This window comes from Pedobacter sp. W3I1 (assembly GCF_030816015.1).
Taxonomy (GTDB): domain Bacteria; phylum Bacteroidota; class Bacteroidia; order Sphingobacteriales; family Sphingobacteriaceae; genus Pedobacter.
The window spans coordinates 4,266,225-4,727,597 of record NZ_JAUSXN010000001.1 but is presented as its reverse complement, the minus strand read 5'-3'; the positions used below and the strand labels follow the sequence as shown (position 1 = coordinate 4,727,597).

The following is a 461,373-nucleotide window of genomic DNA, read 5'->3' as shown; positions in this document are numbered from 1 at the left end:
GTCTTGTTTTCCATAAGGGGTAAAATTAGGAAATAATGCCTCAAATCTTTACCACGCTCCTAAAATTAAACACAATTTTATTAAACCGTTGTTTTACACTAATGAAATCTATAAAATTTGCGCTTTTGGGATTAAGCATAGGCTTGGCAGCTTGCCATTCTGCCAATAAAACAGATCAGAACAAGACAGATTCAATGAATTTAGCATCGGCTACAATGCAAGCTGTTGATGAAAGATTTTTGATTGTGGCCGGTCGTTCTATAGGCGAAATTACACTCGGAGAAAGTATGGAACAGGTTGGAATAAAATTGGGCAGGCCAGATGCAGGTGATGCCGCAATGGGAAAAGCATGGGGGATTTGGTATAGCGACGATTCGACAGGGAAACATCCTAACGAAATTGCAGTATATTCTTCCTATCGCGATACAAGCATGCTTATAAAAGATGTGAAACAGATCAGGATCACCTCCAATAAGTTTAAAACAAAAGATGGTTTGGCAACGGAGAGTACTTTGGAAGATACAAAACAGAAATTTCCATCCGTTAAAAAGCTTTCTGCTTATTTAAACGAAGATAATGATACTGTAACGGTTTACGACGCCCAAAAAGAAGGGATTGGCTTTGAATTTTTAAAGGGAAAAAGCATTTCTTTAACCGTTCATCCGGCAAATACTCCTGTTAATGCAACTTATTTAGCATTGCATCCACAATGGAAACTGATTAATTAAAGAGATTGAGATCGGAGATTTGAGACGTCAGATGGGCTAGTTGGCTGATGGTTCATGGTCAATTGCCAGGGTGGGGGTAGCCCATGACTATTAACTATTCAACCATTGACTATCAACAAAATATCGATTATATATAAACCTCGCAGGTTTAACTCGTCGTTTAATTTATTTTTAAAGGACTAGTTGAGGGCTGAAGCCGTTTAAAAACCTGCGAGGTCTGAATTTTATTTAATAACCGCTTCAAATGGCATTCTGGCCTGAATTCCAGAGCTTGCCATTACCTTTTTCATTTGTTGGTAAAGCATGTAATTATCGCCAAGTTCTTGTTTGGTATAATAGGTTTTAATTCTGTCGGTACCTTCATCCATTAACGATTTCCATGGATCAATTACATCCGGGTATTCTACAACCTTATAATTCTTTAATTTAGCTTTTTTAGCCGCCGCCTTAATGGCATCGTTAAAACTCCCAATTCTATCGGCTAAGCCAATTTGAACGGCATCTGTTCCAATCCAAACATGGCCACCGCCAATGCTATCGATATAAGCTTTACTTTTCTTTCTGCCATCGGCCACACGGCTCACAAAACCGCTGTAAATTCTGTTTAATTCATTTTGGATGATGAATCTTTCACCAGCAGTCATAGGGCGGTTAGTGGCCATAATATCGGCGTATTTACCAGTTTTAACGCCATCAAATGTAATTCCCAGTTTGTTGGTCATTAAATTTTGGAAATTCGGGATAATACCAAATACACCGATAGAACCTGTAATGGTATTCGGCTGCACAAAAATACTATCAGCAGCACAACCAATATAATAACCGCCTGATGCAGCCACATCGCCAAACGATGCAATAACAGGTTTTTCTTTTCTGGTTAATACCACTTCTCTCCAGATTACGTCCGAAGCAAGTGCGCTGCCTCCAGGAGAGTTTACGCGTAAAACCACCGCTTTAATGTTATCATCTAAACGTGCTTTTCTAATAGCTCTCGAAATACGTTCCGAACCAATCTGGCTATCAGAACCTTCACCGCCATTAATTTCGCCATTGGCATAAATCACCGCAACTTTGTCTTTTCCTTCGCCTGTATCGCTATTGTTTTTAGCGTAATCGTTAATCGAAATCGAACGGACATTCTCTCCTCTGGTTCTACCCGATAATCCTTTTAATTCCTCTAAAATCTGATCTTTATACTTTAAAGCATCAATCATTTTAAAGTTTACTGCATCTTGCGGCTGCTGCACTTTGTAATTATCAGCAATGTTATAAAGACTATCTTTTTGGATATTTCTGCTTTGCGCAATATCGGTCAAAAAAGTATTGTACAAACCGCCAACATAAGCTGTAACCTGTTTGCGGTTGTAATCGCTCATTTTATCTAAAATAAAAGGTTCCACAGCACTTTTGTAGTTTCCTACGCGGATGACCTGCATTTCTATACCAACTTTTTCTAATGTTCCTTTAAAGAAAGTTAATTCAGAGCTAAAACCCTTAAATTCTAAAGCACCTTCGGGATTTAGATATACCTTATCAGCTACTGAAGCTAAATAATAAGCTCCTTGGGTATACACTTCGCTGTAGGCAATAATTTTCTTGTGAGATTTTTTGAAATCGATCAGTGCATTTCTAACCTCACGCAGGGTTGCAAAACCAGCATTTGGACTGCTTACATTCAGGTAGATACATTTAATATTATCATCTGTTTTGGCTTTTTGCACCGCTTTTAGGAAATCGTTTAAGCCTATACCATCTTTTTCTTCGCCACCAACAATTGGCAGGTTTCCGAATGGATTTTTTGGCGTACGTTCTGTAATGGCCTGGTCTAAATTCAGGAATAGTACCGAATTGTTAGACACAACAACGGTTTTGTCGCTATCAATAGAAGATATTAAACCTACAACAACTACGAAGCAGATCACAAATACAATTACTATTGATAAGAAAAAGCCCAGCATAGAGGCAAATAAATACTTAAAGAATTCTCTCATTTAAATGTTTTAATTTTGTGTTGTAAAGATATAAAAATACATGATGCTTAATAAAGCTTTAGAGTACAACACTGCTTATTTGTTACTGGGTGGGAATTTGGGCGATAGGGAGGCGAATTTGAAAAAAGCCATCGAACTATTGAACGATAAAATGGGTAAGGTGATAGCCATCTCATCTCTTTATGAAACCGCAGCATGGGGTAAAACCGACCAGCCTGCTTTTTTGAACCAGGCCGTAGGTTTACAAACCCGTTTAACGGCACTTGAAGTTTTAGAACGTGCATTAAGTATCGAACAGGAATTGGGCAGGGTAAGGAAAGATAAATGGGGAGAACGGTTAATTGATATCGATCTGATCCTTTTTGGTGATGAAATTATCAATATTCCAGATAAACTCCAGGTGCCTCATCCCTACATGCAGGATAGAAAATTTGTGATGGAGCCTTTGGCTGAGATTGCCCCTGAAGTTGTGCATCCTGTACTTGGAGAAACGATTTTGTCGATCTGCCGTAATATCGATGATCCCCTTGATGTTAAAAAGCTTTAATGCATCAAATTTCTAATGTATCGGAGGTGATCAAGGTTTATATTAGGGATCGCCCAGCTCGTATCTTTACCAATGCTATTAAGACTTTTAAAGCTTAAAACGAAAGAAAAGGCCCCTTCGACTACACTACCATTGACAGACTTCAATAAAAAGCGTCGTCATCTCGACTGAAGCGCAGCGAAACGGAGAGATCTATCTAAGCAGATTTCTCGACTGCGTTGCACTCCGCTCGAAATGACGAAAGCTTGAGGAAGTTATCTCCTTAAACTTCTACGTCATTCATATTGATTTTTATAAAATAAATTATCTCTCTGGATTATTTATTTGGAGTTACTACCCTAAAATGTAATACTGATAAAGCAATATACAGCACCAATACAAAAGGAATAGCTGCAAATTTTAGAAAAGCAATTAATATTGCCGACAGGATAAGGAAGATAAATTTGATCTTATTTTTCGCCCAGCTTAAATCGCTGAATTTTAAAGAGAATATTTTGATTTCGCTCACCAATAAGAAACTCGTAATGGCAGTAATGGCAATCAATAGTATGCTAGAGGAAATGATCTGGGGATAATCATTTGCAATAAACGGTAAGGAGCAAATAAACAAAGTATTCATCGGGGTATTTAAACCAATAAAATCTTCTGTTTGCCTTTCATCATTGTTAAATTTAGCTAACCGCAATGCCGAAAAAATAGTAATTAAAAAACCAAAATAGGGAAGGTACTCAGATGAATAATCGCTGGCTTTTAAAAGTTGAAACATGATTACACCCGGTAAGAATCCAAAACTTACCATATCTGCCAAAGAATCCAGGTCTTTTCCTATTGCTGATTTAACATTTAATAAACGGGCAACCATGCCATCAAAGAAATCGAAAATTCCGGAGAAAATAACGAAATAGGCGGCGGTTTCTAAATTGCCTTTAAATGCAAATACGATTCCGATACAACCAGATAAAAGGTTTGCACAGGTAATCGCATTAGGAAGATGTTTTTTTAGCATGGGGTCTAAGGTTTAAGGTTTAGGGTGTAAGGTTTAGGCATCCAATTAGGAAACCTTAAGCCTTACACCTTTTACCTTTAAGCTTTATCTTAGCTGTTCATCGAAATTAAGAACTCTTCGTTACTTTTTGTTCCTTTTATTTGTGATTGAACAAATTCCATTGCTTCCTGGCTGTTCATGTCAGCAAGGTGGTTACGTAAAATCCACACGCGTTGCAAAATATCTCTATCGAGCAATAAATCGTCGCGACGGGTACTTGATGCCGTAATATCAATTGCAGGGAAGATACGTTTGTTAGATAATTTACGATCTAATTGTAACTCCATGTTACCTGTTCCTTTAAATTCTTCGAAGATCACCTCATCCATTTTAGAACCTGTATCGGTTAATGCGGTAGCTAAAATGGTTAGTGAGCCACCATTTTCGATGTTACGTGCCGCTCCGAAGAAACGTTTTGGTTTGTGTAACGCATTTGCATCAACACCCCCTGATAATATTTTACCTGATGCCGGTGCAGTTGTATTGTATGCTCTGGCCAAACGGGTAATCGAATCTAAAAGAATTACCACATCATGTCCGCTTTCTACCAAACGTTTTGCTTTTTCTAAAACAATATTGGCAATTTTAACATGGCGTTCAGCCGGCTCATCAAAAGTAGAAGCAATAACCTCAGCCCTTACACTACGAGCCATATCGGTAACCTCTTCCGGGCGCTCATCAATTAATAAGATAATTAAATAAACTTCCGGATGGTTTTTGGCAATTGCATTGGCTACTTCTTTAAGCAGGTTCGTTTTACCTGTTTTTGGTTGCGCTACAATTAAACCACGCTGTCCTTTACCAATTGGCGTAAATAAATCCATAATACGGGTAGAGTAGTTGCTGTTATCCGTAAATAAATTTAATTTTTCTGTTGGGAAAAGTGGCGTTAAATAGTCGAAAGGAACACGGTCGCGAACCTCAGCAGGAATTCTGCCATTAATGGTTTCTACGCGAACGAGTGGGAAATATTTTTCGCCTTCTTTTGGCGGACGGATACTACCTTTTACGGTATCACCAGTTTTTAAGCCAAAAAGTTTTATTTGCGACTGAGATACATAAATATCATCAGGAGAAGTTAAGTAGTTGTAATCTGCCGAACGCAAGAAACCATAACCATCGGGCATAATTTCTAAAACACCCTCATTTGTAATTACGTTATCGAAATCCAAGTTAGAATAACTGTTTTCGTTTTTGTGGTGATTGCCACCGCCTGGTTGTTTTTGCTGACGGTTTTCGTCGCGTTGCGGTTTTTCCTGCTTTTCTTTAGGCTCTTGTTTTTGCTTTGGAGCCACCGGAAGTACTTCAGCACTTTCTTCGATTAAGGCTGAGATAGGTTTTACACTTTCTTCAGCTTCAACAATTCTGTCGGGCTGTCTTTCAGGTTGTTGATGGTGCTGCGGTTCGTCAAATAAGGTTACCGAATCTCTTCTTCTTTCAATTGGCGCTGCAGGCTCATCTTTGCTTAACCTTGCTCTTTTTTTAACAGGCTTGTCGGCTACAACAGGCTTATCAGCTACGACAGCGTTTTCTGCTACTGCTGCTGAAGCAGCGGCTGCAGCAACTTTTGATGTTTTTGCAGCTTTAGTTTTAGGCGCAGGAGTAGCTGCAATAGGTTCGATTTCGCTATAAGGGTCTGCACCAGCTTTAGCGGCATTTATAATTTCCTGTTGGTGTAAAAGTACTTCAACAAGGTCGATTTTTCTTAGGGAGTCGGCACCTTCAATGCCATAGCTTTTTGCTAGCTCACGTAATTCTGTTGTGAGCTTATCATTTAATTCTGTTTTACTAAACATTCTAAATATATATGTTTCAAGAAATTTTTCATTTGTTTATAACGGATGTTTTCTGTTATAAATCTACACAGGCTTAAATATATTTGTGTTAGTGCAGGCCCGGCAGTTTCATTGTGTATAAATTCTTAAGGCTATAAAACATTATGAGTTCATTATAGAAATGCTCAAATTGTTTCATAACTGTTTACAAGCTGAATAAAAAGCGAAATTGGCCTTTAAAAAATGGTAACAAAAAACAAGTCTTGATAAATTTTTCTGGGATATTCAGATAAACGGTTGAGAAATTATGTTGCAATTGTATGTATTTGAAACGTAATCTGCAAGCAAAAGTTTAAAATGTTTATAAAAATAATTAGTGTGAGCATTATTTTGTCGCTCAGAAAACTTAAAAATCTTCATATTTGCAGCAAATAAGCCCATATATGACAAAGCAACAACTTTTCGAGCAGATACAAAAAAAACGTTCATTTTTATGTGTCGGATTAGATTCTTCGTTAGATAAAATACCAAAACACCTGTTAAAGTATGAAAATCCAATTCTGGAATTCAACAAACAGATTATAGATGCCACAAAAGATTTGTGTGTAGCTTATAAACCGAATACTGCTTTTTATGAGTGCTACGGTAAAAAAGGTTGGGAAACTTTAATCGAAACCTGGAAATATATTCCGCAGGATATTTTTTCTATTGCAGATGCCAAACGTGGCGATATTGGAAATACCTCTGCCATGTATGCCGAAACATTTTTTAATGCTGCATCGTCTGAGATGAGTTTCGATTCGGTTACCGTTGCACCTTATATGGGGAGCGACTCGGTAACGCCGTTTTTAACTTTTAAAGATAAATGGGTAATTCTATTAGCCTTAACTTCGAACACCGGACATGCAGACTTTCAGTTGCAGGAAATTGGAGAAGACAGACTCTTCGAAAAAGTGATTAAAACCTCGCAAGCCTGGGCAACTAATGAGCAGATGATGTATGTGGTAGGTGCTACACGTGGTGCGGCATTTGGCGATGTACGTAAACTGGCACCAGATCACTTTCTTTTGGTACCAGGCGTAGGTGCACAAGGTGGAGATTTAAGTGAAGTGTGTAAATATGGGCTAAATTCGCAATGTGGATTGCTGATTAATTCTTCCAGAGGGATTATCTATGCCAGCCAAGGGGAAGACTTTGCCGAAAAAGCCAGGGAAGAGGCCTTAAAACTTCAAAAGGAGATGGAGCAGATCCTAGTTAACGCTGATCTTGTTTAGGCAAATAGTTTTTCTTTTAACCCCAAGACCACAAAGAAAGTTACCTGTTTTCAAATGAATGCCACTTGGTTTAAAACTTTGTGCCGCTTTGCGCCGAACTTGGTGTTCTTTGCGGTTAAAAACTGCTCATGAAATCAAAAATAGATCTTAAACTCATACTCGCCCTATTTGGCGTGGCTTTGATATGGGGCACAACATATTTAGGAATAAGGGTTGCCGTAGAAAGTATTCCGGCCTGGTATGTAACGGCCATTCGTCAATCTGTTGCTTCAATAATTATATTGGTTCTGTTAATTAAACAGAAGGAATTAAAATGGATTGGATGGTCGAGTTTTAAACGACAAATCTTATTGTCTATTTTAATGGTGGTAATTGCCAATGGCATGACAACCGTTGCTGAAAAGACTATTCCAAGTGGATTGGCTTCCTTAATTAATGCCACCTCTCCCTTGCTCGTATTTCTCGGATGCGTATTTCTAGGGATTCAAAAGGCAAGTTTAAAGGGATTTATTGGCGTTTTTATCGGTTTTTTAGGTATTGTTTTTATTTTTAGAGACGGTTTGAATGATTTGCTTGAACCAGGTTACCGGAACGGGATTTTATCTTTGATAATTGCGGTTTCAGGTTGGACAGTCGGCACCATTTATTCGAAGAAACACAGTGGTAAACCTCAATATATTTTTTTAAATCTATTTTACCAGTTTGTGTTTTCGGCCATTATTCAGTTGGGCTTAGCAATGGTGTTTTCTGGTAAGGCTGATGTAAATTCCTGGAAAACAGAAAGCATATTTGCCACTGTTTATTTGGCTGTGTTCGGGTCTGTTTTGGGTTATTTCTGTTATCATTATGCCCTAAAAAGGGTTTCAGCATCCGAAGTTTCTATCCTAACTTACTTTAACACCATTATCGCGATATTTTTAGGTTGGTTAATTTTAAATGAAAAGGTAGGTATTGACTTAGTAGTTGCAACCGTTTTAATTATTGCAGGGGTTTTTATTACCAATTATAAAAAGAAGGCTGAAGTTAAAGTGACCTAAAATTATTTCTAATCTTACCTGACCTCAAACGTCATGCTGAACTTGTTTTATTAGTAGTTTTTATAGCTTTAAAGGTCTAATAGCTACTTCGTGGTCAGCATCTTTTTTGCATGTAAGACCCTGAAATAAATTCAGGGTGACGTCGCGCATAATTAAAAGCTCAAAATTTAAACTTATAAGTTAGTTGTAGCCAAATAAATTCATTATCTTCAAGAATGAATTTTCCGGAAGATTTTCTTCATTACGTTTGGCAGTTCAGGTCGTTTGATTTTAACGATCTGCAAACCACTCGTGGAGAAAATCTGAAAATCATAAACCCAGGCTTGCTCAATAAGGATGCCGGTCCTGATTTTTTTCATGCAAAAATCGAAATTGGCAATACTACCTGGGCGGGAAATGTAGAAATTCATTTAAAATCGTCTGATTGGTTAAAGCACAACCATCAGGTTAATCCTGTATATGAAAATGTAATCCTGCATGTAGTTTACGAGCATGATGCCGAAATAAAAAGGATGGATGGATCCATTTTGCCGGTTTTAGAATTGAAGAACCGGATTTCTACTGATCTGATTAGAAAATACGAAAATCTGTTCCTCACTTTAACTGATTTTCCTTGTATTTCTCAAATTGGGAGGGTAGATGAGTTGATTGTAGATTCTTTTTTATCAAGAACCTTAGTGGAGCGTTTTGAGCAGAAAACAAATGCTGTTACAGAAACCTTAAATGAATTAAACGGGAATTGGGATGAGACTTTCTACCGGTTCATGGCGCGTAATTTTGGATTCAAAATAAATGCTTTGCCTTTCGAGTTGTTTGCCAAAGCAGTTTCGCAGCATATTTATGCCAGGCATAAAAATAATCCACATCAAATAGAAGCATTGGTTTTTGGTGCCGCTGGTTTTTTAAACGATCAGTTTGAGGAAGAATATCCCCGAAAGTTAAAAACCGAATTTCTGTTTCTTCAAAAGAAATATAACATTACACCGGTTGACGTTTCGATGTGGAAATTTATGCGGATGCGTCCTCAAAACTTTCCAACCATTCGTTTAGCACAATTTGCCGCATTAATTATAAAAGCCAATCATCTTTTTTCTAAAATTATGGAAATAAAGAATGTGGCTGAACTGCATACCTTATTTGAAAACCTGCCGGTAAATGATTACTGGAAAACACATTATCATTTTAAGAAAGTAGCTTCTGGAGTGAATACCCAAATTGGAAAAACATCTGTAGATAGTGTCCTGTTAAATACTGTCGCCTTGTTTTTATTCGCTTATGGCAAACATACAGCTACACCATATTATATCAGTAGAGCGATAAAACTGTTAGAAAGTTTGCCAGCTGAGCAAAATGCAATTACCGATAAATTTACAGGAGCAGGAGTGAAGATGGCGAATGCATTTGCCTCTCAGGGAATTTTGCAGCTAAAAAAGCAATATTGTGATGAGAAAAAATGCCTATCTTGTGGTATTGGAATTAAAATTTTAAAGCAGGCCTAACCAGATTCTGATTTCCAGTAAAACTTTCTACCTAATAATCCGTTTTTATATTATGGAATTTCCACACGAGCTAAGAGAACTATATCCTAATCTGATTATTGAGGTTAGGGGTAATGCCGATGCCTTAACTGTTATTTTAAACAAAGATGTTGATGTCCATAAATTTAAGGCAGAACTGATCAAAAAGTTTTCAGGACTGACAGAACAGCAAACACTTTTTATTAAACATGAGGATAGACAGGATTTCGAGAAATTGGTTTTGCAATAATGAGTGAGGTTATGCGATTGAAATTTAACCAATTAAATTTCATAAATTAGCGTTTGAAAGCAAAATGATGGTTTTGGTTCGGATAATTTTTATCTAGTGCAGTGCGATTAATATTTTAAAATAGGCATAAAATGTTCCAGAGAATTATAACTTATTTTGAGCAGCAGAGTTTTGGCGTTTCTACTTATTTGGCCAATAAGCTGAATATGAGTACAGCTAAAGTGCGTCTGTTTTTTATTTATTCGTCGTTTTTGGCGGTGGGTTTTCCTATATTATTCTATTTTTTGGCAGCCGTTGTGCTCGATATCAGAACGTATATGAAAAGAATGCGGTTGAGGATATGGGAATAGTTCAGTTTTCAATTGGCAGTATTCAGTTATCAGTTAAATCAACTGAAAATGCAAACTATAAACTGAGAATCGAAAACTAGTCATCGTCTCTTAAAATTTCTGCAATTTCATTAAAGCCTTTTTCTGCGGCTAAATCTGCAGGTAGTTTTCCGCCTTCCATGCGTAAAGAAACATCTGCGCCGTGTTCTAACAATAAAATAATCAATTCAATATTTCCCAATTGTGCGGCAGTATGTAAAGGAGCTAAGCCTGCTTTCTGACAAACATTCGGGTATGCGCCCGCATCTAACAGCATTTTAGTGATATTGAAATTATTAGCGGCAACTGCCGAGTGAATGGGGAATACATTAAAGCCATTTTTTGATGCCAGGTTAACATCAGCGCCTTTTAAAACCAGAAAACGGGCTAATTCTTCATGTCCGAAATAGCAGGCTAAACCAAGCGGTGTAAAACCATCTTCAGAAAATTCGTTTATACTCTGCGGGTTTTGAAAAATCAATAAGGTAGCAGCGTCAAATTTACCAACTGCACAGGCTTCAAATAAGGTTAAATTATCTACAAACTCAGCAATTAAGTCGGCTATTTCTTGCTTTTTTGTAGTAACAAGCCAATAATAGTGGCGAAATATGATGAGAAGTATCAACATTCGCCAATTTTGGATTTTCAACCAAAATTTCTTTTACTGCTTGTACGTTTCCGGCCTCAATTTGTTCTTCGAGTTGCGCTATGCTCATCATATTGTTTCAAAAATCGCTTTAAATTAACTAAAATTAAGGAATTGTAAGCTTTAATGCCTAAATATATATAGTGTAAGGCAATCTACCAAGACCTCAGCGGTTAAAAAACTATTATATCTCCAAAAGAACCATCGTGTGAAAATTGCCAACTGAAAGCTGCCAACTGATTTGGCGTTCCCCAATCCCGTGAAATACGGAAAGGGGCGGGCTTTGCAGGGCTGCGCTTCGCTCCGGTACCGATGAAGGATCGGTACTGAACCCTTACAATCCCTAACGCAAGGGCCCAACGTTTTAATCAGCAATTAATCTTAAAGTCTAGGTAGTACAGAACTGGGTTAAATAAACCTGATAGAACGAAAAGCCCGGAACGAGGTATCCCGATTCATCCTATCGTGTGGACACATCTCTGTGGATATCCCAACCCTGCATTGATGCTTTAAAATACTTGATGCCTATCCAAAGGGTAGTAATTCCTGGGTGCCTGTTACTTTCGTAGCCTTTCCATCCCCCAAGTCTGGCTATTGCCCATACATACCTCTTTAGGTCTTTTGCCTGATATGGGTTTTTCTGCTTTTGGGTTTTCCCTTCAAGACGGATTATCCGATGATCAAGAAACTCCTGCTCCTGGGCCGTAAAACAGGAATCTGCTGACAGCTCTATCTCAGGCTCTGCATAGGAGAGTCTCATAAGAAACAGTTTGATCACCACTTCCATGATCAGTATAGAAAGTTTTTTAACCGAAGAGGCGTATTCAAGTTCCGATGCTTCTATGTTGTATCCCTCTTTCTTAAGTATCTTGAATACTTCCTCTATAGTCCATCGCCAGCTGTACCATTCTATACAGGCCTTTGCCATTTCGATACTTTCTACAGGAAGGGTAGTCAGCAACCTCCAGCAGATACTGTCCTCTCCTGCGTAGCCAACCTCTTTTGCCTCTACCATAAACAGGGGTACTGTAGTGGGCAACCCCTTGCTGGTACCCTTTGTGCTTTTTATTTCGATATCTCTATACCTGACCTCTATTTTAGCAGTCCGCTTTTTCCGTTTCCCCTTGGCGGCTACAGGAAGTTCGTAGTATCCTGCTGACTCATAGGCGGAAAGGCAATCGAAAAGCTTGGTCTTATCGCCCAGCGTTCTGTTGGATCTTGCCCGGACCAATAGATCGGTGTGCCCATCTGGAATGAGCGCAAACTGTTCATATATATCGCCCTCTCTGTCCTGAACGATCAGCATACCCTTTACAACATCGCTTAATGCAGATTTGGTATTGTTCGAAGCCTCGATCCATTTATAGGATTCTTTCTCTTCTATAGGCAGCGATTGGTACTGACGCTCAAATTTTGAGCTAAACTCCAGCGGTCGGTTCCATATCTTAATGTCAGAGTAACCATAGGGAATGCAGTTCTCTGCATCAACAACCAGGCTTGGATGTATAAAAAAGCCAAGCCCCTTAACTTTGTTTGCATTGGTGGTGCCTAGGCCACTGGTTTTATTTATCCTATTCCCGTGACTACTAAGGTTAATCTCGGTAGTGTCCTGAAAGCAGATAACATATCTGCCTGAACATGCTGCTTTACAGTTCCCAATAAGGTTGGACAAGAGTTCATCCTCGCTTATCCGTTCATTCAGGAGAAAACGGTAGAAGCCTTTTGCGGATGCATCATCATCTGTAAGTTGCCGTATCGAATGAACACTCCGGCTAAAAAGGTCATTTAAAATCTTATTCCCTCTTAAAAGTAAACGATGATCCCCTAAATCTGTAAATTCTCGATGCATATCAAGCGCAAAGTAAATAAAAAGATGTGTCCACACGATAGGATTCATCGGGAAGGACTTGAAGTGATAGCGGGACTGTTATAACCGAAGTACACAGAACCCTGCTTTTCCCCGCTCTGTCCGTAGAGTTAAGCATAGCGTCTCTATGGATATAAGAATAAAATTGAGTTTATAAACTCAATTAAAACGAGTCACAGACTCTTTTCTATTATTAATCCGTAGAGCCCTTCGGAACTCTACGGACAGATATGCTTTGGGTACTTTGGCGCTCCAAAATGCGCCAGCATTCTTGAGCACAGCTAAAAACAACGTTGACTGCGAAAAACTACCTTGCCCCGCGGCAAAGAGCGGAAAAATCAATGTTTGCGTTTAATTAATTTTTTTTTTGCGAAATGACTACCTTTTAGTAGCAGGAAAGATGCTGAAATAAATTCAGCATGACGATCGCCTTCGGAACGTGTACTAAAAAACAAATATAGGATTAACAAAAGATGTGTCCACACGATAGGTGAAATACGGAAAAGGGTCGGGCTTTTGCAGGGCTGCGCTTCGCTCCGGTACCGATGAAGGATCGGCACTGAACCCTTACCATCCCTAACGCAAGGGCCCACCATTTTAATTAGCAATTAATCTTAAAGCCTAAGCATTACAGACTTGAGTTAAATAAACCTGATAGAACGAAAAGCCCGGAACGAGGTATGAGTGAGGACTTGAAGTGATAGCAGGACTGTTATAACAGAAGTGCGCAGAAGCCTGCTTTTCAGAATAATATGAACAGCCAAAGTCACCTATTAGGTCTGTGTTCGATATATAACATACCTTTAAAGGCCTCCTGTAGATATTTTTAATTCTTTGTCGTCACCCTGAATTTATTTCAGGGTCGATCTAGCAGGACAGATGCTGAAACAAGTTCAGCATGACGAACGCGTTAGGAAAAGTGCCTAAAATTGGGCGCTGTGAATAAAAACTAATAGAGCTGAAGTTATAAGGTTTATAATAAAAATCCCGTTTAACCTCTCCAGGCAAAACGGGACAAAACCTAAAACAAAATCCGTTTCATTTGATAAAACGTAACAACTTGTGTGTTGTTAAAATAATAGACAATAATTTCTGTTTAAGGTTTAATGCCTGATGAATATTTTTATTTAATTTAAGGCACATTATAAATAAAAGGTATAACTATATATATCCTCTGGTTAGATGCGTTGTTTTGAAAAGAGGAGGCATGGTAGGAAGCATATAACAGCAATGGTTGCAATTTGTAATTATTTTTTTTGTTAGGCTTTCGTTAATGCTGCGCAGTTTTATCTAAGTTTGTTCAATATTAAATTATTTAGGATAGAAAATGTCGGTAAGGGGTAACCAGTTTAAAACCAATACATTCAGAGATAAAGGTGCAGAAAGTGCACCCGGCAGATCATCATCAGGTAGACAGCCGAAAGAAAAAAGAGATTTTTTGCCAAGCTTCGATTTGGCAGACGGCCGTGCAGTTAAAATTGCAGGTCTGTTTTTTGTGATATTGTCATTATACTTTTTAATTGCTTTTACCTCGTATTTATTTACCTGGCAAGATGATCAGAGTTACGTAATCGACGCAAATGGCGGTTGGAGCAATCTTTTTAAAACAACAGAAGAACTAAAAGAAGCTGGTGTTTCCATACCTGTAGTTCAAAACTGGTTAGGCAAGTTTGGTGCCCTGTTATCGCACCAGTTTATTTACGAATGGTTCGGTATTGCCTCTTTCCTGTTCGTTTTGGCCTTTTTTATTATTGGTTACCGTTTATTGTTTAAAGTTAAAATCCTTTCTATCTCTAAAACATTAGGTTATAGCTTTTTCTTTTTACTGTTTATTTCATTAACCTTAGGTTTCGCACATAGTTTTTGGTCAGAATCGCCACATTATTTAGAAGGCGAGTTTGGGTATTGGAGCAGTAAATTATTAGGTGCCCAAATTGGCGCAGCTGGTGTTGCCGGATTAATCGCTTTTGCCGGATTAACTATTTTAATCATTGCGTATAATATCGATTTTAAATTTCCTGAGCGTAAAGAGAAAGAAGTTTACCTTGATAACGAAACGCCAGATTACGTAAACGACATTAGGGAGCAAGCTGTAAAAAACAATCCTTTCGAAGAACCATCAACACCCATTGAATTTCCGGTACGCGATAAGCCAGTAGGTAACGAACGTAAGCAACAAAATGTGGTATTACAGCCAAGCCGTTATGAAGAAAAAGAAGCGGAAGAAACTGTGGCACCTGTTGTATTATCTCCATTGGCTACCAATTTGCCATTGGCTACTGCTGCGGCTTCATCACTGCCTTTAGTGGTAGAGCCACCAATTGAAGCTGAAAAGGAACCTGCTTTTACGATCGAAAAAAATGAAGATGATAAAAAGTCGGACGATCTGGTTGAGCAGTTTGGTAATTATGATGAAAAATTAGATTTATCTGGTTACAAGTATCCAACAATTGATTTGCTCGAAAATTACGGTACCAATAAAATTTCGGTAAATGCCGAAGAATTGGAAGCCAATAAAAATAAAATTGTAGAAACGCTTAATCATTACAATATTGAAATTGATAAGATTAAGGCAACCATTGGCCCAACGGTTACCCTTTACGAAATTATTCCGGCCCCTGGGGTAAGGATTTCGAAGATCAAGAACCTGGAAGATGATATTGCACTTTCATTAGCAGCCTTAGGTATCCGTATTATCGCACCAATGCCAGGTAAAGGTACCATTGGTATCGAGGTACCCAACCAACACCCGGAAATGGTGCCGATGCGCAGTATTCTAAATACCGAGAAATGGGTTCAAAACACGATGGATTTGCCTATTGCTTTAGGTAAAACCATTAGTAATGAGGTTTTTATAGCAGATTTAGCTAAAATGCCTCACTTATTGGTGGCTGGGGCAACAGGTCAGGGTAAATCGGTGGGTATTAACGCCATCCTGGTTTCGCTGTTATTTAAAAAACACCCTGCACAACTTAAATTTGTACTGGTCGATCCGAAAAAAGTAGAGTTAACCCTATTCAACAGAATTGAAAGGCACTTTTTAGCTAAACTACCGGGAGAGGCCGATGCCATTATTACCGATACTAAAAAAGTAGTAAATACTTTAAACTCACTTTGTATCGAAATGGATCAACGTTACGATTTACTGAAAGATGCGCAGGTTAGGAATTTAAAAGAATATAACGATAAGTTTGTAAAACGCAAGCTTAATCCAAATAACGGTCACCGTTTTTTACCTTTCATTGTTTTAGTGGTTGATGAGTTTGCTGATTTAATGATGACGGCAGGTAAAGAGGTTGAAGCACCAATTGCACGTTTGGCACAATTGGCCAGGGCGATCGGGATCCATTTGGTTCTGGCTACACAGCGTCCATCGGTAAATATTATTACAGGTACTATTAAAGCTAACTTCCCGGCCAGGTTAGCCTTTAGGGTGTTATCGAAAATCGATTCGCGGACCATTTTGGATAGTGGTGGCGCCGATCAGTTAATTGGCCGTGGTGATATGCTTTTATCTACAGGAAGCGACTTAATCAGGCTACAGTGTGCTTTCGTTGATACACCTGAGGTAGACCGCATTTCTGAATATATTGGTAACCAACGTGGTTATGCCGATGCTTACCAACTGCCAGAATATATAGATGAAGCAGGAGAGGGAAGTAAGGCCGATTTTGATCCTAACGAGCGTGATAAGTTTTTTGAAGATGCAGCCAGACTCATTGTAATGCATCAGCAGGGTTCTACCTCATTAATACAGCGTAAACTTAAATTAGGCTACAACAGGGCAGGCCGGATTATCGACCAATTAGAGGCCGCCGGTATTGTTGGCCCTTTTGAAGGAAGCAAGGCCCGCGAGGTTTTATATCCCGATGAATATTCTTTGGAACAGTTCTTGAATAATATGAATGACAAAGACTAGATTAAACCAATACAAAAAAATCTACTCTAACGTTTCAAAGGAAAAATTTAAAAAAGAAAAGATGAAGAAATTAATTTCAGCATTAATGGTTGTAGTTGCTTTTACAACTTCAACTTATGCTCAAACTGATGCGAAAGCTAAAGCCATTTTAGCAGAGGTAAGTAAAAAATACAAATCGTATAATATTGTAAAAACAGATTTTACCTTCACTTTGGATAATCCAAAAGCTAAAGTAAAAGAAACCCAGCAAGGTACTTTGTATGTTAAAGCCAATTCCAATAAGTATAAAGTAGCCATGACTAACCAGGAGTTATTTAGCGATGGTAAAAGCCAATGGACTTATTTGAAAAAAGACAAAGAGGTGCAAGTGAGCAATGTAGATAATAGTGGCGATGCCATTAATCCTGCTAAGATTTTTATGGTTTATGAAAAAGGATTTAAGTATGTGTACACTGGTGAACAAAAAGCAGGTGCCAAAACTTATCAAATGATTGATTTAACGCCTGTTGATGCTAAAAAATCGATTTTTAAAGTTCGTTTGAGTATCGATAAAGCGGCTAAACAAATTGCCAATGTGGTATTGTTCGATAAAAATGGCAACAAATACACCTACAACGTAAGAACTTTTTCTCCAAACGTAAATGTACCAGAAACTACTTTTGCTTTCGATGCCAAAAAATATCCTGGTGTTGAAGTGGTAGATTTAAGATAATAATTTATTACCGCCAAGGCGGGATGAAACCTGGAGGTTCAGTTGGAAGCAGCTGAACCTTTTTTGTTTAATAACAATTTAGCCATTTATAACTAAGATGCGCTAATATGACTTAGGTGGTGAAAAAGCTAGGATGGGTAAAATGCCTTAATCACCTAAGTTTTATTATGTATAGTCCTAAGGCGGTCGTCATGCTGAACTTGTTTCAGCATCTTTCCAGCTATTAACTGGCCTTGCTTCCTTAAGAAGGCACAAATGTCATTTTTTCCGCTCTATGCCGCGGGGCATGGTACTTTGGAGCGCCAAAGTACCCAAAGCGCTTTGTCAATCCAGCAATGTGGCTTTCTCACCGCCCACGCTCATCAAAAAAACAGCGGCACTTCGTTTTGTGTTCAATACCTTTTAACCTTAAACGCAGCGGATAAGAACACAAAACCACTGCGTTTCAGGCTTGGTAGTGCTACTTGTTCTTTTCTACACCTGTTTTTTTGATTCTTCTGCCACTTGGGATTGACGGCGTTCTTCGGTAAAACCTGTGGTTTATTGACGTAAGTTAGCAAAGCGCCTAACCCAGGTGCAATAAACAGGGACGGGCACGATTCCTGAAATTGTTCGGGATGAGTAAAGCGGATGGCAGGAATTCGTAACCAATTGCTGCAGAAGCCTGATTTTCTAAATGTTTTAGAAATGAACATAGTGGTTGATAAATTTTTCATCGGGTATTTATGAATGCTGCGCAGATTTATCTAAGTTTGTTTCCAATGTCATTGCCACTAACAAACCATACTTTAGAGAAATTAGAAGCCCTGCTTTTTGCTATGGGTTATAAGGTGCGTTACGAGAAAGGGAACTTTAAAACGGGTTCTTGCCTGCTCGAGCACAATAAGGTTGTTGTAGTAAATAAATTTTCAAACCTGGAAGGAAAAATTGCCGCATTGGTTACCCTGGTTAAGCAAACCAATACCGACGAAAATTTGTTAGAAGAAAAACAACGACAATTTTATCTATCCCTACAACAAACAGAATTATTTTAATGGAGATAAAAAACTACAATTACATCAACAGAAAGGAAAGTTTAAACAGATGAAAGTTACTTTTTTAGGCACTGGTACATCACAAGGCGTTCCTGTAATTGCGTGTAGTTGCGAAGTTTGTTTATCTGCTGATCAAAGAGATAACCGGTTAAGGACATCGATTTTAATAGAAACTATTGATAAAACGATTGTGGTAGATAGTGGTCCTGATTTCCGTTACCAGCTTTTGCGCGAAAAGGTAAAAGATCTGGATGCTGTTCTCTTTACCCACGAACATAAAGATCACATTGCCGGTTTAGATGATATCAGGCCATTTAATTACCTGCTGCATAAGGTAATTGATGTTTATGCGACCGATAGGGTGCAAACGGCGTTGAAAAGGGAATTTTATTACATTTTTGCTGAAACCAAATACCACGGTTTGCCGCAGATTAATCTCCACACGGTAACCAATGGCGAAGATTTTAAAATTGGCGAAAGTACAATTATTCCGTTTGAAGTGATGCATCATTTGTTACCCATTACCGGCTACCGGATTGGCGATTTTACTTACATTACCGATGCTAAAACCATATCGGAACCAAGTTTTGAAAAAATAAAGGGAACAAAAATATTGGTGCTCAACGCTTTGCAGAAAGAACCGCATATTTCTCATTTTACTTTAGGCGAGGCCATTGCCTTTGCAGAGAGGGTAGGTGCAGAAACCACTTATCTTACGCACATCAGTCATAATTTGGGTAAACATGCCGACGTAGAAAAGGACTTGCCTGCACATATTCGGTTGGCTTATGACGGTTTAAAAATAGAATTGTAAATGATTGTTTCACAAATCCAAAATTAAATTATATTTGCAGCATAAACCCAGGTGGCGAAATTGGTAGACGCACCAGCTTGAGGGGCTGGCGCCTGTATGGGTGTGGGAGTTCGAATCTCCTCTTGGGTACTTCACCGGAGATCAAGTTTTTTAATCTTGTCTTCGGTTTTTTATTTCCTATGGATTTGTGTTTTAGTAAAAATGATTATTAAGAATAATTAATTTGGTAACTATATACGACTTGGGACAGGAAAGGGCATAGAGATTAGTCAACTTTCCTTCCAATCTAATTATAGATCACGATTAATGTGAGTGTATTTGCACTCCTAAATCGCCCGTTAGGTATTTACCCATTCACATATCTTATAAATAAGGGATGTAATTCGGTGGAGGGTTTACAACAGTTCGGAAATAAACATATTTCTTTCGGCTTTGCATGTATTATGTAGATTGATGAGGAACTAAGAATTCAAAAAGATCGGGCTCTGGAATCGGTTCAGGTGGAGTAGATCTGATAATATGCGCCTCATAGTCAACGTTGAACGCACTGCCGGGATTAAGCCTGTTTTGTTTAGCCAGATACTCTCCAGCTGCCTTGAAATCATCTGCATGAAATGAGTTTTTCTTAAAAAGAATATCAGCTTCCTCTGGACTTTTGCCTTCGAACATCTTTGGATCGTCCTGAACAAGTTTTGTTAATCTCTCTAATACCGATCTTTTCCTAATATTGTTAAACTCCCTCATCGTTGGGGCTTTTGAATTATAGGAATTTAGCTCTGGAATAGGAATAAAGGTACAGCTAGGGTTTGCCTTTGGATATCTCGCAAATCTTGAATAGTCATCAAATCCCCAGTTGTTGTCAAGCTTGATCGAGAATATCGTTGAGCCCTGGCTTTCTTTAAAACTCTTTGTCGCTTCAATCTGTTTGCCCATATACTGGATCTCATCCTTGAAGTAAATATTCAAAAGAAACAATGCCGCTAGTGCATCGAAAAGATATTTTAAGCTACCGAATGTAAAGGAATTTGCACGGTCGTGCTTTAGGTTCTGATACGCGTTATTCCAACCGTAGGTATCCTTTTGAGTGATGGTGTTTTTGGTGTTTTTTGCGAACGGTAGGATTGTTCTATTTGTCTGGAAACAATTCACCGAACTCACGATCACTTCCTTTACCTCCAGGAAATAGATTGGATTGAGTACATCAAGACCGTCAAAATCAAACTTGAAATTCTTTTTAAGAGTTCCGAACTGGTTTTTAAATATTTCCTTTGTAATGGATTCGATTTCGATGCTCGCCCTTAACAACAGGTCAGATATCTTGGATGAATATACATTGAGCTGCGCATCATCGACATGTATGTTTGTCATCAGCGAATTGAGTTCAGTTTCCAAGTTGATATAAACGGGCCAAAAGAAGTTCGGTGACATATTTAGAATATTGAAATGAAAATATACAGTTAATATTTTAATAATGATGCTCAAGTTGTATATTTCAGTGAAATGGGTTCTTTCCCAATTTCATTAGTAAGCCTAGAGCCTAACTAAATATAGATGATCCCAAGCCCTTTCATAATACGTTATTAGAGTGTTTTCTTAAAGGAAATTGGATCTGAATAATTTAACTACCAAAAGTGGAGAAAACCCCGGAAGTTACTACTCTATTCAGGTTAAACTGGCTACCGATTTAATAACATCTTCCAATTTCTTAAATGTTGTACGTTGAAGGAGCATAATGTTTAACTCCTGGAATAAAAAGCCCCCACAATCTGCAGGAGCTCAAATTCAAATTATCTTTTCTTTTACCCCTCCCTCATCACTCAAAACTTCCTTTCCCATCAGCAACATAACTGTAAATTACCATATATTCGATGCCGTTCTTTTCAAAATATCCTATAGGAATATCACCTTTTTCAAAGTAAGCTGATTTACTTTCGAATGGAATGCCGCAAAGAATGGTATTAGGTTCTATTTGATGATAAACAACATCATTTCTATTGTTTGCAATAGCCATCAATGCTGATAAATTTTTGCCCGATCCTTTTTGATTATATTTTGGATGATGCGGGTGTTGATTGGCCGATACCCAGGCACCATTAGCCATTGGTTTATAAAATTTGCCTAAAGGGATATCGAAGCGGCGTGGCAAAAAACAAGAGGTTATTGTGCCATTGGTGGTGATGGTTCCGGTTTCTATAAAGAAATGGGTGATTTGAATCCAATGCCGGGTGAGCTGATACACATATTCCCGAATGGAATTTTGCCCATCTTCTAAAAATTCTGCCCATCCGGTGTAGCGTGGCAGAGTCATCATGATTTCAGAAACATTGCCATCAATATGATGTAAGGTAGCCTTTACCGCGCAAATGGAAGGTAATACATTAGTGTTGGCTGATTCAGCTGCAACCTGAGCAGGGAGCTGTGTGTTTTGGTTTTTACTTTTGGTAGTTCGCATAACCGTAAAATAAAGTATCCTGGTCGCTGCGAACTACCAAATAACTCTTCACAGAGAAATTGAAAATGTGGGACTACCACTCGACCAGGAATATTGTTAAAGAAATTTAATTGATTTTAGCTCTGTGTTTAAGTGAATGATGATATTAATTAGTAATTCGCATAGGCAATTTAGAAACAAAATTTTAAATCACAAAGAAAAATCTTAATTATTGAATGAAAAGTATCCTTGTCGCTGATAAATTAAACCTAATACTTTTTCGCCCTCAATACCCTGATTGCAGCTTGGTTTGGCATTCTCCACTTCAGTTCGGAGATCAGTGTTGCCAAAAATATCATTCCGCCTCCAATCAATAGCCTCGATGTAATTTCTTCTCCCAAAATAAAATGCGCTGCAAAAGCTCCGAAAATGGGTTCGAAAAGATAGATGATGGATACCCTTTCGGCGCTAATGTATTTTTGAGCAATATTCGATATGGTGTACATATATGCCGTCGAAAATAGTGCGCAAAAAATAATGCCAATCCAAAATGTTTCTTGCTGCGGAATCAAGGTGAGATTACCCTGAATTAAGGTTAATAGCAAAGTTAACATAGCGCAAGTGGCAAACATGGGTACAATGGTCGGGATAATATCGCCTGCCATCGATTCCTTTTCAATCTGGATGAGATATATGGCAAAGCAGAAAGCGCCGATAATGGTGTATATATCGCCGGTTCCGATACTGAATGTATCCGTAACCGATATTACAAACAGCCCAATTAGCGCCGTGAATGCCGCAATCCATATTTTTAGCACCGCAGGTTTTCGATAAATAAAAAGTTTTATCACCGGAATCATGACAACCGTTATGCCTGCTACAAATGAACATTGCGATGCTGAGGTATGGGTAATGCCCAGTGTTTGCAAATAAATGCCCAGTACCAGCGGAATAGCCAAACTGGCGCCTTTTTTAATAGTGGTTAAATCAAGCTTTTTTACATGTTTCCAGAAAATAACCGATAACACCATTGTGGCGAGTAAAAAACGGTAGAACAAAAACAGAACTGGTTGGTGCTGGCCAATAGCAAGCTTGGTAACAGAAAATGAAATTCCCCAGAAAGCGGTACCCAGTATCAATAAAATTAAAAAGAGGTTTCTTTTTTCCATTACGATACTTTTAATTCATTATCGTTAACCAATACTTTTTTCATCATCAAATCTGTTTGCTCATCATCGCCAAGCCAGAACTTATGTTTGTCGAAAGCTATAAAACCATTTTTTTCGTAGAATCTTAATGCTCTGTAATTTTCTTCCCACACACCAAGCCATACATAACTGGCCTGTATTTCCTGGGCAATATCAATGGCTTTTTGATAAAGCAGCTGACCAACTTTTTGACCGTAATATGCTTTTAGGAGGTAAATTCGCTCAATTTCAAGTGCATCAAGATTTAGCTTTTCGGTTTGCGCTTGCCCAATGTTGATTTTTAAATAACCAATCGCTTTTCCATCAAGCACCGCAAAATAAAACTGAGAATCTGGATTATTCAATTCCCCATTCAGTTTTTCTTCCGAAAAGCCTTTTTCGAGGTACTCTTTCATGTTATCCTCTGTGTTTACCGCGGCAAAAGCTTCGGAAAATGTTGTTCTTCCAATCTCCTGTAATTTTTTAATATCAGCCGGTGTTGCCCTTTCGATGATGATCTGCTCCATGGCACGAATGTAACAACTCTTTAAATGTAATAAAATGCTATTTTATCATTTATTAATGCGTATTTTGCATTAATGGATCTTCAACGAATTAAGTATTTTTTGGCCCTGTCAGAACAGCTTCATTATTGGAAAACGGCAGAGAAGGTAAATATCACACAATCAGCCCTTAGCCGCCAGATTCAGTCGCTTGAAAAAGAATTGGGTTTGCAACTTTTCGAGCGTAATAAACGAAATGTGAAACTCACCCCGGCGGGTAAATTCTTAAAAGAAAAGTGGGAAGTAGAGTTAAGTGAACTCGAATATATTCACCAATTTGCAAAACAGATCCATTTAGGTGAGCGTGGAACCATTACCATTGCGCATCCTGATTCTATATCGGCTTCTATCATGCCCGATATTTTGGCTAAGATTACGCAGGCATTTCCACAGCTTCAAATTAAGTTGGTACAGGTATTATATGAAAATCAGCTGGATTTTTTGAAGAACTATAAGATTGACCTGGCCATTACGAGGGATATTACCAGTGAGCAAGGTATTAAATCAAAAAAAATATACTCCGATCACCTGGCTTTAGTGGTGCCGTTAGCACATTCTTTTAAAAAAATTGAGGATTTATCCACAGAAAGCCTTAAAGTGCAAAAGTTTATTCTGCCTACTAAGGATGAGGGCAGTAGCTATAGCGAAATTATTCAGGCACTTTTCAAATTTTATGATTTTGTTCCTGATGTATTTCTGCATTCCGAATTCGGATCTACAATTATCGCACTGGTGCGGAAAGGATTGGGAATAGCTATTTTGCCAGATTCTTATATGCATCACCAAAGTCCTGGCCTGCGGTTTATCCCCTTGCCTTTTAAAACCGATATATTAATCAATTGGCGGGCCGATGACCACAATCCGGTGCTTGCGAATATTTTAAAACTTGTTTTTGGAGATTAAGTATGGTTTACGCTGTTTAATCTGGACCTTTAAATTTCGTTTTTATATTTTACTTGTCATTCTGAGGGTTAATTTATTGTATGAAAATCAATATTAGTGACGTATAATTGATTTCTTTTGCCATACACCACGATCTTTCCTCGGCTCGCCGCCGCCGAAGGGCTCTTTCTTTTTGGCATCAAAAAGAAACAAAAAATGCCGGCTGAAAATTTTTCTTTTGAAGCCAGTTGTGCGGCCAAAACAGTGTAGCCCGAAAAATTTGTTAGGCCGGATTTAAGTAGAACGGGGATACCGTGCTATGGCCTGGTTGGGCGGAAATACACATTAGATATAAACCACTCATATTTAAATAATTACAAAATAACAAATGGTAGGGTTAATTTATTGTATAAAAATCAATGTAGATGACATAAGATTTTTAGTGTATTGGTTGCGATGAATCGTCATTATAAGAAGGCTTTTTCAGTCGACAGCCTGTCCCGATTTTCACTCTCGTGTGGATACATCTTTTTTAAGAATGGTTTGGGCATCATGCTAGCTGGCTTTAATAAACCACAATCTTTACCGAAGAACACAGTCAATCCCAAGGGCCTGGGAAATCAAAAAAACAGTTGCAGGAAAGAACAAATAGTACTACCAAACCTGAAACGCAGTGGTTTTGTGTTCATATACGCTAATTTAAAGCTTTAAGAAATATTGAACACAAAACGAAGTGCCGCTGTTTTTTTGATGAGTGTAGGGTTGTGTAAAAGGCCCATTGCTGGATTGACAGAGCGCTTTGGGTACTTTGGCGCTCCAAAGTACCATGCCTCCGCGGCAAAGAGCGGAAAAATAAAAATATTTTTGTACTCAAAACGACGGCTTTTGAATTGAGCTCGCTAGTAGCAAAAAAAAGATGCTGAACTAAATTCAGCATGACGATCGCCTTAGGCAAGGGGCAAAAACAAATTCAGATTTAAAAAGATGTTCTCACACGATGGAACCTTTCGGGAAAGCAATCTTTATTGCAGTATCACTAGCATGAAAGATTGCTTCGTCGTTCCTTCTCGCAATGACGACCCTTCTATCAGAATCTTAAACTGTACCTGTATTTGAATATCTCCTGCATTCATTTTTAATCAAAAAAAACTTTTATAGCAGTATATAATTTACATTTTTTAAGCAAAAAAAGCATTCAGTTTAAATAACTTTGTTTTTCAATGAAAAAAATCGGGAAATCGATTTAGCTTGTTTTAAACCAAATAATTTAAAATGCTTTTAATTATTCTCAACATTATTTTTTGCATCTCGTTTTTAGGCTTTGCTTATGTAAATTTAAATGATAACGATGCTTTTCTTTGGGTGTCTATCTATTTAAGTGCTGCAATATGCTGCGGATTGGCCGCGGCGGGTAAATTTTATCCTTTCGCATATTTGTTTTTAACTGCTTTCTATTTAATTTATGCTGTTATCCTGTTTTTTGCCAAAGATGGTGTACGAGATTGGATTAGGAAATATAAGCGGCCAAGCCTGGTTGAAAGCATGCAGGCAACTAAACCTTATATCGAACAAACGAGAGAGTTTTTTGGTCTATTGATTATTGCCGGTGCATTGTTAATCAATTATTTTGTTTCAGCGGGTATCACCAGCTAATAGATTATTTATACTTTATGAAACGTGATGATACGAGGGCTATGCAAAATGCTTTATCAGCTATTGTAAAAAGCAATGTAAGTGCAGAAAGCCAAAACTGGTTGGAAAGCATAATACAATCAGCTGATCAAAGCAATAAGATTAGTCAGGCATTCGTGATGGTACCGCGCAAAACGGGGAAATCGATTATTCAGCTTAACGACGAGCAAAAGGTTTTAATAGAAGAGGTTGGAATCAGTTATATCAGTAACTGGACCATTTACAGGCTTTGCCGCGTTTGGTTGCTCAGTGCTTTAAATTCTGAAGATCAGGATAAACTCCACGCAACTGTCGATCGTTTGTTCCTGGCCGCAGAAATGAATGAAGCGGTAGCTTTGTATTCGGCATTGCCATTTTTAGCTCACCCGGAAATTTGGGTTAAACGTTGTGCTGAAGGAATCAGGAGCAATATCGGATCGGTTTTGGAAGCAATTATGGAAAATAATCCTTATCCTGCAGAAAATCTGGATGAAGCCGCGTGGAACCAATTGGTACTGAAAGCTTTTTTTACCGAAAAAAACATCAAGCTCATTGTGGGTTTAGATAAACGTGCTAATCTGGACCTTGCATCAACGTTGATAGATTATGCAAAAGAACGCTGGGCTGCCGGGCGAAAGGTAAACCCACAACTTTGGCGTTTGGTTGGTAAATTTATCAATGCGGAAATTTTTGAGACCCTTAAAGTAGGTTTACAGCATTACGACCAAATTGAACAACGTGCTATTGCACTTGCTGTTTCTCAGTCTAACTATCAACCGGCAAAAGATTATATTAGCACTTTTCCTGAACTTAAGTTAGCCCTCTTAGAAGGAAACTTAAATTGGGATTCATTTTAACCATTAGAAATTCAAAACAGAGATATATGTGTTGCAGTAGTTCAATTGAAAGAGATAAAGCATTGATGGGAGAGCCTGAGGCGTTTGATATCAGTGCGGTAAAGGGGATGAAATTCTTCGACCCACATGTTCACATGACTTCGAGAACAACAGACGATTACCAGGCCATGGCCGATGCAGGAGTTGTTGCTTTGATAGAACCCGCATTTTGGCTGGGGCAGCCACGTACCGGCTTGGATAGCTTTAGAGATTACTATAGTAGCCTAGTCGGTTGGGAGCGCTTCCGTTCCTCGCAGTTTGGTATAAAACATTATTGCACCATCGGCCTTAACTCAAGAGAAGCCAATAACGAAAGCCTGGCAGAGCAGGTAATGGAAATATTGCCATTGTTTATCTATAAAGAAGGAGTAGTTGGCATAGGCGAAATCGGCTTCGACGATCAGACTGCAGCCGAAGAAAAATATTACAGATTACAACTTCAACTGGCCAAAGAAGCAGGTTTACCTGTACAGGTACATACGCCACACCGCGATAAGAAAAAAGGTACCCAGCGCAGTATGGATATTGCCTTGGAGCATGAGCTCGATCCTTATAGTATAATTATCGATCACAATAACGAAGAAACGGTAAAAGAGGTGTTAGATCGAGGTTTTTGGGCGGCTTTTACCATTTATCCGTTTACCAAAATGGGCAACGAGCGCATGGTGGAAATTGTAAAGCAGTACGGCCCAGAGCGGATTATGGTTAATTCTGCCGCCGATTGGGGCATCAGCGATCCTTTAGCCGTACCAAAAACGGCTGCTTTAATGAAAATGCGTGGTTTAAGCGATGAGGCTATTGAACTGGTGACTTACCGCAATGCGATTACTGCATTTGCACAGAGCGGACAGCTGGATGAAGCCGATTTTAATGCGCAAAAAAATGTAGACCTTACTGAAAAATTTGAGGGCAATACCATTTTGCGTGGCGGACAGCAGCCGAGAACAGATAAATCGTCTATCATCATCAGCTAAAGTATTGAAAAAAATTATGGTCTATCTGCGCATGATGCGCCCTGCCAATATTGTAACTTCAGTAGCCGATATTTTGGCAGGGATTGCCATTTCTGGGGTTTTAAGCACTGGATTGTCCATTCCATGGTTTTCTATCTTGTTTTTGGCCGCATCAACCGCCTGTTTATATGGGGGAGGAATCGTTTTTAACGATGTTTTCGATGCCGATCTGGATAAAATAGAACGTCCCGAAAGAGCCATTCCAAGTGGTTTGATCAGTTTACAAGGTGCTACCATTTTAGGAAGCTTGTTGCTTTTTGCCGGAATTGCTTTGGCCGCATTAAATAGTTTAACTTCGGGCCTATTGGCCCTTTTGGTGGCCGTTTTCGCTTTGCTTTATAATAAATTTGGCAAACACCATTCTTTTTTCGGACCGTTGAATATGGGCTTATGCCGTGGGTTTAACCTGCTGCTGGGGTTAAGTATTGTGCTGGAAATGCTTTACAGCCATTATTATTTAGCTATAATCCCTGTGATTTATATTTTCTCGATCACCATGACCAGCCGTGGCGAAGTTCACGGAGGCCATGCTAAAAATCTATATTTGGCCGCCTTTCTGTATGCAATCGTGATTTGCGCTATTGCTTATTTCGCTTTTGTAAACGATAGGTTGCTGTGGTCGCTACTGTTTCTGGTTCCTTTTACCTTTATGATTTTCAGGCCACTTTTAAAAGCGATAAAAGAGCCTGTTGGTAAAAATATCGGCGGGGCAGTAAAAGCCGGCGTAATTTCACTTATTTTGATGGATGCAGCCTGGGCCGTAACTTTCGATGCGTTGATTTTGGCTTTTATCATTGCAGCTTTATTGCCATTATCCATGTGGCTTTCTAAATTATTCGCTGTTACTTAACCATCAAACACACATGACCAATTGATATGGAACATTTACATCAATCCTTTACGGTACAATATAATTATAATGTTTTTTTTACTTCATCGCTTTTTTTGCCTGAAAACGAGTTGTTAAACAGTTTTTTAGTTAACCTAAATCCGGCGGTTGCAGTAAAGAAGATCTTATTTGTTATAGATGAGGGTGTAGCGAATGCACACAAAGACCTTAATAATCAAATTAAAGCCTATTTTACCAAATACCCTCAAACGCAGTTAGTTCAGGATATTTTGATTATCCCGGGGGGAGAACAGGTAAAAAACGATACTCAATATTTTGATCAGGTGTTAGAAGCCATCAGTATTCATGGTATCGACAGGCATTCGTTTGTGGCTGCCATTGGTGGTGGTGCTGTGCTTGATATGGTGGGTTATGCGGCTACGGTTGCGCACCGCGGAATTAAACACATCAGGATTCCGAGTACTGTGCTTTCGCAGAACGATTCGGGTGTTGGGGTTAAAAACGGAATTAATTATTTCAATAAAAAGAACTTTTTGGGCACTTTTTCGCCACCCGTTGCGGTTTTTAATGATGAAGTATTGTTAAGCACTTTATCCGATCGCGATTGGCGTTCAGGTATTGCTGAAGCGATTAAAGTGGCACTGATTAAAGACCGCGAATTTTTTGAGTGGCTGGAAGCGAATGCGACTGCGCTTGCACAACGAGATTTAACAGCCATGAACTACCAGATCTGGAAATGTGCGAAACTCCATGTGGAGCATATCCGCAGTGCCGATCCTTTCGAAAACGGTTCGGCCCGTCCGTTGGATTTTGGCCATTGGAGTGCACATAAACTAGAATACCTGACTAATTTTGAAGTGAGGCATGGTGAGGCCGTTGCCATGGGGATTGCCTTAGATGCTGTATATTCCAATTTATCGGGCAGGATCAGTACTGAGGACGCACAGAGAGTAATTACCCTGATCCAGCAACTGGGTTTCGAATTAACCCATCCTTTGTTACAGGTTACTGAGAAGGGGAGCCCGATTTTGCAAGGGTTAGAGGAATTCAGGGAGCATCTTGGCGGAGAGCTGACGATCACCTTGCTTACAGGCCTGGGGAGTGGAGAAGAAGTTCATGAAATTGATGCTGATATTTTAAAACAGGCTGCCGAAATTTTAAATAACCAAACCGCTCTTATTCAACATTAAGCTATGAAATTAACTTCCGGACATTTAACGTTCTGTACAAATATTTATGCAGGTGAAAACTGGACAGCACATTTTGCCGTGTTGAAAGATAGTTTTCCCGTATTAAAGGCCCAGTTGTCGCCAGAGGCGCCAATGGGCATCGGTTTACGCCTTTCTAATCTGGCCAGTATCGAATTGTTGGAAGAAAATCATCTGGAAACATTTAAACAATGGCTTGAGCACCAAGGTGGGTATGTTTTTACCATGAACGGATTTCCCTATGGCGGTTTTCACCATACCAGGGTTAAAGACCAGGTGCATGCACCCGATTGGACGACCAGAGACCGTGTTGACTATACACTCCGTTTAGCTGAAATTCTATCGCAATTACTTCCAGAGGGTATGGATGGCGGTATTTCGACCTCGCCATTAAGCTATAAACCCTGGTTTAAGGATGCTTTAGAAAAAGAAAAAGCTACGGTTACTGCCAGCACACATATCTTGGAAGTTGCCGGAGGTTTGGCAAAAATCTATCAGCAAACAGCTAAAATCATCCACCTCGATATCGAACCAGAACCGGATGGTTTTCTTGAATCGGGTCCAGAATTTATTAACTGGTTTGAGAATGAACTTTTACCAATTGGAAAAACATATTTTGATGAGCAATCAGGTTTGAGTGCGATTGATACAGAGGATTTGATTAAAACACACATCCGTTTGTGTTACGATGTTTGTCATTTTGCAATCGGTTATGAACCACATACCGCCATCATCAACGAATTACAGGAGAAAGGCATTCAGATTGGAAAAATCCAGATCAGTGCTGCGCTAAAAGCTAAATTGCCCGTATCTGCTTCAGAAAGAACTGCAGTGTTGGATCAGCTGAGTCGCTTTGATGAGCCTACTTATCTCCATCAGGTAATAGCCAGAAAAAATGATTGCAGTCTGGTCCGTTATCCTGATCTTAAGGATGCATTGGCAGAAGGAGAAGACCCAACGGTAACGGAATGGCGCGCACATTTCCATGTACCCATTTTTGTTGAGGATATGGGCTTGATCCAATCTACACAATCGGATATTACCGAAGTATTAAACTTGCAAAAAAGTAATCCTTTCACCGCTCATTTAGAAGTAGAAACCTATACCTGGGAGGTTTTACCAACAGCTTTAAAAGCGCCTTTGAACGATTCAATCATTAGGGAGCTGGCCTGGGTTAAAAATTTATTATAAATAAGAACATGCACAAAACCGTTGTTATCGATATCGTAGCCTTATCTACATCCGTAATCGGAGCGCATACGCCTTTTCTTCAGCAATATATTGCTGAGAACCATTTAACAACCATAGAACCTTTATTGCCTGCAGTTACAACGGCTGTGCAGTCGAGTTATCTCACGGGTAAATACCCTTCAGAAAATGGTATTGTGGGCAATGGATGGTATGATCATGCGGATGCTGAAATCAAATTCTGGAAACAGTCTAACAAACTGGTGAATGCTGAAAAAATATGGGATCAGGCTAAAAAGGAAGACCCTAATTTTACCTGCGCCAATATGTTCTGGTGGTACAACATGTACTCGACAGCCGATTTTTCGGTTACACCACGACCAAATTACCTTGCTGATGGCCGTAAATTGCCAGATTGTTATTCGCAACCAGCCGAATTGCGCGATCATTTACAAAATAAACTGGGACAGTTCCCCTTGTTTCAGTTTTGGGGCCCTGGCGCAAATATTAAATCAACGAGGTGGATTGCAGATGCCTCCATGGAAACTGAAAAGTTGCACAATCCTACGCTTACATTAATTTATTTGCCCCATTTAGACTATTGTCTGCAAAAGTTTGGTCCAGAGCTGGATAAAATCAGTACGGAACTGAAAGAGATCGATCAGGTGGTAGAAGAACTGGTGCGGTTTTATTGAAAGCAGGGGTGCCCGCATCATTTTACTTTCCGAATATGGTATTGCGCCTGTAAATGAGCCAATCCACCTTAACCGTTTGTTCAGGGAAAACGGTTTGATTCAGATCCGTGAAGAAAGAGGGCTGGAGTTGCTTGATCCGGGTGCTTCTAAAGCATTTGTAGTGGCCGACCACCAGGTAGCACATGTTTACATTAATGATAAAAGTGTAACAGAGCAGGTGAAGGCTTTATTGAAAAGTGTACCTGATATTGAATTGATACTGGATGAGGCAGAACAGGAGCAACATCACATTAACCACGAACGTTCCGGAGATCTGGTTCTTACGGCAAAAGAAAACAGCTGGTTTACCTATTATTTCTGGTTGGATGATGCTAAAGCTCCAGATTATGCTCGGGTAGTTGATATTCATAAAAAACCTGGCTACGATCCTGTAGAAATGTTCATGACCTCTAAATTGAGGGCAGGATATAAACTTTTAAGAAAAAAAGCCGGCTTCCGTTATGTGATGGATGTAATTCCGCTCGATGCTAAGCTGGTTAAAGGGTCGCATGGCAGCATTAATGTAGCCGATAAGTTTAAACCTGTTCTGGTTACTTCGAAGGCAATAGATAAAACCTTAAATGCACCGGATGTTTATCAGGTGATTTGGGATAGTTTAACGGTTTAAATTGATGCCAAAGCATATTTAATCAAGTCGGTTTCTAAATAAAAAAGGATTACACTTTTGTGCGTAACCCTTTCTAATCCGTGGTCTGTGTCTCCACAGACCACTTTAAGTTTAGTTTGTGTTTCGGTCTGTGAGGACACAGACCGAGGAGTTAGGATAAATGTTTTACAAAAGCGCCCTATCCAGGTGTACATAACCACCATCTACATGGATTAGTTGGCCTGTAGTATGACTAGATTTATCTGATAATAGAAATACAGCCATATTGGCAATCTCATCCACACTGGTCATTCTGTTTTCAAAAGGGATTTTATCAGTTATGTTTTTGAGTTTTACATCCCGATCTTCAAAAGAGTTAATCCATTTTTCGTATAGTGGGGTCCAGGCTTCAGCAACAATAATCGCATTAACACGAATGCTAAAAGGCAATAATTCTACAGCCCACTCACGGGTTAAGGCATTTCTGGCACCGTTCGATGCGGCATAACCAGATGTTCCGCCTTGTCCGGTTTCTGCGGTTTTGCTACCGATATTTAAAATCGAACCCTTGCTCTGTTTAAGTGCCGGCAGGGCATGTTTAGCCAATAGGTAATAGTGTACCACATTTTTATGTAGCGATTCCATAAAACCTTCATAAGTACCATTTTCAAGACCAACACCATCGTTAACACCAGCATTATTTACTAGGCCATCTATTCTGCCGTACTTTGCCAATATAACATCAACGATAGTTTTACAGCTCTCGGGCACAGTGAGTTCTGCTGTAAAATAGTCTGCTTTTAAACCTAAATCTGTTATTTCCTGAAGCATTTTCAGGTTATCGCTTTCATTACGGCCTATAATGATAGGGAAAGCATTTTCAATGGCCAAAGCCTTAACAATTGCCGCGCCAATGCCTTTTGCACCACCGCTCACCAGGATTATTTTGCCTTCTAAATTTAAATTCATATTTGGTTAATGTTTTTGTTTTGTTGTTAAAACCACAGAGAACGCAGAGTTTTCACAGAGAACATAGAGGGGTATTTAGCCTTGCTTCTATAGATTTCTCCATTCCGCTGCGCTTCAGTCGAAATGACGGATCGATTGTCCATTTTCCATGGGCTAAAGGCTTACACCTCTTTTCCATGGGATAAAATCATCCTGATTAAGCTGTACAGCTTTAGGGATTTCTTCGCCACTGGCCACTTTAATACAGTATTCCAATATATCTTCGCCCATTTCGTTAATGGTTTTTTCGCCATTAATCACTGCTCCTGTGTCGATATCGATAATATCACTCATGCGCTTGGCCAGGATCGAATTGGTAGCTACTTTAATGGTGGGGCAAACCGGGTTTCCTGTTGGCGTGCCCAAACCGGTGGTGAATAAAATTAAGGTTGCACCGGCAGCAGCTTTACCTGTGGTTGCTTCTACATCATTCCCCGGGGTACATACCAAACTTAAGCCAGGTTTAGTAGCAGGTTCGGTATAATCTAAAACATCTACAACAGGAGCGGAGCCCGCTTTACGAGCAGCACCTGCCGACTTAATCGCATCGGTAATTAAACCATCTTTAATGTTGCCTGGAGAAGGATTCATGTAAAAGCCAGAACCAACTTTATGCGCCAAATCATCGTATTCTGTCATTAAGCGGATAAACTTTTCTGCAGTTGGCTGATCAACAGATCTATCTATCATTTCCTGCTCTACGCCACAAAGCTCAGGGAACTCGGCTAATAAAACCTTTGCACCTAAGGCTACCAATAAATCGGCACAATAACCAACCGCTGGATTGGCAGAAATGCCGCTAAAACCATCGCTTCCTCCACATTTTACGCCTACACATAATTTGCTTAATGGCGCTGCTGTACGCGCTTGTTTATTAATGAACATCAATCCTTCAAATGTACTGCGGATCGAATTTTGGATCAATTGCTCTTCGCTTTGTGCTTTTTGCTGCTCGAAAATTAAAAGTGGTTTATCAAAATCAGGATCAAGTGCAAACAGGTCACGTTTAAAATCTTCTACCTGCAAATGCTGACAGCCCAAACTTAAAACCGTTATACCGGCCACATTGGGGTGATGGGCATAAGCCGCCAATAATTTGCTTAAAGTATCAGCATCCTGACGTGTACCGCCACAACCGCCATTATGCGTGAGGAATTTAATCCCATCCACATTTTTAAAGGTACGGCTGGCTTTATTTACTTTCGGTTCAAAACTAATATTATTAATGTCTTCTCCATTTTCGTAGGCCTGAACCAGTTTATGGGTGTAAGATTTATATTTATCATCTACCGCATAACCCAACTCACTATAAAGCGATTCTTTAATGATATCCAGATTTCTGTTCTCGCAAAATACAGTCGGGATAAACAACCAATAATTTGCGGTGCCCACTGCACCGTTTTTACGGTGATAACCATTAAAACTGCGGTTGGCATATTTACTCACATCAGGTGCTTCCCATTTGTAATTAACATTGCGATAGGCAAATGGCTCTGCAGCATGTTTGGTATTCTCTACATTCATACGCATGCCAGCTTTTACATCAAACTGTACCTTTCCAACCAAAACGCCGTACATCATTACCTCATCGCCTGCTTTCATATCCTGCATAAAAAATTTATGCTTGGCAGGGATTTCATCAACAGTAACGTAGGTATTTCCTTCATGCACTATTTTGGTGTCTTGTGGCAAATCTTGCAACGCAACCAAAACATTATCCGCATGGTTAATCTTGATGACTAATTTTTTCATTGTCAATTTTATAATCTAAACTTATTTCTTTTTCAATGTGATTGGGTTTCCATCCTTTCCAACCAAAGTAGAAAACCACTAAAAAACATACGAAAGGCACTAAATATCCATATTGTATATTGTGTGTGGCGTCTGATATCAAACCTAATATCGGCGGTAAAAAGGCACCGCCAACAATAGACATCACAATTAATGACGAACCCAATTTGGTATCCTTACCCAAACCTGCTATACCCAAGGAGAATATGGTTGGGAACATGATCGACATAAAGAAAGCAACACCGATTAAAGCATAAACGGTAATCATGCCGCTTGCAAAAATAGATACGAGGGTAAGTAAAGCACTGATTAATGCGTAAAGCATCAATAGTTTATGGGCAGCTACGTATCTCATGAAGAACGTTCCAGCGAACCTGCCTATCATAAAAGCCAGGCCTGCCGCACCAGCGTACCATTTTGCTGCATCCTGACTGATAGCTGCCGATGAGGTGACGAAACTGATGAATAAACTCAGTACACAAACCTGTGCACCAACATAAAAAAACTGCCCAATAATGGCCCAGCGCAAATGGCTATGACCCAATACATGGCCAAAACTGCTTTTTTCTTTGGTATCCTCTTCTTCCTTAATATCGGGCAGCTTGGTAAAAATGAATAGGATAGCCACCACAATAATCAGAACACCCAAAATTAAATAAGGTCCTTTTACCGTCGATGCCTCCTCGAGTATATAAGCCTGTTTTTCTAAAGGCAACATTTTTGCCAATTGCGTATCGGTATATTTTACTTCGGTAAAAATAAATTTACCGCCAAGTACTGGCGCTAAAAATGCAGCCAAACCATTAAAAGACTGAGAGAAATTTAATCGCTGTGTAGCCGTTTCTGGCGGTCCTAGCACAGTAACGTAAGGATTTGCGGCGGTTTCTAAAAAGGTTAAACCACAGGCGATAATAAAAAGTGCGCCTAAGAAAAATATATATTGTGCGGTATTGGCTGCAGGTATAAATAATAAACAGCCGATGGCGAATAAAACAAGACCTAAAATAATACCACTTTTATAACCATACTTGCGCATAATGTAGCCTGCAGGTAGTGCCAATAAAAAATAGGCAATAAAAACAGATGAATCGACCAGGGTAGATTCGAAAACATTTAACTGAAAAGCTTTACGTAAATGCGGAATTAATACGGGATCGAGATTGTGAACAAAGCCCCAGAAGAAAAATAGGCTGGTGACCAAAATTAATGGAAATAAATATCCCTTACCATTTTTTGGTGTATCGGATACTTTAAAGTTCGTTGATGGAGTGTGGCTCATGTTTTGTTGGTTATAAATGGTTTATGCAGGTTCTTTTTGGTTAGTTGTTGTATTACAAATTAAACCGATAAGCATTAATAAAAATTTAACTTTATTACCTAATTATTAAATGATATTGGCTCAATTTTTTACATTGCAAAATAATTTTGCATATTAGATTGATTTTTTAAGATTTTATGAAACCGCATTTACTTAATGTATCTACTAATTCGGTAGATTCTTTTAGCGCCCGAAGAGATATTATGCCCGATATAAACAACCGCTGGCATTACCACTCGGCATTAGAATTGATCTACGTTAAAAAAGGCAGAGGCACGCAGTTTATTGGCGATAGTATTAAAAATTTTAAGGACGGCGATGTGGTTTTACTTGGAAGCAACTTGCCGCATTACTGGCGCTTCGATCCAGAGTTTTTTGATGAAACAGGTGAAGAATCAGTTGATGTGTATGTGATTCATTTTAAGGAGGATTTTTTAGGAAAGGATTTTCTCGATCTCCCCGAAAATCAGGAGATTAAAAAAGTGTTGCTGCAATCTACACAGGGAATTCAGCTGCAAGGAACCTCGAAAGAGAAAATAGCCAGTTTAATGCCACAGATTATTGAGGCTACTGGCACCATGAGGATTATAAAAATACTCGAGGTATTAACAGAAATAGCCAATTGCGAAGAAAAAAACATATTGGTTTCGTTAGGCTTTAAGCCAAACTTTTTAGAGAACGAAAAAGACAGGATCCAATCTATTTATAACTATACCATTAGCAATTACAAGAATAAAATAGAACTAAAGGAAATTGCTGCGGTAGCTAAAATTAGTCCCAATTCGTTCTGTAAATTCTTTAAAACTAAAAGTAGAAAAACGTATACACAGTTTCTGAACGAGATTAGAGTTGGGCAGGCCTGTAAATTACTGATTGAAAATGATCTAACGGTAAAAGAAATCTGCTACGACTGTGGGTTTTATAATTTCACCAGTTTCCATAAATATTTCAGGGAGATAACTGGCAAAACACCCTTGAAATATCAGCAGGCTTTTTCGAAACAATAGTATTTTTTGATGTGAGTGCAGATAACAACCATCCATAGCCCCGATTGCACGGAAAGCCCGGAGCGAAGCATGAGTGAGGACTTGGAGTAAAAGCGGGACAGCTGTTTACCAAGCACCACAGGCTTTGCGCTTCAAATAGTCAAGAGGTTGTATCATAAATTGTAATTTACTTCGCATTTGTCACGTTGAGCCTGTCGAAACGCCTTGTAAGACATTTAAAACAGGTCCTTCGACAAGCTCAGGATGACAATTTCTATATTTATGAGACAGCCTCCTCTAAATATGGCTCGTTTTCAGAAAATAAACTAATTTATCTATCTATCTCGCCTGGAATTTATCCCTATACTGCGTAGGCGTCATCCCGACTGATTTTCTGAACACTTTTCTAAATGCTTTTGGATCGTTGTATCCGGAGTTATAAATCACCTCTGTCATTTGCTGGGCAGTTTGCTCTAATAACTTTTTAGCCGCTTCAATGCGGGTTTGTTGAAGATACTCAATAGGGGTAATACCGATCACCTGTTTAAAGCGACGTACAATATTTCTTCTACTGGAAGGAATATCTTTTATCATTTCTTCAATGGTGGCCACATCATGGTAATTATTTTCAATTTTTTCCTGAGCAGAGGCAACAATATCATCATTGTGATGACGGATAGGCTGGAAGGTGCTAAAGTACGATTGGTTTACACGATCCATATCGATTGCAAAAATTTTGGCCACCTTAACGGCCATATTTTTTCCGCAATGAAGCTGTAAAAGATGCAACAATAAATGAAAAGTAGAGGTTGCCCCACCACTTGTAAACAATTTGCCGTCTTGGGTTACCGTTTTATCAGCCTTTAAATGAACCAATGGGAATGCAGAAGAAAAAGCAGAACAGGCATCAACATGTGTGGTAGCCGCTTTACCATCCAACAGTCCGGATGCGGCAAGTAAAAATGCACCGGTACAAAAGGTAGCAATTTCTGCTCCTGCTGCATGCTGTTTGTTTAACCATGGGATGTAGCCGCTGTTGGCTCCGATGCAATCTTTAATATCATTGGTTGCAAATGATGGAACTAAAATCAGTCCAAACTGCCCGGCTTCTTGTAAGGGCACATAGGGATGTGTGCTAAAATTATAATTTTTATCGTCAAGGGTTATTAAACTAATGTTAAATGGCGCTTCAAGCTCATCTTTTCTGTAAAAACCATTAACAGTATCAAATACGTCTAAAATAGCTGCTATGCTTAATAATCTAAAGTTTTGGGGAAGTAAAACACCTACTTGTATCATTTGGTTAAAAATTAAGGTATCGTAAATATATAAAAATTGTCTGAAATGCCCCTTAAGATTGACTTTTACGGCAACGGTGTTCAGCTAAATTAACACCTAACTTTATTCAAGTTAATTACCTAATCAACAACCGATATGAAAACCACACCAACGAGTAGCAGAATGTATGGCTTTATTGTGCTTTACGAAATGCAAACAGATTTTTTATTAAGGGCTTTAGATGGCATAGACCAAAAGGATGCCCAAAAAAGATTAGATACCAAAGCCAACCATATTGCATGGATTACCGGGAGTGTGGTGCATGGCCGCTATTTTCTGGCCAAATCATTCGGCATCGACCTCCCATCTATAACCGATGAACTTTTTGCCAACAATAAAGGGATTGTGGATGATGCCGATTATCCATCATTGGAAGATTTCATTAAAGACTGGGCAGCAATTTCTCCAAAGCTACAGGAAGCTTTAACCCAGGCTACCGATGAGAAATTAGCAGAAAAACTGATTATGCCCGGAATGGAAATTACATTGTTTGAAATGATCAGTTTTAGCAGCTACCGTGAAGCCAACTGTATTGGGCAGATTGCATTATGGCGGAGATTATTAGGATACCCTGGGATGAATTACATGTAAACTATGGAAAAGATAATTAGAGAAGCCGATGAAACTTTGTCGGCATTAGAACATGAGTTGTCGAGATTTGATGCCCTGCAGATTAATGCAGTACCTTTTAAAGGAAGCTGGACCGCCGGTCAATTGGCTGAGCATATGGTTTTGTCGAATTCGGGTTTCCTGGAAGTAATTAATGGGCCAGTAGCCGAAACGGATAAGCCGGCTGATTTATTAGTAAATGAAATTAAGAAAGATTTTTTAAATTTTAATGTGAAATACGATTCACCAAAAGAGATTTACCCTGAAGATAAGACATATCATCAGCCGGAATTATTGAAAAGTTTAAAGCAGATCAGGGAGGGGATATCAAATGCGGTAACCGGCTTAGATTTAACTAAAACATGTACCGCTTACGAGCTACCAGGATATGGCTTTTTAACCCGATTGGAGGCCATTTATTTTGTAATTTATCATACACAACGACACTTACATCAATTAAAAAATATTTACAGCGAGCTTGATACCAATTGATTTAACTAAATTTATGAGAAACAACAGGCTTAATCTATTAAATTCCTATATCGGTAAATGGAAAACAGAAGGTTTAACAAAATCAGGTGATATAATCGTTGGAACAGATACCTATGAGTGGGTTGATGGTGGTTTTTTCTTAACCCACCAGGTAGATGTAATGTTCGGCGATAAAAATGTCCGATTGTTAGAAATTATGCATTATGATGATATGGAGGATGTTTTTAGGTCGCAATCGTTCGATAATGAAGGTAATATCTCTATATCTACCCTGAAAATTTACGATGATATCATTTTAATATTTGCCGATACCGAGCGATTTAAAGGAAATTTTAAAGTCGATACCATTGAAGGAATGTGGGAACAGTTTGATGGTAAAAACTGGGTGCCTTGGATGGATATCAAATTAACAAGACTTGCAGATGAGCAATAAGCAGCGTATGCAAAAAGCTGATCAGATTGATGATTACATGAAAAAGCTCGAGCATCCTTTTAAACAGGAAATTGAGCGTTTGCGGAGTATCATACTGAATGCAAATCCTAAACTGCAGGAAAGAGTGAAATGGAATTCGCCAAGTTTTTACTATATAAAAGATTTGGCTGCTTTTAACCTTAGGGCAAATGGATATGTGCAGATCATTTTTATTTTTTACGATGGAAATATGATCGAAGATTCATCTTTATTACAGGGCAGTTGGAAAGACAGGCGCGAAGCAAGATTTTACAGTTTGGATGATATTGAAGTGAAACTACCTGCGCTCGAGCAGTTTGTAAATAATTGGATTAAACTAATCGAATGCAAATAATAATTAACTATCCTGAAGGGAGAAAATAACAAAACAGTGGTTACACTTAACCTATTTAGATGAAGAATGGTCTATGGTTCATGCCATGGACTATAGACCATTAACTAAATCAGATTACTTCAGTTATCAATGACTAATGAGCAAATGATTAATAAGCCAATGACTAACCAATAACTTTTATTATTTTTAAATTTAGAAACCAAAAATTAAACCACTATGAAAATTGCAGTTATTATTGTACGCGTGCTTTTAGCCGCCATGTATCTTTTTGCTTCCGTAAGCTATTTTCTTAATTTAATGCCGAAGGCACCGGAAATGACAGCCGCACAAACGAGTTTTATGACTGGCTTGATGGCCTCTGTGTACCTTTTTCCACTGATTAAAATAACAGAATTGTTATGTGGCGTAATGTTGTTGATTGGTAGAACAGCACCACTTGCATCAATCATTATTTTTCCTGTTACCTTGAATATCTTTTTGTATACCGCATTTTTGGCCCAGCCTAAAGATCTTCCGATGTCAGCTGTGATGTTATTGTTTAATTTGTTCCTGCTTTATGCGTATCGTGCCAAGTATCTACCGATCGTTTCAAAGTAAATTTTATCGTTTTTAAAAATTCTCATACTTTTTCTCTTTATTTAGTGTTTCGATATAAGGTGTAATTATTATCTTTAAAAAACTAACTAGAAATAAAAATATGAGGAAATTATCATTTTTAATGTTGCTTTTTGTTGCGGTATCGTTTTCTGCATTTGCACAGAACAAAGATGCTATTGTGGGCAAATGGCTTAACCCTTCAGGAGAAGGGCAAATAGAAATTTATAAAAAAGGCGATAAATATTATGGGAAATTAGCCTGGATGAAGGAACCGAATTTAAATGGTAAACCTAAATTAGATGCAAAAAACCCTGATGAAAAGCTACAGAAACGTGCTTTATTGAATCTGGAAATATTGAAAGATTTTGTTTACGATGATGGTAAGTGGACTGATGGAACGATTTACGATCCGAAAAGTGGCAAAACGTACAGCTGTAACCTGTCTTTAAAGAGTAACGATGTGTTAAACGTTCGCGGTTATGTTGGTATCTCACTTTTAGGAAGATCAGAAACTTTTAGACGGGTAAAATAATTTATAGATGAAGAAAATTTTATGGTGCCTTTTAATGGCACCTTTTTTTTGCGCTGCACAGTCGTATTCCTTTAAACCCTTAAACGAGAACACCAAAACCAGTTTACGCGGGTTAAGTGTAGTTTCAGACCAGGTTACCTGGGTAAGTGGTAGTAATGGGTCGGTAGGAAAAACTACTGATGGCGGTATAACCTGGAAATGGTTAAAACCAAAAGGGTACGAGAAAATCGATTTCAGGGATATCGAAGCTTTCGATGATAAGCGGGCCATTATTGTGGGCATTGCCACTCCTGCATATATTTTGAAAACCGTAGATGGCGGCGAAACCTGGACAGAAAATTATAAAAATGTAGATTCAGCGATATTTCTTGATGGAGTAAGTTTCTGGGATAAAAATAAGGGAATCATTTTCGGCGATCCTATAAATGATAAAATGCAATTACTTAAAACCGTAGATGCAGGTAAAAGCTGGCAGGATATATCTGCAAATCTCAAAACAAAATTAAGCAAAGGCGAAGCCAGTTTTGCAGCCAGTGGAACAACCATTAAAACATTACCTGGTGGCAAAACCTGGATTGCATCAGGCGGAACAGTATCTAACATTTACTTTTCTCCGGATTATGGACAAAGCTGGCAGGTATTTAAATGCCCGATTATACAAGGCGAAGGGAGTACTGGCCCTTTTTCCATCGATTTTTTTAATGAAAAAATCGGTGTAACTGTTGGCGGTAACTATTTAAAAGATAAAGACAATTCTAATAATGTACTTTTAACTACTGATGGAGGCAAAACCTGGCAAAAGCCAGGTACACCTGTTTTAGGCTTCCGATCGGGCGTAACCTATATTAATGCTAAAACCTTAATTGCTACGGGTACTTCAGGAACAGATATTTCTACTGATGGCGGTCAGAACTGGAAACACATTTCGGATAAAAGCTTTAATGCTGTTCAAAAAGCCAAAAAAGGTAAACAGATTATTCTGGCCGGAGAAAAAGGCAATATCTATCAAATGGAGATCAATAAATAAAATTTCAGCCCTATTACGTAACAGTTGTATTGATTAAGTATCTAATCAGTAAAACAATTCAAAAAATAAAAAAGATTGAAGCATTGAGATTGATAAAATTTTGTTTCTTTGCTATCAACTAAAACTTTAATTTAAAACATACACTCGCTCAATGGATTTTTTGCACACAATTTTAGGTGACGATATACAGGCCGGATTACTAATTATTTTGAATTTAATTGTGATCGAAAGTTTGCTTTCGGTTGATAATGCTGCTGTTTTGGCTACCATGGTAATGGATTTGCCAAAATCGCAAAGGGAAAAAGCTTTAAAATATGGTATTATTGGTGCTTATGTTTTTAGAGGCATTTGTTTGTTCCTGGCAGCATGGTTGGTGAAAATCTGGTGGTTAAAACCACTAGGCGGTTTATACCTGTTATATCTGGCTTTCGATTATTTTAGAAAAAAGAACAATAAAGGCAAGGAAGAAGAAGAGGAAGTAGACAAAAGCAAAAGCTGGATTTATAAATCTACTGTGGGTGTGATGGGTACTTTTTGGGCAACTGTTGCTTTAGTAGAAGTAATGGATTTGGCTTTCTCTATCGATAATGTTTTTGCCGCGGTAGCTTTTACCGATCATATCTGGTTAATCTATATTGGTGTTTTTATCGGGATTTTGGCTATGCGTTTTGTAGCACAGGCATTTGTAAAACTGATGGAGAAATTTACCTTTTTAGAAACGGTAGCGTTCATCGTAATTGGTGTTTTAGGCATTAAACTTACTTCGTCGTTAGTCACGCATTTCTATCCTGAATCGCCTATTTCTCATGCTATTGAAGGCGAAAAAACAGATCTTTTTGTGTCAATTTTTACGGTAGCCATTTTCATCATACCCGTATTAACCTCCTTATTGTTTAACTATCCCAAAAAACACAAAAGCGATATTATCATTTCGGACGATGCCGAAAAGGTATTGGATAAATCTTAAGTTAAGGCTTATCTGTGATAAATCTTACAATCAAACGTTTCTAATCTTACAATCAAATTTGTAATATTAGATTTTATAAAACAGATTAGGAAACAGGGTGCAATGGCTTTTTACAAACATTACTCATTCGATCTTTGGTTAACGTTGATTAAATCAAATCCAGCATTTAAACAAGAACGGACACAGCATTTTTATCAAAAATTTAATACCAAGCATAAAAGTATAGCAGAAATTGCTGTCATTTTTCGCCAGGTAGATTTAATGGTGAATGCCATTAACGAGAAAACCGGGAAAAATGTAGATGCCGATGAAATGTATTTAATGGTCATTGGTATGATCAACGATTACGATTTTAACTTTCACGATATCGACCTGGACCAGCTTTATATTGAAATGGAAGCACTCATATTTACCTACATGCCTTTATTGTATTGCAGCGATTGCCTGGATGTATTGGCTAAAATTAAAGAATCAAACAAAAGCTCTATCAATATTTTAAGCAATACAGGTTTTATAAAAGGTAAAACCCTTAAAAAAGTAGTCAACCATTTGGGGATTGATCAGTTTATCGATTTCCAACTGTATTCTGATGAGGTAAGGATGTCTAAACCCAATGCCGGCTTTTTTCAGTTGATGTTAAACACCATCGATAAGGAAAAACATCCCGAGCTTATGTTAAAAGATGTAATACACGTTGGTGACAACCCACATGCTGATGTTCGCGGGGCAGAAGCCATGGGAATTAACAGCATGCTCATCAATTCTAATCACCTATCTATCTTAAACCTACTCTATGATACCGTATAGTTATTCACTTCATAAAATAGACAATACAGCCAATTTTGGTTTCAGTGCCGACGAATATAGCCGTTTTAAATTTGGCGATGACCTGGTAGCGCGATCTTTCGGAAAAGATTTAGCTGATGGGTTTATCCGCTATTATTTAGCTGATAATGTAATTACCGATCAGATTGTGGTTATTTCCAGTCCTTATAGTTTTATTCCAACGGCAACTTTTGCCATGAAAAACTATTTTGTTTGCCAGCTTAACCGTTGGCTGGTCGAAAATGGTGGTTTAGCTGTACAGGAAACCAAAGTGCATAGAACCATTACCTATAAAGAAGATTATGGTGAGTTAAGCGCCGAAGAAAGGCTTTTACTGATCGGTAACGATTCATTCCATATCGATAAGGATTTCCTGGCAGGTAAAACCTTATTGTTTCTGGATGATATTAAAATTACGGGAAGCCACGAGCGGATGATCTTAAAAATGGCTAAGGAATACGGTTTAAGTAACGAAATGCATATGCTTTATTTCGCCGAACTGGTCAATAAAAACATCCATCCCAATGTAGAAAATTTTCTGAATTACCATCAGATCAAATCTATTTTTGATCTGGAAGAGATTATTGATGGCGGCAATTTTAGGTTTAATACCCGTATTGTAAAATACATTTTAAATACGACTTCGAGCAGTTTTAATTTGTTTTTAGAACGCAGAAGTACCGATTTTATTAACCAGCTTTACGATCTATCTTTAGGGAATAATTACCATACCATAGAGGCGTATTCGGAAAATTTACATCTTATAAAAGACTATATCAAAAACAACAATTATAAATTAATTTAAATATGGCTATTAATTTGCAAAAGGGGCAAAGAGAAAATATCGATGCTCCTAAATTTACAATAGGTTTAGGTTGGGATACCAACAGCTCTTCAACAGGTTCTGCATTCGATTTAGATGCTTCAATTTTTATCCTGAACGATCAGAAAAAACTGGTTTCAGACGAAAACTTCGTGTTCTACAACAATTTGGTTTCTCCAGATGGATCGGTTGAACACACAGGTGACAACTTAACCGGTGATGGCGATGGCGACGATGAGCAGATCAAAATTGATTTAACCAAGGCTGATGCTAAAGTAGGCGAGATCTGTATCGTGGTAACCATCCACGATGCTGATAACAGAAGACAAAATTTTGGTCAGGTTAGAAATTCTTTCATCCGGATTTTTGATGCTGTAACCAATGAGGTGATCTTGAAATATGAATTAGAAGAGGATTTCTCTATCGAAACAGCAGTAGAATTTGGCAGGATTTACAAACGCGAAGGTAAATGGAAATTTGAAGCCGTTGGCGTAGGTATGAAAGGTGGTTTACAGGATTATTTAAATAAATATCAATAATATTATGGCAATCAATCTTCAAAAAGGACAGCGTATCAGTCTGGAAAAAAGTAACGGCAGCAAACTTGAGAATGTTTGTGTAGGTATTAACTGGGGTGCAATTGAAAAGAAAGGCCTATTCGGTTTCGGATCATCAAAAGAAGCTGTAGATTTAGATGGAAGCTGCGCATTATATAACGAAAGCAAACAACTTTTAGAGGTAGTTTATTTCGGTAACCTAAAATCTAAAAACGGTTCTGTAAAACACAGTGGCGATGATTTAACTGGCGATATGGGCGGCGATGATGGTTTAGATAACGAGATTATCACACTTGATTTCTCTCAGTTAGATGCTAATGTAAACTATGTTGCCTTTGTTTTGAACAGCTTTAGAGGTCATGATTTTGGTACGATTCCTTTTGCTTCCATTCGTATTTATGAAGGAACAACAAAACGTGTTAACGAGGTTTTTGCTAAATTCGATATTGCTAACGGCGCTAATTTTGCTGGTCACGTATCGATGGTAATGGGTGTTTTTTACAAGAAAAACGGCGAATGGAAATTTAATGCCATTGGCGAGCCAACGAAGGATAAAAAGCTCGAAGATACCGTTAAAACCGTAACTCAAAACTACTTATAAGCCGTAAAGCTGGTAATTGATCAAACTATGGAAACCAACCCAAACGTTACCCAAGCCCTTACTCCGGTTAAACTGGATAAAGATGGCAATGTGGATCTTGAGAAAATAAGCTCAGAGGAAACGCTTAAATACAATGAGATTGCAAAATCGCTGGAACCATCAGATGTAAATTCTATCCTGAATTACGGAAGCGATGCCCAAAACTCAATGGAAAAATACAGTAATGAGTTTTTATCGTCTGTACGGACCTATAACAGTGGCGAAGTTGGCGGTTTAATTAACGAACTGCTTACCGAACTGAATTATATCGATGTTTCTGAATTGGAGCAAAGTGCTTTTAAGAATTTTATTTCAAAAATTCCGTTTTTAAAAAGCCTTGTTGTTGATGTGAAAAAACTTTTCCAAAAGTATGATGTGGTGGTGAATAACATTGATAAAATCACCAACAAAATTAAAGCTGGAAGGTTAAACTCCATTAAAGACAACAGTTCGCTGCAAACCATGTTCGATAGTAATGTTAGTTACATCCACCAAATGGAAGAACTGATTATTGCAGGTCAGTTAAAGTACAACGAACTGAACATTAAACTTGCTGAAATGGAAGGCCGACCTGCCGATTATCAGGATTATGAAATTGCCGATTTACGGGATTTTATTAGTCGCCTGGATAAAAGACTGGCCGATATGAAGATTGTTCGTTTCATTATGCTGCAATCTTTAGCACAGATCCGGGTGGTACAAAATAACAACACCTCGATTGCAGAAAAAGCACAGTCTATTGTATCTACAACCATTCCGGTTTGGAAAAACCAGTTGACCATTGCGGTTGCTTTACAAAGGCAGAAAGCCAATGTAGAGATGCAAAAGAAAATTTCGGATACCACAAATACCATTTTGCAGAAGAATGCTGAAATGTTGAAACAAAACAGTATTGATGTAGCCAGAGAGAATGAAAAAACAGTAGTATCTTTGGAAACCTTGAAACAAACTACTTCATCGTTGATTGAAACGCTTAATGAGGTGAAACAAATCCATGAAGCGGGTGCACAGAGTAGAAGAGTGTTGGATGGCGAGCTTAAAACTTTGGAAACAGAGTTGAAAAAGAACGTGACGAGGGTGAGTTAATTAAAATATGGATGAATACCGTTTAAATATTATCAAAAAATCAAGCGCAGAGATCAATCGTTTACAGTTGCTCTCTGTGTTTTTTGATGATGAGGTGATTTATAAAATTTACCTGAGAAGCCAGGTTATTCATCAACTTTTTGCCAACAACGAAGAACTGGAGATCGAAAAATTAGATCTTTTCCATCTGCAGTTTACCGATAGCGTGATTGAACTGCTCAAAAAGATTAAAAAGAGCAATGAGAAAAACGTATCACTCATCTACGATGAAATTGACCTGAATGAAGCGCTGATCGAGCGTATGGCAGATGCGCTTGTTGATCAGAAAAGTTTTCAGCAGGATAAACAGAAGCAATCGTTAAAAGTGAACCTATCGCTGCGGAAACTATTCAGTGTTCTTTCTGACCTCAGTTCCGATTTCCCTTTTTCAAAAAACATCAATGTTTTTAGTTCCAAATACGCAAACGATTTTTATTTCGATCTGACTACCGATCAATTTGCTAAGCTGATTAATTTTCAGGATAAACAAGTATATACTAATGTTTATGCCACCATTGAGAAAAAGTTGATGGGCAAGTTGTGTAAGTACGATTTCCGGACCGAATTTTATATTGGTTTAAAATCGGGCGAACTGGTAATTGAAGTGTATAAATTTTTGGATATAGACAGTTATTACCTGTTTTTCCCAAGCAGAAACCTGTTCTTGTTCTGCGATTTAACCATTTTAAAAGATTTGGATATGTCTAACAATCTTTCTGAGTGGGAACGGATTGTACAAGAACTGCAATATAAAAATGATAAGTTAAAAAGTAATGCTGCGGTTTTAAAAACAGCTATTCCAAACGAGGTTGTTAATTTGTTAGAAGATAGTTATCATAAAATATCAGATATTAATTTCTTAAATCACCTCAATAATTTCGATGTGCAATCGAATATTTTGAAGACCATGCTGAAAACGGATTTGTTTTAGGTTGGTTTTTACCACCTAAGACACCTGAGCGCAGCTAAGAAGTATCGTGCCGATTAATTATCACTGTCGCAAGAAATCGTCATTGCTGTAAGGGTTTATGCAAGGTTAGTTAAGTTTTTTTGAAATCAGTTACAGTGCTTTTCGGTATTGGCAGTCCCGCTCATATCTTTACCTTTATAATAAAAATAATCAAAAGAGGGAGAAAAACTTGTAGTCCCGCTAGACACGAGAATTCATCGATGTCGATGTAAAAGGATAACCCTCCCTTTTTTATTTCTTAAAGTTTGAACAGTACCTATTGACCATTTCGCTGTATTTGGATCATCTATATCATGAACAAAAACTAAGAGAGATTATTGATTATTCTATCTAAATAATAAAGGTATGATGAACTTAAAGTATTCCATCGGAATTGATGTATCAAAAAAAGATTTTCATTGCTGTTTGTCGGTCATAGACAGTAGCCAGAAAGTAACTGTAAAATCCAGCCGTAAGTTATCTAACAGCCCTGGCGGTTTTAAAGAGTTTTTGGCATGGATCAAACAGCACCAGAAAGAAGAGCTGCCCCTGCGCATCGTAATGGAAGCCACTGGCGTGTACCATGAACAACTTGCATGGTTTCTGCATTCCAAAGGCTTAGTGTTAAGTATTTTATTGCCAAACAAAGCTAAGAAGTACTTACAGGCAGACGGAGCAAACTCTAAAAATGACAGTATAGATGCCCGCGGCCTTGCTAAGATTGGTGCAGAAAAGAACCTGGAACCTTGGACACCAGGAAGTGAGAAATTGTATGAACTCAGACACTATACCCGTCAGCATCAAAACCTAAAAGAGACCATCAATGTTATCGGTAACCAGCTTGAGGCACTGACCCATGCCCAGTTCCAAAGCAGGGAAGTTATAAAGCAGCTGAACAAAACGATAAAACTGCTTGAGCAACAAGTAGCAGAAATGGAAAAGGCAATGGGAAAGCTTGTTAAAAACAGACAAGGTCTTAAATCTTCACTATGAAAACATTACGGCAATAAAAGGAATTAACCTGCTATCTTTTTGCGTAATCGTAGCTGAAACTAATGGCTTTACATTGTTTAAAAATTCGGCATCCTTGGTAAAATACTCAGGTTACGATGTGATAGAAAACCAATCGGGCAAACATATAGGAAAAACAAAAATATCAAAAAAGGGGAATTCCCGGATCAGAAGAATTCTGTTTATGCCAGCATTTTGTGCGGTAAGGGATGACCAGCCGCAATTTAAAAGTCTTTATGAAAGAGTTGTTGAGCGAACAGGATTTAAAATGAAGGGCTATGTTGCCGTGCAAAAGAAACTATTGGTAATGATGTACCATCTTTGGAAAAATGAGCAGAGATACAATCCTCAATTCAATTATTTAGAAAAAATAATAGCTCCAGAAAAATCCAGAGCTACACATGATAAAATTCCAGATGGAAGTTTTCACTAAAACAAAGGTAAAGTTATTGTGCTGTTTTACAAATGGAAGGCATTTAAGTTAATGCTTCTCAGAAGCTAAATTTTTATCAACTTTTATTTGCTTTTAAAGACAGTACCTTTTTATTCCAAGTCCTCGCTCGTGCCTCGCTGTGGGCTTTACATTGCAATCGGGTTTAAGGGGCAGAGTTAACGGTACTATTTAAGATTATTCTACCGACCATTGTTAAATAAACCCGACAGAGCGGAATAGCCCGCAACGCAGTGAGGACTATAAGCGATGGCGGGGCCACAGCACCTGTAAAATACTGAACGCACGTTTCCAAAATAGAGAAATCGTTATTGCATAGAGGACGATAGCCTGTCCTGAAAGGGTGCTATGTATGGACACACCTTTGTTAATTTTATATTTGTTTTTAGCATCCAATACTAAGACGATCGTCATGCTGAATTTATTTCAGCATCTTTTTTTGCAAAGTAGACCCTGAAATAAATTCAGGGTGACGGCTCTAGGTTTTAACATTGGACTTCTTTTTTCAGTATGTTGTCTAACTACTACCTCGTCAATATCGCTAATTTCTGTTTAAACAGATCAATTGTTCTGCTCCAGGCTAGTTTTGCAGCGGCTTCGTTATATCTGGTAGGTGACGTATTGTTGTTAAAGGCATGATTCACCCCATCGTAGATGTAAATTTTATAATCAATTTTATTGTCTTTTAAAGCCTGCTCGTAAGCTGGAATTCCGGCATTAATCCGTTCGTCTAAACCGCCATAATGCAGCATTATACTGGCCTTAATTTTAGGAACATCTGCTGCATTAGCCTGTGCGCCATAGTAAGCCACAGCTGCCTGCAGTTTAGGATCATTAACCGCTAATTTATTGGCCATTCCACCGCCCCAGCAAAAGCCAACACAACCTACTTTACCGTTCCCATCTTTTCTTTTGCGTAAATAATCCAGGCCCTTTAAATAGTTCTGTAAGTTTTTTTCAGGATCTAATTTACCGATTAACTCGCGCCCCTTATCTTCATCTGTTGGTGTTCCACCAAGCGGCGAAAGGGCATCAACACCAAGTGCCAGGAAACCTTCGGCGGCAATACGTTTGGTTACATCAATAATATGTGGATTTAAGCCTCTGTTTTCATGAATAACCAGTACACAACCCAAATTCTTTTTACCTTTTGGTTTAGCCAGTACAGCCTTCATTTCACCCTCTACACCAGCGTAGGTGACATTTTCAACTTCGATATCATCACTGTTAAAATCTGCAGCAGCGGCATAATTATTCTCCAGCATAGGCAGAATAGTCATAGCCAATGCTGTACTACCAGCCAGGAGAGCCAGCTTTCTCATAAAATCTTTTCTGCTTACCTGACTATGGGTGTACTCATCGTACAGGTTGATTATTTTCTGATCCATCTTATTGATTTTGAATTACCATACAAGATAAAAAAGGATGGCGAGATTTGAGGTAGCATTGCCTAAAAGTTACAATACATCTCTTCCCATTTTTTAATCAGCGTTACACGGTGTTTCGTATATCTGGGTGTTAAAAAAGCATTCGACCAATCATCGTAATTATCATAAAAGAATTTCAAAAAGAAGATATGAAAGGTAATACCCAGATAAGGAATGGCTTTTAATTCATCATCCGTTAAAGGCCGCACTTGTTGATAAGCATTTATAAAGGTATTGAAATCCTTTTCTGCCTGTTCTCTGGAGATTAGGTTATTCAACTGATGGAAGAAATAATGGTTAAGGAACGACATTAAATCGTTGATCAGGTAACCCTGGCCTGCAAAATCGAAATCAAAGAAGGTAATTTTTCCTGCTTCATCAAAATGGAAATTCTTTGGAAAAAAGTCATAATGGCAATACCCATAATTGAACTTTGAAGTATCAAATTCTTCGAACTTTTTAACCACTTTATCAGCAATGTTGCTCAAATATTCATATTCTTCTATCATTTCCGAAAAATGAGGCTTCAGATCTTTTAAGGGCTCAAATAAAGTGGTTTCGAAACTAAATACAGGCCTTGGGTTATTGAGCTTTAATGAAGAAGTAGTTTGATGCAGTTTGGCTATATCGCGGCCTAATTGCGTAAGATGTGCGCTATCAAGGTCCAAAATTACCTTTCCCTCCGCAAAAGAAAATAGTACACCGTTTCTTATACCTTCTATGGCATTAAATTGTTGGATCTGTTTTCCCGCGACATCTGTAATTGGATAGGAAACCGAATTCCCCTCCGCTTTTAAAATATTAAGCAATTCTAATTCAGCTTCAATTTCGTCGCATTTACGGTGGGCATCGCGGTAAATTTTGAAGATATATTTCTGAGTTTGATTTTCCAGAATATAAGTATCACTTACATTTCTGATTAATAAACGGCATGTTGTGGATGGATCTAACTGATAAACTTTAATTAAATAATCTTTTAAAGCAGCGGCTGATAAAGTGGAGTATTGGGCTGGGAAGAAATTCTGCATGGGAATATAGGCTTTGGGGTTTTAAATATAAATTTTTAAAACGACATCTTCGTTAAATAAGACTACCTTACACCCCTTAGGCAAGCTGTTTTAAGATTAATCTAATCTGTTGGAGAAAATATTTAATTGCCTTATCGATAGTTTTATCGAAGATAGAGTGGGCATTGCCGAAAACTTTTTAAATGTTTCTTTAGCTGCCCATCTTAAAGATAACCTGATCGGGTTATTTGAAAACAAAAAACTTTTGAATGCTGGTGTGGGTAATGATTCAGTAGTGAATCAGGATAAACTGATCAGGAGCGATGTCATTTACTGGCTCGATAGAAAACACGAAAACCAATACGAAAATGATTTCTTTGATCTGATGGACGAATTTGTGCTTTATTTAAACCGTACCTGTTATACGGGTATCACCGGATACGAATTTCATTATACGCTTTACGAATCGGGTACATTTTACAAAAAACACATCGATCAGTTTCAGCACAACGGAAGCAGACAATATTCGATGATTATGTATTTAAATGCCGATTGGAAAATAGCAGATGGGGGAGAGCTGCGGATTTATCATGCTAATGAAGAACAGAATATCTCGCCCGATAACGGTAAAAGTGTTTTTTTTAAGAGTTCTGATCTGGCGCACGAAGTACTACTTACCCATAAACAAAGGATGAGTATTACAGGCTGGTTAAAGATTGGTTAAATTTAATCCTTAATATCAAAAAATAAATCGCTAATACAGGAGATTCTCATTCAAAGGAGCGTCCTTAGGTTGAATCATAAATATAGATTTGTCACCCTGAGCCTGTCGAAGGGCCTATTAAATACTCTATAAGATGTTTCGACAAGCTCAACATGACACCATCTGCGGTAAATCACCTTTATGAAACAACCTCATCTGTTTTTGAAAATCATTATTGATAAGACCCTGAAACAAGTTCAGGGTGACGACCCTCTCCATAGATTCCAGGTTTCGTGACGCTCCGCTCGAAATGGCGGATGATTGGATTGAAAAATTTTATGAGAAATCTCTAGGGGTATCGTCATTTCGACCGCAGTGGAGAAATCTTCGAACTTGGTTTTGTAGCATCTTTAAAAAGATTTCTCGACTTCGCTGTGCTCCGCTCGAAAGGACGAGACTACTGGGGATGACGCATCATTTAGTTATTGGTCAATAAAAAAGCGCCATTTCCTCATTGCAGGATTGGCGCTTCGGATATTTAAACGACTAAGTTTAATACGATTCTAATCAATTTGCTCTAAAACCCTTTGGGGTACAATGCATCTGACGTTTAAAAAATATGTTAAAATTTGCCGGGTATTCGAAACCCAAACAATAGGCTATCTGTGCGATATTCCATTCGGTGTGTTTCAGCAAGGCCACCGCTTCGGTTGCTATCCTTCTCGAAATGTGCTCAGAAGTGGTTTTGCCCGTTACTTCTTTTACCGCATGGTTTAAGTGATTTACGTGCACCAGTAAGCGGAAGGCGAAATCGTGAGCTGTTTTCAACTCCAAAATATGCTCGGTAGAGCCAATTGGAAACTGCCTTTCCAATAATTCAATAAATAATGAAGTTAAACGAGCCGATGCATTATTCTGTTTAAAAACAACATCCTGAGGTTTAACCTTTAGTGCTTCGTGAACAATAAGCTGCACATAGTTTCTTAACAGATCGTATTTATGGATGTAATCGCCATCCATTTCTTTCATCATTTTAGTAAAGATATCTGTTAAGATAACTTCCTGTTCCTCGTTAATATGAATTACCGGACTATCATTAATGCGCCACAATAAAGAATCGCGGAGAGTTTCGTTACGGTTATGGATAAAATTCTCTGTAAATAAGCAGAAGAAACCAGCAGGTTTTGGAGAAGTACTTTCCCATGAATATGGAATATTCGGATTGGTAAACAGCAATGCCCGTCCTTTAATTTCGATTTGGGCATCAGGGTAATGCAAAATACCATTGCCAATAATCAGCGATATTTTATAAAAATCTCTGCGGCTAAAAGCAGATGGTACATTGGTACAAACGGTACTTCGGTTAAAAACATTAAAGTGCCCAATGTCGTTAATCATCCCTAAACTTGGCGTTGGAATTTCAGGCCTGGTGATTTTTAATTTATTGTAAAAATCCTCTAATGTTTCCTTTTTTTGAAGGGTAGAAAGCTCTTGATTTTTTGTCAACATATTTTAAGTGCTTAATACAAGTAAAGTTATGGTTTAATCGTCATTCCTTCGTGCATTTCCTCGATCGGTTCTGCCACTAATTTGTCACCTTCTGTTAAATCACCAAAAACTTCCACCTTATCGTCGGTTTCTCTGCCTTTTTTTACCCCCACTTTAACCGCTTTGTTATTGGCTACTTTGAGTACAAATAATCCTTCGCTGGTATCTAACAATGCCTTTTTAGAAATGATAAAGGTACTGGCGTTGGCCGGTAACGGGATGTTTACCTCTGCCACCATACCCGGTAATAAAACCTTCGACGCATTGGGTACGTCCATTTCAATACGTTCAGAGCGTAAGCGCAGATCTAAAGCACCTGATAAACGCTTCACTTTAGCTTTAAAGGTTTGGCTAGGCAATGATTTAACTGTAAAGCTAATCTCATCACCAGCTTTTAAATATCCGGTATAAACTTCTGGAATGGAAACGGCCAAACGCAGGTTTTTCTGATCTTGTAAAGTAAACAAAGGTAAATCAGAACCTTTGCCTGTCGGACCAACGTAGGCTCCTAAATTCACATTCCTTGCCGAAATAATACCGCTGAACGGTGCCCTGATGGTTAAATAATCCTGAACCGAACTCACTTCTTTATAGGCCGCTTTTGCGGCTTCGAGCTGTGCAAGATCTGCATTTTTTTTCGCCATCGCCTGGTCTAGGTCGTTTGTAGAGATGGTTCCGGGCGTTTTACTGGTTTCATACAAGCGGTTGTAATTGGCTTTGCTGGCAGTATAAATCGCTTCTTGTGCCTTAATTCTTGATTGCGTTGCAGCCAGCTGCGAAGTCATTTCAGGTGCTTCCAAAGTCATCAACAGCTGACCTTTGCTTACTTCTGACCCGATATCAACTTTTAAAGTTTTTACAAAACTGCTTACTTTAGCGTATAAATCAACTTGTTGCAAAGCAATTAATTCACCTGGTAAACTCAGTTTGGTAGATAGTTTCTCCTTTTTAAGGTTGAATGTCGCTATCGCTGCATCTTTTTCTTTCCTGGGTGTTACTTTCGATTCCGAGTGCCCACAGCCATATATGGCCGTTAATACTAAAAATCCGGTACTTAATAATCCTGTTGAAAATATCTTCGTATTCATTTGTGATGATGATTTATTCGTTTTCTTGTAAACCTTTAATGTAGTGGATGCTTTCTTCGTCTTCCGGATCAAGCGACATCGAATCAGTAGTCTGTTTTCCTTGTACCCATGCAAATACCAGTGGCAATATAATGAGTACGGCGAATGTTGAGGCCAGTAAACCACCAATAACGGCTCTGCCCAATGGCGAAACTGCTCCACCACCTTCACCATGACCGATGGCCATGGGCAACATCCCTGCAATCATCGCAATGCTCGTCATGATGATTGGGCGTAAACGTAATGCAGCAGCTTCCCGTGCCGATTCGAGGGCATTGCCATTGTGCTTTCTTAGTTGCTCTGCATTGGTGATGAGCAATACCGCATTGGCGATAGACACCCCAACCGACATGATAATTCCCATATACGATTGCAGGTTTAAGGTTGATCCGGTAATGGTTAATAACAATAGTGAACCTAAAATAACAGCGGGTACAGTAGCTAAAATAACCAATGGTACTTTAAACGACTGGAAATTGGCGGCCAGCATTAAGAAAATGACCACTATAGCAACCAATAAACCAGATTGTAGGCTATCTAAGGTTTCTGTTAATACTTTACTCATCCCGATGGCGGTAACATTTAGCCCCCTTGGCAATTCGCCTACCTCTTTGATGGCTTTTTCTACATCTTTTGATGCTGTGCCCAGATCAGTATGGTAGAGGTTTGCCGTTACAGAAAGGAAAGGCATAGCACCAATGTTATCATTTTCACCCGCAGTGGTATCAGGCGTGATTTTTGCCACATCGCTCAAAACTGGTCGTGCCGAATTTTTCAATAAAGGAATTTCTCCTATATCATCTTTGCTGGTCATTTGGTTAAGCGGTACCTGAACTTGGACACTGTAAGGCAACGCCGCTTTTTCATCCAACCAGATATTTTTATCCGTATAACGGGATGATGAAGTTGAGGCAATTAATGATCTCGAAATATCAGCCATATCTACCCCAATCTGTGCGGCACGGGTCCTGTCGATATCGATATTTAATGATGGATATTTAATGGGTTGTGCTAGCTGAACATCCCTCATGTACGGGATTTCCTTCAATTCTGCGAGGATTTTATTGGCATACTTTTCATTCAGCTTTTTGTTTTTGCCTGCAATGCGCACTTCAACAGGAGTAGGGGAGCCCTGGCTCAATACCTTATCTGTTAGCTCTATGGGCTCGAAAGAAAGTTTAACATCAGGCAGCACTTTTTTGATTTTCTCCCTGAACTGATCCTTGAAATCATCCATATCTTCTTCAAAGTCTTTTAAACTTACCTGGAAAACAGCTTCATGGGGACCGGCCATAAACTGGTAGATCGGGTTTACCGAAAACTGGGCAGGGTGCTGACCAACATAAACGGATGATATACCCATATGTTCTTCGCCAACCATTTTTTTCAGCTCAGCCAAAACCACATTCGCTTTTTCTTCGGTACGTTCTAAACGTGTTCCATCGGGTGCACGTAAACGCAACTGAAACTGGCTCGAATTTACCCTTGGTAAAACATCGCGACCAATATTAGCCAATAGCAACGCTGCCAGACCGATAATGACCACCAAATAAACCAAAACAACAGATTTTCGGTAAGGCAGTATCCGATCAAGGAAACGCATAAAACGGTTTCTGAACCTATCGAAGAAGCCGATTTTACCATTACCACTAAAATCTTCACGTTCAACCAGTACTCTTTTTTGGTTCAGGGTGTCTTTTTCCGATTCGAGTGTAATGCCAGTTGCTGCAAAATCAGCTTCATCTTGTGTAATGCCTGGGTGATGTTCACTGCCTTTTTTAGGGTGTGCAACCATCAACCAGTTGGCCATAATCGGTACAAAAGTTTGCGATAACAGGAATGAAACCACCATCGAAAAGCCGATGGCCAGTGCCAGTGGTAAGAATAATGCTCCCGGGATGCCAGTCATGGTAAAGGCGGGTGCAAATACGGCAAGAATACAGAAGAGGATCAATAGTTTCGGGAAAGCGATTTCCTTACAGGCATCCCAAATGGCCAGTGCCTTGGGTTTGCCCATATCAAAATGCTGGTGGATGTTTTCTATCGTTACTGTCGATTCATCTACCAGGATACCAATGGCTAGCGCCAATCCGCTCAGCGTCATGATATTGATCGTTTGCCCGAATAATTTAAGAAACAAAACGCCGGCAATAATGGATGTTGGAATGGTGAGGATTACGATCAATGCTGCACGTTTATCGCCCAGGAAAAGCAAAACCATCAGTCCTGTTAATATTGCACCAATTGCTCCCTCGCTAACCAGGCTTTTTACAGCGTTGATTACATAAACAGATTGGTCGAACTCGTAAGAAAGTTTAACATCCTCTGGTAAGGTATTTTGGATGTTCGGCAGGTTTTTCTTTAAGTTTTTAACCACATCCCAGGTAGAAGCATCTCCGGATTTAGCGATACTTAAATATACGGAGCGTTTGCCATTAATTAAAGCATAACCTGCTACTAAATCGGCTCCATCTTTAACGGTTGCTACATCGCGTAGCTGCAAATTTTGTACACTGCCTTTAAATAAGGGAATGTTTTCGAAATCTTTAACCTTTTTAATGGTGTAATTGGTAGGTGTGATATAGTTTTTATCGCCAATTCTCACATTTCCTGATGGCGCAGTCTGGTTATTTAGCCTGATGGCTTCAACCACCTGGTCTACCGTAAGGTTATGGGAGCGCAAAAGTGACGGATTCACGTTAATTTCTATCGTTCTTGGACTACCACCAAAAGGGGCGGGCGAAAGCAAACCTGGTATAGCCGAGAAACTGGGCCGTACATAAGTATTGGCCAGATCCTGCAATTCGTTGTTGGTGCGGATAGGGCTGCTTAATACCAATTGTCCAACGGGAAGCGATGAAGCATCAAAACGGATCACGAATGGTGGTTGCGAACCTGGTGGGAAAATGGCTTGCGCCCTTGTAGATAGCGCACTTAGTTCTGCTGCTGCCTGAGCCATGTTGGTGCCTTCGTAATAAGTCAGTTTCATCAACATCAAACCCTGTGTATTTTTGGTTTCGATACTTTTAATACCGTTTGCAAAAAGCAGGATGTTAACGTATTGTTTGCCGAAATAAGCCTCCATTTGGTCGGGTGTGTAACCGCCAAATGGATGCGCAATATAAATTACAGGAAGGTTCATCTGGGGAAGGATATCAACCTTGATCTGATTGATGGCCCCAATACCGAAAAAGAACAATCCAGCTACTAAAACTAAGATGGATATGGGTTTGCGGAGTGCGAAACGTATTAAATTCATTTATATACCCAGATTAAAATTCGTTGATAAATATGTCGTAATTGCCAAGCGCTGCTGATTTTAGCAACAAAGCCTGCCAAACATTGGTAAAGGCAATATCCCGATCGGTTTCGGCCCGGTTTAAGGTAAAAAGTGCCTGTGTAAGATCTACCAAAGTGGTGAGTCCGTTTTTGTATAAAGTGTTTTTTTGTAGATAGGCATCGGATGCTGCTTTTACCTGGATGGGTGCTTCCCTGTAATTGGCCAAAGCATTGGTTAATTTAGTTTCGGCAAGGGCTAATTGTGCTTTCAACTGCTGATCAATAAGGTTGTATTCTTCCTTTAAACCCTGACTAATGTATTCCTGCGCACGTACCTGCGGACGATTTTTAAGTAAGGTTGACAGGTTCCAGGTCATTCCTATGCCAATCAAATAGTTTCCGCGGGTAGGGTTTATACCATCAGCATAACTGGTTGAATAAGCAGCCTGATCTAAGGCATAACCTGGACTAAAACCCGAACCACGGCCCTGCATTACACCGAATAAGCTAAACGTAGGGTAGTATAGTTTTTTGAAATAATTAACTTGTTGCTGGCTAACATCAACACGGTTTTGGTAAAACTTTAACAGTGGATGTGAGCTTTTGATCACTGTATCTTCGAGCAGATTGCCAGGGATACGCGTAATTGAAGCGGTATCTAATTCGTATGATGTTGCGGTTAATCCCATTAAAACGCCCAAACGGTTGGCTTGTTCCTGTTCCAGATCTTTAGCTTTTGTTAAAGCGATTTTAGCGTTAGAAACTTCAGCTTTTGCGAAAGAAGAATCTACCCCTGCCGTTAATCCATTTTTGGCCCTGACTACGGCCGTATTTTTAAAGGTAATAGCACGGTCGAGATTTTTCTGTTGCGATTTGCTTAACCTTTGCGCAGCAAGCAAATTTAAATATGCTGCAGAAACACGGATTTCCTGTTGGAATTTTTCCTGTTCCAGGTCATTTTTGTCTCTTTGGTAAGTGGCGTCGGCAATTTTAATGCGTTCCCTGATTTTTCCAAAAGTGAAGAAATCCCAGTTTACGTTAGCCAGATACAACCCGCCAAATGCGGCATTCCAGTTCTGTTTATCTAACGAAGGACCAGAGGAAGCAGTTCCTAAACCACCTAAACCATATTGTGGACCATTTTGGCCATTAATGGTTCCATAATCTTGTTGGGCACTGAGACTAAAATTGGGCAAATACTCCCTTTTGGCTTGTTGGATAGATGATTTGGATGCGTTTGCGTAATTATCTTTGGCTTTAATGGTGCCGTAATTGCTTAATGCGGTGTTCACAGCTTGCTTTAAACTCAGCGTTTGTGCGCTTACGCCGATGGATAGACTGATAAATAAGAATAACGAAAGATAAAATAAAGATATACGAGGCATAGTGTATAATTTACACGGCAAATGTAAATTATGGCGGCAATATCAAAGTATTCGGTTCAAATCAATAATTATGCGAATCAAATAATAATCGAATTGTTACTTAAGGGTTAAAAAGGGACAATTTCTGTTGCTAAAAACCTGAGTTCGATTATTGTATTGTAAAAATAACTATCAGACAAGATTTATTCCTAACCCCATCGTCATGCTGAACTTGTTTCAGCATCTTTTTTGGCAGGAAAGACCCTGAAATAAATTCAGGGTGACGACCGACTTAACCCAAAACTGAGTTAGATAATCAAATCAGTATTTAATTATCGAACTCAGGTTAAAAATAACAAGAGGGCTGTATCATAAAAATGAATATTAGTGACAGCGGATTTTTAGTGCTATGTGGCGACGAGGAATCGTCATTGCGAGGAGGCTTTTTCAGCCGACAAAGCAATCTTACAACTATCGTTAGTAGCGAGCGCTTTAAGATTGCTTCGTACCTCGCAATGACGAATTTTCTATTGGAATCTGCAATGATAGCCTGTCCAGACTTGTTATCTCGCAAGACGTTATTAACAAGGTGTTTACGATTCTTCGGTATAGCTTTTAAAATTATCCAGAATGGCCTGCCATCCACCACGTTGCATTTCGATAGGGTTGGTCGATTCGGCATCGAAAGTTTCGGTTACCCTGGTTTGCTCGCTTAGTGAATCAAAAACGATACTCACTTTTCTGCCATCTTCCATGGTATATTCGATTTTTTTATTCTGGTCAACGGTGGTATAGGTTCCGCCAAAATCAAAACTCATGCTGCCATCTTTTGCCGCCATGGTGCTTTTAAATTTACCGCCAACTTTTAAATCGTTTTCTGAAAAAGGGGTATGCCAATCGGGCGAAGCAAAGCTCCATTTAGTGATGTGATCGGGATTGTTCCAGAATTCCCAAACTTTTTCTACAGGTGCATTTACGGTTGTTTCTACAGTGATTGATGTGCTATTTTCCATTTTTTTATTTGTTTAAATTTGTTCAATAAAGTTATGGGAACTTTAACAACTCAGAAAGTGTAAATGCGACAAATTAGGGGGTGAAATACCACGACAGGTATATCACTAACCACAACGTATTCCAGTTTTCGCAAGGTAAAAACGATGCACTCTTATATCAGTACGATCTGTATTTATCAGTGTGCATCTGTAGTTAAAAACTATAATGTGGCGTAATTATGCCCTTTTGCTAGTGTAATTCAGTATAAACAAAGGTAATGGTATCTCTGGATACCAGTCCGCTCATATTCTCACCAGTGTAAACTACTTTATAGCTCGATCCTTTTTTCAGGTCATAAGCCTTTAACAGATCGGCGTTAGCAACCAGGCTATCACCAGGTTTTACTGTAGAATAGCTGGATGCAGGCGGAGGCATCATCCTTTTGGCCATTGCACCTTTGTATTGAGCTTCTTCTCCTTTTTCATTGGTGATGCTTAAATAACTACTCATTAACGGTTCAAAGGGCGTATGCCAGATGCAAAAACTTTTAGTGGTATCAGAATTATTGTATACCACAAATCTTAACATTAATGGATCGCCCACGGCTACATTGCCATTTACTTTGATTTTGGCTTCCAGGGAATCAGTTCTGCTGGCAGTGCCTGTTTGTGTTATGCTATCGCTTTTGGTGTTAGCGGTATTTCTTGTGGCCTCGCTGCAGGCAGAGAATAATAATAATAGTGCTGGGACAATTAATTTGATGTTTTTCATGAGATGATTTTGTTTATAAGCAATCGAGAATCAATATTGTTTGAATGAACTAAACTAAATCGATTAAGTACTGGCAAATATAGAACGCTTATTTACAGATTAGAAATCTATTTCGATAGTCTCAAAGATTTAACACACGTTTACAATAGTGATTAGTGGATTGATGTTTCAAAGGCGAAATCTAATGGTGATAAAATCACTTTTTTCGTTCATCCCCGTTTCAAGCGGGGACGATATGAGATTCGCATTAAAATGAAAAAATATCGGTTGAAATTAATTTGAGTTTGCTAAAAAGTAAGCAATACGGCAAGCATAACCTGTTGATTTTAAATTGTGCTGATCGCTGATCCGTACACTTAATTTATGCGTACCGTTAGTCAGTTGATCGCCGAGTAACAGATACCAAGGCAAATGTAGACTCGAGCTCCACTCCGTATACAGGTCGATCATTTTTTCTTCTTCATCATCTATACGGTAGTGGAGTGCTCCGGCATCCGGACCTGATAATATAGCAATGCCCACAGCATTGCCTTTAAAAATCAGATCGAAGGTGCTATTCCTTGTGCTGCTTTCGAGTACTGGGATATTAACAAAACCTGGCCTTCCTTCCAGTCCGTCAGTTGGCTTCCAGTTTTTGTTTATGCTAAAAGTATTTAGGTTTTCGGCAGCATTAATACTGATATACTGTCCTTTGGTATAAGCAAATTTATCAATGATTTTAGGAAGACTTGTCGAAGCTTTCTTGCTTGCGTTTTTCTGATTTTCTTCCAGATAAATTTTTATCGTATTGAAATAAAGATGTTGACCAAAGGGCGAAGGATGCAGGTTTTTAAAATCAGCTGCCCAGGTAAATTCGCCATTGGCTATACGTTTATCAATTTCTAAAGCAAGGTTAATAAATGGCAAATGATAATATTCAGCTAAATCGCTGTGTACTTTTACTTCGGTAGGGATTTTACCCTTATTAAAATCATCATTTTTATCTTCATCAGCAAAAGCCATCATTACGATATCTGTTTTCGGATTTTTACTTAACGTGTGTCTGATAATGCCCTCCAAAGCCCGGCGTTGCGTTTGCTCTGCTGTTTTGTTGACATGGTCGTTAACAGCCGATTCTACAAACAAGAGATCAATTTTTGCACTGTCGAGTACATCGCGTTGAAGCCGGAATGCGTGCGGCAAACTGCCCAATGATGGAATGCCTGCGTTAATAAACCTGAACTTTGTTTGTGGATATATTTTGGTCAAATAGCTACATACCATTCCACGCCAGCCTTCCATATTGGTAATCGATCCACCTAAAAAGGCAACGGTTACCGCTTCGCTTTTTCCAAACTTTTCAGCTATGGTAGAGCTATAGCCATTAAAAGTAATAAACGAGGAAGATTGTAACTTGTTTTGGGCAAAGCCTTTGAAAATTATTGCTGTAAACAATAGCGTCAGGCAAAGAAGTGAGATTCGTTTCATGTTGATGAGAATAAATCAAAAGTAGTAAAATTTACAATTGATGTGCATTTCCTCAAATATTTTACTTGTATGATTGGTAACCAAGGGATTGTTACCCCGAGGGGTAATTTATGGTATAAAAATCTATTACAGGAGAATTTAAAAGAGGTGAGCCGATTAGAAGTGTCGTCATTTCGACCGTAGTCGAGAACCCGAAGGCTCGGCGAAGCAAAATCTTCAAATTCGATTTCAATAGCATAGTTCAAAGATCTCCACTCCGCTGTGCTTCGGTCGAGATGATTGTTATGATAAAAACAAATTTTAAGCAGCTATATTATAATTATTTTTATAGCTAGCTTGATTTTTTATAACTGCAGCAACTCTTAATGCTATCTTGTTTCTAACGGCATTAATTATGCTCATGCTGTGCTTCCCTTCATCCTTTTTTCTATTGTAATATGTCTTGAATTCCTGATTGTGTTGAATTAGAGATAATGCACACATATGCAGCAATCTTTTAAGTTCTTTATTGGCCATCCGGTGTACCTTGGATTTACCTTTGATACTTATACCACTGCTGTGTTCAAATGGAGCAACCCCTGCATAACAGGCCAGTTCTTTTCCGCTGGGCCGCCCTGCAAAATTTCCCGTGCAGCCAATCAGGTATACTGCTGTAACATGCCCTATCCCAGGGATACTGAGCAATAATTTGTAGTTCTGCTTGAAATCCTGGTTTCCTGTAATGATTTTTTTGATCTGATCTTCGAGGTTCTTGATTGATTTGGCTATACCCTCAATTGCATTTTTAAGTGCTTTTTCAATCAGTTTCTGATGTTCTTTACCATTGACATTACCAAGTTCTTTTACCGAAACGCTAATGCCAGACCTTTGTTTGAGCAGCTTTGTCCGAGCTGATATCAGATCTTTCAGGAGCATCAGCTCGGGATCCAGGGCAGCTGTCGCCTTTAGATCATCCGCTTCCTTAAATGCATAGTTGCATAAACGTATGCTGTCTATTTTATCATTTTTACCCCTTGCTATCCCAAAGCTCCATTTGATATGGGCTGCATTGCCAATATGGATGGGCAGATTTCTGTTGCTGCAGAAAGTCCATATTAAACGGTGATAGATCCCGGTATTTTCTATGACAATCAAGGAGTCCTCATTGAACGTGGTTTTCTGCGATTTCAACCACTTCTCAAATAGCTTTATCCCTGGTGCTGTGTTGTCAAACCGTGCGGTTGCTATCTCCTGTTTTACATGGTTCACAACGGCCATCAATGCAACATCGAAGTAAGGTTTGGAAACATCAATCCCGATAAAAAATTTTGTAGTGCCAATCATCCTGTTATTTTTTATGTTTGTAGTGGTTACCTAATTTTTACCCCATCGATCCTAGTCCTTAATAATGGGTATTGCCCTAATTGTTATCTGGTCACTAAGGGAAAAAACGGTAGCGGATTGCATCATCTCATAGGTATAAAAACCTTGACGAACTTTTAATGTGCCGCTACCGTTTTAGGTAATCTGATTTATAATTTAAGCAAAGTAAATAGTTATTATCCTTAAATAAAATATCAAAACAAATCTAAAGGACGATCATTCTATTGAAGTCTGGCGATTTTTCCATTCGGTTGTCACCCTGAGCGGGGTCGAGGGGTAATTTAAATACATTACTAGTTCAATATTATTTAGGAGAGCACTGCCAGTACAACACATATGGGTTTCCTCCCGCTTTCCGTTTTATCCCGATGAATTATCGGGATGCTCACTACAATCTGGTCTAGGTGGCGCGGCCTGTAAGAAGATTATAGGCTGGGTGTTTAGCATGAATGAGATATTTTTTATCGAATTCTCCGTTTGTGCAGTTAACTTTGTTAATAAACCCGGTAGTAGCGGACATCCCGATTTAAGCACTAGTTCATGTTATGTTTTAGTGTGCTTGCTTGTTTCACAGGTTTTCTATCGGGATAAAGCGGATAACGGGACTGCTGTTCCCGAAGGACCACTGAATGTTCGTTTTCAAAAAACATAAAAGATCATGTCTGGCAATTCCCATTCGGTTGTCCCCCTGAACGGAGTCGAAGGGTAGGAGAGCAATTTGTTGCAAGGGATCAAAGCTTGTTCCCGCTTTCCGTTTTACTTTGCCTGCGGCTTCGTGCTCACTTCAATCGGGTCTAAGTGGCACGGACAGTATTCAGATGATCGGCTGGGTGTTGAAAGATGCTAATTGTCCGTAACCAACTTTTTCTTCCTTCTAAACCTTTTCACCTGCCCCATATGTTCGGTCGGGATATTATCACCCAGCAATTTTCCCCAGGGTTTAAGACCATCAATCCGATCAAAGATGATTTTCATTACCGCAATAAATGGAATGGAAAGGAACATGCCGGGTATGCCCCAAAGTGCAGCACCCATTAATACAATTACGATAGAAATAAGGGCATTGATCTGTACCTTGCTCGAAACAATGCGCGGCACAAGTATATTATTATCAATAAACTGGATCAGCGCATAAGCACCTATAATTAAGAGTTGGGTAGTAAAACCATCCATGGTTAAAGTGGCCATTAACACAGGCAAGGCAATGGCAATAATGCCACCAATGTAAGGGAGCAGGTTCAGTATTGCCCCGATAACGCCAATCAGGATGGCATTTTGTACACCCAGAATGAGCAGGGCAGCAGAGTTCATTACTGCAACAATAAAAGTTTCGATCAATAAACCGATAATATAGCTTTGGATTGCTGCTTTCGTTTCGCCCAAAATCTCGGCAACTTTTTGTGTATTCTCCTCCGAAAACACTTCATAAATAAAATTAAGGATCAATGTTTTGTACAGTAAGATCAGGAAGGTATAAACCGGGATCAGGAAAACCACGCTGAGTACCCCCATTAAGCCGCTTAAGGTTTGACCAATTAAGGCTTTGCTGCCGTTTGCCGCATCATTAACCATTTGCATCTGTTTTTGCGAGGAGATGCCAAAGGTAGTTCGGAGCCAATTTCTGATTTCTTCCAGCAGTTGTAATAATTTCTGTTTAATGCTGTCCAGGTCATCAAAAAAGTGGGCTACCTGTGAGGATAGAAAATAGACTATGACAGCTATAACCACAATACCGATAATCATAGCGAGCATAATGCTGACTATTTTAGGCATTTTTCTTTCGAAACGATTGGTAAGTGGGTTGAGTAATATCGCAATCAGTGCTGCGAAAGCAAGTGGCACAAGAATATCTCTCAGCACACTCATGATAAATACTGTAATTACTAATCCTAAAAGAATTACAGGCGCTTTAATGTAAAATGGGTAGTTTTTAAGCATTTTTAGATGGGTTCACCGTTCAACAACCATAAGGTAACAAAATTGTTTTAAAGTTTTTTAGCTGTTTCAGGAATAGATGACCGGAGCATAATTATTTTTTAATTCAATTGGCAGAAATGGCAAAGAATACCTGGTTATTTTATAAATTTAACACCATATTATATTAATAATTAAAAACTACCCATGAAAAATAGCTTTTTAATAGCCATCTGTTTGTTTTTGTTTAGTCCTGTTTTAAGTGCTGCTGAAGTAGACACCGCTTTAACCTATAGCAAATCGATGAGAAAAAATATTAAAGCGGTAGTAATTAAGCCCGATAGCTATAAAACTGGAAAAACTTTTCCGGTGGTTTATCTGCTCCACGGAGCTGGAGGTAACTATGCAGAATGGGTCAAAAAAGTACCGGGGATTAAAAACCTGGCCGATCAATATCAATTTATTATTGTTTGCCCTGATGGTAATGTTACCAGCTGGTATTTCGATAGTCCGGTAGATTCTGAATGGAAATATGAAACCTATGTGGCTAAAGAGTTGGTTAGCTATATTGATGAACATTATAAAACCATTGCTGAAAAGAGGGGCAGGGGTATTACAGGTTTGAGTATGGGCGGTCATGGTGCATTATACCTGGCCATTAAACATCAGGATGTTTATGGTGCCGTGGGCAGTATGAGCGGCGGGGTAGATATTAAACCTTTTCCAAATGGGTGGAATATCTCAAAAAGGTTAGGTACACAGGATGAATTTCCTGAACGGTGGAAACAGAACAGTGTAATTGACATGATCTATCGCATTAAACCTGGGGCACTTGCCATTGCCATTGAATGTGGTACCGAAGATTTTTTCTATAAAATGAATGTACGTTTGCATGATGAGCTATTGTATAACAATATTCCTCACGATTTTACCACCAGACCCGGTGTACATAACTGGGATTATTGGGCCAATGCTATTAAATTTCAGAGCGTGTTCTTAAGCAATTATTTTAGCGCAAAACCTTAAAAATTGTTTAGGCAGCAAGCTGCGCACTTACTTTATTAATCAGATTGCTGATATCGAATGGTTTGGCAATGAAATCGTTGGGATGGCAAATACTGCCTTCCGTATCGTTCAAGTTATGACTGGCCGAAATCATAATTACCGGAATGTGTAAGGTTAACTGGTCTGCTTTTAGCCGGTTACAAAGATCTCTTCCATCTAAGGCCCCAAGCATCACATCCAGCAAAATTAAATCGGGTTTAAATTCGGTAATCCGCTGGTTAAAATGACTTGCATCCATTAAGCCACTTACCCGGTAGCCTTCCAGTCCTAAAACTAATTCTATAAGCTCCAGTATTTCCTGATTATCATCAACCACTAATATTTTTTTCATTTTCTCGTTCTCCACCAGGTTATTATGATTGCATTAACGTATTGTATATAAATAACTTGTGATTAATTAACAAAGGTGGAGACAAAAGGTTTCAATCTATTTCTGTTAACATACAACGGTCAGTTTTGAACGGGCCTTTAATCCAATCGAAAAAATAATTTGCGGACTCCTGATTATCTTAATCGTTGTGGAAAAAATGTAGCTATAGTCATGTGGCTTGCATTAAAATTAATACATCATTTTAAGTAAAAAATTAACTTTTAGATTACATACAAAATAAAGACTTACCATATTTTTGACCGTTCTCGAAATGTTATTTATAAAACAGGAAACGAAGATTTAAAACCAAAATGAAATACTTAGTCAAAGAAATCAGTGATGGAAACTGCGATATTACGTTATTGCCAGAAAACCTGAATGATAGGAATCTTTTAACAGAAACAACGAAAAACCTTCAACACGATTATCAAGAAACTATTCAATCGCATTATGAACATGCATTGAAAAATGAAGTTCATAGCCATGCCGCATTTGTTTCCTTAAATAACGAAGAAAGCAATTATCCGAAAAGAGTAAATGTAAACTACCAGATTATGCTAAGTTAAGCAGATAATTTTCTGGCAAGAGGTGTATCATAAATAAATTGTCATACTGAGGGATAATTTATTTTATAAAAATCAATATGAGTGACGTGTAATTGATTTCTTTTTCCATACACCACGGTCTTGCCTCGGCTTGCCGCCGCCGAAAGGCTCTTTCTTTTTGGCATCAAAAAGAAACAAAAAATGCCGGCTGAAAATTTTTCTTTTGAAGCCAGTTGTGCGGTAAGAACAGTGCAGCCCGAAAAATTTGTTAGGCCGGATTTAAGTAGAACGGGGATACGGTGGTATGGCCTAGCTGGATGGAAATGCAAATTGGTTAAAATACTGATTAATAATATTTGTGAAATAACGTCAATGGTAGGATTAATTTATTGTGAAATCATATAAATGACTGGTTTTTAGGGAATGAATAGCCTCGAGGTATCGTCATTCCCAGAGGTCAGTTTTTTAGCAAAAACAAAGGAGTTGGGTGACAGGTAAGGATAAATCGTCATCTCGACCGGAGTGGAGAGATCTTTTAACATAGTCCAAAGATCTCTCCCACTCCGCATCTGCTTCGGTCGTGACGCCAATTTTAGAATCTGTCATTGGTAACTCGATTGGAAACTACGAAGTGCTCATCGTAGATAATCTTAATGCAAGCGCTTTAAGATTACCGCCTGCGCGAGAATGACGACCACATTAATGGATTTTGTCAATGATAGAGGTTAGCGTTTTGGAGGGGCGATGACAGATTCGTAACTGATAGGTAAAACTTTTGCCCTGCTACCCGAACTTAATTAATGACCACCTTGTTTGTTTCCTGTAAAAATTTACCACTTATACCCGCTTTGCAGGATTTATAAATTTTTTAAGGAAGGTAAACAGGTGCTGAAGTTTAGTTGCTAAACAAAAAAACCTTTCATTTCTGAAAGGTTTTCGTTCGATTCTTTTGTTGTACTCGGGGCGGGAATCGAACCCGCACGCCTTTGAAAGCACAGGATTTTAAGTCCTGCGTGTCTACCAGTTCCACCACCCGAGCATTAGCCTGTTCCGAAATCCTTCGGTAGGTTAACTTTAAAATAAATGCCTTCTGGTAGGAAGGCATTTAGAGCGAAAGACGAGATTCGAACTCGCGACCCCGACCTTGGCAAGGTCGTGCTCTACCAACTGAGCTACTTTCGCAAATTAATACTTGTTGTATTCCTTTGGGGTTGCAAATATAGAAATTAAACTTTCCAAATCAAAAAAATAAAATAAATTTTTCGAATACAAGTCTTAGTGCTTAAAAATCAGCGGGATAGGTTTTCTTAAAATTAGGGTTTACAGGAGCTTTTTTGTTTTGGGCAAATCGAAACAGCTTTAAACCTCAGAACAGGACCATCTCTTACTTCGAGAAAGAAAAAAGTTATTTTAAAAGGCGATTATCTTAGCGAAATTTCGAGAGAAGACGAATGGAGTAATGTGGTTTTTGAAGGCATTAAAGGATATGTTAATAATAGATATCTGGTTAATGACCAAAACGTAGAACATTAAAATAAATTAAACCTCTGCTCTGTGTTTGGAAATTCACATAATTGATTTTTTTTCTTCTGTAAATAAAAAAAAATCTTTCATTTCTGAAAGGTTTCGTTTGATTTTTTGTATGTACTCGGGGCGGGAATCGAACTTAATCCCAAATAATCTATTACAGAGTTATATTAATCTGAAAATTTTGAACGCACAATTTGCGCACTGAAACTTTAAATTCAGGATATCAAATTACCTACCACACAAATCCTGCAATACTTGAGTAAATTGATTTAAAGTACTACAATCCTTATCAATTCATAGATACAGATTTTCCATAAATAACCCTAATGTTAGCTTTCAATTTACACTGCGGAATCAAATGCTCATGGGTGATGGGCGTTTATATAATTTCCTTTCTGGTTATTTTTTCACGATGTTCTTTACCCCACTTGATCATATGCAATATGATGTTGGCAAATGAGTGGCAATAATCGGTAGGTGAGTACTCGACAATCACCGGGCTTGTTGGCTGCACAGTACGCTTAAGAAGCTTATTGGCTTCCATGTCTTTTAACTCACGGGAAAGCATACGAGTGGTGATGCCAGGAATGCTACGCTCAATTTCCCTAAAACGGCGGTTACCGTTACATATCGAATTGATGATTGGCAGTTTCCACTTGCCCCCAATTACATATATTGTGTCCTGCAGGGCCTGTATTTCTGCCTTTTCATTTCGCGGTTCAGACAGAACCTCTTTCATCAATTTCTCGTCCATAGTGGTATACTCTGTTATACTGGTAACAAAAGTATACCAAATATAAGATAAGTTTGCATCAACAAAAAAAAATGATCATGAAAAATTTAGGAGGAAAAATAGCATTAGTGACCGGTGGCAACAGTGGCATCGGCTATGCTGCAGCGAAAGAGTTGAGTTTACAGGGTGCTAGAGTAATTATCACAGGACGCAGGCAGGAGGCGGTTAATGCCGCCGCCGAAGAGTTGGGTGTCACTGGTTTCCTCGCAGACCAAGCTTCTGTGTCTGCAATTGAACACCTTGCCGCTACGGTAAAAGACCGTTTTGGGAAAGTCGATATACTCTTTATTAATGCAGGGATAGTCAGTGGATCAGCTATTGAGACCGCTACGGAAGAGACCTTTGATCAGGTAATTGGTATCAATTACAAAGGTGCATATTTTACACTGAGCAAATTTATCCCTTTACTGAACGATGGTGCATCAATAGTGTTCCTATCATCCAACACTGCCAGTATGCACGGAGCAAATGCCTCTATTTATTCATCAAGTAAGGCTGCTTTGAATTCAGTGATGAAGGCTGCGGCGATCGAACTGGCACCGAGGAAGATACGTGTAAATTCTGTCAGCCCTGGACCGACCCAAACTGAGATACTGAATAAATTGGGACTAGACGAGGCCGCCCGGAAAAACTTGGATAACTGGATGTTGGAACGTGTGCCCCTGAAGCAGTTTGGCGATCCCGGGGATGTTGCAAAAATGGTCGCCTACTTCTGCAGTGATGCAGCCAAATTTATTTACGGGCGCTGAAATCGTCATGGACGGCGGAATGAGCCTTTAGTTTTCAAGCCGGTGTAGGGTTGGAGTAATCACTTCAACCCCCTTTCTTTCTAAGAGTTCGGCTTTGCCGTTTATAAATATCAATCAAGAACAATGAAGCACCTTATGCCACGAGAGGATGAGGCCCCTTACTTTATTTTTTATACATAGGAAGCATTCTTTAATAAATTGGTATTCAAAGAAAAATTGACCTATGTTGAAGGAGGGTTTAGATCGATCCTTTTTCTTCTGTAAATAAAGAAAACCTTTCCTTTCCAAAAGGTTTTCGTTCGTTTTTTTTGTACAGGGAATGATGAATTCTTTGAACACATTTCATGCTTCTTTAGAGATTCTGGAAAGGATTTTAGCGAAAAACCACTTACGAGAATAAATTAGAAAAATTAAAGAAAAAGTAAATTTGTGGTGTTCTAAAAATCTTTCCGTCTCATGGTTGGGGAGGTTTCGGAACACATTCCTGCAATTTAAATTGGGTGCTCGTAACAAGATCATTAAGAATGCCCAGATTATTATTAGGAAGGACTCTACCTTCTTTCTCCATTTATTGTAATTCTGGTTGCTTTGATTTTACAAAAGCCGAATTAGTTGTTCCCCATTGATCAATGTCGGCTAATATCGGAAGTATGGTTTTCCCTAACGGTGTAAGTTCATATTCGGATTTTTTGGGATAAACGTCTTCTACACATTTTTCAACAATTCCATAGAGTAGTAACTCCGCTAATTGCACCTCTATTACCCGTAAAGCAGCTGTTCGGATTTCTTTTTGAATATCCGCAGGACGGACTATTCCTCTGCTGATCGCATCAATAATACACATTTTCCATTTTCCCCCGAAGATTTTAAAGGCAACGCGAATACCGCAGTCCAGATTTTCCTCTATCTTTTTTGTATACATGGTTTATATTTTAGCGCAAAATAATCAAATAAGCTTATCGGTTCAACAGGCGGCATACCTATTCTTTTATCGGTTATTTCCAGATAAGAATCTGATCGCCAACTTTGTCAGGAAATAATTAGAATAAAACGGTAAAAGCACATCCTTAAACAACTTCTATATAATTATGGCAAACAGCATTAAAAGAAACAGAATTTTAAAGTTAGACAGATCCGATTTTAAATTTATATTAATATGGCTGATAATCTTATTTCTGACCTGGCAATTTATGCACGGAGCTGATCGTTTTCTTACCCTCACTAAGGAGGCACTTGGTAAGTACTTTGAGTTTAAATGGATATTGATAGCACATATTACAGCAGGAGGAGGGTCGCTAATACTTGGGCTCATTCAATTTTGGACCAAGCTAAGGGAACTAAATCCGAAAGTCCACAGGATTATAGGACTACTATATTTAATGGCTATATTACTGAGTAGCCTTTGTGCTGTAATATTGGCTTTTACCACAGCAAAAGAAGTTAATTGGGCGTATGCTTTTTCGCTGCAAATATGGGTCAGCGTTTGGATAAGTTCAACCTCGATAGCATATTATGCTGCAACTAAACGGAAGTTTAGACTGCATCAACAGTGGATGACCAGAAGTTATATTGTAACACTTGCATTTATTATTTCAGGATCAGCTTTAAAAATCCCATTTATTCAGGGTCTTGGTAGCTCCGCTGATATATCGCCCTCGCTATTTTGGGTGGGATGGTCGGTGCCTTTGTATGTTTACCAAATTATATTGAGCTGTAAGGGAAAGACGAATTGATCTAGAATCCCCCCCCGTTAAGCGGCTATTCATGATCATGGTATAACCTTATTGGCCATTAACCGATCAAAACAGCTGCCCGGTATGAAAATATCTCATTACTGATTGTAAAGATCAGGCCTTATTTATTCCGCAATTGTTAAATTAACAACTGATCTCCATTATTTAACCTTTAAAATATATCCTAATCCATATACATTTTCTATACTAACCTGTTCTGAAACTTTAAAAAGCCTGCGCAGCCTTGAAATGAATACTTCAAGGCTTTTTCCATTGAAATAATCATCATTTCCCCATAATGCTAACAAAATATCCTTTTTTTTAACTACCTGATTAATATTGCCTGCCAAATGATCCAGTACTTCGGATTCCCTTACGGTGAGGGAAATCTCTTTGTCATCGGGCATTAGCACAAACAGCTGGTCTTTTTTGTACCGGATATCGCCAATATGGATAAATCCCAGGCTGGGCGCTGACTGTGTCTTTGGATTGCTGGAAAACTTATTGATGATATTTCCTATCCTTAATACCAGTTCTTCGATTTCGAATGGCTTTGATATATAGTCTATTGCACCAATTTTGAGGCCCCGAAGGCGGTCCTGTTTTTCGTTATGTGCCGTTAGAAAGAAAAAAGGTTGATTGGAATTGATTTTTACCAGCTCTGATGCAAGGTCAAAGCCGTTCATATCTGGTAACTGTACATCCACAATAACCAGTTTGTTATCCAGCCAGTTTGCGCTATAATACGCCAATGCTGCTGAAGCAGTTTTGAACCAGAGCACACTAAATCCCCGCAACTTCAGGTATTCTGAAATCACATTGCCCAGGTCTGTTTCATCTTCAATTATTACGATATCATAAATCATAAAATTCTTCGGGTTAATGATTGGCACTAATTATGGCCTGCTCGCCAGGAATATGAATCATAAATTCGGTCCCTTTTCCCAGTGCTGTTCTTACGCTGATTTCCCAGCCATGAATATCAATACATTGTTTAACGTAATATAAGCCCAGCCCCAGCCCTGAAATAACATTATCTTTGCCCGCACGGAAAAACTTGTCGAATATTTTTTCTTTCATTGTATCTTCAATTCCCTTTCCGTTATCTTTAATATGGATGGTATATCCGCCATTATTGCTTGTAATAAAGAGCACCGTCATCTTTATTTCGCTATGATTGTGCTTAAAAGAGTTGTCGAGGATGTTCTGTAACATGGTGGTAAACACAAAAGGATCGATCATGATCATTATTTCCGAACCATGAGGATCAAAAGTAAGGCTATTTGGAGCCTGGACTTTTATTTTATAGTCGTTAACCAAAGTGAGAATTGCATAATTAAGATCTGTTTCCTCCAGGTTGATGTTGTTGTTGATTTCCGAAATTTCCAGCATCTGGTTAATGTGGGAATGAAGCCGGCGGGCCTGTCTCTCTACAATATTTACAAGCGCATCTACGCGTGCCCTGTCATTAAGCACCTCATCTTCATGCAGGCTTTTGCTGGCCACTAATATGGTGGTAATGGGGGTGTTAAATTCATGTTTAATACTGTTTAGGAAATCAGATTTAACATCTGTTTCTTTTTTCTGCCGCATCCAGCTGATATAGGTGTAATAATTAATGCCTACAATAATGACAATACACAGGGCAACCAGCAAAAACGTAGGTAACATTTGATACGCTACTTTTAAAGTACGGCCCGGAGGATCAACAAAAAGATTAAAGGTAATTCTATAATCGTAAACCAGTTTACCACTAACAGAAAGGTTGGTTACCCTGTTCTGAATATTTGGATCAGTTAATGTACCATCAATGATAACGCCAAACGGGGTTTTTTGGTCTGCTTTAAAATCGGTATGAGTTTGGTTGTCGAATATGGTAATATTCCCGATTTTGGTATCGAAGTTAATCTCTATTGACTGGAATGTAAGCAGGTATTGTAAGTTGCTATCTAAACCGTTCCTTTTTACAATCGAGCGGAAAACACTGTCCATGGTACTTTGCTTTTGCAGTTCTTTCAGCAGTGTATTGCTAATGCTTTGCGACAATCTAACAAATTCTTTCCTGTTGTTTAAATAAGCTTGTTTGAGCTGAGGCATATTCCTGGAGAGAATCGAATCAATAATCTTTCCTCCGCCTTTATAAACTTTATCTTCTGATATACTGCGTCCATATTCATCGTTAATCAGCGTTTTTTCCTTTAAACTATAGTCTCTGTCCCTCAATACATAAGAATTATAGGTTAACCTGAGCTGTACCAGAAGCAAAATCAGAAAACTGACCAATACTACTGATTTATATATACGATCTTTCATTTTATCCCTTAAAAATAGACGTATTATTTCATAAATACCATAACGTTAAGCTTTTGTTAGGTTTCTGTTACGTTTTCGTTCGACAAATTCTTTCCATGTCGGGTGTAGCTTTGAATAATAAAGTTTGATGCCGCCTGTAAATCAGATTTTTATTGATTGATCGAAATTGATTAATAAGCAGGCCGGTCCCATCTTTCAATTAACTAACACAAATACGTAAACCAAAAACAACAGAAATGACCTTTAAAAGGATTTTATCATTATTACTTATCGTTTCGGGAACGACATCTATTTACCCGGCAATGGCCCAGCAAAAATCGGCTAATAAATCCTTACCAGAGCTTCAGCAGGATTTTGTCGATCTTGGACTGGGCATGTTTATCCATTACGGGATGCCTACTTTTATGGATCAGGACTGGTCTGATCCGGACGCCGATCTTTCACTGTTCCAATCGCCAAAACTCAATGCTGATCAATGGGCAAAAGCCGCAAAATCTGCTAACATGACCTATGGCTGCCTTACTACCAAACACCACAGTGGCTTTCCGATCTGGAATACCAAAACTACAACATATAATGTGATGAATACGCCGCTAAAACGAGATGTGGTTAAAGAATATGCAGATGCTTTCCGTAAAAACGGATTAAAGGTAATGTTATATTATTCTATACTAGATACCCACCATGGCATCCGCCCAAATCAGATTACAGCAGCCAACGTTAAGATGATCAAAGATCAGATTACCGAACTGCTAACCAATTATGGTGAGATTACTGCCCTTATTATCGATGGATGGGATGCGCCATGGTCGAGGATTTCTTATGATCAGGTACCTTTTGAGGATATCTATTACCTAATTAAATCGTTACAGCCTAACTGTCTGGTAATGGATTTAAATGCCGCGAAATATCCTACTCAGGCATTATTTTATACGGATATCAAATCTTACGAACAAGGTGCCGGCCAGTTTATTTCTAAAGAGAACAACAAACTTCCGGCGCTTGCCTGTCTTCCGCTTCAGGCCAACTGGTTCTGGAAAACCTCTTTCCCTACTACCCCTGTAAAAAATGTACCAGAGCTTGTGAATAAATTTATTATTCCATACAACGGTGCATATTGCAATTTTATTCTCAATGTAGCGCCAGGTAAAAACGGTTTAATCGATGATAATGCTTTGGCAGCACTTAAAGAAATGGGCCAGATTTATAAAAAACCTGCAGATCTTCCACGTATTCCTGTGCACGCTGCACCAATCATTTCGAGCAACATTGCGAAGCACGTAAAAAGTAACAGCAGCTGGAGTGATGATATGAATATCATGGATTTTGCCAATGATGATGATTTCGGTTCAAGCTGGTCATCCAATCACACCGTAAAATCGCCATGGTATGAGCTGAATTTCGAAAAAGCTGTTCCCTGTAATATGGTGGTACTTACAGCGGGCAATAACAGAAAAGCCACCTACAGTTTACAGTACTATACAAATGGTAAATGGAATGCTTTAACTGCAAAAAATGAGGGCGAGAAAAAGGTGAGTATTTTTAGGTTCGAGCGCATCTGGTGCGAAAAAATAAAGGTAACCATTACCGACTTTGATAGCTCGCCCGCTATTGCTGAACTAGGGGTATTTAACGAAAGAAAATAAGATGTTAGCCGGATCATTTTTGGCCCGGCTAATTTATTAACTGCTCTTGTTTGACAGATACAGAAGGAAATTGACTACTCCAATTGATGGCGGCAAACTTTTTTTGAAATAATCTAAACATAAAAACCAACCAAACTTTATGAACCAAAATTTTACTGCTAAGGTAAGGCATTTGCCTTATCTGGGAAACCTCTGGGTACTGTTCGCAGTATTTAGTGCCTGTTTATTGCTTTTGGGCAGTCCCACTTATGCGCAACAGGGCGCAACAATCAAAATTACCGGTACTGTTAAAGATTCGCTTGGCCTTGGAATTCCGGGGGTAAGTCTTCAGGTTAAAGGCCAGGGTACTATGGGAACCATTACCGATGGCGATGGTAAATTCTCGCTGAACGCCGCAGTCAAATCTACGGTTGTAGTATCATCTGTAGGATTTAAACAGATTACCTTTATTGCCGATCCATTAAGGCTAAAGGTAGATCTGGTACTGCATTCGGATGACAATAATCTTTCGGATGTAGTGGTTACTGCTTTTGGAAAGAAGGAGCGGAGAGAAGCCATGGTAGGGTCTGTTACCAGCATTACCCCTTCGAAGTTGAAGATTCCATCCAGCAACCTAACCAATGCCTTGGCCGGACAGATTGCCGGGGTAGTGGCCTACCAGCGGAGCGGCCAACCGGGGCTTGATAATTCTACATTTTTTATTCGTGGGGTAACTACATTCGGGTACAAACAAGATCCATTGATCCTGGTAGATAACGTAGAGCTCACGCCAACCGATCTTGCCCGGCTACAGGTTGATGATATCGCCAGCTTCTCCATCTTAAAGGATGCCAGTGCCACGGCGTTGTATGGTGCCAGGGGAGCTAACGGTGTAATTTTGGTTACCACAAAAGAAGGTGTTGAAGGTAATGCGAAAGTAAACGTCCGTTTTGAAAACTCCATTTCACAGGCTACACAAAACCTGGAAATTGCCGACCCTATTACTTTTATGAAGATGTATAATGAGGCCATCACCACACGAAATCCTTTAGGAGTGCCAAGGTTTAGCCAGAACGATATTTATAACCGCGAGCAAACTTTAAGTGGTGCACCGGGGAGCAATAAGTACGTATATCCTGCAGTAAACTGGATTGATGAATTGTTTAAAACCAGCACCAACAACCAACGCCTCAACGGAAGCGTAAGCGGAGGGGGAAAGATTGCAAGATACTACATCGGTACCTCTTATAACCGCGATAACGGGATATTAAAGGTAAGCCCTGTGAATAACTTCAACAATAACGTGAAACTCGAGAACTACCAGCTCCGTTCCAATGTCAACATCAATGTTACGCCTACCACAGAAGTGGTGCTGAGGCTGTCGGGAACTTTTGATGAATACAACGGGCCGATTACCGATGACGGCTCTTTCTCTGCCGACCTTTATAAAAAGGCACTTCATACCAGCCCTGTGCTATTTCCTGCTTTTTACCCATCTGATCCTTCACTAGGGATCGATACGCATATTCTTTTTGGCAACAGCTCAACGGAGGGTACCGGAAATACAGTTGGGTTTTCCAATCCTTATGCAGATATGATGAAGGGATATAAATCTTTCTCGAGGTCAAGAATGTCGGCACAGCTTGAGCTGAACCAGGATCTTAATTTCCTGACTAAGGGACTAAGCTTTAAAGGAATGTTTAATACCAATAGATATTCCTATTTCGATTTGACCAGGCAATATTCTCCGTTTTTTTACAATGTAGCATCTTATGACAGGATCAGCAATCAATATAGCCTCAACTGGATCAATAACCAGCCTGGCCAGGCTTCAGAGTACCTGAGTTTTGAGCCAGGGTTTAAAGACATTAATACATTCGTTTACATGCAGGCGGTTGTAGATTACTCGAGGCAAATCGGTAATAAACATAACATCAGCAGTACATTGATCGCCACCAGGCAACAACGTTTATATGCCAATGCGGTAGATCCGGCTACCAATTTATCCAGCCTTCAGTATTCGCTTCCTTACCGGAATGTAGGCCTATCGGGAAGGTTAGGTTATGGATACGATAACCGTTATTTTGCTGAGTTTAACTTTGGCTATAACGGATCGGAGCGTTTTGCTGAAAAGAACAGGTTTGGTTTCTTTCCAACGATCGGCGGATCATGGGTAATTTCCAATGAATCATTCTGGAACGGCGGCTTAAAAGAGGCTGTGAATAAGCTTAAATTGCGCGCAAGCTATGGTCTTGTTGGTAACGACGCCATTGGTGCACAGCGTTTCTTCTATCTTTCGAACGTGAACCTGAATGGCGGTAACCCTGCCTATTTTGGGCAGGCCAACAGCGTTACCAGGCCAGGGGTAAGCATTACCAATTATGCCAATGATGCCGTTACCTGGGAAACTTCCAGACAAACCAATATCGGACTTGAGATCAGTCTTTTTAAAAGCCTGAATATTATTGCCGAAGTATACAAACAGCACCGTTACAATATTTTGATGCAGCGTGCCTCTATTCCTGCCAGTATGGGACTAGAATCGGGTGTGAGTGCAAACCTAGGAACCGCCGATTCGAGAGGGATAGATTTTTCTGCCGATTATAGTAAAACTTTTAGGGGCGGATTTTGGATGTCGGGAAGGATGAACTTTACCTTTTCGCAGAATAAATACGGACAATACGAACAACCAGCCTATAAAGAACCATGGAGAATACTCTCCGGACAGAAAATTGGGGTAAGATGGGGTTACATTGCCGAGCGTTTGTTTGTTGATGACCAGGAGGCGGCAGCTTCGCCAACACAGCTATTTGGCGCAGGTGCTTCGGCACCTAAAGGTGGAGATATTAAATATACCGATGTAAATAATGATGGGAAAATTACCGAGGCCGATCAGGTTTTTATTGGTTTGCCATCAACCCCAGAGATTGTTTATGGTGCAGGGCTTTCAATGGGATTTAAAAAGATCGATCTTTCGCTTTTCTTCCAGGGTGTGGGCCGCACCAGTTTCTTTATCGATCCATCACAAGTTAGTCCTTTCCTATCTAACAGGCAAGTGCTTCAGCCTTTTGCCGATAGCCATTGGACAGAAGAAAATCAGGATTTATATGCCAAATACCCACGTTTGGGAACCACTTCTTCTGAAATCAGCAACAACCTCCAAACCAGTTCATGGTGGATGCGTGATGGTGCTTTCATCAGGCTGAAGTCGGTAGAAATAGGCTATACTTTCCCTGATAAGTTATCAAAAAAGGTATTTCTGTCTAACTGCAGGATCTATTTTAATGCTTTAAATCCGCTCACCTGGAGCAGGTTCAAAGACTGGGATCCGGAGCTGGCCTCAAATGGCTTCAGCTACCCGATCCAGAAAGTGTATAACATCGGAATCAACGTAAACCTATAAGCACGCTTGTAATGAAATTCAACATAAAACTTCTCATACTCATTGCAGTGATTTCGGGAATGACCCTTTCCTGCAAGAAATACCTGGATGTAACGCCAGATAATGTGGCCACAATCGATTATGCTTTCAGAAACCGAAACGAGGCCGAGAACTACCTTTTTACCTGTTACTCTACCCTGCAGAACATGGGCCCATCCAATAGTGATGCCGCTTTTACCACTTCAGGAGAGATTTATTTCCCCAACACTTTAACCGAGGCTACATTGGGCAGTAGGGATGCGGAGCAGGGTTTCCACCTCATCAGGGGAGTACAGAGCACTGATAATCCCTCACTAAATTATTGGGATGGAGAACAGCTTGGCCAGCCTATATTTAAGGCCATCAGAAGATGTAATATTTTTCTCGAAAATATTGACCGGCCAAAAGACCTGGCTCAATTTGAACGCAACCGCTGGATTGCTGAGGTAAAGTTTTTAAAGGCTTACTACCATTTTTATCTGTTAAGGATGTATGGTCCAATTCATTTGATTAAACAGAATCTGCCGATAGATGCCGGCACAGATGAGGTAAGGATAAAACGAGAACCTGTAGATGTTGCATTTGCCTACATTGTATCCTTATTGGATGAGGCAACCCCTGATCTTCCACGTACCATCCAGGATCCGGCACGTAGCCTGGGCAGGATTACTCAAAACATCGCCCTGTCGGTTAAGGCAGAGGTACTTACCACGCAAGCGAGCCCCTTTTTTAATGGCAATCCTGATTATGCTGGTTTTAAGGATAAAGATGGTGTTAACCTGTTTCCTGCAGCTTTTAGTGCAGAAAAATGGAATAAGGCAATGCTTGCCTGCCAGGCCGCTATAAAGTCATGCGAAGAGAGTAACCTTTCGCTTTATCATTTTAGTTCTCCGGGCAATCTTCCAAGCATACCCGCACCATTAAAAACCGTAATGGACATCAGGCAGAGCATTACCGAAAACTGGGAAAAAAATCCTGAGGTAATCTGGGCGCTTAATCCTGAATTCGGCCTGCAATCAATGGCTATGCCGAGGCTTACCAATGCCATGGTACAGAATATGGGTGGCGCGCCGGGTAACTTTGCCGTACCTATCGGAATGGCCGAACTCTTTTATTCGAAAAATGGTGTCCCAATGGCTGAAGATACTGGTTTCGATTACAGAGGACGTTATACCGTTGCTGCAGCACCTACCGAAAGTAAATACTATTTAAAAAGCGGTTATCAAACCATAAAAATGCACATGGATCGGGAGCCTCGCTTTTATGCCGATTTATCTTTTGATGGAAGCTGTTTTTTTGGTAACGGCCAAACAGATCCAGAAAATATGCTCTATGTGCAGGCCCGTGGCGGAACTTCGCTTGCCGGTCCGAAAGACAATATCAGAGTTAACGTATCAGGATACTGGCCAAGCAAACTGGTAAATTACCAATCTGTTTTTGGTACCGAGGTTACCCAGGCAAGTTTCAGAATCCCGCTAATCAGGCTTGCCGGACTTTATCTGCTGTATGCAGAAACGCTTAACGAGGTAAATGGCCCTACCGCTGATGTATATACCTATATTGATAAAGTACGTGCACGTGCAGGTTTAAAAGGTGTTAAAGAGTCGTGGGCAAGCTATTCAACTAATCCAGGCAAGGCTTCGAGTAAAGATGGCCTCCGATCGATTATCCAGCAGGAACGGCGAATTGAGCTTTGTTTTGAAGGCAGAATAGGGTGGGACTTAAGGCGCTGGAAGGTGATGCAGGATGTACTCAGCAAACCACTTCAGGGCTGGAATATTCAGGATACCACGCCTGAAGGTTACTACCGTCAGCGCAATCTGGTAATCCCTGTATTTGGGCTGAAAGACTATTTGTGGCCAATTAAATACAACGACCTGATTGTAAATCCGAACCTGGTTCAAAATCCTTATTGGTAAAATTAAATAGAAGATAATGAAAATTAGATCAAAAATATATAACAGGCTTTTTGCATTGCAGTTTATTGCCATGTTACTTGTGGCCTGCTCGTTTTACTCCTGTAAAGAAAGTGAAGGTTTTAATGAGGTGGTATCGAAAGATATGACAAAACCCGGAGCACTCACAGGAGTAAAAGTAGAAAACCTGGCTGGTGTTGCAGTAATTTCCTATGTGCTGCCCAATTCCGAAAACCTGCTCTATGTACAGGCCGAATACCGGATCAATTCGCGGACGGTAAGGCAGAGTAAATCTTCTTACTATAGCGACACCATCAAGGTAGAAGGCTTTGAAAAAAGCGGCGATTACGATGTTACGCTTTACGCTGTATCGCGTGCGAATGTGAAAAGTGATCCTGTACAGGTACGTGTACATCCTGCAACACCATCTTATCTGTCCGTTTATCCGACGGTTCAGCTTCAGGCCGATTTTGGCGGAGTAAATGTAATCGCCAGTAACCCGGCTAAGAAACCAATTGGGGTGATAGTGATTTCCAATGATAAAACAACAGGGAAAATGCTTCCCATAGAACAGTTCTACACCGAAGCCGAAAACATCAATTTTAGCGTAAGGGGATTTGATACCCTAAAAAGAGATTTTGGCGTATATGTAACCGATAGATGGGGAAATATATCCGATACCTTATATAAATCAATCAGCCCCATATTTGAGATTATGGTACCAAAAGCGCAGTTCAGTGAATATCGGCTACCATCAGATTCTCCACTGGGTGCAACAGGCCTTGGATGGAATACTTCGAGGTTGTGGGATAACAATACTTCCGATCCTGGGTGGCATACTGAGGCCGGTTATAGCAAGCCTCTTCAGCTCTGCACATTTGATATGGGCGTACTTACCAAGCTCAGTCGTTATAAATTGTGGGAAAGAGGAGAAGCCTATGGTAACGATTATTCTTACAATCATGGTAATCCTAAGACCTGGACACTCTGGGGATCAGCCAAAACTGCACCGGCAGATATCGAATTACCGGTAACATCGGCAAAAGGCACTGTAGTTGGCGACTGGATCAACCTGGGCAATTTTACCTGTCCGCCGCCTCCATCTGGTAATGCACCCGGACAAACCACACCTGTGGATCTTGCCGCTGTAAAAGCCGGGTTCGAATTTAACATTGCACTTGATATTCCTAAAGTGAGGTTTATCAGACTGGCCGTTAACTCGACCTGGGGAAATGCAGATTTTGCCCACGTGATGGAATTATCTTTTTGGGGAAATACCAATTAAAAATTAAAGAAGATGACAACTAGACATATAAACAGCATTTTTATGGTTTTTATGGCCATTATAGTTCTTTGTGGCTGTAGCAAGGATGCACTTGATTACAGAAAATACCTTGATGGAAAAGAACGGATATATCCAGGCTTTGCCGGCAAGGTTGGTGCTGCACCAGGAAATTACAGGGTAAAGCTCAACTGGAAGGCAAGTCCTGATCCGAGTGTAACCCATTACCGGATCTTCTGGAACAATTCGGCAGATTCATTGGAAATGAAAGCTCCGGACCGAAGCGTCACTGATGTATCGGTAATTATTCCCAAACTGGTAGAGTATAATTATTCCTTTACCATTTATTCTTACGATAAGGCTGGCAATAAATCGGTGCCTGTTCAGATCAGCAACGTAAAGATTTACGGTGATAGCTACAAATCGAGTCTTACCAACAGATTCCTGGTTTCTGCTAATCCTTATCAACTGGACGACAGCGGCATCACGCTCAACTTTGAAAAACCTGATACCATTAACATTGCAACCGAAATACGATATACTTTTAAAGATGGTACCATTCACAAAAGCTCGCTAAGCCCTGATGTAAATTCAATCAGGCTTGCCGACTATAAAACCGGAACAAAGATTTATTTCAGGTCGGCATACGTACCCGTAAAATCGGCAATTGATACCTTTTGTACAGCAGATTACGATTCTTTGAGCAATATTATGGTGCCGGTGGATAAATCACTGTTTCGTCCGCTAAAGCTAGCCAATGATGTGGGCACATATTCGAGTGAAACTTCTTTATCTAAACTTTGGAATGGCAATAAAGCACCAACCGGATATCCGGATATTTTCCATAGTGATGATAAGTCGCCGCTTCCACATCATTTCACTTTCGATATGGGGAAACCGGTATCAAACCTGGCACAGTTCGAGATCATCGGGCGCGACTGTTGTAATAATCCCACCAAATTTGAAATCTGGGGAATCGCAGATCTTACCGGAGCGGAAACGCAGTCGCCAGGCAATTCACCAGGGTGGACGGCAGAATCAAAAGGAAGAGGATGGACGCTGCTTAAAACGGTTGAACGTTCGGATGATGGATCGGCACCATTTAAAGTTACCCTGCCTGATGGCCTGCCCGCAATGAGGTATATCCGAATTCGGGTAATAGAAGTGGCCAGTGGCGATGCCTATTACAGTAATATTAGCGAAATATCGTTCTGGAATAAATAGGGATCTCTTCTGTATAATAGAGGAATAATACGATTATGAATAATACTAAAGCAATCATTTATTTACTAGTCCCAATTTTTTTATTGGGACTAGTTTCAAAGTCCGAAGCTCAAGCTAAGGATCAGTCTAAAAAAACGATAATCACCCCTGATTCTGTATGGAAGGAGCACTGGTTTGAACATCAGGAAGAACTGAAACTGATAGAAAGTAATGCACATGTGGCTGTTTTTTATGATAAAAACATGCCGGCCAATGTTAAATGGCCTATCGCTGTAATGGCAGATTGTTGGGCCTATGTTAAACGTAACTATGGCGATTTCGGACCGGACCCAAAACTGTATGTGATCCTGCACCGCGCAATAGGCAAGGATTATGGAGGAGGGCATCCATCACCTTTTTTTGATGCGAGCCATGATTACCGGAACGTTATCGATTGTGGCTTAGCGCAATGGAACAATCCAGACGGAGAGCAGATTGGCATGCCGATCCATGAGATGGGACATATTGTAACCAGTGCCAGTCATGGCACGAAAGGCTCACCCTCTGATGTACTTTGGGGCGACAGTAAGTTTATGGAGATTTTCAATTATGATGTACTCAAAAACATAGGAATGACCAACGAAGCCTATAAGGTGTTTACACAAATGCAGACCCAGTACGACGACTTTCCGAGATCGGGAACACAATGGTTCAAAAACTGGTTTTTCCCTATTTATAATAAGTATGGTGAGGGAAAGGTGCTCAACAGGTATTTTGAACTCCTTGCATTAAACTTCCCAAAAAACAAAAACGGCCGGTTTAAAAGGGATCTGAATTTTGGAGAATTTATTCATTTCTGGAGTGGTGCATCTGGAGTAAACCTACAGGATGTTGCAGAAAAAGCTTTTGGTTGGCCGATCGAATACGATCTTCAGTTTAAGCAAGCCCAAAAGGATTTTCAGAAACTGAACTATGAAACTAAAGGTAGCAGCAGATAATTGCATCATTTAAAATATTCCTTCTAATACTTAATTAAATCAGGGCTTCAAACAAATCCCAGATGGATAAAATATCCGGTGAGGACCGGTCATACTTCAGTCGTAACAAGATTAATTCTTTTTATATGCTGATTTTAGTTTGGTGAAAACATAGGTTGTGGTGGATACCCAACCTATGTTTTAGTTTTATACTAATTGTTTCTGAAGATAAAGTGTGAGATATCGTTATTGCGAAGAGGAACGATGAAGCAATCTTAATGCAGCCCGCTATTAGCGATCGTTATAAGATTGCTTCCCCGAAAATCGGGGCGGGCTATCGGCTGAAAAGTCTTCTTGCAATAACGATTTTTTCTTACCTAATCTTCGTGTCTCGCTAAGTGAAGAGAAGGTGTCATCATTTTGAGCGTGTGCAACGAATTCTAGAAATCTATGTTTCAATTTGATATTACTCACAGATTTCTCCATTCCCCGATGCTTCAGTCGAAATGCGACATATAGGCATACTATTTATTATCTACGTTGCTTAATAACCTTAATTATCAAGCAATAGCAGACAATACAGGCCAATGATTGAACATCCGATTTTGAATCTCAAGAATGATAAATATGTACTTATCATTCTTGAGATTATTGTGAACTTAACTACTATGGAGAAGTAACCAATAGTACTGCATCGGCAACCACTTTCGGTCCTTTTGCTCTGATTTCGATGTAAGGTTGTCCCTTTCCGGTAAATGTATAGCTGCCAAGGCTTACCCATTCACCCGAAGTTTGACCAAGGACTTTAACCTCTGCACTCTTAATCAAAATGGTCTTGCTTTCCTTACCATCAAATACTGTGACGGTGGTTTCCGCGTCGGTGGCATCAAGTTTTGGATAATAGGTATATACATCATATTTTCCATTGGTTTTTGAGCCAGGCGTGTACCTTATAAATTTAGCCGTGTCTGCATCTTCGGAAGCCTCAAAATAATCAGGGCCGAAGCCCCCGCGGTTTTTTTTCGTCCAGTTGCCCTTTATCTGTACTTTATCGGTATCGTTGTTGTCGATCAGGATATCGGGAGTACTTCCATCAGCCAAGGGATCGCTTTTTAATTGTTGCTGTAAGCGGCTTACAGCAATTTTTTGCACGGAAAGTTTGCGGTCTATCGCCTGAACCGCTGCCATTGCCGAAGATTGTCCCAGTACCATGAAAACCGGTTCCATCCGGATAGAACCGTAGGCAATGTGTGTAGCAGAGAGGCACACCGGAACGATAAGATTTGAAGCTTCACTTTCCTTTGGTATGATTGCACGATAGGAAATGGGGTATGGGCCAAAGCCGCCCTCTTCAACATTTCCCTCGTTTTTGACCATGCCGTTTACAACAAGCCTGTCGCAATTGTGCGAATCCATTGTATAGGCTGCCATTCCGACCCCATCAGATACAACTTCTTTGCCCTGACAGTGGTGCTGGGTCATTACAAGGGCACCAACCATCCTTCGTGCTTCTCTTACGTAAAGCTGATGAGACCAGTTGCCGTTGCCTGTATATTCATCTTTGGGGTATCCCCATTGGCTGATCTCTTTTCGGATGTGCTCTGGGATACGGGGATCATGACCGACGAAATAAAGCAATCCCTTTGTGTAATTGGTATGGGCTTTCCAGATCTGTTCGCGTTTTAAATAATCTGCATCAGGGTATTCCCAGTTCATTCCGATCATATCGGTTGAAAATCCATTTCTATTATTGATATCTGTCTTTTGGTTTGGCATCCCGCTCCAGATAAAGACATCCTGTAGCGATTTCCAGTTTCTTTTTTCCATCTGTCTGATGAGCAGTTCATAGCGTTCAGGAACATAATCTTCAGGCTCGGTAATCGGAATCATATTAGCTGGGTTATTGGTGAGGCAGATCCTGAAATTATAGGCCTGTACCTTTTTATCTCCACTGCCTTTGTCAATAAGTTTTCCGGGACTAATTCCCCAAAGCAGTCCACTGGACGGATCGCCTTTAACTTTATAAGGGTCTATGCCGTCCGGAAGCTGATGCCCGTTCATGAGCTGTACACCATTGAAGGTTTCGTTATAAGTGCTGTTTGCTTCGCGCCCCACCGTATAGGATACCCCTGCTTTAGCCATCAGATCTCCCTCATAAGAGCAGTCAATAAATACTTTGGCCTTTACAGTGCCCACTTTCTTTTTTGCCTGATTTTCCAGCGTGATGGCTGTTATCAGGGTTCCTTTTTTTTCTATCCCAGTAATCCGGTTTTCGTAGAGGACAGGCACTTTCGCTTTTTTGATGTACTCGTTAAAGAGATTTTCGGCCACATGGGGTTCAAAGATCCATTGCTCAAACTTGCCATAATGTTTGCCTATTCTTCGGTAAAAATCGAGGGCAAGGCCGCTGATGGCATATTTATTTCCAATATCTGTCAGCCCCAGACCCCCAGAGCTCATACCGCCCAGGTTTTTTCCGGGCTCGATCAAAAGAACGGATTTTCCCGATCTGGCGGCGGTGTATGCTGCTATAACGCCGGAAGAGGTCCCCCCATAAATGCAGATGTCATAGTTTTTATACAATGCGCTTTGTGCTTTAAGACCTGTTAAAGGGCATATGATTGCGAGTAAAATGTATATAAAGATATTTTTCATCATTAGTATTTGGGATTTTGAATGAGTTTTGGATTGGTAACGATCTCTATATTCGGAAGCGGCCAAAGGTAATCCCGCCCGGTATCGAAAACACGTACTTCGATCACCCTAAGTTCTGCCCGATTTGGTACGGCACTGTAATCGGCAAGGCCATTTGCATCAATCTGTGGCGCCGATACCAATAAGCCTTTTTGTACCCTGCCATAAAAGTTTCCGGTCATCGCCTTATCAGCAATTTTCCACCTGCGCAGATCAGAAATTCTGAATCCTTCCATTGCCAGCTCATACATCCGTTCTTTACGGACCAGACTCCTGAACTCTACCATTGTTTTTCCTGTAGTGATCGGCGGCATGTTAACGCTAGGCCGCGTTCTTACCAGGTTTATGGCGTCATATACAGACTGGTCAAGCTGTCCGAGTTCATTTTTGGCTTCCGCATAAATCAGTAACATCTCTGCATACCGGATCTGGATCACATTCAGTTCCGAATTTGTCCGATCGGCCTTATCTTCCAGATCGACATATTTTTTCCAGCAGTAACCGGTAAAAGTGGCGAAGGCATTAAGTGCATCCTGGTTATCTACACGTGTAGCTGGGGTGGTATTGTAATTCCAGCATTTTACGCTGTCCCGGTGTGTTTCAAACTGGTAGTTGTAAAATATAGAACCTGGAACTGCTATGGTAAAGCCAAGCCGGGGATCTCTGTTTTTATATGGGGATGTAGGGTCGTAGAGGGGAGACTTGTCAATATTGAGCCCATCTGTACATGGATAGGCATCTACCAAGGACTGTGACGGTACTTTATTGGTAAAACCGAGTCCATTACGAGACACCAGGTTGTTAGGTGTGGAATGCATTTTTGTTTTTGATGCCTTCAGGTATTGAAAAGCCCATATGATCTCAGGCGAGTTTTGCCCGGCGTAAGAAAACAGTGTGCCGAAATTATTGTGCAGGCTATAAATTTTCAGATCCATAACCGCTTTTGCAGCTTCTGCAGCATCTGCCCATCGCTCATTGTTCAGGGCAGCTCTGGCTTTAATCGCCAATGCGGTACCCCTTGTTGCCCTTCCCACATCTGCAGCGCCATAGCTAACAGGGAGATCAGCAGCTGATTCAGTCAGTTCTTTGAGCACAAAGCTCAGCACCTCAGTTTTTGGCGTTTTAGGTAGTTGTGAATCTTCGAGTGTCAACACTCTGGTAACCAACGGTACGCTCCCAAAATAATCAATAAGGTACTGGTAAGTGTAGGCACGCATAAAACGTGCTTCAGCTTTACTTCTGTTGTAAATGGCAGCAGTGGCCTTATCTTTTACTTTGTCAATATTGTCTAAAATGAAATTACACTTGGCAATTACTTTGTATCCCTCTGTCCATACACTTAAAGAAAAGCCGTTATTGCTATCCTGGTTCCCCTTGCCCAGACTCTGCAGCGCACTGTTATTCCTATCCCAACCGATATCGGTACTGTTGTCGGTAAGCAGGTTAAGGGGCATATTATCTAAAGGGGCATAACTTGCGTAACGGTACAGGCCGTTTACCGCCAATATCAGTTCATCCTGGTTGCTGAAAAACGATTCGTCAGAAGGGCCGCTTAAAGGGCTTTTATCCAGGTAGTCTTTTTGGCAGGATAATAGGGATGTGCATAAAAGCACAAGGATTAAATGGTATATTTTAGTTTTCATCTGTTCTGTTTTTAAAAAGTGGCTTCTAAACCGAAACTATAAACCTTAACCTGAGGGTATATATTCCCACCGCCAACCGGCGCTTCTACATCATATCCATCCCAGAATCTGTCGAAGGAAGACAGGTTAGATCCGTTTGCAAAAATCCGAAGCCTTTTAATGGCAATTTTCTGGGCAATGCCAACTGGCAAAGTATAACCGATCTGGACGTTTTTTATCCTCAGGTATGATGCGTCTTTTAAAAAGAAGGTAGAAACCTGTTCGTTATTGGTTTCACCGAAAGCAAGTCTGGGATATTTTGCATTGGGATTATCTGGTGTCCATCGGTCTTTGTTATCCTCTCTGATGGTTCCGCCTATTGCGCCACCAACATTAAATGGTAAGATACCAGGGCCTGCAAGATAGCCGTTTGCCTTACCAACCCCTTGGACCAGTACCGAAAAATCAAAACCTTTATAAGAACCGTTTAAGGTTGAAGCATAGGTGAATCTTGGTATGGTGCTGCCGATAACAGTTTTATCAGCCTCATTGATCAGGTTATCTCCGTTCTGGTCCTTATAACGGATGTCTCCGGCCTTTACCGTACCGAACTGTTTGGCATGGGCAGCCACCTCCGCATCAGAAGCAAAGAGTCCCTCGGCCTGGTAACCGAAAAGAGAACCGATCGAATAACCTTCACGGTTTACGGTCAATCCGGTCTGATTGACACCTTTGGTATCCACAATGGTGTTTTTTACGTCTGAAATGTTGAAGCTGACGTTATAATTAAAATCTTTTACCTTTCCTTTGTAGGCAAGACCAAGCTCCCAACCGTTATTATCAACAATTCCGGCATTCTGAAAGGGTTTGCCAACGCCTACTATCAATGGAATATCCAGTTGAAGCAGAATATCGCTTGTTCTCCGCCTGTAATAATCGGCAGTTATACTCAGGTTGTTAAACATTGTAAGGTCAATACCGATATTTTTTTCTTCTGTGGTTTCCCAGGAAATCATCTTGTTGGCAAGGTTATTTAAAGCCGCGGTATTTACAATCTGTTTTCCAAGGGTATAGGATTCAAGCAGAATTGTGGTGACAGAGGGGTAGGTGCCAATGTTCTGATTGCCTAATTTCCCCCATGAGAGCCTTAGTTTCGCTTCGTTAACCACTTTTTTTAAGCCAGCCATAAAATCTTCTTCCGAAATGCGCCAGCCTGCCGATGCAGATGGAAAAAAGCCATATTTATTTCCAGATGAAAAGCGCGACGACCCATCATAACGGGCGTTGACTTCCAGTAGATACTTGTTTTTATATACATAATTGAACCTGCCGAACAGCGATTGTAATGCCCATTCTTCTTCACTGCCTGTTGCCTGTTGGTTTAGGGCCGAACCAGCGTTCAACACCGGATAATCCGGCAAGATGTATGTATCACGGAAAGCGTTGGTCCATTCATTGAAATAATCCTCGCGTGATGCCCCGGCCAAAAATTTTAAGCTGTGGTTCCCAAATGTTTTTGAGGCAGTCAGCGTAGCACGCATGTTGTTAAAAAATGATTCACTCTTATTTTGTGCGAGCGAAGTTAGGGCAGGGGTAAGGAAACTTGTGGCGCCATTTGGCAGGTAAGACTGGATTGCCTTTCTGAAATTTTTTGATGAGGATAGCGCATATTTTGGTGAATAAGCTGCCTCTGCCTCTAGCCACTCAACGGGCTTATAGTTAACGGTAGCATTAATACTCCCAAAAGGCCCTCTGGTACGGTTGGTGCCGCCATCTTTACTGGCCGAAATTGGATTAGAACCGTTCCATCCGACGCCCCACTGGCCGCTTTGGTTGATGCCGATCTGATTTGCAGGGATTCCATTCATCCACTGAAAAATTTCACTCGATGCTGCTGCAGGATCAGTGGTGATGGCATTCACAAACTGGAGGTCTATCCGTGCCTTAAATTTTTCCGAGAACGTTATATCTGCGTTGTTCCGGATGGTGTAGCGTTTGAAACTTGAATTTTCAATGATCCCTTTCTGATCAAAAAGTCCAAACGAGCCCAGCAGTTTTACTTTTTGGGTTCCGCCCTGAATGGTCAGGAAATGGCTTTGCTGTAATCCTGATCCTGTCAGGGTTTCTTTCTGCCAGTCCGTGTTGGGATACAGATCGGAACTGACTCCACCCTGTTCACGGTATTTTTGAATCAGTGCTTCAGAATATAAAGGGGTACGCCCGGTGTTCACATAAGCTTCGTTGGTCAGCAGCATATGGTCTAATGCATCAACAAGGCCGGGCATATTCGTTGCTTCCTGCCAGCCGATATAATTGTTGTAAGATACATTTACCTGATCAGCAACTGCTCTTTTTGTGGTGATCAGAATTACGCCATTTGCGGCCCTCGAACCATAAATTGAGGATGAGGCCGCATCTTTTAAAATAGAGATGGACTCAATCAAATTGGGATCAATGTTGTTCATCGATCCTTCTATACCGTCAATCATTACAAGGGGATTCGAATCGAGAAAGTTTCCGATACCCCTGATCCTGATGGTCCCGCCGTCCCCTCCAGGTCTCCCTGAGCTTTGTCTCACGGTAACGCCAGGTGCCATTCCCTGCAAGGAAGCAGAAGTCTGTCCCATGGGCCGCGCAGCAAGGTCTTTGCCCGAAACCTGTGAAACCGCTCCGGTTAAATTTACTTTTTTCTGGACACCATAGCCCACGATAACGACTTCGTTCAGGTTCTCATCAATGGGAAGGAGTTTAATGTTTATCCTGTCTTTAGTTCCAACCTGTACTTCCTGCGTCGCGAACCCTATGTACGAAAATACAAGGATATCTCCAGCATTGGCATTGATTTTATACTGACCGTTTACATCGGTCACTGATCCGCCATTATTGCCTTTTATCTTTACGCTTACTCCCGGGACGGGTTTACCGGTCTCATCGGTAACAACGCCTGTCCGGTCTTCTTTTTTTTGTTCCCCGATGGGCTTGTTTTGAATGCGCTCTTCATTCTTTTCGGGAGATGTAGCCTTTTGTAGTACAATGTAATTCTCCTTTAAAACCCAGTCGAGCCTTTTTCCCTTTAAAGTAAGGTCCATCACTTCGGAAAGTTCTGCTTGTTTGAAATTGACAGAAATTTTTTCAGCATCATCCAGGAGCTTGTTGCTGTAAAAAACAGTGAGGCCGGTTTGTTTTTTGATTGTTCTGAATACAGAAGCAATGGTGATGTTTTTGCCTTCAATACTGATCCTGCCCAGTGTTTGGGGACTTGCCCCTGTAATGAGGATGAACAGCAGCATGAATGCAACCGGTAATGAAATCCGGCCCGGTCGGGTAAGGTTTTTGTTCATAACAGTTAAAGTTTATATTGGTTTCCCTTAAGATGCAACTGTAACCAAAATGGGTGAACGGAACCTGAAAAAATTATCTGAATGTTAATATTCCGCTTTCCAGTTTAGCCTTTATGCCTGAAGATAACTCTAAATTTGATAGCACAACACCCAGCGGAAGTTTCTTGTCGATTTCACCGGTAAAGGTCTGTTCGGATACAGCAGGGGATTTCCAGTTGATTTTTACATCGTACCAACGGCTGAGTACCTGTGCAATTTCCGCCAGGGACTTATTGTGGAAATAATAAGTGCCGTTCCGCCAGGACAGTACTTCCTGGGAATCAAAAGTTTTGATAGTGAGTTTACCGCTGTTATAGCTTACTTGTTGGTTTGGCTTTAACTTAATGGACTCATTTCCTTTTATGGCCGAAACTGATCCTGTTACTAAGGATGTCGCAAAGCTTTTTAAATCGTAGGCGTTCACATTGAAAGAAGTACCATGAGCCTTGATATCGGTAAATTCGGTATGTACAATAAATTCAAGATTTGGATTGTGGGCCACTTTAAAATAAGCTTCTCCAGTTAAATAGACTTGCCTTATTTTTTTATCGAAGCTATTGGGGAAACGTAGGCTGGAAGCAGAATTCATCCAGACTTCTGTTCCATCGGGCAGGGTAATCTTGTAATCTTTAGTTGGTGGTACGTACAGGGTTGCCCAATCTTTATTGCCAGCACCTGTTGGGGCATAACTTAATTCTTTTTGTTTGGTGTGTACTGTGGCACCATTCATGTTTATGATACGACCTGCTGTGAGTTCGATTATCTTGCCATTATCTGTTCTGAGATATACCTGCTGCTGTACAGTACCTTTCTCTTGAGATGTTAACTGCTGTTTATTAAAAAAATACCATACCAAAGGCAATCCGATGAGTAGCATTGCAGCGACACTGATGTACCGCCGGTTCCGCTCATAAAAAGATCTAACTGGTATTTCCGGAAGGTGAGGCTCAACATTTTCCCATGCTTTTGTCTCGTCGAGACCTGAGAGGAAAGATGCTGTACCTGGTCTTTTCATTTTTGATTTCAGCTCTTCCCAGAATTCCCTGGTATCGGGGTTTGCCAGAATCGCTTTTTCAGCAATAAAGTCATCGCCCTCACTTATCGTGCCTGCAATCTTTTCAAATAAAAGCCCTTTTATAAAATCCTCGTTATATTCCATCTCTTATTTATAGATGCAGTTATAGTATCATTAGGTGAACGCTCATCTGAATGTGATCAATTTTTCCTGTAACATTTTAACCGCAAGCTTCAAATGTGTCTTTATTGAATTAACAGAAAGCCCCATTTCATTGGCTGCATCCTGATATTTTTTGTCTTCCATGTAAACCAGCTTAAATGCTTTTTGGCGCTGGGCAGGAAGCTCGTTAAGGGCAAGGTTAATGGTATTTTCGCTGCTGATCTGTTCTGATTGTTCAATATCATCCTCCAGGTTTATCCTTTCGGTATATTCATCCATTTTTTGCCGGGTAACTTTTCTTGTCCTTAAGGCCATCAGGCATTGATTGTGCACAGCCCTGAAAAGGTAAGCTTTAAGGGAGCTGTTTACAGATTGGTAATGTGATTTCTGCCACATGGAAATAAACAGGTTTTGGACCAGATCTTCTGCCTCCATTTCGTCTTCCAGCATCATATATGCTTTTAGCGCGAGTGGTTTGTAATATTTTTTAAATACCAGTTCGTAAGCAGTTTTTTTGCCGTTCTTGAGGTCATTCAATAATATTTGGTCAGTGATCTCCATTAATATAGATTAAAGCAGGCGATAAATATATACTTTGAAATTCAGAAAAACAAGAAAGGGCGGGTGCTGGCCTAGTGCACTGATGTGATGTCTGTATTTTGTGGTAGGAGAGAATCTGATAGGGGACTCCAGGATGCTAAAGGATAGCAGTAGTCGGTAGTTGCCTAGCCAGTTTGATTGACCCCAGTCAGCAATTTGTTTTTTGGTGAAGAGGGGTCACTAGTTATGGCTTTTCCATTTCGGTGTTGGAAGTCACATATCGTTCGCAGTCCCAGTATTCTCTGGGCTATCAGGAAAAAGCAGTTCGCTCATAACGTATTGAAATTCAAAGAGAAAGAGTTGCTCTTTCTGGAGCAACCCTCTTCAAAAATGGGTAGAGTTCCCATTCGTACAGGGAATGATGAATTCTTTGAACACCTTTCAGGGTTTCTGGAGGTATTAGAAAGGATTTTGGAGAAAAAAAAGCTGCACAAAGAAGTTTAAAACTTTAAGAAAAAGTAAAGTTTTGGTGTTCTAAAAATCTTTCCCTCTCATGGTTGGGGAGATTTTTAGAACACTTTCCCGCAATTTTAATTGGGTGCTCCTGACAAGACCATTAACGAACTTTTTTATTGATGATTTGAAACGAATTGCAGATTTAAAAATTATAAAATAGCTTGTTTTTTGATTGACTTAATGTTTGCTTATCATTGAGTAGATCAAGTAGGGTCGAGGCGCATTTTGTCGACTCTGTATGACCATTGTGAAGCTATTGTACACTTCGAGAAGTTAGTTGCCAATCGCGTTAAAGGACATTATAGGAGCAAGAAAGACCGGATATAAGGCATGCATACCTGCTAGTTGGCGAATCATGTAATTTTTGGATATAATCAAGCGAGCATCAAAAGCAATACGAGAATACAAAAAAAGAACATTATGCCAAGAGGAACAAAAGTGGAAAGGAATTCTGTATCGAATCAGCCACATAAGCTTAAATATGAAGCTGGAAAAATGAATGTAAAAGCATCTGATATTAAGGATGCAAAAAAAAGGGGTTCAAGTCAGCGGAAGGAAATTGCAAAAAAAATAAAAAGTTAGCTGGCTTCACAATAAAATTGATGGGCGTTAGTATTAATATGAGAGAGTGTTAATTTAGATAAGCGGGGAAAGGTCGGTATGATTTTTCTCGCTTCTTTTTTGCCTAAATTTTGTATACATGTTCACTGCCGCTGTAGTGGATGCATAGAGTGCATAGTTGACATAATCGTATGCTGGGAGTCAGATTATCCACTGCAACATCTACAGGAACTTTTTCGAATAATCAGGGAAATATATAAGAATAAGAAGCTTATGGATCAAAATGGAAAGGTATAATTTAAACAGGGCGTGGATTGTAAGCCTTAATGATATTTGACCGCCAATTTGCATAATTAAGAGTGTAATATTATCTAGTAGAGAATTCCTGAAATGCTCTACTGGTTTGATGATCACGTGCTGTTCAAAACCGATAAGGGGACGATTGATATCCCAATAGCAATAATGAACATGCAGTTCAACGATCCAAGATTGACCCCGGATCGGGAGATAGGCAAACTTGCTGCCGCTTTTCGTCCCTATAGCGAAATTGACTCGATGACCGGTGGGCCGGTTTCAAATGCCTCCTAAAACTAGTTTTAAATGTTACTGCCGCACTGACCATAAATGCTAAATAAGCAGTTCATTGAGTGAACACATAGAAGGATCCTAAAAAAATATCTTGCTATACCGAAAAGTGAAAAAGCATTGAGCTGTTATTGTTTTTGTGGTTTCAGCAGGCATAGCAAATTTTATTTCATGTTGTATTAACATTAGACCGGTATTTTTGCAGTTCAAAGTCAATCACAGTTTTACAGTGTTTCGTCATGACAGCAGAAATCGGTTCAACCAGGAATGTTTACCAATATCATCGATGTCCCTGTGGAAAGGGTGATAAGTCGGATATGGAAAGGATTCCCCGGACATTCGTGATGAAAACCCTGCTGTTCTGGATTCCGTTTAAGCGCTATAAATGCTATAGATGCATGCGTAAACGATGGGTGCTTGGGAGAAAATCATCCTGAAATCAGGATGCCTGGCACAATAACCCGTTATTGGAACACTTAATTTGAAAATCCTAGCCTTATCGGTACTGGAACTTAAAAATTTGATCCCAAAACATTCAGGTCAGATTATCTGTAGTTTATCTCATAGATTTATACCGGATGCAAAAAGATGCGTTGCAGGCTAAATCGTTAATATGGAGATAGAACAATATCAATCCGGCCAAGATTTTATTGGCTTTGTGAACAATCTTTGTGCATTGGAAGAAGACGCAGCCGCAATGCTTTCCCAGCACTTAGAATCCCTTCGTTTTAAAAAAGGAGAGGTCATATTGGTAGAGGGAAGCACGTGCAGGTACCTATATTATATCAACAGCGGACTGGTTAAAACAGGTTTTGAAAGTAAGGATCGTACTTTTATTATGCGTTTCTTTGCCGAAGGCGAGATGTTTACAGTTCTGGATAGCTACCTCTCGCAGAAACCATCCACCTATGAAGTTGTGGCTTTGGAGGATACAGTAATTACGCGTATATCACGAGCAGAAATGGATAAACTCCGTACCCGTTTTCACCGTATGGAAACTTTTTTTGCGAAACTAGTTGCTATGGCTTCGGTTAACATGATGGACAGGATCGGTGAAATATTGGAAGAACAGGCTTCAGCACGGTACGAAAATTTTTTTTAAAGGAAAATCCAGGCCTCCTACAGAGGGTGAGCCTCCGCGATCTGGCCAGTTACCTGGGTATTACCCAGGTTTCTTTAAGCAGGATTAGAGCGGGAACATAATTTTTTATCATTTGATAAATTTTCACCGTTAGAGATGTACTAGGTTTGGATATAAATTTAAAGGTTATGAAAACACAATTCTCTATACTGCAAAAGTTAAGCCTCGTAATCGCAATTATTTTTACCCTTGTTGCGCCAATAATGGGATATCTTTCCATCGGATTGCCACCTGTTATTATTGTGGGTGGATCTGCAGTGATTGGTTTGGTATGCTGGTGTGCCACTTATCTTAAAAACCCCGTAGAACCAAAAATCATTTTACCGCTTTTTCTGCTCACGGTTGCTGGCCTTCAGATCCACATCATAGAAGAATACCTCACGGGTTTTGCTCCCGCAATGAGCAGGCTTTTTGGCATTCCGTGGAGTGAAAAAAGTTTCTTAATGGTTTTTGCGCTGGTTGGACCAACAATTTACACCCTTACTGCCCTTGGCCTGTACTACAGGATTCCGATTGCAGGTTTTGTTGCCTGGTTTATTTTTATCGGTCCAGGATTAGCAGAATTTACACATTTTATTTTTCCGCTGATCAAGCCAGCACTGCACGCTGCAACATTAGATCCACTTACGGCGCCTATCCAGGGAGTATTGATTACTAATATGCGTAATTATTACCTCGGCGCAACCGGAAGGTATTATTTTCCAGGTATGTGGACAGCGGTATTGCCAATGATACCAGGAATTTATGCCATTTACCGTTTGTTTAAGTTGAACAGATCCGCAAAGCTCAGCAGTAGTCCTATAATATCAAACTGTTAAACTTTTGGTTTACATTTTTAAATGTAATATAACTGACTACTTATACGGCGATCAATAGAAAACGATCGATGTAGAGCGCTTTTTGGTAGCACGCCGAAGGTTCGATTCCTTCCTCTACAACTCTATTAAACCTTTGCAGGTGCTAAATAAATTTTAATCACTGCAAATTCCCGGGCTATGTCGGGATCGGTAGAACAGAAACTGCTTGTCAGAAATTCCCTGAGTTCCGGTCTGTTGGCATTCCCCATGATCGCTGGGGCTAAAGCACTAACGATCGAATCAACTAGTAACAAGCATTTTCAACGTGTATGCCCTTGCGGTAAGGGTGATAAATCGGACTTGGAAAGAATTCCACGGGCATTTATGATGAAAATCATGTTATTCCGGTTACCTATAAACGCTGTAGGTGCTACCGTTGCATGCGCAACCACTGGTACTTGGAAGAAAATCACATCAAATCAGCCAATAAAATCTATCGTGCAGCACTAAAATTGCTTTTGCCGGTTTGTTCAATGCGTGGCTAACCTTACTACTGATAAATGGCCAGTAGATAGGACATATCGGTATCTGCATTATTCAAATAAATGAATATGTAGCTGATTTAAATCGTGTTGTAGGTTAAATGATTGTTGTTAATACGTTAACGCACAAGTTGTCAGTAAAAGAAAAAGGGGAATACCCATTGCAGTTAGCTTTGGTTTCCCCATATTTCCTTTAGAACAGCATTTAGGAATTATCTGAAATATTGAGAAAGGTCGGTAATAGCACCCGAAAAATAGGTAGATCTTGTTGCGGCACCTAAATTTTTTGTATCCTTTATAATAAATAACTTTGATGTATTTGCTTCAAAACTGATTGAACCATACCTTCCTTCGTTTTGTTTAAAAGGAAATGCTGCGTTTACAAATGGTGCTGCTGTGGTATTGTAAGGAATATTGTTTGTCCCCGCTCCAAATATATCAAAACTGTAGATGTGATTTGGTCCTGGCAGGGGTGGAAGTTCAATTGAATTGAACGAGCCATCTTTTGGAAGGGTAAACCTAAGTTCAGGTGTAACTTTGGTTCCTGCTGTTGTGATGGTGGCAGATGAAGGTTTTGTATAAAAAACAATATCTACGTCAACATTTTAAATTGTGAGGCAAATATGGTTTCGAACCTGGCACTGATCATCATATTGGCAGGATTTGACGGAGGAGTGAGTTTTACATTATCTGCGATTTTAGTTCCGTCAAAAAAGAAATCAATATTCTGCCTTGCTATTCCAGATTCGATTGTTTTGGAAAAGAGAATTTCGGTTGTTCCCTTCTTACGGATGGTAATTTCCCTTGTGGTACCTTATCAATAAGGATAAAAAACGTATTGTTTATGGTACTGGTACCCGAGGACAGTAGTTTTCCATCTAACAAGAACTCGATTTCGCTGGATAAGGCAAAACCTTTAACAACCAATGAAATGGCATTGTTATATACTTTGGTTCCATCATAAAAAAAACTGATGTTCTGATCAAATGGTACCGTGGTTATGGTTTTGGTTAGCAATATTTCTGAGGTGCCTTGTTTTCTCACCTTTAAAGTAGCGTTCTGATCCTTCACTGAAAGGAAAGTTTTTATGTTAATGCCACCAACAGGTGGAGTGGCAATAATACTGTCTTTATACAGGTTTTCTAATGCTACGTCAGATGTGCCGGTAACGGTTAACTGGATTATTTTAGCAGGTTCTGGTTGAAGAAGTTCTGCTTTGCGACAGGATAAACCTAAGGTTATAATGGCCGAAAAAAAGAAAAGGGCAAAGGTTTTTAGTTTCATAAAAAGGGTAATTATCATTTAAAACAGAACAATCCTGTTTTTATAATCAAGAGACCATACCCGAAAGGGTACGGCCTCTTTGATAAGAGAGAAAAAATTAAAATGCAAGTTTTGACCACGTAGCAGCCCAACCTGGAAGCGTAACCGCTATTGGTATTGCCGAAGGTACTTACGATGCCAGCAGTTATTTTGTTTATTCGGCAGTTAAAAGTATTGTCAATTATACTCCTGCTGCAGGCAAGATTGGTGTGCCATACATTAAAAAATACCTGCACTCGCCACTTGCAGCAACCACTGGTTCTAGTGATGACTTTCCGATATACCGTTTTTCTGATGCATTATTGTTATTGGCCGAGGCTTTGAACGAGCAAGGGAAATCAGCGCTTGCTTTAGCACCATTAAATAGGGTGAGGAAAAGAGCTGGTTTAATGGATATTGTAATTACCGATCAAACGGAGCTTAGAACAATTATTCTACATGAGCGCCGGGTTGAACTGGCTTTCGAAAACAGCAGATGGACAGATTTATTGAGAACTGGAAAAGCAATTAATGTTATTAATGCATTTGGTGTTAAAATCAGGCAGCAGCTACCATTTCTTTCCTCAGATGCTTACGTAATCGATAATCACCATTTATTATTTCCAATCCCACAAAACGAAGTTGGACTAAATCCTAAGATCATCCAAAACCCAGGATACTTTTAAGATTGAAGTATAAGACAGGTAAAAGAGGAATAAAATTTAATTAAGTAAAATGACCATAAATAAAGCACTGTTAAAGAAAAGCCTTTGCATTTTTTTAAGTGTACAAATGTTATTAACCACAAGTGCAAGCCCAATACCTGCATTGCAGGAAGAACGTTTAGCAGACGACGAATTTGCGATTATTGTATTGCCCGACACCCAATATTATACTTCAGAGAAGAGTGACGGGAAAAAGGAGATGTTTTCGGCGCAGACCGAGTGGATTGCAAAAAATGCGGCAAAAGAAAACATTAAATACGTCATCCATCTTGGTGATATTTCTGATGACGGGGAAAAATTCCCACAACAATGGGTAAATGCTGCCGAGTCGATGTATAAATTGGAAAAACCACAGTCTGGTTATCCGCAAGGTATTCCATATGGTATGGCCGTAGGCAACCACGATCAAACCAAAAGCCAGTATCCTTTAAGTTGATAAAGTTAAAAATACATTAGGGTAACTTTTTAAACGAATTTGGTCATATTGATGCTTTCTGGAACAAAGCAGGGATCATGCCAATCTCTTTTTCGAAAAAGCTTTGGTGGATGAGTGGGATAAAATGATCAATATCAATATGAAAGGTGTACTCTATGGTATTAATGCCGTTCTGCCCCAGATGCTCAAACAGGGTAAGGGGCATCCTTGCTACATCCATCGGTAGAAGGTTTAAAAACTTCGCCTGGTATTGGTGTTATACAGGTACAAATGATATTGTGCTAAGACCTTTAATCCATAAACGATAACGTAGATATAAAATGAATAATGTGATAACTTTGTCTGAACTTAAAAACACATATGAATCTAGTACATCAAATAAAGGCATTCAAAGAACTTAGTGTTGATGAGCTTTATCAGCTTCTCCGCCTGCGGAGTGAAGTTTTTGTTGTGGAGCAAAACTGCATTTTTCTGGATTAGGACTATAAAGATCAGCAAAGTTATCACGTATTGTTATTTGCTGATGGCGAGCTGGCTGCCTACAGCAGGCTGGTTCCGGCTGGTGCCTCATATCCTGAAGTTTCAATAGGTCGTGTGGTTACCTCGCCAGCTTTCAGGGGCAGTGGCCTAGGCAGAAAGATAATGGAACTTGCTGTAGAAGGCTGTGAGAGCCTATTTGGCAAAGAAGATATATGTATTGGTGCCCAGACTTATGCGCTTGCTTTTTATACTTCATTGGGCTTTATTCCCCATGGTGAGGTATATGATGAGGATGGGATTGAGCATATCGAAATGGTTAGGACTCCATCTTCTTCGTTATAATAATTATGAACCTTTTTAAGCGCTATGCAGATGTTTTAATAACAGTTTATCAAGATGAATAGGAGGAGGCCATTGGTTAAATGTAATTTCTAAACATTAGTACTTATATTAGCCCATGAGTATTTAATATCCGTTGATCAACTTCAGATTAAATTTGAATGGCTCTTTTTCTTTATGAAATCGTACAGTACTTTTTCGGATGCCGATCTGATCATCTTGCTCAAACATGATGACCAGTACGCCTACACCGAAATTTTCGAAAGGTATAACGAAGTATTGCTCCGCCACGCTTATCGCATATTAACCGATAAAGACGAAATTAATGATGTTGTACAGGATGTTTTTTTAACGCTCTGGCAAAAACGATCAGTTCTCGAATTTAAAGTTTCGCTAGTATCCTACCTGAGTATATCGGTCAGAAACAGGATCTTTGACCTGTTATCACATAAAAAAATTGTTCTTAAATATGCAGCATCCTTCAATAAGTTTTTGATTGAAGGTTATAATATTACGGATGATGAAATCAGGGAACGTGAACTTTCTAAAATTATAGAAAGAGAAATTGACCATCTTCCATCTAAAATGAAGCAAGTATTTTTAATGAATAAAAAAGATGGTTTGAGCTATAAGGAAATTGCTGCCAGACTTAACATTACCGATCAAACTGCAAAACAACAGGTTTATAAGGCGCTCAAAATATTAAAACCGAAGCTGGATTCCTTTATGAGTGCTTTCCCTTTTCTATAATTCATTTTTTTTCTTTTCTCGATATGACGATTGCGCCTGTTAACCGTCTTGGTATTATAAAAGGAAAAGTCCTGTTGTAAACCAAACCTATGAATGCGCAACAAATTAACGAACTGTTAAAAAAACGTCAGGCCGGAGAACTGAGCGATACAGAAAATGCCATGCTGGAAAGCTGGTATATCAGTTTTGCCTCTAGTTCAGATCAGCAGCCCAGCACTGAAGATCTAAAAGTAAGTAAGGCAGAAATTCAGTCTAAATTGCCTTTGGCTTATCCAAAATCAAGTAGCAGGCTTTGGATGCCGATCTCTATTGCGGCGGGTTTATTGATTTTAATTTCTGTAGGGATATTTTTATATTCCCAAAAAACTTCTATTGGGGAGCAGCGTGGTAATTACGCAAATGATATTCCTCCAGGAAAAAATTCTGCAACGCTGACTTTGGCAGATGGCCATAAAATTTATCTTTCGGAAAAAAGCAGTGGTGAATTTGCAAAACAGCAAGGTGTAAATATTTCAAAAACCAAAAATGGCAAACTAATTTACACCATCACGGGGGCAAAAAACAAAACGGTTTCCTACAATACGCTCAGTACAACCAATGGAGAACAGATTGAAGTTTTATTGCCCGATGGCACTTCAGTTTGGCTTAACGCGGCATCTGAGCTTAAATTTCCAACAACATTTGCCGGAGCGAAAAACAGGCGGGTGGAGCTTATAGGTGAGGGATATTTCGAAGTTTTTAAAAATAAAAAAGTCCCTTTCATTGTACATACCGCCAAACAGGAAGTACAGGTTTTGGGTACCCATTTTAATATCAACAGTTATGCTGAAGATGCGGATGCTAAAACCACATTGATAGAGGGAAGTGTAATAATCAACCATAAAACCGTAATCAAACCCGGACAACAAGCATCTGGATCAGGGCTGAACATCAGCACATCCAATATTGATACGGAACTTGCAGTGGCCTGGAAAAACAACAAATTTATGTTCGAACAGGAAAATATCCAGGGCATCATGAACAAGATAAAACGATGGTATAATGTGGAAGTTGTTTATTCAGGAGAAGTTTCAAAACAGCTTTACACGGGTTCAGTTTCGAGGTTTGCAAATGTCTCCAAGGTACTGGAGATATTGGAGCTGACCGGAAACGTTCACTTTAAAATTCAGGGAAGGAGGATTACCGTAATGAAATAAAACCAGAGCGGTAATACTAAAAAGCCAGATTCCGATTGGCCTCGGAACCCGGCAAATGCGGTATTACGTCAATAATTCTCTTAGTCACTACTAACCTTAAAACCAAACAAATGTATAAAATTTATACCAAACAAACCGGTATTACGGCCGGCTATATCCATAAATTTCTGCAAATTATGCGCCTAACCACCGTTATATTAATCGCTACATTAATGCATGTCAGCGCTGCCGGTCTCGCACAGAAGATCAGTATGTCGAAGAAAAACGTACCGTTAAAATCCGTGCTGAAAGAACTCAGGAATCAGAGTGGTTACGACTTTGTTTTTACCGAAAATCTGTTGCAACAGGCGGCACTTGTGAACATCAGGGTTAACGGTGTGGAGATTGAAGAAGTGCTTCAATCGATCTTCAGCAAGCAGCCGCTTAAATATACCATTCGTGATAAAACGGTTGTGATAAGTGCCAAAGAACCATCTATTATGGACCGGGTTGTCGATTTCTTTAAAGATATTGTTGTTAACGGAACCGTAACCGATGAAAATGGTAAAGCTGTAGCTGGTGTAACTGTTTCTATAAAGGGAACAAACAGAAAAACCACAACGAATGCTGAAGGAAAATTTTCCATTACCGCAGATAAACAGGATGATGTGCTTGTTTTTTCGAGCATTATGACGGAAACACAGGAAATCAACCTTGCCAACAGAACGCAACTAGCTGTGAATCTTAAAACGAAGACAAATCTTTTACAGGAAGTTTCTGTAAATACAGGTTTTCAGACTATTGCGAAACAACGGATGACCGGGTCTACAGTCACCGTTGGAAGTGATGAAATTGCCAAAAGATACAATACCAATATTATTAACAGTTTAGAAGGTAGAGTACCCGGCCTTGTTAACTACCGTGGCACAACTACAATCCGTGGCGTGAGTACAATTAACGCCAACCGTGCTGTTCTTGTTGTTTTGGATGGTTTGCCAATAGAGGGTTCTATTGCAAATGTTAACCCATACGATGTAGAAAGCGTTACCGTTTTAAAGGATGCGGCGGCTGCGGCTATCTATGGTGCAAGGGCAGCGAATGGGGTAATTGTAATCACGACCAAAAAAGCAAAAGGCGGGCGGACCACTATCGATTTTGCCGCTGATGTAACCCTAACCGAAAAACCCGATCTGGGTTACAATATGCTTACTCCTGCGCAACAGGTAGATTTAGAAAACAGCTATTACTCAAATTATTATACCAATATTACCGGAACTGTTGCCAATACGGCTGCCGCTATTAACAGGGGTGATCCGATTACCCCTGTGCAATATGCCTGGTATCAAAAGGCGCAAAATCAGATCACGCAGGCTCAACTTGATAGCAGGTTAAATGATTTCAGACAGAATGATTTCAGACAGCAGTATACAGATAATGCCCTCTTGAATACGGTTTTGCAACAATACGATCTTTCGGTTAGAACAGATGGCAACAAGTACAATTCAAGTCTGATCCTAAACTACAAAACCACTAACTCTGGGATTATCAATGCCTACAACAGGCAGCTGAATATTTTTTATAAAGGTACTTACCAGTTTAGCAAATGGCTGGATGTAAACTTTGGGGTAAACGGGATTCTGGGTAAAGCCAAAGCAAGTGCGAGCAGCTTTGCAACAAGTGCAAACAACGTATCTCCATATTTGCAACTTTTAGATGCTAACGGAAACCGGATGTACTATACTACTGGTGATTACAATATGTACAATGCTAATCTGGCTTCAATGCCCAGATACAGCATGAACGTGAATCATTTAGACGAGCTGGAGCAGGATCAGAGATTAACCAAACAGAATTACACCAGGTATTTTGCCAACCTTAATCTGCGCATTCTTCCAGGCTTGACCTTTTCTCCGCAGTTTCAATATGAAAATGTGATCAATAACAGCTCAAACTATTCTGAACCGGACAGTTATATCATGAGGTATCTTAAAAATGTTTATTACAAGGTGCCACAGGGAACTACGCCAGAAACCTATAAAAACCTTTTGCCAGAAAATGGAGGTAAACTGGCTACAACAAACAGTACAGGCGATTACTGGACTGCAAGGGGACAACTCAGTTACAGAAAGGCTTTTGGCAAACATGGGATCGACCTCAGCGCCGGAACGGAGTTTCGCCAAACGAGGGATAAGGGAACCAATGGATTATTGTTGGGTTACGATGATCAATTGCAATCGCAGTCTACCACAACTGTAAATTATCCGGCTTTATTTGCTTATAACACTTCGCAAACATTTAAGCCAAATTCGAGTACTACGAACCTTTACAATACTTATTTAAACACGCCAATCGGGCTGATCCCTGAAATTACACACCGCACCAATTCTGGTTACGCAGTAGCCAATTATTCGTACGATAATAAATATGCAGCTTCGGGTTCTTATCGGATAGATTATGCCGATGTGTTTGGTTTGGATAAACGGTTCAGGGGAAAACCACTTTATTCTGGGGGCCTGGCCTGGAATATCAGCAACGAAGAGTTCATGTCTGCGCAAAAATGGATCGATTTCCTGAAGCTGCGAACCAGTTATGGCATTACCGGAAATATGAGCCAGGATGTAACCAGTTTTTTAACGGCGAGTTCTACACTTCCACCAAACGCGGCTACAAATGCACCTGTATCGGTAGTAACCAATGCAGCCAATCCCGAATTAAGGTGGGAGAAATCGGCAACTTTTAACATTGGGTTGGATTTTGCGCTTCTGAACAAAAGATTGACCGGTGCCTTAGATTGGTACAGAAAGAAAAGTACAGACTTGCTTTTCACCCAAAGGATAGATCCATCCGAAGGATTTACCAGTCAGATTATCAATAATGGTGGTTTGGTGAATAATGGAATTGAGTTGAGTTTGGGGTATAGCTGGACAGATCCAACAAAAGCAGATGGTATCCAGTGGAGCAGTACATTCGTGCTTAGCCATAACAAAAACAAAATTACCTATGTGGATGAAGTTTCTGTATTGCCGATCCCGCTTGTTCAGGGCGGCTACAGAGTTGGTTATCCGGTAAATTCTCTTTACTCTTTCCAATACAAAGGGCTAAATAATCTTGGCCAGCCGCAATGGCTAAAGGCTGATGGTTCGCTAAGCACAGTTGCTCTAACCGGAAGTGATATGAACGCAATAGTTTATTCAGGCGGAACAGATCCGATCAATAACATTGCATTAACAAACGAGGTTTATTATAAAAGTTTTAGCCTTAACATTCTGGCGGTATATTTTGGTGGTCAGTATTTAAGAGGTGTTTATCCCGAAATTTATGCAAGCGGTTTGGGTTACAGCGGTGGTCCCTCTTATCTTTTAGATAGCTGGACACCCGGAAATACCACTACAATTGTTCCAGGCTATGGCCAATATTCGCCAGGTACTTATCCGGGGACATCGGTAACACCATCAAACCACCTTCGCTATTCCGATACCTTTGTTTATTCAGGCGATTTTATCAAAATCAGAAACGTAACCTTAGGTTATCAATTGCCTGCAAAACTGGCGCACAAATTAGGTTCGAAAGGAGTGGGCTTGCGGTTTCAATTAAATAACCCTAAAGCCCTGTGGGCAGATAATAATGTAAATATCGACCCTGAAACAGGAGGCGCAAGAACGCTGACTTCTTATGTGTTTGGTATTAATTTTAATTTATAGGAGAAATGAATATGAATAATAAAATATATGGCGGCACGGTAATACTGGTTTTTATACTTCTTTTATCCGGTTGCAGCAAGTTTACAGAGATTACACCAAAAGGAAGCAACGTACTTAACCGGGTATCCGATCTGGATCTACTGTTAAATTATAATTTCAGTTTAAATACAGCCGTTTCCATCTCCTCTCCAGCTTTTGTGGTAACCGCCGGAGAAGCGTTTAATTGTAATGATGCCGAGGTTTTGGTCGGCGATATTTATCCATACGTAACCAATGTAGCCAGCCTGATCAGCTTAAACGCTAAAGACCTAAATACGGCACTGACTACTTATAACGAAAGCATCGACCGGAAGAGCCTTGCATTGGCAGATGTTAAGTATGAAAAAATGTATTTCATGATCAATAATGTATGTAATGTAGTGCTCAAAAATGCGGACGGGGCAAGTGGAGACCGGAGCAAAGCAAATACGCTGAAAGCTGAGGCTTACATTCTAAGGGCTTACATGCATTATCTGTTGGTAAACATTTATGCAAAAGCCTATAATCCGGCGACAGCTGCTACCGATGGTGGCGTCCCTTATGTAAAAGAAGATAACCTGATCTCTGAACCCAATAAAAAAAGCACTGTTGCAGAGGTTTATGCTAACATCGTTTCTGATATAGATGCTGCATTGGCACTAAACAGCCTTCCAAATGTCGCAGCAAATAACATGCGTGTTGGGTTGGGTTTTGCTTATGGTGTCAGGGCTCAGGTGCTTTTGGCCATGCGGAATTACGCGGGTGCTTTAGCTGCTGCAAACGCTAGTTTGGCCATTAATAGTACAACAATAGATGATCGTTTATTTGCACCGGTTGGAACTACAGCGTATGCAAAACCTGCGGTAACAGCTGCAGATAATTTGTTTTATGCCTCAAACAAAGGCCCGTCAACATTGCTGGCACCCACCTTTGAAACCCTTGCCGCTTACGAGCCGGGAAACATCCAGAACGAATATGTAAAACCATATTTTCCCGTTCCGGCGCAGGCTGTTGCCATTACCGGTTTAGCGAATGCAAAACTTTCCTATTCCGCTACAATTTTTGCGGTAAATACCGCTGGCCTTACCACCAGTGATACTTATTTAATCAAAGCTGAATGCCTGGCCAGAACCCAGAATGTTGCTGCTGCGATGGATATCATCAACATGATCAGACAGCGAAGGATTCATCCGAGTGTTTATGCAGCACAGGTAGCTACCACTGAAGCGCAGGCCATGACCCTTCTTAAGAAAACGGCGAGGTTTGAGTTCTTGTATACTTTTAAAAATTACTTTAACATTAAACGCTGGAATACCGAAGATGCCTATAAGGAAACCATTACACGCACTGTAAATGGGGTTACCTATACCTTAAGACCAGAATCTCCACTCTATATTTTCCCGTTTCCGCAAAGTGCAACAGCTTATAACCCAAACTTAACACAGAATTATTAATAACTGTTTATCCAAATTTTCCGCCTGAAGTTTATTGCTTCGGGCGGTTAGTAAATATTTAAACATACAATGAAAACAAGCTATTTTTTAATATTAGTGCTCGGCTTTTTCGGCGCACAGAGAAGTTTTGGTCAGCAAAATGAAGTGCTAAAATCTTTTACCCTGGTTGGCAGAACAAACGATAAAACATTAGATTCTGTTTCAATCATTTATATCAACGGACAAGGGAAAATCATCCAGGAAAGTGTTGCAGCGATAGACGGAAATTTCCAGATCAAAGGGTTGATCAGCCAGCCCACTTTTTCCAATCTGGTTTTTAAACACAAAGGGGAAGTAATTGGCAAACGGGATGTGGAACTGAAAAGAAATGCGGCATATTTAAATCCTGGGGAAATGATAATTACAAAAGTCCCCCCACCAAATGGTTACCTGGAAATTGCTAATTCTCCTGCGCAACTTGATTGGAAAGTACTTTATGAGAAAACGAAAGCGATAAATAAATCTATTGATTCACTAAATAAATTATCTGGCCCGGCCTTCCATGGTGATAAAAATGCTGGAAACGACCTGAAATTAAAAACTGCACTTAAATCGCTCAAAGCAAAAGAAGCCAAAATAAGCTATAGATATTTTATCGCCAATCCCGCATCTTATGTAACCGCAGACCGTGTTAAATACTACACTTCTACCTTTGGTATAGATTCTATAAAGCAGCTGTACAACAAATTTAGCCCTGAACTAAAGGCAAGTACCGAAGGGAAAAGATTAGCTGCAGAAATTAAAAGCAGAGAAGTTGGCTTAACCGGAACTACTGCTTTTAATTTCAATGTTAAAGATAAGGATGAAAAAGAACTCTCACTATCGGCCATGAAAGGAAAATATGTGCTGCTTGATTTTTGGGCAACCTGGTGTGTTCCATGCAGAGCGAGCATGCCACAGATGATCAATCTGTACAAAAAATACAAGGACAAAAACTTTGTAATGATCGGCATCGGCGACGATGATAGAAATGTGCCGAACTGGTTGGCTGCAATCGAAAAAGACGGAACCAATCTCTGGCCCCAAACCTTACGCGGACTGAACGCCCAGATGTTTGTTAAGGGAATCGATAATCCTCGTGATCTTGGTCAGCAATATGGTGTACGTGCACTGCCTACTAAAATCCTGATCGATCCGAACGGAAAAATTATCGGCAGGTTTGATGGACAGCACAGCACAGACGAAGAAATGGAAAAAATGTTAGCCCAATTATTAAATCCATAACGAGATGAAAGTAAAAACGATAATTTTTTGTGCACTGACTTTATTGATTAAGAACTTTGCATCTGCTCAGATAAAAGCCGATAAGCGTGTGGTTGTATTTAAAGGTACAACCGACACAATGTACAATGGAAGTACATTAGTGTTATACAATAAAGCGATGGGCGCTCACGATTCTGTAAAGGTGGCTAATGGAAAATTTGAAATTGCGGTGCCTTACAAAGGTCCAACCCGGTACATGTTTTACAGTAAATACGAACTGAAAAAGAAAGGCGGTTATGCACCATATGGAATCTTGATTTCGGAACCTGGGATTATTCAGATAAATGCCAATATGGAAACCTTAAGCAATTCGGTAATAAAAAATGCACCTGAGAACGAACTTTATTCGGCTTTTACATCGGCTGGAAATGCTGGCAGACAAGGTATAAAAGATAAACTGGTTGCTAAATTTGGGCCTGATGTTTTGAAAAATTTAAATCAGAAAAATCCGAGCTATGATGAAATACTTAAATATTACAAAGAGTTAAATGATGAAAATAATAAGCTGGAAGCAGAAAGACTTAAAACATTTATAAAACAGCACAATGATGCTTTTGCTGCTATTTACCTGTTGAATAATTTGGTAGGTAATATCTCCGCTGTAAATGCACAGGCCTTATATGAATTACTTGGCCAAAAATATAAAGAAAGCAGTTATGGCAAAAATATTGAGAACACCATTGAGGCTATGAAAATAACTGCTATCGGCAAAATTGCACCCGATTTTGAACAAACCGATACTGCTGGCAAACTGATTAAACTTTCATCTCTCAGAGGTCAATATGTGCTTTTAGATTTCTGGGCAAGCTGGTGTATACCGTGTAGGGAAGAAAACCCCAATGTGGTGAAAGCCTACAATAAATTTAATCAAAAGGGCTTTACGGTATTAGGTGTTTCTCTCGATCAGCCTGGTAAAAAAGAGGCATGGTTAAATGCCATTAAACAAGACGGCTTGAAATGGACCAATGTTTCAGATCTTAAATTCTGGAATAATGCTGTAGTTAAATTATATGGGGTTCAGGCGGTTCCCCAAAACTTTCTACTTGATAAAGAAGGTAAAATAATCGCAGTGAATATAAAAGGCGAAGAGCTGGCCAGCAAGTTACTTGAGATATTCGGGATGTAAAGAATTAAAAAGAAGGTAATGGGCATCATTAATTGTACTACTGGGAACCGGTGCAGATATACCTGGGAAGCTATGGATGCCTCAGCAATCAGATACTTTGAGGAATTCTTGAAAAACCAACATTGTCTACTGATTATGCTTAATCGTCCATAGCATTTACAACCCCTTTATCCTATCGATGTAGAGTTAAGGGTGAGTAGTTTTAACTTCCAGAAGATGCCCAATCCCAAATATGGAATAAATGCTTTGGGTAATTTTTTCCAGGTGCTCATTATATGGAATTAGGTGTTCAGCAAGCCCCATTTTATCTACAACGGTCCTGAACGGACGCTTACCATACGGCATCGCTATTAAACTCAACACGGCATCTGCTACTAATTGCGGGTTTTGCGCAGGATTTGCTGCAAATGCTTTCTGGAAACCGTTAAAAAATCCTTCAGGAAGCTGTGCGACATCGCCATACGATTCTAAACGAGAGGGATCACCAGGTCTCATCAGACGCTCTAAAAACGCTGTTGGAAATCCCCCAGGTTCTATGATGCAAGATTCTATTCCCAGCTGTGAGCATTCCACTCGATAAAGTTCAGCTAAAGCCTCCACTGCCCATTTGGAAGGGCTGTATGGTCCTTGGAATGGGATGGACAATCTGCCGGTGCAGCTTGCTATTTGGAGCAAAAGGCCACTGCCGCGTAATTTCAAATGTGGCAATACAGCGCGGTTTACCCGCTGAACACCGAATACATTAACATCAAACACCGCTTTCCAATCTTCCGAGGTAAAAGATTCCTGAATGCCTAACGCGCCTATGCCGGCGTTATTGATCACTACATCTATCTTCCCCATTTTTGTAATAGCTTCATTAATTCCATTTTGCGTACTGGAATCACTCGTTACATCCATTTCGACAACATACCCCCCTAGGTTCTCCAGCGCAGATGCATGTTCCCTGTTTCGTCCATTTATGTCGCGCATGGTGCCAGTTGCCCTGTATCCACTCTTTAATAAGGTTTCCATAGTAAGTCTTCCAAAGCCTGTGGCTGCTCCTGTAATCAATACTGCCTCGTCTTTTCGATTTTCTGGTTGTTTTCTTTTATCTTCTATCATGATCAATTATTTATTGCACAAAATTACCTTCCTTTCCAATGTACAGGTTATCATAATCAATCCAATGGTTATCATATTCAAGTCGATTTCCAGTAATATCCATATAATTCTTAAATTTGCTTATCAAATCCAGATATGAAACAGGAAAGCCTTGAACATTTTTACCGCTCTGCAGCATCCGTTTTGGATAAGAGTAACGAGGCTCTGCTTCCAAAGGGAATTAACAGAGAAATTGGCCACTTCAACATTTTTAATCTTGGGGAGTTCGTTACTAGGTTTAAAGATAACCCTAGTCAGATGCCGTATAACCGGCGGGGTTACTATAAAGTAAGCCTGGTGACAGGAAGGAACCGCTTGGAATATGCAGATAAGGTAGCTATGATTGATGCACATGCTTTAGTATTTGCAACGCCAAGAATCCCATATCATTGGGTGCCACTTGATGAGGATCAGAACGGTTTCTTCTGCATTTTCACTAAAGAATTTTTACTGCAGAGCAAGAGCGGTGTTGTGCTCGACGATCTTCCACTCTTCAAACCGGGGGGATATCCAGTCTTTGATTTGACCGAACTGCAGTCCACGCAATTGAGTGATATATTCCAAAAAATTCTAGAAGAAATAGAATCTAATTACCTGTATAAGTATGACCTCATAAGAAACTACTTGTTGGAATTGATTCATTTCGGTCAAAAACTGCAGCCTATAACCACTTACAATCATGCTCATGATGCCGCTGCTAGAGTATCATCATTATTTATAGAGCTACTGGAAAGGCAGTTCCCAATCGATTCACAGAATCAGCGTCTTAGTTTAAGGTCAGCACAAGACTTTGCGGACCGCCTTTCTATTCATGCCAATCATCTAAATAAATTGCTCAAGGAAAGCACGGGGAAAACAACTACCCAGCATATCTTTGGAAGAATCGCCCAGGAGGCAAAGATTTTACTTAAACAAACGGATTGGAACATTGCTGAGATTGCCTTCAGCCTGGGTTTCGAACAACCATCTCATTTTTCTACTTTCTTTAAAAAACTGACATCAATGACACCGATAGAGTTGAGAAGCGACGTTCGTTATTCATCCTAGGTCCTGCACATTTAAAGGGGTAACTAAAACTCTGTCGAGCTTTCCAAAGTCTTTGCCAGCTTGTGTGTTTTGCAGGGTAGCAATAATTCTATCCGCGACTCCCAGATAAGAAAGCTGTTGCCTTTCCAAACCGGTAGAGCATCCGGTAGTAAGAACCGTTTGAATCCTCTTTATTGATTTCTTGCTGATATTAATAAGCAAATTTAATGGAGATCGACTTGGATCAATTATCAGATTTAATGGAATATTATCACTTCAACTTACCGCTTAGTCAGGACTGAGCTTTTTGAGAAACTAATTTGAGCCTTTACGGAAAGTATTTACGCCTGTACTGTTTTAATTTTGATATGAAATTCAAACAGTCAGAAGTCATGAAAACGATCAATCATCATTATATCAACGGACAATTTGTTCAATCAAAAGGAAAAGAATTACTTGACCTAATAAATCCATCAAATAAGATGGTGATTGGTCAGTTAACTCTCGGAAACGAAGAAGATGCAAGAGACGCCATTAAGGCAGCTAAAGAAGCATTTAAAAGCTGGTCGAAGACTTCAATTGAAGAGCGGAGCATGTACCTGCAAAGGCTAAGTGATGCCATACTTGCGCGGATGGAGGAGCACCTGGAGGTAATGATGGAAGAATATGGCGGTCGACCAATTGGCGTTGCGAAGTTTTCAGTTCAAGGCGCTGCCAACGCATATCTCGCTGCAAAATCCTTGCTTGGAGAGATAGAATTTTTCAAAGATTTTAGTGGGGCAACCGTAACACAAAAGCCCTTAGGTGTTGCTGCTTTAATTACGCCCTGGAATCAAGATATTTTTGGGATGTCCATTAAGATTGCGCCTGCCATTGCTGCCGGTTGTACAGTGGTGATTAAACCAAGTGAACTAAGCGGATTACAAACTCAGGTTTTTATGGAATGTATTGATGCAGCTAAATTGCCTGCCGGAGTCATCAATATTTGTGAACGGTCTCGGCACTGTGGTGGGGAATGAGCTTACCACACATCCTGATGTTGCCAAGGTTTCATTTACAGGTTCAACAGCAGTTGGAAAAACGATCATGAAGAATGGTGCTGAAACGATGAAACGAGTTACCCTGGAGCTTGGCGGGAAATCGGCCCACATTTTCTTAGACGATGTAGACCTGAATAAAGCAATACCGTTCGCCTTAAGGGCTGCATTCCAGAACAGTGGACAGGCCTGTATTGCGGGAACCCGATTATTAATTCCCGAAAGTCGGGCAGACGAAATTTATGGGGCCCTTAAGGAAGCAGTGTCGCAAATCAAAGTAGGTCCGGCTAATCACCCGGATACCTTTGTCGCTGCAGTGGTAACAGAAAAGCAGTACAACCGCGTGCAGAATTATATCAAAAAAGGTATTGAAGAGGGCGCTGACCTTCTGATAGGTGGAGAAGGGCCGCCGGAAGGTTTGGAAAACGGCTACTTCGTTAAACCAACGGTCTTCATCAATGTAAAGAATAGTATGACAATTGCACAGGAAGAAATCTTTGGGCCGGTGCTTTCTGTTGTCACATATAAAACAGAAGAAGAGGCAATTGAGATTGCTAACGATTCCATCTATGGGCTTTTTGGCTGGATCAGCTCAGCTAATGTGGAGAGGGCTAAATCTGTAGCAGAAAGATTAGAAACAGGCGGAGTAATGATCAACGAGTTTGCCAATGTTTTTGACTACCCAGGTGTGCCTGCAGGAGGTTTTAAGCAATCAGGTATAGGCAGGGAATTTGGTAGGTATGGTTTCGAAGAATATCTTCAGACCCAGTCTATATATGGACGGTAATCTTGTTATCTTTGGAGATTATGGTGATGATACGATTAAGTATCACTATAGTTCTAACCTGATGATATTACCTATCGGTTTATGATTAAAAGAAAAGATTTGTCTGGTGTCATTTTTTCCTGCTTCTCCGCTAAAAGCAGGGTAGGTGAGCCGTTCTTCAAGGAGCATTTGCTATGTTATGTTCTTTCCAGGGAAATTGAAACTTTTGATGGGTCAACTTACCATACTTTTAAAGCGGGAGAATTGTTTCTTTATAAAAGGAACACACTCGGGAAATTTCTAAAATATCCTTCGAATGGCTTGCCATATAAATCTATCTCCTTTGTTCTGGATAGGGATTTTTTAATGGAATACAATGTAGGTAGAAAGAGCGAACGCAGGGAAGGGAACCAGGTTGTCAAAGCCATCTTCCCTGTTCCCACTGACAGTCTATTAACTAATTTTCTTCACTCCCTATCTGTATGGTTTGATGAGACTATTCCTGAAGCGTTAATTAATTTGAAGAAACAGGAAGCGGTATTACTTCTGTTGAAGAATTACCCTGATTTAGCTAATGTTCTTTTTGATTATGCCGACCCTGGAAAAATCGATCTGGAAGCCTTTATGAACCAGAACTTCAAATTCAATATTGCCATATCCCAGTTAGCATATCTAACCGGAAGGAGCCTAGCCACTTTTAAACGTGATTTTGAAAAAAAATTCCATATGTCGCCTCATCGCTGGATAAAAACCAGGCGTCTGCAGGAAGCCTATTACCTTATTTCTAAAAGAGGCAGAAGGCCCAATGATATTTATATTGAGGTTGGGTTTGAGACCCTCGCACATTTTTCTCATGCATTTAAAAAGCACTTTGGTGAAAATCCCTCAGCTTTGCGCATAAAAAAACCAGGTACAAGTTAGGACCACTGGTATAGATCAGTGGCTTTTTTTATGTTTATGATATTCCTTTGCCATTCGGGCAATAGCTGGGCAATCCGCTCATACGCCTCTGGCTTTAGGCACAGGGCAGATATCCGCTGCTATCCCCGTTGCGAAAACAGTATTTCAATAAGCTGATATAATTTTCATTACCTACAATCATCTGCTAATCGAATTGGTGGCCACCTGCATATTTCAGAGAAAACGGGAAAGAACCATAATTCTTGCTTATTTAAGCTATTTAAAATACAAAATTACGGCGCTGGCATATTTGGCGCCCTTTATTTGCCATTCCTGCTGAATGTTGCTGTTTTTTTCTTAAAGAGATTAAACACAGTATCGTTTTTTGTTTTTCTAATATAGAAATTATGCTTCAATGTAAGGTGTTTTTGTCTACTGTTATGGAGCAGTTGAGATAGTAATAGCTTGTCTCATCTGGTAAAAAAGCGATAAGGAATCAAAAGGCACATTCCAATGTAAAATATTGTCACTCATTTTCAGATGCTTATATTCTAGGACTTGATAATTTCACTTTTCGGTATATTTTTGCGTGATGACCGTAACCGTACTGGCGATTTTAGAGACAGATTTTAAGCCCGAAAAAGCATTGGCCAAAGTAATGAATGACCGTTTGGTCCGTACGGCGAAGGAACTTCAGGAGGTGCATTTTAAGCCTTTGTCAGGCAGGGGATTTTCAGACGATGACCTGGTGGTCTACATTAGTTATAACCCGAAATACAAAATCCGCTTCCGGATCGTGAATGACGTTCCTGCCGATATAGAATATTTCGTGGCAGAATGCTGCGGCAGATTGGGCTTTATCCTCTGGAGGACAAATGCAATAGGAGTAAGCAGTGACGCCGGGCATCCGGATTTCCAATAGTTCTTTTTGCTTTCTCCCTGAAATGTTTAGTTTTGGGGCTGGAATACGGTTTCCTAAAACAAAATTATTAATACGAGTGGCCTTGGGCCCTTAAAAAAAACAATTATGGACAAATTCAAACAGGTACAGGAAGTGATCGCTTCAGTTGAAGCTGATGTAGCAAAATTTTATGATGGTGGAAACGGTGCAGCCGGTACACGTGTACGTAAAGCCATGCAGGATTTAAAAAACCTTGCTCAGGAGATCAGGGCTGAGGTTACCGAGAAAAAGAACAGCGCAAAATAAACAGGAAACTGTTTTGGGAAATAAAGCCACTGGTATTGATCAGTGGCTTTTTTTTGCATACTGTTATATTCATCATATATGCCGGGAGACCCGGACAACTGTAGATATTTTTTGTTTATGCGCGGTTGATTTAATTTTGATTTAGCCTTTATATTGTCTGGGCAACTGCCGGGCTATCCGCTCATACACCTGCAGGCCTTAAGCACGGGCCGGTATCCGCTGCTATCCCTGTTGCGGAGTAATCGGTATTTCTAAGATCTGATAGGTTGAGCATTACTTAAAACTTCTATCTCCCGGAATTACTGCGTCTAAGGTTAGTTGGTGTACCTGAAGGTTACTATATTGGTAGCTTTTATTCCGCTTATGCCGCTGGAGTTATAAGAAACGGTGTATTTTTTTTCGGCTTCCAGCTGATAAGCTTTTAACAGGTCGACTTCCGATGAAAGTATCTCTTTTGGTTTAACAACAAGGTAGCTGTCAGCGGGAGGCGGCATGATCCGCTTTGCCATAGGACCTTTATAGGGAACCTCATTTCCATTCTCATCTTTGATATCAAGGTATTTGCTCATCAGGGGTTCAAAGGGTGTGTGCCATTTGCAAAAGGACTTTTCTGTTGACTGATCATTATGGACGGCAAATTTTAAGCTGACCTTTTCTCCTGTCTTTATGATATCCTTTATGCCAAAGATCAGGTAAAGTGAATCTCCCTGGTTTTTTGAGGAACTGTTTGAAGATGCATTCTGCACCTTTGGGCTGCAACCTGCAAACACGATCAATACTGCGGGAATAATAAATTTTAGTTTTAGCATATATGGTATTTTTAAACACAAACGATAGGCGGTAGGTAAATGCTACAGATAATTTTTAACTAGAAGACAGCCAGTGGGATTAAATATTTCTTCTCTTACAATCGATAGTGCAAATGCATGTGGTCTGTCCACCCGGCCACATTTAGGATAAGGTTATCAGGAGATAATAGGGGGTAATTAGCATACAGCCCTGATCACCGTTAAACCGTTATATCCATAATATTATTGAATTTTTATTGTACCAAATGGGATTTCTCACAGAAAGGTAATTTACCTGTGGACCGGCCGGAGAAAAGAAATAAAACGTATAATATTGCAGTCCCGGGCCGTTTGTAAGAGTAGATCTGCCAGAGTGACACCGGTTATTTTTTTCGATATATATGAACACAATCAAATTGATCAAGATCAACCTCGCTGTGCTTTGCTGCGCAGCATTATTACTTCCTTCATCAGCTCTTGCGCAGAACAAGGAGCAAAAAAGAATACAGTCTTCGGCGCAGGTGCTTTCCGGTTTCGGGAAAATGAAAGAATCCATTCCCTCAAGACTGCTTGAGCTTACCCAGGGAATTGTTATTGTCCCAAAGCTGATCAATGGAGGCTTTATTATCGGAGGGAAACGCGGCAGGGGTATTGCCATGGTGAAAAGGGCAGACGGCTCATGGAGCAATCCTGTATTTGTAACCATTACCGGTGGAAGTGTTGGTCTTCAGGCGGGTGTACAGTCGACTGAACTTGTGCTTGTTTTTACCCATGCCAATAGTCTCACTGCGATCAAAAAAAGCAGCTTTACCCTTGGGGGTGATCTTTCTGTCGCTGCTGGGCCTGTGGGACGGAGTTCTGCTGTGAATACCGATTACAAACTCGATGCCGAGGTGTATTCGTATTCCCGAAGCAAGGGGCTTTTTGCTGGGCTTTCTGTAAATGGTGCTTCGCTGGAGATTGATGCAGCTGCAAACGCTGTGGTATATGGTAAAGACATGGATGTGGCAGAGATCTTTGCTTCTGAAGGGGATCCTGATGATGCTATAGGAGATCTTAAAGCTGCGATTACCAAAATGAAGTAAATGAATTATTGTTATACTTATGATCATGAAGAAAATCATTTTAGTTTTACTGCTGTCAATAGCTGGGTTTACAGGTTATGCGCAGACTTATCAGGCGATTACCAGTAAGAATAAAACTTATCTGGAAACCCTAAAAGGGGTGAGCTATACTTATAAGCAAGGGGCTGTTACCCTGAAGAATAACGGAAAGTATGATCTGGGTACAGTGAGTATAACCTTTTCATCAAAGGTGGACAGTACGCTGTTCGGGATTGCCCTGTTCGAGGAAGGGCTTGAGAAAGGGGCTACGGTTAAGGCTGATGTTTATTTTACTGCAGGTCTGGGAAGTGGTGTTCATGAGGTTTCCTTAAAGGATATCGATCAGAAGAATCTGGTGCTGTCTTTTGATAAGGCGACCAGGGCTGTGAGGTGATTTATGTCAAGTCAGAAACAGCACTCCCAAACTAAGCTAGGCAAGGGATAACGTTAATTTTGATGGATCTTCTATTGGCCTGAACCCAAATTGACGTATATTTATTGATCTTTTACCCTCTTATTACTAACGCTCGATGTTCAATTGGCTCTTCGGTAAGAAAAAATCTAAACCTGTTTTATCCAAAGTAGATTATTGGAAGGCATTTGAATTATATGCACTTTTCGATGACTTGGACAGGGTAATGGCTGTTCTGGAGCATACCGACGATACCCGGATAGATTTTATTGCTTTTAAGGACTGGTTTTCAGAAGAACTGGGCGAGCTGGAAGGGGCAAACGTTCCCGATTTTTCCAGGATATGGGCATGGTTTGCGCCGGGTTCGGATTGGGATAGACTAATGGGAAGGCAGGGGCTTGAGCTGGGCAGGTCTGTTTTTAAAAGGGCTGACTGGTGGAAGCGCAATCAAGACTTCCTGCCAGGCACTATTGTTTCGCTAAACGGAGAATATGGGGTGGTTTTAAAGAATACCACTGACGGTCTTTATGGGTTGCTAAGGTGGGATACAGATAAAGCACAGGACTCCGAAGACTGGAGAGGGCTTTGGGGGACTTTTGTTGCTATGGGCGGAAGGGTGCTGGAGGAATATGAATTCAGGTTTATCGGACTTGATGGCAGCTTAAAAAGTAATACGGAAATGGAAATAGAAAACAGGAATAATCTCAAATGACAAAAGCAGCTCATCTTACAATACAGTTACTCCTTATTGCCCTGTGCGTACCTACTGGTGGGTTTTATTACTATTATTATAACAAGAATAGGGAAATCGATGACTACAGGCTGCAACTGTGGGCGGAAATGAAAAACGGTTCCATAAGTAAGCAAGAATATTACCGTCTCTGGGATCCTAAAGTAGAGGAGTGGAAAGAATCCTTCAGGAAATGCGAATTGCTGGACATACCTGCAGTGGCCGTGTTTTTACTCAGTGGCGCCAACCTTATCGTTTTCTTAAAGAATAAATCGAACGATACCCATATCACTTAGAATATGCGGGTAAACGAGGTTATGTCTGGACTGAAATGAAAATCAGCTTTAACTGCATATATTATATTACCCTATGAAAACCGACAATTGCATTTTTGTTTTCGTTTTTTCAATGATATTATTTTATCAGGATTTGAACGCACAGAGTCCAAAGGGAAACTGGATAAGGCCAGCACATGCAAAAAGTGAAGCCATGTGGGGTATCAGCAATGGTATTGTATTTAGCATATGGCCTACGGGCGTAGAAGGCGACCGGGAAAACACTGGTGGGCCACGGGGGCTGATCAGGGTTGGCTATGAAAATAAAGGTGAAGTCTATCTGATCAACTTTTTGGCCATAGAGCCGGTAGTGAGCGGTAAAATTGAATACAGCGAAATATCCCCCTCACTGATCGATAATCAATGGGGCAAGTTAATGTGGGCAGGTGAAAGCGAAACCGACACAGCTTACTTCGGGGGAGCAAAGACACGCGGTGCTATCCTGCACCCCGATAGCCGGCATCCTGAGGTTGAAGAATTGTCGGTATATATATTTATGGAACACTTTAAAAATGGTGCGCATCCGTATTTAAGGCTTTTTATTCGTAGCGATAATCCTGAAGAGCTTGGTATAGAGGTTTTTAATCAAAGCGGAAGTGCACCAATGCAGCGCTGCGCCGTGACCGCTACCATGGGTAACTATTCGAGGCTGCGTAAATTGCATTTAAAAGATGAGGTGGTAAACTCAACAGAGCTGTACAAAGGGTATGATGAGATCGGTTTCACAGAAAAGGAAAGTTATACAGTTTCGCAGTTATGGAAGGCCAGCAATGGCGATGTCCTAGCAGTAGCTGAATCTGATGAAGATTTTAACAGCCTTAACTCTTGGCCAAAGGAAAAGAACTATCTCGACAGAGCCGGTTGGCGTTACCGCCCAAATCTTAAACTAAGCCAGTATTGGCGTAAAGGTGCATCGGAATATGATTTGTCGCTGATGTTGCGTGTAAACGGGAGGGCAAAATACTGGAGCGGAGGAAGCCTCAATAAGCAAGATTATATCGATATACCCGGCGGGCCATCATTTGAAAATTTTGAGTTAAGGGAGAGATATCACCCTGCCCAGAAAGTCTATTTCGGCATTACAAGAAAGACAGCAAAGCAGTTACTTCTGTCTAAGTTTTAGCTGGTGATTACGTTGATTTAACGAAATATTGATTGTGACCTGGCATAATAGAAGTACATCCAAATTCAGGCAGCAGACGGTCATTGCCTTACGTGGCTGAGGCTTGTTGAAGTCAGAAGACTATCAAGCTGTGCTGTTGACACCTGGATACCATAACTTATCCCTGCCATGTATGGTGCCAACTTCATGTCGGGCACAAATACAGTATCAGATAAACGGCTTTCAGGTGATCTGTGGTAGCATTGACTATAGGTATCCTCTAATCTACAAATCGATATGACCTAGGTGATATTCCCGATCAGGCTTAACGCTGCTATTTAGTATAACTCGGAGTTAAGTCTAATCAATTTGCCAGAAATTCTTCCGGTAATCTCGGGCACAGCAGAAACGATTATATCCCTAAGGTAGATATTCAAAAGGCAGCTTGTCAGCTAAGCGTTTCTCAGACCAATACCCCCTAATCAAGAATGTTTTATAGCCAGTATAAACACTTCCCCTTTTGTCGATCAATGCTTCTTTTAGATACAGTAATAACTGTGAACTTTTTCCGCCTGCGTAAACTGTCGGGAACCCTATCTCATTTGGCATTTTGTCTTTCAATACCTTTAGGTCTATTTCAGGTTTTTCTGGCAGCTGTTTTTTTAACCGTATCGCCTTTTTAGGATTATATATAACATTTAGTGCATTAAATTTGTAGGACACAAAGGAACTGTCAACCCTGGTAACAAATTTTTCCAGTTTCACCGGAGTTGGAATTGTATATGCTTTTTGGTCGAATATATTGCTGCTTTTTACCATTTGATTTGCAACGAATCCTTCCTCTAGCAGCGTGTTGGTGTAAACTGATCTTAAAAAATGCATGGAAGAACCCTGATATGCCTTTAGCCTGTTTTCCTCCCAAATTTTTCTCTGTTCGGCGGTGCCTTCCATCTCTTCAAAACTACTGTCCCCATCGTAGGAAGTTAGCTGGTTCTTCGCGCTGTATTCAAAAGAACGCAGCAGGTATTTTATCCTGTAGCCCAAGATATTGTTTTCGATGATTATTAAATCATCAGCTTCAGCTTTCAACCTCAGATTATAGGCATCAGGTTCCTTACCACTCAAAGAGATAATTTCTGGATTGACTATAAAACATTTTTCTTTATCCGCTGATTTTCCCAGAAACTCATTTTTGAATATATTTAGGTAACGCTCACGGTTTTTATCTGATGTGATGTTAACCTCATTGAGTATGATGGATTTTGTCTCTAATTTGATCAGCACCCTAACAGATTTATCATGTAAGGTAAGGGCGAGTGAGGGGCTATTGTATCCAAGCATTTTTGTGGAGACGATATAGTTTCCAGCCACCATATCAACAAATGTAAATTTACCGGTAGTATCTGTTGCGGTGATTTTCTGTGCACCACTAATAAATACCGTGGCACCCTGCAAAGGTTTGTTGTCCTCATCCGTAACAGTGCCTGAAATATTGTAAAGTTCCTGGGCTGACAGGGTAGGCCCTATGATAATACTGAAAATAAAAAGGAGCGCAGATAACAGGTGCTTCATAAGTATTGATCTTAACTTGTTGTGGTAAATTTTGTATAAATTGCCATTGATGGATCCTGCCGGACAATTTAATGCTCTAAAAATAAGTAGATTAAGTTAACGGATTTAATAAAAAATAAGTTTGCCGCTCAAAGAACCTATAGATTATGCATTCCCGCAGTTTTTAGGGCTTTTCCTGAGGCGGATCTTATCCGTTTACATAAAAGTTATCGGTCAACTGTTCAGATCACGTCCTTTGCACAACGGATTTCACCGAACTTGGACTTGATAGCGATGCACGAGCTCAGTGTCACCTTTTGCGGGTAGTTTCACGCGACTGATAAGATCTGCAACACCTAGAATAAGTGGACTATAAATTATTCTAACTGGGAAATATATGTAATTGAGCCAGGTGAAAGATGGATGTATTGTTTTGCTGACGATGAATGGCAGAATATTAAATGGGTTTCTGAGAACGTAGTATCTTTGAAAGCAACATTATATAGAACAATATATGTTATCAAAAATTTTCACCATTTATCGTTAGCTTGTTGGCATTTATTTCAGCGGAAATTTATGATACAATCTCTATTTCACCGTTATTTTGCCACAATACATCGCAGCACAGATCTATTTTTGTATTTTTATGGCGATGGATAACATGCAGACATTTTCACTCTCAAGGCATAGTCGGCTTTTTTCTGTTCCAGACAATAACAGGGATTATCTTTTTGTTGCCTCCGGCGATCAGCCTTACCACGAAGAACCCTATAGGGCTGAAAGTTATGCGATCGCTTATATCAAGGAGGGCGGTGTAAAGCTTAATGTAGGCCTTTCTGTTTATGATGTGGATGCGCCAGCTATAATCACCCTGGGACCTTCTGTTATCAGGTATTTCAGTAAGCGTAGCGAACTCCTTAAAATGGATGTCATTTTTTTTAAAGAATCCTTTTTAATGGAACGTCATGCAGACCTTTTTTTCCTTTTCAAATATAATTTTTTTGAGAATAGTGACCTGATTGTTCTTCCTTTGAAAGAGTCCTATTTTGATAAGATCAATAAAATTTACGAACTTCTCGAGCTATCCCAGGTTTCAGATGGTTTCCATCACGATGAGCTTGTGCGGACTTATATATTTGCCCTGGTGTATGAGATTGATGGATATTACAGGCAACATCTGACCGATGCCACAAACCACGCGAAAACAAATCCCCTGTTTGTAAAGTTCAGGCAGCTTCTGCGCCAGAACTACATGAAAGAACGTAAACTCGAGTTTTACGCCAGTAAGCTTTATCTTTCGCCCAAATCCCTTTCAGCAGCTATCAAAAAACAATCCGGCAGGTCGGCGGGCAAGTGGATAGATGATGCAGTGATGCTCGAAGCCAAGGTGCTTTTACAGAACAGGTCGTTGACAGTGTTACAAATCAGTGCGATGTTAAATTTTTCCGAACAGTCTGTCTTTGGTAAGTTCTTTCGGGCAAATTCTGGCATGTCCCCTATAGAATACCGAAAAAAAATTGATGGAATCGATGTTTAATACATAGATTAAGTTGTTTCGACTAACATTGGAGCACTCTAATCTAATTTAAAGCTGTGTTTTACATGAACTTTGTCTAATCAATAGACATTAATCATGTATAAATATAGTACTAACGGCAAAAAGCCGTTTTTCATAGCTGCAGTATTATCACTGGCTATTTTATTATTAAATCCAAATCACCTAAAGGCGCAGGAGCGCTCAAATGAAACTTATAGGCTGAGCCTTTCAGAGGTTATAACATTTGCCAAAAGCCAGAATAAACTGGTACTGGCTGCAAATGTTGAGGAAACTGCAGTAGCAGAAGATCGTAAAGATTCGTATAGGAATGCATTGCCGACAGTTTATCTGAACGGTTCTTATCAACGTTTTTCTAAACTAACGCTTTTCACAGGGGGACTATCACACACTGTTTCCGGGGCAAGGAAACCGAGCGCTAACGGGGCCGCTCTGGGAATTGATGCTTTGTTCAATGTTTATAGCGGAGGAAAACAACGGGCGCTGGAGAAAGAGGCTGATCTGCGTTTAAGCCTGGCCGGAGTGGCTAAAAGGGAACAGGCTGGAAGCGTTGCGCTGAAAACGGCTAAGCAGTATCTTGATCTGATAAGACTTATTGATTTGCATAGGTTTATTCTCGATCAGCTCAAAAGAGCAGACACAAGGCTTAAAAATATCAATTCGCTATATAAAAACCATAAAATTACAAAAAGCGATTTATTGCGTGCAGAAGTGGCAATGTCAAATGTAGAACTTTCTCTGGGGCAAAATGAAAATGATATCTCGATTGCCAATCAAAAACTCAATGTTTTAATCAATATTCCAGCCTCAGTAATAATTGTCCCGGCCGATTCAGCAGGGATGCAGAAGCCTGAAATAGGTTCGTTAATGTCTCTTTTGGGATCAGATGAGGTATCTTCATATGTAGTGCAGAAAGCGTCCAGCACAATCGAACTTCAAAAAGCTAAAGTGGGTGCAGTAAAGAGCGGCAATCTGCCAAATGTAGGACTATATGGGGCTTATGGTCTGAATTATCCTAATTACCTTTTCTTCCCTCCGGTAGATCAGGCCTATTCAATTGGCTTTGTCGGCTTGAAGGTTCAATACAGTATTTCTTCATTATATCAGAGCAAAAATAAGGTGAGTGCAGCCAAGTTGAGGTTAAAAGTACTCGAAATGCAGAAGGAAGCTTATGTTGATGATGTAAGGATAGAAATGGAATCTTATTATATCAAATATGCAGAGGCGCTAAAACGGATTTCTGTCAATGAACATTCAGTGGAACAGGCACAGGTAAACTTTAGGATCGTAAACACCAAGTACCTCAATCAATTATCTCTACTCACTGATCTGCTTGATGCGGACAATCTTTACCAGGAGTCGAGGTTTAACCTTGTCAGCGCACAGACTGATGCGATGGGAATATATTATAGTATGCTGTTTGCAAGCGGAAGTTTGTAATAAAAAAAAAGAAAATGAAAAAAGAAATTAATAAAGTCCATCCTGAAAATTTAGTGATTACAGTTATCGGGATAGCGCTGCTTGTTGCAGGCGCAATATATTTTTTTCAGTACTGGAAATACAGTACGGATTTTGAAGAAACCAATGATGCACAGGTTGAGGCCTATATCAATCCGATATCTGCAAGGGCCGGAGGATATATTTCACAGGTGCGGTTTAACGAACACCAGTTGGTAAAACAGGGTGATACACTTGTTGTGCTGGATAACCGTGAATACCTTGCCCAGTTGGAATCTGCCGAGGCAGCAATGGATGATTCCGAAGCACAGATAACAGTTCTTAAGGCAGCCATAAATTCCGCTCAGACAGGGACCCGGATCAATAGAGATCAGATTAATGGTGCAAAAGCGAAATATGTACAACAGGAACAGGATATCAAACGCTATAAAAACCTGGTAAAGGAGGAGGCGGCGACCGGGGCTGACCTTGAACAGGTGACTGCGCGCTATGACGTTGCTGCGAGCGATTACAACGGAGCGAAAAACGGACTGATAACAAGTGAAGCCAGAATTGCAGAATTATCGACGCATTTTGCCCTTTTACAGGCAGATATTAAGCGCAAACAGGCGGCACTGGAACTGGCAAGGCTTAACTTTTCCTATACTGTTATCAGGGCACCATATAGCGGCAGGCTTGGAAGAAAGAACATTATGGAAGGCCAGCAGATCCAGAGCGGACAGCCATTGGTGAGCATTATCAACGAGGGAGAGAAATGGATCACCGCAAACTTTAAGGAAACTCAGGTTAGTGAAATGTATACAGGACAGCCTGTAGAAATCAAAGTTGATGCACTAAAGGGCAAGGTATTTAAGGGCCGGATCATAGCGATTTCAGGTTCAACAGGTTCGCGTTTTTCGGTGCTTCCTTCGGATAACTCGACCGGGAACTTTGTGAAGATTATTCAACGTGTACCTGTAAAAATCGCGTTTTTGAATGGTGAAGAAAGTAAGGTAATTGTTGGTATGAGTGTGAATGTAGCTGCAAAAATAAGACCAAAATCATGAAATCCGTACACTTTAAAGACTGGGTGACCGGGTGGCATTGGGGAGTGCGGATTGCGCTTTTCCTGCTGTTGCTATCCGCCCTGTCACAATTGGGGATGTTTGTACTTACCCAGAATTATATGGTCGGGTATCTAGGTGCCCAGCCCGAGGACATATCATTTGCAGTAATGTGTACATATGCCGGCATCATTACCGTTATCCCGTTACAGTTCCGCTTCTTCAGGTATTTTCAGGCGCAGACTTATTTACTGGGGAGCCTGATCGCAGCAGTTGTGCTGAACGGGCTCTGCATTTACTGCAGGGACATCAACCTTTTTTTGCTGATCAGGTTTTTTCAGGGGGTGCTGACGGGGAATGTTCTTGTTTTTACCCTCCTGTTGATCTTTACACGGTTGCCCTCAGAAAGGGTGAAAATTATTGCGCCGGCTGTATTTTATGGTACTATATTAAGTAATACAGTGGTTATCGGTCTGGTGGCGGGTCTTGTGGTCGAATCTTCGGACTGGAAAGTGAGCTATTATTACCTTATTTTTTTCCAGCTGTTGATGATCATTGTTGTGCTGCTGATGTTAAAACGTACTTCGGCGGGGAAGCGGTATCCACTTTATCAGATCGACTGGAGCGGTATGATAATTTTTGCGTGTACGGCCTTATCACTGGGCTATACGATAATTTATGGATCCAAATATTACTGGTTTTCAGATGGACGGATCATTTATGGTACAATTGCCACAATTGCCGGTGGAGGTATGTTTCTCTACAGACAACATATTCTTAAAAGACCTGTTATAGCCCTTAAGGTATTCAGGTCGCGGAGCTTTTTGATCGGTGTAAGCCTTTTGGCGATATATTACGGAAGTAAGGATAGTATTAACCTGATCTACAACTATGCCACAGGTGTGCTTAAATGGACTACCCTGGAGGTAATGGAGCTCGGGTTGTGCAACGTCTTAGGTATGGTCGGGCTTTTAATAGTCTCGATCAGACTGCTGCTCGCGCAAAGAGTAAAGTTGAAGATTCTTTTTATATGTGGTTTTGCATTGATGGGATCTGTCAATATTTGGATGTCTTTTTTTCTGACACCGGACCTTTCTTTCTCAGATATCATATTTCCTGTGTTGTTGCAGGGGGCAGCATCAGGCTTACTGTTCGTTCCGCTAATGATATTTGTACTTTCTTCGGCACCTGCAGATACTGGGTCAACAGGGCTGCTGGTTGCTGCGTGTACCCGTTTTACGGCAACGCTGAATTCATTCGCGGGATTTTATAACCTTCAATTGTACTTCAATCAGAAGTTCAGGGAAGGATTTCTCGGGTATCTGACTCCGGAAAACCAAAATATGGCCGAACGTCTGACTTTTTACCGTGGGCTATATGCTTCCAAAGGTTTTAGCAGCGAACAGGCATCGGCGCTGGCCAATTCAGCGATATGGCAGAACCTCAACCAACAGGCGCAATTGCTTACCAACCGGGCAGTGTTTATGGTGTTTGGGGTGGTGCTTCTTAGCATTTCAGTGGTGCTTGTTTTTATACCTGCTATTGGCAAAAGCTGCACCTGGGGAAAGACCAGAATTAACATTTCCAGGTTGAAAGGCAAAAGCGCTACAGATTTGAGCTTTCAAAAGATCTAAACTGGAGCAAGGACTGAATTACAATACGAACATCAATAATATATCATACTCAAACAAAATGAATACCGCACAACAGCAAAAAACAACAGAAAAACAGACCGTTCGGATATCCGGCTCCGTTGCTATACTTGAAGCATTGGTTGCCGAAGGCGTCGATGTCATTTTCGGGATTCCCGGAGGTGCCTCGATTGCGATTTATGATGCACTTTATGATTATGGCGAAAAACTGAAGCATATCCTTGTCCGTCATGAACAGGCCGCAATCCATGCTGCGCAAGGTTACGCCCGTACATCGGGGAAAGTGGGGTTGGCCCTTGCAACCAGCGGACCAGGAGCAACCAACCTGATAACCGGAATTGCAGATGCAATGATCGACAGTACACCCGTAGTGTGTATCACTGGGCAGGTTTTTGCCCATCTTTTGGGAACTGATGCCTTTCAGGAAACAGATATAATCAATATTTCAAGTCCGATTACCAAGTGGAATTATCAGGTTACCGAAGCTGCGGAAATTCCTGGTGTGCTGGCTAAGGCATTTTATATTGCAAAAAGCGGGCGTCCGGGTCCGGTGCTGATTGATATCACGAAAAATGCACAATTAGAGTTGTTTGATTATAAAGGTTATACTAAGTGCAATCACATCAGGAGTTATAGGCCGAAGCCTGTTATACGCGAAAAGTATATTGAGCAGGCCGCTGAACTGATCAACAAAGCTGAAAGGCCGATGGTCATATGGGGACAGGGTGTGATTCTCGGAGGGGCAGAAAAAGAATTTAAAGCTTTCATCGAAAAAGCGGGGATTCCAAGTGCCTGGACGATTTTAGGTGCCGGTGCGGTTTCCAATGACCATCCTTTGAATGTTGGCATGTTGGGCATGCATGGTAACTATGCGCCAAACCTGCTCACCAATGAGTGCGATGTATTGATTGCTATCGGAATGCGTTTTGATGATAGGGTTACAGGGCGCTTAGACCGTTATGCACTTCAGGCAAAGGTTGTACATCTTGATATTGATCCGGCTGAGATTGATAAGAACGTAAAATCGACGGTAGGTGTCTGGGGCGATTGTAAAGAAACACTGCCTATGCTGACTGCCCTTATCCAGGAGAAAGTATACGACGACTGGCTGGGAATGTTCAGGCGTTTCTATCTGGAGGAGCTTGAAAGGGTTGTAATAACAGAATTGAATCCTCTTTCTGGAGAAATCTCTATGGGAGAGGTTATCCGGCATCTTAACAGTCTGACTAAAGGCGAGGCAATTGTGGTTTCTGATGTTGGACAGCACCAGATGATAACCTGCCGTTATACAAAATTCAATAAGAGCCGTAGCAATGTGACCAGCGGCGGACTTGGCACAATGGGATTTGCGCTTCCCGCTGCTATAGGGGCCAAATATGGGGTACCGGAAAGACCAGTGGTGGTTGTGGCGGGCGACGGCGGATTTCAGATGACCCTGCAAGAGCTTGGTACCATTATGCAAAATAAAATAGACATTAAGATCATTATTTTGAACAACCGTTTTTTGGGTATGATCCGCCAATGGCAGGAACTCTTCAGCGAAAGCCGGTATTCATTTTCGGATATAGAAAGTCCTGATTTTGTGGCGCTGGCAGCCTCTTACCGGATTGAGGGAAAATGTGTTTCGGAAAGGGACGAACTTTCTGGGGCGCTGGAGGAAATGTTCAATAGTAAGGGTGCTTTTTTACTTGAAGTTAAAGTGGCCAAAGAGAATAACGTATTTCCTATGGTACCCCAGGGTTGTGGAGTTGGTGAAATCAGGCTTAGCTAATGGGATATATGAAAGAAGTAACAGAAAAACAGGAATTTAATATCAGTGTATACAGTGAAAACCATGTTGGGCTTTTGAGCCAGATTGCCTCTGTATTTACACGTAGGAAAATTAATATAGAAAGCCTGAATATTTCACCATCCGAGTTGAAAGGTATTCATCGCTTCTGTATCATGATCTGCGAGGCTGAGGTCGTGGTCCGAAAACTCCTGAAACAGATTGAAAAGCTGAATGAGGTGATCAAAGTTTATTGTCATTTGAATAGCGAGGTAATCTGGCAGGAGCTGGCTTTGTACAAGATGCCGGCCAAAGTAATCCAGGAGGAGTTTAAAGTCGAAAGGCTATTGCGTAAATTTGGCGCAAGGGTTGTTGTAATACGCAAAGACTACGTAGTTTTTGAAACCTGCGGGCACCGGGAAGAGACAGATAATTTATTAAACGTTTTACAGTTTTTCGGCCTTGTTGAGTTTGTAAGGAGTGCAAGAATAGCGATAGTCGAAAGTTCTGTCGGGTTCCATGAAAAGCTAAAGGAATTCGAAAGATTAGATCCTGCACACCTCAGTTTTTCATTGCAGGGAGGAAAAGCAGGAACAGCTAAGGTAATTGTTTAAGGTCATGAAAAGGATTGTATCTGTCCAGGAATCCTTGGCAGATCATCCGATCGTGTGAGCTTTGCATGTGTGTCAGCGTTTCAAAGTTGTAAAAAGCAATTCAAGTAGCTTTTTTTACAATTTTTGGTCTCTTGGGAGATATAACGGGGGATTGCTTTGGACTGAAAGATGCCTTTTAATTAAAATCAAATCTCAGGGACTGCCATATGTCTGCATGCTAAACTGGACCTTTTAGGTCAGCGACCTTTGGAGCGCTGAGTAATGGTCAACAAGGTCGTTAAGCCTAAAACCACGGTTTAAACCACTCGGGTTAGGTAATATCCAAATTCTAGCACCGCAGAATTTTTCTTCCTGCGGTCCCCATGATAGTTTCTTTTTTCCCGTAAAGGCCATATAGGCTGCTTTGCCGAGGAAGGCGATACATTGAGGTTTATAGAATATCATTTTATTTTTAAAGCTTTCAATTGAACTGGCGAATTCAGTATTGTCAAGCTCGTCCGCACGCGCGGTCGCCCTGGCAACAGCTGTGGTTAGCCCATACGAAAATTGCAGGATACTCAAATCGCTTATGGGCTCGATTTCATATGGTGTAAATCCGGCTAGGTGCAATGTTTTCCAGAAGCGGTTGCTCCGCCCCGAAAAATGATATCCGTCAGATGCAGATTTCAGTCCCGGATTGATCCCGCAGAATATCACACTTAAATTATTATCGATTATATCAGTTAACATTTAACACGGTTTTTGGCATATGCTCTATTTAACTCTATTTTCCAGCCCATTATTTTAACAGATATGAAAAGTAATATCCATACTAACTTCCTGCACTTTTAGACACAGACCGCACCATCAGGGGACCTAAAGATTGCCCGGATGTTCTTTTTGATATTTTACATTTCCCTTGAAATATTGGAGCGCAGAAATCAATGTTTTCAAGGCTAGGCTTTACAACATCTTAACTTCCTTTAGCAATAAAACCCGGTACTCCCGTTTTTACTACCTGGTTGTACCGCTGTCTGGTATCGATCTGGTTGATCTTCTCAAATTCTTCCTCTGGCAATGAAATGATGTCGAAATTTTCCTTTGCCCGGGCCGCACTTTTGGGTGTGGTGAGTAAAGCTGTACCTCGCTGTACCGCCCAGCTTAATAATACCTGTGCCGGCGTTTTTTTGACACGCTCCGCAATTTCCATTACCACTTCATTCTCAAGAAGCCCTGGTCTGATTCCATGCCCCAAAGGCGCAAAGGCCAAAAATACAATACCTTTTTGCTTACAATATTCAAGTAGTTCGTTTTCGGGAAGGTATGGATGTGATTCAATCTGGATGGCAGCAGGTTTGATTCTCGCTGCCTCATATATAGGAATAAGCTGTTCTAGGTTTACATCCGATAAGCCGATTGCGCCACATCTGCCGCTGTCTACGAGCATTTCCAACGCCCTCCATGTGTCAAGCAAGCTTACTTCTTTATCATAAATTACATTTCCGTCATCGTCGCGTGGATCCTGCTCTTCGCCAGCTTTGAAGGCAAACGGAGTATGGATCATGTAAAGGTCAATATAGTCCAGCTGTAGTCTTCTAAGACTTCCCTCAAATGCTGCCTCCACATTTGCCGGACGGTGGTTTGTGTTCCACAATTTTGTGGTCACAAAGATATCCTCTCTTGGAATACCGCCCTTTGCCATTCCCTCCTTCAGTGCCTGTCCCACTTCAGTTTCATTGCGGTAACGTTCCGCGCAGTCAAAATGCCGGAATCCAGCTTCCAGCGCATCCTTTGTCGCTGTTATAGTAACTGCCAGGTCGGGAATAAGTGTTCCAAACCCCATTATCGGCATTTTTATTTTGTTAGTTGATTTTTCCATTTTATAATTCTTTCTATTTCTTAATCATTTACTGCCGGGTGCCGGCATACCTCTATTTACTATTTTCTTTAACCAGGTTGACAGTCTGAAGAGCCAGTTCTCCTGTTATATTTATTCTTGTGTCCTTTTTAAAACCAAAGGTTTCAAAAAATACTATATTCTCATTTTCATGATCGCTGATCCAGATCACCTGCTGCATCGTTGTGATCATAAGACTCTTATCAAATAACGATTTCCTGATCATAGGATCCGCATATCTTTTCAAGACCCCAAAATCCGTGATCTTTGCCATCGTCCTATGTTCAAAAATTTCCGGCCTTAAACCCTTAGAAGTTATTTTGCTGTATCCTGCAGGCTCATTGTCCACATATACGATCAGGTACTGATTCGACATACTGTTCAGTTCAGCCCTTAAAGTCTCTTTGTTAAAGTTTGCCTGGATGTACTCTTCAAGTTGCTCATCTACAATTTTTCCTGAAAACTTTTCCCTGGCTAACGCTTCCGCTATAAAGGCCAGGTCATTGGTTCCTTCTTCGCTCCCGATTGTAAATTTTGTTATGATTTTATATTCCATTTTAATTGAGTTTGATCACGCCTACCCATCACTATCCATATGCAAATTTCTGCCTAAATAAACTTTAAAGATGGATGATAATGCCTCAGTATTAGTCGAAATAGCCTATGTCTGTGAGGGTTTCTTCCATTCTAAATGCGGTTAATATAGTATAGCAAAACAGTACAATCTGGATTTCTATGATTTTTCAGCAAAGCATATCTAATTATATTAATAATTTAATCAGGTAGTTCATTGCCTTTTTTACAGTCTATAGGTTATTTGCTGATATCAGCTATTATCATAATTGACAGAGTAAGGTATTGATGATACGGACTCGGTGAAGAACTGAACGAACTTAAGAAACTATAGCTGAGTTTGATATTTGACTCAAGGCCAGGATCTTCCCTGAGTTACTAAATCGGAAATCAAAGTTTTGAGCGGGGCACCTGCACAAAAATGGTTGGTTGTTTAGCTAAATAGGAGGAAAGCTTAACTAATCAAATAAACTGGTTTACTCGATTCTGAAATGCGGAAAGTCAGATTGATCCTTGGACCGATATTGCGTGCTGTTTTTGGCACGTGATGTTCATAGTGATCCTGCATCTTCTCATCCATTAGCAGAAAACTTCCGTGCGTCAGTGGTATATCCAGCCCTTCAATATCTTTTCTGAATTTGTGGCGTACCTTAAAAATCCTGGTATCACCAAAAGTTACTGATGCAATGTGATGATGTTTACCGTCAGCAGGAAGCGTATCGCTGTGCCAGGCCACGGAATCTTTTCCGTCACGGTACAGGTTCAACAGCACCCGGTCAAAGCTGATGCTGCAGGTATTTTCTATTGCTTGTTTGATTTCCAGTAACATGGGTGTCCATTCATAGCCGTTTACGCCACCATAATAGGCCGTCAGCCTGGGGTCAGCCACCATCTTGTCATACATTTTTCGCATGCGCTGCTGCCATGGCGTTTTGGTTAAAAGAACTTTGTAATAATGATCTGCCTCATTTTTGTTAAAAAAATGCTGCCACAGCCTCAGTTCAGTATCAGGGATATTGAAAGCTATGTACCGCTTTATGCCTCCGTCAAATAATGCTGTTTCTCCAAAAAGATTCATGTTATAAAATTACAACCCTAATTGATAAACTAAAAATATTAGCAAAAGTTGACTTTTTTATGATTTTATTTTTAGGGAAATGAATCTGGGTATATAATGATAGTTAGTTGATTCCGCTACATTATGGCAGTTTTGGTACAGAATGATTGTGTTTCCGCCTTATTTTGCTCATCACATAAAATAAATGTTTTCCACATTTTAACAATTGCTAACAATTTTAGTATTAATTTTGTTGTTTCATTTTAGGATGCTCATCGAGAGGCATAAAATAAGGGAGGGCAAATGAAAGCAAACAGGGAATTGATAGATAAATTGCAGCAGGATATCCTGCTGTGGCAGGGCTTTAAGCCGCAGGTTGCAGGGAAAGCCGACGCTATTGGCCTCGGGGCAATAGAAACTGCATTTCCCAACGGCGTTTTTCCTAAAAAAGCAATCCATGAATTTATTACCATTGTTCCCGAAGATGCTGCTGCTACAGATGGTTTTATTGGTGGCCTGCTGGCTGTCCTGATGAAGGGCGGTGCAGCCTGTGTCTGGATCAGCACCTCAAGAAAACTGTTTCCACTTTCCTTACTTCTTTTCAACGCCGATCCTGAACGCATTATTTTTATGGATGTGCAGACCGAAAAGGATGTATTGTGGATCATGGAAGAATCATTGAAATGCGAAGGACTTGCGGTGGTCGTTGCAGAACTTGCTGGACTCAGCCTGGTTGAATCCCGCAGGTTACAGCTGGCCGTGGAACAAAGCGGCGTTACCGGATTTATCCTGCGCAAAGATGAGCGTAAGGCCGCAAGTACCGTAGCGACCGCCAGGTGGAAAATTTCTCCGTTACCAAGTGTTACTGAGCCGGGAATGCCCGGGCTTGGTTTTCCGCGCTGGCAGGTAGAACTGCTGAAAGTAAGAAGTGGTAAGCCGGGCAGCTGGGTGATGGAATGGGCGGGTGATGCCTTCAGACAGCTTGCTCCAGAACAAAACGATATATTATGGTCTGAACCAAAGCACAAGCAGATTGGATAGGCGTTATGATGCAAAAGCGTTATGTATCGATCTGGTTCCGCCACCTGCTGGCTGACTGGCAGCTGATCCGCCGCCCTGAACTAAAGGACGTGCCTTTTGTTTTTGGGGCACCCGATCATGGACGCAATATGATTACCGCTGTTAGTCCTCTCGCTCACGCGCAGGGAATAGAAGTTGGCATGAAAGCAGCGGATGCCAAAGCGATCTGTCCGGGCCTTGAAGTACTGGATGATAAAACAGGCAGGGCAGCTTCGCTTCTGAAAGCCATTGGAGAATGGTGCATCCGGTATTCCCCAATTGTGATGGTGGATGATTTTTCTACGGATGGCCTGTTTATGGACATCAGTGGTTGCACCCACCTTTGGGGAGGTGAAAGGGAATACCTGAAAGAGATTGTTTCCAGGTTAAAAACAAAAGGTTATACCGTCAGGCTTGCCATGGCAGACACGCCTGGTGCAGCGTGGGCGATTGCACGCTTTGGAAAAATAACACCGCTTATCGCGCCAGGCGATCATGCATCCGCATTGCTGCCTTTACCTCCGGAGGCTTTGCGCCTTGATGAAATTACATTAAACAAATTGCGCAAGCTTGGCTTTTACCAGATCAAAAGTTTTATCGGTATGCCCCGCTCGGTATTACGCAGACGTTTTGGGGAGGACTTTTTAACACGGCTTGCCCAGGCACTTGGCAGCAGCGATGAAATCCTAAAACCACTACAGGTTCTCGAACCTTTCCAGCAGCGCTTGCCCTGCCTGGAACCGATTAAAACGCGAAACGGAATTGAAATCGCGATCACTAAACTGCTGGAAAATCTGTGTTTGCACCTGCAAAATGAAGGGAAAGGATTACGAAGCGCAGTGCTGACCTGCTACCGGATTGACGGCAGGGTGGTTCAGGTTAATATTGGTACCAATGCGGCAACGCATAACGTTAGCCATCTGTTTAAACTTTTTCAGCTCAAAATCGATCAGATCCGCCCGGCCTTGGGTATTGAACTGTTTGTACTGGTTGCGCCCAAAGTGGATGAAGTAATCCCAGGGCAGGAAGCATTATGGACGACGAAGCCCGGCCTGAACGATCAGAGCGTGATCCGCCTGCTTGACCGTATAGCAGGAAAAGTAGGAACAGGGGCGATCCATCGCTACATACCTGCTACGCACTACTGGCCGGAACGTTCAGTGAAAAACTGTGTCACTACCACTGAAAAATCCGGTACCGATTGGCGCCTGGACAATCCGCGGCCGACCGAACTGCTTTCACGCCCAGAGGCTATAGAAGTCATGGCGCTGATACCTGATCACCCGCCAAAGTTTTTCATATACAAGGGCGCTAAACATGATGTGGTAAAGGCCGATGGACCGGAACGGATCGAAAGGGAATGGTGGATGGATAAGGGTGATCACCGGGACTATTACCGCGTAGAAGACGAGCAGGGCAGAAGGTACTGGCTATTTCGTTTGGGCCATTATGACGGCGGTCAGAAATACAAATGGTTTATTCATGGATTTTTTGCTTAAAAGAAAATGGAATACACTGAATTACAAGCCACTTCAAATTTCAGCTTCCTGCGCGGAGCTTCACATCCAAATGAGCTCATTGACCAGGCGGCGGCTTATGGCTATAAAAAAATTGCCATCACTGACCGCAATACCCTGGCAGGCATTGTACGGGGTTATGCTGCGGCTAAGGAAAAAGATATTCAGATCATCCCTGCCTGTAGGTTGGACTTACTGGATGGACCAAGCCTGTTAGCTTATCCGACAGACCGCGAAGCTTATGGTCGGCTTTCGGCACTGCTCACCAAAGGCAACCTCCGTGCGGAAAAAGGTAAATGCCACCTACATAAAGCGGATGTTTATGAACACGCCAAAGGCATACTTTTTACCATAGTCATGCCGGGTGTGCTGAACCGCCATTTTAATTTTGAGGATTCTTTTGTTAAACACATCAGTGAATATAAAGAAGCTTTATCGGGACAGCTTTATCTTTCTGCCACACGCAGTTACCTGGGCAATGATGATAAACTGATCTTTCGCATCCGCCAGCTTTCTGATTGGTATAACATCCCTGTTGCAGCAACAGGCGATGTACATTACCATGAGCCGGCACGCAGGGAATTACAGGATATTTTAACCTGTGTGCGTGAAAAATGCACCATCCAGGAAGCCGGTTTCCGTTTACACCAGAATGCAGAACGTTATTTAAAGCCGGTCGAAGAAATGCACCGCCTGTTCCGTAAATACCCCGAGGCGATCAGTAATACCATGGAAATATCAGAAGCCTGCACGTTTTCTTTGAATGAGCTTAAATATGTATATCCCGAAGAGATCAATCAAAGTGGCCACTCGCCGCTGGAAGAACTCGAATACCTGACCTGGAAAGGTGCGCATGAGTTTTATGGCGAAGTAGTTCCTGAAAAGGTAGTAAATATGATCCATTATGAGATGGCTTTTGTCAAACAGATGGATTATGCCAATTACTTTCTGTTTGTGGAGGATATCGTCCGGGAGGCACGCTCCCGGGGAATACTTTGCCAGGGGCGTGGATCTGCAGCGAATTCTGCAATCTGTTTTGTTCTGGGGATCACTTCGGTTAATCCGATGAAATTTGATGTGCTCTTTGAGCGCTTTATTTCTCCTGCCAGGAATGAGCCGCCGGATATTGATGTTGACTTTGAGCACGAGCGGAGAGAAGAGATCATCCAGTATATTTATGATAAGTATGGCCGTGACCGGGCGGCCATTGTAGCTACGGTCACTCAGCAACATCAGAAAGGGGCGATCAGGGATGTGGGCAAGGCCATGGGATTATCGGTGGATACGATAAACCGACTTTCCAGTTCGATCTGGGAATTTACCGATGAATGGTTTGAGGGAAAGCGGGTAACGGAGCAGGGCTTAAACCCCGATGACCCGCACCTGAAAAAAACATTAGAGTTGACCAGGCAGATGATGGGCTTTCCCCGTCAGCTCGGCCAGCATACAGGCGGATTTGTGGTGACCCAGGGCAAACTCACTGATCTCTGCCCGATCCTCAACGCCCGTATGGAAGACAGGACTAATATCGAGTGGAACAAGGACGATATTGATGCATTGGGCTTTTTAAAAGTGGATGTGCTGGCACTGGGCATGCTGACCTGTATCCGCAAATGTTTTGATCTTTGCAGGGATCATTATGGCAAACAGTTCACGCTTGCCAATATCCCCCAGGATGATCCCGATGTTTATGATATGATTTGTCTGGCGGATACGCTGGGTGTTTTTCAGATTGAAAGCCGGGCGCAGATGTCCATGCTCCCAAGGCTAAAGCCAAGGGAATTCTATGATCTTGTGATCGAGGTGGCCATTGTCCGTCCCGGACCGATCCAGGGAGATATGGTGCATCCTTACCTGCGAAGAAGGAATGGAGAGGAGCCGGTAGTATATCCCTCAAAAGAACTAGAGGAAATCCTGGGCAGGACCTTAGGCGTTCCGCTATTTCAGGAACAGGCCATGAAAATTGCGATTGTTGCGGCCGGTTTTACTCCTGCCGAGGCTGATGGTCTGCGGCGGAGTATGGCTACTTTTAAATTTAAGGGGCTGGTAAACCAGTATGAAAAGAAACTGATTGATGGCATGCTCGCAAAAGGTTATACCCTTGAATTTGCCAAACGCATTTTCAAACAGCTCGAGGGTTTCGGAAGTTACGGCTTCCCGGAAAGCCATGCCGCCAGTTTCGCCCTGCTGGTTTATGTATCCTGCTGGCTGAAACATTATTATCCTGATGTTTTTGCAGCAGCGCTTTTGAACAGCATGCCGATGGGGTTCTATCAGCCTGCACAGATTGTAATTGATGCGCAGAAGCATGGCGTTGAGGTGCGGGAAGTAGATGTGAACTGTTCTTTATGGGACAATAGGCTGGAAGAAAAGTCGGGAAAGTATTTTGCACTTCGTCTGGGATTCCGGGAGATTAAAGGGATCCGGGAGGATGAAATGGATATCCTGGTAAACGGGAGGGGAGATGGTTATCAAACAATCACTGCCCTGCGTGATGCGGGGGTATCACTTGGCGCTTTGGAAAAGCTGGCAGATGCGGATGCTTTCGGTTCCATGGGTATGGATAGGCGCAAGGCGCTTTGGGAGGTCTCTGCTTTGCAGGATATGCCTGTGGAGCTTTTCAAGGGGCAGGTCTCGGAAAGTGTATTGGAAACGCAGGTGTCGCTGCCGCTGATGAGCAAGGGTGAACATGTGGTTCAGGATTATGCTACTGTTGGTTTATCCCTGAAGGCACATCCGGTGAGTTTTGTGCGCGCCCAACTTGATATGCTCAATATCCGTTCGTGCCATGCGATCAATAATGATGCAACCGATGGGCAACTGGTAAAAGTAGCAGGTTTGGTCCTGGTCCGCCAGCGCCCCGGAACGGCTGGTGGGGTGTGTTTCATTACAATCGAAGATGAGACTGGGTTTTCCAATCTGGTGGTTTTTGAAAAGCTCTTTGAAACTTACCGGAAAGAGATCCTGCATGCGAGGCTCCTGATGGTGGAAGGCCGCTTGCAGCGGGAAGGGCAGGTCGTTCATGTGATTGTCAGCAGGTGTTTTGATTTTACCAAAATGCTGAGCAAACTCGTTCAAAGGGAAATGGATGATCTGCCGGTGCTGACCTTGGCCAGGGGAGATGAGAAGTCCGCTCCTTATCTAGCCCAGAACAAAAGAGCACAGGTCAGGGAAGAAGTGCCAAAGGATGCTTTCCATGGCGGCAGGAATTTTAAGTAAAAAGTGAAGGATGGTTACGACGGAAAGAAAGTATATCGCTCGAAGCTAATGACTGCGCCTGATTTCTCTTTAGCTATAGGCGCGAGGTAGATATTGGCGAATTTGCTTCATTATTTCTCGCTTTTCGAAGTTTCTTTTATTGTTCGTTATGTTGTTTTTTGAAGCCATATAAAAACAATCATTAAATGATTTTGGTGGATAAAAGGAAACGGGCGGGGCGGTACTTTTACTGTTCCATAAAAATTCAATTATTGCATTTGTTAAGCATGCTTTAAAATAGTTGGCGCAAGATCTTTGTGTTTTTGGATTTGATCTTTAGACTCTGCAGGTCTTTCCATAGATCGCCTTTTTCCTTTAATCTTACCAGCATATTTTCTACTGTAAAGTCTGATGGTTTGATATCGTTGTTAAGTTCATTCCATTCCAGGGGTGCAGAAACATTAGGCTCCCTGGCCGGCCTCACCGAGTAAACCGATGCAAGTGTATCGCCTTGATCGTTCTGGGAGAAATCTACAAACAGCTTTTTACCCCTTTTTTCCACAGAAACTTCAAGCGTAGTGAACAGGGGTACCCTATTATGGATTTCAGCGCAGATATGTTCTGCCAGCTGCCTCGCCTGCGGATAGGTGAAACCTTTGCAGGGGATGAATATATGCATACCTGTCTTGCCCGATGTTTTAATAAAGGCAACAAGACCTTTTTCCTGTAAATATTTCCTTGCCGCCTGCGCGGTTCTTATCACTTTTTTAAAGTCTTCATCAGATGGATCAAGGTCTATGGCGATATAATCAGGCTGCTCAGGGTTTGAAGTAACCGAGTTCCACGGGTTGATGTCGATGCAGCCGAGATTGATCAGCCATAACAGGGAAGGCAGGTTATTGCAAACCGCATAATCGATTACATCTGCTTTGCTCTTTACTTTATGTTTCCTTACTGTAGAGTGAATATCCATAAAATCTGGCTCGAAGCCTTCCATATCCTTGATATAAAACCCCGGTGCTCCGGCGCTGATATTTTTGATATACAGGGACAATGGACGGTTTTTGATATGTGGTAATAGGTATTCAGCAATACTATTGTAATAGGCAATCAGGCCGGCTTTATTGAGCCTTTTCCAAAGTTTCTTTTCGATATTGGTAAGTTGCAGGGTTTCTTTTTCAATCACTATCGTCCCTTCAGATTTGATCTTCTCTTCAAAAATTTTGTTCCAGTTGCTCTCCGTTGATTGCTTGCTGCGGGTAGAGCGTTTGTTCTTTAATTTGGGGAAAAGAGCGCCAATGGTAGCATGTATAACCTGCCTTACCATTTCCCCTTCATCGCTCGGTTCATCCAGTATTTCCGGGCCAGCCAGCTCAGCTTCCAGTTCCGCTTCTTCTTCATTGGTCTTTGATTCAACCTCTCCGGCATTGCTGCGGTTGCTCTGCCAAACCTTTGAATGGCTGTCCATTGCGATTTCTAGTATAGTAAGGCCGGAAATAACAGACTGATCCTTTTTAGTGATATCCATATCAAGTTCTTCGCCGTCCTTAACCTTGGTCAGCAGCCAGGCATTTTCCGCCTTGCCGTAGGTTTTCACCAGGTTGAACCTGCCCTTGAGTTTTTTTCCGTGCAGGACAATACTGAGTTTGTTTTTATAGTAAGAGGAAAGCAACCAGTGTTCCTGCTCTTTTTTGCCCAATATTTTTTCTGCCGGTTCGTATGTGCCCTGGTCCCATACCATAACCGTACCCCCGCCATACTGTCCCTCGGGGATAATTCCCTCAAAATCTTTATAATCAAAAGGGTGGTCTTCCACTTCCATGGCCAGGCGGTGGTCTGCAGGATCCATAGATGGCCCTTTTGGTACTGCCCATGATTTTAGTACACCCCTGATCTCCAGCCTGAAATCATAATGCAGATGGGAGGCATTGTGTTTCTGGACCACAAAAAGCAGCTTTTCACTTTCGGGGCTGCCTCCTTCAGGTTCAGGCGTAATATCGAAGCTTCGTTTTTTATGATACTTGTCAAGATCAGGATTCTTGATATTTTCCTGATCACCAGCATTTATTTGCTGTTCCTCTCCGGATTCTTCTTCCTGCTGCTCTTGCAAAACCTCTTCCAAGGCCTGAATTTCCTGTGGCACTTCGAGTACCACATCTTTTGGGTCTTTATCTTTACGGAATCCCAGGAAGGTAGCAGGTTTGCGTATCCTTCCGGATTTGGTCCAGGTGGCAAATTCAAAATTGGCAACAAGGTGGGGTTTAACGTAATGGGTTTTAGCACCTTTTGTGTCCAGGATTTTGTTTTCAAAGGGCGATTTTGAGGTTTCAATCTCCTGTAACTGTTTTAGGATACCCGGCATTTCCGACTGTTTGTACCCTCCACCAGAACGCCCGATCCATTGCAGCTTTCCGTTTTCATAAGCCCCAAACAGCAGGGATTTGAAAGACCTCGATTTATCAGATTCCGCCCATCCACCGATCACGAATTCCTGGCGCTTACGTGTAGGAACCTTCAACCATTCATATCCCCTCGATCCGGGGATATAAGTGCTGTCTTTTTTCTTGGCAACAATCCCTTCCAGGTTATCTTCCAGTACTTTTTCATAAAGCGCCTTTCCATCTTCAAAACTCTCACTGAATAGGAAAATATCGTTTTTTTTAATAAGGGTTTCCAGGAGCCCTTTGCGCTGGTAAAGGGGAAGCTCCATCAGGCTGTTCCCATCAAGGTACAACAGGTCAAATACGCAGTAACGGATGGGTGTTCTTTTGCCGTTATAAAGCTGGAGTGTATCAAAATCAGGTTTGCCCTCCTCATTCAGCACCACAACCTCGCCGTCGATCATCAGGTCATGGCTCAGTGACAGTAAGGCCTCGGCAATTAAGGGATATTTAACTGTATAATCCAAACCGCTGCGGGAATTCATCCTCACCTGTTTATTTTCTACCCTGGAGATCATGCGGTAGCCGTCCCATTTGAGCTCATACAAATATTCCCCGCTTTCAACGGGCGCTTTTACCAGGGTACAGAGCATCGGATCGACATGCTCAGGCATGCCCCCGGTATCCGGATGATGGTTTTTGCGTTCTGCCATAGCTTTAGAACTTAACTGTTACCGTTATTTTGACAGGTAGAAATAGAACATCGCCTTAACGGTTTTGCCCATAGATCTTTTGCCCGTTATCCAGTCAGAGATGCTTTCCCGGTCAATTCCGGTTTCGAAGGCAATTTGCTTGATCCGTAGTCCCTTTTGCTGCATTTTTTTTTCGATCCATGAAACGTTGACCACATCGGTTGGAGCGGGTAAAACAGCATTTGCGGTAACCTGTATTTCAAATCCCGGAAGCCGCTTCTTGAGCAGTTCTTCGGTACGTTTAACAAGCATCTGCCGGGTGGCATATTTCCCCGAGGATGTTTCGTCCTGGCTCGTTTCCACCTGTATCACATTGCCATCAACCGAATGGATTTTAAAATCCATATTGGACTGCTGTGAATGGCGTTCAGCTGCCTTCTGCAGTGCTGTAATCTGCTCTGCGCTTAAAAGGGATTCCAGGTAATGGATATTCTGTATGCTCATTTTTAATTGTTTCGTTTAAAAAAAGAAAAGGCCACGTGTAGCGGCCCGTCCTGTTAAAGCTCGGGCAGATGCCCGGCCTTTATGTCATTTGTGGCGGTTTTTGCTTTCTCTATCCACCCCGGTGCTTTTTCCTTTAGCTCGTCAAGTTTAGAATAACCCAGTATGTCTTTTTTAGTCAGGTATTTAATCCCTTCATAAATCGCGATGCCGATAAGTGCATGTTTAATAAATCCCATAATCATCTTTTTATTTTTTTAACATACCCAATGCCCATTTAGTTTTTATTTGCCGCTGTTTAGTTTCAATCAACCCAATTAAAACTATAGCCGTTTAAAGCTGTTATATAAAAAATTCACCTAAATTTTTTAATTATGCCAAGAGGAACAAAAGTGGAGCGGAATTCAGTTTCCAACCAGGCCCATGAGATTAAATACGAAGCAGATAAACTCGATGTAAAACCATCTGAGATCAGGGAAGCTAAAAAAGGAGCATCCAACCAGCGTAAGGATATCGAAAAGAAGGTAAAAAAATAAAGAAGCCCCGAAGGGGCTTTTTGGTCTTTAAAGATTTGAAATGAAGATTGCTACCTATAACATCAATGGTATAAACGGCAGGCTGGCTATACTCCTGCGTTGGCTTGCCCGGGCAGGGCCGGATGTGGTATGCCTTCAGGAACTCAAATGTGAAAGCGGCCATTTTCCCGAAAAAGCAATCAAAGATGCGGGTTACCATGCCATATGGCGCGGCGAAAAAAGCTGGAATGGCGTGGCGATCCTCTCCAAAGAACCCATCAGACAGCTAAGGGAGGATCTCCCGGGGGAAGATGAAACCTTTACCCATAGCCGCTACATCGAAGGATTTACCTTTGGTATAGTGATCGGATGCCTGTATCTTCCAAACGGAAATCCCTATCCCGGGCCAAAATTTGATTATAAACTCCGCTGGTTCTCGCGTCTCTCCCGGCACGCAAAAACTTTATTAAATACCGGCCTTCCCGTCATGCTCGTTGGGGATTATAACGTCATGCCAACCGAACTGGATACCTATAAGCCCGAAAAGTTCAAAGACAATGCCCTGTTTAGAACAGAAAGCAGGGAAGCCTATGCCGCGCTCGTAAACCAGGGATGGACCGATGCGATCAGGACACTTTTCCCAGGTGAGCGCATTTACACATTTTGGGACTACTTGCGCAATGCTTATGGCAGGGATGCCGGCCTGCGTTTAGATCATTTCCTGTTAAATCCACTTCTTGCAGCGCGTTTACAAAAAGGAGGCGTTGATAAAGAAGTCCGTGGTTGGGAGAAAGCCAGTGATCATGCGCCCGTCTGGATCGAACTCGGAGAGACTGCCGGGGCCATTGAAGACCAAAGCCAGGCCATTAAAACAGCTGGAAACAGTCATAAAGACAAAAAAAGTATCAAAAAGAGCGGCACTAAAAGCAAAATCAAAAATAAAACAGCCTTAGCAATAAGTAATGATATTCAGGAACTACTGGATAAAGCGCCCACCGAAAAAATGCCCAGGGAAATCAAAGCAATGAAAGCCACCCAGGTAGACAGGCCTTTTAATGATCCGGAATGGTTATACGAAATCAAGTGGGACGGCTACCGGGCGCTGGCCTTTGTAGAAAAAGGCAAGGTAGAGCTTGTATCGAGAAACAACCTGCTTTATGACCAGTTTTCTCCTATCAATAAAATACTGGAAGGCTGGGATATGGATCTTGTGCTGGATGGCGAAATTGTAGTGCTGGACGAAATCGGTATGCCCGTTTTTGGCGCCCTTCAGAACTGGAGAAGTGAGAAAGAACTCAACCTGGTATTTTATGTGTTCGATATCATCTGGTATGATAAAAAGTTGTTAACCGCCTATACCCTGAAAGAGAGAAGGAGTATCCTGGAAGCCGTATTGCCCGGGCAGGATGGCAGTATAGTAAGGCTCAGCCATTTTTTCGATGCAGATGGTGAGGCGTTTTATCAGACAGCCAAACGCATGGGACTTGAAGGCATTATTGCCAAAAAAGCCGATAGCACCTATACAGGAGATATCCGCTCACGCGACTGGCTAAAGGTTAAAGCCAAGCTCCGCCAGGAAGTAATCATCGCCGGCTACACGCAAAATGAAGGTTCCGGTAAGTTTTTCAGTGCTTTGGCCCTCGGGGTATATGATTCATCCGGCGTGCTGCGTTACATTGGCAAAGTGGGCACCGGATTTAATGATGCCCTGCAAAAAGATCTTTTAAAGCGCTTTGCGCCATTGGAAACAAGTGCCTGCCCCTTTGATATCGAACCCGATGTGGATGAACCTTCGAGGTTCCGCCCCCGCAGGCTCGGTGCAAAACCCACCTGGCTGCTCCCGGAGCTGGTATGCGAAGTGGAGTTTGCCGAAATCAGCCGGGACGGAAGGCTGCGACAGGCCTCTTTTAAGGGACTGCGTACCGATAAAGATCCTATGGATGTGGTACTGGAGATTCCCGCTCTTATCACAGATATAGTGGAAGAACCCAATGAGTATATAGATGATTCCATACAGCTTGTTGAAAAAGCAAAAAAAAGTTCATTAAAACTTGCCGGGCCAAAGTATACGATGCCGGATAAGTTGCTTCTTGAGGGCAAAGCTGAAACAGTAGAGAAAAAAATCGACGGGCACCTGATCAAATTTACCCACCTGAACAAACTTTACTGGCCGGAGGATGGGATCAGCAAAAGGGACATGTTCAATTATTATGATCAGGTAGCACCCTATATGATTCCTTACCTGGTAGACAGGCCAATGTCCCTGAACAGATTTCCGGGCGGCATCCATGGCCAGAGTTTCTATCAGAAAAACGTAGCAGAAACCGCTCCGGACTGGGCGCATACCATGCCACATACCAATGAAAAAGGGGAGGAGAAAGAATACCTGCTCGGATACGACCGCGCAACACTGCTCTGGATGGCCACACTTGGGTGCATAGAAATGAACCCCTGGTTCAGTCGCGTATCCTCACCAGACCATCCCGATTACTGCGTAATCGATCTGGACCCCGATAAAAATACTTTTGAACAGGTGATCGAGACAGCAAGGGTAACCCATTCGGTCCTGGATGCGATGGGCGTGCCTTCGTATGCAAAAACTTCAGGATCAACCGGTATCCATATCTATATCCCCCTGAGCGCAAAATACAGCTATGACCAATCACAATTATTTGCCCAGGTGGTAGTTAAACTCGTTCACCGTGAACTGCCATCCTATACCACACTGGAACGGATGATCTCCAACCGCAAGGGAAAAATGTACCTCGATTTTTTGCAGAACAGGCCAGGCGCCACCATTGCCGGCGTGTATTCCCTCAGGCCCAAACCAGGTGCCACCGTTTCCATGCCGCTTGATTGGGAAGAGGTGAAACCCGGTCTTACCATGCGCCATTTTACCATCCATAACGCACCGGATAGGTTAAAAGAAACCGGTGATCTTTTTGCAGGTGTTTTAGCTGAAGGTATCGACATGGCCACTGCCATCGCCAAAGCCAGGGAAACTTTTGGTTAACTTTAAAAACTTTCGTCGGTTAAGGATGGTTATTAATGGTGATGAGAAAATTGCATTCTTTTGAGTGGCTTTTGATCTGCCTGATACTGGCTACATTTACTGACGCAATAATGGTTGCTTTAGCGCGGAATGACCGCACAGCGGCCATTCCAAAGTGTTATCCCGTTGTTGCGTTATGCCGTTAGTTACTGGTTGTTAAAGCCCGTTTTTTAGCGCAATCTTAATAGTTCGTTTTATCCCTCCACAGTATTCGACACCTAAAAATGACATTACCAGAAAAACATCCTGCATACAAATATCAGGTAAACCCGGATTTAGCCGGCATCGATTGGCAACTCGAACTTTTTCAGGAATTTTGCCATCGCATTCTTTAATGCGGCACAAACGAGGGCAGCTCGACGATTTCCCAGCTATCGTTTAAAGAGGCTCAGGCCTATGCTCAATTCGAAATCGCCATTGGTATAGCCCTGAAGGGGTGAAGTACTAGTCGTATACATACCGTTAAATGAAAAAGAGTTGTTCCAGTTCATTCCGATGCCAATGGTGGCACTCCGGGTGCTGTGGTAAATACCGAACAGGTTAAGGCCGCTTATGTATGGTGCCCGCTTCCAGTTCTAGGTTTGCCCCGATATCAAAGATATTGTGGTAGCCCTCGATGCCGCGATAGGCAATTTTCGGCTCAAGTATACCAAGGCCTGTGGTTAAACGGTAGCTAATGGCCGAAAAAAATATAGATCGATCTGCTACTTCATAACTGTCTTTCTCAAAAAGGTGCTTCATATTGGGCAGAGCAATCTGGACCTGCAATCCTCCACTGGTGTATGCAGTTCCAAAATCACCATCGATATAGGTTTCGCGCCTATTTACATCCATCAGGTCCGGGTCGTTGATATCGCCATTTACTTCAGAGTTGTTGATCTGGTCATTTGCCACGCCCAATGAAATCCCAAAACTGAGCTTATCGCTAGCGCCTAAGGGGAGGTGATAAGCAAATGTCCCCGAGGCATGCGTATTCCTAAGAACTCCCGCCCGATCATTATATACGAGTAATGCCACTGCAGCTCTGCTCGTAAACCCGTAATCGGCGGTAAACGCCTGGCTAAAAGGAGAACCGGGGATACTACTAAACTGTTGCCTTATTGCCGCGGTTAAGTTCAGTTGTTCCTTAAGCCCCGCCATGGCTGGGTTAATAAGGTATTGATTGCTAAAGTAAGCGGATCCCATTGGATTAAGCTGCGCGCTAACCTTTAACGAGGTAAACGCGACGACGAAAAACATTAACAGAAATTTGACTTGGCACATATTGGTATTGCTTTGACTTGTTTTCATGCTTTCTACTATTTTCTTCTTATTACGGTGATAAAGCCTTTCTTCGGACTAATCCCCTTGCCTAACTCAATGATATAATAATAGGTATCCTCGGTCAGTGCCGTTCCGTTTATGGTACCATCCCATTCGTTCTGATAGCCATTTTTCGTATAAAGCAATCTGCCTCCGCGATCAAAAATCTTGATCACATTAATTGGGTATACATCTATATTCTGGAAAAAGAGCACATCATTAAAACCGTCGCCGTTCGGGGTGAGTACGTTATTGGCCACTAGGTTGTAGTCAACTAGCACATTAATGGTAATAGACTGCGAGGTGGTACAGCCAGAGATATTGGTGCCTGTTACGGTGTAGGTGGTAGTTTCTGTAGGTCGCACAGTGAGTGAAGATGTGTTCTGCCCATTAATAATCCCGGCAGCGTTGCTCCATGCATAACTATTGGCTCCGCTGGCCGTTAATGTTTGTGTAGTACCCTTGCTTATTGTTGTTCCCTGTGAGGCAACGATGCTTAGCGAAGGCAATGGTAGCACGTTTAAGGTAAAAGTCCTACTATAAGTATCTGTACCTCCATTAGCCGTTCCACCATTGTCTTTAACCGTAACCATTACAGCATTCGAACCGCTAGCATTGCCTTTTAGCCGATAATTAAGCGTTGCGGCGCCCCCCGTACCCATCGTTACGGTAAGCTGATCGAACATATTCATGTTAGTGGCGCTTACAGTTAGGGCAGCCGTTTGGGCCGATTCCGGGCCCGTACTTATTCCGCTCAGCTGCACAGTTTGTTGATCGCTGTTAGCGCAGATATTTCTATCAGCAATTGCAGCAAGCGTAGGCTCCTCGTTCACATCCGTAACAACAATCGTAAATGCTTTCTCGAACCATTGGTTCTGATTATTGCTGGTCCGGATCCTGATGTTATAGATAGATTTGCTTTCGTAGTTGAAAGCCTGTGCGGTTAACAAACGGTTGCCTGAAATACTAAAAGCTGCATTGTCTGTCGATCCGCTTCCGGCAACCAGGATGTATGTGTACGTTGCCGAAGGATCGACAGCTGTTGAGCTTAATAATCCAGCGAGCGTACCTAATGGCCTATTTTCATATAGCGTTTCTGCGGTGAGAACAATATCTGTTGGGGCAGCCGGTGTAACTGTAAGTATCCCGTTTGCGTAGCTGATCACATAATTGGGCGATGTGGCGCCCGATACCGTAATGGGATAATTGCCCACCGGCGAATTAGCGGTGGCGAAAGTGGTGATGGTTGGTTGTGTAGTTAATACTGAACTGTTTTCGCCTGTAATGAGCCCTTGGTAACTGGCGGTTAATGGCGGGTTTGGCGAACCATAAGGCCTGGTTTTATTATCGGCTGTGATAAGCAGCGCTTTCCGATTTACGGTTAAGCTGCCGTTGACATAATTGATCGTGTAATTTTCTAAGCCAGAACCCACAGCTGAGGATGGCACTATGGCGTAAGGCGAGCCCGTTACAGATGCCGTACTTACTACGCCAGTACTATTCAAAGTAACTGAACTCACGCTGTTACCGTTTACAAGACCTGTACTGGTAAACTCGTTTCCAGCAAACACCACTTCATCCCCATAGATTTTAGTGCGGTTGGCTGCGGTAATGTTAAGCGCCGCCCTAGTAACTACTAGGTTGTTGGCGATGTAGCTGATGCTATAATTCGTATTAACAAAGCCATTTGAGCCAATCGCGGCCGAAGGCACAATCGACCCTGGATAGGTGTTTACCACAGCACTGGCTGGTGCACCAGCTCCATAGCCAATGGTCACCTGGCTAACGGTTTCCTGCCCCACCAACCCTGCTACGGTGAATGCCGTAGTGGTAGTAGTCGATGATGGGAGGCTTTGTCCGTATATCTTGCTACGTTCGTTGGCGGTAATTGTTAGCATTTTGGGCTGAACGGTAAGCGACTGATCGGCACTTGCAGGAGCATAATTTGCATTTCCAGCTTGAGCGGCTGTAATTGTTGTAGTGCCTGCGCCAACAATCTGGATCAAACCATTTGAAACCGTTGCAACGGCGGTGTTACTACTGGTGTACGTAATTGGTATGGCCGAGTTGCTGCTAGTAGCACTTGGATCGTAGGGTGCATCGCCATAAATTTTTGTATTGGTGGGCGAAAACGTAATAGTCTGGGTGCCAATTGCCCGGGTTACCGTTACTGTATATGTTTTTGTAGTGGTACCATCCTGAGCGGCCACAACTATGGTTATGGTGTTGGTGCCAACCACTAATGGAATGGCTGCCGATGGATTGCCGGAAGCAACAGCTGCTCCGTTCACGGTTACCGTTGCAGTGGCGTCGGTGATTGTAGGCGTAACAGTAATGCTGGTGGTGGCATTCCCCACAGATGCGGTATAGGAAATAGTCGCTGGCGAAAAGGCCGGTGATAACGCTCCAGCACTCAGTGTAAGCGCAGACAGGTCTGCATTGGCCGTAGCTGCACGTGTTACCGTTACGGTATATGTTTTTGTGGTACCGTTCTGTGCGGTTACCACGGTGGTAATCGTATTGCTGCCAACCGCCAATGGAATGGCTGCCGACGGATTGCCCGACACAACCGTTGTTCCGTTCACCCTTACCGTTGCAGTGGCATCGTTCACCGTAGGGGTGAGGGTGATGCTGGTGGTGGCATTGCCCACCGAAGCGGCATAAGAAGTGGTGGCCGGTGCAAAAGCTGGCGATAGGGTGCCTGGACTGAGCACTAGGTTGGCAAGATCGGCATTGGCAGAAGTGGCTCGGGTTACCGTTACGGTATAGGTTTTTGTGGTGGTACCGTCGGGTGCGGTTACAACCGTGGTAATCGTATTGCTGCCTACCGCCAATGGAATAGCTGCCGATGGATTGCCCGACACAACCGTTGTTCCGTTCACCCTTACCGTTGCAGTGGCATCGCTCACCGTAGGGGTGAGGGTGATGCTGGTGGTGGCATTGCCCACCGAAGCGGTGTAAGAGGTAGTCGCTGGTGCAAAGGCTGGCGATAAAGTACCCGAACTTAGTGTAAGGTTGGCGAGGTTGGTATTGGCCGAAGCTCCCCTGGTTATCGTTACGGTATAAATTTTTGTGGTACCGTTCTGTGCGGTTACCGCGGTGGTAATCGTGTTGCTGCCAACCGCCAATGGAATGGCTGCCGATGTGCTGCCGGAAGCAACCGTTGTTCCGTTTACGGTTACTGTTGCAGTGGCATCGCTTGTTGTGGGGGTAACAGTAATGCTGGTTGTTGCATTGCCCACCGAAGCGGTGTAAGAGGTAGTCGCTGGCGCAAAGGCTGGCAACAAGGTGCCCGAACTTAGTGTAAGGTTGGCAAGGTCTGCATTAGCCGAAGCCGCCCGGGTTACGGTTACGTTATAGGTTTTTGTGGTACCGTTCTGTGCGGTTACCACGGTGGTAATCGCATTGCTGCCAACCGCCAATGGAATGGCTGCCGATGGACTGCCGGATGCAACAATGGTTCCGTTCACGGTTACCGTTGCAGTGGCATCGCTGGTTGTAGGCGTAACAGTAATGCTGGTTGTTGCATTGCCCACCGAAGCGGTATAGGAGGTGGTCGCTGGCGCGAAGGCTGGAGACAGGGTTCCCGAGTTCAGTACAAGGCCGGCAAGGTCTGCGTTGGCAGATGATGCACGAGTTACAGTTACGGTATAGGTTTTCGTGGTGGTACCGTCCGATGCCGTTACAATGGTAGTAATGGTGTTATTGCCGACCGTTAGTGGAATGGCTGGCGATGCGCTGCCCGAAGTTACGGCTGTGCCATTCACTGTTACCGTCGCACTCGCTTCGCTAGCCGTTGGGGTAAGGGTGATGCTGGTTGTGGCATTGCCCACCGAAGCGGTATAGGAAGTGGTGATCGGTGCAAAGACTGGCGCCAGTGTGCCAGAACTTAGCACGAGGTTGACAAGATCGACATTGGTCGAAGCTCCCCTTGTTACCGTTACGGTATATGTTTTTGTAGTGGTACCGTTGGGTGCTGTTACAACCGTGGTTATCGTATTACTGCCTACTGCCAATGGAATGGCTGCCGATGGACTGCCCGAGGCAACCGTTGTTCCATTAACCGTTACCGTTGCAGCAGCATCGCTTACTGTTGGGGTAAGCGTAATGCTGTTGGTGGCATTGCCCACCGAAGCGGTGTAAGAAGTTGTAGCTGGCGCGAAGACTGGTGATAAGGTGCCGGAGCTTAAAACAAGGTTGGTAAGGTCTGCGCTGCTATTGAGCAAAACCTGCACGGTAGTGCCGCTCCCCCCAGCCTCATCGCTAAACAAGGCATCAAGATCGCCATCGCCATCAAGATCACCCATTGCCAGGGAAGTCCCTTTTGCACCGTATGATGCCGAAGCAGCAAATGTGCCTGTACCACTATTGCGCATCACGATAAATCCGCTAGTTGCCGACGCATCGCTCCCCAGAAGATCCAGATCGCCATCGCCGTCTATGTCTCCAAACGCCAATTGTGTTAAACTAGCTGGTGCAATGGGTACTACGTTGCTGGTCAACACTCCTGTACCAGCATTCCGAAACAGCAATAGATTATTTATGGCTACTCCATACTGATAATTTATCAAATCGATATCGCCGTCACCATCTACATCGCCCGCCACGAGGCCGCCATTTCGGCCGGAGTAACTTGCTGTTGTTGTATCAAAAGTGCCGTCTCCATTGTTAAAGCGAACAATAAGCGTCGGGCCTTGTGTGAAAGCCAGATCAAGATCGCCGTCGTTGTCTATATCAAGTAAGAGGGCGTTAGAACTTACGCCACCAGATATAGCAATCCCAGCAGCGAAACTCCCTGATCCATTGTTTAACCTCATCCATACTGCGGCCTGATCTCCTACCAACAGGTCCAGATCGCCATCACCATCAACGTCTCCTAGGGTAACACTTAATGCCAGGATCGACAGTGGGTAGTTGGTACCGCCGCTAAAAATGCCTGTTCCGTTATTAAACCTGACGCTAACGGTAGGGTTAGGTGCTGATGTTGCATTTGCCATGACCATATCCAGGTCGCCGTCGCCATCAAGGTCTGCAAGTTCAATTTGTCGTGTTCCTGCGCCGCCTGTTACCAGGGTGGTGCCGCTAAAATTACCAGTGCCGTCATTCAGGCGGACGCTTGCCCCTGAACTGCCGGGTGAAGAAACTATTGCATCCAGGTCGCCGTCGCCATCAACATCTCCTGTGGCAAGAACAGCTGGGCCAGCTCCAACAGCAAAAGTTGATCCTGCTAAAAAAGTGCCCGGCCCTGTGCTGGCCGCGGCTGTAAATTGAAAGACTTGCGCACGTACCGGGTTATCTCCATTACTGTTAACTGCTTTGGTTATCGTGGCCCGTATGGTTTCTCCCGGTTTAAAATCGGTTGTCGGGTTAAATGTGAGCGTATTCGTATTGATCGTCGCTAAGCCTCCGCCGGCGCTGAGGAGCCCCCCGCGCTGATTTGAAAATACTTTGATAGCACCAAGGCTTGCCGCATCGGTAGTTAAGGGTTTGTTGAACGTTGCAACCACATTGCTGGCCCGGGGTGCGTTTTGCTCGTTTTTGGGCGGACTTACGCCGGTTATGTCCAGCGGAAACGCGTTGTTCCGGAATACTGAAATCGTGTTTGCCTGGTAGTCGGTGACAACTACTTCTGGTCGCCCATCAGCGTCAAGATCGCCCATGGCCAAACCCTGGGGGTTGCTTCCGGTAACAAAATCTAAGCGAGGAAAAGAAGCGAGGGTGCCAGTATTGCGAAGTACGGAAATGTTATCTGAACTGCGGTTAGCCGAAACTAGCTCCGGCCTGCCATCACCGTTAATGTCAGCTATCGCAACAGAAAATGGATCTACTGCGGTAGCAAAATCAGCCTTACCGGCAAAGGCCATTACACCGGGGAGGCTTGTGTTAACGAACACTGATATTGTAGCAGAGCCTGTATTAGCAACAGCCAGATCGATCCTTCCATCGCCGTTAAGATCGCCGCTGCTCAAGCCATAGGGTGTTGTGCCTGTAGCCAGGTTAATGGGAGCGCCGAATGTGATAAGACCAGGTGTACTGGTGTTTCTAAAGATAGAGAGGTCGTTTGAATTGCTATTTGTTACTGCTAAATCCGCTTTACCGTCGCCATCTAAATCGTTAACTTCAACTAGGGCGGGGTAGTTGCCCGCTGTAAGGGTTATGGGAGGCGCAAAAGACGCCACGCCAGGGCTGCTCGTATTTCTTAAAATGGTTAGAATATCCATGTTGTTGTTAGGCACCACAAGGTCGGGTTTACCGTCGCCGTCAAGATCGCCGATACCCATCCCTACATGAGAAGCGGTTACGGGGAAATCTGCTCTAGGGGCGAAGCTTATGCTCCCTGCAGTGCTGGTATTGAGCAGCACCGATGCGGACACACTGCCGCCATTTGCAACCACAAGGTCTGGCCTGCCATCGCCATCGATGTCAGCTATCTTAATCGAAAGGGGCAGTAAGCCGACAAGAAAGTCGATTTTGGTATCGAAAACCAGGGTGCCAGCAGCTCCTGAACTTTTGAATACCGAGATGAAGCGACTACCCTGGTTTACCACAATTAACTCGGGCTTACTGTCGGCATTTAAATCTGCAATAGCTACAAACCGGGGCTGTGTTCCTGCAGGTAATGTTATCCTGGGTCCGAGGTCGGCGGGAGAAATGCTCGCTTTACCAGGTGAGAAAACCGGCAGGAAAAGCTTTGGGCTATAAGCCCCAAGGTGTGTTCCCGTGTTTAAAACAGTAATGGGCGCATGCGTTGCTCCTGCGGGAACGGTTACAATTAAGCTGGTACCACTGGTGTTCGCCCCACTTACCGTTGCCTGTGTAGCCCCAAAAAAGACCACATTGTTTGTCGGGGTAGTACTAAACCCGGTGCCGGTAATGGTCACGTTTGCACCAGCAACCGTGCTTATAGGTGTGAACGCTGTAATGACCGGTGCCTCAATACTAAGAAGTACACTCACGGTTGTTCCGCTTGATCCATTAAAGTCGCCATGTAAAACATCGATATCGCCATCATTATCCATATCGCCAGTAGCTACCGTCAATCCTCGATTTCCGTAACGTGTTCCAGCGCCAAATGCACCGGTGCCGTCGTTCTTTAACACTTGCAGTGCATTCTTATTTTCAAAGCTTCCCGACAGTACGTCCAGGTCGCCATCGCCATCGATATCTGCCAGTGTTGCGCTAAAAGCATTATCTAAAGCAGTATTTAGGGTGTTGCTGCTAAGTGATCCGATACCGTTGTTGCGAAACAGCAAGATACCACCGATACCCTGGCCCGATGTAAGGAGGTCGATGTCACCATCACCATCGACGTCACCGGCGGTGACGTGGTAGTTAGTGCTAGCATATTCTGCAGTACCGGAAAAGACGCCGGAGCCATCGTTAAAGCGCACGATCAGCTTCGAAGCCTGCGTGGCGAACGCCACATCCAAGTCGCCATCGCTATCCATGTCGGAAAGAACCACCTGGGCATTATTTAAACTTATAAAATCGCTGCCGCCACTGAAATGGCCATTGCCATCGTTAAGCCTGATGCTGACCATATTCGCCAACGATGCTGCTAAGTCGAGGTCACCATCCCCATCCACATCACCTAGGGTTACATCGTAGCCAATTCCCGACATTGCATAGTCCAATCCCCCGCCAAATGTGCCAGTGCCGTTATTAAAGCGCACGCTTACCGCTGTGGCCAAATTATCACGGTTTGCACTGATCAGGTCCAGGTCGCCATCACCATCCAGATCGGCCAGTTTAACTGCTTGTGGTTGTGATCCGAGTGGGATCTCGATGTTCCCACTGAAGCTGCCGCTACCATTATTGAGGCGCAGGCTAGCGCTCGAAGCACCATAAGTTGAGCTTACAATGTCAAGATCACCATCGCCATCCACGTCACCTGGCGCCAATGAAAGGGGTCCCGCACCTACTGTAAAAGTAGAGTTAAGTTGGAAAGTACCAGGTCCTGAACGGGCTGCAGCTCTGAATTGATAGACTTCTTTTTTCCCGGCTCCCAATATACTTGAGGGAACGGTTACATTCACCAATTCTCCCGGTTTGAAATTAGTGGCGGGATTAAAAGTAAGTATATTAGAGCCACCACTGCTTGCCGCGCCGGTTTTACGACCGCCACTTTCAGCAGAGAAAACACGCAGATCACCCGCGGTGCCAACTGGGAAATTACCATTAAAGTTGAGTACGATGTTCCCCGCCGGCGTGGCGATGTTGGTATTTCGCACTGGCGACCGACTGGTAACAGTAAGCTGGGCCCTGGCACTGGTACCAACAAAAATCAATAAAATGAACAACAGTCGCGGTTTTTTCTGGAAGTTGGAAAGGAACGCGAAAAAGTTATGTACAAACTGGGTAAATAAAAAATGAGTGCGAATTTTCATAGGGGGTGATTGTAGAATTTACGACATAAGCAATTAGGTATTGTTTAACTCCGATAGGTCAACCTTTCTTAAAATACAGGTATACTTTGAGATTGATATCACCATTATCTTTTCTGCGGTCTACGTAATTGGAGCTAAAATTAAGTATTATCACCCCTATTGGATGGGGAAGGTTACCAATGGTTAGTCTCAACCTATAACCTAACAATATGAGTATATAAGTGGTATGATAAATCCTTTTAGGGGGCACACAAACAAAAGAATAAATTAAATATTTATATTGGCCCAGATGTTTAGGCCCTTAAAACTGAAGTGGATATTGATAAATCAGCTGATTTTTTTAGCTTTTTTTTCGGTTATTGCTACCGCCCAATCCAGCTCGTCTGGTTACCGGGAACTCAATGTTAATAACGGACTTCCACAATCTTTTATCAGCGGGCTCGCCCAAGATCGGCAAGGCTTTATTTGGATCGGTACCAAGGACGGATTAGCGAGGTACGACGGCAAAAAATTTAAGGTTTTTAAGAACGTTAAAAATGACCCGAACACGCTCTTGGCTAGCGTGATTATTGGTTTTTCGCTAGACAACGCTGACCAGCTTTGGATTGCCTATGCTAACGGACACATGGATATCCTGAACACCTATACCGAGCAAATTTTTCACCTTACCAAACATCCCGCATATCAACAGTTGTTCCTTAACATTAAGGGTGGCTCTTCAGTAGTACGAGACGCAGCACTGAATTATTGGGTTTTATGCAATAAGGGCGGCCTTTATTTGGTTAACCTGCATAAACGTAGTGTAAGGTATTATACCGAAAAAGAATTCAATTTAACAGGCTCTCCAATAACCGGGATCGCTGCAAACGAAGATCAAGTGGTTTTGGTTAATCAAACTAAACTGGCATATGTGAGCACGGCATTGAAAGTCTTGAAGACAATTACCTACGGGCTTCATGTAAAGCAGCGTCCCATACTGGAGGTAAATAATATGCCAGTTTGCAGGCGCAACGGCGATGTCATTATTTTCACCAAGGGTCGAATTACAATTTATAACAAAAAGTTAAACTCGTTTATTTATATCACGCTCCCAATAATCAATTTAAATCGTCCCCCAGCATGGGCAGCTGATCAATATGGCAATCTGTACTTTGATTATATAGGTAAGATCTATAAGCTCAATTTAAAGAACAAGCTTCTCGTTTGGCGCGAACTCTCCCAAAAAAATCAAAATACGGTTAACATTTTGATAGACCGATCTGGAGTTTTATGGAGGGGAACCAACGGTTACGGCCTGCAATTATTCGATATGCGCCTGCAACGGATGCCCCAGTTTCGGTATCAGAAGAATTTTGCAACAGATCTGCTCACTAACCATCTTAATGGCAACACCGCATGGACCACAAGAAACTTTATAAGTCCTACCGACTCCTACCTCTTTCGTTGGCTGGAAGAAAAGAGGAATCGAAAAATTTGGATTCTTGCCGCCCGTATCGATAAAACTAACTATCAGCAGATCGCCTATTATAGACAAGGAAAATTCAATATCCAAACCTGGAAATTTCAGGGTAATTTTCCAAACTACGCTATTGGCCAAATCGCCCTTAGCGCATCTGGTAAACTGTGGGGGCTCGATTATTTTCTCCGCCCCCTGTTGCTTGATACTACCAAACAACTTGCCACCCCTTTCGCTAAAATTCCAGCCAAGAACATGGAGCTTCGGCATGATGTTGCAGCATTTTTAATCGACGGGGAAGATGATTTCTGGATCAGTACAACTTTAGGACTGGTTTATTATAATATGCGAACGAAGCTCAGCAAGCATTTTATAGACGAGCTTCCGAGCATCGAACTTACCCATATGATCGAAGATCCAAAAGACAAGAGATACCTATGGATTGGTTCATTGGGCGGTGGCCTCATTAAATTCAACAAGCAGACGCATAAATACCAAACTTACACCACACAAGACGATCTCCCGAACAATACCATCTATGCTATTATCGCCACAGACCCGGAAACCTTCTGGTGCAGCTCGAACAAAGGCATTTTCTCATTCAATTCCCGAACAAAAGCGGTACAAAGTTTCACCATGCTTGATGGACTTGCCCTTGACGAGTTTAACCGGTTTCATTTTTTCAGTCTGCCTGATGGGAAATTAGCTTTCGGCGGCACGAACGGCTACACAGTTTTCGACCCTAAAAAGGTTGCAAGCGACCATTTTGTTCCAATGCCTACGTTGACGGGGGTTAGTATCAATAACAAGCCTGCCGATTTCGGTTTGGCAGGCTCTCCGTTTAAACAGGCCATTAATAGCCTGACTGAAATTAGACTGCCTTATAACCAAAATTCCCTGATTTTAAATTTTGCAGCCGATGAGTATAATATTCCCGAGAAACTCCGCTATCGCTATGAGCTTGCAGGCTTTGATGAACAATGGGTAAATTCAGCGGGCGACAATTCCCTCACCTACACCAACATTCCCCCTGGCCGCTATACCTTAAAAATTAATGTAACCAATACCGCAGGCCTTTGGAGCCCAAAAACAAAAACCTTAACTGTCATTATTACCCCTCCATGGTGGGGCACATGGTGGTTTGTAATTGTTATGGTGACTACCGTAGGAATTACAGCTTACTTTATCGTAAGACAACGCATTAAAAACATTAGAAGAAAAGAACAGGAGAAACATAAAATCGAACAAGATATTATGCGCTTAGAGGCACAAGCGCTTCGATCTCAAATGAATCCGCACTTTATCTTCAACTGTTTGAATTCTATTAAAGCATTGATGCAAGAAGACGATAAGCAGCATGCTATAGATTACCTCACTACTTTTGCCAGGCTGATCAGGGGCCAATTAAACAATGCGAAGGGAGAGATCAGCCTGTATGAAGAATTGGAAACCTGTAAATTGTATGTACAATTGGAGTCGCTAAGGTTTGCAGATAAGCTTAATTGTAGGTTTATTGTAGATGAGAATGCCCCACTGCATGAAATCTTGGTTCCGCCATTGATCCTCCAACCTTTTATTGAGAATGCCATTTGGCATGGCGTGCTTCCTTTGGCCGATGGCGGCGATATTTTGATTAATGTATTTCAAAACCTCGATGTGATCGAATGTACGATAGACGATAACGGTGTTGGAAGGGAAGCCGTTGCAAAAAACATTAGGCATCAATCTAAAGGCTTGCAATTGGTTGAAGACCGCATTAATTTACACAATCAAATTAACGCCAATGCTGCCTCTATTGAGGTAATCGATAAAAAAGATAAAAATAACAACCCGATAGGAACCTTGGTAAAACTACGATTCAAATTGCCCCATGATTAAAACGATCCTTATTGACGATGAACTTCATTGCATTAAAGCACTTGAAAACGATCTGGTAAAATTTTGCCCGGAAATCGATGTGGTGGCCACCTGTACTTCGGCAAAGGCCGGAATTATGGCCATTAATGAGCATCGCCCCGAACTGATATTTTTAGATGTAGAGATGCCAGTAATGAATGGTTTCGAAATGCTGCAGCTGTTAGACAGTTCGCGCATTCCGCATGTTATTTTTAGCACGGCTTACCAACAGTTTGCGATTAAGGCATTAAGGGCCAGTGCGATCGATTATCTGCTTAAGCCAATCGATCGGGTAGAATTGAAACAGGCTGTTGACCGTGCCACACGTCTGTTAAGTAGCGAAAATGATCAGATCCGTCACGTTGATAATTTGCTCGAAAATCAAAAAATGGCTGTCGAACAGCAAAAAATCGCGTTACCAATGCGAGATGGGTATGATTTTATTGCTTTGGGCGATATTTTGTACTGCAAGGCGGACGGCGCCTATACTTTAATTGTGCTCAGCAACGGAAAAACCATTCTGCTCTCTAAACAGCTCGGTGAGCTAGAGCCTACATTCCCGGATCATCTGTTCGCTAGAATCCATCATTCATACCTGGTAAATCTGCGCCAGATCAGCCAGTTTAAAAAAGTGGATGGGGCCTATCTCATTATGAATAATGGAGACTCTTTAAGTGTATCCCGATCAAAAAAAGAGCAACTAATGCAAAAGCTTGGGCTGAAATCCTAGCTGCTCATTGCGAAAAGATAGCCCCTGGACAGCATCACAGTATAAGGGACCGCAGGGATAGACAGATAGATTTGGTATTAGGCGCACAACAGAAACATCCAAAAGCGAAGTGGGTAATTAAAAGAATTAAATCTCGAGACACGATGATGAGTATATCTAGCCTGGCATGATTGGCAAAGCTATTTAATAGTTATATTAGGAGTATGAAAACAATTGTTAATATTATAGTCATTATTATCATTTCATCCAGTAATGTGCTAAGTTTAAATCCTAAAAGCAGCTTACCATCTGGATGGTATTTAATAACGGATAATAAAAATTCAATTTCAATAATTTAGATAAATCTGACAAAATATATAAAATTGAAAAGAATATTTTTATATCAATTCATCATATAGTAAGTGTAGAACTCGCTACCGCAAGATACAGTAATAAGGATAATCCAATACTAAATTTTACCCTGGATAATGAGGCAAGCGTAAAACTTGCATCGTTATCCGGTGGTTTTGGAGCAAGACGGGAGATGGGACTTGTAATCAATTCCAAATTGATTCAAGTTTCAACAATATTTGGTGAATTTTCCGGAAACAAAATGAGTATGACCGGAAAATTTACGAAAGAAGAATTACTTAAGTTAAAAGAAAATATTGACCTGGAAAAAGGCTAACCCGGGTAAGGCTTAATAGTCTCACAAAACAAAAGTAATAAACGCTGTTCTCGTTTAGGTTTAAAGTTGCACGCATAAAGCGTTCAAAGATTGTATCAAAAATATTTATAACCCAATTATCACCATTCCATAAAATACTACATCGCTCTCGTTTTATCGCTCATTGTATTTATTACAAAGTCACAAACCATTAACAATCCCCAAATTGAATTTACCAATACAGGTATTTACCGTATTGCTAATATCATCCTGGAAGATACTGCGACTATTGTTGACGTTAAGATCAACTTTTTACCAAAATGGTGGCGACGTTCAGCGATAAAGCATATTTGGAAAATGCAGACACTGGAGAGAAATATACTGTAAAAGCTATTGAAGGTGCTAAGGCAAAGGGAAATTTTACGACATCCGCCCGGTGGGAAATGCCCGGTATGAAATAGCAAAAAACGGCGAAGTGATCGGCACCATTCTGTTAGACGAGAAAGATCATGCGCATTGTGAAAGCCAGGGCTGCCTGCTCGATCTTCCTGCACTGCATGCAGTACGCGAAGGTATACAGGCCTACGAGGGCTGGAACGATCAGCTCGGCCATGCTTAAGTCTTGTTTGAAAGGCTAATTTTCAGACGGTCTTTACGTTATTATCCGTTTTCGGGATGTAGAAAATCATCTCAGGCTTTTCTGGTTTGCGCCATTCTAGTGTTTCACTTCATTATAAATGAAGGAGTTTTTGGAAAGAAAAGTTGGGAGAACGCATTTCCATTTCGTTTTCGCTAGATGCTTTTTGTGCTTCTGCTGCGTAATTAAACATTTGTTCTTCATAATCACTGACCGCTGCTTCTATTGTTTCAAATTTTCCATCTGTCAGGTTATCCGATAAAATCAAGGCGTCCATCAATCCTGAATTTACGCCCTGGCCGGCAAAAGGTGGCATAAGATGCGCCGCATCGCCAATAAGCGTTATAGGTAGGGGACGGTTATTTTTCCAGGGTTGATCTAACGGCAATTTTCTTGTATGCAGTACTGCGTAAAATGTTGTTGCATTAATCAGTTCACGAAACGTTTGGTTCCATCCATGGAATTTTTCAGTGAGAAATCGACGAATGTTATTAGGGCTCCCAAAGTTTACATGGTTGATATTTTGATATCCTTCCGGTTTTCTTAATATTATGCCATAGGTCAGCACGCCGTTATTGTACGGATTGGCTACTATTAAAGTGCCGTTATCTGCGCACATCAGCCGGTTTCCATTACACAGTTTGTAAAATTCGGAACAGTTGATTTCCGGATTATCAACATCTCCCTGAATGATGTAGGTTCCGGTTTCCTCGGGCTCGGCATCAGTGACGTATCTTCTTATTTTCGACATTCCCCCATTGGCTACGATCACAACATCTGCCGTTGTATACGGTTTGTCCTCCACGTGCAATAACCATTTTCCATTGTATACTTTTACCTCCAGAATCTTATTATCCCAAAATACGGTCTCGGGTTTTAAGCTACCAATCAATAGTTTACGTAAGTCGTTCCGGTTAATTTCAGGATTCTCAAACTTGTTTTCGGTAGTTGGTGTCTTACTATAGATGATTGTACCATTTTTATCAGTAACATTAATACCCATAGGTAATGCGACCCTGTAATATTCTTCTAATAATCCTGCCATTTTCATAGCTTTTTGGCCTGAATGTTTGTGGAGGTCTAACGTTCCACCCCAAATACGGGAAAGGGGATTTGAATCTCTTTCGTAGACAGCTACATGGCTACCTTTTTGCTGTAGTAATCTGGCCATTGTCAGCCCAACGGGTCCACCGCCGATAATCGCAACCTTTTTATTTTCTAGTAACATGTTCTTATATTTTAATATACACAAAGTTATACGACAGTATAAAGGCAAAATAATTATATTAGACCTAAAAATAGTCGTAAAGGACATTTCATATGAACAACTATGGCACTCCACAAATACTGTTCAAGCTTGCCAGTGCCCTGGGCACTAAAGTGGTAGATCAGCGGTTGGATATCCCTCAGAAATATGGCAGCGGTCATTGTATCGGTTATGTTTTCAATCAGCATATCCGTCTTCTTATCAGTGATTATGAATTGAAGATGGAATTTCTTCTGGACAATCCAGAGGTTGATGCCTTAAAAAAAATGCTGTTTTTTAAGTTTCAGAATGTGATACCCAAAATTCATGTCCCTGAAAAAGAACCAAGATTAACGGAATTGCCATCTGTTTTAATTGCGACGAGCCGTATAAATACCGATGAAGTCATTGCTATCCATACCAATAGAGCGACGATAAACATAGAAGTTGACGCCGAATACCTAATAGGCCATTTCGCCTTTAATAAAACAACACCTGTATTACAGAGTCTATTAGAAAATAGCCGGCCTCTGGTCTTTGAACAAATCATTTATCCAAAGGTGCAGGGAGTGATCGACGAGATGCTTACAGAATCCATAGATGAACCATTTAAGTCGTTTTTTCTTAAAGTGAAATCAGAAGAATTGGTCTGCAGGCTGTTGGTTGAGCTGGAGAAAAGGGACGAAAAGACTGTTTATGCTTTAAATAGGCAAGATATTGAAACGATCTACAAAGTAAGAGAATTAATTATTGGCCGTCTGCAAATACCACCAGTGATTAAGGAGCTTTCCTTCATCGCAGGAATGAGCCCTACCAAATTGAAACGTATATTTAAACAGGTTTTCGGCAATAGCATATTCAAATATTACCAATATTTTCGGATGAAAGAAGCAAGCCGCCTGCTGACGGAAGAGAAAATATCTGTTACTAGCGTTGGTCACGATCTTGGTTTTACAAACCTCAGCCATTTTTCTAAAGTCTTTGAAGAACATACAGGTATGAAGCCAAAGCAGTTTAGCAAATCCGGAGGTACCAGGCTAGTTCCCTAGCAATATTTTATTCGGGTTCTTGGAAAGTCAAATAATTTTCATGCTTCGATTACTCAGATAATATTATCTCATAGATAAAGTAGTTGATAAAGAATCTACAAGAATAAGAAATCAAGCGCTTACAGTTCAGCTTTCTTTATCGTAGAAATGGCGGCCTTTCGAAGGCAAGATTACATATTTCCTCTTATTCGGTTCCCTGCCAGTCATATGCAATCAGTTTCTCTTTTTCCCTATAAGCAGACTTGAACTCGATTTTATATGCAACTCCATCGCTGCCTCTGCAAGAATTTTTGTAGGCCCTGGGAAAGTAAATTTTTCCCGTTCACAATAAAAACATTGATCCTCTGGTATTCCAGGTTTCAATTGAACTTTGCCCTGAATTCCAAAGGTGATAGACTGGTTTTTGTTTTGAACAGCCTGCTGAATGACTGCGGGTGTTCAAAACCCAAGCCGTAGGCAATCTCACTCACAGACTGATCCGTCGTGGATAGTTGCGCCTTCGCATGTTCTATCAATCTGTCCTGGAGGTAGTGCTGTGTACTCTTTCCGGTCAGCACCTTTAGCAAGCTACTCAGGTAGCCTGCAGAGACATTCAGCGATGAGGCGACATACAAAACGGTTGGTGTTCCTTCTCTGGATAGCACTTCACCCTTGAAATACTTATCCAGCAGGCCTTCCAAGCGATCAAGAATGGTATGACTGGATTTTTTCCGGGTAATGAACTGCCGATGGTAAAACCTGTCCGCATAGGTCAAAAGTAATTCCAGCTGTGCAATGATCACTGGATCACTGAAATTGTCGATGTTATTCCGGTATTCAAGTATGATGTTTTCCATTAAGGCTAGAATTGATTTTTCTTCCTTATCCGCAAGGAAAAGTGCCTCATTGACAGCATAACCAAAATAATCATATTGTCTGATCTTCTTTGCCAGGGTAGTTTTCCATAGAAAATCCGGATGGATGAGCAATAGCGAGCCTGAGCGGTTTGTGGTTTCCGCTTCTTCAAGCTCCATTTCAAATACCTGTCCTGGTGCCATAAAAAACATGACACCTTCTTCGAAATCGCCCGATTGCTGCCCGTATTTCATGTTGCCCTTGAGATTCCTGTCGATAAGGATGGAATAAAAGTCGAACACGAAACCCATATTGGCTTTGCAGGGCAATACGATTGCTTTGTAATCGATAATACTGATCAGTGGATGTTCCGGCCGAGGAAGTCCCATGGCCTTATGGTATTCATTGATCGTTTTTATCTCGTGGATTACCCTGTTTTCCATACCGTAAGTTACTGATAAATTTTTAACGATGGCCGCATCGGTGTGCAAAGCCTTTTCTCATGACTGTATATCGCACTGTTACTGACGAGTGATCTCTTCGAGTTTTTTTACCAGATTATCCGGCTGCTCCCTCATGGAATAATGCCCTCCTTCAAGGGTGTAAATCTTCCATTTTCTGGCCTGGGCTCTTGTTATTCCCATTTTGTCGTGGCCGGGACTTCCCTTGCCATTTTTCGTCATCTGGAGAAATGCTGTCGGAATTTTTTTAACCATTCTGTTGCTGATCTTTAGCGGCTCAGTAAAGGTATTCAACGGCTGCGGGACATCTATAGGAGGAGTGGGCTTTGTAGTGCCAAAAGGATACAGTACCATGCCGTCCTTGATATTTCCGCTGGTCATTGGTTCCCACAGTTCGCCACATACATCTTTTGCACTTTCTCCGTCGTTGGGTACCATGGCGTCCAGGTAGATGAGTTGCTTGATACGTTCAGGCATCTTTTCCGCTACCCCTGAAATGACCATGCCCCCATAACTATGACCTATAAGGATGACATTGTGCAGGTCTTCGAACCTGATTACATTCATTATGTCATTGATGTAGGTGGTCAGGTTGATTTCCGGGTTAGCGAGATGAACTTTTTCTCCTAAACCTGTTAGGGTAGGGCGGTAAACCATGTCGCCATGGGCGCTTAAAATAGAATCTACCTTTGCATAGTCCCAGCCACCGTCCCATGCACCGGGAACGAAAAGAAAAATACGGGTATGGTGTTGCTGTCCATAAGCGAGAGAAGAAAAAGCAATGCTTAGAACGAAAATTATTTGTTTCATATGTTTGATTAAAATAAATTATTTGAGACTACGAAATTGAGGGATTTCCAGCTGAATTGCCTAACTGTATCTGTGTTAGTTGTAACAAAATATCAGATAGGTCTCAAGATATTCAAATATTTGATCTATCCTCAAGATTATAGCAATATCAACTATTAAGAGCGTGGAAAGCGTTGTGGAGGATTTCCTACCTATTCCTTTGTGAATTATGAGATTCCAACCGGGAATTATGAATTGACATCAGTAACAAAAACTTTGAATTGGATCAGCAAAGTGAAACATTGCCTATAATACCCATCATTAGATAGCGTAATTACAAGCAGCTCATCAAAGTGGAATGTGATTAGAACTGAAAAATTCTATCCCTTTGATTATCCATTAGATGTAAGTACATTATATTCTGTCCGTGCCGCCGATGGTACGGCACAAAGGGTCAGTATTGCATATCATCATGTATTTTATTACACAACGCATAAAGAGGAAGTACAATATACCAAATTGGTTGGTGAATAACAGAGCTAATGTTTGGAAACTAAATACTATTCAACATTAGCTTATTATTGGTTATAGATTCAAATTTATGAAAAGTGCTGTCAAGCCGGAAATAGAATTTTCAAAAAGTACAACTGGTTTGCAAATAAATTTAAAGTTGCTTCATGTTCGGACTATTCAAGATAAAAAGATTCAAGCTTGGGAAAATGGGTCGGCCCGATATGCCAGCGATGCGGTGTTCATTATGGCTGTATGATCTAAATGGACAGGAGTTGTAAGATTAGCAATAACATTAGGTGATTATAATCTTAGCGATTTAAGGAAGTAATGAAATAAGCGCCGGAAATCTATAAAGAAGGCTTGTTAACCGCTTTTTAGCCTTGGGCTGAGCAAATGGACGACAATTAACTATTACCCTTAGTACTAATAATTATGGAAAAAAATATTCCCTTGATGATTTTGTACTCTTTGTTAGGGAAGAGATTTCAAAGTATTTGCTCATCAGGGGTTCAAAGGGTGTATGCCATTTGCAAAATGGTTTTTTCTGTTAACTGGCCATTATGGACGGTAAATTTTAAAGTAACCTTTTCTCCCGTCTTTATAATGTCCTTACCGAGAACTACATGAAGGGATCTCCTGATTTCTTTAAGGAATGGTTAGAGCACGGATTCTGCACTTTTGGCTGCAGCCTGCAAATATGATCTATACTGCGATAGTTACTAGCCTACTTGTGGCAGTTAACTATTTAATTTCCTGCACCAAAAAAAAAGTCGGAATAATTCATTTTTATTTAATTGTTTATAATCAAAAATTTTATGTGGAAAGGGTATGATATTAGTATAAATACCGTTTTCTGAAAAAAACAGAAAAGTTTTTTTCAGGGTAGATTTTTCTAATGCAAGGTTATTTTGAAAGGCTTCTTTTGCTTTATTAAAGCATGTTTCATGATCTTGCAATAACACAATGCAATCGCAACTTTGTATGATTTGTTGAACCTCAGCTTCGCTATAATTACTGCTGATATGCACCTCATTACCGTTTTCCCAGAGAAAGTCAACAATGTCATACACAACTTCATTTTGTTGCTGTTCTTTATTTTCGACGACAAGAAATTTCATAATAAACTGTGTTAGTGATTTATTTTTTTAAAAAATTTCGACCATTCCAAACGGAGGTCAATGATTTTGCATTGGTATTGATATCAATAAGTCTTCAAGGGTGTGAGCTTTCTCAAGCGAAACGCTTTTACTCCCAACTGATCAGCCACTTCCACCTAATTGACGTTTAATGTCTCAGCGCATCCCCAATGGGTGCATCTGCTTTTCTGTCTGATTTGCAAATCAACCCGTTCTCTCTGCTAATTCTTCCGTCCATTGTTGATTTTCAAAAAGCTTAATCCATTAGTAATTCAATAACTTCCTGTGGATCTGTATCATTTTTTTTCCAAATATCCTCAAGTGTTTTTATGTCGTTTATGATATATCCCTTTTTTTCTAACTTTTTGATTGCTATTGAATAATCTATGTTCAGAATTTTGCATGATTCTTTTAAAGGAGCTTTAAATGTTTTGTCGACAATGACAATATCTAATGGAAGTTGCTTTCGTTCTAAATAAACAAAAGTTAAAGTTAGCACTGCTACAGCTATGGCTGCTGGCATAAATACTTGTTTCATAAAATGAACTTTTAAGCCTTTCCAGTTTAGTATAATGTGTAAGATTGCGGCAAGTACGAATCCAATTCCAATTAATTCATGTGCAACTTCAGTATATCCATCAAAGAGATGAAGTAGCATAAAAATCCCTGTAATAGCCAAGACTATAAATAGCAAAGAGAGGAATGGTGTTACATATTTTCTGTCTGGTTTCATTTTTTAGAATTTATTTTTTGTTATTAACGTCTATTTAAAATAGTAATCTCTTGATCTGTACACTTCCTTTGTATTCCACTTAAATCCCGTCCACGATCAGTGTTATTTAAAGACTCATTCATCGTTGCTAATTCCGCCAGATCATTCGAAAACGTATAGGAATTCAATACGGGTTCGAGTATATGGAGTGCTAGCGGCACTTTTTCAGGCGTTCCATTACATGTCAGATGGTATTCTTTGGGAGATATTTTAAAACTCCCTTTAAAGGCGCGGGATACATCGGTCCCATTGAAAGTGAAGGATATGATGATTCTTTTAGTCACATCCTTTACAGTCAGTTTACCAGTAGCTTCGTACAGATTACCGTTTTTGGTAATGGCATCCGATTGGAAAACGATCGTAGGATATTTTTCGACGTCCAATGCTTCCTTTGAAAAGGCATGTCTTGTTTTTAGAAAAAAAACGGTACTTAAGCTGTGCGTATCGATAGATGCACATAAGGCATCCTGCTCAGCATGTGCCGGATCAAAATTTAGTGTAGCTTTTAAGCCTGAAAAAGTTCCATGGATTTCAGTGCCTATTATTTCAATGGAATAATTTTCTTCTTTGATGTTCCAGTTCGTGAAGATGTTAAAACCGATATTAGCCAATCCCAAAATGCCCAGCAGCAGCATGAAGTTGATTTCCCTTTTCATATTTTATATTTATGTCAAAAAAAAGTTATTGTTTCTGATAGACAGGGATATACCTGAGCTGATGTTAGCATCGAAATAAGGTTAAGTTCACCCATGTTGTTTTGTTGACGTCCCTGCGTTCATGTTTTGTTAAACTATTACTGGCTAGTGCGTCCAGTAATAATTGAAAAAGTTACTTATCTGACAGTGGCATCATTTTATAACTATCGTATTTCGATGTTGCTCGACCTGGTCGTGTGCGCAGAAAAATATCCCAGCGCTCCGGAGTTAATATTACTCGGCGGATTAGCTGGCGTAACGCTGCCACCTGGACCACGATCAGCTGTGATTTGAATCAGGGCAGTATAATAGTTGTACATCCGTTCATCAACACACTGCATTTCTACATTAACGCGATCTCCAACCTTGATTTTATCATCCTCTTCCCTGGAAGTAGTTATGCTTCTTTGGTTAACCAATCCGTTATTGACGTTGTCGGAAATGGTCTGCAAGATTTTTTTGGTGTGCCCGTTGGCGGTCAGGACAAAGAAATACCGATTGCCTAAAGAAGCGGGGTCGTTAAAAATTGGCAGAATATTATAAGTGGTATCGCCACCCATTTTAACCGGGTCCTGCTGCAGGCTCTCCAGATCAACCGCTGTGGGCATCGTACTCTGTGCTGTATAACTGATATCTGCTGTCTTCACAAGCAGATTATAAGTGTGGCCCGGAACCGAATGCAGATTACTGGTCTGATAACGCCCTTCACCTATGTGCTGCAAGGTATCAGTTTGTCCCTGCGTGTCGGTGATGGTAATGAAAGCATGTGTAACAGGCGGGTATTGATTAGTACTTGTAAATGGAACAGATCTGGTAAGGCGCACATAATACGGTCCTGGTTGATCAGTAATATTCCCTTCAATTACTAACGTACCGCTTTTGTTGTCAAGGTCGAGATCGACTTCTTTTTCACAACTGGCGAATAGAATAATCAAACAGGTCAAATAAAATAGCTTTTTCATAAATTAGAATTTAAAATTATAGGTAATGTTGGGAACCCAACGGAAAAGGGAGGTTTGCATCACGCGCGTAGTGCCGGGATTATTTGGATCGTCTTCAAAAGAAAAGGTATAGGCGTTCTCACGGCCATAGACATTGTACAGGCCGAATGTCCAGGAGCTCTGGAAGCGTTTTTTCTTTTTAGATTCGTAAGTGGCACTCAAATCCAGGCGATGATATGCTGGCATGCGGTCTGCATTGCGTTCACTATACTGGAATACCGTCTCATTGTTCAACTCATATTTTCCTGTCGGAAATGTCACCGCGTTTCCGGTACTATATAGAAACAACCCGGATAATGACCACCTGGGAGTCAGTTGGTAAGTTGCAACAACAGACACATCATGGGTTTTGTCAAGGCTTGTATTGTACCAGTTATTATTGTTGATGCCATCTATTTTGCGCTCGGTTTTTGATAAGGTATAAGAAATCCATCCGGTGAGCTTTCCACTTTTCTTTTTAGCGATCAGCTCAAATCCATAGGCCCGGCCTTTACCAAAGAGCAGTTCGCTTTCAATATCCTTAGCAGCATCGAAGGTGATATCAGCACCATTTTTGTAATCGATCTGGTTTTGCATTTGTTTATAATACCCTTCAACGTTCACTTCGTAATTGTTCTCATGGAAATTTCTGCTGTAGCCAATACTAACCTGGTCGGCAATTTCGGGCTTTACGGCGTAACTGCTTCCGATCCACTGATCGGTAGGTCTGCCGCCGCTGCTGTTGCTTAAAAGATGAAGATTCTGTGTATTGCGGGAATAGCCGGCTTTTATACTGCTGACATCATTGATCCGGTAATTTGCCGTAATTCGCGGTTCGGGATTCACATATGTTTTTCCTAGTTTGCCCTTAGCGAGGGTCAGGCTGTCAGTGAGCACGCCATTGTTATAGGTATTATATGTATCTCCTCCCATGACCGTAAACGCAGCAAGTCGAAGGCCGTAATTGATGGATAACCTATCGGTGGCTTTATATTCATCATTTATATAAAGCGCATTTTCCAAGGAATACCGTGTACTTTTAGGATAACTGCTCACACTTGTGCCCGAAACCCTGCTTGGCGCAATGGTGTGATAAATGGATTGCAGGCCAAAACGAACGGTATGTTTGGTATTTGCGAACCAGGAGAAGTCTTCTTTAAAATTCCAGTCCTTAATCTGAGAATTAAGGCCGAAATCATTGCCGCTGCTCTTAAAGTTCAGCTTGTAATCATAATTGCTGTAAATTAACGAAGTGTTTGCGAACAACTTGCTATTAACTACGCTATTCCATCTGAAGGTCGCAGTAGTATTTCCCCAGTCGGTTCCGAAAGTATCGCCAAATCCCAGAACATCACGCCCGAAATATCCTGAAAGATAAACACGGTTGTTTTGATTTATTTCATAATTAGCTTTAATGTTCAGGTCATAGAAATAAAGCTTACTGTCTTTAAAATCTTCAGAACTCCTCAAGAACAGATCTGCGTAAGTTCTTCTTCCGGAGACTATAAAGGATGATTTATCTTTTTGGATCGGCCCTTCCACACTGAGCCTGCTGCTGATCAAACCGATACCGCCGGTCAGATTATAATCCTGATTATTGCCGTCCTTCATTTTAATATCCATAATTGATGAAAGTCGTCCACCGTATTGAGCCGGGCTGTTCCCTTTGATTATACTCGCATCTTTAAGCGCATCGCTATTGAATGTACTGAAGAAACCGAGCAGGTGCGATGCATTATAAACTGGAGCTTCGTCAAGCAGAATCAGATTTTGATCAGTGGCACCGCCCCTCACGCTAAATCCGCTATTTCCTTCTCCACTGCTTTTAATACCCGGTAAAAGTTGAAGGGTCTTCATGACATCTTTTTCACCGAACAGCACAGGAAGTTTTTCTATTTTCTTGATGTCAAGTGTTTCCATGCCCATTTGAGCATTGGAAAGATTTTTATCCTTTTTTGCGCTTGAGATCAAAACTTCCTGTAAACTGTTTTTGCCTTCCATGGCCTGTTCGAGTAGCCAGTCTATCCTCACATTTTTTTCCAATTGAACGTACTGACGCTGTTCATCATAGCCGATATAGCTGATGATCAAAGTGTAGTTCCCCTTGGGTAAAGACAGGGAATAAAACCCATATTCATTGCTGGCTGTTCCGACCGAAAGGTTTCCCTCGATTCTAACAGTCACACCAATCATCAATTCACCGTTCTTGCGGTCTTTTATGGTACCGCTTACGGTATGTTTTTGTTGTGCCACACTATTGCTGCTGATACATAACAGCGTTGGCACTAGCAAATAATTAACCAAATTTCTAAGCATTTTCATTCTGTTAGGTTGTTAAGTAAGGATTATGCCCCTCCCGAGAGTCTTTAAGAAGAAGACGGATGTAAATCATACGCAAGCATGACGCTATGTCCTGAATTATTTTGACGATAAATCTCAAAAGCCGTAACAGCATCCGATACATACCATGTTGTTGTTAGTCCAGGATCCGTCTAAGTGCTTGCTTTCGTCATCATCTGCTTAAAAATTACATAGGGTTCGTTCCATTGCTGACCCCTATCAACCACCGGTCGAACTTTCTTTACACGACAGGTTATCGAAGCGAGTAACTCGTCGGCTTTATCCTTACCAAACCGTTCGCTGATTTTTTCTTTGATAAGCCCGAACTTTTCGCCAGAGCTAGTGATTTCGGTAACTTCTGTGTAGATTCTTACGCCATGATAATCCCTTGCCCTTTCGCCAGGCACGTACGCCATAAACACGACTTCTTTATTTTCCCTCATGTTATCCATTGTCACCGAAATAGGATCACTAATATGGAATACAATATCTCCACTTTCCATAATTCTGGGTGTACCCATTATCGAGACATTAGGCACCCCATGTTTATTGGCTGTACATACCAGCTTATCATGATGATTGTTAAAAAAATCACTGAGGGGATCTAAGGCGTCTCCCTTTTTATTACCAGGTTTTTGCATCGTTATAAAATTAATAAGATACATTTTGTATCTTATAGCAAATATATTGTTTTTTTAATTAGATCCAAATTGTATCTAATTATTTTTTTAAATTTGTTTTTAATTTATATTATGGATGAGCAAAAAAGCATTAGAAGGCGTGGGGATGAGCTTATGGAAAGCTTGTTTGATGCTACCTTCAAACTGATGAATGAGGTTAAGCATACCAATCTGACTTTTGGACAGATAGCAGAAGCTGCAAAAACCAGCCGGAGCGTTTTATACCGCCGGTGGCCAACAACGTTTGATTTGTTACAGGATATTTATACTTATAAGGCCAAAAAACTTTTTGATGGTGAGTTCCTTGACAAGTTGGAAGATACGGGAAGTTTGCGGGGAGATTTCAACCAGCTGCTTACCATTTGCCAAAGTGTCTACGATGAGATCGGTTCGGAAGTTATAATTAACTATTATTATATCAGATTGCAGGACAAAGACAACAGTAGAGAACCACCAGTCCATACTAAGGCTGTTAATAAATTTGTCGAAGCGATGAAAACGATTTTAAAAAATGCTAAATCAAGAGGTGAAAATATTAAGGTAACAAGCGGTGTCACATTAATGCTGCCTTTTGATTTGATTCGTATAGAAAATTTAGTGCGGATGCAGGGCATTGACAATAAACGCCTTGAAACACTTGTAGACGAAATATTAATACCTGTTTTTAAGGAATAATATGAAGTGCTTCGATCACTTACTAATCAACTTAACGTACACTACGGTTTTGAGCAAGTCTTCTTTTCTGTGGCGTGAGATAGGAAGCTGTTTCCCGTCAATAAAAACCCGTGCTCCTGAAATGGCGTCAATTTTATGGGTGTTGATCAAATATGATTGATGTATCCTGAAAAACGCTTCCTTTGATAGCATGTCTTCCAGGGAAGCCATGGTTTGATGAATAATAAATGTCTTCTCTTTACAATGCAACTTTAGATAATTCTGCATTCCTTCGACAAATAAAATATCCTCCCAGATGATCCGCTGGAAAGTATCCCCTTGCCGGATATACAGATCGGAGTCAGAGCCCTCCTTACTATTTTGCACCACAATACGGGACTGAAAAAGGTCCAGTGCTTTATTGACCGCCTGGAAAAAACGTTGAAACTCTAAAGGTTTCATCAGGTAATCTACAACATTCAGCCTGAAGCCTTCCAGCGCATGTTCCGAATAAGCAGTGGTCAATATGGTCAGTGGGGCCTTATCTAATGACTCCAAAAACTCCAATCCTGATAACATGGGCATGTTTATATCCAAAAACATCAGATCAATGTCTTTAGCTTTCAATATCTCTGCTGCCTTCATTGCAGAGGTACAGGTTGCCGCGACTTCCAAAAAGTCCAACTGATTAATGAAGTTAACAACCCCTTTAATGGCGACCGGTTCATCATCCACAATTAAACATTTCAATGGTTGACTACTTGATTGTTTTGATAATACTTCTGCCATAATGCTATATTTTGATAATCAGTTTCGTGTAGTAGATAGCTTCCAAGTCTTTTATAATCAATTTGTAGTTGTCCGCATAAAGAATATCAAGACGTTTTTTTACGTTTTCTAGCCCCAACCCTGAAACACTGTCTTTTTCCAAATGGATATTCGATTTGGAGTTTTCAATTTCCAAACAAATTGAATTAGTGATTTGCTCAAAATGGATATTTACATAAGCTTTTTCTGTAATGCACCGGGATACGTGTTTAAAGGCATTTTCTATAAAAGTTATCAATAGTAAAGGAGGGAATTCCTTTTGGTTATCGTCAACTGTCCAGGAACAATTAATGATCAGTTCATCTCCCCATCTGAGATTTTCTATATCAATAAAGTCTTTTAAAAATTGTACTTCCTGTTCTATGGTCACCTTTCTGTTTTTCTCACTATTTAGTTGATAACGAAGAATTTTAGCATATTTTATTAACAACGAAGAGGCTAAGTTCACATCCTCCTGCATTAATATATTGATGTGGTTCAGTACATTGAACATGAAGTGAGGGCTGATCTGTTGCTGAAGTATCTGTAACTGGGACTCAACCAATGTTTCATGCATCTTCATGCTCTCCTCATGGAACCGCAGTCCGCAAAAGCCGAAATTAACGAATAGCGCTACCAGAAGAGCATTGATGTACATAATACTGAACAGACTTCTACTTAATAATAGCTGGGATGATGGGAAAAAGCCAATTTCTTCCAAATAAAGAAACCCATGAAGAATGGCGGGAATGAACATAGCAGATATCGCTGACACCAGAAAAAACTGTCCAGCAAACAGAAGCATCTTCTTTTGCCTCATTGCTTTTTGCAACAAGGATTTGCTTAGATAAGTTGTAAATGGGTACAAACATGACATTATACACAATGCCAGCAAACCACCTTCTAACATCGAAGAATCTGGTATATACCGAAACCAAAAAACAATGGTCAGAAATACCCATATCAGGATAACGAACCGGTCATAGTTTTTTAAAAGGGTCATATTACAAAGTTAACGGTATAATTTAAACACTGGTTACCAGGCGTCAAAGTTAAACGACCATCGGTCAAAACTATTTCCAATCAGCTGCTCTCCCGGATGATATTTGCTCCAGCAGACGTTGAAAACGTCCTATTTTATTGAAAACTTTTAAATTAAAAAAAACGATGAGATCATTATTGATTGGTGTGTTTATGATAGTTATTGCTTCTACAAACAGCAGTGCGCAGGTTTTTTTCAAGACCGAATATTTCGGAACATCCGCGTATCAGTTAACACAAGGCGATTCCAGCCAGAAAATAGGAAACAGTAAAGGTTCAGCCATGGTCTATCAAGCAGGGATCAACATTCCTTTGTCCAAGAGTCTCAATGCGTTAAATCGCCCTACGATGTGGTCTGTCAGTGCCGGCGGAGCATATGTTAAGCTTAATAACAGGAACTTCACAGAACCTCTGGTTATCGATGAGATCCTCAATATCGGCGTAAGTCTTAATTACCAGCGGCCTTTGAATGACAGGTGGTCGCTTAAAGCCGGGATAGGCGGCGGGGTCTTTATGCCAAGTACAAATCTGTCTCAATTGGGGTTCAGGAATGTATTAGGCAGCGTTAGTGTGGTGTTTATTCGTCATTTACGACCAAATCTCGATTTGGGTGGTGGTCTTGCGCTCAATAACTCTTTTGGGTTTCCCATGTTATTTCCGGCTTTTTACCTGAACTGGAGAACAGCAGGACGTTATTCTGTAAATGTTTCATTAAAAGACGGTCTTGATGTATCAGCCGGCTACAATGTCAATAAAAATTTACGACTAAATTTGGTCATGGAGGTCAATGGCCAAATGGCTTTACTTGAACAAGAAGGAAAAAATAAAATGTTCACTCATCAATATGTTGTCTTCGGGTTGCGTCCGGAAATAAAGTTAGGGAAGCGTGTTACAATACCCATCACTGTCGGATTAAACGCTACCCGCACCGCACAAATTAACGACAGAAGTTTAAAGACTATTTTTCAGGATAAAGGATACGCTTTCCGGTCATCGCCCTACGCTTCAGCAGGATTGCAAATCGGATTTTAACCAATTAGTTAGAATGAAAACGATTTTCGTTATTCTTCAGCTTATTTGTGTTGCCTTGTCAGCTCATCTATCAAAGTTCAGGAAAAACTGGTTTTTAATCCCTAGAAAATCAAATCCACAATTTTTATTGTGTTGAATCAATGTTTGGTTATCACCATAGATTTTCATTCTGATATAGTTTGGCGGAAAGACCTGACGTTAAAAACCGGATAGAACGCCGAACTTCAACAATTTGTGTAGTATTCCATATGACCATTATTCATGCTCATCTATAAAACTTTAGGTGTATACCCCTAAAAGGGGAAGACCAAGATGGCGTTAATCGCAAAAGAAGATTCAAGTCTAAACAACTTTTTTGAGCTTAGGCAATTCCTCCGGTTTTGACAGGTATTGTGCACCCCATTCATCCATCAATAATATCATCGGAAGCAGTGACTTGCCAAGATCAGTAAGGAAGTATTCCACTTTTGGTGGAAGAACGGGATACACTATTCGGTTGATGATACCGTGTTCTTCTAATTCTTTCAATTGTACAGTAAGGACTCTCCGACTTGCAAGTGGATTGAGCCGCTGAAGTTCGCTCGGCCTTTTGGCGCCATTGTGTATGTTAAGGATCAGACAGGGTTTCCATTTGCCTCCAATAATTTCCATAGTCATACCCATTCCGCAGTCCAGGTTTTTTGGGATTTTTCGCTCGTACATCTCTCTGTATTATCAATAAGATCAAAGATAATAAAAACGCACTTAAATGTGTATAGGGATAAAATTCACCCTATGCAATAATGGAGTGCGTACTTGTAGCTGCGATCATACAGCGATAACTTTGCCTACAACAAAAAATAAAAAAAATGTACTACAATTCTAAAAAACTACTATTTCAAAATCTATTAACGCTTGCCCTGTTATCAGGTTCGTTTATGACTTCCTTAGCGCAGCCTACACCAAAACTGTTAAAACAGCCTGGCTATTACCACATGCAAATTGGCGATATCGATATCATTGCATTATCTGATGGAACGATTCCCCAGGATCTTCCTAAGTTACTTACCAACACTAAACCAGGACAGGTAGAAAAGCTAACAGGTCTTAATTTTCAGGAACCCATTGTTGAAGCATCTGTAAACGCTTATCTCTTTGAGGTGGCCGGTAAGCTGATTTTGGTTGATGCGGGAACTTCGGAATTATATGGCCCTTCTTTAGGTCATCTTCCAGCCAGTTTAGCAAAAGCAGGTTATAAACCTGAGGATGTTGATGCAGTCCTGATTACACATATCCATACCGATCATACCGGTGGATTGATGGATGGAGATCGCAGAGTGTTTCCTAATGCGATAGTATACGTGAGTAAACAGGAATATGATTTCTGGCTAACCCCCGAGAATTATATCAAAGCTTCTAAGGAAATGAAGCCTTACTTCCAACAGGCAACACTGAAGATGATGCCCTACGTTAAGGCGGGTAAAGTGAAGACTTTTGCCTACGGCAACGAGATCTTTCCAGGAATACTTCCGGTAGCCAGTCCCGGACATACGCCCGGACATAGCTTCTATCAGGTAAGTAGTAAGGGTGAAAAGATTATGTTCTGGGGAGATATTCTGCACTCTGCGGCAGTCCAGTTTTCAGATCCCGATGTTACAATTGTCTATGACGTAGATCCCAAAGGTGCTGCCAAGGCCCGAAAACAAGCCTTTTCTGAAGCTGCAAAAGGAAAATACTGGATTGCAGCGGATCATCTTTCATTTCCCGGGATAGGGCATATTCGTCCGAATGGAAAAGGCTATTCCTGGTTTCCTGTGAATTACACCAGTACGGGGGTAGGCCAATAATTGTTTCATTCTCAAAAACAGCTCATGATATTGCAAATCAAAACACTTCAAGCACGATGGAGCTTAAAATTCGTGCTGATTGTATCCTATATCTATTTTGGAGCTATCGGTAAACTTTCTGCCCAACAAGATTTAAGTTCGGATTCTCTAATGATCAGAAAAATTTATGATAATGCCCTCACCGGTGGAAAGGTTGGCCCAAATCTTTATCATCTAACATCGAAAATCGGATCAAGAATTTCCGGATCTGCAAATGCCCAAAAGGCAGTGGAATGGGGAAAGAAGAAGATGGAGGAGATCGCTCCGGACCGTGTTTATCTCCAGGAGGTTACTGTACCACATTGGGTGAGAGGCAAGAAGGAGAAATCTTTTTTTATCTCCAAATCAGGAAGGAAATTCCCAATGTATGTATGTGCCCTGGGAGGATCTGTTGGTACAGCAGGAATGTTAAAAGCACAGGTAGTAGAGGTAAACAGCTGGGCCGAATTAACGAATCTAAAAGATAGAGATGTTCAAGGGAAATTTGTTTTCTTCAACAGGGCTATGGATCCTAAAGAAATCGAAACTTTTAAGGCATATCTTGCTGTTGTAGACCAGCGTGCAAGAGGAGCCATCGAAGCAGGAAAGCGTGGAGCGGTAGGTGCCCTGGTAAGGTCAATGACCTTAGCTATAGACGAAGTTCCACATACAGGCGCCATGAGTTATGATCCTGATGTGAAAAAAATCCCTGCTGCAGCACTGAGTACGAAGAGTGCTGATCTATTGAGTCATGAGCTTAAACGAAATCCTGATCTTGTCTATAGCTTAGAAATGAACTGCATACAATTGCCCGATGTTAAAAGTTACAACCTAATCGGAGAAATCAAAGGATCCCTGTATCCCAATGAATTTATCACAGTGGGCGGCCATATCGACACCTGGGATTTGAGTGAGGGTGCCAGCGATGATGGAACTGGCTTTGTACAAACGCTGGAAGTCCTTCGCTTAATTAAAAACAGCAGTCAAAAACCGGAGAGATCGATCCGTGCAATCTTGTATATGAATGAGGAGTCAGGAGCCCATGGCGCGCTTAAGTATGCTCAGGAGGCTAAGTCAGCCGCAGAAACACACATTGCTGTCCTGGAATCGGATGCCGGAGGGTTTACGCCCAGGGGCTTCAGGGTAGAAGGTAGTCAGGAAGTAAATGAAAAAATGAAGGCCTGGACGCCCTTGTTCATCCCTTATAAAGCAGCAGAATTACATTCAGGTCATAGAGGAATCGACCTGGCACCAATGAAAGACCAAGCCAAAGCGTTGATCAGTCTGGACTGCGATGACCAGCGGTTGTTCGATATTCATCATAGCGCACTTGACACTTACGATAAAATAAATATAAGAGAGGTTGAACTTGGTGCTGCAGCAATGGCTTCCCTTATAGCTCTAATCAGTAAATATGGACTTTAAGCAATCAACAATGAAAAAAATTAAATATCCCTCATTATTACTAACCTTGATCCTCTTTTGCTTACAGGCTTTTGCTCAACAACCCGTAAAAGCAAAAAAAACATTCAGTGATGCGGTGCAAGCAGGTGGACTCCTGTTTGTTTCCGGTCAACTAGGCTTAAATTCTGTTGTTCAGGGTAAAGACGCTTTCAGGGATGAAGTTTGGAATGCACTAGGAAATGTAGAAATGATTCTGAAAAAGAATGGTCTATCGCTTAAACACGTTGTTAACGTAACCGTTTACTTAAAAAATCTTGAACAATTTGATGTTTTCAATGAGATCTATATGCAGCAGTTCAGCGAACCTTTTCCCGCACGAACGTGTGTGATTGTAAAGGACCTTGTTAAACAGGCAAACATTGAAGTTTCTGTAGTCGCCAGTACCCCTTAGCAGTTAAGTAACAAAAGCTAAATTTCATACAATTCCTTCTCAGTCAGGGCCGCCATATGGCCATCATAAGAGCGTTCGAAGAAGGATCTGCTGAGCAGAAACATGGGCAGCATAGTAATGTTTGCACACTCATAGGGTAGTTCACAGTATATTCTGAAGTCTATTATTAAACCTAATCAAGTGTTTGCACTGGAAGTTTTGCTGATACTAAAAATGATTACGGCCGTGAAAACCAATGCGTATGCAACTATTTGCAGAAGACCTAATGGTTCGTGATAGACCACTCCCGCTAAAATAAACGCGATTATTGGATTGATGTTCAATATCATTGCCACTTTTGACGAACTGATCCTGCTAAGGGCGTATAGATTTAAAAACAAGGGAACGATTGTATAGATGACAGCAATGATCTCTACATAAAAGTAAAATTTAAAGTCTGAGGGAATTGGGCCGGAGAATGCCGGGTAAAAAAAAGCTAATAAGACAGCCGATAAAAGTATATGAAAATTAAGTACGAGAAACTTGTCTAATCCGGAATTTTTATTTTGACTGATCATATAAAGAGCATAGCTAAGGCCAATTATTATACTAAAAAACATATCGCTTATGTTGGTATATGACAGCAATAAGCATCCGGAACAGCTTAGCACTACAGAGAACCATTGTAATCGGGTCAATCGCTCCGACAAAAGGAAAAAGGCAAGTAACGTTGTTAAAATGGGGCATACTAAATAGGCTACAGACGTAGCGCGTACACTTACATGGTTCATCACATAAATGAAAGAAAACCAATTGACTGTCAAAAAGATGCTGCCGCCAACGTTTAGGCCAATAATTATCGATCGTTTCTTTTTCGGCAAAGATTTCAGCAGTCGCAAATTATCCAAGAAACTTTTCCTTTTAAAAAGTAATGAAATCATTGACATAACTATAGCGCAGCTAAAAACGCGATAAAAGAGGATATCTAACGGGGCGTAAGCGTGTAATGGCTTTAACACCAGGCTGAAGAACCCCCAAATTGAAAAAGCTAATATCGCGGCTAAATAATGTTTATAATTCTTCAAAATATTATGATCCATATGTCTTGTTTAACAACTGATTTGCTAATGCGAAACTATATGTTTAATGGACTATATTTGGCATCCAGAAAACAAATACATAGTAGTCCACATGCTTCCGTTTGAAACGCTGATTGTAATCGATAAAATGTTATCCCGGCCGGCTTATATGCAGGTTGTTGATGGGGTGATCAACCTTATTAAAGATGGCGTAATTCAAAAAGGGGACCAGATTCCGGGAACAAGGTCTATGGCTGGCATGACCAAGATTCACCGCAAAACGGTTATTGCCGCTTATAGTGAGCTGATTGCGCAGGGATGGTTAGTTGCCGTGGCTAAACATGGACATTACATAGCCAGGGAATTGCCCAGGGGCGGTGTAAAACAATGGGGAGTTCCCGCAAACGGGTATGTATCCAATAGCAAAATAAAAAGTCCGTTTCTTAAAATCGAAACAACCAAAGAATTTCATCCACATTCACTTGCCCCTAATCCAAGCCTTATCGTTGATGACGGACATCCGGATTCCAGGCTGGCACCGATGCACTTGCTAAACAGAGAGTACCTGCGGCGTTTAAAACAGCAGCATGTAAGTAAAAAGCCAGCAATTACGTTAGCTCCCGGCTCATTAAAATTAAGAGAAACAATGACAAGCTATCTTGCACAAACAAGGGGCATACAGGCTGATTTACCAAACATACTTATTACACATGGTGCTCAAATGAGCATTTACATAGCCGCCAGTTTACTGCTTCAACGCGGGAGCTACATTATTGTAGGTGAACCCGGATACCATGTAGCTAATTATGTGTTTGAACACCTTGGCGCAAATATTATCCGCATACCGACTGATCGTGACGGAATAGATGATGAACTTATCAGAGAAGCCTGTGAAAAGTATTACATCAGCGCGTTGTATCTCATACCGCATCATCATTACCCCACCACGGTGACCTTAAGCCCGGAACGACGTTCTTCCATATTGAATATTGCTGAACAATACAATTTTTCTATTATTGAAGATGACTATGACTATGGATTTCAATATGATTCATCTCCGTATTTGCCATTGGCAAGCATTCATCCAGACAGGGTGATTTATGTTGGTTCTTTTTCGAAATCGCTTTCCACTTCCATCAGGATCGGGTTTATGGTTGCAGCCTCAGATTTCATTGAGCAGGCCATATATTTAAGAAAGTTAATAGAGTTAAAAGGAGATAATATAATGGAAGATTCGCTTGCAGCGATGATAGAAGGTGGAGACCTGGCCAGGCATCTAAAAAAGGTTAATAAGATTTTCGGACATAGAAGAGACTATTTATGCGCTTCACTGGATGAAAAATTAAAGGACGTTGTTTCTTTTGCCAAGCCTGAAGGTGGATTAGCACTTTGGACGATTTTCAATAGTAAATATCCATTAAAAAATATATCATTAAAATCCTCGAAAATGGGCTTATTTATTAATGACGGTCAAATCTTTGACAATTTTAATGCAAGATATAACGCGCTTCGGTTTGGTTTTGCTTCCATAAATGAAACAGAGATTGATCACATTACAGATATCATTTTACGCTGTTTATGATTTCGATGTTGCTTCGTAGCTTGATGTGATTGTTGGGATCCTAATCAATTCGATGATTTTTGAATTTCTGTGTAAATCGGAAGAAATTTGAAATTTTGGTTCAAGTTAATTTTTATCTTAATGTAGTGATTTGATCACTTCTTTACGATTGGACAGTCCAAATTCAATTAGTGTATTCAAGACGGTCCAGATTTCTTGAGCGTGCTGCGTTAAGACATAGTAAGTGATGTCTTGCGTGGGTGTATATTCAATATTTTTTTGGATCAGCTGATGAGCTTCCAACGTATTAAGTTCAGAACTTAATACTTTCGGGGAGATGCCTTCGGATACCTCAAAGAAATCTTTAAACCGTAATTTTTCATAATAATGTAGGTTTAAAAGAATACAGAAACGCCATTTTCCACTTAATAAATCTAAGGTGTCTCTCAAGGCCAAAAATCTTTGTTTTAAGATTTTCTCATTTTCTATACAAGGTTTTATCTTTTTATCCATCATACTTTCCTGAAGGTTAGTAACCACAAATTTACTACATAAGGAAACTAAATTTGCTTAAAACAATATTAAAATGAAAAGAATATTAGTCACAGGTGCAACCGGAAAGCAAGGTAGTGCCGCAGCATATGAATTGCTAAAAAACAATTTTGAGGTGTTTGCACTTACCAGAAATCCTCAATCTTCAAAAGCCGTCGATTTAAAAAAAGCAGGAGCAATTTTGGTAAAAGGCGATTTGGAAGGCATTGAAGATTTAAGTGGTATATTTAAAAAAGTCGATGGACTTTATTTAGTCCTTCCCCCTGTATGGGTTTCCAGCAGAGAATCGGATGAGAAAGAAGCAGAAATCGGCATGCGAACAATCAAATTAGCAGAAGAACAAGGCGTTAAATTTGTCCTTTATTCATCGGTTCTTGGATCGGATAAGCAGAATTTATTCAGACCAAAATTTAAGTTTACAATCGAAAAATACTTGTTAGAAAGTAATTTACAGGGGGCAGTAATAAGACCTGCTTCTTTTATGGAAAATCTACTTTTGCCAAGTTTCGGATTAGCAGAAGATAAGTTTGTCAATCCCTTACCTGAAGAAAAGGCAATCTCCTGGGTTGCTACCAATGATATTGGAACCTTTGCGCGAATAATATTTCAGAATTATAAAGCGTTCAACGGCAAAACAGTTGATTTCGGAGATAAACTATTTACACCGAAACAAGTTTTAAACCTATTGGAGGAGAAGTTGAACCAACCAATCAAATTCGTACAAGTACCGTTAGCAATACTTTATCAACAAAGTGAAACATTTGCGAAATTGGTTGAAATGATCGACAAGGAAGGTTATGATCCCATCGATTACAGATTTATATCTTCCTGGATGCCAAAGCTAACAGGCTTTGAACAGTGGATGGATGAAATAGGAATCGAAAAAATAAAGGAATTACGTTCGGTAGACGATCAGTCGTAATATAATACACTAATTCCTGTTTTTTACTGTAGTAACTACTTTGGTAGTTAAAATAAGAATTGGAAAATTATTACTTGATAATGTCAAGTTTAATACTCAATGATGGCAGGGTCTCTGACCTTGGCATCGTTACAGATCGCGTTCTTTCGAAATCAAATCTATTGTACAATTTGATTACTGAAATCGCAAATGTGCATTTGACTGGAGATTGTTATAGTATTTTGAGTTAATTATCTAAACTTTTTCCTTGTTCCATGCTGCTATGTACGCTAACAATGGGCAAAGGCTTTCCCCATATTCGGTGAGTGCATACTCTACCTTCCGTGGAAGCTCCTTGTACTGTTTCCTGCTAATTAAGCCATCGGCTTCAAGTTCTCTTAGTTGTTCAGTTAATACTTTTCTTGATATAGAGGGTACCCGAACATTAATTTCCCCAAAACGCCTGGCATGCTTGGAAAGCACATGCAAAATAATCACTTTCCAACGTCCTCCGATCAGCGCTATCGTTTCTATGGCAGGACAGTAAGCATGATTTAAGTTATTTTCCATTTGTTACTTTAAGGTTACCACTTTTTATTTTGTTACTAATGAGATAGGGTATTTTATAGTATTGATTTCAGTTTCTTTGCCTAACAAAAGTAATTGATTATTTATCTTAAAACAAAAACTATGATTTTAGTAACAGGTGCAACTGGTAATTTAGGCAGGGCCACCATAAATTCTTTATTGAATAAAGGCATATCCGCAAACAATATTGCAGCATTGGTGAGAGATGAATCTAAATCGGCAGAATTTAAGTCAAAAGGCATCCAGGTGAGGATTGGCGACTATCAGAATTTTGAGTCTTTAAAAAGTGCCTTCGAAGATGTGGACAAGCTACTGTTGATATCTTCTTCAGCGGAAATAGCTCAAAGGTTTGAGCAACATAAAAACGTAATTAATGCTGCAAAGGCATCCGGTGTTAATCATATCATTTATACCAGTTTTGATATGAAAGATTTGCGTCGAAGTATAATGGTTGGAGATGTTCAATACCATGCAGACACAAGTGATTATCTAAAACAGATCGCTTTACCTTATACTTTAATGGATAATACACTGTATGCTGACATGATTCCCATTATTTCCGGAAATAATATGTTGGATGAAGGTATTTCCATCCCTGCCGGAAATGGTAAAACACCTTTTTTGCCGATAACGGAAATGGCTGAAGCAATAGCAGTTGTACTGACTACTACTGGGCATGAAACCAAAGAATATGTCATCGCTTCAGAGACCGCTGTCTCCTTCGCGGAGATTGCTGACCTAATATCAGAAATCACAGGGACAACGATAGCTTACAACCAGATTGACGTAACATCATATGTTGCGCAGCTTGTACAGCAAGGGATTCCTGACGATGATGCAGCGTATCTGTCAAGGTTCGCTGGAGCGATAGCTGGAGGAGAATTCGACACCAATAAAAGTGATGTTAAACAATTACTAGGCAGAAGTCCTATTTCTTTAAAAGATTTTTTAAGAGGCATATACGATAAGTAATTCAAGAAAGCTTACATCATAGAATTAACATCCGGTGTATCCTCGAGGCTGATGCTGATCAGCATGGTCCGTAGTTCCCTGACAACTGTTTGAAATCTCAAAATAGAGATATTGATCAGTGCATGTTCTTAGCTAATAGAAACTGATTGCTTCTTCGGGAAGGGCTTTGAGCTTTCCCGATCAATGCGCTGTGTTGATGGGTAAAGCGCTTGTTTTCTCGTTGTTTTACAGGGTATAGATAAAAAGCTTGTTACCATTATGGTTAGATCAAAAACTAATTAACTTAAACTGGAATGGTTAAAAAAAAACATCTGCTTTAACCGATGCTTTACCTTCGCTAAATCAGTAGGTGCACAAAAATCTCCGTTTAATGATGATGCTTTTGTGGGGATTTCTCACAGCAGCGTAATTTACCTGCAGACGGGGTGGGAAAAGAAATAAAAGGTATAATATTGCAGCTCCGAAGGTTTACAGGAGCAGGTCAGCCTTAGTAGCGACCGGGATATTTTTTAGCATATGAACACCATCAATTTGATCATGATCAACCTCGCTGTGCTTTGCTGCGCAGCATTATTACTTCCTTCATCAGCTCTTGCGCAGAACAAGGAGCAAAAAAGAATACAGTCTTCGGCGCAGGTGCTTTCCGGTTTTGGGAAAATGAAAGAATCCATTCCCTCAAAACTGCTTGAGCTTACCCAGGGTATTGTTATTGTGCCCAAGCTGATCAATGCTGGTTTTGTAATAGGAGGGAAACGCGGCAGGGGCATTGCCATGGTGAAAAGGGCAGATGGTTCCTGGAGCAATCCTGTATTTGTAACTATTACGGGGGGAAGTGTGGGTCTGCAGGCGGGTGTGCAGTCAACTGAACTTGTGCTTGTTTTTACCCATGCCAATAGTCTGACTGCAATAAAGAAAAGCAGCTTTACCCTTGGAGGTGATCTTTCTGTCGCGGCAGGTCCCGTCGGACGGAGCTCTGCAGTAAATACGGATTACAAACTCGATGCCGAGGTTTATTCCTATTCCCGTAGTAAGGGGCTTTTTGCTGGTCTTTCTGTCAACGGCGCATCGCTTGAGATTGATGTGGCTTCAAATGCAGTAATATATGGCAAAGATATGGATGTAGCGGAGATCTTTGCGTCTGAAGGGGATCCAGATGATGCAATAGCGGATCTTAAATCTGCACTTACCAAAATGAAATAACAGGAACACACTGTGGGGTTTCTTTATGGTGAAGACAGTACCCTTCCTTACCAATTGGCGGGCTGATAGACAAACAAATCTGACCAATTTAAATACTTCTTTGTGAAGACTGTTTTGTCTTCGCTTTTGTTGCCGTTATTTAGTTTAATGGCAAGCTCTTTCAGGATAGGGCTGGAGCCAGCGTTGCTAAAATCATGGACATTCAGGCTATCCGCCACTATTAACACCTTCTGCAACGGGTTTCGGATTTAGGATAAACTGCTTGGTTTTTGGGTTGAAATCTACCGTGAGGTATCCGCCGACCCTGCCGATCTGATTGGAAATCAGGAAATTATTGCCTTTTCCTATTGTAATGTTATCGAAGATAATGGTCATCAGGTTTCCTGTAGGTGTTTCGATGCTGTCAAATTTGAGCGTTTGAATTGTTTTGCCGTTTTCTTTACTGATGATCTTTAATGCACGCATGTGTGCTTCAGTAGATTGGCTTTTTTTTGCATAAACACCAACAAAGTAATAGTTAACCAGCGCTGGTAACTGAAGGATTTCAATATTGTCAAACTCCTCATCAGAGATATCGCTTAGCCTGTTTTCAAGCTGAAGCGCCACCTTCAGTCTGCTTTTACCACCGTTCCAGATGCCAGTGAGTTTATGGGATGTAAAATCAAGGCGAAAAGTAGCAAAAACCTTATTATTGGTGCCGTATTCATAGATTGTAACCTCATGGGTATTTCGGTTAAAGATTCCTTCTATCCTTATGGGATTATTAAATTTATCGTATTTATAAACGCCAATAACATTATAGCTTTTTTTAGCAGTTTCACCAAAATAGCCTTCTTTTAACTGGAACGATAAGGTAACCGGATATGCACCAATGGATCCTGCATAGTTATAGGTATCGTACCAGCCTGCAAAGGTTTTTACAGCCGATAGAACAAGGGCAGCTAGAAGTACAATAAGCTTTGCTTTCATGTCTGGTTTTATTTATGCTAATGTGCTCATTTTTTTTATAGTTAAAAAGACAAGACCTTGAGTAGCGTAAAAAAGGGCTTAACAATTTAGTAAGTTTCGAGCCCAATTGAAGGGAAATGGCGGACAGGATATGTGGGGAGCGGGAGGCTGGTTTTAAGGAATTTGCTACGAAGTGTGGAAACTGTCAGGGAAAAAATACCGAAGAACTGGGAACCGGCTGACAGCGGATAGGAGATATACATCCTAAAGACGACACGGGCTGTGAACTTTACAACTTATTTAATAACTTGCATAATAATAAACATCTTAAAGAAAAACAGTTATTATGGCATCAGGTAAAGTAAAATTTTTTAATGAATCAAAAGGATTTGGATTTGTAGTGGAAGAGGGGACCGGCAAGGAGTTTTTTGTTCATATCTCGGGTCTCAAGGATGATGTGAGGGAGAATGACGAAGTGACATTCGATATTCAGGATGGCAAAAAAGGGCCAAACGCCGTTAATGTTAAGTTGGTATAATCCTTTCTACGGTTTGAGTTAAAGTGCAGGTAGTTTCAGCTTCCTGCATTTTTTTTTGTGCAAGCTGTAGGCAACCTGGTGATGTGGACCTGATGTTAATAACTAATAAATTCTAGCAGATTGGAGAAAGTCTGCTAGAATTCAATCAATATCGCTATGTTCAAAGTACTAAAATCAAATCTATTTTACATATTCAGCTTATTATTTTTACTGTCATGTAAACAGTCTGTTAGTGAAATAGTTGATGTACCGAAAATAGTATTCGGCACAGCAAAATTAACTGGAAGGTTAACGGTTCCTGATGGAGTAAATTTAGACAGCGCATTCGTGAAAATTACCGTTCCCCATCCGATTTCAGGAGAGTTTATCAAATATAAAGCGCTCGTTGACAGGTCAGGCAATTTTTCCATTGATGCTGATGTTGAAACAACGGTTTCTTACATACATTTTTCCACAAGTTTAAATCCCGGGAAACCTCTATTTGTTAAATTGAAGAGCGGAGATATTACTCACCTTGATATTGCTTACAACTCAGATTCAGATATGGAAAGTATAACTGTTAATCCGAGTATGGATCAAAATGATATGACCCGGTACTACGGTCTTATTCGCAAAATGATTGAATATCCACCTGCCAGGAAAGTGGAACCACTATATGATAAAAGTACGGACGATTTCCTGGAGAATGCCAAATCTCAATTAACAGAAATATTAGCGGTTGTAAAAAATGATAAGTTGATATCAAAAGAATTAAAAGGCGTATTGGAAAATGATTTTCGCTTATTTTTTTATAAAGGGGCAGTATTTGATTATAACAAAGCGATGATGGCCAATTATAGTATTACAAATGGCGATAAAGACAAGAATCCTGTTATCAAAAAGATTGACAGATCATATTACCGTTTTTTGAAGGAACTAAAGCTTGATGACCCACAATATCTGTATGGTCCTACATTCCTTGAATTTCAAAAACAAGTTCTCTTTAACAAAACCTTAGCAATTCCCAAAATGGGTGAAACCGATATCTCCACCTGGCTGTTAAAGACAAAAATTATTTTATCAGACTTAGTCGGTTTTAAAGATGGCTTATACTATGATGTTTTAGCCGCAAATGCTTATGGCAGACAGCTAACCGAAGAATTAAGGCCGTTAAGCGAAAGACAGAAACAAAATATTTCGAAATATTGGAAGAACGGGGAAATCGCAAGAATACTATTGCGGAAAAATCAACAGGTTACTGAACTGGATAAATTCAAATCCCCGGTAGTTATCAACGATGTATCTAAAATTGCGGCAGATAGGATTATTGAAAGTATTGTTTCCAAACATAAAGGTAAAGTCATACTGATCGACATGTGGGCAACATGGTGTGGTCCTTGCCTGGAAGCAATGCAGCGGTTTCGGACGACAAAAACTGGATTTCATGATAAAAGTGTTGTATTTGTATATCTAACAAACAGTTCGTCACCCCGTAACCTCTGGGAAGAGAAAATTAAAGGGATAGGTAACGAACATTATTATCTGAACGACGTACAGTGGATGTATGTGATGACATTCTTTGGTTTCGAGGCAATTCCATCATATCTACTTTTCAGTAAAGAAGGCGTATTAGTTAAAAAATTCACAGCTTTCCCGGAAAATGAAGATGTGAAAAGGATGATTAACGAGCAGCTAGACAAGCAAAATTAAACTGCGCGGGTACTACGGAAGGGGATTTCGGTAAAAATGGCCGCCCGTTCCGCGTTCAAAGAAAATGTTAAGCTACAAAACAATAGCCGATTGAACTCTTATCTGCCGAGTTATGTGATTACTAATCCGTGAGCAGTAACATAGCTATAAGTCAATTGACAAAACACGCTGACTGCCCGGAATTATTATGATCTGATGTTTCCTGGTGCTGTATGTATTATTCTTATTCTGCTACCGGTTCCACAGGTGAAGAATGTGGTAGTTCGATTGAGCAAAAGAAATATACCTACAAGAGATTACGGTAAATGCTTTTGGAAAGACTTTTCCGGAGTAGGAGGAACAGGCTCGGTTTTGTTTCTTTATAGTTGTTATTAAATAAAACCGACAGAAAAAATGCGGTTAAAAGCGGGGTTTATACGAAAGAGATGAGGGCTTTTGGTTTGCATGCATGAAGATAATCATTTTGGCAGGGCTACAAAATGGTGTGATTTTTTAATAAACAACTGTTTTTGCGGATGTGGACCAAAGTACCGGATTGTCGGCGGGGAGTTTTTTCCAGGGACAGATTTTTTGTAGGTCCGCAAGTAAAAGCGTCAACGGGAAATACGAAATTGATATGAAGTTTTATTCAGGAGAAGGGAAATCACTGCTTAACAAAACTGGATAAAAAGACCGGGAAGAATGAGACTTTAGATATTCAAGTTTGAATAAGAAATCATCGGATAACGCGCTATTGTATAGTTTGGATAAAAAAGCTTCAACCATATCCACATCCGAAACTGCCGTAGAATCAAAAAGCAGCATCCTTTGGAAATCTGTATTGGTATGTAAAATGCAAATATATTTTCCAACGATGTTTATACTTACTACATCATCGGTGTATATAGATTTTCGTATTTCTATATCTTGGGCATATTCTGCTCCAAAATGATTGATATTTTTAGAAATCTTATCTGGATCTTGAGTATAGCTCAGAAAGCTGTGATTGTTGTTGTCGGCGTCTATGTATAATACAATTGGATTCTGGTTCATAAAGATTTGTTTCTTAAACCTAATAAACCGGTTGTTTAAAAACAAATAGTTTGCATATTTTGGAGGCAATTATTATTGATCCGCAAACTTCCTCAGGTTACGTGACCGACCAGTTTCTGGACTGAACATATCAGGGGGGCTTTGTCGCAAGTTATAGCGTGGTGATTAACTTATTTGTATGTACGCTATTAGTCGGCGTAGTAGAAAAAATGCATCTCTAAGCCGAGCTGTTAATATTTTGCCCAAGATTAAATCCAGCCCTGATGGATATCCGTGGTTTTATTTTACAGCTTGGCTGGCCATAAACTTAATAGTTCTTTGGATAATACTAGATCGGTTGATTGATCTTGGCTGGTCAAGGCGGCCGGTGCAGATCTGTGCAAGGTTTGTATTCATACTTTTTCTCATACAATCTATTGTTTTTTACACAGGAATATACCCGTGCAGCGATCTTTAATCGGATTGCATTGAGTACTGACATTTTGTGTTTTCCCTCTATATCCATTTTACGGTGATAGTAAGCCTTAATATCCGGGATAAACCTTCTGGCCAGGACAGCTGAGGTATGTAAAAGCGCTTTCACTTTTTTATTGGCAATTTTTGATGTCCGGGTTTTCTTACTGACTGTGGTTCCCGATTTATAAGGGAAGGGCGCTATTCCGGCGTAAGATGCAAACTGTTTAATGGTCCTTACGTTTTTGAATTCGTTGGTGCAGATGAGGATTTCCAGGGCGACCACGGGCCCGACACAGGGCACTGACTGCATTAAGGTCATCAGCCGGTTTGTTTCTTCATCCGCTTTCCATGTCGCCTCGATTGAATCCTCAACATCCTTTATATCCAGTCTGAGTGCATCGATACTTCTGGAGCAAAGCCTGTTGTTCTGTTCGATCAGGCCTTTCTTCACAAAGCCTGTATTCTCTTTTAAGGGTACCCGCATCGCGATATGAAGCGATTGTAACCGCTTTCTCAAAGCGGACAGACTGCCCAGCTGTTCGAGGATTGGCCGCTTGGCAATCTTAACCGTAATACATCCCTGGATTTGTAGAGGTACAGCGCGATTCTTTCTGCATCTTTTTTATCGGTTTTGCCCCTGACTGTGCCCATGGAATTTTTAATATGAAGAGGCGAATCCACAACGGTATCGATTTTAAGTGTCTCCAGTTTTTTGATCAGATGGTTACTGTATATACCGGTATTTTCCATTCCAACGACAGCATTTCTGGCAGTAAACTTGAAAGAAGCTTTCAAGTGCATCATGTGGTCTTTGATCGCTTTTGGTTCATTGGGGATGGTATTGTGGATCAAAATAGATCCCTGAACCATGACGGCGATATCCAGGGTTTCTTTTGATATGTCAATTCCGATGAAATAGACATATTTTTTTGTTTTATTCAAGGTATTCATAGGCGATTGTTTTTTAGCCCCCACTCTCTAACGGTCAGGCCGTTTACTTCACTTTAGGTCTTATCTTTAAGAATACCGCTGACTCACCTGGCCGCCTTTTTATTAGATCTGATCATGAGCTTATCGAGCCTCTTACTGGTCTATTGGTCTTTCCTAATTTGAGCTTAAGTCTTCTCCCGATAATCATGGTCAATCAGTTAAATTTTGATGGGGCATATTTCTATCCGATTTATTCAATATTGGTAATTTTCCAGTCTTTTTTAACCCCATCTTGAACGGTTAGGCTTTTTCTGCAAATTAGGTCTTACCTTAGAAGTGGTTCTGATTCGCCTGACCGTCCTTTTAATTTGATCTGTCCATGGATTTATCGGGCCTCTTTCTGTTATATTGGTCTTTCCTGGATCTGAACTTGAGTCTTCTCCCGACAATAATGGTCAATTAATTAAATTTTGATGGGGCATCATTTCAAATCCGGTTTATTCAATACATGCGGTATTCCGGTCGCTTTTAAACAAATTTAAACATCAAAGGTGATTTAATCAATTTAGTTTTTTAAAATAGGATCGGCGCAGGAGTTGGATGGATCATGGGAATCTGGTGCTGTGCTTTGATGCGGCGGTCAAGGCTTTAGGAGAGATCGAGTTGAAGGAAAGGGATGGAAACAGGTAAAATATGATTACTGCGATGTCTGGTTCTGGGGTAGTAAAATGGCGTCCTTGCGTGGTTTCGTGATCCAGAAGAGCTAAATTCTGATTAGGGTAAATTTTTTAATGGAACAACCGTTTTTTGCGAATTTGGGGCTAGAATACCGGATTGTCGGCTTAAGTTTTTCCAGGGCTAGATTCTTTGTAGGTCCACAAGTAAAAGCGTCAAATGGGAAATACGAAATTGACATGAAGTTTTATTCAGGAGAAGGGATATTACTGCTTAACAAAACTGGATAAAAAGACCGGGAAGAATGAGACTTTAGATATTCAAGTTTGTATAAGAAATCGTCAGATAACGCGCTATTGTATAGTTTGGATAAAAAAGTCTCCACCATATCCACATCCGAAATAGCCATAGAATCAAAAAGCAGCATCCTTTGGAAATCTGTATTTGTATGTAAAATGCAAATGTATTTTCCAACAATGTTTATGCTTACGACATCATCGGTGTAGATAGATTTTTGTATTTCTATATCTTGGGCATATTCTTCTCCAAAATGATTGATATTTTTAGAAATCTTATCTGGATCTTGGGTATAGCTCAGAAAGCTGTGATTGTTGTTGGCGTCTATGTATAATACAATGGGGTTCTGGTTCATAAAGGTTTGTTTATTAAACTTAATAAACACCTGGAATAAAAACAAGTAGTTTTCATATTTACAGGCTATTGGCCAGAACGGCAATGTTGCCATACTTTTTATTGCCGTATCCGTATTTTTCCCTTGATTTTCGCTATTGGTATAATCCGGTCATCTATGGAACAACTGTTCTTATCTCGATAAACAGTTTCATATTCATTTCTATAATTGGTTTTATGATGGCTGATAAAGGTTTGTTTGTTTGTTTGTTTGTTTGTGTCGGTAAAATGGGTGTGGTTTGGTTAGTATTAAGAAACGGCTTGGATCGTTTTTGGCGTTCCCCGCGGGCCGGGCCATCTGCTGTATCTTTTGTTCCAAAAGGATGCCGCGTCTGTCCCTGACAGGACAGTTTGTATGCAAGACAGGGATATTAATTAATAATTTTTTTGACTAAGCTTCCTCTATTTCGGAGCTATTTTCTATTTTCGCGCTGCAAACCTATAGGGTCTGCACTTTTTATCTAAACTAGCGCTTTCAGGATTGAGGCGCTTTTTTTTATAATCTACACTGCATATTTCAGAGAAAATGGGGAAGAACCATAAATTCTTAATTTTTTAAGCGATGCAAATACAAAACCTGCAAGTATCACAGTTTTACAGATTTTGGCTGTTACCAAAACAAAGGTTTGGGTTTAGTTTTCCAAAAGTTTTTTTGTAGCAAAAAAATTTCTTTTTTTAAGAAATTAAACTATATTAGGGTCATCTTATCTACTAAAACGATTAACTATGACGCTCCCTACTCAAAATTCCCTAAAGCCGTCGCTTAAGTGCGATATCATGGCATTTATTTATTTTACTGCAGTGAAATATCTAACTAACTAGCCTTTTAAAGTAGTATAACATTTTCAAATGATGCTCGAATTACATAGCTAGCCTATGTAAATAAGTTCATTTGCTAAGCTGTGTTGTCATTACTAAAACGATTTATTAATTATTTGTCCCAGGTACGGGAAATATCTTCTAACCAAAAAAATGAAATTAACGCTCACACTTTTGCATCGTGCAATATTGCCAATCGCTCTGCTTTACTTTATGTTTAGCTATCAGTTTTCCTTCAATTATGAGATTGAAATAAATGACCACTATTATGTCCTCTTATTTTGTTGTGTATCCGGTTTAATTTTTTTTGCATCGAATCAGGGGCAGAGGCAATTGAGCTCCCAAAAATGGAAATTTATAATTCCTATAATACTCCTACCGATAATCATCTACATTTTGGGGCTGAAATCCAGTAATGAACATGCGGTTAATACTCTTAGTATTTTGCTCCTTCTCTTAACTGGTCTTTTCAGCTGTAATTTTTCGAAGCTGGAGCTAAGGTTTATGCTAAAGTTAATTAACCTTTGTTTTATTATTCAGTTGGTAGTTGGTATATATCAGATATTAACGCTAGACCAGGATAGCATGTCCCAACGGTTATACGGAACGATGATGAATTCGGGTATTTACTCTTCATTTCTAGTTATATGTTTCCCTAACACCCTCTATATTTTTGATGGTTTTGTTAGAAAATTCTCGATTTCGCAAGGCTCCCGTGTTATTATCCAAGTAACCTTCTGTATCATAGTTTCTGCTTTTATCCTTACGGTGGTTTTAATGACAAAAGCAAGGACTGCAGTATTGGCATTCTTGATTATCTGCATTCTGATGCTTTGGCATAGCTACGCTTTAAAGATTAAAAGGTTTTTTATAGCCTATAGATTTTTAGCGCTAACGAGCGTGCTATTTGCAACAACTGTTGTTTTTATTTTATGTCATAATTTATATTCAGCAAAAAAAATGTCGGTGTCTGGTCGTTTGTTAATTTGGAAAATTTCATTTGTAAATTGGGATGCCAATTTTTTGAACGGGCTTGGTCTTGGTGAATTCGGGAAGAGTTTTCCTTATTGGCAAGCTAAGTATTTGGCCGGAAGCCCGATTGCCGATGAGCGGGAAATTTTAAATGCTGGTGAGAATTTTCTGGCTTTCAATGAGTATATTAATTTTTTCAAGGAATTAGGTTTCATCGGTTTTTTCTTAGTGATTGTTTTTTTACTCCTTTTATTAAAAAGTAGAGGAGTGAACACTTTCAAAGACCGACTAAATCTTAAATTAACAGTAGCTGCAATACTAATCTGCTCATTAACTTCTTACCCCCTGCACACAAATCTTATTATAGTAATATTTATAACATGTGTAATTTCATTAGTCTGTACATCGGACTGGAAGCTTTCGGCTTGGTATCTTAATTTTTCCCCTAATCTTTTTAGGGGGATTACTGTTGCCGTATTTTCATTGCTGGCTTACCTTTTATGGGTAACGTTCCCAAAATCTGTAGCAGTTTTTGAATGGGGCAGTATTAAAAAACAGTATACTGATGAGAAGGTGAGTTTTGCTGCTATCGATCAGAAATATCAAATACTATATCAAAAACTGCATGATGAACCTAATTTCCTGACAGATTATGCTGAGTTATTGATGTTGACCGAAAAACGTCAACAACAATCAATCGAGCTATTAGAAAAGGCGTCGCTTGATGGTCCAAAAGCCCGGATTTTATATAAGTCTTCACAGATAAAGATGAAGATGAAACAGTACTCCAGCGCGATATCAGATCTCCGTTTCCTGAGTGCTTGGATTCCTAATAAGTTTACCTATCGGAAAGACCTGATGCGTGCTTATTTTTTAAATCATGATTCAACGGAAGCTATCACTATAGCGCGGCAAATATTAAATATGCCGATCAAAGTACAATCTTATCAGGTAGATGTCATCCGGGAAGAAGCCCAAAGAGTACTGGACCAGATAAATTTAAATAGATGAACATCTCCATGAGAAATGTCCTTTTAGTATTAAGGACTAAACGTAATCTTAGCCAGCAACAGGTTGCTGACCTCCTTTTTATCAGCAGATCGACCTACAATAAATGGGAGAATGATATAGGAGAGGTTCCGCACTCCAAATTATTTTTGATTTCGGAAGTTTATCAGATCAGTATCCAGAAACTTATACTTCTAGTGCTTTCCGAGAATAATCTTTTAGAGGAAAAAAGCGGCTCTGAAAATATAACCGGAGAAGATTTTTTTACGCTCAATGAGAAACTCAACTCCATAATTAAAATTCTTGATGAAAAACGCTCATACTGACAGTCGTCCATTTAGGACCATCATATTTTTTTTTGCCATCATTTTGCTTTCTTGCTTTTGTGTTTTTCGGCTAAACCTCAATATTTCAAATGAGGTCAAGGGACAGAATCTCATAGTTAGTTTTACGGTTCCCGGTGCATCTCCGGAGGAAACCGAAAATAAAGGGACTGCTATGCTGGAAAATCTATTTTCACAGATGAAAGACCTGAAAAGAATAACCTCTCAGTCTAACAGTGGTCACGGGATTGTATCGTTAACTTTTCATCAGGGAGTAGATATGGCGATGAAAAGGTTTGAGGTTATTTCGTTGCTAAGAAGAATAAGAAGCAAACTGCCAAAGGACGTCTCCTTTCCGATTGTCAGCAGCGATCCGAACAAGCTTGCAAATGCTGCATCTAAACCTGTTCTTACATATGACCTGTTCAGTGACATGCCCAGTTCTCAAATACGTGAACACTGTGAATTGATCATTAAAAAGGAATTAAATACGGTTTCAGGTGTGAGCGCTGTCGAACTTTATGGTGATAATCCCATGGTGCTGATTATAGAATTTAATCAAAGAAAAATGACTGGTTACCAGCTTGGATCTATCGATATTCTCAAATCTCTGCAACAGTCAACTGAAGAGTTCCAGCCAGGAAAGGTGGAGTTATATGGCAATGCCGCGTATGTTAAGTCTAAAAATAAAAGTTTAGATCTGGAAAAGATAAGAGAAATGAAAATCGGCAATAGCAATTGTAAGATAAGTGATATTGCAAAAATTTATTTTCAGGAAAACAGGGCCAACTCTTTTTTTCGTGTAAATGGAAAAAATGCACTAAAACTGGAGATCTTCGCACAGGCAAATGCAAACCGTTTAAGTCTAGCTACAACGGCAAAAATCGCTATTGCAAAATTAAGTAAGTACATTCCTGGTGACTGCAGATTGGTAATGAGTTCCGATGAGTCTGAACTTTTGGGAAAAGAAATAGGTATTACCAAACAGAGGGCGCTTATAACTGTTCTTGTGTTGCTAATCTTTATTTTTTTTGCCTATAGGAGTTGGAAACATTCCCTCAATGTATTTATTACGATTATTGCGAATTTTGCGCTCGCAATCATTGTCATATGGGCAATTGGTCTAAATATTAATCTCTACAGCCTGGCAGGAATTTCGATAGCTTTTGGTTTAATTACGGATCATGCAATTATAGTTGTGGATTACTGCAATAGAAAATTCACACCTAGGATGATCATGGGGATAGTTGGCGCAGCAGTATCAATAATAGTTTCTTTAGGTTTATTGTTTCTCCTTCCAGAATCTGACCGAAATAATATAAACGAACTGATTTCGGCTATAATTATATTTATTATTTGTTCGGTTTTCACCAATTATTACTTTACACCAGCTCTACATATCTATCTTACTAAGAAATATGGCAACAGGCAAGATGACAAAAATAGGATACCTTCAGATCCTTTTCGAAGATACTTTTTTAGGTATTTCAAATTAATTGAACTGTTAGCTAAACATAAAGGCATCTTAACCATTTTTCTTATACTTTCGTTTGGACTGCCCTTATTCTTACTTCCCGACAATTTAGAAAATAATAGTGTTTACAATGAGACCCTAGGAAGTGAAACATTTCAATCTGATATCCTACCAAAATTGAATACAGTTCTAGGCGGAGCGTTGTGGAGATTCAAGGAAAGAACATATGAAGAGAGTTCGTTATCGGATACTGGGGAAGCCCATTTGTACATACGGGCAAAACCGAGATATGGTACTACATTAGAGGAACTCAATTCTATAATGATTGGTTTTGAAGATGACCTCAGGTCGGTTAAGGGAATTACTTTCACTACACATGTCAATTCTACACTAGCGACGATGGAAATAACTTTTAATAGCTGGGCCACCGAAAATGAATTTCCCAACCAATTAAAAGCATTTTATTCCGCAAAAATCCTCGACCTAAGCGGTGTTGACTGGAAAATTTATGGGATCGGCACAGGATTTGAAAATAGTAATCTGGAAAACATGCCAAATTTTTCTATTCAACTGAAAGGGTATAACTACGCGAATCTTAACAAAGAGGCAAAAATGGTTGTCAGGAGTCTTCAAAAATTTAAAAAGCTTAAGAATGTGATGATCGATAATGATGGAGCCAAGGGTATATTTAACCGTTCTTACGAATTGACTATCAACTCTCATGATGCACAACTGTTGAGCGTTTCTGCACAAAAGTTGTATAACACGATATTAGAATTGACAGATCAGGAGCGCTTTAGTACCATCATCAACATCCATGGGCGGGCTGTACCTGTTGTGTTGATGGAAGAGAGGTCTACAAGCTTCTCGAGCTGGAATCTGATGAATACAAATGCACAGCTTAGTGATAAGCAATCAACCAAAATAGGAGATGTTGGAAGGCTGGATACTGTTGGCTCCACTAGTTTGATCGAAAAAGAAAATAAAGAGTATATACAAGTCATTTCATTAAATTATTTAGGAGCTAAACGTTTCGGCGATAAGTATATTGAAAAGAAAATAAAGGCTATCAGAGACAAAATGCCAACAGGATACACTATTAATAGTGACAGTCGTGATTTTTCACAATCAGATTCTATCAAATTCTCCTTTGCAGAACTGATCATCATAATATTTATCGCGAATTTTATAATCGGCAGTATCATTTTTGAAAATTTAAAACAATCATTTTTGTTGGTTGTCATTTCGCCACTGTCATGTATTGGTGTTTTTTTGATTTTTGGATTAACAGATTTACCGTTCGATCAAGGAGGGTATGGAGCATTTATCTTAGTGATCGCAATCTCTATTAGTATCAATATCATGATTATTAAAGATTTTAACCTAGCTTTAGCTAGACATACCCTCGATCCCAATAAAATATTTACCCATATTTTGCTACGTAGGGGTAAGACAATATTATTATCAGTCTCTGGTCTACTGACTAGTTTGCTACCTTATCTTTTTGATAAAGATGCCCAAGTATTTTGGTATTCATTCGCAATAGGTTCAATTGGTGGAGCTTTATCGGTAATCGTGGTAACATTTTTTATACTTCCGGTTTTCTTTTTTACCATGTCGCCTATTAGAGCAAAATGTGTAAGATAAGAGCATCTTTAATGTCAGGGATAATGTAATTTTAAATTGACCGACCACCCAGGGTTTTACACTTTAAAATAACCAATTATGAAATCAACAATCCTTAAACTGGCATCAAAAATAGGAGCCAGTTCGTTAATCGTTTTACTGACATTGATGCTTTATTCTTTTACAGCTACAACTGAATATACAGCAACCTGTGACAAGTCAAATTCCAATCGGTGTGCCATGCTGATCGATGGAGGTCAGTTTTACAGCACAGGCGCTTTAACCGTAGTTGTACCTTAATTTAAAAGATATGAAAAACAAATTAATCAAATTTTACCTGGTTGCAGTAGCAGTTTGCTTCAGCGTAAATATCTATGCCGAGACAGGCGCTGGTGAGACTATCACATTATGTGATGGTAAAAATAACACCATATGCAAAGGTGAAGTAAACGGAATTCCTTACAATGCTTCTGGCAATAAACCAAGCTAATCTCTCATGGAAAACATAAAAAAAAGATTTAATAAAACAATCAGATCAGTGGCAGGCAAGGTTGCCCTTTCCGCTGGGGTTATAATAGGACTTTCAGCATTTACTTCAACGGCTGAAACGACTCTAAAATGCGATGCTACTACCAAGGTGTATTGTTCATTTAAAGTTGGCGAGACCATATTTGTAGCTACGGGAGCGCTAATTGCATCAGCTCCTTAATAAAACTAACCGGCTCGGGTGGTCGGTTTTATCAATAACAAATTATCAGCTTAGTTGATAACCAAACTTAAACAAATGATCAGGATTAACTCTTTCATATATTTATTTATTATCTGTATCGCGTGTTCCTGCGGTCGCAGCAAGGATAATAAACCTACAGGCGAAACGCATGTCAGCTTTACTGGCAAGAAATCGAAATACAAATTTGATTTTTATAGAAATATCAATTATAATTTAAAACAGCTTCAGCAGGTTGATTTTGATCTAGGACAGCTGATAGAGATTAAGGCTTTCGGAGATCAATTAGTCGGTTTAGATTATAAAGCGTCAAAATTATTCTTTTTTAATAGTAAACTGGATACGGCATTTACTTTTGGAACAGCGGGGGATGGACCAAACGAAAATAATGGAATCATGTCATATGAATATGCAGATAAGAAGCTCACTTTATACGATTTTGGCCATCGATCTCTAAAAAAATATCAATTCAATAGCAATAACAAGGATTCACTTCTCTACAACTACCGTTTTGTAAATGGAACTTTGATCTATAGGGCTATTCATTTGTCAGAGAACACTTATATGTACACAAATCCACTAGATAAGGTAAGTGATCTCTTATTCCAGGTTATTGATTCAACCGAAAACAAGAGTCTTTTCAAACAATCAATTTATGGTCTCATAGGCCTTAAAAATCCCATAAAGTTCCCTGAAATGGCCCTAGATGGCAACTTTCTTTCCAACCCTAATAGTAAATTTATTGTTTATAGCTGTTCTTATGCAGGCACTTTTCTTAGCTTTCAACGAAGCGACCCAAAAAAAATATCATTTAATAAAACAATTGACAAAACACCGGTTCCGATAGCAGCTTATAAAACAATAGCACCGGGTACCTCGCATCTGGAAATATCGCCCAGCACAACTTTTTTCCCCTCATCTGCATTATCTAAAAACAACCTCTATCTTTTAAATAAGATAACTGATGATAATAGTTATGTGGTTGATTATTATGATCTTGCGCAATCCGGAAAGTATCAAGGCAGTTTCTATATTCCCAAACTGGATGACGGTCAGGAAGCTACAAGTATAGCCGTTATTGGCCAGTCCATCTATGTTCTTTATGAAGATTTGGCTCTTGTAAAATATTCAATGATAAAAGTTTAAACATTTTTTTTTAAAAAAAAACTATGCGATACAGATCTATTATAATCCTTACACTCACAACACTCTTTTTTTTATTGACTATGTATCATTTAAAGTTCAGGCAGACCTTTCTTGTAAAGGTAGGAATGACAGATTTCTTTCCACCATTTCTGGTTGGAGTGCTTTCATTCGCCATGCCAATATTGACAGCTATAAACGGGCTTTTTCTACTCCTCCGCTCGGAGAAAAAATCATCTATATATTTTGCTTTGGCCACTTTTTCATTTTATACCCTGTATAATCTGTTCCTTTACATCAAGACTGGAGATGACTGTGGTTGTTCTAATTTCTTTATAGACATTGAGCTGCATAAACAGTTGATAATCGGAATGACAGCAATATTATTCTGCGGCTTGGTTTTACCCCGAAAGCAGCAAGTGCAGCTTACACCAAAAAAATCATTAAATACTTAGTTTTATACTCATTAAAGGTGAAGACTTTTCCGATACTAATACTCGGTTTGCTATCGCTCAATGCGTGCAGACCAACGACTGCGCACGTTCAGAAAAAAACCGTTACACTCAACCTTAAGGCAAAATTACCAAGGGTAAAAACTTATAAGTGCATATATAGGGATCTCGATTATCAGATCGAGACTTCCGGTAAAATTCGCGCTGACAGGCAGTTGAAAGTCATTGCTGAAGTCACTGGGAGGTTAATAACCTGTAATCTTTCGAACAATTCAGTAGTAACACAGGGAAGTCAATTGTTAAGCTATGATCTCAAATCAGTTGATCTACAGATAGAAAAAATAAAAAATTCAATATTCACCAGCCGAATGGCTTTTGAGAGCGACATTTTAAGCCAGGAAAGTTTATTGAAGGGCAAAAGTAAGGGAATCAGAGATACCGTTTATAGAAAGCTCAAAGTTGATGCCGGACTTAGTGCTGCTGAAATTGAGTTAAGGTCATTGTTTGATATAAGGAAAAATGCAGTAGTCAGAGCACCAATTTCCGGAACAATTGCAGATGTAAAAATTCAAAACGGAATGTACATTAGAAATGGCGATGAGCTGTTTACCATATACTCCCATAATGAGTTAACTGTAGAAACCAAAATCCTTGAATCTGATGTAGCCTCTGTCAAGGTCGGTCAACTTGGGGTTATCCGGCCGATTGCAAGCGATAAGGATTATCAAGCTAGGGTTTCCGGTATAAATCCCTTAGTTGATGAATCAGGGATGGTATCAATTAAACTCGCAGTTGTAAATGATGGACAATCTCTTTTACCGGGGATGCATGTCACCGTGAATATATCTATTCCTGTCAAACATGTTTTGCTTGTGCCAAAGGATGCTATTCTCTTCAAGAACAGCAGAGGTGTCGTATTCACAATGGATAAGGGTTTAGCTAAATGGAGTTATGTGGTAATGGGTCGAGAGAATGGAAATTATGTCGAAATATTGGACGGGTTGGCTCAAAATCAGAAAGTAATCATTTCCAATAATCTTCAGCTTTCCCATGATACCAGGGTAGAAGAGATTAAGTAGCTATGGTAAGATATTTGTTAACCAGGCCTATCGGAGTGATGCTCACATGCCTGGTCATGATGGTATTTGGTGTTTTTTTGTTTTTTCATGTTCCCGTTTCGTTGCTGCCAGACATAAGTATTCCTGAAATTGTGGTGAAAGTTCGTTATCCGAACGCATCGGCAGAAGAGATTGAGAGGGATGTAACCTCACTCCTGCGGAACTCCTTATCAACAGTAGATTATGTTGAAGATATTCAATGTCAGTCAACTAATAATGCTGCGACATTAACACTTAAATTCGCCTATAAAACTCGGATGGACCTGGCAAATGTTCAGGTGAATGAGAAGCTAGATAGATTAATATCTTCTCTTCCAGATGATATGGAACGGCCTGAGGTTATCAAGTTGAGCACCAGTGATGTTCCCATAGTTAGGTTGCAGGTAATCCCGAAACCGGGAGAGAATTACAATCAGATTTCTGAACTTACCGAAAGGGTAATCAAAAAACGCCTGGAGCAAATAGAGGGTGTATCAATGGTTGATATCAATGGAAGGCAGCAGTCCGCACTTACTATTGTACCCAAGAAAAAAGCACTTCAAGCCGTAGGTCTTAATGAACTTTCCATAGCAAATGCAATCCGGGAAAACAATAAAGATCTGGGCTCTTTGTCGGTTAAGGACGGGCAATACATTTTTCATGTAAGGATCAATCAAGAATTTGGAACTAGAGAACAGATTCTCAGCCTGCCGCTAAGAATTCGTGATGGCAGTCATGTACCACTTGGTAAATTAGCAGATGTAGAGAAGGAAGTAAAACAGGCGCAAGGCTATCACGTTTACAATGGTTTGGTGGGGCTAGTGATAACAATCCATAAACACCCTGCAGCTAGGATGAACAGGCTTGAGCCTAAGATTAAGGACGCTATGGCGCAGTTTAGTCTGGATTACCCCAATGTTAGTTTCTATCTTACCCAGGACCAAAATTTTTTACTTGAAGAAGGTATTGGCAACCTCAATCAGGATCTTATCTATGGAGGTTTCTTTTGCTTGTTATTGCTCTTTCTCTTTTTGGGGAATTATCAATCACCAATTCTAATGGGAATAAGCATTCCGATATCACTTATTATCACGGCAATTTTTTTTTATCTTTTTGGGATATCGTTCAATATTATCTCTCTATCTGGACTTACTCTAGGGGTAGGTATGCTGATTGACAATTCTATAGTGGTATTGGAAAGTATTACGAGAAAAAGAAAATTAGGTTTAAGTATTGATGAGAGTTGTATTCAGGGAGTGAATGAAGTTATGAGTCCCGTGATCGGAAACGTCCTGACAACAGTGGCGATATACGCACCATTAATCTTTCTAAATGGTTTAGCGGGTTCCCTGATCTTCGATCAGGCAATTGCACTCACCATTTCACTAGGAGTATCGTTGTTAGTGGCTTTTTGCCTGAATCCTGTCTTGTATAAAGTTTTCATGAAAACTCCGGTTGAGAGACTAAAAGACGATACTATTCTTTACAAGGGTATATTAAAACGCTACACCACAATGATGGATAAGGTATTTGCCCACAGGCGACTATTTTTGATGCTTGCTTTTTTGGTGATGCCAATGGGTTTCTTTCTGGCGAGGAATATCAGAGTCGAAACACTTCCTACTCTTTCTTCAACCGAATCAATTATAAAGATAGATTGGAAAGATCCGATAGATGTGGAGGAAAACCGCCGGCGAACCGAACTCCTCACCAGTATCATTCAGACTTACCCCGCCAGCTGGGAGGCAGACATTGGAATTGACCAGTTCATCCTTTCCAGAGAAAGTGGAACAATTCAAAATTCTCAAGTATACTTCAAAACAGAGAATGCAAAAGTCAAATCAGAGGTTAACCGAAAAATTTCAAAATTTTTAGCGGTTCAATTTCCGACAGCCACTTTCCAGATTGAAAATGCGCCCAACGCATTTACAAAAATTTTTGACAGTAATGAGCCTTATCTGGAGGTTCGCTTCCGGCAATTAGTCAATATGTCGGATGAGACCCTGTCGAAGAAAATAGATTCCTTGTTCATGGTCTTGCCCACGAATTTTAAAAAAGATGCAGGTTTTAATAAGGAGACAGGGGTTCAGATAAACATTAATACAGAAAAAGCATTACGGTACGGTGTAAGCCGGGAGGCCATCAAGGATAAGCTAAACAGCATTTTTGGTGCCTACAGAATTTCCAAACTTAAAACCTTTGGGGAAGAAGAGGTAATTCAGTTGAGTGAAGATAACCAAAACATTGCGGAGAAACTCTCAAATGTTGTCGTAGGTCGGGACAGCGCTATTTTTCAATTAAGGACTTTTATTGACTACCACTATGATCAACAAATGAAAAGTATCTCTTCTGATCGTTCAGGTCAGTATTTCTCCGTATCATATGAGTCCTCTGCAGATCATCCCCAGATTGAAAGAAATATTTCGATGCTAGCCAAGGAAAAAGGATTTTCAGCTTCGTTTACCGGAAGCAAAACAAAAAGTAGAAAACTAATGATGGAAATGCTCATGATTGCGGCTATATCGCTGTTATTGTTATATCTAATTTTGGCGATCCAATTTGAGCATTTACTTTACCCGCTTATTGTAATGCTCACCATTCCGATAGGATTCTCTGGTTCTGTATTTGTGCTGTGGTTGGCTGGTGGTAGTTTTGATATAATGGCTGCGATTGGTTTTATCGTCGTTTTTGGAATTATTGTCGATGACCCATCGTTAAAGGTCGAAACAATAAATCGTTTGCGCCGTGAATATGCTCAAGATCCGAATTTGAATAGCGGTGATATTCTGCTGAAGGCTATCAGGGACGCAGGAAAAATCTGTCTCAAACCATTATTAATGGTCTCACTGACTACAAGTTTAGCCTTAATCCCAGTGTTCTTTAGCGATGGTATTGGCAACGAATTACAGCGGCCACTTGCATATGTTATCGTTGGAGGGCTAACAATTGGTACCTTCTTTACCTTATGGTTTATACCATTGACTTATCTTTTGATTAGCTCTGGCCGAAAAAAAATATTAAAATGAAACATACGCTTCTCATATTGTCTCTCTTCGGTATTATGTTTTTGTCATCCACTGACACGATAGCACAACTCCAGACTTTGGGTGAGGTGATCGCCAGGGCTAAAAATAATTCTACTTCTGCGAAAATCGCTACTAGTCTAAAGGAAAACAGAAATTATCTTTATGAAAGTTACAAAGCCACTTTGAAACCCCAATTATCCCTTTCTGGCAATATAGCAGATTTTAGTAGTGATTTTTTTGGTGTAAGACAGCCGGACGGCTCACTTATTTTTTTACCAAGGAAGCAAAATTACAGTAACATCGGGCTAAGTTTATCGCAGCAAATAGGGCTTACCGGAGGTCTATTGGCAGTAAACAGCAACCTTACCCGCTTCGATGATTTCAGCCGTAAGGAAATGCAGTACTCTGGTAATCCGTTTACAGTAAGTCTTAACCAGCCATTGTTTGCCTTCAATAGCTTTAAATGGGATAGAAAGATAGAGCCACTTAAACTAGAGGAAGCAGAAAAAGAATATGTAAGGAAGGTTGAGATACTTTCACTTACCGTAACTAAGCTCTACTTTGATGTGCTCGATGCCCAGGGTGATTATACTTTAGCAAAGAAAAATCTTCAAAATCAGAAAGAAATTTTAGAGATAGAAAATCAGAAAATAAAATTTGGTACCACGACCAAAGATAAAATCCTGCAACTTGAAATTCAGCTTTTGAAGTCGACGCAGGCTCTTGCGCTTGCAGAGGTAAAAATAAGAACATCTGTCTTTAATCTACAAAGTTTTATAGGTGATAAGGATCTTGACGTTTCCAGGCTGGTACTTCCTGAGATTTTGCCGAAATTGAATATTACACCAAAGACGGCAGTTGAAAACGCCAGGAAGAATCGTTCTGAGTTTACAACTTTTAGAATTAGGCAATTAGAAGCAAAAAGAGATCTGGATCAGGCTAAGAGAGATCGCTTTAAGATAAATCTTACTACCTCTTTCGGCTATAGCAATATAGGGGAAACCTTGCCTCTATTATACAAAAGGCCGAATAGTCAACGGGCTCTTACAATAGGTGTAAGTATACCCGTCTTGGACTGGGGCAGGACCAAGGGGAAAATAAGTATTGCAAATTCGAATCTAAACACAAACCTATATACTGTTGAACAGGAAGAAATCGCGATCATCAGTGAGGTCAATAATATTGTAGAAAATATGAATTTAATATTGGAAAATATTGAAATATCTAGAAAAACGGAAGCAGTTACCGAGGAAAGGTACACGCTTGTTATGGATCGCTTTAGATATGGTAAAGTGACAGTAACTGATTTGAATATCGCAATCGATGAACGTGATACTGCAAAGCGGGCATACATCGGTTCGTTGCGGAGATATTGGGAATCGTACTATGAGATACGGTCATTAATTTTATCTAACCTCAATGACTAGTCGTAAAATTATAATAATATGAAATTGAATAAAATTCTACTCTTGTCAACTATTGTGATTTCCCTTTTGAATTCGTGTACAGAGAAACATTTTGCTGATTCCGAGATATTGCTGGACGGGGCCTGGAGAGTCAAGACCTCTGACTCTATTAAGTATTCAACGTCCGCTTATGAGGACAGTACATGGATTGAAATTGATGAACAAAAGCCCTTGGATGTCCAGGGATTTAGGGACTATGATGGGATTGTCTGGTACCGTTATCATGTTGTAATTCCCTCATCGGTTAAAAATAAGGCAGTCATGAAAAAGATTAGTTTTCATCTGGGCCAAATTGATGATAGTGACCGATTCTATCTAAATGGGCATTTGATCGGAAGCAATGGAGAGCTTGGACTAAATCCAGCGGACAGTTTGAAAAGTTTTGCGCAGGTTAGCCGAGTTTATGAAATGGATATCAATGATAAGAGAATATTATGGGACAGAGAAAATACTATAGCCATCCGTGTAGTTGATTTTGGTGGCGGACTCGGGATGAATTCACCTGCTTTTATTACCACATCCCACATCAAGCTCAGGAATTTATTAAGTACTTCTTTTAACACCAAGTGGAAGTTCATAATGGCAGACTCCATTAATTTTTCACGGGAGGACTACGATGATAAAAAGTGGACAATAATCGATGCGGGTCAAGAATGGGAGACGGCGGGATTTCCTGACTACGATGGTTACGCATGGTATCGTCAGTGCTTTGATGTTCCAAAATCCTTAACAAAATATTTTACTGACCAGACTGTGCTTGAGTTCAACCTTGGTAAAATAGATGATTATGATCAGGTTTACCTTAATGGTCAACTGATCGGCGAAAACAATAAAGATATTCATAGCCTGAAACAGGATCTTAACAATAACTTTAAAAAGGGAAATTCCTGGGCAAATACTCCCAGAAGGTACCGTATTTCCGTTGACGATCCACGCTTTCACAGGCATTCTAGCAATCTGATTGCGATCAGAGTATTCGACAGCGGTGGTGGAGGTGGAATGATCGAACGCCCGGGATCTGTAAAAATCGTAAGTCCTGATGAACAACTATTACTCGATTATTCAAAATTTCTCAGCATAAACAAAGCAAATAAGCTCGATACAGTTGTTTTGATCAAAAATAGGGCTTCCTCAAGTTTTACGGGCTCTGTTTCGTATTCCTTTTGGAAGAAGAAAACTAAAGAATTATTTGCAGTTGGTGCCAGCAGGATCGTACTTAAACCTATGGATTCAACATGGTTTCGAATCAGCGTTCCTCAGACGTTGGATGAGCTGCATTTTTCATTCAAGGTATCTGATGCTAAAGATGCCGTCTTGATATCAGAGAGAAAGAACATCCCATTTGTATTAAAAAATTAATTACGATATGAAAAAATTTAAGGTTCCTATGGGTGTCATTTCAGGAAGTAGTCGCTTATTTCTACTTGTTTGTTTTTGCTTGGTCGTATTTTCCTCGTGTAAAGACAGAAAGTTACCTAACAATATTAAGAATATTATAAACAGCCAGGCAAACAAGTCTGTAATCTTACAGGTGATTGACCATTATTCAGAGGATTCTGCCGATAGCCTTAAATTGAGAGCAACATATTTTCTCATTAGTGCACTGCACAATAGAACATATCTTACGGGACATAATTTGGAGGCTTTTCAGAAATATCCTGAACTGGTTTTGCGGGATCTGGATCATGGTGAATTCATTATGTCATCTTTATCGAAGATATATGGTGAGTATCATGGCGATTCGCTAATAAGGAAAAGTGTGCTGCAGGAGGCGACCGCTGATCAGTTGATAGGGAATATTGATCAGGCATTCTTCGCATGGGAACAGGCGCCTTGGCACCTTGATTATAATTTCGATGAGTTTTGCCAATATATATTGCCATATACAATAGATCGGGAAATCCCTTCTTACAACAGAAAAGCAGTGTATGAGCAATTCGTTAAATTACTTGGTAAAAAGCCAGATCCAAAAATGGACGCAGTATCGGCCACTAAAATTATTAATGATGAATTGATTAGAAATGGTTGGGTTTTATCAAATCGAGCCTCTTTTTTGCCAAATTTCAGTGCCGAAAGTCTAGTGAAAAACCGAATTGGAACATGCCGTGATATGGGCGATTTAGCCATTTTTGTGATGCGTGCGGTAGGCATACCGGTTGCTACAGATTTTGTCCCCCAATGGCCCTATAGAAGTATTGGCCACAATTGGAACGTAGTGATCGATAAAAGGGGAATTTCTCAGCCCTTCTTGGGTGCTGAGGATAGTCCAGGTACTCCTCATAAGGCAGGAACAAAAAAGGGAAAGGTCTATAGGCAGACCATTACTCAAAATCAAAATTCACTAGCTGTTCTAGCAGGTAAAAGTGAACCTATTCCAGGATTTTTAAGCGACCCGAATTTGATTGACGTTACCGATGTATATGCCAGGACCTTTACCGTTTCCCTACACTTACAAAAAGGATTGAGCACAAATAAATTTGTCTACCTCTGTGTTTTTAACAATAAAGACTGGATTCCAATCGCTTGGGCTAGGCGGAATGGAGATAAGGTGGAATTCGCTAAAATGGAAGGTGGAATCGTTTATTTGCCTGCTTTTTTAGATAAAAAAGGTTTTATTCCCGCAGGCCATCCACTCGAATTAGATGAAAATGGATTTGTAAATACATTGAATCCTAAGGAAACAGAGGTCACAGAAATGGTCAGATGTAACAGGGTGTACCCTATCGTTCCGGAAATGTTTGCAATGGATGAAGTTAAGGGAGCGGTTATTGAGGGAAGTAATAATTCAGATTTTTCTTCTTCAAAAGTGTTATACCGATTCATATCAAGAGGGCTTCCTTTTGAGAAACTACCCTCAGCTTTTCCAAAAAAGACCATTTTAGGTATTATAGATATCTGTCTGCAAAAAATAAACCATGCCAACTTGCAGAAATAAGTTTTTTAACAATGCAAGGCAGAAATAAGGGAAAAGTGTTGGCAGACAAAAATGCCGATGACAATATTCTTAATAATGCTTTTGATGGAGATGTAACAACTTTCTATAAAGCGAGCAATAATAACACAAATATAGTAATTGATTATGGTCAGAAGACGGTGTTGGAACAAGTTAAAATAACTCCAAAACTTAACGACTCCCCCAATGCCTCAATAGTTGCTGGGAGGAAGTATGAACTTAACTACTGGGCAAACGGGTATTGGAAACCGATTTTTACCGTTGTGCCAGATACGAACACCATTACATTTAATGGGCTGCCAAAGAAAGGATTATTCCTTTTAAAGGCACTTTCCAGATCCGACGAAAGCAGGATTTTTACAATAGACGGCGGAAAACAAAAATGGTTTTAATAGTATATGTCATTTTGCTTCCTGTGAGATTATTTTAATAAAGTCAGGATTGAATCCGATAAACTTTTCAATGACTTTTCCCGTTTTGTCTATCAGAAATGATGTAGGCATAGCCTGTACATCGTACAGGTTTTTTATTCTTCCACTTTCACTGGCGATGTCCGTAATGTTGAACCATCTGATTTTATCGAAATTGGTTGATGTTTCCCAGGCTTTTCTAGTTTTATCCATTGAGAAATTTACAAAGGTTACCTTGTCTTTCAGCGAATCGAAATGTTCCCCAATAAGTCTGTTTTCCAGACGGCAGGGAGCACATCCGGCTTCGCCAAAGGTGAGGTAAATATATTTTCCTTTTAGCGCTGAGAATTTAAATGCTTTGTTGTCATAAGTTAAAGCATCAAACTCAGGCGCTGAAAATCCTTTTTCTGCTAATCTTTCGGTGAAAAATATTTTAAGTCCGGTACCTTCCGACGTTTTTTGTAACGCTACAGGCAATTTTAGATATAGATCCTTAATGCTTTTTTTGCCGATTCCCTGTCGATTGCGATAAACTATGTCGAGTCCCATATATGAATCGATATTCGATTTGCCGAATTCCACGTAAACCCGTTGAATTTCATGCGTTAATTTGGTCATTTGCATTTTCAGTTCTTCTTTTCTTTGGCCGCTCATTGCTACACTATCTTTAATTTTCTTAGCGATTGAAATTGTTGTTAGCTCGATAGGTCTTTGGAGTGCATCCAATGAAGTCTGTAATCTTTGCTCTCTGCCGCCGGATGTTTTGCTTTCAAGCCGCATATTGGTTGCTGGTGAAGAAAAATCCATTTTTAAATTTTCGACTTGGATGATTGCATATTCTTCGCCAATGACTAACCAGCTAGGGGTTGGCGCCTCTACCTCTCCGTGCAAATCGAACCTGCCGGATTTGGTGTGTGCCTTAGCGATGCAGGATTGAGATTCAATATCAATTAATTCTACATAAGTGCTGTCTGGGATATCACGGATCAGGCCGCTAATGTGGAAGCCGGGTCGGGATTCCTGGGCGTTCAAAAGTGAAGTAAAAATGCATATAAATGCAAAGGTTAGTATTAATGAAGAGGTTAATTTTTTCATAATGTTAGTTCAATTGATGGATCCGAAGTTTTCCATTTTGCTTTGATGTCGCGTTCTCAAGATACATAATTGTTTTGGAATATACATCCTATTTGTTTCTAAAACCTTTTACCAACTTTCTGGGATTGTATTGGATTCGTCCATTCGGTGCTTAAGGTTTGTTTTCATCAGTTTAGTGGCAGGTCTTATTTTCGGTTACTTAAGTTCTTTGACTTGATCATGTACCAACTTTCTGGTGGTTAGTCCGACTTGTTAATTGTTATGAACTGGTCCGGGAAATTTATACTGAATGTTTTTGTTAGCTTTTGCTGTATGATTGGTGCGCTTGGGGCGAAGTATCCGGTTTCAATTTTGTTGGTGTCAATGGCTAAGGGTTGTTGGGTGCTTCTTGTGGTTGCTTTTTTTTGGAATAGGGATAAAGGAGAATGCAGCGGAAGGAGTTTGAGGAGTTTATGCGGTGAAGGGATAGGAGGAGGTAAGTGGGGGGGACAAGGCAGATTCTGTTTCGATTGTTTTTTGCCTGTCCCCTGCGGACCGGGCCATTTGCTATATCTTTTGTTCCAAAAGGATGCCGCGTCTGTTCCTGACAGGGGGAGTGCTTTCTGTTAGGGCTGTAAAAAGGGATGACTTGATTTATGGGCTGAGCTGCTAAAATTCTGCTGTAAGAGAACGAAAATAACAAAGAGGTTGTTTCTTATGGAGTAGGCCAGTAGGGATATCTTCATAAAAGCACATTACTGGTATAAGTCCAGATCAAAATGTACGTTCAATTCCCGAAAATTTTATTATAACGGTCTCCCAAATGAACCCATGGTGTACTTTCCTCGCTTTCAGCTTCTAAGAAAACGGCGCAGGAAAATTCACAAAGATATTTACTGCATAGAATATTAAGCACATCTATTTTCGCCTCTGCAATATCCATAAAATACTCCATTTGGGCGTCGAAATCACTGTTTTTAGCAAGTTCTGATGGACCAATGATCCACCCGTTTTCCTTGGATATTTTTCCGTTTGGCAGTTTTTTATTAACCGGACGGCCTTTAAAATATTCTTTTATAGCCTTTACCCCGACTAATTCAGTTAGTTCCTCATGGGTAATGTCTTCAAATCCCCATATCCCTAAACTTAGTTCTAATCGATGCTTTTTCATTTCCTTATAAAATTGATCAAATTTCTGGCAAAAATCTCGTTGTCATTATAATGCGCGTGATAATTATCGATTACAAGCGATGATATCATCTGATAAAACAATATTAATTTTTTAAATTTTGTATCTTTCAGATTAATTGAAATAATTTTGTGTTTAACACTTAAAATCTTATTGCTCTTGAATCCAAAATTTTTATCTTACCTATTTGGTGTAAGTATGCTACTGCTGGCTTGCAATCAGGAAAAAGACACACATAACATAAAAAAACATAAACAGGTTTATAATGGGCCGTGTGATTGTGCCCTATCCGAAAAATCAATGATAGAGCTATGTCCTGTTGATGCGATAGGTGACAGTGTCGTCATTTGCAAGGTCGGTACGATTACGGTGATCGATACAACGACTGTGTCGTTGAGCTGGACAGCGTATATCAAGAGTAGGTTTCATGGAGGAGAAGGTACATTGGTAGACTGCAAAACAGGAGAAAAATTATTAAAGGATGACTACAATATTCAGCTTTCTTATTCTGGCAAAAAAATAGTGGTTGATAAAAAGCGGAAGATATCGGTATATGATGGAGTAAATAGGGATTGGAGCCGGCTTGACCTGCCTGCGTACCGCCAAACTATCTATGCTAAAAATGGAAAATTATACCGCTCGCCTGATTCTATGATATTCAGGCCGGCGCCACCGGATAAAAAAGCTTTTGCTCAGGTTTATGCCGAATACCAGAACTTTGTAGTTGACAAAGGGCAATATGGAGGAATGGGTACAATGGTAAACAAATTGGTATCGACAGCGCTATCGGGTGATAAATTTTCGATAAGCAAATTGGTCACCTTAAAAGCGGATTTTGCAGATTACTTGGATAACCATCCGGAAGATGCGGTAGGCATTGGGGAAGATTTGAAGTTATATGCCGATTATTCAAATTATCTTAAAGGTGGGAGAAGGGTTAAGTATTTTGATCTGACTATTTTTCCGAGATTTAAAAAAGCAGCATTGGGCAAAAAATGGGAAGAGAAGTAAACTTTAAAACAGGGGCATCAATAATATAAAATTCTTCTGTCGCTTAAAATAAATCTTTACATTGCCCTAAATTAACTCACTCTTTCATGATTTACGATAATCTGCGTTTTGATACGCTTTTAATCAGATTACTGCCACCTTAAACAATTACAAGGAACTTGCAAAGAAATGCACAGGTAACCTATTCGATTACAACCGGGGGAACTACAATCAACGGATCGGTAGCACTCGTGATTACTTTTACCTCTAATATTTCTTGGACGCCAGCACCTCAAACAGTGTATGTTAATCACTCAATGTCTGCACAAGCTTATTAAACAATAATTGACCATCGCTGTCCTGCCGCTGTGATGTTAATCTGTAATTTATTATTATTAAATATATCAATAAACTTAACTGCGCGGTATATTTTGGCCTTAAAATCGATTTTATATAAAATTACCTGTTTCGTAAAATTATCTAGCTATGGCCTTTGTTATAATATCGGTAATTATGCTTTTATCATCCATGTACTTATTACATAAAAAGAATCCACCCAAGCCTGTTGAAGGATTAAATGCGAGGAACGAGCTAACCCCAGGATCATCCCCATCGTGGCCAATGGTACCATTGTTATATAAATTCCACAAGATACCTTTATTTCTTTTAGCCAAACTTAATTTTGCTGGTGTATTGTTGCTTGAAAACTGTGGTGTAAACATAATCCGGAATGACTCCGGTTGCAGAACAGCAGATCTGCCTGAGAAGCCCCTGATCATGTCGATCAAAAACTTGCTTAAATCCGAAGCGTTGGTTTTTAACCCACCATCCGGATAGGTTACCAGGTCATATACCGGAAAATTCACATCATTGTTGTAGTAGAGTTGGGCTAGATTATTTATTTTCAGGTCAGCCAAGAACCACGCTGAATGGTTCATATGCAGCGGTTTGAATATATGCCTAGCAGTAAAGGCGCTGTAAGAAGCACCAGATTTGATTTCTATTAAGTAAGCAATTAATGCAGTTGCGATGTTGCTGTAAGATGAGGTTCTCCCTGATGTGGTGTATACAAAATTCTCAGGACTATAGTAGATCCCTTTTTCCGCCAAATAGTTAAAGCAAAATTCCCTGAGTGTTGTATCTGCAAGAGTCTGTTTATAACCTAACGCCTGCAATGGAACTAGAGACGCAGGGCTGTATGATCTCAGATGTAGATTGAAGCGGTATGTGTTAATATAAATGCGTGGATTATCTATGATACCAGAAGTATGTGTGGCCAGTTCTCTGACTGTAATAGGATGGTTAGGTTCATACGGGTTAACAACTTTGAACGGAAGTAGCGAGTTAATGTCTGTTTCGAGTGTAAAATAGCCAAGCTCGATAGCTTTCATTAGTGCAACAGACAATATCATTTTACTGACAGACCCAATCTCTTGAGTTGTATACAGTGAATAAGGTTTCCCAGCTGCTAGATCAGCCTTACCAAAGCAGTGCCCGTAAATAATACGTTTGTCGTTAACCATTACAACTGCCATTCCCGGCAAACTTACTTTTTCCATTGCCCGATGCAGTTCTTGTGTTATCCGTTGATCCTTGTGCTGTGCTGATCTCTTGATAGCACAAGATGTCAAACCTAATAGTATATACAAGGAACATATGATTGGACTAGTTTTTTTCATTTCTGGATAAATTAAACTCAAAGCTAGTATAACCTAATCTCGATAAATTGTATAAAAGCGAACAATCAGGTTTGCAATGGCAGTATATACTGCAACTTATTGAATTTGGAGGGCAAGCTGTCCATAATACAAAAGTAGGATCTGGTGAAGTGAGATTGATCGGTGTACCCATATTTATACGCTAATGCCGTTAATGACAGATTGCCTGTTGATGAAATCAGCTCGTTTACTACCGACCTGACCTTCATTATAGTAAAAGCCTGCTTCGGGGTCAGGCCAACATGCCGGCGGAATTTTTTTTCTATTCCCCTAACAGTATATCCTGTATGATCGGACAGGGCAGCTATCTTCAGGGGAATAAACGGGGAATGGGATTCAAAAAGATTAAAGCAACTGGCAATAAGGGTAGAGGCACCCGTAGGATACAGATAAAGTTCAAGTGCCTTTAGAATCTGCTGTTTTGTCCCCTTATTATCAAGCACGTTAATGTCAATGAAGGATCGGGCCAACTCTCTATTGATATCTGCTATAGCAGCAAATTGGTTCGTTAGCTCATGAAACGAGCAGTTGCTCAATAAAGTGGCGGCCCAGGGATTGAGCTGAACCATAAAGGCTTTGGTATATGGCAATACCATTACACCTGTCGCCTTTGTGATCTCCCCTACTAGGTAGCTACCCCTAGCAATGGAGATAGGGTTATTTGGGAAATCTATTATTAAACCATCTCCATGTATAATTGCAATCGTAATGCAAGTATTTGGAAGCGCGTGTTTTGTGGTTGCCACTAATCCTGATTCGGAATTATCAAGGATCCAGAACTTACGTACGTAAGAATTAAGTGGAGATTCTGAACTCATTTCTAAATATTTAAGCATAAGTTAATGTAGGATTTTTAACTGACTAAATGCTCCTGCTATTGTCCTTTCCTAATATTGATCCCAGGAATCCTTACTTTCGTTTAATGAGACTGTCATTTTCTTCCTAATGAAATTGATCTTTTGAGCTTACATTTACATTATACCGAAGATGCAGCCCACGCTAGGACTTCTGCAACGGGTAAAAATAAGACTTGTGCCACTAGAGTTCCAATTAGCAGGGCAAATGTCATATAAACGATATATTTCTAAGAGTTGCCTCCGAACATTTTCCTAGCATAATGTCATCAGTCATTACTGATAGATGCGGATCTATAAAAGCAAACATTAGTATCGTCGCAAAACCATTTATGAATGCGGACAAGTTACTAGCCATAGTTCTGCATTCAGGGTTCAAGTACGAGGCATAAACAGCTGATAAAAGTCCCACAGTCAGAATCGCAACAGCAAAAATGTTAAGAACAAAAATTCTCCAAGGAAATTCGTCATCTAATATCGCACATTTTGGCCTGGCAATTAGCTAGAAGATGGTTTGTTTGTTTGTGTCAGTAAAATGGGGTGTTGTTTGGTTGGTATTAAGAAGGGGGGTGAGTTGTTGTTGGCTGTCCCCTGCGGGCCGGGCCATCTGCTGTATCTTTTGTTCCAAAAGGATGCCGCGTCTGTCCCTGACAGGAGAGTTTGTATGCAAGACAGGGATATTAATTAATAATTTTTTGGCCTAAGCTTCCTCTATTTTCGAGCTATTTTCTATTTTCGCGATGCAAACCTATAGGTCTGCACTTTTTATCTAAACTAGCGCTTTCAGGATTGAGGCGCTTTTTTTATAATCTACACTGCATATTTTAGAGAAAATGAGGAAGAACCATAAATTCTTAATTCTTTAAGCTATTTAAATACAAAAGCCGCAAGTATCATAGTTTTGCAGGTTTGGCTGTTACCAAAACAAAGGCTTGGGTTCAGTTTTCCAAAAAAATATCCTGAATTCCTCTGAATGGTTGGCGTCTCCTATGGTATGGCTGTCCTGGCCCTTGCCCAGGTGGAGCTTATGGAGCATCCCGGAGTGGGAGCCCACCCAAAGGGTCTGCTCGTCGTTGCAAATGGCCATGCCGCTAATGCTAGAGCCCAGATGGTGCCTCCATAAGGTTTTTCCATCTTTGTCGATTGCCCTGATGTAGCCATAGGCATCACCAAGGATATAATATGTAGAGGCTGCTACTCCCGAATAAACGCGCATCTGGTCATCCAGTAGAGTAAAATCCCCGTTTTCTTCATAGGCAGGTATTGAGATGCCGTTCAGTTTGTTCGTATCTACGCCGATGCTGATCCCATTGTAGAAATGGCAGGAATTGGTCAGCAGCTGGCTGCCATCTTTGGAGAACAGGCAGTAGTGTGGGTAGGAGGATTGTGGTCCGACTGTACCAATTTGGCTGCCTTCGGGATCGAGAATACGGTGATCGCTGCACTGATCGCCTGCTATGATGAGCTGGTTGTCATCAGATATGGTGGCATTTTCCATATCAATGTTAGGGCTCCATTCCTCATCATCTTCATCTGCTACCGGATGGATCATCTGTTCTCCTTGGCAGGACAGGATGAAGATGCCTTCAGCGGTTGTCAGTAAGATTTTTTTGCCGTCGTTGAAGGGGATCATTTCGGTAATGCCGTGACCTGAATCTTCGCTGAGCGTAAATTCTGCGATTATTTCGCCCTGCCAGCCTTGGGTTGTGGTAATCTTGTTCTTTACCGCAATGGCAAATACCGCTCCGATTTTGGATTTGCCGATGGCGCGGATATTTTCATCCAGCTCCAGGAGTTCACTGCCGTTTAGCAAAAAGGCCTGTCGCTGCTCATATGGGGATCCGGTAAGGAAAACGATCTTTTGCCCTTCGATGAACTGGAGTTGGCAGATGCTTTGTGAATTGTTGTTCATCAGGCCGGTCAGGGGTGCATGTGCAGGTGGGAAATCCTGCCTGAATTTTTGAGTTTCTCCCCTTTCATTGGCTTCTTTTAGCAGGGCCAGTACCGCTTCGGCAAGGTGTTCCCGATCATCGCTCGGGTCTTTGCCTTTCCAGTTGTCCCAACCATGTTCTTCTGCAAAGCGGACCATTTCGTTTACGGCGCTGGCATATTCTGCGCCTTTTGTTTGCCATTCCTGTTGAATGTTGCTGTTGTTGTTTTTCTTAAAGAGATTAAACACGGTATCGTTTTTTGTTTTTCTAATATAGAAATTATGCTTTAATGTGAGGTATTTTTATCGACGGTTATGCAGCCGTTGAGATAGTTTGCGCTATTTGCCCAGCGTGATTTTTCTGATTAAATTATTTCCTTGGTCTGAAACATATAAGATGGTTTGGTCAGGACTTAGTGCCAATCCCGCCGGATGGTTAAACGTTGCTGTTAATGCGGCACCGTCTGAGTGTCCCTTGATGCCTGAACCGGCCAAAGTTGTGACCATGCCGGTACTTGAAATTTTTCTGATCACATTGTTCGATGCATCTGCAACATATAGATTGGCTTCCCTGTCCATCACGATTCCCTTGGGATTGTAAAATGTTGCAGTTGTGCCCAAGCCATCCCCCCGGCCATAAATCGCAAAATTTCCGGCGCTCTGCATCCCTGCGAGCACTGTAAAAGAACCACTGTCATTAACTGATTTACAGATACGGTGATTGCCGGAATCGGCCAGATAAATGTAACCTTTATCATCTACCCAGATCTGATAAGGTTGTTGCCAAAATAAACCACTGGGCCCTGGGGTTCCCGAGGCCAGTTGGATAATATCTCCCGTGGCACTGAGCTTATAGATCCAGCCATATCCGCTATCGGAAAAGAAGATCTGATCGTTTTTATCCACAAAAATACCTGTTGGTGCGGTAATTCCGTAGGGCTTACTCTTGATTACTGAGGTAACTGCACCGGATATACTGATTTTGCGAATGGCATAGTTGCCTGAATCTGCAACAAAAATTTCATTCTTGGCATTGATAGATAAACCAACCGGATTTAAGAAGCTGGCATTTGAACCCGGGCCGTCGCTGTAGCCTGGTTGTACTTTTCCGGCAACAAAAGTAACATTTCCCGATGGGCTGATTTTGCGGATCATGTTATTCCCTCCATCGGCTACAAATAGATTGCCCTGATCGTCAGTGGACATTCCACTCGGGTGTCTGAAATAGACTGTGGTTCCCGTACCGTCGGTCGGCGTAAAATCCCCCAAAATAGTACTGACTACCTGATCAGCTGAAATTTTTCTTATCTGGAAATTGTTTGCATCACCAACATACATGGTACCGTCTGAAGTCAGTTCAACAGATACCGGATTATTAAAACTTGCCGTTCTGACCGGGCCATTAACCACGCCACTGCTACCGGTCCCTGCATAAGTGGTGACCGATCCTGTTGGGGTGATTTTTCTGATTGTCTGGTTTCCAGAGTCAGCCGCATATAGATTACCTGTAGCATCGATGGTTAATCCCATCGGGAATTTAAACGATGCTACATTGCCACTACCATTGGCAGACCCTGGCTGGCCGGTTCCGGCCAACGTGGATACGTTGCCGTTTTATCGATCTTCCTGATGCTATGGTTCTGCCTGTCTGTTATGAAAAGATTATCTGCTGCATCTATTGCGATATCTTGGGGGGCATTAAATAAGGCCGCTGTACCCAGACCATCACGGTTTCCCTGGTTTACGCCTCCTGCAAAGGTGCTTACATTGCCTGTCGCATCTAGTTTTCTAATCAATGAATTATTATCGGTGACATAGATATTCCCTTTTGAATCTATGCCTATACCTCTTGGAAATGTGAATGAAACTGAAAGTGCCGGTCCGTTTACAATTGCCAAAGGACCATTTCCAGATGTTTGTACACCGTTTCCGGCAATGGTGGACACCGTTCCGTCCGGCGTAATTTTACGTATGTATCCTGTTCCGCAATCTACGGCCAGAATATTTCCGAACCGGTCGAGTACCATGCCCGAGATATTACTAAAAATTGCGTCTGTTCCCTTGCCGTCCTTATGGCCAGCGATACCAGTTATACTCCCGGCCAAAATTGAAGCAGTTCCGTCCGGTGCAATCTTCCTGATGCAGTATTTTCCTTCATCTGCTACAAATACGTTGCCGTTAGCGTCTGCGACTATGCCGTTCGGGGATTTTAGTTTGTTCATGTCCGCTACAAAAATCCCGGCAAATGTGCTAACTGTTGTCGCGGTAGCACCAGGTGAAGGGATTGTTGGCCCTGGCTCTGTTCTTGGTTTTTGGCATGACAAAATGAAAAAAGAAGATATAAGGATGCCACAACTGAATAGTTGGATCGTGTTTTTGGAGCGCTGTTTTAACATTTTAATAATTGTATATGCAATTATAACAAATATTGGATATAATGTCTTGTTACAATTAATTTTAACAATTGGAGATTCGGAGAATAATGTTTGTTGCTGGGTTTAGTTAGGGTTGTTAGGAGTTGGGTTGTTTTTGGCTGTCTCCTAAAGGACTGGGCAATCTGCTATATCTTTTGTTCCAAAGAGGATGCAGCTTCTTTCTCCGACAGCAAGATTGATTCCCGACTTACCATTTTTTGAATCCGGATGGTATTTGCTATTTTCGCGCTGCAAACTTACTGGTCTGTACTTTATCTAAACTAGCGCTTTCAGGATTGAGGAGCCTTTTTGTGAAATAGTACAGTGTTGGAACGAAAGGGTGTCGAACCTTTCGATTTATTGTAAATCAGTAAATTGTAATTCTGTTTATGACTTGAGATACCAAATCCTCACCTTTATTGATTTTAAATGCGAATTCCTATTGTAAATGTACAGATTTATAGATTATACCATAATAGTGATGGTATTGAAGCGGGGGGCTTGGCCCCCTTCACGCTTATTTTTTTTCCAGCAAGCGGGTATAATCTACATTATCTAGAGCCTGTTTCGCAAGATTTGGGTCAGAAAAATTTAATTTTTCAACTTCCCAAAGCTTTCAAGCTCAAGGAATTTAGATTTGAATTTTTCAGGTGGCAATTTTTTTTGCAATAGATTATGAAAATTTTCATCATGAGTAGATAAAATGATCTGCTTTTTATGATTAACCACAATACTTCTAAAAAGATCAATAGTGGAAAGAACATTTATACTATCCATTGATTGAATGGGGTCATCAATGAATATGCAGTCGTATTTTGGGGAATTAAGTGCTGTTGCCAGAAAGATGCTTAAACTTAGGATATTAATCTGGGCGGTGCTAAAATATAGGTTTGGTATCAACATGGTCTCACCAACCCCGCTCTTAACAAATACATCAAGCCTTGCGGAATCGGACTCAAAATCAGCCTGAAACTGAACCTCTTTAAACTCAGGATGGGGGTCAATTTTTTTGTACAGATCATTGATCAGCTTTTCATAAAAAAACTCTTGGATTTTTGTCTGTAGAAAAGTCTTGGTTTTTAGCTTTTCTTCTTGAAGTAAGGGATCAACCTTGTCGGTTAATAAATTCAGTTCTTTTTCAAATTTTTTAATCTCACTTTTTGCACCTTCCGATAAAAGAAACCCTTCTATGTTATCACAGTATCCATTTAGTTTATCATAACTATCTATTAAATCCTTATTCTTTCTGACCTTAGCATTAATTTCCTTTTCTTTATTGTCAATCAAAGTAGAAAGCTGCCATCTATCAAGTCCTGTATTATTGATACTCAGTTTTTTGTTTAAGAAATTAACGTAACGCTCAGTCTTCTGATTCGCATCCACTCGTTTTTGTTGCATGTCATTTAACCTAGTGATTAAATCCTCCAGTTTATATTGAGATAATTTTTTTTCCTGGGTTTTCAGATTGGCCTCTGTTTCCTGTTCTAGTTTAAGATTTTTTTCCAACTCTTCTGTCAGTCCTTGGCTGTGTTTGTCTATCGCAGTCCGATTAATTTCTTCTCCAGGCCATACCATTCCAAAGAGTTGCATTATCTCAATGTAATCATCCATCTTTTCTAACTCACTAATCTCATTCTTTAATAGCTCAGTTTTTGATTGGGAAGAGGATAACTCTGCCTGATCCGCGAATAGCTTTGTCTTAACGTCGTTGAGACTTTTTACAATCTGATTTTTTAAATTAGTGAGCCTGTCATGTTCCACTTTTAGGGTATGTTCACGTTCACTGGAACTAAACCCGGATAATTTGATATTAGCTTCAGTCAGTTTACTATTCAATTCTTCAATCCTGTTTACCAATCTCTCGGATTCGGGTTTAAAAGAGTCTATTTTATTTTGTAATATTTTCTTCTTTTCTTCTGCCTCCAGGATATCCAGGTTGTAAAAACTTTCAAGTATGGCCTTTTCGGTTTTAATCTGGTTCTCAATATTTTCAATTGATACTTTCAGATCATTCTGATCGGAGAGCATTTTTTTTAGATTTTCGCTTAAAGCTGTATTACCGGTGATTTTACTTAATAATTCATTGTACGAATTGTACTGATGTTCACATAGCGGACAATCTGATTTTTTTCTTTCATTAACAATTCCTAAACCTGCCTGGATAAATTCCTGGATATTTGAATTCAGTATCTGCTGCTGTTCAATAAGATTTGTTTGCTCGGATAATTTGTTTCTTTCAGTGTTTAGACTTTTCTCCAGTTCACCTAGGATAACTATCCGGGCTTCAAGATCTGGATCATTGGCCACCGACTCTTTTGAGTATATATTTTCCCGTAGTTGCTTTAATATATTCGTTGTCGCGGATATAGAAGATTCCAAGTCTTTGATCTGTTCTATGGGCTTTTTTAAATCCTCCTTGATCACATTCAATCTGAATCGCGCAGCTTGGATTTCTTCCGAATTTTTGTTGAAATCAGTTATTATTCCCGGTAACTCTGCTATCAGTCGGTTGGTTGAATCGATCTGTTCAATAAGGGAATCAACCTGGGTCTGTAGCTCTGCCTGCGAACCCTCATTTCCGCTTATCCTAATTACTAAGCTAAAAACAATTTTATCAAGTGTCTCGATAGCAATCCGTTTATCTTTAATTGAAGTAGCAGTTAACCCATGTTTTTCTAATTTGGGATAATAATTTTGGTATACTATCTTTAGTTCGTTTAGCTTAACTGAATTCTTTTTTAATTCGGCAAGCTTATTTGAATGCTCCTGCAGATTTTCAATTCCTTTAATACGGCCGGATAAAAGGTTTATCTCTTTTAGGATATTTTCCAGATCATTCAGTGTTTCAAAATATTGTGTGGCGCCACAGATGTTTTCATCACCGGTTCTTGCAACTATAATATCTTTTAGGACAAGGTTTAGCTCCTGCTGATTATTCATCGAAATTCTGCAGTCGACGATCGTATCCTGAAGTTTTTTGATCTGTTCCTTTGTTGTTGAAGCGTCAATCCTTGAAAGGTTTTTCTGGTCATGTTCAGAAATAAGAAGATCAATTTGTTTATTTACAGTTGAAAGGAGGTCTTGTTCCCCGGTATTGATGATTAGATCTCTTAAATCTTCAATCTTTTTCTTTAAAGCATTTTTCTCATTTTCCAGTACGCCAATTTGGAGCTTTATATTGTTATAATATTTGTTTATCTCTGAGAGATCAGGTCTTTCCATAAATTTTTTATAACGCAGCTCTCCATCACTTTCAGTGAGGAAAGCAGAAATCCACTCTTGACTTAGAATAACCTGCTGGAAATCATGTATTACTGGTTTTTTAAAATTAATGTCATGAGATTGTTTTCCGTTTTTTTTGAAGATCTCTGCAAATAATCCTGTGTCAGAGGTGATTTTAACAAACGTTGGCCCTTTGGATTTTGAATTCCTGATCAAAGGCATTTTGTTTTTAACCGCTTGAAAATCCGCAAGTTTTTTTAGCTCTTCCCCACGGATGTAAAATCTATTGATTGATTTTGTAACGGCCCACTCAACCGCATCGTAAAATGAGGTTTTTCCAAATCCGTTCGGAGCATACAACGAAACAAAGTCAGCAATATCACCGGTGTTGTCACTGAAATCAAAATTTGCATTTTTAGGATCATCATAAATCCTGAATGCGGATATCTCGACGCTTTTAATTTTCATTTGCTCTTTTTTTTACTGTTCTGATGATTTTTTTGAATATCTCTTTATCTTCATCTGTAATTTTTTTCTTTGCTTCCTTATTTTCCAAGATGTCCCATAATAGATCATTATGGGTGAAAATTATTCCTGGATGCTGGGCGGCACCAAAAACCAGGTCCATATTGACAATATGATCATCAATAATCTTCTCGTTTGGAGTTACGCTTTCTATAACAATCTTTCTGCTGGAAAACGTATTGTTTTCAATTATGTATTTCAGTTCATGGAGTATTTCCCTGGGCAAGATAAAAAACAGATAGATATTCCAGATTGCGAATTCATCCGTTAATAAGGACTGGAAGTTTACTGCTATAAAATCTACAATTGCCAACCATTGTTCTGAAAGCTTGGGTTCGGAATCAATTTTAATAAAAAATGCAGGGATCTTTCCCAAATAATCGACCTCAAGGTACTCGAAAGAAGCACCTTGGAAATTTTTATGCAATTCTGAAATTATATCGTTAGTTGAAAAGGTCATTATATTCTTGCTTAAGTTTATCTAGGATGTCTTGTTCGCTTAGGTCTTGGTATTCTTCAATTTTCTGAACGATGCATTTTGTCTTGAAATAATCGATATGGACAAAGTCAAAGCATGTAAATGGATGTATACCCATATCTGTGCGGAATCCCTTTTTGTCATAAGGTCTCTTGATATCTATAAGGGTTCCTTTTGCAATTTTAAATTTTGTCTTTGCAGGACTTTTAGAACTTACAATTACCGTTGAATCAGGTTTCAGGCCAAAATAATTTGATTTGCCGTATACTTGTGAAATGTTAACAGCTGTCCAGTCGTCCGTATGGACATACATAAGCCGGTAAGAATTGAAGATCTGTGATAAATTTGTAGAGTCGATCTGATCATATTTGGCAATATTCATAATTGTCAGAAATTCAAGCCAGGCAATCCAAACAGCGTTATACCCTAAGCAGGTTTTATCATTTTCGTTTACCAATAACCTTTCTTTGAACAATTCTCTAATTGCAAATGGCGTTATTTCGGAATCGATGATATACTGCGCTTTGTTTAGTAGCGTAACCCTGGCACCATCTGCATTCTCGACATCCATCGCATCCACATCCAATAAAAAAGCCTTGTCTCTTAAAAAAGAAAAATTTGCCAACGTATTAGGATATAGTTTTTCCAGTCTTCCTGCATATTTAGGATACTCAATTATTTCTCTCGCATACTTGGGCTGTATAAAACCAATTCTTCCTGCAGGGTATAATAGACTGGCCATTTTACTCTGCGTCCCGGAGAAGGTTATTCCATCGCCATTTAGGCTTAAAATTCCACCGCCGGACATTCCTTCAATATCCTGTTGATCGAAGTTGCCAATAAGCTGGGCACTTATCGAATAATTCCCTGTCGCACCGAAATTCTGTATTTCCTTTGTCTGGTATCGCTCTCCAGCGATATTTGCATTTGCCGTGTTTGGAAATCCGCAAAGGTTTATACCCTGAACAAAAATAGGCTCCTCGATAATGTTTATCATATTGCAACCGTTTAGAAAAGGTATCTTAAGGATTGCCAGGTCCGCGTGCTCATGCGGAAAATAATTTTCGTCAAGCTGCAATACAAAATCAATAGATTCCAAATCCCACACATCGCCATTATGGGTATGCCTTGCTATATGAATTAAAGAACCGTTAGGTTTAAGCTCTTTAATAGTTTCCCCAGATTCGAGCTCTTTGTCTTCATCGAACAGATGTTTGGCCGTTATTATATAGGTGAAATTTTCAGTCATAGGCTGAAAGAGACAACCACTTCCTTCGCCTACTACAACCGTATATTTTTTTAGATCGTCCTGTGTCATATTAAAATTCTATCTCCGTTGTTAATTTTAATTTCATCTCCGGAAAATCTTTAAAGTCCTCGGACTGAAGAATATTATTTTTCACGAACGCATAATTGAAATGAAAAACAGCTTCTGGATTTATGCTGATTATTCTCGCAAGAGTTCTTTTACTCGGGTGGTTATCGCCGGCACTATCACTACTGAAAAAATAATTTTGTGCTTTAACCAGGGAAATGAGTTTGCGGTTTGTATTGCTCTTACTGCCATGATGGGATACCTTGAAGATTGCAACCTTCAAGGGCGTAGACGCTGTATATCCCATTTCTTCAAGAGAATTTGAAATGCCTATCGGATGAGAATCCCCCAAGAATAAAAAATTTGTGTTTCCCAATGTGAGTATAAATGAAATAGAACTACCGTTTTTTACACTTGTGTCCTGCTTGAATTTATATTTTGGATCAGCTTCTTCTTTAATGAAATCTTTTAATGGCGTTTTCCAATCGCTTTCTTTGGCGGTGGTGTGGGTATCAACTCCTGTTTTTTTTCGGTATTCTTTTAGTAGTTTTCTAAGTTGTTGCTCATCGGGAGATAGTATCTTTATGCCTACCCCAAACTCACTAAGTTCTTGCTTCTTCAATATTATCTTTCGTTCCCATAGATTATGTTCTAAAAGATAGTTTTCGAAATCTATTGCTTCGTGTACACCAGTTACTGTGGACCTAAATATTTTTAGTCCAATACTGAGATCTGGATTTTCTGGTTCTTTCAGGTACTCTGCAATTAACTTGCCCGAGTTGAACCATACGTTCTTAATCAGCTTATATGCATCATTATCTTTTTCGAACCATTTTATAAGCCCACACATATGATCATTATCGATATGGGTAAGTATCATCAGGTCAATCATTTCGTTCCTTGATCTGATTAGATCTATTTCTCTTTTCAGATTACCAAATTTATTGGTTGACTTATCATAATATGTAGCGTCTCTGCCTCCATCAATCAAGATATTTTTAGTTACTCCTTTATCATCTGTAAACGATAATAAAAAACAATCTCCATTCTGAGCCTGAAGAAATTTAATTTTTGTATTAGCCATTAATTGGTTTTTGTTGTTCAATGAAATTGAATCCCGGGATGGAAATTAGGAGTTGATGTTTCTTTTTAAGAAAATGCGGTGTTTGAAATGGGGAGTCCGTGAGATTAATACTTTCATTGGTTAGAGTGAGTTAATTTTTTCAAAATTATCCTTTTAAAGTATTAAAGACAAAATTCAGAAAGATAATTTTTATGACAATAGTAAATAAATATCATTAAACCTGTCTATGAATTGAATGTAATTTTTTTACCGGCAAACAAAAAAAATGTTGAGATCATTTATTGCCGTTTACTAAAAGCATTCAATTTTTTTAACGACTGGAACAATCTGTGGGAACATAGCCTGACTGTATATCTCAGTAAAAGTGGCAAGAACCTAAAAGTGACCTCCATTTCAGCGCAAAACGGCCGCCAAATAGATTGCCGAGTAAATACAATATTTTCCTTTCCTTCAGAATAAATACCTACAACTACTCCTAACTGCTTTTTAGATTCAGCTATTTACCAAAACAATCGCTCTTGGACTCAAAATAGCCGAAAACCAGACTCTTCGGGTTATCTGGAACTGGCAAAAGATCTGTCTCGAAAGTCAACTTAATTTAAAGGCGATTTCCATGTCAAAAATACGATTGGGGACTTCTCCCGGTGGATTTATTTGAAGTATAATACTCAAACGACGATAGTTTTTTAGATGTGAGGCATTAGAAAATGAATTTGAATCATAACTTTTTTAGCTAAGGTTTAGCTTTTTATCCGAAAAGTTTTATATTCGTTTCGAACTCAAATTGTTTTACGCTCTCAATAGTCTACGATTCAAGGTTCAATAATTCTAAATTAATCGTATGACACTATCTATTGAAGACGTTTTTTCAAGGGAAAACATAGTTTTGAAAGTCCCAAAGATAATTGACCATTCGTTTATCGAACAATTAGTTGGACTGTTTAAGGATATGATAGCTCATTTTAAAGGTGTAGATAATATTCTTTATGCTTCTCCGAAAGAACTTCATTTGATTTTCCCACAGACATATGGTCAGAATGACAAGGAGCAGGATTTCGACCTTGTCTTTTTCGGGTATCTTACTTTGATGAAAGCTGAGTTTCCATCGATGATTATCAAGATATTTTATCCAGAGCTTATTCCTGGTACCAAATCTGCAAATCTATTCTATCAATTAGCACAACATCAGGCACATCTCCAGGTAATGTGTGAAGAAGAGGTTTTTAAATTATTTATAAATGGAGAGGAAAGGACGGCTACAACTGTGTTTCAATCTGATTCTTATCTGCCTATATTATTGGTTACTAAGGATTCCATTGAACTGATTTTTAAGGAAAAAACGGATGGAAACTCCTTTAAGCCACGATTTGAAAAACTAATAGCGGATAAACCGATCCATGATCTTTCGAAAAGAGGAGAAGGTTTCAAGATTTTGAAACAAGAGTTTAGGCGATCGATAAAGGGAGGGAAATCATGGAAAAGAGAAGATTTAAGTGCACTTTATCTTATAGAGACGCTTTCGAAACTTCCAATAAGCGTTTCTGAACTACTGAAGCTTACTTACAAGCCTAGTAAGAACAATTCTATTTATGCAATCAACTGCCGGGCCTCCTTAGTGAAAGTTCTAGAGGAATATAGTGTATTCGGTTTCAGTGACGCTGAAATTTATTGTTTCTCACTGTTATTACACATGGGAGAATTGTTTGGAATTCCTTCTGATGAAAATGAGTTGATTGATCGAATGAAAGCGGTAATGGAAGTTCCTGAAAAACTAAAAAAAGGACAGAAGGACGCTATCATAAAACGCTTTTATTTGATTTACGAAGAGAATTTCAGAAGCCTGATGCAAAAGACTAAAGGATTGGCATATGGGATTCAGGAACTAGCGAAGAATATGGTTGAGCATACCAAAAGCGGGTGTGGAATCATCACTGCTAGAATTTATAATCAGGAACGGATTAAGAGGCTAAAACGTATCGACCCTAAGTGGATATCCCAGTTTAGCGGGAGAGATTATTTTGTTGATATAAATACATTTGATTCTGGAAGTGTAGGTATCTGCTCGTCATATTTCGAGAATCTAAGCAATGAAAAATTACTCTACTCTTCAGAACTAAGCGACTTGGAATTGCAGCAAAAGATCCAACATGAGTATGAGGAGGATATTTCGGAGGTGAAGAAGTATAAGCTAAATAACTTCTTTGACTTTAATTCCATCAAGCTCTTTCATCAGATTAATCGCACAAAGGCAAGACTCGGATTATTGATCTTTTCTCAATCGATACTTAGTGAAAGTCGCGCCTTCGTAAAAGTTGCTTCTAATGATATCAATGAAGAGTATCCAAGAGGTTATGCAATGTCTGAACAGAGGGGTACTATTCGGCAGGATGATATTTCTGACTTTTACAAACTTGGAACGAATTATAACTTTATAGTTCCAATTGCCAATGGATTTGAAGAACTTGATCTAACAAAGGTTGATGACTTTCAGGAAAGCAGCACTCCAGCTTCGGTTTTTCTTGAGCTCCAAGGATATAATGTCAAAGAAGATCCCAGCCCAGCAAGAAATCTAAGTATCTTCAAGCTTCGGGCTGATTTTTCTTTCGGTGGAAAGTATCTGAAACTGGATATGTTAAAGGAATATGTTCTATCAAAGGCCAGTGAAGGTATAATTGTCTTGGATGCAATAGAACTTAGCGCGATACTCCATAATTCTAGCGACTGGGTGAGATTTTTAGCAAACTTGCAGTTTACATCAAACGGCTTGAAGGAAACAATAATTACTGGAATGGGGCAAGAGTTATATACAGAGATCATCAACATTCTCGCCATCTTCGACCGTGCGCCGAAAGGAGATGTAGGCTTCTGGAAACAAGATCGATATGTCTTATTTTATATTCCAATCAAGCATCATTTTGATCAGTTGGAAACAATAATGGATAGACAAGGTATATCAGATATATTTTGGTTCAACAGCCTGCTATGTGGAATTAAGTTTCAGCATTTTGTCAACGCTAACCTTGAGATAAATCAATATCACAATAATATGGCGAACGTTACTGTCGGTTTTGAGCGAAAAAGGGAGCCAAAACCTCCAGGGATGAAAGGTCCACTTTTTTCCGCATCAGGGAAATTACTCAACTTCGAGTTGTTGTTGGAAAATAAAGAATATATATCGCTTTTTGAAGAAACTACGCGCTCATTGATCAACGTTGAAATACAGGATTTTGCATGATAAAAATCAATACCTCTGCATATTTCCAAAAACTAAAGGGATACAAGATATCGGGTAGTCATTTTGAACTCGGTTCCAATCTTCATATAAAGGACTACTTTTACGCGAAAAGGTTGTTCTACAATAGCTTCTATACAAATAGGTTTGCCTTTCTAATAAGCCGCTATATCATTAATACATTTGAAAGGGAGATTCAAATTGCAGTTAGGGCAAGTGTAATAGACGGACACAGCTCGATTACGCTTTTAGGTTATGAGCAGTATTCGGACCTCTTAGTGAGCAATATTAGGAAGATGTTGAACGATTATTATAAGTGTCATGATTCCCTGTGCGATATCTTTAATCATGATATTTGTACTAAAGAAACATTATTTCTTAAGAATCCTGAACGCGTAAATGAACAGGTAATCTTGATCGTCCCAATCAGTACTACCTTTTCCACCTCATTGAAAATACAAACAGAAATTTTTGATAAATTCAAAGTTTCCGACCGTGAGGAGATCAATAAGAAGAATATTAAATTCTTGGATCCTGTCATTAACTGTGTTGTAATAGCACCTGAAATTTTGGATTGTGATAAGGATTTTACGAAACATCCTGTGGCTAAAGAGTATGGTTGGGGTATGGTTTCCTTGTCCGAGCGAAAAATTGCAATCGAGCACCTTGACAAAAAGATCCTTCAAAAATCTGGTACGCTAAATGAGAAGTCCCTCGTCGCGACAGAAGTGAACCAGAGGTATTTTATATCTCTGCATACCCCTTGGTATAGGATCAATTCTTGTAAATCATGTTATCCTACAAACACTGCTCAGGAGTTATGTTTGATTGAAACTCGAGCAAGCTCGATCACACCAAACCTCATCTTTGGTTATCCAAGAAGTTATCCGCACAAAAATGATCAAGATGTTTTTCCATTCTTTGACGATGGAAACGTAGCTGGATCAATGCCGATAGTATATAGAAAGCATATTTTAAAATACGATAAGAACTATATTTACTATATCCGGGTGGGCCGTTTTCTACAGCATAATCGGGAGAGCGTCTCAGAATGGCTGCGCAAAAAGTGTACACCCTTCCATCACCTTGAGGATAAAAAGGTTGTAATCATCACATCAACGCTAGGCTCTAATTCAGGATTTGTCAACCTGGTAAACGATGTTCTGTTTTCTGATGTTGCAACGATAATTCAATATAATCCGAAAGAAGAGTTTCTACATAACTTCAAAATGTTTTACACTGAACTTTTGCAAAAAGCTGATGTAGTGATCTTTGTTGATGACGTGCTTTCGACAACAGAATCAGTTTCAGAAATTAACTTCTTTATAAAACATGCCAGGTCGGATAAGAGGGGGATTGATTTTAGTCTAGGCCTGATAAATCGAGCTGGTTTTTACAACTACTCCAAGTTGGTCAACAAATTTCGGCTAGAAGATGATCCCGTTGATTTAGTTCGTGTTTTTAACTTCATAGACATTAATGTTCCTCCAATTCCTCATAGGGATCAATACCCTTATTCAGCCCTTGTGGATAAATATCGTGAACTGTCATCAAAATCTGTTCTCGATACAATGCGCTTGTATTTTAAAGAGCGAGAACTTAAATTTAAACCTGTGGATTTAAGCAAGGAATATGATAGCCTTGACGACGCAGGAAAACCGAAGTCTCTTTACCAATTTCTGATCAATCATGAATTTATGAAACTTTTCAGGACAGATAGCGAAGGTAATTATAGTCTTAAACTTCAGATCGAGGACATATTTGAATCTGATAAAAATCATGGACTAGACAAGTTAGTGAGTTTTGTAGAAAGGGATAGTGATGGAAACTCGATAAAAAGCTTCAATAAGATATACCCTGAATTTAAGGGGGAAACAGCCAATGCTTTACTTAAGCTTTGTAGTTCGGAGCCATACATTCAACATGGCAAGATAAAAGAGAAAGCATTTGGATGGGTGCTCTCTGTATTGATGCAAATGGTAGGGGAAATCAATAAGATGGCAAAAGTGCCAGACAGCTTTTTCCAGGCAAGAAGCAATAGCCGATTGTCACGGTTTTCACCATACCAAACATTTATGTTCCTGCTAAAGCGAGCTTCAAAACTTAAGATGAACTATATCTACTCGCTTGAGGTACTTTCCACAGTATCTTATGTGATTGAAGGAATAGAGCGTGTTGGGCAAGTACAATACTACAAAGAGCTTCCATCCGAGAAAAAGGATCTCTTTGATCCTCTACAAAAACTGGTGGAGGATAGCATTGAAGAGATAAAGCCAATGCAGTTTATTACCTATTATATATCGTTGTTACAGGAGCTAATTTTCGAACATGAAAGTAAAGCCATTAAAGTTGTATCTAATATCAAAAAGATCATCGACAACAACATAAAAAAAGGGAATCTCAGTGGGGTGAGAGGAAGAACGCTAAAGAATTCCTACAATGATAACTTTATTCACCTGCTAAGGCTACTAGTACTTGAGAATACCTTTATCTTTCATTCCACGTGCGAGAAATTCTTTAAGAAAAAATTGAACCTTAATTTCGGATCTCCTGATTATTCCGATTTTCTTATCGGTCTAGGGTTGAATTTTGAGACTTATCCTTTTCTATACAACAGATACATGTTATCCAACTTTATTCAGAAAGGAGATGAGGTGGAGTATAAACCAGCTGATGACATTATTCAGTCTTTCAATGACATGATGGTGTTAAAGGCTATGTTGAAAAGTGAACGAGATGAGCCAGACATGGCTAAGGATGTATTGATTGAACAAAAGCTTCAGACCATCCTTCAGATTTGCTGCAATATACTCGGGGTTGAACAAGGGGGAGCATTTTTTGCCGTCAGTTATCAAAATAGGGGAAAGGTCAAACAGCGTGACGATATTGCGATAGTAAGTAATTACTACACCAATATCAAAAGCAAACTGGACCCAGATACTTTTTCAACTAATAGCTTTCTGCACCAAGTCTTTCGTGGAGTAGAGGAAAATAAAGGTGATACACCGCTTTCTGCTTTTGAGATCTCTCTGGATGACAATGGATTGATCCATTTTCGGGATAATATTGATTTTAGCACAAACGAAGCTTACTATTTTTCCGAATTCCAAGAGAAGCTGTACAGTAAGATTTTATACCTACGAATTACGGAGATCAAGCCATCTTTAGATGGAAAATCTTTTGAGGCCAGGCCGCAAGCGGTATTGGGATTTTACTGCAGTCCATTAGAAGCAGTGCCAAGTGATCTGTTTATCAAACAACAGGAGGATATTCTTGATAGGCATGTAAATAACCAGGATAAGGAATACACTGAGTTTAAATTCAAGGCAGTAAACAGTTCGAAAAAGACTTACCCCACAAAGGTCTACCAACGACCTTACCAGCGGTTTGATCCCAAGCGTGTCAGGCAGCTATTATTGCTTCGGAACGACTTAAGTGATTTTATAAACCATCACTTGAATAACGATAGCCTTCGTGCCTACATAGAGCTATTAAATAATGAAAAGATTTCGACTAGTTTAAAGCATGGGATAGGTGTCTATGAAGATCTGTTCAAAAAGTACACATCAATTCTTAATGAAGATGCCCGTTTAGTGACCCAGGTAAATGTCCGAGAAAAATTGGAACAGGGGACTGTCTTCCTGCAGACGGTATTTTCTTATCTCACAAACAAAATGCATCTTATCTCTCTAGCCAATGATGCGATAAAACATAATGGCTTTGAACAAAAACACAGATTTGAGCAAATTGAGTTAAAAACGTTGGTGGAGGGTTTTAGAAAAGCAGTTCCTTTTATTTTTCAGCTTGATCAGGATAATATTAGAGCATTAACAAGTGAGGAAATCTTTTTTGATTCAGAATCTATAAGCGAAGTTCATCTGCAAATAGAATTTAATATGTTTCCCAAGCTATTCGATGAGCTGATTTTCGAAATACTTTATAATATAAAGCGCCATGCGGTTCTGGGAAGCAGGTCGAGAATAAGCGAAAAGAACCCGCTCGAAATCAGGATTTTTACTGAGCAGATCAAGCAGGTAAGATACTTATGCGTTAGTAATAATTTTTTACTCAAGACCCCAAGGTATGTAAGGCATCTAAACGAAAAGCTGAGCAGGAAGAAAGGTGTTGATGGTTTAAATCTCATTCATAATATCATATCGAGAACTATGGGAGCAAAATTACATATAGAAGCCCAATCAGGATATTTTAATGTTTACATACCAATAGAAACAATCAAAGAAAATGAAAGTACTGATAATTGAAGATAAGCCCGGGCACTTGCAGGCAATGCAGGCAGTGTTGATCCGAGCCGGACACGAGGTATTTCCAAGCAGTGTCGAACGTGAGAAATTGAACGAGCATATTATTGCGTGTTTTGAGACCGGAGTAGATGTTTTTTATGTGAAGGAGGCGACGGATTATATTCAGAGTTACATCGATGGGATCAACCCGGATTTAGTTTTGGTTGATTATGAGCTTAAGGAAAATACCGACTGCGTGATTGGAACGAGTTTTATTGAAACTTTCCTCGAAGAAAAAAATATTGTCATTGTCACTGGACAAACTGATAGCATGCTCAACAACGATATTATAGCATCTATCGGCAAACCATATCCAGGTACAAGACGGGAAGTTTGCTTCAAGGACAAGGACGTCAGCCCAAAGTTCCTTAGATTGCTAATGGAAAAAGTCAAATTATTTGAAAATGATGATGAAGATAAAGCTGTAAAATGGAGAGAACAACAGCCATGAATCCTGCAACATTCCAATCACTCAAGTCTGCATTCACTACCAAAAATACTGAATTTGAAAAGTTTGAAAGAGATCATAAGGCAAAACTTCCAAAAAAAAGAAGCGAGTATGAGGAAGTGCTAAAAGAACTTACCGAGATACTCTCTCAGTTTGCACACCTGCAGTATGATTTTGTCCAGCTGGAAGTCGAAGAGAAATATAAGGAGTTTAAAGCCCAGCACATTGATGCCATAAATATCGTCATTAACCGAATTCAGTATGTTTATATAATGCCACTTTCCTTGGCCCTTGGAAGAAACTACAACAAGTTCAATTTTCGCGTGGCCGTGGCTTCCATTTTAATAGGCGCGGCAATTCCGTACATAATCTCAGGTATTTGTCAATGGGTAAATCCAAGTGCTGAAATCTCTACAAAATTGAAATCTAAACAGGATGTTATTGAGAAGAAAAAAATATCTCCAGTCGTCAAAAAAGCCGTCCAGAATCAGAAAATTAGAACTGAGATTAAAAAGAAATAGGATAATTAATTAAGATTACTTTCTATCTCTCTATGTTTTGGCCAGGAAAAACTCTATTTTGAGTTTAGCTAGAATATGTACGTTTATTATCTAAATGTTAAGATTCTTTTAATTTGCATTCTGAAGATTGTCTGTTTTTTCTAACTTTAGGGAAGTGATTTACTACATGAATAAAATAAACCCAATAGACGATTTTCTCTCTAATTTCCCACTCTTTACCCCATTTATGGCGGTGGAAGAATATCAAAGTCAAAACCAAAGCTATACTGATCCGTTTGAGCTGCAGGGTACCTCCTTCAGGTTTTTTTGTGAAACAGAAAAAACTGATGCCACTTTTGAACTAGAGATATCAGAAGCAACCAAAGAGCATTTTGGGAAATTACCAGGGGACAGGATACCATCCGAACTCATTGATGAATTGGGTAAGCTTGACTATATTCATCACTTTAAGGGTAAGTGTAGATCCTGCAAATCATATCAAGTGGATTTTCTACTCCATATTTACTCTGACAATCCTATTCCGGTGCGTCACAGCAATATTGTAAATAAAAGCTCAAGTGACAGAGCTAATATCTATATCGAAAAGCTTGGTGGGCCGCCCTTGAAAATAAAAGTTGATAAAGCTATCGAAAAGTATTTGGATAGGGAGTCAGGTAGCTGGTACTATAAAGCAAAAAAGTCTCTTGTTGACAAACTTGGAATCGGCGCATTCGCCTACCTGAGGAGAATAATTGAAAAAGAACTGAATTCAATTGTGGAAGATGTATCGAAACTTGAAGGAGCTGATCCAAAATTAAAGGAGATAGTATCAAAGCATGTGAATTCTAAGAATGCACACCGAGTCTATGATGACATCTATGATTATCTTCCACGATCACTTCAGGTATTGGAAGAAAACCCGTTTAAAATTCTTTATAAACAAACTTCTCAAGGCCTACACAATCTCTCTGAGAATGATTGTTTAGAGCGCGCACAACAGCTAATTATTATATTTGAATTTGTAATAAAGAAAATATCCGAAGAACGTTCAGAACTTCTCACCATTAAAGAAGCTATTAAATCCTTAAAGAGAATTACTTAACCCAGATTGATGAACGTTTGAAAAAATAAAGAGTTAAGTATGTTCTACCTATTAACATCGATTAAATCGATTGAGCGAGTTTTCTTATAGGTGATTATTCGAACAAAGTATACGTATGGCAACTTAAGGCATTAATCAATAAGGTCAAGCTCTGCAGCAGGTTTATGCCCCGGCGAAGAAACGTCACGAAATTCAAGTAGAGGAATAACAATGGAATTTTACTTGTAAATTGTGCCGTTTAATTTTCGCTCCATCTGATGAAAAATATTGTAAAATTTTTAATCCTATTCGGATTCCCAGGTACATATTTCTTTGCAAGGTTTTTTAAGCTACAAATATTTTCTGACTATTTAGGTTTAGCGGAAGTAGGGCTAAGGGATTATTTTGGACTGATCTTAGGATCGACTGCAACTATTCTTGGAGTTTTGATCGCTATTTTGCTCCTAGCTATCCAGTTTAGCAAAACTTCCTCATTGCGTCGTAAGCAGGAAACTGTTTTAGAGGATTGGAAAGTGTTTACCTTTTCAGCGCTTTCTATAGCTGTAATCGTGCTGTCGGTTTTTGCTTATATTACTGTAAATAGCGTAACCCAACCAGGAGCTATCAATATTGGCTATTTAATTACCTATCTTTTTTTAGCTTTTGTTGTTTTTCTTTTTCCAGCAGTAAATACGATCCTATCGACCTCGGATCATTTCTTCGGAGAAAGCCAAGGCTCAACATTTCTTCATGGATTTTTACTATAACAATGTTGTCAAGCGGCTTGTTAAACCTAAAAGTTAATGTGTCAGGATAATCCTTGTCTGGATATTTTTCCCGTAACTGTTTTTCAACCTCCTGCGCCCTTTCATAATAAAAAACATTTTCAGTTTGATGGTAAAGCATATAAAAAGCCGGTAGGCCATCATTGAGTAGGTAGTTAAGGTTTGAAACCTTAATTGCAAACGAAATACTGCCATCGTTGTTCTTTTCAATCGATTGAGTTGCCTTTAACTGAATCGGAAACCTAATGTTGGTGTTATTCGCATTTGACTTAATTTCAAGAGACAAATCCACACCTTTATCATGCTGAAATTCATCGCGTATTTCAAAATCATGAGCACTAAACATATCCCGAAACTTACTTCTGGAAAGTGTCTCTAAATTTGCATTTACATCCGATTTAGGCAGTGATTGGTTATTGAATTCATCTCTGGTCATTTGTTCTGGGACTGATAAGCGAAGTTATCGAATTAAAAAGTGATTTTATATTTTCATAAGGTTATCAGACGCTAGACCATTAACAAAAAAATCTATATTCGTATTTTATTAACTTGTTGCTAAATATTTTATCCCAAATATCATGCAGAGAAATCCAGTAAGACTGGGGGAAATGAATATTGTTACTGATGAAATGGTGCTAACTTTGGTAGGGCAGCACATCGAAAAAGCATTTTATAAAATTTATTTGCCATTTAAAAACCGAATAACAATGGGCTTTATCAATCAGCAGAATTACAGGTATCTATGCGACGGCCTTACTTATGAAAGCAGTGATTTGGAAGTTTTAGAAACCGTGCTTAACGCTTACAATGAAAAAACAGGTCATATTGATGCCATTATAAAAAGGAAATAAGCACTATGGTTTTCAGCATAAGGTCGAGTTACCAGGGAATCAGATAATATTTAATTTGGATGTCTATATGACAGCTGATGGGAAGCAGCTGGTTACTGCCGATGCGATGCAAATTAAAGATACAAGTGGCCTGCCACCCGGTCTTCACCTTAATTTGCAATCTCCGTCTTTAGATGTTCCTCAGAGGATCGAAATACCGTTGAAATATATTTTGAATGGACTACCAACTCTATCTGGAACGCATATGGTTTACCTTCACGCGCTGCAAATTAACGATAAGGAGACTTTCGTATATTATGGAAAGACTAAGCGAGGATGGATGAAAAGATATATTGAACACGTCAAATTAGCCATGAAGGGATCAAGCAGAGAATTTCCTGGCTTATATGGAAATGCAATTAAGAACAGGTATAATCAGCTATTCGGAAAACCTCTGGACCCGAGCGGCCAAGTATATACTGGTTCGTATCATGTAGTATGCGTTGCTGGACTCAATGGAGCGGATGCTAACGAAGTAGAAAGATATCTAATTAAAAAACATAGCCTCTCAAATGCTCAAGGTTTGAATATGGTTTAAGCAAAAGCACAAACTATGAATGGTCCACTTGAACAATTGGTAAAAAGAGTAAGAAAACTAATGAAAGATCCAGATATGAGGAGGCCTAATAATATACACATGGGGAATTTTCCAGGAGGCTGCTGCGAATCTGGATCGGTTATCCTGGCCTGTATCCTCAAAGACAATCAGTTTGGTGACTGGGACTTGGTTTGTGATGGTACTTTAGGCCGCTCCCATTGCTGGCTAGAGTTGGACGATCTTATAATAGACATTACTGCCGACCAATTTGATCCCAATATCGATAAATGGATTTTCAAAAAGGGACAAAAATATTTATCTAAAAAATTCAAAGAAACCCGACGAAAGAAAGCATCACAAGGTAACTGGGATTTAGAAATGCTTACTGTTTTGAAAAATGTTAGAACCCGGATTTAATATTTTAAATTAGCGAATCCAGCCACCAAAAAGCCAATACTCATACCACCGAACAGCGCTTCTATAGATGCTACTACCCTTAAAAAGTCTTTTGGTGTAAAATCGCCATAACCTAACGTCGTGAATGTTATAGTACTATAGTATAAAGAATCTGCGAAAGACATTTCCGCCTGAAGATTTGGCATATTCATCGAACTCTGATTGTAAAAGAAGGTAATACCACATACTAAAATCATCAAAAGAGACCAACCTACTATATTAAAAGGTCTTCTTCCATATCCCCAATAGAGGTCATTAAGTAGTGAAAATAAGTACCGAGCAGTTACGTAGGCAATATTTAAAAGAAGATAAAACTTTTCCTTAAATGCAGAAATTTTAAAGCTCGACCTGATCTGTTGTGTAGAAATTGCATCGAACAGAGATAGGCGATCACGTCTCTTTTCTTTCAAGAAATATATAATTGCATTTCTATCGTCTCCTTGATCTGCATAAGTCTTTTTCAAAATCTGATAGGTTGAAGTAAAACCTTGTTTACCCATGTGATCAGCATGCACATCATGAATATGAGTATTATTTAGAACAGCATTAAACCGTCCACCGATGATCCGGATCATCCCTAGACTGGAGTCAGATATTTTCCCGCTAATATTGGTTCTATAGAAATTCCACTGCGCTATATTTGAATCTTTTATCCTAAGATTGGCAAGTGAGCAATTACTAAACTCAACTAAGGGGTACTCCAGATTTTCGCAGGTCAGATCATCAACGATACTGTTTTCAAACCTGAGCACCAGTCCCGCCGAATTGATATGTCCTTGAATGGTCAGGTAGGATGCGTTAACAAATTCAAAATATTTAGGATTTATCAATCCAACGGCATTTGGCTGAATGGTAATCCCGCCCACTTTTAACATTTCAAAGTTATCCAAAATCGATATTTTAATCGCGGTTGAACGAATCCCTGAAGCGCTGGTATAACTAAAGACCTCTTCATTACTCCGAGTGCCAAAAGCCTTAATTCTAGTTAGCTCGCACCAATCCAGATAGCTCATGAACTTCTTTTTCAAAACGAATCTTTCTTCCTTTCCCCACATTGTACTTATCTTGTTGGAAAGATCAATATCTGAAAGGAAATCTCCGTTTGAGTTTTCTCCTTCTTTGTAAAAAATATATTTTTGCTTGTCGTCGTCTCTAGCATCCTTTAAATTCACACAATTACTAATGCCGTATCGCATAAGCGCATCATCTGATAATTCAAAATTTTCCTTCCATTCAACAAAACGGTTAAGCTTTTGAGCGAAATGGTCAAGTATTCTTGGTAAATCATATTTGACCCTCCATGCATAAAAAGTAGTGGGTTTCATGCTCCAGATTTCTTCAGGAGTTAGCTTATCTTTCTTTAGAATTTCCTCCCGTTCAATTTCATCTTTCATTTTCTCCATCTCATTGAGAAACCCCCTCATATATTTCTGAGCCTGTTCAGGCCCGATGCCTAATTCGTCGAAAATAGGTTTAGCAGATATCATTTTCTGTGGCTCTGCTTTTTTATTACCTGAAGGCTTATTCTTTTTCATCAAGATTAAAAATTTCAGCCATTAAGATACAGTTTAATTTTTTGGATAGAAATCGCGTATTTTCTTTGGAAGATCTATGGTCATATTAAATTCTTTTCAACTGAAACGGATAAAAAGGCCGTGAATTTCGGGTGCTCCTTTCTCTGCGAGCGCATAATGTTCTGGCTGCGCCAGAACACCCTCCGGGACTTATAGCTCTCCGTTCTCTATGCACCCGTTTTTCCGGACTTTCTTTTTTCCGTTTTTTCTTTTGAAAAAAATTTTTTTGGAAAAGGGAAGAAGATAATTATAAGGTTTTCAAATTAGAGACGGTGTAGTGCAGCCGCAGAATTGCATTTAGGATTATGAAACATGATTTTCATCAACGCAGGGAAAACCGCATTGCAGGTGCGGAAGAAAAAGCTTCAAAGAATGAAGCAGAATCGGACAGATTATATCAGCTCAGTCAGAAAATGGCGGATGCGATCCCGATGGGACAGCCTATCCTTATCGGGCATCATTCCGAAAAGTCTGACCGCAGATATAGGGATAAGATATCGGGTGCGATGAAACGGTCGGTTGAGGCGAACAATAAGGCCGCATATTATGCGGAGAAGGCGGACAGCATCAAAAACAATGATGCCATCTTTTCGGACGACCCCGAGGCGGTGGAACAGTTAGAAGAAAAGTTGAACAGTTTAAAGGAAATGCAGGGCTTTATGAAAGCGGCCAATAACTGCATCAGAAAGGATGATAAGACGGCTTTTTTAAAACTAAAGTATGGTAATGATGAGATGTGGGAGGAGCTTATACACGATAAATTTGGGGGTAAGGGGTTTGCCCATTTTACCTTAACAAACAATAGTGCCAATATCAGGCGTATTGAAAAAAGGTTGTTGGCTTTAAAGAAACAGGGGCAGACCGTGGCAGTTGATGCAGTAATCAACGGGGTACGTATTTTGGAGAACAGGGCGGCCAACCGTCTTCAGCTTTTTTTCAATGGAAAGCCCTTGCAGGAGGTAATCACACAGTTAAAACAGCACGGCTTCCGTTGGTGCAGATCGGAGGAGGCGTGGCAACGGCACATCAGTAACAATGCACTTTATTGGAGCAGGATCATAGCCGGAATGGTAAAAGCATAAGCAAATTTTTGGACGGGCAGGGTTGCTCTAACTACCCCCCTTTTATGGTAAGTTAAGAGTTAATAATTAGTTAGGCCACAATTGGCCTAGCTGATTTAAGGGGTCTGGATGCCATCCTGTTTAGCCCGAGAAAGACGGGGGAATTTGAATACTTATAATTAAATTTTCTGTATAGGAACAAAATACAATTATGATGAAAGTTATAGGTCTTGCAGGCAGGCCGATCAGGGTGAACGATCTGGAAACAGCGATCACGGAAGCAGACCGTTTTAGAAATCAATATCACGAAGACCCGAGGTTTGCGGAGCTGGATAAAAGGCTCCGCGCATATTGGGAGGATTTTTATCAGAAACTTATTGTTTTGAGGTGATATATGAAATCGGGCGCGGCCGTCCGCTGGACGGCCGGAAGCCTCGCGTCCTGCGGACACTCGGCTGGAATAATCCATCAGCTCCTAGATGTGACCGGTTTCTGTCTGCGGTTGCTTTGGTCTTTGCCAAATTTAAAATCCCACGAGACTAGATAAATGATCTAAATGTAATCCTGCAGATATTTTAGTTTGCTTTCAAACGTTTCCGACGTTCAAAATGTATCATCACCTTCACCGTTTTATGTCTAAATTTCAGAAGCATTTTAATTCCTGTTTGCCGGATCAGCGGTGATGAGGCAGGGTTTTTGATAATCATGCATATTTAAGACAATGTCTGGTAAAATTTACAGAATATAAAATTTGTTTCTCTAAGGAACTATGTTTTTGCGCATGACTATATTGGATTTTCGTTAATGAATAGCCTAAATATTGTTCTTCCTAGCAATTATTTACTTAAGGTTTATGACATTTCACCCCACTATCTTAATTATCCTTTTGTTTCATTCTTCCTGAAAAGATAGTTCAGATCCAGCCGCTGAAAACATCGAGTGTTTTCTAAGAGAATGGGATCACTCATCGGCCTTGATATTTTTTAGATACCTGTTTTCAAAAAGTTCAGAGGAAAGCCAACAGCCTAACACACTATAGGGGTAATGCGGTTTGTCGATGTTCATTCCGATTACCAGTTTTCCCTTTGCGCCATCCATTCTTGCATCATAAAGGATATCACCCATAATATCATCTCTTTCCTCCCGTAAGCGGTCATAATAACTGTAACCTGCTATAGTAAACTGACGTTCCTTATCGGCAGTTTCCAGCAAGATCCAGTTGTGGAGGAATTCTGCTTTTCCGTTGTGCATTTTCTGTTCCTGCTCATCGACGAACTTTTCAAGGTATTGCTGCAGATCTATTGGTACGTTCAGTAGGATATAAGATGTTTCCAGCCAGGTCTGGAACTGTTTCTCTTCCAGCCTGATTAGCATGTCTTTCCACCACCGGGTTTTGGTCAGTTCGGGTTTGATAACCTTTTCACCGTGTGCTGTGCCGATAATATAGTTGTCGAGTTCCTTGGATTTAAGATCCATTTTGAACAGGCCGATTTTTTCCAGGTCTTTTCCGAAGTTGAAGCCTTCGTCAAGGTACCAGGCGAGAAGATCCAGTTCATCGCCCATGTACTGGATATTTGCTTCGAGTTCACGGCGGCGCTGCAAGTAGTGGATTTTTTCAGCTGCAAAGGGCAATAGGTCAAATACAACCTGAAGATCAGTTAGGCTGACGGAGGTCGCAAGTTCTTCGATTTTTTTATCGGTAACGCCAGCATTGATGAGCTGTTTTAGGTTGCTTCCCATCATGCCCAAATGGGATAGAGTTACCCCCAGGGGAATAAAGTATTTAAGTTCAGCTGAACTGAAGCGGTTATTGGGGCCTTTTTTTACTTTAAGGGACAGTTCGCCCGGGTTTTCCTGCAAGAATTCAATGAAGCGCAGTGCCTGTTCGGAGGGTTCTTCGATAAGCTCCCGAAGGGTTTTGAACAGGCGGTCGGGCGCAGCGCGTTTTGCAGGTGGACTGACCGTGCCAGCCTTTGCCTCGATGACTAGGGCAAATTTATTTATAATAACCAACAGGTCATTTTCATAACGTTTTCCGTCTTTACCATGCCAAAGGCTGCCGGGATAGACCTTTGCCATGGGGAACGAGGAACGGAATAGTTTAGCGATCTCGTTTTCCAGGTAAGTGCCTCTGATCTCATTGTATTTATTGCGCAGTTTTTCATTCATTGCACATAGGCTTTCCAGCAAGCCCATGCTAAAGTGTGTCATGACCGACCATAGTCCACTAAAGATTTTCTTTTCATCAAGCTTTATAAAAGGCTTCTGCTGTACGGGATTACTGAGCAGGAAATGGTCGGGATCAAAATCTGCGAGGTCTCCGAAATTGAGGCTGATCAAGCCGAATGCTTCCTGTAGTTTTTCTGCCGAAATTTTTCCTTCTGCCAGAGATTCCAGCGTCGGGAAATCAAAGGTGAAAAGGTCTTCGAGAAATAAGTCTGAATGCATGAGAAACATTTGTTTTAGCCTCAGACTGCTCTTGCCGAACATCTTCCAAAGCTTTTTGCGCCCCCTTTGGTCCGTCTTGCCAGTGGGGAAATGTGCTTCGTAAGCATCAAAAATCTTCTCGTAATGGTTATGACGCATGATTTCGACCGTTTTTAGTCGGTGTATGTTGATGCGTTCCTCTACTTCTTCGGTCATGCTGTAGAGCAGTTGGAGGAAGACTACCGGGTCAAAGCCATGGTGGGCGGTAAAAGCTGGACTCACTGCTGCAGCAAGATCAAGGGTTACCTTTTTCATCTGGTGGTCATAAGACCAGTTTCTCACAGCAGTAGTATTCATGATCATTTCCGTGCGGAGCAGATGAAAGGGCAGGTCGTCTGCCGAGAGCACTGATGCTGGGAAATTGAATTGCTTAAGGCGGTAGCATTCGCCGATTTCCATAAAATCCTTTTTGAACTCACCAACTTCTGCGGAGAAGGGGCGTACATCATAGTTTCTTGGAAGCGTCAGGGCAAAGGCCTGGAGCAGTTCTTGGTAATAGGGTTGGAATTCTATAGAACCTTTCATCGCTTCTTCATCATAGCCTGCTTTTGCTACCATGAAATAATAGAATACGAAGGATATCAGCTTGGGTTGGTCGTGTGTTCCGATCCAGTATTTTATCTTATGGTATTTTTCCGTGAAATTTTCCGATGCATTTTTGCCAATAGTCTTGAGTGCATCAAGTCTCTCCTCGAAAGTGCTTTCTTCAGTCCCGTCAAAGCTGGCTTCAAAATATTTCATTTTGATCGGATCTGGTGCCATGCCATTGGATCTCATGGTTTCGGTCAATTGCCGCAGGGTAGGGAGCTTAGCATTTTTGATCTTTTTTTTTGTCTTTTTCCGGGTTCTGCTTGTAGGCATAGATTTGAGCGTTTGTGAGATCAATTTACGCCATTTCTGCTGTTTTTAAAGGTTTGTTATCAACATATTTTTCTATTGTGAGAGATGAAACTATGCACTTTCAGTGCATAGTGATTTAGTTGCTTTTTGCGCCAATGCCCCCCGTCTTACAATCAAAGTTAGGTTGATTCATTCTGGTAGAAATATAAACGCCAATTTGCCTTAAGGTTACTGGAATCGACGTCAAAGTCCGTCAGGGCAAGATAGAGGTATTGTTAATGGTATACTTAGATGATTAGGGTACCAGAAAACGGCTTAGTGAAGACAGAGATTCCAGATCGTTTCGAAATCTTTGTTAAATCTGCCTTTGCTGTTCGTTAAAATCTTAAGCTGTTTTGGAGCTTAGCTATATATTTATATGTTAATTTAGGTTGAAAATGCTTGATGGAATCCCTTAGTATGCTGACGACTGCTTAACTTCTAACTCTTTTGCTTTAATGTTGTATCCTTTTTTGTTTGAATTGATCAATACAGTAAATATTGCTTCTGTGCCATCGTCATTTAGCCATCAATTATGTAAATTTGGATCCAAAATAGTTCCCGTCTGATAGATTTCATGTAAATTTTCAAATGAATATTGGAAATTCTTATTATATAATTCAGCTATATAAGAATAAAAATTGAAGCGCAATAGATCCTTATTCCTAAAATCATATCCGAGGTTTGACACGATAGCAGCCTTCATGTCGATAAACCACAAGAAAAACTAAGAGCCTGTATCCACGGAATTTCAAAAACATAGTAATAATCAAATATGTAGTTCATCGGATACAAGGAAGACTGCAAAAATATACTAAGCATTGGTTAAAATCAAGGAAGTTGTCGAATAAATTAATGCATAATTTTGATTGCCTATGTAAATAACTTCTTATGAAATTTAAACGCTCGATATTTAATCACTTATCAGTAAAAATAGCTATATTATCTCTATTTCTTCCAATATCCACCTACGCACAAGAGCAAAAGGATTTGGGCGTTGGGACATTTACACTCCAATACTTTTACTATCCAAACCATGTCTTTTCAAACGATAGCACAAATAATATACTTTTAAAAAGGATTTATCATATAAAACATCACAGAGTAATCATTAAGACAATCGGCCCTTTGGAAACGATTCAAAAAGATACTGTTGAAGTATCTTCAGAAGATAAGGATATGGAAGTAAAATCCAAGATGGAAGCTAAGGCGCTTTACCCGATCTATTTAGCTGATTATAAAAATAAAGATTACTTCATGTTTTTTGAGCATACAAAAAAAACATTTTACTATCGGGACTCACTGAAAAATCATCCTGAAGACCTTTATAGCCCTAAGGCCAGTAATATTGTTAAACCCATAATAATTAATATTAAAGGTGGAGAGATCAACATTGCAGGCAAGCGTTGCTTAACGGCTCTTGCTGTTACAGGAACAGATACCACTAAATTTTATTACACTGAAGAGAAACTCAAATTTGTATCTCCCCTTAATATAATACCGGGTGTAAAAAATCCGATTTTAGGTATTCAAACTTTACAGAAAGATGGTAGGGCCTTTGGCCTTTTTATAATCAACATAAAAGATGAGGAGCTACCTAACGATACTTTTACGGTTCCTTCAACAGCCCGATTAAAAACATGGGATGAAGTTATGTACCTAAGCAAAACTCCAAACTAATATTTGGGATATATATCTGATATCCGCAGACCTCTTGCAACAATATTAGTAATAAGCTTCAACGCTGAAAGAATCCTTTTCTGATAAAATATAACATCACAGCCAAGCAGGATAAATGTAAAAAACCAGAAACATGAAAACAAACAAAAAACTCTTGATTAACCTCCTATCAGTTATTTTTCTTATAACACTATTAGCTTCCTGTAGTAAAGAGAAAATTGATAAGAAAGAAACATCTGATATTGAAGTTTCCGATCAGCTTTATAAACAGAAGCTGCAAGCATTAACAGTAAGCAATAATTCAAAAGCACAAGAATTGGGGATTAATTTTATTGCTGCGAAGGATACCATACGTCAAAGCTTCAAATCCTACCAACAGGCTTATGAATTTATTGCCGCACTAAAAAAAGGTATTAGCTCAACTCGGGTTGATACAGCGACTACAAGTAAATCTCTAAATAAAACCATGTCAAGTCTTGCGGTGGCTAATGGTGTAGACAATGTCTTCTATAATGTCAATTGCTCAAACGCGGCCCCTATCAGTGGGACATGGGGAACCGGCTCCATAACAGGTACTTGGGTAGTGAGTGGTTCTCTTGGGTATTCATATACCCAAAATAGTTCAACATCCCCCAAAGTTTACAAGACTGTTATGCCCATTGGAACTTCTCTCTCCGTTCCTTTTATGGCGTATTCAGGTGTAGGTGCAATGACAGCGTCAGCTGGTGGGTGGAACGGATCTGCTGCATCTTATACTATGCAAAGAAATGCACAGGTAACCTATTCGATTACAACCGGGGGAACTACAATCAACGGATCGGTAGCACTCGTCATTACTTTTACCTCTAATATTTCTTGGACGCCGGCACCCCAAACAGTGTATGTTAATCACTCAATGTCTGCACAAGCTTATTAACAATAATTGACCATCGCTGTCCTGCCGCTGTGATGTTAATCTAACAGAAACTAATGCAAAAACAGGCTGTTTATCTGCAATAAGTCAGCTCCTGCATTGCCATAATCGTCAAATGCAATCATAATTTTTATGTCAGATATTAAGCGTAATATATTAATCGCCGCTCTTATTTAGGGTTTCTTTGACTAAAAGATAAAAGCCAGAACAAGAATCAAAAGCCCTATTGAGCCGCTTATTTCCAATAGATAATCTTTCATTTACTTAGATTTTTGTTTTTCTGTTAACCCATCATAAATTTTAAGGTATCTCTAGCAAGTTGCCCGGCTGATTCTCGACCTATCCAATTTCCGAACAAGAACAGTTTCACCTTTTCTCAACTTTTCAAATAATTTAATCAACTCTGGCCGTTCTTTAGACTTACTGGAAATTTTTTCCTGGAAAATAATTTCGCAACCTACTTTATTTGAGGCATCTATTTGTAAATCCATATTTTGGTCTCGTGTGATAACTCGTGCGTGACCTATATAAAAATGTTTGTCATATGAATATATCAAACATAGATTGATGATACAATTTATTGAGGCAAGTATTTTGCTTTTTTCTCACTATTAACCTAGGACATAAATTGCCAATTGGTCACCGATTAAACGCGCTTGCAGTCTTTCCAATCGAAACGGATAAAAAGGCCGTGAATTTCGGGTGCTCCGTTCTCTGCGAGCGCATAATGTCCTGGCTGCGCCAGAACACCCTCCGGGACTTATAGCTCTCCGTTCTCTCTGCACCCGTTTTTCCGGACTTTCTTTTTTTCCGTTTTTTCTTTTGAAAAGATTTTTTGGGAAAAGGGAAAGGAAACAAAAACAATGTAAAACTTAAAATTTTTTGATCATGGAAATTACAGGAAGATTAACAGGAGATGCAACGGTAAAGACATTGAGCGGAGAACGGAAAGTGGTAAACTTTTCTATTGCTATCAATGACAGTTACCGCAGTGGTGGCGAACAAAAGAAGATTACCACATTTTTTGAGTGTTCATACTGGTTGAACACAGGTATTGCCGGATACCTTAAAAAGGGCGGTTGGGTTCAGCTTTACGGCAGGGTGGGTGCCAATGCCTACATTAATGGTGACGGCGAGGCTAAGGCATCGCTGACCTTTCATACCTCAGAAGTTAAGCTGTTAGGTTCGACGGGAAGCGGTGGAAAGAGAGCTGTGCGAACGGGTAGAAATAGAGGCGAAGGGTCGCAAAGAGGGAAGAAACGCAGCTAGACAATGCCAAGGCTTTTGACGGAGGGATTCCCTTTTAAAAGCTCATTATTATTTCAGCTACAGTTAGCGCGCTCAATTTAATCAAACTTTAATTTAAAATTTTTCATCATGTCACATCACTTAAATTATAACAGCAGAACAGATAAGTACAGTTTTTTTTCGGTAAAGGAAAAAGCATGGCATGGACTGGGTACCATAGTGGAATCTTATCCAAATTCGGCCGAAGCCTTGAAATTTGCAGGGCTTGATTATACAGTGGAGAAACGGCCTTTGTTTACTGTGGACTCACATAATCTTGCAACGTTTAAAAGTCCTGATGGGGATGAAATGTATGACGGGTTTTTGTCCGACATTTTAGTGCCGAATTATTATTCAACGGTTAGGACGGACACCGAGGAAGTTCTCGGGGTAGTGGGCAAAGACTATAAAGTGGTACAGAATACCGAAGCCTTTTCATTTTTTGATAGTATTGTCGGCGGTGGCGAGGGTATCCTCTATGAGACTGCAGGAGCCTTGGGTAAGGGAGAACGCATTTTTATTACTGCTAAACTGCCCTCTTATATCAAGGTGGGAAAGGATGACCTCATCGAGCAATACTTATTTCTGACCACTTCGCATGATGGTTTTGGGAGTATCACCGCGGCTTTTACGCCTGTCCGTATTGTATGTAACAATACGCTTAATGCTGCATTAAAAAATTCTTCTAATGTTGTTCGTATCCGTCATTCTTCAGGGGCTAACGACAGGCTTAAACAGGCGCATACCCTGATGGGTATTTCGGGTAGGATCGGGGATGAAATGGAGTCCATTTTTAACCACTGGGCAAAGGTGCGGATTACCGATGACGAACTAAAAAAACTAGTGCAGACCGCAATGGCGCCGAACAGGGAGGTTTTGGACAAACTGCAAAAAGGACTGATCGATGAAGCTTCAAGCGTATATAAGAATATTGTTGACGAAGTTTATAGCTATGCCTTGAGCGCACCCTCTCAGTTGATCGATACCGCCCAAGGGACACTTTTCGGGGCGTATAATGCGGTGACGGGCTACTATCAGAATGCCAGAAAGTTCAAGGACAATGAAGCTAAGTTTAAATCCATTATCGAGGGGACGGCCAAGCAGAGAGGACAGTCAGCCTTTGACCTGTGTCTGCATCTTGGGAGAAACGGTAATGTAGGCTTTCAGTTGAATTAATTCATCGGGAGCGGTGCTGCCGCTCCCATAAAACTTAAGATTATGAGCAGGCTAACAGAAAATACAGATTATTGCGCTTTACTGGAAATTGCGCAGACCTTGCCACATTTCGATAATTTATCAGATATGGGCATTTCGGCAGGAGATGCAGTACGCATACGCCATGCAGAGAATATTATTAAGGATGTGATCGGGAACAATGGTTATGAGACTTTATATAGAAGTAAGAGCATAGCGCTTAGAAAAATAAAGGAGATAAAACAATAAGAACAAATTTTGATAAGCATCATTCCTATGGCAAATGTTACGGGTTGGCATCGTGGAAAACCGCGGTTTTTTTCTGAACCTCGGCAGTTCTGTTCTTAGAAGATACCGATGTAAGGTTTTCAAAAATTGTCCGGCGGCGGGCTTCGCCCGCCCGTTTTTTCGGCAGCGGTTTTCCACGGCACCATTGCCTGGTCAAAAGCCGACTGCCACTATTAGGCGTTTCTAAATTGTCAATGCAGCCTATAAATATTTGGTTTCACTGGATTTGTTAGCTTTTTATTTAGTTATCTACTATTCAATCATTATCGTAGATATCATATTCACTGCTGGAAAGTACCTCAAACTTTTTGTAAAATTCGCCCCGATAGTAAAACATGTAGGTAACCGGGCTGGTCTTTAAGCCTGTTCCCGCTATATGCCAGTCAGATTCACATATTATCTCCATCAATTGGTCTTCCGTGAAATTGTATATCTCTTCATTTTGCACATAAATCAGTATACAGTTGTTTTTGCCTGCAGTCACCAGCCATCCACGCTGACTGAAATATTCGGCAAGGAGCAACGCTCTAGCCTTAGCATATTCACTTGACTCATTTATTTCCATAAAAACAAAATAAATAAAAAACCGGAAACTTAAAAATCTTACTTCAACTATGGTAAGGGAGAGGGGATGTTGGTGTTTTCAGTAGAAATCTGCATTGTTTCTTTACTTTATAGCAGAATGGGTGGGATATGCCTGTTTATATGAAAGGCAAGCTTGGTGTTTTCGTTTAAAGTATAATTTTGCGGGTGTGAGAAGCAAAAAAGGGATAATCAAATTAATGATTACCCCCATCTAAATTAACGCTCTCAACTGAAAGTTGATGTAAGGCTCTCACCCCTTACTAAACAATAATACGCAAAAAAAGGTTAAACGGTTTTAATGCAAGAAATAATTTTTTCGCATACGAGCCTCAGCAAGGCAGAGTTGACTTAATCCAAATATGCGTTCCTTAAAGTTTATAGGTAAAACTTATTTTCCTTTTTGTGTACTGATACGCATTATTTTTGTCCTGCATGGCCAGTTCGTCGATATAGCGGTTTGCCAGAACTTTATAGTTATCAAACAACTCTTTCCTGGATGTCATGTGGACCTTGCTGAACATCCAGGATTCATCGTTCGTAAAACGGTAGCATAGTTCGCTATAAATCTGTGCCCTAAGCTGCCGTGCCCTAAAATCCTGCATTCCTATTTTGACTGCTTTTTCTATCTGCGTTTTTGCTCTGGTCAGGTTTTCCAACGTACCTTTTGTGCATTGATATGGCTGGGCGAGCATCTGGTTGTACGCATAATAAATAAGGGAACGGTTAAATAAACTGAACGTATCATTTTTGTCCTTTTGAAGATTCTTGTCCAAGCTGTCAGCGACCTTAGTGTATTTGTCCTTTGGGGGCACCTGAAGCATACCGTCCTCGACGGTTGAAAGCTGTCCAAAAACGGTTTTGGTCATTGGAAGCTGACCATGGGATTTCACGGCTAAGCAAAATATGAATATAAGGGTGGTTATTATTGTTTTGTTTTTCATATGGTGATGTTTTAGTTAGGGTTATGGTCATTAAAATAGTATTTGGCCGCTATGGGCCGAGCCTGACCAATATCTTCAGTTCGAAAAAATCGGGGTTTATTACGCAGTCCATTTCGGCATCTTTTCCATAGGCAATTTTTAGTCGCTGCCGAATATTGTCCAGACCTTTGTTCATGCTAATGGGCCGGCTTTTCCTGTCTGGCAAATTCCGCGACGTTATTTTCAGGAATTCACCGTCGTATTCGATTTGCAGCATTGCCGGGTGATTTGCGTCAAAAATAATCCCATGCTTAAATATGTTTTCGGCAATAGTGATGAGCACTAGTGGTATAAAGTTGATTTTTTCCACCCCGTCTCCGACTTTAAATTCGAGATAAAGCTCCTGCTCAAAACGACTGCGATGGAGGCTGATCAGGTTTTTAACCTGTTCGATTTCTTCCCCCAAAGGGAGCGTTGCTGCTTTGAATTCGCTGTCTATGCTGTATCGCATCAAGTTCGAAAGTGTGATGACTGCTTCAGCTGCTCTGGGCGAGGTGGCAATGATATCGCCGTATATAAAACTGAGTGTATTAAATAGTAAGTGTGGGTTGATCTGAGCCTTTAAATAGGAGTTATGGGAATGCTGGAGCTTTGCTTCCATTTCACGCTCGGCGAGCTGTAAATCAAACTTTGCTTTTTCGGCGGCTTCCCTGGCTCGGATTTCTTTGAGATGCTGCAGGAAGAGGTAGTAAAATCCAGCGTTGCCGATAAACATAAGCGACCGCCAAAGAACACCAAAAACATATCTGTAGCCCATTTCGATCTGCTGTATCGTTTTCCAGGATGGAGCGTTGATTATATGCGTATCTATGAAGTAGTTCAGTACGAGATAGCATAAAAAGGTCAGCCCGCCAATGACCGGAAGTTTCCACAGCCAGCAGAATTTTTTTCCGAATATCCATGGATAGGCCCAATGGGCGCAAAAATAAAAAAGTGCAATGTTGAGAGAGTAATGTACAAGGTAGCTATCGATATCCCCAAACTTGCCCGTAGCCACGGTGATAATAAGGATCTCTGTAGGGACAAAAAGCAACCACCCGATGAAGTGGATCCTATACCTTTTTATAAAACTCAAAATAATTTTCATCACGGCTATAATTCATTTGGTCACCCTTGCACAATCCCCCGTGTAATAACTTCTTTTTGGCTTTTTTCAGCGCCTAGTTTCATAAAAAAAAGCTATGAAACAGCAGCAGAACAGGCTGAAGAAAAAAACAGTTTTTATCTTCCGCACGGCTAGGGACCGTAATCCCCTAAGCACTGATCCGACAACGAGCAGTCTTACCATTACGGTTACCGGGACGCATCTAGGCGTGAACCGTTAATCATTCTGACAAGTTAAATCCGGCCGGTTAACAGCGTCTTTTCCTCTAAAAATTTGAGTAGCCCCTTTTTGTACGAGTTTCCCATCTGGACCTGGAATCCCTCTCCAAGGTTGATCGTATTGCCTACTATTTTCTTGATTTTTTTTGCGTTGACTACATGTGAGCGGTGTACCCTGTAAAAGAGGTCTTCACAGAATATTTTTTCTACTTCCTTTAGGGTAAGGTAGACCAACTCTGATTTTTCCGCAGTAACCATACTGACATAGTTTTTTGCGCTTTCAAAATATATGATTTTCTGTTTTTTGATGCGGGTGAGCTTTCCCTTTTCTCCGGTCTTGAAGAACTTGATATTTTTTCCCGGATCTTCGTATTTAGACAGTTCATTATCTATAATACCCATTACGGTGGTGGTGAACTTGGGAAGGGTTATGGGTTTGAGCAGATAATGGTTGGCCCTGACTTCAAATGCTTCAAGTGATCTGTTGAATGCACTGGTAAAGATTATGGCCCTGGCTTTAGACCTTAGGTCTGGTGCGAGTTCTAGCCCTGAAAGATTTGGCATCTCGATGTCAAGGAATATAATGTCGATCCGATCTTCTGGGGTAATCCCTGAAAGGGCTTCAAGAGGATCGTTGAAGGTTTTGACCAGCTCGAGGTTGGCCATTGAACCGATGTAGGAGGTGAGTAGCGAAACTGCGTGTTTTTCATCGTCGATGATCACGCATCTTATCTTATTTTTCATAAGCTTTGGTACGATTAGATGTAGATGTCTATTATATTATTTCATTTTTTTTAGTCGTTTAGTGGTTAATAATAAGGATAATAAGGTGTTCAATGTATAGACTACTTAGTCTTTTTAAATTTTTTCATTTTCTCTTGAATTTTCTCTTCGATCTGATTTTGGATAATATCATGGATAATATTTGGATCTATTTGAATTGCATAGGCTAAGACATTAATGTGAAGAACTGAAAATTGGCCAGGATTAACCAATTTTGAATGATACGCACTATAATTTAGACCCAAAAGTTTAGAGACTTTTGTTGGACTGTAACTCACTAGTTGATACATCGTAGCAATTGAACCAGAAACGAACATTGATCTGATAGAGAGGAAGTCAGGATCCATTTTATCTAATTCAATATTTTCTTTCCAAATTGTCATTCATGCTCGATTTATACTAAAATCAGAAAAGATTGTTTTATCCGTCCTCAATAAGTACGAATCATAAATAAAAATTTGCTTTTCGTAAATTTTATTCCTATTTTTATAGTTATTATTAATAGGTATTTATTAGAGTCTTGCAACTTCATATCTCAAGCCGTTGACGCAAGACAGCAGATATATACCCATAACTTTTTTAGAAATGCTATATTCGCATATCTGAATAAGTATGGGTTCTGCTGTAATTCCGTGTCAACATAAGGCTTGAGAACTGAATGAAGTTACGGTTTGCAGAATCCATATTTATTAGGTGCTGCTCATTCCATCAAGACTCGTATAACCAATACGAGCATGAAAAAAGATAATCCTTTATTCCGATTAATTGACCGATTCTTCGGGTTTGGATTGTTTGGCGTGTGCTTAGGTATCCTTATTTTTCTATCGTCCCTTTTCTTTTCTTTACGTCTGTGTCCATTTGATAGGATGTATGCAGTGAAACCCCGTAACCCTGAGTGATGTTGGTTTTACCTACAGGTGGCAACGCTTAAATTTTATTATAGATTGGGTATTGGTTCTTAACCGCCTGTAGGTTTTTTATTGGTTTGATTTCTAATCAGGCCTGGTTTCCAATTAATCAACTAACTAAAAACTGTTATGAAAAAATCGATAATATTTATCGTAGTGGCTATGCTATGCCTTTTATTTAAAGCTTATGGACAAGGCCTGCCTATTCAAAATATAAAACCATTAGCAATAGGGGATAAGGTTCCCGAAATTGTTTTTGAAAAAATCCTAAACGGTAATAAACAGCCAATTTCACTTTCTTCACTAAAGGGAAAAGCGGTTATCCTTGACTTTTGGGCAACGTGGTGCAGTGCATGTATAAAGGGTTTTCCGCACATGCAAGAACTTCAACAGAAGTATGGTAAAAATCTTCAGGTGCTTCTGATAGGGGATTCAGTAAGAGATACGGAAGAGAAGTTGACTAAGTTCCTGCTAGACCGTGAAAAAGATGGATCGCCTTTGACTCTTCCGGTAGCATACAATGATCTGCTTACGAAGCTGCTCTTTCCGCACAAGATGTTTCCGCATTACGTCTGGATAGGCGCTGATCGAAGGGTGAAAGCAATCACCCGCGGAATTGAGGTTACAGATATCAATGTGGACAGGTTTGTTGCTGGCCTGGAATTATCATTACCCAAAAAGGATTTATAATATGAAAATGATATGCTGTTTGTGGCTACGATGGGAAATATTATTTTTTCCTGGGCTATTGTTTTTGATTGTTTTCTCTCCTTCAGATATTTATGCACAAGAAAATAGGTTTGAAAAACTTACAGTACCTGTTAAGATATCTGGGAAGATTATCGTTGCTGATGCAGCAGAAAATGGCATCTATATCAGGTCAAAGACAGGGGGGACGAGTACGAGCGATTCGGTCGGTAATTTTTCCCGTACGGTGAAATTTCTTCCGGATACATTAAAGTTTTCGAAAGTAGGATTGTTTCCTATTGTTCGGATTCTCAGGAAACTGGAGGATTTAAAGAGTCCTTTGATAATCCGTATGGTTGCAGAAGTTAAGGTCCTGGAAGAAGTGCAGGTAAATACAGGCTATCAGCGTGTAAAACCAAATGAGATTAATGGAGCGGTGTCTGTCATTGATGAAAGGATGCTGGGAGCGCGGACAGGAACAAATGTTCTTGACCGTATTTTGGGGCAGACTTCAGCCGTACTGTTGAATACCGGGAAAACCAATAGTAACCCACAGAATAAAACCGGGATTTCTATACGTGGGTTGGGTACCATCAATGGGCCTCTTGATCCTTTGATTGTGCTGGATGGATTTATTTATGAAGGGGACATTAACAATATTAATCCGTTCGATATCGAAAGCGTTTCTGTGTTGAAGGATGCCTCAGCTTCATCAATCTGGGGCGCGCGCGCAGGAAATGGGGTAATTGTGATCACCTCAAAAAAAGCAAAGCTTAACCAGGCGCTAAATGTATCTTTTAATGCAAATGCGACGATTAAATCGATGCCTGATTTAAATTCCCTTTCAGAAATGACTGTTTCAGAAAATATTGAGGCAGAAAAGTTTCTTTTTGATAACGGGTTTTTCAATAACAGGATAAACAATGGTTATGCTGCCCTTTCACCTGCTGTGGAGCTCTTTTTGGCAAGACGCAATGGTAAACTTTCCGATGCAGAGGTTAATAGTAAACTGGATGCTTTCCGCTCAGGGAATCTTAAACAGGATTGGTTGAATGAGTTTTATACGCATGCGCTTACCCAGCAGTATGGGCTGAATATAAGATCTGGTACAGCAAAGCATGCTTACTCAATAACCGGAGGGCTGGATAATGCTTACGACCAGAATTATGCAGTTTCAAAAAGATATAATTTAAGGTTTTCTAATGATATTTTAATTACTCCGAAACTATGGCTATCAACGTCTTTAAACTTAAGTTTTGCATCTACAAAATCAGGAAGGCCTTCCTATGGATCTATTACTTATGCGGGCAGGCAACCTTATCAGTTTTTAAGGGATGCATCTGGAAATTCAATAAAATGGGCACAGACCTACAGACCAGCATTCGTTGATACTTTGGGAAATGGAAAGCTGCTTGACTGGAACAGTTATCCAACAGAGGACTACAAGCATGCTATTGCTACGACTTCAAGGCAGGAAATACTGGGGTCGGTTGCGCTGAAATACCGCTTTACAAATGATCTTGACTTAGAGGCAGGATACCAAAGGCAAAAGCAGAATGGGACAAATGTCCAGCATTTTGATATGGGGAGTTATTTTGCCCGGAATGTCATTAATTCCTTCAGCCAGCTGAACCGTTCCACCGGTGTTGTTAAGTACATTGTTCCTTTGGGAGGAATACTCAATACAGGTACCAGTGAGGTGAATTCCGCTACCGGAAGATTGCAGTTGAACTTTAATAAAAACATAGGGGTTTCTTCTATAACTGCTATAATGGGTGCCGAGGCCAGGGAGGGACAGACGATTGGTAATGGGAATTCGATGTATGGTTATCGGGAAGACCCATTGGTTTATCAGCCTGTGGACCTGGTGGGGCTTTACCCACATTTTATCACGGGAGCAAATCAGCAAGTTCCAAATTCGCTTAGCCTTACCAGTAATCAATATCGGTTTTTGAGTTTTTACACTAATGCATCATATAGTTATAAAGGGAAATACCGGGTTTCAGGAAGTCTGAGAAGGGACGGCTCGAATGTTTTTGGCGCGGAAACAAATGATAAATGGAAACCTTTATGGTCAGTAGGCCTTGGATGGTCACTTTCACAGGAAGATTTTTACGATATCCCCTGGCTTCCGGTTTTGAGGCTTTCGGCCACCTACGGAAAGAGCGGCAATGTTGACCTTTCAAAAACAGCACAGGCCGTTGCTGTCGCGAGCACAAATACATTGAACAACCTTCCGTTCATAAGGATCAGGGGAATTAATAACCCGGAACTTAGGTGGGAGGAACTTGGACAGTACAACCTGAAAATTGATTTCGCCCTTGCAAAGGAGCGTTTGACGGGATCTTTTTCGGTCTATAAAAAGCATGGATCAGATCTATATGGGTCGTTTCTATATGACTATACTACCTGGGGCGGGTCTGATGAACTGACACGGAACGTGGCAGATATGGAGGGTAGAGGTTTTGATGCAGAATTGCACAGCAGAAATATTTCAGGTGGAAATTTTAAATGGTCAACAGATCTTTATCTCAGCCAGAATAAAAGCAAGACAGTGAAATATTATTCTGCGAACAATAATTTGTCAAAACTGCTCAGCGGTGGCCGCGAAATTACTCCGGTTGTAGGGTTGCCGCTTTATTCAATTTCTGCATATAAATGGGGCGCACTTGATGGATTGGGAAATCCACAGGGGTATCTGAATGGGGTTTTAAGTACAAACTATTCTGCGATTGCAACAGAAGGACGTTTGAATGCTGGCAATATAAATTATATAGGCCCGGCTAACCCGGTATATTTTGGGTCGCTAATCAATTCGTTTGCCTATAAAAATCTCACGGTTTCATTCAATATAAGCTTCAAGCTTGGCTATTTTATGAAAAAAAGCAGTATCGGATATTTTGGGCTGGCGAATTCCGGCATTACAAACAGTGATTATTCCAGTAGGTGGCAGAAGCCGGGGGATGAGCAGGTCACTGATATTCCTTCATTTACCTATCCGTTAAATTCACTAAGAGATTCATTCTATGCTAATGCTGAAGTTAATATTGTTCCTGCTGATCAGATCAGGTTGGATTATGTCAACCTGAGTTACCACCTCAATGCTGAGAGGTGGCGGTTCCCGTTCCGTTCGCTTGATGTTTATCTGAATTCCTCGGACCTTGGAATAATATGGAGGGCCAATAAGTTCGGCCTTGATCCAGATAACCTCGACAGGATTAGTCCTGCCAGAGGATTTACCCTTGGACTAAAGGGGAGCTTTTAATTTTACACCTAATTTATTATGCAATGAATAATAATAAAATAATGATGGTTTTGGCCTGCTTTTTAATAGCAGCCATGATGACCAGCTGCAAAAATTTTCTGAGCCTAAAATCAGACTCAAAGTTACTGGTACCGAAAACCCTTAACGATATTCAAGGTATATTGGACGATGCAGGGCAGATGAATATCGGAAAAACCCCTTCATTTGGGGAGGCTTCGGCGGATGATATTTATATACCGACAAACAACTTAAATTCTTATTCAGAGGTTGCCCGCGATATTTACACATGGAAAAAAGTTGATTATAGGTATCCAAACGACTGGTCGAATGCCTATCTCCCTATTTACAATGCCAATTTTTGTCTTGAACTGCTTGATGAACTGCCAAGAGACGAAGGAAATGCGAAGGCATGGGACAATGCGAAAGGTTCAGCCCTGTTTTTTAGGAGTTTTTATTTCTTTCTGCTTACCATGCAGTTTGGCCAAGGTTATAATGCTTCAACCTCGAATGGTGATCCAGGTATTGTGCTGCGCATGACTTCGGATTTCAATGTCAAGTCTGTGAGATCGCCAGTTTCAGATTGTTTAGAGAGGGCCCTCGCCGATGCTACCGAAGCAGCGTCGTTATTGCCGGAAACCCCGGTGTCTGCAGTCAGGCCATCAAAGGCGGCAGCTTACGCACAACTGTCGAGAATCTATCTTTATATGCGTAATTATAGTGCTGCTTTAAATTATGCAGATAAATGTCTTAAGATTAAGGCAGATCTGATGGATTATAATAATGATACAGATGTGCTGGGCCTTGATCTTGCTGTTACATTCAGGAAGTTTAATAAGGAAACAATTTTTTATACGGAGATGGGTACCGGATTTAGCCTGCATACGCCAAGTCTTTCAAGGATTGACACCAATCTATATGCTTCCTATGGTGTAAACGACCTTCGGCGCAGGGCGTTTTTCAAGGTTAATGCATCATATCAACAATTTAAGGGGAGTTATAGCTCCAGCGCCTCTACCTTATTCAGCGGGATTGCCACAGACGAGGTTTATTTAACACGATCAGAGTGCCGGGCAATGGAGGGTGACATAGAAGGGGCAATGTCAGACCTGAATTTTCTGTTGAAGAAAAGGTGGAAAAATACAGTTACTTATGTTCCGCTGAATGCGGTGGATAAAAGCGATGCGCTGCGAAAAATCCAGTTGGAACGGCGAAAGGAGCTGTTGATGCGTAACCTCCGATGGTCGGATCTTAAAAGGTATAACCTTGAGGGAGCTGAAATCACCTTGGAAAGGAATATTGGATCAACAAAATATTTCCTTCCTCCCAATTCATCATATTATGCACTTCCCTTGCCTACGGATATCATAGAAGAAACAGGGATACCCCAGAATTAGAAGAAATTTAGGTTTAGTTAAGATCAAAGTGCAGGGCCGGATGGCCCTGCCTTTGAATCTGATTACTATCTTGTTTTGTTCACTATAGTCATCAGGTTATCGTCTGAACCTGAAATGTAATAACTTGAAGTAGCAGTGTTCAGGTCAGCCCTTAAATCTGCACTGCTTTCCAGATTTCCCGATCCATCAACAAAGCTATCATCAACGGTTATCGTACAAGGTGCCTGATCTTCGTTATCACAGCTTTCTTGTGGTTCTTCCGAGGTCCAGTTTGATTCGTCGGTTACTTCCGCTTCCGAATAATCAGGGCCATGATAATAAAAGGTAACAGGCGCTCTGTTCAATGTGCCTGTTTTTGCAAATTTAAATGCTGATTGGGTCAAGATCAATGTTAACCCAAAAATAAAGGCGAATACGCCAAAGCTGATTTTTTTTAAATTTTTCATGTTTATGAATGCTTTTTGCATTGAAAAAGCAAGCGAAAAAGTTTAGGTATTGGTGTTTTTTTACACCTGTGATTAGTTTACGGTCAGTGGGAAAAGCTGCTAGACCCACCGTTCAGTTTTGCATCGTTATTTTTCTGACCTCCTTTCTTTTTGTTTGATATAATAGACAGCCCAAAGGTTCAATGATAAAAGTGAAACGTTGAACAGCAGATGTGTTTTCCAGCTCATCTCTTTAAGCACGCCTCCGCAACTACATGGGGTTTTTTCGAAAAATCCAAGCAGTATAAGTATGATGTAAATGGTAAAAACTGTTAAAAGGAAGAGTGACGAATAGAGGCCAGGCATTCTGCTTGCCGGACGGGATAAAAGAAATGCTGTAATTGCTTCTGAAAGTGGTAGTATAACCGATAGTAAAGAAATCAAAGCGTTATTAAAATGCTGTAGTTTTAGCTGATGTCTGAACTCGTGGAATTCAAGAACCTTGGATCCTGCGGTGTAAACCCAAAGGATTATCAATGCGCTCACTGCGAAAATTAAAAACCGTTCTTTCATGCTTCTGAGATTGCTTTCACAAAATTGACTACATGTCTCTTCTTTTAAGGTTCCGCTTCACGATGAAAATTCCCAAAGTTGTAATTTTAAGTTCTTAAAGCGGAACATTTAACTTTTTCCTCCGCTTAGATACTTACTTTTAAGTGTACTTAAGGTATGCGCATGCATTCCTATAGCGTCGGCAATGTCGATAGAGGAAGCCAGCTGAAAGACATTGGGATGGATTTCTAACAGGGAAGCAAGACGATCCTCTGCCTTAAGATTTTTAATGTCAAAAGCAAGGTGAAAGAGTCTATTAAAGTTTTCCAGGCTTATTTTTTCGGTTATCTCATGGAATTCCGGAAACAGCTTGTAGAGATTATGGATATGTCCTGCGGGTATCCCCATTAATGTTGACTCCCTAATCACCATTGTACGTAAATCAAAATCTTCTTGATTTTTTTCTGAAAACTGCGGTAGCATTCCACCTTCAAAATGTAATAGCAGAATAGATTTTCCCGGCTCAAGTTTACTTTCAAGTTTTGTCTTCAATGTCCCCTTATGTATAAATGTTATTGGAAATTCATGCCAGTGAGCCCTTTCCAACGCCCGCCCGTCTGGGAGGATGATCTCACGTATAATAACCTTTAGATATGCCTTCAAAGGACTGCTCATTTGATGATAGGCATCAAGTTTTTTGTAGATTGGTTCGTAATCCATGTTTTTAAATCCAAATAAAAAGGATTTCGATGCTTGGTCAAGTGGTACTTTCTACCACCTCATACCACCCCAAAAAAATGGACTTAATTTTTTTTGATTTTATATTCCCTCAATGATTCATTTTCATGACAACGCGTTAGAACGGTAGCTTCACTGGTTATCGGGAGGGGATCCTATGTCCATGAAAAGATTAAAATTGGCTTTGGGCTTTGGCAAGCATCTCAGCTAACTTATCACTTACAATGCCGATATCGACAGAACTTGGAACGTAATAGCCATTACTGAAACTTTTCTCTGAAATTCTTTCCGTTTCAGTTGTACTGACATGCGAAATAATGTATTCATGAACCCTTTTTGCCTTTCGCTCGGTTATGATACCCACTTCTACCGCAAGAAATATAAGGTAGGCCAGCTGCTTTACCGAAAGTGAGACTTTATATTTAGCGTCGAGTATCCCTGAATTCATCAGTTCTGAGTTTAGGAAATCAAGTTGTTTCATAAAGTCAAGCTCAGATTCGAGCATCTGGAGCAGTGAAAGGTTTATTTGCGGTAGAAGTGGGGTATAGGAAATGGTGTTTTCAATTGGCACCTGGCAGATCTGCTTTTTCAGGAAGATAAGTTCCCTGAAATGTTCTGAAATGGTAACAGAATCCCTAAGTTTTCCGCTTATATTATGTAGGTAATATTCAAAGAACCTAGGATGGTTAAATTTCCAGGAAATCAGGTTATTTATTAATGTTTCCTTTGGAACATGCTTTTTTACATTCCGGTGCAGATAATTAAGTAGCTGATCGCTGAATGCTAAATGCCGAAAGCGTGGTGGATCTGCCAGTCTTAAATATAATGCATCTAACAATATTTCGATAAGTTCCTGATCTATATTGGATTTTTTAAACAATAAAACATATTCTTCAATTGTTATATCAAGTTGTTTCAAATGATCTGAAACTGTCTTTTTGGTTAAAATAGTGTTGTAATCAAACTGGTCGCGGAAATAAGTGTGTATGTGCCAAATGATGGTTTCTATTCCATTTAGCATTGATTCAAGTAGCTTTTCCAGATCGTCGGTCAGATCCCCCTTAAATGAAACAATATTTTCTATTTCCTTTGCCGTCCTTGTTAGAGCCCCAAGCTGAAAGTGGATAAAATCGGTGAACGTGGAAATGTTATTGGGTTGATGGGTATCGATCTTTTTAATTATCCTTTGCGTTTCTTCCTCTATGCCTGTCTGCGTCGTTAAATCATCATCATCCAAACTTAGGTTGTTGTTTATGAGATAGATAATCTGTCTAAAATAATCCAGTTGAAAATCCATTTTTGAAAATTTAGGAGGCGTTACATTTTCTCCTAAATTAATTGTGATAATACTTTTTAGTAAATAAACTACACTAGCAGTTATCCTGAAGGGATGAATAGCGCTATTGCCGTGATAAATTGATTAGGTAAGGATTTTTAGTGATTATATACAGAGGGCTCTTATTGCCTATAAAAATTGGGTGGTAACTTTTACCACTGTATTACAACTTGACACTTTGATCATAGATTAGTCTTTTTGCATCAACTGTTTATTGTATCAAAACCAGATTTTTCTATCTGATTTAACGGAAACCGATATGGAAAGACTAAACGCAATCCTGGACGTTTTGCTCAAAATTTATGAACTTATGCAACTGATATATACTAAGTCTTATGGCCAATTAAAACTGCCGGAGGACCAGATGCTGACCCGGCTTGAAGTGATGGAGTATCTGGGGATAAGTGAAAGTACTTATAAGAGAAAGGTAAGAAAGGGAATTTTAAAACCCAGCAAGCTTCCTGGTGGAGACAGATTTTATAAGAGTGAGCTGAGAGAGGAGTTTTTAGAAAGTAAAAGAAGGGGAAGGGTTTGATCGGCAAGATTAAAAGCGGAATTCCGATATTCTCCACGGTTTCTTATAAGTCATTTAAAAACAATGTATTAGAATATTTTCTGCCTCATAACTCTGACACAAGTCTGCCACTAAACGCCCCGGGGCCCAAAAAATCACCCCGTCCGGCAAGGCGAAAAAATCAAAATTCTTCCGAAGAAAATCAAAAAAACATTCGTTACTCAGAACGAAAGTCCGATGGAAAAATCCTCGCAGGCCTAATTTTGGCTTCATGGAAATTCCTGAACTGCCATATACCGTTCCCCGTGTAGTAAAGGGAAGGGTTATCAAAAAAGTTCCTGCAGGCAGTACCATGGAAAAAGAAGCTGCCAAACAAAGTTGGTACGTGGAATTCTTTTTTCATAATTCGGTAAGGTTTCTGGATACCGATAAGGTCATTAAAAGTTTAGGTATAGCAAGTTCATGAAAGAGCTGTAGCCATGTGGTTCTCTTCATTTTTGCTTTTAATGATAACGAGATTATGAACAATAATAACTATATTTCTGGGAATGACTGGTTTAGCTTCACACTAACTGATGGCTGGGCAGAATATGATGATGGAAATGATTCTACCCATGCTTTCTGGAATGAAGCGGAGCCATCATGGACAGGTAATTTTAGGATTACTGCTTTTCAATGGCCAAATGTAACTGATCTAAATGAGGATAAAGCTGATCCATATGTTACCCCAGAGATCCTCGAAAATGCAGGTACAAAGAAAATCAGGTTAGGTCATTATGACTGGGCATATTATAAGAAATAATCTTTCCGAGATGGGGATAATCAAGTGATTTATTATTGGATTAATGGAAAACAGAACGATATATTTATCTGTACATTCTCCGTTGATAAGAAACAAGAGATTATGCCTATTAATGAGAGGGAATTAATATCTGTTCAAAAGATGATCGCTAGTATCATAATCATTTAATGTTTTTTCCAGATAACATTCGATATTTTAAGTTTGGTCACAAAAACTAGTATTTTCATGTAATTTTTTGTGTTATATTTTTTAAAAATGGTATTTTGTGTCATCTAATAAATAATTACAGATATGTCTCTCAGAACTTTCTCCACCTATTCAAGTTTTATTTTCCATCAGCAATTTCTAAACGGGAATAACATTCCATGGATCTTTTTAATTGCTCGACCTGAACGATCAATAAAAGTGCAGATGGCTTAGTTTGTCCAAATAAATACGGATTGATTTGCTTTTGCACCATTTTACTGATTGATTACCAACTCCTGTTTTATCCAAATCTATATTAATATGAACTTAAAACACGCTTTCACTAGCACACAATCTATATGTGTACTTGTTTTTTACTTTTTTTTGTGAAAATGCCTTTGGACAAAAGCATAATATCAATATTATTCCGCTTAGTCCCAATGCTGCAGAATTGACCAAATATGGGGAAATTCCGGTAAGCAATTTTACCGGAATACCTAATATTGGTATTCCGATTTATACTGTTACATCTGGAGGGCGATAAAACTATAATAACGAAAACAGCAGGTGACTTCACAAAAAAACAATTGTTAGAGGCTGGTTATACGAAAGAAGTATTGGACAATATTTATTCGGGTCTTGTAAAAGCGGGCGAAAAAACGCTTACAAACGGCGGCTCAGGGGCATTGAATCCGGCATCTGTCGTAAGGGCCCGGCAAGTTTTAGAAATTTTAAAAACACACTTCTAATGAAAAAAATTAAAATCCAAATTCGGAATTGTAGCAATGGCTCTATGTCAATAACCAAGGAGCCAGAGGCAGTACAGGGATTTATTAGCGAGGGCGATATAATTGATGTTGAAACTAATGAAGAAGAGGACAACATTTTAATTAATGTTGGTAGGAATGATGATGGGTCAATTTATATTCAAATATGGGATGCTCGCAACACAAACTACATAATATATCATAAGGGAAAAGATATGTTTGAAGAGTATTTATAGTAAAAAATGTTGATGTTACAAATTAAATAGTGTGTTAAATTTGTTGGTGACGGAATAGCTAATTAGCCCAGCCCTCAAGCTGAGCCCGAACTGGTCTTAGCGTCCCCTTGCTGGTGCGAGCGTGTCGCTCGTACCTAGAATAAATTATAAGCCCGGCGGTTTAAAAATTCCGGGCTTTGTTATTTCTGTAGCAATCCAAGTTTAATTAGCCTTGCTTTAATGGTTCCATAGGTGCGGGAATGGAGTTTAGCGAGAGGTGCTTTAGAAAGTGGTCGCGGTCCCAGGTTATCGGGTTACCGATATCCATTGTGTCTTTCGAAAAATCAAAACGGTCGCGTTGTTTGAAGTAAATGCTACTCATGTTTTATGAATGATTCAGAACAAGATATTATGGAAGTAAGCTGATGTTTTTTCTAGATGACTGTCCCACCGAAATAGTCAAAATATAATTTGATCAATTACTGTTAAAAATAAAAATAACAAGAAAATTGTAATATCATATAAGATCCGGACTGATCATGTACGTTTGGTTTTTATATTTTAATCCGAGGCGCTATATTATTGCCGTAGAATTCTATAAAGATTGTTTCGTCATATAAACCAAGGCGTTCGTGTAAAATTCTTTGTCAATTTTAGATTTTAGGCGCATTTTTGGTAAAAAAAAATCTTTACATGCGCCTCAATCTAATTTTACCGCACGATCCAAAGTGCATGAATAAATTACATCCTGTATATCCAAAGGGCATCTGTACTGGATTTCTCTTTAACAATTGCTCGTTTGATGTACCATTCCGAGTTGAATCTGATACAGGTTTTGTAATACGGTATGTCCAAATGTGTTATTCCACTTAAATACAATACCTGCAAAAAATCAATCGCTGCTGGCTGGAGAAGCTTGTCGGCTGGGATTATATTTTACCTGTCTGCTCAAAAAACAAAACGATAAAAATACGTGATTACAAAAAAGTACCTTCGGGAGTTTGTTCTCCACTTCAAAAGTTCATCTATAACCCGCTCATCCGTGCAAAAAAAGATCTTACTTCTGCTTATCTACAGCCTCATTTTTAACCATACCGTATTCAGCCAGGGAAAGGATATGGTTTCCGTTGATCCTAACAAAGGTCTGGCCACAGCTGTTATTCCGATTTACACCTTGACCAGGGGCGGGGCGAGTTTTCCGATCAACCTGATTTACGCTGCAAGCGGCATCAAAGTGCAACAGAATCATGATAATGCTGGAATGGGCTGGCACCTATCTGCCAGTGGCAGGATAACGCGCCAGGTGAGGGGACTACCGGATGATAATAGGGGGGCTGGTGACGGAAGTTACAAGGGATGGTTGTCAAATTCCAATGGGACAGGTATCGATAATTTCACCATATCAAATGACGGTAATCAATCGGTATGTGCCGATGAGACGGCTGATATCAATTATATCAACAGCAGTTTTAATTATAAAAGCGACATGGAACCGGATTTGTTCTATGTAAATGCGCCTGGTTTAAACTGCCAGTTCGTTTTTGATAAGGACCATCAGATCCGCACCATTCCTTACCAGGACCTTAAAATAACCTATACAGTGGGTAGCGATCAGAAGATAAACGCCTTTACCGTCGTGGATGACAAAGGCACTGTATATAGTTTTTATGAACTCGAAACAACGACAAAATCTGCAGTCTGGTCGACCTTTGGACTGGCAGGAAATCCCGATTTTTTCAAAGCGGGATATTCGCAATATAAATCTCCGATAACCTATAATTCGTCCTGGTTATTATCAAGTATTTATGACTCAAACAATAATGGGTTTAGCATGAACTACGAAGACCATGGGCAGGTAGCCAGCAGCTCACCTGTTGTGCTCACGTTTAGTTCTCCACACAATCTGGACAGAAAAAACTACCAGTATTCCAATGTAGAAATCAAGAACAACAATAAACTGCTGACCATAGTGCAAAGCGCCAAGGATAGCAGCAGGATTGAATTTGCCTATGGAAATGCACAGGGTACAGCAGATTATATTGTAACCAATATAAAAGTTGCAGGGAAGGATATTATCTTCGATTATGGCCGGGTAGATGGTGCATCAGGGTATCAGCGGTCTTTTTTGACCTCGGTACACGATCGGATAAGCAGTTATCCACTGAACTATAAATTCGGTTATATCGGTTATCCCAACTTCAGCAGCTCCGTGGTTTCGGGTATCCTGCCGGACACTTCATCTAAGCAGATCGATTACTGGGGGTATTATACCAGGTTACAGACCAATACCTCGCTGACCCCTTCGCTTTTTGTCAATCCATCCAATCCTTTGCTGCCTACCTATAAAATACAGGCATCAGCTACACCTGGTACCGACTATACAATCAGCCTTCCAGGGGCCAACCGGATGGCCGATCCAGATTACACAATGACGGGTACCTTAAATAAAATTACCTATCCAGAAGGCGGATCGACTGTTTTGGGTTATGAGCTTAACGATTATTATGACCCTACATCTGCGACGGTGATCAGGGGTGGCGGTATCAGGGTAAAAACGTTGACCGATAACGATAGTAGCAGTGTAAATAACACCCTTGTCAAGAGCTATACTTACGTTAATCCCTCAACAGGCTTATCGAGCGGCAAGCCGGTTTCTTTACCTGTTTTTGCTTTTGTAAGGCCATACACAGGAACCGGGACTACTGCAGATGTGTGGAATTATTCTACCATCCGGAGCGAGAACGATCAAGCGACTGAAGATGGGTCGGTAATATACAGCCACGTTAAAGTCAGCCAGTCGGGTGAGGGAAGTTCGCTGTACGAATATGCTGTGCCAGGGACTAACTGGGAGGTGAGCACTTCGCCGGAATGGAGCCCTACAGTAAATTATTCGGCGCGGATGGACTGCTCGCTGTCGAATAATACCCGGAACGGTGCCTCCTTATATCCCTTTGGACCGAATACCAACTTTGATTTTGAAAGGGGCCTGTTAAAAAAGGTTGTCCATTATGATCAGTCAAACAAGGAAGTGAGTGAATCGAGTTATACTTACCAGCTTACCGGTCAACCATTGACAGTCACCGGTCTGAGGGTGGACAGTAACCAGACCAGTAGGGTGTATGCTAAATATAAGATTTATACATCAAGCTCAGAACAGCTAGTGCAGGAAACCAAAACGGTATTTGAATCCAGTGCATCAAGCCCTCCTCAACAACAGGTCACTACACTTAATTATGTGTATGGTAGTGCATATCATAAGCTGCTTACCCAGCAGAGCAGTACCAATAGTGATGGCAGTATATTGACCAATTACATCAGCTATGCAAAGGACTATACTATTCCTGCGACAACCGATCCAAACCTGCTGGCCATTGAAAACCTAAGGCTGCTGAATATAAATGTGCCTATAGAAAGCCGTTCAACTGTTCAGCGCGATGGGATTACTAAAACTATTAAGGCTGAGCTTACTAAATTTAAAAGCTTCCCGGCGAAACCGGGCTGGCCATTGTTATACCTGCCCACTCAAAAATTGCAACTTGTATCTCCTACTGGCCTTACCGATTTCCAACCGTTCTCTTCCGCTTCGGGTGCTTTTATAAAAGATGCCCGCTACATCCAAGTTGAAAACGATACAGATTACGATCAATATGGCTTTTTATTGACTCGGGATGATGGCAATAAAAATATTCAGACAGTGTTGACCAACCGGTTTTTGGGGCTGCCCGAAGCTGTTGTTACGGGGGCGGTCTTTAACGAGCTAGCCTTTAACGATTTTGAGAGCATTAACAACGGTATCGGTTTTGCAGGGAACAATTTAGGCAACGTTACCGATAACCATACAGGCCGCAAGGCTTTAAGCCTTAACGCATCAGAAACATTGACGGCGACTGTTCAGAAAAGTCCCCGGGCCCAAAATTATGTTTTTTCCTGCTGGATCAAGTCAGCGGCAGCAGGTTCCCTTAATTTAATTTTAACCAGCGGAGGAACAAACTATCCCTACACAGTGGCTTACGCCGCTGACGCAGCCAAGTGGAGGTATTGTGAAATTACGGTTCCGGTAGGCGCCTTGACTGGCAGCATACTGGCCAGTTTTCAGGGTAGCACACAGTTCACGGTAGATGATATTCTTTTTTATCCTGAAAATGCCTCGGTAAGCACTTCCTCTTATGATTTTGCTTCACACCAGAAAACATCTGAGATCGACGCCAGTGGCATTACGACCTATTACTCGTTCGATCCTTATGGCCGCTTAAATAATATCAAAGATCAGGACAAACAGATCGTACTAGCCAAATCTTACATACGAAAGAGCCAGATGGGACCGCCTCCTCCGTTTGTGACTGTTAATTTTTCAGAATCATATGTATCAGGCAAAAAATGGGAAAAGAGACAGATCCAGTTTATCAATGTCAGTACAATCAATAATCCTAATGCCTCTGACATTGTATATACCTGGGATTTTGGGGACGGTTCCGCAACAGTCACCGGCCTGAATAGTACCCACACTTATGCGGCAGCAGGTACATATACTGTTGCGCTCACCGCAACATCTGCATTATACGGAGTTTTAAGTACTAGCCGTCAGCAGGTCATAGAAACGTTGCCGGCGGCAACAGTCACCATAAGGGCAACTAATCATAGCAACGGGGCATCTATTACCAATGTTACCTTAAAGCAGAACGGCATTGTGATCTATAGTATCAAAGGGGTCTTATTAGGTGTTGGATCTAATGTTGTGCCTGACAAATATGATATTGAGCTCACAGTCAGTGGACCATCCGGTAGTTACAACAGCGTCAGGTACACTGGCCACATACGGGCCTGTTTCCCTACAAGTGGGGGCTCAGGAGCCAATACCTATACCCTCAGCGATGACCTGTCTGCTGAAACTGTTGTTGTTTTCGATTTAGAAACCATGAACTGCGATGGAACAGGGGGAAGCCTACAGTGATAAAAATGCCAGACTACCCTCAGACCATAGTTGTAAAACCTTATTCTAAACCAATGAACAATCAGCATACATCGGCATATTTAAAAAAAATATCCGGTCTTGTATTTATCATATTCCAGATACTTGGTATCCACACGGCGTTTGGCCAGAACTGGGGCTCATACCAGGAAGAGACCATAATTAAAGTTGCCGGTGTTACTACCCCCAGCCAGGTACCGGCATTGACCAATACACAGAAACAGGTCACGCGGCAATATACCGATGGTCTGGGCCGCCCTATACAGACTATAGCGATTGGCGCAAGTCCTGCAGGAAAGGACATTGTCCAGTCTATGGTATATGATCCGAACCTGAACTTGCAGAGCACGGCTTATCTGGCTTATACCGGGACTGACGGAAGCGGGGGCTTTCATGACAATGCGCTCAGCGAGCAGGCTACGTTTTATAATACCGGCCAGGGTGGCAAAGTCGCCATTGATGCTTCACCGTTCAGCAAGCAGGTTTTTGAGAACAGCCCGCTACAGCGTTTATTGCAGGCAGGCTCCTTTGGTGATGGTTTTCAGCCCGGTCAGCATTACAAAACAGCTGCATACCTGTATAATCTGGCTACCGACAATGTGCTCAGATGGAGTTACAATGGGCTTAGCAATGGAAACTATAGTGATAACAGCCTTTCTGCAGTGCAGACTACTGATGAACAGGGGGTAAGCACGATCCTTTTTACAGATAACTTGGACAGAACAGTGCTGAAACGCCAATTGATCAATGAAACAATAGCAGGTGTTGCCGAAACCAGGCTCGATACGTACTACGTGTATAATGATAATGGATCGCTTAGTTATGTGATCCCACCTAAAGCGGTGGTCACCATGCGCAATGCTGCCAATTATAATATTACGCAGGCGGGCGTTGATGCGCTGGTATTTAAAATGACATATGACAGCCGCGGACGTTTGGTACAAAAAACCGGTCCCGGTGGTTCCGTGCTTTATATGGTTTACGATCCGCTTAACCGTCCGGTATTGATTCAGGAAGGCAATATGCGGGCCCTGCATCAATGGAACTATATTAAATATGATGGTAAGGGAAGGGCGGTAAGCCAGGGCATTTATACCGATGAGGGGAACTTTGGTCAGGAAGCAATGCAGGCCTATGTAGATGGCATTGACTACAGTTCCAGCTACTATGAAGAGGCCAGCAACATACCTGTCAACGGCGGTTATTATACCAATAATGTTTTTCCCAGATTGAACAATGCCGGTGGTGGCACTGCTTTGCAGCCATTATCTTACGCTTATTTCGATACCTATGATCTGGACAGGAATGGAACAGCCGATTTCGCCTACCAGGTACAGGGGCTTGCAAATGAGGCCAGTCCATCAGCACAGGTGCGTGGCAGATTGACGGTAATTAGTAAAACCGCAGTTGGCGAGGGTTTAACGGTAGGCATATGGCTGACATCGGCGATCTTCTATGATAGCCGCGGGCGTGCCATCCAGACTCAGGCTGCAAACCATACTAACGCGTCGGCTGCCTTAACAGATATTTCTACCAATGCGCCAGATTTTACGGGAAAGCCCCTGCAAAATAAAATCATCAAGGTACTTTATGGCTCCACCACTACGGTACTTTCCAGCTTTCAGTATGACCATCGGGATCGATTGCTGAGCGTCGATCAGGCCTATAATGGAGCCACGGCTATCCGGATAGGCGCGTATGTGTATAATGAGCTGGGACAGATGATCGCTAAAAACTTGCATTCAAAAGATGCAGGCAGTACCTTTATGCAGTCGGTAGATTACCGTTTTAATATTAGGGGGCAGATGCTGAGTATCAACAACAGTAGCTTAACAGCAGGCAGCAACAATGCCGCGGGCACATCTGCACTATTTGGCATGGAGTTTCTGTACGATAAGGTGGATGTTGGGCCTAACCCGCTCAATAACACGCCGTATTTTAATGGGCTGATCTCGGCGGTAAAATGGATGGCAGGGACCCCAACGCTAACGGAACGTAGCTATAAATACACCTATGATGACCAGAACCGCCTGCAGGATGCAAATTATGCGGACCGGTCCGCAGGGCAGGGTGTTTGGGGCAATTTTGGGGCTTATGACGAGCACAATATTTCCTATGACCATAACGGCAATATCATGACCTTAAAACGTAATGCGATCATCAGTGGGAGTATTGTAGCGATTGATGACCTAGCCTATAGCTATAATGATAATAAGCTAAATACGGTAACTGATGGTGTTGGTAGCAGTTATACTAGCCTGGGGTTTAAGAACAGAACAGGCAGCAGTACGCCTTATACTTACGATAATCAGGGCAACCTCTTGGAGGATGCCTACAAGGGAACCAGCAGCAGTTATAATGTGTTAAACCGAGTAAGCCGGGTAACCGTTGCTACCGGTGCTGGCAAGTACATCAATTATACCTATGATGCCACGGCGGTATTGATCAGAAAACAGCAATACGACAATAATTCGCTGGTTAAAACAACCGATTATGTGGATGGTTTTGTCGCTGAAGACAATGTTTTAAGTTATTTTGCCATGCCTGAGGGCAGGATAATCAATACAGGAGGCATTTTGCTACCAGAGTATTTTATTGCCGATCAGCAGGGCAATGTGCGCGTGAGTTTCCAGGAACAGGGGACGATGGGGGTAGCTGTGGTCAAACAGGAGACCAGTTATTATCCCTTTGGTCTCATCATGCCGAACAGCCAGATTGCTACCCCGTCGCTGGCGAACAAACAGCTCTATAACGGTGGCAGTGAATGGCAGAACGACTTTGGTGATCTGCCTGATCTTTATCAGACCTATTACCGCAGTTACGATGCGGCATTGGGCAGGTTTACGGGCATAGATCCTAAAGCGGAACTTACGGAATCCTTAAGCCCTTATCATTATGCAGGCAACAATCCTGTACTGTATAATGATCCGATGGGGGATTTTTATGGATCGAACGGCCAGTATGTAAGTGACCGTGGCATTAGTAATTTCAAGAGACATCAGGATGGAGGTGGTTACGCCAATTTTAATGCATGGATAAATAAGACTGTGGAGCGGATAGATAACCTAGACTATCTCAAGGATCCTAATGCTCAAAGATTTGAACTGGCGAAATCCATGGCCGATAAAAATGCTGGAGTGTCTGTTTATCGATATTTGGATGGTAGCGTTGACGTTGAATATGGTTCGAAAAATGGTTATTATAATGTTCAATTTGAAAATGATGGGAAATATGCATGGATTTCTACCCAGGTAAGTGCAAATCAAGGGGGCGGTAAGTTTTGGGAAAATTTCAAAAAGAATGTTACTGATGTTGAAATGTGGAAAGTGGTAGGACATGATTTGCTTTTTGGACGTGAAATCCCTGGGCGTACAGTAATAAGGATGGACATTGGTAATAATCCTATGTCCTGGTTGATTTCTGGGCCAGCAAGGGGAGTATCAGTGTTAGGCCATTATCCTGAATATGTAGGACTTGCCGAAAGTCTCGCAGCCAGAAAGTTCACTATTCCTACAGATATCTGGAATAAAATGAGTAAAGGTGCACAATGGATAGCAAATCAAAAATTTCTTGATCGGATGATTTTGCGAGGCGATGATATTAGGCTAGCAACTCCACTTAATCAAGTTAAGGCAGGAAGTTTTTATGAACAAGAGTTGAATTACCTATTTGGAAAAGGTTATAAAGTAAGCCCTAATGGAAGTTGGTTAATAAAATAATTTAAGCGGTATTAAAATGACTAAAGAAGAAATATACAATTTTTTAAAGTTAAATGGCTTTAAGTTAGAGCAACAAGATACTTCGGAGTATTTTAATGATTATTTCGATGTATTTGCGAATGATGTATTTGCGGTAAGATTTAGTAGTACAAAATCTTTTGAAACTGTTGATATACGCAATATTAAAGACGAAGAGAATTGGTATGATTTGGCTTTAATAAAGGCATTATTATTTAATGAAGTAGAGTTAAATCAGGTTACTACCATCCAAACTCATATTGGGTTTTTAAGACAAGAATTCCATAGAATTGGTGAATTGTTTGATAGGCAACATTATCCAAATACGAAGATAAGACTTGACGAATTAGGGAATAAGCGAGCAAAGCAAATGTTTCCATCTCAGTTTTAGCTATGAAGCTACAACAATAAGAGCAGCAAATCAATATAAATTTGCGGACAAAGTCGTAATAGGTGTTTCAGTAGTTATTGGGGTCGCTGAAATCTTTAATGGTCACCAAATGGATGGAAGGAAGTTTGGATATAAAGCCTAGAGTGCGGCGGCCCACACTGTTGGTAGTTTAGCTGGTGGATGGGCAGGAGCAGAAGCGGTAATTGGAGGAATACTCTGGGGATTTCTGGGTATTTTCTTTTTCTCTCTTCTTATTCTATTTAACTTAATAATATATGCAACAATGCCACATATTATTATTTGCAGCGTACTGTCAGGTATTATCTGGTATTTTTTCGTATTTAAAAACGATAAATATCTTAAATATTTTGATAAATTTCAAAAATGCTCAAAAGTGGAAAAGTGGAAATACGCTTGGCTCACTTTAGGGTCTATTGTTGCTCTCTCTCCTTTTTTATATAGGCCTTATAACTTAAAATAATCCCTAAGCTGTTGTAAGCATAGCCAGAATGTTCGTTCGAGTTGTTTTCCGACTTTTATCACAACTGCATAAACCAATTTGATTAACCCCTTCCCACCATTTTAGTACATGGCGAAATCAGCTATAAATCAGGATTTTGCTGATTATTTGTTTTTGGTGGGTTGGGATCAATATGCTCTGGTTTACCCTCGCTACTTATGATTCAGTAACAATAGTGGTTCTTCCCCACTTTTAGCGAATTCCCACTTAGGATCCATAGACCTAAATTTTGTATCAGTGCAAAGCCATCAGAAATGGTTGGCTTTGCTTTTCTAATAATTTACTAAAAATTGCATTAAATAATATTATTGGCTATCTTTATATTAGTCCATTACAGTCTAATAGTTGCAAAAAAAATGGTGAGCTGGCTACTGTAGTATAATTTTAAAAGCTTTATTTTCAAAGATATATAGGTTTGGTTCGAGTCCCGTCCAGTCCGAACATGGACTTGGAGTGTAAATCTCTTAAGTTAAAACCTTCAGAATCGGCACCATTTTTAGCCTCAACAAGTCAGTTTTCAAAGACTCTAATCCTTTTATCAAAACTGTATTGGGTTTGTCCCTATCAAAAGATCTGATATTTTCTTTTCCAATCTTACTCTACTTTCGAAATTCTACCTTCGATGTTGTATGTGTGGAGTCACTTTAGGCTCATACTGCGACCAATTCCGGCCATTTCGGGCCAAAACTTTCATCACTGTCAATTACTGGATACGTTTGGTTAATGAAACGGGGTAACCTGTTTTGGGACTAACTGAATAACAATCTAAAAATTACCTGGATCCATGGTGTCGTCATCGAAGATGCGGTTCCAAATGATCAAGTAAAAGATTCTCTTCAAAGGATGGTCTTTTGTGCTTACGAGAATAGATAGGTGTCATGCACCTGTTCTTTGAAATTGTGGGATGAAGCATTATTCCGTGAGGAGCGGAAAATTCTGCGAAGTTGAGATCATTTCAATATTACGAAAGCGCAGAGGCAGGCGACGGCCAGGTCCGTATGGACTTACGTGAGTAATCCCGGGATACCTTATTGAAGACGTGTTTTTTTTTGTTTTTAGTTTAGGTAGGAGGGGCCATTCGGCCCCTTTTTTTGTGCCCTGATTTTTTGCCGTTTAGGTATAGAAGACTGGCTCATTATTATAGAGGGGACTGCCAATAAATACTTAGATTTTTATACTGGCAAGATGTCTTTTTGTCGGACAATAATCCTACGGATTATACCTCCAAAAAGAATCTTGCCCCAAAGCGTCGCGTTTGGGGAGATGAGAAAACTCGCAACTCGTTTTCTCTTTTAGATGATATTGGAATGGAAGGAAAGAAAAAACAGGTCGGAAGGCCTTATCTTGAAAATGGTAAGAGAAACAGAAAGATTAGTGTTAGGTTTTCGGAGGAAGAATTCAGCACTATTGTGTCATTGGAAAGGCTTCTTGGGCTGAAAAGGACTGATATCATCAGAAAAAGGGTGCTTGAGGTCAGTTTGCCATTAATTTTCGATGGGCGTTCAGTTTTGGCTAGCATTGATCAGATAGGACTGGAACTTTCCAGAACCGGAAATAATATTAATCAGCTGGCCAGGTACGCTAATATACTGAACAAGCAGCGGGTCCTCTCTCCGGTAATCTTTACCCGGTATAGTAAAGAGCTTGATAAACATTCGCTTCTTTTAAAAAGTCTCAACCTGGAAATCAGAAGAATGTTGAGGTTGATGGGCAGCTAAGCAGCTGATGAAATGTAGTTATGTGCATAGCCGGTTATGCTGTTTTAGTATTCTATTGTTACACTGTTATATAATTGCGGAGCTCCACTGGTAGTTTGGTAACCAGTTTGTAGGCTACATAGATTGCTGGTTTTGAATATAGCCCGAGAGCTGGATATACCGCTAACTGGTTACGGAGGCAACGGTAAAACAACGGAGCTAGTTATGTAGCTTCATTCTAATCCCGTGATCTGCTGGGCAGGTTGCAAAGTCACTCAGCTATATGATCGTAAAGATACTCAGCTCTTCTGCAACTTTTGCCGGGGTAAGATATAACCATGAGAAGATGCGATCCGGCAAGGGGGAGCTTTTAAAGATATGGAACTTCGGTAGTCTGATGGGGCTGGACAAAATTGGTCCACAGGATTATATCAATTATCTGAAAGCGGTATCAGCGGTAAACAAAAGGATAAATAAACCTCAGTTCCATGCGGTGATCTCGGTAAAGGGTAAAACAACATCAAAACAAGAACTTTTGGATACCGCCGAAAAATGGATGGCGAAAATGGGCTACGGTGAAAATCCATATCTGGTGATCTTTCACAACGATACGGAAAACAACCATGTACATATCGTGTCAACAAGAATCGATAAGAATGGCAAGAAGATCTCTTCGGCCTTTGAAAAACTCCGATCAGTCCGGGCACTATCCAATGTCGTGAAGTGGGAGCAAGCTGATAAAGCCAGGCTTGATAAGTTGCTTAAATATAGTTTTACTACTGTTGCACAGGTGCGTACCCTTTTGGAAAGATCAGGATTTGATGTCCGTTTTGAAAAAGAAAAAATGGAAGTATCCCAGTCTGGAAAATTGACCTCCACATTAAAGATCACAGATATTGAATCTTTATGCAGTGGCCAGGGGAATGATAAGAACAGGTGTAGGCAGCTAAAGGCTATTTTTTCAAAAATCCTGAACGAACGCTTATCAAAGCAGGATCTTTTGTCGCCAAAATCTGATATCAGATTTGAACTGCAAGGATTTTCAAGGATGGTCAAAAAGAAGACAGGTGCTGAACTGATTTTTCACAGTAAGGACAATAAAATTCCCTATGGATATACCATCATAGACCATCCCAGTAAATCGGTGATGAAAGGTTCCGAAGTGATGCACCTTAGGGATATCATTTCGTTTTTGAATCTTGAGTATCAAAATGACATGGTGACTCTGGGCTACAGGATATCTCTTGCAGACCCTGCCGTTGAGGTCAATTATATTCTTTCTGGGTTGGAGAGTGCGGGTTTCTACGAAGAGCCAATCAGGACGCTTGATCTCCAGGAAGATATCGATGATGAGGCCATTCTTGGTCGCAACCGTCAGCGCAAGGGCAAGGCCCGTACAAATACCCGTTAAATTTTAAACCTTTTTTATTATGCTAATTATTATTGGAAACCAAAAGGGAGGGGCGGGGAAAAGTACGCTCACCCTTTTACTGGCCAACTTTTTAACGTTGGTCAAAAAGCGGAAGGTGACCGTGATCGATATGGACTATCAGCAGTCGCTTGCGCAGAAATACGAAAAGGCCAAACTGGCTGAAACGCCTGAACACTATGAGATCATCGCCGCCGGACTTGAACATTTTCCTTCCATGTATACGGTTCTCAGCCAGAGCAGAGAACATATCGTGATCATTGACTTGCCCGGGAAATTGGATGATGACGGGCTTATCCCGGTATTCAGCTCAGCGGATCTGGTACTGTGCCCGTTTTCTTATGATGAGTTCAGCTTCGATTCGACTGTTCTTTTTTCGGTCGTTCTGAAAAAGATCAACCCATCAGGGCACCTGGTGTTTATCCCAAACCGTGTCAAAGGAAATGTAAGGTATGATATAGCGACTGAAGTAGAAGAACAGCTTTCCAGGTTTGGAAAAATAACTGCTCCCATTTCAGACCGCGTGGATTTCCAGCGGGCCGATACCACTCAGACACCCTTATCCCTTTTTCCGGTCATCGTTCCTGTATTTGATCAGATTTATACAGATCACATCGAAGCAACCGGAGTTACACCTTAAAAGCAGTTTATGAAAGTTGAGATCAAAACACTTGCAGATGAAATCAGAAAAAGCATCAGGCCGCCTGAAATTATGCCTACAAATAAAGACCCCATTGCAGGTGCTAAAGGTGCGGGCAAAGAGGGGAAGGGGATCAGGAAGGAGCTGGAGATCATCAACCTGATCAGGGAGTTTGACTGTTCGGGCAATACCCATATGCTGCATCCCAGGCTTAACAATAAAACGGTCCAGCTGCTCAACAGGCTAAAGCTGGCTTCCGGCCTGGATATGAACAGGGTAATTGCCTTTGCACTGCACAGGCTTTTTGAGCAGCATCCTGAGATCAAAAAGTTTATTAAAACATCATTAGAAAATTTTGAACTATGAGCTGGATACAATTTCTATCCTGGATGCTATGCATCTATATATTTTATTATTCAGGACTTATTGCTTTCGATCTGTCACGGAACAGGAAGCCGACTGATACAGAAAACGGAGATGAGACTACTGTGGTTATTGATCTTCCCGAGCCTGAAAAGGTATCGCTCAAAGAGATCGAAGATGAAGAGATTGATTATTTCCTGGATGATGGGGAACTGGAAGAGCCCCCGATCGTATTTTCCGGAGGGGTTTCCATCAAAGAACTCTTTGCCCTGGCGCGTTCCGAATCTATAGAGTATACATCTTCGGTATCCTTCTAGCGATGAAAGCTAGATGTTTGATGTTCATGGTCATCTGTATGCTGACCTGGACGGCGGCTGGTGCCCAGCCCGGAATCGCAGAAATGGGAGAAGCAAGGAGTTTTATCAGGGAGTCATTTTTTTCCATGAGGGATCTCTCACTCGTATTGGCCGCGCTGATCTCGATCATTGGCGCAATCCATGTATACCACAAAATGCAAATGGGCAAAGATGTGAGCGCGGATATCCCGGCATGGTTCTTTTCTGCACTGTTCATTATCGTCATCCACATCGTGCTGGTGCACGTCTTCGGACTCTGATCCACTGTATTTCTGACCGCTGATGGCGTTTTTTTTATTTCTAACCATTCAATTAATTCCCAATCAAATGAAAAAGATCAAAAATTTAAGGTTTATTATTTTTTTATACCTGTGTACCATCAACGGATATGTTATGGCGCAGAGCGGGGTGAACGGCCTGAACACCGCTACCAGTACGCTCAAGACCTATGTAGATCCGGCGACCAATATTGCCCTTGTGATCGGTGGACTGGTCGGCATTGTTGGTGGCATCCGCGTATATTCCAAGTGGAACAGCGGTGATCAGGATATTAACAAGGAGCTGATGGGCTGGGGAGGCTCCTGTCTCTTTCTGGTTCTTTCCTCTCTTATCGTTAAGGCTTTTTTCGGGCTGTAACAATGGAAAGGCTTTTTCCGGTCTACAGGGGGCTTCAGCGGCCGCTGACTTATAAAGGTTTTAAGGGACGTTTTATTTATTGGGGTGTTGGCATACTGCTGCTCTCGCTAGTCACCGGTGCGCTGGCCATGGCATTTATCAATATGTATGTGGGGGCGGTATTTATGCTCACGCTGATCATAGGCGGTTTTTTCTACATCGGTATCTGCCAGAAAAAGGGGCTGCACAGCAAGACCCGTTCAAATGGGATTTATCTCCAGACCAACCACCTTTCAAAAATCAATCTTTATGGTAAAACAAAAAGAATTTAGGGTACCCTATCTGGGTATTGATATCAGTGCAGAACTCGACATTTTATATGGGCTTAACGGGGAGTTTTCCGTGCTGATCGATATTACCAATCCTGTGCTCAGGTTTGGTGGCGATCCCAGGGCTTATAATAATTTTCATGAGCTCTTCGTCAACCTCGCCCGGATCATCGGGGAAGGCCACGTAATCCAGAAGCAAGATATAATCTATAAGGCCGAGTATCAGTATCGAGCAGCCGGTGAATACCTGCAGGACAGTTATAACAGGCACTTTGAAGGAAGGCCATACGTAAAACTCCAGACGGTACTGACCATCACCAGACAGGTGAAAAAAGGAGCATTTTTTGTGCACGATAAAAAGTCGCTGGCTGAGTTTAAGATCACCGTTGCAAAGGTTATGGGGATGCTGGGCACTTCCGGAATGGAGCCGAGGCTGTTGAAAGAAAGAGAGATCAACATATTTATCATGAAGATCATGGCGATGAGGTTCGGCGAGGAAAGTATTTCACTTGACAATTATCATCCCACCGATACTGAAGTAAATATCGGAGCGCGTTCTTTCCGCTGCATACCGCTGATCAATATTGATCAGGTCGATCTGCCTGCGATGCTACCGACGTTTGGAAAGCTTTCAGACAAAGAGAGCCTAGAGGGATTCCCTACGGATATCCTTTCATTTCTTTTTAAAGTGCCAAATTGTTCTTCTATTCTTTACAACCAGATCCTCGAAATCCCTTCGCAGACCATGACCGTCCGGCAGATGGAGCTTAAGCGGAAACGGCACAGTGGGATACCCGACCCTGCGAATAATCTCTGTGTGGAGGATATCTCTTTATTACTGGATGAGGTGGCCAGGGACGGCAGGTTACTGATCAATGCACATTTTAATATCATCGTGTGCGCAGAAAAACCTTTGCTGAACAGGGCCTATAACTATATAGAAAGTTCGTTGTTCCGTGCCGGGATCATTCCGAGCAGGAATGCCTATAACCAGCTCGAACTTTTCAGGACGGCGCTGCCTGGCAATGCCGCAGAGCTGCGGAAGTATGACTGGTTTCTGACCACTGCCGAAGCTGCGATATGCCTTTTTCTAAAGGAGAGTCTTCCCAGGGATGAACAGTCAGGTTTTCTTGTCCGTTTTACCGATAGGGCGGGTATACCAATAGCGATCGACCCTGCGGATCTGCCGATGTCTACCGGAAGGATCACAAACCGGAATAAATTCGTTCTTGGTCCGTCTGGTACTGGTAAGTCCTTTTTCATGAATTCCCTGAGCGAACAGTATCTATTGTACAATATGGATATCGTCATCATTGATACAGGTCATTCCTATTCAGGGCTGAGCCAATATGCCGGTGGCAGGTATATCACTTATAGCGATAACAGTCCCATAACGATGAACCCTTTTGCCATTAGTAAGGAAGAGTACAATATTGAAAAGAAGGAATTTATACTGGTTTTGATCCTCGTCTGCCTAAAAGGGCCGGAAGGTGATGCCAGCCAACTGGAAAGAGATGTGATCTCCGAAGTGATTACTTCTTACTATGCAAAATGGTTTTCGATGGGGGAATCTTCAGGGATCAAAAAACTCAATCTTGATTCTTTTTATGCTTATGCAATGGAAAAGATCCCAATGATCATGAAGGAGAATACTGTTCCTTTTGATTTTGAAGGTTTCCGTTTTATCATGCGCAAATTCTGCAGTGGTGGAGAATTCGGTACCATTCTCAACGAGGATGCCGATAAATCCCTGTTGAATGAGCGGTTGATCGTGTTTGAAATTGATAGTATTAAGGAAAATGCCTTACTTTTTGCGATCGTCACGCTCAATATAATGGATATTTTCGTTCAGAAAATGAGATACCGCAATTTTCAGCGAAAATCATTGGTCATAGAGGAAGCGTGGAAAGCCATTTCATCCCCGTTGATGGTAGGTTTTCTGATCTACGTTGATAAAACGGTCAGAAAGTTCTGGGGAGAACTGATATTGGTGACCCAGGACCTTGCAGATGTTGTTGGCAATGCAATAGTGAAAGATACCATTATAAGCAGTTCGGATACCATAATCCTGCTCGATCAGGCCAAATTCCGGGACAATTATGATGAGGTTGCAGCAATGCTCTCTATTTCTCAAAGTGAAAGGAACAAGATTTTTAGTGTCAATCAGCTGGACAACCATGAAGGTCGAAGCCCCTTCAAGGAAGTATATATCAGAAGGGGGGGGGTTGGAGAAGTTTATGGTGTAGAGGCTTCGCTTCCCCAATACCTGACCTATACCACCGAGAAACCTGAAAAACTAGCGGTGGAAAACTACCTTTCAAGGTTCGGTTCCTATTCTGATGCGCTCGAAGCCTTTATAGGCGATTTTAAAGGTTCCAATCTTTCCCTCGGGGATTTCGTTAAACAGGTCAATTCGTCCGCTTCCGGGCAATAAAGAAATAATTTTTTTTAAAAAACTGATGATTATGAAAGCATTATTAATGATTTTTTGTGCTTTGTTATGCGGTGGCATAAAGGCACAGACCCTGTATGTGGATCCGGTGACCTCTGCAGCTATTGCAGGCCATTCGGGTATGATCAACCGGCAACTGGACCGGACGAATGATAACCTCAGCCTGATTTCAAGGGGCCAACTGTTGGTTACAGGCCAATTGGTTGTCGTAAACGATATGCAGGACAGGATATATCGTGGCCTTACAGAAGTATCGGCAATACTAAACAACCTGATGTCTGTTAAGGAGATTACCGATATCGGTCTTGATATTGTTTCTGATGTAGAAAAGGCCGTGGAACTTGGGAAATCCAATCCGGTGCTATTACTCTTTGCAGAGCAGAATGCCCGGGAGTTTAGGTCGAGGGCGGTGAGGCTGGGTTCGGAGGTTGGGGCTTTTGTCCTCAAAGGTGGCCGGGACAATTTGATGGATGCCGGAGAGCGCTCAAAATTGCTGAACCATATCGCTTCTGAAATGCGTATCCTCCGTGGGACTTCTTATGGAATGCACCGGGCGATGTACTGGGCGAAGATGCGGGGAATTTTCGCTTCGCTCAATCCCTGGTCGAATTGGGTCAATATGGATGTGCGCATCGCAAACGATATTTTATCGGGCGCAAAATACTTAAAGAGATGAGGTCGCTGGTTCTCCTTTTGACTTTTGTTCTGTGTTTGCACACAGCGCGAGCCCAGCAAAAAGCACTCAACATTCCGGCAATCCATCAGCTTGTTTCGGATTCCAAAAGTGAGCATGAGCGGCAGTCAGGGGCAAGGGACAGGCAGGCGCTAAATACGATAAACGAACAGGCGAACAGAACATTGCTGGCAAGGTTTAAAAGCAGTTACCGGGAACTGCAATCACGTTTTAGTGTAATCGGTACTGCGATCGATGCGTTAAATGTCGGAACACAGGCAGCGCCAATAGTCAGTCAGATCGTTCAGGATCAATACAGGTTTTATGAGCTGGCCAGGAGCAATCCTGCACTTTTGCCCTTGGTACTTCAGAGCGAGATCGATCTGTTGGAGAAATCGCGGGACCTGCTCTATTACTTGGCCGGGCTCACCGCAAGTCTTGGAGCGGTGAACCAGATGAAAACTTCTGACAGGCGGATATTGTTTGACCATGTGCTCACCGAGCTGTCCGTTCTGCGAAACCTGGCAGCCGCCCTGGTCCGAAGCCTTGAATATGGAAGCCTTTCGGCTATCATCAAAAATGCCAATCCATTTTCGCAGTATATAGATATTAACCGGGCAATCGTAAAGGATATTCTTGAAAACGCCAAATACCTGAAAAAATGAAAGCGATATTTTATGTAATGATTTTTTGCATGAGCCCCTTTCTGCTCTTGGCCCAGCGGGTGGTTTTTGATGCCAGACATCTGGCCACGGTCAATGAAAACGCAGTGGTCAGGAACGCGGCTGAGATCAGCCATAACGAGCTGCTCGGTAAGATCAATAAATCACTGGACAACATCAATATCAATACCTCCAGTATCGTCCTGGCCCAAAGCATGATCTATTCCTCGCTGTCTAATGTGAATTCTGCGCTGAAGAATGGTTTGGTCTTACGGGATATGTATGCGATATGTGAAGAGATTATCGGTTATGGCAGGGAAATGGGCAAACTCGGTGTTAATGAACCTTACCTCTTCCTGTTCAGTGAGCAGATCATCAGGGACATTACAAAGCGAAGTACCCGGATGATGACTGAGATTTCCAGCTTTGTGCTCAAAGAGGGACAGGATATCCTGATGGACTATAACAGCAGGGATAAATTGATTGCAGGGATCAGGGCAGATCTTCAGATCATCAGGGGATTGGCTTACGGCGCGTGGAAAGCAATGTACTGGGCAAAAGTGAGGGGGGTGATCAAGATGCTCAATCCATTTCAGGGATTTATCAACCGCGATGTACAGATCGTATCTGACATCCTTGCCAAAACCAGGTATTTAAAAAAATAACATTAAGACTTATGAAGAATTTATTTACAGTCTTGCTGCTGTGTACAGTTTTTACAGTACAGGCACAGAAACAGATCCGGGATGAAAGTATTGTCAACCAGCAGGAGCGTATGGTGTTCAAACAATGGGACAGAAAAAAGTTTACGCCCACTTCCGGATTTCTGGGGCTTAACCCGTATTACTGGTTGACCTGGGGGCTTCATCCCAACTATCCCAAAACGGATCTGCGTCCATTGGCCACGGCTGGCGCCCAGACTCAACGCCTAGTGGCGGTGACAGGCATGCAGCAGACCGATCGAAATTATGAGCTGCAGTCTGATACGCTAGCGCAGACCTCACTTTTACAGATCGCGGGAATTTCAGGAATGCTTTCGGCCACAGATCCCTTATGGATACTTTATTATTCACGTCAGCTAAAAGGGGTAACTGATTTTGATCCCGGAGAGGCAATGGCGGCAGTTCCCCAGATGGCGAGGGAGAAGGTCATTTCCAGCGGTGGCCTGGACTGGTACAAACGGGAGGTAGCTATCCTTTCGCAAAGGCTGGAAGCGGCCCGGACAACGACGCTGGAAAGGGGCGCGAGAATTTTATCCTATCACAGGCTGCTAGCTGAATATCGCAAAATATCAGCACTATGGGCCGATAAGGTGATTGCGGCTGCCCGGGAACCTGCAAGGGTTAAGGTAAGACAGAACCTGAACGATCAGGTAGTAAAAATAGATGGCTGGACACCGGAATCAGACGTGTGGACCGCAAAAGAAATCCTTAATAAAAGAAAATATTAAACCAAAAAGCGAAATGAAAAAGATGTTGTTGTTAGGCATGGTCATGCTCAGCGCTGGTCTTGCGTTCGGGCAGACCAGCGATTATCGAAAATCCTTTGAATTTCTTCAGGGAAACGGGGTCTATGAAGAAGGGGTGATGGTGATCCTGAAGGGGTTAAAGGATTCGATATGGACACATTTTGATATGTTCATTGCGGATGCCAAGGCTTTGGCTGCGATCTTTATGATCATCTTTTTTGCGATCAAATCCTATGAAATGATAGCAGGTGATAAAAAACTGGAAATTATGCCCCTGTTAAGGCCTTTTGGTCTGGTCATGATCATACTATGGTGGGGAGCGTTTGTAAAGATGATCGCTTTTCCAACTGACCTCGTGGCCGCCCGGACCGAAACCATGTTCAACAGTGAGCAGGCCGAGGTCAATACGCTCAGGCTTATCCGAGCTGATTATATGCAGAAGGTCGCCAACTCCCTATACAGTTTTCAGGCAGAGACTGAAATGGCCGAAAAGGAGTCTGATACCTGGATGGGCAGAGCCTGGGATTCTGTGACCAGTACGGTCAAGGAGGGAATGTCCACAGTGGTGAGTCCAGTAATAGAACTAAAGAACCGTCTGAAGATCGGAATGCAGCTCCTGCTAACCCAATTGCTGGAACTGCTCGGGATCTGGATATTGAGACTGGCAACCTATGTGATCTTTATGATCCAGATTATCTATTCCACCATACTGATTATCTTGGGCCCATTTGCCGTTGCTGTAAGTATTCTGCCTGCGTTCCGCGACTCCTTAAGCACCTGGATAGCACGTTTTGTATCGGTAAACCTTTATCTGGGGATTGCTTATCTGATCATGTACCTGGTTGCGCTTCTACAGAAATACGCGATGACCACTGAGATCAGCAGGTATAAGGAGCTTATTGGAGAAAACGGAGAAGCTGCAAATCTGGAGAAAATGGCCTGGTTCGCAGGCAATGGTATCCTTTCCTTTGGAACGGTAATCGTGAGCTTTCTCATCGGTGCGATCTGTATGTTCACTGTGCCCAGTATTTCGACCTGGATTATCTCGACCTCGGGTATCAGTTCAGCTGCCTCCAATTTTGGCCGTGGATCGCAGACCGTTATCGGTATGGCCAAAAAGGCTACAGGTAAATTCTTTTAAACCATAATCATCATGATCATTAAAAATATTGAGTCCAAAATCCGTTTGGCCACTCTGGTTTCCATGGGCAGTCTGGTCTGTGCCTCTCTAATCTCTATTTCGACTGGCTTTTTCGCCTACAAGCAGATCGAGATTGCTAGAAAGAGTATTTACATTTTTGAAAACAATGTACCTGTAATGGCCAGACAGACCGATGAGCAGCTGATCCGGCCAGCGGTATACCGTGGACATGTGGAGCTTTTTCATTCACTGTTTTTTTCCCTTACCCCGGATGACAGGTATATCGATTACCAGATGAAAAAGGCCATGTACCTCATCGATGAGTCAGGGATGCAGCAATACCTGAATTTAAAGGAAAAAGGATATTTCAGTTCCATACTTTCCAGCAGTTCTGTGCTTACCCTTCAGACAGATTCAATCTATATCGACGTCAAAAAGAAATACTTCCGCTATTATGGAAAGCAGCGGATCGAGCGAAGGAGTTCTATTGTTACCCGTTCAATGATAACTGAAGGCTACTTAAGGGATATCCCGAAAAGTGACAATAACCTATATGGAGTACTGATCCTCTCCTGGAAGACCATTGAAAATAAAGATATCGAAAATGTTCAGAAAAATCCGATCTAACAGAGCGCCTGACAGGACGGTTCCTATCGAGCTCTATCAAGAATTTCGCCCTTACCTGGTTTTTATACGCAGTCGGATAATACAGCTATTAAGGGCCTATCCAAGGCATGTATTTGTGCTGATGGTTGCGCTGGTTATTTTTTCTGTGCTGTTTTCATTTGGCGTACTATCCCTGGAGGATAAACAAGAAATAAAGGCGGTTGCATTAAGCAATAAACCGAAGAGCAGTAAACAGTCATATTCGATTGATGATGGGTTATCCAGGATCAGTGTTACAGGCTTAAAGCTTAGAAAAACATTGGAGATCAGAAAGCAGGTAGATTCAGTATTGGACAGGGAAAAATTGAACAGCGCTGATTCGATTTTTCTGAAAGCTAAACTAGAGGATCTCAAAAAGCTCCGTTAAACAAAATGTTATGAAAATAGATTTTAAAAATCCACGCTACATCATTCCCCTGATTGCCGTTCCTTTTCTATGCCTTTTCTTTTTCGTGTATAGGCAGAGCATTTCAAAAAAACAGACAGTAAGGACCGAAAAGGATATCAGCGGAAACCTTGCTGAGATATCGGACCAGGTCCGTGAACGCGGGCTTTCGGATAAGCTGGAAGCTTATAAAAACAGTTATAAGGAGGCTGATGGATACTCAGCAATAAAAGCTGTTGGGGAGGATCTGTTGCCGCAGGCGACGATGGCCAGTTCTTATTCTGACCGTGAGAAAAACAGGCTGGACTCTATTGAAGAATCCATCAAAAGGCAGGCCTACTTACCTATGCAGCAGAGCAGAAAACCTTTATCCGGTTATTCTCCCGCAAGAACCGAAAGCGGTATAGGCACCAGGCCTGAAGACCGCGCAGTGGCACAAGCGCTGGCAAGCCTGGCGGAAGCCAGAAACAGAGAGCGGCCACCTTCTACTGGTACGACAAAAGAAACTGATCCCATGGATCTGTTTAAAAAGCAGATGGCCTATATAGACAGCATGCAGAAAGTTAATGACCCTGCTTACATCGACCTGCAGAAGGAAAAAAAGATAAAGGTAGAGGAACTTATCCGAGAAGAGAAAGTTCTTCCCGTTTCCAGGAAGTCTGCGGTCAAATCTGAATTCAATACCCTTTTAGCGGATGAAAGCAGGGAGATGATTACCGCGATCATCGATGAAGATGTTACCGGGTATTCAGGATCAAGGATACGACTTAGGCTGCTTGAGGAGGTTTATGTAGGAAAACTGCAGTTGCCAAAAGGAACATATATGTATGCCAGGATTAGCGGTTTTTCAGAGCAACGTGTTCAGTTAGAGATCAGCTCTGTATTATGTGCTGGAAAAGTCCTTCCAATAAAACTCTTGATTTATGATATGGACGGCCTGCCTGGCTTATATGTTCCCGCTTCAGCCTTCCGGGAGTTCTCCAAGGGACTTGGTTCAAGCCCAGTCCAGGGATTCAATACGATGGGCAGCGGCCAGGGCCAGAACGAATTTGTGATGAGTACCATAGACAGGCTTTTCCAGTCAAGCTCTTCAGCCATTGCCAACATGGTCAGGAAAAACAGGGCGAAGTTAAAGTACAACAACCAGGTATTCCTTGTCGATCCTCAGGATCTTCAGGGCCAAAATTAAAAGATATGAAAAATAAAATTTTAACAGCTATACTGATCCTTGCTATGGCAGGGAATCTTTTTGCTCAAGTTTCAGGCAATATTATTGGATCATCCTCAGAGATTCCAAAGGTTTTTATCAAGCGGTCCCTGACATTGCATTTTCTAGCTCCGGAAAAGATTACATATGTTGACATTCCGAAAGGAATGGTTGGCGATCTGCCGGATAAAAATCTGCTGAGGGTTAAAATTCCTGATTCGGCCAAAATCAAAGGTGCGTTTATCGGAGTACTCACCATCCTTGGAGAAAAAAGGATCAAACAGTACGCTATGATCTATGATGACAGGCCGGAAACTGCCTTTAGTCCGCTAATTGATATTGGTATCGGTGGGATGAGGACCATTGAACCGAAAACTTCGATGGTATCAAGTGCTGAACTTGACAGTATTTCCAGGGCGATGCTGGAACATGGGCCGCTGAAGGCGGATGCGAGGAAAAAGAAAAATGGAATCCGTGCTGTGTTAAACGGTATCAGGACGGTCGGAGAGTTTATTCTGCTGGATATTGGATTTGAGAATATGACCGATATCCCTTACGAGATTGATGGGCTGAGGTTTCGCATCGAAGATGAGAAGCAGCATAAGGCAACCACGGTACAGTCACTGGAAATTGTTCCGGTATCAAGCCTGCTAAATATCCAGGCCTTTGAAAAAAGGTACCGGAATATTTTTGTCCTTCGCAGGTTGACCTTTCCGGACCATAAACGGCTTAAGATAGAATTGTCCGAAAAGCAGATCTCAGGACGTTCGATTACTTTTGATATCCGCTATTCCGATATCCTTAAGGCTAAAAAGATTATCATTTAAATGACGTTGCTATGGAAGAGACCAGGGAAATTCAGAAACTTCACGGTTTTTTGCAGTGTCTGATCTATTTTGCGATCGCGCTGGAGATAAGTATTTTTGTTTATCTAAACGCACCCTTCTGGGGCATTTTCAATGTAGGACTGGTAAAGATCAAAACAATAATTATTTATAAAGAGCTGATTTTTAGTAAGTTTTCTGTGCTGCTATTAATCTGTCTTGTCAGTATTGGTACGCTATCCAAAAAACAGCTGGACTTTGATCCCAAGACAAAAGTACTTTATCCTTTAACATTTGGTCTGCTCCTTTATTTCGGTAGCACGTTTTTTTATGGAAAACCAGGTCGGTTGGTGTTTGCATACACTACGGTAATGGATCTGACCTATATGGTATTTTCCCTTGTCGGAGCTATACTGATCAGTATTTCCATGGATAATGTTTCTAAAATCATCAGGTCGGGACTGGGAAAGGATAAATGGAATGTTGAAGCTGAAAGTTTCATGCAGCAGGTCAAAAAGATAGAGAATCCTTACTCGGTAAATATACCGATGCTTTTCTATTTTAAACGGAAAGTGCGGAAGGGCTGGGTAAATATTGTAAATCCCTTCCGTGCAACAATTTTAATCGGGACCCCAGGATCTGGAAAATCTTTTTCGATCGTTAACCCCTTTATCAGGCAGCTGATTGCAAAGTCATTTACAGTCTGTTTATACGATTTTAAGTTTCCTGATCTTGGAAAGATTGCTTATTACCAGTTTTTGAAGGCAAAGAAAAAAGGCTTACTGAAAGATTTTACTTTTCATGTGATCAACTTGACGGATGTCGAAAAAAGCAGAAGGATAAATCCGTTCCGGTGCGATTATATCACGATGCTGGCAGATGCTTCAGAGACTGCGGAAGGAACCGTGGAAGCACTTAAGAAAGGAGATAAGGCCAGTGGGAGTGATGCTTTTTTTACGCAATCAGCCATCAATTTTCTGGCTTCCTGTATCTATTTTATGAGCAGGTTTGAAAAGGGGAAATATTCCAGTCTTCCGCATGTAATGGCTTTTTTAAACCGTTCTTATGAAGAGATTTTTTCTGTACTTTTTACCAACCAAGAGCTAGTCTCACTGCTATCGCCTTTCAAATCTGCATTCGCTGCAAAGGCTTTTGATCAATTGGAAGGGCAGATTGGAACGTTAAAAATATTCATGAGCCGCATGGCTACAAAGGAAACATTCTGGGTGTTTTCCGGGGATGATTTCAACCTGAAAATTTCTGATCCGTCATCGCCGGGGATATTGGTGCTGGCGAACGATCCCAATACGCAGAACATCAATTCTGCCTGTTATTCGGTTGTAATTAACCGGCTTACCAGGCTGATCAATTCAAAGGGAAATCTTCCGTCGGCAATTTTACTTGATGAAGGTCCTACAATTTTCGTTCACCGGATTGAGAACCTGATTGCAACGGGAAGATCCAATAAGGTTGCCGTATTAATAGGAATGCAGGAGTTGCCCCAGTTCAAACAGCAGTACGGAAAAGATACGGCAACTACCATCACTTCCGTAGTTGGCAATGTGCTCTCCGGTTCTGCGAGGAACAAAGAAACATTAGACTGGCTGGAAAGGATCTTCGGTAAATCAAAACAGATCGGCGAAAGTATTTCCATCGATAGGAGCAAAGTATCCAAATCGATCAGTGAAAAACTGGAAGTACTGATTCCTGCAGGTAAGATCACTACGCTCGGTGCAGGAGAGCTGGTGGGGTTACTGGCTACGGATGTAGATGATAAGTATACCGGTGAGTATGAAACCTCTGCTATAAACTGCAAGATCAACCTGGATTTAAAAGAAATTCAAAAGGAGGAAGAAGGATATGTTGAACTACCTAAATTTTACGACTTTGGTGGAAAGAAGGAAGAAATCCTCACACGGAATTTTTTGCGGATCAATCAGGAAATCGAGTTATTGGTTGCTGGTTTCATGTAGTGCTTTATTGATCAGTGTTACTGGATACGGGGCCGTTCAGGATACTGCTTTTACTAAATGGTATGCAACGTTTCCACTCAAAGAATTTAAACTAAATTCTGCTTATGGTATCAGGGTTCATCCGGTTACCGGAGAACGGTATTCTTTTCACAAGGGAATAGACATAGCAGGTAAAAACGAGATTGTTGTTTCTTTGCTCCCAGGAATAATTGATAAAATTGGCTATACGTCCATAATGGGCAATTATGTTGCCATAAGATACGGTGGCTATGTCGTTTATTATGCCCACTTATCGAAAATATATTGTTGTGTTGGCCTGATTGTTCCTACGGGCTATCCCATAGGGCTTACCGGATCAACGGGCAGGACAACGGGCGAACATTTGCATCTATCTGTGCTACGGGACAGAGCGAGCATTAATCCGCTTTATTTTCTTATGATAATTCTATCAATTTCAGGCGCGGAACTCAAGCACTATTTATATGGCGGATAAGCAAAAATTACCCATTGTCCCCATCAGGTTTTAATCAAAATTTTTAAATGAATCAATATGCAGACTGCAAACTTGAATGTGCGGGATCTTCCGGTTGAAGATCTGCGCGAACTCGGACTGTTTAGGGAAGGAGAGATTAGTCTTCCCAAAAAGGATATCGATGCCCTAGTGTCTGGAATGCGGACCGGGCTTATCAGGCTAAATAATATTAATCATGGCGGCATTGAAATAAAGGAGATGAGTGTAAAGCTTTCCCTGGCCAAAAATGCAGATGGAAAAGCTGAATTGTTGGTGCACCCTGTTTACAAACAGAGTAACCTTCCCTCTATTATTTCCCGTGAGGAAGGAGATGACCTGTTGACAGGCCTGAAAGCCAACCTCATTAAGGAGACTTCTGAGAATGGAGAGCAAAAGAAGCTAATGGTGGAATATGATTGGGACACGCGTGAATTTATTGTAACCGATACTTCAAGGCTCAAGGTGCCGGATATGATAAATGGTATGCCACTCAGCCCTTACCAAAAAGAACGGTTCGGCAACGGGCGGCAAATCGAAATGCCTGACGGGACTACCTTTCAGGCCAGTAGTACTACTCCAGACGGCATCCGTTCCAATAGGTTGGCATTGGTTGTCTCCCTTTTGATGGACGGTGGGATATCCTATCTCCTGTTAACAGGGCTAAAAGCTATGGTTGGAGATAGGGGGCTTTTGCCTCAGAAAGATGAGCGGAATGAAAATTATCAGAAAGCGCTTCAGGCAGCGGCGGTCCAAAAGTCGGCAAACAAAAGTACTGAGGAAAGAAACGCTCCGCTCACAAACAATAATGAGTACTCGCGCGGATATGGCAGATCTGGGCTGTCCAGATAACCTTTACATAAAATGTTAATCAACTGAATTTTAAACCTTTAATTTTTTTAATTATGAATGAGAATAATTTAGAATACTTACAGAATACCTTAAAGTACTTAGGTTTTGGAGATTCTCTAAATGCAAGTCTGAAGGAATCAATTACACATGGGCCGCAAGGCTTTAACCTTCAGTCCCCCGCTATGGAGATGTCAGATCCGGCTAAAAGATATGAGCAGGGATTTGGTGATAAGATTTCATACTTACTTAGTTTTTCAAAAAGTAAGGAAAGTGACATGTATTTTTTTAACAGTTATCAGGCGACATTGAAGAAGGCTAATACACCTGATCTTATCTCACAGACTTTTTATATCAACAAAGGAAAAGGAGTGACAGCTAAAGAAAGTTATAATTTGCTTTCTGGACGTGCTGTAAACAAGGATGTTGTTTTGAAGAGTGGCGAAAAAGCAAATCTTTGGCTAAAGCTCGATTTCACTGAACATACCCCAGAGAAAGGTTACGCAGTGAATTCTTATGGAGAAAATTATGGCTTTAGCCTTAAAGAAACAGTAGATAAATATAATATACTGAATATGGAGAAGGCTGGTTTTAGGGATCAGTTACTGAAGAGCCTTGAACGTGGAAATCTTCATGAAGTATCCTTCATGAAGAATGGAAAGGAAACAACTGGTTTTGTTACCGCAAATCCTCAATTCAAAACCCTGGATTTTTATATGCTCGATATGAGCCAGGTTTATAGTAAAGCGGTAGATTTAAGAGAAGCATTTGCGAAAGCGACGCAATCAAATGAAATAAAAGAAGCTGTGGTGGAGGAGGCTTCGGTGGAAGCAAAAAAGGGAAGGGGTAGATAATTTGAAGACCTGCCATTGAAAACGGAATAGGGGGCTAATTCCCCCTCCGTTTCATTTGTAAAATAATTAATTTTTAAAAATATCTGGGTTATGATAGAAGACAGCTTGAGGCCCCTTTATGATTGTCTGAAATATTTAGGATTTGGCACCGTCTTAAATACAACGTTAAGGGAGTGCATAGAACATGGGCTTCCTAAATTCAAATTGAAATTAAGTATGAATATTCCGGCAGAATATGGAGACAACAGGCCGGAATTAGCAGATGCGGTCCATTACGAACTATACTTTCTGAAAAATAAGGAAGAGCAGAGATACCTGTTGGATAGGTATCGCGCTACACTTATGCCAGACAATGTGGTTAGTTTGATCAGTCATGTCTTTCCTGTAAAAAATGGTATAGGGATAACAGGGAAAGAGAGTTTTAATCTTCTTTCTGGTCGTGCGGTCAATAAGCTTGTTGTATTCAAAAATAACGAAAGAGAAAGGGTATGGCTAAAGTTAGGCCTCAGAGAATGGGATCCAGACAAAGGTTTTAATGTTAAATATTATGGTGATAAACATGGTTTTAACCTTAGTAATGTGATCGACAAGTTTGAAATTCTTGGCATTGAAACTGCTGGATCAAGGAATCAGTTTATAAGAAGTCTTGAACAGGGTAATCTTCATGCAGTATCTTTCGTTAAAAGTGGGAAAGAGGCAAACGGTTTTGTGACAGCAAATCCACAATATAAAACACTCGACTTCTACGACAGAGATCTCAGTAAGGTTTACCGTAGGGCTGTAGATCGCCGTGAATCTTTGGTAGCAGACGAAACGAATAATGAACGGGAAGTTGGAGGCGGACAGGGGCCAGTTATAGAGGGTGGAAAAGGAATACGCAGATAATCAATCCCTTTATTGAGAACACCAGGCAGGAGCCATAGCTCCTGCCTGGTGTTCTTGTTTAGGTATGTCTTTAAGAAGATATTTTTAATAGTCAATTTGAGGTTGTTTATCGAGAAACTGAGCGTGTGATATTTTGATTTGTTTTATTGTTTTAAACCATGGAGGAGATGGTCTCGATTTGGAAATGAATGATTGTGAAACGAATAATAAGGAAGTAGAAGAAAAAAATAACTTTATCGATCCTAAAATTGTTGGTAATGAGGAAAAAATGCTAAATTTAATAGTAAAAATTATAGTTAAAATTCTTATTAAGGAGGTCAAATGAACGCAATTGGATATATCCGTCTGAGTAAAAAGGATCAGTCCCAGTATTCTCTGGGCTATCAGGAAAAAAGCATAGAAGACTATTGCACTAAAAATGGAGTTGAACTTCTAGAGGTTTTTAGTGACAATGGAAAAAGTAGCTATACGTTTGACAGACCAGACTATATTGCTTTGGAAACATTCATTAAGCTCCATAAAGGAGCAATTCAATATTTAGTCGTAATGGATCATGACCGTTTCAGTCGAAATCTTTCTGAGGCGCTTGCAAAGATCGAAAGTTTAGAGAAGAAATTTGGAATCAAAGTTTTAGCTACCAATGAGGCATTGGATATAGATACTCAAGATCCAAGTGTATTTATCCAGAGAGCCTTTAAGTATTTAATGGCAAATCAGGAACTTTTTAGTATTAGGAAACGCGTCAAAATGGGGGTGAGACACGCCATCGAAAGTGGAAGGTTCATCAACAAAGCACCTTATGCTTATATAAATACTAGAGAAGAGGGTGGGAAGTCAACGATTGAAATAGATGATGAAAAGGCAATTATTATCCGAAAAATTTTCTTTGATTTTATAGAGGGTAAAATGCCTTACATCATACATAAGGAGGTGAAGGCAATGGGTTTTCCGGCAAAGGGGAATAGCGCAATTGTGCGAGTTTTAAGTAATTGTGTTTATGCTGGACTTATAAAAGTTCCTGCTGGAAAGGATTCCGCAGAGCGATATATTAAAGGCAAACATGTTGGGATAATTCTCGAAGAAAATTTTTGGCTGGTGCAGCGAATGTTGGAGAACAAAAGACCAACAAAAACCCAACCGCATGAGGATAGTCCATTGAGGGGAGTTTTAAAATGTCCATGCGGATTAAGTATGACATCCGGATGGAGCAAGGGTAAGAAAAAATATTATCTGTACTACCGTTGTACAAAGCATCATGGTATAAATATTTCTGCTGTTAAATTACATGAAGAGTGGGATCAAATACTAAAGCTTTTAAGTTTTAATAAAGACCAAGTTGACTATATCATAGCTAATAGCAAAAAAATGATACAGTCAAACCTTCAGGTAAATGTTCAAAAAATTGCTGAAAATAAATCCTTGCTTAAAGAACTGGAGAATAAGATTCAAAGATTGGAGGAAAAGATGATGAACGATGAAATCGAAGCTACAACTTACAAAAAATGGTTTTCCAAATACTCCGGTGAGAAATCCTATCTTTTGAGCGAGATAAAGAAATTAAATGCAGGGGATCAGTTAAGAAATAGTTCAATGCTAAAGTTATTACCGGCACTCGTGAATATACCAGCTATTTTTGAAAAGGCCGATATACTAGATCAGCATTCTTTAATTCGGGAGGTGTTCAAACATGATATCACTTATTCAGATGGGGCATGTCGAACACCATCTATTAATCCTGCATTTGCTCATAATGTATTGAAATTCAAAGAGAAAGGGTTGCTCTTTCTGGAGCAACCCTCTTCAAAAATGGGTAGAGTTCCCATTCGTACTCGGGGCGGGAATCGAACCCGCACGCCTTTGAAAGCACAGGATTTTAAGTCCTGCGTGTCTACCAGTTCCACCACCCGAGCATTAGCCTGTTCCGAAATCCTTCGGTAGGTTAACTTTAAAATAAATGCCTTCTGGTAGGAAGGCATTTTGGAGCGAAAGACGAGATTCGAACTCGCGACCCCGACCTTGGCAAGGTCGTGCTCTACCAACTGAGCTACTTTCGCATTTACAAAACTGATGTTGTTGTTTCGTTTTGGTGATGCAAATATAGGCAGATTTATATTTCTGTCAAGAGATTTCTTGTTAAAAATCTAATATTTAATTTAAATTGCTGGCTTTCAGTACAAGTAAAATTAAATCAGTTTCAAAACCTTTTGCCTGAAGGTAGCTCATCAGCTTATTTTTTCTTTTAAACGGATCATTTTCGTTTAAATGCTCCGCTTTTTTTAAAGCTAATTTTTCGATAGTTTGTATATAATCATCATCATCGATGCTGTAAATTGCCTTTTGCAAAATTTTATCGGGCACGCCCTTTAATTTTAAACCCTGTTTAATTTTAACACGCCCCCAATGTTTGATGTTAAATTTGCCCGATGCATAACTTTTAGCAAACCTTTCTTCATTTAAAAAATTATTCAAAATCAGCTCGCTAATAATTTCTTCCAGTTCATCGCCGCGCATGCCCCATTCTACCAGTTTGTATCGTACTTCCTTTTGCGAACGCTCCTGGTAAACACAAAAATGCTCAGCTTTTACCAGTGCTTGTTTTTTATCTAATAATACTGTCTCTTGTTTACCGCTTTTCATAATTAATTACTGAAATTCGTAAAAATAATAGCGATTACCGCATTTTCTGAAATATAATAGCATGCAAAATCCAATATACACGATAACCAAAATAGCCGAAATTTTAAATGCTGATGCCAAATTAATTGATGGACAGGTTATTATTCAAAATTTGGTGATCGATAGCCGTTCGGTTTTGGTTCCGGAAAATTCTATGTTTTTTGCCCTGTCTTCGCACCGCGACGGACATGAATTTATTAAAGATGCTTATACAAAAGAGATCAGGAATTTTGTAATTACCGAAGCAAAATACGTTAACGAATATCCCGACTGCAATTTTTTACTGGTGGATGATGCCCTGGCAGCACTACAAAAGTTAAGCACTTATCATCGAAATCAGTTCGGTTTAAAAACAATAGGTATTACGGGCAGCAACGGGAAAACAATTGTTAAAGAATGGTTATATCAACTTTTGGCAACCGACTTTAATATTGTTAAAAGTCCGAAAAGTTATAATTCACAAATAGGAGTGCCGCTTTCGGTATGGCAGATTGAGGCCGATCATACCCTGGGCATTTTCGAAGCTGGTATTTCTGCAGTTAACGAGATGCAGCGTTTAGCTGAAATTATCCGTCCAGAAATTGGAATCTTAACTAATATTGGCGAAGCACATGCCGAAGGATTCAGTTCTAAAAAGGAAAAACTAAGTGAGAAACTGAAACTCTTTTCAGCATCCGAACTGTTTATTTATTCGCCCGAATATGTAACCGAAATCAGTGCAAAAGAACTTCCTGGTAAAAAAAGGTTTAGCTGGAGTAGTAAACAAACAGCAGATCTTCAGGTTATTGCGGTTGAACCTATTGAAGGAAACTGCTATTTAAGGGCCATTTATCAGAACAGGGAAATTGAATGCATTTTGCCGTTTAAAGATAAAGCGTCGATAGAAAATGGAATAATTTGCTGGGCAACCTTATTGGCTTTGGATTATACACCAGAGCAGGCCGATTTCCGTTTGGAAAAGCTGAGCCATGTGAGCATGCGTTTAGAACTGAAAAATGGTATCAATCAATGTTCCATTATCGACGATTCTTACAGCGCAGATATTTCTTCATTGGCTATTGCCCTTGATTTTTTAAATCAGCAGAATCAGCACGCAAAGAAAACCGTTATCCTTTCCGAACTATTTGAAACAGGGAGAGATGATTTAGATTTATATACAGAAATAGCCGAATTGCTTTTGCAGAAAAAGGTAAACCGACTGATTGGAATTGGCACTCATATTTCGAGGTATGCTGATCTTTTTAAGTTTGAGACGCAGTTTTTCGACGATACGAATGCTTTTATCGATGCTTTCCCTGGTTTACAGTTTAACCACGAAACTATTTTGGTAAAAGGGGCCAGACGGTTCGAGTTTGGCCGGATCAGTAAACTCCTTACCCAGAAAATACACGATACGGTTTTAGAAATCGATCTGAATGCCATGGTAAGTAATCTGCAATTTTATCGTTCTAAAATCAAATCTGGTGTTAAAATAATGGCCATGGTTAAGGCCTTTTCGTATGGGAGCGGAAGTTTCGAAATTGCCAATTTATTGCAGTTCCATAAGGTAGATTATTTAGCAGTGGCGTATGCCGATGAAGGTATTGCCTTGCGTAAAGCGGGCATCACTTTGCCTATCATGGTGATGAGTCCTGAGGAATCTGCTTTCGAAGCCATCATTAAACATAAACTCGAACCCGAAATTTATAGCGTAGAAATACTGAATAGTTTTTTAAATGCGCTGTCTGACTATGATTTCGATTATCCGATTCACATTAAAATAGATAGTGGTATGCACCGCTTAGGCTTTGACCAGTCAGAAATCGATACCTTGTCTCATCTGCTTAAAGATTCGGCCAGGGTAAAGGTTCAGAGTATTTTTTCTCACCTGGTGGCAAGTGATGCTGCAGAACACGATGGATTTACACAACAACAGATTGAAAAATTTAAAATCATCGCCAATCAGCTGGTCGAAGCTTTAGGTTATAAACCTTTGCTTCATATATCCAATACTTCAGGCATTTCGCGTTGGCCCGAAGGACAAATGGATATGGTACGTTTGGGCATAGGTTTATATGGGTTTGATTCTGCTTTAACCAATAACCGGGGTTTACAGACCGTAATGGTACTTAAAACTACAGTTACCCAGGTGAAGACTTTAGCGCCAGGCGAAACTGTAGGATACAGCAGGAAAGGGGTAATGCCAAACGGCGGAAAAATAGCAACTGTAAAAATTGGCTACGCAGACGGATATACCAGATATTTTGGCAATGGCGTTGGTAAAATGCTCATCAATGGCCATTTGGTGCCTACAATTGGCTCAATCTGTATGGATATGACCATGTTAGATATCACAGGAATTGACGTAAAGCCTGGGGATGAAGCCATTGTTTTTAATAACGCGCACACCATTATGCAGCTGGCGAAAGATATCGGTACTATTCCCTATGAAATTCTGACGAATATCTCGCAAAGGGTTAAACGGGTTTATTTCTATGAGTAAGTTCATTGGTTCAGTTGTTCATTTGTCATTTAGTATGGCAAACTGCCTATTGGTTCGCTTGTTCAGCTGTTCATTAGTATAGCATATTGCCCATTAGCTCTTTTGTTCAACAGTTCATTGGTGTAGCGATTGGTTAGATACATATTATGTACAATAAAATTTTTAGAGAATGAACGAAACAACAACTCTGATATAACCGATTGCTAGGATATGCTCCCTGTACAAATGAACTAATGGCTAATGAACTGTATAATGAACCAATGAACTAAAAAAATGTTATTTTTGCACCATGAATAAAGTCGGGAAAGCTATTTTAAACTATTTGATTAAAGGTTTATTAATTGTTGTGCCCATTGCCGTGAGTATTTTTATTGTGGTTTGGGCGGTTACAACTGTAGATAGCTGGTTGAATGTAAACAATATTTTAGGCGTAAATCCCAATACTGGCGAAAGCCGGAATATTCCTGGCTTAGGCTTGTTGACTGTTTTAGCCCTCATTTTGTTGGCCGGCATCTTTGTAACCAATTTGGTAACCGAACCCATGTACAATTGGTTTCAGCGGATCATGCAAAGGTTGCCATTACTTAATTTTATCTATTCATCTATAAAAGATTTAACAGAGGCTTTTGTTGGCGATGAGAAGAAATTTAACCACCCGGTGCTGGTAGAAGTAGAAGGAGGCCTGAAAAAGATTGGATTTTTAACGCAGAACGATCTACATAAACTCAAGCTCCCGGATGAAGTTGCCGTATATTTTCCACTTTCTTATTCTTTTGCAGGTCAGCTTTGCATTGTAAGAAGAGATAAGGTAACCGATTTGCAGATGACAGCAGCTGAAGCCATGAAACTGGTGGTAAGCGGCGGTGTAAGCGGACTTTAACCATTTCTAAATGATAACGATATACCACAATAACAGATGCACCAAAAGCCGTTGTGCTTTAGCAGAATTAGAAACCAGTGGAAAAGCTTTTGAGGTGATTTATTATTTGGAAACTCCGCCCAGTAAAAGTGAGCTTGAAAATATTATTCGGAAACTGGGCATTAAACCATTGGAATTGATCCGCAAAGGGGAAAAGGTTTTTACTGAAAATTATAAAGGAAAAACCTTAACCGATGAAGAATGGGTTGACGCCATGATCATGCATCCAATTTTAATTGAAAGACCGATTATTGTCTCAGGAGATCAAGCGGTTATTGCCAGACCAACCGAAAAGATAAAAGAGATTTTAGGTTAACTTAATATTGGGTATCGTCATGCTGAACTTGTTTCAGTATCTTCCTTGCAATATAGACCCTGAAATAAATTCAGGGTGACGTATCTCAAGAGAAACTCTCTCTGGTCGTAGCGTCCCGGTACGAGATGAATAATCTATAATGGCAGGATTAATATTTTCTATCCTAGCAAGACACTAAGATCAGATCTTTTTGTAATTATATCTGATGACTGCCTGTTCACAATAGCCCTGATGGAAATGGAAATCCCTTTTGGGTGCCGGTAGTTGTTTGTATTGAATAATTTCCAAAAGGATTGGAATGTACAGCAGGACTGGAACCTTCCTATTCATTACCGATCTCTGCGCTTCAAAAAAAATGCTTTGTTATGAGTTTGAAACTGGCAGTGCTGTCCTAAAAAATATTTTTGAAACTAAATAGAAAGAATATTACAATAATAAAACCAACAAGAAGCCTTGAATAATATTCCCGGATAAAAAGACCGCATAAAATAAGCATATCATCATCTACATTGGTATGAACCAACCCATTTCCAGTTGATGCGTTAAACAGGATCTGTTTATCCTGGTGGTTATTTAAAGACCACCGACTTAACCAGCTGTTTTGAAAGCTCCAGTCAAAAGTATCGCCAGAGGCAAATACGATTTTAGCTTTAAAACGAAGCCAGTCGTAAGTAATGATAGCCAAAACCTTATTTTGGTTATCCAGGAGTTTGGTTTCTGGTTTAGAAAACCCCTCACTTTTTAACAGGTAAATACCTGCCTGTGTAGTGGCTATAGCCGAATTTTTCCACGAGCTAAAATTTAGCGAAAATTTTAGGAGTGCGTTGTTAAATACCTGATAATTGCTATCAAATAAACCTTTTCTCCAATTTAATACCTGTTCCATCTCACAAAAGGATTTAATCTTTTTACTATTTATTGGCGAAGTGCAGTCATTGTAATGATCGGCATGAAGCATACAATAAGTACAATTGCCTGTTTGTTATAGATCTGCTTAATAAATAAGCCTGCTATAATTAATAATTCATTGTCGGTATCAGACGATAATGCACCGCTTCTGCTGCTAGAGTTATATATAATGTGCTCATCTTTATAATTGCTTACTGTCCATTGCGAACGCCATAAATTTGTCGATTTCCATTCATACTGCGCTCCGGATTTTAAGCTGATTACTGCTTTTGATTTCCAGCTGTCGTAAGTGATAATTGCAACCACGCCACCCGTTTCCCTGTCAATTACCTTTGTTCTTGATTGCCAGAAACCTTCGTTTACAAATTGATAGTTTTTATCATCAAGCATACTTTCGGCATTACTCTTCCAGGTTTCGAATGTGATCATCCCTTTCTGAACACCATCTGCAAAGAGTTGAAAGTTCCCACTAAGCCAATTGCTTTTCCAGTTGATAAATTTCGACATTTTAGATACGTTTTATTTTAGATAGCAGTTTTCTTCAGTTGTTACATAAAAAAAGTGCTTATTGTTTGTAAGCACTTTTTCAGTTAGCAGTTGGCAATTTTCAGTTAACCGATTTAAACAATTAACCGATTAACCAAAAGATCTAGAAATTCGGTTTAAGTACATATTTATCGTAGAAACGGAAAATATGCTCTGCGGCTTCTTCAGCAGTATCTACCAATCTGAAAAGATTCAAATCTTCTTCGTGAATGTTATGTTCTTTTTGAAGCATAGTGCCTTTAATCCAATCGATTAATCCACCCCAATAATCAACACCAAGCAATACAATTGGGAAACGTGCAATTTTGCCGGTCTGGATGAGGGTTAAAGCTTCAAATAGCTCATCCATAGTGCCAAAACCACCTGGTAATACCACAAAACCCTGACTGTATTTCATGAACATGACCTTGCGCACAAAGAAATAATCGAATTCTAATAATTTATTGTGATCGATATATTTATTATGAAACTGCTCAAATGGTAACTCAATATTTAAACCTACCGATTTACCGCCGTTGGTGTGCGCACCCTTGTTACCAGCCTCCATAATCCCTGGACCACCGCCCGTAATTACGCCATAACCCCTATCGGTTAATAATTTACCGCACTGTTCGGCTAACTGATAATATCTATGCGTTTGAGCCGTACGCGCCGAACCATAAATGGTAACGCAGGGACCAATTTTAGCCAGTTTTTCAAAGCCATCTACAAATTCGGCCATGATTTTAAAAATTTGCCAGGAGTCTGTTACTTTAATTTCCTGCCAGTCTTTGTTTTCGAAAGCACTTCTAATTTTTTCTTCACTCGTCATATAAGTAATGCTAAATATTAAAATTTGGTTTGCGCATCAGTCTTTTTACTAATGAACAACAAGCCTATAAATGTGATTAAACCGTTAATCAAAATCAGTTCAACACTAAAAACGTAACCACCCAGTAAAGTGGTCGAGTACGTGGCAAGCAAGTAACATAAAAAAGGTGATAATAAGCAAACAATTGGGACTAATTTATCGTGAAGGCCACGTTTTTTTACAAATAATCCAAAACTATATAAGCCTAAAAGCGGCCCGTAGGTATAAGAGGCAATGGTAAAAATTAAGCTGACAACCGATGAGCTGTTTAGCGCATTGATAACGATGATGACCAAAAACATCAAAATAGAAAAGGCCACATGTACGGTATGGCGCTTTTTCACAGCATCTTTAGCATTTACATTTTCTGCTTTAGCCATGCCTAAAAAGTCGACACAGAATGATGTGGTTAAGGCTGTAAGTGCTGAGTCGGTTGTGGCAAAGGTTGCTGCGGTTAAGCCCAGCATAAATATAATTGCAGGTACCGCGCCCAGGTTATTTAAGGCAATTTCGGGGAACAATAAATCTGTTCTTGGTTTTCCGGTGATATGATCTAATGGAATATCGATACCGTTTTTAGCTGCAAAAATGTATAACAATGCACCTACACTTAAAAAGAAAACGTTCAGGATTACGAATACCCCTGTAAAAGTAAACATGTTTTTCTGTGCTTCTTTGATGGTGCCCATGCTCAGGTTTTTTTGCATCAAATCCTGATCTAAACCTGTCATCGCAATGGTAACGAAAATACCACCGATAAACTGTTTACTGAAATAGAATTTATTGGTCAGGAAATCGTTTAAAAAGAATATTTTAGAATAACTGCTGCTTTTTATGGTTTCAAATGCTTGTGGAATATTGAAATTAAGACTGTTGCATATAAAATAAATAGTAAGGAAAACCGAAAGCACGAGGAAAAAAGTCTGCAATGTATCGGTAATAATAATGGTTTTCAGTCCGCCCTTAAACGTGTACGACCAGATTAGCGCCAGCGAAATTAAAACTGTTAACCAGAACGGAACACCATAATTATCGAATATAAAACGCTGTAAAACAATCACTACGAGGTATAACCTGGTGGCCGATCCCAAAGTGCGGCTCAATAAAAATATTGATGCTGCTGTTTTATAGCTATAATGACCTAATCTCTTTTCGATATAACTATAAATGGAGGTTAAGTTCATCCGGTAGTAAAGTGGAAGCAAAACCGTGGCTATAATGATAAAGCCAACCGCATTGCCCAGAACGAACTGAAAATACTGAAACTGGTTTCCGCTGGGTGCGCCAACTTCTCCGGGTACCGAAATAAAAGTAACACCCGAAAGTGCAGTTCCGATCATCCCAAAGGCCACTAAATACCATTTAGAATTCCGGTTGGCAATAAAAAAAGTCGAATTGTCGGATGAATTTTTTGAGGTTACGAATGAAATAATAATCAGCAATAAAAAATAACCGATCAGAAAACATAAGAGAATGGTTGGAGACATAGTTTTATATTAAGCTGATAAATGTAAATAAAACAATCAAATCAAGCAATACATTGATTAGTCCGAAGTCCGGAGTCCGAAGTCTGGAGAGAAATCAAGTCCCCCTCTAAAGCTATCGTGTGGACACATCTTTGTTAATCCTATATTTGTTTTTTAGTACACGTTCCTAAGGCGATCGTCATGCTGAATTTATTTCAGCATCTTTCCAGCTACTAAAAGGTAGTCATTTCGTAAAAAAAATTAATTAAACGTAAATATTGATTTTTCCGCTCTTTGCCGCGGGGCAAGGTACTTTGGAGCGCCAAAGTACCCAAAGCGCTTTGTCAATCCAGCAATGTGGCTTTTCACCGCCCACGCTCATCAAAAAAATAGTGGCACTTCGTTTTGTGTTCAATTTATATTAAATTTTGAATTCAGTGCTAATGAACACAAAACCACTGCGTTTGAGGTTTGGTAATGCTATTTGGGCCATTGTGCACCTATTTTTTTTGATTCTCCCGCCACTTGGGATTGACGGCGTTCTTCGGTAAAGACTGTGGTTTATTAAAGCCAGCTAGCATGATGCCCAAACCATTCTTAAAAAGATGTGTCCACACGATAGCCCTCTAAAGGGGGTAGGGGGATGAAGATTCGACCTGTCAATATCCAATTTACTCTACCAATGAACAAATGACCAGTGAACTACTTAACAACTAAGCCATCAACATGAACTATTAAACCATCAACCAATTCCCAATGAACTATTGAACTAATTACCTATTTTTGCATTATGAATTTTTCATCCAAGCTGCTCGAAGATGCGGTAAACGAATTCTCGAAACTTCCTGGTGTAGGGCAAAAAACAGCTTTACGTTTGGTATTACATCTTTTAAACAAGGAGCAGGAGGAGGTAAACCAGTTTGGCAACACTTTTATTAAGCTTAAACAACAGATTAAACATTGCACTACCTGCCATAATATTTCTGATTATTCGGAGTGTGAAATCTGTACCTCAATTAAACGCGATAAGGAAACCATATGTGTGGTAGAAGATACCCGCGATGTGATGGCCATTGAAAATACAGGACAATATTTTGGGGTTTACCATGTTTTGGGTGGCTTAATTTCTCCGATGGATGGCGTTGGCCCTTCCGATCTGTTTATTGATGGTTTAGTAGTGAGAATGGCAGCAGGAGGGATTAAAGAGGTGATTTTAGCGCTCAGTCCGAATATGGAAGGCGATACCACATTGTTTTACCTGTACAAAAGATTAAAGGAGTTTAATGTTCCGGTAACTACCATTGCACGTGGGATTGCATTTGGTGGCGAGTTGGAGTATACCGATGAAATTACGCTTGGCAGATCGATTGTAACCCGTGTACCTTACGAAACTGCAATGATGAAATAATGGTAAAGCATCTTTTTGTTTTCTTAGCATTAATTTTATCAGGATCGTTTACCAAAGCACAGGTAAAGATCCATTCCCACAACGATTACAGCCATCAAAAACCTTTTATTGATGCGATAAACAACAAAGTTTTCTCTATTGAAGCCGATGTTTTTGTGCTTGGCGATTCGTTAATGGTGGCGCATAGCAAAAAGGAAATTAAAGCAGGCAACACTCTAGAGGAATTGTATTTAAAACAGATTAAAGCCTTATCTGCTGAAAAAGAATATTACACTTTTCAGTTGATGATTGATGTAAAGGGAGATTGGGATTCGACATACCACTTGTTGCGGAAAAATTTGAAAAAATACCAGAAATACTTTGACCGGCAGGGGAGAAATACAATAGTTGTGATTAGTGGCAATCGACCGGCTGCAAATACATTTCATAAATATTTTCGCTTATTTTTTGATGGCTTACCAAATGTAAACTACAGCCCGGAAGACCTGAAGAAAATAACCATGATCAGTGATAATTTTGCCACTTATTCTAAATGGAAGGGTGTTGGTGAGATTTCAGCAATTGATAAAGGAGAATTGGCAGAACTGATTAACAATGCGCATCGATTGGGTAAAGCCTTTCGTTTTTGGGGCGCACCCGATAATCAGGCTTGCTGGAAGTTACTGCATGAGTTAGGTGCAGATATCATCAATACCGACCAAGTCGCTGCGGCCACAAACTACTTTAAAACAAACTAATATAAAGGGTATCAAGTCTCGATACTTGCTACTCAAATCTTGATACTAGATACCTGCTACTTAATACTAAAAATGGATTTAAAAGACAAAGTAATCATCATCACTGGCGCATCGAGCGGAATCGGAAAGGCTTGTGCGGAAGAATTTGCTAAACGTGGCGCTAATTTAGTTTTGGCCGCCCGTCAATATGTAACCCTTTGTGAAATTACCGCCGATCTGGAGAAAAAATATAATATAAGGGCGGTGGCCGTTCAGGCTGATGTAAGCAAAGAAACCGATTGCGAACTGATTATCAAGCAGGCTTTGGTTTCGTTTCAAAAGATCGATATTCTGGTAAATAATGCGGGATTATCGATGCGTGCACTGTTTAACGATTTAGATTTATCGGTGCTAAAAAACCTGATGGATGTGAACTTTTGGGGAACAGTTTATTGTACGAAATTTGCTTTGCCAGAGATTTTGAAAACTAAAGGAACGGTAGTGGGCATATCATCAATTGCAGGTTACCGGGGTTTGCCGGGCAGAACAGGTTATTCGGCCTCTAAATTTGCAATGAATGGTTTTATGGAATCTTTACGCACCGAACTCTTAAAAACCGGTGTAAATGTACTTTTGGCTTGTCCGGGTTTTACGGCATCGAATATCCGGGTAACGGCCTTATCGAAAGATGGCGCCGCACATGGCGAAACCAGCATGGATGAGGGTAAAATGATGACATCGGAAGAAGTAGCCAGCATCATCGCCGACGGTATCGAAAAACGTAAACGTACCTTAATCATGACCGGACAAGGAAAGCTGGCGGTTTGGATGAACAAACTCTTCCCAGCTTTTGTAGATAAAAAGGTTTTTGAACTGTTTGCGAAAGAGAAAAATCCGTTGATAAAAGGGTAGAAGGTTGAGGGTTAGAAGGTGGATGGTTTAAGGTTTAAGGCATAAGGTCTAAGAGCAAAGAGTTTAAAGTAAATAATTGTCAGTCTGAGCGGAGTCGAAGACCATTAACTTTGAGTTTAACTGGATTTATATGAGGATATTGGTGATTTTATAGGTCGCTGAAACACCCCGTCCTGCGGACACCCCTCTGAAAGAGGGGAAGGCAAATCGCATAGAGACGATGAGGTGCAATTCCCTTCCTTTGGAGGGGTGCCTGAAAGGCGGGGTGGTCATATTTAGCACAGACCAGACCGTCCTAAACCCGGTAGTAGCGAGCATCCCGATCCTTCAATCGGGATAAAGCGAATAACGGGACTATCGCAACCGATTAGCACTATCATTGCTTTCCAAAAAAATCGAAAATGAAAATTAGGCCCTATACCGTCGGCGTAACCCTATCCAGCTTACTATAGTCCATTACCATTTTGCCTTCTTCGTTATGGTAGTACATTTTCTCAAACTTAGCATCCATTTCGATTTCCTCATCCTGATAACTGGTTCTGGTATGAATAGTTTGCGAGAAGGTATCATCAAAAGCTTTGAGGATCACAAAAATTTCTACTTCGGCATGCTGCAGCTCGGTTAACGATTTTTCGAAAAAGGGACTTTCTTCTGTAATGGGGTGTACCAGAGTCCAGTTTAAAGACAGGATACCAATTTTACTGCGCTCTAATGGCAAAGGATAAAACCTACGTACATGTTTACCATCAACGGTTTCATTGTACGACATCACCATCTGTACTTCAACTTCTATGAGTTGATTATGGCGGAGATTAACCAAACGGCACATTAAACCATGGCCTTTTTCATACGGGGCAATCACCATTTTTTTACTGAAACTTACCTTAGATGTAGGCCTGCTGAAACGGCCATACAATAAACCCGTAGCCAGTGCAAAGGCCAATAAACCCAGCATGCTCTCGAAAGCGGCAAGCACACTGGTAACAAAGCCCTGTGGCGAAATATGGCCATAACCTACGGTAGAAATGGTTTGTGCTGAAAAGAAAAAAGCATCAAAAAACTGATCGCGAAGCGTTACACCTTTGGCGCCATTTAAATTTTCTATACCCACAAGGTTGTATAAAATGGCGAAAATTGTATTTACAGCCATATAAGTAACAAGGATAACAAAGAAAAACCGCGTCCAGCTCATGGTAACCAGGCGGGTATAGGTATCGTCGAACTTAAACCAGGGCAGGCCGGTACGCTCGATATTGGCAGAACCATCGGGGTTAAGCATGCGCTGGTTTTTGGTAACGGGATTGGATCCGAAACCGAAATCATCATTAAACTGCACTTTTCTTTTAAAGAAAGCCATATATTTTTAGAAAGATTTTGGAATATTAAAAAACAATGTCAATATTTGCTTTATACAAACATGATAATTAAAAACTTAAATAACAATTGGTGGTGGCATAACGAAATTCGTTAGGCAAATTCTATTGTTATATATTTTAAAATATTTTAAACACAACGAAGAGGATTGCCCAAAAAGCAATCCTTTTTTTATGCCTTCCCCTCCCGTGGAGGGGTGTCTGAAAGACGGGGTGGTTAAAAATGGGCGTTATGCTGTCCCGACTATTCGGGATCAGCATCTATAAAAAAGATTTAGAAAAATTAAATGGTTTGTGGCGACACAAACATGGCGAGTAGATTGAATACAAAACTAATGCCCCGGTTCGTGTCTCCACGAAACGGAACAGAATAAAATGGTTTGTGGAGACGCAAACCATGGCGTAAAAATGATTTTTTAAAGAATCGTCATGCTGAATTTAGTTCAGCATCTATGTGAAAGATTCTGAACCTAGTTCAGAATGACGGTAAGAGTTATACAAAACATGAAAAAAATATTAAACCATTTATTCGAGAACAAGAGTTTTAGCAGGGAAGAGGCAAAGAACATTTTAATTTCAATTTCGGAAGGAGCATTTAATTCTTCGCAGATTGCCGCTTTTATTACGGCTTATGCCATGCGCAATATTACGGTGCAAGAACTGCAGGGTTTTCGTGATGCGATGCTTGATATGTGTGTAAAGGTTAACTTATCGGGTTACGAATTGATTGATCTCTGCGGTACCGGTGGCGATGGTAAAGACACTTTCAATATTTCTACCTTATCCTCATTTGTAGTGGCAGGTGCTGGTCATCATGTGGCTAAACATGGTAATTACGGCGTTTCTTCGGGCTGCGGTTCTTCTAATGTAATGGAATATTTAGGTTATACTTTTACCAATGATGAAGCTACTTTAAGGCGCAATTTAGATACTGCCGGGATCTGTTTCTTACACGCTCCTTTGTTTAATCCTGCCATGAAAATTGTAGCGCCAATCCGTAAAGAACTGGGGGTAAAAACATTTTTTAATATGCTGGGGCCAATGGTTAACCCCGGGCAGCCAAAATACCAGATGGTAGGCGTGTTCAGTCTGGAACTGGCCCGTTTATATGCTTATTTATACCAGGATACCGATAAAAGTTATACTATTGTACATGCATTGGAAGGTTATGACGAGGTTTCACTAACCTGCGATGTAAAAACCTTTTCGAATAAGGGCGAACAGATTTTAACCCTTCAGGATATGGGTTTTGATAAGGTTGATACCCATGCGATTAAAGGTGGCGATACCGTAGAATCATCTGCCAAAATATTTATGGCTGTTTTAAATGGGGAAGCTACAGATGTACAGAACAACGTGGTGCTGTGTAATTCGGCACTGGCCATTAAAACCATAAAACCTGAGCAATCTTTTGCCGACTGCTTTTACGAAGCGGAAGAATCTTTAACCAGCAAAAAAGCGTTAAACAGTTTCAAAAACTTATTGGCATGTTAAAGTTAAAAGTTTGTGGAATGCACCTGGCAGCAAATATTGCTGCGGTAGCCGAGCTTCAGCCAGATTATCTGGGCTTTATCTTTTATGAAAAATCGCCCAGACTAATCAGCGATGTTTCTGCTGAATTGATCAAATACATTCCTGCTGAGATTAAAACCGTAGGGGTTTTTGTAAATGAAGATCTTGAAAAGGTAAAAGATAAAGTAAACACATTGAAGCTAAAAGCTGTTCAGTTACATGGCGATGAATCGCCTGAATATTGTGCAGCATTAAAATCAAGCTTTCCTGCTTTAGAAGTGATTAAAGCTTTCGGAATAGATGAAGATTTTGATTTTTCAGGTCTCGAAGCTTATTTAAATGTGGTAGATTATTTCCTGTTCGATACCAAAACTAAAACACATGGTGGATCGGGGAAAACATTCAATTGGTCTGTTTTAGACCGATATACTTATACCAAACCTTACTTTTTAAGTGGCGGAATTGATTTAGAACATGCCCCGGCCATAAAGGATATACATGATGACCGCTTATATGCCCTGGATATCAATAGCAGATTTGAAATTGAACCAGGTTTAAAAGATGCGGAGAAGATTAAAGAATTTATTAAAGAAATGAATAAATAGATTGTTATTCATAACCCTTGGTTTGAACCAAGGGAAAAAGGAAAAAAAACATGAAATACAAAGTAAACGAAAAAGGATATTATGGAGATTTTGGTGGCGCGTACATCCCCGAAATGCTTTATCCAAACGTAGAGGAATTGCGTCAAAACTATTTAAAGATTATTGATGATGCCGATTTTCAAAAGGAATTTCATCAATTGTTAAAAGATTATGTTGGCCGCCCTTCGCCTTTATATCTGGCCAAAAGATATTCGGAAAGATTTGGTGCCAATATTTTTCTAAAAAGAGAAGATTTAAACCATACCGGTGCCCATAAGATCAATAATACCATCGGACAGATTTTATTGGCCGAAAAACTGGGCAAAAAAAGGATTATTGCTGAAACAGGTGCTGGTCAGCATGGTGTAGCTACTGCAACCGTATGTGCGCTGCGTAACCTGGAGTGTGTAATTTACATGGGCGAGGTAGATATCGAGCGCCAGGCACCAAATGTGGCACGCATGAAAATGCTGGGGGCAAAGGTGGTTCCGGCAAGCTCGGGAAGCAAAACCTTAAAAGATGCTACCAATGAGGCGATGCGCGATTGGATCAATAATCCGGTAGATACACATTATATTATTGGTTCGGTGGTTGGTCCACATCCTTACCCTGATATGGTAGCGATTTTTCAATCGATTATTTCTGAGGAAACCAAAAAACAACTTTTAGAACAAACCGGTAGCGATCAGCCTGATTATGTTTTGGCCTGTGTAGGTGGTGGAAGTAATGCCATGGGGATGTTCTACCATTTTATGGACGATGAGAATGTTAAACTGATTGCTGTTGAAGCAGCCGGAAAAGGTGTATCAAGCGGGTTTTCTGCCGCAACCACATATCTGGGTAAAGAAGGGGTTTTACATGGAAGCAGAAGTATCTTGATGCAAACGCCAGACGGACAGGTTGTTGAACCGCATTCAGTTTCAGCAGGGTTGGATTATCCGGGAATTGGCCCACAACATGCACATTTGTTTAAAACAGGTCGTGGCCAATATGTTTCCATTACTGATGAAGAAAGCTTAGATGCCGGTTTACTTTGTACACAACTGGAAGGAATTATTCCGGCCATCGAAAGTGCACATGCCTTGGCTTATTTAGAAAAAATGGAATTTAAAGGTGGCGAAAACGTAGTGGTTTGCCTGTCAGGCCGTGGCGACAAGGATCTGGATACTTATATTAAATATTTTAATCTTTAGAAGAATTGTCATTATAAGGCACGAAGCAATCCTACTACACGCGCTAGGAGGCTAACCCAAAGCATTAAGATTATTCATTTTTGCAGTTGTTTTTAAAGGCATTCATGAGCTCGCTTCGTTCGGTTATCTTCGTACCTCGCAATGACGGAAAAAGAAAAAAAATGAACAGAATTAAACAACTCTTCCAGGAGAAGAAAAATATATTATCAATTTATTATACCGCTGGTTATCCAAATACTGGCGATACCATTCAAATTGCCGAAGCACTGGAAAAATCGGGTGCTGACATGCTTGAAATAGGATTTCCTTATTCTGATCCTGTTGCCGATGGACCGGTAATTCAGGCGAGTAGTAAACAATCGCTCGATCAGGGGATGACGCTTAAGCTGCTTTTCGAACAGTTGAAAGACTTGCGTAAGACCGTTACCATTCCTGTTTTGTTAATGGGTTATGTAAACCCTGTTTTGCAGTTTGGCGTAGAAAAATTCTGCGAAGCTTGTGCCGAAGTAGGGGTAGATGGCTGTATTGTTCCTGATCTACCAATGGTAGAATATGAGGAGTTTTATAAAGATTGCTTCGAAAAACATAACCTGAGCAATGTATTTTTAATCACCCCTCAAACCGCTGAAGAACGTATCCATAAAATTGACGGTTTAACCAATGGATTCATCTATTTGTTATCATCATCAGCTACAACGGGTAAAAACCTCGAAGTTGGTGATACCACGGAAGCTTATTTCAGCAGGATTAAAAACCTAAACCTGAAAAATCCAACGATGATCGGTTTCGGGATCAGCGATAAACAGACTTTTGACAAGGCTTGCTCGTATGCCAACGGTGCCATTATTGGTACGGCTTTCGTTAAAGCCATTGCTGATGGGTATTTAGAAGAAAGTGTAAGCAACTTTATGAAGAAGTTTAAAGCGTAATTTTTAAACTCCCTTAGTAATCGTCATTTCGAGCGGAGTGCAACGTAGCCGAGAACCCGAAGGCTCAGCGAAGCTAAATCTGTCTAGATAGATCTCTCCACTCCGCGTTGCTTCGGTCGAGATGACGATTTTTCTAGCGGAGTCTGTCAATGGTACGATATTGGCGAAATCTTTCCAACTTAATTACAAAGTTTAAAGATCTCTCCATTCCGCCACAGTTGAGTCGCAACAATTCCTCTCTCGGTTCGTCACCCTGAACTTGTTTTACTTCGTAGCTTTCCGCTTCGCTCCAGGTCAGGGTCTTAGTGGTTAAAACTTTTATTAGAGGTTTTCACCATAGAAGAAATGTAAGAACATATTAGGTATTGAGCTTTTATGTAACTTATATGCCTTACATGGTTCAGGCTTTGGTGGCTATATCATGAAGACACTAAACTTTGTGTCTTGGTGGGTTATTCTTTTCTACGCTGTATCGTCATTGTTGGCACGACAAAATGCATGAACGGTCGTCACACTGAATTTATTTCAGGGCCTTACATGCCGAAAGGATACTGAAACAAGTTCAGCATGACGTAAGAAAGATAGAAAGCATTATGATCTATCTGCTAAATCGGACAAAATGTTCTCTTTTACCGTATGTCTGACAATTTGGATCGCAGGTATGTCAGTTGTTTTTGCCTCGCGGAAAATCATTTTTTATTTTTTTTTAAAAAATCACGTTGTTTGAAAATGCAGTTTTTAAGGCTTTAACCGTTGATTATCAGTTGTAAAACTAATCAATAAAATGTTTATGACAAATGAATGATTGTGAATTCTGGAATTGGTTCTACATTTGCTTAACGGTGTTAGATTATTTACACCTAATATTCCAGTCATGGGAAGTAAAGAAAGAATTCTACGTTTAAAAGATGAAACCAGAACAAAAATTCTGGATGCGGCCTTGAACATTGTTCAAACAGAAGGCTGGCAGGCATTGAGTATGCGTAAAATTGCCGACCAGATTGAATATACTGCACCAATTATTTACGAATACTTTTCTAACAAAGACGGCATCTTACTGGAACTCACCAGAAGAGGATATTTAATGTTGGGTAAAGATATCCGCGAAGCGAGGGATAAACACGAATCTCCGGAAGATAAAATGGAAGCCATGTGGATTGCCTATTGGAACTTCGCCTTTGCCCACAAAGAATTTTATCAGTTGATGTACGGTGTAGATATGGTTTGTTGCACCGTTAAAAATTCGATGACTGAAGCCGAAAACGTAAGTAGTATGTTAGGCGATGTAATTGAATCGTTATTTGAGAAGAAACCAGTATCTGACGATGATATCTGCATGAAGTATTACACCTATTGGTCTATCATCCATGGTTTAATTTCCATTAACCTGGTTCGCCCCAACGGAAGAACAACAGACGAATTAAACCAGCAAATTTTAAAAGATGCCATCAAGGGCATTACATTATCTATTAATAGTTAATTTTTTTTTACAAAGTAATTTAACACTGTTAAATTATTTATACACGCTAATTCCAATTAAATTTAATCCATATGAAATCTCTACATCGCTTGTCCCCTTTACTTAACACTGTTAAACAGTTTAATAGTATTAAGTTAATGTTAACAATTTCTCTACTATCCATAATTCTGGTGAGTTGTAAATCATCTGCTGATCAGGCTGCAGCTGCACCACCACCGCCAGCCTTACCAGTAAGCGCGATTAGCGCAAGCACAGAAACTACGTATATTGAATATCCGGCTTCTATTCAAGGTGCTGTTGATATCGATGTCCGTCCGCAGGTGAGTGGTTACTTACAAAGTGTTTTGGTTAATGAAGGCGCTTATGTAACCGCCGGACAAACCTTGTTCAAAATCAACGAAAACCCTTACCGCGAGGCTTTAAATAATGCCAAAGCGAGTTTACATGCAGCAGAAGCGGCTATCTTAAACGCACAGTTGGAAGTTGATAAGTTAACACCGCTTGTTCAGAACAAAGTAGTTTCTGATTTTCAGTTAAAAACAGCCAAAACAGCTTATAAAATTGCGCAGGCAAATGCCGAACAAGCCAGAGCCAGTGTTGCTTCGGCACAGATTAACTTAGGTTATACCAATGTTAAGGCTACGGTGAGCGGTTACATCGGTCGTATCCCTAAAAAACAGGGAAGTTTAGTTTCTCCGACGGATCAGATTGCTTTAACACAGTTATCCGATATCCACGAAGTGCATGTTTATTTCTCTTTAGCAGAAAACGACTTCAACAATTTTAATGCGAACTACCCGGGTAAAACTCCTGCCGACAGGATTAAACATTTACCAGCGGTAGAACTTTTATTGGCTGATAATTCTGCTTACCCAATTAAAGGTAAGATCGATATGATCGATGGTCAGTTTGATAAAAACACGGGTGCCATTACTTTAAGGGCAAGTTTTCCTAATGCGAGCGGCGTTCTTCGCTCGGGTAATACCGGTAAGATCCGTTTAGGTTTGCAGCATGATGATGCCATTCTGGTGCCTCAGTCATCGACGGTAGAAATGCAGGATAAAGTATTTGTATTTACCGTAGGAGACAGCAGTAAGGTGAAAAAACAATCCATTACCATTGTTGGTAAAGCCGGCGAAAATTACCTGGTTAAAGACGGGGTAAAAGTTGGCGACCAGATCGTGTTAAGCGGGGTTGATAAATTACAGGAGGGTATGGTTATCCAGCCTCAAAAAGCAGCAGATAAAGTAGCTGTTGCAAAAACAAAAAATTAATAAGACCTAAAATCTAAAAAGTCATGTTTCAGAAATTTATAGACAGGCCTGTACTTTCGACTGTTATTTCCATCTTATTGGTAATAGTTGGTATACTGGGCTTAACAAAGTTGCCCTTAGAGCGCTTTCCAAATATCGCACCTCCGTCGGTATTGGTAACCGCAGTGTACCCAGGGGCCAATGCCGAAACGATTTTACGTTCGGTAACTCCATCATTGGAGGAAGCAATTAATGGTGTGGAGAATATGACCTACATGACCTCCAGTGCCAGTAACGATGGCACATTAGCCATTACGGTTTACTTTCAACAGGGTACCAACCCCGATCAGGCAGCTGTTAACGTGCAAAACCGGGTTTCGCAGGCTACCAGTCAATTGCCTGCAGAGGTTGTACAATATGGCATAACCACTACCAAACAGCAAAATAGTTTTATTGGCGCTATCGGTATTTACTCGGAAGATCCTAAAAAATACGATGCCGTTTTTGTAAATAACTATGCGCAGATTAATATCATTCCCGAACTTAAACGTATCCCGGGTGTAGGTTCTGCCAGTGTATTTGGTGGTATTAAAGATTATTCAATGCGTATTTGGTTAAACCCAAGTCAATTGGCTACTTATAAAATTACACCGAATGAAGTGATCACCGCCATTCAGGACAAAAACCTGGAAGCAGCCCCAGGTAGGTTTGGAGAGAGAAGTAGTGAGGCGTTTGAATATATCATTAAATATAAAGGTAAACTTACTAAACCAGAGGAATATCAAAATATCGCGATCCGTTCTAATTCAGATGGTTCTATATTACGCTTAAAAGATGTAGCCCGTGTAGAATTGGGTGCGTATAGTTATGGTAGTGTAAACCGTTTAAACGGGCATGATGGAATTACCATTGGTGTAATCCAGTTATCGGGCTCTAATGCCAACGAAATCCAGATTGCCATTGATAAACTATTGGCGAAACTATCAAAAGATTTCCCGGCGGGCATTAAATTCAACCAGTTTTACCGTACCAAAACCGATCTTGATGAATCCATCAACCAGGTGGAGCACACCTTGATAGAAGCATTTTTACTGGTATTTATTGTAGTATTTATCTTCCTTCAGGATTTCAGATCTACTTTAATCCCAGCTATTGCGGTTCCGGTGGCTATTATCGGTACTTTCTTTTTCATGCAGCTGTTCGGCTTCTCTGTTAACCTTTTAACCCTTTTTGCGCTGGTACTGGCCATAGGTATTGTGGTAGATGATGCGATTGTGGTGGTAGAGGCGGTGCATGCCAAAATGGAAGAAAACCCTTCGCTTAGTCCGAGGGCAGCAACTACCGAGGCCATGAACGAAATTACCGGGGCCATTATATCGATTACACTGGTAATGGCGGCGGTGTTTTTACCGGTTGGTTTCATGACAGGCTCAACAGGTATATTTTACAAACAGTTCGCCTTAACCATGGCTATCGCCATCATTATATCAGCTGTTAACGCGTTAACTTTAAGCCCTGCGCTGGCGGCCTTATTTTTAAAGAACAAACATGCCGAAGGTGGTCATAACGCGCCTAAAAAAGGTTTTGTAGAAAAGTTTTATGCAGGCTTTAACGGTGGTTTCAATTATATGACCAACCGATATGTTGGGGGCTTAAAAGTGCTTATCCGTAATAAATGGATCAGCATGGGTGGATTAGCCTTAATCGTTTTGGTTACCATTTTCCTTGTAGGCAGAACAAAAACAGGCTTTATCCCGACAGAGGATCAGGGTTTTGTGGCTATCGCGGTTGCCAGTCCATCCGGAACATCATTGGCCAATACCAATAAAATATTAAAACAGGCAGAAGCAGAGTTGAGGGCAATGCCATCAGCAAGATTTGTAATGTCGTTGGCTGGTTATAACTTTTTAACCGCATCCAACAGTCCTTCGGCTGGTCAGATTTTCTTATTGTTAAAACCAAACGACGAAAGAGGGGCGGTAAAAAATATCGATGAAATCCAAAATATAGTAAGGGCCAAAATGGCGGCCATATCTGCCGGTACCTTCTTTGTATTCAGTTTCCCTACGGTTCCGGGCTTTAGTAATGTGGAGGCCATGAACGTAATGTTACAGGATAAAACGAACGGCAGGCTGGATAAATTTAGTGGTGTAGCGAATAACTTTATTGGAAAGTTAATGGCGAAACCGGCTATTGCTTATGCTTTTACTTCTTATAAAGCAGATTATCCGCAGTTGCAACTGGATGTTAACGACGAAAAGGCCGATCAGTTGGGTGTAAGTAAAAAAGATATCTTACAAACCATGCAGACTTATTTTGGTACTGCACAAGCATCAGATTTTAACCGCTTTGGTAAATACTACCGTGTGGTGGTTCAGGCTGATGTTGCCGACAGAACCGATCCTGCAAGTATCGACCGTGTGTTTGTTAAAAACAAGGCCGGAGAAAGTGTGCCCATCAGTACCCTGGTTAAATTAACCCGTGTATATGGTTCGGAAACGGCTTCGCGTTATAACCTGTTTAACTCAATCGAGGTAAATGCCATCCCTAAACCAGGTTTCAGTTCTGGTGATGCGATTAAAGCGATAGAAGAAACCGCCAGAGAACAATTGCCAACTGGCTATGCTTACGAATTCTCGGGACAAACACGTGAGGAGATTTCTTCAGGCGGACAGTCGACAGTAATATTCCTGCTTTGTTTGGTGTTTGTTTACTTCTTATTATCAGCACAGTACGAGAGTTATATCCTGCCATTGGCGGTAATCTTATCTATCCCTACAGGTGTATTCGGTGTATTTGTGGTATTGGGCTTAACTGGTATCGAAAATAACATTTATGTACAGGTAGCGCTGATCATGCTTATCGGTTTGCTGGCTAAAAATGCCATCCTGATTGTGGAGTTTGCCGTGCAGCGACGAAAGGCAGGACTTAGTTTGGTTGACTCGGCTATAGAAGCAGCGCGATTAAGGATCAGACCAATTATTATGACATCACTGGCCTTTGTGTTTGGTTTGTTCCCGATGAGTATTGCAACAGGTCCATCGGCACAGGGTAACCACTCCATCAGTATTGGTGCCGCAGGTGGTATGGTATCGGGGGTAATTTTAGGTTTGTTCATCATTCCGGTACTTTTCGTCATCTTCCAGGCTTTACAGGAAAAAATATCAAAAAAATCAAGAAATGAGGTTGTTCACCACAATGGAGAACCTGTAAATAATAATCATGTAGTTTATGAAACGGTTTAATATCATTACCATCCTGCTCCTTGCTTTAATCTGGAGCGGATGTTCGGTTTCGAAAGATACAGCGCTGCCAAATATTGCGCCAGGCTTATTCAGAAATTCATTGCCTAAAGATTCTTCAAGTGTTGGCGGGATGCCATTGAAGAGTTTTATCAACGACCTTACTGTTCAGAATTTAATTGATACAGCTTTGGTTAAAAATTACGACATGCAGATTGCATTGAAAAATATCGATGCAGCCGAAGTATTGTTCAAACAATCGAAATTGGGTTATTTACCTGAATTGAAATTGCAGGTGGCAGCGAGCTCAAGCCGTCCGTCTGATAACAGTTTAAATGGTTTAAGCCTTAACCAGTTTACAGGCTCAACACACATTGAAGATTATAATGCAAATCTGGGTGTGGTTTGGGAAGCCGATATCTGGGGTAAAATCCGCAATCAAAAAGCTGGCGCTTTAGCCAGTTTTTTGCAGACAGAAGAGGCACGTAAAGCAGTTCAGACGCGTTTGGTGGCCAATGTTGCACAAGGATATTACAATTTGCTAATGCTTGATGCACAATTGGAAATCGCGAAAAAGAACTTAAAACTGAACGACAGCACATTGAGGATTATCAATTTACAGTTCGATGCCGGTCAGGTAACTTCATTGGCGATACAGCAGGCTCAGGCGCAACAGTTAAATGCCGCGCAACTGATCCCCCGTTTAGAGCAAAATGTAACCTTACAGGAAAATGCTTTAAGTGTATTGATTGGTACTTTGCCAAAAACCATTAACCGCGAGAGCCGTTTGGATAAAATGAATATCCCGCAGGACTTAAACGCGGGTTTTCCTTCATCGATGTTAAGCCGCAGGCCTGATATTAAAAGTGCTGAACTGGCGCTTACCATTGCCAATGCAAAGGTTGGTGTAGCGAAAGCCAGTTTGTATCCATCGCTGGTGATTACCGCAAGCGGAGGCATCAACTCTTTTAAAGCAAGCAACTGGTTTAATGTTCCGGCATCTTTATTTGGCCTGGTTGGAGCAGGGATTACGCAACCTATTTTTCAAAGAGGTCAGTTAAAAACTTCTTTAGAACTAGCTAAAATCGACCGTGAAAAAACAGTAATCCAGTTCCGTCAGTCGGTATTAAATGCTGTTGGCGAAGTGTCTGATGAGTTAACGAAAGTAGAGAAGTTAAAAACACAATACAGCATTGCTGAAAAAAGAGCGCAGACTTTACAACAAGCATCGAGAAATGCAAGTTTGTTGTTTAAAAGTGGTATGGCTAATTATTTAGAAGTAATTACCGCACAAGGCAATTTACTACAAAGTGAATTGGAGTTAACAACCATTAAAACAGAGCAGTTAAATGCAGTTGTTGGTTTGTACCGCTCGTTAGGTGGCGGCTGGCAGTAAAATAATGTTAAACCTACCAGGTTTTTAAGACCTTATAGGTTTGTACGAAAACACCAGGGACGTTTTGCAATAGTAGGATGTTCTTGGTGTTTTTTTGTTATACAATGATTTGTCATCCTGAGGTACGAAGGATCTCTGCGTAATTAACCACTGCCTTTGTTTATAGTATCACTAGCGGGAACCTTAAAGCGGGTGCTATTTTTTACCCCGGGCTCGGGCTTGCCTCGGTTAGCCACCGAAGGGCTCTTACCTTTTTCTTGATAAAAAGGTAACCAAAAATCAAGGCTTGGATCTGATGTCGGATAAATTCGTCAAAGCTTTATTAGTCGCCAGCACAAGCCCCCGATGAAGGATCGGGGAGGGCGTGCTGCCTCGGGATAGTGGTAGGTTGAAAGGGGGTGCTAAAGCTTTAACGTTTTCTCCTTCCATCATATCCTAGGCCGGATAGCAGGATGCAGATAGCATGAAGCATAGATAGGCATCCGTAGATTTATTCCTCTGAAACTATGAGGGGCACGCGGTGTCGTCATCTCGACCGTAGCGGAGAGATCTTTGGACTTTTCATAAACATAGTTCGTCATTCTCGCGCAGGCGGGAATCTTAAAGCGATCGCTATGTTGTTGCCTTCTGCACTGTCTTGCCTCGGTTAGCCACCGAAGGGCTTTTACTTTTTCCTTGATGAAAAAGTAACAAAAAATCAAGGCTTGCAGCCTTCCTTGTAAAAAGCTACGGAAATCTTGATTGCGACAGCATCGAGGCTCTTACCCTTGCTTATTCCCACCGCTCCCGCTTTGATCCTGCCTTAGGTTGTGGGGTTATGAGGGGGAACTGCAAAGATTTCCGTGCTTTTTCCGGCGGAAATCTGCCAGGCCGAATAGCAGGGTGCTGATAGCATAGTGCAGCGGATTTATCGCATTATTTCAATTGCGATCAATTCATCCTCCTTTTATTTCCTCCGGTTTTTTGTCATCCTGAGCGGAGTCGAAGGATCTCCTTCCATCATATCCCAGGCCGGATAGCAGGGAGTATATAGCATATGTATAGGGATAATTTCTAATACGGTCGTCATTCCCGCGCAGGCGGGAATCCTAATGCTTTCGCTATTCTTGCCCTTTGCGCAGTCTTGCCTCGGTTAGCCACCGAAGGGCTCTTTCTTTTCTCTTGATAGAAAAGAAACAAACCTGAGCGTAGCGAAAGCATGCCTGCCTTAAAAACAACAACGAAAAGGCATAACTGAAAGGCTTGCATCCTTCCTTGTAAAAACCTACGGAAATCTTTATCGCGACAGTATCTAGGCTCTCATCCTTACTTGCCCCACCGCTCCCGCTTTGATCCTGCCTTAGGTTGTGGGGTTATGAGGGGCATAGCAAAGATTTCCATGCTTTTTCCGGCGGAAATCTGCCAGGCCGAATAGCAGGGTGCTGATAGCGGGATGCAGATAGCATGATGTATAAGGATAGCTTCTAGTATGGTGATTGTACTACCAATAAATCCGTCATTGCGAGAAGGCTTTTTCAGCCGACGAAGCAATCTTTATAGCGAGGATCATTAGCGTGAAAGATTGCTTCCCCGAAAATATCGGGGCAGGCTGTCGTTCCTCCTCGCAATGACGACTTTTTTTTAGGGAGTCTGTAAATGGTAGCGCAGGATCTTTTAATTATTGTTATTTCAAAAAAAAAATCCGTCATTTCGACCGTACTGGAGAACCCGAAGGCTCTGCGAAGCATAATCATGTTGCAGTCGGTAGTTCAGAGGTTGCAGTCGGTAGTTCAGGGGTTGCAGTCGATAGTTCAGATGTTGCAGTCGATAGTTCAGATGTTGCAGTCGACAGTTCAGAGGTTGCAGTCGATAGTTCAGATGTTGCAGTCGACAGTTCAGATGTTGCAGTCATTAGTTCAGACCTTGCAGTCGGTAGTTCAGACGTTGCAGTCGATAGTTCAGATGTTGCAGTCGATAGTTCAGATGTTGCAGTCGGTAGTTCAGACGTTGCAGTCGATAGTTCAGATGTTGCAGTCGGTAGTTCAGACGTTGCAGTCGACAGTTCAGACGTTGCAGTCGATAGTTCAGATGTTGCAGTCGACAGTTCAGAGGTTGCAGTCGGTAGTTCAGACGTTGCAGTCGACAGTTCAGGCGTTGCAATGAGCCGTTTTACGGTTAAGCATTGCATAAAAGAGAAACAGCAACCGGTTTGGTATCTGTTAAAGTGGAATGAGGAAATAAATAGGGATGATTTTTTTAGGGTATTATGGGTGTTTTAGGTCAGGGTTCGGAACGGGATACCCGAAATCTGTTTGTATTGGGGGCTGGTTGACCCAAAAACAGATTTTGCGTAATTTTTCACATCCTGAGCCAGGGCAACTATGCCGGTTTCTGCATCGTACAGCGCGTTATCGCGGTTAATGCGTAGGGTACTCAACTGCGAACTGTTGGCTACCACATCGCGGTTTTTCTGCAATAAATCGTTATATAAACTGGTGAGGCTGGCCAGCTGCAAATCTACCTCGTTAGGTGCATACTGCGGTATGGTGGCTAACAGTTTAATCTGTTTATCGAGCGTATCGAGCAGGTTATCGTAACTCTGTTGCGAGGCCGAAACCTGGTTAACCACCGTACCGCTGGCGGCCAGGTTATTCTTTTCTTCAGCTGTGAGTTTAGCCGTTGCCCTTTGGCCCTGTATTTTGCGGTGGTGGCTTACTGCATTATCCAATACCTGTTGGGCTACACTGTTGGCTTTAACGGCGCTCAGTACGCGGGTGCTCAACTTTTTTAAGGGCGCAAAAGCCAGATCGCGCAGGGCTATGGCATTGCTGTTTTTGGCGGCAGCATCGTGCACCTGCTCGTTAATGGTTTTGGCTGCGGCAGCTTTCCCGGTTAAACTGTTTAACTGGATGTTTACATTGCTGGGGTTGTACACGGCACCGTAACCAGTTACATAGGTGGTGAGGGTTTCGAAATTGGCTACGTTTTTGGCGTGGCCGGTCTCATTCATTTTAGACATAACTTGTAGTTTAAAAAAGTAAATAAAATAATTAATTAGCATTAAGATAGTATTATTTTATTTACAACTAAAAGAATAGGTTTATTTTTTTTTGAGGAGGTACGGGAAACCGTAGGGAATAGCATTCTCCACAACTTACCTTGTTGCATTACTAAAGAATATTAGATGCATATTTTAATGCATGTATAACTTATAAAATCACTATGAGCCTTAAAATTCAACTTTATATCGTGTCACTTTGGTTACTCTTCATTTTATTATTTATTAATAAAGTACAGATACCTTATTGTTTCGATAAGAATTGCCATTTTATTGGTTTAGCCAAACTGTTAATCGTCAACGTAGTTCCGTTAATATTTTTATCACTGGCAATTTTTGGCTTTATCTTTTATGCAAATTTTAAATACATTATCCGTCGAAATAGGTCCCTACCTGATAAGGTAACCAGGATTGAAAACTTAAACTGGGAGCATTTAACCTTCCTAGTTACCTATGTCATTCCATTTTTAAGTTTCAATTTAAATGAAGATCGAAATGGTTTGGTCTTTTTTCTCGTGCTGATCATCATTGGTATTATTTATATCAAAACGAATATGTTCTACACTAACCCAACATTGGCACTCCTTGGGTATCATATTTATAAATTATCTACAACTAATAAAGAGAACATTATCATCATCAGTAAGGATGTAATTCAAGAAAATGATTCTATTCAATATCAACTATTGAGTGACAATATATACATGGCCAATAAATCAATAAACAATGGAAATACGAGAACTTAAAGAAAAACTAAATTTAGTTAACGATGTAATAAATCCAATAGGAATTAATATACATTTGGTTAAAAAAGAAGAGGATGGAAGTGAATCTATTCTAGATGCCGATATCTCTCCGGAATTAGCTAATGAATTAAAAGAGATATTTACGGTGGCCATCAATGAGAAGATACTCAACAATGATGAAATCGAATTAAAAGATATTTCTACAGCGCAAGAAACAATCAATTCGTTGTTTTTCTACGATTTGGAAGAATTCCCAGAGAAACTTGCCATAGCTAAAGAGTTTGATCCATTTATAAATTACCCCACGTTTTCATTCTCAAATGACGATATGGAAACGATAAAAGCTATAATTGTAACGATAGGGGATGCTGGTAATTATTTTTCAATTTATAAACATGTGTATCCCGTTACAATTGTTAGGCAAGATAAAATGTTAGGCCTTATTCCTATAGGCAACAGATTTGAAAAACTTAATAGTAATATTTTACAGATCAATAGTTCTATTGATTTCTTATTCGCAGATGATTCTCTGGTGATCAACAATCTAAAAACTTTGGCTTCTGCCTACGGTTATAATGAAATTGTTAAAAACCAAGCCAGACAAAATATCGAATTAATTTCGGGACTTGATTTGATTGATAATTTGGAAGAGTTAACCTCTTTGGTAGATAACGTTAAGTATGCGAAGCGGGTGTTGAGGATAAAACCCGATTCGCCTGTGCTACAACTTGCCAAAACAAGAATCATCGCTTTTATCACTTCACACCCTAAACTTTCTGGTAAAATAAGATTAAATGCAGCTGGAGATAAGATTTTATTGGATACCGATGTTTCTAAGGTGATTACTATTGGGATTTTAAATGACGATTATTTAAAATCAAATTTGACCGAACTGGATTATGAAAGTGAAAGTAAATTAACTATTGCTGATGAAGTATAGTTGACGAAAATTAAATGTTACAAGCGTGATCATTTAAAATAAAGTGTTGAAACTTTAATTGCCTAAATATGAACCAACCCAAAATAAGGTTGCGATATTTCGGCTTCTTTTAATAATTTAGCTAAATATTCTACCTGCTGGTTTTAATTTAAGCAATTATTGCTAAATTATGTCGAGCCTAAATTACTCAAAAGATAAATGACTTTGATCGTTAACGAACCTCAAGTTGAGTACGGATTTATTGGAAAACTAACCGATTTGAAATATACTTATCGGGCAGATATACGCGACCGCAATGCTTTAGAATTAAACTTCCGTCGGAAATTTGATGCATTGAATCGTGTAAACTTATCAGACGCTGAATTTGCGCGATTACGGGATGAAATTGTTACGCCAGATGTTTTTACAGCATCTAAAAATTTGCGTCAAAAAAATACTTTCATCCGTGAAGATGGTACACCACTACAATATACTTTGGTTGATATTAAAGATTGGTGTAAAAATGAATATGAAGTAATTAATCAGTTACGCATTAATACAAAAGATACCAACCATCGATATGATGTTATTTTGTTAATTAATGGGATACCTGTAGTACAAATTGAATTAAAGACACTGCAGATTAGCCCTAGAAGGGCTATGCAGCAGATTGTTGATTATAAAAATGACCCAGGCAATGGTTATAATAATTCGCTGTTGTGTTTTATGCAGTTGTTTATTGTGAGCAACCGTTCTGATACTTACTACTTCTCCAATAATAAAAATCAACATTTTGCTTTTAATGCCGATGAGCAATTTCTACCGGTTTACAAATGGGCAAGGGAAGATAATTCAAAAGTAGACAATTTATATGATTTCACTGAGATATTTTTAGCTAAGTGTACATTGGGCGAAATGATCAGCAGGTATATGGTGTTGGTAGAAAGTGAGCAAAAATTAATGGTAATGCGACCTTACCAGATTTATGCTGTTAAAGCCATTGTGAATTGCATTCAACAAAATCGTGGTAATGGTTATATATGGCATACTACCGGTAGTGGCAAAACGCTTACTTCGTTCAAAGCATCGACACTATTAAAAGATAATCCCGATGTAGAGAAATGTTTGTTCGTAGTAGATCGTAAAGATTTGGACAGGCAAACAAGGGAAGAATTTAATAAGTTTCAGGAAGGTAGCGTTGAGGAAAATACCAATACAGATACATTGGTTAGGCGTATGCTTTCTGAAAGCTATGCCGATAAAGTAATTGTAACCACTATACAAAAGTTAGGCTTGGCATTAGACCCTAGCCACCGTAAAAACTACAAGGAGCAACTTAAATCTTTAGCGGGTAAAAGAATGGTATTTATCTTTGATGAATGCCACCGTTCGCAGTTTGGTGAAAACCATAAAGCCATTAAAGAATTTTTCCCAAATGCCCAATTATTCGGTTTTACAGGCACACCTATTTTTGAGGATAATGCCACTTACAAAAAAATAGATGGGCAGCAAGCTTCATACTTAACTACAGAAGAAGTTTTTCAAAAACTATTGCATGCTTATACCATTACACACGCTATAGAGGATGAAAATGTTTTGCGTTTTCATATTGATTATTTTAAAAGTCAGGGAGAATACGAACAAAGGTTGGATAAAACCTATACTAAACAAGCTATTGTAGAAGCCATATCTGATAAGCATAGTGCCGCAACACAGTCACGTAAGTTTAATGCGGTGTTCGCAACGGAATCTATTAATGATGCTATTGCCTATTATAACCTATTTAAAGATGCGCAATTAAAGAAAGCAGCTTTATATGATGATTTTTATCCATTAAATATTGCTTGCGTTTTCTCGCCACCTGCAGAAGGTAATCAGGATGTAAAACAATTACAAGATGATTTACTACAGGAGAAGGCAGATAATGAGGTAGCACCGGAAGAGAAGAAACTGGCACTTAAAACCATTATTAACGATTATAACAAACAATATGGTACTAATCATACCATTACAGAGTTTGATCAATATTATCAGGATGTGCAACAACGCATTAAGGACCATAAATATACCAATGCAGACTATCCACATGCCAATAAAATAGATATTTTAATTGTGGTGGATATGTTACTAACTGGTTTTGATTCTAAATACTTAAATACACTATATGTAGATAAGAACTTGAAATACCATGGTTTAATACAAGCATTTTCAAGAACCAATCGGATTTTAAATGCCAGTAAACCTTATGGACATATTCTGGATTTTCGTAATCAGCATGATGCTGTTGATGATGCCATTGCTTTATTCTCTGGAGAAAATACCAGTAAGGCAAAAGAGATTTGGTTGGTTGATGCTGCGCCTGTGGTTATTGGTAAGTACGAAGAAGCGGTTACCAAACTTAATCAATTTATGCAATCGCGCGGTTTAGCAACCAAACCCGAAGAGGTGAACAACTTAAAAGGCGATATTGCCCGTGCCGAATTTATTACATATTTTAAGGAGATACAACGTTACAAAACACAGCTTGATCAATATACCGATTTAAAAGAGGCTGAGCAGGAAAAAATAGAAAGTTTATTGCCAAATGAGGATTTGCGGTCTTTTAAGGGTGCTTATTTAGAGACGGCAAAACGGCTGAAAGAGAAACAAGATAAGGGGGGCGAAGACACCGATGCTGATGTACAGGAACTGGATTTTGAATTTGTGCTGTTTGCTTCTGCAGTAGTTGATTACGATTATATTATGGGCTTGATCGCTAAATATACGAGTGCCAAACCATCTAAGCAGAAAATGACGCAAGAGCAGCTTATCGATCTGTTGAGTTCAAGTGCCAACTTGATGAATGCCCGTGATGATATTGCAGCATATATTAAAAGTTTGGAGGTTGGTAAAAGCCTATCTGAAAGTGAAATACGTGAGGGTTTTGAGAAATTTATAGAGGAAAAATCTGCTCAGGAGTTGGCCATTATTGCACAGAAATATGGTTTAGCGATTAAACCTTTAAAAACTTTTGTTGAAAATACAGTAGAACGTATGATATTTGATGGAGAACAATTAAGTGATTTATTGGCGCCATTGGAATTAGGTTGGAAAGACCGGGCAAAAAAGGAATCGGCCATTATGGAAGATTTAATGCCGCAATTAAGAAAATTAGCCCAAGGCGGTGAAATAGCAGGATTATCAGCTTATGAGTAAAGAGATAAAAGGTGAAATTGTGCCTAATATGAGATTCTCTAGTTTTGACCCCGAAGGTTGGAAATTAGAAAATTTAGAAGATATTTATACTTTTAAAGTAACTAATTCTTTCTCTAGAGAGAATCTAAATTATCAAGAAGGTATTGTTAAAAACATTCATTACGGAGATATACATACTAAATTCTCCCACTTGTTTAATATCACAAAAGAAAAGGTTCCATATATAAATTCTTCTATTCTTATTGATAAAATTCCTCTAGAAAATTATTGCCGAGAAGGAGATATGATATTTGCAGATGCTTCTGAAGATGAAAAAGATATCGGTAAAAGTATTGAAATTGTAGAGCTTAATGGAGAAAAGCTACTCTCGGGGCTACATACATTACATGCAAGACAAAAAACAAATAAATTTATAATAGGATTTGGAGGCCATTTGTTCATTTCTAATAGTGTTAGAAAACAAATTCAGCGTGAGGCTCAAGGAGCCAAGGTACTAGGTATTTCTGCTACTCGTCTCGCTAAGATAAAAATTGCTTATCCTAAAAGTAAGATAGAACAACAAAAAATATCAGATTGCCTTTCTTCTTTAGAGGATTTAATTACTGCTGAAGATCAAAAATTAAATGCATTAAAAAATCATAAAAAAGGATTAATGCAACAATTGTTTCCTGTAGAAGGAAAGAAAGTACCCAAATTGCGTTTTACAGAATTTAAGTATAGTGGGGATTGGGAGAGTAAAAGGTTTTCGGAATGCATAGTTTTATATAGAGGTAGTTCACCACGACCGATTCAAGAGTTCTTAACGACAAGTCCAGATGGGGTGAATTGGATTAAAATTGGTGATACAAAAAATGCTGAAAATAACATTATCAAATCAGTTGAAGAGAAAATAACAAGATTAGGAGCAAAAAAGTCAAGAAAAGTTGTGTCTGGTGAGTTAATTCTTGCAAATTCAATGAGTTTTGGTAAGACTTATTTATTAGAAATTGATGGCTGTATTTATGATGGTTGGTTTGTTTTAAGAGAATTTGAAAAATATTTTGATAAGAAATATTTGTTGCAAGTTTTAAATTCAGAATACATGCAAATTCAATTCACTAAGCTAGCGGCTGGCGGTATTGTTCAAAATATTAGTAGTGAAATTGTTTATAGTTCTCTTTTGCCGTATACTACAATTCCAGAACAACAAAGAATTTCTGGTTTTATTTCATTGGTAGATGAGCAGATAAGTGAACAGAACAAGAAACTAAATAAATTAAAATTGCATAAAAAGGGTTTAATGCAACAGCTCTTCCCAAGCATTGATTAAAATATAATGGCTAAAAAGGTTTACGATTATAAAGAACTTCCAAAACTTGCAGTTAGGTTACGTGACGATTTAAAGGAATCTGATTTTGTACTCCTCTACGCACACAATGGAACAGGCAAAACCCGCCTTTCTTATGATTTTAAAGAACGCGGTAAAAAAGGAAGAAATAAAATACCTGATACACTTTACTTTAATGCTTATACAGAAGATTTATTTAGCTGGGATAATGATATTATAAATGATACCAATAGGGTTTTAAAAATAAATTCTGCGTCCAGATTTTTCAGTGGTTTCCAACAGTTGGAACTTGATAATAGAATACGACCATTATTAAGTCGGTATGCTGATTTCGATTTCGTAATAAATTATGAAGATTGGCAGATTAGTTTTAGCAGAAATGTTCGTGTTAAAAAACTTGAAGATGGAGAAATGCGAGAGAGTACCGAAGTAAAGAGCAATATAAAAGTCTCTCGCGGGGAAGAAAATATGTTTATCTGGTGTGTGTTTTTAGCCATTTGCCAGTTGGCTATAGACGGGGCAGAAGCTTATAACTGGGTTAAATATTTTTACATTGATGATCCTATTTCTTCCTTAGATGATAATAATGCTATTGCGGTGGCCAGTGATTTATCACAATTGCTGTTACAAGCTGAAGGTAAGATAAAAGTAGTTATTTCTTCACACCATATTCTTTTTTTTAATGTAGTTTGTAACGAAATTAAAAAGAAACCACATGAAAAATATTTCCTATATAAAAAGCCCGATCAATCTTACAGCTTAAGAAAAACTACTGATACGCCGTATTTCCATCATGTAGCCTTATTAAGTGAATTAAAACAAGCAACGGCTTCCGGAAACATTAAAACGTATCATTTTAATACCCTCAGAAGTATTTTGGAAAAAACCTCATCCTTTTTTGGTTTTAACGATTTTGGAAAATGCATTTATGAAGTAGAAGATCAGGTACTCTTCGAGAGGGCACTGAATTTACTCAGCCATGGTAAGTACTCTATTTACGAGCCTGTAGATATGAGTGAAGACAATAAAGAATTATTTAAAAGGATATTAAGTGCTTTTTTAGAGAAGCATCAATTTGAATTACCAGAGTTATTACAAGATAATACAGTGCAAAAAGCATAACATGACAGCATTAGAACAACAACAATTAGGGAAAACGCTTTGGGCAATAGCAGATGATTTACGAGGTTCGATGAATGCGGATGATTTTCGTGATTACATGCTTTCTTTTCTTTTTTTACGTTATCTATCTGATAATTACGAACAAGCAGCTAAAAAAGAATTGGGTGGCGATTATCCTGTGCTAGATGTTACGGATAAACGGACACCATTAGCTATTTGGTATGAAGAGAATGCCGCAGATGTTTTGGAGTTTGAAAAACAAATGCGCCGTAAAGTACACTATGTTGTAGAACCACAACATTTATGGACGAGCATTTCTGAATTGGCTCGTAAACAAGACGAAGAATTACTTACTGTTTTGCAACAAGGCTTTAAGTATATTGAGAATGAATCTTTTGAAAGTACTTTTCAAGGCTTGTTTTCCGAAATCAATCTCGACTCTGAAAAGTTAGGTAAGAACTATACTGAACGAAATAAACGGCTTTGCACTATTATTCAGAAAATTGCGGAGGGAATTGCTAAATTTTCTACCAATACCGATGTTTTAGGAGATGCTTATGAGTATTTAATCGGTCAGTTTGCGGCAGGTTCTGGTAAAAAAGCCGGAGAATTTTATACACCACAACAGCTATCAACTATATTGTCTGAAATTGTCACTTTAGATAGCCAAGATCCTTCGCTAGGTAAAAGAAAGAAGATAGATAAAGTACTCGATTTTGCATGTGGTTCGGGTTCTTTGCTTTTAAACGTTCGCAGGCAGCTCGGAGCATTTGGTATCGGTAAAATCTACGGTCAGGAATATAATATTACAACCTATAACCTGGCTCGAATGAATATGCTTTTGCACGGTGTTAAAGACACGGAGTTTGCCATTCACCACGGAGATTCACTTGCCAATGATTGGGATATTTTAAATGAAATGAACCCAGCGAAGAAGATGGAGTTTGATGCTATTGTGGCTAATCCACCATTTAGTTACCGCTGGGAACCAAACGAAGTAATGGCCGAAGATTTTCGTTTCAAAAGTTATGGATTGGCACCAAAATCGGCCGCTGATTTTGCATTTTTGCTCCATGGTTTTCACTTTTTGAGTAGCAATGGTACAATGGCCATTATTTTGCCGCACGGTGTGCTTTTTCGTGGTGGGGCTGAAGAACGTATTCGCACCAAACTGTTGAAAGACAATAATATTGATGCAGTAATAGGTTTACCTCCAAACCTATTCTTTTCAACAGGCATTCCTGTATGTATTTTGGTGCTTAAAAAATGCAAAAAATTTGATGATGTATTGTTCATTAATGCGAGCGGCCATTTTGAAAAAGGTAAAAGACAAAATCGCTTACGTGACGGAAAAAATGGTGAGCCAAATGATATTCAACTGATAATAGATACTTATAAAGGTAGGCCTGATAAAATCGAACGTTACGCACGTGCGGTATCAATGGAGGAGATAGCACAAAACGGGTATAACTTAAACATATCTCGTTATGTAAATACCTCAATTGATGAAGAAATTGTTGATTTGGCAGAGGTAAACAGGCAATTAGTTGATATTGATAAAAAAATTACAGAGGCCAGAAATCGGCATAACTCATTTTTGCGAGAGTTGGGATTAGGTGAGATTTAATATATTACATTTCTAAATTTGATTAATGAGAATCATTATTTTAAAAGGTCCAACAAGCTCTGGAAAATCTACAGTTTTGAATGCTGTAGGTTAACAAGCACTCCTAAACGTACGTTAGGAGATCCTAAAAACAACGATTTTGAATGTATAGTTACTTTAAAAGATCAAAAACAAGTAGCATTTTATACAATGGGAGATTATTTAAAACATTTGCTAATTGCAATAGATAAATATATGTACTTGGACTGTGAAGTATTAATTATAGCTTTAAATGACAAGTATGAAAATAAACCAGACGAACTTATAAAAGATTGTCCGTATAATATCATTGATAAATCTGAACCATACCAAGGAAACATTTCAAAATTTAAAGATTGTGGTAACATTTTATCTATAATTTAAGTTGATGCAACTCTTCAAAACCGATAAGCAAAACCTGATTTCCCTAAAGGAAAGACCATTTAAACTGGAACGAGACTTACAAATAGTTTTCGAATCCAATTTATTTAATCTAACACAATTAAAGTTAATTAAATCAGAATTTACAATAAAGAATTATCGAATAGATACGCTGGCTTTTGATGAAGAAGCTAAAGCTTTTGTTATAATAGAATACAAGAGAACTAACAGCAGTAGTGTGGTAGATCAAGGTATTGCCTATCTCAACTTAATGTTAGATTATAAAGCCGAATTTATTGTTGAATATAACGAAACTTTCAATCAGCATTTATTACGAAGCGAAATAGATTGGTCGCAAACTAAAGTAATTTTTGTATCACCTGGTTTTAATGAAAATCAGAAGCAAGCAACAAATTTTAAAGATTTAGCGATTGAACTTTGGGAGGTGAAACAATTTGAAGGTGATATTATTACCGTTAATCCTATAAAGAAAAGTAAATCGGCTCCAAGTATTAAACAGCTCCAGGGGGCTCAAGATACAGAGCTAAAAAAAGTTGTCAGTGAAACGAAGGTCTATATTGAAGAAGATCATTTACAAGGTAAGAGTGAAATTATAAAGGAGCTCTACGAAGATTTTAAAAATGCTATTTTGAATTTAGCTCCTGACATAGATGTCGAAGCGAAAAAAAGCTATATAGCATATAAACGTGCGAAAAATATTGTAGATTTTGAAATTCAAACTAAAGGAATCAAATTATGGCTAAATGCAAAAAAAGGATCAATAGATGATCCTAAAAAGCTGACAGAGGATAAATCAGGAAAAGGGCATTGGGGTAATGGCGATTATGTAATTTCTATCAAAGACACTTCAAATCTAGAATATATCATGTTCTTGATTAAACAAATAGTAAATAAGCCTTAATGTTTTCTTACTATCGTTCTGTAACTAATGGCGGTTGATATTCAGAACTGGTACTATTTTTTGTAGCAAAAATAGCGGTTATTAATGAAAGAATATGAAAGAGTATGTCGGTGGTCTTAAAAAGATCAATAAGGAGCTTACAGAAGAAGAAGTTATCGATATTTTAATCAATAGCGACAAGAAACATTTCCCTTTGAAATCTTTTTCTAATGTTTTATATGCTCCTTTGCGAATCAACGATGACCTTATTGATTATAAAGGTTTTTATGTTACTAAACTGGTTCTTCGTGAAAGCTTAGGATTTAATGACAAAAAGAAACCTGGAGATTTTGATGTGATCATTATCCCTTTTTCTGAATTGAATATTTACTTCGATAGGACTGTTGCATCAGAGGTAAAGGTAGTTCGCCCTACGCGCAGGAAGCCTACAAAAAATGCCAATTCTTTAGGTGTGACTCAGCTTTTAGGCTTAATTGAAGATGGATTTCCTTTTGTATCTTTAATACACATTACTATGCCAGAAGCACTAAAAGAACATGAGATGCAAACGCTTAAATTTGCTAATCGTGTATTGGACATGGATAATCCTAAAAATAATATTGGGTTATTAGATGACACTCGAGACGTATTGTTTGATTGGCTTGGTATGTATTCTGCTGCAAAACAAATGCAACGATTACTTAAATTTGATATTCCAAAATATGCAGGTATGTACTGTACTGAACTCAGTTTTTTTGATAATGGAAGCTATGTTTTGAGTGATATTTATGGGGAGTATAATCATTTTAATCACGGCTATTTTAACCCAAAAGTTAAACTTGAAACTATTAATAATATAAAGCAACACTTCAAGGAAAATCCGTCTAGTTATCAAACGTTGCTAATCCCACCAATTAACTACTGATTGTTGATTTGTAGAAATTGAATCATCGAACTTTCCTATTTACCTCTTAATATCTCTACTTTCTCTTTTTCTCTAGCCAATAATCTTTCGTACAAGTCTACAATTTTTTCAATCGTATTAAAGGTGGGCTGATAGTTTAATGAGCTGGCAATTAATGTTGAATTTTCGCTACTGGTAATAGTGGCACTTTTGCTTAGTTACCCAAAGCCGGGATCGTTCTTCTTTGGAAAGAACTATCTTTTTTGTTTCCTACTTTTAGCCGCTAATGCTTCTTGATCTTCAATAGTGTTTAGCTTAACTCCTTTATAAATCGTCTTGGCCATATCGCCAGGCTCAACATCTAGTGCAAGAGCTATCAAGTATAGTTCTTCTCCGGAAAGCTTAGTGCTGGCGTCATTACTTAGTAGGCTTAAGCGAGACTCAGTAATACCTGTCTTCCTATAAATTTCTGCTTTGTTAGCAGATTTCAAAATTAAGTATTTGCCAAGTTCTGTAAGCTCCGACTTCTTTTTCACGCTAATCGTTTTTTGATAAACATACCATGTGAAAGTTGTACTTAATAATTTTTGTATTTTTCATTTGATTATTTAAAGAATACTTTAGAATATCTAAATTTTTATTGTTATATTCGTGTATAAATTAGGTATTAATAAAGAGTCTCGGCTACCAAATTCTCACAGTAAACAGCCAACGAGACAATAGATTAATGCCTATGGTGATATTTTGCGTACTTTTAGTGCGCACTATAGCATCATGGGCTCTATTGTAATTCCGTTGGCAAGGCCGTGAGAAGCCCGGTAGACGGTATTTAGAGCCCAGCTATAGTGTTTCTTTATACCACAAGACTCGTAAAACCATACGAGTATGATGACTAAACCAATTACAATTGCAGGGAAACCGCTTTCGCGGTTTTATCAAATGCCTTTTGAAAAGGGGAGCAGGGTTTTAAAGTTAGCGGTTCTGGATCAGATAGCTAGCAGATTGCATAGCACATTTAGCGTAGGTAAAAAGCCTGATCTGCCGGTTATACAGTCGCTTTCTTTTGATCAGGGTTTGTTAACCGTTAATGTTAAATTGGGAAAGGAGGAGGCAGCAAGGGTTTACATTGGGGTAGAATACGATTGCCTGTTGGTGAGCTGTAGTGTTGATACAGATGAAAGCTACCTTGGGCGTTATGCTTACCTTACTTTGCGGGCCATGATGCGGAGTGGTTATTGCGATTTTCAGGAATATTACTGGCCGGCATGTTTTGCTTTGGGCAACAAGCGGTCGAAATATGTAGATGTGGTTAAAAAACCTGGCGGTTTTACCATTACATTGAAGAAAAAGTTTAGTGGTTTGTTTAGGCCTGGTGATGATTTTCCGGATGTTACCGAACGGGTGGTAATGCCACGGGAAAGGTTATTGAATAAACATGCTATGGCACGTTTAGCACCGGTTAGCATTGGTTATTGTTTCGCCAATACCGATCTGCTTAATTTCCACACCAACCATTATCCTTTTTTAATTCCTTATGTTTTTGCGGCCACGGCCTACCTTAAAACGGTTAAGTCTTTTAAACGTTTCGTGTTTAATGCGAATGATGTGGATGGCATAAGCCTCTCGCCACAACAGGAGGAGCTGAACAGCATTTGCTCCGCCATGAAAGAGCTAGCGGTCATACGGTTTAACGCAAACGGCCACCTGCCCGAAAAGGTAGCCGAAACCAATAAACTTAACGACGGTAATCAGTTGGCGCTTTTAAAGTTATGGAACAAGGCTTTACCGCTATTGATGTTGCAACGTTTTACACACTACTTCTATACTTATGGCATGCGCAATGTTACCGGCAAACCTGTAATGCGGGATATGAAACTGGTTGAATTTTCGATGGAGGTGCCTGTTTTAAGTTTTGTGTTAAGGGATGAGGGCGATTATTACGAACTACAGCTTAAAATTAAGGTAAAAGGGAAACTGCTGCATCTGAATACCGATAAGCTTAGCCTGTTTTTAGTTTGTGATAGGGTTAAACCGTATTTATGGTATTTGCTTGAGGCGGAAATGGATTATAGGTTGGTATGGTTTTTTAGTAGGGTAAATTTTGGGGTTCAGGTACCGAAAGGGTATTATAAGGATTTTTTTTGAGGGGTTTGTGGAGGGGATTGAGCGGTGGTATGAGGTTAAGAGGGGGTAAAGGGGGGATGTTTGTTTATGGTATTACTAATACGGTAGCTACTACAGATACAAAGCAATCTTAATGCGTTCGTAATGCAATGCCTTTACAGGTTTTGCCCCCTTCGCAGTCTTGCCTCGGCTACCGATGAAAAATCGGTACAGGTCCACCGCCGCCGAGGGGGCTCTTACCTTTTTCTTGATAAAAAGGTAACCAAAAATCAAGGCTTGGATCTGATGTCGGATAAATTCGTCAAAGCTTTTTTGGTCGTCAGCACAAGCCCCGATGAAGAATCGGGGAAGGCGTGCTGCCTCGGGGTAGTGGTAGGTTGAAAGGAGGTGCTAAAGCTTTAACGTTTTCTCCTTCCATCATATCCTAGGCCGGATGCATGATGCAGATAGCATGTTGCAGATAGCAGGGCGCGATAAATTTTCTTTTAAGCCCTTTCCCTTTCAGGGGAAGGTGCAGATAGGCGGATAGGGGTTTAAGGCGTTCGCTATAATACGGTCGTCATTCTCGCGCATGCGGGAATCTTAAAGCATAATGCATTGCCTTTGTAGGTTTTGCCTTCGTGCAGTCTTGCCTCATTATTTTTTGTCATCCTGAGGTACGAAGGATCTTTTGAAAGATTCTTCACTGCGTTCAGAATGACAATTAAAGGTTTTCTTGCCCGGGCTGAGTCTTGCCTCGGCTACCGATGAAAAATCGGTACAGGTCTGCCGCCGCCGAGGGGGCTCTTACCTTTTTCTTGATAAAAAAGTAACAAACCTGAGCGCAGCGAAAGCATGACTACCTATGAAAACAACAACTAAGAAGGCATAAATCAAGGCTTGGATCTGATGTCGGATAAATTCGTTAAAGCTTTTTTGGTCGCCAGCACAAGCCCCGATGAAGAATCGGGGAGGGCGTGCTGCCTCTGGGCAGTGGTAGGTTGAAAGGAGGTGCTAAAGCTTTAACGTTTTCTCCTTCCATCATTTCCTAGGCCGGATAGCAGGGAGCAGATAACATGGGGGATATTGCAGGGTGCAGTAATTTGTTTTTTAGTCCTTTCCCTTTCAGGGGAAAGGTGCCGATAGGCGGATAGGGGTTTAAGGCGCTCGCTATAATACGGTCGTCATTCCCGTGCATGCGGGAATCTTAATGCACTTGCTATTCTTTCACCCTAGGCTCAGTCTTGCCTCGGCTCACCGCCGCCGAGGAGGCTCTTACCTTTTTCTTGATAAAAAGGTAACCAAAAATCAAGGCTTGGATCTGATGTCGGATAAATTCGTCAAAGCTTTTTTGGTCGCCAGCACAAGCCCCGATGAAGAATCGGGGATGGCGTGCTGCCTCTGGGCAGTGGTAGGTTGAAAGGAGGTGCAAAAGCTTTAACGTTTTCTCCTTCCATCATCTCCTAGGCCGGATAGCAGGGAGCAGATAGCACGGGGCATACAGCAGGGTGCCGTAATTTGTTTTTTAGCCCTTTCCCTTTCAGGGGAAAGGTGCCGATAGGCGGATAGGGGTTTAAGGCGCTCGCTATAGTACGGTCGTCGTTCTCGCGCATGCGGGAATCTTAAACGGTTGTTATTCTCTTTGCCTACCTGCGAAATCTGCCAGGCCGGATAGCATGATGCAGAGACAGGCATGCGTAGATTGATTCCTCTGGAGATTTGAGGGGGTGCGTTGTATCGTCATTGCGAGAAGGAACGACGAAGCAATCTATCATGCTAGTGATCCTTACTATAAAGATTGCTTCGTCGGCTGAAAAAGCCTTCTCGCAATGACGAAATTTTTATACGAGACTTCTTATCGGTATTAACCTTGCTCTGAACGATACCAAAATGAATTCGTGATAGATTTCAGTCATTTTCACTTGGCGTTCTTTGCGGTTCCTCTCTGCGTTCTTTGCGGTTAAATATTCGCTTTGTCCTCTTTATAACGAATCTAAAAAATCCAAATACAAAGGAACGCTATCTTCTACCCATTTTTTCGAAGTGTTATGCTCCATTCCGTAGTAAGCAAATGGGGCTTGGTAATCGGCTTTTACATATTCAAAAGAAAGTTCGAACGGACGGGTTAATTCTGCTAAGGTATATTTATACTTTTCTGATGGACGCAGTTCGTGTTCCTCAACGCCCAATGAAATGGCCAGGGCGATTTTCTTGCCAGACAATTTATAACCACTTTTGCTACCATATGCCCATCCATGAGTGAGTACTTCATCCATCCATTTTTTTAAAAGTGAGGGACAATTGAACCAATAATAGGGAAATTGGAATACAATTTTATCATGTAGTTCAACCAGCTTTTGTTCTGCCAATACATCAATCTTTTCATCTGGATATGCCTCATACAGTTGATGGACTACATATTTATCAGGGTATTGAGTTAATTCTTCAATCCACCGCTTGTTGATTAGGGAACTTTTAATATCGGGATGCGCTACAACGATTAATGTTTTCATTTTTACAAATTATGATGATTATAATTGCAAAAATAGATGCATAACCGCTTAATTTGTAATTTAGCGCCCAATTGTAAGGTACTATAAAAAATGTAAGTATGTCTAAAATCAAGGAAACCTCAACCAACTATGCTAACAAACAAGCTTTAGCTGATGAGTGTTTAGAAGTTTATAGTGCAAACATTATCGGCGGGCAATGGGCTTTAGCGATCTGTTCGTGGTTAATGAACGGTGAACTCAGATTTGGAGAGTTAAAAAAACGTTTGCCAAATATTACCGAGCGAATGTTAACCTTACAGCTACGTAAATTAGAAGCAGATAAAATTGTTAAGCGAACCATCTATGCCGAAGTTCCGCCGAGAGTGGTATATGAACTAACCGCAATTGGGCTTGAATTGAAGCCGATTATTAATGAACTCGAAAAGTGGGGCGTAAAACATAAAAATCTGTTAGGGGAGTAGTTGATCTGATTTAGTTAAGCTCAGCATCCAAAACGCAATGCTTATTTCTTTATTCGAAGAGAATACCTCGAGGGGCAAAGCGGAAGGTTTAAAAATAAGCGGATAGGGGTTTAAGGCGCTCGCTATTATACGGTCGTCATTCTCGCGGAGGCGGGAACCTTAAAGCGGTCGCGAGGAATGATACGCCATTTCATTTGCAGTTTGTCATCCTGAGGCACGAAGGATCTTTTAACCGAAAGATTCTTCACTGCGTTCAGAATGACAATTGTAGGTTTTGCCCACCTGCTTAGGCTTGCCTCGGCTACCGATGAAAAATCGGTACAGGTCCACCGCCGCCGAGGGGGCTCTCACCTTTTTCTTGATAAAAAGGTAACCAAACCTGAGCGCAGCGAAAGCATGACTACCTATGAAAACAACAACTAAGAAGGCATAAATCAAGGCTTGCACCGTTTTTTATGTGATAATATTGTTTTTTATAGGTATAAAAGATTGCTGGGCAATTCTTGTAAAAACCTACGAAAATCTTGATAGCGGCAGCATCGAGGCTCTTATCCTTGCTTATATCCCTACGCACCCGCTTGATCCTGCCTTGGGCTGTGGGGTAATGATGGGGAGTGCACAGATTTCCGTGCTTTTTCCTGCGAAAATCTGCTAGGCCGGATAGCAGGGTGCAGATAGCATAATGCGAATAGTATGGTGCAGTAATTTGTTTTTTAGTCCTTTCCCTTTCAGGGGAAAGGTGCCGATAGGCGGATAGGGGTTTAAGGCGCTAAAAAGTAACGCTTGTACTTCGCGTTCTTTGCGGTTCCCCCTCTGCGCACTTTGCGGTTAAATGTACACCTAAACCTTCTTCACCGATTTCAAAAACACAAAACCCACTACACCTGATAGGATCGAAGCCGTTAGAATTGCAAACTTCGCTTCCGAAACATGAAGTGCATCGCTAAAAGAGAGCAGGGCGATAAAGATCGACATGGTAAAACCGATTCCGGCCAACATGCCTAAACCCAATACATGTTTCCAGCCGGCACCTGTAGGGAGATTAGCCCATTTCAATTTCACGGCTAACCAGCTGAAAAAGGTGACGCCAATAGTTTTGCCTGCAAATAAACCTACGATAATGCCCAGGCCCAGGGGTGAAACCAGTCCAGCGAGCATTTCTTTCTGGAAAGTGATATTGGTATTCGCCAGGGCGAAAATGGGCATAATGATATAGTTGACCGGAGTGGTTAAAAAATGTTCCAGTTTTTCTAAAGGCGATTCTTCGTCAGTTTCATTGGTAGGGATGGTGAAAGCCAGCAGCACCCCTGCAATGGTGGCATGGATACCCGAGTGGTGAATGAAATACCACAGGAATATACCGGGGACCAGGTAAAAAACCAGTTTGGTTACGCCGAAATAGTTCATCAGGACTAAGAGCAGCAAAATGCCTCCTGCCATGGCCAGGTATTCGAAATGGATCTGGTGGGTATAAAAGATCGCGATCACCAGAATGGCGCCAAGATCGTCGACAATAGCTAAAGCGGCCAGGAATATTTTTAAACTGGTGGGGACGCTTTTACCGAGCATGGCAATGATGGCGAGGGCAAAGGCAATATCAGTTGCCATAGGGATGCCCCAGCCTGATGCGGAGGCTTCGCCTTTATTAAAGAGTGCATATATTAAGGCCGGTACAAGCATTCCGCCGAGCGCTGCAATTACGGGTAAGGCCGCACTCTTCATAGAAGATAATTCGCCTTCTACGAGTTCGCGTTTAATTTCAAGGCCGACCAGTAAAAAGAAGATCGCCATTAAGGCATCGTTTATCCACGCCAGGATGCTGTAGTTTACAGGGCCAAAGCCGATTTTTGTTGCTAAAAAAAATTCGAAACTTTCTTTTGAAGCAGTATTGGCGATGAGTAAGGAAATGGCCACGCAGATTAACAATAAAAAACCACCTACTTGCCCCGAGCGAAAGAAACGCTGAAATACTTCCAGATTGATTAATTTAGCCATAGGGGTAAAAATAGTAAAAGGGAAGGGAAAAGGGGATGTTTTTTGTGGGGAAATCTATTATTTTAATGGTACGGATTTAAGTTTCTATTGGAAGTTATCTAATACGGTCGTCATTCTCGCGCAAGCGGGAACCTTAAAGCACCTGCTATTCTGCTGTATTTTTTTTCTATTTTACCCTAGGCTCGGGCTTGCCTCGGCTCACCGCCGCCGAGGGGGCTCTTTCTTTTCTCTTGATAGAAAAGAAACAAAAGATCAAGGCTTGCATCCTTTCTTGTAAAAAGCTACGGAAATCTTGATTGCGGCAGTATCGAGGCTCTTACCCTGGCTTATCCCGGCGCACCCGCTTGATCCTGCCTTGTGTTGAGGATTAATGAAGGGAAGTGCACAGATTTCCGTGCTTTTTCCGGCGAAAATCTGCGAGGCCGGATAGCAGGGGGCAGAGAAATCATTCGTGTTATTTCAATCGCGACCAATTCGTCATTGGAGTTTCTTCCGATTGTTTGTCATCCTGAGCCTGTCGAAGGATCTTTTAATCAGAAGATTCTTCACTGCGTTCAGAATGACAATTGGTTTGATGCTGCCTTGGGCTGTGGAAGTATGGAATGCAAAGATTCCGTGCTTTTTCCGGCGAAAATCTGCGAGGCCGGATAGCAGGGAGCAAGAAATCATTCGCGGTATTTCAATCGCAATCAATTCGTCATTGGAGTTTCTTCCGATTGTCTGTCATCCTGAGCCTGTCGAAGGATCTTTAACCGAAAGATTCTTCACTGCGTTCAGAATGACAATTGGTTTGATGCTGCCTTGGGCTGTGGGAGTATGGAAATGAGTATAAAGATTTACGTGCTTTTTCCTGCGGAAATCTGCCAGGTCGATAGGATGGAGCAGAGACAAGGATCCGTAGATTAATCATTTGAAACTATGAGGGGAACTCCCTTCCTAATCTAGGAGGGGCAGATTATATTACTTTTTTGCCTTAACTCAGTCTTGCCTCGGCTCACCGCCGCCGAGGGGCTCTTACCTTTTTCTTGATAAAAAGGTAACCGAAAATCAAGGCTTGGATCTGATGTCGGATAAATTCGTCAAAGCTTTTTAAGTCGCCAGCACAAGCCCCCGATGAAGAATCGGGGAGGGCGTGCTGCCTCGGGGTAGTGGTAGGTTGAAAGGAGGTGCGAAAGCTTTAACGTTTTCTCCTTCCATCATTTCCTAGACCAGATCGCATGGAGCATATTGCAGGGTGCGGTAATTTGTCTTTTAAACCCTTACCCTTCCAGGGGAAAGGTGCCGATAGGCGGATAGGGGTTAAGGCGCTCGCTATAATATGGTCGTCATTCTCGCGCATGCGGGAATCTTAAAGCACTTGCTATTCTTTGCCCTTTCGCTCTGTCTTGCCTCGGCTCACCGCCGCCGAAGGGCTCTTACTTTTGGCTTGGCCCAAAAGTAACAAAAACCCAAGGCTTGCATCCTTTCTTGAACTAAGCTATCGAAATTCTGATTGCGGCAATATGGAGGTCCCGATGAAAAATCGGGACTGTATATTGCCTTGGGCTGTGAGGTGCTGTGGGGCTAGTACAAGAATTTCAATGCTTATTCCTGCGAAAATCTGCCAGGCCGGATAGCATGGTGCAGATAGCATGGAGCATATTGCAGGGTGCGATAATTTGTCTTTCAAGCCCTTTCCCTTTCAGGGGAAAGGTGCCAATAGGCGGATAAGGGTTAAGGCGCTCGCTATAATATGGTTCAAAGATTTCTCTCCCGAAAGTTCGGGACTGCGCTCCAGTCGAAATAACGATAATTCTTCTAAAATCATAAAGCCGCAGATGCTTAAATCTGCGGCTTTATGAGGTTGATGTTTATTGCATTAAGATCCCCGCATGCGCGAGGATGACGACCGTTCTTGTAAAACAAAAATTAAGGCTTCTTGCCAATATTCACCCTGATATTTACCTCAAAATCGCCGTCGGTGTAACCACTGATGGCCGAGGTTGCGGTATTATAATAAGCCATGAAATATAAGGTAGATTTGTAGTTCATGCCAAAACCAATCGTAGCGTTTTGCGTATTGTGGTACATGGCCATCACGTATAATTTATCGTTGGCGAAATTTGCATTCAAACCGGCATCCCATAAATTTTCGTAATTTTTAATGCCCCTGAAAACACCTTTAGGCTCCAGGCTGATGCCGTTAATGCCTGATCCCAGCATGAATTTATAACTCACCGCCGAATAAAACGTTGGCTTATCGGCGAAGTTTAAATCATCTTTTCTAAAAACAGAGCGCATATTCGGAACGGCACCTTCAACGGTTAAACCTTTAGAGGTATAAGAGATCCCAAAATCGCCATCCAAATAATAACCCCTGTCGTTAAAACGGGCGATGGATGGATCGTTAATATCGCTGTTTCTTACACTGCTTAAATCCAGTTTATCCTGACTGGCGCCAAAAGAGATTCCGAAGTTTAATTTCTGGTCGTCGTTGTTTAGCGGAAGATGGTAAGCGAAGGTTCCAACGGCTTTGGTGCGCTGGATCCCGCCCGATTTCTCATTGTAAATGTTCACACCCCAGCCCACTTTGTTTAGCTGTTGATCTAAAGTTACACTCTGGGTAATGGGAGCACCTGGAATGTTCGACCATTGTTTACGGAAACTGCCGTTGATATTAAACCCTTCGGTAATACCCGCCATTGATGGGTTAACCAGGTAACGGTTCTGGAAATATTGTGCATTGAGCGGAAGGATCTGTGCCTTCGCGGTGCTCAAAAATAAGGTGCTGGCAGCAAATAGAAACGTTACGCGACGCATTTGCTTTATGTTTTTGGTAATTGCTTTCATGTCTGTAATTAGTCTCTAATGATGTTGATAAAACCTTTGAATGTACCGATGCCACTACCTAAATCGATAATGTAATAATAGGTGCCTTCACTTAAAGGACTACCGTTTACTGTTCCATCCCAATCGTTGGTATAAGTTTGTTTGGTATATAAAACCCGCCCGGCCTTATCGAATATCTTCAAGGTATTGTTTGGATAATAATCGATGTTCTTCACGATAAATTTATCGTTGTAACCATCACCATTTGGCGTAACTACCGTACTGGCTTCTAACTTATAATCTTCGGTTACGGTGATCGAAATCGTTTGATCGCTTACACAGCCACTGGCATTGGTTACCGTTACCTTATAAGTGCCGCTTTGTTTTGGCCGGATGGTTACGGATGCCGTGTTTTGCCCGTTGGTGATTTCAGCACCTGTCCAGTTGTACTGTACGCCGCCAGCTGCGGTTAAAATGAGGGCATCTCCTTTAGAAATCGTCACCCCTTTATTGCTGCTGATGGAAACCACCGGTAAGGCGTATATGGTTATGGTAGCAGTCCCAGTTTGTGCCTGACCGCAATTGGCATCTTTAACATTCACTAAATTATAGGCAAATGTACCCGCTACATTACTCGGGGCCGAAACAGTTACCGATGGGCTTGCAGCGGTTGTGCTGGCGGTTTTATTTGCGCCACCGTTAATGTTATAGGTAAAAGTATAGGGGGCAGTTCCGTTTGCTCCGGTAAAGGTGATGGTTGGGCCAACGCCATTTAAACAAACTGCAGCTGTACCGGTAATGCTTGCTGTAGCAGTTGAGGTAACCGTTAATTTGAAAGTTTTAGTGCTTTTATCTACGCCTCCGAAATCTGTTCCGCCATTATCCATTACGGTAACCGTGATATTGGCTACACCACTTACATTGTTTTTTAAATGGTAAGTAATCGTGCCTTTGTCGGTTCCGTTTGGTGTTACGGTTAATACATCAAACAAGTTAGCGTTATCAGCAGTAACCGAAAGTGTAGTGTTTTGTGCAGTTTCAGGACCGGCAGAAATTCCGGTTAAGGCAATAGTTTGGTTGGCCGGAGTATAACAAACAGCCTGGTTTGTCACCGCATCGATTGTGGGCGCACCATTGCCGAATAAATATCTTGTTTTAACCGGATAGTGATCGGTTGTAGTAGAGCTGTAATTGGTGACCAGGTTTTTAACGGCATCTAAAACCTCGGCCGAGGCTGGAATGTAGTTGAGGTTAAGGCTTTTGGTAATGATAACGTTATCAATTACAGTATTAAACCCGGCGGTTGATTGTTTTCCTGCTAAACTTAAAGGCAGGGTAACCGGGAAATAATTCGCTGCATCCTGTGTGAAATCTGAATAGGAAGTTCCGGTACCAGGCATTGGCGCAATGGTTTTATCGGCATCCAGTACATCGTTAAAATCGCCCAGAATAATCACTTTTTTGCCGGCAAGGTTAGCGTCCAGCCAATCTTTTAATTGTTTGTTGCCGCCTTTTCTCCGGTTATAGGCATCAATCTGATCGGCCGTTGTGCCTGTGTTTGCTTTGGCATGAATCTCGACAAAATAAACGGTATCTAATTTATTGTTAATTTTTACCTGCGCCTGCATCATGTAAGGGAAACGGCCCGACGACCAATTTTTGTAAGGCGTACCATCGGCACTGGTTGTCGGCACAGCAGGGTTATAGGTATTTCTTAAAATACCTAAAGTTGAAATAGGTTTAATTAGATCGGTGCGGTACATAAAAGCCAGTTTTTGTGCCAATGGATAATCGGCATCGGCTTTATCATCGGCATAGGATCCGAATTCGCTGAACAAAACATTATAGCCTGCCGGTAGAACGGTATTTCGGAACAAAGTGGTATCTACAACCTCTGCAAAGCCATAAATATCTGCATTTAGATTGTTTACCACGGTTTTAACGTTAGCCGCCTGTAATACATCGTTAGATGGATCTTGAGCTGGACTGCCAAACCACTCGATGTTCCAGTTTACTACTTCTAAAGTATTGGCAATATCGAAGGTGTTTCCGCTAAAGGCAACGGTTTTATTTGCTGAACCGGGAGTAGCAATATTTACATTACCGGTATAACTGGTATTCACTACAGTTGGCGAAAATTTAGCATAAACTGTTGGCGAAGTATTGTTGATATCGGCTTTTGGGTAGGTAAGTGTGCTTGTATATGTTCCGGTACTTGTTTTGGATAGTGTGAAATTAGCCGGAGCGGTTAAGGTTACATCGCCCGTTAAGTTACCCGCAGAAAAACCAAAGCTATTTGCAGCAGAAGTGGTATTAACCGCCTGGAAACCGAAACTAAGGCTCGATGGCGAAGTGCTAATATCAACCGCTGGTGGCGTGTTCGAATTGGTTACGGCAAAATCATCAACCGTCCAGCGGCTGGCCGATGAAGTGGTAGAATTATATACAATAGCGACATAAATTGGCGTTGCTTTGTAGGCTGATAAGTCTATATTATCCGATTTAGTCCATTTATCGCTACCTGTTTCAGGGAATTTACCATCTAAACTTGTCCAGGTGGCCAGTGCAGGATTACCTGAACCGGTATAGTTTGTAGAGATTTTGAGTTGTAATTTATCTCCTGCGAAAGCAGATCTTGTCCAGAAAGATAAAATAGCGTAATTAAACGAGGAGATATTTAAAGCTGGCGAAATCAACCAATCCTCATTTAAAATATTGCCGCCAGAATAACCGTTAATCTGAAGGGCATTTCCGGCGCTCGCCACACCTGTTGGGTCACTTGCATCATGTCCGAAAGTAGTGGTACAGCCCCAGGTTTGTGCACCGCTTACGCTGTATTGATAAAAGCCATCGGATAGGGCAGCGCTACCCACCGTAGTACAATTTTCGAAGTTGAAAGCCGTTTGGTTGGGATCAACCGCCGCGCCGGTTAATGAAAGTGAAACCGAGGTTGCACCTGCACTGGTATGTAAAACGGCACCGGTTGCATTACCAATGGCCGTTGGGCTAAATTTTACATAAACGGTTTGATTGGTGACCAAATCTGCCACGCTGTAACTTAATGTGGTAGAAAAGCTAACATTATCTTTCGAAATAGAAAAAGGAGCCGCTGTAGTTAAAGTAGTGGCGTTGGTTAAGTTACCAGCAGATAATACATAGGTTTTGGCTGTTGAAGTGCTGTTAACGGCCTGATTGCTGAAAGCCAATGTTTTTGGCGTGGCAACCAAATAGAGGCCAGTTGTTGAAGCAGGTTCGGTTACCGAGCTGTTTTGCGGATTTGGTGCCCTCAGTACAAAATCTAACGAGTTTTCATCGCTATCGTATCCATTACCTGCGAATTCTTCTGTACCGCCGATGCCCATGGTGGTGGCATTTGACGTTGAGCTTGCTTTTCTTTCAATTGATGTGGTATTGGTTGTGGCTGGTGCCGGGGCAGTGCCTTCAAAACCATTTGCTGTTCCAAAACCAACTTTATCAATAATATTTGCACCCACTGGGTTCGCACCTGTTTGAGGGGCCGCCAAATTGCTTAACAAGATCTTTCCGGTTGTACCCGATAAGGTGAGCGTACCAATTTTATCAGGCGTTGGTAAATCTAATGTACCACCTGTGCCTGCTGATTGTTGGATCAGGTAAAAACCTTTTGGGGCGATAGCACCCGATAAGGTGGTTGCTGCCCAGCTCCCTGTACCTGTAGCACTTGCATACTGAACGCTCCATCCTGTTAAATCAACGGCACTTAGCGTAGGGTTATACAATTCGATAAAGTCGTTTTTATAGGTTGCACCGCTGTTACCACCACCGCCATAAACTTCAGAAATGACCACATGATTCGCGCCTACAGGTTCTTTTATCAAAGTGTTTTGAGGATTTGGTGCAGTAACTACAAAATCGGTACTGTTGTTATCGGTATCATAACCATTTCCATTAAACTCTTCGATGCCCCCAACGGCTAAAGTAGCTGCGGTTGAAGTTGCACTTGCTTTACGCTCTATAGAGGTGGTGTTGGAAATTAATGGTGTAGGAGCGGTTTCAAAACCGGTGGCCGTTGGGCCAAAACCTACTTTATCTATTACAACAGCCGTTGATGGATTTGCACCCGTTAAAAGTACGTTTGAGTTGCTTAAAATTACTTTTCCGGTGGTACCCGAAAGGGTTAAAGTTCCGGTTGCATCTGGTGTAGGTAAATTAACGGTTCCGCCTGCTCCAATAGCCTCCTGAACCAAATAGAAACTTTTTGCAGGTATGCTTCCTGTTAAATCTGTTTTGGCCCAGGTTCCAGTTCCGGCCGCGTTTAAATACTGTACGCTCCAGCCTGTCAAATCAACTGCGGTATTACCCGGGTTATATAATTCGATAAAATCATTTTTAAAGGTTGCACCAGTGTTTCCACCACCACCGTAAATTTCTGATATGACAATATGTGTTGGCGCCGCGGGTGGTGTTGTACCCAGGCCTGTTGTGCTAATATTCTGCATAGTTGCACCAGTGCTCGAAATACTGATATTACCTGATGTTGCGGTAGCTGCTGTCGGGCTGAAACGTGCGGAAACAGTTTTGCTTGTGGCAAGCTCGGCCACCGTATAAACTAAGGAAGTGCTATAGGTAATATTATCTTTTGAAAGATAAAAAGGAGCTGTAGTGGTAATATTTACGACATCAGTTAAACCCGTTGCACTCAGGTTGAAGGTTTGTGCTGTAGAATTGGTACCTGTATTCTGCGAACCAAAATCGAAAGCCGTTTGGTTTACCGTTAAAATGGTTGATAGTCCATTTCCGCTTACCGCAACATTAACAGGAGTAGCACCAATGCTTGTATGGGTAATATTGCCGCTGGTGTTACCTGCAGCCGTTGGACTGAAACGTACATATACCGACGGAGATGCAGCAATCTCGCCTGCAGTAAAGCTGATGGAATTGCTGAAAGTAGTATTGTCTTTTGAAACAAAGAAAGGTGCCATTGCATTTACGGAAACTCCTGCCGTTAAATTGGCTCCGCCTAAAGTGTAACTTTGTGCTGTAGAATTTGAATTGATATTTTGATCGCCAAAAACCAATGAAGTATTAGATGCTGATAAAACCGGCGTAGCGGTAACACTGCCTTTTGGCGTGATGCTAAAATCGTCGATGGTGTAAATACCATCGCTTCCTAAATCGTCGGTATCTGTCCAGCGGATATAAAGCGTGGCAGCATTTGCCCAGGTAATGGCGGTGATGCTTCCCGAAATAGCGGTTTGATTTGCGGGTAAGTTTCCATCAGTGCCAGCTGCTGTGGTAGTTGTTGTTAACTTTTCGTTAAGGTCCATACCAGTAAGTGGGAGCCAGGTGGCCGATGCATCAGCAATGCCTGTGGCATTGAAACTGTATTCGAAATTTAGTTTTTCGTTAACTGTAGCGGTCGAACCGGTTCTCCACTGTTCCATCACACCCGATAAATCGATTGAAGTTACAGTTGCACCGGTGTTATTCTGGAATCCGGCACCAAACCTTGGTACCAATGCACCAGAGGCGAGACTTCCTAACGAACGGTCGGCGGCTCCGGCTGTTCCTGCATTGTAAGCAGCGCCACTATTTGACGAAGCGGTGTAAACCGTTAGTATTAAGGCCGAACCAACGGCTGCAGTGCTTGTACCACTGGCTTTAACAGCGCTCCATCCGGCAACTGTTGAAGTGCCGGTTGCGGTCATGCCGTCAAAATTTTCTGATTTAGCTGTATTTATTGCCGTTAATGAAACCTGGGCAGATAAATAGTTAGAGAAAAGTAGGAAAAGTAAAATGAGAAGTAAAGGTCTTTTCATATAATAAGTTTTGTTTATAACAAATGTATATGCAAAAGCCTTATAATCAGATTAATTTAATGTTAATTTGGGCGATTGTGGAAAAATAAATATAATAAGTAATAATTTTTTGATTGGGACGACGTTCATATGCTTTTTTGGGCGTTTTGGTTTAAAGATTCGACTGTAATATCATTGATAGATACTAAAAATCGACGACATCCCGCCCGGAGCAATTGATACGGCAGTCACTTCGTGGTTTTTGCTTTTAACAATTTCCTGTCATCCTGAGGCACGAAGGATCTCTGCGTAATTAACCACTACCTTCATTTATGCATTATTCTTGATACGGTCGTCATTCCCGCGCAGGCCTATCGTGTGGACACATCTACATCAGCCTGTATTTGTTTTTAGCGCATATCCCTAAGGCAATCGTCCTGCTAATAACAAACTTGATATCTTAAAAACTATAGTTTGGAGATAAATGTTCATTTTTTTTGCCGCTCTATGCCGCGGTGGCATGGTACTTTGGAGCGCCAAAGTACCCAAAGCGCTTTGTCAATCCAGCAATGGGCCTTTTACACAATCCTACACGCATCAAAAAAACAGCGGCACTTCGTTTTGTGTTCAATATTTCTTAAAGCTTTAAATTAGCCTCTATGAACACAAAACCACTGCGTTTTAGGTTTGGCAGTACTATTTGTTCTTCCCTGCAACTGTTTTTTTGATTTCTCCGGCCCTTGGGATTGACGGCGTTCTTCGGTTAAAACAATGTGTTATTTGAGGAAGCTAGCAAAACGTCTAAAAAGTTAAATTCAAAAAGATGTGTCCACACGATAGGCGCAGGCGGGAACCTTAAAGCGGTCGCTATTTCTTTGCCTTAGGCTCGGGCTTGCCTCAGCTCACCGCCGCCGAGGGGCTCTTACCTTTTTCTTGATAAAAAGGTAACCAAAAATCAAGGCTTGGAACTGATGTCGGATAAATTCGTCAAAGCTTTTTGAGTCGCCAGCACAAGCCCCGATGAAGGATCGGGGAGGGCGTGCTGCCTCGGGGTAGTGGTAGGTTGAAAGGAGGTGCAAAAGCTTTAACGTTTTCTCCTTCCATCATTTCCTATGCCAATAGCATGATGCAGATCGCCTAGCGCACATTGTAGGGCGCAGAAATTTGTCTTTCAAGCCCTTTCCCTTTCAGGGGAAAGGTGCCGATAGGCGGATAGGGGTTTAAGGCGCTCGCTATAATACGGTCGTCATTCTACTACAACAATAAATCCGTCATTGCGATGAGGCTTTTTCAGCCGATAGCCTGTCCCGACCTCGGGAAAGCAATCTTACTACTATGGATTATCGGCGATTGATACGGCAGTCATTCCGTCGCTTTTGCTTTTAATAATTTTCTGTCATCCTGAGGCACGAAGGATCTTTTACCGAAGGATTCTTCACTGTGTTCAGAATGACAATTATAGGTTTCGCCCCCTGCTCGGGCTTGCCTCAGCTCACCGCCGCCGAGGGGCTCTTACCTTTTTCTTGATAAAAAGGTAACCAAAAATCAAGGCTTGCATCCTTTCTTGTAAAAACCTACGGAAATCTTAATTGCGGCAGTATCGAGGCTCTTGGCTTGGCTTATCCCAGCACGCACGCTTGATCCTGCCTTGGGCTGTGGGGTATTGAGGGGGGCTGCATAGATTTTCGTGCTTTTTCCTACGAAAATCTGCAAGGCCGGATAGCAGGGTGCAGATCGCATGGAGCATATTGTAGGGTGCAGGGAAAGACATCTGTAAATTGATCACGCTGAAACTATGAGAGGCACGCTGCGTCGTCATCTCGACCGCAGTGGAGAGATCTATAGCAGATAGCGTTGAACATATTGCAGGATGCGGTAATTTGTTTTTTAGCCCTTTCCCTTTAAGTGGAAAGGTGCCGATAGGCGGATAGGGGTTTATAGGGCATGTTGTAGGCATCCTTAGGATTGATCCCTTTGAAACTGTGAGGGAAACTCCCCTCCTACAGGAGAGGCTGGGGGAGGTTTTGCTCGGTCGCTACAAATACTCTTCAATATTCCCTTTACCCTCACGAATTACTTCGAACTCGCCCGTGGTACAATCAATTACAGTAGATGCTTCGTTATCGCCAAAGCCACCGTCAATGACCAGGTCGACCAGATCTTCGTATTTTTCGTGGATCAATTCCGGGTCGGTAGAGTATTCAATTACATCATCGTCATCCTTTATTGAAGTAGATAGGATAGGGTTACCCAGTTCTTTTACAATACAACGGGCAATATTGTTATCGGGAACACGGATGCCGACCGTTTTTTTATTCGAACTCAATAGTTTGGGTACGTTGTTGTTTGCGTTAAAGATAAACGTAAATGGCCCGGGTAAAGCTTTCTTCAGCACCCTGAAAGTGGTATTGTCAATCGGTTTGATATAGTCGGAAATGTGCTTTAAATCGTGACAGATGAAAGAGAAGTTCGCTTTCTCAGGTTTGATGCCCCGTAAACGGCAGATTTTTTCGATGGCCTTTGGGTTGGTAATATCGCAGCCCAAACCATAAATGGTATCGGTAGGGTAAATGATTAAACCGCCTTTTTTCAGCACCTCAACAACTTGTTCAATGGCTCTTTCGTTGGGGTTTTCTGGATATATCTTAATAAGCATAGCGTAAAAATAACAAATTAATGGTGTCAGTTGTTTAATAATCCTAATCTTTGTACCAACAAAACATACGCTAATCTATTATTATGAGAAAAGCTTTCGTCGCCATTGCCGCATTTTTAATTGCCCTCACCATTATGCTGGGCTTGTATCATCCCTTTTTATGGTGGACATTCATTTTTACAGGTCCTTTTGTCATTCTGGGTATTTACGATTTATATCAGCCCAAGCATAGTATTGTAAGGAACTATCCGGTTTTTGGCCGTTTAAGGTACTTTATGGAAGAACTGAGGCCCAAAGTTTACCAGTATTTTGTAGAAAGCGATACCAACGGTACACCTTATAGCAGGTTAAACCGTTCTTTAATTTATCAACGCGCTAAAAAAGATAACGATACCATTCCCTTCGGAACACAGTTAAATGTTTACGATAATGGTTACGAATGGTTAAGCCATAGTATTGCCGCTATTTCGCACCACGAATTAAATTCAGATCCGCGCGTTATTGTTGGCGGACCAGATTGCAAAAAACCTTACTCTGCCAGTATTTATAATATTTCGGCCATGAGCTTTGGTTCCTTAAGTCAGAATGCCATTCTAGCTTTAAATGGTGGTGCTAAAATGGGCAACTTTGCCCACAATACGGGCGAGGGGGGAATTAGCGACTATCACCGTCAGCCAGGTGGCGATTTAATCTGGCAGATTGGTACCGGTTATTTTGGTTGTCGTAATGCCGATGGTACTTTTAATTATGATGCTTACGCCGAAAGGGCAAAAACCGATCAGGTGAAAATGATTGAGATTAAACTTTCTCAGGGAGCTAAACCAGGGCATGGTGGTATGTTGCCAGCCAAAAAGGTAACCTCAGAAGTCGCCAGGATCCGTTTAGTGCCCGAAGGCAAAGATGTATTGTCGCCACCGGCTCACTCGGCCTTTAATACGCCTATCGGTTTGTTGGAGTTTGTGAAGAAACTCCGCGATTTATCGGATGGTAAACCAGTAGGGTTTAAACTTTGTATCGGTCGTAAAAGCGAATTTTATGCCATTTGTAAAGCCATGATAGAAACCGGAATTTATCCTGATTTTATCACCGTTGATGGTGGCGAAGGTGGAACAGGTGCCGCACCACAGGAGTTTTCGAATTCGGTAGGTATGCCTTTGCGCGAAGGTGTGGCTTTTGTGTATGATATTTTAAATGGTTTTGATCTGAAAAAACACATTAAAATTATTGCCTCTGGTAAAGTGGCAACCGGTTTCGATCTGGTTAAAAACATAGCCCTTGGTGCCGATATGTGTAATGCTGCCCGCGGCATGATGTTCGCATTGGGCTGTATTCAGGCTTTAGAGTGTAACAGTAATACTTGCCCAACAGGGGTGGCCACACAAGATCAGAGTTTAATGAAAGGCCTTGTAGTAGAAGATAAAACCGTTCGGGTTAAAAACTTCCACAACTTAACCGTAGCCAGTGCGGTGGAATTATTGGGTGCTGCGGGTTTAAGAGAAACGCATCAGCTAAGCAGGGCGTATATCAACAGGCGGGTAAGCCCAAGTGTGATACAGAGTTATTTAGAGAGTTTTCCATATATCCCCGCAGGTAGTTTGTTAAAAACGCCTTATCCAACCCGTTACGAATTGGGCATGGCACTCAGCACCTCGGCCAGTTTTGCACCGACCGATTATAAGGTTTCGGCGGTAGATTATGCGCATGCAAATCCTTACGGAGATACCATGCATGATGATGGACGTTAAGGGTGGCTAGCGAAGTTTCAAAGGGCATAAGCGTAGGCAGAACTTCGTAAGTCTGGCTGGGGAAAGAATGAGTTTTTTTAGAGCCAGGGCAGTAGTGCTTAGGTTTCCGAAGTCTAAAAAGGCCATGAGTACAGGGATGACTTCGTAAGTCTAGCGATGGATTTTGTTAGTTATTTTTTGAAAAGCAAGGGCAGTGGTGCTTGGCTTTGTTCAGTCCTGCTTTCTGCTACAAGTCCTCGCTACGCTGCGGGCTTTCCGCGTCAATCAGGTTTATTTGGCAGGGATAGAAAAACTATTAATGTCTAAATCACCAAACGTTCCTACGGAACGAAATCGCCAATTTGCAATTGGCTACCCATGAGGCGTCCCGCTGGGACGATTTTTCAAAATCCTTGATTTGTTTAGCTTACATTAATTCGGTTGTGTTCACACTGTGAGGGCATCGTCATTATAAGAAGGCTTTTTCAGCCGACGAAGCAATCTTTATCGCACGATTACTAGCATGAAAGATTGCTTCGTCGTTCCTCCTCGCAATGACGACCCTTATATTGAAGTCTGTCAATGGTAGTTTATCTCAGGGTCTTAAGAATACAAAATAGCATGATAGATACTGAAACAAGTTCAGTATGACGGAATCCGCCTCCTCGGTCGTCACCCTGAGTTTATCTCAGGGTCTTAATAACGCAAATAGCATGATAGATACTGAAACAAGTTTAGTATGACGGAATTCGTTCCCTCAATTCTCTCTCTGCATTCATTTCAGGGTTTTATCGCATGATATATCTCCAAATACTAACATTGCAAATCGAAATAATTTATGGATTAAAAAAAAGAAGTCAAGTTTTTGAAACTTGACTTCTTTGATAATGGGCTATTTGTTTTTCCTAAACCCTAAACCCTAAACCCTAAACCCTAAACCCTAAACCCTAAACCCTAAACCCTCCTAAAACTCTGCGTTTTTCGGGAATCTTGGGAAAGCAATTACATCACGAATGTTGGTCATTCCGGTTACGAACAATACTAAACGCTCGAAACCTAAACCAAAACCTGCATGTGGCGCTGATCCAAAACGGCGGGTATCTAAATACCACCAAAGTTCGTCTTGCGGAATATTTAAATCTTCCATACGTTTAGTTAAGCGGTCTAAGCGTTCCTCACGTTGTGATCCACCAATCATTTCGCCAATACCTGGGAATAAGATATCCATTGCTGCAACAGTTTGTCTGCCTTCAGCATCTGGCTCATTCTGGCGCATGTAGAACGATTTAATATCAGCAGGATAATCGGTTAAGATTACCGGTTTTTTAAAGTGTTTTTCTACCAGGTAACGTTCGTGCTCACTTTGTAAATCAGCACCCCATTCATCAATCAGGTATTTAAACTGTTTCTTCTGGTTCGGTTTAGAAGACTTTAAAATCCTGATCGCCTCTGTATACGTTAAACGTTCAAACTCATTGGCTAAACAGAAATCCAATTTCTCTAACAAGCTAAATTCGCTGCGCTCGTTCTGCGGTTTTTGTTTATCCTCTTCAGCCAAACGGGTATTTAAAAATTCTAATTCATCTTTGCAGTTATCTAAAGCATATTTAATGACATACTTCATCATATCTTCTGCAAGCTGCATGTTATCTTCTAAATCGGCAAAGGCAACCTCAGGTTCAATCATCCAGAACTCGGCCAGGTGGCGTGTGGTATTCGAATTTTCTGCTCTAAATGTAGGACCGAAAGTATAAATCTGTCCGAAAGCCATTGCCGCTAACTCACCTTCTAATTGCCCCGATACCGTTAGGTTAGTGGCACGGGCAAAGAAATCCTGCGAAAAATCTACTTTACCCTCTTCAGTGCGAGGTGTATTGTCGAAATCTAAAGTGGTTACTTTGAACATCTCACCAGCGCCCTCCGCATCACTTGCTGTAATTATAGGGGTGTGCATATACACAAAACCACGTTCATTGTAGAATTGATGGATAGCGAAAGCCAAAGCATGGCGTACCTTAAAAACGGCATTAAAAGTATTGGTACGGAAACGCAGGTGAGCAATTTCGCGTAAAAACTCTAAACTGTGTTTCTTTGGTTGTAATGGAAATTTTTCAGGATCGCTATCACCCAAAATTTCTACACTTGTTGCCTTAACCTCTACTGTTTGCCCTTTACCAAGCGATTCGATTAATTTACCCGTTGCAGAAATGGCTGCGCCAGTTGTTATTCTTTTTAACAGCTCATTAGGTAAATTATTAAAATCGATCACCACCTGGATATTGCTCATGCAAGACCCATCATTTAATGCAATAAACTGATTATTACGGAAAGTTCTCACCCATCCCATAACCGTTACTTCTGTGTCAAATGCTGTCGACTTTAATAAATCTTTAATTTGCTGTCTCTTAATCATATTGTTATTTGTAAAAGGCGCAAATTTAGAAAAAAACTTTATCAGTTAGCAGTTTTCGGTATACAGTTTTCAGTTTTTTAGCGTGAAGGAACTGATAGCTGAAAATTGCCTATTGCCAATCGGTAACTGCCAACTGAAAACTTCCAACTGGTAACTGAAAACTGCCTACTGTTGCTGCTGTTGTTGCTGCATGGCTTCTATATATTGTTGGTAGCTATTTTTCGTTCTGGCGGTGCTTATCGTTCCCGAAGGTTTGATGTAGTTTACTTCTTTTGGTTGAAAGTAGGTTTCATTATCGTTAAAGTCTTCATCATTATAACCTACTGATACGTTAACTTCCATAATATGCTCGAAACCACCTTTGTAAACACCTTTTACCGGCGAGCAATCGGCAAAATAACGGCCTACAGCCAAGCGGACATGGTTTTCGTTGGCAATACAGTTATTGGTAGGATCTAAACCCAGCCAGCCGTACCCGGGTAAATAAGCCTCGGCCCAGGCATGGGTTGCACCTTCGCCACGCATACCATCTCTATTGGGGCAGATGTAACCACTCACATATCTCGCAGGAATTCCGGTTAAACGCAGCATGGCTGTTAATACATGCGCAAAATCCTGGCAAACACCAGCCTTAAGGTTTAAAATTTCATCAATAGTGGTATCAACCGCCGTTACACCTTTAATGTATTCGAAATTATTAAATACATGAGCACAGTATTTTATCGCAGTTTGATAAGGTGTATCTTCAGTATTCTTAAGGTTTAGGGCCGTTTCTTTTAATTGAGTGATACCATTAAAACTTTCCTGCCTTAAATAATCGATATACAGCACGTCAAATTTTAAGGTGCTTAAGCTGTTCCATTGCTCACTGCTAAACATATCATCTTGTGGTAATGGCTTCGGAAAGGTTTCGACACTAACTTTCGAAAAGATTTTAAGCTGGGTATGCGGCTCGTTTTGAGTAAAAGTGCCAACTTCGTTCCCGTAATAATCGATAAAAATTTCAATTTCAGGACTTCCGGAGATATTCAGGTCGTGTTTAACCACTTTTTGGAAATCATCTTTAATCGGGAATAAAATAATCTGATTTGCACTATCTCGAACAGGCAATTCGTATTTGTAATTGGTGATATGTTTTATTTTGAAAATTGGCATAATGGTTATTGTTATGTTTTACCACAGATAAAAAGGATAAACACAGATGAAAAATCAATAAAGGAAATAGAATCTGTGTTAATTTGTGTCAATCTGTAGTTTAAAAAACTTATGAGTTTGCGAAATAATATTCATTTAACAGGTTTCCAATGCCGAAAAGTTCAGCCCTGATCTCTGTAAGGTAATGATGTAATTGCTCTTCGTTCATGGTGTTAACCGAGCTATAGGTAATCATACTTTTTAAACGCCCTATTTTAAAAGATAGGTTGTTGTAATGTTCAATATTACTTTCGCTTTTAAGCCGGTTAAAATATCTTTCAATATTATTCATGGCATATAGTGCCGACCGTGGAAAATCATTGTTGAGCATAGCCAGCTCAATGATGTTTTTCGCATCGAACCCTTGTCTGTAGGTTTTAAGATAAAGTTCATAACCACCTAACGAAAGCAATAAATGTTTCCAGTAGGCTATATCGGTCAACAGATCAGGGTTACTGCTTATGGAGCTGAATTTAATGTCCAAAATATCAACTGATTGAATACTTCTTTCCAGGTGTTTGCCAATATTCATAAAACTTCTGCTTTCCCCGCGTTCCATTGCGCTATCGGCCGTTCCATTATACAGCATTACTTGTTTAATCAAGATATCTAATGCGGTAACAGGATCGTCTTTTTGTACATACCACAATAGTTTTTCATCTTTAACGGTGTGGTAGTATTCGTTTAGGCATTGCCATAAATCTTTTGGAATATGTTCCTGAACGCTCCGTGCATTTTCCCGTGCCAGGGTAACGATGTTTAAAATCGAATTCGGGTTCTCGCGGTTTAACAAGAGGTATTCTATCACCGCCCGGCTATCGTGCTGGATATTCAATAATTCATTTTCGTCATCTGATGAAAAAATCCTGATTACCGGCTTCCAGGTAAATTCCTGTATGGTATCTTGCGAGGAGGCGTAATTTATTTTTAACATGCGCAGCATACCGTCACTGCGCTCAACATATCTGCTTAGCCAATATAAGCTTGATGCAACTCTACTTAACATATTCTGTTTCTAAGAAGTTAAAACCCATGTATCTTTACTGCCGCCGCCTTGCGAGCTGTTTACTACCAGCGAACCTTCTTTTAAAGCTACCCTGGTTAAGCCGCCCGGAACAATCGAAATACCATCCGGCCCGTTTAAAGCGAAGGGACGAAGATCGATTCTGCGTGGAGCCAGTTTTCCGTTAATAAAACAGGGAGCAGAAGACAGGCTGATGGTGGGCTGGGCGATAAAGTTGCGTGGATCTTTCAGGATCTCAATTTTGTATGCTTCTGTTTCCTGCTCGCTTGCGGCGTGGCCCATTAACATTCCATATCCACCGCTTCCATTGGTTTTTTTAATGACCATCGTATTGATGTTTGCAAAAACATAATCGAGCTCATCTTTATTACTGAGCTGGTAAGTGGGCACATTCTTTAATATGGGTTCTTCGTTAAGGTAGTATCTGATCATATCCGGTACATAGGTATAAACGGCTTTATCGTCGGCTACGCCATTGCCTACCGCATTAATAATAGCTACATTGCCTTTGCGATAGGCGCCCATCAGACCTGCTACGCCCAGTACACTGGTCGGGTTAAAAACCAGCGGATCGAGATAGTCGTCATCTACACGGCGATAAATCACATCCACTTGCTGCAGGCCGGTTGTGGTTTTCATAAATACTTTTTGGTCTTTAACCACGAGATCGCGTCCTTCTACCAGTTCTACACCCATTAAGCGGGCCAAAGTAGTATGTTCGTAATAAGCAGAATTGTACATGCCGGGGCTCAGCAATACAATTGTTGGGTTGGAAACTGCCCTTGGCGAGAGCGACATCAAATTTTTATACAATAAGGAAGGATATTCGGTTACACTCCTTACACCGCACTGCGGAATAAGGTCGGGGAATAGCCTTTTGGTGATTTCCCTGTTCTCGAGCATATAGCTTACACCAGATGGTGTACGGAGGTTATCTTCCAGTACATAAAATGTTCCGTCGTGATCTCTGATCAGGTCGATTCCGGCAATATGGATATAGATATCGTGTAATACATTCACATTATGCATCTCTCTTAAGAAATGCGGACAGGAATAAATTACATTTACAGGCACAATCTGGTCTTTTAGGATAAATTGATTGCTGTAAATGTCTTTTAAGAAAAGATTTAATGCTTTTAGCCGTTGTTTTATTCCTTTTTCTATAAAAGACCACTCTGTTGAAGTGATAATTCTCGGGATGATATCAAAAGGGAAGATTTTTTCGATGCCTTCGCCACTATCATATACTGTAAAGGTAATACCTTGACTCATAAATAGCTTTTTAGCGAGTTCTTCCTTTTTGTTTAGGTTATCGAGAGACTCTTTAGAGAAATTGCTGATGAAACTTGCATAGTGATTTCTGTAATGATCACCGCTTAGAAACATTTCATCATAAGTTTTTGGATGATTAAAGTAATTTTTTATAAAATCTTCTATCATTTTGCTTAAATATTTCCTTAAATTATGATTTTGTAAGTAAAAAACTAGTGTTTTTATATAAAAATTTAATAATCATATGATTTATATCTATTTATAAATGTTTTTATGTCTGAATTTTAACATTTTATATGTTTTTTATTAAAAAAATTAATTTTTTTAATAAAAATACTTGCTAATATGAATAAAGTTTGTACTTTTGTAATGCTCGTTAATTATTATTATATATTTGGTTTAAAAAAAGCGCTGGTAACGGCGCTTTTTTTATAAAACTTTCAAGACTTATTCATAATCAACATAAACCAAACACCCTAAACCAAAAAAAGCTCCGGTAAAACGGGGCTTTTCTTTTTATAAGCTGATTTTATTTGTTTGCTGAAAATTATAGTTCTTTTAAATATGTGTCTCTTTTCTGCGTGATCAGCTGGAAACGAGGCGGGACTTTTCCCACAGATTTAAAAGATAAAAACGCAGACTAATTAAGTTGCTAATTATGGAGAAGGGATTATTTTAGTGCGATAAAATCGCTGTTCTCGTGCATCCCCGTTGCAAACGGAGACGATATTCTACGTGGGCTTTAATAGAAAATTCGTCATCTCGACTGAAGTGAAACGGAATGGAGAGATCTATAAGCTATGTTTAATTTGAAAAGTTCAAAGATTTCTCCATTGCGGTCGAAATGACGATCCCTCAAAAGGATTCTAAGTGCAAAAAAAAAGCTATCCTGACTTTAATCGGAATAGCTTTTCAATATATGTTTTGTTGTTGTTATGCTTCTGAATAGGTGATTTTATTCACGTGTTTATCAATTTCCCATCTTCCTGTACCTTCTTCGCCAATCACTTCGAATAATTCTAATGCTCTACGTGCTTTATATTCTTCTTCGCGTTGCTCTTTCAGGAACCAGTTTAAGAATTCCATGGTTACAAAATCCTGTTCTTTAAGACATTTAGAAGCCAGGTTTTTAAAACTTTGGGTAATGGCGATTTCTGCTTCTAAAGCATCTTCGAAAACTTCTCTAAATCCGGCAAAGTCGGTTTTAATGCCTGAAACTTCCGGAGATATTGCGTTTCCACCCATATCCAAAACATATTTGAATAATTTTAACTGGTGTACTCTTTCTTCTTCAGATTGCTTTAAAAAATAATCTGCTGAAAAATCGAATCCATTTTGGTCACACCATGATGACATCGATAAATATAGTGATGAAGAGTGAGCTTCTTTTTTGATCTGCTGATTTAATAATGTTTCAATATCTTGTGATATCAAGCATTTAATGCGCATTAAGTCTTTCATAATTTTCTTTGCTTAACTAATGATACAAAGATAACATCAAATTAACCAGATTGTGTGATTTATTTGCTATATGAAATTAGTCTAAATTGCTGATAATTAGTTATTTATAATCAGTTTAAATAAGAAGGAGAGGGAGATTGATGATGTAAGATGGATGACGGAAATGTAAGGATAACGCGAAACGGATAGTGGTTGAGGATCAGTAGGATAATGGTTAGTTTTCTTTGGCAATTAACCGATTAGCAGTTTTCAATTGGCAATTTTCAATTTGTAGTTTTCAATGAATTAAGTCCATGTTAATAATTTAGGATTAGAGAGTGGGTCAGTATATCGAAATTTACCTCGTGATCGTCATCCTGAGAGGTCGGTTTTGATAAGAACATTGGAGCTGAGAGGATCTATTACGATAAATCGTCATTTCGACCGCAGTGGAGGAATCTTTAAACTATATCCAATAAACATAGTTCAAAGATTTCTCCATTTCGCTGCGCTTCAGTCGAAATGACGATCGATTTTAGAATCTGTCAATGGTAGTTTATCTCAGGATCTTTTTAGTATAATAGATACTGAAACAAGTTCAGTATGACGCACCGAATGGAATAAACAATATTCAATGACCATAAACAATGATCAATTATTGAATGACAGCGAGGGAAGTTGGCAATTTTCAGTTAACGGTTTTCAATTGACAGTTTAATATAAGCAATTAACCAGTTTAAATAATTACCAGCCTTGCGTTGGGCGTTTGGTGTCAGTTAACCAGTTTAAACAATTACCAGCGTTGCGTTTGGAGATAGGCGTTTGGCGTCAGTTAACCAGTTTAAACAGTTAACCAATTAACCCAACATGACCAGTTCGCAGTTACCAATGAACTAATGACTAATGAACCACTGAACTAATAAACCAATCTATAAAGGCAGTCGCTAATGATATGGTTAAGCTTAAACATAGTAAAGGTACCTTGCAATAAATCTTTTAAAGCAATGATTTCTAAAGCGCTTAATAAATAAATGTGTTCGCAACCATTAAAGGTAACCAATTCGAAATCGGCTTTGTGGGTATTTAAAAGCAGTGCTTCGATGTCGATCTGTTCTACAACCTTTTTTAATTTCTGAAGTGACAGGCAATTGTAACGGGCAAACTTGCCGCCAAAATCTACATAAAAGCAGTTTAATTTATCTGATTGATAAATAGAACCATTGGTATTTGAGAATACGTTAACCAGTTCATTAATATCGATACACGCTTTTTCCATCGGTTACAAAAATTGGTATTATTTAGATTAAATACAAATAAAAACGAAAATAAATTTTGGGCCATGCTGAGCGTATAGCGTTTGGCGGGAGCCAAATAGAAGAGCTAAACGTTATTAGTTTGAGCTTGCCACTGATTGAAGACCAATCCTGGCTTAATTGCTAAAGCATAATGAATTATAACTGAACAACGACCACTTTTAAAATTGGAGCTACAATGACCTTATATTTCTTAAATGGTAAATCGCTGAAGCAGAATAATAATCCCAGTTCGATTAATATTTATTCGTAATGATTGAATTTTTAAGCTCACTTGCCTAATGCGATCGTCGTGGCTGTATCATAAATGTAGAATTGTCATCCTGAGCCTGTCGAAGGACCTATTTAAATGCTCCTCAAGGCGTTTCGACAAGCTCAACGTGACAAGTTTGAATGGGAATCTATGAGAGAGCCTCCTTCCCTGCAAAATGGACCCTGAAATGAATTACCTTCGGTGAGCTCGCTTACTGCGTAGCTTTCGGCTCTGCTTCAGGTTAGGGTGACGACTTTAGGTTTAAATATTGGCAGTACGTTTCAAAAGACATATTGTTAATCGAACTGAGGTTATTGTTAAAATGATGTTGTATAGAACCATATATAATTAAAGAAAATATAAGGCGTCAGTAGGCATATAAGGCAGGCCTATTTATATAGGTTATTGATGTATGTAAACTATTCACTAACAATTGATCTTAAAAATCATGTGGTGATACAAGCCGCCCATAAATTGTTTTTCATTTTGAATAACAAAGCCCATGTTTTGGTAAAGCTTTAACGCCCGATCATTATTTTGCTCTACTAATAAGCCAACATTATGGTAGCCAAGTTGTTTAGCCCAATCAATACCTGCTTTAATGAGTTGTTTCCCTATTCCTTTTCCCTGGCTTAATGGATTAACACTAATGGTATCGAGGTAAAATTCGCCACTTTCTGTTTCCACATCTTTATGAATATCATCTGCCTGGTGATGTTCGGCTAAATAGGTCAGAAATGGTTTACGGAGTTCGAGAAGCTTTCCGCCGTCATAAGCATTTAGCGAGCCCAGAACTTTGCCGTCTTCTTCATAAACCAAGGTGTTTTCGTAACTGTATTGGTTACCCTGCGGCTGAAAGAAGCCTTTAAAGATCTCGTTAATGACTGCTTTATCATCGGTATTGGTTAATTTATTGGCCAGTTTACCCATCGCCTGAATAATCAAGGGTACCACTTCTTCAACATCTGTAGGCTGGGCTGGTTTAATCATTTAGATATCGCTTAGGTTAAAGGTATCTGCTACGCGTATTCCTTTTTCTGTTCGCTGTAAGGTGCAGCATTCGTTAATTGGATCGTGCTCCAGGTATAATATATAGTGGTTATTTACAGCTTCTTCTAAAAAGGCCTGTTTTTCTGTTAATGTTTTTAAGGGGAACATATCATAGGCCATTACATAAGGTAAGGGAAGATGGCCTACAGAGGGTAAAAGATCGGTCATATATACAATAGTTCTGCCTTTGTAGTTGATTTTTGGTAACATCATGGCATCAGTGTGACCATAAGCAAAACTAATGTTAATGTTTTTTTGCCACTCAATATTCTCTTTTTCTTCCACGAATTTAAGTTGTCCGCTTTCTTGAATCGGCAAAATGTTTTCTTTTAGGAAGGAAGCTTTTTCCCTTACATTTGGTTCTACTGCCCATCGCCAATGTTTTTCATTGCTCCAGTAGTGTGCGTTTTTAAAAGCAGGGATCAGTTTGTCGTTTTCTCTTACTATGGCACCACCAACATGATCGAAGTGAAGATGCGTAAGGAAAACATCAGTAATATCAGCTGTACTAAAACCCAAATGCGCCAGCGATTTTTCCATCGAATCATTCCCATGCAAATAATAATGGCTAAAAAACTTTTCGTCCTGTTTGTTCCCAATTCCGGTATCTACTAAAACTAATTGATTGCCTTCTTCTATTAAAAGGCAACGCATGGCCCAGGTACAAAGATTGTTCGCATCGGCAGGGTTGGTTTTTTGCCAGATGGCCTTGGGCACAACGCCAAACATAGCGCCACCATCTAATTTAAATAAGCCTGTGTTTATGGTGTGGAGTTTCATTTTTGTAGTATCAAGTAATTAGTACCAAGTAGTTAGTATCGAGTAGTTAGTATCGAGTATCAGGACTCCAATTGGTTAAAAATACAAAAACCCTTCAGCTTTAACTAAAGGGTTTTTGTTATTTGGATCATAGACTATAGACTCTCGACTACAGACTCAAGACTTACAGGTGGATCACTTCTCCGTATGCATCAGCTGCAGCTTCCATAATGGCTTCGCTCATGGTAGGGTGAGGGTGAACAGATTTAATCATTTCGTGACCAGTAGTTTCTAATTTACGTGCCACTACAATTTCAGCAATCATTTCGGTAACATTGGCACCGATCATGTGTGCGCCTAATAATTCTCCGTATTTGGCATCGAAAATTAGTTTTACGAAACCATCTTTAGCACCGGCAGCACTTGCTTTACCTGATGCAGAGAATGGGAATTTACCAATTTTTAATTCGTAGCCAGCCGCTTTTGCTGCTTTTTCGGTATAACCTACAGAAGCAATTTCCGGTGTGCAATAGGTACATCCAGGGATGTTGTTATAATCTAATGGCTCGGCATGCTGACCGGCAATTTTCTCAACACAGATAATACCTTCTGCAGAAGCCACGTGGGCAAGTGCCTGACCGCCAACTACATCGCCAATCGCATAATAACCTTTAACGGAAGTGTTGTAGAATTCGTCGGTAACAATTTTGCCTTTCTCCGTTTTGATACCGGTTTCTTCTAAACCAATGTTCTCGATGTTTGCTACGATACCAGCAGCTGAAAGCACGATGTCTGCCTCGATAGTCTGCATACCCGAAGCTGTTTTAACAGAAACTTTACAGCCTGCACCGCTGGTATCAACAGATTCTACGCTTGCTGAAGTCATGACATCGATACCTACTTTTTTCAGGCTACGTAACAATTGTTTAGAAACATCTTCATCTTCTACCGGAACAACGTTATCCATAAATTCTACAATGGTTACTTTTGTGCCCATGGTAGCATAGAAATAAGCGAACTCTACACCAATAGCACCAGAACCTACTACTACCATGCTTTTTGGTAATTCAGGAAGTACCATTGCCTGGCGGTAGCCGATAATCTTTTTGCCATCTTGTTTCAGGTTAGGCAATTCTCTTGAACGGGCACCTGTGGCAATGATGATATTTTTTGCGCTTAGTTCTTGTTGAGAACCATCAGCACCTTTAACTTCTAATTTGTTTCCTGGTTTTACTTTACCAGTACCCATAATGACGTCAATTTTATTTTTTTTCATTAAAAATTGGACGCCTTTGCTCATGCCATCAGCTACACCACGGCTGCGTTTTACCACAGCAGCAAAATCTGCAGTCGCACCAGCAGTAGTAATTCCGTAATCAGCAGCATGATTAATATATTCGAAAACCTGAGCACTTTTTAAAAGTGCTTTAGTAGGGATACAGCCCCAGTTTAAACAAATACCACCTAATGATTCACGCTCAACAATTGCAACTTTTAGTCCCAATTGAGAAGCTCTGATTGCAGCTACGTAACCACCTGGGCCGCTGCCTAACACAATAACATCGTAATTCATCTGTTTTTTTTTAATTTGTTTTTTATCTGTCAGATGGAGCTTACCATAAATTAAATCATCATTTAATTGGGATTTAATTATGGACGGTTCATATCTATTTTAAAGAGATTCGTTTTTAATTGTTTTATCTGTAATTGTCTGCCTTATTCCTTAATTGTACTTGCTACATTCGGATTACAAAATTTAAAGGATCTTCATCCTACAACAATCGCTCAAAACTAAAAAAAAAATGTCAATTGGCTAGATCAATGTTGAGATAACCTTTAAAATTTACAATGAGCGAATATTGTTGTTTCAAATTTACGGTTGTATGTTGATCTGAATATGTGTGGCTTTGCCCATCCATTATAAATATTTAGGCTGTAGATTGAATTATGGTGTGTTTTTGCTTATAAAGTTATTGTTAAGAGGTATTATTAGAAAAATACCAATGTTAGTGTGTCTTTTCTGCGTAAATTATAATTAACTGTAAGTTTATTTGTCAATAATCTTATTATACGATCAAAGTATTGATAAACTGAAAGTTATAGCGTACTTAATATGTGTTAAATGTTGAAAAGTTTTGCCCGACTTAATAATTATTTAACATTGAATGTTAAAATGTGTTAAATTTTATTGGGTACATTTGCGGCATTAATATCCCTATTAGATTTATTATTCAACAACAAAAACATTTAAAAAACAAAGTATGAAGAAATCTTTACTATTAAGATTAGTACTGGTTATTGTTGCATTTGTAGGTTTTACCATTGGTGCAAATGCACAGGTAACCTCATCATCAATGACAGGAACAATTAAGGATGCCAAGGGCGCCTTACCTGGTGCAAGTGTTAAAGCAACACACACACCAACAGGTACAGTATATTCTGTGTCGACAAATAATGATGGCCGTTTTACTATAGCTAATATGCGTGTGGGCGGTCCATATACTGTTGAGGTGAGTTTTATTGGTTATAATCCAGAGAAAATAACAGATTTAGCTTTAAAATTAGGTGATCCCTACGTTTTAAATGTTGTTCTTTCTGACAATAGCAAACAGTTAAACGAAATTGTAATTACAGGTAAAAACGATCCTGTATTTAACAGTAAAAAAACTGGAGCGTCAACAAACATCAGCAAAGAGCAAATTCAAAACCTTCCTTCTCTTTCGAGATCATTAACTGATTTTACACGTTTAACACCACAAGCAAATGGTAACTCATTTGCTGGCGCAAACAACAGATTCAATAACATTAGTATTGATGGTGCCGTAAATAACGATGTTTTTGGTTTAGCAGGAAATGGTGCTCCAGGTGGTCAGGCCGGTACTCAGCCAATTTCATTAGATGCGATTCAGGAATTACAAGTTGTATTGGCTCCTTTCGACGTTACTTTAGGAAACTTTGCTGGTGGTGGTGTTAACGCAATTACTCGTTCTGGAACCAATAAAGTTGAAGGTTCTGCTTACTTTTTTGGAAGAAACCAAAATACGGTTGGTAAAAGTGTTGATGGCTTAAATACAAAAGCTGCTAAATTTTACGATGCACAATATGGTTTCCGTTTAGGAGCACCTATCATCAAAAATAAATTATTCTTTTTTGTAAATGCTGAAATGGGCAGAAGACAAGAACCAACTTCATTAAATGTTGGTGATCCAGGTTCTGTTTTATCTTTAACAGATGCTCAAAGTATTGCGAACACGTTACAAACAAGATATGGTTATGATGCTGGTAGCTACGATGCAGTAAATAGACAAACTCAAAACAATAAAATTTTTGCACGTTTAGACTGGAATATCAATGCTAAAAATCAATTGACGCTTCGTCATAATTATATTGATGCATTTGATGATAACATCAGTAGAAGTACTACTCAATTCCGTTTCGGTAACAATGCGTACAAATTTAACAATACGCAAAATGTTTCTGTACTTGAATTAAGAAGTGCAATTTCTCAAACAGTTTCTAACAACTTAATTGTTGGTTATCAAAGAATAAGAGATTACAGGTCAACTGCAGGATCTTTGTTTCCTCAAATTCAAATCAACAATATGAATGGTGTTTCTGGTAACTCTGTTTTAGTGGGTTCTGAAAGGAGTTCTACTGCAAATGAATTAGATCAGGATATTATTGAGTTCACTGATAATGTGAAAATTTTTGCCAACAAACACACTTTTACATTTGGTACGCATAACGAATTTTTCAAATTTAGAAACCTGTTTATGAATAACTTTGCTGGAAGTTATACTTACAGTAACTTGAATGATTTTACTACAAATGCAAAACCAAATGTTGCTGCAGCTACCTATTCAATCGTTCCTGGCGAAGCTTCACCATCGGCTAAATTTAGTGCCGCTCAATTGGGCTTCTATTTCCAGGATGAAATCGATGCTTTCAAAGGGTTTAAATTAATTGCTGGTTTAAGAGTTGACGTGCCATTGTTTTTTGATGATCCTGCTGCAAATCCTCTTATTCCTACTTCTTTTCCTAATCAAAGAACAGATCAAACACCAAGTGGTCAGATTTTGGTGTCACCGCGTTTAAGCTTCAACTGGGATTTAACAGGTGACAGATCTTTACAATTAAGAGGTGGTGCTGGCTTATTAACTAGCCGTGCTCCATTTGTATGGTTGTCTAATCAATTTACAAATAGCGGAATGTTATATGGCGCAGTAAATGCTACAAACGGTACGGGTACTTTCATTGCAGATCCTGCAAACCAAAAAGCAGCTGGAGGTTCAGTACCAACTTATGAGGTGAACTTGGTTAATAATAATTTTAAAGTACCTCAGGTTTTCAGAACAAACGTTGCAGTTGATTTTAAATTACCTGGTGGAATTACGGGTACTTTAGAAGCTTTATTAAGTAAAACAGTTAACAACGTATTGTATAAGAACATTAATATGAAGCCAGCAATTGGTAGAATCAACTCATCAATTACTGGTGGTGCAGATACTCGTCCGTTGTATAATTACCCTACAACTGCTGGAAAAGTAAATACTACATTTACTAATGTTTATTATTTAGACAATACAGATAAAGGAAGTACTTATAACTTAACTGCCCAATTACAGAAATCATTTAATTTCGGATTATTCTTATCAGGTTCATATACCTATGGTAAATCGAAAGATATAAACTCAGGTGCAAGTAGTACAGCTTCTTCTAACTTCGGTTTTGTTCAGATTGTTAATGATCCAAATAATCCTGATTTAGCTTATTCTAATTTTGATGTTAGACATAGAGTTACCGGAGCTTTAAATTACGCAGTTAAATACGGTAAAAACAAAGAATTTGGCACAACATTCTCGTTGTTCTATGTAGGAAAATCTGGTTCTCCTTTCACTTACTTATACTTTGGAGATCTTAATCAGGATGGAAACAACCAAAATGATCTTTTATATGTTCCTAGAAACTTAAGCGAGATTAAACTTGCTGATTTGAACATCGGAACAACTGCAGCACCTGTTATTATTCCTATTGCCCAACAATGGGCTGCATTAGATGCATTTATCAATAGCGATCCTTATTTAAGTACTAAAAGAGGGCAATATACTGAACGTAATGGTGCAAGAATGCCATGGGAACACCAATTTGATGTTCGTATCATGCAAGATTTAGGTATCGTTGGAGGTAAAGGAACTAAAAACAGTTTACAGTTATCTCTTGATATTATTAACGTTGGCAACTTAATCAACAAAGATTGGGGTAAATTATACTCATTGTCTAACACAGCTTCTACTTTAATCAATTATAACTACAATGCTACTACGGGTGGTAATTATACTTTCCGTGCACCAACTAATGGTACAGCATATCAAGTAGCTCCATTTGCTTCAAGATGGCAAGCTCAGGTTGGAGTTCGTTATAACTTTAACTAATACTTATTAGAAATTCATTCTTAATCCCCGATCATTCGATCGGGGATTTTTTTGTTCATCACCTCCAGAAAGATATTATTATTTCGAGTTATTAATCTATAATTTTCTTTACCCTTGCAGGCACACCCGCAACCATCACATTCGGTGGAACATCTTTTGTAACACAGGCACCAGCGGCAATGTAGGCTCCTTTGCCAATCGTAATGCCTGGAATTATAGTAGCACCGGCCCCTATAAAAACACCTTCGTTAATGCTTACATTTCCGGCAATGGTTACGCCAGGAGAGATGGTAACATAATTTTCTAGTGTGCAATCGTGGCTGATGTTGCAATTTGAATTCACAATACAGTGGTTACCGATATGCACATTTGCATTGATTACACATCCTGGGGCAAGGCAGTTTCCTTTGCCAATTTTAATCGAAGGACTGATGTAATTATGGTGGTGAATGATATTGATAAATTGGTAGCCTTTGTTTTCTAACAACTCGATAATCGATTTTCTTTCATAATTGCCTATCGCCCCAATAAGTGCAATGTTTGGAGCAACTGGATGATTTTTTAAGAATTCCTGTATCGAAATTACTGGCCTGGTTAAGTTCGGATGATTAACCGAGCTATCTAAGTTGATGACATACCCATTTAATTGATATTCATTATTGCCATTAAAATACTCGCTAAGTTCGGCGGCATGTTTACCTGCACCCAGAAGATATACTTTAGTCATGGCTTTAGATCAATTATTTGTTAAACTTAAAATACGTTTATCAAAACAAATTTAAACGATGTGCCTATAAAACTTCAAAATGTATCGATAAAAATATAATTACAGTTTACCTGGCTTATTGTTGATGTTTTTATAATAAATAAAACCATTTCTAATAAAATTTGATTTTATTATTAATCTATTTATTTAAAACTAATTCTTAAAACAATGAGCAGTTCAAAACAAACCCATGATCATGCTACCATAAAAGCATGGGCCGAGGAGCATGGTGGTGTGCCGGCAATAGTTGCAGATACAGATAAAAAAAATGGTGGGGGTATTTTAAGGATACACTTTCCAGAACACAGCGACAGTTCTTCAGACTTAAAGGAAACAGATTGGGACACCTTTTTTAAGACCTTTGATGATAACAAACTTGATTTTCTTTATCAGGATAAGAAAGCAGATGGTGAAGAAAGTACCTTTCATAAGTTTGTAGAACGTGAGTAACAAAAAAAACGGCTGCTGAAATTTGGTTTCAACAGCCGTTTTAAATCGTATCTTATTTCTTAATTATAAACGAATATTCCTTTTTCGCTTTCGATGGTTACCTGTTTCTGCCCGCCTTTTTCCACACGACCAATAATCTGCGCATCGATATTAAAGCTTTTAGAAATTTCAATAATATTTTCAGCGATTTCCTGAGGGACATAAAGCTCCATGCGGTGGCCCATATTAAACACCTTATACATTTCTTTCCAATCGGTACCTGATTGTTCTTGTATTAGCTTAAATAGCGGTGGAATAGGGAATAGGTTGTTCTTGATTACATGAATGTCATCGTTAACGAAATGTAATACTTTTGTTTGTGCCCCACCGCTACAGTGTACAATACCATTGATCTGACTGCGGTAACTTTCTAAAATCTTTTTAATTACGGGTGCATAAGTGCGGGTTGGCGATAACACCAGTTTACCTACCGTAGTTTTGCCGAATCCTTCAATGTCAATTTCTTCTGTTAATTGTTTCTTTCCAGAGAAAACCAGATCGAATGGAACAGCCGGATCGAAACTTTCGGGGTAATTATTGGCTACTGTTTTATCGAAAACATCATGGCGGGCAGAAGTCAATCCGTTCGATCCCATACCGCCATTGTATTCGGTTTCGTAAGTAGCCTGTCCGTATGAGGCTAATGCCACTATTACGTCGCCAGGTTTAATATTATCATTACTGATGATATCTTCACGCTTTAAACGGCAAGTTACCGTAGAATCAACGATAATCGTTCTTACTAGATCGCCAACATCGGCAGTTTCGCCACCTGTTGAGTAGATCGAGATGCCTTGTTCGCGTAAATCGGCTAAAATTTCTTCTGTGCCGTTAATTACAGCAGCAATTACTTCACCCGGGATCAGGTTTTTATTTCTGCCTATGGTTGATGACAACAGGATATTATCGGTAGCACCAACGCAGATTAAATCGTCGATATTCATGATAATGGCATCTTGTGCAATGCCTTTCCATACGGAAATGTCCCCGGTTTCTTTCCAGTATACGTAAGCTAAGGATGATTTGGTACCTGCGCCATCAGCGTGCATGATATTACAGTATTCCGCATCACCACCTAAAATATCGGGGATAATTTTGCAGAATGCTTTTGGGAAAATTCCTTTATCGATGTTTTTGATGGCATTGTGCACATCTTCTTTTGAGGCAGAAACGCCACGTTGATTGTACCTGTTATCACTCATGTTGGCGCAAAGATAGTTTTTTAAGGTGGAAGGTAAAAGAGTGGAAGATAGAAAGTCTGAAGTCGGGAGTCAGAAGTCCGGAGTCGATAGATCGAATATTGGTTTGGGGTTGAGGTTTTGTCTGAACAGGCTTGTTTTAACAAAATAATTGAAAGAGGTTTTGGAAGTGAAGGTTGGTTTTTCATGGCGGCTTGCGGCCCCGCTTTTCCTATCCCGATGAAAAATCGGGAACGTACAATCGGGCTTAAGGTAATAGGGTTGTTCATTGTGGCGGTTTTTTCCCTTGCACAGGCCTGTCTGAAATAAACCTGATTGCATGGATGCTGTAACGATGAATTAACTGGTACTGATTTCTTAAAACAATAGTTTGAGAACAATGTTGATTTTTTCCGCTCTATGCCGCGTGGCATGGTACTTTGGAGCGCCAAAGTACCCAAAGCGCTTTGTCAATCCAGCAATGAGCCTTTTTGCACAATCCCACACACATCAAAAAAACAGCGGCACTTCGTTTTGTGTTCAATTCTTTTCAAAACCTTGAATCATTACTAATGAACACAAAACCACTGCGTTTCAGGTTTGTTAGTATGAAATTATCTGAACTGCACCTGTTTTTTTGATTTCTCCGGCTCTTGGGATTGACGGCGTTCTTTGGTAAGGCCTGTGGTTTATTAACATAAGCTAGCATGATGCTGAAAACTATTCGTAAAAAAGATACGCACACACGGTAGGACTTTATGTTGAGATTGTACAATCGGCTTAGGACAGGAGGGCAGATTCGTTGTGGTAGGTTTTTCCTTGCACAGGCCTGGTTAAATAAACCTGATTGGATGGATGCTGTAAACGATGGATTAAAGGTTGAAGAAAATTTTACAGCAGGAAGGAAAGCAGGACTGGATTAACCGATGAGCACTGGTATTGCTTTCCAAAAAAAAAGTTGACAGTTGTCAATTGCCAGTTAAGCCATTTTAAACAATTAACCGATTAACCAGTTTGTAGTTTTCAATTGGCAGTTTACAATTACTAATGAACCAATGGCTAATGAACTTATTTAAGTTTGGCGTATGGCGTATGGTGTTCTGCGTCAATTGATTAAAACAATTAACAGTTTTCGATTTACAGTTTGCAATTACAATGGCTAATAACCAATAAACGAGTGAACCAATGGCTAATGAACCAAAAAGAAAAGGGCGTAAAGTTTAAAACCTTACGCCCTATACCTTAAACCTTACGGTTTAAGACTTATTTCATGAATAATAATTCTCTGAATTTTGGTAAAGGCCAAACGCTGTCGTCAACAATTTGTTCTAATTTATCGGCGTGGTAACGGATGATATCGAAGTAAGATTTAACTTTCTCATCGTAAGCAATCGCTTTCTCACGGGTATCTTCGATTTTGTTGGTTAATTTACGTTCTTCTAACATGGCATCGATATTGGTTTTCACAATTTCTAAATGCTCTGTTAATTTTTTAACGATATCGATAGAAACTTTGCTTTCTACACCTATTGCTTTTAATCCTTGTACGTTTTCGATTAAAGAGTTTTGGTAAGCAATTGCTGCAGGGATAATAGCCGTGTTCGCTACTTCGCCCATTACACGCGCTTCGATCTGTAGTTTTTTATAGAAGTTTTCTAACATGATTTCATGACGGGCATGAATCTCACGTGCGCTATAAATACCAGTTGAAGCAAATAATTCAGCAGATTTTTCAGTTAAATAAGCATCTAAAGCTTTTGGTGTAGTTTTGATGTTTGATAAACCGCGTGTTGCAGCTTCATCTTCCCACTCCTGGCTATAACCATTACCTTCGAAACGGATACCTTTAGATTCTTTGATGTATTTTTTGATCACTGTTAATAAAGCGATGTCTTTTTTATCACCTTTTTTGATCAATTTATCAACCTCAACCTTAAATTTAACCAATTGCTCAGCCATAATTGCGTTTAAGATCGTCATTGGAGCAGAAGAGTTTGCTGAAGATCCAACAGCTCTCAGCTCAAATTTATTACCTGTAAATGCGAAAGGAGATGTACGGTTACGGTCGGTGTTATCTAATAAAATCTGAGGGATTTTAGGGATACCTAACCAAAGTGCGTTATCTTCTTTGATTTTTTTGCTGATACGTGAGTGCTCAATCTCGTCTAACACATCGTTCAATTGAGAACCTAGGAAGATAGAGATAATTGCAGGTGGCGCTTCGTTAGCACCTAAACGGTGATCGTTGCTTACTGATGCAATACTTGCACGTAATAAATCGGCATGCTCGCTAACGGCTTTAATTGTATTCACAAAGAAAGCAAGGAACATTAAATTGTTTTTAGGTGTTTTACCTGGTGCCAATAAGTTTTTACCGGTATCGGTAATTAACGACCAGTTGTTGTGTTTACCTGATCCGTTGATGCCTGCGTATGGTTTTTCGTGCAATAATACACGGAAGTGGTGACGACGGGCAACTTTCTCCATCAAATCCATCAATAATTGATTGTGATCGATAGCTAAGTTGATTTCTTCATAAATTGGTGCACACTCAAATTGAGAAGGTGCTACCTCATTGTGACGGGTTTTTAAAGGAATACCTAATTTTAAAGCTTCGTTTTCGAAATCTACCATGTAGCTGAATACACGCTCAGGGATAGAACCGAAATAGTGATCTTCTAATTGCTGGCCTTTAGCAGACATGTGTCCGAATAAAGTACGGCCAGTTAATAATAAATCGGGACGAGCATTGAACAATGACTCATCAACCAGGAAATATTCTTGTTCGATACCTAAAGAAGCATTTACTTTAGTAATGCTTTTATCGAAATATTGGCAAACATCAACAGCAGCTCTATCAAGCGCAGCTAATGCTTTTAATAAAGGTGCTTTATAATCCAAGGCTTCACCGGTATATGATACAAATACTGTAGGGATACATAGTGTTTTACCTGCTTTGCTTTCCATGATAAAAGCTGGAGAAGAAGGATCCCAGGCAGTATAACCACGAGCTTCGAAAGTATTACGGATACCACCGTTAGGGAAACTAGACGCATCTGGCTCTTGTTGAACTAAAGCGCTACCAGCGAATTTCTCTATAGCTCCATCGCCACTTGGCTCAAAAAATGAATCGTGTTTTTCAGCAGTTGTACCAGTTAATGGCTGGAACCAGTGCGTATAATGCGTTGCGCCAGCACTCATTGCCCACGCTTTCATAGCGGTTGCAATTTGGTTGGCATCGTCAGAATTAATTAACTCACCCTGGTTGATAGATGATATTAATTTTTCATATACGTCCTTAGATAAGAAATCTCTCATTTTTCTCTTATCAAATACATTAGCGCCAAAAAAGTCAGAAATTTTTGCTGATGGTGATTTAACTTCTGGTGAAATTCTGTTTTGAGCCTCTTTTAATGCGATGGTTCTTAAGCTTTTCATTAATTTGTTATGTTTTTTGTCAAAAATAGTATATTTTATTAATTTTCGTAAAAGAATCGTATTATTTTTATCAATTTTATTGAAAATGAAATAAAAAAATGTTTTTCAGATTAAAAATTTCATTTTTTGTAAAGAAAATAGCTTTTTCGAATGTTTTATGGAATTGAAGATTTTGCTGCATCATGCTATAAAAATAAAAGCTATGTTCAACTCTTCAATTAACGTATACAAAACCGAGTGGCTCGATCTTGTATTTGCAAACCGCAACAAAAACTATGGCGCTTATGATTTAAGATCTAAATCTTCGTCGATTATGACGAGAGCGCTTTTTGTATCTGGCAGCCTGTTTGTACTCCTGTGTTTCTCTCCTTTAATTTATGCGAAACTTTTTCCGAAAGAAGAAGTACCTGTAGAAATTGCAAGACCTGTAGATTTAACGGATGTGATCCATCAGATGAAGCCAAAAACTCCTGAACCAGAAAAAAAGATTGAACCAGCAAAAGCTGATCCGGTAAAGGTTAAAACAATAGCACTTCCGTCACAAGTGGTGGTGGTTAATAAAACAGAACTTCCTCCGCCTCCAACGGTTGATGATATAAAATTGGCAGTGATCAGCACCAAAACACAAGATGGAGTGATTGCTCCTAATGCAACGCTTTCAGATAATAAAGGTAATGGCGATGGTTCAGGCACAGCTAAAGATGGTGCAGAAAACGGTGACCCGAATGCTGTTTTAACGATAGGTGGCGTAGATGAATATCCTGAATTTAACGGTGGTGCCAAAGCCTGGTCCAAATATATGGAGCGTAATTTAAGGTATCCATCAAGAGCACAGGAGGAAGGTGCTGGAGGAAAAGTATTTGTAAGTTTTGTGGTAGAGAAAGATGGTTCTATTACTGATGTGTCGGTAGTGAAAGGGATTGGTTTTGGCTGTGATGAAGAAGCGATTAAGGTGATTAAAAAATCGCCATTATGGAAACCAGGTAAGAATAAAGGGATTCCGGTGCGTGTAAGGTATAATATGGCGATTAATTTTCAGATGATGTAGGAATAATGGAAGAGATGGAGGAATGTTATTTAGTTAAGCGTATTGGTTGTCAGTCTGAGCGTAGTCGAAGACCTATGTTGCTTGCAAATCATAAAAAAGATCCTTCGACTACGCTCAGGATGACACTTCAGTGAAAACGCCGGAATGAATTTTCTATTAATGCTCTTATAGAAAAATGTGAGGTTGGGTTAAATTGAAGCGGTTTGGGCAAAAGCTCAAGCCGTTTTTTATTCTCTCGCGGTTCGTCACCCTGAACTTGTTTCAGGGTCTAATTAGCATGATAGATGCTGAAATAAATTCAGCATGACGAATTAAGAAACTAACCGGTCGAAATGACGATCCAACCAGGTCATGATGACAAAAAAAATGGATGATGGTTTTTAATTCCATCATCCATTTTGTCTGTTTATTATCTTACCAGATCTATCCTTTGTTTTCAATCCACTTGCGTGCATTCACAAAGGCTTCCATCCATGGCGAAACTTCGTCTTTACGGCCTTTTGGGTAATTTGCCCAGTGCCATTGGAACAATGAACGCTCAATGTGCGGCATCATGACCAGGTGGCGACCACTTTCATCGCATAACATTGCGGTGTTGTAATCTGAGCCATTCGGACTAGCCGGATAAGTTTCGTAAGCATATTTTGCAACGATTTTGTATTTATCTTCTGCGTATGGTAATGAGAATCTTCCTTCACCATGTGATACCCAAACCCCTAAAGTGCTTCCGGCCAGTGTAGATAACATGACCGAATTATTTTCCTGTAAGGTTAAAGAAGTGAAAATACTTTCGTGCTTGCCACTTTTGTTGTGCAGCATTTTCGGTTTTTCTTCGTGGTCTTTATTAATTAAACCTAACTCTACAAACAATTGGCAACCATTACAAACCCCAACCGATAAAGTATCAGGACGGGCGAAGAATTTCTCTAAAGCTACCCTTGCTTTTTCGTTGTATAAAAATGCACCTGCCCAACCTTTGGCCGATCCTAAAACATCAGAGTTAGAGAAACCACCAACTGCACCGATAAACTGAATGTCTTCTAAAGTTTCTCTTCCGGTAATTAAATCGGTCATGTGTACGTCTTTCACGTCAAAACCTGCCAAATACATGGCATTAGCCAGTTCGCGCTCAGAGTTACTTCCTTTTTCGCGGATAATGGCTGCTTTTGGACGCGGTTTAGTTGGATCAATTACAGGTTTCTTTCCGTCAAACTGTAATGGGAAAGTGTAATTTAAAACATGGTTTTTATAATTGTCGTAACGTTCTTTTGCCAGGCCGTTACCGGTTTGTTTGTTATCTAGCAGGTACGAAGTTTTAAACCAAACATCACGTAAGTGATCAATGTCGAAACTATATTGATCTGCAGCGTTTTTAACTTCCAGTTTAGCTGATGTATTTACTTCACCAATTTTGTGGAAACTAATACCCGCCTGTGCAAAGGTATCTTCAACCGAAGCATCAGCCTGGAAAACGATGCCGATGTTCTCTGCAAATAATACTTTAATACTGTCGGCTTCTGCTAACGAAGATAAATCAATCGAAGTGCCTAAATCGCGGTCGGCAAAACACATTTCCAATAAGGTTGTAATTAAACCCCCGCTACCAATATCGTGACCAGCCTGTATTTTGTCTGCTTTGATTAACTGTTGTAGCGTATTGAAAGTGCTTTTAAACTGAGCAGCATCCTTAACATCAGGTGTTTCTGTGCCAATTTTGTTTAAAATCTGTGCGAAAGATGAACCGCCTAATTTATAGCTGTCGTTTGATAGGTTAATGTAATAAATAGATCCGCCATCTTTTTGGAGTACAGGTTCAACCACTTTGGTAATATCATCACAGTTGGCTCCGGCAGAAATAATCACCGTTCCAGGTGCAATAACATCGCCATCTTTGTATTTCTGTTTCATCGATAATGAATCCTTTCCGGTTGGGATATTGATTCCTAAATCGATGGCAAAATCAGAACAGGCTTTTACTGCTGCATATAAACGGGCATCTTCGCCTTCATTTTTACAGGCCCACATCCAGTTGGCAGAAAGTGAAACACTTTTTAAACCATCTTTTAAGGGTGCCCATACGATATTCGAAAGCGATTCTGCAATCGCATTGCGGCTACCAGCAGCAGGATCGATCAAGGCAGAAAGTGGTGCATGGCCAACTGAAGTGGCAATACCTTCTTTACCCTGAAAATCTAAAGCCATTACACCACAGTTATTTAATGGCAATTGTAACGGACCTGCACATTGCTGTTTGGCTACACGGCCACCCACACAACGATCTACTTTATTGGTTAACCAATCTTTAGATGCAACCGCTTCTAATTGAAGTACTTGTTCTAAATAGGTGTTTAATTCAGCATTATTATATTCAATCGCTTCGTATTTACGATCAATGGTTTTATCGTCCATTACAATTTTTGGTGAACTGCCAAACATGGCGGCCAACTCTAAATCCATTGGTTTTAAACCTGTTGTTGCAGATTTAAAGGTAAAACGGTGATCGCCGGTTACTTTACCTACGGTATACATAGGTGAACGTTCGCGGTCGGCTATTTTTTGCAGGGTTTCAATATGGTCGTTGCCGATTACCAATCCCATTCTTTCCTGCGATTCGTTTCCGATAATTTCTTTGGCCGAAAGGGTAGGATCTCCTACAGGAAGTTTATCTAAGTCGATTAAACCACCTGTTTCTTCAACCAGTTCTGATAAACAGTTTAAGTGCCCGCCTGCACCATGATCGTGGATAGAGATAATCGAATTGTGATCGCTTTCTACCATACCACGAACAGCATTGGCTGCACGTTTTTGCATTTCGGGATTTGATCTTTGGATGGCATTTAATTCAATGCCGCTTCCGTGCTGTCCGGTATCTGCAGATGAAACGGCTGCACCGCCCATCCCGATTCTATAATTTTCTCCACCCAGAATAACGATATTATCACCTTCTTTTGGTTTAAGTTTTTGTGCCTGGCTGGCTTTACCGTAACCGATACCGCCTGCAAGCATAATTACTTTATCGAAACCTAACTTACGAGATGTCATACTGAGCTTGTCGAAGTGCTCGTGTTCGAAAGTTAAAACTGAACCTGTAATTAGTGGTTGTCCGAATTTATTTCCAAAATCAGTAGCACCGTTTGATGCTTTGATCAGGATATCCATTGGGGTTTGGTACAACCATTGTCTTTCTTCAACACCTTTTTCCCATGGGCGGTTATCTTCTAAACGCGAAAGCGCAGTCATGTAAACGGCAGTTCCTGCTAAAGGCAATGAGCCCTGCCCACCTGCTAAACGATCTCTGATTTCACCTCCAGAACCTGTTGCTGCACCGTTAAAAGGCTCAACAGTGGTAGGGAAATTATGGGTTTCTGCTTTTAAGGAGATGACCGATTCGAAATCGCTTGTGGTATAATAATCAGGCTCATCGGCACGTTTAGGTGCAAATTGCTGCACTTTAGGGCCTTTAATAAAAGCTACATTATCTTTATATGCCGAAACAATATCGTTAGGGTTTTCTTCTGATGTTTTGCGGATCAGCTTAAACAAAGAAGTAGGTTGCTCTATGCCGTCGATTACGAATTTGCCATTGAAAATTTTATGACGGCAATGTTCTGAATTTACCTGAGAGAAACCAAAAACCTCAGAATCGGTTAAAGGTCTTGCTAATTTTTGTGCTAACGTATTTAAATACTCAACTTCTTCATCACTTAAAGAAAGCCCTTCCTGTTTGTTATAAGCTGCAATATCGGTGATTTCTAAAACCGGCTCGGGTTTGATGTTGATGGTATAAACCTCTTGGTCAAGCTTGTCGTATTTTTGAGAAAGCATGGGGTCGTAATCAGCAAAGTTTTCGTCAACCTGCTTAAATTCTTCAATCCTGATGATTCCCTGCATGTCCATGTTCTGGGTAATCTCTACTGCGTTGGTACTCCATGGAGTAATCATTGCTGCTCTTGGCCCAACGAAAAAGCCTGTTAAAGCTGTTTCTTGCGAGATTTTGGCACCGCCAAATAACCATTCAAGTTTAGTAATATCAGTGGTAGAAAGCGCTTTGTCTGTTTGTAAAACAAAAATCGCCTGCGATTGACTAAGGAAGAAATGAATCATGCTTTTTTTTTGAAGTTGCAAAAATAGCGTTAAAAATTTAAAAAGCTTGTTGTGGCGTGCAATATAATTGCGCTTTTATTACTTTTGATGTTAATGTAGCGCGAGTTGCCGTCATTATGACAGTTTTAGTTAACTGTATAAAAATTAATATGTTTAACGCGTAGTCAATTCTTTTTGTCCAACGCTCATACCTGCCTCGGCTCGCCGCCGCCGATGGGCTCTTTCTTTTTGGTGTCAAAAAGAAACAAAAAACACCGGCTGAAAATTTTTCTTTCAAAGTCAGTGGGTTGGCTAGGGCAATGGAGTCCGAAAAATTTATTAGGCCGGATTTGACTGGAACGAAGATACGGTGGGGTGGCCTAGTTGGGCGTAAATACTTGCGAAAATAAAGTGCTTACTAATAGGTAATTTACAAACGGCATTAATTGTAGCGAAATGCAAAGCAAAAACTTTAAAAATTCAAATCTATGTTCAATAAAATCCATCACATCGCCATTATCTGCTCTGACTACGAAAAATCGAAAGATTTTTATGTGAATAAGCTGGGTTTTACGGTTTTGGCCGAGGTTTACCGGGCGGAAAGGAAATCGTATAAGTTAGATCTTGCCGTAAATGGTGTCTATCAGATCGAGCTTTTTTCTTTCGAAAATCCACCTGCAAGGCCATCGCGTCCGGAGGCCCAGGGTTTACGTCATTTAGCTTTTGAAGTTGATGATATAGAAAAAGAGATTTCGCGTTTAAATGATCAGGGTATCATTACTGAACCAATTCGTATTGATGAATTTACGGATAAACGGTTTACTTTTTTTGCCGACCCTGATGGCCTGCCTTTAGAATTGTACGAAATTTAAATGAGTATTTTCAAGTTTAAACAGTTCGAGGTAGATCAAACCGGTTGCGCCATGAAGATTAATACTGATGGGGTATTACTAGGGGCGACAGTTACACATCCTTCGCCGTTAACGATACTAGATATTGGAACAGGCACTGGTGTGATTGCCTTAATGTTGGCGCAGCGTTTTCCTGATGCATTGATACATGCGGTAGAGATTGATGCCCAAGCTGCCGAAACCGCTGAAAAAAATTTTCAATTTTCGGTTTTCAGTGAGCGGTTAACCATTAATCATACATCAATTGAGCAATATGAATATTCTCAGCAATTCGACCTGATTGTCTCTAACCCACCTTTTTTTGTGAACGATTTAAAAAGTGAGGAACTTAGAAAAGGAATAGCCCGGCATGCAGATGAAGACTTTTTTAGTATGCTGATTAAAAAAGCGAGTGGGTTATTGGCAGATGAAGGTATGATTTGGTTAATCCTTCCGGTAAAACAAGCCGATGAAGTTATTGGTATTGCTGCGCATTATAATTTATCGCTTACAGAGCGGATCCATATACATTCTGATCAAAGTAAACCAACCTTTAGGCAGATGATCTGTTTGAAAAAGGGTAAAACAGTTTTAAGAGAAAGAGACTTTTATATTTATGAATCTTTAAAACAGCATACTGCAGCTTATAAAGAATTGCTGAAGAATTTTTTCCTGGCTTACTAAGAAAATAATTGAATTTAACCATTTTCTGATACAATCCTCATTATCATTTGTAATTTAGGCCTACAAATTATCTCACCTAAATTAAAATGAAACGTAGTCTAAATGTGTTCTTGCTGTGCCTAATAGCACTGTCTTCTCTTGCCCAATCAAAAAAACAAAAAACAGGTGATCCTTTAGCAGGAATTGACACCTTACTAAACAGGATCTTAAAAGATCAGCAGGTGGCTGGTTTTGCGGTAGCTGTAGTGAAGGACGATCAGGTGATTTATAGCAAAGGTTTTGGTTACCGCGATCTGGAAAGTAAGAAGCCAGTAACCCCAAATACACTTTTTGCCATAGGTTCAAGTACTAAATCCTTTACTTCTTCGCTAATTGGGCTGTTGCAGAAAGAAGGAAAGCTATCACTCGATGGAAATGCAACCTCTTATTTACCCCAATTAAAGTTTTATAATGATAACATGAACAACCAGATCACTGTTCGTGATCTGATGTGTCATCGCACGGGTTTATCACGTTACGATTTGTCGTGGTTTGTGTTTAATTCTTCCAATCGCGATAGCATTATACAAAGAGTGCGTTACATGGAGCCAACTGCTGCTGTGCGCGAAAAATGGCAGTATAATAACTTTATGTTTCTGGCGCAGGGCATGATTGTTGAAAAACTGACCGGGAAAACATGGGAGCAGAATATTAAAGAAAAGTTTTTTGATCCTTTGGAGATGAACCGTTCTAATACCAATATTTTTGAGTTGGAGAAGGATAGTGACGCTTCTTTACCCTACACGGTAAATGATAAAGGGGCCATTGAGAAAATTGATTATTTCAACATCGATGGAATGGGCCCGGCCGGAAGTATCAATAGTAGTGTAAACGACATGACACATTGGTTGAAAGTTTGGATCAGTGGCGGGACTTATAAAGGAAAAGAGATTTTGCCTTCATCTTATATCGGAGAAGCAGCAAGTTCTCAAATGGTAATGAATGGAGGTTTGCCTGGAAAGGACGAGGATATCTTCCTGGCTACCTATGGTTTTGGTTGGATGATCAACTCTTACCGGGGCCATTATATGGTAGAACATGGAGGTAATATTAATGGTTTCTCGGCAAGCGTATCCTTTTTTCCAGCCGATAAATTGGGTATTGTGGTTTTAACAAACCAAAACACTTCTAATGTTCCGGGAATTATTTATAGCAGTATTGCCGACCGGATGCTTAAATTGAAAAGCGTCGATTGGAATGGTAGGGCCACCAAAGAAAAAATTGCAGCAAAGGAAAGAGAAAAAGCGGTGAAAAAAACGGCTGAGAACGCCCATGTCTTAAACACTAAACCTTCTCATCCTTTAAAAGATTATGATGGTTTATTTGATAATCCTGCTTATGGTGTAATCAGTGTATCGTTAAAAAATGATTCGCTTTTTGCAATAATGGGTAAAGAAAAACTTTTGCTCAGGCATTATCATTATGATGTATTTAGCATTAGCGGCATAGATAAAAAAGGTAAAATTGATACAGCAGTGAGCGATCTGCGGTTTAATTTTATGAGTGGACAGGATGGTAAAATTGAAGAATTGAGTCTTCCGCTCGAAAGAGGAATGAAGCCAGCCATATTTGCGTATAAGCCGCGGGTGGTTGATTTAAGTGCGGAATTATTAGAGCACTACACAGGTAGTTATGGCGAAAACGGCATGAGTAAAGTATATTTAAAGGGTAAAGTTCTATTTGTTTCCGTACCCGGCCAGCCTGAATATGAAACTGTTTTTGTCGGAAATGATACTTTTAGTTTTAAAAATTTGAAAGGATTTAGCTTAAAGTTTGAAAATAAAGAAGGGACGAAAAAAGCTTCCTCTGTTTCGTTTGTGCAGCCTAATGGAACGTTTAAGCAAGTAAGAAAAGATTAGACAAGCATTTGAGGAGCAATTGTTCCCATGTCTATTTGCTTTTTAATTGGCGTTAAAATAATCAGATTAATTACTGATTATATAAATGGTAATATCCTATAAATAAAAAGTGATGATTTCTTTTGGGTTTGTTAATCGCTTAGGTGAAAAAAAAAGCGTTTTTTGTGAGTCGTTTTAATGACAAAAAATAACTTGTAGGGAAGTTTAATGTGTAAAACAGGATGGTATTAACTTTACATAATGAAAAAAATAGGATTAATTTCTGATACCCATGGTTTTTTAGATGACGCCGTTTTTAAACACTTCGAAAGTGTAGATGAAATTTGGCATGCCGGAGATTTTGGACCAGATGTTGCCGGGCCTTTAGCTGCATTTAAACCTTTGCGGGGGGTATTCGGGAATATAGATGATGGAGCAATCCGCTCCGAATTCCCGGAGCAAAATCGATTTAGCTGTGAGCAGGTGGATGTTTGGATGACACATATAGGTGGGTATCCGGGTAGGTATTCGTCTTATGTTAAACCTGAAATATACACTAACCCTCCTAAATTATTTATTACCGGGCATTCGCATATTTTGAAAGTAATGTTTGATGAAAAAATAAAATGTCTGCATGTAAACCCCGGTGCGGCGGGAAAACACGGCTGGCATAAGGTGAGAACCCTGATTAGATTTTGCATTACTGATGAAAATATTCATACCTTAGAGGTTATAGAATTATCAGGTAGATAATGTAAAATATACACTAAGTATGGTTTGTGGCGTAAAAACACTAGGACAATTTATTATAGAAAAACAAGCAGATTTCCCATATGCTAAAGGAGAACTTTCGAGGTTATTAAGGGATATTGGTATTGCTGCAAAAATTGTAAACCGTGAAATTAATAAAGCTGGTTTAGTTGATATTTTAGGCGATATGGGAACCATGAATATTCAAGGTGAGGAACAAAAAAAGCTGGATGTTTATGCTGACGAACAGTTTATTGCAGCTTTAACCAGTGGTGGCGAATGCTGTATTGTAGCCACCGAAGAGGAAGATGAGATTATCCATATCGAATCGCCGGTTTCTCAAAATGCCAAATATATTGTCTGTATAGATCCTCTGGATGGCTCATCAAACACTGATGTAAATGTTGCAGTTGGTACTATTTTTTCTATTTACAGAAGAAAATCGGTTGAGGGCAGGGCAAGTTTAGAAGATGTATTGCAAAAAGGCACACAACAGGTTGCTGCCGGCTATATTATCTACGGTTCATCTACCATGCTGGTTTATACCACCGGAAAGGGTGTTAACGGATTTACGCTTGATCCATCAATCGGCGAGTTTTGCCTTTCGCACCCACAAATGAAAATACCAGAAACAGGCTATATGTATTCGGTAAACGAAGGTAATTATGTCCACTTTCCTGACGGCGTTAAAAAGTATATTAAATATTGCCAGGTAGAAGACGAGGCTACCAAACGGCCGTACACTTCACGATATATTGGTTCGATGGTAGGCGATATCCATAGAAATTTAATTAAAGGTGGGATTTATATTTACCCTACAACGTCACGTTCGCCTAATGGAAAATTAAGGTTGTTATACGAATGTAACCCAATGGCTTTTATTATTGAGCAGGCTGGGGGTAAAGCCAGTACAGGTTTCGAACGTATACTCGACATTAACCCAACTGAATTGCACCAAAGGGTTCCGATTTTTATCGGATCAAAACGGATGGTAGAAAAAGCTGAAGAAATGATGTTGCTATATACGGCAAAATCGATTTCTAACGGAAATAATGTAGATGCTAAACTGGAAGACTTAAATGTAATCGGTGGAATTGATTAGAGTAAAGTTGCTTTGTTTCTTTCTGCTTCGAAAACACTATCAATAGCTAAGTTTTGCTTGTCTTGCGAGGCAAGTACAGCTAACCTGTCACAACGCTCATTCTCCGGGTGATCGTTGTGGCCTTTAATCCAGATAAATTTTACCTTATGCAGTTTGTATAATTCGAGAAATCTCAACCAGAGATCTTTGTTTTTCTTGTCTTTAAAATTTTTAGTAACCCAGCCAAAAACCCATTTCTTCTCTACAGCATCTACTACATATTTCGAATCAGAATAAACGGTTACCTGTTGATTTAAGCTTTTTATTGCTTCTAACCCTTTTATTACAGCCAATAGTTCCATGCGGTTATTCGTGGTCATTCTAAAGCCGCCACTTAATTCTTTATAGTGTTGTCCTGCCCTTAAAATTGTACCCCAACCACCTGGCCCTGGGTTTCCGCTAGCTGCTCCGTCTGTATAAATTTCGATCATAAACGCTGTAAAGTTATGTTTTTAGGTTTAAAATAGCTTGTTTTATCTGCATCTTGAATTTTTTTTCAATTTCAAATAATTGAATGTTAAGGAATTAAAAATTTGTTTTAGAAACTTTGAAAAAAATATTTGCAAGAAATATTAAAAGTCGTACTTTTGTGACACTAAAAAATACGGTGGTTGTAGCTCAGTTGGTTAGAGTATTGGTTTGTGGTGCCGAGGGTCGTGGGTTCGAGCCCCATCAGCCACCCCTTATGGGACAAAGACATTTTCGAATGGTTTTGTCCCTTTTTTTTTGCTCGTAACTCGCTATTTTTCAAAAAGATAAATTCAGCGAATAAGTTCGACTTTTGGGTTCGACCTATACCAGAATTATAGTCCAATTTTTGCGGAAAAATTTCGCTCCAAAATGTGTACTGTTATCGCTTAAGGTGTGCAGTCGGCTGATTTTTAGCATTTTTAAACTTGGTTAGTTTTTGTAAATCCAGCTCTTCAACTACATTCAATTGATGAAATTTCTAGAAAATTCTGAAAAAGATTGGATTATCGATCAAGCAGAGAGTGAACAGATGTCATTTTTTTGACGCCTTGCTCTCATAGAACACAAACAACATAACATAAGTGTATGATTGTTAGGTAAATAAAAATATTTAATTGTTGGGTTTAGCTTTTATCAGACATTAATGAAATCAAATAACACTTCTTGATCTTTTTGAGAAAAATGACCTAAATATTACTACTGAAATACATAATTAACCACAAAAATTTTTGGTCTATATGATGGATAGTGATGAAAAAAGAATTGGAAATGGAGCCACAAACTATCCTATTTTGTGGTAAAGATTTTTTAAATGTGCTTTAGGTGATATAATGATCAGCATTTCATTATTGCCGCTTCTTTCTTTAGTTACTTATGATCTTGAGATTTGCCACTTAATCATAACAGCTTATGTTATTCCAGCCCAGCGCTAAAGTCGATTCCAAAATTAAAATCCAGAAGTTCTGTTGGATGGATTTTTAAACCTATTGCCAATCTCAATAATGTAATAAAACTTGGACTGGTTTCTCCATTTTCATATTTAATAATATCTCCGGTATTAACCCCGCTTCTCTTGTAAAATTCGCGATAAGAAAGTTCCTGTTTCTCTTTTAAAGATTTTAAATGCTGACCGAATCTTTTCAGAATTATTTTTTCTTTCTCACTAATCATTTTATTGCTAATAAAAATATAATTGGCAATGTCTTTTATATTTTATTTAAAATCGTCATGCAATTACTTGATATTAAGCTTTTTTTTATTTACATTTACGTAATAAAAAAATAAAACCAGTAAGGTAAAATTAAGAGTCTTGCAACCTCAATCTCACGCCGTTGGAGCAGGACAGCAGATTTTATCCCATTTCTTATAGCGGAATTGCTATCTTTAGCTTTCCAAAATAAGAGTGGGCTTCTGCTGTAATTCCATTTCAACGTAAGGCGTGAGAAACATTATGAGGTTATGGTTTGGGAAGCCCACTTTTTCCTCTCTCCGTCAAGACTCATAACATACGATTATGAGCAGACAAAAAATAAGTTGGATTAACTGGTTGGTACTTACTGAGGTGAGTATGCCCCAGTATGTTATTTTAATTGTTCGCCATTTTCAAATATTTCTATACCAGTCTCTATTAAATTGTCCGTTTGATCGGCTTTATGCCTTGAAGCCAAAGAATCCTGAGTAGTTTTTTTTGGATGGGGCAGGTTGGCCTTTATGGTCGAAAATAAAATAGGTTCTTAATAATGATGGCCTGCCTCATTTTTTGTTTGCTTGGAGCTTGGGCCCTGGTTTATTGGGATGTTTTTTGCCCATCCTTCCTCGATTTTTTTGTGTTTGAAAAAATAAACGGTTTCACCATAATGGGATTTGTACGTCTGGATTTTTAGGCCATGGTGGGAGTTTTTCTGCCACTTAGGCTCTTCCACAATTAGGTACTTTGGGCGACTGCCTTTGATCAATTTTTAGTTTGGAATTTTTAACCCTGCATATGAAGAACAATAATAGTTATCTGCCGCTTTTTTTTCTTTGTTGGGCTCTTTTGTATTGTCAATTGGAGGTATGGAACATTTGGTCTGCGGGTGTTGGCGGCAGGAGCTTGTTATTGAAAAGATGGTTATGGCCGGGCAGGTGTCGCGGAATTCAATCGTGGAGAGGTCGGGACCGCATGATTTTACCTGTTTTTGTTGGATTTATAGCAATATGAGCTTGGTTATAAATGCTGACATTGATTTTATTTCACCTTCGCTCCAAAATCCTATCAAAAATATTATTAAAGGTCCGGAATAAGGCTACCTTGGAACCTGGGGTTTTTTCGATCATTGCTGAAATCCGGTTGCCAAATGTTACTGTAAAGTAGTCAAACTTTGCTCTTACTTTTAATCAATTAACAATTTCTCTAACCATCAATTCATGACCTTGTCTGATTATAATTCTAGAAACCTTTCTTTGAAAACAGCTCAACAGGTGCTGGAATCATTTTATGAACACTATAATGTCGATAAAATAAAGCTGACGTTGTTGGAGTCGTTTCAGGGGTATTCCTTGAATGAGAAGAAGGGTTTCCTGGAGCTTAACATCAGTGAGCAGGAAGTCAGTGATGTTTTTGATGGCCTGATCGAATTGGTCACGGCGGTGCGGACGCTGATCGAGCAGGGGAAGATTGAAGGAGTAAGGGCATAAGAGCTACTTTGCAGTTCAATTTCTAATTTTTTTACGTTTTAAATCAATCAAAATGAAGCTTAAATTATGCTTCCTGCTACTGCTATGCCCATTTTTTGGGGTGCATGCCCAGGATAAAAACTTATCAGTTACATCGGGGTCTGCAAATAATCAAGGAATAGCCATAGGCCAACAGGTGCCGGATGTACTTATACAGAATATTTCAGGCCTCAATGGGTCAGATAAAACGCCGGGAGCCCTGCCGCTTTCAGCCTTTAAGGGCAAGCTGCTCATACTGGATTTCTGGGCCACCTGGTGTTCGCCCTGTGTGGCGATGATCCCTAAAATGGAGGAGCTGCAGGAGGAGTTTAAGGACCGGGTGCAGTTCCTTCCGGTGGCTTATCAGTCTTTTAAAGAGGTAGATGCCTTTTATCAAAAGCTGCAGCGGCAGAAGGGTAAAGTTTATTCGCTGCCGATGGTGACGGCGGATACGACTTTGGCCAGGCTTTTTCCGCATCAAAGCCTTCCGCACTATGTCTGGATCGGAGCAGATGGGCTGGTTAAGGCCATTACCGGCAGGGAGGCTGTATCCCGTGAAAATATTAATGCTTTGCTGGCTGCGGGATCGGTTCGGCTTAAGGCTAAAGTGGATGAGCAGATGCGGTATGATACCAGTGAGCCTTTGTTTTTTGCAGGATCGGATTTTAATGATGGTTTTTTCCGGTCGCAGCTTTCGGGCTATGTGGTGAATATCGGGCGGGGGATCTATAAAGATGTAGAAGTGCAGTCGGGTGCTAAGGTGAGGCGCATTACCGGGCGTAACCTCACCGTGCCCGAACTGTTCCGCATTGCTTACAAAAAGGGCAAAAAGGAAACGGTATTGGAAGATGGGCTGGAAGCGGAACTTGAGCCTCATGTAGCCAGCATTGATTTCCTGGATTGGCTGAAGCAGGGCAGGGCTTATTGTTATGAGCTGATGATGGATGAGCGATCCAGCGGGCGGGCCTATGCTTTGATGCAAAATCAGTTGAAAGGTTTTTTCTCGGATTATGAGGTTGGCCTGGAGGCACGGAAAGTGCAGGCGCTGGTGCTGGTGCGTACCTCTTCAATGGACAAGATCCGGACCGCTGGCGGTACACCTGCGGTGGTGATGGATCGCTTTGGCTGCAAACTGACCAGTTGCTTCCTCGCTGTTTTCATCGATCGGCTGCAGGTTCCTTTACAGAGCAGTCCGCTTCCGGTGATTGACCAGACAGGGTATTTCGGTATGGTCGACCTGGAACTCACTGCCAACATGGGCAGTATCGAGCAGGTGAACAAGGCGCTCGCCCCCTATGACCTCCGCTTTGTTGAAAAACCTGCAGAGATCGAAATGCTCGTTATCCGTAAACGCTAAAAAAAATCTAAATGATGAAGAAAATAATTGTATGCTGCCTGGTCACGCTGTTGGTGCTTTACAGCTTAGCTGTAAGCGCCCAAATGTCTGTGAGAGAAATCAGGGGCAAGGTGGTGTCAGCAGACGAACGGATTCCCCTTGTTGGGGCTACCGTTAAAATAGAAGAGTCAGGTGTTGCGGTTTTAACTGGTCAGACAGGAAGTTTCACCTTAAAAACCTCTCTGGCTAAGGTTACCCTTTTCATCTCGTTTTTGGGTTATGAGCCGGTTCGCCTGAAGGTATCGGCAGGTGATCAGCCGGTGGTGGTTGTGCTGTCTGCTGCGGCGGCACAGTTGAAAGAGGTGGTGGTTTCCACAGGCTATCAAACCCTTCCGGCCGAAAGGGCTACGGGTTCTTTTGTTCAGGTGGACAATAAACTGCTGGGCCGCAGGGTGAGTACAGGGGTATTGGAACGGCTGGAAGATGTCACCCCGGGCTTGCTTTTTAACAAAGGCCGTTCGGCAGGGGCAGGCCTGATCAGTGTTCGGGGGCAGAATACGATTTTTGGGAATTCCAGTCCTTTGGTTGTTTTGGATAATTTTCCATATGATGGGGACATCAATAATATCAATCCCAATGATGTAGAGAGTATTTCGGTACTGAAGGATGCTGCTGCGGCTTCGATCTGGGGCTCGCGGGCGGGAAACGGGGTGATTGTGATTACCACCAAAAAAGGACGTTATAACCAGGCTGTCAAAATAGGATTGAATGCCAATGCGACAATCGGTGACCAGCCGGATATCTTTTATCAGCCCAGGATGTCTGCTCTGGATTTCATCGGTGTTGAAAAAATGCTTTTTGACAAGGGTTTTTACTCAAGTGTGGAAACCGGGTATAATAATCCGGCGATCACGCCTGTGGTGGAACTGCTGATTGCCAGGAGGGATGGAAAAATAACCACTGCACAAGCGGATGCGCAGATCAATGATTTGGCCGGATATGATGTGCGCAACGATTTTGATAAATACTTTTACCGTAAAAGTGTCAACCAGCAGTATGCACTGAGTTTTAGTGGTGGAAGCGAAATCCAGCGCTTTAACCTGTCTGGTGGTTATGACCATAACCAGGACAACCTGGTCGGCAACGGTTTGAACCGCTATACCTTTAATGGCGGCCAGTCCCTAAATTTACTGAATAAAAAGCTGGAGATCACGACCGGGTTTTATTATAGCCAGAGCAATACCACGACCAACAATCCCGGTACCAGCCTGATCGGGATTAAAACAGGGAACGGCCCTTCGCTGTATCCCTATGCGAGTCTTGCCGATGCTGCGGGGAATCCGGTTGCGATAACGCACGATTACCGGCAAGGGTTTATTCAGGCCGCGCAGCAGCGGGGATTGCTCGACTGGAGCTATAAGCCCCTGGAAGAAATCTATCTGGCGGATAAAACCCGCAAACTGATCGATTACCGGTTCAATTTCGGTGCCAACTATAAAATCAAGCCTTATCTTTCGCTTTCACTACTGTACCAGTATGGCCAGACGATAGCGAACGGGCGGAATCTCCGGAGCGAAAAAACCTATTTTACCCGGAACCTGATCAACAGCTATTCATCGCTGGATGCTAACGGGAAACTCACTTACCCTATTCCTCGCGGCGCGGTTTTGGATCTGGATCGGCTCACGGCTACCAGTCAAAGCCTGAGGGGGCAACTTAATTTTAACCGCCAATGGAAGGATAAACATAGCCTGACGGCCATTGCCGGCTATGAACTGCGTGATTTTCATACTGTTGGGGATAGCAACCGCTCTTATGGTTATGATGACAGCCACGCAACCGCTTTAGGGGTAGATTACGTTACCCAGTTTCCCCAGTATGCCATCCCCGGTGCTTTGACCGCTATCCCTTTTTATAACAGCATGACCGATCTGACCGACCGGAATATTTCCTATTATTCGAACGCGGCATATACTTTCCTGGACCGTTATACTTTTTCGGCAAGTGCCAGGCTCGACCGGAGTAATCTCTTCGGGGTAAAAACCAATCAACAAGGGGTGCCACTTTATTCAGCGGGGCTCGCCTGGAATATCAATAAGGAACCTTTTTATCATCTGGAATGGCTACCCTATTTAAAAATGAGGCTGACCTACGGCTATAATGGCAATGTGAATAAAAGCCTCTCTGCCTTTACAACAGCGCTATACATCACTGGCAATGCCATCAATACCGTATATGCGCAGGTCATCAATCCGCCAAACCCTGAGCTGAGGTGGGAGCGTGTACGCCTGATCAATATGGGGATCGATTTTGCCACGAAGGATAACCGGATCAGCGGTACGGTAGAACCGTACCTGAAACGGGGTATCGATCTGATCGGCGACATTGCTTTTGCCCCCTCAACGGGCATCACCACTTTCAGGGGCAATACGGCGAATACCCGTGGCTCGGGCATTGACATCAGTTTGAACAGCCAGAATGTAGCCGGTAAATTCGGTTGGCAGACCAGTTTCTTTTTTAGCCATGTCAAGGATAAAGTGGTGGATTACGCGCTGCAGCAACCGGCAGGCAGATATGCGCAGTTGTCCGACAGCGAAGTGTATCCTTTAGCGGGTAAACCGTTTTATGCGGTATACAGTTATGCTTTTGGGGGCCTTGATCCGCAGAGCGGTGATCCTCAGGGTTACCTAGGCGGGAAAATAAGCAAAGATTATAGCCAGCTGTTAACTTCGGCGAGCACAGATAACCTGGTTTATGCCGGCCCTGCCAGGCCGGTAAGTTATGGTGCTGTGCGTAATACGTTCACCTACAGGCAGTTTTCACTTTCTGCCAACATCAGCTATCGGTTGGGTTACTATTTCAGGCAGCCCGGAATTATTTACTCCAGCATACTTTCCGGACAGGGCTATTATCAGGGGAGGTACAGTGAGCGCTGGCAAAAGCCAGGAGATGAACTCACCACAACCGTACCATCGATGCCGGCAGGCATCAATGCGGCCCGGGACGATTTCTATAATTTTTCAACGGCCACGGTAGAGAAGGCCGATAATATCCGCCTGCAGGACATTAGTTTGTCTTACGAGATTGGTAAAAACCCGTTACAGCGGCTATCGCTTAGTAAACTGCAGGTTTACCTGTATGCCAATAACATTGGGATCATCTGGAAATCAACCAAAACCCGTTTTGACCCGGATTATCCCGTTGCCGATTACCTACCGGCCCGAACGGTAGCGATTGGTATCAAAGCTGATTTTTAAAATGATAATCATTAAAACTGAATTTTATGAAACCATTATTATGTATGCTCATATGCCTTTTGTTATCCGGCCTTTTTTTCAGTTCCTGCCAAAAGGAATTTCTGGACAAAAAACCGGATAAGGGCCTGCTCATTCCAACGACCCTGGATGATTTTAATGCCTTGATGGATAACCTGACGATATTCAACATTAGTCCGGCCCTGCAGGAAATTTCAGCTGATGATTTTTACGCCACAGATGCGGCAGTAGCTGGATTCACAACCGTAGTCCAGAAGAACAGCTATTTATGGGCTGGGGATCTTTATCAAAATGAGCCATGTGTAGACTGGAACTTTCCTTATCAGCAGATTTTTTATGCCAATATCATATTGGATGGGCTAGAGGAACTGAAAGGGGTTGAAGGATCAACGACCGGGTGGAACATCACAAAAGGAAGCGCACTTTTCCACCGGGCATTTGCTCTTTATAACCTCGTGCAACTGTTTTCCAGACCTTATGATAAAAATACGGCAAGCATAGATCTGGGGGTGCCGCTGCGCCTTACCGCTGATGTGAATGCCAAGGTGGGAAGGTCTTCCGTGCAGCAGGTATACGATCAGCTGATCGGTGATTTGCTGGAGGCAGAAAAGTTATTGCCGCAAACGACCCAGTTTAAAAGCCGTCCTTCCAGGGCTGCAGCAGATGCACTTCTGGCAAGGGTGTACCTGAACATGGAAAATTATGAACTCGCCGATAAATACGCAGTAGCCGCGCTTGCGCTAAACCGTTCGCTGCTGGATTACAATGCCATCAGTCTGACCGCAACCAATCCATTTCCATCTTCTCCGGCAGCAGACAATCCTGAAGTCATATTTTATGATAAGCTTATCCCATATGGATTTACCTCTTCGACCAGAGCAACGGTAGCAGATGAACTATACCAGCTTTATGCAGACAAAGACCTGAGAAAAACCATATTCTTTGCAGGCACCGCGCCTTTCTATTTCAAAGGACGTTATGCGAGCTCGCGCCTGCAGCTGTTTGGTGGCCTGGCTGTGGATGAATTGTACCTGATCCGCGCAGAATCACTGGCCAGGATGGGCAGTTTTGCAGCGGCCATGAAAGAATTGAATACCCTGCTGATCACCCGCTGGGCTAGGGGTACCTACCAGCCCTTCGCTGCTGCCAATGCAGAGGATGCCCTAAAAATTGTTCTGCTGGAAAGACGTAAGGAACTCACTTTCCGGGGACTTCGTTGGGGAGACCTCCGGCGGCTCAATAAAGATCCACGCTTTGCGAAAACTATCGTCCGGACGGTTTCAGGGCAGGTATATACGTTAAGCCCGGGAGATAAACGTTATGTGCTTCCTATTCCTCCAGAGGAGATAGTGGTTAGTGGGATTGCGCAGAATGAGCGGTAAACAAAAAAGCAACCGGTGGGGTGCCGGTTGCTGGTTCAAAGGGTTGATCAGCTGCTACTGTGCAAAATCACCAAGTTCCTGGGTAAGGTACCCATCTGCATTGATATTGGGATTTTGGCCTTCCGGATAGGTGCGGGTACAGACCTTGGTAGAGGGTGCGCAATCATAATTGCCGCTTACCGGCTCATAAGAGGTGCCATTGAAACCCCATTTAACATTGGCTTTTTGCGCAGTAGATGCTACTGCTACGCCTGTTCCAAGTAGGAATGCGATAACAGCAAAGTTTAATTTGATCCTTTTCATAAGAAACGAATGCTTTATTACATCAAAAAACATTCAGAAAAACTTTAGTGAATAAATGATGCTTACTCTTTTCGCAGGTTTTCAGCTTTCCCTGTTTGGTCGTTGGTCATGGTAGTGACGTATTTAATTCCTTCCGTTCGAAAGTATAGAGGTATAAAGCAATGAGGTTGAAGATCAAAAAAATACTATTGAATACAAGGTGCGCCGACCAGCCCATTTGGTTCAGGATACCTCCACATGAACAGGGAACCCTGTCCCAGAAATGAAGCATAACCATGGCAATGTAGGATGTGAAGGCTAATAGAAGTGCAGCAGAACTGAGCAACCCAAATAGGAGGGTTCGCTTAAAACACAGCAGCAGCGCAGTAATAATTTCTGCAGGGATCAGGAAATATAAGAGGAAATCCGCCAGCCAGCTGGGAAAAGACTGGTTGTGGAGCTGCTGGTCAAAATCTGAAAAAGTAAAGAGCTTACTTAAAGCAGCATATACAAACAGCAGTACGAGCAGTGGTGGAACGGATATTTTAAAAATTGCCTTCATGGTAAAAGAATTATGAAACAAATTAACGTGGAATAGAAAAGTTAAAACAGTATGAGATGGGTATTATACCCTTTTAAGCGATGAAGAGATGAAAGAAAGTCAGTCAATGGTCTACCAGTTTTTGCCGCAGTTGTTTTTACGGGCACCATATTACAGCTTTACCGGTTATGATCTCTCTCGGTTGCCGGAAGTGTTGCAGGAACAGGCTTTTCGCAATGCAGTTTTTTTGGCGAGCCCGGCGTTTTATGCCTTATTGGAAAAAAAGGAATTTGATTTCGATAAATTAATGGACAAGGAAAAACATACCCTTTACAAGTATTATAACCGGATGTGTTTCAGGCCGACGCCTTTTGGGAGCTTTTCCTCTTTCACTTTACTCCGCTGGGGAAAGGGCGGTCAGGTGAGGCTTGTCGGAAGCGATGAATCAATCCTTCATTTAATACCTGACCAGGGCTTTTTAGGAGGACTGAAAAATACGGCGTGGGCTGTTCTGCCAGAAGAATTAGTGGTCAACCCTACGCTGTACCGGTTTAATGACGTTTTGCGCTTTACGAAATCGTCTTTGGATGATAAAGGCCGGTTTAGCTTTTCCCTGCAAGGCATAGATGCGGTAAAATTTAATGTACAGCTGTTTTCATTTTTATCTTCGGAAAAGGTCTCAAGAGATGTGGCCCTGAGCTGGGTTATGCAGCACAGTGAGTGTTCAGAAACAGAAGCGGAAGAATACATTGAGTTTCTGCTTGACGCTGGGGCGGTTTTCAATAGTACTCAGGGCAAAGTAATCAGTAATGAGGTCATCGGGAACTTTCTCAGTTTACCTGGCTGGAACGCTTTCTGGGAAAATTATACCAGGATTTCCTTATCAGTTGAAGCATCCCTGTCGGCTTTGGCAGGGGAAATTAGGGAAATTGCAAAGGAAACAAAGCCTTTTGCCCAACCGTTTTATGCGGCGCTGGAACGGCCAAACAATACTGGAGGACCAGATGGTGCTGAACAGGTGGAACTATCGAAAGCTGTCCACGTGCTGCAGTTATTGTCAAATCCTGAGCAGCTTGTTGATCTGTCGCGTTTTATCCGCGATTTCCGTTCCCGCTTTGACCAGGAAAGGGTTCCTTTGTTGCTGGCCTTAGATCCCGATAGAGGACTGCATTATGGTGATATGGAACCGTCCATGCCTGACCAGGACATCCTGGAGAATATGCCTTTCCCTGTGCGAGAAGAAGAGAACAGGACCCTTGGATGGCACGTTTCCCAGCAGTTTATCTTCAAACTATGGATAGGGGACACTCTTCGCGATCCCTGGGCCCCGCTGCAGATCAGCGAAGATGATTTGATTAAACTGGAAAGCCAAAAAAGACCTGTTTTACCTTTGCCGCAAACGCAGGCGCTCATGTACCGCTCGACCGGTGAGCACCTGATCATCGAAAACTCAGGTGGGGTGACCGGCGCTTCGCTGATTGGAAGGTTCTCCTGCTTTAGTGATCCGGTACATCGGTTTTGCCAGGAGCTTGCCGAAAGGGAAAATGCAGCAAACCCGGAAGTTGTCTTTGCCGACATCGCCCAGCAGTCTGACACCCACGTTGACAACATCAGTCGCCGTAAGCCCATTTATTCCCACGAGATACCCCTGAACGTATTTCCTTCGCAGCCGGTACAAAAACTGGTATTGCCAGGGGACCTCATGCTGTCCCTTAAAGGGGATGAGCTAATTTTGGAGTCATCTAAATTGAAGAAAAGAGTCGTTCCCCGTCTGGCGACAGCCTATAACTTTCGCAATAACCATTCGCCGGTTTTCCGGCTGTTGTGTGACCTGCAATTTCAGGGGGTACATGCAGGACTTTCATTTAGCCTGGAAAACTTTTTTCCGGGCCTGGGTTTTTATCCCCGGGTCTGTTACGGAAGGGTGATCCTCTGTCTGGCGAAATGGAATTTTGAGGAATCAGACATCGCGCCTTTAACTGCAGGAGATAAGGTTGATCTTATCAAAACCCTGGATGGTTTTCGCAGAAAGCACCGCCTGCCCCGGCACATCACGATTGGGGCAACAGACCAGCAGCTGGTTTTTGATCTGGCCAACATCATTGAGGCAAGGTTTTTTCTGCAGTGTATTGACGGTTTAAAGCGGATAACCATTCAGGAATATTTATTGCCCGACCGTTCCGTCCTGTCTGGTAAAAAGCCACTTGCGGGGCAAATGGTTGCTTTTCTTGCCCACGAGAACAATATTTATAAACCTTCAAAAAAGGAAAGCGCCACTGTTTATGTTGAAAAGCAACGCGACTTTTTAATGGGTAGTAACTGGCTTTACCTTAAAATTTTCTGCATTCCACGCGCTTCGGATGAAATCCTTAGTCAGGTGATTTCCCCGTTCATTAAAGGACAGAGGAAGCGGATAAAAAATTGGTTTTTTATCCGCTACAGCGATAAAGGCTATCACCTGCGTCTGCGCATACAGGCGGAGGAAGATGATCTTGGCGAGATACTCGTAGCTTTGCGTAAAAAAATTGAATCATCGGGACATGATAAGCTCATCCGGGATTTCCAGGGAGATACCTACCGAAGAGAAATCGAACGATATGGTGCCGGTCTCATTTCACATGTTGAGGAACTTTTCTGCGCGGGAAGTGATCTTGCTGCGTTTGTGTTAACTTTAAGGGGGAATAGTTCCCTGCAACTTAGTGAATTTGAACTGGCCATACTTACTGTCTCTCGCATGATCAACTGCTTTTTTTCATCTCTTGTAGATGCTTTGGATTACCTTGGTAAGGTGACGGATCAGTTTATGGCAGAGTTCAGGGCAGAGAAACCGCTGAAGGTCGCAATGGATGAAAAGTACCGGGAGAAGAAAATAATGATAGCGGATTTGCTGGAAGGTAAAGAATTATCAAAGCATCTTTCACCACTGTTAAAGCAGATGGCTGTTTTAGACGAACTTACAAGAAGCTATTCAAAAGATAAAAGAATGGAGCTTTTGGCAGACCTGGTGCATATGCAACTGAACCGGACTTTCTCCGTTAGACAAAGGCAACAGGAGTTGCTCGTTTACTATTGCCTGCAAAAATATACCAACTCACGTTTGGCCCGCGAAAAGTCTTCGGTCTAGTGATCACTCTTGTCTCTTTTACTGATGAGTAGCGTTGGCTGTATTTTTTCCCGGAAGGCGGTGCGGTAAGTTCCTCCGATCGGAATACTCACTTCTCCGCTTAGTCTTACCTGTGCATATTCCAATGAATGAATAGCTGCATGGTTGACGATATAAGACTGATGGATCCTGGAAAAACTTTCGACAGGCAGCTTGGAAAGGACTTCCGTTAAAGTGAGGTAAGTAGTTACTTTTTCATCATTCATATGGATAGTGATATAGTTGCCTATGTTTTCAATATAAAGGATCTCCGTGATGGTGATCCGGTTGAATTTTCCTTTAATGTTGCTTTTGACGAAAAAGAAGGGGCTAGCTGTGATTTGATTTGTCTGACTGGTGAGATTTGAGCGCACTTTGGTAACCGCCTTTAAAAACCGGGTGTAATTGATGGGCTTTAGCAGGTAATCTACTGCATCTTTTTCAAATGCTTCCGGTGCGTATTCCCGGTAGGAGGTTGTGAAAATAATATTGCATGCTGAACCTATAAGGTCTGCCACATCAAGGCCGTTAAGTTGCGCCATATCGACATCTAAAAGAACAATATCGGGAGTTTGAATAGTGCATAGTTCTTCCAACGCTAAAAGCGGGTTGTTGGAGCTGCCAACCAATTCCAGGCCTGGAGTTTGATTGACGTACTTATCGAGTACTTCAATAGAATGGTATTCATCATCAATGATGTAGCATGTTAGGCTCATAATTTAAGGGTTAAAGTGAGTTCGTAAAATTCGCCAGGTTCGTTGATTTTCAGTTTATAGTTGTCTTTATAAAATGAATCCATGCGGAGCCGGATGTTTTGTAGACCTAATGCTTTTCGCTGACGGGGATGTTCGTTCTTTGTTTTCTTTAAGTTTCTGCTGTAAAAAGTTAGTTGTCCGCTTTCGTTTATTGTTAACTTTAGTACAGCCGGAGAAGTAACTTCTGTCAGGTTTCCATGTTTGAACAGGTTTTCTGTCAGCGTAAGCAAAATAAGCGGAATTATTTTACAGCGACTGAAATCACCATGCATTTCCAGCTTAAGATATAGAGGTTCTTTAAACCGGTAGCGGTTGATCGCAATGAGGTTTTCAATCTGCTCAACTTCTCTATCCAGTTTGATTTTTCCATCTAGACCTGCTTCTTCCAAGCTGAAACGCATAATCTCCGATAGGAGCCAAATGCAGTTAGCGGCGTCATCGGAATATTTTTGTGCGCTGTTGTAAACAAAATTAAGTGCATTGAAGAGCATGTGTGGATTGATTTGTTGTTGAAGGTAGGCATTACGTGACTTAGTAAGCTGTGCTTCTAACTCTGCGTTATCTTTTTCAATAATTAGTTGCCGCTTTTCAGCTTCCAAGGCCTGCCTTCTAAAATGGGCGATGTGTCTGGCAGACCAGTAGAATGTTGCCAATAAAATGAAATAAAAAGCCCGTGCTAGATTTCTTGGAAAAAATGCTCTAATAAAAATATGAGAATCGTATTGCATAGGCTGCGGGTTGCCTAAAAAAATATCTGCGATACCTTTAATTAAAAGATAGAGCACAATAATCACTAGAAATAATAAAAATCCCCTTATGTAACTGGATTTTGGTCCAGTAAAAGCGAAATTTAACAATCTGATATGAAAATAAAACAGAGCGACATTTATTGAATAAAATACCATATAAATATAGGGTCTTTCTAAAGCTCCAAGGTGATAGTATACGAACGTTAACTCATAGGTAATGAAAAGTATCCAGCAAGTAGCATGAACAACAAATAACTTTCGAGCTATTGGGCTTAGTTTTGCTTTTATAAAATTTATTATCATTCCTATAGTTTTAACTCCCAAGTCAATCGAATCTGTAATAAATTACCTGATTAGTACATTCAATCTTAAATTAACATAAAAAATTAAAATTATGATCAAATCAAAAAAACTTCCGCAAAAAAGCACACAGCTTCTTAACCAAAACAGATCTTTTAAACGTCAGAATAAATGGTCTGACACTGACACTACTACGGTTAACACCACAATTGTTTCAAGTACTCATATTTTCAACCAATAATGAAATTATGAAAATGCACCAGGAAAATCTTTAGGGTATGCTTAAGAATGAACTGAAGGACATAGAAGAAATATTAATTGGGCAAGAATGCTGCGACAGCAATAATTCAGCCTTACTTAATCTTGAAACTCACTTTGGTCAAATCTATAACGCCTGGGAGAGAGCAATATTTTCCAATACGCCAGAGAATACCCTGGTGCGTTATTTTCATTATCATCTTGATATAATATCAACTATCTCCAATACATTATCTAATTCCCACGATTCCGAAACAAATGTACCTCTCCAAAATGAACTTTTAGCACTTATAGACCATCTGCGGAAATACTATTCCAGTTATTTCAATGAAGATGCGATTGCGCCTATAATTTATCATCAACGATTAGTTTCTCAACTTATCGGAGATATTTGTGCTATCCAAAAAACGCTGCAGTCAAGCCACCTAAATGCTTCTCTAATAGCCTGCCTATTGAAATGGTTCAATATAATGTCCGAGGATACTGGAAAAGTAAAATTTGCCTTTCGTTCATTGTATTATTTCGAATATATTGTTAACCAATTATTTTCAATTGATTACGATTCAGATGAAGCGGAGAATTTAATGGTTTCCCTACTGCTCCGTTCAAATTTCAATAACCTATCTTTTTTTGTTTACTACCAGGATATAATTAGGAATACTTTTGACAATTTTAGAGATACACAGGAAAGACTTAATTATTTGGTTGAGCAGAAAGCAGATGTTATATCATCTCCTGAAGTGAAAAATATAGCTTACGACCCCTCGTGGCCTTCCATAAAAACCATGATAGAAAATTGGTTAACGGAAGAAATTCTGCTTGCAGAAAAGTCTTTGAGCAAGGGGAGTGAAGTTGTTGTTTCTAAAATACCATTGGAAATGTCAGTTGCTCACCTGTCCTGCCTAATTCGTTTACTCTACGAAGAAAGTGTTTTTGCCACTCAGAATCTTCAGTTTATTTTCAAATGTTTCGCTGGTCACTATCAAAGTAAAAGACAGGCTGTTATTTCCCCCGGAAGCCTCAGTAAAGAATTTTATAGTATTGACCAGCATACTGCCGCACGCGTGCGGGATCTGTTACAGCGTATGGTTCAGCGCATCAACCGTAATTTTTTTCCTATGGCCGTTGCAATAAATGCAACAGTCCTCTCTTATCTAAGTATCCGCTAAGTTCCCCCAGCCAGCTATAGCTAAACCCTTCTTTATTGATCAGCCGTTCAGGCAAAAGAGATGTGATGTCGTTCAATGTGCTGAAGTTCATTGAACTACAAGCTTTACAGAATTCAGTACTAAAGCCAAGTCTGTCAATAGGGGTCTGTAATAATTCCTCCTTTTCCATATATTTTATAATATCTGTAGCATTATAAAGATATAAAATTTGTTTCTTTTAAGATGTATCTAATGTGATGTTTCTTATTAGAGGTACCTCTCGCGCATCATTTTGGTTTACTTTACGTTATGAGTAGAGCCAAAAACGAAGAGGAGAGCGACAATATAAAGGAAGTTTTGAAATTGCTTGGCGCACGAATTCGTTCCCTTAGGGAAGCGAAAGGGGAACGGAACTATGAAAAATTCGCCTTTAAACATGATCTTAACCGTACGCAGCTCTGGCGCTATGAAAATGGCGAAGATTTGTATTTCTCATCTTTGCTGAAAGTGCTTTCAGCATTGGATATCACTCTTGCTGAATTCTTTAGCGACGGATTTGATCAATCCGCGAAGTGAAAACATTTAGTAAAAATGAGCAGGCAGCATTAAAAAGAACAAAGCATTTATCTTGTTGATCCTATTCATTTAGATTTCACTTATCCAATAAGCATATCCATTGGAAGAAACGCTTTATTCAGATGGATTTCTAATTAGCCTCAAGAGAACATAATGTGTTGATCCTGACGTAAAGGATCAGATAATTATAAATTACCTCCCGGGACTTATCTGTTGGTCGGACAGTATTCCGATTCGAAAACCGAAAGCACAAGGCTGATTAAACACTAGTCTCTCATTTTGAAATACATCGCTCTAATGAAAATTCTTTCCACTCTCTCTCGCTCATAGTTTTAGTCCTCGGTATCCAAGTAAGCTAGGCACAGAATAAAAAGATTGCACAACAAGCAGTCTGATACCGTGAGCAAAGCCACTGGTATCATGTCGCCAATCCTATCGCAGGAGATTAAAGTGGTGAAAGGAGTGGTTCCATAGATGGGGTCAACTGCGTGCGGTTTATCAAATGCCGCAGTTTATTTTGTATGAGCTAGTTATGTTCCTTTCTGCGAAAGCCTAGACTTTTTTTCATTGAACAAGTCAAATTATTTCCCTAATTGTACCTAGCAATAGAAATCCGCAATGCTATCACATAAAACTCATCTAGGAACATTTTTCCAGTTAGACAAGATGTTTTTAGTCGCGTATTTGTCTTTTTTTGGAGCTTGGGTCAAATAAGTTTTATAAATTTTTCAACCTCCTTTTTTTAAAGTTATGTAAACATTAACTTCACATCTAACTAATTTCTTTCTCTAGAGAAAACGAATCCGAGCAATAGCTCAGTTTCCCCTTTTTTAAGATATAAAAGTTAAAGAATGTAAACAAAGTATCTACCGATCAGCTTTAAAGAACTGGGTCACGTAGGTAAATAACAATAGGATAATAATTTTTCATATGCAATATCGCTCTTTAGTTAACTTAAATGAACAAATAGTTAGGAATATCCATCAGATACCGGAAAATATTGACCTTATTGTTGGGATTCCCAGGAGCGGTTTACTCGCTGCTAATCTTATAGCACTTCACTTGAACCTTCCTGTAACTGACTTACAGTCTTTTGTCTGCAAACTAGACGTTAAAAGCGGAAATAGGGTTAAACACCTAATAAAGCCATTAGAAGAATACCGAAATATTCTAGTCGTTGATGACAGCCTGTTAACTGGTAAGGCCATGAATGAGGCGCGATTGTCCTTACAATCACAAGCAAAAAGTACAAATATAACTTATCTCGCAGTTTTCATAGTTAAGGAAGCAATTGGTTTAATTGATCTGTACTTTGACATATGTCCATTTCCACGAGTATCTGAATGGAATCTCATGCACCATAACTTTTTGGAATCCTGTGTGATGGATATAGACGGAGTGTTATGTGTAGACCCAACAGATGATGAAAACGATGATGGATTAGAATATGCAAAATTTATAGCTAATGCTCGAACATTATTTAGGCCAAGTGTCCGAATTGGAGCCCTTATTAAAGATAACCGCTTCCGGTCGTTTCTATGTAGCAACTCTGTTTGAGCGAAATAAAAGAAAGTACAATATGATTGCTTAACTCGGTTTTAGGTTCCACTTTACTAGCATTTAGCTTATAGTAAACAAAATACTGATTCTAATCAAGAAGAAAACTCTCATGCTTGGCTAAATACACTAGTGGCATAAATATTAATAAAAACACCTAGTAGAGAACTTATAAAACTTCTCTACTAGGTATAAAATTGATTGGGTAATGCGCATGCGAAAAAAACGAATTACACGGCTAGTTTCTCGTTGGTAAGTTGCGGATCTATCTCCATCATTTTCCCCTTTAGGTTCGCCAGACGCGTTAAATCGTACATAAAATCCGTCGACAAAAGCAACTGAGGCCACCCGTAACTGTGGAAAAGAGTCGTTTAAAGACACTTTTCTCTTTTTTATATTCTTTGTAATTCCTTGTTTTTCAAGCAGGTTAGACTTGCGAATTCGCCATCATAAACAATAAGTTCTAAAAATATCTTCCTACTAGCGATCTTTTTCCCTCAACATTATCCTTTTTATATGTTTAAAGTATTTTTAGTGTAACTCTCTAATCTTTCTCTACTTTTCTTACTTTTCCTGAAGTATCTACTGGCATTAGTTGAAATAAAATGTGCCCATCAATTTTCTGAATTTCTTTGGTGTCATACTGTCTCAGTTTCAAAACAGGGCTTTTGGATTTAAGAAAAATCTTCACAGCTGCTTGAGGAAATGAATAAAATTCTACAATGGTTCCGAAATTTCCATGATGACGGTTTCGAAGTGTCTCACTTGCTAGATTATACATCTCTGATGAAAACCGTTTTGAATTTAGTGAGTAGGCGATAAAAATGCCATCAGCTTTTTTTGTTATAGGAAATTCTGAAGTAATAATCATCCGCTCGACGGCATATGGATACTCTAAAGATGAATTTATAATCTGAATCCTTTTGAGCAAGTTGTTTAGTTGTAACTTTTGAGTTTCTATCCTAAAGTATTTGTTGATGTGCTTATTAGCTAGTACTTTACCTCTTAAAGAATGATGCCATACTCCATCGAATATTTTTTCTAAATAGCCTGTGGCTTCCATTTGAATTAATTGTTCTAAGGCCCTATTTTCATCTAGATTCAGTATACTGGAGGTGAGGTTTACAGTAATGAATCGATCTTTTGTTTTTCTTAATAACTTCTGTGAATTTATATCCGAAATCATTATCTTTGGTTATGAGTGCAGTCGAAATATTTTTTGGCATTCTTATTAACATTCTTTCTAGCTGTCTTTTTGAATTGACAGTACAATATCTAAAAAAAGGTTTGATATAATAAAAAAAAGGACTCGAACCCCTTTTTTTTATTTTACTTCTAAAATAGCTTCAGATAGCACTATTTTGGTCTTTCTTCTATTTTTCTGATTTTTAAAATCATATTTTGTGTCCGTCGTTTTTATCGGAACATAGTAATCATTTGATTTTTAAAGTTTTATAATTAAAATTACTAGATATTTATGATTTCTTGTTTTAAATTGCAATTTAAAATATTTACATTTACTTGTTTATCAGTGTTTTAAGTTGTGGATTCGATTAAATTTAGTGAATTTCTTTATGAAAGGATTTCTGAGACTATTAACAGGCAAGCATATATTAAGGCAGTTAATATTGGATACTATAAGACGGAGAGTTTCGGAAATGAATACATAAGGGTTGATTATACTGTCGAGGTCAATGATGATTTCTATAATTTGCCAATATCTTCCCAGCAAGTATTTCAATTAAAACCTCATTATATTTTTACGCTTTCAACTCATGCAAAACGAAGCGGGATAACAGTTAAGAAATTACTTAAGATTTTAGAGTTTAAAAGTATTTATGAAAGCCTTTCGGCTTATGCCATCCATCAATTAGAGTGTGGTCTCCCAGCAGAAGTAGAGATTAAAATACAATCTATTGATTTCTGGCCTGAGGGAAATTATGCAGAACGGTATTTTCATACGCTAAGACATCCTAGTTATGGTTATTCAAGATATAATTCATTTGAATACGACGTTATTCAATGGCATGATTTGCAGAAGTTGACTAATGATAGCAAAGAAAATTATAGGAAAAATAAAAAGCAATTCAGTATTACAGATAATCAGATTTGTGAATTATTTGATTTGTCTCTTACTCACATTCGCAATTTAATTGTCCGTAATTACGTTCCCATAAAGACTAAAGGAATAAAGACCGTTGATGAGGTTCAAATTCATACCTCAAGGTTTGTATACGTACTCAAAGAGGAGTTGAAACGGAAATATTTTTGGAGTCATAATACAGATTATCGACCTCTTATCAATTATTTGTATGATAACTATCTTCAGAGTGAGCGGGATGAAATTATAGCACGACAGAAAATAGATTTTTTATCCCGGTATCTAATACAGGCTGGAGACATTTTAAAATTATCGGATGGTAGAATAGTCGTTGCTGAATCTTTGGAAATCAATTCATCTAATGCAATTTTTTGTACTTATTCAAATTTAAAAACTAACCTGGAGAATGGTAACAGAAGCGCTAGGATATTAGCAAGTAATGTCATCTATATTTTGCCTCAGAAAGATTTTCAGGTTTACAAAGAATTTACCCCATCAAAACGGTATTCGTTATTTGAAAAGTGGTTAGTTAAAAATAATGTTGAATTTAAAATAACGAATTTTACCCCAGATTTGGCGGTTTAAGTTGTCTTAGACTTAGGGTATTGCATTAGAGTCTATTTGCTTTGCTAAGTTGGCAAAACTATAGGAGATCCTTGAATAACATAGTATTTAAGGAACGATATTTGATGTAAACATTTTTGTTTATATTTGATTTATGGAAGCTTTAATCGAAAAGTATAAAGGAATACATCCAGGAATGGTTTTAGAACGAGAACTCACGAAGAGAGGACTAAAAAAAAGACCGTTTGCCCTCGATTTGCATATTTATCCTCAGCAGTTAAACGAGTTAACGAAAGCTAAACGCGGAATTACCGCCGAATTGGCGATTAAGATTGATGGGGCACTTGGGCTTGAAGAAGGAACCATGTTTCTGTTGCAGGCTTACTATGAGCTAAAGAAAGCAAAGATTAAAATGCAGTCTCGTCCTAACTTTGAAATACTTCGTAATGCACTTTTTTGGGACGCTAATATTGATCAGATCGACTGGCAAAATCAAGCAAATTGGGTAATAAAAAGGATTTTTGAACGGGGTAATGACGACGAAAAGACCGAAATATCCCGATTTTACGGTAAGAAGAAAATTCAGGAAGTGACTGGTAGCGATAAAATAAATGGAAACCAGCCTCTAATTATGGCACATTTACGACTTAGCAAATGATGCATTGGGATACTGTTAATGATCGGTTAAAGGACATTTTGCTTCGTTTGATGAAGGAACAATCTTTAATGATTTTCGCCTCGTTGGCGGAACAGCGCTAAGCTTGCAATTAGGTCATAGGAAATCGGTTGATATTGATCTCTTCACAGATGCTGTTTATGGATCTGTAGATTTTAGTATAATTGAACAGTACATGCTAGATAATTTCACTTATGTAAGTACAAGCTTCGGAGTAAATCCTGCATTTGGAACTTCCTACCTAGTGGGGTCTGATAAACAAAATGCTGTAAAAGTAGATGTTTATTACTCAATGGACCCATTTTTTCAGCCAGCTATCGAGACAGAAGGTGTTAGAATGGCTAGTACAGAAGAAATACTGGCAATGAAAATCGATGTCATACAACGGGGTGGCCGTAAGAAAGATTTTTGGGATTTACATGAATTAATGGAACATTATTCAATAGAATGAAACATTATTCAATAGATTTCATGCTAGAACTACATCGTTTACGGTATGAGTGGACGCACGAGCGAGAAAAAATACTTGGAAATTTTGTTGATTTTAGTATTGCGGATCAGGATCCTGATCCGATTTGTCTTAAAGAAAAGGAATGGCCTTTTATAAAAGAAGATTTTGAAGCTGCAACTAATCATAAATGATCTGGAATATTAAATGTTGATTTACCATGTTCCATCGTTTCAATAAATCTTTTACGATGATCCAATCTTTGGAATAACCTATCAATATTAGTTTTTGTCAAGTCACAAATTTTAAACCTCTAAATAATCACTACTAGAGACAATTCAACTTCCCTAGTAGTGATAAAATTTTGCTTCAAAAAAAACATTCGTGGACTAAAATATAGGCTAGCTTTTTAACTGCTTTCCAAGCTCGTCCATTTCATCCATTTTTCTCTTTAAATCGGCCAACCGCTTTAAATCAGCCACAAAACGCAAAGAAATTGTACCATAACTGACCCGTAAGCCCTTTAAGATATCTTGAAGGGCTTTTTTCTTTTAGGCGATTTTCAAATCGTTGAATAATGCAAATAAAGACCGATTTTTGGTTCTAGCCCCGTATGGGTACCCTTACGGTGAAAATGTTTGTTAAATGCTAAAAATAAGATATAAATTGCGGTTTTTTAATTAGTTAAAATTTAATTTCCGAGTTTTTTTTGGTTCGATGTGTTAATTTTTTCAGTATTGTAGATTTCATGTAACATAATCACCCGTGTAGAAAAGAAGGGTCAAGAAAGAAAGTTTTTACTTCTATTTTTATATACTGAAACTTTATTTTTAGTATTTTTGTATATCTCATCATAATGTTTCAGCATGGAACTCATTTTAAAATCAAATAACGAAGAAAGTCTTGCTAAGATTATTGCTTTAGCTAAGAAGTTAAATGTGATTATTGAAAAGAAAAATATCGATTTTAATAATTCAGCCAAGGTTAATCTTAAAAACCGTATTCTTAATTTTAAAGCTACAACATCTTCGTCTTTTGGCGATGCAGCTGAATGGCAACAACATCGATGTTCTGACCATGAATTGCCTTTTTCATAGATATGTTTTACTTTTAAACAGTAATTTAATTATTATTCGTATTCAAATGAGTACGAATACTTAAGGGAGTAATTATTGATGGATCCTGTGGATCAAGCGAAAAAGTTTATCAGGTAGATCTCTTCGTGAAGCTAGTTTTGGCTTCATGAAAATTCCTGGACTGACATATGCAGTTCCCCATATCGTAAGGTAAAAGACCATAATCAGGGTTCCGGTGGGCAGTACGATGGAAAAAGAAATTGTCAAACAAAGCTGGTATGTCTAGTTCTTTTTTCATAATGCTGCTGAAGAGCGGATCAGGATGACCAGGAAGCTTAACGGGTAAAAGATCCAAAGCAAAAAGCTTAGAAACGTTAGTTCTCTCCCGGCCGATCCTGCATTTATTTCCCTTCATTTTATATAATTGCCCCTCTTTCAAATAACCTGGGATAGTCAATTACAAATCCGTCATTGTCAACTTCAATCACTGATTCAAAATCATTTTCTATATTTTGGTAGTGATATTTTTTTTCGGCAAGCCGTGTGTACTTTTGTTGTACCCCCATGATTTTATGTTCCAAAATATTGATGTAGAGCACATCAATAACCATTTGCTGATTTTGATTTAAATGTAGTCTGTTTATGGGTAAGGAATTTGTAAAAGGAGTCAAAGAGATGTCGATGTCGGTACAATTGGCGAGGCCGTCTTGATAATCTCCGTCAATTTTCCAAAGGTTACCAATCTTCTGACCACTTATCTGATTAGTGATGCCGTTCACTTTTGACTTAATACCGAAAGATATTGTATTCCAGTCTGTGTCTGCATGAATGGTGTAATCAACCTTGTATATTGCATTGTCTATATATCCGATGATGGATGAATCTATATTGATCGATTTAGCTCCAACGTTTATCACGCAATTTTCAATAGAGTTATAATGCAAACCTTTCCAGATGATATTTTTGATTTTCATAACGTCTGAGTTCTTTTATTTTTAGTTAACTAAGCGCTTGTTTTTATTAAAATTATCAATAATAATGGTGTATTATCCTTTTTTTAATCGCAGGTTCACTATTCATTATATGGTACAATTGAGTGTTACCCAAGAAAGCAAAAAGCCCGAATGCAAATTTCTGGGTTAATATCGATTTATATCACAACATAACGATCAACTGTTCAGTTTCACATGCCGAGGTTTATTTAATTAAGTTTTGAAGACCTGTTTTCAATATCAGTCAGCCATTTTACCCTTTTTTCCTGACTGACAGACTTTACCATGTTATAGCTGATCCACTTAAGGTTTTTGTAACCCATGGTTTTAAAAACGCTTTTTATCATTGCTTTCCTGATTAGATTTCCAATGAGCAAGGAATACATTATTTTGGGTTTATTCATTGTTGTGATAATGGTTACCCCTTTTAGGTTTTTTAAAAGTGGTACTAGGCCAAAACCGCGGGGGTGGTGGTCATACACAATTCCCGGAGTGAGAACCCTGTCAACAAATCCTTTGGTCATTGCAGGCATCAGGTCCCACCAAATCGGGAAAATAAATATCAGATGGTCAGCTTTTTCCAAACGCTCATTATAGTCTATTACTTGTGGGTCGATCGGCTTGTGTTCAACGAAGGCTTTCAAATCTGCCTTTGACATTACTGGTTTAAATCCATCCTTATCAAGATGCATCAGGTCAACTTCGTGATTTGCACTTTGAAGCCCCTTGATTACGGCATCTAAAATTGCGTTTCCAAAACTTCCCTCGTGGGGATGATTAAATACAATTACTACTTTCATTTTTACTTTGCTTAAAATTTATTCTCCAAAGTTGAGCAGTAGCAAATGCACAGACGATAACAATTGTAAAGAAATCGCAAAACGATTCGCGAACACAAAATATAGTAAAAAGATTGTGAGTAAAATGAACTTATCGCCTGTTTCGGATCCGGCTTAATGAAACAGAAGTAATACCCAAATAAGATGCGATATAATGTTGCGGAATACGCTGGATAATATGGGGATGTTCTTCAATAAGCTCCTTGTAACGCTGTTGAGGGTTATTTTTAAGATAGGAATAGAAAGTTTTTTGAGCGTTTAAAAGTCGTCTGAATAAATGTTCCTGCATTTCCTCTTTGATTTCAGGCAAATTTTCTAAAGCATTTTGAAAGTCTTGTTGTGAAATGGTCTGTAAAATACAGGGTTCTATACTTTCAATGTTATATAAGCTTGGCTGATTTGCCCTGAAACTTTCAATAGAAGACACTTTATCGCCTTCAAAGAAAAACTGGGTTGTAATTTCCCTGCCGTCGTTATTAACCCAGGTCCGTAAACATCCTTTTTCAATAAAGAACATGGTTTTCGAGATCTGGCCTTCTTGTAAAAGAATGGTTTTGGCAGGAGCTTCCTGTCGTTTAAAAAGATGTTCGAATTTATCCCATTCACTTGTCATTGTTTACAGTCTATTTATGATTATTGTTAATTATATAACTAAAATTACACAAATTTATCAACCAGGCTTTTAATTTAGCCTGAACGGTAATTCAATACATTCCATTTTCTTGTCGTTTCGATAGTATACATGCTTTTAAATGATGAAGGACACTGATAATAAGGTTTGGCATTGCAGGTATATGATGTGGTTCGGATCCCGTCTATTTCTTCTCCATGATTTATGATTTTTATTAAGTTAACGTGAGTTTTGGGTCTTAATTTCGTCATTGCGAACTGAAGAAAGGGCTTGCGTAAGAGTGAAGCAATCTTTTTGATTATAAAAATATATAATAGATTGCTTCGGCTCGCTCATATCCGGCCTCGCAATGACGATACCCGATACCACTTATCTCCTTTAAAAAACCCTGTCATTTATATTGATTTTTATACAATAAATTAACTCTCAGGATGACAATCTATATTTATGATACAGTCTCTTTATTTAATTTTTTATCGCTCGCAGCCGATATTCTTTTGGTGTTAGATTGACCTGCTTTTTAAAGAATTTAGAAAAGTAATTGGGGTATTCAAAGCCTAATTCGTAAGCCACTTCAGTACTATTCATTTCCCTGTTTTTTTCGAGTAATTCCTTTGCTTTTTTAATCACAAATTCGTGGATATTTTCGATGGCAGATTTTCGGGTAAAGTGTTTAATGATGTCGCCAAAATAGTTGGCTGTTAACCCAAACTTATCTGCAAAATATTGAACATTGGGAAGTTGGGTTACTGGCTGGTTGTAATAATCGTTCAAACTTTGTTGAAAGTCGGTTACAATGCGATTGTATTGTTTCGGGTTGGTGGAAAATTGCCTTTTATAAAATCCTTCCACCAATGAAACCAGCACATTTACATAAGAAAGCAGCACTTCGAAATTTTGTCTTTCCTTATTGTAATATTTTATCATTAAATCAAAGAGGGTGCTTACTTCCACAATTTCCTTCTCCGTTAACAACAAGGGTTCATGCAGCCCATAGTCCAGGTAATTTTTGAACAGAAACCGGTTTTCTTCTATGATTTTTTTTGATAATTGGACATACATTCCCTTATAAGTAGGTTCTATATCCCATCCACCGGACATTTCAGGACTGTTGAAAAATACCGCATTAACAGGCTTTGCATCGGACACCGTTTTATCAATAAAATTGATCTTAAATGAAATTCTGTAAAAGTCAATCATTATAGGCTCAGACTTCGGAAGCATATTCGGTGGGTCATAATATCCAATGTCAATGTCATTGTCTAAAGGCTTTGGTAAACCTATATACTCATTGAATGTTTTGAAGTCATTGAACGATTTCATCTTACAAAATTAGGCAATTTTTATTTGAAATTATTGATGAGCGGCCTTCCCGGTAGCGCCATTATTGATACGAAAGAGATGAAGATAACTCACGATAAGCGTTAGCTTGTTCCAATAATTCTTTCGCTTTTCTTTCTGCTTCCGCAATGCTATCTGCACCTGCCATCCAACGTTTAGGAGGTGTGCTTTCGCTCGTAATTTTAAGCAATGCCGCTGCTAACTTTGCAGGATCACCGCCTTGTGTTCCGTTCATACTTTCCCAAAAAGGTCTTAGTGCTGCGATGCGTTCAGCATAGTCTTCAAGCTGAAGTTCTGACCATATTGTGGAGGATGGTTCCAATAAGCTGGTTCTAAAAAAGCCAGGTTCTACAATGGTAGTATTTATCCCAAATGGTGCTACTTCCAGTTGTAAAGATTCCATCCAACCTTCTAACCCAAACTTGGATGCAGCATAGGCTGAACATAGTTCATAACCAACCAGTGCAGCAGTAGAGGAAATGGATATGATATGCCCCGATTTATTTTTTCTCATAAAGGGTAAAACGGCTCTTGTTATATTCATAGGTCCAAATAGATTGGTAGCTATCTGACGTTCCACCTGGTTTTGGCTTAACTCTTCAAAAAAGCCTGCATAGAAGTTACCCGCATTGTTAACCAGTATATCAATTGCTCCGAATTTCTCAATTGCTGAATGTACGCCAGTATTAATTTCATCCGGATTAGTTACATCCATTTTAACCACCAATAAGTTACCGGTAGCATTATCTAATGCATTTGATACTTTATTCGCATCTCTGCCTGTTGCAACAACTTTATGGCCTTCGGCAAGAGCCGCCTTGGCAATTTGTAAGCCTATTCCGCTGCCAGCACCGGTTATTAACCAAACTTTATTCTCTTTCATTGTTCTTTATTTTAATGATAAGGCAAAGGTATAACCAGTTAAAACGGGTGCCAGAAACATTCCACTACAAAAAAGGAAACAAATTACTGATTGTAGTGTTTTTTTATTCATGAAAGTCAGGGATACGAATCCAGTCGAAGACCGAGAAGCATTTAAGTAGCAACAATATAAGTACCGATTGTGGTAAGTAACCAGCGGAACCTATATTACATGCTCAATATGAAAGTTTTTGTCCTTGCCAACCGGTAGTGCGTAGGAACTGTTCCCAGGTCAGGCTGTTCGGGTTTATCCGGCGGCTCCAAAGCAGGTCACGCCCTTGGCTGAAATAGCCGTAATCCACAGCATATTCTGCCATGCCCAGGATTTCCCGGAATAAAAGGTCATTTGCGCCTAGTTCAGGGAAATGATAAAGGAAATCCTCCGGTAAGAAAGCAGAACTGTAAACGGCTTTCTTACCAGTAACCCTTGTAAAAGCTTCAACCATTTCCTGAGGAGAGATGATATCGCCGATTACCGGTAATGATTTACCTGCGTACAAATCCGGATGAGAAAGAATCTCCAGGATAGCCGGCCCGGTTGCGGTAAGCGGGTCGACGAACGGCGCCCGGAAGTGCTGTGGTAGGTATATTGGGAAAACAAGTGTATCATCTATTACTTTAGGTGTATAAAACTCCAATAGGTTGGTGTAGAAAAAAGCCATATAGATAAACGAACTGGCAATGGGTAAGGTGCAGATATATTGCTCAATTTTGGCCTTGTCTGTAAAATGAGGAGCAAATTTTTTTCCTTCCGTAATCTCATCCACGTTTTCCAGGCTGCTGAAAATGATCTGCTGAACGCCTGCTTCGACCGCTGCATCAGCTAACTGCTTCCCCAGCTCGAACTCGTGACTTAAGTGGGGTTCGATATTGGGAGTCATCAAGAAAATACATTGCGATCCGCGGAATGCTTCCACAAAGTCTTTTTTATACCCCACGTCCAGCGGCAATTTCACAAGTTCAATTCCTTGCCCCACCAGACTTAAGGCCTCTGGTGAATCAATGCGGCGGGTAATGCCGCGTATACGATAACGCCCGCTCTGTAACAGCGTGTTCGCAGCACTTTTTCCCTGCTTTCCCAGAATGCCTACAATAGTAATCAGTGGTTTATCTTTTGGTGTAACTGCCTCATTTGTATTTAAATTCGCTGCCATTTTTTTAGAAATTTTAGGTGGATATGTAACTATCATTATTATAGTTGCAAAACTATATTTAGTATATTGCATTCGCAATAACTATCCTAACAGATAGGTTGAAAAAAAGAAGATGAAAACAGAATGTCTTGGAGATTATATCAAACATAAAGGGGAAAAATATCCTTGTACCGTCAGCCTTGCAATGGGACTAGTAGGGGGAAAGTGGAAAGCAGTTATTCTTTACCATTTGAAGGACAGGGAAAAAAGATATAGCGAACTTCGCAGGGAAATGCCATCGATTACCGAAATGACATTAAGCCTGCAACTAAAGCAATTGGAAAACGATGGTTTGGTGTCGAGAAAGGTATATGGGAAAAAACCACCCATAAAAGTGGTTTATAACCTAACTGATTTTGGTAAAACAACTATTCCAGTTTTAGAGGCGATCACGGCATGGGGCAATTATGTTGCTATTGAGCAGGGTGAACTGGCGGGCGGGAATATAAAATAATCTTGCCGTGCCCGCAGATCAGGGAAGTTTTTGATAATGGAATGATGAATCAGTCTGACAGAATTTCATACTATTAATATTGCAACGTTATTTCTGCATCAGGATCAACAGGATCCCTGAATATTTAAGGCATTGCCTCAGGTGTTTTAATGCAGCAGTGAGCTGGTTCTCAACTGTCCGTTTGGAGATATTCAGTTTCAGGGAGATTTCAGTAATACTCAGGTTTTCCTTCCTGCTCAACAGGTAGATCTCCCGGCATCTTTTTGGGAGTTCAGCGAGCATGTGCATAACCTTTGTATCAAATTCTTCCGCGCTGATCTTTTCTTCACCAGTGTTAGTTGCTGAAAGCTCATTCAGTAAAAAGGAATGCTCGCCCTGACTGTAATCCTCTACATAGTTTATTGGTACGGCATTGAGCTGCTGTTTCCTCCTGATGCCCCGATAACTTGCGCTGGTGAGTACATAATTCTTAAAAGAACTTATGTTCAACTGTCCCCGTTTGTTCCAGATGTTCAGGAATATATCATGGGTGATCTCCAACGCAGCTTCCTCATCTTTAACATATTTAAAGCATACGGCATAAACCTTAGACCAATGGCGGTCAAACAGAGTGTTGAACGCTTTTTCATCATCTAAAAGTATACGCTGTAATAATTCGGAATCGGTATAATTACTCGCTGGCATAGTTTGTTTGAAATAAAGCTATGATTAAAAATCGAAATAAAAAATGCATAGACCCTGTGCCTGGCAATGTAGAACTGTTTTTTTTAGAAAGTTTATTTTTTTAAAATTTTTATGTGTGTGCGGATTAAAATCTGTGTCTATATAGTAAAGGACCAAATTTAAACCCAAGTCGCCCTGTAATGACCGAAAATGAATATCTTTCTCTCTGTGAGAAATATCTGAGGGGAGCGTGTACGCTCGAGGAAGAACATATACTTTCCGCTTATCAGGATGCCCAGGGGCTGTCTGGCCTTTCACTATCAGAGGAAGAGGAGAAACGCCTGGGAGAAATATTAAAGGCAAGGATCCAAAACAGCATCAACGGAGAATCGCCGGTAAAAAGCCCGTTGCGTATCAGGCGCTTGAAATGGCAGATTGCAGCTGCAATTGCAGCATCGGTTTTACTCTTTATCTATTTTGGAACGGATCTTTTTAGATCGGCAAAACGCAAAGAAAATACGGTCCTTGTCAAAAAAGAGACCATCAGGAACAAAGACATTTTACCAGGTTCTACAAATGCGGTACTTACCTTGTCAAATGGGGAGCGTATCAAGCTTGACGGTACCGGTGATGGGATCATCAGTAAGGACGGAAATACTCATATTTCAAAATCCGGTAACGGTCTGGTTGTATCTGCCACAGGCAAAAGCCTGAATAATGTACTGAATAAGATTACAATCCCTAAGGGAGGAAAATACGACATAACCCTGCCTGATGGAACACGGGTGTGGTTGAATTCTGCTTCCTCATTAAGTTTTCCAACAGCCTTTACAGGAAGGGAACGCAAGGTATTACTTACGGGTGAGGCCTATTTTGAAGTAGCCAAGAACAAAGAAATGCCGTTTAAGGTGGATGTTGAGGGCAAACAGGAGGTTGAAGTATTGGGAACGCATTTCAATATTACCGCCTTTGCTGAGGATAAGAACATCATGACCACTTTATTGGAAGGGGCTGTAAAAATCAATTACAAAAAATCATCCACATTGATTAAACCTGGCCAAATGGCAATTAATAATCTACAGAATAACTTAAAGGTTGTACCCGCAGACCTGGAAGAGGTGATGGCCTGGAAAAATGATATGTTTATTTTCAATAATGAAAATATCAGCTCGATCATGAAAAAGATATCAAGATGGTACGATGTAGATGTTGAATATAAAGGCGATGTATCCGGAGTTAACTTCGATGGTAATTATTCCCGTTCTAAAGGACTTAAAAGCCTGCTAAAAAATATTGAGTTAACAGATAAAGTTCGGTTTGTAATTGAAGGAAGGAGGATCACAGTTATAGTTAAATAAATACCTAAAAAAATCCAAAAACCGGAAGTGCTTGAGACCACTCCCGGAATTGATTAGCTTATAGCTAACAGTGGGTCAGAACAATCATCCAAACAACAACTATTTAATCCTAACCAAATGTATAAAATTTTTACTGCACTTAAGTGCGGGGATATCTCTTGCAATACGCAAAAAATCCTTCGAGTTATGAGACTTACTGTCATTTTAATAATGGTCGCCTTTTTACAGGTCAGTGCCGGGAGTTTTGCCCAGCAGGTAAGCATAAATGTTAAGGATACCCCTTTGAGGGAAGTCCTGAGCCAATTGACCAAGCAGACAGGGTATAACTTTATCTGCGATGCAAATATCGTTAGTGGTTCGGCTCCGGTTACCATCCGGTTTAAAAATACACCGCTTCAGAAGGTTTTAGAAGCCTGTTTTTCCGGTGAGGCCGTTGAAATGATATTCGGTGATAATTCGACCATCGTAATCAAAAAAAAGGTTCTGGTCATGAAACCTCCTGTGCAGGTGATTGTAGTAACAGGTATGATCACTGATGCCAAAGGGATCGGTTTGCCTGGGGTTAGTGTGCTGGTAAAGGGCACCAAGACCGGAGTCGTTTCTGATAATAACGGGAACTACTCCATTAAAGTGGCTGATGAAAAAGCCGTATTGGTGTTTTCTTTTATTGGGATGGTGAGCCAGGAAATAAAGGTAGGGGAAAGAACGATGATCAATGTGACTATGGCCGATACGCCACAATCACTTGGTGATGTGGTCGTAGTGGGTTATGGCTCGCAGTCGCGTACAACCGTTACCTCTTCAATTACCAAAGTAGAAGGAAAAAATATTGGCAACCAGCCCGTAAGTACGCCAGGAGAAGCATTGGCAGGATTGGCCGCAGGTGTACAGGTGCAATCTGATCAGGGCGGCAAACCAGGTGCAGCACCGACTATAAGGGTACGTGGGGTAAGTTCGCTAAGCTCATCTAATGATCCATTATATGTGGTAGATGGTTATCCACTGGAGACTGCTGCAAATTTTAACCTGATCAATCCCAGCGATATCGAATCGATTGAGGTACTGAAAGATGCAGCATCGGCAGCCATTTACGGCTCTAGGGCTGCCAATGGTGTTGTTTTGGTTACAACCAAAAGAGGTAAGGCAGGAAAAACGGTATTTTCGGTTTCAGCCTATTCTGGTATACAGGAAGTAAACAAGTATATTGATGTTTTAAGTAAAGATCAATATGTACAACAGGTAAAAGCCTTAAGCCGGATTAAAAATTTACAGTATCCGGCTATTTTGGATGGCGATATTTCAGCACTTCCTGATGTAGACTGGCAAAAAGAAATTTTCAGGACAGCACCGATCAGAAGTTTTGAGTTTAATGCTTCTGGTGGTAGCGAAAAAGTTCGCTTTAGCGCATCAGCAGGTGTTTTTAAACAAAAAGGCGTTTTAATTGGTACTGAATATACAAGGTACAATACCCGTTTAAATCTGGATGCAGACATTGTTAAAAATGTGAAATTTGGATTTTCAGTTTCTCCGTCATTTTCAGAACAGTATAGGCAGCCATCATCGGGCCAGGCGAGTGGTGCCGGAGCAAATCCGAACGATTTTATTATTGGCGTACCAGGATTACTTGCCGATTTAAACTTACCAAGTCCGCTTAACCAGGCTTTAACGTTTCAGCCTATCGTGCCAGTATATAGAGCGAATGGTGATTTTGCACAACCTTACGACAGAGAATTAAACTATAATCTTTCTCCAACTGCTGTATTCTCGGCATCCAACTTTTATAATCCTGTGGGGATACTTAGCCAGTCTATTAACCGATCGAGAGCTTTCAGAACTTTAAGTAACGCGTTTTTAGAATATACACCAATAGCAGGTTTAAAACTAAAAACCTACATTGGCGCAACTTTGGAAAATGAGCAGGTTCATGGTTATATTCCAGGTACTATGGCTTATAGCTCAGCACCTACAGCATCAGGAGCAAGCCCTCAATTGGCAGGTATTTTTGCTTCGGACAATGTCCGCAATAGTTTCGACTGGGTATGGGAAAATACAGCTACATATGATAAGCAACTTGGAAAACACCATATTAACATATTAGGGCTGTTTTCTGCTCAAAAATATGAGTCGCAGATCAATTACACTGCAGGTTTGCCTGGAACATTTATCACCACCTCGGTTCAGAGCCCTTTGGCCTCGCCTAACACCGTTGGTACCGAGCGTTTTGATGCCAATACTTTCGTTTCTTATGCTGGTAGGTTTACCTACGATTACAATAAAAAATACTTGTTCACCGCCGCTGTACGTCAGGATGGTTCATCGCGTTTTGGTTCAAATAATAAATTTGCCGTTTTCCCATCTTTTTCACTTGGTTGGAGGCTTGCTGAAGAACCATTTCTAAAAGAAGCTTTATTAAAAATAGGTATCAACGAATTTAAACTTAGAGGAGGTTATGGCCGTACAGGTAATGCCAATATTGGCAGTTTTACTTATGTTAATCAGATTAATTTAAATACAAATTATGCATCAGGCAATACCAGACTTTTTGGTACACAGCAAGCAGGCTTTGCTAATCCCGATTTAACCTGGGAGAAGAACGACCAAACCAGTCTTGGAACTGACATTGGCCTGTTGCAAAATAGAATCGTTTTAACTTTCGATTATTTTATCCGTAACTCTAACGGAATGCTGCTTAACAAAGCTTTGCCCTTAGCCATTGGTTATACATCGTCATTGCAATCGAGTGTTTACAACTCAACTTACCAGGCTAACTTAGGTAAACTTCAAAATAAAGGTTTTGAGTTTACGGCCAATACCAACTTTAAACTTGGAGCTGTAACCTGGAATGCAAATGCCAATTTCTCGACTTACAAAACCAAAGTGTTGGATTTAGGAGGTCCGAGTGCATTACCAGCAGTTAGGGCAATTAACGGATGGAATAATGTATACCAGGTAAAAGTTGGCGATCCATTAGGTTATATGTATGGATATGAGATTATAGGTGTATTTAGAAATGCCAGCGATCTGGCCAATCATGCAAAAGCTACCTCAGGTAATAATATTGGAGATCCAATTATCAAAGATCAGAATGGAGATGGGAAGGTTGATGCTAACGATGTGACTAAATTAGGGCATGGATTACCGGACTTTACGTATGGGTTGACCAATAGTTTTCAGTATAAAAACTTCGACCTGAGTATTTTAGTTCAGGGTGTGCAAGGCGTGAATATTATTAATGGTAACAACAGGCAAACCATTACGGGTAATCACAACCAGAACTCATTGGCTAAATATTTTAATAATTATTATGATCCTGCATTTCCTGATAGGGACGTGCTTTATGCCAGTCCTATAGCTACAGGAGCATTGCCCGGGCCTGCATTGACCAATTTAGCTGTCGAAAACGGTTCATACTTACGTGTTAGAAACATTACCTTGGGTTACAGGCTTAGTGATAATTTACTGCGCAAACTATCTATCCAGTCTGCAAGGTTATATGTAACTGCTCAAAACCCATTTCTGATAACTAAATATTCTGGTTACAATCCCGAGGCGAACATTATGGGAGGAGATCCTACAACACCTGGAGTAGATCAAGGTACATACCCTACTGCACGCACTTTTATTTTAGGTATCAATTTTGGCTTTTAACCGCATTAATAAAAATGATCATGAAAATTTATAAAATCATCATATGCTGTATATCCTTGCTTACTTTAAGCATGGTTATTACTTCCTGCAAAAAGTCTTTTGTAGAATTAACACCAAAGGGAATTGTTCCTGTAAATACTTTTTATGCTACAGAGATAGATATAAAATCGGCGCTTACCGGTGCATATAGCAGTTTGCGTCCTATTTATAATGAGCAATATGGCTTTGGCGAACTCCCTTCAGATAATGCCCAAACTTATGGCGAAAGCGAAGTGCTTTACGGTGAGCAGGATAAGCTCACCTGGACTGCCAATTCTACCAATTTACAGAATGCATGGGCCAGATTTTACGCTACCATTGCTTATGCCAATATTGTGCTTGACCACGTTGCTACACCACCAATGACTACTGCTAACCGTAATGGCTACATTGGACAGGCAAAGTTTCTTCGTGCTTTAATGTATTTTAATTTAGTTAGGATGTTCGGCGGGGTTCCGTTGGTATTAAATGAGATTACCTCAGAGCAACAGGCTTATTCATACAACAGGGTAAGTGCTGCTGCGGTTTATGCCCAGATAGAAAAAGACCTGGCTGAGGCCGCTGCCGTATTACCTGCAAGCTATACAGGTGCTGATATTGGCCGTGCAACGAGTATTGCAGCTAATGGACTGCTTGGTAAAGTTTATATGTTTCAAAATAAATTTACCGAAGCCGAAACCATTTTAGCAACCGTGGCTGCAACTGCAGGTACATTATTGCCTTATGATCAGATTTTCGGATTGGGAAAAGATAATAACAGAGATATTATTTTCTCCGTTCAATATCTTGGAGGTGGTTTTGGTGAGGGAAATACATTTGCCCGTAGCTTTGTGCCGCAACCATCGGGCACAACCATTACTGCTGTAACCGGTAACAGTAACAACAGCGGGACAAAAGATTTATATGATACTTTTGAAGCAGGGGACAATCGCCTAAATACGGCAATTGGCGTATATAGTGCAGGGACTTTGGTGTATTATTATGCTAAAAAGTTTGTATATCAGACCGTTGGTGCCAATAGTGAAGGAGATAACGACTGGCCGGTTTTACGCTACAGCGATATTGTTTTATTATATGCCGAAGCCTTAAATGAAAATGGTAAAACCCCTCAGGCACTTACGCAACTAAACCTGGTCCGTACACGCTCTAATCTAACTGCTAAATCTGGACTATCACAGGCTGATGCAAGAACAGCTATCCAGCATGAAAGAAGGGTAGAGCTTTGCTTTGAAGGGGAGAGATGGTTCGATTTGATCAGATGGGGGATAATGGTCAATGTAATGCAGGCCCATAAAACCAATTATGTATCGGCAAACGGCTTAATTGGAAATGTAGTGCCAACATTAGCATTATATCCTATACCCACCAGGGAAATCCAGTTAAATCCCAAATTAACTCAAAACCCAGGATATTAATCCAGGAGAATCTTCCTGAGCCATCATTGTGCTCGGGAAGATCCTTTATCCAGGCAGATCAACTAATTTGATTTTTAATTGTTAGCTTGAAAAATACCCCTTGTGCTCCTCAGCGCATTGCTCTAATGAAGCAATTTATAACTACGGTAGAAATTTAGAAATTTTCAGGTATTTAAGTGAAATCTGGCTGGTTGTTCAGCTAAATGGGGTTTATCTGATCATGCCTCAAGTAATTTTTTTAGGATTTTGGTATTCCTGGCTGTGATTTTTTTGTCCAAAAGGTCTGTCCAAAGATCACCTTTTTCCAATAACCTGGCATTGATGGTATCAATTGTAAAGTCGGTAGGTTTTAGCTTTAGTGTTAGTTCGTCCCATTCCAGAGGGGTTGAGACCGTTGGTAATTTGGCGGGACGCACTGAATAGGCGCAGGCCAGCGTATCGGCTTCATCGTTTTGGGAAAAGTCTACGAACAGTTTATTTCCACGATGATCAATGGAAACTTCTATTGTAGCGATTTTTGGCACACGTTTCTGGATTTCAGCGCAGATGTGTTCAGCCAGGTTGCGGGCCTGCGGAAAGCTGAAGCCCTTGCAGGGGATAAAAATATGGATTCCCGTTTTGCCCGAAGTTTTAACAAAGGCAGTAAGCTTGTGCTCATCAAAGTACTCCTTTGCTGCAAGGGCTGTTTTAACAGTCTTTTTAAAGTCCTCATCTGAGGGATCAAGGTCAATTGCAATGAAATCGGGTTCCAAGGGGTTTTTTGTAGTTGAATTCCAGGGATTCAAGTCTACACAACCCAGGTTAATCAGCCATATCAGTGCAGGAAGGTTATTGCATACCGCATAATCGATCAGATTGGCCTTGCCTGCAACTTTGTGTTTACGTTTAGTGGAAAATATATCGAGGAAGTCTGGTTGATGTCCTTCCATATCTTTGATGTAAAAGCCAGGTGCCTGTGCAGAAAGATTTTTAATGTGCAGGAACAATGGCCGGTTTTTCAGGTAAGGCAGAACGTAAGCAGCTACACTATTGTAATAATTAATCAGTTGCGCTTTGTTAGTGCTTTTCCAAAGCTTTTTTTCTATGTTGGTCAACTGGAGGCTTTGTTTTTCTACTTCGATTGTGCCTTCCGATTTGATCTTTTCTTCAAAGACCTTGCACCAATTGCTCTCTTTCGACAGCAGGCCCCGGGTTGATCTTTTGTTTTTAGATTTTGGAAAGAGTTCGCCTACGGTCTGATGTTTATGCTGCGGCTTCGAGCTGGTTTGAGTGTGCTCATCTTCATCCAATTGTTCGGGGTTTAATGACTCCTTATCATTTTCTTCCGGCTGATCAAGATGTGTAGTACGGTTGCTTTGCCAGACCTTTGAATGATTGTCTACGGCTACTTCCAGTAATGTGTTTCCCGAAATTACGGAGCGGTCTTTTTTGGTAATGTCCATTTGCAGTTCATGACCATCTTTAACTTTGGTCAACAGCCATGAGTTCCGTCCTTCTTCCTCTTCTTTAATGCGCGTGAGGTTAAATTCCCCTTTGAGTTTTTTTCCGTGAAGAATGATGCTTAATGAATTCTTATAATAGTGGGAGAGCAACCAGTGTTCCTGCGCGCTTTTGCCTTTGATCTTTTCGGCTGGTTCATAAGTTCTGTTATCCCAAACGAGGACAGTACCGCCGCCATACTGGCCTTCGGGAATAATGCCTTCGAAATCTTTATAGTCATACGGGTGATCTTCAACCGCCATGGCCAGGCGGTGGTCTTTTGGATTCATGGAAGGTCCTTTGGGAACTGCCCATGATTTAAGTACCCCACGCATTTCAAGCCGGAAATCATAGTGTAGGTGCGAAGCGTCATGTTTCTGAACAACGAAGATCAGCTTTTCGCTGTCCGTATTGCCGCCTTGCGGCTCAGGTGTCTGATTAAAAGATCGCTTTTGCCGATAGGTTTCCAATTCTGATTTGCCGGCATTTTGTTGAGCAGGATCATCAGGCGTATAGCCGTTTCTGCTTTGATTTTGATCATACTCGTAAGGTGTTGTTTGTTCTACAATAATGGCTTCTACCTGATCCGCCTCTTTGGGTACTTCCCGTACCACATCTTTGGGGTTTTTGTCTTTTCGGAAACCCAAAAAAGTAGCGGGTTTTCTGATCCTGCCAGATTTTGTCCAGGTCGCAAATTCAAAATTGGCCACCAGTGTTGGTTTCACATAATGGGTCTTGGCGCCTTTGGTATCCAGGATCTCATTAACAAAAGGCGATTTTTCGGTTTCAACTGCCTGGAGCATTTTTAATATGCCTGGCATTTCTGATTGTTTGTAGCCTCCGCCTGATCTGCCGATCCAGTGGAGTTTGCCGTTTTCATAAGCACCAAACAGCAGGGCGCGGAATGAACGTGACTTATCAGACTCCGACCAGCCTCCAATTACGAATTCCTGCCGTTTACGTGTCGGTACTTTAAGCCAGTTGTAGCTCCGGTCTCCGGGCACATAAGGGCTGTGCTTTTTTTTGGCGACAATTCCTTCCAGATTATCCTGGAGTGCATTTTCATACAGTTCCTTGCCATCCTCAAAACTCTCGCTAAACAGAAAAGTTTCATCGTTTTTTACCAGTGTCTCCAGCAGTTCTTTGCGCTGAAAAAGTGGCAATTCCATCAGATTATTTCCATCCAGAAACAGCAGATCGAAAACGCAATAACGAATCGGTGAACGTTTGCCATTATAGAGCTGCAAGGCATCGAAATCAGGTTTGCCTTCTTCATTCAATACCACTATCTCACCGTCGATCATTAGCTCATGACCGAGGTTTTCCAGGGCTTCGGCAATCAGCGGGTATTTTTTGGTATAATCCAAACCGCTGCGTGAATTCATCCTGATTTTTCCGTTCTCTACCTTTGAAATGATCCGGTAGCCGTCCCATTTGATTTCATACAGGTATTCTTCATTTTCAACAGGGGCTTTGACCAATGTACACAGCATTGGATCAACATGCTCGGGCATGGCGCCACTATCGACTCTATTTGTACTCCGCTTTGCCATACGTCTTGTCTTCACGCTGAAAATCTATTTTCAATTTCATCTCTTCAGCTACATTCATCTGTTCAATTACGCTCTATTCTATAAGTTAAACATTCCAAAATCCGGCAGGTTTTAACAAGCTATCAATTCCAATCGTTTACAGCCCTGTTGAACTATTTGTAAATAAGGCAGTTCTGATTAGAAAATTCATTTATGATAGAATCATTGAACCAGATGGGAGATCAATTTACTTGAGGAGTGGTAAACTATGAAAAATATTTATCCCTATCTTTTCCACGAATGAGGGGTCATTTGCCTATCATAATGTTCAAGGGATGCGAGAAGGCTTTTTCAGCCGACAGCCTGGCCTGTTTTTCGGGGAAGCAATCTTTATATCAGAATCACTGGCAGGAAAGATTGCTTCGTCGTTCCTCCTCGCAATGACGACCTTTCTTATGCAATCTATCAATGGTAGGGCTAATTTATGTTATAAAAATCAATATAAATGACAAGGGATTTTAATAGATAATAATCCGCGAAGAATCGTCATTCCCAGAGGTCAGTTTTTTGGCGAAAAACAGAGGAGTTGGGTGACAGGTAAGATAAATCGTCATCTCGACCGCAGTGGAGAGATCTTTTAACATAGTCCAAAGATCTCTCCACTCCGCATTTGCTTCGGTCGAGATGACGCCAATTTTAGAATCTGTCATTGGTAAATGATTGGGAACCACGAAGTGCTTATCGCAGATAATCGTAATGCCATAAGCTTTAAGATTCCCGCCTGCGCCTATCGTGTGGACACATCTTTTTTTAGGATGGTTTGGACATCATGCTAGCTGGCTTTAATAAACCACAGTCTTTACCGAAGAACGCCGTCAATCCCAAGTGGCAGAAGAATCAAAAAAACAGGTGTTAAAAAGAACAAGTAGCACTACCAAGCCTGAAACGCAGTGGTTTTGTGTTCTTATCCGCTGCATTTAAGGTTAAAAGGATATTGAACACAAAACGAAGTGCCACTGTTTTTTTGATGAGCGTGGGCGGTGAGAAGCCACATTGCTGGATTGACAAAGCGCTTTGGGTACTTTGGCGCTCCAAAGTACCTTGCCCCGCGGCAAAGAGCGTAATAAATCGATATTTGTGTTTAGAGTTACTTAATAGCAGGAAAGATGCTGATCCCGAAGCTTCGGGACAGCATGACGATCGCCTTAGAGAAAAGGGCTAAAAACAAATCTAATTAGCAGAGATGTGTCCACAAGATAGGCCTTCGCGGGAATGATGACCCCTCTATAGAAAACTGTCAAATGATAGCTTGTCGAAGGAATAGTTAAATACACTTGTTTGTATTTCGACTACTAGTCCCGATTTTCATCGGGAGACTCAACATGATAAATCTGCAGCTAAAGAATTTCAATACTTGAATAAAAATTACCTAGTTATTGGCTTGTTTTAACGTAAAATCAAGGTAGACGGAGTGGCGGCCATAAGTTTCGTAAAAAGGTTTAAAAACAACATCCCCGATTGTGAATTCTAGTTGTTCGGGATTGCCTTTTATCGATTTGCTGATGTCTTCTGCATCCAGCGTTATTTTGTGCCAATCTTTTCTTGCATTTGGTTCCTGAGCTGCAAGCAATATTGGGCCATAAAATAAACTCGCTATATTTTGCTGATCCATTACTGGATCCAGATGAAATTGGAAGGGCATTTTCAATTCTATAACATCCCCGTTTTTCCAATTTCGGTTTATTTTCAGGTAGCTGCCAGGCTCAGCTTCAAATTTTTCTTCTTTACCATTAATTTTTACAAAAAAACCTTTAGTTGCCCATCCAGGTACCCTCACGTTAATTTCAAATTTCCCACTACCGTGAATGGTTAAACTGGTATGATCTTCTTTTGGGAAGTTCGTTTTCTGCACAAGCGTAACATTGCGTTCTTTCCATTTTAGTGTGGATGGAATGTAGAGATTTACATAAAGTCCTTTATTGTCTTTACTCTTAAAATAAATGGTGTTTTGAAGTTTTGTACTACTTTCGATTGCTGTACCGTTGCAGCAAGTAAAACCAGTCATATCGGCGTTGCTAAATTGCTTAACAGAACCTGGCCTAAGCGGCACATGATAGGTATTAGCCGGGTTATCTTTTGCTACAGAAGCCAGAATATGATTGTATAAACCGCGCTCATAGTAATCCATTAATTCTCCGCGTTGATCAAAAAGAAACAAGTCGCTGGTTAATTTTAACATATTATAAGTAGCACAGGTTTCGTTCTGCCCTCCATCCGAGAAACCGTTTTCATACAAAGTTGAGGGTTGACTTATAAAGCATTCTGCATTTGCCGGGTTACGTGCGCCTGCCACACCTCCAATACTGTACATATAATCATTTACCGTTTTGTACCAGAAGTTATCTGCTATTTTATAGTATTCCGGATTGTGAGAAACGTTGTACATTTCTATACTTCCAACAATTTGGGGGATATGCTGGTTAGCGTGCAAGCCACGGAATAAATCAACATTTTTTGCTAAACCGTGTGAATGATTCGTATCACCAAAAAATACTTTTACATTATCAAATAATTGAGCTGTTCTTAAGTATTTCTGATCACCGGTAATTTGATACAAACGAGCCATCGAATCGTTCATGCCGCCATATTCGCCAGCGATATAAGTGTTCCACATTTTGATCAGGATTTCTTTTGGCAGCTGGCTCAAACGGGCGTAAACCCAATCGCTCATATGGGTTGCTATTTCGAGCGATTTTTTGTTTCCGGTAACCTGATATACATCAATTAAGCCAGCTAAAATTTTGTGCAAGGTGTAATAAGGAGCCCAAACCTGGGTCTTTTGTCCACCGTATTTTGCTCCTTTCTCTAACATAATAAATTGATCGGGAGGATAAGCACTAATAAATCCTTTTCCCCAATTCCAATAGTCGTTGCGAATGCCTGTTTCACTTAAATCAGAATCATATGCTGATTTCCCAGGACCAAAGGGAACAGCAGTTGGATCGTAAACACTGGTGCTGCCGGCTGTTTTTGGTTTTCCAGATAATTGAGATAAATCATACAGAACATCAACCATATAATTTATTTTTTTATGGAAATTTGCCTGAAGAGTTTTGTCGTATCCTGTACTTGCATAGGCCTGAGCAATGGCAGAAAGGTAATGACCGGTGGCATGTCCCCTCAACTTAGTATCCTCGCTATCCCAAACGCCCAAAGGTTTTGTTCCTGCTGGTTGCTTTTGTCCGAAAGCCTGACGAAACATATATAAAAAGGAATTGGGATCGGTTTTAACAAGTGTGTTTATAAACTTATCGCGGTTTTCGATAAATTGGGTTTTGTGGCCTGATGCATCGTCGCCTAGTTCTACCTGATCCAGGTTAAAAGGTTCTAGTTTTGAAGCCGGTAAAGCCAATTTGTTTGCTTTTTTTATGGTTACAAGTGCTTTTGGTTGAAAATCTGTTCCTGCAATGCGGCCTGTAACTGTGTATTTTCCCGGCTTAAGAACCGCAGAATTGTCCAAATCTGATGGCCATATTACGCGTACTTTGGGCCCTTTAACCTGGTCTTTATAAATCCCTTTTACAAAGGCAGGTAGTCTTGGTAAATTCCCGACCTCAGTTTCTACTTCTACATCATCTACCTTTATTAAATATGCATTATAGAGTTGAGGTTGATCTGAAGTAAAATGTTGCAAATTATCCTCAGTTTTACCAACATTTACGGCACTTTCCTGACTGTTATTAAGTGAATTGTTGTAAATTTTATTTATTTGCCTGCTGCTTAAGGGAACGCGGTAAATGCGAAAGTCGTGTATCATCGCGTTAAGATTTGGGTCGCCTTTTAATAATGATTTCCCAATATAAAAAAACTTTGAATCTCCTTTTTGCTGACCAATTATCGTAGTTAAATCGGAAGGAATATCTTTTGTTTCGCTAACAGGTTTACTATCCACATAACTCACCATAGTTTTTGAGGGTACATCTATAACAATTGTAAGATACACCCACTTGTTCAATGCTATAGAAGAAGAGCTTGCACCATCTTTATTATCTGAGGTTATAAAAGCCTGATATCCTTTCTTTGTAATTGTTCCAACCGGTGCTGCAAAGAAATGTTTGTTAGGGTTAATTCCAAAATCAAAAAAGCGTTGCCCGGGTTTATCTGAACGTAAATATATCCATCCTGAAATGCTAATCGATTCAAGATCTGTAAAGGTTTCTGCCGGAAGCGTGATAAAAGAATTGTTTTCTCCGGAAAGTGACAAAACTTTTCCAAATTTACTATCGGTAACAAATTTTATATTATTGCCTTCATATTTCCCATGTAAATTATTACGAGACCAGTCTTTAACGTCTCCGTTAAATACATAACGTGCAATCATTCCTGTTTCTCCAATTCCATCTAATATCTGATCGCCATTTTGGGCCCTGGCATTAATAACGGTTTGGGTCAAAACAAAAAATAATAGCGAACGCAAGATCAATGTGTACATTTTCATATTTAATCATTTTCATTAATAAACGCTGAGCTATACGTTTACTAAATTTTTATAAAATTAGGAGGAAATTTCTGCTATCTATAAGTTTATTTTAGCTAACAGATACCTAATATTAACTGGTATTTTACTAGGTGCATCCAGGTTAAGGAGTAGTAAGAACACAAGACAAGATAAAACATTAAATAACAATTGGCTTTATTGGCTAATCAATGAGACCAGGTAAGCATCACTCAGCCAAAAGTGAAGGGGATTGAACGTATTTACTTCTTGGGTGAGAATTCAGAAAAGTAACAGAATCAATTTTTTTAATAATTCTTTCTTTCCGAAATCCATCCTTTAACTATTGATGTGCTATTTATTAACAAAATAGCCTATTCAGACGGTTATACGCAACAATTTGGCATTTTATAATGTTTGTTTATAAAATGGATCAAAAAATAGAAGGTTATTACGCTGGTACAAGTGGACTGCTATTGCCTGTGCCCAATAAACTGCATTATCCCGAGGAATTCAGGGAACGGTCTAGATTGTGCTATTATGGCTCGTTGATGAATAGCATCGAAATTAATAGCTCGTTTTATAAAATTCCGATGGCCTCCACGGTAAAAAAATGGAGTGAAGAGGTTCCGGATGATTTTCGCTTTACCTTTAAACTTTTTAAGGGTATTACTCATTCTCCGAAGTTGGGGTTTGATACTGCGGATATCGCGAAGTTTATGGAAGTAATCGCTAATGCTGGTCATAAAAGGGGATGTATCCTGGTTCAGTTTCCACCAAGTATAAGAATAGCCGATTTTCCCCAGCTCTCTCGTTTAATGACGAGTCTTCGCGAGTTTGATCCGGAAAATAAGTGGAAGATTGCATTGGAATTCAGGCATGCTTCACTTTATGTGGAAGAGGTTATGGAGTTACTGGCGGAAAATTGCCTTGGCATGGTCACTCACGATAAGGGGGCTGCACCAAGCGCCTTAGATGACACCGATAGCGATTTTCGTTACCTGAGGTTTCACGGACCAGGTGGCAATTATAGGGGCAGTTATCCTGAAGATGTGCTTGCCGAATATGCGAGTTATATTGTTGATTGGTTATCGGAAAAAAAACAAGTTTTTGTTTATTTTAACAATACAATGGGGGATGCCTATGGAAACTTTAACACCTTAAGAGATTTTGTCAGGGATCTTATTTAATGTTTGATCCGCTCGAGCTTTTTTTGCACTACAGGCAATCTTTTTTGCCACCTTTTGATGATCTCATTTTCAATGACCGGAAGTCCTTTTTTACCAAGTAGCCCCAGGCTTATCGCAAGTTCTCTCGTATCTCTTGCTTTTGCGGGATTTTCCTCAATATAATGCTGCTGCTGCGTTTCAATTTCCTGCTCGAGCGCATGGATTGCTTTTTTAATCAGTGAAATTTCTTTAGAGTACTCATGTAGTTTTCTATAAGTCATGATCAGCCGGTTGTTTGCATCAATATGGGCAGGATTGCGCTTTAGCAAAAGCAGATATTGCTTAACAGCCTCTTTTAGCTGTCCATCTCGTTCGGCCTGTCTGCCCAATTCAAAATACGTCGCTTCCCGGATTCTTTTACTGCTCATGTTATCAAGATGAATATAACAATCATAACAGTTGATTATAGAAAGATGTTTGGAGGTTTTATTCAGGCGTATAGATAGTATATTTCAATAAAACAGGTCCCTCCGGTCGTCAATCTCAGCACACATTAAATGATTAAAATTCTTCCAGCTGATGGGTTGTTCAGTTTTTGAAGACAGATAATCTATGAGCATGAATAAGAACCCCTGTGTTTTTATGCTTCTTTTTTATCTGGTAGCTTCCAGATATTAACAAGTACCTGCCATACAACAAAATAAATTAGGTATTGCCCTGATTGGGATTGATTTTACCTCAGTTTATTAAATTTTAAATAACGATAACTATGGGCTTGTTTTTAAGCTCGTCGTTATGCCTTCACGAATCATCGGGATCAGCATGTTTTTTTTGCCAAAAAACAATCCTGAAAATAAATTACCTTCTGTAAGCTCGCTTAAGGCCCGGTTTACTTTTTAGTTTTCCAATCCGCTACACCAAAAGCACAGATTGGGCGGGTTGGTTAAAATACTAATGTTATGCATCAATATACAACGGAAATCTAGGTTACGCTTCGTTTATATTTACATCCTGATCCATCAAGTCTGGTTTTTGTAGGCTGGGATATCAACATTAATTATGAAAAACATTTATCTAAACCTCTTCATTCTTTTTCTCCTATGCTGCTCTTTCCAACCTGCAATGGCGCAATCTCAGCATTTAGCCAGGGGGCAGGGCAATCCTGTTATACCAGGTTATTTTGCAGATCCAACGGTGAAAAAATTTAGAGATACTTATTATATTTATGCAACAACCGATGGCAATGGAGGCGGATTTGGACCTTCGCAGGTGTGGACTTCAAAAGATTTTGTGAACTGGACCATGCAGGATATGAACTGGCCAACAACCCACCATTACTGGGCACCGGATGCAACACAAGGGCCTGACGGAAAGTATTATCTATACTACTGTCAGCCAGTTGAAATATTCGGTGCATCTTCAGCAACACCGGTTGGTCCATGGACATCGCTTTTAGCACCCGGAAAACCAATAGTTTCAAATTTTATGGTACCCAAGGTGATTACACTTGACGGACAGACTTTTAAAGATGACGACGGTAAGTATTATATGTATTGGGGCACCTGGGGCATTTATCCGGGCCATGGGTGCGGTGTTGGCTTATTGAATGACGACATGAAGTCGTTTTCAAAACTTGCGCAGATCCCAAATACCGATGCAAAAGACTTTTTCGAGGCTCCATTTGTATTCAAAAGAAAGAATATTTATTATCTCACTTATTCATCTGGCTATTGCGAAGATGGAACTTACAGGGTACAGTATGCAACTGCAACCAATCCGATGGGACCTTTTAAGTATGCCCAGGATAATCCGATCCTCGCCACAAATGGCGATGGAACGGTGCATGGGCCAGGGCATCAGTCTGTTCTGCAGCAGGGAGATGATTTCTACCTGGTTTATCACCGGCATAATAACCCACACAACGACGGTGGCTATCACAGGCAGGTAGCGGCGGATAAAATAATCTTCGATGAAAAAGGAAACATACTGAAGCTGGTACCTACACATTCCGGAATCGGCTATTTGGCAAAAAATGCGAATTCGCATCCAAATCTGGCGCTGGGCAAAACTGCTGTGGCCTCTTCATCTTATGATCAGGATTTTAAACCAGAATTTGCATTCGATGATAATAACGGAACTTTATGGAAAGCCAAAAATAATATCGGTCCCTCATGGCTCCAGATCGATTTAGGCAGAGCTTATAATGTTAAAAGTGTGCACACTCAATTTGAATATGCTACCTGGTACTATCAATACAAAATTGAATATTCACTCGATGGCAAAACATGGGGACTGTACATGGATAGGAGTAAAAACACCAAACATGGGAGTCCGATGATCGATTTTGGAAACGTTAAGGCCAGATATCTGCGGACAACAATTTTACGGACAGAATATCCGGGCTTAAATAAGGCGATATGGAATATTAAGGTTTTCGACAATGCCGAATATAATCCGGTAATGAATACCAGCATCAAAAAATGGGAATCTTTGCAACGTTTCGAACCGAAGGGACTGTTAGTGGATCTGAACTTTGATCATCTTCGGATAGGATCAATAGCAGCCCATGTTCAAAATAATGGAAAATTAGCCGGTGTGTTTTCTGCTAACGGAACAAATAAGCCGGTTACTTCAATGATAGGTGGAAAGAAAGCTTTGGTTTTCTCTGGCACCGAGCGCTTATCATCATCCGTTCGTGCACCTTCATCTATGCTGGGGAACAGCAGTTATAGTGTGAGTATGTGGGTGCTGAACCCAGAGATTGGTAAAGAAGAAACAATCGTTTCTTGGACAGGTAGGGGTGGTGTTAATTTAAGTAATGCTGCGGTAGGTTATGGGAATAGTAAAGGTGCAGGCGCTGCCACCCATCTAGGCTGGGCTGATTTAGGATACAGGAATTTACCGAACGCTAATGAGTGGCATCTGATTACCATGGTTTTTGATGGGACAATGGAACGCATATATGTTGATGGGAAATTGGATAGGGCAGAAAGAAGGATGCTTTTTGTGAATAATCTTACCAGATTTCTTGTTGGAGGCAATGATGATGGAACCTCGGGGTTTTCTGGTGCATTAGCCTCCCTAAAAATTTATGATGTTCCATTAACCGATGCACAGATTAACAAAGCTTATACAAAAGGATTAGACAATAGTACAGCGGTATATGCAGATGCAAAAAACCTTGAATATGGGAAATTAGCAAACTGGCCCAATAATGGGGCAGCTTTGGGAGAACTGGTGTGTAAAGGGAATGTGGAAGTGGCCGATGTTAATGGGAAAATAGCTGCTGTATTGGCCAATGGTAGTAAAGTCCTCATGGGAGATAGAATTATAAAAGAGGTCGATTTTTCAAAACCATTTAGTGCTGTTTTTTCTCTTTTGCCTGCTCTTGGTTCAAAAACAGATCTGTTTTTTGGTAAAGGAAATAAAGCCGTAAGGATAGTGGGCAACGGAAGGTGGCAACAGGTAATCTGTTCTTTTTCTCAGGGCAAGTTCCAGGTGTTCATCAACGGTAAACCGACCAGTTATGCACTGGTCCGTAATAATCAAAGCGACCAGCGTATTTTGATTGAATCTTCTGGCGGAAGACCAGGTGCTACAACAGCAATATCATCAATTTCTATATATAGTTTTGGCCTTGATCATCCTGGTTGCTTAAAAGAATTTAATTTTTGGGAACAAACCTTAAGCACTAGCAACTTAAAAGCATCATTTGCCTCAAAGCCATCAGCGGTTACGACAAATATGGTCTACATGGTTGCAGATAAACCTAAACTGCCAGGCAGTGATCTCGAATATCTTTTTCAAAACGATAAAGATAAAGGGGATGCAAAATGGGTGCGGTCATCAGATTATATTGATTTTTCGGTCTTTCCACAAAGTAATTATAGTTATACAGTGAAAATCAGGGATAATTTTGGAAATGTTACCCAAACGTCTCTTCCCTTTGTTGTTAGAACAGATTCTTCACAATTTTCGATCAGAAAACAGAGTGGGGTGGCCCGGTCAGTTCCGGCAACAAAAGATGGCCTGTCAGGGACTTCCTGGGATGGTTTATTAGGAAATGCAGATACCGTTACACAACAATCGGGTATCCTAAAGATGGTTTCGCACAATACATTTTGGGATGGATCGGAGTCAACGGGGCCCTTTGCCTACCACAATGTGGAGGGTGATTTTATCGCCGAGGTAACGCTTTCAGATATGATGGGGCTCAGGGAGAAGAAAGCTTATGGTGCAAATGAGGCAGGTATAATGGTTAAAGCTTCAACAAATGGAAGAATGCTTTTACAAAACGGCATTATGCCTGGCTGGGGCGTTGGAAATATTGTTACCGACCTTGGGAATGGTGGCAGAAGGCAGACGAACAACCTCTCTGGATGGGCTTTTTACAAACATCTGCAGATACAGCGGGCAGGAAATACATTTTTTATGCGTGGCAGCAGTGATGGAAAGGCTTGGGTAGATCTTCCCGGCAGCCCGGTAAAAAGAGATGATCTGGGAACTGGCTTACAGGTTGGCGTTTACCATGCTACCTATGGTGATGCTTCTGGTGATGCATCTTTTAGCGGTTTTAAGATTATCCAAAAGAAATAAGCGAACATTGATACGAGGCTGTATCATAAATATAGAATTGTCATCCTGAGCCTGTCGAAGGACCTGTTTAAATATCTTGAAAGGCGTTTCGACTACTTGTCCCGATTCTTTCTATTGTGTGGACACATCTACATCAGCCTATATTTGTTTTAGCACATATTCCTAAGGCGATCGTCATGCTGTCCCGAAGTTTCGGGATCAGCATCTTTCCTACTATTAACAGATTTCTGATTCCCTATAAATACTAGCTTGGAGATAAATTTGTTGTTTTCCGCTCTTTGCTGCCGGGGCATGGTAGTTTTTCGCACATCATGTTGTTTTTATCTGTGCTCAAGAATGCTAGCGCATTTTGGAGCGCCAAAGTACCCAAAGCGCTTTGTCAATCCAGCAATGTGGCTTCTCACCACCCCACGCTCATCAAAAAACAGCGGCACTTTGTTTAATCAGTTTTTGTTTGTGTTTTCTTTGGGCTGATTGAGCCCTTCGGGGTTTGTGTTCAATTCTCGTGAAAGCTTTGATCAGCGTTTATGAACACAAAACCACTGCGTTTTAGGTTTGGTAGTGCTATTTGTTCTATTCTGCACCTGTTTTTTGATTCTCCCGCCACTTGGGATTGACGGCGTCCTTCGGTAAAGACTGTGGTTTATTAAAGCCAGCTAGCATGATGCCCAAACCATTCTTGAAAAAGATGTGTCCACACGATAGGATTCTTCGGGAAGCTCAACGTGACAAATTCGAATGGAATTACAACTTTTGATACACCAACGTTAATCTTATTATTTTGATGCCGTAATGTTGTTTCCGGCTAAAAATACGGCAAGGGTTAAAACCGTTTAAAAAAAGTAATTATTTTGTTTTGACATTTGATTATATACTAGGCTTCGGGTTGCGTACAGGTTATTTCTTTTGTATCACAGATGTAATTTCTGCTACCGTGGTACCTTTAAGCTTAATTTGATAAGGCCATTGTTCGTCGTTTTCATCTTTTCCATCTGTAATATGTTCCCAGTGTGTAGTTGGTGCGCCACTTACCGCAAGCCATAAATATTGTGTGTTTTTTGGTACGGTAAACCTGGCTGAACCTTCGCTGGTATCATGGATTTTACCATAAACACGTTCGCCATTATATTTTACCGCAAGGAAACTGTACCGCCAACCGGCGTAAGCCAGGTTTACTTTCCTAAAACCATTTGCTCCTGCCAAACCTTTAAATTTTAGTTTGATTTCTGTTCCTTCTTCGGGGGTTTTTAATCTTATGCTGTTATATCCGTAGTTTTGTGGACAATTACCCGGCAATATCCGGTACCAGGCATCTGGCAATGAATCTAAAACTGTTGCATGTTGGTTGGCATAAGTTTTGGCTGCTTTTTTAGCCTGGTCTAAATCCCAGGTAATAAATTTAGCTGCAGCCTGATGCATTTCATCGTTAAAATTTTTCTGGTCCGTTCCCGTGATCCGTTTGTAGGCCATAACCGCATCTTCGCCTTTTAAAGCTTGTTGCCACAGCTTACCAATAAACTTAATTCCATGTTTGTTGGCCCAATACTCCAATACATATGGCGAGTGATATTGATTGGTCTCGTGCAGAAAGGCATAATGAGTTTTTTTTAGGTAGGCCTCCAAATGATAATTTTCAAAAGTCATCCATTCCGGATAAACATGCCAGAGCATAAATTGGGAGGTCATTTCGAAAATAGACTGCCCATGGCTTCCTTTAGCTGCCGAAGTAAAAGCCCAGGCCCCATCGGCACTAACCAGGTATTGAAACGAGTGGCCTATTTCGTGCACCAATGCGCCGAAAGGGGCTTTGCTGATACGGGCCAGGGGAGTCCAGGCAATGCCTATTTTATTTTCTTCGCCGCCACCAAATGCTGTGCCTTCCTTTCCCTTAAATACGAAAATCAAAAGTTTGTATAGATCGGTTACCGAGTTCCCTTTATTCACAAAACCCAGCGTATCCACATAAAAATTGTAAAACCGATCACACTCTTTTAAAACCTGATCCATATCCAAGCGGGCAGCAGGATCAGTATTTTTAGAGAGATCCGGCCCAAATTCTTTCGACCAGAAAATGGCAATATTATCTGATTCGACCATTCGTTTATAACTGAATTCATGTGCATCGTTGGTGAAATCATTTCCTTCGGGCACCATCCATATTTTAGCGGGAATATAACGTTGTTTTGGCGTGTTAACTGTTTTTGATAAGCCAGAATTCGTTTCCTGACCCCATACTGTGTTGCAGAAAACCATCACCAAAAGTAATCCTAAGGTTATTACCTGTTGGTAGTTTGGAGCGGATACCGATCTCTTAGTAAGTGATCTGTTAGATAATAAATAACACATATATACTGGTGTTTTTAAAAATTACTGATTTAGCTGTAATAATGAAATGTCTGGTTTAAAAAGAAAAACCCAGAGTCGTTTTGCCGATCTGGGTTTTATCTTCAACTAAACTAACTAAGGTTTTTTGGTAATACCAGGAATTTGGATGGTTACAGTGTAACTACCCGCTGATAATGCTTTGAAACCAAAAAATACCGGATTTGCATTCCTGTTTTCTACCGTAAACCTTGCAGGGATCCGGTAATAATTTCCTGTTCCATTATTTCCATCCTTAATAGGGAAACCGTTTGGCAGATCTATAAACTCCCATTCGAGTGCAGTTGTTGTTCTTACCACTGGGAAATATGGGTTCATTTGCGAAAAATTACCTCTATCTCCCCTGGTTACCACTTGCCCTGCGGAAGGATCAAAGGTGAGTCCATTCTTGTCTAAAAATACAAATCTGATTTTATTTGGTCCTTTATTATCATAGGTGATGGTAACCGGCAGCGTGCTCGAAGCCGAAAAGCCGGTTTCTGCTGCTGCATCAGAGGTGGTGAAAAATGGGCCGGCATCAAGTGTGTAATGGCTTTTCGGTAACAATTGTATTTTGCAGGCATTTAAAATGCTGCGTGTGCCTTTTATATTGGTAACCTCAACATCAATAACGTAATCTCCGGTTGCTACATTTGTTGTTGCCTGCGAAAGCGATATTCTGCCACCAATTTCATTCACTTCTAATGCCGTAGAAGGTTTGAGCACAATTTTTTTATTAACCAGTTCCACCGTTGAGTCGGCTGTAGTAATCTGCCCGTTAAATTGTTTAATGATATATTCTTTTAGCAATTCGGGTGCTGGTTGGCCCGTTGCCAGATTTCGTACAGCCAAAAGCTTAACTTTTACAGGCCCGGTTGAGCCATCCAGTTCAAGGGGTTTTGAGTTCGTCACATTTCCTTGTGTGGCAATCAAAGGGTTAGGACTGTAGTACATAAAATCGCTAATAAATCCTTTTTCTACCTTTGCGCAGCTCAGCAAAATGCCAAATAATGCAAGAACAGATATGGATGAAATGATATATTTTTTTTTCATGATTTTTTCTGTTGCAATTCTTATTAGAATCGGATGAATGTATGGTTGTTACTTAAAATATGCAGAATGCCGCCCGATGATGGTTCGATCCCGGTTGTTTGGCATTGCGCCTTTAAATCTATATTCGGATCATTGGGTTGTACAGGTGCATTTGGAGGATCAAGCCCGCCTCTTACTTTTACATAAAATAAATAATAAATCGGGCTTGAAGACCAAGATTCTGCGGGTTTTGGTTGTAAAATGCGCTGTACGGCAGTTTGTGTATTTGCAGCATTGGCCACAATTGTTGGCTGAAGGGATGTGGAGTTTAATTCTATACGTGATTTTGCCAGGTACATACGCAGAGAATCTGCTTTAATATCCTTGTACATATCGTTTAACGTATAAGTGTTGTTCTCGTTAATGAGCCTTACAGAGTCGCGCTTTATCTTAATGTAGTTGTTAATAGAGTAGTTTGTAGGGGCAAAAAATGTAGCAGCACCATTAACCTCCTCTTTCATGTTATAATGGTCAATTACCATAATCAGCGTATCAAATAAATGATATTTGTGTTGTTTTAGGTAATCATATGTTGATAATGATGTCTTGTTTTCACTTAAGCCTCCATCAGTGAGGTAGCTGCTTTTTTTGCAGCTGGTAAAATATGTAAACCCCAGGCAACATATAAAAAAATATAATAGTTTATTTTTCATGGTTCTTAAAGCTTAGAACTCCAGAAAGGAGTTTGGGTTAGTTTTTTGTTTGTAATCATTAATGCAGGATCGATAGGCCAGTAATATTTCCCGGCTTCGAAATCAGATTTGGTCATTTTTTCATCTCCGAATTTTACGACCCCTGTTTTTCTTGCTAATCTTACCAAATCATAAAAGCGATGTCCTTCGAGGAAAAGTTCGCGTCCGCGCTCATCTATTATACCTTCAAACAAATTGGCATCTGTTCCGTCCCAGTTGCCTAAGCCGGCCTGGGCACGCACATCATTAAGCACAGTTCTGGCCGGGCCAAATTGGTTCAAGGCCGCAAGTGCTTCTGCTTTAAGGAGTTTAATGTCGGCTAATCTGAAAATAATGATATTGTTATGCTCCACTGGTGTAATTACATTCTGTCCGTTAACATAGGTGATATTGGAGTATTTAATACATATCGGATCTGTTGAATTGGTTAAAGCAAAACCGTTTTTAAACCGTTTGTCGTCTGCATCGCTATAAAAACTGGTTAAGTTTGCAGTGTTGATCGAGAAAATAGCATTGTTTGTATTGGTGGTTAAATAAGGCGTTTTTAAAGTATAGTAGCCAATGCCAAACGTATTGCCTTCGTTTTCATCACTTTGTGCAATTTCAAAAATACCTTCGGTAGATTTACCTTTGTATATATTTAAATATGAATCTCTGTTTACATATTGATAAAAATTCTGATCAATGATTTTATCAGTTGCACTGTTACAATTCTGGTAATCTCCCTGCCATGCATATATGTGAGCCAATAGGGCATAAGCAGATCCTTTATTAGCTCTAACTGCTCTATTTCCAGCATTGGGGTAATCCCAGCTGAGCAGATTTATTGCCGTATTTACATCTTTTATACATTGTGCCAAAACATCGGCTGCTTTGGTTCGCGGAATATCTACCGCCTCGGTAATTACTGCAGATTCGGTAACCAATGGAATATCACCCCAAATCCTGGTCATATAAAAATAATTGAAAGCCCTTAAAAAATAAGCCTCGCCCAACAGGTTGTTCTTTGTTGTCGGAGCAGAAAATTTTTCGTCGGCTATGGTTGGGATAAATTTAATGCAGCGGTTGGCCTGGTCTATTGCTGAATAGAAGGTGTCGTATCTTCTCATCTGCATCATTGGGTCTCCTGTTTCTGCAACAGCAACAGCTATTCCCCACTCCATCCTGGAAATGTTGTCGAAACGGTAAGTGTTTGCCGCAGAGAATTCGTCGGTCGGCAAATCACCATAGGCATAAAAGGCAAGTCCGTTTGCCTTGTTCAAGGTTTTTCTCAGTAGTGCATACCCGCCCGCTACGCCTTTATCCGCATCACTCTCGTTTTTCCAAAAGCTAAGGTCGGTAGATACGCTGATCGGTTTTTCATCAAGAAACTTCTTGCATGAAGTAGCCATGCTCAATCCAATTGCACAGCATATATATATAGTTAGTTTTTTCATTGTTTAGTAGTTAAAATGTTAAATCAAAGCCAAATGTGTACTTTTTAGGGATTGGATAATCATTACCACCTGAGTATCCATCTATTCCAACAGCTTCAGGATCAGGTACTGTTGATTTTGACCATACCTTAACGTTATCCATCAGGCCATAAAACCTGATCATGCTCATACCTAGTTTTTTAGTCAGTTTTTGTGGTAAAGCATAACCGAGTCTGATATTTTTGATACGGATAAAACTCGCATCTTCTACATACATACTCTGGCCAATGTGCCATTTATCAACATTATTTGTAATCAACCCCGGGTATTTAGCAATGTCACCTGGTTTTGTCCAAAAATCTGATGCATTAAAGTTTGATGCAGGACCAGAGCGCGGTCCCCAGAAATTGTATGGATCTGAAGTTCCGGCATCCTGAAATTTATCCGATAGGTAACCGTTACGCAAGCTTCGGCCTGATATAAAAGTAACCAAAACATCAAGCGATATTCCTTTATAAGAAAAGGAGTTGTTCATGCCGCCAGTGATATCAGGGTTTGGATTTCCATAAGAGATATAATCATTGTAATCAATGTTATAATCCCCGTTTTGATCTACTCTTGCCGGATCGCCCGCACTAAACTGGCTTCCACCAAATTGAGTAATCCTTTTACCTGTTCTTGGATCAACCGGAACTTCTGCATCGGTAGAATAAATTTTATTTACTTCCCAAACTTTATAGGTAAATAAAGGCTCGCCTACGCTAAGAGTTTGCTGTAACCATGGTGGTCCGAAAGTAAAATCCCTTCCTCCATTTGGAAGTTTGGTGATGTAGTTATCGTTATAGGCAATGTTGAAGTTGGTTGACCATTGAAATTTGGATGTTGGCGCAAAATTTCTGGTGGTTAAGCTAAGTTCGATACCTGTGTTGCGCAGATCTACATAGTTGTTTGATGTTAACGAATAACCGGTTGTTAATGGAACGGCTACGTTAAACACCTTACTTTTAGAATCACGTATGTAATAATCAGCAGTTAAGGTAATTCTATCGTTAAACAGGCCCAGATCAATACCGGTGTTAAATTGCGGGCTTCTTTCCCAACTAATGGAAGTAGAAGAGGCTGGGTCGTAATAATTAGGATAAAGTACCTGTGTTCCGTTATAGGTGGTTTGTAAATATTCTGCACCATTTTGGGTGTACGATACGCCTGGCCGCCCATTGCCCAGTACGGAAGTAGGATAACTGGCATCCGAAAACAGAGACTGGTATTGGGCATAATAAGCGCCTGGATCATTGCCAGTTACACCGTAGCTTGCTCTAAATTTGAGGTAGGAAACTGTTTTTTTTAGGGGTTTAAAAAAATCCTCTTCAGCAATATTCCAGCCTGCTGAAATAGATGGAAATGAGCCCCAGCGACTATCAGCACTGTACCTTGAAGAAGCATCAGTACGGTATACTGCCTGCATTAGGTAGCGTCCTTTATAATCGTAAACAAAACTTCCCATCCATGATAAACGTGAGCGTTCTTCAACAACATTTCTGGAAAAAAGATTGGAACCTGAGGCAATACCGTTTACGGTTTTTACAGCATCAGAATTACCTATACTACTGCTATAGGTATTGTTCGAAATATTTTTTTCCATGCCTTGCAGCAATACCAGATTGAAGTTGTGCCCGCTTTTTAACGATTTGGCATAATTTAATGTGTTTTCTAATTCCCAACGGTTACTCTGGTTAACCCATCCATAGGCTTCGTTTTGTCCGCTTCCGCTTAGTAAACTCGGCTTAAAATAACCCCTGGTATTGTTGTAAATATTGTAAGAGATGGTACTTTTGAAATTCAGTCCGGGTATAATGGTATACTGTGCCATGGTATTTCCATTAAGACTGGTGGTTTTATCATCATCGCGAAGCTCTTCATACCTGCCTGTGTAAAGCGCTTCTTCAGCCGGGCCGATTTTCCAGAAAGATGATGGGAACCCCCAGGTATTAAAGGGATACTTATTTTGGTCTCCCTGTCCATGCTTGGCTTTGGTTAAACCCACGAATAAATTGGTTTGTACCAATAATTTTTTGGTTGGCGATACCTGAAAAAATAAGCTTGGTGTTACCCTGTTAATGTCGTAACCCTTCATTACACCTTCTTCAAAATAGCGGTTAAAAGAGAACCGATAGGAGTATTTATCTGTTGCGCCTGCAATGCTTGCATCAACATTACTAATGTTTCCGGTTTGAAGAAATAAGCCCTGCCAATCCGTATTATTGTTAAAAGCAGTATTTAGGCTATCAGTTAGCATCATACTCAGGTTTTTTAACTTATCATATGATGCACTGCCTCCATAAAGTAAATCCATTTTCAACCTTCGCTCTGCAGTACCTGTTTGGATAGGTTTTAATGCCGGTTTATTGGCAATACCGAAATAGCTAGATACCCTGATCTGGGGTGGTGCACCAGCTATGGCACGTTTGGTTTTAACAATAATAACACCATTTGCGGCACGGGCACCATAAACGGCTGAAGCGGATGCATCTTTTAATACATCAACAGATTCAATGTCGTTTGGGTTAATGGCTTGCAATGGACTGCTTCCATAGGCTGACCCAATATCATTTACATCATAGATTACCCCATCAATAACGTATAATGGAGAACTGCTCTGACCTAAATTTACATTGCTGGCACCGCGTATGTTAACAATATTGGTGCCGCCGGGTTCGCCAGAGGTACTTAAAACGGTTAAACCAGCAACCCTACCTTGTAACATCGCATCGAAAGTAGAGTAGGGCGTATTTTCAAAATCTTTTCCTTTAACAGATGAGATTGCTCCGGCGGTGTTTTTTCGCTGAATATTCTGGTATCCTATCGCCACTACTTCTTGCAATGAGTTATCATCTTCTGCAAGCTCAATGTTGATACTCGTTTTACCTGTCGTAGAAACTTCTTTGGTTTTGTAGCCAACAATACTGACGGTTAAGGTTGAAGAGCCTTCCCTTAAAGTTAACGAGAAGTTTCCCTTAATATCCGAAGAGGTACCATTAGTTGTGCCCTTTTGTTTAATAGATGCCCCGGGTATGGGCTCGTTTTTTCCATCAGTTACCGTACCGGTAATTTTGGTTTGTGCAAAGGTAAGAAAAGGCATCACCAGAAATATAAGGATGCTTAATAACTTACCCCACCTCAAAGTAAAGTTTAATTTCATTAGCTTATTGATTAGTTTATTAGTTTTTTTTGGTTAGTTTAAACGTCGTTATAACGTTTATAAATTTAACATAGTAGGCGCTTGATTATAACGAGTATATTACCTGATTTAAATCGTTTTTTAACCTATATGGTTAACTGATCTTGAGGTTAAAGCTTTAAGGATCAAATGGCTTGGGTTATCTTTTGGTCATTTAGAAAACCTTGGTTATTAATAAATGATCCTGAGGCTCGATCCATAAAAAAACTCCCTATCTCAAATATTGAAATAGGGAGTTCTAATGGAGAACTTTTATTACAAGTTATTTTACTGCCCACTCGTGTACACCAGTTGCATGCTCTGCAGGTAATTGAATTTCCATTCTTAGGGCAGTTGTGTTTACTGGTTTAAATTTTACGGTATTAAATTTATCTTTACTAATCTCGTAAGGAGCGGTTGTTTCAACGGGAAGCCATTGATCTCCTTTTTTATATAATAATTTATAAGAAACCGGAATTCTGCAACCACCCCAAGGGCTATCATCATACCAATAAACTTTAGATTCACTTACGGTTTGTTCAGATGCAAAATCGTATTGTATAAACTCATTGGTGTTTTTGGCTGGCCACCAGTGCAAATAAGGAAAGTTGGTATCCTTTGAATCCGCTGGTTCGTACTGATCTTTTATTGCAGAAAACATTCTCTTGTTTTTAAGCGAAGCAGATACCTTACTCGTACTGGCAATGGTTGGAGCCGGTTTTGGTCTGGCGGCCGATTGCTCATAAGGTATCCAGACCGTCATTTCGCTCGGCCCCCGGTTTGCCCAAGCGTAGTACGGGATGGCCTTAACATCCTGGGCGGTAACCAAAATACTATCACTGTTTATTTGCCGTTTTGTGCTTTGGCCCTTAATATTGATTACGCCAACGCCATTAAGTAGGTTTTGCTCATAATGAGAAGAGGCAATGGCATTTTTATCGATCATAATATTCTGTACCAGGCTGTCTTTGTTATCAGGTCCTTCAAGGCAGTAAACAACAGGTCCGCGTTCCAGTACAAAGCGTGATGCATCATCTTTCACATTTTTGTTAGCGATCACCTTGTCGGTTTCCATCGGTAGACTTAAGAAAATTTTATCGCCTTTTTTCCATTTTCTTGTTAAAACAGCGTAGCCTTTTTCGGTAGTAAACGAAGTGGCCATCCCATTGATCGAAATCGTTACCGGAGCTGTTTTTTTATCAAGGAACGAATAAAGACTTCCCGGTGATGCATCCTGAGCTGCCCAACCCGGAATCCGGATCCTCAATGTAAAGGTGGCTGTTTTTTCAGGGTTGATGTTAATGCCTACATCTCCTTTCCAGGGATAGTCAGTAGTCTGTGTGATTTCTACAGTTGTAGCTGTAAGGGCAATTTTACTTGTGTTGCCCATAAACAGGTTGATATACAAGTCGTTTTTATCTTGCGCATATACATAACCGGGCAGAGAAGGCAAAAAGCGGGCCATGTTACTGATGCAACATGCGCAACTGATCCATGCGCTGCGCTGATGTTGAAACATAGATGCCAGTGGATTTGGATAAAAGAAACGGTCACCGCTTAAAGAAACGCCTGATAATAAGCCATTATATAAAGTTCTTTCCAGTACATCAATGTATTTTGAATCTCCATGCAACAGGAACATTCTTTCATTCCAATAAACATTTCCAATGGCAGCACAGGTTTCTGCATAGGCAGACATGTTTGGTAGCTGGTAAGCTTCACCGAAAGCCTCACCGGCACCTGTTGCACCAATGCCTCCTGTGATGTAGAGTTTTTTGTTTACCACATCCCCCCAAATGTCGTCGATTGCCGAAAGGTATTTAGTATCGCCGGTAAGTGCAGCAATATCTGCCATTCCGGTGTACATATAGGCTGCTCTCACGGCATGACCGACGGCATCGTGCTGATCGATAACTTTTTTATGGGCCTGATTGTATGCATCGCCCTTCGGTCCCCTTACATCCAGGAAGAACTTTGCGAGGTCTAGATATTTTTGATTACCGGTAACCCGGTACATTTTGGATAGGCCGATCTCTACAATCTGGTGGCCTGGATACTCTTCTATTTTTCCAGGGCCGAAAGTTTTTACCAAAAGGTCTGCATTTTTGATCGCAATATTTAACAAAGTTTTTTTGCCGGTAGCTTGATAATGAGCCACTGCAGCTTCATAAAGATGTCCTGCATTATAAAGTTCGTGGCTTAATATTTCTTCCTTCTCCCAGCGTTTAGCGCCGATCCATTCGTGCGGCTTTTTTGCATTTACCGTTCTGAAGGTAAATAAATAACCATCTGGTTCCTGTGCGCTAGCAATTATCGTAATGAGTGTATCTATATAAGTTTCAAGTTTTGGGTTTGCTTTATTCTGAATGGAATAAGATGCTCCTTCTATTGCTTTGTATACATCGGTATCATCAAAAGGAAATTCGCTCATCTTATCTCCACTCAATTTTTTTCCTGCACGTAGGAAATTATCCATTCTTCCGTTTGCTTTACATTGGGCAATTACGTAGGGGATAGTTACTTCTGCATTGATTTCCATTTTGGGCTGCCAAAAGTTATCGTGTACATGCACTTTTGTAAATGCCACAGGCTGAATTGGATAATCTTTCTGTTGCGCAGATGTATTAAGTGATACTGAGATCAGTAAGGTGCAAAATATCAGCAATTGGTTTCTTTTGTTCTTCATGCCTATTTGGTTGTTTATTAAGGGTTTTTGTGTTTATATTGATAAAGCAGACTTTGCCAATAGTTTATTCGCTGATGATTGCAGCTGCTCGGTTATATTTTATTTTGAACACTACGAAGCTAGCGCATTTAAGAATACAACCATTAGTGTTTTTTTGCAGGTCGTAGTAAGATTTTAACATAATCTGGATAAGCGAAAGTGTTTTAACACACATTTGTAGAAATTTGATCTTTAACATCAATTGAGGAAGAGCCAATATAAGCCGGAAAAGATGACAGAAAATACAGTGCAAAACGTAAAACAGTACTTAGGAAATAGGAATGTTGTTTTTATAACTCAACCGATATTTCCTGCACCAGACCATTTATCCTTTTTGATTACACGCTCTATTTTTTTCAAGTGGAATCCATGGGCAGAGTTTTTATCAGAAAATGTGAAGGAAACAGCACCTGACTGGCACACACACCATGCCCCATACCAATGAAAAAGAGGAGGAGAAAGAATACTTGCTAGGCGATGACCGGGCAACACTGTTCTGGATGGAGCGTTTTGGCTGCATATAAATGAACCCCTGGCCTAGCCGCGTAACCTCACCGGACAATCACGATTACTGCATGATTGATCTGGATCCGGATTGGGAAGAGGAACGAAGAAGCCATCTTAATGCGGCCCGCTATTAGCGATCGTTATAAGATTGCTTCGCCGAAAATCAGGACAGGCTGTCGGCTGAAAAAGCCTTCTCGCAATGACGATTTTTTCTTACCTAATCTTCGTGTCTTGTTAAGTCAAGAGAAGGTGTCGTCATTTCGAGCGTGTGCAACGAAGTCGAGAAAATCTATGTTTCAATTTGATATTACTCAGAGATCTCTCCGTTCCCCGATGCTTAAGCTATCGTGTGGACACATCTTTTTAAGAATGGTTTGGGCATCATGCTAGCTGGCTTTAATAAACCACAGTCTTTACCGAAGAACGCCGTCAATCCCAAGTGGCGGGAGAATCAAAAAAACAGGTGCAAAATGGTGCAAATAGCATTACCAAACCTGAAACGTAGTGGTTTTGTGTTCATTAGTATTGAATTCAATTTTAATATAAATTGAACACAAAACGAAGTGCCACTGTTTTTTTGATGAGCGTGGGCGGTGAGAAGCCACATTGCTGGATTGACAGAGCGCTTTGGGTACTTTGGCGCTCCAAAGTGCCTTGCCCCGCGGCAAAGAGCGGAATAATCAATGTTTGCGTTTAATTAATTTTTTTTTTGCGAAATGACTACCTTTTAATAGCTGGAAAGATGCTGAAATAAATTCAGCATGACGATCGCCTTAGGAGCGTGTACTAAAAAACAAATATAGGATTAACAAAAGATGTGTCCACACTATAGGATGCTTAAGCGGAGAGGACCGACTTTTCAGAAGGTATATAAATGATAGCTTGTCGAACGACCTATTTAAATAAAATTACAGGCATTTCGACAAGCTTAATGTGACAGTTTATAAATACTTTAAGATCTAATAAAAGCCAAAATATCCTTATTAATTGTTTCTGCCTCTGTTGTAGGCATACCATGAGGGAAACCTGGGTAAGAGATCAGTTTCCCATTTGGTAAAAGTTTTGCCGCTCTTGGTGCCTGGTTGAAAGGAACGATCTGGTCGTCTTCGCCATGTAACACCAACACCGGGATTTCTACGCTTTTAAGGTCTTCTGTGAAATCTGATTCAGAAAATGCTTTGATTCCTTCATAGTGTGCCAAAACAGACCCCATCATGCCCTGGCGCCACCAGTTGTGTTTTATCCCTTCCTGAACTGTTTTGCCATCACGGTTCCATCCATAAAATGCTACCGGGAAATCGTAAAAATATTGTGCTCTTGTAAAACCGGTACCCTGGCGGATTTCATCAAATATCGCCAATGGCACCCCCTCTGGATTGCTTTCGTTCTGGATCATAATCGGCGTTACCGCACTGATCAATACTGCTTTTGCAACACGGCCTTTGCCATGTTTTGCAACGTAACGGATCACTTCACCACCTCCGGTTGAGTGGCCAATGTGAATGGCGTTTTTCAAGTCGAGTGCTGCGGTGAGTTCTGCAATGTCGGCCACATAAGTATCCATATCATTACCATTTGCGCTTTGACCTGAACGGCCATGTCCACGGCGATCATGTGCAATTACCCGATATCCCTGTTGTAGGAAAAACATCATTTGTGTGTCCCAGTCATCTCCAGATAATGGCCATCCGTGATGAAAAACGATTGGTTGTCCGGTTCCCCAATCTTTGTAGTAAATTTCAGTTCCGTCTTTTACTTTAATCGTACTCATAGCTTTTTTATTAGATTAATTTTAATTGTTTAAAGCAGTTTTTGCGATTACCAAAACTAATAATTGATGTTGAGGTGATCACTAACTGCATGTTAAGTTTTATGCTACCAGTGTTACAATTTGTAATCCAGTTTATAAGTGTCTGATTTTTAGGTATTTGTTGTTGGTTTGTTGATTGTTTATTTGCGTTATTTCGTTAATTTACGTAAGTAGTTCCGTAGAATCTATTTTTGCTGATTATTTCTAATGGTGCTATAGTGGTAAGATAATCGTATTGATGATAACAGCAATTTCGATCAGCAGTTTCAATGCCCTGTAATTTTACCAGGGTAATGATTTACTTAGCCGATTTCAGCTGTTGTTTCAGGTGAAATAACGATATATCGTCATTTATTTTCTTGAAACGAGAGTCTTTTAAAATTCAAATAGCTGGTTATTTGTTGATTATATTTGTGGTTTATTCTTTGCGAGATAAAGCCATGCATTACACCCTTCTTCAGTTTCTTATTTTACTTTCGGTAGCTTTCCTGTTGATCATGTTGGCTCAAAAGGTAAAAATTTCCTATCCTATATTTTTAGTGCTGGCAGGTTTAGGAATAAGTTATATCCCGGGTATTCCGGCCATGTCGATTGATCCTGAAGTGATTTTCCTGATTTTTCTACCGCCCTTACTTTATGAGGCGGCCTGGTATACCTCCTGGAACGATTTCTGGCGGTGGAGAAGGCCAATTAGCTTGCTGGCTTTCGGCCTGGTGATCATCACCTCATTGGCTGTTGCTTTTTTAAGTTCCTCCATGATCCCTGGTTTTACACTGGCCATGGGCTTTCTGTTGGGTGGAATTGTATCTCCTCCTGATGCCATTGCAGCCACATCGGTACTTAAAAATATAAAGGTACCCAAACGTATAACCACGATTTTGGAAGGCGAGAGTTTGGTAAATGATGCATCGAGTTTAATCGTGCTCCGCTTTGCGCTGGCTGCGGTGATTACCGGTCAGTTTTCACTTTCGAATGCGGCCGGCGATTTTTTCTTAAGTACCATAATGGGAATTGTGATCGGTTTGGCCGTTGCACACGTGTTGTATCTTATCCACCGGTTTTTACCCACCACGCCCAGTATCGATGCGGCCATCACTTTAATTTCGCCTTATTTCATGTATCTGGCAGCAGAACAGTTCCATTTCTCGGGGGTAATGGCCGTGGTTAGCGGTGGTTTGTTTTTATCTTATCGTTCGCACGAAATTTTTGCAGACGGACAAGGCCGGTTACAGGCCATTAATGTTTGGGCAACATTGACCATCATTCTTAACGCTTTTGTTTTTATTTTAATTGGTTTGGAGCTGCCCGTAATTATGGCAGGTTTGGAAGGCTATTCACTTTGGGAAGCCTGTAGTTATGGACTGATCATTAGTGCGCTGATTATCGTACTACGCATTGCCTGGATTTATCCGGTAGCCTTTATTCCGAGGTGGTTATCTAAAAAAGTGAGGAAAGAGGAGGTGCATCCCGGCTGGAAGGGCCCCTTAATTATTGGTTGGGCCGGAATGCGTGGTGTAGTTTCATTAGCTGCCGCCCTGTCATTACCGCTTACCACTGCCGCTCATATTCATTTCCCTCACCGTAACCTCATCATCTTTATCACATTTGTGGTTATTTTGGTTACGCTGGTTTTTCAGGGGCTTACTTTGCCTTACCTCATCAAAGCGATTCATATTGATGAAATTGATCCATTGGTGCCCGATGAACAACAAGAAGCAAGTATTAAACTCCGCCTTTTACAGGTTTCTTTAAATCGTTTAGCAGAAAAGTATGTTGAAGAGACTGAAGGTATTGCGCTGGTAAAGGGGTTGAAAAATGAATTAGAAAACAGTTTAAACCATGCATCCAGGAGGTTGGAGTCGATGGAGTGCGAAGCAATCGAAAATGCAGAAATGGAGGTGTACAATCATATTTTAAAAGATATTTACCATGTTCAGCGCCAGGAGCTGCATAAAATCCGTAGAGAAAAAGGGTTTAGTGATGAGGCGATCAGAAAACAAGAAATGCAGATTGATTTATCAGACACTAAAATTCCGCATAAGAAATTGCAGTAAAAGTAATGGTTAAGTAGGTTGTGCCCAATGCCATTAAGCTAAGCGCCGTAGTTGTCAGTCTGAGCGTAGTCGAAGACTTCTTGAGATTGATAAAACACAAATAAGAGCCCTTCGATTACGCTACTGTTGGCAGGTTCAAATATAGGGATCGTCATTGCGGGGAGGAACGACGAAGCAATCTTTCATGCTAGTGGTCCTTGCCATAAAGATTGCTTCGTCGGCTGAAAAAGCCTTCTCGCAATGACGATACTCTGAAGGGATTTATGTCTTAAATTATTCAGTCATTATATTGATTTTTATACAATAAATTATCTCTCAGGATAACATATCATAGAGCTATTCGACTCTAGACTACCGACTTCGGACTAAAACCTCAACTAACCGCTTATTTAACAAATTCAAACTTTATTCCTAGTTTTTTAATTTTTGAGTTTAAGGTTGTCGATGGGATATTCAGGATTTCTGCCGCTCCGCCTGTTCCAAAAATCTTACCTTTACACATTTTCAAAATGTTCAATATATGTTCCCGTTCCATTTCTTCCATCGTTTTAATTTTGAAATGATCATCGCCAGAAAAACCTGCACTGGATGCTGGATTGGGAAGATCAATTTTAGTGATCGTTTCTCCTTCGGTTAACAACATTGTTCTTTCAATCAGGTGCTCCAATTCTCTGATATTTCCAGGCCAGTCGTATGCCTGTAATTCATGAAGTGCTTCTGCTGCAATTCCGGTTACAGTAGATGAGCTTTTTTTGCCATATTTGGAGATGAAATAGGCTACCAAAGCAGGAATATCTTCCTTACGTTGCCTCAATGCAGGTAATTCAATAGGGAAAACATTCAATCGATAGTATAAATCCAACCGGAACCTGCCTTCTGCTACTTCTTTTTCAAGGCTCCTGTTGGTGGCTGTGATAATCCTGACATTTATCTTCTTCGTATAATTTCCGCCTAAACGCTCAATTTCTTTTTCCTGAAGCACTCTTAATAATTTTACCTGTGCTTCTAATGGAAGTTCCCCAATCTCATCTAAAAAGATCGAACCACCATCAGCCTGTTCAAATTTGCCGATCCGTTTTTCATTCGCGCCTGTAAACGCACCTTTTTCATGTCCGAAAAGTTCCGATTCAATTAAGGTTAAAGGTAAAGCCGCACAGTTTACGGTAACCAATGGTTTGTTTTTACGGGGAGACAGTTTATGGATGGTCTGGGCTATTTTTTCTTTACCGGTGCCACTTTCGCCCAGAATAAGTACTGAAGTATCATCTGGGGCAACCAGTTCTAGTTTTTTGAAGGCCGCATGCAGTAAGTTGCTATTGCCGATAATACCATTAAAATCTTTCTGGATTTCGGGGTTTTCCCTTTTAACAATCGGTTTTGTAACGGCAGGTGAAGTTTGAACGGGGATTTCTACCGCAATATCCTTTCCGTAAATAACCTGATCTAAAACCAGCTCCAGGCTTTTCTTAAACTGATTTATCACTCCGGTATGAACTTTTGTGTATAAATCAGAAAGGCGATTGAAGAAAACGAACTGGAATTGCTCGCCATTCCTTTCAATTTCGGTAACGAGTGCAGATTCCAGTTTGTAATGATCGGAAAGTGTTTGTATCCACAGATTTTCCATTCTCAATCTTCTGAAATCATAGCCATTGAAGATCGGTTTTGTATTATGAACAAGAGCGGTGGCATTCCATACTTTAAAATCACGGTTGGAAACATTTATTTCTTTCAATAAAGTTTCATTATTGAGCATGCTGAATCCGCCATCTGCCGAGCGGACAATATTTGTATCTTTTGTAGTTGTCCGGGGATTTGATTTGGTAATCCAAAGGAAATCAAAAGGGACAACAGGATGCAATACGGCACTTATTTGTTTCAATCGTTCTGAAATCGGTTCCT

363 protein-coding genes, 6 tRNA genes and 3 pseudogenes (2 of these 372 running past the window's edge) are annotated in these 461,373 nt (G+C 40.2%); 222 read left to right on the top strand and 150 right to left on the bottom strand.

What is annotated here, in order from left to right; genetic code table 11:
- A protein-coding gene (locus QF042_RS19295) for a DNA polymerase/3'-5' exonuclease PolX (RefSeq protein ID WP_307531432.1) crosses the window boundary here: on the bottom strand, nucleotides 1-14 show its start. It extends 1,669 nt beyond the left edge of the window; only the first 14 of its 1,683 coding nucleotides appear in the window; its start codon is at nucleotides 12-14; the stop codon falls past the left edge of the window.
- An 87-nt stretch (nucleotides 15-101) separates the two neighbouring features.
- On the opposite strand from QF042_RS19295, the gene QF042_RS19290 reads away from it, so the two are divergent.
- The gene (locus QF042_RS19290) at nucleotides 102-728 is read left to right on the top strand and encodes a hypothetical protein (protein ID WP_307531430.1); all 627 of its coding nucleotides are present in this window, start codon (nucleotides 102-104) and stop codon (nucleotides 726-728) included.
- Nucleotides 729-952: 224 nt separating this feature from the next.
- On the opposite strand, the gene sppA is transcribed toward QF042_RS19290, so the two are convergent.
- Nucleotides 953-2,719 carry a signal peptide peptidase SppA gene (sppA, locus tag QF042_RS19285; RefSeq protein ID WP_307531429.1) on the bottom strand — a complete coding sequence of 589 codons (1,767 nt, stop codon included), beginning with the start codon at nucleotides 2,717-2,719 and terminating at the stop codon, nucleotides 953-955.
- 40 nt (nucleotides 2,720-2,759) lie between these two features.
- Here sppA and folK point away from each other — a divergent pair, with 40 nt between their 5' ends.
- Entirely contained in the window at nucleotides 2,760-3,266 is a 507-nt protein-coding gene (folK, locus tag QF042_RS19280; RefSeq protein WP_307531427.1) for a 2-amino-4-hydroxy-6-hydroxymethyldihydropteridine diphosphokinase, read from the top strand.
- Nucleotides 3,267-3,582: 316 nt separating this feature from the next.
- Here the strand turns inward: folK and pssA are convergent, their stop codons facing one another.
- Both pssA and rho read right to left on the bottom strand, forming a co-directional pair.
- Nucleotides 3,583-4,272: a CDP-diacylglycerol--serine O-phosphatidyltransferase gene (gene pssA / locus QF042_RS19275; RefSeq protein WP_307531425.1), complete on the bottom strand. Its 690-nt coding sequence runs from the start codon at nucleotides 4,270-4,272 to the stop codon at nucleotides 3,583-3,585.
- An 89-nt stretch (nucleotides 4,273-4,361) separates the two neighbouring features.
- Nucleotides 4,362-6,107, bottom strand: a complete 1,746-nt coding sequence (gene rho, locus QF042_RS19270; protein ID WP_307531423.1) for a transcription termination factor Rho — start codon at nucleotides 6,105-6,107, stop codon at nucleotides 4,362-4,364.
- Nucleotides 6,108-6,529: 422 nt separating this feature from the next.
- Here rho and pyrF point away from each other — a divergent pair, with 422 nt between their 5' ends.
- The 5 genes from pyrF (at nucleotide 6,530) to QF042_RS19245 (ending at nucleotide 10,514) form a co-directional block, all read left to right on the top strand.
- Nucleotides 6,530-7,360: an orotidine-5'-phosphate decarboxylase gene (gene pyrF / locus QF042_RS19265; RefSeq protein ID WP_307531421.1), complete on the top strand. Its 831-nt coding sequence runs from the start codon at nucleotides 6,530-6,532 to the stop codon at nucleotides 7,358-7,360.
- Between the two features lie 128 nt (nucleotides 7,361-7,488).
- Nucleotides 7,489-8,397 (top strand): DMT family transporter, encoded by a 909-nt coding sequence (locus QF042_RS19260; protein ID WP_307531419.1) that lies wholly within the window; start codon nucleotides 7,489-7,491, stop codon nucleotides 8,395-8,397.
- A gap of 215 nt (nucleotides 8,398-8,612) precedes the next feature.
- Nucleotides 8,613-9,896: a DUF2851 family protein gene (locus tag QF042_RS19255; protein ID WP_307531418.1), complete on the top strand. Its 1,284-nt coding sequence runs from the start codon at nucleotides 8,613-8,615 to the stop codon at nucleotides 9,894-9,896.
- A 52-nt stretch (nucleotides 9,897-9,948) separates the two neighbouring features.
- Nucleotides 9,949-10,164 carry a hypothetical protein gene (locus tag QF042_RS19250; RefSeq protein WP_307531416.1) on the top strand — a complete coding sequence of 72 codons (216 nt, stop codon included), beginning with the start codon at nucleotides 9,949-9,951 and terminating at the stop codon, nucleotides 10,162-10,164.
- A 131-nt stretch (nucleotides 10,165-10,295) separates the two neighbouring features.
- The gene (locus tag QF042_RS19245; RefSeq protein ID WP_029277136.1) at nucleotides 10,296-10,514 is read left to right on the top strand and encodes a PspC domain-containing protein; all 219 of its coding nucleotides are present in this window, start codon (nucleotides 10,296-10,298) and stop codon (nucleotides 10,512-10,514) included.
- A gap of 76 nt (nucleotides 10,515-10,590) precedes the next feature.
- On the opposite strand, the gene QF042_RS19240 is transcribed toward QF042_RS19245, so the two are convergent.
- Nucleotides 10,591-11,160, bottom strand: coding sequence for an ankyrin repeat domain-containing protein (locus QF042_RS19240; RefSeq protein ID WP_307531412.1), 570 nt, complete (start codon nucleotides 11,158-11,160; stop codon nucleotides 10,591-10,593).
- Nucleotides 11,161-11,638: 478 nt separating this feature from the next.
- A complete protein-coding gene (locus QF042_RS19235; protein WP_307531410.1) occupies nucleotides 11,639-13,075 on the bottom strand; it encodes an IS4 family transposase in 1,437 nt (478 codons plus the stop codon).
- Between the two features lie 1,297 nt (nucleotides 13,076-14,372).
- Between QF042_RS19235 and QF042_RS19230 the strand changes: the two genes are divergently transcribed.
- Nucleotides 14,373-16,964 carry a DNA translocase FtsK gene (locus QF042_RS19230; RefSeq protein WP_307531406.1) on the top strand — a complete coding sequence of 864 codons (2,592 nt, stop codon included), beginning with the start codon at nucleotides 14,373-14,375 and terminating at the stop codon, nucleotides 16,962-16,964.
- A gap of 61 nt (nucleotides 16,965-17,025) precedes the next feature.
- The gene (locus QF042_RS19225; protein ID WP_307531404.1) at nucleotides 17,026-17,676 is read left to right on the top strand and encodes an outer membrane lipoprotein carrier protein LolA; all 651 of its coding nucleotides are present in this window, start codon (nucleotides 17,026-17,028) and stop codon (nucleotides 17,674-17,676) included.
- A gap of 392 nt (nucleotides 17,677-18,068) precedes the next feature.
- Here QF042_RS19225 and QF042_RS19220 read toward each other — a convergent pair whose 3' ends face one another.
- On the bottom strand, nucleotides 18,069-18,392 hold the full coding sequence (locus QF042_RS19220; protein WP_307531402.1) for a hypothetical protein: 324 nt from the start codon (nucleotides 18,390-18,392) through the stop codon (nucleotides 18,069-18,071).
- Between the two features lie 45 nt (nucleotides 18,393-18,437).
- Here QF042_RS19220 and QF042_RS19215 point away from each other — a divergent pair, with 45 nt between their 5' ends.
- The 3 genes from QF042_RS19215 to QF042_RS19205 all read left to right on the top strand — a co-directional run bounded on the left by QF042_RS19215 (nucleotide 18,438) and on the right by QF042_RS19205 (nucleotide 19,653).
- Nucleotides 18,438-18,710: a hypothetical protein gene (locus QF042_RS19215; RefSeq protein ID WP_167293640.1), complete on the top strand. Its 273-nt coding sequence runs from the start codon at nucleotides 18,438-18,440 to the stop codon at nucleotides 18,708-18,710.
- Nucleotides 18,711-18,759: 49 nt separating this feature from the next.
- Complete coding sequence (locus QF042_RS19210; protein WP_307531398.1) at nucleotides 18,760-19,524, top strand: MBL fold metallo-hydrolase; 765 nt, start codon at nucleotides 18,760-18,762, stop codon at nucleotides 19,522-19,524.
- Nucleotides 19,525-19,569: 45 nt separating this feature from the next.
- Nucleotides 19,570-19,653, top strand: a tRNA-Leu gene (locus QF042_RS19205).
- Between the two features lie 312 nt (nucleotides 19,654-19,965).
- Here the strand turns inward: QF042_RS19205 and QF042_RS19200 are convergent.
- From QF042_RS19200 to QF042_RS19185, 4 genes are all read right to left on the bottom strand, one after another.
- Nucleotides 19,966-20,916: a hypothetical protein gene (locus QF042_RS19200; RefSeq protein ID WP_307531396.1), complete on the bottom strand. Its 951-nt coding sequence runs from the start codon at nucleotides 20,914-20,916 to the stop codon at nucleotides 19,966-19,968.
- Between the two features lie 421 nt (nucleotides 20,917-21,337).
- Nucleotides 21,338-21,976: a hypothetical protein gene (locus QF042_RS19195; protein WP_307531394.1), complete on the bottom strand. Its 639-nt coding sequence runs from the start codon at nucleotides 21,974-21,976 to the stop codon at nucleotides 21,338-21,340.
- A 248-nt stretch (nucleotides 21,977-22,224) separates the two neighbouring features.
- Entirely contained in the window at nucleotides 22,225-23,124 is a 900-nt protein-coding gene (locus tag QF042_RS19190; RefSeq protein ID WP_307531391.1) for a DMT family transporter, read from the bottom strand.
- Complete coding sequence (locus QF042_RS19185; protein ID WP_307531389.1) at nucleotides 23,124-23,669, bottom strand: GNAT family N-acetyltransferase; 546 nt, start codon at nucleotides 23,667-23,669, stop codon at nucleotides 23,124-23,126. The genes QF042_RS19190 and QF042_RS19185 overlap by 1 nt, the downstream gene beginning before the upstream one ends.
- A 72-nt stretch (nucleotides 23,670-23,741) precedes the next feature.
- Here QF042_RS19185 and QF042_RS19180 point away from each other — a divergent pair, with 72 nt between their 5' ends.
- From QF042_RS19180 to QF042_RS19140, 9 genes are all read left to right on the top strand, one after another.
- On the top strand, nucleotides 23,742-24,608 hold the full coding sequence (locus QF042_RS19180) for a LysR family transcriptional regulator (protein WP_307531387.1): 867 nt from the start codon (nucleotides 23,742-23,744) through the stop codon (nucleotides 24,606-24,608).
- Between the two features lie 1,251 nt (nucleotides 24,609-25,859).
- The gene (locus QF042_RS19175) at nucleotides 25,860-26,240 is read left to right on the top strand and encodes a transmembrane 220 family protein (RefSeq protein WP_307531385.1); all 381 of its coding nucleotides are present in this window, start codon (nucleotides 25,860-25,862) and stop codon (nucleotides 26,238-26,240) included.
- Between the two features lie 17 nt (nucleotides 26,241-26,257).
- Nucleotides 26,258-27,115 (top strand): EboA domain-containing protein, encoded by an 858-nt coding sequence (locus tag QF042_RS19170; protein ID WP_307531383.1) that lies wholly within the window; start codon nucleotides 26,258-26,260, stop codon nucleotides 27,113-27,115.
- Between the two features lie 26 nt (nucleotides 27,116-27,141).
- Nucleotides 27,142-28,128: a TatD family hydrolase gene (locus QF042_RS19165; RefSeq protein WP_307531381.1), complete on the top strand. Its 987-nt coding sequence runs from the start codon at nucleotides 27,142-27,144 to the stop codon at nucleotides 28,126-28,128.
- A 4-nt stretch (nucleotides 28,129-28,132) separates the two neighbouring features.
- Nucleotides 28,133-29,017: a UbiA-like protein EboC gene (gene eboC / locus QF042_RS19160; protein ID WP_307531379.1), complete on the top strand. Its 885-nt coding sequence runs from the start codon at nucleotides 28,133-28,135 to the stop codon at nucleotides 29,015-29,017.
- A gap of 26 nt (nucleotides 29,018-29,043) precedes the next feature.
- Complete coding sequence (locus tag QF042_RS19155) at nucleotides 29,044-30,207, top strand: 3-dehydroquinate synthase (RefSeq protein WP_307531377.1); 1,164 nt, start codon at nucleotides 29,044-29,046, stop codon at nucleotides 30,205-30,207.
- Nucleotides 30,208-30,210: 3 nt separating this feature from the next.
- On the top strand, nucleotides 30,211-31,416 hold the full coding sequence (eboE, locus tag QF042_RS19150) for a metabolite traffic protein EboE (protein WP_307531374.1): 1,206 nt from the start codon (nucleotides 30,211-30,213) through the stop codon (nucleotides 31,414-31,416).
- A gap of 8 nt (nucleotides 31,417-31,424) precedes the next feature.
- On the top strand, nucleotides 31,425-32,108 hold the full coding sequence (locus QF042_RS19145; protein WP_307531373.1) for an alkaline phosphatase family protein: 684 nt from the start codon (nucleotides 31,425-31,427) through the stop codon (nucleotides 32,106-32,108).
- Nucleotides 32,104-32,775 carry an alkaline phosphatase family protein gene (locus QF042_RS19140; protein ID WP_307533316.1) on the top strand — a complete coding sequence of 224 codons (672 nt, stop codon included), beginning with the start codon at nucleotides 32,104-32,106 and terminating at the stop codon, nucleotides 32,773-32,775. Before QF042_RS19145 ends, QF042_RS19140 begins: the two co-directional genes overlap by 5 nt.
- A 165-nt stretch (nucleotides 32,776-32,940) precedes the next feature.
- On the opposite strand, the gene QF042_RS19135 is transcribed toward QF042_RS19140, so the two are convergent.
- From QF042_RS19135 to fucP, 3 genes are all read right to left on the bottom strand, one after another.
- A complete protein-coding gene (locus QF042_RS19135; RefSeq protein WP_307531371.1) occupies nucleotides 32,941-33,723 on the bottom strand; it encodes an SDR family oxidoreductase in 783 nt (260 codons plus the stop codon).
- Nucleotides 33,724-33,876: 153 nt separating this feature from the next.
- Nucleotides 33,877-35,514: a UxaA family hydrolase gene (locus QF042_RS19130; RefSeq protein WP_307531369.1), complete on the bottom strand. Its 1,638-nt coding sequence runs from the start codon at nucleotides 35,512-35,514 to the stop codon at nucleotides 33,877-33,879.
- Complete coding sequence (fucP, locus tag QF042_RS19125) at nucleotides 35,489-36,832, bottom strand: L-fucose:H+ symporter permease (protein ID WP_307531367.1); 1,344 nt, start codon at nucleotides 36,830-36,832, stop codon at nucleotides 35,489-35,491. The genes QF042_RS19130 and fucP overlap by 26 nt, the downstream gene beginning before the upstream one ends.
- A gap of 176 nt (nucleotides 36,833-37,008) precedes the next feature.
- On the opposite strand from fucP, the gene QF042_RS19120 reads away from it, so the two are divergent.
- Entirely contained in the window at nucleotides 37,009-37,878 is an 870-nt protein-coding gene (locus QF042_RS19120; RefSeq protein ID WP_307531366.1) for an AraC family transcriptional regulator, read from the top strand.
- A 318-nt stretch (nucleotides 37,879-38,196) separates the two neighbouring features.
- Here QF042_RS19120 and QF042_RS19115 read toward each other — a convergent pair whose 3' ends face one another.
- Nucleotides 38,197-39,156, bottom strand: coding sequence for a GlxA family transcriptional regulator (locus QF042_RS19115; RefSeq protein WP_307531363.1), 960 nt, complete (start codon nucleotides 39,154-39,156; stop codon nucleotides 38,197-38,199).
- Between the two features lie 135 nt (nucleotides 39,157-39,291).
- On the opposite strand from QF042_RS19115, the gene QF042_RS19110 reads away from it, so the two are divergent.
- The 16 genes from QF042_RS19110 to QF042_RS19035 all read left to right on the top strand — a co-directional run bounded on the left by QF042_RS19110 (nucleotide 39,292) and on the right by QF042_RS19035 (nucleotide 50,588).
- Nucleotides 39,292-39,786: a DinB family protein gene (locus QF042_RS19110; RefSeq protein WP_307531361.1), complete on the top strand. Its 495-nt coding sequence runs from the start codon at nucleotides 39,292-39,294 to the stop codon at nucleotides 39,784-39,786.
- 3 nt (nucleotides 39,787-39,789) lie between these two features.
- A complete protein-coding gene (locus QF042_RS19105; RefSeq protein ID WP_307531359.1) occupies nucleotides 39,790-40,296 on the top strand; it encodes a DinB family protein in 507 nt (168 codons plus the stop codon).
- 13 nt (nucleotides 40,297-40,309) lie between these two features.
- Complete coding sequence (locus QF042_RS19100) at nucleotides 40,310-40,729, top strand: hypothetical protein (RefSeq protein ID WP_307531357.1); 420 nt, start codon at nucleotides 40,310-40,312, stop codon at nucleotides 40,727-40,729.
- On the top strand, nucleotides 40,719-41,102 hold the full coding sequence (locus QF042_RS19095) for a DUF1801 domain-containing protein (RefSeq protein WP_307531354.1): 384 nt from the start codon (nucleotides 40,719-40,721) through the stop codon (nucleotides 41,100-41,102). The genes QF042_RS19100 and QF042_RS19095 overlap by 11 nt, the downstream gene beginning before the upstream one ends.
- Before the next feature lie 216 nt (nucleotides 41,103-41,318).
- Nucleotides 41,319-41,699, top strand: a complete 381-nt coding sequence (locus tag QF042_RS19090) for a DoxX family membrane protein (RefSeq protein ID WP_307531352.1) — start codon at nucleotides 41,319-41,321, stop codon at nucleotides 41,697-41,699.
- 100 nt (nucleotides 41,700-41,799) lie between these two features.
- The gene (locus QF042_RS19085; protein WP_307531351.1) at nucleotides 41,800-42,231 is read left to right on the top strand and encodes a DUF2147 domain-containing protein; all 432 of its coding nucleotides are present in this window, start codon (nucleotides 41,800-41,802) and stop codon (nucleotides 42,229-42,231) included.
- Between the two features lie 7 nt (nucleotides 42,232-42,238).
- A complete protein-coding gene (locus tag QF042_RS19080) occupies nucleotides 42,239-43,258 on the top strand; it encodes a YCF48-related protein (RefSeq protein WP_307531349.1) in 1,020 nt (339 codons plus the stop codon).
- 151 nt (nucleotides 43,259-43,409) lie between these two features.
- Nucleotides 43,410-44,225: a DUF475 domain-containing protein gene (locus QF042_RS19075; RefSeq protein ID WP_307531347.1), complete on the top strand. Its 816-nt coding sequence runs from the start codon at nucleotides 43,410-43,412 to the stop codon at nucleotides 44,223-44,225.
- 102 nt (nucleotides 44,226-44,327) lie between these two features.
- Nucleotides 44,328-45,032: an HAD family hydrolase gene (locus QF042_RS19070; RefSeq protein WP_307531344.1), complete on the top strand. Its 705-nt coding sequence runs from the start codon at nucleotides 44,328-44,330 to the stop codon at nucleotides 45,030-45,032.
- Nucleotides 45,019-45,855 (top strand): phosphoribosyltransferase family protein, encoded by an 837-nt coding sequence (locus QF042_RS19065; protein ID WP_307531342.1) that lies wholly within the window; start codon nucleotides 45,019-45,021, stop codon nucleotides 45,853-45,855. The genes QF042_RS19070 and QF042_RS19065 overlap by 14 nt, the downstream gene beginning before the upstream one ends.
- A gap of 2 nt (nucleotides 45,856-45,857) precedes the next feature.
- The gene (locus QF042_RS19060) at nucleotides 45,858-46,412 is read left to right on the top strand and encodes a TerD family protein (protein ID WP_307531341.1); all 555 of its coding nucleotides are present in this window, start codon (nucleotides 45,858-45,860) and stop codon (nucleotides 46,410-46,412) included.
- A 4-nt stretch (nucleotides 46,413-46,416) separates the two neighbouring features.
- Nucleotides 46,417-47,031: a TerD family protein gene (locus QF042_RS19055; RefSeq protein WP_307531339.1), complete on the top strand. Its 615-nt coding sequence runs from the start codon at nucleotides 46,417-46,419 to the stop codon at nucleotides 47,029-47,031.
- 27 nt (nucleotides 47,032-47,058) lie between these two features.
- Nucleotides 47,059-48,156 carry a toxic anion resistance protein gene (locus QF042_RS19050; protein WP_307531337.1) on the top strand — a complete coding sequence of 366 codons (1,098 nt, stop codon included), beginning with the start codon at nucleotides 47,059-47,061 and terminating at the stop codon, nucleotides 48,154-48,156.
- Nucleotides 48,157-48,163: 7 nt separating this feature from the next.
- The gene (locus QF042_RS19045; protein ID WP_307531335.1) at nucleotides 48,164-49,126 is read left to right on the top strand and encodes a hypothetical protein; all 963 of its coding nucleotides are present in this window, start codon (nucleotides 48,164-48,166) and stop codon (nucleotides 49,124-49,126) included.
- 384 nt (nucleotides 49,127-49,510) lie between these two features.
- Entirely contained in the window at nucleotides 49,511-50,137 is a 627-nt protein-coding gene (locus tag QF042_RS19040) for a transposase (protein ID WP_307531333.1), read from the top strand.
- Nucleotides 50,100-50,588 carry a transposase gene (locus QF042_RS19035; RefSeq protein ID WP_307531331.1) on the top strand — a complete coding sequence of 163 codons (489 nt, stop codon included), beginning with the start codon at nucleotides 50,100-50,102 and terminating at the stop codon, nucleotides 50,586-50,588. The genes QF042_RS19040 and QF042_RS19035 overlap by 38 nt, the downstream gene beginning before the upstream one ends.
- A 542-nt stretch (nucleotides 50,589-51,130) precedes the next feature.
- Here the strand turns inward: QF042_RS19035 and QF042_RS19030 are convergent.
- Both QF042_RS19030 and QF042_RS19025 read right to left on the bottom strand, forming a co-directional pair.
- Nucleotides 51,131-51,994, bottom strand: a complete 864-nt coding sequence (locus tag QF042_RS19030) for a dienelactone hydrolase family protein (RefSeq protein WP_307531328.1) — start codon at nucleotides 51,992-51,994, stop codon at nucleotides 51,131-51,133.
- 62 nt (nucleotides 51,995-52,056) lie between these two features.
- On the bottom strand, nucleotides 52,057-53,061 hold the full coding sequence (locus tag QF042_RS19025; RefSeq protein ID WP_307531326.1) for a phosphotransferase enzyme family protein: 1,005 nt from the start codon (nucleotides 53,059-53,061) through the stop codon (nucleotides 52,057-52,059).
- A gap of 109 nt (nucleotides 53,062-53,170) precedes the next feature.
- Between QF042_RS19025 and QF042_RS19020 the strand changes: the two genes are divergently transcribed.
- Complete coding sequence (locus QF042_RS19020) at nucleotides 53,171-53,764, top strand: 2OG-Fe(II) oxygenase (protein WP_307531324.1); 594 nt, start codon at nucleotides 53,171-53,173, stop codon at nucleotides 53,762-53,764.
- A gap of 546 nt (nucleotides 53,765-54,310) precedes the next feature.
- On the opposite strand, the gene QF042_RS19015 is transcribed toward QF042_RS19020, so the two are convergent.
- From QF042_RS19015 to QF042_RS18975, 9 genes are all read right to left on the bottom strand, one after another.
- Nucleotides 54,311-55,252 (bottom strand): AraC family transcriptional regulator, encoded by a 942-nt coding sequence (locus tag QF042_RS19015; protein WP_307531322.1) that lies wholly within the window; start codon nucleotides 55,250-55,252, stop codon nucleotides 54,311-54,313.
- Nucleotides 55,253-55,278: 26 nt separating this feature from the next.
- Entirely contained in the window at nucleotides 55,279-56,379 is a 1,101-nt protein-coding gene (locus QF042_RS19010; protein WP_307531320.1) for an efflux RND transporter periplasmic adaptor subunit, read from the bottom strand.
- A 13-nt stretch (nucleotides 56,380-56,392) separates the two neighbouring features.
- Nucleotides 56,393-59,677, bottom strand: a complete 3,285-nt coding sequence (locus tag QF042_RS19005) for an efflux RND transporter permease subunit (protein WP_307531318.1) — start codon at nucleotides 59,675-59,677, stop codon at nucleotides 56,393-56,395.
- Between the two features lie 13 nt (nucleotides 59,678-59,690).
- Complete coding sequence (locus QF042_RS19000) at nucleotides 59,691-61,082, bottom strand: TolC family protein (RefSeq protein WP_307531316.1); 1,392 nt, start codon at nucleotides 61,080-61,082, stop codon at nucleotides 59,691-59,693.
- A gap of 572 nt (nucleotides 61,083-61,654) precedes the next feature.
- Complete coding sequence (locus QF042_RS18995) at nucleotides 61,655-62,074, bottom strand: SRPBCC family protein (protein WP_307531314.1); 420 nt, start codon at nucleotides 62,072-62,074, stop codon at nucleotides 61,655-61,657.
- Between the two features lie 229 nt (nucleotides 62,075-62,303).
- Entirely contained in the window at nucleotides 62,304-62,825 is a 522-nt protein-coding gene (locus tag QF042_RS18990) for a protease (protein WP_307531312.1), read from the bottom strand.
- 273 nt (nucleotides 62,826-63,098) lie between these two features.
- A complete protein-coding gene (locus QF042_RS18985; RefSeq protein WP_307531310.1) occupies nucleotides 63,099-64,292 on the bottom strand; it encodes a GDSL-type esterase/lipase family protein in 1,194 nt (397 codons plus the stop codon).
- Between the two features lie 300 nt (nucleotides 64,293-64,592).
- Complete coding sequence (locus QF042_RS18980) at nucleotides 64,593-65,615, bottom strand: IS110 family transposase (RefSeq protein ID WP_307525625.1); 1,023 nt, start codon at nucleotides 65,613-65,615, stop codon at nucleotides 64,593-64,595.
- 882 nt (nucleotides 65,616-66,497) lie between these two features.
- Nucleotides 66,498-67,592 (bottom strand): AI-2E family transporter, encoded by a 1,095-nt coding sequence (locus QF042_RS18975; RefSeq protein ID WP_307531308.1) that lies wholly within the window; start codon nucleotides 67,590-67,592, stop codon nucleotides 66,498-66,500.
- Nucleotides 67,593-67,775: 183 nt separating this feature from the next.
- Here QF042_RS18975 and QF042_RS18970 point away from each other — a divergent pair, with 183 nt between their 5' ends.
- On the top strand, nucleotides 67,776-68,594 hold the full coding sequence (locus QF042_RS18970) for an alpha/beta hydrolase family protein (RefSeq protein WP_307531306.1): 819 nt from the start codon (nucleotides 67,776-67,778) through the stop codon (nucleotides 68,592-68,594).
- A gap of 7 nt (nucleotides 68,595-68,601) precedes the next feature.
- Here QF042_RS18970 and QF042_RS18965 read toward each other — a convergent pair whose 3' ends face one another.
- Nucleotides 68,602-68,964 (bottom strand): PleD family two-component system response regulator, encoded by a 363-nt coding sequence (locus tag QF042_RS18965; protein WP_307531305.1) that lies wholly within the window; start codon nucleotides 68,962-68,964, stop codon nucleotides 68,602-68,604.
- 350 nt (nucleotides 68,965-69,314) lie between these two features.
- On the opposite strand from QF042_RS18965, the gene QF042_RS18960 reads away from it, so the two are divergent.
- Nucleotides 69,315-69,569, top strand: coding sequence for a hypothetical protein (locus QF042_RS18960; RefSeq protein WP_307531303.1), 255 nt, complete (start codon nucleotides 69,315-69,317; stop codon nucleotides 69,567-69,569).
- Nucleotides 69,570-70,503: 934 nt separating this feature from the next.
- Here QF042_RS18960 and QF042_RS18955 read toward each other — a convergent pair.
- Nucleotides 70,504-70,587, bottom strand: a tRNA-Leu gene (locus QF042_RS18955).
- A gap of 70 nt (nucleotides 70,588-70,657) precedes the next feature.
- A tRNA-Gly gene (locus tag QF042_RS18950) sits at nucleotides 70,658-70,730 on the bottom strand.
- A gap of 165 nt (nucleotides 70,731-70,895) precedes the next feature.
- Between QF042_RS18950 and QF042_RS26400 the strand changes: the two genes are divergently transcribed.
- Nucleotides 70,896-71,081 carry an SH3 domain-containing protein gene (locus QF042_RS26400; protein ID WP_373459105.1) on the top strand — a complete coding sequence of 62 codons (186 nt, stop codon included), beginning with the start codon at nucleotides 70,896-70,898 and terminating at the stop codon, nucleotides 71,079-71,081.
- A gap of 376 nt (nucleotides 71,082-71,457) precedes the next feature.
- Here the strand turns inward: QF042_RS26400 and QF042_RS18945 are convergent, their stop codons facing one another.
- Nucleotides 71,458-71,832: a helix-turn-helix domain-containing protein gene (locus QF042_RS18945; protein ID WP_307531301.1), complete on the bottom strand. Its 375-nt coding sequence runs from the start codon at nucleotides 71,830-71,832 to the stop codon at nucleotides 71,458-71,460.
- 77 nt (nucleotides 71,833-71,909) lie between these two features.
- Here QF042_RS18945 and QF042_RS18940 point away from each other — a divergent pair, with 77 nt between their 5' ends.
- Nucleotides 71,910-72,620, top strand: a complete 711-nt coding sequence (locus QF042_RS18940) for an SDR family oxidoreductase (RefSeq protein WP_307531299.1) — start codon at nucleotides 71,910-71,912, stop codon at nucleotides 72,618-72,620.
- A 568-nt stretch (nucleotides 72,621-73,188) separates the two neighbouring features.
- Here QF042_RS18940 and QF042_RS18935 read toward each other — a convergent pair.
- Nucleotides 73,189-73,542 carry a helix-turn-helix domain-containing protein gene (locus QF042_RS18935; protein WP_307531297.1) on the bottom strand — a complete coding sequence of 118 codons (354 nt, stop codon included), beginning with the start codon at nucleotides 73,540-73,542 and terminating at the stop codon, nucleotides 73,189-73,191.
- 166 nt (nucleotides 73,543-73,708) lie between these two features.
- On the opposite strand from QF042_RS18935, the gene QF042_RS26395 reads away from it, so the two are divergent.
- A complete protein-coding gene (locus QF042_RS26395) occupies nucleotides 73,709-74,353 on the top strand; it encodes a DUF2306 domain-containing protein (RefSeq protein ID WP_373459085.1) in 645 nt (214 codons plus the stop codon).
- Nucleotides 74,354-74,514: 161 nt separating this feature from the next.
- On the opposite strand, the gene QF042_RS18930 is transcribed toward QF042_RS26395, so the two are convergent.
- Nucleotides 74,515-75,219: a response regulator transcription factor gene (locus QF042_RS18930; protein WP_307531295.1), complete on the bottom strand. Its 705-nt coding sequence runs from the start codon at nucleotides 75,217-75,219 to the stop codon at nucleotides 74,515-74,517.
- 13 nt (nucleotides 75,220-75,232) lie between these two features.
- The gene (locus QF042_RS18925) at nucleotides 75,233-76,666 is read right to left on the bottom strand and encodes a sensor histidine kinase KdpD (protein WP_307531293.1); all 1,434 of its coding nucleotides are present in this window, start codon (nucleotides 76,664-76,666) and stop codon (nucleotides 75,233-75,235) included.
- A 236-nt stretch (nucleotides 76,667-76,902) separates the two neighbouring features.
- Between QF042_RS18925 and QF042_RS18920 the strand changes: the two genes are divergently transcribed.
- From QF042_RS18920 to QF042_RS18895, 6 genes are all read left to right on the top strand, one after another.
- Nucleotides 76,903-78,312: an alpha-L-fucosidase gene (locus QF042_RS18920; RefSeq protein WP_307531291.1), complete on the top strand. Its 1,410-nt coding sequence runs from the start codon at nucleotides 76,903-76,905 to the stop codon at nucleotides 78,310-78,312.
- A gap of 139 nt (nucleotides 78,313-78,451) precedes the next feature.
- Nucleotides 78,452-81,694 (top strand): TonB-dependent receptor, encoded by a 3,243-nt coding sequence (locus QF042_RS18915; RefSeq protein WP_307531289.1) that lies wholly within the window; start codon nucleotides 78,452-78,454, stop codon nucleotides 81,692-81,694.
- Nucleotides 81,695-81,705: 11 nt separating this feature from the next.
- The gene (locus QF042_RS18910) at nucleotides 81,706-83,631 is read left to right on the top strand and encodes a RagB/SusD family nutrient uptake outer membrane protein (RefSeq protein WP_307531287.1); all 1,926 of its coding nucleotides are present in this window, start codon (nucleotides 81,706-81,708) and stop codon (nucleotides 83,629-83,631) included.
- A 16-nt stretch (nucleotides 83,632-83,647) separates the two neighbouring features.
- Entirely contained in the window at nucleotides 83,648-84,913 is a 1,266-nt protein-coding gene (locus QF042_RS18905; protein WP_307531285.1) for a DUF5000 domain-containing lipoprotein, read from the top strand.
- A 12-nt stretch (nucleotides 84,914-84,925) separates the two neighbouring features.
- The gene (locus QF042_RS18900; RefSeq protein WP_307531283.1) at nucleotides 84,926-86,134 is read left to right on the top strand and encodes a DUF4998 domain-containing protein; all 1,209 of its coding nucleotides are present in this window, start codon (nucleotides 84,926-84,928) and stop codon (nucleotides 86,132-86,134) included.
- Nucleotides 86,135-86,169: 35 nt separating this feature from the next.
- The gene (locus QF042_RS18895) at nucleotides 86,170-87,111 is read left to right on the top strand and encodes a hypothetical protein (RefSeq protein ID WP_307531281.1); all 942 of its coding nucleotides are present in this window, start codon (nucleotides 86,170-86,172) and stop codon (nucleotides 87,109-87,111) included.
- A gap of 645 nt (nucleotides 87,112-87,756) precedes the next feature.
- Here the strand turns inward: QF042_RS18895 and QF042_RS18890 are convergent.
- The 5 genes from QF042_RS18890 to QF042_RS18870 all read right to left on the bottom strand — a co-directional run bounded on the left by QF042_RS18890 (nucleotide 87,757) and on the right by QF042_RS18870 (nucleotide 96,524).
- Complete coding sequence (locus QF042_RS18890; protein ID WP_307531279.1) at nucleotides 87,757-89,748, bottom strand: FAD-dependent oxidoreductase; 1,992 nt, start codon at nucleotides 89,746-89,748, stop codon at nucleotides 87,757-87,759.
- Nucleotides 89,748-91,427 carry a RagB/SusD family nutrient uptake outer membrane protein gene (locus tag QF042_RS18885; RefSeq protein WP_307531277.1) on the bottom strand — a complete coding sequence of 560 codons (1,680 nt, stop codon included), beginning with the start codon at nucleotides 91,425-91,427 and terminating at the stop codon, nucleotides 89,748-89,750. The genes QF042_RS18890 and QF042_RS18885 overlap by 1 nt, the downstream gene beginning before the upstream one ends.
- A gap of 11 nt (nucleotides 91,428-91,438) precedes the next feature.
- A complete protein-coding gene (locus QF042_RS18880) occupies nucleotides 91,439-94,747 on the bottom strand; it encodes a TonB-dependent receptor (protein WP_307531275.1) in 3,309 nt (1,102 codons plus the stop codon).
- A gap of 73 nt (nucleotides 94,748-94,820) precedes the next feature.
- Complete coding sequence (locus QF042_RS18875) at nucleotides 94,821-95,945, bottom strand: FecR family protein (protein ID WP_307531273.1); 1,125 nt, start codon at nucleotides 95,943-95,945, stop codon at nucleotides 94,821-94,823.
- 42 nt (nucleotides 95,946-95,987) lie between these two features.
- Nucleotides 95,988-96,524: an RNA polymerase sigma factor gene (locus QF042_RS18870; protein ID WP_307531271.1), complete on the bottom strand. Its 537-nt coding sequence runs from the start codon at nucleotides 96,522-96,524 to the stop codon at nucleotides 95,988-95,990.
- A 318-nt stretch (nucleotides 96,525-96,842) separates the two neighbouring features.
- On the opposite strand from QF042_RS18870, the gene QF042_RS18865 reads away from it, so the two are divergent.
- The 4 genes from QF042_RS18865 to QF042_RS18850 all read left to right on the top strand — a co-directional run bounded on the left by QF042_RS18865 (nucleotide 96,843) and on the right by QF042_RS18850 (nucleotide 100,124).
- Nucleotides 96,843-97,007: a hypothetical protein gene (locus tag QF042_RS18865; protein WP_307531269.1), complete on the top strand. Its 165-nt coding sequence runs from the start codon at nucleotides 96,843-96,845 to the stop codon at nucleotides 97,005-97,007.
- A 432-nt stretch (nucleotides 97,008-97,439) separates the two neighbouring features.
- Nucleotides 97,440-97,601, top strand: coding sequence for a hypothetical protein (locus tag QF042_RS18860; protein WP_307531267.1), 162 nt, complete (start codon nucleotides 97,440-97,442; stop codon nucleotides 97,599-97,601).
- Between the two features lie 1,177 nt (nucleotides 97,602-98,778).
- Nucleotides 98,779-99,267 (top strand): Crp/Fnr family transcriptional regulator, encoded by a 489-nt coding sequence (locus QF042_RS18855; RefSeq protein WP_307531265.1) that lies wholly within the window; start codon nucleotides 98,779-98,781, stop codon nucleotides 99,265-99,267.
- A gap of 167 nt (nucleotides 99,268-99,434) precedes the next feature.
- A complete protein-coding gene (locus tag QF042_RS18850) occupies nucleotides 99,435-100,124 on the top strand; it encodes a hypothetical protein (RefSeq protein ID WP_307531263.1) in 690 nt (229 codons plus the stop codon).
- Between the two features lie 1,256 nt (nucleotides 100,125-101,380).
- Here QF042_RS18850 and QF042_RS18845 read toward each other — a convergent pair.
- Entirely contained in the window at nucleotides 101,381-101,929 is a 549-nt protein-coding gene (locus QF042_RS18845) for a hypothetical protein (protein WP_307531259.1), read from the bottom strand.
- A 248-nt stretch (nucleotides 101,930-102,177) separates the two neighbouring features.
- On the opposite strand from QF042_RS18845, the gene QF042_RS18840 reads away from it, so the two are divergent.
- The 10 genes and pseudogenes from QF042_RS18840 (at nucleotide 102,178) to QF042_RS18795 (ending at nucleotide 113,453) form a co-directional block, all read left to right on the top strand.
- Nucleotides 102,178-102,633: a RagB/SusD family nutrient uptake outer membrane protein gene (locus tag QF042_RS18840; RefSeq protein WP_307531257.1), complete on the top strand. Its 456-nt coding sequence runs from the start codon at nucleotides 102,178-102,180 to the stop codon at nucleotides 102,631-102,633.
- Between the two features lie 49 nt (nucleotides 102,634-102,682).
- Nucleotides 102,683-103,108 carry a metallophosphoesterase gene (locus QF042_RS18835; protein WP_307531255.1) on the top strand — a complete coding sequence of 142 codons (426 nt, stop codon included), beginning with the start codon at nucleotides 102,683-102,685 and terminating at the stop codon, nucleotides 103,106-103,108.
- Nucleotides 103,109-103,232: 124 nt separating this feature from the next.
- Nucleotides 103,233-103,334: a hypothetical protein gene (locus QF042_RS26390; protein ID WP_373459084.1), complete on the top strand. Its 102-nt coding sequence runs from the start codon at nucleotides 103,233-103,235 to the stop codon at nucleotides 103,332-103,334.
- Between the two features lie 275 nt (nucleotides 103,335-103,609).
- Nucleotides 103,610-103,930 (top strand): annotated as a pseudogene (locus tag QF042_RS18825) (GNAT family N-acetyltransferase); the annotation flags it as partial.
- Nucleotides 103,931-104,104: 174 nt separating this feature from the next.
- Nucleotides 104,105-104,677, top strand: coding sequence for an RNA polymerase sigma factor (locus QF042_RS18820; RefSeq protein WP_307531251.1), 573 nt, complete (start codon nucleotides 104,105-104,107; stop codon nucleotides 104,675-104,677).
- 89 nt (nucleotides 104,678-104,766) lie between these two features.
- Nucleotides 104,767-105,873 (top strand): FecR family protein, encoded by a 1,107-nt coding sequence (locus QF042_RS18815; RefSeq protein ID WP_307531249.1) that lies wholly within the window; start codon nucleotides 104,767-104,769, stop codon nucleotides 105,871-105,873.
- A gap of 110 nt (nucleotides 105,874-105,983) precedes the next feature.
- On the top strand, nucleotides 105,984-109,553 hold the full coding sequence (locus QF042_RS18810; RefSeq protein ID WP_307531247.1) for a SusC/RagA family TonB-linked outer membrane protein: 3,570 nt from the start codon (nucleotides 105,984-105,986) through the stop codon (nucleotides 109,551-109,553).
- Between the two features lie 11 nt (nucleotides 109,554-109,564).
- A complete protein-coding gene (locus QF042_RS18805) occupies nucleotides 109,565-111,025 on the top strand; it encodes a RagB/SusD family nutrient uptake outer membrane protein (protein WP_307531246.1) in 1,461 nt (486 codons plus the stop codon).
- A gap of 69 nt (nucleotides 111,026-111,094) precedes the next feature.
- Nucleotides 111,095-112,288: a TlpA family protein disulfide reductase gene (locus tag QF042_RS18800; RefSeq protein WP_307531243.1), complete on the top strand. Its 1,194-nt coding sequence runs from the start codon at nucleotides 111,095-111,097 to the stop codon at nucleotides 112,286-112,288.
- A gap of 4 nt (nucleotides 112,289-112,292) precedes the next feature.
- Nucleotides 112,293-113,453, top strand: a complete 1,161-nt coding sequence (locus QF042_RS18795; RefSeq protein WP_307531241.1) for a TlpA disulfide reductase family protein — start codon at nucleotides 112,293-112,295, stop codon at nucleotides 113,451-113,453.
- A gap of 186 nt (nucleotides 113,454-113,639) precedes the next feature.
- Here the strand turns inward: QF042_RS18795 and QF042_RS18790 are convergent, their stop codons facing one another.
- Entirely contained in the window at nucleotides 113,640-114,557 is a 918-nt protein-coding gene (locus QF042_RS18790; protein WP_307531240.1) for an SDR family NAD(P)-dependent oxidoreductase, read from the bottom strand.
- Nucleotides 114,558-114,692: 135 nt separating this feature from the next.
- Here QF042_RS18790 and QF042_RS18785 point away from each other — a divergent pair, with 135 nt between their 5' ends.
- The 6 genes from QF042_RS18785 to QF042_RS18760 all read left to right on the top strand — a co-directional run bounded on the left by QF042_RS18785 (nucleotide 114,693) and on the right by QF042_RS18760 (nucleotide 119,532).
- Nucleotides 114,693-115,643, top strand: a complete 951-nt coding sequence (locus tag QF042_RS18785; protein WP_307531238.1) for an AraC family transcriptional regulator — start codon at nucleotides 114,693-114,695, stop codon at nucleotides 115,641-115,643.
- Nucleotides 115,644-115,990: 347 nt separating this feature from the next.
- The gene (locus tag QF042_RS18780) at nucleotides 115,991-116,641 is read left to right on the top strand and encodes an aldehyde dehydrogenase family protein (protein ID WP_307531236.1); all 651 of its coding nucleotides are present in this window, start codon (nucleotides 115,991-115,993) and stop codon (nucleotides 116,639-116,641) included.
- Complete coding sequence (locus QF042_RS18775; RefSeq protein WP_307531234.1) at nucleotides 116,610-117,446, top strand: aldehyde dehydrogenase family protein; 837 nt, start codon at nucleotides 116,610-116,612, stop codon at nucleotides 117,444-117,446. The genes QF042_RS18780 and QF042_RS18775 overlap by 32 nt, the downstream gene beginning before the upstream one ends.
- A gap of 81 nt (nucleotides 117,447-117,527) precedes the next feature.
- On the top strand, nucleotides 117,528-118,346 hold the full coding sequence (locus tag QF042_RS18770) for a helix-turn-helix domain-containing protein (RefSeq protein WP_307531233.1): 819 nt from the start codon (nucleotides 117,528-117,530) through the stop codon (nucleotides 118,344-118,346).
- 571 nt (nucleotides 118,347-118,917) lie between these two features.
- Nucleotides 118,918-119,247 carry a hypothetical protein gene (locus tag QF042_RS18765; protein WP_307531231.1) on the top strand — a complete coding sequence of 110 codons (330 nt, stop codon included), beginning with the start codon at nucleotides 118,918-118,920 and terminating at the stop codon, nucleotides 119,245-119,247.
- Nucleotides 119,248-119,352: 105 nt separating this feature from the next.
- Nucleotides 119,353-119,532 (top strand): histone H1, encoded by a 180-nt coding sequence (locus QF042_RS18760; protein ID WP_307531229.1) that lies wholly within the window; start codon nucleotides 119,353-119,355, stop codon nucleotides 119,530-119,532.
- 314 nt (nucleotides 119,533-119,846) lie between these two features.
- Here QF042_RS18760 and QF042_RS18755 read toward each other — a convergent pair whose 3' ends face one another.
- Entirely contained in the window at nucleotides 119,847-120,341 is a 495-nt protein-coding gene (locus QF042_RS18755) for a protease (RefSeq protein WP_307531226.1), read from the bottom strand.
- 380 nt (nucleotides 120,342-120,721) lie between these two features.
- On the opposite strand from QF042_RS18755, the gene QF042_RS18750 reads away from it, so the two are divergent.
- The 5 genes from QF042_RS18750 (at nucleotide 120,722) to QF042_RS18730 (ending at nucleotide 124,023) form a co-directional block, all read left to right on the top strand.
- Nucleotides 120,722-121,405, top strand: a complete 684-nt coding sequence (locus QF042_RS18750) for a lipid-binding SYLF domain-containing protein (protein WP_307531225.1) — start codon at nucleotides 120,722-120,724, stop codon at nucleotides 121,403-121,405.
- A gap of 25 nt (nucleotides 121,406-121,430) precedes the next feature.
- The gene (locus QF042_RS18745) at nucleotides 121,431-121,817 is read left to right on the top strand and encodes a hypothetical protein (protein WP_307531223.1); all 387 of its coding nucleotides are present in this window, start codon (nucleotides 121,431-121,433) and stop codon (nucleotides 121,815-121,817) included.
- A 136-nt stretch (nucleotides 121,818-121,953) separates the two neighbouring features.
- A complete protein-coding gene (locus QF042_RS18740; protein WP_307531220.1) occupies nucleotides 121,954-122,547 on the top strand; it encodes a hypothetical protein in 594 nt (197 codons plus the stop codon).
- A complete protein-coding gene (locus tag QF042_RS18735; protein WP_307531218.1) occupies nucleotides 122,544-122,861 on the top strand; it encodes a hypothetical protein in 318 nt (105 codons plus the stop codon). The genes QF042_RS18740 and QF042_RS18735 overlap by 4 nt, the downstream gene beginning before the upstream one ends.
- 73 nt (nucleotides 122,862-122,934) lie before the next feature.
- Nucleotides 122,935-124,023 carry a hypothetical protein gene (locus tag QF042_RS18730; RefSeq protein WP_307531217.1) on the top strand — a complete coding sequence of 363 codons (1,089 nt, stop codon included), beginning with the start codon at nucleotides 122,935-122,937 and terminating at the stop codon, nucleotides 124,021-124,023.
- A gap of 399 nt (nucleotides 124,024-124,422) precedes the next feature.
- On the opposite strand, the gene QF042_RS18725 is transcribed toward QF042_RS18730, so the two are convergent.
- Nucleotides 124,423-125,574: a carboxypeptidase-like regulatory domain-containing protein gene (locus QF042_RS18725; protein ID WP_307531214.1), complete on the bottom strand. Its 1,152-nt coding sequence runs from the start codon at nucleotides 125,572-125,574 to the stop codon at nucleotides 124,423-124,425.
- A 625-nt stretch (nucleotides 125,575-126,199) separates the two neighbouring features.
- Here QF042_RS18725 and QF042_RS18720 point away from each other — a divergent pair.
- The 6 genes from QF042_RS18720 to ilvN all read left to right on the top strand — a co-directional run bounded on the left by QF042_RS18720 (nucleotide 126,200) and on the right by ilvN (nucleotide 133,643).
- On the top strand, nucleotides 126,200-127,090 hold the full coding sequence (locus QF042_RS18720) for an AraC family transcriptional regulator (protein WP_307531213.1): 891 nt from the start codon (nucleotides 126,200-126,202) through the stop codon (nucleotides 127,088-127,090).
- Between the two features lie 96 nt (nucleotides 127,091-127,186).
- Nucleotides 127,187-128,548, top strand: a complete 1,362-nt coding sequence (locus QF042_RS18715) for a TolC family protein (protein WP_307531211.1) — start codon at nucleotides 127,187-127,189, stop codon at nucleotides 128,546-128,548.
- Between the two features lie 14 nt (nucleotides 128,549-128,562).
- Entirely contained in the window at nucleotides 128,563-129,612 is a 1,050-nt protein-coding gene (locus QF042_RS18710; protein WP_307531209.1) for an HlyD family secretion protein, read from the top strand.
- Nucleotides 129,609-131,243, top strand: a complete 1,635-nt coding sequence (locus QF042_RS18705; RefSeq protein WP_307531206.1) for an MFS transporter — start codon at nucleotides 129,609-129,611, stop codon at nucleotides 131,241-131,243. Before QF042_RS18710 ends, QF042_RS18705 begins: the two co-directional genes overlap by 4 nt.
- 58 nt (nucleotides 131,244-131,301) lie before the next feature.
- The gene (ilvB, locus tag QF042_RS18700) at nucleotides 131,302-133,032 is read left to right on the top strand and encodes a biosynthetic-type acetolactate synthase large subunit (protein ID WP_307531204.1); all 1,731 of its coding nucleotides are present in this window, start codon (nucleotides 131,302-131,304) and stop codon (nucleotides 133,030-133,032) included.
- Between the two features lie 8 nt (nucleotides 133,033-133,040).
- Nucleotides 133,041-133,643: an acetolactate synthase small subunit gene (ilvN, locus tag QF042_RS18695; RefSeq protein ID WP_307531202.1), complete on the top strand. Its 603-nt coding sequence runs from the start codon at nucleotides 133,041-133,043 to the stop codon at nucleotides 133,641-133,643.
- A gap of 231 nt (nucleotides 133,644-133,874) precedes the next feature.
- Here the strand turns inward: ilvN and mug are convergent, their stop codons facing one another.
- The 4 genes from mug to QF042_RS18675 form a co-directional block, all read right to left on the bottom strand.
- Entirely contained in the window at nucleotides 133,875-134,372 is a 498-nt protein-coding gene (gene mug, locus QF042_RS18690) for a G/U mismatch-specific DNA glycosylase (protein ID WP_307531201.1), read from the bottom strand.
- Between the two features lie 223 nt (nucleotides 134,373-134,595).
- Entirely contained in the window at nucleotides 134,596-135,474 is an 879-nt protein-coding gene (locus QF042_RS18685; RefSeq protein WP_307531200.1) for an aldo/keto reductase, read from the bottom strand.
- A 79-nt stretch (nucleotides 135,475-135,553) separates the two neighbouring features.
- Nucleotides 135,554-136,075, bottom strand: a complete 522-nt coding sequence (locus QF042_RS18680; RefSeq protein WP_307531198.1) for a hypothetical protein — start codon at nucleotides 136,073-136,075, stop codon at nucleotides 135,554-135,556.
- 471 nt (nucleotides 136,076-136,546) lie between these two features.
- The gene (locus QF042_RS18675) at nucleotides 136,547-137,170 is read right to left on the bottom strand and encodes an alpha-ketoglutarate-dependent dioxygenase AlkB (protein WP_307531196.1); all 624 of its coding nucleotides are present in this window, start codon (nucleotides 137,168-137,170) and stop codon (nucleotides 136,547-136,549) included.
- A 282-nt stretch (nucleotides 137,171-137,452) separates the two neighbouring features.
- Here QF042_RS18675 and QF042_RS18670 point away from each other — a divergent pair, with 282 nt between their 5' ends.
- The 3 genes from QF042_RS18670 to QF042_RS18660 are packed head-to-tail and all read left to right on the top strand — an operon-like array spanning nucleotide 137,453 to nucleotide 142,944.
- Complete coding sequence (locus QF042_RS18670) at nucleotides 137,453-138,190, top strand: ImuA family protein (protein WP_307531194.1); 738 nt, start codon at nucleotides 137,453-137,455, stop codon at nucleotides 138,188-138,190.
- Nucleotides 138,191-138,195: 5 nt separating this feature from the next.
- Nucleotides 138,196-139,707: a DNA polymerase Y family protein gene (locus QF042_RS18665; protein WP_307531192.1), complete on the top strand. Its 1,512-nt coding sequence runs from the start codon at nucleotides 138,196-138,198 to the stop codon at nucleotides 139,705-139,707.
- A gap of 6 nt (nucleotides 139,708-139,713) precedes the next feature.
- Nucleotides 139,714-142,944 carry an error-prone DNA polymerase gene (locus QF042_RS18660; RefSeq protein ID WP_307531191.1) on the top strand — a complete coding sequence of 1,077 codons (3,231 nt, stop codon included), beginning with the start codon at nucleotides 139,714-139,716 and terminating at the stop codon, nucleotides 142,942-142,944.
- 271 nt (nucleotides 142,945-143,215) lie between these two features.
- Here the strand turns inward: QF042_RS18660 and ligD (QF042_RS18655) are convergent, their stop codons facing one another.
- The 3 genes from ligD (QF042_RS18655) to QF042_RS18645 are packed head-to-tail and all read right to left on the bottom strand — an operon-like array spanning nucleotide 143,216 to nucleotide 146,736.
- The gene (gene ligD, locus QF042_RS18655) at nucleotides 143,216-146,017 is read right to left on the bottom strand and encodes a non-homologous end-joining DNA ligase (RefSeq protein WP_307531189.1); all 2,802 of its coding nucleotides are present in this window, start codon (nucleotides 146,015-146,017) and stop codon (nucleotides 143,216-143,218) included.
- Nucleotides 146,018-146,041: 24 nt separating this feature from the next.
- Nucleotides 146,042-146,500 carry a helix-turn-helix transcriptional regulator gene (locus QF042_RS18650; RefSeq protein WP_307531186.1) on the bottom strand — a complete coding sequence of 153 codons (459 nt, stop codon included), beginning with the start codon at nucleotides 146,498-146,500 and terminating at the stop codon, nucleotides 146,042-146,044.
- Between the two features lie 53 nt (nucleotides 146,501-146,553).
- Nucleotides 146,554-146,736, bottom strand: coding sequence for a YtxH domain-containing protein (locus tag QF042_RS18645; RefSeq protein WP_307531185.1), 183 nt, complete (start codon nucleotides 146,734-146,736; stop codon nucleotides 146,554-146,556).
- 135 nt (nucleotides 146,737-146,871) lie between these two features.
- On the opposite strand from QF042_RS18645, the gene QF042_RS18640 reads away from it, so the two are divergent.
- Nucleotides 146,872-147,033, top strand: a complete 162-nt coding sequence (locus tag QF042_RS18640; protein ID WP_307531183.1) for a hypothetical protein — start codon at nucleotides 146,872-146,874, stop codon at nucleotides 147,031-147,033.
- 40 nt (nucleotides 147,034-147,073) lie between these two features.
- Nucleotides 147,074-150,025, top strand: a complete 2,952-nt coding sequence (ligD, locus tag QF042_RS18635) for a DNA ligase D (RefSeq protein ID WP_307531181.1) — start codon at nucleotides 147,074-147,076, stop codon at nucleotides 150,023-150,025.
- 579 nt (nucleotides 150,026-150,604) lie between these two features.
- Here the strand turns inward: ligD (QF042_RS18635) and QF042_RS18630 are convergent.
- Together QF042_RS18630 and QF042_RS18625 are read right to left on the bottom strand one after the other, a co-directional pair.
- Nucleotides 150,605-151,303 carry a PorP/SprF family type IX secretion system membrane protein gene (locus QF042_RS18630; protein WP_307531179.1) on the bottom strand — a complete coding sequence of 233 codons (699 nt, stop codon included), beginning with the start codon at nucleotides 151,301-151,303 and terminating at the stop codon, nucleotides 150,605-150,607.
- 59 nt (nucleotides 151,304-151,362) lie between these two features.
- Nucleotides 151,363-159,753, bottom strand: a complete 8,391-nt coding sequence (locus QF042_RS18625; RefSeq protein WP_307531177.1) for a cadherin-like beta sandwich domain-containing protein — start codon at nucleotides 159,751-159,753, stop codon at nucleotides 151,363-151,365.
- 289 nt (nucleotides 159,754-160,042) lie between these two features.
- Here QF042_RS18625 and QF042_RS18620 point away from each other — a divergent pair, with 289 nt between their 5' ends.
- The 4 genes from QF042_RS18620 (at nucleotide 160,043) to QF042_RS18610 (ending at nucleotide 165,100) form a co-directional block, all read left to right on the top strand.
- Nucleotides 160,043-163,087: a sensor histidine kinase gene (locus tag QF042_RS18620; RefSeq protein WP_307531176.1), complete on the top strand. Its 3,045-nt coding sequence runs from the start codon at nucleotides 160,043-160,045 to the stop codon at nucleotides 163,085-163,087.
- Nucleotides 163,080-163,835: a LytTR family DNA-binding domain-containing protein gene (locus QF042_RS18615; RefSeq protein ID WP_307531174.1), complete on the top strand. Its 756-nt coding sequence runs from the start codon at nucleotides 163,080-163,082 to the stop codon at nucleotides 163,833-163,835. Before QF042_RS18620 ends, QF042_RS18615 begins: the two co-directional genes overlap by 8 nt.
- 352 nt (nucleotides 163,836-164,187) lie before the next feature.
- Nucleotides 164,188-164,502 carry a hypothetical protein gene (locus QF042_RS26385; protein ID WP_373459104.1) on the top strand — a complete coding sequence of 105 codons (315 nt, stop codon included), beginning with the start codon at nucleotides 164,188-164,190 and terminating at the stop codon, nucleotides 164,500-164,502.
- 415 nt (nucleotides 164,503-164,917) lie between these two features.
- A complete protein-coding gene (locus QF042_RS18610; RefSeq protein WP_307531172.1) occupies nucleotides 164,918-165,100 on the top strand; it encodes a hypothetical protein in 183 nt (60 codons plus the stop codon).
- A 112-nt stretch (nucleotides 165,101-165,212) separates the two neighbouring features.
- Here QF042_RS18610 and QF042_RS18605 read toward each other — a convergent pair whose 3' ends face one another.
- Nucleotides 165,213-166,376, bottom strand: coding sequence for an FAD-dependent oxidoreductase (locus QF042_RS18605; protein WP_373459103.1), 1,164 nt, complete (start codon nucleotides 166,374-166,376; stop codon nucleotides 165,213-165,215).
- A gap of 62 nt (nucleotides 166,377-166,438) precedes the next feature.
- On the opposite strand from QF042_RS18605, the gene QF042_RS18600 reads away from it, so the two are divergent.
- Nucleotides 166,439-167,413, top strand: a complete 975-nt coding sequence (locus QF042_RS18600) for an AraC family transcriptional regulator (RefSeq protein ID WP_307531168.1) — start codon at nucleotides 166,439-166,441, stop codon at nucleotides 167,411-167,413.
- Between the two features lie 359 nt (nucleotides 167,414-167,772).
- On the opposite strand, the gene QF042_RS18595 is transcribed toward QF042_RS18600, so the two are convergent.
- The 8 genes from QF042_RS18595 to QF042_RS18560 all read right to left on the bottom strand — a co-directional run bounded on the left by QF042_RS18595 (nucleotide 167,773) and on the right by QF042_RS18560 (nucleotide 176,574).
- Nucleotides 167,773-168,690 (bottom strand): AraC family transcriptional regulator, encoded by a 918-nt coding sequence (locus QF042_RS18595; protein WP_307531165.1) that lies wholly within the window; start codon nucleotides 168,688-168,690, stop codon nucleotides 167,773-167,775.
- Nucleotides 168,691-168,768: 78 nt separating this feature from the next.
- Nucleotides 168,769-169,518 (bottom strand): alpha/beta fold hydrolase, encoded by a 750-nt coding sequence (locus tag QF042_RS18590; RefSeq protein ID WP_307531163.1) that lies wholly within the window; start codon nucleotides 169,516-169,518, stop codon nucleotides 168,769-168,771.
- A 1,229-nt stretch (nucleotides 169,519-170,747) separates the two neighbouring features.
- Nucleotides 170,748-171,128 (bottom strand): hypothetical protein, encoded by a 381-nt coding sequence (locus QF042_RS18585; RefSeq protein WP_307531161.1) that lies wholly within the window; start codon nucleotides 171,126-171,128, stop codon nucleotides 170,748-170,750.
- A gap of 274 nt (nucleotides 171,129-171,402) precedes the next feature.
- On the bottom strand, nucleotides 171,403-171,879 hold the full coding sequence (locus tag QF042_RS18580) for a DUF4405 domain-containing protein (RefSeq protein WP_307531159.1): 477 nt from the start codon (nucleotides 171,877-171,879) through the stop codon (nucleotides 171,403-171,405).
- A 23-nt stretch (nucleotides 171,880-171,902) separates the two neighbouring features.
- Nucleotides 171,903-172,574 carry a YceI family protein gene (locus QF042_RS18575; RefSeq protein ID WP_307531157.1) on the bottom strand — a complete coding sequence of 224 codons (672 nt, stop codon included), beginning with the start codon at nucleotides 172,572-172,574 and terminating at the stop codon, nucleotides 171,903-171,905.
- Between the two features lie 203 nt (nucleotides 172,575-172,777).
- The gene (locus tag QF042_RS18570; RefSeq protein ID WP_307531155.1) at nucleotides 172,778-173,575 is read right to left on the bottom strand and encodes a DUF4249 domain-containing protein; all 798 of its coding nucleotides are present in this window, start codon (nucleotides 173,573-173,575) and stop codon (nucleotides 172,778-172,780) included.
- Between the two features lie 3 nt (nucleotides 173,576-173,578).
- Complete coding sequence (locus tag QF042_RS18565; RefSeq protein WP_307531153.1) at nucleotides 173,579-175,909, bottom strand: TonB-dependent receptor; 2,331 nt, start codon at nucleotides 175,907-175,909, stop codon at nucleotides 173,579-173,581.
- 176 nt (nucleotides 175,910-176,085) lie between these two features.
- Nucleotides 176,086-176,574: a pyridoxamine 5'-phosphate oxidase family protein gene (locus QF042_RS18560; protein ID WP_307531151.1), complete on the bottom strand. Its 489-nt coding sequence runs from the start codon at nucleotides 176,572-176,574 to the stop codon at nucleotides 176,086-176,088.
- Nucleotides 176,575-176,685: 111 nt separating this feature from the next.
- On the opposite strand from QF042_RS18560, the gene QF042_RS18555 reads away from it, so the two are divergent.
- Nucleotides 176,686-177,288, top strand: a complete 603-nt coding sequence (locus QF042_RS18555; protein WP_307531148.1) for a TetR/AcrR family transcriptional regulator — start codon at nucleotides 176,686-176,688, stop codon at nucleotides 177,286-177,288.
- 15 nt (nucleotides 177,289-177,303) lie between these two features.
- On the opposite strand, the gene QF042_RS18550 is transcribed toward QF042_RS18555, so the two are convergent.
- Entirely contained in the window at nucleotides 177,304-178,056 is a 753-nt protein-coding gene (locus tag QF042_RS18550) for a LytTR family DNA-binding domain-containing protein (RefSeq protein WP_307531146.1), read from the bottom strand.
- 4 nt (nucleotides 178,057-178,060) lie between these two features.
- Nucleotides 178,061-178,984 (bottom strand): sensor histidine kinase, encoded by a 924-nt coding sequence (locus QF042_RS18545; RefSeq protein ID WP_307531145.1) that lies wholly within the window; start codon nucleotides 178,982-178,984, stop codon nucleotides 178,061-178,063.
- A gap of 230 nt (nucleotides 178,985-179,214) precedes the next feature.
- On the opposite strand from QF042_RS18545, the gene QF042_RS18540 reads away from it, so the two are divergent.
- Nucleotides 179,215-180,147: a DUF6268 family outer membrane beta-barrel protein gene (locus QF042_RS18540; RefSeq protein ID WP_307531142.1), complete on the top strand. Its 933-nt coding sequence runs from the start codon at nucleotides 179,215-179,217 to the stop codon at nucleotides 180,145-180,147.
- A gap of 342 nt (nucleotides 180,148-180,489) precedes the next feature.
- Here QF042_RS18540 and QF042_RS18535 read toward each other — a convergent pair whose 3' ends face one another.
- Nucleotides 180,490-180,849, bottom strand: a complete 360-nt coding sequence (locus QF042_RS18535; RefSeq protein WP_307531140.1) for a helix-turn-helix domain-containing protein — start codon at nucleotides 180,847-180,849, stop codon at nucleotides 180,490-180,492.
- 146 nt (nucleotides 180,850-180,995) lie between these two features.
- On the opposite strand from QF042_RS18535, the gene QF042_RS18530 reads away from it, so the two are divergent.
- From QF042_RS18530 to QF042_RS18520, 3 genes are read left to right on the top strand one after another with little or no spacing between them, the layout of a single operon-like run.
- Entirely contained in the window at nucleotides 180,996-181,973 is a 978-nt protein-coding gene (locus QF042_RS18530) for an MBL fold metallo-hydrolase (protein ID WP_307531137.1), read from the top strand.
- 24 nt (nucleotides 181,974-181,997) lie between these two features.
- Entirely contained in the window at nucleotides 181,998-183,416 is a 1,419-nt protein-coding gene (locus QF042_RS18525) for a M20/M25/M40 family metallo-hydrolase (protein WP_307531136.1), read from the top strand.
- 10 nt (nucleotides 183,417-183,426) lie between these two features.
- Nucleotides 183,427-183,846: a RidA family protein gene (locus tag QF042_RS18520; RefSeq protein WP_307531135.1), complete on the top strand. Its 420-nt coding sequence runs from the start codon at nucleotides 183,427-183,429 to the stop codon at nucleotides 183,844-183,846.
- 176 nt (nucleotides 183,847-184,022) lie between these two features.
- Here QF042_RS18520 and QF042_RS26380 read toward each other — a convergent pair whose 3' ends face one another.
- Nucleotides 184,023-184,925 (bottom strand): EamA family transporter, encoded by a 903-nt coding sequence (locus QF042_RS26380; protein WP_373459083.1) that lies wholly within the window; start codon nucleotides 184,923-184,925, stop codon nucleotides 184,023-184,025.
- A gap of 46 nt (nucleotides 184,926-184,971) precedes the next feature.
- On the opposite strand from QF042_RS26380, the gene QF042_RS18515 reads away from it, so the two are divergent.
- Entirely contained in the window at nucleotides 184,972-186,486 is a 1,515-nt protein-coding gene (locus QF042_RS18515; protein WP_307531133.1) for a PLP-dependent aminotransferase family protein, read from the top strand.
- A gap of 117 nt (nucleotides 186,487-186,603) precedes the next feature.
- Here QF042_RS18515 and QF042_RS18510 read toward each other — a convergent pair whose 3' ends face one another.
- The gene (locus tag QF042_RS18510; protein WP_307531131.1) at nucleotides 186,604-186,981 is read right to left on the bottom strand and encodes a helix-turn-helix domain-containing protein; all 378 of its coding nucleotides are present in this window, start codon (nucleotides 186,979-186,981) and stop codon (nucleotides 186,604-186,606) included.
- Nucleotides 186,982-187,051: 70 nt separating this feature from the next.
- On the opposite strand from QF042_RS18510, the gene QF042_RS18505 reads away from it, so the two are divergent.
- Complete coding sequence (locus QF042_RS18505; protein WP_307531129.1) at nucleotides 187,052-187,939, top strand: NmrA family NAD(P)-binding protein; 888 nt, start codon at nucleotides 187,052-187,054, stop codon at nucleotides 187,937-187,939.
- Between the two features lie 234 nt (nucleotides 187,940-188,173).
- Here QF042_RS18505 and QF042_RS18500 read toward each other — a convergent pair whose 3' ends face one another.
- Nucleotides 188,174-188,488 (bottom strand): helix-turn-helix domain-containing protein, encoded by a 315-nt coding sequence (locus QF042_RS18500; RefSeq protein WP_307531128.1) that lies wholly within the window; start codon nucleotides 188,486-188,488, stop codon nucleotides 188,174-188,176.
- A 120-nt stretch (nucleotides 188,489-188,608) separates the two neighbouring features.
- Here QF042_RS18500 and QF042_RS18495 point away from each other — a divergent pair, with 120 nt between their 5' ends.
- The gene (locus tag QF042_RS18495; protein WP_307531126.1) at nucleotides 188,609-189,478 is read left to right on the top strand and encodes an SDR family oxidoreductase; all 870 of its coding nucleotides are present in this window, start codon (nucleotides 188,609-188,611) and stop codon (nucleotides 189,476-189,478) included.
- A gap of 516 nt (nucleotides 189,479-189,994) precedes the next feature.
- Nucleotides 189,995-190,678 (top strand): lipid-binding SYLF domain-containing protein, encoded by a 684-nt coding sequence (locus tag QF042_RS18490; RefSeq protein ID WP_307531124.1) that lies wholly within the window; start codon nucleotides 189,995-189,997, stop codon nucleotides 190,676-190,678.
- A gap of 207 nt (nucleotides 190,679-190,885) precedes the next feature.
- Here the strand turns inward: QF042_RS18490 and QF042_RS18485 are convergent, their stop codons facing one another.
- Entirely contained in the window at nucleotides 190,886-191,647 is a 762-nt protein-coding gene (locus QF042_RS18485) for a hypothetical protein (RefSeq protein WP_307531122.1), read from the bottom strand.
- A 325-nt stretch (nucleotides 191,648-191,972) separates the two neighbouring features.
- On the opposite strand from QF042_RS18485, the gene QF042_RS18480 reads away from it, so the two are divergent.
- Both QF042_RS18480 and QF042_RS18475 read left to right on the top strand, forming a co-directional pair.
- Nucleotides 191,973-192,164: a cold-shock protein gene (locus QF042_RS18480; protein WP_131527623.1), complete on the top strand. Its 192-nt coding sequence runs from the start codon at nucleotides 191,973-191,975 to the stop codon at nucleotides 192,162-192,164.
- Between the two features lie 156 nt (nucleotides 192,165-192,320).
- A complete protein-coding gene (locus QF042_RS18475; protein WP_307531119.1) occupies nucleotides 192,321-193,853 on the top strand; it encodes a TlpA disulfide reductase family protein in 1,533 nt (510 codons plus the stop codon).
- A gap of 624 nt (nucleotides 193,854-194,477) precedes the next feature.
- On the opposite strand, the gene QF042_RS18470 is transcribed toward QF042_RS18475, so the two are convergent.
- The 4 genes from QF042_RS18470 to QF042_RS18455 form a co-directional block, all read right to left on the bottom strand.
- Nucleotides 194,478-194,885, bottom strand: coding sequence for a hypothetical protein (locus QF042_RS18470; protein ID WP_307531117.1), 408 nt, complete (start codon nucleotides 194,883-194,885; stop codon nucleotides 194,478-194,480).
- A 355-nt stretch (nucleotides 194,886-195,240) separates the two neighbouring features.
- Nucleotides 195,241-195,825 carry an IS110 family transposase gene (locus tag QF042_RS18465; RefSeq protein ID WP_307531114.1) on the bottom strand — a complete coding sequence of 195 codons (585 nt, stop codon included), beginning with the start codon at nucleotides 195,823-195,825 and terminating at the stop codon, nucleotides 195,241-195,243.
- A 29-nt stretch (nucleotides 195,826-195,854) separates the two neighbouring features.
- Nucleotides 195,855-196,292, bottom strand: coding sequence for a transposase (locus QF042_RS18460; RefSeq protein ID WP_307531112.1), 438 nt, complete (start codon nucleotides 196,290-196,292; stop codon nucleotides 195,855-195,857).
- Between the two features lie 901 nt (nucleotides 196,293-197,193).
- The gene (locus tag QF042_RS18455) at nucleotides 197,194-197,691 is read right to left on the bottom strand and encodes a hypothetical protein (protein ID WP_307531110.1); all 498 of its coding nucleotides are present in this window, start codon (nucleotides 197,689-197,691) and stop codon (nucleotides 197,194-197,196) included.
- Nucleotides 197,692-198,608: 917 nt separating this feature from the next.
- Between QF042_RS18455 and QF042_RS18450 the strand changes: the two genes are divergently transcribed.
- The 14 genes from QF042_RS18450 (at nucleotide 198,609) to QF042_RS18390 (ending at nucleotide 215,114) form a co-directional block, all read left to right on the top strand.
- Nucleotides 198,609-200,438 (top strand): O-antigen ligase family protein, encoded by a 1,830-nt coding sequence (locus QF042_RS18450; protein ID WP_307531107.1) that lies wholly within the window; start codon nucleotides 198,609-198,611, stop codon nucleotides 200,436-200,438.
- A gap of 8 nt (nucleotides 200,439-200,446) precedes the next feature.
- Entirely contained in the window at nucleotides 200,447-200,761 is a 315-nt protein-coding gene (locus tag QF042_RS18445) for a helix-turn-helix transcriptional regulator (protein ID WP_307531105.1), read from the top strand.
- On the top strand, nucleotides 200,742-203,879 hold the full coding sequence (locus QF042_RS18440) for an efflux RND transporter permease subunit (protein ID WP_307531103.1): 3,138 nt from the start codon (nucleotides 200,742-200,744) through the stop codon (nucleotides 203,877-203,879). The genes QF042_RS18445 and QF042_RS18440 overlap by 20 nt, the downstream gene beginning before the upstream one ends.
- Nucleotides 203,880-203,957: 78 nt before the next feature.
- Nucleotides 203,958-204,158, top strand: a complete 201-nt coding sequence (locus QF042_RS18435; RefSeq protein ID WP_307531101.1) for a hypothetical protein — start codon at nucleotides 203,958-203,960, stop codon at nucleotides 204,156-204,158.
- Nucleotides 204,159-204,168: 10 nt separating this feature from the next.
- Complete coding sequence (locus QF042_RS18430; RefSeq protein WP_307531099.1) at nucleotides 204,169-204,348, top strand: hypothetical protein; 180 nt, start codon at nucleotides 204,169-204,171, stop codon at nucleotides 204,346-204,348.
- A gap of 6 nt (nucleotides 204,349-204,354) precedes the next feature.
- A complete protein-coding gene (locus tag QF042_RS18425) occupies nucleotides 204,355-204,567 on the top strand; it encodes a hypothetical protein (RefSeq protein WP_307531097.1) in 213 nt (70 codons plus the stop codon).
- A gap of 75 nt (nucleotides 204,568-204,642) precedes the next feature.
- Entirely contained in the window at nucleotides 204,643-205,731 is a 1,089-nt protein-coding gene (locus QF042_RS18420) for a hypothetical protein (RefSeq protein WP_307531095.1), read from the top strand.
- Between the two features lie 23 nt (nucleotides 205,732-205,754).
- Complete coding sequence (locus QF042_RS26375) at nucleotides 205,755-206,183, top strand: MauE/DoxX family redox-associated membrane protein (protein ID WP_373459082.1); 429 nt, start codon at nucleotides 205,755-205,757, stop codon at nucleotides 206,181-206,183.
- A 17-nt stretch (nucleotides 206,184-206,200) separates the two neighbouring features.
- Nucleotides 206,201-207,259: an efflux RND transporter periplasmic adaptor subunit gene (locus QF042_RS18415; protein ID WP_307531092.1), complete on the top strand. Its 1,059-nt coding sequence runs from the start codon at nucleotides 206,201-206,203 to the stop codon at nucleotides 207,257-207,259.
- Between the two features lie 2 nt (nucleotides 207,260-207,261).
- Nucleotides 207,262-210,303 carry an efflux RND transporter permease subunit gene (locus QF042_RS18410; protein ID WP_307531090.1) on the top strand — a complete coding sequence of 1,014 codons (3,042 nt, stop codon included), beginning with the start codon at nucleotides 207,262-207,264 and terminating at the stop codon, nucleotides 210,301-210,303.
- Entirely contained in the window at nucleotides 210,300-211,730 is a 1,431-nt protein-coding gene (locus QF042_RS18405; protein ID WP_307531088.1) for a TolC family protein, read from the top strand. The genes QF042_RS18410 and QF042_RS18405 overlap by 4 nt, the downstream gene beginning before the upstream one ends.
- A gap of 18 nt (nucleotides 211,731-211,748) precedes the next feature.
- A complete protein-coding gene (locus QF042_RS18400) occupies nucleotides 211,749-213,128 on the top strand; it encodes a sugar-binding domain-containing protein (protein ID WP_307531086.1) in 1,380 nt (459 codons plus the stop codon).
- 7 nt (nucleotides 213,129-213,135) lie between these two features.
- The gene (locus QF042_RS18395; protein ID WP_307531084.1) at nucleotides 213,136-214,704 is read left to right on the top strand and encodes a hypothetical protein; all 1,569 of its coding nucleotides are present in this window, start codon (nucleotides 213,136-213,138) and stop codon (nucleotides 214,702-214,704) included.
- 11 nt (nucleotides 214,705-214,715) lie between these two features.
- Nucleotides 214,716-215,114 (top strand): discoidin domain-containing protein, encoded by a 399-nt coding sequence (locus tag QF042_RS18390; RefSeq protein WP_307531082.1) that lies wholly within the window; start codon nucleotides 214,716-214,718, stop codon nucleotides 215,112-215,114.
- A 9-nt stretch (nucleotides 215,115-215,123) separates the two neighbouring features.
- On the opposite strand, the gene QF042_RS18385 is transcribed toward QF042_RS18390, so the two are convergent.
- Nucleotides 215,124-216,227, bottom strand: coding sequence for a TlpA disulfide reductase family protein (locus QF042_RS18385; protein WP_307531080.1), 1,104 nt, complete (start codon nucleotides 216,225-216,227; stop codon nucleotides 215,124-215,126).
- A gap of 766 nt (nucleotides 216,228-216,993) precedes the next feature.
- Nucleotides 216,994-217,377 (bottom strand): DUF4279 domain-containing protein, encoded by a 384-nt coding sequence (locus tag QF042_RS18380; protein WP_307531078.1) that lies wholly within the window; start codon nucleotides 217,375-217,377, stop codon nucleotides 216,994-216,996.
- Between the two features lie 318 nt (nucleotides 217,378-217,695).
- On the opposite strand from QF042_RS18380, the gene QF042_RS18375 reads away from it, so the two are divergent.
- Nucleotides 217,696-218,406 carry a hypothetical protein gene (locus QF042_RS18375; protein WP_307531076.1) on the top strand — a complete coding sequence of 237 codons (711 nt, stop codon included), beginning with the start codon at nucleotides 217,696-217,698 and terminating at the stop codon, nucleotides 218,404-218,406.
- Between the two features lie 455 nt (nucleotides 218,407-218,861).
- Here the strand turns inward: QF042_RS18375 and QF042_RS18370 are convergent, their stop codons facing one another.
- The 10 genes from QF042_RS18370 to QF042_RS18330 form a co-directional block, all read right to left on the bottom strand.
- A complete protein-coding gene (locus QF042_RS18370) occupies nucleotides 218,862-219,944 on the bottom strand; it encodes a serine hydrolase domain-containing protein (RefSeq protein WP_373459081.1) in 1,083 nt (360 codons plus the stop codon).
- A gap of 185 nt (nucleotides 219,945-220,129) precedes the next feature.
- A complete protein-coding gene (locus QF042_RS18365) occupies nucleotides 220,130-220,939 on the bottom strand; it encodes a helix-turn-helix domain-containing protein (protein WP_307531072.1) in 810 nt (269 codons plus the stop codon).
- A gap of 229 nt (nucleotides 220,940-221,168) precedes the next feature.
- A complete protein-coding gene (locus tag QF042_RS26370) occupies nucleotides 221,169-221,369 on the bottom strand; it encodes a lipid II flippase family protein (RefSeq protein ID WP_373459080.1) in 201 nt (66 codons plus the stop codon).
- Nucleotides 221,370-221,873: 504 nt separating this feature from the next.
- Nucleotides 221,874-223,136: a hypothetical protein gene (locus QF042_RS18360; protein ID WP_307531070.1), complete on the bottom strand. Its 1,263-nt coding sequence runs from the start codon at nucleotides 223,134-223,136 to the stop codon at nucleotides 221,874-221,876.
- Nucleotides 223,137-223,226: 90 nt separating this feature from the next.
- A complete protein-coding gene (locus QF042_RS18355) occupies nucleotides 223,227-224,417 on the bottom strand; it encodes a hypothetical protein (RefSeq protein ID WP_307531068.1) in 1,191 nt (396 codons plus the stop codon).
- A 17-nt stretch (nucleotides 224,418-224,434) separates the two neighbouring features.
- Entirely contained in the window at nucleotides 224,435-225,109 is a 675-nt protein-coding gene (locus QF042_RS18350; protein WP_307531066.1) for an SBBP repeat-containing protein, read from the bottom strand.
- Between the two features lie 783 nt (nucleotides 225,110-225,892).
- Complete coding sequence (locus QF042_RS18345) at nucleotides 225,893-228,991, bottom strand: AAA family ATPase (RefSeq protein ID WP_307531064.1); 3,099 nt, start codon at nucleotides 228,989-228,991, stop codon at nucleotides 225,893-225,895.
- A complete protein-coding gene (locus QF042_RS18340; protein ID WP_307531062.1) occupies nucleotides 228,981-229,508 on the bottom strand; it encodes an ABC-three component system middle component 1 in 528 nt (175 codons plus the stop codon). Before QF042_RS18340 ends, QF042_RS18345 begins: the two co-directional genes overlap by 11 nt.
- On the bottom strand, nucleotides 229,492-230,844 hold the full coding sequence (locus QF042_RS18335; RefSeq protein ID WP_307531060.1) for an ABC-three component system protein: 1,353 nt from the start codon (nucleotides 230,842-230,844) through the stop codon (nucleotides 229,492-229,494). The genes QF042_RS18340 and QF042_RS18335 overlap by 17 nt, the downstream gene beginning before the upstream one ends.
- 1 nt (nucleotide 230,845) lies before the next feature.
- A complete protein-coding gene (locus QF042_RS18330) occupies nucleotides 230,846-231,925 on the bottom strand; it encodes a ComEC/Rec2 family competence protein (protein WP_307531058.1) in 1,080 nt (359 codons plus the stop codon).
- Nucleotides 231,926-232,766: 841 nt separating this feature from the next.
- On the opposite strand from QF042_RS18330, the gene QF042_RS18325 reads away from it, so the two are divergent.
- From QF042_RS18325 to QF042_RS18300, 6 genes are all read left to right on the top strand, one after another.
- Nucleotides 232,767-235,160, top strand: coding sequence for a hypothetical protein (locus QF042_RS18325; protein WP_307531056.1), 2,394 nt, complete (start codon nucleotides 232,767-232,769; stop codon nucleotides 235,158-235,160).
- Nucleotides 235,157-239,419 carry a hypothetical protein gene (locus QF042_RS18320; RefSeq protein ID WP_307531054.1) on the top strand — a complete coding sequence of 1,421 codons (4,263 nt, stop codon included), beginning with the start codon at nucleotides 235,157-235,159 and terminating at the stop codon, nucleotides 239,417-239,419. The genes QF042_RS18325 and QF042_RS18320 overlap by 4 nt, the downstream gene beginning before the upstream one ends.
- The gene (locus tag QF042_RS18315; RefSeq protein ID WP_307531052.1) at nucleotides 239,400-239,909 is read left to right on the top strand and encodes a hypothetical protein; all 510 of its coding nucleotides are present in this window, start codon (nucleotides 239,400-239,402) and stop codon (nucleotides 239,907-239,909) included. Before QF042_RS18320 ends, QF042_RS18315 begins: the two co-directional genes overlap by 20 nt.
- Nucleotides 239,888-240,427, top strand: a complete 540-nt coding sequence (locus QF042_RS18310; protein ID WP_307531050.1) for a hypothetical protein — start codon at nucleotides 239,888-239,890, stop codon at nucleotides 240,425-240,427. The genes QF042_RS18315 and QF042_RS18310 overlap by 22 nt, the downstream gene beginning before the upstream one ends.
- 166 nt (nucleotides 240,428-240,593) lie before the next feature.
- Entirely contained in the window at nucleotides 240,594-241,508 is a 915-nt protein-coding gene (locus QF042_RS18305; RefSeq protein WP_307531049.1) for a hypothetical protein, read from the top strand.
- A 257-nt stretch (nucleotides 241,509-241,765) separates the two neighbouring features.
- Nucleotides 241,766-242,254 carry a hypothetical protein gene (locus QF042_RS18300; RefSeq protein ID WP_307531046.1) on the top strand — a complete coding sequence of 163 codons (489 nt, stop codon included), beginning with the start codon at nucleotides 241,766-241,768 and terminating at the stop codon, nucleotides 242,252-242,254.
- Nucleotides 242,255-242,333: 79 nt separating this feature from the next.
- Here the strand turns inward: QF042_RS18300 and QF042_RS26365 are convergent.
- Nucleotides 242,334-242,708, bottom strand: a pseudogene (locus QF042_RS26365) (DUF4365 domain-containing protein); the annotation flags it as partial.
- A 142-nt stretch (nucleotides 242,709-242,850) separates the two neighbouring features.
- Here QF042_RS26365 and QF042_RS18295 point away from each other — a divergent pair.
- The 3 genes from QF042_RS18295 to QF042_RS18285 all read left to right on the top strand — a co-directional run bounded on the left by QF042_RS18295 (nucleotide 242,851) and on the right by QF042_RS18285 (nucleotide 244,117).
- Entirely contained in the window at nucleotides 242,851-243,123 is a 273-nt protein-coding gene (locus QF042_RS18295; RefSeq protein WP_307531044.1) for a hypothetical protein, read from the top strand.
- 67 nt (nucleotides 243,124-243,190) lie between these two features.
- A complete protein-coding gene (locus QF042_RS18290; protein WP_307531042.1) occupies nucleotides 243,191-243,700 on the top strand; it encodes a hypothetical protein in 510 nt (169 codons plus the stop codon).
- A 15-nt stretch (nucleotides 243,701-243,715) separates the two neighbouring features.
- Nucleotides 243,716-244,117 carry a hypothetical protein gene (locus QF042_RS18285; RefSeq protein ID WP_307531040.1) on the top strand — a complete coding sequence of 134 codons (402 nt, stop codon included), beginning with the start codon at nucleotides 243,716-243,718 and terminating at the stop codon, nucleotides 244,115-244,117.
- Here the strand turns inward: QF042_RS18285 and QF042_RS18280 are convergent.
- The gene (locus tag QF042_RS18280; protein WP_307531038.1) at nucleotides 244,114-245,691 is read right to left on the bottom strand and encodes a potassium channel family protein; all 1,578 of its coding nucleotides are present in this window, start codon (nucleotides 245,689-245,691) and stop codon (nucleotides 244,114-244,116) included. The genes QF042_RS18285 and QF042_RS18280 overlap by 4 nt on opposite strands.
- A gap of 344 nt (nucleotides 245,692-246,035) precedes the next feature.
- Between QF042_RS18280 and QF042_RS18275 the strand changes: the two genes are divergently transcribed.
- Together QF042_RS18275 and QF042_RS18270 are read left to right on the top strand one after the other, a co-directional pair.
- The gene (locus QF042_RS18275) at nucleotides 246,036-246,812 is read left to right on the top strand and encodes a DUF3560 domain-containing protein (RefSeq protein WP_307531036.1); all 777 of its coding nucleotides are present in this window, start codon (nucleotides 246,036-246,038) and stop codon (nucleotides 246,810-246,812) included.
- 190 nt (nucleotides 246,813-247,002) lie between these two features.
- Nucleotides 247,003-247,182: a hypothetical protein gene (locus QF042_RS18270; RefSeq protein ID WP_307531034.1), complete on the top strand. Its 180-nt coding sequence runs from the start codon at nucleotides 247,003-247,005 to the stop codon at nucleotides 247,180-247,182.
- 569 nt (nucleotides 247,183-247,751) lie between these two features.
- Here QF042_RS18270 and QF042_RS18265 read toward each other — a convergent pair.
- Nucleotides 247,752-250,139: a hypothetical protein gene (locus tag QF042_RS18265; RefSeq protein WP_307531032.1), complete on the bottom strand. Its 2,388-nt coding sequence runs from the start codon at nucleotides 250,137-250,139 to the stop codon at nucleotides 247,752-247,754.
- A gap of 909 nt (nucleotides 250,140-251,048) precedes the next feature.
- On the opposite strand from QF042_RS18265, the gene QF042_RS18260 reads away from it, so the two are divergent.
- Together QF042_RS18260 and QF042_RS18255 are read left to right on the top strand one after the other, a co-directional pair.
- The gene (locus tag QF042_RS18260) at nucleotides 251,049-251,837 is read left to right on the top strand and encodes a hypothetical protein (RefSeq protein WP_307531029.1); all 789 of its coding nucleotides are present in this window, start codon (nucleotides 251,049-251,051) and stop codon (nucleotides 251,835-251,837) included.
- 133 nt (nucleotides 251,838-251,970) lie between these two features.
- Nucleotides 251,971-252,753, top strand: a complete 783-nt coding sequence (locus QF042_RS18255; RefSeq protein ID WP_307531028.1) for a hypothetical protein — start codon at nucleotides 251,971-251,973, stop codon at nucleotides 252,751-252,753.
- Between the two features lie 308 nt (nucleotides 252,754-253,061).
- Here QF042_RS18255 and QF042_RS26360 read toward each other — a convergent pair whose 3' ends face one another.
- A complete protein-coding gene (locus QF042_RS26360) occupies nucleotides 253,062-253,307 on the bottom strand; it encodes a recombinase family protein (RefSeq protein WP_373459079.1) in 246 nt (81 codons plus the stop codon).
- A 331-nt stretch (nucleotides 253,308-253,638) separates the two neighbouring features.
- Here QF042_RS26360 and QF042_RS18250 point away from each other — a divergent pair, with 331 nt between their 5' ends.
- From QF042_RS18250 to QF042_RS18240, 3 genes are all read left to right on the top strand, one after another.
- Nucleotides 253,639-254,019: a single-stranded DNA-binding protein gene (locus tag QF042_RS18250; protein WP_307531026.1), complete on the top strand. Its 381-nt coding sequence runs from the start codon at nucleotides 253,639-253,641 to the stop codon at nucleotides 254,017-254,019.
- Between the two features lie 108 nt (nucleotides 254,020-254,127).
- Nucleotides 254,128-255,213, top strand: a complete 1,086-nt coding sequence (locus tag QF042_RS18245; protein WP_307531024.1) for a DUF932 domain-containing protein — start codon at nucleotides 254,128-254,130, stop codon at nucleotides 255,211-255,213.
- A 42-nt stretch (nucleotides 255,214-255,255) separates the two neighbouring features.
- Nucleotides 255,256-255,480 carry a hypothetical protein gene (locus QF042_RS18240; RefSeq protein WP_307531022.1) on the top strand — a complete coding sequence of 75 codons (225 nt, stop codon included), beginning with the start codon at nucleotides 255,256-255,258 and terminating at the stop codon, nucleotides 255,478-255,480.
- 295 nt (nucleotides 255,481-255,775) lie between these two features.
- Here QF042_RS18240 and QF042_RS18235 read toward each other — a convergent pair whose 3' ends face one another.
- The 5 genes from QF042_RS18235 to QF042_RS18215 form a co-directional block, all read right to left on the bottom strand.
- Nucleotides 255,776-256,084, bottom strand: a complete 309-nt coding sequence (locus QF042_RS18235; protein WP_307531020.1) for a hypothetical protein — start codon at nucleotides 256,082-256,084, stop codon at nucleotides 255,776-255,778.
- 388 nt (nucleotides 256,085-256,472) lie between these two features.
- Nucleotides 256,473-257,045 carry a hypothetical protein gene (locus QF042_RS18230; RefSeq protein ID WP_307531018.1) on the bottom strand — a complete coding sequence of 191 codons (573 nt, stop codon included), beginning with the start codon at nucleotides 257,043-257,045 and terminating at the stop codon, nucleotides 256,473-256,475.
- A gap of 49 nt (nucleotides 257,046-257,094) precedes the next feature.
- The gene (locus tag QF042_RS18225; protein ID WP_307531016.1) at nucleotides 257,095-258,171 is read right to left on the bottom strand and encodes a sensor histidine kinase; all 1,077 of its coding nucleotides are present in this window, start codon (nucleotides 258,169-258,171) and stop codon (nucleotides 257,095-257,097) included.
- A 251-nt stretch (nucleotides 258,172-258,422) separates the two neighbouring features.
- Nucleotides 258,423-259,151: a LytTR family DNA-binding domain-containing protein gene (locus QF042_RS18220; protein WP_307531013.1), complete on the bottom strand. Its 729-nt coding sequence runs from the start codon at nucleotides 259,149-259,151 to the stop codon at nucleotides 258,423-258,425.
- A gap of 101 nt (nucleotides 259,152-259,252) precedes the next feature.
- The gene (locus QF042_RS18215; RefSeq protein ID WP_307531011.1) at nucleotides 259,253-259,573 is read right to left on the bottom strand and encodes a hypothetical protein; all 321 of its coding nucleotides are present in this window, start codon (nucleotides 259,571-259,573) and stop codon (nucleotides 259,253-259,255) included.
- Between the two features lie 654 nt (nucleotides 259,574-260,227).
- Here QF042_RS18215 and QF042_RS18210 point away from each other — a divergent pair.
- From QF042_RS18210 to QF042_RS18200, 3 genes are read left to right on the top strand one after another with little or no spacing between them, the layout of a single operon-like run.
- Entirely contained in the window at nucleotides 260,228-260,788 is a 561-nt protein-coding gene (locus QF042_RS18210) for a TlpA disulfide reductase family protein (RefSeq protein ID WP_307531009.1), read from the top strand.
- Between the two features lies 1 nt (nucleotide 260,789).
- On the top strand, nucleotides 260,790-264,050 hold the full coding sequence (locus QF042_RS18205; RefSeq protein WP_307531007.1) for a SusC/RagA family TonB-linked outer membrane protein: 3,261 nt from the start codon (nucleotides 260,790-260,792) through the stop codon (nucleotides 264,048-264,050).
- Between the two features lie 23 nt (nucleotides 264,051-264,073).
- Nucleotides 264,074-265,444, top strand: coding sequence for a RagB/SusD family nutrient uptake outer membrane protein (locus QF042_RS18200; RefSeq protein WP_307531005.1), 1,371 nt, complete (start codon nucleotides 264,074-264,076; stop codon nucleotides 265,442-265,444).
- Nucleotides 265,445-265,509: 65 nt separating this feature from the next.
- On the opposite strand, the gene QF042_RS18195 is transcribed toward QF042_RS18200, so the two are convergent.
- From QF042_RS18195 to QF042_RS18185, 4 genes are all read right to left on the bottom strand, one after another.
- Complete coding sequence (locus QF042_RS18195; RefSeq protein WP_307531002.1) at nucleotides 265,510-265,890, bottom strand: hypothetical protein; 381 nt, start codon at nucleotides 265,888-265,890, stop codon at nucleotides 265,510-265,512.
- 126 nt (nucleotides 265,891-266,016) lie between these two features.
- Entirely contained in the window at nucleotides 266,017-266,442 is a 426-nt protein-coding gene (locus QF042_RS26355; protein WP_373459078.1) for a MauE/DoxX family redox-associated membrane protein, read from the bottom strand.
- A gap of 108 nt (nucleotides 266,443-266,550) precedes the next feature.
- On the bottom strand, nucleotides 266,551-267,141 hold the full coding sequence (locus QF042_RS18190; protein ID WP_307531001.1) for a hypothetical protein: 591 nt from the start codon (nucleotides 267,139-267,141) through the stop codon (nucleotides 266,551-266,553).
- A 190-nt stretch (nucleotides 267,142-267,331) separates the two neighbouring features.
- Complete coding sequence (locus QF042_RS18185; protein WP_307530999.1) at nucleotides 267,332-268,456, bottom strand: hypothetical protein; 1,125 nt, start codon at nucleotides 268,454-268,456, stop codon at nucleotides 267,332-267,334.
- A gap of 298 nt (nucleotides 268,457-268,754) precedes the next feature.
- On the opposite strand from QF042_RS18185, the gene QF042_RS18180 reads away from it, so the two are divergent.
- The 4 genes from QF042_RS18180 (at nucleotide 268,755) to QF042_RS18165 (ending at nucleotide 271,000) form a co-directional block, all read left to right on the top strand.
- Entirely contained in the window at nucleotides 268,755-269,030 is a 276-nt protein-coding gene (locus tag QF042_RS18180) for an AlpA family transcriptional regulator (RefSeq protein ID WP_307530997.1), read from the top strand.
- Nucleotides 269,031-269,280: 250 nt separating this feature from the next.
- Nucleotides 269,281-269,475, top strand: a complete 195-nt coding sequence (locus QF042_RS18175) for a hypothetical protein (RefSeq protein WP_307530995.1) — start codon at nucleotides 269,281-269,283, stop codon at nucleotides 269,473-269,475.
- 54 nt (nucleotides 269,476-269,529) lie between these two features.
- The gene (locus tag QF042_RS18170) at nucleotides 269,530-269,811 is read left to right on the top strand and encodes a DUF3805 domain-containing protein (protein WP_307530993.1); all 282 of its coding nucleotides are present in this window, start codon (nucleotides 269,530-269,532) and stop codon (nucleotides 269,809-269,811) included.
- Between the two features lie 934 nt (nucleotides 269,812-270,745).
- Nucleotides 270,746-271,000 carry a hypothetical protein gene (locus QF042_RS18165; protein ID WP_307530991.1) on the top strand — a complete coding sequence of 85 codons (255 nt, stop codon included), beginning with the start codon at nucleotides 270,746-270,748 and terminating at the stop codon, nucleotides 270,998-271,000.
- A 205-nt stretch (nucleotides 271,001-271,205) separates the two neighbouring features.
- On the opposite strand, the gene QF042_RS18160 is transcribed toward QF042_RS18165, so the two are convergent.
- Entirely contained in the window at nucleotides 271,206-271,361 is a 156-nt protein-coding gene (locus tag QF042_RS18160; protein ID WP_307530989.1) for a hypothetical protein, read from the bottom strand.
- Between the two features lie 660 nt (nucleotides 271,362-272,021).
- Here QF042_RS18160 and QF042_RS18155 point away from each other — a divergent pair.
- The 27 genes and pseudogenes from QF042_RS18155 to QF042_RS26350 form a co-directional block, all read left to right on the top strand.
- Nucleotides 272,022-275,930 carry a PKD domain-containing protein gene (locus tag QF042_RS18155; protein ID WP_307530987.1) on the top strand — a complete coding sequence of 1,303 codons (3,909 nt, stop codon included), beginning with the start codon at nucleotides 272,022-272,024 and terminating at the stop codon, nucleotides 275,928-275,930.
- A 53-nt stretch (nucleotides 275,931-275,983) separates the two neighbouring features.
- Nucleotides 275,984-279,667, top strand: a complete 3,684-nt coding sequence (locus tag QF042_RS18150) for a DUF6443 domain-containing protein (protein ID WP_307530985.1) — start codon at nucleotides 275,984-275,986, stop codon at nucleotides 279,665-279,667.
- A gap of 16 nt (nucleotides 279,668-279,683) precedes the next feature.
- The gene (locus QF042_RS18145; RefSeq protein WP_307530983.1) at nucleotides 279,684-280,076 is read left to right on the top strand and encodes a hypothetical protein; all 393 of its coding nucleotides are present in this window, start codon (nucleotides 279,684-279,686) and stop codon (nucleotides 280,074-280,076) included.
- A gap of 1,827 nt (nucleotides 280,077-281,903) precedes the next feature.
- Complete coding sequence (gene mobC / locus QF042_RS18140; protein ID WP_307530981.1) at nucleotides 281,904-282,314, top strand: plasmid mobilization relaxosome protein MobC; 411 nt, start codon at nucleotides 281,904-281,906, stop codon at nucleotides 282,312-282,314.
- Nucleotides 282,315-282,576: 262 nt separating this feature from the next.
- The gene (locus QF042_RS18135; protein ID WP_307530979.1) at nucleotides 282,577-283,704 is read left to right on the top strand and encodes a relaxase/mobilization nuclease domain-containing protein; all 1,128 of its coding nucleotides are present in this window, start codon (nucleotides 282,577-282,579) and stop codon (nucleotides 283,702-283,704) included.
- A 19-nt stretch (nucleotides 283,705-283,723) separates the two neighbouring features.
- Nucleotides 283,724-284,362 carry a ParA family protein gene (locus tag QF042_RS18130; RefSeq protein WP_307530976.1) on the top strand — a complete coding sequence of 213 codons (639 nt, stop codon included), beginning with the start codon at nucleotides 283,724-283,726 and terminating at the stop codon, nucleotides 284,360-284,362.
- A 9-nt stretch (nucleotides 284,363-284,371) separates the two neighbouring features.
- Entirely contained in the window at nucleotides 284,372-284,728 is a 357-nt protein-coding gene (locus QF042_RS18125) for a hypothetical protein (protein ID WP_307530974.1), read from the top strand.
- The gene (locus QF042_RS18120; RefSeq protein ID WP_307530972.1) at nucleotides 284,725-285,042 is read left to right on the top strand and encodes a hypothetical protein; all 318 of its coding nucleotides are present in this window, start codon (nucleotides 284,725-284,727) and stop codon (nucleotides 285,040-285,042) included. Before QF042_RS18125 ends, QF042_RS18120 begins: the two co-directional genes overlap by 4 nt.
- A gap of 2 nt (nucleotides 285,043-285,044) precedes the next feature.
- Nucleotides 285,045-285,341, top strand: a complete 297-nt coding sequence (locus QF042_RS18115; RefSeq protein WP_307530971.1) for a DUF4134 family protein — start codon at nucleotides 285,045-285,047, stop codon at nucleotides 285,339-285,341.
- Between the two features lie 67 nt (nucleotides 285,342-285,408).
- Nucleotides 285,409-285,717, top strand: a complete 309-nt coding sequence (locus QF042_RS18110) for a DUF4134 domain-containing protein (protein ID WP_116250748.1) — start codon at nucleotides 285,409-285,411, stop codon at nucleotides 285,715-285,717.
- Nucleotides 285,718-285,719: 2 nt separating this feature from the next.
- Nucleotides 285,720-286,028 carry a plasmid transfer protein gene (locus QF042_RS18105; protein WP_307530967.1) on the top strand — a complete coding sequence of 103 codons (309 nt, stop codon included), beginning with the start codon at nucleotides 285,720-285,722 and terminating at the stop codon, nucleotides 286,026-286,028.
- Nucleotides 286,006-288,459 (top strand): TraG family conjugative transposon ATPase, encoded by a 2,454-nt coding sequence (locus QF042_RS18100; RefSeq protein WP_307530965.1) that lies wholly within the window; start codon nucleotides 286,006-286,008, stop codon nucleotides 288,457-288,459. Before QF042_RS18105 ends, QF042_RS18100 begins: the two co-directional genes overlap by 23 nt.
- Nucleotides 288,460-288,490: 31 nt before the next feature.
- A complete protein-coding gene (locus QF042_RS18095; RefSeq protein ID WP_307530963.1) occupies nucleotides 288,491-289,153 on the top strand; it encodes a hypothetical protein in 663 nt (220 codons plus the stop codon).
- Nucleotides 289,154-289,188: 35 nt separating this feature from the next.
- Entirely contained in the window at nucleotides 289,189-289,815 is a 627-nt protein-coding gene (locus QF042_RS18090; protein WP_307530961.1) for a hypothetical protein, read from the top strand.
- Nucleotides 289,812-290,477 (top strand): hypothetical protein, encoded by a 666-nt coding sequence (locus tag QF042_RS18085; RefSeq protein ID WP_307530959.1) that lies wholly within the window; start codon nucleotides 289,812-289,814, stop codon nucleotides 290,475-290,477. Before QF042_RS18090 ends, QF042_RS18085 begins: the two co-directional genes overlap by 4 nt.
- An 11-nt stretch (nucleotides 290,478-290,488) precedes the next feature.
- Complete coding sequence (locus QF042_RS18080) at nucleotides 290,489-291,262, top strand: hypothetical protein (protein ID WP_307530957.1); 774 nt, start codon at nucleotides 290,489-290,491, stop codon at nucleotides 291,260-291,262.
- Between the two features lie 13 nt (nucleotides 291,263-291,275).
- Nucleotides 291,276-292,421 (top strand): plasmid transfer protein, encoded by a 1,146-nt coding sequence (locus QF042_RS18075; RefSeq protein WP_307530955.1) that lies wholly within the window; start codon nucleotides 291,276-291,278, stop codon nucleotides 292,419-292,421.
- A gap of 12 nt (nucleotides 292,422-292,433) precedes the next feature.
- On the top strand, nucleotides 292,434-293,048 hold the full coding sequence (traK, locus tag QF042_RS18070; protein ID WP_307530953.1) for a conjugative transposon protein TraK: 615 nt from the start codon (nucleotides 292,434-292,436) through the stop codon (nucleotides 293,046-293,048).
- Nucleotides 293,026-293,454 (top strand): hypothetical protein, encoded by a 429-nt coding sequence (locus QF042_RS18065; protein ID WP_307530951.1) that lies wholly within the window; start codon nucleotides 293,026-293,028, stop codon nucleotides 293,452-293,454. The genes traK and QF042_RS18065 overlap by 23 nt, the downstream gene beginning before the upstream one ends.
- Nucleotides 293,455-293,464: 10 nt before the next feature.
- Complete coding sequence (gene traM / locus QF042_RS18060) at nucleotides 293,465-294,661, top strand: conjugative transposon protein TraM (protein WP_307530949.1); 1,197 nt, start codon at nucleotides 293,465-293,467, stop codon at nucleotides 294,659-294,661.
- 5 nt (nucleotides 294,662-294,666) lie between these two features.
- A complete protein-coding gene (locus QF042_RS18055) occupies nucleotides 294,667-295,506 on the top strand; it encodes a DUF4138 domain-containing protein (protein ID WP_307530947.1) in 840 nt (279 codons plus the stop codon).
- Nucleotides 295,507-295,517: 11 nt separating this feature from the next.
- Nucleotides 295,518-297,476: a type IV secretory system conjugative DNA transfer family protein gene (locus QF042_RS18050; protein WP_307530944.1), complete on the top strand. Its 1,959-nt coding sequence runs from the start codon at nucleotides 295,518-295,520 to the stop codon at nucleotides 297,474-297,476.
- Nucleotides 297,460-297,969, top strand: coding sequence for a M23 family metallopeptidase (locus QF042_RS18045; protein ID WP_307530942.1), 510 nt, complete (start codon nucleotides 297,460-297,462; stop codon nucleotides 297,967-297,969). The genes QF042_RS18050 and QF042_RS18045 overlap by 17 nt, the downstream gene beginning before the upstream one ends.
- Nucleotides 297,970-298,026: 57 nt before the next feature.
- Entirely contained in the window at nucleotides 298,027-298,836 is an 810-nt protein-coding gene (locus QF042_RS18040) for a DUF4099 domain-containing protein (RefSeq protein ID WP_307530940.1), read from the top strand.
- A 53-nt stretch (nucleotides 298,837-298,889) separates the two neighbouring features.
- Complete coding sequence (locus tag QF042_RS18035; protein WP_307530938.1) at nucleotides 298,890-299,687, top strand: hypothetical protein; 798 nt, start codon at nucleotides 298,890-298,892, stop codon at nucleotides 299,685-299,687.
- 90 nt (nucleotides 299,688-299,777) lie between these two features.
- Nucleotides 299,778-300,572, top strand: coding sequence for a hypothetical protein (locus tag QF042_RS18030; RefSeq protein ID WP_307530937.1), 795 nt, complete (start codon nucleotides 299,778-299,780; stop codon nucleotides 300,570-300,572).
- 321 nt (nucleotides 300,573-300,893) lie between these two features.
- Nucleotides 300,894-301,817, top strand: a pseudogene (locus QF042_RS26350) (recombinase family protein); the annotation flags it as partial.
- Between the two features lie 581 nt (nucleotides 301,818-302,398).
- Here the strand turns inward: QF042_RS26350 and QF042_RS18025 are convergent.
- The 3 genes from QF042_RS18025 to QF042_RS18015 form a co-directional block, all read right to left on the bottom strand.
- Nucleotides 302,399-302,482: transfer RNA gene (locus QF042_RS18025), tRNA-Leu, on the bottom strand.
- Nucleotides 302,483-302,550: 68 nt separating this feature from the next.
- A tRNA-Gly gene (locus QF042_RS18020) sits at nucleotides 302,551-302,626 on the bottom strand.
- Nucleotides 302,627-302,720: 94 nt separating this feature from the next.
- Nucleotides 302,721-303,209 (bottom strand): regulatory protein RecX, encoded by a 489-nt coding sequence (locus QF042_RS18015; protein ID WP_307530934.1) that lies wholly within the window; start codon nucleotides 303,207-303,209, stop codon nucleotides 302,721-302,723.
- A 61-nt stretch (nucleotides 303,210-303,270) separates the two neighbouring features.
- Here QF042_RS18015 and QF042_RS18010 point away from each other — a divergent pair, with 61 nt between their 5' ends.
- The 3 genes from QF042_RS18010 (at nucleotide 303,271) to arsC (ending at nucleotide 306,965) form a co-directional block, all read left to right on the top strand.
- Complete coding sequence (locus QF042_RS18010) at nucleotides 303,271-305,730, top strand: bifunctional UDP-N-acetylmuramoyl-tripeptide:D-alanyl-D-alanine ligase/alanine racemase (protein WP_307530932.1); 2,460 nt, start codon at nucleotides 303,271-303,273, stop codon at nucleotides 305,728-305,730.
- Nucleotides 305,731-306,019: 289 nt separating this feature from the next.
- Nucleotides 306,020-306,610, top strand: a complete 591-nt coding sequence (locus tag QF042_RS18005; protein WP_307530930.1) for a DUF502 domain-containing protein — start codon at nucleotides 306,020-306,022, stop codon at nucleotides 306,608-306,610.
- A gap of 10 nt (nucleotides 306,611-306,620) precedes the next feature.
- Complete coding sequence (gene arsC, locus QF042_RS18000) at nucleotides 306,621-306,965, top strand: arsenate reductase (glutaredoxin) (protein WP_307530929.1); 345 nt, start codon at nucleotides 306,621-306,623, stop codon at nucleotides 306,963-306,965.
- Between the two features lie 391 nt (nucleotides 306,966-307,356).
- Here the strand turns inward: arsC and QF042_RS17995 are convergent, their stop codons facing one another.
- The 4 genes from QF042_RS17995 to QF042_RS17980 all read right to left on the bottom strand — a co-directional run bounded on the left by QF042_RS17995 (nucleotide 307,357) and on the right by QF042_RS17980 (nucleotide 310,757).
- The gene (locus QF042_RS17995; protein WP_307530926.1) at nucleotides 307,357-307,851 is read right to left on the bottom strand and encodes a hypothetical protein; all 495 of its coding nucleotides are present in this window, start codon (nucleotides 307,849-307,851) and stop codon (nucleotides 307,357-307,359) included.
- A 29-nt stretch (nucleotides 307,852-307,880) separates the two neighbouring features.
- The gene (locus tag QF042_RS17990; RefSeq protein WP_307530924.1) at nucleotides 307,881-308,381 is read right to left on the bottom strand and encodes a hypothetical protein; all 501 of its coding nucleotides are present in this window, start codon (nucleotides 308,379-308,381) and stop codon (nucleotides 307,881-307,883) included.
- Between the two features lie 142 nt (nucleotides 308,382-308,523).
- Nucleotides 308,524-309,231 carry a TIGR00730 family Rossman fold protein gene (locus tag QF042_RS17985; protein ID WP_055910912.1) on the bottom strand — a complete coding sequence of 236 codons (708 nt, stop codon included), beginning with the start codon at nucleotides 309,229-309,231 and terminating at the stop codon, nucleotides 308,524-308,526.
- Nucleotides 309,232-309,248: 17 nt separating this feature from the next.
- On the bottom strand, nucleotides 309,249-310,757 hold the full coding sequence (locus tag QF042_RS17980) for a sodium:solute symporter (protein ID WP_307530919.1): 1,509 nt from the start codon (nucleotides 310,755-310,757) through the stop codon (nucleotides 309,249-309,251).
- A gap of 769 nt (nucleotides 310,758-311,526) precedes the next feature.
- On the opposite strand from QF042_RS17980, the gene recR reads away from it, so the two are divergent.
- The 3 genes from recR to QF042_RS17965 all read left to right on the top strand — a co-directional run bounded on the left by recR (nucleotide 311,527) and on the right by QF042_RS17965 (nucleotide 313,772).
- Nucleotides 311,527-312,144, top strand: a complete 618-nt coding sequence (gene recR, locus QF042_RS17975) for a recombination mediator RecR (protein WP_307530916.1) — start codon at nucleotides 311,527-311,529, stop codon at nucleotides 312,142-312,144.
- Complete coding sequence (locus QF042_RS17970) at nucleotides 312,144-312,881, top strand: hypothetical protein (protein WP_307530914.1); 738 nt, start codon at nucleotides 312,144-312,146, stop codon at nucleotides 312,879-312,881. The genes recR and QF042_RS17970 overlap by 1 nt, the downstream gene beginning before the upstream one ends.
- Before the next feature lie 72 nt (nucleotides 312,882-312,953).
- Entirely contained in the window at nucleotides 312,954-313,772 is an 819-nt protein-coding gene (locus QF042_RS17965; RefSeq protein WP_307530912.1) for an SDR family oxidoreductase, read from the top strand.
- A gap of 415 nt (nucleotides 313,773-314,187) precedes the next feature.
- Here QF042_RS17965 and QF042_RS17960 read toward each other — a convergent pair whose 3' ends face one another.
- Nucleotides 314,188-315,129, bottom strand: a complete 942-nt coding sequence (locus QF042_RS17960; protein WP_307530910.1) for an ion channel — start codon at nucleotides 315,127-315,129, stop codon at nucleotides 314,188-314,190.
- A gap of 520 nt (nucleotides 315,130-315,649) precedes the next feature.
- Between QF042_RS17960 and trpD the strand changes: the two genes are divergently transcribed.
- From trpD to QF042_RS17920, 8 genes are all read left to right on the top strand, one after another.
- Entirely contained in the window at nucleotides 315,650-316,639 is a 990-nt protein-coding gene (trpD, locus tag QF042_RS17955) for an anthranilate phosphoribosyltransferase (protein ID WP_307530908.1), read from the top strand.
- Nucleotides 316,633-317,262, top strand: a complete 630-nt coding sequence (locus QF042_RS17950; RefSeq protein WP_307530906.1) for a phosphoribosylanthranilate isomerase — start codon at nucleotides 316,633-316,635, stop codon at nucleotides 317,260-317,262. Before trpD ends, QF042_RS17950 begins: the two co-directional genes overlap by 7 nt.
- Before the next feature lie 50 nt (nucleotides 317,263-317,312).
- A complete protein-coding gene (trpB, locus tag QF042_RS17945) occupies nucleotides 317,313-318,494 on the top strand; it encodes a tryptophan synthase subunit beta (RefSeq protein ID WP_132396539.1) in 1,182 nt (393 codons plus the stop codon).
- Between the two features lie 161 nt (nucleotides 318,495-318,655).
- Nucleotides 318,656-319,423 carry a tryptophan synthase subunit alpha gene (trpA, locus tag QF042_RS17940; protein ID WP_307530901.1) on the top strand — a complete coding sequence of 256 codons (768 nt, stop codon included), beginning with the start codon at nucleotides 318,656-318,658 and terminating at the stop codon, nucleotides 319,421-319,423.
- Nucleotides 319,424-320,297: 874 nt separating this feature from the next.
- Nucleotides 320,298-320,903, top strand: coding sequence for a TetR/AcrR family transcriptional regulator (locus tag QF042_RS17935; protein WP_307530899.1), 606 nt, complete (start codon nucleotides 320,298-320,300; stop codon nucleotides 320,901-320,903).
- A gap of 137 nt (nucleotides 320,904-321,040) precedes the next feature.
- The gene (locus tag QF042_RS17930) at nucleotides 321,041-322,177 is read left to right on the top strand and encodes an efflux RND transporter periplasmic adaptor subunit (protein WP_307530896.1); all 1,137 of its coding nucleotides are present in this window, start codon (nucleotides 321,041-321,043) and stop codon (nucleotides 322,175-322,177) included.
- Between the two features lie 23 nt (nucleotides 322,178-322,200).
- Nucleotides 322,201-325,401 (top strand): efflux RND transporter permease subunit, encoded by a 3,201-nt coding sequence (locus tag QF042_RS17925; RefSeq protein ID WP_307530894.1) that lies wholly within the window; start codon nucleotides 322,201-322,203, stop codon nucleotides 325,399-325,401.
- The gene (locus QF042_RS17920) at nucleotides 325,388-326,794 is read left to right on the top strand and encodes a TolC family protein (protein WP_307530893.1); all 1,407 of its coding nucleotides are present in this window, start codon (nucleotides 325,388-325,390) and stop codon (nucleotides 326,792-326,794) included. Before QF042_RS17925 ends, QF042_RS17920 begins: the two co-directional genes overlap by 14 nt.
- 2,254 nt (nucleotides 326,795-329,048) lie before the next feature.
- Here the strand turns inward: QF042_RS17920 and QF042_RS17915 are convergent.
- Complete coding sequence (locus QF042_RS17915; RefSeq protein ID WP_307530892.1) at nucleotides 329,049-329,792, bottom strand: hypothetical protein; 744 nt, start codon at nucleotides 329,790-329,792, stop codon at nucleotides 329,049-329,051.
- A 203-nt stretch (nucleotides 329,793-329,995) separates the two neighbouring features.
- On the opposite strand from QF042_RS17915, the gene kwaA reads away from it, so the two are divergent.
- From kwaA to QF042_RS17870, 9 genes are all read left to right on the top strand, one after another.
- Nucleotides 329,996-330,577 carry an anti-phage protein KwaA gene (kwaA, locus tag QF042_RS17910; RefSeq protein WP_307530890.1) on the top strand — a complete coding sequence of 194 codons (582 nt, stop codon included), beginning with the start codon at nucleotides 329,996-329,998 and terminating at the stop codon, nucleotides 330,575-330,577.
- Nucleotides 330,558-331,517, top strand: coding sequence for an anti-phage protein KwaB (gene kwaB, locus QF042_RS17905; protein WP_307530888.1), 960 nt, complete (start codon nucleotides 330,558-330,560; stop codon nucleotides 331,515-331,517). The genes kwaA and kwaB overlap by 20 nt, the downstream gene beginning before the upstream one ends.
- 198 nt (nucleotides 331,518-331,715) lie before the next feature.
- Nucleotides 331,716-334,691, top strand: coding sequence for a type I restriction endonuclease subunit R (locus tag QF042_RS17900; RefSeq protein ID WP_307530886.1), 2,976 nt, complete (start codon nucleotides 331,716-331,718; stop codon nucleotides 334,689-334,691).
- Nucleotides 334,684-336,000: a restriction endonuclease subunit S gene (locus QF042_RS17895; RefSeq protein ID WP_307530884.1), complete on the top strand. Its 1,317-nt coding sequence runs from the start codon at nucleotides 334,684-334,686 to the stop codon at nucleotides 335,998-336,000. Before QF042_RS17900 ends, QF042_RS17895 begins: the two co-directional genes overlap by 8 nt.
- 6 nt (nucleotides 336,001-336,006) lie before the next feature.
- On the top strand, nucleotides 336,007-337,140 hold the full coding sequence (locus QF042_RS17890) for an AAA family ATPase (RefSeq protein WP_307530882.1): 1,134 nt from the start codon (nucleotides 336,007-336,009) through the stop codon (nucleotides 337,138-337,140).
- A 1-nt stretch (nucleotide 337,141) separates the two neighbouring features.
- The gene (locus QF042_RS17885; RefSeq protein WP_307530880.1) at nucleotides 337,142-338,767 is read left to right on the top strand and encodes a type I restriction-modification system subunit M; all 1,626 of its coding nucleotides are present in this window, start codon (nucleotides 337,142-337,144) and stop codon (nucleotides 338,765-338,767) included.
- Between the two features lie 18 nt (nucleotides 338,768-338,785).
- Nucleotides 338,786-339,169 carry a hypothetical protein gene (locus QF042_RS17880; RefSeq protein ID WP_307530878.1) on the top strand — a complete coding sequence of 128 codons (384 nt, stop codon included), beginning with the start codon at nucleotides 338,786-338,788 and terminating at the stop codon, nucleotides 339,167-339,169.
- Between the two features lie 4 nt (nucleotides 339,170-339,173).
- Nucleotides 339,174-340,088 carry a DUF5655 domain-containing protein gene (locus QF042_RS17875; protein ID WP_307530876.1) on the top strand — a complete coding sequence of 305 codons (915 nt, stop codon included), beginning with the start codon at nucleotides 339,174-339,176 and terminating at the stop codon, nucleotides 340,086-340,088.
- A gap of 94 nt (nucleotides 340,089-340,182) precedes the next feature.
- Nucleotides 340,183-340,992, top strand: coding sequence for a hypothetical protein (locus QF042_RS17870; protein WP_307530874.1), 810 nt, complete (start codon nucleotides 340,183-340,185; stop codon nucleotides 340,990-340,992).
- A 233-nt stretch (nucleotides 340,993-341,225) separates the two neighbouring features.
- Here QF042_RS17870 and QF042_RS17865 read toward each other — a convergent pair whose 3' ends face one another.
- Nucleotides 341,226-341,507: a helix-turn-helix transcriptional regulator gene (locus QF042_RS17865; RefSeq protein WP_307530872.1), complete on the bottom strand. Its 282-nt coding sequence runs from the start codon at nucleotides 341,505-341,507 to the stop codon at nucleotides 341,226-341,228.
- Nucleotides 341,508-341,856: 349 nt separating this feature from the next.
- On the opposite strand from QF042_RS17865, the gene QF042_RS17860 reads away from it, so the two are divergent.
- Nucleotides 341,857-343,116: a hypothetical protein gene (locus QF042_RS17860; protein ID WP_307530869.1), complete on the top strand. Its 1,260-nt coding sequence runs from the start codon at nucleotides 341,857-341,859 to the stop codon at nucleotides 343,114-343,116.
- A gap of 1,940 nt (nucleotides 343,117-345,056) precedes the next feature.
- On the opposite strand, the gene QF042_RS17855 is transcribed toward QF042_RS17860, so the two are convergent.
- Complete coding sequence (locus QF042_RS17855; RefSeq protein ID WP_307530867.1) at nucleotides 345,057-345,587, bottom strand: NAD(P)H-dependent oxidoreductase; 531 nt, start codon at nucleotides 345,585-345,587, stop codon at nucleotides 345,057-345,059.
- 98 nt (nucleotides 345,588-345,685) lie between these two features.
- On the opposite strand from QF042_RS17855, the gene QF042_RS17850 reads away from it, so the two are divergent.
- Nucleotides 345,686-346,048 (top strand): helix-turn-helix domain-containing protein, encoded by a 363-nt coding sequence (locus QF042_RS17850; RefSeq protein WP_307530865.1) that lies wholly within the window; start codon nucleotides 345,686-345,688, stop codon nucleotides 346,046-346,048.
- Between the two features lie 840 nt (nucleotides 346,049-346,888).
- Here the strand turns inward: QF042_RS17850 and nhaA are convergent.
- From nhaA to QF042_RS17830, 4 genes are all read right to left on the bottom strand, one after another.
- Entirely contained in the window at nucleotides 346,889-348,043 is a 1,155-nt protein-coding gene (gene nhaA / locus QF042_RS17845) for a Na+/H+ antiporter NhaA (protein WP_307530863.1), read from the bottom strand.
- A gap of 1,908 nt (nucleotides 348,044-349,951) precedes the next feature.
- Entirely contained in the window at nucleotides 349,952-350,872 is a 921-nt protein-coding gene (locus QF042_RS17840) for a type IX secretion system membrane protein PorP/SprF (protein WP_307530861.1), read from the bottom strand.
- Between the two features lie 8 nt (nucleotides 350,873-350,880).
- Nucleotides 350,881-356,649, bottom strand: coding sequence for a lamin tail domain-containing protein (locus tag QF042_RS17835; RefSeq protein WP_307530859.1), 5,769 nt, complete (start codon nucleotides 356,647-356,649; stop codon nucleotides 350,881-350,883).
- Nucleotides 356,650-358,663: 2,014 nt separating this feature from the next.
- Nucleotides 358,664-359,284 carry an L-threonylcarbamoyladenylate synthase gene (locus QF042_RS17830; protein WP_307530857.1) on the bottom strand — a complete coding sequence of 207 codons (621 nt, stop codon included), beginning with the start codon at nucleotides 359,282-359,284 and terminating at the stop codon, nucleotides 358,664-358,666.
- 83 nt (nucleotides 359,285-359,367) lie between these two features.
- On the opposite strand from QF042_RS17830, the gene QF042_RS17825 reads away from it, so the two are divergent.
- Complete coding sequence (locus QF042_RS17825) at nucleotides 359,368-361,029, top strand: FMN-binding glutamate synthase family protein (RefSeq protein WP_307530856.1); 1,662 nt, start codon at nucleotides 359,368-359,370, stop codon at nucleotides 361,027-361,029.
- Nucleotides 361,030-361,972: 943 nt separating this feature from the next.
- On the opposite strand, the gene asnS is transcribed toward QF042_RS17825, so the two are convergent.
- The 9 genes from asnS to lpdA form a co-directional block, all read right to left on the bottom strand.
- Nucleotides 361,973-363,421 carry an asparagine--tRNA ligase gene (asnS, locus tag QF042_RS17820; RefSeq protein WP_307530854.1) on the bottom strand — a complete coding sequence of 483 codons (1,449 nt, stop codon included), beginning with the start codon at nucleotides 363,419-363,421 and terminating at the stop codon, nucleotides 361,973-361,975.
- Nucleotides 363,422-363,586: 165 nt separating this feature from the next.
- The gene (locus QF042_RS17815) at nucleotides 363,587-364,576 is read right to left on the bottom strand and encodes a transglutaminase family protein (protein ID WP_307530852.1); all 990 of its coding nucleotides are present in this window, start codon (nucleotides 364,574-364,576) and stop codon (nucleotides 363,587-363,589) included.
- Between the two features lie 109 nt (nucleotides 364,577-364,685).
- Nucleotides 364,686-365,621, bottom strand: coding sequence for an alpha-E domain-containing protein (locus QF042_RS17810; protein WP_307530850.1), 936 nt, complete (start codon nucleotides 365,619-365,621; stop codon nucleotides 364,686-364,688).
- A 9-nt stretch (nucleotides 365,622-365,630) separates the two neighbouring features.
- Nucleotides 365,631-367,079: a circularly permuted type 2 ATP-grasp protein gene (locus tag QF042_RS17805; RefSeq protein ID WP_307530848.1), complete on the bottom strand. Its 1,449-nt coding sequence runs from the start codon at nucleotides 367,077-367,079 to the stop codon at nucleotides 365,631-365,633.
- Nucleotides 367,080-367,844: 765 nt separating this feature from the next.
- On the bottom strand, nucleotides 367,845-368,372 hold the full coding sequence (locus tag QF042_RS17800; protein WP_307530846.1) for a ferritin: 528 nt from the start codon (nucleotides 368,370-368,372) through the stop codon (nucleotides 367,845-367,847).
- Between the two features lie 895 nt (nucleotides 368,373-369,267).
- On the bottom strand, nucleotides 369,268-369,627 hold the full coding sequence (locus tag QF042_RS17795; protein WP_307530844.1) for a hypothetical protein: 360 nt from the start codon (nucleotides 369,625-369,627) through the stop codon (nucleotides 369,268-369,270).
- A gap of 716 nt (nucleotides 369,628-370,343) precedes the next feature.
- Entirely contained in the window at nucleotides 370,344-370,907 is a 564-nt protein-coding gene (locus QF042_RS17790) for a GNAT family N-acetyltransferase (protein WP_307530842.1), read from the bottom strand.
- Complete coding sequence (locus QF042_RS17785; protein WP_307530840.1) at nucleotides 370,908-371,747, bottom strand: MBL fold metallo-hydrolase; 840 nt, start codon at nucleotides 371,745-371,747, stop codon at nucleotides 370,908-370,910. It lies immediately after the preceding gene.
- A 163-nt stretch (nucleotides 371,748-371,910) separates the two neighbouring features.
- The gene (gene lpdA / locus QF042_RS17780; protein WP_029275810.1) at nucleotides 371,911-373,299 is read right to left on the bottom strand and encodes a dihydrolipoyl dehydrogenase; all 1,389 of its coding nucleotides are present in this window, start codon (nucleotides 373,297-373,299) and stop codon (nucleotides 371,911-371,913) included.
- Between the two features lie 688 nt (nucleotides 373,300-373,987).
- Here lpdA and QF042_RS17775 point away from each other — a divergent pair.
- A complete protein-coding gene (locus tag QF042_RS17775; protein ID WP_307530834.1) occupies nucleotides 373,988-377,158 on the top strand; it encodes a TonB-dependent receptor in 3,171 nt (1,056 codons plus the stop codon).
- 91 nt (nucleotides 377,159-377,249) lie between these two features.
- Here the strand turns inward: QF042_RS17775 and QF042_RS17770 are convergent, their stop codons facing one another.
- On the bottom strand, nucleotides 377,250-377,885 hold the full coding sequence (locus QF042_RS17770) for an acetyltransferase (RefSeq protein ID WP_307530832.1): 636 nt from the start codon (nucleotides 377,883-377,885) through the stop codon (nucleotides 377,250-377,252).
- Between the two features lie 207 nt (nucleotides 377,886-378,092).
- Between QF042_RS17770 and QF042_RS17765 the strand changes: the two genes are divergently transcribed.
- Nucleotides 378,093-378,374, top strand: coding sequence for a hypothetical protein (locus QF042_RS17765; protein ID WP_307530830.1), 282 nt, complete (start codon nucleotides 378,093-378,095; stop codon nucleotides 378,372-378,374).
- Nucleotides 378,375-378,433: 59 nt separating this feature from the next.
- Here QF042_RS17765 and QF042_RS17760 read toward each other — a convergent pair whose 3' ends face one another.
- Nucleotides 378,434-379,615 carry an AIR synthase related protein gene (locus tag QF042_RS17760; RefSeq protein WP_307530828.1) on the bottom strand — a complete coding sequence of 394 codons (1,182 nt, stop codon included), beginning with the start codon at nucleotides 379,613-379,615 and terminating at the stop codon, nucleotides 378,434-378,436.
- Between the two features lie 1,239 nt (nucleotides 379,616-380,854).
- Nucleotides 380,855-383,029, bottom strand: coding sequence for a glutamine synthetase III (locus QF042_RS17755; RefSeq protein WP_307530826.1), 2,175 nt, complete (start codon nucleotides 383,027-383,029; stop codon nucleotides 380,855-380,857).
- A gap of 202 nt (nucleotides 383,030-383,231) precedes the next feature.
- Between QF042_RS17755 and QF042_RS17750 the strand changes: the two genes are divergently transcribed.
- Nucleotides 383,232-384,077: an energy transducer TonB gene (locus QF042_RS17750; protein WP_307530824.1), complete on the top strand. Its 846-nt coding sequence runs from the start codon at nucleotides 383,232-383,234 to the stop codon at nucleotides 384,075-384,077.
- A gap of 423 nt (nucleotides 384,078-384,500) precedes the next feature.
- Here the strand turns inward: QF042_RS17750 and purL are convergent, their stop codons facing one another.
- On the bottom strand, nucleotides 384,501-388,202 hold the full coding sequence (purL, locus tag QF042_RS17745; RefSeq protein WP_307530822.1) for a phosphoribosylformylglycinamidine synthase: 3,702 nt from the start codon (nucleotides 388,200-388,202) through the stop codon (nucleotides 384,501-384,503).
- Between the two features lie 446 nt (nucleotides 388,203-388,648).
- Here purL and QF042_RS17740 point away from each other — a divergent pair, with 446 nt between their 5' ends.
- From QF042_RS17740 to fbp, 5 genes are all read left to right on the top strand, one after another.
- The gene (locus QF042_RS17740) at nucleotides 388,649-389,032 is read left to right on the top strand and encodes a VOC family protein (protein ID WP_307530819.1); all 384 of its coding nucleotides are present in this window, start codon (nucleotides 388,649-388,651) and stop codon (nucleotides 389,030-389,032) included.
- A gap of 51 nt (nucleotides 389,033-389,083) precedes the next feature.
- Nucleotides 389,084-389,734: a tRNA1(Val) (adenine(37)-N6)-methyltransferase gene (locus QF042_RS17735; protein WP_307530817.1), complete on the top strand. Its 651-nt coding sequence runs from the start codon at nucleotides 389,084-389,086 to the stop codon at nucleotides 389,732-389,734.
- Between the two features lie 86 nt (nucleotides 389,735-389,820).
- Nucleotides 389,821-391,632: a serine hydrolase gene (locus QF042_RS17730; RefSeq protein ID WP_307530816.1), complete on the top strand. Its 1,812-nt coding sequence runs from the start codon at nucleotides 389,821-389,823 to the stop codon at nucleotides 391,630-391,632.
- 240 nt (nucleotides 391,633-391,872) lie between these two features.
- The gene (locus QF042_RS17725; RefSeq protein ID WP_307530814.1) at nucleotides 391,873-392,364 is read left to right on the top strand and encodes a metallophosphoesterase; all 492 of its coding nucleotides are present in this window, start codon (nucleotides 391,873-391,875) and stop codon (nucleotides 392,362-392,364) included.
- A gap of 19 nt (nucleotides 392,365-392,383) precedes the next feature.
- Nucleotides 392,384-393,463, top strand: a complete 1,080-nt coding sequence (gene fbp / locus QF042_RS17720) for a class 1 fructose-bisphosphatase (protein WP_307530812.1) — start codon at nucleotides 392,384-392,386, stop codon at nucleotides 393,461-393,463.
- Here the strand turns inward: fbp and rnhA are convergent.
- Complete coding sequence (rnhA, locus tag QF042_RS17715) at nucleotides 393,460-393,933, bottom strand: ribonuclease HI (RefSeq protein ID WP_307530809.1); 474 nt, start codon at nucleotides 393,931-393,933, stop codon at nucleotides 393,460-393,462. The two genes, fbp and rnhA, sit on opposite strands and share 4 nt — an antisense overlap.
- A gap of 176 nt (nucleotides 393,934-394,109) precedes the next feature.
- On the opposite strand from rnhA, the gene QF042_RS17710 reads away from it, so the two are divergent.
- A tRNA-His gene (locus QF042_RS17710) sits at nucleotides 394,110-394,183 on the top strand.
- Nucleotides 394,184-394,885: 702 nt separating this feature from the next.
- Here QF042_RS17710 and QF042_RS17705 read toward each other — a convergent pair.
- Nucleotides 394,886-395,143, bottom strand: coding sequence for a helix-turn-helix domain-containing protein (locus tag QF042_RS17705; protein WP_215126009.1), 258 nt, complete (start codon nucleotides 395,141-395,143; stop codon nucleotides 394,886-394,888).
- Nucleotides 395,144-396,415: 1,272 nt separating this feature from the next.
- Between QF042_RS17705 and QF042_RS17700 the strand changes: the two genes are divergently transcribed.
- From QF042_RS17700 to QF042_RS17685, 4 genes are read left to right on the top strand one after another with little or no spacing between them, the layout of a single operon-like run.
- Entirely contained in the window at nucleotides 396,416-396,649 is a 234-nt protein-coding gene (locus QF042_RS17700) for a hypothetical protein (RefSeq protein ID WP_307530806.1), read from the top strand.
- Between the two features lie 52 nt (nucleotides 396,650-396,701).
- The gene (locus QF042_RS17695; protein ID WP_307530804.1) at nucleotides 396,702-398,024 is read left to right on the top strand and encodes a TlpA disulfide reductase family protein; all 1,323 of its coding nucleotides are present in this window, start codon (nucleotides 396,702-396,704) and stop codon (nucleotides 398,022-398,024) included.
- A gap of 11 nt (nucleotides 398,025-398,035) precedes the next feature.
- Nucleotides 398,036-401,260, top strand: coding sequence for a SusC/RagA family TonB-linked outer membrane protein (locus QF042_RS17690; protein ID WP_307530801.1), 3,225 nt, complete (start codon nucleotides 398,036-398,038; stop codon nucleotides 401,258-401,260).
- 26 nt (nucleotides 401,261-401,286) lie between these two features.
- On the top strand, nucleotides 401,287-402,660 hold the full coding sequence (locus QF042_RS17685) for a RagB/SusD family nutrient uptake outer membrane protein (RefSeq protein ID WP_307530799.1): 1,374 nt from the start codon (nucleotides 401,287-401,289) through the stop codon (nucleotides 402,658-402,660).
- A 54-nt stretch (nucleotides 402,661-402,714) separates the two neighbouring features.
- Here the strand turns inward: QF042_RS17685 and QF042_RS17680 are convergent, their stop codons facing one another.
- Both QF042_RS17680 and QF042_RS17675 read right to left on the bottom strand, forming a co-directional pair.
- Nucleotides 402,715-402,963, bottom strand: a complete 249-nt coding sequence (locus tag QF042_RS17680) for a DUF6520 family protein (protein ID WP_307530797.1) — start codon at nucleotides 402,961-402,963, stop codon at nucleotides 402,715-402,717.
- Between the two features lie 106 nt (nucleotides 402,964-403,069).
- Nucleotides 403,070-403,504, bottom strand: a complete 435-nt coding sequence (locus tag QF042_RS17675; RefSeq protein WP_307530795.1) for a MauE/DoxX family redox-associated membrane protein — start codon at nucleotides 403,502-403,504, stop codon at nucleotides 403,070-403,072.
- An 88-nt stretch (nucleotides 403,505-403,592) separates the two neighbouring features.
- Here QF042_RS17675 and QF042_RS17670 point away from each other — a divergent pair, with 88 nt between their 5' ends.
- On the top strand, nucleotides 403,593-406,607 hold the full coding sequence (locus QF042_RS17670) for a lantibiotic dehydratase (RefSeq protein ID WP_307530793.1): 3,015 nt from the start codon (nucleotides 403,593-403,595) through the stop codon (nucleotides 406,605-406,607).
- On the opposite strand, the gene QF042_RS17665 is transcribed toward QF042_RS17670, so the two are convergent.
- Together QF042_RS17665 and QF042_RS17660 are read right to left on the bottom strand one after the other, a co-directional pair.
- Nucleotides 406,604-407,341, bottom strand: a complete 738-nt coding sequence (locus tag QF042_RS17665) for a LytTR family DNA-binding domain-containing protein (protein WP_307530791.1) — start codon at nucleotides 407,339-407,341, stop codon at nucleotides 406,604-406,606. The genes QF042_RS17670 and QF042_RS17665 overlap by 4 nt on opposite strands.
- Nucleotides 407,338-408,432, bottom strand: a complete 1,095-nt coding sequence (locus QF042_RS17660; protein WP_307530788.1) for a sensor histidine kinase — start codon at nucleotides 408,430-408,432, stop codon at nucleotides 407,338-407,340. The genes QF042_RS17665 and QF042_RS17660 overlap by 4 nt, the downstream gene beginning before the upstream one ends.
- A 275-nt stretch (nucleotides 408,433-408,707) precedes the next feature.
- On the opposite strand from QF042_RS17660, the gene QF042_RS17655 reads away from it, so the two are divergent.
- The 3 genes from QF042_RS17655 to QF042_RS17645 all read left to right on the top strand — a co-directional run bounded on the left by QF042_RS17655 (nucleotide 408,708) and on the right by QF042_RS17645 (nucleotide 411,968).
- A complete protein-coding gene (locus QF042_RS17655) occupies nucleotides 408,708-409,856 on the top strand; it encodes a hypothetical protein (RefSeq protein WP_307530786.1) in 1,149 nt (382 codons plus the stop codon).
- 288 nt (nucleotides 409,857-410,144) lie between these two features.
- The gene (locus QF042_RS17650) at nucleotides 410,145-410,411 is read left to right on the top strand and encodes a helix-turn-helix domain-containing protein (protein WP_307530784.1); all 267 of its coding nucleotides are present in this window, start codon (nucleotides 410,145-410,147) and stop codon (nucleotides 410,409-410,411) included.
- 930 nt (nucleotides 410,412-411,341) lie between these two features.
- Entirely contained in the window at nucleotides 411,342-411,968 is a 627-nt protein-coding gene (locus QF042_RS17645; protein WP_307530782.1) for a phosphoribosyltransferase, read from the top strand.
- A gap of 544 nt (nucleotides 411,969-412,512) precedes the next feature.
- Here QF042_RS17645 and QF042_RS17640 read toward each other — a convergent pair.
- Nucleotides 412,513-413,154, bottom strand: coding sequence for a hypothetical protein (locus QF042_RS17640; protein ID WP_307530779.1), 642 nt, complete (start codon nucleotides 413,152-413,154; stop codon nucleotides 412,513-412,515).
- A 357-nt stretch (nucleotides 413,155-413,511) separates the two neighbouring features.
- Between QF042_RS17640 and QF042_RS17635 the strand changes: the two genes are divergently transcribed.
- The 5 genes from QF042_RS17635 (at nucleotide 413,512) to QF042_RS17615 (ending at nucleotide 416,854) form a co-directional block, all read left to right on the top strand.
- Nucleotides 413,512-414,654 (top strand): hypothetical protein, encoded by a 1,143-nt coding sequence (locus tag QF042_RS17635; protein WP_307530777.1) that lies wholly within the window; start codon nucleotides 413,512-413,514, stop codon nucleotides 414,652-414,654.
- 133 nt (nucleotides 414,655-414,787) lie between these two features.
- Nucleotides 414,788-415,291, top strand: a complete 504-nt coding sequence (locus QF042_RS17630; RefSeq protein ID WP_307530775.1) for a HigA family addiction module antitoxin — start codon at nucleotides 414,788-414,790, stop codon at nucleotides 415,289-415,291.
- 103 nt (nucleotides 415,292-415,394) lie between these two features.
- The gene (locus tag QF042_RS17625; protein WP_307530773.1) at nucleotides 415,395-415,760 is read left to right on the top strand and encodes a nucleotidyl transferase AbiEii/AbiGii toxin family protein; all 366 of its coding nucleotides are present in this window, start codon (nucleotides 415,395-415,397) and stop codon (nucleotides 415,758-415,760) included.
- On the top strand, nucleotides 415,757-415,951 hold the full coding sequence (locus tag QF042_RS17620) for a hypothetical protein (RefSeq protein WP_307530771.1): 195 nt from the start codon (nucleotides 415,757-415,759) through the stop codon (nucleotides 415,949-415,951). Before QF042_RS17625 ends, QF042_RS17620 begins: the two co-directional genes overlap by 4 nt.
- A 672-nt stretch (nucleotides 415,952-416,623) precedes the next feature.
- A complete protein-coding gene (locus QF042_RS17615; RefSeq protein ID WP_307530769.1) occupies nucleotides 416,624-416,854 on the top strand; it encodes a hypothetical protein in 231 nt (76 codons plus the stop codon).
- Between the two features lie 395 nt (nucleotides 416,855-417,249).
- Here the strand turns inward: QF042_RS17615 and QF042_RS17610 are convergent, their stop codons facing one another.
- The 6 genes from QF042_RS17610 to QF042_RS17585 form a co-directional block, all read right to left on the bottom strand.
- Nucleotides 417,250-417,807 (bottom strand): putative glycolipid-binding domain-containing protein, encoded by a 558-nt coding sequence (locus tag QF042_RS17610; protein ID WP_307530766.1) that lies wholly within the window; start codon nucleotides 417,805-417,807, stop codon nucleotides 417,250-417,252.
- Between the two features lie 227 nt (nucleotides 417,808-418,034).
- On the bottom strand, nucleotides 418,035-418,625 hold the full coding sequence (locus QF042_RS17605; RefSeq protein ID WP_307530763.1) for an NAD(P)H-dependent oxidoreductase: 591 nt from the start codon (nucleotides 418,623-418,625) through the stop codon (nucleotides 418,035-418,037).
- A gap of 130 nt (nucleotides 418,626-418,755) precedes the next feature.
- Nucleotides 418,756-419,277 carry a Crp/Fnr family transcriptional regulator gene (locus QF042_RS17600; protein ID WP_307530761.1) on the bottom strand — a complete coding sequence of 174 codons (522 nt, stop codon included), beginning with the start codon at nucleotides 419,275-419,277 and terminating at the stop codon, nucleotides 418,756-418,758.
- 483 nt (nucleotides 419,278-419,760) lie between these two features.
- The gene (locus tag QF042_RS17595; RefSeq protein ID WP_307530759.1) at nucleotides 419,761-420,618 is read right to left on the bottom strand and encodes an AraC family transcriptional regulator; all 858 of its coding nucleotides are present in this window, start codon (nucleotides 420,616-420,618) and stop codon (nucleotides 419,761-419,763) included.
- A 61-nt stretch (nucleotides 420,619-420,679) separates the two neighbouring features.
- A complete protein-coding gene (locus QF042_RS17590; protein ID WP_307530757.1) occupies nucleotides 420,680-421,519 on the bottom strand; it encodes an SDR family oxidoreductase in 840 nt (279 codons plus the stop codon).
- Between the two features lie 214 nt (nucleotides 421,520-421,733).
- The gene (locus QF042_RS17585; RefSeq protein WP_307530755.1) at nucleotides 421,734-422,711 is read right to left on the bottom strand and encodes an NmrA/HSCARG family protein; all 978 of its coding nucleotides are present in this window, start codon (nucleotides 422,709-422,711) and stop codon (nucleotides 421,734-421,736) included.
- Nucleotides 422,712-422,823: 112 nt separating this feature from the next.
- Here QF042_RS17585 and QF042_RS17580 point away from each other — a divergent pair, with 112 nt between their 5' ends.
- Nucleotides 422,824-423,204 (top strand): helix-turn-helix domain-containing protein, encoded by a 381-nt coding sequence (locus tag QF042_RS17580; RefSeq protein WP_307530752.1) that lies wholly within the window; start codon nucleotides 422,824-422,826, stop codon nucleotides 423,202-423,204.
- An 87-nt stretch (nucleotides 423,205-423,291) separates the two neighbouring features.
- Here the strand turns inward: QF042_RS17580 and QF042_RS17575 are convergent, their stop codons facing one another.
- Nucleotides 423,292-423,888, bottom strand: a complete 597-nt coding sequence (locus tag QF042_RS17575; protein WP_307530750.1) for an RNA polymerase sigma factor — start codon at nucleotides 423,886-423,888, stop codon at nucleotides 423,292-423,294.
- A 179-nt stretch (nucleotides 423,889-424,067) separates the two neighbouring features.
- Here QF042_RS17575 and QF042_RS17570 point away from each other — a divergent pair, with 179 nt between their 5' ends.
- The 3 genes from QF042_RS17570 (at nucleotide 424,068) to QF042_RS17560 (ending at nucleotide 430,327) form a co-directional block, all read left to right on the top strand.
- On the top strand, nucleotides 424,068-425,225 hold the full coding sequence (locus QF042_RS17570; RefSeq protein WP_307530748.1) for a FecR family protein: 1,158 nt from the start codon (nucleotides 424,068-424,070) through the stop codon (nucleotides 425,223-425,225).
- A gap of 117 nt (nucleotides 425,226-425,342) precedes the next feature.
- On the top strand, nucleotides 425,343-428,873 hold the full coding sequence (locus QF042_RS17565) for a SusC/RagA family TonB-linked outer membrane protein (RefSeq protein ID WP_373459077.1): 3,531 nt from the start codon (nucleotides 425,343-425,345) through the stop codon (nucleotides 428,871-428,873).
- 20 nt (nucleotides 428,874-428,893) lie between these two features.
- Nucleotides 428,894-430,327 (top strand): RagB/SusD family nutrient uptake outer membrane protein, encoded by a 1,434-nt coding sequence (locus QF042_RS17560; RefSeq protein ID WP_307530743.1) that lies wholly within the window; start codon nucleotides 428,894-428,896, stop codon nucleotides 430,325-430,327.
- A 218-nt stretch (nucleotides 430,328-430,545) separates the two neighbouring features.
- On the opposite strand, the gene ligD (QF042_RS17555) is transcribed toward QF042_RS17560, so the two are convergent.
- Complete coding sequence (gene ligD, locus QF042_RS17555) at nucleotides 430,546-433,374, bottom strand: non-homologous end-joining DNA ligase (RefSeq protein WP_307530741.1); 2,829 nt, start codon at nucleotides 433,372-433,374, stop codon at nucleotides 430,546-430,548.
- 1,393 nt (nucleotides 433,375-434,767) lie between these two features.
- On the bottom strand, nucleotides 434,768-437,836 hold the full coding sequence (locus QF042_RS17550; protein WP_307530739.1) for a beta-L-arabinofuranosidase domain-containing protein: 3,069 nt from the start codon (nucleotides 437,834-437,836) through the stop codon (nucleotides 434,768-434,770).
- 425 nt (nucleotides 437,837-438,261) lie between these two features.
- Between QF042_RS17550 and QF042_RS17545 the strand changes: the two genes are divergently transcribed.
- Nucleotides 438,262-439,023 carry a DUF72 domain-containing protein gene (locus QF042_RS17545; protein WP_307530737.1) on the top strand — a complete coding sequence of 254 codons (762 nt, stop codon included), beginning with the start codon at nucleotides 438,262-438,264 and terminating at the stop codon, nucleotides 439,021-439,023.
- Here the strand turns inward: QF042_RS17545 and QF042_RS17540 are convergent.
- Complete coding sequence (locus QF042_RS17540; RefSeq protein ID WP_307530735.1) at nucleotides 439,020-439,430, bottom strand: hypothetical protein; 411 nt, start codon at nucleotides 439,428-439,430, stop codon at nucleotides 439,020-439,022. The genes QF042_RS17545 and QF042_RS17540 overlap by 4 nt on opposite strands.
- A 631-nt stretch (nucleotides 439,431-440,061) precedes the next feature.
- Between QF042_RS17540 and QF042_RS17535 the strand changes: the two genes are divergently transcribed.
- The gene (locus tag QF042_RS17535; protein WP_307530734.1) at nucleotides 440,062-443,598 is read left to right on the top strand and encodes a family 43 glycosylhydrolase; all 3,537 of its coding nucleotides are present in this window, start codon (nucleotides 440,062-440,064) and stop codon (nucleotides 443,596-443,598) included.
- Between the two features lie 897 nt (nucleotides 443,599-444,495).
- On the opposite strand, the gene QF042_RS17530 is transcribed toward QF042_RS17535, so the two are convergent.
- The 7 genes from QF042_RS17530 to QF042_RS17500 all read right to left on the bottom strand — a co-directional run bounded on the left by QF042_RS17530 (nucleotide 444,496) and on the right by QF042_RS17500 (nucleotide 457,378).
- Entirely contained in the window at nucleotides 444,496-445,944 is a 1,449-nt protein-coding gene (locus QF042_RS17530; protein ID WP_307530733.1) for a DUF6055 domain-containing protein, read from the bottom strand.
- Nucleotides 445,945-446,058: 114 nt separating this feature from the next.
- On the bottom strand, nucleotides 446,059-447,012 hold the full coding sequence (locus tag QF042_RS17525) for a DUF5007 domain-containing protein (protein WP_307530730.1): 954 nt from the start codon (nucleotides 447,010-447,012) through the stop codon (nucleotides 446,059-446,061).
- Nucleotides 447,013-447,035: 23 nt separating this feature from the next.
- Complete coding sequence (locus tag QF042_RS17520) at nucleotides 447,036-447,704, bottom strand: hypothetical protein (RefSeq protein ID WP_307530728.1); 669 nt, start codon at nucleotides 447,702-447,704, stop codon at nucleotides 447,036-447,038.
- A 5-nt stretch (nucleotides 447,705-447,709) separates the two neighbouring features.
- Entirely contained in the window at nucleotides 447,710-449,179 is a 1,470-nt protein-coding gene (locus tag QF042_RS17515; protein WP_307530726.1) for a RagB/SusD family nutrient uptake outer membrane protein, read from the bottom strand.
- Nucleotides 449,180-449,189: 10 nt separating this feature from the next.
- A complete protein-coding gene (locus tag QF042_RS17510) occupies nucleotides 449,190-452,357 on the bottom strand; it encodes a SusC/RagA family TonB-linked outer membrane protein (RefSeq protein ID WP_307530724.1) in 3,168 nt (1,055 codons plus the stop codon).
- A gap of 301 nt (nucleotides 452,358-452,658) precedes the next feature.
- Complete coding sequence (locus QF042_RS17505; RefSeq protein WP_307530722.1) at nucleotides 452,659-455,061, bottom strand: glycoside hydrolase family 127 protein; 2,403 nt, start codon at nucleotides 455,059-455,061, stop codon at nucleotides 452,659-452,661.
- 1,498 nt (nucleotides 455,062-456,559) lie between these two features.
- Entirely contained in the window at nucleotides 456,560-457,378 is an 819-nt protein-coding gene (locus tag QF042_RS17500) for an alpha/beta fold hydrolase (RefSeq protein ID WP_307530720.1), read from the bottom strand.
- A 479-nt stretch (nucleotides 457,379-457,857) separates the two neighbouring features.
- On the opposite strand from QF042_RS17500, the gene QF042_RS17495 reads away from it, so the two are divergent.
- A complete protein-coding gene (locus tag QF042_RS17495) occupies nucleotides 457,858-459,471 on the top strand; it encodes a Na+/H+ antiporter (RefSeq protein WP_307530718.1) in 1,614 nt (537 codons plus the stop codon).
- 385 nt (nucleotides 459,472-459,856) lie between these two features.
- Here QF042_RS17495 and QF042_RS17490 read toward each other — a convergent pair whose 3' ends face one another.
- Nucleotides 459,857-461,373, bottom strand: partial view of a sigma 54-interacting response regulator gene (locus QF042_RS17490; protein WP_307530715.1) — the 3' portion only. 436 nt of this gene lie beyond the right edge of the window; only the last 1,517 of its 1,953 coding nucleotides appear in the window; its start codon lies beyond the right edge, outside the window; it ends in the stop codon at nucleotides 459,857-459,859.

What these genes read in the sequence shown, in the direction of transcription:
- QF042_RS19290 (WP_307531430.1), top strand. Translation starts at nt 102, where the DNA reads ATGAAATCTATAAAATTTGCGCTTTTGGGATTAAGCATAGGCTTGGCA.
- sppA (WP_307531429.1), bottom strand. Translation starts at nt 2,719, where the DNA reads ATGAGAGAATTCTTTAAGTATTTATTTGCCTCTATGCTGGGCTTTTTC.
- folK (WP_307531427.1), top strand. Translation starts at nt 2,760, where the DNA reads ATGATGCTTAATAAAGCTTTAGAGTACAACACTGCTTATTTGTTACTG.
- pssA (WP_307531425.1), bottom strand. Translation starts at nt 4,272, where the DNA reads ATGCTAAAAAAACATCTTCCTAATGCGATTACCTGTGCAAACCTTTTA.
- rho (WP_307531423.1), bottom strand. Translation starts at nt 6,107, where the DNA reads ATGTTTAGTAAAACAGAATTAAATGATAAGCTCACAACAGAATTACGT.
- pyrF (WP_307531421.1), top strand. Translation starts at nt 6,530, where the DNA reads ATGACAAAGCAACAACTTTTCGAGCAGATACAAAAAAAACGTTCATTT.
- QF042_RS19260 (WP_307531419.1), top strand. Translation starts at nt 7,489, where the DNA reads ATGAAATCAAAAATAGATCTTAAACTCATACTCGCCCTATTTGGCGTG.
- QF042_RS19255 (WP_307531418.1), top strand. Translation starts at nt 8,613, where the DNA reads ATGAATTTTCCGGAAGATTTTCTTCATTACGTTTGGCAGTTCAGGTCG.
- QF042_RS19250 (WP_307531416.1), top strand. Translation starts at nt 9,949, where the DNA reads ATGGAATTTCCACACGAGCTAAGAGAACTATATCCTAATCTGATTATT.
- QF042_RS19245 (WP_029277136.1), top strand. Translation starts at nt 10,296, where the DNA reads ATGTTCCAGAGAATTATAACTTATTTTGAGCAGCAGAGTTTTGGCGTT.
- QF042_RS19240 (WP_307531412.1), bottom strand. Translation starts at nt 11,160, where the DNA reads ATGTTGATACTTCTCATCATATTTCGCCACTATTATTGGCTTGTTACT.
- QF042_RS19235 (WP_307531410.1), bottom strand. Translation starts at nt 13,075, where the DNA reads ATGAATCCTATCGTGTGGACACATCTTTTTATTTACTTTGCGCTTGAT.
- QF042_RS19230 (WP_307531406.1), top strand. Translation starts at nt 14,373, where the DNA reads ATGTCGGTAAGGGGTAACCAGTTTAAAACCAATACATTCAGAGATAAA.
- QF042_RS19225 (WP_307531404.1), top strand. Translation starts at nt 17,026, where the DNA reads ATGAAGAAATTAATTTCAGCATTAATGGTTGTAGTTGCTTTTACAACT.
- QF042_RS19220 (WP_307531402.1), bottom strand. Translation starts at nt 18,392, where the DNA reads ATGAAAAATTTATCAACCACTATGTTCATTTCTAAAACATTTAGAAAA.
- QF042_RS19215 (WP_167293640.1), top strand. Translation starts at nt 18,438, where the DNA reads ATGTCATTGCCACTAACAAACCATACTTTAGAGAAATTAGAAGCCCTG.
- QF042_RS19210 (WP_307531398.1), top strand. Translation starts at nt 18,760, where the DNA reads ATGAAAGTTACTTTTTTAGGCACTGGTACATCACAAGGCGTTCCTGTA.
- QF042_RS19195 (WP_307531394.1), bottom strand. Translation starts at nt 21,976, where the DNA reads ATGCGAACTACCAAAAGTAAAAACCAAAACACACAGCTCCCTGCTCAG.
- QF042_RS19190 (WP_307531391.1), bottom strand. Translation starts at nt 23,124, where the DNA reads ATGGAAAAAAGAAACCTCTTTTTAATTTTATTGATACTGGGTACCGCT.
- QF042_RS19185 (WP_307531389.1), bottom strand. Translation starts at nt 23,669, where the DNA reads ATGGAGCAGATCATCATCGAAAGGGCAACACCGGCTGATATTAAAAAA.
- QF042_RS19180 (WP_307531387.1), top strand. Translation starts at nt 23,742, where the DNA reads ATGGATCTTCAACGAATTAAGTATTTTTTGGCCCTGTCAGAACAGCTT.
- QF042_RS19175 (WP_307531385.1), top strand. Translation starts at nt 25,860, where the DNA reads ATGCTTTTAATTATTCTCAACATTATTTTTTGCATCTCGTTTTTAGGC.
- QF042_RS19170 (WP_307531383.1), top strand. Translation starts at nt 26,258, where the DNA reads ATGAAACGTGATGATACGAGGGCTATGCAAAATGCTTTATCAGCTATT.
- QF042_RS19165 (WP_307531381.1), top strand. Translation starts at nt 27,142, where the DNA reads ATGTGTTGCAGTAGTTCAATTGAAAGAGATAAAGCATTGATGGGAGAG.
- QF042_RS19155 (WP_307531377.1), top strand. Translation starts at nt 29,044, where the DNA reads ATGGAACATTTACATCAATCCTTTACGGTACAATATAATTATAATGTT.
- eboE (WP_307531374.1), top strand. Translation starts at nt 30,211, where the DNA reads ATGAAATTAACTTCCGGACATTTAACGTTCTGTACAAATATTTATGCA.
- QF042_RS19145 (WP_307531373.1), top strand. Translation starts at nt 31,425, where the DNA reads ATGCACAAAACCGTTGTTATCGATATCGTAGCCTTATCTACATCCGTA.
- QF042_RS19135 (WP_307531371.1), bottom strand. Translation starts at nt 33,723, where the DNA reads ATGAATTTAAATTTAGAAGGCAAAATAATCCTGGTGAGCGGTGGTGCA.
- QF042_RS19130 (WP_307531369.1), bottom strand. Translation starts at nt 35,514, where the DNA reads ATGAAAAAATTAGTCATCAAGATTAACCATGCGGATAATGTTTTGGTT.
- fucP (WP_307531367.1), bottom strand. Translation starts at nt 36,832, where the DNA reads ATGAGCCACACTCCATCAACGAACTTTAAAGTATCCGATACACCAAAA.
- QF042_RS19120 (WP_307531366.1), top strand. Translation starts at nt 37,009, where the DNA reads ATGAAACCGCATTTACTTAATGTATCTACTAATTCGGTAGATTCTTTT.
- QF042_RS19115 (WP_307531363.1), bottom strand. Translation starts at nt 39,156, where the DNA reads ATGATACAAGTAGGTGTTTTACTTCCCCAAAACTTTAGATTATTAAGC.
- QF042_RS19110 (WP_307531361.1), top strand. Translation starts at nt 39,292, where the DNA reads ATGAAAACCACACCAACGAGTAGCAGAATGTATGGCTTTATTGTGCTT.
- QF042_RS19105 (WP_307531359.1), top strand. Translation starts at nt 39,790, where the DNA reads ATGGAAAAGATAATTAGAGAAGCCGATGAAACTTTGTCGGCATTAGAA.
- QF042_RS19100 (WP_307531357.1), top strand. Translation starts at nt 40,310, where the DNA reads ATGAGAAACAACAGGCTTAATCTATTAAATTCCTATATCGGTAAATGG.
- QF042_RS19095 (WP_307531354.1), top strand. Translation starts at nt 40,719, where the DNA reads ATGAGCAATAAGCAGCGTATGCAAAAAGCTGATCAGATTGATGATTAC.
- QF042_RS19090 (WP_307531352.1), top strand. Translation starts at nt 41,319, where the DNA reads ATGAAAATTGCAGTTATTATTGTACGCGTGCTTTTAGCCGCCATGTAT.
- QF042_RS19085 (WP_307531351.1), top strand. Translation starts at nt 41,800, where the DNA reads ATGAGGAAATTATCATTTTTAATGTTGCTTTTTGTTGCGGTATCGTTT.
- QF042_RS19080 (WP_307531349.1), top strand. Translation starts at nt 42,239, where the DNA reads ATGAAGAAAATTTTATGGTGCCTTTTAATGGCACCTTTTTTTTGCGCT.
- QF042_RS19075 (WP_307531347.1), top strand. Translation starts at nt 43,410, where the DNA reads ATGGATTTTTTGCACACAATTTTAGGTGACGATATACAGGCCGGATTA.
- QF042_RS19070 (WP_307531344.1), top strand. Translation starts at nt 44,328, where the DNA reads ATGGCTTTTTACAAACATTACTCATTCGATCTTTGGTTAACGTTGATT.
- QF042_RS19065 (WP_307531342.1), top strand. Translation starts at nt 45,019, where the DNA reads ATGATACCGTATAGTTATTCACTTCATAAAATAGACAATACAGCCAAT.
- QF042_RS19060 (WP_307531341.1), top strand. Translation starts at nt 45,858, where the DNA reads ATGGCTATTAATTTGCAAAAGGGGCAAAGAGAAAATATCGATGCTCCT.
- QF042_RS19055 (WP_307531339.1), top strand. Translation starts at nt 46,417, where the DNA reads ATGGCAATCAATCTTCAAAAAGGACAGCGTATCAGTCTGGAAAAAAGT.
- QF042_RS19050 (WP_307531337.1), top strand. Translation starts at nt 47,059, where the DNA reads ATGGAAACCAACCCAAACGTTACCCAAGCCCTTACTCCGGTTAAACTG.
- QF042_RS19045 (WP_307531335.1), top strand. Translation starts at nt 48,164, where the DNA reads ATGGATGAATACCGTTTAAATATTATCAAAAAATCAAGCGCAGAGATC.
- QF042_RS19040 (WP_307531333.1), top strand. Translation starts at nt 49,511, where the DNA reads ATGATGAACTTAAAGTATTCCATCGGAATTGATGTATCAAAAAAAGAT.
- QF042_RS19030 (WP_307531328.1), bottom strand. Translation starts at nt 51,994, where the DNA reads ATGGATCAGAAAATAATCAACCTGTACGATGAGTACACCCATAGTCAG.
- QF042_RS19025 (WP_307531326.1), bottom strand. Translation starts at nt 53,061, where the DNA reads ATGCAGAATTTCTTCCCAGCCCAATACTCCACTTTATCAGCCGCTGCT.
- QF042_RS19015 (WP_307531322.1), bottom strand. Translation starts at nt 55,252, where the DNA reads ATGTTGACAAAAAATCAAGAGCTTTCTACCCTTCAAAAAAAGGAAACA.
- QF042_RS19010 (WP_307531320.1), bottom strand. Translation starts at nt 56,379, where the DNA reads ATGAATACGAAGATATTTTCAACAGGATTATTAAGTACCGGATTTTTA.
- QF042_RS19005 (WP_307531318.1), bottom strand. Translation starts at nt 59,677, where the DNA reads ATGAATTTAATACGTTTCGCACTCCGCAAACCCATATCCATCTTAGTT.
- QF042_RS19000 (WP_307531316.1), bottom strand. Translation starts at nt 61,082, where the DNA reads ATGCCTCGTATATCTTTATTTTATCTTTCGTTATTCTTATTTATCAGT.
- QF042_RS18995 (WP_307531314.1), bottom strand. Translation starts at nt 62,074, where the DNA reads ATGGAAAATAGCACATCAATCACTGTAGAAACAACCGTAAATGCACCT.
- QF042_RS18990 (WP_307531312.1), bottom strand. Translation starts at nt 62,825, where the DNA reads ATGAAAAACATCAAATTAATTGTCCCAGCACTATTATTATTATTCTCT.
- QF042_RS18985 (WP_307531310.1), bottom strand. Translation starts at nt 64,292, where the DNA reads ATGAAACGAATCTCACTTCTTTGCCTGACGCTATTGTTTACAGCAATA.
- QF042_RS18980 (WP_307525625.1), bottom strand. Translation starts at nt 65,615, where the DNA reads ATGATTGGCACTACAAAATTTTTTATCGGGATTGATGTTTCCAAACCT.
- QF042_RS18975 (WP_307531308.1), bottom strand. Translation starts at nt 67,592, where the DNA reads ATGCTTAAAAACTACCCATTTTACATTAAAGCGCCTGTAATTCTTTTA.
- QF042_RS18970 (WP_307531306.1), top strand. Translation starts at nt 67,776, where the DNA reads ATGAAAAATAGCTTTTTAATAGCCATCTGTTTGTTTTTGTTTAGTCCT.
- QF042_RS18965 (WP_307531305.1), bottom strand. Translation starts at nt 68,964, where the DNA reads ATGAAAAAAATATTAGTGGTTGATGATAATCAGGAAATACTGGAGCTT.
- QF042_RS18960 (WP_307531303.1), top strand. Translation starts at nt 69,315, where the DNA reads ATGAAATACTTAGTCAAAGAAATCAGTGATGGAAACTGCGATATTACG.
- QF042_RS18945 (WP_307531301.1), bottom strand. Translation starts at nt 71,832, where the DNA reads ATGGACGAGAAATTGATGAAAGAGGTTCTGTCTGAACCGCGAAATGAA.
- QF042_RS18940 (WP_307531299.1), top strand. Translation starts at nt 71,910, where the DNA reads ATGAAAAATTTAGGAGGAAAAATAGCATTAGTGACCGGTGGCAACAGT.
- QF042_RS18935 (WP_307531297.1), bottom strand. Translation starts at nt 73,542, where the DNA reads ATGTATACAAAAAAGATAGAGGAAAATCTGGACTGCGGTATTCGCGTT.
- QF042_RS26395 (WP_373459085.1), top strand. Translation starts at nt 73,709, where the DNA reads ATGGCAAACAGCATTAAAAGAAACAGAATTTTAAAGTTAGACAGATCC.
- QF042_RS18930 (WP_307531295.1), bottom strand. Translation starts at nt 75,219, where the DNA reads ATGATTTATGATATCGTAATAATTGAAGATGAAACAGACCTGGGCAAT.
- QF042_RS18925 (WP_307531293.1), bottom strand. Translation starts at nt 76,666, where the DNA reads ATGAAAGATCGTATATATAAATCAGTAGTATTGGTCAGTTTTCTGATT.
- QF042_RS18920 (WP_307531291.1), top strand. Translation starts at nt 76,903, where the DNA reads ATGACCTTTAAAAGGATTTTATCATTATTACTTATCGTTTCGGGAACG.
- QF042_RS18915 (WP_307531289.1), top strand. Translation starts at nt 78,452, where the DNA reads ATGAACCAAAATTTTACTGCTAAGGTAAGGCATTTGCCTTATCTGGGA.
- QF042_RS18910 (WP_307531287.1), top strand. Translation starts at nt 81,706, where the DNA reads ATGAAATTCAACATAAAACTTCTCATACTCATTGCAGTGATTTCGGGA.
- QF042_RS18905 (WP_307531285.1), top strand. Translation starts at nt 83,648, where the DNA reads ATGAAAATTAGATCAAAAATATATAACAGGCTTTTTGCATTGCAGTTT.
- QF042_RS18900 (WP_307531283.1), top strand. Translation starts at nt 84,926, where the DNA reads ATGACAACTAGACATATAAACAGCATTTTTATGGTTTTTATGGCCATT.
- QF042_RS18895 (WP_307531281.1), top strand. Translation starts at nt 86,170, where the DNA reads ATGAATAATACTAAAGCAATCATTTATTTACTAGTCCCAATTTTTTTA.
- QF042_RS18890 (WP_307531279.1), bottom strand. Translation starts at nt 89,748, where the DNA reads ATGATGAAAAATATCTTTATATACATTTTACTCGCAATCATATGCCCT.
- QF042_RS18885 (WP_307531277.1), bottom strand. Translation starts at nt 91,427, where the DNA reads ATGAAAACTAAAATATACCATTTAATCCTTGTGCTTTTATGCACATCC.
- QF042_RS18880 (WP_307531275.1), bottom strand. Translation starts at nt 94,747, where the DNA reads ATGAACAAAAACCTTACCCGACCGGGCCGGATTTCATTACCGGTTGCA.
- QF042_RS18875 (WP_307531273.1), bottom strand. Translation starts at nt 95,945, where the DNA reads ATGGAATATAACGAGGATTTTATAAAAGGGCTTTTATTTGAAAAGATT.
- QF042_RS18870 (WP_307531271.1), bottom strand. Translation starts at nt 96,524, where the DNA reads ATGGAGATCACTGACCAAATATTATTGAATGACCTCAAGAACGGCAAA.
- QF042_RS18860 (WP_307531267.1), top strand. Translation starts at nt 97,440, where the DNA reads ATGCCAAGAGGAACAAAAGTGGAAAGGAATTCTGTATCGAATCAGCCA.
- QF042_RS18855 (WP_307531265.1), top strand. Translation starts at nt 98,779, where the DNA reads ATGGAGATAGAACAATATCAATCCGGCCAAGATTTTATTGGCTTTGTG.
- QF042_RS18850 (WP_307531263.1), top strand. Translation starts at nt 99,435, where the DNA reads ATGAAAACACAATTCTCTATACTGCAAAAGTTAAGCCTCGTAATCGCA.
- QF042_RS18845 (WP_307531259.1), bottom strand. Translation starts at nt 101,929, where the DNA reads ATGAAACTAAAAACCTTTGCCCTTTTCTTTTTTTCGGCCATTATAACC.
- QF042_RS18835 (WP_307531255.1), top strand. Translation starts at nt 102,683, where the DNA reads ATGACCATAAATAAAGCACTGTTAAAGAAAAGCCTTTGCATTTTTTTA.
- QF042_RS26390 (WP_373459084.1), top strand. Translation starts at nt 103,233, where the DNA reads ATGATCAATATCAATATGAAAGGTGTACTCTATGGTATTAATGCCGTT.
- QF042_RS18820 (WP_307531251.1), top strand. Translation starts at nt 104,105, where the DNA reads ATGAAATCGTACAGTACTTTTTCGGATGCCGATCTGATCATCTTGCTC.
- QF042_RS18815 (WP_307531249.1), top strand. Translation starts at nt 104,767, where the DNA reads ATGAATGCGCAACAAATTAACGAACTGTTAAAAAAACGTCAGGCCGGA.
- QF042_RS18810 (WP_307531247.1), top strand. Translation starts at nt 105,984, where the DNA reads ATGTATAAAATTTATACCAAACAAACCGGTATTACGGCCGGCTATATC.
- QF042_RS18805 (WP_307531246.1), top strand. Translation starts at nt 109,565, where the DNA reads ATGAATAATAAAATATATGGCGGCACGGTAATACTGGTTTTTATACTT.
- QF042_RS18800 (WP_307531243.1), top strand. Translation starts at nt 111,095, where the DNA reads ATGAAAACAAGCTATTTTTTAATATTAGTGCTCGGCTTTTTCGGCGCA.
- QF042_RS18795 (WP_307531241.1), top strand. Translation starts at nt 112,293, where the DNA reads ATGAAAGTAAAAACGATAATTTTTTGTGCACTGACTTTATTGATTAAG.
- QF042_RS18790 (WP_307531240.1), bottom strand. Translation starts at nt 114,557, where the DNA reads ATGATAGAAGATAAAAGAAAACAACCAGAAAATCGAAAAGACGAGGCA.
- QF042_RS18785 (WP_307531238.1), top strand. Translation starts at nt 114,693, where the DNA reads ATGAAACAGGAAAGCCTTGAACATTTTTACCGCTCTGCAGCATCCGTT.
- QF042_RS18780 (WP_307531236.1), top strand. Translation starts at nt 115,991, where the DNA reads ATGAAATTCAAACAGTCAGAAGTCATGAAAACGATCAATCATCATTAT.
- QF042_RS18770 (WP_307531233.1), top strand. Translation starts at nt 117,528, where the DNA reads ATGATTAAAAGAAAAGATTTGTCTGGTGTCATTTTTTCCTGCTTCTCC.
- QF042_RS18765 (WP_307531231.1), top strand. Translation starts at nt 118,918, where the DNA reads ATGACCGTAACCGTACTGGCGATTTTAGAGACAGATTTTAAGCCCGAA.
- QF042_RS18760 (WP_307531229.1), top strand. Translation starts at nt 119,353, where the DNA reads ATGGACAAATTCAAACAGGTACAGGAAGTGATCGCTTCAGTTGAAGCT.
- QF042_RS18755 (WP_307531226.1), bottom strand. Translation starts at nt 120,341, where the DNA reads ATGCTAAAACTAAAATTTATTATTCCCGCAGTATTGATCGTGTTTGCA.
- QF042_RS18750 (WP_307531225.1), top strand. Translation starts at nt 120,722, where the DNA reads ATGAACACAATCAAATTGATCAAGATCAACCTCGCTGTGCTTTGCTGC.
- QF042_RS18745 (WP_307531223.1), top strand. Translation starts at nt 121,431, where the DNA reads ATGAAGAAAATCATTTTAGTTTTACTGCTGTCAATAGCTGGGTTTACA.
- QF042_RS18740 (WP_307531220.1), top strand. Translation starts at nt 121,954, where the DNA reads ATGTTCAATTGGCTCTTCGGTAAGAAAAAATCTAAACCTGTTTTATCC.
- QF042_RS18735 (WP_307531218.1), top strand. Translation starts at nt 122,544, where the DNA reads ATGACAAAAGCAGCTCATCTTACAATACAGTTACTCCTTATTGCCCTG.
- QF042_RS18730 (WP_307531217.1), top strand. Translation starts at nt 122,935, where the DNA reads ATGAAAACCGACAATTGCATTTTTGTTTTCGTTTTTTCAATGATATTA.
- QF042_RS18725 (WP_307531214.1), bottom strand. Translation starts at nt 125,574, where the DNA reads ATGAAGCACCTGTTATCTGCGCTCCTTTTTATTTTCAGTATTATCATA.
- QF042_RS18720 (WP_307531213.1), top strand. Translation starts at nt 126,200, where the DNA reads ATGGCGATGGATAACATGCAGACATTTTCACTCTCAAGGCATAGTCGG.
- QF042_RS18715 (WP_307531211.1), top strand. Translation starts at nt 127,187, where the DNA reads ATGTATAAATATAGTACTAACGGCAAAAAGCCGTTTTTCATAGCTGCA.
- QF042_RS18710 (WP_307531209.1), top strand. Translation starts at nt 128,563, where the DNA reads ATGAAAAAAGAAATTAATAAAGTCCATCCTGAAAATTTAGTGATTACA.
- QF042_RS18705 (WP_307531206.1), top strand. Translation starts at nt 129,609, where the DNA reads ATGAAATCCGTACACTTTAAAGACTGGGTGACCGGGTGGCATTGGGGA.
- ilvB (WP_307531204.1), top strand. Translation starts at nt 131,302, where the DNA reads ATGAATACCGCACAACAGCAAAAAACAACAGAAAAACAGACCGTTCGG.
- ilvN (WP_307531202.1), top strand. Translation starts at nt 133,041, where the DNA reads ATGAAAGAAGTAACAGAAAAACAGGAATTTAATATCAGTGTATACAGT.
- mug (WP_307531201.1), bottom strand. Translation starts at nt 134,372, where the DNA reads ATGTTAACTGATATAATCGATAATAATTTAAGTGTGATATTCTGCGGG.
- QF042_RS18685 (WP_307531200.1), bottom strand. Translation starts at nt 135,474, where the DNA reads ATGCCGATAATGGGGTTTGGAACACTTATTCCCGACCTGGCAGTTACT.
- QF042_RS18680 (WP_307531198.1), bottom strand. Translation starts at nt 136,075, where the DNA reads ATGGAATATAAAATCATAACAAAATTTACAATCGGGAGCGAAGAAGGA.
- QF042_RS18675 (WP_307531196.1), bottom strand. Translation starts at nt 137,170, where the DNA reads ATGAATCTTTTTGGAGAAACAGCATTATTTGACGGAGGCATAAAGCGG.
- QF042_RS18670 (WP_307531194.1), top strand. Translation starts at nt 137,453, where the DNA reads ATGAAAGCAAACAGGGAATTGATAGATAAATTGCAGCAGGATATCCTG.
- QF042_RS18665 (WP_307531192.1), top strand. Translation starts at nt 138,196, where the DNA reads ATGATGCAAAAGCGTTATGTATCGATCTGGTTCCGCCACCTGCTGGCT.
- QF042_RS18660 (WP_307531191.1), top strand. Translation starts at nt 139,714, where the DNA reads ATGGAATACACTGAATTACAAGCCACTTCAAATTTCAGCTTCCTGCGC.
- ligD (WP_307531189.1), bottom strand. Translation starts at nt 146,017, where the DNA reads ATGGCAGAACGCAAAAACCATCATCCGGATACCGGGGGCATGCCTGAG.
- QF042_RS18650 (WP_307531186.1), bottom strand. Translation starts at nt 146,500, where the DNA reads ATGAGCATACAGAATATCCATTACCTGGAATCCCTTTTAAGCGCAGAG.
- QF042_RS18645 (WP_307531185.1), bottom strand. Translation starts at nt 146,736, where the DNA reads ATGGGATTTATTAAACATGCACTTATCGGCATCGCGATTTATGAAGGG.
- QF042_RS18640 (WP_307531183.1), top strand. Translation starts at nt 146,872, where the DNA reads ATGCCAAGAGGAACAAAAGTGGAGCGGAATTCAGTTTCCAACCAGGCC.
- ligD (WP_307531181.1), top strand. Translation starts at nt 147,074, where the DNA reads ATGAAGATTGCTACCTATAACATCAATGGTATAAACGGCAGGCTGGCT.
- QF042_RS18630 (WP_307531179.1), bottom strand. Translation starts at nt 151,303, where the DNA reads ATGTTTTTCGTCGTCGCGTTTACCTCGTTAAAGGTTAGCGCGCAGCTT.
- QF042_RS18625 (WP_307531177.1), bottom strand. Translation starts at nt 159,753, where the DNA reads ATGAAAATTCGCACTCATTTTTTATTTACCCAGTTTGTACATAACTTT.
- QF042_RS18620 (WP_307531176.1), top strand. Translation starts at nt 160,043, where the DNA reads ATGTTTAGGCCCTTAAAACTGAAGTGGATATTGATAAATCAGCTGATT.
- QF042_RS18615 (WP_307531174.1), top strand. Translation starts at nt 163,080, where the DNA reads ATGATTAAAACGATCCTTATTGACGATGAACTTCATTGCATTAAAGCA.
- QF042_RS18600 (WP_307531168.1), top strand. Translation starts at nt 166,439, where the DNA reads ATGAACAACTATGGCACTCCACAAATACTGTTCAAGCTTGCCAGTGCC.
- QF042_RS18595 (WP_307531165.1), bottom strand. Translation starts at nt 168,690, where the DNA reads ATGGAAAACAGGGTAATCCACGAGATAAAAACGATCAATGAATACCAT.
- QF042_RS18590 (WP_307531163.1), bottom strand. Translation starts at nt 169,518, where the DNA reads ATGAAACAAATAATTTTCGTTCTAAGCATTGCTTTTTCTTCTCTCGCT.
- QF042_RS18585 (WP_307531161.1), bottom strand. Translation starts at nt 171,128, where the DNA reads ATGAAATTTCTTGTCGTCGAAAATAAAGAACAGCAACAAAATGAAGTT.
- QF042_RS18580 (WP_307531159.1), bottom strand. Translation starts at nt 171,879, where the DNA reads ATGAAACCAGACAGAAAATATGTAACACCATTCCTCTCTTTGCTATTT.
- QF042_RS18575 (WP_307531157.1), bottom strand. Translation starts at nt 172,574, where the DNA reads ATGAAAAGGGAAATCAACTTCATGCTGCTGCTGGGCATTTTGGGATTG.
- QF042_RS18570 (WP_307531155.1), bottom strand. Translation starts at nt 173,575, where the DNA reads ATGAAAAAGCTATTTTATTTGACCTGTTTGATTATTCTATTCGCCAGT.
- QF042_RS18565 (WP_307531153.1), bottom strand. Translation starts at nt 175,909, where the DNA reads ATGCTTAGAAATTTGGTTAATTATTTGCTAGTGCCAACGCTGTTATGT.
- QF042_RS18560 (WP_307531151.1), bottom strand. Translation starts at nt 176,574, where the DNA reads ATGCAAAAACCTGGTAATAAAAAGGGAGACGCCTTAGATCCCCTCAGT.
- QF042_RS18555 (WP_307531148.1), top strand. Translation starts at nt 176,686, where the DNA reads ATGGATGAGCAAAAAAGCATTAGAAGGCGTGGGGATGAGCTTATGGAA.
- QF042_RS18550 (WP_307531146.1), bottom strand. Translation starts at nt 178,056, where the DNA reads ATGGCAGAAGTATTATCAAAACAATCAAGTAGTCAACCATTGAAATGT.
- QF042_RS18545 (WP_307531145.1), bottom strand. Translation starts at nt 178,984, where the DNA reads ATGTTAGAAGGTGGTTTGCTGGCATTGTGTATAATGTCATGTTTGTAC.
- QF042_RS18535 (WP_307531140.1), bottom strand. Translation starts at nt 180,849, where the DNA reads ATGTACGAGCGAAAAATCCCAAAAAACCTGGACTGCGGAATGGGTATG.
- QF042_RS18530 (WP_307531137.1), top strand. Translation starts at nt 180,996, where the DNA reads ATGTACTACAATTCTAAAAAACTACTATTTCAAAATCTATTAACGCTT.
- QF042_RS18525 (WP_307531136.1), top strand. Translation starts at nt 181,998, where the DNA reads ATGATATTGCAAATCAAAACACTTCAAGCACGATGGAGCTTAAAATTC.
- QF042_RS18520 (WP_307531135.1), top strand. Translation starts at nt 183,427, where the DNA reads ATGAAAAAAATTAAATATCCCTCATTATTACTAACCTTGATCCTCTTT.
- QF042_RS26380 (WP_373459083.1), bottom strand. Translation starts at nt 184,925, where the DNA reads ATGGATCATAATATTTTGAAGAATTATAAACATTATTTAGCCGCGATA.
- QF042_RS18515 (WP_307531133.1), top strand. Translation starts at nt 184,972, where the DNA reads ATGGACTATATTTGGCATCCAGAAAACAAATACATAGTAGTCCACATG.
- QF042_RS18510 (WP_307531131.1), bottom strand. Translation starts at nt 186,981, where the DNA reads ATGATGGATAAAAAGATAAAACCTTGTATAGAAAATGAGAAAATCTTA.
- QF042_RS18505 (WP_307531129.1), top strand. Translation starts at nt 187,052, where the DNA reads ATGAAAAGAATATTAGTCACAGGTGCAACCGGAAAGCAAGGTAGTGCC.
- QF042_RS18500 (WP_307531128.1), bottom strand. Translation starts at nt 188,488, where the DNA reads ATGGAAAATAACTTAAATCATGCTTACTGTCCTGCCATAGAAACGATA.
- QF042_RS18495 (WP_307531126.1), top strand. Translation starts at nt 188,609, where the DNA reads ATGATTTTAGTAACAGGTGCAACTGGTAATTTAGGCAGGGCCACCATA.
- QF042_RS18490 (WP_307531124.1), top strand. Translation starts at nt 189,995, where the DNA reads ATGAACACCATCAATTTGATCATGATCAACCTCGCTGTGCTTTGCTGC.
- QF042_RS18485 (WP_307531122.1), bottom strand. Translation starts at nt 191,647, where the DNA reads ATGAAAGCAAAGCTTATTGTACTTCTAGCTGCCCTTGTTCTATCGGCT.
- QF042_RS18480 (WP_131527623.1), top strand. Translation starts at nt 191,973, where the DNA reads ATGGCATCAGGTAAAGTAAAATTTTTTAATGAATCAAAAGGATTTGGA.
- QF042_RS18475 (WP_307531119.1), top strand. Translation starts at nt 192,321, where the DNA reads ATGTTCAAAGTACTAAAATCAAATCTATTTTACATATTCAGCTTATTA.
- QF042_RS18470 (WP_307531117.1), bottom strand. Translation starts at nt 194,885, where the DNA reads ATGAACCAGAATCCAATTGTATTATACATAGACGCCGACAACAACAAT.
- QF042_RS18465 (WP_307531114.1), bottom strand. Translation starts at nt 195,825, where the DNA reads ATGCGGGTACCCTTAAAAGAGAATACAGGCTTTGTGAAGAAAGGCCTG.
- QF042_RS18460 (WP_307531112.1), bottom strand. Translation starts at nt 196,292, where the DNA reads ATGAATACCTTGAATAAAACAAAAAAATATGTCTATTTCATCGGAATT.
- QF042_RS18455 (WP_307531110.1), bottom strand. Translation starts at nt 197,691, where the DNA reads ATGGCAACATTGCCGTTCTGGCCAATAGCCTGTAAATATGAAAACTAC.
- QF042_RS18450 (WP_307531107.1), top strand. Translation starts at nt 198,609, where the DNA reads ATGAAATTAACGCTCACACTTTTGCATCGTGCAATATTGCCAATCGCT.
- QF042_RS18445 (WP_307531105.1), top strand. Translation starts at nt 200,447, where the DNA reads ATGAGAAATGTCCTTTTAGTATTAAGGACTAAACGTAATCTTAGCCAG.
- QF042_RS18440 (WP_307531103.1), top strand. Translation starts at nt 200,742, where the DNA reads ATGAAAAACGCTCATACTGACAGTCGTCCATTTAGGACCATCATATTT.
- QF042_RS18435 (WP_307531101.1), top strand. Translation starts at nt 203,958, where the DNA reads ATGAAATCAACAATCCTTAAACTGGCATCAAAAATAGGAGCCAGTTCG.
- QF042_RS18430 (WP_307531099.1), top strand. Translation starts at nt 204,169, where the DNA reads ATGAAAAACAAATTAATCAAATTTTACCTGGTTGCAGTAGCAGTTTGC.
- QF042_RS18425 (WP_307531097.1), top strand. Translation starts at nt 204,355, where the DNA reads ATGGAAAACATAAAAAAAAGATTTAATAAAACAATCAGATCAGTGGCA.
- QF042_RS18420 (WP_307531095.1), top strand. Translation starts at nt 204,643, where the DNA reads ATGATCAGGATTAACTCTTTCATATATTTATTTATTATCTGTATCGCG.
- QF042_RS26375 (WP_373459082.1), top strand. Translation starts at nt 205,755, where the DNA reads ATGCGATACAGATCTATTATAATCCTTACACTCACAACACTCTTTTTT.
- QF042_RS18410 (WP_307531090.1), top strand. Translation starts at nt 207,262, where the DNA reads ATGGTAAGATATTTGTTAACCAGGCCTATCGGAGTGATGCTCACATGC.
- QF042_RS18405 (WP_307531088.1), top strand. Translation starts at nt 210,300, where the DNA reads ATGAAACATACGCTTCTCATATTGTCTCTCTTCGGTATTATGTTTTTG.
- QF042_RS18400 (WP_307531086.1), top strand. Translation starts at nt 211,749, where the DNA reads ATGAAATTGAATAAAATTCTACTCTTGTCAACTATTGTGATTTCCCTT.
- QF042_RS18395 (WP_307531084.1), top strand. Translation starts at nt 213,136, where the DNA reads ATGAAAAAATTTAAGGTTCCTATGGGTGTCATTTCAGGAAGTAGTCGC.
- QF042_RS18390 (WP_307531082.1), top strand. Translation starts at nt 214,716, where the DNA reads ATGCAAGGCAGAAATAAGGGAAAAGTGTTGGCAGACAAAAATGCCGAT.
- QF042_RS18385 (WP_307531080.1), bottom strand. Translation starts at nt 216,227, where the DNA reads ATGAAAAAATTAACCTCTTCATTAATACTAACCTTTGCATTTATATGC.
- QF042_RS18380 (WP_307531078.1), bottom strand. Translation starts at nt 217,377, where the DNA reads ATGAAAAAGCATCGATTAGAACTAAGTTTAGGGATATGGGGATTTGAA.
- QF042_RS18375 (WP_307531076.1), top strand. Translation starts at nt 217,696, where the DNA reads ATGATAGAGCTATGTCCTGTTGATGCGATAGGTGACAGTGTCGTCATT.
- QF042_RS18370 (WP_373459081.1), bottom strand. Translation starts at nt 219,944, where the DNA reads ATGGAAAAAGTAAGTTTGCCGGGAATGGCAGTTGTAATGGTTAACGAC.
- QF042_RS18365 (WP_307531072.1), bottom strand. Translation starts at nt 220,939, where the DNA reads ATGCTTAAATATTTAGAAATGAGTTCAGAATCTCCACTTAATTCTTAC.
- QF042_RS18355 (WP_307531068.1), bottom strand. Translation starts at nt 224,417, where the DNA reads ATGGGATTAACCATCGATGCTACAGGTAATCTATATGCGGCTGACTCT.
- QF042_RS18350 (WP_307531066.1), bottom strand. Translation starts at nt 225,109, where the DNA reads ATGAACAAACTAAAATCCCCGAACGGCATAGTCGCAGACGCTAACGGC.
- QF042_RS18345 (WP_307531064.1), bottom strand. Translation starts at nt 228,991, where the DNA reads ATGAAAATTAAAAGCGTCGAGATATCCGCATTCAGGATTTATGATGAT.
- QF042_RS18340 (WP_307531062.1), bottom strand. Translation starts at nt 229,508, where the DNA reads ATGACCTTTTCAACTAACGATATAATTTCAGAATTGCATAAAAATTTC.
- QF042_RS18335 (WP_307531060.1), bottom strand. Translation starts at nt 230,844, where the DNA reads ATGACACAGGACGATCTAAAAAAATATACGGTTGTAGTAGGCGAAGGA.
- QF042_RS18330 (WP_307531058.1), bottom strand. Translation starts at nt 231,925, where the DNA reads ATGGCTAATACAAAAATTAAATTTCTTCAGGCTCAGAATGGAGATTGT.
- QF042_RS18325 (WP_307531056.1), top strand. Translation starts at nt 232,767, where the DNA reads ATGACACTATCTATTGAAGACGTTTTTTCAAGGGAAAACATAGTTTTG.
- QF042_RS18320 (WP_307531054.1), top strand. Translation starts at nt 235,157, where the DNA reads ATGATAAAAATCAATACCTCTGCATATTTCCAAAAACTAAAGGGATAC.
- QF042_RS18315 (WP_307531052.1), top strand. Translation starts at nt 239,400, where the DNA reads ATGAAAGTACTGATAATTGAAGATAAGCCCGGGCACTTGCAGGCAATG.
- QF042_RS18310 (WP_307531050.1), top strand. Translation starts at nt 239,888, where the DNA reads ATGGAGAGAACAACAGCCATGAATCCTGCAACATTCCAATCACTCAAG.
- QF042_RS18305 (WP_307531049.1), top strand. Translation starts at nt 240,594, where the DNA reads ATGAATAAAATAAACCCAATAGACGATTTTCTCTCTAATTTCCCACTC.
- QF042_RS18300 (WP_307531046.1), top strand. Translation starts at nt 241,766, where the DNA reads ATGAAAAATATTGTAAAATTTTTAATCCTATTCGGATTCCCAGGTACA.
- QF042_RS18295 (WP_307531044.1), top strand. Translation starts at nt 242,851, where the DNA reads ATGCAGAGAAATCCAGTAAGACTGGGGGAAATGAATATTGTTACTGAT.
- QF042_RS18290 (WP_307531042.1), top strand. Translation starts at nt 243,191, where the DNA reads ATGACAGCTGATGGGAAGCAGCTGGTTACTGCCGATGCGATGCAAATT.
- QF042_RS18285 (WP_307531040.1), top strand. Translation starts at nt 243,716, where the DNA reads ATGAATGGTCCACTTGAACAATTGGTAAAAAGAGTAAGAAAACTAATG.
- QF042_RS18280 (WP_307531038.1), bottom strand. Translation starts at nt 245,691, where the DNA reads ATGAAAAAGAATAAGCCTTCAGGTAATAAAAAAGCAGAGCCACAGAAA.
- QF042_RS18275 (WP_307531036.1), top strand. Translation starts at nt 246,036, where the DNA reads ATGAAACATGATTTTCATCAACGCAGGGAAAACCGCATTGCAGGTGCG.
- QF042_RS18270 (WP_307531034.1), top strand. Translation starts at nt 247,003, where the DNA reads ATGATGAAAGTTATAGGTCTTGCAGGCAGGCCGATCAGGGTGAACGAT.
- QF042_RS18265 (WP_307531032.1), bottom strand. Translation starts at nt 250,139, where the DNA reads ATGCCTACAAGCAGAACCCGGAAAAAGACAAAAAAAAAGATCAAAAAT.
- QF042_RS18260 (WP_307531029.1), top strand. Translation starts at nt 251,049, where the DNA reads ATGAAATTTAAACGCTCGATATTTAATCACTTATCAGTAAAAATAGCT.
- QF042_RS18255 (WP_307531028.1), top strand. Translation starts at nt 251,971, where the DNA reads ATGAAAACAAACAAAAAACTCTTGATTAACCTCCTATCAGTTATTTTT.
- QF042_RS18250 (WP_307531026.1), top strand. Translation starts at nt 253,639, where the DNA reads ATGGAAATTACAGGAAGATTAACAGGAGATGCAACGGTAAAGACATTG.
- QF042_RS18245 (WP_307531024.1), top strand. Translation starts at nt 254,128, where the DNA reads ATGTCACATCACTTAAATTATAACAGCAGAACAGATAAGTACAGTTTT.
- QF042_RS18240 (WP_307531022.1), top strand. Translation starts at nt 255,256, where the DNA reads ATGAGCAGGCTAACAGAAAATACAGATTATTGCGCTTTACTGGAAATT.
- QF042_RS18235 (WP_307531020.1), bottom strand. Translation starts at nt 256,084, where the DNA reads ATGGAAATAAATGAGTCAAGTGAATATGCTAAGGCTAGAGCGTTGCTC.
- QF042_RS18230 (WP_307531018.1), bottom strand. Translation starts at nt 257,045, where the DNA reads ATGAAAAACAAAACAATAATAACCACCCTTATATTCATATTTTGCTTA.
- QF042_RS18225 (WP_307531016.1), bottom strand. Translation starts at nt 258,171, where the DNA reads ATGAAAATTATTTTGAGTTTTATAAAAAGGTATAGGATCCACTTCATC.
- QF042_RS18220 (WP_307531013.1), bottom strand. Translation starts at nt 259,151, where the DNA reads ATGAAAAATAAGATAAGATGCGTGATCATCGACGATGAAAAACACGCA.
- QF042_RS18215 (WP_307531011.1), bottom strand. Translation starts at nt 259,573, where the DNA reads ATGACAATTTGGAAAGAAAATATTGAATTAGATAAAATGGATCCTGAC.
- QF042_RS18210 (WP_307531009.1), top strand. Translation starts at nt 260,228, where the DNA reads ATGAAAAAATCGATAATATTTATCGTAGTGGCTATGCTATGCCTTTTA.
- QF042_RS18205 (WP_307531007.1), top strand. Translation starts at nt 260,790, where the DNA reads ATGAAAATGATATGCTGTTTGTGGCTACGATGGGAAATATTATTTTTT.
- QF042_RS18200 (WP_307531005.1), top strand. Translation starts at nt 264,074, where the DNA reads ATGAATAATAATAAAATAATGATGGTTTTGGCCTGCTTTTTAATAGCA.
- QF042_RS18195 (WP_307531002.1), bottom strand. Translation starts at nt 265,890, where the DNA reads ATGAAAAATTTAAAAAAAATCAGCTTTGGCGTATTCGCCTTTATTTTT.
- QF042_RS26355 (WP_373459078.1), bottom strand. Translation starts at nt 266,442, where the DNA reads ATGAAAGAACGGTTTTTAATTTTCGCAGTGAGCGCATTGATAATCCTT.
- QF042_RS18190 (WP_307531001.1), bottom strand. Translation starts at nt 267,141, where the DNA reads ATGGATTACGAACCAATCTACAAAAAACTTGATGCCTATCATCAAATG.
- QF042_RS18185 (WP_307530999.1), bottom strand. Translation starts at nt 268,456, where the DNA reads ATGGATTTTCAACTGGATTATTTTAGACAGATTATCTATCTCATAAAC.
- QF042_RS18180 (WP_307530997.1), top strand. Translation starts at nt 268,755, where the DNA reads ATGGAAAGACTAAACGCAATCCTGGACGTTTTGCTCAAAATTTATGAA.
- QF042_RS18175 (WP_307530995.1), top strand. Translation starts at nt 269,281, where the DNA reads ATGGAAATTCCTGAACTGCCATATACCGTTCCCCGTGTAGTAAAGGGA.
- QF042_RS18170 (WP_307530993.1), top strand. Translation starts at nt 269,530, where the DNA reads ATGAACAATAATAACTATATTTCTGGGAATGACTGGTTTAGCTTCACA.
- QF042_RS18165 (WP_307530991.1), top strand. Translation starts at nt 270,746, where the DNA reads ATGAAAAAAATTAAAATCCAAATTCGGAATTGTAGCAATGGCTCTATG.
- QF042_RS18160 (WP_307530989.1), bottom strand. Translation starts at nt 271,361, where the DNA reads ATGAGTAGCATTTACTTCAAACAACGCGACCGTTTTGATTTTTCGAAA.
- QF042_RS18150 (WP_307530985.1), top strand. Translation starts at nt 275,984, where the DNA reads ATGAACAATCAGCATACATCGGCATATTTAAAAAAAATATCCGGTCTT.
- QF042_RS18145 (WP_307530983.1), top strand. Translation starts at nt 279,684, where the DNA reads ATGACTAAAGAAGAAATATACAATTTTTTAAAGTTAAATGGCTTTAAG.
- mobC (WP_307530981.1), top strand. Translation starts at nt 281,904, where the DNA reads ATGGAAGGAAAGAAAAAACAGGTCGGAAGGCCTTATCTTGAAAATGGT.
- QF042_RS18135 (WP_307530979.1), top strand. Translation starts at nt 282,577, where the DNA reads ATGATCGTAAAGATACTCAGCTCTTCTGCAACTTTTGCCGGGGTAAGA.
- QF042_RS18130 (WP_307530976.1), top strand. Translation starts at nt 283,724, where the DNA reads ATGCTAATTATTATTGGAAACCAAAAGGGAGGGGCGGGGAAAAGTACG.
- QF042_RS18125 (WP_307530974.1), top strand. Translation starts at nt 284,372, where the DNA reads ATGAAAGTTGAGATCAAAACACTTGCAGATGAAATCAGAAAAAGCATC.
- QF042_RS18120 (WP_307530972.1), top strand. Translation starts at nt 284,725, where the DNA reads ATGAGCTGGATACAATTTCTATCCTGGATGCTATGCATCTATATATTT.
- QF042_RS18115 (WP_307530971.1), top strand. Translation starts at nt 285,045, where the DNA reads ATGAAAGCTAGATGTTTGATGTTCATGGTCATCTGTATGCTGACCTGG.
- QF042_RS18110 (WP_116250748.1), top strand. Translation starts at nt 285,409, where the DNA reads ATGAAAAAGATCAAAAATTTAAGGTTTATTATTTTTTTATACCTGTGT.
- QF042_RS18105 (WP_307530967.1), top strand. Translation starts at nt 285,720, where the DNA reads ATGGAAAGGCTTTTTCCGGTCTACAGGGGGCTTCAGCGGCCGCTGACT.
- QF042_RS18100 (WP_307530965.1), top strand. Translation starts at nt 286,006, where the DNA reads ATGGTAAAACAAAAAGAATTTAGGGTACCCTATCTGGGTATTGATATC.
- QF042_RS18095 (WP_307530963.1), top strand. Translation starts at nt 288,491, where the DNA reads ATGAAAGCATTATTAATGATTTTTTGTGCTTTGTTATGCGGTGGCATA.
- QF042_RS18085 (WP_307530959.1), top strand. Translation starts at nt 289,812, where the DNA reads ATGAAAGCGATATTTTATGTAATGATTTTTTGCATGAGCCCCTTTCTG.
- QF042_RS18080 (WP_307530957.1), top strand. Translation starts at nt 290,489, where the DNA reads ATGAAGAATTTATTTACAGTCTTGCTGCTGTGTACAGTTTTTACAGTA.
- QF042_RS18075 (WP_307530955.1), top strand. Translation starts at nt 291,276, where the DNA reads ATGAAAAAGATGTTGTTGTTAGGCATGGTCATGCTCAGCGCTGGTCTT.
- traK (WP_307530953.1), top strand. Translation starts at nt 292,434, where the DNA reads ATGATCATTAAAAATATTGAGTCCAAAATCCGTTTGGCCACTCTGGTT.
- QF042_RS18065 (WP_307530951.1), top strand. Translation starts at nt 293,026, where the DNA reads ATGTTCAGAAAAATCCGATCTAACAGAGCGCCTGACAGGACGGTTCCT.
- traM (WP_307530949.1), top strand. Translation starts at nt 293,465, where the DNA reads ATGAAAATAGATTTTAAAAATCCACGCTACATCATTCCCCTGATTGCC.
- QF042_RS18055 (WP_307530947.1), top strand. Translation starts at nt 294,667, where the DNA reads ATGAAAAATAAAATTTTAACAGCTATACTGATCCTTGCTATGGCAGGG.
- QF042_RS18050 (WP_307530944.1), top strand. Translation starts at nt 295,518, where the DNA reads ATGGAAGAGACCAGGGAAATTCAGAAACTTCACGGTTTTTTGCAGTGT.
- QF042_RS18040 (WP_307530940.1), top strand. Translation starts at nt 298,027, where the DNA reads ATGCAGACTGCAAACTTGAATGTGCGGGATCTTCCGGTTGAAGATCTG.
- QF042_RS18035 (WP_307530938.1), top strand. Translation starts at nt 298,890, where the DNA reads ATGAATGAGAATAATTTAGAATACTTACAGAATACCTTAAAGTACTTA.
- QF042_RS18030 (WP_307530937.1), top strand. Translation starts at nt 299,778, where the DNA reads ATGATAGAAGACAGCTTGAGGCCCCTTTATGATTGTCTGAAATATTTA.
- QF042_RS18015 (WP_307530934.1), bottom strand. Translation starts at nt 303,209, where the DNA reads ATGAAAAGCGGTAAACAAGAGACAGTATTATTAGATAAAAAACAAGCA.
- QF042_RS18010 (WP_307530932.1), top strand. Translation starts at nt 303,271, where the DNA reads ATGCAAAATCCAATATACACGATAACCAAAATAGCCGAAATTTTAAAT.
- QF042_RS18005 (WP_307530930.1), top strand. Translation starts at nt 306,020, where the DNA reads ATGAATAAAGTCGGGAAAGCTATTTTAAACTATTTGATTAAAGGTTTA.
- arsC (WP_307530929.1), top strand. Translation starts at nt 306,621, where the DNA reads ATGATAACGATATACCACAATAACAGATGCACCAAAAGCCGTTGTGCT.
- QF042_RS17995 (WP_307530926.1), bottom strand. Translation starts at nt 307,851, where the DNA reads ATGGAACAGGTATTAAATTGGAGAAAAGGTTTATTTGATAGCAATTAT.
- QF042_RS17990 (WP_307530924.1), bottom strand. Translation starts at nt 308,381, where the DNA reads ATGTCGAAATTTATCAACTGGAAAAGCAATTGGCTTAGTGGGAACTTT.
- QF042_RS17985 (WP_055910912.1), bottom strand. Translation starts at nt 309,231, where the DNA reads ATGACGAGTGAAGAAAAAATTAGAAGTGCTTTCGAAAACAAAGACTGG.
- QF042_RS17980 (WP_307530919.1), bottom strand. Translation starts at nt 310,757, where the DNA reads ATGTCTCCAACCATTCTCTTATGTTTTCTGATCGGTTATTTTTTATTG.
- recR (WP_307530916.1), top strand. Translation starts at nt 311,527, where the DNA reads ATGAATTTTTCATCCAAGCTGCTCGAAGATGCGGTAAACGAATTCTCG.
- QF042_RS17970 (WP_307530914.1), top strand. Translation starts at nt 312,144, where the DNA reads ATGGTAAAGCATCTTTTTGTTTTCTTAGCATTAATTTTATCAGGATCG.
- QF042_RS17965 (WP_307530912.1), top strand. Translation starts at nt 312,954, where the DNA reads ATGGATTTAAAAGACAAAGTAATCATCATCACTGGCGCATCGAGCGGA.
- QF042_RS17960 (WP_307530910.1), bottom strand. Translation starts at nt 315,129, where the DNA reads ATGGCTTTCTTTAAAAGAAAAGTGCAGTTTAATGATGATTTCGGTTTC.
- trpD (WP_307530908.1), top strand. Translation starts at nt 315,650, where the DNA reads ATGAAAAAAATATTAAACCATTTATTCGAGAACAAGAGTTTTAGCAGG.
- QF042_RS17950 (WP_307530906.1), top strand. Translation starts at nt 316,633, where the DNA reads ATGTTAAAGTTAAAAGTTTGTGGAATGCACCTGGCAGCAAATATTGCT.
- trpB (WP_132396539.1), top strand. Translation starts at nt 317,313, where the DNA reads ATGAAATACAAAGTAAACGAAAAAGGATATTATGGAGATTTTGGTGGC.
- trpA (WP_307530901.1), top strand. Translation starts at nt 318,656, where the DNA reads ATGAACAGAATTAAACAACTCTTCCAGGAGAAGAAAAATATATTATCA.
- QF042_RS17935 (WP_307530899.1), top strand. Translation starts at nt 320,298, where the DNA reads ATGGGAAGTAAAGAAAGAATTCTACGTTTAAAAGATGAAACCAGAACA.
- QF042_RS17930 (WP_307530896.1), top strand. Translation starts at nt 321,041, where the DNA reads ATGTTAACAATTTCTCTACTATCCATAATTCTGGTGAGTTGTAAATCA.
- QF042_RS17925 (WP_307530894.1), top strand. Translation starts at nt 322,201, where the DNA reads ATGTTTCAGAAATTTATAGACAGGCCTGTACTTTCGACTGTTATTTCC.
- QF042_RS17920 (WP_307530893.1), top strand. Translation starts at nt 325,388, where the DNA reads ATGAAACGGTTTAATATCATTACCATCCTGCTCCTTGCTTTAATCTGG.
- QF042_RS17915 (WP_307530892.1), bottom strand. Translation starts at nt 329,792, where the DNA reads ATGTCTAAAATGAATGAGACCGGCCACGCCAAAAACGTAGCCAATTTC.
- kwaA (WP_307530890.1), top strand. Translation starts at nt 329,996, where the DNA reads ATGAGCCTTAAAATTCAACTTTATATCGTGTCACTTTGGTTACTCTTC.
- kwaB (WP_307530888.1), top strand. Translation starts at nt 330,558, where the DNA reads ATGGAAATACGAGAACTTAAAGAAAAACTAAATTTAGTTAACGATGTA.
- QF042_RS17900 (WP_307530886.1), top strand. Translation starts at nt 331,716, where the DNA reads ATGACTTTGATCGTTAACGAACCTCAAGTTGAGTACGGATTTATTGGA.
- QF042_RS17895 (WP_307530884.1), top strand. Translation starts at nt 334,684, where the DNA reads ATGAGTAAAGAGATAAAAGGTGAAATTGTGCCTAATATGAGATTCTCT.
- QF042_RS17890 (WP_307530882.1), top strand. Translation starts at nt 336,007, where the DNA reads ATGGCTAAAAAGGTTTACGATTATAAAGAACTTCCAAAACTTGCAGTT.
- QF042_RS17885 (WP_307530880.1), top strand. Translation starts at nt 337,142, where the DNA reads ATGACAGCATTAGAACAACAACAATTAGGGAAAACGCTTTGGGCAATA.
- QF042_RS17875 (WP_307530876.1), top strand. Translation starts at nt 339,174, where the DNA reads ATGCAACTCTTCAAAACCGATAAGCAAAACCTGATTTCCCTAAAGGAA.
- QF042_RS17870 (WP_307530874.1), top strand. Translation starts at nt 340,183, where the DNA reads ATGAAAGAGTATGTCGGTGGTCTTAAAAAGATCAATAAGGAGCTTACA.
- QF042_RS17860 (WP_307530869.1), top strand. Translation starts at nt 341,857, where the DNA reads ATGATGACTAAACCAATTACAATTGCAGGGAAACCGCTTTCGCGGTTT.
- QF042_RS17855 (WP_307530867.1), bottom strand. Translation starts at nt 345,587, where the DNA reads ATGAAAACATTAATCGTTGTAGCGCATCCCGATATTAAAAGTTCCCTA.
- QF042_RS17850 (WP_307530865.1), top strand. Translation starts at nt 345,686, where the DNA reads ATGTCTAAAATCAAGGAAACCTCAACCAACTATGCTAACAAACAAGCT.
- nhaA (WP_307530863.1), bottom strand. Translation starts at nt 348,043, where the DNA reads ATGGCTAAATTAATCAATCTGGAAGTATTTCAGCGTTTCTTTCGCTCG.
- QF042_RS17840 (WP_307530861.1), bottom strand. Translation starts at nt 350,872, where the DNA reads ATGAAAGCAATTACCAAAAACATAAAGCAAATGCGTCGCGTAACGTTT.
- QF042_RS17835 (WP_307530859.1), bottom strand. Translation starts at nt 356,649, where the DNA reads ATGAAAAGACCTTTACTTCTCATTTTACTTTTCCTACTTTTCTCTAAC.
- QF042_RS17830 (WP_307530857.1), bottom strand. Translation starts at nt 359,284, where the DNA reads ATGCTTATTAAGATATATCCAGAAAACCCCAACGAAAGAGCCATTGAA.
- QF042_RS17825 (WP_307530856.1), top strand. Translation starts at nt 359,368, where the DNA reads ATGAGAAAAGCTTTCGTCGCCATTGCCGCATTTTTAATTGCCCTCACC.
- asnS (WP_307530854.1), bottom strand. Translation starts at nt 363,421, where the DNA reads ATGATTAAGAGACAGCAAATTAAAGATTTATTAAAGTCGACAGCATTT.
- QF042_RS17815 (WP_307530852.1), bottom strand. Translation starts at nt 364,576, where the DNA reads ATGCCAATTTTCAAAATAAAACATATCACCAATTACAAATACGAATTG.
- QF042_RS17810 (WP_307530850.1), bottom strand. Translation starts at nt 365,621, where the DNA reads ATGTTAAGTAGAGTTGCATCAAGCTTATATTGGCTAAGCAGATATGTT.
- QF042_RS17805 (WP_307530848.1), bottom strand. Translation starts at nt 367,079, where the DNA reads ATGATAGAAGATTTTATAAAAAATTACTTTAATCATCCAAAAACTTAT.
- QF042_RS17800 (WP_307530846.1), bottom strand. Translation starts at nt 368,372, where the DNA reads ATGAAAGACTTAATGCGCATTAAATGCTTGATATCACAAGATATTGAA.
- QF042_RS17795 (WP_307530844.1), bottom strand. Translation starts at nt 369,627, where the DNA reads ATGGAAAAAGCGTGTATCGATATTAATGAACTGGTTAACGTATTCTCA.
- QF042_RS17790 (WP_307530842.1), bottom strand. Translation starts at nt 370,907, where the DNA reads ATGATTAAACCAGCCCAGCCTACAGATGTTGAAGAAGTGGTACCCTTG.
- QF042_RS17785 (WP_307530840.1), bottom strand. Translation starts at nt 371,747, where the DNA reads ATGAAACTCCACACCATAAACACAGGCTTATTTAAATTAGATGGTGGC.
- lpdA (WP_029275810.1), bottom strand. Translation starts at nt 373,299, where the DNA reads ATGAATTACGATGTTATTGTGTTAGGCAGCGGCCCAGGTGGTTACGTA.
- QF042_RS17775 (WP_307530834.1), top strand. Translation starts at nt 373,988, where the DNA reads ATGAAGAAATCTTTACTATTAAGATTAGTACTGGTTATTGTTGCATTT.
- QF042_RS17770 (WP_307530832.1), bottom strand. Translation starts at nt 377,885, where the DNA reads ATGACTAAAGTATATCTTCTGGGTGCAGGTAAACATGCCGCCGAACTT.
- QF042_RS17765 (WP_307530830.1), top strand. Translation starts at nt 378,093, where the DNA reads ATGAGCAGTTCAAAACAAACCCATGATCATGCTACCATAAAAGCATGG.
- QF042_RS17760 (WP_307530828.1), bottom strand. Translation starts at nt 379,615, where the DNA reads ATGAGTGATAACAGGTACAATCAACGTGGCGTTTCTGCCTCAAAAGAA.
- QF042_RS17755 (WP_307530826.1), bottom strand. Translation starts at nt 383,029, where the DNA reads ATGAAAAGCTTAAGAACCATCGCATTAAAAGAGGCTCAAAACAGAATT.
- QF042_RS17750 (WP_307530824.1), top strand. Translation starts at nt 383,232, where the DNA reads ATGTTCAACTCTTCAATTAACGTATACAAAACCGAGTGGCTCGATCTT.
- QF042_RS17740 (WP_307530819.1), top strand. Translation starts at nt 388,649, where the DNA reads ATGTTCAATAAAATCCATCACATCGCCATTATCTGCTCTGACTACGAA.
- QF042_RS17735 (WP_307530817.1), top strand. Translation starts at nt 389,084, where the DNA reads ATGAAGATTAATACTGATGGGGTATTACTAGGGGCGACAGTTACACAT.
- QF042_RS17730 (WP_307530816.1), top strand. Translation starts at nt 389,821, where the DNA reads ATGAAACGTAGTCTAAATGTGTTCTTGCTGTGCCTAATAGCACTGTCT.
- QF042_RS17725 (WP_307530814.1), top strand. Translation starts at nt 391,873, where the DNA reads ATGAAAAAAATAGGATTAATTTCTGATACCCATGGTTTTTTAGATGAC.
- fbp (WP_307530812.1), top strand. Translation starts at nt 392,384, where the DNA reads ATGGTTTGTGGCGTAAAAACACTAGGACAATTTATTATAGAAAAACAA.
- rnhA (WP_307530809.1), bottom strand. Translation starts at nt 393,933, where the DNA reads ATGATCGAAATTTATACAGACGGAGCAGCTAGCGGAAACCCAGGGCCA.
- QF042_RS17705 (WP_215126009.1), bottom strand. Translation starts at nt 395,143, where the DNA reads ATGATTAGTGAGAAAGAAAAAATAATTCTGAAAAGATTCGGTCAGCAT.
- QF042_RS17695 (WP_307530804.1), top strand. Translation starts at nt 396,702, where the DNA reads ATGAAGCTTAAATTATGCTTCCTGCTACTGCTATGCCCATTTTTTGGG.
- QF042_RS17690 (WP_307530801.1), top strand. Translation starts at nt 398,036, where the DNA reads ATGATGAAGAAAATAATTGTATGCTGCCTGGTCACGCTGTTGGTGCTT.
- QF042_RS17685 (WP_307530799.1), top strand. Translation starts at nt 401,287, where the DNA reads ATGAAACCATTATTATGTATGCTCATATGCCTTTTGTTATCCGGCCTT.
- QF042_RS17680 (WP_307530797.1), bottom strand. Translation starts at nt 402,963, where the DNA reads ATGAAAAGGATCAAATTAAACTTTGCTGTTATCGCATTCCTACTTGGA.
- QF042_RS17675 (WP_307530795.1), bottom strand. Translation starts at nt 403,504, where the DNA reads ATGAAGGCAATTTTTAAAATATCCGTTCCACCACTGCTCGTACTGCTG.
- QF042_RS17670 (WP_307530793.1), top strand. Translation starts at nt 403,593, where the DNA reads ATGAAAGAAAGTCAGTCAATGGTCTACCAGTTTTTGCCGCAGTTGTTT.
- QF042_RS17665 (WP_307530791.1), bottom strand. Translation starts at nt 407,341, where the DNA reads ATGAGCCTAACATGCTACATCATTGATGATGAATACCATTCTATTGAA.
- QF042_RS17660 (WP_307530788.1), bottom strand. Translation starts at nt 408,432, where the DNA reads ATGATAATAAATTTTATAAAAGCAAAACTAAGCCCAATAGCTCGAAAG.
- QF042_RS17655 (WP_307530786.1), top strand. Translation starts at nt 408,708, where the DNA reads ATGCTTAAGAATGAACTGAAGGACATAGAAGAAATATTAATTGGGCAA.
- QF042_RS17650 (WP_307530784.1), top strand. Translation starts at nt 410,145, where the DNA reads ATGAGTAGAGCCAAAAACGAAGAGGAGAGCGACAATATAAAGGAAGTT.
- QF042_RS17645 (WP_307530782.1), top strand. Translation starts at nt 411,342, where the DNA reads ATGCAATATCGCTCTTTAGTTAACTTAAATGAACAAATAGTTAGGAAT.
- QF042_RS17640 (WP_307530779.1), bottom strand. Translation starts at nt 413,154, where the DNA reads ATGATTTCGGATATAAATTCACAGAAGTTATTAAGAAAAACAAAAGAT.
- QF042_RS17630 (WP_307530775.1), top strand. Translation starts at nt 414,788, where the DNA reads ATGGAAGCTTTAATCGAAAAGTATAAAGGAATACATCCAGGAATGGTT.
- QF042_RS17620 (WP_307530771.1), top strand. Translation starts at nt 415,757, where the DNA reads ATGAAACATTATTCAATAGATTTCATGCTAGAACTACATCGTTTACGG.
- QF042_RS17615 (WP_307530769.1), top strand. Translation starts at nt 416,624, where the DNA reads ATGGAACTCATTTTAAAATCAAATAACGAAGAAAGTCTTGCTAAGATT.
- QF042_RS17610 (WP_307530766.1), bottom strand. Translation starts at nt 417,807, where the DNA reads ATGAAAATCAAAAATATCATCTGGAAAGGTTTGCATTATAACTCTATT.
- QF042_RS17605 (WP_307530763.1), bottom strand. Translation starts at nt 418,625, where the DNA reads ATGAAAGTAGTAATTGTATTTAATCATCCCCACGAGGGAAGTTTTGGA.
- QF042_RS17600 (WP_307530761.1), bottom strand. Translation starts at nt 419,277, where the DNA reads ATGACAAGTGAATGGGATAAATTCGAACATCTTTTTAAACGACAGGAA.
- QF042_RS17595 (WP_307530759.1), bottom strand. Translation starts at nt 420,618, where the DNA reads ATGAAATCGTTCAATGACTTCAAAACATTCAATGAGTATATAGGTTTA.
- QF042_RS17590 (WP_307530757.1), bottom strand. Translation starts at nt 421,519, where the DNA reads ATGAAAGAGAATAAAGTTTGGTTAATAACCGGTGCTGGCAGCGGAATA.
- QF042_RS17585 (WP_307530755.1), bottom strand. Translation starts at nt 422,711, where the DNA reads ATGGCAGCGAATTTAAATACAAATGAGGCAGTTACACCAAAAGATAAA.
- QF042_RS17580 (WP_307530752.1), top strand. Translation starts at nt 422,824, where the DNA reads ATGAAAACAGAATGTCTTGGAGATTATATCAAACATAAAGGGGAAAAA.
- QF042_RS17575 (WP_307530750.1), bottom strand. Translation starts at nt 423,888, where the DNA reads ATGCCAGCGAGTAATTATACCGATTCCGAATTATTACAGCGTATACTT.
- QF042_RS17570 (WP_307530748.1), top strand. Translation starts at nt 424,068, where the DNA reads ATGACCGAAAATGAATATCTTTCTCTCTGTGAGAAATATCTGAGGGGA.
- QF042_RS17565 (WP_373459077.1), top strand. Translation starts at nt 425,343, where the DNA reads ATGTATAAAATTTTTACTGCACTTAAGTGCGGGGATATCTCTTGCAAT.
- QF042_RS17560 (WP_307530743.1), top strand. Translation starts at nt 428,894, where the DNA reads ATGAAAATTTATAAAATCATCATATGCTGTATATCCTTGCTTACTTTA.
- QF042_RS17550 (WP_307530739.1), bottom strand. Translation starts at nt 437,836, where the DNA reads ATGAAAATGTACACATTGATCTTGCGTTCGCTATTATTTTTTGTTTTG.
- QF042_RS17545 (WP_307530737.1), top strand. Translation starts at nt 438,262, where the DNA reads ATGGATCAAAAAATAGAAGGTTATTACGCTGGTACAAGTGGACTGCTA.
- QF042_RS17540 (WP_307530735.1), bottom strand. Translation starts at nt 439,430, where the DNA reads ATGAGCAGTAAAAGAATCCGGGAAGCGACGTATTTTGAATTGGGCAGA.
- QF042_RS17535 (WP_307530734.1), top strand. Translation starts at nt 440,062, where the DNA reads ATGAAAAACATTTATCTAAACCTCTTCATTCTTTTTCTCCTATGCTGC.
- QF042_RS17530 (WP_307530733.1), bottom strand. Translation starts at nt 445,944, where the DNA reads ATGTGTTATTTATTATCTAACAGATCACTTACTAAGAGATCGGTATCC.
- QF042_RS17525 (WP_307530730.1), bottom strand. Translation starts at nt 447,012, where the DNA reads ATGAAAAAAAAATATATCATTTCATCCATATCTGTTCTTGCATTATTT.
- QF042_RS17520 (WP_307530728.1), bottom strand. Translation starts at nt 447,704, where the DNA reads ATGAAAAATAAACTATTATATTTTTTTATATGTTGCCTGGGGTTTACA.
- QF042_RS17515 (WP_307530726.1), bottom strand. Translation starts at nt 449,179, where the DNA reads ATGAAAAAACTAACTATATATATATGCTGTGCAATTGGATTGAGCATG.
- QF042_RS17510 (WP_307530724.1), bottom strand. Translation starts at nt 452,357, where the DNA reads ATGAAATTAAACTTTACTTTGAGGTGGGGTAAGTTATTAAGCATCCTT.
- QF042_RS17505 (WP_307530722.1), bottom strand. Translation starts at nt 455,061, where the DNA reads ATGAAGAACAAAAGAAACCAATTGCTGATATTTTGCACCTTACTGATC.
- QF042_RS17500 (WP_307530720.1), bottom strand. Translation starts at nt 457,378, where the DNA reads ATGAGTACGATTAAAGTAAAAGACGGAACTGAAATTTACTACAAAGAT.
- QF042_RS17495 (WP_307530718.1), top strand. Translation starts at nt 457,858, where the DNA reads ATGCATTACACCCTTCTTCAGTTTCTTATTTTACTTTCGGTAGCTTTC.